Source organism: Amycolatopsis sp. QT-25, from assembly GCF_029369745.1.
Classification (GTDB): domain Bacteria; phylum Actinomycetota; class Actinomycetes; order Mycobacteriales; family Pseudonocardiaceae; genus Amycolatopsis.
In genome coordinates, this window is the sequence record NZ_CP120210.1 from 3884522 (window position 1) to 4345894 (window position 461373).

The 461373-nt window shown below is 68.4% G+C and carries 370 protein-coding genes and 14 pseudogenes (3 of these 384 cut by a window edge); 196 read left to right on the plus strand and 188 right to left on the minus strand.

Annotation, left to right across the window (positions count from 1 at the left end; translation table 11 throughout):
• A protein-coding gene (locus tag P3102_RS18105) for a hypothetical protein (protein ID WP_276370802.1) crosses the window boundary here: on the plus strand, positions 1-4 show its end. Its footprint begins 317 nt before the window's first position; the window shows 4 of its 321 coding nt (coding positions 318-321); its start codon lies off the left edge, out of view; the stop codon is at positions 2-4.
• A pseudogene (locus tag P3102_RS18110) lies at positions 1-862 on the plus strand (IS5 family transposase) (it extends 13 nt beyond the left edge of the window). The gene P3102_RS18105 and the pseudogene P3102_RS18110 overlap by 17 nt, the downstream one beginning before the upstream one ends.
• Positions 862-1635 (plus strand): serine/threonine protein phosphatase, encoded by a 774-nt coding sequence (locus P3102_RS18115; protein ID WP_276370804.1) that lies wholly within the window; start codon positions 862-864, stop codon positions 1633-1635. Before P3102_RS18110 ends, P3102_RS18115 begins: the two are co-directional and overlap by 1 nt.
• A gap of 52 nt (positions 1636-1687) precedes the next feature.
• Positions 1688-2626: a site-specific integrase gene (locus P3102_RS18120; protein WP_276370806.1), complete on the plus strand. Its 939-nt coding sequence runs from the start codon at positions 1688-1690 to the stop codon at positions 2624-2626.
• Between the two features lie 85 nt (positions 2627-2711).
• On the plus strand, positions 2712-3227 hold the full coding sequence (locus P3102_RS18125; protein WP_276370807.1) for a GNAT family N-acetyltransferase: 516 nt from the start codon (positions 2712-2714) through the stop codon (positions 3225-3227).
• Between the two features lie 33 nt (positions 3228-3260).
• A complete protein-coding gene (locus P3102_RS18130) occupies positions 3261-3728 on the plus strand; it encodes a hypothetical protein (protein ID WP_276370809.1) in 468 nt (155 codons plus the stop codon).
• A gap of 67 nt (positions 3729-3795) precedes the next feature.
• On the opposite strand, the gene P3102_RS18135 is transcribed toward P3102_RS18130, so the two are convergent.
• Positions 3796-4419 (minus strand): hypothetical protein, encoded by a 624-nt coding sequence (locus P3102_RS18135; RefSeq protein ID WP_276370811.1) that lies wholly within the window; start codon positions 4417-4419, stop codon positions 3796-3798.
• A gap of 187 nt (positions 4420-4606) precedes the next feature.
• On the opposite strand from P3102_RS18135, the pseudogene P3102_RS18140 reads away from it, so the two are divergent.
• Positions 4607-5055: pseudogene (locus P3102_RS18140) on the plus strand (Tn3 family transposase); the annotation flags it as partial.
• Positions 5056-5189: 134 nt separating this feature from the next.
• On the opposite strand, the gene P3102_RS18145 reads toward P3102_RS18140, so the two are convergent.
• On the minus strand, positions 5190-5435 hold the full coding sequence (locus P3102_RS18145; protein WP_276370813.1) for a hypothetical protein: 246 nt from the start codon (positions 5433-5435) through the stop codon (positions 5190-5192).
• On the opposite strand from P3102_RS18145, the gene P3102_RS18150 reads away from it, so the two are divergent.
• Together P3102_RS18150 and P3102_RS18155 are read left to right on the plus strand one after the other, a co-directional pair.
• Complete coding sequence (locus tag P3102_RS18150; protein WP_276370815.1) at positions 5368-6318, plus strand: SDR family NAD(P)-dependent oxidoreductase; 951 nt, start codon at positions 5368-5370, stop codon at positions 6316-6318. The genes P3102_RS18145 and P3102_RS18150 overlap by 68 nt on opposite strands.
• A 194-nt stretch (positions 6319-6512) precedes the next feature.
• Positions 6513-7019: a recombinase family protein gene (locus P3102_RS18155; RefSeq protein ID WP_276370816.1), complete on the plus strand. Its 507-nt coding sequence runs from the start codon at positions 6513-6515 to the stop codon at positions 7017-7019.
• Between the two features lie 314 nt (positions 7020-7333).
• Here P3102_RS18155 and P3102_RS18160 read toward each other — a convergent pair whose 3' ends face one another.
• On the minus strand, positions 7334-7609 hold the full coding sequence (locus P3102_RS18160; protein ID WP_276370818.1) for a hypothetical protein: 276 nt from the start codon (positions 7607-7609) through the stop codon (positions 7334-7336).
• Positions 7610-7677: 68 nt separating this feature from the next.
• Between P3102_RS18160 and P3102_RS18165 the strand changes: the two genes are divergently transcribed.
• On the plus strand, positions 7678-8580 hold the full coding sequence (locus P3102_RS18165; protein ID WP_276360968.1) for an IS5 family transposase: 903 nt from the start codon (positions 7678-7680) through the stop codon (positions 8578-8580).
• Positions 8581-8782: 202 nt separating this feature from the next.
• Here the strand turns inward: P3102_RS18165 and P3102_RS18170 are convergent, their stop codons facing one another.
• Entirely contained in the window at positions 8783-8995 is a 213-nt protein-coding gene (locus P3102_RS18170) for a hypothetical protein (protein ID WP_276370820.1), read from the minus strand.
• A gap of 41 nt (positions 8996-9036) precedes the next feature.
• Here P3102_RS18170 and P3102_RS18175 point away from each other — a divergent pair, with 41 nt between their 5' ends.
• The 6 genes from P3102_RS18175 to P3102_RS18200 all read left to right on the plus strand — a co-directional run bounded on the left by P3102_RS18175 (position 9037) and on the right by P3102_RS18200 (position 12771).
• Positions 9037-9387: a TetR-like C-terminal domain-containing protein gene (locus P3102_RS18175; RefSeq protein ID WP_276371230.1), complete on the plus strand. Its 351-nt coding sequence runs from the start codon at positions 9037-9039 to the stop codon at positions 9385-9387.
• A 137-nt stretch (positions 9388-9524) separates the two neighbouring features.
• Positions 9525-10004 (plus strand): hypothetical protein, encoded by a 480-nt coding sequence (locus P3102_RS18180; RefSeq protein WP_276370822.1) that lies wholly within the window; start codon positions 9525-9527, stop codon positions 10002-10004.
• The gene (locus P3102_RS18185; RefSeq protein WP_276370823.1) at positions 9994-11193 is read left to right on the plus strand and encodes a PPE domain-containing protein; all 1200 of its coding nucleotides are present in this window, start codon (positions 9994-9996) and stop codon (positions 11191-11193) included. The genes P3102_RS18180 and P3102_RS18185 overlap by 11 nt, the downstream gene beginning before the upstream one ends.
• Entirely contained in the window at positions 11190-11489 is a 300-nt protein-coding gene (locus P3102_RS18190; protein WP_276370825.1) for a type VII secretion target, read from the plus strand. The genes P3102_RS18185 and P3102_RS18190 overlap by 4 nt, the downstream gene beginning before the upstream one ends.
• Complete coding sequence (locus P3102_RS18195; RefSeq protein WP_276370826.1) at positions 11486-12223, plus strand: hypothetical protein; 738 nt, start codon at positions 11486-11488, stop codon at positions 12221-12223. The genes P3102_RS18190 and P3102_RS18195 overlap by 4 nt, the downstream gene beginning before the upstream one ends.
• Entirely contained in the window at positions 12220-12771 is a 552-nt protein-coding gene (locus tag P3102_RS18200) for a hypothetical protein (protein ID WP_276370828.1), read from the plus strand. The genes P3102_RS18195 and P3102_RS18200 overlap by 4 nt, the downstream gene beginning before the upstream one ends.
• Here the strand turns inward: P3102_RS18200 and P3102_RS18205 are convergent.
• Positions 12746-13555 carry an AraC family transcriptional regulator gene (locus P3102_RS18205; RefSeq protein ID WP_276370830.1) on the minus strand — a complete coding sequence of 270 codons (810 nt, stop codon included), beginning with the start codon at positions 13553-13555 and terminating at the stop codon, positions 12746-12748. The two genes, P3102_RS18200 and P3102_RS18205, sit on opposite strands and share 26 nt — an antisense overlap.
• A 96-nt stretch (positions 13556-13651) precedes the next feature.
• On the opposite strand from P3102_RS18205, the gene P3102_RS18210 reads away from it, so the two are divergent.
• Positions 13652-14422: an ESX secretion-associated protein EspG gene (locus tag P3102_RS18210; protein ID WP_276370832.1), complete on the plus strand. Its 771-nt coding sequence runs from the start codon at positions 13652-13654 to the stop codon at positions 14420-14422.
• A gap of 340 nt (positions 14423-14762) precedes the next feature.
• Here P3102_RS18210 and P3102_RS18215 read toward each other — a convergent pair whose 3' ends face one another.
• Entirely contained in the window at positions 14763-16256 is a 1494-nt protein-coding gene (locus P3102_RS18215; RefSeq protein WP_276370834.1) for an alpha/beta hydrolase, read from the minus strand.
• 109 nt (positions 16257-16365) lie between these two features.
• On the opposite strand from P3102_RS18215, the gene P3102_RS18220 reads away from it, so the two are divergent.
• From P3102_RS18220 to P3102_RS18230, 3 genes are all read left to right on the plus strand, one after another.
• Entirely contained in the window at positions 16366-17088 is a 723-nt protein-coding gene (locus P3102_RS18220; RefSeq protein ID WP_276370836.1) for a MerR family transcriptional regulator, read from the plus strand.
• A 2-nt stretch (positions 17089-17090) separates the two neighbouring features.
• Positions 17091-17753 carry a hypothetical protein gene (locus P3102_RS18225; protein WP_276370838.1) on the plus strand — a complete coding sequence of 221 codons (663 nt, stop codon included), beginning with the start codon at positions 17091-17093 and terminating at the stop codon, positions 17751-17753.
• Positions 17754-17831: 78 nt separating this feature from the next.
• Positions 17832-22184: an HAD-IC family P-type ATPase gene (locus P3102_RS18230; RefSeq protein WP_276370840.1), complete on the plus strand. Its 4353-nt coding sequence runs from the start codon at positions 17832-17834 to the stop codon at positions 22182-22184.
• A gap of 58 nt (positions 22185-22242) precedes the next feature.
• Here P3102_RS18230 and P3102_RS18235 read toward each other — a convergent pair whose 3' ends face one another.
• Positions 22243-22608: a hypothetical protein gene (locus P3102_RS18235; protein ID WP_276370842.1), complete on the minus strand. Its 366-nt coding sequence runs from the start codon at positions 22606-22608 to the stop codon at positions 22243-22245.
• Between the two features lie 287 nt (positions 22609-22895).
• Positions 22896-23318 carry a glycogen operon protein GlgX gene (locus tag P3102_RS18240; RefSeq protein ID WP_276370844.1) on the minus strand — a complete coding sequence of 141 codons (423 nt, stop codon included), beginning with the start codon at positions 23316-23318 and terminating at the stop codon, positions 22896-22898.
• A gap of 156 nt (positions 23319-23474) precedes the next feature.
• Here P3102_RS18240 and P3102_RS18245 point away from each other — a divergent pair, with 156 nt between their 5' ends.
• From P3102_RS18245 to P3102_RS18260, 4 genes are all read left to right on the plus strand, one after another.
• Positions 23475-24209 carry a TetR family transcriptional regulator gene (locus tag P3102_RS18245; RefSeq protein WP_276370846.1) on the plus strand — a complete coding sequence of 245 codons (735 nt, stop codon included), beginning with the start codon at positions 23475-23477 and terminating at the stop codon, positions 24207-24209.
• Positions 24210-24261: 52 nt separating this feature from the next.
• Complete coding sequence (locus P3102_RS18250) at positions 24262-25503, plus strand: histidine kinase (RefSeq protein WP_276370848.1); 1242 nt, start codon at positions 24262-24264, stop codon at positions 25501-25503.
• Entirely contained in the window at positions 25500-26162 is a 663-nt protein-coding gene (locus P3102_RS18255; RefSeq protein ID WP_276370850.1) for a response regulator transcription factor, read from the plus strand. The genes P3102_RS18250 and P3102_RS18255 overlap by 4 nt, the downstream gene beginning before the upstream one ends.
• 102 nt (positions 26163-26264) lie before the next feature.
• On the plus strand, positions 26265-27626 hold the full coding sequence (locus P3102_RS18260; protein WP_276370852.1) for a glycosyltransferase 87 family protein: 1362 nt from the start codon (positions 26265-26267) through the stop codon (positions 27624-27626).
• Positions 27627-28138: 512 nt separating this feature from the next.
• Here the strand turns inward: P3102_RS18260 and P3102_RS18265 are convergent.
• Positions 28139-29221: an epoxide hydrolase family protein gene (locus tag P3102_RS18265; RefSeq protein WP_276370854.1), complete on the minus strand. Its 1083-nt coding sequence runs from the start codon at positions 29219-29221 to the stop codon at positions 28139-28141.
• A 111-nt stretch (positions 29222-29332) separates the two neighbouring features.
• Between P3102_RS18265 and P3102_RS18270 the strand changes: the two genes are divergently transcribed.
• Positions 29333-29803 carry a MarR family transcriptional regulator gene (locus tag P3102_RS18270; RefSeq protein ID WP_276370855.1) on the plus strand — a complete coding sequence of 157 codons (471 nt, stop codon included), beginning with the start codon at positions 29333-29335 and terminating at the stop codon, positions 29801-29803.
• Positions 29804-30188: 385 nt separating this feature from the next.
• Positions 30189-31334: a hypothetical protein gene (locus tag P3102_RS18275; protein WP_276370857.1), complete on the plus strand. Its 1146-nt coding sequence runs from the start codon at positions 30189-30191 to the stop codon at positions 31332-31334.
• Positions 31335-31353: 19 nt separating this feature from the next.
• On the opposite strand, the gene P3102_RS18280 is transcribed toward P3102_RS18275, so the two are convergent.
• From P3102_RS18280 to P3102_RS18295, 4 genes are all read right to left on the minus strand, one after another.
• A complete protein-coding gene (locus P3102_RS18280) occupies positions 31354-31866 on the minus strand; it encodes a CGNR zinc finger domain-containing protein (protein WP_276370859.1) in 513 nt (170 codons plus the stop codon).
• 204 nt (positions 31867-32070) lie between these two features.
• A complete protein-coding gene (locus P3102_RS18285; protein WP_276370860.1) occupies positions 32071-33198 on the minus strand; it encodes a tyrosine-type recombinase/integrase in 1128 nt (375 codons plus the stop codon).
• Positions 33199-33345: 147 nt separating this feature from the next.
• Complete coding sequence (locus P3102_RS18290) at positions 33346-33771, minus strand: nucleoside deaminase (RefSeq protein ID WP_276370862.1); 426 nt, start codon at positions 33769-33771, stop codon at positions 33346-33348.
• Entirely contained in the window at positions 33768-34637 is an 870-nt protein-coding gene (locus P3102_RS18295) for an LLM class flavin-dependent oxidoreductase (protein WP_276370864.1), read from the minus strand. The genes P3102_RS18290 and P3102_RS18295 overlap by 4 nt, the downstream gene beginning before the upstream one ends.
• A gap of 93 nt (positions 34638-34730) precedes the next feature.
• Between P3102_RS18295 and P3102_RS18300 the strand changes: the two genes are divergently transcribed.
• Entirely contained in the window at positions 34731-35177 is a 447-nt protein-coding gene (locus P3102_RS18300) for an Lrp/AsnC family transcriptional regulator (RefSeq protein WP_276370866.1), read from the plus strand.
• A 22-nt stretch (positions 35178-35199) separates the two neighbouring features.
• On the opposite strand, the gene rox is transcribed toward P3102_RS18300, so the two are convergent.
• Positions 35200-36642: a rifampin monooxygenase gene (gene rox, locus P3102_RS18305; protein WP_276370868.1), complete on the minus strand. Its 1443-nt coding sequence runs from the start codon at positions 36640-36642 to the stop codon at positions 35200-35202.
• Positions 36643-36876: 234 nt separating this feature from the next.
• Here rox and P3102_RS18310 point away from each other — a divergent pair, with 234 nt between their 5' ends.
• From P3102_RS18310 to P3102_RS18320, 3 genes are read left to right on the plus strand one after another with little or no spacing between them, the layout of a single operon-like run.
• Entirely contained in the window at positions 36877-37551 is a 675-nt protein-coding gene (locus P3102_RS18310; RefSeq protein WP_276370870.1) for a TetR/AcrR family transcriptional regulator, read from the plus strand.
• Positions 37548-38681 carry an NAD(P)/FAD-dependent oxidoreductase gene (locus P3102_RS18315; protein WP_276370872.1) on the plus strand — a complete coding sequence of 378 codons (1134 nt, stop codon included), beginning with the start codon at positions 37548-37550 and terminating at the stop codon, positions 38679-38681. Before P3102_RS18310 ends, P3102_RS18315 begins: the two co-directional genes overlap by 4 nt.
• A 54-nt stretch (positions 38682-38735) precedes the next feature.
• Complete coding sequence (locus tag P3102_RS18320) at positions 38736-39545, plus strand: hypothetical protein (protein WP_276370874.1); 810 nt, start codon at positions 38736-38738, stop codon at positions 39543-39545.
• Here the strand turns inward: P3102_RS18320 and P3102_RS18325 are convergent.
• On the minus strand, positions 39509-40099 hold the full coding sequence (locus tag P3102_RS18325) for a CGNR zinc finger domain-containing protein (protein WP_276370876.1): 591 nt from the start codon (positions 40097-40099) through the stop codon (positions 39509-39511). The genes P3102_RS18320 and P3102_RS18325 overlap by 37 nt on opposite strands.
• A gap of 119 nt (positions 40100-40218) precedes the next feature.
• Between P3102_RS18325 and P3102_RS18330 the strand changes: the two genes are divergently transcribed.
• Positions 40219-40965, plus strand: coding sequence for an MBL fold metallo-hydrolase (locus P3102_RS18330; protein WP_276370877.1), 747 nt, complete (start codon positions 40219-40221; stop codon positions 40963-40965).
• A gap of 232 nt (positions 40966-41197) precedes the next feature.
• Complete coding sequence (locus P3102_RS18335) at positions 41198-41914, plus strand: class I SAM-dependent methyltransferase (protein ID WP_276370879.1); 717 nt, start codon at positions 41198-41200, stop codon at positions 41912-41914.
• 924 nt (positions 41915-42838) lie between these two features.
• Here P3102_RS18335 and P3102_RS18340 read toward each other — a convergent pair.
• Both P3102_RS18340 and P3102_RS18345 read right to left on the minus strand, forming a co-directional pair.
• Positions 42839-44476 (minus strand): hypothetical protein, encoded by a 1638-nt coding sequence (locus P3102_RS18340; RefSeq protein ID WP_276370881.1) that lies wholly within the window; start codon positions 44474-44476, stop codon positions 42839-42841.
• 88 nt (positions 44477-44564) lie between these two features.
• Positions 44565-45749 carry a helix-turn-helix domain-containing protein gene (locus tag P3102_RS18345; RefSeq protein WP_276370883.1) on the minus strand — a complete coding sequence of 395 codons (1185 nt, stop codon included), beginning with the start codon at positions 45747-45749 and terminating at the stop codon, positions 44565-44567.
• Between the two features lie 110 nt (positions 45750-45859).
• On the opposite strand from P3102_RS18345, the gene P3102_RS18350 reads away from it, so the two are divergent.
• Positions 45860-46732: an SGNH/GDSL hydrolase family protein gene (locus tag P3102_RS18350; protein WP_276370885.1), complete on the plus strand. Its 873-nt coding sequence runs from the start codon at positions 45860-45862 to the stop codon at positions 46730-46732.
• A 79-nt stretch (positions 46733-46811) separates the two neighbouring features.
• Here P3102_RS18350 and P3102_RS18355 read toward each other — a convergent pair whose 3' ends face one another.
• Positions 46812-47993, minus strand: coding sequence for a S8 family peptidase (locus P3102_RS18355; protein ID WP_346660185.1), 1182 nt, complete (start codon positions 47991-47993; stop codon positions 46812-46814).
• 268 nt (positions 47994-48261) lie between these two features.
• On the opposite strand from P3102_RS18355, the gene P3102_RS18360 reads away from it, so the two are divergent.
• Complete coding sequence (locus tag P3102_RS18360; protein ID WP_276370887.1) at positions 48262-49065, plus strand: pentapeptide repeat-containing protein; 804 nt, start codon at positions 48262-48264, stop codon at positions 49063-49065.
• 89 nt (positions 49066-49154) lie between these two features.
• Positions 49155-50108, plus strand: a complete 954-nt coding sequence (locus tag P3102_RS18365; protein ID WP_276370889.1) for a YafY family protein — start codon at positions 49155-49157, stop codon at positions 50106-50108.
• Here P3102_RS18365 and P3102_RS18370 read toward each other — a convergent pair.
• On the minus strand, positions 50087-51025 hold the full coding sequence (locus P3102_RS18370) for an AraC family transcriptional regulator (RefSeq protein WP_276370891.1): 939 nt from the start codon (positions 51023-51025) through the stop codon (positions 50087-50089). The two genes, P3102_RS18365 and P3102_RS18370, sit on opposite strands and share 22 nt — an antisense overlap.
• Before the next feature lie 82 nt (positions 51026-51107).
• Between P3102_RS18370 and P3102_RS18375 the strand changes: the two genes are divergently transcribed.
• A complete protein-coding gene (locus tag P3102_RS18375; protein ID WP_276370893.1) occupies positions 51108-51935 on the plus strand; it encodes an NmrA family transcriptional regulator in 828 nt (275 codons plus the stop codon).
• Between the two features lie 32 nt (positions 51936-51967).
• On the plus strand, positions 51968-52459 hold the full coding sequence (locus tag P3102_RS18380) for an anthrone oxygenase family protein (protein ID WP_276370894.1): 492 nt from the start codon (positions 51968-51970) through the stop codon (positions 52457-52459).
• Between the two features lie 82 nt (positions 52460-52541).
• On the opposite strand, the gene P3102_RS18385 is transcribed toward P3102_RS18380, so the two are convergent.
• The 3 genes and pseudogenes from P3102_RS18385 to P3102_RS18395 form a co-directional block, all read right to left on the minus strand.
• Positions 52542-53315, minus strand: a complete 774-nt coding sequence (locus P3102_RS18385; RefSeq protein ID WP_276370896.1) for an alpha/beta hydrolase — start codon at positions 53313-53315, stop codon at positions 52542-52544.
• Positions 53316-53389: 74 nt separating this feature from the next.
• Positions 53390-53569: pseudogene (locus tag P3102_RS18390) on the minus strand (RNA polymerase subunit sigma-24); the annotation flags it as partial.
• 43 nt (positions 53570-53612) lie between these two features.
• Positions 53613-54746 (minus strand): glycosyltransferase, encoded by a 1134-nt coding sequence (locus P3102_RS18395; protein ID WP_276370898.1) that lies wholly within the window; start codon positions 54744-54746, stop codon positions 53613-53615.
• An 83-nt stretch (positions 54747-54829) separates the two neighbouring features.
• Here P3102_RS18395 and P3102_RS18400 point away from each other — a divergent pair, with 83 nt between their 5' ends.
• Positions 54830-55846, plus strand: coding sequence for a hypothetical protein (locus P3102_RS18400; protein WP_276370900.1), 1017 nt, complete (start codon positions 54830-54832; stop codon positions 55844-55846).
• Positions 55847-55945: 99 nt separating this feature from the next.
• On the plus strand, positions 55946-56191 hold the full coding sequence (locus tag P3102_RS18405) for a hypothetical protein (RefSeq protein ID WP_276370902.1): 246 nt from the start codon (positions 55946-55948) through the stop codon (positions 56189-56191).
• Positions 56192-56643: 452 nt separating this feature from the next.
• Here P3102_RS18405 and P3102_RS18410 read toward each other — a convergent pair whose 3' ends face one another.
• Complete coding sequence (locus P3102_RS18410; protein ID WP_276370903.1) at positions 56644-57414, minus strand: TetR/AcrR family transcriptional regulator; 771 nt, start codon at positions 57412-57414, stop codon at positions 56644-56646.
• Positions 57415-57482: 68 nt separating this feature from the next.
• Between P3102_RS18410 and P3102_RS18415 the strand changes: the two genes are divergently transcribed.
• Positions 57483-60200, plus strand: a complete 2718-nt coding sequence (locus P3102_RS18415) for a DEAD/DEAH box helicase (RefSeq protein ID WP_276370905.1) — start codon at positions 57483-57485, stop codon at positions 60198-60200.
• Positions 60197-61357: an SWIM zinc finger family protein gene (locus P3102_RS18420; RefSeq protein ID WP_276370907.1), complete on the plus strand. Its 1161-nt coding sequence runs from the start codon at positions 60197-60199 to the stop codon at positions 61355-61357. Before P3102_RS18415 ends, P3102_RS18420 begins: the two co-directional genes overlap by 4 nt.
• On the opposite strand, the gene P3102_RS18425 is transcribed toward P3102_RS18420, so the two are convergent.
• Complete coding sequence (locus P3102_RS18425) at positions 61294-61941, minus strand: DUF4865 family protein (RefSeq protein ID WP_276370909.1); 648 nt, start codon at positions 61939-61941, stop codon at positions 61294-61296. The two genes, P3102_RS18420 and P3102_RS18425, sit on opposite strands and share 64 nt — an antisense overlap.
• A gap of 31 nt (positions 61942-61972) precedes the next feature.
• Here P3102_RS18425 and P3102_RS18430 point away from each other — a divergent pair, with 31 nt between their 5' ends.
• A complete protein-coding gene (locus tag P3102_RS18430) occupies positions 61973-62722 on the plus strand; it encodes a nucleotidyltransferase domain-containing protein (RefSeq protein WP_276370911.1) in 750 nt (249 codons plus the stop codon).
• Here P3102_RS18430 and P3102_RS18435 read toward each other — a convergent pair.
• The 3 genes from P3102_RS18435 to P3102_RS18445 form a co-directional block, all read right to left on the minus strand.
• The gene (locus P3102_RS18435; RefSeq protein ID WP_276370912.1) at positions 62709-63140 is read right to left on the minus strand and encodes a hypothetical protein; all 432 of its coding nucleotides are present in this window, start codon (positions 63138-63140) and stop codon (positions 62709-62711) included. The two genes, P3102_RS18430 and P3102_RS18435, sit on opposite strands and share 14 nt — an antisense overlap.
• 167 nt (positions 63141-63307) lie before the next feature.
• Positions 63308-64927 carry an acyl-CoA dehydrogenase family protein gene (locus P3102_RS18440; protein WP_276370914.1) on the minus strand — a complete coding sequence of 540 codons (1620 nt, stop codon included), beginning with the start codon at positions 64925-64927 and terminating at the stop codon, positions 63308-63310.
• Positions 64911-65516, minus strand: a complete 606-nt coding sequence (locus P3102_RS18445) for a TetR/AcrR family transcriptional regulator (protein WP_276370916.1) — start codon at positions 65514-65516, stop codon at positions 64911-64913. Before P3102_RS18445 ends, P3102_RS18440 begins: the two co-directional genes overlap by 17 nt.
• A 387-nt stretch (positions 65517-65903) precedes the next feature.
• Here P3102_RS18445 and P3102_RS18450 point away from each other — a divergent pair, with 387 nt between their 5' ends.
• Genes P3102_RS18450 through P3102_RS18460 form a run of 3 tightly spaced genes read left to right on the plus strand, consistent with a single transcriptional unit; the run spans position 65904 to position 68078 of the window.
• A complete protein-coding gene (locus P3102_RS18450) occupies positions 65904-66671 on the plus strand; it encodes an NAD(P)-binding domain-containing protein (RefSeq protein WP_276370917.1) in 768 nt (255 codons plus the stop codon).
• Positions 66668-67426 (plus strand): putative protein N(5)-glutamine methyltransferase, encoded by a 759-nt coding sequence (locus tag P3102_RS18455; RefSeq protein ID WP_276370919.1) that lies wholly within the window; start codon positions 66668-66670, stop codon positions 67424-67426. Before P3102_RS18450 ends, P3102_RS18455 begins: the two co-directional genes overlap by 4 nt.
• 10 nt (positions 67427-67436) lie before the next feature.
• On the plus strand, positions 67437-68078 hold the full coding sequence (locus P3102_RS18460; protein ID WP_276370920.1) for a class I SAM-dependent methyltransferase: 642 nt from the start codon (positions 67437-67439) through the stop codon (positions 68076-68078).
• A 1-nt stretch (position 68079) separates the two neighbouring features.
• Here P3102_RS18460 and P3102_RS18465 read toward each other — a convergent pair whose 3' ends face one another.
• Positions 68080-68919, minus strand: a complete 840-nt coding sequence (locus P3102_RS18465) for a class I SAM-dependent methyltransferase (RefSeq protein ID WP_276370922.1) — start codon at positions 68917-68919, stop codon at positions 68080-68082.
• 716 nt (positions 68920-69635) lie between these two features.
• Between P3102_RS18465 and P3102_RS18470 the strand changes: the two genes are divergently transcribed.
• Positions 69636-70616: a tyrosine-type recombinase/integrase gene (locus P3102_RS18470; RefSeq protein ID WP_276370924.1), complete on the plus strand. Its 981-nt coding sequence runs from the start codon at positions 69636-69638 to the stop codon at positions 70614-70616.
• A 1-nt stretch (position 70617) separates the two neighbouring features.
• Here P3102_RS18470 and P3102_RS18475 read toward each other — a convergent pair whose 3' ends face one another.
• Positions 70618-71001 carry a hypothetical protein gene (locus tag P3102_RS18475; RefSeq protein ID WP_034320669.1) on the minus strand — a complete coding sequence of 128 codons (384 nt, stop codon included), beginning with the start codon at positions 70999-71001 and terminating at the stop codon, positions 70618-70620.
• A gap of 66 nt (positions 71002-71067) precedes the next feature.
• On the opposite strand from P3102_RS18475, the gene P3102_RS18480 reads away from it, so the two are divergent.
• Complete coding sequence (locus P3102_RS18480; protein ID WP_276370926.1) at positions 71068-71847, plus strand: glycerophosphodiester phosphodiesterase; 780 nt, start codon at positions 71068-71070, stop codon at positions 71845-71847.
• A 69-nt stretch (positions 71848-71916) separates the two neighbouring features.
• On the opposite strand, the gene P3102_RS18485 is transcribed toward P3102_RS18480, so the two are convergent.
• Positions 71917-72591, minus strand: a complete 675-nt coding sequence (locus tag P3102_RS18485; protein ID WP_276370927.1) for a transglycosylase family protein — start codon at positions 72589-72591, stop codon at positions 71917-71919.
• 262 nt (positions 72592-72853) lie between these two features.
• Between P3102_RS18485 and P3102_RS18490 the strand changes: the two genes are divergently transcribed.
• The 3 genes from P3102_RS18490 (at position 72854) to P3102_RS18500 (ending at position 75617) form a co-directional block, all read left to right on the plus strand.
• Positions 72854-74254 carry an MFS transporter gene (locus P3102_RS18490; RefSeq protein ID WP_276370928.1) on the plus strand — a complete coding sequence of 467 codons (1401 nt, stop codon included), beginning with the start codon at positions 72854-72856 and terminating at the stop codon, positions 74252-74254.
• Between the two features lie 30 nt (positions 74255-74284).
• Positions 74285-75043, plus strand: coding sequence for a thymidine kinase (locus tag P3102_RS18495; protein ID WP_276370930.1), 759 nt, complete (start codon positions 74285-74287; stop codon positions 75041-75043).
• Positions 75044-75269: 226 nt separating this feature from the next.
• Positions 75270-75617: an RNA polymerase-binding protein RbpA gene (locus P3102_RS18500; RefSeq protein ID WP_005151365.1), complete on the plus strand. Its 348-nt coding sequence runs from the start codon at positions 75270-75272 to the stop codon at positions 75615-75617.
• A gap of 249 nt (positions 75618-75866) precedes the next feature.
• On the opposite strand, the gene P3102_RS18505 is transcribed toward P3102_RS18500, so the two are convergent.
• The 3 genes from P3102_RS18505 to P3102_RS18515 all read right to left on the minus strand — a co-directional run bounded on the left by P3102_RS18505 (position 75867) and on the right by P3102_RS18515 (position 78434).
• Entirely contained in the window at positions 75867-76652 is a 786-nt protein-coding gene (locus tag P3102_RS18505) for an SDR family oxidoreductase (RefSeq protein ID WP_276370936.1), read from the minus strand.
• A gap of 70 nt (positions 76653-76722) precedes the next feature.
• Positions 76723-78015, minus strand: a complete 1293-nt coding sequence (locus tag P3102_RS18510) for a sigma-70 family RNA polymerase sigma factor (protein ID WP_276370937.1) — start codon at positions 78013-78015, stop codon at positions 76723-76725.
• A 44-nt stretch (positions 78016-78059) separates the two neighbouring features.
• Positions 78060-78434 carry a DUF4406 domain-containing protein gene (locus P3102_RS18515; protein ID WP_276370939.1) on the minus strand — a complete coding sequence of 125 codons (375 nt, stop codon included), beginning with the start codon at positions 78432-78434 and terminating at the stop codon, positions 78060-78062.
• A 52-nt stretch (positions 78435-78486) separates the two neighbouring features.
• On the opposite strand from P3102_RS18515, the gene P3102_RS18520 reads away from it, so the two are divergent.
• Positions 78487-79251: a DeoR/GlpR family DNA-binding transcription regulator gene (locus tag P3102_RS18520; protein ID WP_276371233.1), complete on the plus strand. Its 765-nt coding sequence runs from the start codon at positions 78487-78489 to the stop codon at positions 79249-79251.
• Here the strand turns inward: P3102_RS18520 and P3102_RS18525 are convergent.
• From P3102_RS18525 to P3102_RS18535, 3 genes are read right to left on the minus strand one after another with little or no spacing between them, the layout of a single operon-like run.
• Positions 79238-80005 carry a polyprenol monophosphomannose synthase gene (locus tag P3102_RS18525; protein ID WP_276370940.1) on the minus strand — a complete coding sequence of 256 codons (768 nt, stop codon included), beginning with the start codon at positions 80003-80005 and terminating at the stop codon, positions 79238-79240. The genes P3102_RS18520 and P3102_RS18525 overlap by 14 nt on opposite strands.
• A 26-nt stretch (positions 80006-80031) precedes the next feature.
• Entirely contained in the window at positions 80032-81624 is a 1593-nt protein-coding gene (gene lnt / locus P3102_RS18530) for an apolipoprotein N-acyltransferase (protein WP_276370942.1), read from the minus strand.
• A 9-nt stretch (positions 81625-81633) separates the two neighbouring features.
• A complete protein-coding gene (locus P3102_RS18535) occupies positions 81634-83244 on the minus strand; it encodes an amidohydrolase (protein ID WP_276370944.1) in 1611 nt (536 codons plus the stop codon).
• 141 nt (positions 83245-83385) lie between these two features.
• Between P3102_RS18535 and P3102_RS18540 the strand changes: the two genes are divergently transcribed.
• Together P3102_RS18540 and P3102_RS18545 are read left to right on the plus strand one after the other, a co-directional pair.
• Entirely contained in the window at positions 83386-84774 is a 1389-nt protein-coding gene (locus P3102_RS18540; protein WP_276370946.1) for a lysine 2,3-aminomutase, read from the plus strand.
• A gap of 675 nt (positions 84775-85449) precedes the next feature.
• Positions 85450-85812, plus strand: a complete 363-nt coding sequence (locus tag P3102_RS18545; protein WP_276370947.1) for a hypothetical protein — start codon at positions 85450-85452, stop codon at positions 85810-85812.
• Between the two features lie 369 nt (positions 85813-86181).
• Here P3102_RS18545 and P3102_RS18550 read toward each other — a convergent pair whose 3' ends face one another.
• The 5 genes from P3102_RS18550 to P3102_RS18570 form a co-directional block, all read right to left on the minus strand.
• The gene (locus P3102_RS18550; RefSeq protein WP_276370949.1) at positions 86182-87177 is read right to left on the minus strand and encodes a hypothetical protein; all 996 of its coding nucleotides are present in this window, start codon (positions 87175-87177) and stop codon (positions 86182-86184) included.
• Positions 87158-88918 (minus strand): carbamoyltransferase N-terminal domain-containing protein, encoded by a 1761-nt coding sequence (locus tag P3102_RS18555; RefSeq protein ID WP_276370951.1) that lies wholly within the window; start codon positions 88916-88918, stop codon positions 87158-87160. The genes P3102_RS18550 and P3102_RS18555 overlap by 20 nt, the downstream gene beginning before the upstream one ends.
• A 207-nt stretch (positions 88919-89125) precedes the next feature.
• Complete coding sequence (locus tag P3102_RS18560; RefSeq protein ID WP_276370953.1) at positions 89126-90445, minus strand: FAD-binding monooxygenase; 1320 nt, start codon at positions 90443-90445, stop codon at positions 89126-89128.
• Positions 90446-90488: 43 nt separating this feature from the next.
• Entirely contained in the window at positions 90489-91829 is a 1341-nt protein-coding gene (locus P3102_RS18565) for an FAD-dependent monooxygenase (protein ID WP_276371235.1), read from the minus strand.
• A gap of 32 nt (positions 91830-91861) precedes the next feature.
• Positions 91862-93853: an AMP-binding protein gene (locus tag P3102_RS18570; protein WP_346660186.1), complete on the minus strand. Its 1992-nt coding sequence runs from the start codon at positions 93851-93853 to the stop codon at positions 91862-91864.
• A gap of 233 nt (positions 93854-94086) precedes the next feature.
• Between P3102_RS18570 and P3102_RS18575 the strand changes: the two genes are divergently transcribed.
• Entirely contained in the window at positions 94087-95256 is a 1170-nt protein-coding gene (locus P3102_RS18575; RefSeq protein WP_276370954.1) for an epoxide hydrolase family protein, read from the plus strand.
• 79 nt (positions 95257-95335) lie between these two features.
• Here the strand turns inward: P3102_RS18575 and P3102_RS18580 are convergent, their stop codons facing one another.
• The 5 genes from P3102_RS18580 to P3102_RS18600 form a co-directional block, all read right to left on the minus strand.
• On the minus strand, positions 95336-96022 hold the full coding sequence (locus P3102_RS18580; protein ID WP_276370956.1) for a class I SAM-dependent methyltransferase: 687 nt from the start codon (positions 96020-96022) through the stop codon (positions 95336-95338).
• A 27-nt stretch (positions 96023-96049) separates the two neighbouring features.
• Positions 96050-96850 carry an SDR family oxidoreductase gene (locus P3102_RS18585; protein ID WP_276370958.1) on the minus strand — a complete coding sequence of 267 codons (801 nt, stop codon included), beginning with the start codon at positions 96848-96850 and terminating at the stop codon, positions 96050-96052.
• 29 nt (positions 96851-96879) lie between these two features.
• Positions 96880-98004, minus strand: coding sequence for an acyl-CoA dehydrogenase family protein (locus P3102_RS18590; RefSeq protein WP_276370960.1), 1125 nt, complete (start codon positions 98002-98004; stop codon positions 96880-96882).
• A gap of 221 nt (positions 98005-98225) precedes the next feature.
• The gene (locus P3102_RS18595) at positions 98226-98642 is read right to left on the minus strand and encodes an SgcJ/EcaC family oxidoreductase (RefSeq protein WP_276370962.1); all 417 of its coding nucleotides are present in this window, start codon (positions 98640-98642) and stop codon (positions 98226-98228) included.
• Positions 98643-98653: 11 nt separating this feature from the next.
• Positions 98654-99814 (minus strand): acyl-CoA dehydrogenase family protein, encoded by a 1161-nt coding sequence (locus P3102_RS18600; protein WP_276370964.1) that lies wholly within the window; start codon positions 99812-99814, stop codon positions 98654-98656.
• Positions 99815-100389: 575 nt separating this feature from the next.
• On the opposite strand from P3102_RS18600, the gene P3102_RS18605 reads away from it, so the two are divergent.
• The 7 genes from P3102_RS18605 to P3102_RS18635 all read left to right on the plus strand — a co-directional run bounded on the left by P3102_RS18605 (position 100390) and on the right by P3102_RS18635 (position 106618).
• Positions 100390-101268: an AraC family transcriptional regulator gene (locus P3102_RS18605; RefSeq protein ID WP_276370966.1), complete on the plus strand. Its 879-nt coding sequence runs from the start codon at positions 100390-100392 to the stop codon at positions 101266-101268.
• Positions 101265-101561: a hypothetical protein gene (locus P3102_RS18610; protein WP_276370968.1), complete on the plus strand. Its 297-nt coding sequence runs from the start codon at positions 101265-101267 to the stop codon at positions 101559-101561. The genes P3102_RS18605 and P3102_RS18610 overlap by 4 nt, the downstream gene beginning before the upstream one ends.
• 174 nt (positions 101562-101735) lie before the next feature.
• Complete coding sequence (locus tag P3102_RS18615) at positions 101736-103004, plus strand: beta-ketoacyl-[acyl-carrier-protein] synthase family protein (protein ID WP_276370970.1); 1269 nt, start codon at positions 101736-101738, stop codon at positions 103002-103004.
• Entirely contained in the window at positions 103001-104260 is a 1260-nt protein-coding gene (locus P3102_RS18620) for a ketosynthase chain-length factor (RefSeq protein WP_276370972.1), read from the plus strand. Before P3102_RS18615 ends, P3102_RS18620 begins: the two co-directional genes overlap by 4 nt.
• A gap of 1 nt (position 104261) precedes the next feature.
• The gene (locus tag P3102_RS18625; protein WP_276370974.1) at positions 104262-104504 is read left to right on the plus strand and encodes an acyl carrier protein; all 243 of its coding nucleotides are present in this window, start codon (positions 104262-104264) and stop codon (positions 104502-104504) included.
• 255 nt (positions 104505-104759) lie between these two features.
• Complete coding sequence (locus P3102_RS18630) at positions 104760-105707, plus strand: aromatase/cyclase (protein WP_276370976.1); 948 nt, start codon at positions 104760-104762, stop codon at positions 105705-105707.
• Positions 105704-106618 (plus strand): MBL fold metallo-hydrolase, encoded by a 915-nt coding sequence (locus tag P3102_RS18635; protein ID WP_276370978.1) that lies wholly within the window; start codon positions 105704-105706, stop codon positions 106616-106618. The genes P3102_RS18630 and P3102_RS18635 overlap by 4 nt, the downstream gene beginning before the upstream one ends.
• 39 nt (positions 106619-106657) lie before the next feature.
• Here P3102_RS18635 and P3102_RS18640 read toward each other — a convergent pair whose 3' ends face one another.
• Genes P3102_RS18640 through P3102_RS18650 form a run of 3 tightly spaced genes read right to left on the minus strand, consistent with a single transcriptional unit; the run spans position 106658 to position 110047 of the window.
• Positions 106658-106963: a muconolactone Delta-isomerase family protein gene (locus tag P3102_RS18640; protein ID WP_276370980.1), complete on the minus strand. Its 306-nt coding sequence runs from the start codon at positions 106961-106963 to the stop codon at positions 106658-106660.
• A complete protein-coding gene (locus P3102_RS18645; RefSeq protein ID WP_276370981.1) occupies positions 106911-108587 on the minus strand; it encodes a GMC family oxidoreductase N-terminal domain-containing protein in 1677 nt (558 codons plus the stop codon). Before P3102_RS18645 ends, P3102_RS18640 begins: the two co-directional genes overlap by 53 nt.
• On the minus strand, positions 108584-110047 hold the full coding sequence (locus P3102_RS18650; RefSeq protein ID WP_276370983.1) for an aldehyde dehydrogenase: 1464 nt from the start codon (positions 110045-110047) through the stop codon (positions 108584-108586). Before P3102_RS18650 ends, P3102_RS18645 begins: the two co-directional genes overlap by 4 nt.
• A 286-nt stretch (positions 110048-110333) precedes the next feature.
• On the opposite strand from P3102_RS18650, the gene P3102_RS18655 reads away from it, so the two are divergent.
• On the plus strand, positions 110334-111119 hold the full coding sequence (locus tag P3102_RS18655) for an SDR family NAD(P)-dependent oxidoreductase (protein WP_276370985.1): 786 nt from the start codon (positions 110334-110336) through the stop codon (positions 111117-111119).
• Positions 111120-111185: 66 nt separating this feature from the next.
• Here the strand turns inward: P3102_RS18655 and P3102_RS18660 are convergent, their stop codons facing one another.
• The 6 genes from P3102_RS18660 to P3102_RS18685 form a co-directional block, all read right to left on the minus strand.
• Positions 111186-111614: a nuclear transport factor 2 family protein gene (locus P3102_RS18660; protein WP_276370987.1), complete on the minus strand. Its 429-nt coding sequence runs from the start codon at positions 111612-111614 to the stop codon at positions 111186-111188.
• Between the two features lie 75 nt (positions 111615-111689).
• The gene (locus P3102_RS18665; RefSeq protein WP_276370989.1) at positions 111690-113012 is read right to left on the minus strand and encodes a cytochrome P450; all 1323 of its coding nucleotides are present in this window, start codon (positions 113010-113012) and stop codon (positions 111690-111692) included.
• Positions 113009-114055, minus strand: a complete 1047-nt coding sequence (locus tag P3102_RS18670) for an enediyne biosynthesis protein (protein WP_276370991.1) — start codon at positions 114053-114055, stop codon at positions 113009-113011. Before P3102_RS18670 ends, P3102_RS18665 begins: the two co-directional genes overlap by 4 nt.
• Positions 114052-115950 carry an ASPIC/UnbV domain-containing protein gene (locus tag P3102_RS18675; protein ID WP_276371237.1) on the minus strand — a complete coding sequence of 633 codons (1899 nt, stop codon included), beginning with the start codon at positions 115948-115950 and terminating at the stop codon, positions 114052-114054. Before P3102_RS18675 ends, P3102_RS18670 begins: the two co-directional genes overlap by 4 nt.
• Positions 115951-116006: 56 nt before the next feature.
• Positions 116007-117041, minus strand: coding sequence for a DUF1702 family protein (locus P3102_RS18680; protein ID WP_276370993.1), 1035 nt, complete (start codon positions 117039-117041; stop codon positions 116007-116009).
• Between the two features lie 11 nt (positions 117042-117052).
• The gene (locus tag P3102_RS18685; protein WP_276371239.1) at positions 117053-118033 is read right to left on the minus strand and encodes a DUF1702 family protein; all 981 of its coding nucleotides are present in this window, start codon (positions 118031-118033) and stop codon (positions 117053-117055) included.
• 203 nt (positions 118034-118236) lie between these two features.
• Between P3102_RS18685 and P3102_RS18690 the strand changes: the two genes are divergently transcribed.
• The 4 genes and pseudogenes from P3102_RS18690 to P3102_RS18705 all read left to right on the plus strand — a co-directional run.
• Entirely contained in the window at positions 118237-123987 is a 5751-nt protein-coding gene (locus P3102_RS18690) for a type I polyketide synthase (RefSeq protein WP_276370995.1), read from the plus strand.
• 1 nt (position 123988) lies between these two features.
• Positions 123989-124429 (plus strand): acyl-CoA thioesterase, encoded by a 441-nt coding sequence (locus tag P3102_RS18695; RefSeq protein ID WP_276360390.1) that lies wholly within the window; start codon positions 123989-123991, stop codon positions 124427-124429.
• Between the two features lie 44 nt (positions 124430-124473).
• Entirely contained in the window at positions 124474-124953 is a 480-nt protein-coding gene (locus tag P3102_RS18700; RefSeq protein ID WP_276371241.1) for a flavin reductase family protein, read from the plus strand.
• Positions 124954-125176: 223 nt separating this feature from the next.
• Positions 125177-125986: pseudogene (locus P3102_RS18705) on the plus strand (transposase family protein); the annotation flags it as partial.
• A gap of 134 nt (positions 125987-126120) precedes the next feature.
• On the opposite strand, the gene P3102_RS18710 reads toward P3102_RS18705, so the two are convergent.
• The 6 genes from P3102_RS18710 to P3102_RS18735 all read right to left on the minus strand — a co-directional run bounded on the left by P3102_RS18710 (position 126121) and on the right by P3102_RS18735 (position 131637).
• Positions 126121-126945: an alpha/beta hydrolase gene (locus P3102_RS18710; RefSeq protein WP_276360392.1), complete on the minus strand. Its 825-nt coding sequence runs from the start codon at positions 126943-126945 to the stop codon at positions 126121-126123.
• 13 nt (positions 126946-126958) lie between these two features.
• A complete protein-coding gene (locus tag P3102_RS18715) occupies positions 126959-127876 on the minus strand; it encodes a cyclase family protein (RefSeq protein ID WP_276360394.1) in 918 nt (305 codons plus the stop codon).
• Entirely contained in the window at positions 127873-129045 is a 1173-nt protein-coding gene (locus P3102_RS18720) for an epoxide hydrolase family protein (RefSeq protein ID WP_276360396.1), read from the minus strand. The genes P3102_RS18715 and P3102_RS18720 overlap by 4 nt, the downstream gene beginning before the upstream one ends.
• Before the next feature lie 50 nt (positions 129046-129095).
• Positions 129096-129863, minus strand: a complete 768-nt coding sequence (locus P3102_RS18725; protein ID WP_276360398.1) for a BTAD domain-containing putative transcriptional regulator — start codon at positions 129861-129863, stop codon at positions 129096-129098.
• Positions 129864-130054: 191 nt separating this feature from the next.
• A complete protein-coding gene (locus P3102_RS18730) occupies positions 130055-131284 on the minus strand; it encodes a DUF6596 domain-containing protein (protein ID WP_276371242.1) in 1230 nt (409 codons plus the stop codon).
• Positions 131281-131637, minus strand: coding sequence for a YciI family protein (locus P3102_RS18735; protein ID WP_276360400.1), 357 nt, complete (start codon positions 131635-131637; stop codon positions 131281-131283). Before P3102_RS18735 ends, P3102_RS18730 begins: the two co-directional genes overlap by 4 nt.
• 196 nt (positions 131638-131833) lie before the next feature.
• Between P3102_RS18735 and P3102_RS18740 the strand changes: the two genes are divergently transcribed.
• From P3102_RS18740 to P3102_RS18795, 12 genes and pseudogenes are all read left to right on the plus strand, one after another.
• Entirely contained in the window at positions 131834-132376 is a 543-nt protein-coding gene (locus tag P3102_RS18740) for a dihydrofolate reductase family protein (RefSeq protein ID WP_276360402.1), read from the plus strand.
• Between the two features lie 16 nt (positions 132377-132392).
• Positions 132393-133907 (plus strand): MFS transporter, encoded by a 1515-nt coding sequence (locus P3102_RS18745; RefSeq protein ID WP_276360404.1) that lies wholly within the window; start codon positions 132393-132395, stop codon positions 133905-133907.
• A 33-nt stretch (positions 133908-133940) separates the two neighbouring features.
• Complete coding sequence (locus tag P3102_RS18750; RefSeq protein WP_276360406.1) at positions 133941-134309, plus strand: VOC family protein; 369 nt, start codon at positions 133941-133943, stop codon at positions 134307-134309.
• A gap of 7 nt (positions 134310-134316) precedes the next feature.
• On the plus strand, positions 134317-134613 hold the full coding sequence (locus P3102_RS18755; protein WP_276360407.1) for a DUF6235 family protein: 297 nt from the start codon (positions 134317-134319) through the stop codon (positions 134611-134613).
• Positions 134614-134692: 79 nt separating this feature from the next.
• Positions 134693-135136 carry an enediyne antibiotic chromoprotein gene (locus P3102_RS18760; protein WP_276360409.1) on the plus strand — a complete coding sequence of 148 codons (444 nt, stop codon included), beginning with the start codon at positions 134693-134695 and terminating at the stop codon, positions 135134-135136.
• Positions 135137-135221: 85 nt separating this feature from the next.
• A pseudogene (locus P3102_RS18765) lies at positions 135222-137476 on the plus strand (excinuclease ABC subunit UvrA).
• 12 nt (positions 137477-137488) lie between these two features.
• The gene (locus P3102_RS18770) at positions 137489-138025 is read left to right on the plus strand and encodes a DUF899 family protein (protein WP_276360410.1); all 537 of its coding nucleotides are present in this window, start codon (positions 137489-137491) and stop codon (positions 138023-138025) included.
• 391 nt (positions 138026-138416) lie between these two features.
• On the plus strand, positions 138417-138977 hold the full coding sequence (locus P3102_RS18775) for a DUF5987 family protein (RefSeq protein ID WP_276360412.1): 561 nt from the start codon (positions 138417-138419) through the stop codon (positions 138975-138977).
• Positions 138974-140602, plus strand: a complete 1629-nt coding sequence (locus tag P3102_RS18780; RefSeq protein WP_276360413.1) for an FAD-dependent oxidoreductase — start codon at positions 138974-138976, stop codon at positions 140600-140602. The genes P3102_RS18775 and P3102_RS18780 overlap by 4 nt, the downstream gene beginning before the upstream one ends.
• A gap of 14 nt (positions 140603-140616) precedes the next feature.
• Positions 140617-141702: a carboxymuconolactone decarboxylase family protein gene (locus tag P3102_RS18785; RefSeq protein WP_276360415.1), complete on the plus strand. Its 1086-nt coding sequence runs from the start codon at positions 140617-140619 to the stop codon at positions 141700-141702.
• A gap of 67 nt (positions 141703-141769) precedes the next feature.
• Positions 141770-142594: a TIGR03084 family metal-binding protein gene (locus P3102_RS18790; protein ID WP_276371244.1), complete on the plus strand. Its 825-nt coding sequence runs from the start codon at positions 141770-141772 to the stop codon at positions 142592-142594.
• Positions 142595-142750: 156 nt separating this feature from the next.
• A complete protein-coding gene (locus P3102_RS18795) occupies positions 142751-144079 on the plus strand; it encodes an MFS transporter (RefSeq protein ID WP_276360418.1) in 1329 nt (442 codons plus the stop codon).
• 1179 nt (positions 144080-145258) lie between these two features.
• Here the strand turns inward: P3102_RS18795 and P3102_RS18800 are convergent.
• Positions 145259-145555 (minus strand): integrase core domain-containing protein, encoded by a 297-nt coding sequence (locus P3102_RS18800; protein ID WP_276360419.1) that lies wholly within the window; start codon positions 145553-145555, stop codon positions 145259-145261.
• Positions 145556-145636: 81 nt separating this feature from the next.
• On the opposite strand from P3102_RS18800, the gene P3102_RS18805 reads away from it, so the two are divergent.
• Positions 145637-145942 carry a hypothetical protein gene (locus P3102_RS18805; RefSeq protein WP_276360421.1) on the plus strand — a complete coding sequence of 102 codons (306 nt, stop codon included), beginning with the start codon at positions 145637-145639 and terminating at the stop codon, positions 145940-145942.
• Between the two features lie 91 nt (positions 145943-146033).
• Here the strand turns inward: P3102_RS18805 and P3102_RS18810 are convergent.
• Positions 146034-146231 (minus strand): annotated as a pseudogene (locus tag P3102_RS18810) (transposase); the annotation flags it as partial.
• A 173-nt stretch (positions 146232-146404) separates the two neighbouring features.
• Positions 146405-146764: pseudogene (locus P3102_RS18815) on the minus strand (hypothetical protein); the annotation flags it as partial.
• A gap of 365 nt (positions 146765-147129) precedes the next feature.
• Between P3102_RS18815 and P3102_RS18820 the strand changes: the two are divergent.
• Positions 147130-148719, plus strand: a complete 1590-nt coding sequence (locus P3102_RS18820; protein ID WP_276360423.1) for a hypothetical protein — start codon at positions 147130-147132, stop codon at positions 148717-148719.
• 702 nt (positions 148720-149421) lie between these two features.
• Complete coding sequence (locus tag P3102_RS18825; protein ID WP_276360424.1) at positions 149422-149550, plus strand: hypothetical protein; 129 nt, start codon at positions 149422-149424, stop codon at positions 149548-149550.
• A 12-nt stretch (positions 149551-149562) separates the two neighbouring features.
• Here the strand turns inward: P3102_RS18825 and P3102_RS18830 are convergent, their stop codons facing one another.
• The 3 genes from P3102_RS18830 to P3102_RS18840 are packed head-to-tail and all read right to left on the minus strand — an operon-like array spanning position 149563 to position 151951.
• On the minus strand, positions 149563-150711 hold the full coding sequence (locus P3102_RS18830; protein ID WP_276360426.1) for a methyltransferase domain-containing protein: 1149 nt from the start codon (positions 150709-150711) through the stop codon (positions 149563-149565).
• A 3-nt stretch (positions 150712-150714) separates the two neighbouring features.
• A complete protein-coding gene (locus P3102_RS18835) occupies positions 150715-151689 on the minus strand; it encodes a hypothetical protein (RefSeq protein WP_276360428.1) in 975 nt (324 codons plus the stop codon).
• A complete protein-coding gene (locus P3102_RS18840; RefSeq protein WP_125733997.1) occupies positions 151682-151951 on the minus strand; it encodes a hypothetical protein in 270 nt (89 codons plus the stop codon). Before P3102_RS18840 ends, P3102_RS18835 begins: the two co-directional genes overlap by 8 nt.
• Before the next feature lie 390 nt (positions 151952-152341).
• On the opposite strand from P3102_RS18840, the gene P3102_RS18845 reads away from it, so the two are divergent.
• Positions 152342-153598: an IS701 family transposase gene (locus P3102_RS18845; protein ID WP_276360430.1), complete on the plus strand. Its 1257-nt coding sequence runs from the start codon at positions 152342-152344 to the stop codon at positions 153596-153598.
• A gap of 557 nt (positions 153599-154155) precedes the next feature.
• On the opposite strand, the gene P3102_RS18850 is transcribed toward P3102_RS18845, so the two are convergent.
• Positions 154156-156204 (minus strand): hypothetical protein, encoded by a 2049-nt coding sequence (locus P3102_RS18850; RefSeq protein WP_276360432.1) that lies wholly within the window; start codon positions 156202-156204, stop codon positions 154156-154158.
• A gap of 139 nt (positions 156205-156343) precedes the next feature.
• On the opposite strand from P3102_RS18850, the gene P3102_RS18855 reads away from it, so the two are divergent.
• The 26 genes and pseudogenes from P3102_RS18855 (at position 156344) to P3102_RS18980 (ending at position 190939) form a co-directional block, all read left to right on the plus strand.
• On the plus strand, positions 156344-157402 hold the full coding sequence (locus tag P3102_RS18855) for a hypothetical protein (protein ID WP_276360433.1): 1059 nt from the start codon (positions 156344-156346) through the stop codon (positions 157400-157402).
• Positions 157395-160433 carry a CHAT domain-containing protein gene (locus P3102_RS18860; protein WP_276360434.1) on the plus strand — a complete coding sequence of 1013 codons (3039 nt, stop codon included), beginning with the start codon at positions 157395-157397 and terminating at the stop codon, positions 160431-160433. Before P3102_RS18855 ends, P3102_RS18860 begins: the two co-directional genes overlap by 8 nt.
• Positions 160434-160460: 27 nt before the next feature.
• Complete coding sequence (locus tag P3102_RS18865; protein ID WP_276360436.1) at positions 160461-161237, plus strand: hypothetical protein; 777 nt, start codon at positions 160461-160463, stop codon at positions 161235-161237.
• Positions 161234-162046, plus strand: coding sequence for a hypothetical protein (locus P3102_RS18870; RefSeq protein WP_276360437.1), 813 nt, complete (start codon positions 161234-161236; stop codon positions 162044-162046). The genes P3102_RS18865 and P3102_RS18870 overlap by 4 nt, the downstream gene beginning before the upstream one ends.
• Positions 162043-162471 (plus strand): hypothetical protein, encoded by a 429-nt coding sequence (locus P3102_RS18875; RefSeq protein ID WP_276360439.1) that lies wholly within the window; start codon positions 162043-162045, stop codon positions 162469-162471. The genes P3102_RS18870 and P3102_RS18875 overlap by 4 nt, the downstream gene beginning before the upstream one ends.
• A gap of 44 nt (positions 162472-162515) precedes the next feature.
• Positions 162516-163301 carry a hypothetical protein gene (locus tag P3102_RS18880; protein ID WP_276360440.1) on the plus strand — a complete coding sequence of 262 codons (786 nt, stop codon included), beginning with the start codon at positions 162516-162518 and terminating at the stop codon, positions 163299-163301.
• Positions 163298-164509, plus strand: coding sequence for an OmpA family protein (locus tag P3102_RS18885; RefSeq protein WP_276360441.1), 1212 nt, complete (start codon positions 163298-163300; stop codon positions 164507-164509). The genes P3102_RS18880 and P3102_RS18885 overlap by 4 nt, the downstream gene beginning before the upstream one ends.
• 19 nt (positions 164510-164528) lie before the next feature.
• On the plus strand, positions 164529-166820 hold the full coding sequence (locus P3102_RS18890; RefSeq protein WP_276360443.1) for a protein kinase: 2292 nt from the start codon (positions 164529-164531) through the stop codon (positions 166818-166820).
• 10 nt (positions 166821-166830) lie between these two features.
• Positions 166831-168132, plus strand: a complete 1302-nt coding sequence (locus tag P3102_RS18895) for a hypothetical protein (protein ID WP_276360444.1) — start codon at positions 166831-166833, stop codon at positions 168130-168132.
• The gene (locus P3102_RS18900; protein ID WP_276360446.1) at positions 168129-170066 is read left to right on the plus strand and encodes an AAA family ATPase; all 1938 of its coding nucleotides are present in this window, start codon (positions 168129-168131) and stop codon (positions 170064-170066) included. Before P3102_RS18895 ends, P3102_RS18900 begins: the two co-directional genes overlap by 4 nt.
• Before the next feature lie 8 nt (positions 170067-170074).
• Positions 170075-170623, plus strand: coding sequence for an FHA domain-containing protein (locus tag P3102_RS18905; protein ID WP_276360447.1), 549 nt, complete (start codon positions 170075-170077; stop codon positions 170621-170623).
• Between the two features lie 15 nt (positions 170624-170638).
• Positions 170639-171847, plus strand: a complete 1209-nt coding sequence (locus tag P3102_RS18910; RefSeq protein WP_276360449.1) for a hypothetical protein — start codon at positions 170639-170641, stop codon at positions 171845-171847.
• Positions 171844-172500, plus strand: coding sequence for a 4Fe-4S single cluster domain-containing protein (locus tag P3102_RS18915; protein WP_276360451.1), 657 nt, complete (start codon positions 171844-171846; stop codon positions 172498-172500). Before P3102_RS18910 ends, P3102_RS18915 begins: the two co-directional genes overlap by 4 nt.
• Positions 172501-172745: 245 nt before the next feature.
• Positions 172746-173666 carry a hypothetical protein gene (locus P3102_RS18920; protein ID WP_276360452.1) on the plus strand — a complete coding sequence of 307 codons (921 nt, stop codon included), beginning with the start codon at positions 172746-172748 and terminating at the stop codon, positions 173664-173666.
• 48 nt (positions 173667-173714) lie between these two features.
• Entirely contained in the window at positions 173715-176411 is a 2697-nt protein-coding gene (locus P3102_RS18925) for a CHAT domain-containing protein (protein ID WP_276360454.1), read from the plus strand.
• A gap of 24 nt (positions 176412-176435) precedes the next feature.
• The gene (locus P3102_RS18930) at positions 176436-177878 is read left to right on the plus strand and encodes a hypothetical protein (protein ID WP_276360455.1); all 1443 of its coding nucleotides are present in this window, start codon (positions 176436-176438) and stop codon (positions 177876-177878) included.
• Between the two features lie 23 nt (positions 177879-177901).
• Entirely contained in the window at positions 177902-180778 is a 2877-nt protein-coding gene (locus P3102_RS18935) for an AAA family ATPase (protein ID WP_276360457.1), read from the plus strand.
• Entirely contained in the window at positions 180778-183249 is a 2472-nt protein-coding gene (locus P3102_RS18940) for a caspase family protein (protein WP_276360458.1), read from the plus strand. Before P3102_RS18935 ends, P3102_RS18940 begins: the two co-directional genes overlap by 1 nt.
• Before the next feature lie 31 nt (positions 183250-183280).
• Positions 183281-183520, plus strand: coding sequence for a hypothetical protein (locus P3102_RS18945; protein WP_276360460.1), 240 nt, complete (start codon positions 183281-183283; stop codon positions 183518-183520).
• 536 nt (positions 183521-184056) lie between these two features.
• Positions 184057-184653, plus strand: a complete 597-nt coding sequence (locus tag P3102_RS18950; protein WP_276360462.1) for a hypothetical protein — start codon at positions 184057-184059, stop codon at positions 184651-184653.
• A 432-nt stretch (positions 184654-185085) separates the two neighbouring features.
• Positions 185086-185421: pseudogene (locus P3102_RS18955) on the plus strand (lysine 2,3-aminomutase); the annotation flags it as partial.
• 671 nt (positions 185422-186092) lie between these two features.
• Positions 186093-186533 carry a hypothetical protein gene (locus tag P3102_RS18960; RefSeq protein WP_276360464.1) on the plus strand — a complete coding sequence of 147 codons (441 nt, stop codon included), beginning with the start codon at positions 186093-186095 and terminating at the stop codon, positions 186531-186533.
• Between the two features lie 1505 nt (positions 186534-188038).
• Positions 188039-188233 (plus strand): hypothetical protein, encoded by a 195-nt coding sequence (locus tag P3102_RS18965; protein WP_276360465.1) that lies wholly within the window; start codon positions 188039-188041, stop codon positions 188231-188233.
• Positions 188234-188309: 76 nt separating this feature from the next.
• Positions 188310-189428, plus strand: coding sequence for a hypothetical protein (locus P3102_RS18970; RefSeq protein WP_276360467.1), 1119 nt, complete (start codon positions 188310-188312; stop codon positions 189426-189428).
• 48 nt (positions 189429-189476) lie between these two features.
• A complete protein-coding gene (locus tag P3102_RS18975; protein WP_276360468.1) occupies positions 189477-189716 on the plus strand; it encodes a hypothetical protein in 240 nt (79 codons plus the stop codon).
• Positions 189695-190939 (plus strand): MFS transporter, encoded by a 1245-nt coding sequence (locus P3102_RS18980; RefSeq protein ID WP_276360470.1) that lies wholly within the window; start codon positions 189695-189697, stop codon positions 190937-190939. The genes P3102_RS18975 and P3102_RS18980 overlap by 22 nt, the downstream gene beginning before the upstream one ends.
• A gap of 502 nt (positions 190940-191441) precedes the next feature.
• Here P3102_RS18980 and P3102_RS18985 read toward each other — a convergent pair.
• A complete protein-coding gene (locus P3102_RS18985) occupies positions 191442-196049 on the minus strand; it encodes an RHS repeat-associated core domain-containing protein (protein WP_276360471.1) in 4608 nt (1535 codons plus the stop codon).
• A gap of 719 nt (positions 196050-196768) precedes the next feature.
• Between P3102_RS18985 and P3102_RS18990 the strand changes: the two genes are divergently transcribed.
• The 3 genes from P3102_RS18990 to P3102_RS19000 all read left to right on the plus strand — a co-directional run bounded on the left by P3102_RS18990 (position 196769) and on the right by P3102_RS19000 (position 198339).
• Positions 196769-196972 carry a hypothetical protein gene (locus P3102_RS18990; protein ID WP_276360473.1) on the plus strand — a complete coding sequence of 68 codons (204 nt, stop codon included), beginning with the start codon at positions 196769-196771 and terminating at the stop codon, positions 196970-196972.
• Positions 196973-197194: 222 nt separating this feature from the next.
• Positions 197195-197887, plus strand: coding sequence for an MFS transporter (locus P3102_RS18995; RefSeq protein WP_346660196.1), 693 nt, complete (start codon positions 197195-197197; stop codon positions 197885-197887).
• On the plus strand, positions 197815-198339 hold the full coding sequence (locus tag P3102_RS19000; protein WP_276371248.1) for an MFS transporter: 525 nt from the start codon (positions 197815-197817) through the stop codon (positions 198337-198339). The genes P3102_RS18995 and P3102_RS19000 overlap by 73 nt, the downstream gene beginning before the upstream one ends.
• 445 nt (positions 198340-198784) lie before the next feature.
• On the opposite strand, the gene P3102_RS19005 is transcribed toward P3102_RS19000, so the two are convergent.
• Together P3102_RS19005 and P3102_RS19010 are read right to left on the minus strand one after the other, a co-directional pair.
• Entirely contained in the window at positions 198785-199507 is a 723-nt protein-coding gene (locus P3102_RS19005) for an SMI1/KNR4 family protein (protein WP_276360474.1), read from the minus strand.
• Between the two features lie 112 nt (positions 199508-199619).
• Positions 199620-199754 carry a hypothetical protein gene (locus tag P3102_RS19010; protein WP_276360476.1) on the minus strand — a complete coding sequence of 45 codons (135 nt, stop codon included), beginning with the start codon at positions 199752-199754 and terminating at the stop codon, positions 199620-199622.
• Positions 199755-200003: 249 nt separating this feature from the next.
• Here P3102_RS19010 and P3102_RS19015 point away from each other — a divergent pair, with 249 nt between their 5' ends.
• From P3102_RS19015 to P3102_RS19025, 3 genes are all read left to right on the plus strand, one after another.
• On the plus strand, positions 200004-201284 hold the full coding sequence (locus P3102_RS19015; protein WP_276371250.1) for an IS256 family transposase: 1281 nt from the start codon (positions 200004-200006) through the stop codon (positions 201282-201284).
• 998 nt (positions 201285-202282) lie between these two features.
• Complete coding sequence (locus tag P3102_RS19020) at positions 202283-203578, plus strand: hypothetical protein (protein WP_276360477.1); 1296 nt, start codon at positions 202283-202285, stop codon at positions 203576-203578.
• Between the two features lie 118 nt (positions 203579-203696).
• Positions 203697-204971, plus strand: coding sequence for an SGNH/GDSL hydrolase family protein (locus P3102_RS19025; protein WP_276360478.1), 1275 nt, complete (start codon positions 203697-203699; stop codon positions 204969-204971).
• 191 nt (positions 204972-205162) lie between these two features.
• Here P3102_RS19025 and P3102_RS19030 read toward each other — a convergent pair.
• Positions 205163-205520 (minus strand): annotated as a pseudogene (locus P3102_RS19030) (IS701 family transposase); the annotation flags it as partial.
• Positions 205521-205635: 115 nt separating this feature from the next.
• Here P3102_RS19030 and P3102_RS19035 point away from each other — a divergent pair.
• Positions 205636-207192, plus strand: a complete 1557-nt coding sequence (locus P3102_RS19035) for a PQQ-binding-like beta-propeller repeat protein (RefSeq protein WP_276360480.1) — start codon at positions 205636-205638, stop codon at positions 207190-207192.
• Between the two features lie 471 nt (positions 207193-207663).
• Here the strand turns inward: P3102_RS19035 and P3102_RS19040 are convergent, their stop codons facing one another.
• Together P3102_RS19040 and P3102_RS19045 are read right to left on the minus strand one after the other, a co-directional pair.
• Positions 207664-208215, minus strand: coding sequence for a hypothetical protein (locus P3102_RS19040; RefSeq protein WP_276360481.1), 552 nt, complete (start codon positions 208213-208215; stop codon positions 207664-207666).
• Positions 208216-208706: 491 nt separating this feature from the next.
• The gene (locus tag P3102_RS19045) at positions 208707-209432 is read right to left on the minus strand and encodes a TetR/AcrR family transcriptional regulator (RefSeq protein ID WP_276360483.1); all 726 of its coding nucleotides are present in this window, start codon (positions 209430-209432) and stop codon (positions 208707-208709) included.
• A gap of 73 nt (positions 209433-209505) precedes the next feature.
• Here P3102_RS19045 and P3102_RS19050 point away from each other — a divergent pair, with 73 nt between their 5' ends.
• Positions 209506-209820, plus strand: a complete 315-nt coding sequence (locus tag P3102_RS19050) for a DUF1330 domain-containing protein (protein ID WP_276360485.1) — start codon at positions 209506-209508, stop codon at positions 209818-209820.
• A gap of 177 nt (positions 209821-209997) precedes the next feature.
• Here P3102_RS19050 and P3102_RS19055 read toward each other — a convergent pair whose 3' ends face one another.
• A complete protein-coding gene (locus P3102_RS19055) occupies positions 209998-210411 on the minus strand; it encodes a VOC family protein (RefSeq protein WP_276360487.1) in 414 nt (137 codons plus the stop codon).
• 54 nt (positions 210412-210465) lie between these two features.
• On the minus strand, positions 210466-210651 hold the full coding sequence (locus P3102_RS19060) for a hypothetical protein (RefSeq protein ID WP_276360488.1): 186 nt from the start codon (positions 210649-210651) through the stop codon (positions 210466-210468).
• 72 nt (positions 210652-210723) lie between these two features.
• On the opposite strand from P3102_RS19060, the gene P3102_RS19065 reads away from it, so the two are divergent.
• The 4 genes and pseudogenes from P3102_RS19065 to P3102_RS19080 form a co-directional block, all read left to right on the plus strand.
• Positions 210724-210945 (plus strand): hypothetical protein, encoded by a 222-nt coding sequence (locus tag P3102_RS19065; RefSeq protein ID WP_276360490.1) that lies wholly within the window; start codon positions 210724-210726, stop codon positions 210943-210945.
• Positions 210946-211103: 158 nt separating this feature from the next.
• A complete protein-coding gene (locus P3102_RS19070) occupies positions 211104-211688 on the plus strand; it encodes an Ltp family lipoprotein (protein ID WP_276360492.1) in 585 nt (194 codons plus the stop codon).
• A gap of 110 nt (positions 211689-211798) precedes the next feature.
• On the plus strand, positions 211799-212005 hold the full coding sequence (locus tag P3102_RS19075; protein WP_276360493.1) for a hypothetical protein: 207 nt from the start codon (positions 211799-211801) through the stop codon (positions 212003-212005).
• A gap of 472 nt (positions 212006-212477) precedes the next feature.
• Positions 212478-212803 (plus strand): annotated as a pseudogene (locus P3102_RS19080) (lysine 2,3-aminomutase); the annotation flags it as partial.
• A gap of 228 nt (positions 212804-213031) precedes the next feature.
• Here the strand turns inward: P3102_RS19080 and P3102_RS19085 are convergent.
• The 3 genes from P3102_RS19085 to P3102_RS19095 form a co-directional block, all read right to left on the minus strand.
• Positions 213032-213565 (minus strand): GNAT family N-acetyltransferase, encoded by a 534-nt coding sequence (locus P3102_RS19085; protein WP_276360495.1) that lies wholly within the window; start codon positions 213563-213565, stop codon positions 213032-213034.
• A 333-nt stretch (positions 213566-213898) separates the two neighbouring features.
• Positions 213899-214543 (minus strand): SMI1/KNR4 family protein, encoded by a 645-nt coding sequence (locus P3102_RS19090; RefSeq protein WP_276360497.1) that lies wholly within the window; start codon positions 214541-214543, stop codon positions 213899-213901.
• 526 nt (positions 214544-215069) lie between these two features.
• A complete protein-coding gene (locus P3102_RS19095; RefSeq protein ID WP_276360499.1) occupies positions 215070-216560 on the minus strand; it encodes a carboxylesterase family protein in 1491 nt (496 codons plus the stop codon).
• A gap of 95 nt (positions 216561-216655) precedes the next feature.
• Between P3102_RS19095 and P3102_RS19100 the strand changes: the two genes are divergently transcribed.
• Together P3102_RS19100 and P3102_RS19105 are read left to right on the plus strand one after the other, a co-directional pair.
• Positions 216656-217324, plus strand: coding sequence for a TetR family transcriptional regulator C-terminal domain-containing protein (locus tag P3102_RS19100; RefSeq protein ID WP_276360500.1), 669 nt, complete (start codon positions 216656-216658; stop codon positions 217322-217324).
• Positions 217321-217626: a hypothetical protein gene (locus P3102_RS19105; RefSeq protein ID WP_276360502.1), complete on the plus strand. Its 306-nt coding sequence runs from the start codon at positions 217321-217323 to the stop codon at positions 217624-217626. Before P3102_RS19100 ends, P3102_RS19105 begins: the two co-directional genes overlap by 4 nt.
• 185 nt (positions 217627-217811) lie before the next feature.
• Here the strand turns inward: P3102_RS19105 and P3102_RS19110 are convergent, their stop codons facing one another.
• On the minus strand, positions 217812-218675 hold the full coding sequence (locus P3102_RS19110) for a helix-turn-helix domain-containing protein (RefSeq protein WP_276360503.1): 864 nt from the start codon (positions 218673-218675) through the stop codon (positions 217812-217814).
• A 185-nt stretch (positions 218676-218860) separates the two neighbouring features.
• Here P3102_RS19110 and P3102_RS19115 point away from each other — a divergent pair, with 185 nt between their 5' ends.
• The 5 genes from P3102_RS19115 (at position 218861) to P3102_RS19135 (ending at position 224209) form a co-directional block, all read left to right on the plus strand.
• Complete coding sequence (locus P3102_RS19115) at positions 218861-219775, plus strand: alpha/beta hydrolase (RefSeq protein WP_276360504.1); 915 nt, start codon at positions 218861-218863, stop codon at positions 219773-219775.
• 17 nt (positions 219776-219792) lie between these two features.
• Positions 219793-220716, plus strand: a complete 924-nt coding sequence (locus P3102_RS19120) for an alpha/beta hydrolase (protein WP_276360506.1) — start codon at positions 219793-219795, stop codon at positions 220714-220716.
• A gap of 1103 nt (positions 220717-221819) precedes the next feature.
• Entirely contained in the window at positions 221820-222053 is a 234-nt protein-coding gene (locus P3102_RS19125) for a phosphopantetheine-binding protein (protein ID WP_276360507.1), read from the plus strand.
• The gene (locus tag P3102_RS19130) at positions 222053-223297 is read left to right on the plus strand and encodes a beta-ketoacyl-[acyl-carrier-protein] synthase family protein (RefSeq protein ID WP_276360509.1); all 1245 of its coding nucleotides are present in this window, start codon (positions 222053-222055) and stop codon (positions 223295-223297) included. Before P3102_RS19125 ends, P3102_RS19130 begins: the two co-directional genes overlap by 1 nt.
• Positions 223298-223327: 30 nt before the next feature.
• A complete protein-coding gene (locus P3102_RS19135) occupies positions 223328-224209 on the plus strand; it encodes an alpha/beta hydrolase (RefSeq protein ID WP_276360510.1) in 882 nt (293 codons plus the stop codon).
• A gap of 155 nt (positions 224210-224364) precedes the next feature.
• Here P3102_RS19135 and P3102_RS19140 read toward each other — a convergent pair whose 3' ends face one another.
• From P3102_RS19140 to P3102_RS19150, 3 genes are read right to left on the minus strand one after another with little or no spacing between them, the layout of a single operon-like run.
• Entirely contained in the window at positions 224365-225132 is a 768-nt protein-coding gene (locus P3102_RS19140) for an IclR family transcriptional regulator (protein WP_276360512.1), read from the minus strand.
• Positions 225133-225169: 37 nt separating this feature from the next.
• The gene (locus tag P3102_RS19145) at positions 225170-226429 is read right to left on the minus strand and encodes a cation:dicarboxylase symporter family transporter (RefSeq protein WP_276360514.1); all 1260 of its coding nucleotides are present in this window, start codon (positions 226427-226429) and stop codon (positions 225170-225172) included.
• A gap of 59 nt (positions 226430-226488) precedes the next feature.
• Positions 226489-227442, minus strand: coding sequence for an alpha/beta hydrolase-fold protein (locus P3102_RS19150; protein WP_276360515.1), 954 nt, complete (start codon positions 227440-227442; stop codon positions 226489-226491).
• A 307-nt stretch (positions 227443-227749) separates the two neighbouring features.
• Between P3102_RS19150 and P3102_RS19155 the strand changes: the two genes are divergently transcribed.
• The 4 genes from P3102_RS19155 to P3102_RS19170 all read left to right on the plus strand — a co-directional run bounded on the left by P3102_RS19155 (position 227750) and on the right by P3102_RS19170 (position 234451).
• Complete coding sequence (locus P3102_RS19155) at positions 227750-228658, plus strand: alpha/beta hydrolase (protein ID WP_276360517.1); 909 nt, start codon at positions 227750-227752, stop codon at positions 228656-228658.
• A gap of 162 nt (positions 228659-228820) precedes the next feature.
• Positions 228821-230338 carry a glycerol kinase GlpK gene (gene glpK / locus P3102_RS19160; protein ID WP_276360519.1) on the plus strand — a complete coding sequence of 506 codons (1518 nt, stop codon included), beginning with the start codon at positions 228821-228823 and terminating at the stop codon, positions 230336-230338.
• Between the two features lie 81 nt (positions 230339-230419).
• Positions 230420-232003, plus strand: coding sequence for an alpha/beta hydrolase domain-containing protein (locus tag P3102_RS19165; RefSeq protein ID WP_276360520.1), 1584 nt, complete (start codon positions 230420-230422; stop codon positions 232001-232003).
• A gap of 120 nt (positions 232004-232123) precedes the next feature.
• A complete protein-coding gene (locus tag P3102_RS19170; RefSeq protein ID WP_276360522.1) occupies positions 232124-234451 on the plus strand; it encodes a LuxR C-terminal-related transcriptional regulator in 2328 nt (775 codons plus the stop codon).
• A 222-nt stretch (positions 234452-234673) separates the two neighbouring features.
• On the opposite strand, the gene P3102_RS19175 is transcribed toward P3102_RS19170, so the two are convergent.
• From P3102_RS19175 to P3102_RS19190, 4 genes are read right to left on the minus strand one after another with little or no spacing between them, the layout of a single operon-like run.
• Positions 234674-236230 (minus strand): hypothetical protein, encoded by a 1557-nt coding sequence (locus P3102_RS19175; RefSeq protein ID WP_276360524.1) that lies wholly within the window; start codon positions 236228-236230, stop codon positions 234674-234676.
• On the minus strand, positions 236227-237261 hold the full coding sequence (locus tag P3102_RS19180) for a zinc-binding dehydrogenase (RefSeq protein ID WP_276360525.1): 1035 nt from the start codon (positions 237259-237261) through the stop codon (positions 236227-236229). Before P3102_RS19180 ends, P3102_RS19175 begins: the two co-directional genes overlap by 4 nt.
• Positions 237262-237274: 13 nt before the next feature.
• Positions 237275-238345, minus strand: a complete 1071-nt coding sequence (locus tag P3102_RS19185) for an amidinotransferase (protein WP_276360527.1) — start codon at positions 238343-238345, stop codon at positions 237275-237277.
• Between the two features lie 32 nt (positions 238346-238377).
• Positions 238378-239097 (minus strand): YqcI/YcgG family protein, encoded by a 720-nt coding sequence (locus P3102_RS19190; protein ID WP_276360528.1) that lies wholly within the window; start codon positions 239095-239097, stop codon positions 238378-238380.
• Between the two features lie 298 nt (positions 239098-239395).
• Here P3102_RS19190 and P3102_RS19195 point away from each other — a divergent pair, with 298 nt between their 5' ends.
• From P3102_RS19195 to P3102_RS19225, 7 genes are all read left to right on the plus strand, one after another.
• The gene (locus P3102_RS19195; protein ID WP_276371252.1) at positions 239396-240328 is read left to right on the plus strand and encodes a TauD/TfdA family dioxygenase; all 933 of its coding nucleotides are present in this window, start codon (positions 239396-239398) and stop codon (positions 240326-240328) included.
• A 21-nt stretch (positions 240329-240349) separates the two neighbouring features.
• Positions 240350-241450: a hypothetical protein gene (locus P3102_RS19200; protein ID WP_276360530.1), complete on the plus strand. Its 1101-nt coding sequence runs from the start codon at positions 240350-240352 to the stop codon at positions 241448-241450.
• A 30-nt stretch (positions 241451-241480) separates the two neighbouring features.
• Entirely contained in the window at positions 241481-242458 is a 978-nt protein-coding gene (locus tag P3102_RS19205) for a cupin-like domain-containing protein (RefSeq protein ID WP_276360531.1), read from the plus strand.
• A 29-nt stretch (positions 242459-242487) separates the two neighbouring features.
• Positions 242488-243558, plus strand: a complete 1071-nt coding sequence (locus tag P3102_RS19210) for a 2-ketoarginine methyltransferase (protein WP_276360533.1) — start codon at positions 242488-242490, stop codon at positions 243556-243558.
• Positions 243559-243568: 10 nt separating this feature from the next.
• On the plus strand, positions 243569-244744 hold the full coding sequence (locus P3102_RS19215) for a hypothetical protein (protein WP_276360534.1): 1176 nt from the start codon (positions 243569-243571) through the stop codon (positions 244742-244744).
• Positions 244745-244758: 14 nt separating this feature from the next.
• Positions 244759-245445, plus strand: a complete 687-nt coding sequence (locus tag P3102_RS19220; RefSeq protein ID WP_276360536.1) for a M15 family metallopeptidase — start codon at positions 244759-244761, stop codon at positions 245443-245445.
• A gap of 72 nt (positions 245446-245517) precedes the next feature.
• On the plus strand, positions 245518-246585 hold the full coding sequence (locus tag P3102_RS19225) for a crosslink repair DNA glycosylase YcaQ family protein (RefSeq protein ID WP_276360538.1): 1068 nt from the start codon (positions 245518-245520) through the stop codon (positions 246583-246585).
• Between the two features lie 8 nt (positions 246586-246593).
• On the opposite strand, the gene P3102_RS19230 is transcribed toward P3102_RS19225, so the two are convergent.
• Positions 246594-247136, minus strand: a complete 543-nt coding sequence (locus tag P3102_RS19230; RefSeq protein ID WP_276360539.1) for a DinB family protein — start codon at positions 247134-247136, stop codon at positions 246594-246596.
• 118 nt (positions 247137-247254) lie between these two features.
• Here P3102_RS19230 and P3102_RS19235 point away from each other — a divergent pair, with 118 nt between their 5' ends.
• From P3102_RS19235 to P3102_RS19250, 4 genes are read left to right on the plus strand one after another with little or no spacing between them, the layout of a single operon-like run.
• The gene (locus tag P3102_RS19235; protein ID WP_276360541.1) at positions 247255-247995 is read left to right on the plus strand and encodes an SDR family NAD(P)-dependent oxidoreductase; all 741 of its coding nucleotides are present in this window, start codon (positions 247255-247257) and stop codon (positions 247993-247995) included.
• Between the two features lie 29 nt (positions 247996-248024).
• Entirely contained in the window at positions 248025-249026 is a 1002-nt protein-coding gene (locus P3102_RS19240; RefSeq protein WP_276360542.1) for a GNAT family N-acetyltransferase, read from the plus strand.
• Positions 249023-250171: a GNAT family N-acetyltransferase gene (locus P3102_RS19245; protein ID WP_276360544.1), complete on the plus strand. Its 1149-nt coding sequence runs from the start codon at positions 249023-249025 to the stop codon at positions 250169-250171. The genes P3102_RS19240 and P3102_RS19245 overlap by 4 nt, the downstream gene beginning before the upstream one ends.
• Positions 250168-251439, plus strand: coding sequence for an MFS transporter (locus P3102_RS19250; RefSeq protein ID WP_276360545.1), 1272 nt, complete (start codon positions 250168-250170; stop codon positions 251437-251439). The genes P3102_RS19245 and P3102_RS19250 overlap by 4 nt, the downstream gene beginning before the upstream one ends.
• A gap of 189 nt (positions 251440-251628) precedes the next feature.
• Here P3102_RS19250 and P3102_RS19255 read toward each other — a convergent pair whose 3' ends face one another.
• The 3 genes from P3102_RS19255 to P3102_RS19265 form a co-directional block, all read right to left on the minus strand.
• Complete coding sequence (locus P3102_RS19255; protein ID WP_276360547.1) at positions 251629-251787, minus strand: transposase; 159 nt, start codon at positions 251785-251787, stop codon at positions 251629-251631.
• Positions 251788-252282: 495 nt separating this feature from the next.
• Positions 252283-253278, minus strand: a complete 996-nt coding sequence (locus P3102_RS19260) for a phosphotransferase (RefSeq protein WP_276360549.1) — start codon at positions 253276-253278, stop codon at positions 252283-252285.
• A 525-nt stretch (positions 253279-253803) separates the two neighbouring features.
• Complete coding sequence (locus P3102_RS19265) at positions 253804-254271, minus strand: MarR family transcriptional regulator (protein ID WP_276360550.1); 468 nt, start codon at positions 254269-254271, stop codon at positions 253804-253806.
• Between the two features lie 30 nt (positions 254272-254301).
• Here P3102_RS19265 and P3102_RS19270 point away from each other — a divergent pair, with 30 nt between their 5' ends.
• Positions 254302-255390, plus strand: coding sequence for a GNAT family N-acetyltransferase (locus P3102_RS19270; protein WP_276360552.1), 1089 nt, complete (start codon positions 254302-254304; stop codon positions 255388-255390).
• Between the two features lie 343 nt (positions 255391-255733).
• On the opposite strand, the gene P3102_RS19275 is transcribed toward P3102_RS19270, so the two are convergent.
• The 15 genes from P3102_RS19275 to P3102_RS19345 form a co-directional block, all read right to left on the minus strand.
• On the minus strand, positions 255734-257053 hold the full coding sequence (locus tag P3102_RS19275; protein WP_276360554.1) for an ATP-grasp domain-containing protein: 1320 nt from the start codon (positions 257051-257053) through the stop codon (positions 255734-255736).
• Positions 257054-257082: 29 nt separating this feature from the next.
• A complete protein-coding gene (locus tag P3102_RS19280) occupies positions 257083-258219 on the minus strand; it encodes a saccharopine dehydrogenase family protein (RefSeq protein ID WP_276360555.1) in 1137 nt (378 codons plus the stop codon).
• Positions 258212-259252 (minus strand): saccharopine dehydrogenase, encoded by a 1041-nt coding sequence (locus P3102_RS19285; RefSeq protein WP_276360557.1) that lies wholly within the window; start codon positions 259250-259252, stop codon positions 258212-258214. The genes P3102_RS19280 and P3102_RS19285 overlap by 8 nt, the downstream gene beginning before the upstream one ends.
• Positions 259249-261459 (minus strand): iron-containing redox enzyme family protein, encoded by a 2211-nt coding sequence (locus P3102_RS19290; RefSeq protein ID WP_276360559.1) that lies wholly within the window; start codon positions 261457-261459, stop codon positions 259249-259251. Before P3102_RS19290 ends, P3102_RS19285 begins: the two co-directional genes overlap by 4 nt.
• Positions 261449-262378 carry a hypothetical protein gene (locus tag P3102_RS19295; protein ID WP_276360560.1) on the minus strand — a complete coding sequence of 310 codons (930 nt, stop codon included), beginning with the start codon at positions 262376-262378 and terminating at the stop codon, positions 261449-261451. Before P3102_RS19295 ends, P3102_RS19290 begins: the two co-directional genes overlap by 11 nt.
• Positions 262378-263133, minus strand: a complete 756-nt coding sequence (locus P3102_RS19300; protein WP_276360562.1) for an alpha/beta fold hydrolase — start codon at positions 263131-263133, stop codon at positions 262378-262380. The genes P3102_RS19295 and P3102_RS19300 overlap by 1 nt, the downstream gene beginning before the upstream one ends.
• A 14-nt stretch (positions 263134-263147) precedes the next feature.
• Positions 263148-264173, minus strand: coding sequence for a C45 family peptidase (locus P3102_RS19305; RefSeq protein WP_276360564.1), 1026 nt, complete (start codon positions 264171-264173; stop codon positions 263148-263150).
• Positions 264170-264787 (minus strand): GNAT family N-acetyltransferase, encoded by a 618-nt coding sequence (locus P3102_RS19310; protein WP_276360565.1) that lies wholly within the window; start codon positions 264785-264787, stop codon positions 264170-264172. The genes P3102_RS19305 and P3102_RS19310 overlap by 4 nt, the downstream gene beginning before the upstream one ends.
• Positions 264784-265050: a phosphopantetheine-binding protein gene (locus P3102_RS19315; RefSeq protein WP_276360567.1), complete on the minus strand. Its 267-nt coding sequence runs from the start codon at positions 265048-265050 to the stop codon at positions 264784-264786. The genes P3102_RS19310 and P3102_RS19315 overlap by 4 nt, the downstream gene beginning before the upstream one ends.
• Entirely contained in the window at positions 265040-266587 is a 1548-nt protein-coding gene (locus tag P3102_RS19320) for an AMP-binding protein (RefSeq protein ID WP_276360568.1), read from the minus strand. The genes P3102_RS19315 and P3102_RS19320 overlap by 11 nt, the downstream gene beginning before the upstream one ends.
• Positions 266584-269877, minus strand: coding sequence for an amino acid adenylation domain-containing protein (locus tag P3102_RS19325; protein WP_276360570.1), 3294 nt, complete (start codon positions 269875-269877; stop codon positions 266584-266586). Before P3102_RS19325 ends, P3102_RS19320 begins: the two co-directional genes overlap by 4 nt.
• Positions 269874-272147 carry a class I tRNA ligase family protein gene (locus P3102_RS19330; RefSeq protein ID WP_276360571.1) on the minus strand — a complete coding sequence of 758 codons (2274 nt, stop codon included), beginning with the start codon at positions 272145-272147 and terminating at the stop codon, positions 269874-269876. The genes P3102_RS19325 and P3102_RS19330 overlap by 4 nt, the downstream gene beginning before the upstream one ends.
• Positions 272148-272149: 2 nt before the next feature.
• Positions 272150-273256 (minus strand): FAD-dependent oxidoreductase, encoded by a 1107-nt coding sequence (locus tag P3102_RS19335; RefSeq protein ID WP_276360573.1) that lies wholly within the window; start codon positions 273254-273256, stop codon positions 272150-272152.
• Positions 273253-274581 (minus strand): SidA/IucD/PvdA family monooxygenase, encoded by a 1329-nt coding sequence (locus P3102_RS19340; RefSeq protein WP_276360574.1) that lies wholly within the window; start codon positions 274579-274581, stop codon positions 273253-273255. The genes P3102_RS19335 and P3102_RS19340 overlap by 4 nt, the downstream gene beginning before the upstream one ends.
• Positions 274582-274835: 254 nt before the next feature.
• Positions 274836-275024 carry a hypothetical protein gene (locus P3102_RS19345; protein WP_276360575.1) on the minus strand — a complete coding sequence of 63 codons (189 nt, stop codon included), beginning with the start codon at positions 275022-275024 and terminating at the stop codon, positions 274836-274838.
• A 389-nt stretch (positions 275025-275413) separates the two neighbouring features.
• Between P3102_RS19345 and P3102_RS19350 the strand changes: the two genes are divergently transcribed.
• From P3102_RS19350 to P3102_RS19360, 3 genes are all read left to right on the plus strand, one after another.
• The gene (locus P3102_RS19350) at positions 275414-277369 is read left to right on the plus strand and encodes a hypothetical protein (RefSeq protein ID WP_276360576.1); all 1956 of its coding nucleotides are present in this window, start codon (positions 275414-275416) and stop codon (positions 277367-277369) included.
• A 95-nt stretch (positions 277370-277464) separates the two neighbouring features.
• Positions 277465-278364 (plus strand): DMT family transporter, encoded by a 900-nt coding sequence (locus P3102_RS19355; protein ID WP_276360578.1) that lies wholly within the window; start codon positions 277465-277467, stop codon positions 278362-278364.
• Positions 278365-278366: 2 nt separating this feature from the next.
• Entirely contained in the window at positions 278367-279371 is a 1005-nt protein-coding gene (locus P3102_RS19360; RefSeq protein WP_276371254.1) for a Glu/Leu/Phe/Val dehydrogenase dimerization domain-containing protein, read from the plus strand.
• A 780-nt stretch (positions 279372-280151) separates the two neighbouring features.
• Here P3102_RS19360 and P3102_RS19365 read toward each other — a convergent pair.
• The 6 genes from P3102_RS19365 to P3102_RS19390 form a co-directional block, all read right to left on the minus strand.
• Complete coding sequence (locus tag P3102_RS19365) at positions 280152-280661, minus strand: TetR/AcrR family transcriptional regulator (RefSeq protein ID WP_276360580.1); 510 nt, start codon at positions 280659-280661, stop codon at positions 280152-280154.
• Positions 280654-281049, minus strand: a complete 396-nt coding sequence (locus P3102_RS19370) for a DUF4260 family protein (RefSeq protein ID WP_276360582.1) — start codon at positions 281047-281049, stop codon at positions 280654-280656. The genes P3102_RS19365 and P3102_RS19370 overlap by 8 nt, the downstream gene beginning before the upstream one ends.
• A 408-nt stretch (positions 281050-281457) precedes the next feature.
• A complete protein-coding gene (locus P3102_RS19375) occupies positions 281458-281814 on the minus strand; it encodes a hypothetical protein (protein WP_276360584.1) in 357 nt (118 codons plus the stop codon).
• Complete coding sequence (locus P3102_RS19380; protein ID WP_276360586.1) at positions 281807-282466, minus strand: HAD domain-containing protein; 660 nt, start codon at positions 282464-282466, stop codon at positions 281807-281809. Before P3102_RS19380 ends, P3102_RS19375 begins: the two co-directional genes overlap by 8 nt.
• A gap of 122 nt (positions 282467-282588) precedes the next feature.
• The gene (locus P3102_RS19385) at positions 282589-282768 is read right to left on the minus strand and encodes a hypothetical protein (RefSeq protein ID WP_276360587.1); all 180 of its coding nucleotides are present in this window, start codon (positions 282766-282768) and stop codon (positions 282589-282591) included.
• Between the two features lie 26 nt (positions 282769-282794).
• Complete coding sequence (locus P3102_RS19390) at positions 282795-284396, minus strand: carboxylesterase family protein (RefSeq protein ID WP_276360589.1); 1602 nt, start codon at positions 284394-284396, stop codon at positions 282795-282797.
• A 208-nt stretch (positions 284397-284604) separates the two neighbouring features.
• Here P3102_RS19390 and P3102_RS19395 point away from each other — a divergent pair, with 208 nt between their 5' ends.
• The 4 genes from P3102_RS19395 (at position 284605) to P3102_RS19410 (ending at position 288439) form a co-directional block, all read left to right on the plus strand.
• Positions 284605-285858, plus strand: a complete 1254-nt coding sequence (locus P3102_RS19395; RefSeq protein ID WP_276360590.1) for a histidine kinase — start codon at positions 284605-284607, stop codon at positions 285856-285858.
• The gene (locus tag P3102_RS19400) at positions 285837-286517 is read left to right on the plus strand and encodes a response regulator transcription factor (protein ID WP_276360592.1); all 681 of its coding nucleotides are present in this window, start codon (positions 285837-285839) and stop codon (positions 286515-286517) included. The genes P3102_RS19395 and P3102_RS19400 overlap by 22 nt, the downstream gene beginning before the upstream one ends.
• Positions 286518-286946: 429 nt before the next feature.
• Positions 286947-287837, plus strand: coding sequence for a helix-turn-helix transcriptional regulator (locus P3102_RS19405; protein ID WP_276360593.1), 891 nt, complete (start codon positions 286947-286949; stop codon positions 287835-287837).
• The gene (locus tag P3102_RS19410; protein ID WP_276360595.1) at positions 287834-288439 is read left to right on the plus strand and encodes a short chain dehydrogenase; all 606 of its coding nucleotides are present in this window, start codon (positions 287834-287836) and stop codon (positions 288437-288439) included. The genes P3102_RS19405 and P3102_RS19410 overlap by 4 nt, the downstream gene beginning before the upstream one ends.
• Positions 288440-288506: 67 nt before the next feature.
• Here the strand turns inward: P3102_RS19410 and P3102_RS19415 are convergent, their stop codons facing one another.
• The 19 genes from P3102_RS19415 to P3102_RS19505 form a co-directional block, all read right to left on the minus strand.
• A complete protein-coding gene (locus P3102_RS19415; RefSeq protein ID WP_276360596.1) occupies positions 288507-289232 on the minus strand; it encodes a class I SAM-dependent methyltransferase in 726 nt (241 codons plus the stop codon).
• 24 nt (positions 289233-289256) lie between these two features.
• The gene (locus P3102_RS19420; protein WP_276360598.1) at positions 289257-290477 is read right to left on the minus strand and encodes a dihydrolipoamide acetyltransferase family protein; all 1221 of its coding nucleotides are present in this window, start codon (positions 290475-290477) and stop codon (positions 289257-289259) included.
• Complete coding sequence (locus P3102_RS19425) at positions 290464-291456, minus strand: alpha-ketoacid dehydrogenase subunit beta (RefSeq protein WP_276371256.1); 993 nt, start codon at positions 291454-291456, stop codon at positions 290464-290466. The genes P3102_RS19420 and P3102_RS19425 overlap by 14 nt, the downstream gene beginning before the upstream one ends.
• A 56-nt stretch (positions 291457-291512) precedes the next feature.
• Complete coding sequence (pdhA, locus tag P3102_RS19430; RefSeq protein ID WP_276360599.1) at positions 291513-292622, minus strand: pyruvate dehydrogenase (acetyl-transferring) E1 component subunit alpha; 1110 nt, start codon at positions 292620-292622, stop codon at positions 291513-291515.
• Entirely contained in the window at positions 292619-293071 is a 453-nt protein-coding gene (locus P3102_RS19435; RefSeq protein ID WP_276360600.1) for a MaoC/PaaZ C-terminal domain-containing protein, read from the minus strand. The genes pdhA and P3102_RS19435 overlap by 4 nt, the downstream gene beginning before the upstream one ends.
• Positions 293047-294417 carry a 3-deoxy-7-phosphoheptulonate synthase class II gene (locus P3102_RS19440; RefSeq protein WP_276360602.1) on the minus strand — a complete coding sequence of 457 codons (1371 nt, stop codon included), beginning with the start codon at positions 294415-294417 and terminating at the stop codon, positions 293047-293049. The genes P3102_RS19435 and P3102_RS19440 overlap by 25 nt, the downstream gene beginning before the upstream one ends.
• On the minus strand, positions 294414-294689 hold the full coding sequence (locus P3102_RS19445) for a chorismate mutase (protein WP_276360604.1): 276 nt from the start codon (positions 294687-294689) through the stop codon (positions 294414-294416). Before P3102_RS19445 ends, P3102_RS19440 begins: the two co-directional genes overlap by 4 nt.
• 9 nt (positions 294690-294698) lie before the next feature.
• A complete protein-coding gene (locus P3102_RS19450; RefSeq protein ID WP_276360605.1) occupies positions 294699-295319 on the minus strand; it encodes a transferase hexapeptide repeat family protein in 621 nt (206 codons plus the stop codon).
• A gap of 25 nt (positions 295320-295344) precedes the next feature.
• Positions 295345-296553 (minus strand): FAD-dependent monooxygenase, encoded by a 1209-nt coding sequence (locus tag P3102_RS19455; RefSeq protein WP_276360607.1) that lies wholly within the window; start codon positions 296551-296553, stop codon positions 295345-295347.
• Positions 296550-297320: an AfsA-related hotdog domain-containing protein gene (locus P3102_RS19460; protein WP_276360609.1), complete on the minus strand. Its 771-nt coding sequence runs from the start codon at positions 297318-297320 to the stop codon at positions 296550-296552. Before P3102_RS19460 ends, P3102_RS19455 begins: the two co-directional genes overlap by 4 nt.
• 25 nt (positions 297321-297345) lie before the next feature.
• The gene (locus P3102_RS19465) at positions 297346-297864 is read right to left on the minus strand and encodes a flavin reductase family protein (protein ID WP_276360611.1); all 519 of its coding nucleotides are present in this window, start codon (positions 297862-297864) and stop codon (positions 297346-297348) included.
• 6 nt (positions 297865-297870) lie between these two features.
• Positions 297871-299412: a 4-hydroxyphenylacetate 3-hydroxylase N-terminal domain-containing protein gene (locus P3102_RS19470; protein ID WP_276360612.1), complete on the minus strand. Its 1542-nt coding sequence runs from the start codon at positions 299410-299412 to the stop codon at positions 297871-297873.
• Between the two features lie 220 nt (positions 299413-299632).
• Positions 299633-300535, minus strand: coding sequence for a LysR family transcriptional regulator (locus P3102_RS19475; RefSeq protein WP_276360614.1), 903 nt, complete (start codon positions 300533-300535; stop codon positions 299633-299635).
• A gap of 97 nt (positions 300536-300632) precedes the next feature.
• A complete protein-coding gene (locus P3102_RS19480) occupies positions 300633-301346 on the minus strand; it encodes a siderophore-interacting protein (protein WP_276360615.1) in 714 nt (237 codons plus the stop codon).
• Entirely contained in the window at positions 301343-301975 is a 633-nt protein-coding gene (locus P3102_RS19485; protein WP_276360617.1) for a TetR/AcrR family transcriptional regulator, read from the minus strand. Before P3102_RS19485 ends, P3102_RS19480 begins: the two co-directional genes overlap by 4 nt.
• A complete protein-coding gene (locus P3102_RS19490) occupies positions 301972-303189 on the minus strand; it encodes an MFS transporter (RefSeq protein ID WP_276360619.1) in 1218 nt (405 codons plus the stop codon). The genes P3102_RS19485 and P3102_RS19490 overlap by 4 nt, the downstream gene beginning before the upstream one ends.
• A 184-nt stretch (positions 303190-303373) precedes the next feature.
• Complete coding sequence (locus P3102_RS19495; RefSeq protein ID WP_276360621.1) at positions 303374-303706, minus strand: response regulator transcription factor; 333 nt, start codon at positions 303704-303706, stop codon at positions 303374-303376.
• 649 nt (positions 303707-304355) lie between these two features.
• A complete protein-coding gene (locus P3102_RS19500; protein ID WP_276360622.1) occupies positions 304356-305864 on the minus strand; it encodes a hypothetical protein in 1509 nt (502 codons plus the stop codon).
• Positions 305858-306217, minus strand: a complete 360-nt coding sequence (locus tag P3102_RS19505; protein WP_276360624.1) for a hypothetical protein — start codon at positions 306215-306217, stop codon at positions 305858-305860. The genes P3102_RS19500 and P3102_RS19505 overlap by 7 nt, the downstream gene beginning before the upstream one ends.
• A 389-nt stretch (positions 306218-306606) precedes the next feature.
• Between P3102_RS19505 and P3102_RS19510 the strand changes: the two genes are divergently transcribed.
• Both P3102_RS19510 and P3102_RS19515 read left to right on the plus strand, forming a co-directional pair.
• A complete protein-coding gene (locus P3102_RS19510) occupies positions 306607-307116 on the plus strand; it encodes a hypothetical protein (RefSeq protein WP_276360626.1) in 510 nt (169 codons plus the stop codon).
• 83 nt (positions 307117-307199) lie between these two features.
• Positions 307200-307763: pseudogene (locus P3102_RS19515) on the plus strand (DUF6519 domain-containing protein); the annotation flags it as partial.
• Between the two features lie 202 nt (positions 307764-307965).
• On the opposite strand, the gene P3102_RS19520 reads toward P3102_RS19515, so the two are convergent.
• The 3 genes from P3102_RS19520 to P3102_RS19530 all read right to left on the minus strand — a co-directional run bounded on the left by P3102_RS19520 (position 307966) and on the right by P3102_RS19530 (position 310247).
• Positions 307966-308892: a beta-propeller fold lactonase family protein gene (locus P3102_RS19520; protein WP_276360627.1), complete on the minus strand. Its 927-nt coding sequence runs from the start codon at positions 308890-308892 to the stop codon at positions 307966-307968.
• A 600-nt stretch (positions 308893-309492) separates the two neighbouring features.
• Entirely contained in the window at positions 309493-309870 is a 378-nt protein-coding gene (locus P3102_RS19525; RefSeq protein WP_276360629.1) for a DUF4345 domain-containing protein, read from the minus strand.
• Positions 309867-310247 carry a hypothetical protein gene (locus P3102_RS19530; RefSeq protein ID WP_276360630.1) on the minus strand — a complete coding sequence of 127 codons (381 nt, stop codon included), beginning with the start codon at positions 310245-310247 and terminating at the stop codon, positions 309867-309869. Before P3102_RS19530 ends, P3102_RS19525 begins: the two co-directional genes overlap by 4 nt.
• 35 nt (positions 310248-310282) lie before the next feature.
• Between P3102_RS19530 and P3102_RS19535 the strand changes: the two genes are divergently transcribed.
• Positions 310283-311083, plus strand: coding sequence for an AraC family transcriptional regulator (locus P3102_RS19535; RefSeq protein ID WP_276360632.1), 801 nt, complete (start codon positions 310283-310285; stop codon positions 311081-311083).
• 130 nt (positions 311084-311213) lie between these two features.
• Here the strand turns inward: P3102_RS19535 and P3102_RS19540 are convergent, their stop codons facing one another.
• On the minus strand, positions 311214-312074 hold the full coding sequence (locus tag P3102_RS19540) for a helix-turn-helix domain-containing protein (RefSeq protein WP_276360634.1): 861 nt from the start codon (positions 312072-312074) through the stop codon (positions 311214-311216).
• Positions 312075-312158: 84 nt separating this feature from the next.
• Between P3102_RS19540 and P3102_RS19545 the strand changes: the two genes are divergently transcribed.
• On the plus strand, positions 312159-313070 hold the full coding sequence (locus P3102_RS19545; RefSeq protein WP_276360635.1) for a phytanoyl-CoA dioxygenase family protein: 912 nt from the start codon (positions 312159-312161) through the stop codon (positions 313068-313070).
• Here the strand turns inward: P3102_RS19545 and P3102_RS19550 are convergent, their stop codons facing one another.
• Genes P3102_RS19550 through P3102_RS19570 form a run of 5 tightly spaced genes read right to left on the minus strand, consistent with a single transcriptional unit; the run spans position 313071 to position 319330 of the window.
• Positions 313071-314864: a bifunctional metallophosphatase/5'-nucleotidase gene (locus P3102_RS19550; RefSeq protein WP_276360637.1), complete on the minus strand. Its 1794-nt coding sequence runs from the start codon at positions 314862-314864 to the stop codon at positions 313071-313073.
• A 10-nt stretch (positions 314865-314874) separates the two neighbouring features.
• The gene (locus tag P3102_RS19555) at positions 314875-316215 is read right to left on the minus strand and encodes a sugar ABC transporter substrate-binding protein (protein ID WP_276360639.1); all 1341 of its coding nucleotides are present in this window, start codon (positions 316213-316215) and stop codon (positions 314875-314877) included.
• A 17-nt stretch (positions 316216-316232) separates the two neighbouring features.
• On the minus strand, positions 316233-317069 hold the full coding sequence (locus P3102_RS19560; protein WP_276360640.1) for a carbohydrate ABC transporter permease: 837 nt from the start codon (positions 317067-317069) through the stop codon (positions 316233-316235).
• 11 nt (positions 317070-317080) lie between these two features.
• Positions 317081-318031: a sugar ABC transporter permease gene (locus tag P3102_RS19565; RefSeq protein WP_276360642.1), complete on the minus strand. Its 951-nt coding sequence runs from the start codon at positions 318029-318031 to the stop codon at positions 317081-317083.
• A gap of 21 nt (positions 318032-318052) precedes the next feature.
• Positions 318053-319330 carry a glycoside hydrolase family 36 protein gene (locus tag P3102_RS19570; RefSeq protein ID WP_276360643.1) on the minus strand — a complete coding sequence of 426 codons (1278 nt, stop codon included), beginning with the start codon at positions 319328-319330 and terminating at the stop codon, positions 318053-318055.
• Positions 319331-319488: 158 nt separating this feature from the next.
• Here P3102_RS19570 and P3102_RS19575 point away from each other — a divergent pair, with 158 nt between their 5' ends.
• Positions 319489-321171 (plus strand): beta-N-acetylhexosaminidase, encoded by a 1683-nt coding sequence (locus tag P3102_RS19575; protein ID WP_276360645.1) that lies wholly within the window; start codon positions 319489-319491, stop codon positions 321169-321171.
• Between the two features lie 35 nt (positions 321172-321206).
• Here P3102_RS19575 and P3102_RS19580 read toward each other — a convergent pair whose 3' ends face one another.
• Positions 321207-324521 carry a DUF5107 domain-containing protein gene (locus tag P3102_RS19580; protein WP_276360647.1) on the minus strand — a complete coding sequence of 1105 codons (3315 nt, stop codon included), beginning with the start codon at positions 324519-324521 and terminating at the stop codon, positions 321207-321209.
• A gap of 92 nt (positions 324522-324613) precedes the next feature.
• On the opposite strand from P3102_RS19580, the gene P3102_RS19585 reads away from it, so the two are divergent.
• From P3102_RS19585 to P3102_RS19605, 5 genes are all read left to right on the plus strand, one after another.
• Entirely contained in the window at positions 324614-325480 is an 867-nt protein-coding gene (locus tag P3102_RS19585) for an AraC family transcriptional regulator (protein ID WP_276360648.1), read from the plus strand.
• 25 nt (positions 325481-325505) lie between these two features.
• Complete coding sequence (locus tag P3102_RS19590; protein ID WP_276360650.1) at positions 325506-325838, plus strand: hypothetical protein; 333 nt, start codon at positions 325506-325508, stop codon at positions 325836-325838.
• Positions 325839-325860: 22 nt separating this feature from the next.
• Positions 325861-326046 (plus strand): hypothetical protein, encoded by a 186-nt coding sequence (locus tag P3102_RS19595; RefSeq protein ID WP_276360652.1) that lies wholly within the window; start codon positions 325861-325863, stop codon positions 326044-326046.
• 188 nt (positions 326047-326234) lie between these two features.
• Positions 326235-326693, plus strand: a complete 459-nt coding sequence (locus tag P3102_RS19600; RefSeq protein ID WP_276360654.1) for a GNAT family N-acetyltransferase — start codon at positions 326235-326237, stop codon at positions 326691-326693.
• Positions 326694-327411: 718 nt separating this feature from the next.
• The gene (locus tag P3102_RS19605) at positions 327412-327723 is read left to right on the plus strand and encodes a hypothetical protein (protein WP_276360656.1); all 312 of its coding nucleotides are present in this window, start codon (positions 327412-327414) and stop codon (positions 327721-327723) included.
• A gap of 586 nt (positions 327724-328309) precedes the next feature.
• On the opposite strand, the gene P3102_RS19610 is transcribed toward P3102_RS19605, so the two are convergent.
• From P3102_RS19610 to P3102_RS19630, 5 genes are all read right to left on the minus strand, one after another.
• Entirely contained in the window at positions 328310-328507 is a 198-nt protein-coding gene (locus P3102_RS19610; RefSeq protein WP_276360658.1) for an MbtH family NRPS accessory protein, read from the minus strand.
• Positions 328500-329774 (minus strand): MFS transporter, encoded by a 1275-nt coding sequence (locus tag P3102_RS19615; protein WP_276360660.1) that lies wholly within the window; start codon positions 329772-329774, stop codon positions 328500-328502. Before P3102_RS19615 ends, P3102_RS19610 begins: the two co-directional genes overlap by 8 nt.
• Positions 329771-344881 carry a non-ribosomal peptide synthase/polyketide synthase gene (locus tag P3102_RS19620; protein ID WP_276360662.1) on the minus strand — a complete coding sequence of 5037 codons (15111 nt, stop codon included), beginning with the start codon at positions 344879-344881 and terminating at the stop codon, positions 329771-329773. Before P3102_RS19620 ends, P3102_RS19615 begins: the two co-directional genes overlap by 4 nt.
• Before the next feature lie 10 nt (positions 344882-344891).
• Positions 344892-362969 (minus strand): non-ribosomal peptide synthase/polyketide synthase, encoded by an 18078-nt coding sequence (locus P3102_RS19625; RefSeq protein WP_276360664.1) that lies wholly within the window; start codon positions 362967-362969, stop codon positions 344892-344894.
• 113 nt (positions 362970-363082) lie between these two features.
• Positions 363083-364342 (minus strand): serine hydrolase domain-containing protein, encoded by a 1260-nt coding sequence (locus P3102_RS19630; RefSeq protein WP_276360666.1) that lies wholly within the window; start codon positions 364340-364342, stop codon positions 363083-363085.
• Positions 364343-365119: 777 nt separating this feature from the next.
• Here P3102_RS19630 and P3102_RS19635 point away from each other — a divergent pair.
• Positions 365120-365572: a DUF2243 domain-containing protein gene (locus P3102_RS19635; RefSeq protein ID WP_276360668.1), complete on the plus strand. Its 453-nt coding sequence runs from the start codon at positions 365120-365122 to the stop codon at positions 365570-365572.
• On the opposite strand, the gene P3102_RS19640 is transcribed toward P3102_RS19635, so the two are convergent.
• On the minus strand, positions 365569-366090 hold the full coding sequence (locus tag P3102_RS19640) for a CGNR zinc finger domain-containing protein (RefSeq protein WP_276360670.1): 522 nt from the start codon (positions 366088-366090) through the stop codon (positions 365569-365571). The two genes, P3102_RS19635 and P3102_RS19640, sit on opposite strands and share 4 nt — an antisense overlap.
• A gap of 110 nt (positions 366091-366200) precedes the next feature.
• On the opposite strand from P3102_RS19640, the gene P3102_RS19645 reads away from it, so the two are divergent.
• Positions 366201-367094, plus strand: coding sequence for an alpha/beta hydrolase (locus tag P3102_RS19645; protein ID WP_276360671.1), 894 nt, complete (start codon positions 366201-366203; stop codon positions 367092-367094).
• Positions 367095-367127: 33 nt separating this feature from the next.
• Here P3102_RS19645 and P3102_RS19650 read toward each other — a convergent pair.
• Together P3102_RS19650 and P3102_RS19655 are read right to left on the minus strand one after the other, a co-directional pair.
• Positions 367128-367366, minus strand: a pseudogene (locus tag P3102_RS19650) (DUF6480 family protein).
• A 59-nt stretch (positions 367367-367425) separates the two neighbouring features.
• A complete protein-coding gene (locus P3102_RS19655) occupies positions 367426-368367 on the minus strand; it encodes a glycoside hydrolase family 43 protein (RefSeq protein ID WP_276360674.1) in 942 nt (313 codons plus the stop codon).
• Positions 368368-368560: 193 nt separating this feature from the next.
• Here P3102_RS19655 and P3102_RS19660 point away from each other — a divergent pair, with 193 nt between their 5' ends.
• Positions 368561-368947 carry a hypothetical protein gene (locus P3102_RS19660; RefSeq protein WP_276360675.1) on the plus strand — a complete coding sequence of 129 codons (387 nt, stop codon included), beginning with the start codon at positions 368561-368563 and terminating at the stop codon, positions 368945-368947.
• A gap of 99 nt (positions 368948-369046) precedes the next feature.
• Here P3102_RS19660 and P3102_RS19665 read toward each other — a convergent pair whose 3' ends face one another.
• The 3 genes from P3102_RS19665 to P3102_RS19675 form a co-directional block, all read right to left on the minus strand.
• Positions 369047-370078 carry a hypothetical protein gene (locus tag P3102_RS19665; RefSeq protein WP_276360677.1) on the minus strand — a complete coding sequence of 344 codons (1032 nt, stop codon included), beginning with the start codon at positions 370076-370078 and terminating at the stop codon, positions 369047-369049.
• A 17-nt stretch (positions 370079-370095) separates the two neighbouring features.
• The gene (locus P3102_RS19670) at positions 370096-371655 is read right to left on the minus strand and encodes a discoidin domain-containing protein (RefSeq protein ID WP_276371258.1); all 1560 of its coding nucleotides are present in this window, start codon (positions 371653-371655) and stop codon (positions 370096-370098) included.
• Positions 371656-371743: 88 nt separating this feature from the next.
• Positions 371744-373312, minus strand: coding sequence for a discoidin domain-containing protein (locus P3102_RS19675; protein WP_276360679.1), 1569 nt, complete (start codon positions 373310-373312; stop codon positions 371744-371746).
• 181 nt (positions 373313-373493) lie between these two features.
• Here P3102_RS19675 and P3102_RS19680 point away from each other — a divergent pair, with 181 nt between their 5' ends.
• From P3102_RS19680 to P3102_RS19710, 7 genes and pseudogenes are all read left to right on the plus strand, one after another.
• Positions 373494-375032 carry a helix-turn-helix domain-containing protein gene (locus tag P3102_RS19680; protein ID WP_276360680.1) on the plus strand — a complete coding sequence of 513 codons (1539 nt, stop codon included), beginning with the start codon at positions 373494-373496 and terminating at the stop codon, positions 375030-375032.
• 109 nt (positions 375033-375141) lie between these two features.
• The gene (locus tag P3102_RS19685) at positions 375142-376404 is read left to right on the plus strand and encodes an FAD-dependent oxidoreductase (RefSeq protein WP_276360682.1); all 1263 of its coding nucleotides are present in this window, start codon (positions 375142-375144) and stop codon (positions 376402-376404) included.
• 6 nt (positions 376405-376410) lie between these two features.
• On the plus strand, positions 376411-376587 hold the full coding sequence (locus P3102_RS19690; protein ID WP_276360684.1) for a hypothetical protein: 177 nt from the start codon (positions 376411-376413) through the stop codon (positions 376585-376587).
• A 91-nt stretch (positions 376588-376678) separates the two neighbouring features.
• Positions 376679-377158 carry a GreA/GreB family elongation factor gene (locus P3102_RS19695; protein ID WP_276360685.1) on the plus strand — a complete coding sequence of 160 codons (480 nt, stop codon included), beginning with the start codon at positions 376679-376681 and terminating at the stop codon, positions 377156-377158.
• Between the two features lie 322 nt (positions 377159-377480).
• Positions 377481-377602, plus strand: a pseudogene (locus P3102_RS19700) (IS481 family transposase); the annotation flags it as partial.
• 289 nt (positions 377603-377891) lie between these two features.
• Entirely contained in the window at positions 377892-378236 is a 345-nt protein-coding gene (locus P3102_RS19705; protein WP_276360687.1) for a hypothetical protein, read from the plus strand.
• Positions 378205-378729 carry a DUF6389 family protein gene (locus P3102_RS19710; protein WP_276360689.1) on the plus strand — a complete coding sequence of 175 codons (525 nt, stop codon included), beginning with the start codon at positions 378205-378207 and terminating at the stop codon, positions 378727-378729. The genes P3102_RS19705 and P3102_RS19710 overlap by 32 nt, the downstream gene beginning before the upstream one ends.
• 98 nt (positions 378730-378827) lie before the next feature.
• Here P3102_RS19710 and P3102_RS19715 read toward each other — a convergent pair whose 3' ends face one another.
• The 3 genes from P3102_RS19715 to P3102_RS19725 are packed head-to-tail and all read right to left on the minus strand — an operon-like array spanning position 378828 to position 382403.
• On the minus strand, positions 378828-381005 hold the full coding sequence (locus tag P3102_RS19715) for a xanthine dehydrogenase family protein molybdopterin-binding subunit (RefSeq protein ID WP_276360690.1): 2178 nt from the start codon (positions 381003-381005) through the stop codon (positions 378828-378830).
• Positions 381005-381964, minus strand: a complete 960-nt coding sequence (locus P3102_RS19720) for a xanthine dehydrogenase family protein subunit M (protein WP_276360692.1) — start codon at positions 381962-381964, stop codon at positions 381005-381007. The genes P3102_RS19715 and P3102_RS19720 overlap by 1 nt, the downstream gene beginning before the upstream one ends.
• On the minus strand, positions 381951-382403 hold the full coding sequence (locus P3102_RS19725; RefSeq protein WP_276360694.1) for a (2Fe-2S)-binding protein: 453 nt from the start codon (positions 382401-382403) through the stop codon (positions 381951-381953). The genes P3102_RS19720 and P3102_RS19725 overlap by 14 nt, the downstream gene beginning before the upstream one ends.
• A 221-nt stretch (positions 382404-382624) precedes the next feature.
• On the opposite strand from P3102_RS19725, the gene P3102_RS19730 reads away from it, so the two are divergent.
• Positions 382625-383200 (plus strand): TetR/AcrR family transcriptional regulator, encoded by a 576-nt coding sequence (locus P3102_RS19730; RefSeq protein WP_276360695.1) that lies wholly within the window; start codon positions 382625-382627, stop codon positions 383198-383200.
• 212 nt (positions 383201-383412) lie between these two features.
• Here P3102_RS19730 and P3102_RS19735 read toward each other — a convergent pair whose 3' ends face one another.
• Positions 383413-384012, minus strand: a complete 600-nt coding sequence (locus tag P3102_RS19735; RefSeq protein WP_276360696.1) for a TetR/AcrR family transcriptional regulator — start codon at positions 384010-384012, stop codon at positions 383413-383415.
• A 171-nt stretch (positions 384013-384183) separates the two neighbouring features.
• Here P3102_RS19735 and P3102_RS19740 point away from each other — a divergent pair.
• A pseudogene (locus tag P3102_RS19740) lies at positions 384184-384723 on the plus strand (epoxide hydrolase); the annotation flags it as partial.
• Positions 384724-385410: 687 nt separating this feature from the next.
• Here P3102_RS19740 and P3102_RS19745 read toward each other — a convergent pair.
• From P3102_RS19745 to aztB, 12 genes are all read right to left on the minus strand, one after another.
• Positions 385411-387150 carry a pyruvate dehydrogenase gene (locus tag P3102_RS19745; RefSeq protein ID WP_276360698.1) on the minus strand — a complete coding sequence of 580 codons (1740 nt, stop codon included), beginning with the start codon at positions 387148-387150 and terminating at the stop codon, positions 385411-385413.
• A gap of 151 nt (positions 387151-387301) precedes the next feature.
• Positions 387302-387451 (minus strand): hypothetical protein, encoded by a 150-nt coding sequence (locus P3102_RS19750; protein ID WP_276360699.1) that lies wholly within the window; start codon positions 387449-387451, stop codon positions 387302-387304.
• Positions 387452-387576: 125 nt separating this feature from the next.
• Positions 387577-392427 (minus strand): DUF6531 domain-containing protein, encoded by a 4851-nt coding sequence (locus tag P3102_RS19755; RefSeq protein ID WP_276360701.1) that lies wholly within the window; start codon positions 392425-392427, stop codon positions 387577-387579.
• Positions 392428-392483: 56 nt separating this feature from the next.
• Positions 392484-392834: a beta/gamma crystallin domain-containing protein gene (locus tag P3102_RS19760; protein WP_276360702.1), complete on the minus strand. Its 351-nt coding sequence runs from the start codon at positions 392832-392834 to the stop codon at positions 392484-392486.
• Between the two features lie 157 nt (positions 392835-392991).
• The gene (gene map, locus P3102_RS19765; RefSeq protein ID WP_276360704.1) at positions 392992-393810 is read right to left on the minus strand and encodes a type I methionyl aminopeptidase; all 819 of its coding nucleotides are present in this window, start codon (positions 393808-393810) and stop codon (positions 392992-392994) included.
• Between the two features lie 335 nt (positions 393811-394145).
• Entirely contained in the window at positions 394146-395534 is a 1389-nt protein-coding gene (locus tag P3102_RS19770) for a diaminobutyrate--2-oxoglutarate transaminase family protein (RefSeq protein WP_276360705.1), read from the minus strand.
• Positions 395531-399595, minus strand: a complete 4065-nt coding sequence (locus P3102_RS19775; RefSeq protein ID WP_276360707.1) for a Pls/PosA family non-ribosomal peptide synthetase — start codon at positions 399593-399595, stop codon at positions 395531-395533. The genes P3102_RS19770 and P3102_RS19775 overlap by 4 nt, the downstream gene beginning before the upstream one ends.
• Complete coding sequence (locus P3102_RS19780) at positions 399592-400857, minus strand: aspartate kinase (RefSeq protein ID WP_276360708.1); 1266 nt, start codon at positions 400855-400857, stop codon at positions 399592-399594. Before P3102_RS19780 ends, P3102_RS19775 begins: the two co-directional genes overlap by 4 nt.
• A gap of 884 nt (positions 400858-401741) precedes the next feature.
• Positions 401742-402920 (minus strand): zinc metallochaperone AztD, encoded by a 1179-nt coding sequence (gene aztD, locus P3102_RS19785; protein WP_276360710.1) that lies wholly within the window; start codon positions 402918-402920, stop codon positions 401742-401744.
• A gap of 26 nt (positions 402921-402946) precedes the next feature.
• Positions 402947-403846, minus strand: coding sequence for a zinc ABC transporter substrate-binding protein AztC (aztC, locus tag P3102_RS19790; RefSeq protein WP_276360711.1), 900 nt, complete (start codon positions 403844-403846; stop codon positions 402947-402949).
• On the minus strand, positions 403843-405039 hold the full coding sequence (locus tag P3102_RS19795; RefSeq protein WP_276360713.1) for a hypothetical protein: 1197 nt from the start codon (positions 405037-405039) through the stop codon (positions 403843-403845). The genes aztC and P3102_RS19795 overlap by 4 nt, the downstream gene beginning before the upstream one ends.
• Complete coding sequence (gene aztB, locus P3102_RS19800; protein ID WP_276360714.1) at positions 405036-405887, minus strand: zinc ABC transporter permease AztB; 852 nt, start codon at positions 405885-405887, stop codon at positions 405036-405038. Before aztB ends, P3102_RS19795 begins: the two co-directional genes overlap by 4 nt.
• A gap of 48 nt (positions 405888-405935) precedes the next feature.
• Here aztB and aztA point away from each other — a divergent pair, with 48 nt between their 5' ends.
• Both aztA and P3102_RS19810 read left to right on the plus strand, forming a co-directional pair.
• Positions 405936-406685 carry a zinc ABC transporter ATP-binding protein AztA gene (gene aztA, locus P3102_RS19805; RefSeq protein WP_276360715.1) on the plus strand — a complete coding sequence of 250 codons (750 nt, stop codon included), beginning with the start codon at positions 405936-405938 and terminating at the stop codon, positions 406683-406685.
• A 52-nt stretch (positions 406686-406737) separates the two neighbouring features.
• Positions 406738-407307 (plus strand): SMI1/KNR4 family protein, encoded by a 570-nt coding sequence (locus P3102_RS19810; protein ID WP_276371259.1) that lies wholly within the window; start codon positions 406738-406740, stop codon positions 407305-407307.
• A gap of 7 nt (positions 407308-407314) precedes the next feature.
• On the opposite strand, the gene P3102_RS19815 is transcribed toward P3102_RS19810, so the two are convergent.
• On the minus strand, positions 407315-407881 hold the full coding sequence (locus P3102_RS19815) for a TetR/AcrR family transcriptional regulator (RefSeq protein WP_276360716.1): 567 nt from the start codon (positions 407879-407881) through the stop codon (positions 407315-407317).
• Positions 407882-407968: 87 nt separating this feature from the next.
• On the opposite strand from P3102_RS19815, the gene P3102_RS19820 reads away from it, so the two are divergent.
• Positions 407969-408430: a nuclear transport factor 2 family protein gene (locus P3102_RS19820; protein WP_276360718.1), complete on the plus strand. Its 462-nt coding sequence runs from the start codon at positions 407969-407971 to the stop codon at positions 408428-408430.
• Between the two features lie 6 nt (positions 408431-408436).
• Here P3102_RS19820 and P3102_RS19825 read toward each other — a convergent pair whose 3' ends face one another.
• A complete protein-coding gene (locus P3102_RS19825; RefSeq protein WP_276360719.1) occupies positions 408437-409120 on the minus strand; it encodes a class I SAM-dependent methyltransferase in 684 nt (227 codons plus the stop codon).
• 21 nt (positions 409121-409141) lie between these two features.
• Positions 409142-410770: a Na+/H+ antiporter gene (locus P3102_RS19830; protein ID WP_276360721.1), complete on the minus strand. Its 1629-nt coding sequence runs from the start codon at positions 410768-410770 to the stop codon at positions 409142-409144.
• Positions 410771-411922: 1152 nt separating this feature from the next.
• Between P3102_RS19830 and P3102_RS19840 the strand changes: the two genes are divergently transcribed.
• Both P3102_RS19840 and P3102_RS19845 read left to right on the plus strand, forming a co-directional pair.
• Positions 411923-412324 carry a hypothetical protein gene (locus tag P3102_RS19840; RefSeq protein WP_276360723.1) on the plus strand — a complete coding sequence of 134 codons (402 nt, stop codon included), beginning with the start codon at positions 411923-411925 and terminating at the stop codon, positions 412322-412324.
• A gap of 124 nt (positions 412325-412448) precedes the next feature.
• Positions 412449-413912: a hypothetical protein gene (locus P3102_RS19845; RefSeq protein ID WP_276360724.1), complete on the plus strand. Its 1464-nt coding sequence runs from the start codon at positions 412449-412451 to the stop codon at positions 413910-413912.
• Positions 413913-413974: 62 nt separating this feature from the next.
• Here the strand turns inward: P3102_RS19845 and P3102_RS19850 are convergent, their stop codons facing one another.
• Positions 413975-414469: a hypothetical protein gene (locus P3102_RS19850; RefSeq protein ID WP_276360726.1), complete on the minus strand. Its 495-nt coding sequence runs from the start codon at positions 414467-414469 to the stop codon at positions 413975-413977.
• 283 nt (positions 414470-414752) lie between these two features.
• Here P3102_RS19850 and P3102_RS19855 point away from each other — a divergent pair, with 283 nt between their 5' ends.
• The 3 genes from P3102_RS19855 to ligA all read left to right on the plus strand — a co-directional run bounded on the left by P3102_RS19855 (position 414753) and on the right by ligA (position 418472).
• Positions 414753-415001 (plus strand): hypothetical protein, encoded by a 249-nt coding sequence (locus tag P3102_RS19855; RefSeq protein ID WP_276360728.1) that lies wholly within the window; start codon positions 414753-414755, stop codon positions 414999-415001.
• A 354-nt stretch (positions 415002-415355) separates the two neighbouring features.
• Complete coding sequence (locus tag P3102_RS19860) at positions 415356-416426, plus strand: ionic transporter y4hA (RefSeq protein ID WP_276360729.1); 1071 nt, start codon at positions 415356-415358, stop codon at positions 416424-416426.
• 54 nt (positions 416427-416480) lie between these two features.
• Positions 416481-418472 (plus strand): NAD-dependent DNA ligase LigA, encoded by a 1992-nt coding sequence (gene ligA, locus P3102_RS19865; protein WP_276360731.1) that lies wholly within the window; start codon positions 416481-416483, stop codon positions 418470-418472.
• A gap of 151 nt (positions 418473-418623) precedes the next feature.
• On the opposite strand, the gene P3102_RS19870 is transcribed toward ligA, so the two are convergent.
• The 4 genes from P3102_RS19870 to P3102_RS19885 are packed head-to-tail and all read right to left on the minus strand — an operon-like array spanning position 418624 to position 423518.
• Positions 418624-419769, minus strand: coding sequence for a family 2 encapsulin nanocompartment cargo protein terpene cyclase (locus P3102_RS19870; RefSeq protein ID WP_276360733.1), 1146 nt, complete (start codon positions 419767-419769; stop codon positions 418624-418626).
• Positions 419770-419794: 25 nt separating this feature from the next.
• Positions 419795-420658, minus strand: coding sequence for a geranyl diphosphate 2-C-methyltransferase (locus P3102_RS19875; protein WP_276360735.1), 864 nt, complete (start codon positions 420656-420658; stop codon positions 419795-419797).
• A 53-nt stretch (positions 420659-420711) separates the two neighbouring features.
• Complete coding sequence (locus P3102_RS19880; RefSeq protein WP_276360736.1) at positions 420712-422100, minus strand: family 2B encapsulin nanocompartment shell protein; 1389 nt, start codon at positions 422098-422100, stop codon at positions 420712-420714.
• Positions 422097-423518 carry a family 2B encapsulin nanocompartment shell protein gene (locus P3102_RS19885; protein WP_276360738.1) on the minus strand — a complete coding sequence of 474 codons (1422 nt, stop codon included), beginning with the start codon at positions 423516-423518 and terminating at the stop codon, positions 422097-422099. Before P3102_RS19885 ends, P3102_RS19880 begins: the two co-directional genes overlap by 4 nt.
• Positions 423519-423971: 453 nt before the next feature.
• Between P3102_RS19885 and P3102_RS19890 the strand changes: the two genes are divergently transcribed.
• Both P3102_RS19890 and P3102_RS19895 read left to right on the plus strand, forming a co-directional pair.
• Positions 423972-424310, plus strand: a complete 339-nt coding sequence (locus P3102_RS19890) for a metalloregulator ArsR/SmtB family transcription factor (RefSeq protein WP_276360740.1) — start codon at positions 423972-423974, stop codon at positions 424308-424310.
• Positions 424307-424948 (plus strand): cation transporter, encoded by a 642-nt coding sequence (locus P3102_RS19895; protein ID WP_276360742.1) that lies wholly within the window; start codon positions 424307-424309, stop codon positions 424946-424948. The genes P3102_RS19890 and P3102_RS19895 overlap by 4 nt, the downstream gene beginning before the upstream one ends.
• A gap of 127 nt (positions 424949-425075) precedes the next feature.
• Here the strand turns inward: P3102_RS19895 and P3102_RS19900 are convergent, their stop codons facing one another.
• Positions 425076-425657, minus strand: coding sequence for a TetR/AcrR family transcriptional regulator (locus tag P3102_RS19900; RefSeq protein WP_276360743.1), 582 nt, complete (start codon positions 425655-425657; stop codon positions 425076-425078).
• Positions 425658-425727: 70 nt separating this feature from the next.
• Here P3102_RS19900 and P3102_RS19905 point away from each other — a divergent pair, with 70 nt between their 5' ends.
• Positions 425728-426621, plus strand: a complete 894-nt coding sequence (locus P3102_RS19905) for an NADP-dependent oxidoreductase (RefSeq protein ID WP_276360745.1) — start codon at positions 425728-425730, stop codon at positions 426619-426621.
• Between the two features lie 6 nt (positions 426622-426627).
• On the opposite strand, the gene rraA is transcribed toward P3102_RS19905, so the two are convergent.
• Together rraA and P3102_RS19915 are read right to left on the minus strand one after the other, a co-directional pair.
• Positions 426628-427113 carry a ribonuclease E activity regulator RraA gene (gene rraA, locus P3102_RS19910; protein ID WP_276360747.1) on the minus strand — a complete coding sequence of 162 codons (486 nt, stop codon included), beginning with the start codon at positions 427111-427113 and terminating at the stop codon, positions 426628-426630.
• A 13-nt stretch (positions 427114-427126) separates the two neighbouring features.
• On the minus strand, positions 427127-427726 hold the full coding sequence (locus tag P3102_RS19915; RefSeq protein WP_276360748.1) for a TetR/AcrR family transcriptional regulator: 600 nt from the start codon (positions 427724-427726) through the stop codon (positions 427127-427129).
• Positions 427727-427787: 61 nt separating this feature from the next.
• On the opposite strand from P3102_RS19915, the gene P3102_RS19920 reads away from it, so the two are divergent.
• The gene (locus P3102_RS19920) at positions 427788-428024 is read left to right on the plus strand and encodes a hypothetical protein (RefSeq protein ID WP_276360750.1); all 237 of its coding nucleotides are present in this window, start codon (positions 427788-427790) and stop codon (positions 428022-428024) included.
• Between the two features lie 244 nt (positions 428025-428268).
• Here P3102_RS19920 and P3102_RS19925 read toward each other — a convergent pair whose 3' ends face one another.
• Positions 428269-429156 (minus strand): EamA family transporter, encoded by an 888-nt coding sequence (locus P3102_RS19925; protein WP_276360751.1) that lies wholly within the window; start codon positions 429154-429156, stop codon positions 428269-428271.
• 79 nt (positions 429157-429235) lie between these two features.
• On the opposite strand from P3102_RS19925, the gene P3102_RS19930 reads away from it, so the two are divergent.
• Positions 429236-430126, plus strand: a complete 891-nt coding sequence (locus P3102_RS19930; RefSeq protein ID WP_276360753.1) for a LysR family transcriptional regulator — start codon at positions 429236-429238, stop codon at positions 430124-430126.
• 72 nt (positions 430127-430198) lie between these two features.
• Here P3102_RS19930 and P3102_RS19935 read toward each other — a convergent pair whose 3' ends face one another.
• Complete coding sequence (locus tag P3102_RS19935) at positions 430199-431059, minus strand: NAD(P)-binding domain-containing protein (protein WP_276360755.1); 861 nt, start codon at positions 431057-431059, stop codon at positions 430199-430201.
• A 9-nt stretch (positions 431060-431068) separates the two neighbouring features.
• Positions 431069-431944, minus strand: a complete 876-nt coding sequence (locus tag P3102_RS19940) for an NAD(P)-binding domain-containing protein (protein WP_276360757.1) — start codon at positions 431942-431944, stop codon at positions 431069-431071.
• Positions 431945-432027: 83 nt separating this feature from the next.
• Here P3102_RS19940 and P3102_RS19945 point away from each other — a divergent pair, with 83 nt between their 5' ends.
• From P3102_RS19945 to P3102_RS19960, 4 genes are all read left to right on the plus strand, one after another.
• A complete protein-coding gene (locus P3102_RS19945; protein ID WP_276360759.1) occupies positions 432028-435210 on the plus strand; it encodes a BTAD domain-containing putative transcriptional regulator in 3183 nt (1060 codons plus the stop codon).
• Between the two features lie 373 nt (positions 435211-435583).
• Positions 435584-438160 carry an FtsX-like permease family protein gene (locus P3102_RS19950; protein ID WP_276371263.1) on the plus strand — a complete coding sequence of 859 codons (2577 nt, stop codon included), beginning with the start codon at positions 435584-435586 and terminating at the stop codon, positions 438158-438160.
• Positions 438153-438845, plus strand: coding sequence for an ABC transporter ATP-binding protein (locus P3102_RS19955; protein ID WP_276360761.1), 693 nt, complete (start codon positions 438153-438155; stop codon positions 438843-438845). Before P3102_RS19950 ends, P3102_RS19955 begins: the two co-directional genes overlap by 8 nt.
• On the plus strand, positions 438845-439507 hold the full coding sequence (locus P3102_RS19960; RefSeq protein WP_276360762.1) for an ATP-binding cassette domain-containing protein: 663 nt from the start codon (positions 438845-438847) through the stop codon (positions 439505-439507). The genes P3102_RS19955 and P3102_RS19960 overlap by 1 nt, the downstream gene beginning before the upstream one ends.
• 120 nt (positions 439508-439627) lie before the next feature.
• On the opposite strand, the gene P3102_RS19965 is transcribed toward P3102_RS19960, so the two are convergent.
• Positions 439628-441271 carry a tannase/feruloyl esterase family alpha/beta hydrolase gene (locus tag P3102_RS19965; RefSeq protein ID WP_276360764.1) on the minus strand — a complete coding sequence of 548 codons (1644 nt, stop codon included), beginning with the start codon at positions 441269-441271 and terminating at the stop codon, positions 439628-439630.
• Positions 441272-441471: 200 nt separating this feature from the next.
• Between P3102_RS19965 and P3102_RS19970 the strand changes: the two genes are divergently transcribed.
• The 3 genes from P3102_RS19970 (at position 441472) to P3102_RS19980 (ending at position 451185) form a co-directional block, all read left to right on the plus strand.
• Positions 441472-445758, plus strand: coding sequence for a GH92 family glycosyl hydrolase (locus tag P3102_RS19970; protein WP_276360766.1), 4287 nt, complete (start codon positions 441472-441474; stop codon positions 445756-445758).
• A gap of 271 nt (positions 445759-446029) precedes the next feature.
• Positions 446030-449101, plus strand: coding sequence for a GH92 family glycosyl hydrolase (locus P3102_RS19975; RefSeq protein WP_276360767.1), 3072 nt, complete (start codon positions 446030-446032; stop codon positions 449099-449101).
• Positions 449098-451185 (plus strand): FUSC family protein, encoded by a 2088-nt coding sequence (locus P3102_RS19980; protein WP_276360769.1) that lies wholly within the window; start codon positions 449098-449100, stop codon positions 451183-451185. The genes P3102_RS19975 and P3102_RS19980 overlap by 4 nt, the downstream gene beginning before the upstream one ends.
• A gap of 103 nt (positions 451186-451288) precedes the next feature.
• Here P3102_RS19980 and P3102_RS19985 read toward each other — a convergent pair whose 3' ends face one another.
• Positions 451289-451933 carry a DUF4360 domain-containing protein gene (locus P3102_RS19985; protein ID WP_276360771.1) on the minus strand — a complete coding sequence of 215 codons (645 nt, stop codon included), beginning with the start codon at positions 451931-451933 and terminating at the stop codon, positions 451289-451291.
• A gap of 275 nt (positions 451934-452208) precedes the next feature.
• Positions 452209-452850, minus strand: coding sequence for a DUF4360 domain-containing protein (locus tag P3102_RS19990; RefSeq protein ID WP_276360772.1), 642 nt, complete (start codon positions 452848-452850; stop codon positions 452209-452211).
• Between the two features lie 436 nt (positions 452851-453286).
• On the opposite strand from P3102_RS19990, the gene P3102_RS19995 reads away from it, so the two are divergent.
• Complete coding sequence (locus P3102_RS19995; protein WP_276360774.1) at positions 453287-454276, plus strand: malate dehydrogenase; 990 nt, start codon at positions 453287-453289, stop codon at positions 454274-454276.
• Between the two features lie 12 nt (positions 454277-454288).
• Here the strand turns inward: P3102_RS19995 and P3102_RS20000 are convergent, their stop codons facing one another.
• The gene (locus P3102_RS20000; protein WP_276360776.1) at positions 454289-454672 is read right to left on the minus strand and encodes a MerR family transcriptional regulator; all 384 of its coding nucleotides are present in this window, start codon (positions 454670-454672) and stop codon (positions 454289-454291) included.
• A 52-nt stretch (positions 454673-454724) separates the two neighbouring features.
• Between P3102_RS20000 and P3102_RS20005 the strand changes: the two genes are divergently transcribed.
• Positions 454725-455564 carry an NAD(P)-binding domain-containing protein gene (locus tag P3102_RS20005; RefSeq protein ID WP_276360778.1) on the plus strand — a complete coding sequence of 280 codons (840 nt, stop codon included), beginning with the start codon at positions 454725-454727 and terminating at the stop codon, positions 455562-455564.
• Between the two features lie 439 nt (positions 455565-456003).
• Here P3102_RS20005 and P3102_RS20010 read toward each other — a convergent pair whose 3' ends face one another.
• Positions 456004-456873, minus strand: coding sequence for a TetR/AcrR family transcriptional regulator (locus tag P3102_RS20010; RefSeq protein WP_276360779.1), 870 nt, complete (start codon positions 456871-456873; stop codon positions 456004-456006).
• Positions 456874-456961: 88 nt separating this feature from the next.
• Between P3102_RS20010 and P3102_RS20015 the strand changes: the two genes are divergently transcribed.
• Positions 456962-458761, plus strand: coding sequence for a right-handed parallel beta-helix repeat-containing protein (locus tag P3102_RS20015; RefSeq protein WP_276360781.1), 1800 nt, complete (start codon positions 456962-456964; stop codon positions 458759-458761).
• Between the two features lie 68 nt (positions 458762-458829).
• Entirely contained in the window at positions 458830-459459 is a 630-nt protein-coding gene (locus tag P3102_RS20020; RefSeq protein WP_276360783.1) for a hypothetical protein, read from the plus strand.
• A gap of 257 nt (positions 459460-459716) precedes the next feature.
• On the opposite strand, the gene P3102_RS20025 is transcribed toward P3102_RS20020, so the two are convergent.
• Positions 459717-461373: the 3' portion of a M3 family metallopeptidase gene (locus P3102_RS20025; protein WP_276360785.1), read on the minus strand. It continues 386 nt past the right edge of the window; the window shows 1657 of its 2043 coding nt (coding positions 387-2043); the start codon falls outside the window, past its right edge; the stop codon is at positions 459717-459719.

Genomic DNA, 461373 nt, shown 5'->3' on the forward strand with positions numbered 1-461373 from the left:
GTGAGTTGACGGATAAGGCGTGGGCGGTGATCGCGCCGTTGCTGCCCGCGCAGTCGGGGCAGCGGGGTGGCCGGTGGCGGAGTCATCGGCAGGTGATCAACGCGATTCTGTGGCATGAGCGCACAGGTGCGCCGTGGCGTGATCTGCCTGAACGCTATGGGCCGTGGAAGACCGCGCATGAGCGGTTGCGGAAGTGGACTGCGGACGGGACGTGGGACCGGGTCTTGGAGCATGTGATCGTCAAGGACGACTCACTCGGGACGTTGGAGGATCATGTCGAGTTCGTGATCTCCGTGGATTCCACGAGTGTCCGGGCGCATCAGCACGCCGCGGGTGCTCGGAAAAAAGGGGCTGCGCGGACTGGATCGAAGACCTCGCCGTCGACGGGGAATGCCTCGGACGCTCCCGAGGCGGACTGACCACCAAGATCCACCTGGCCGTCGACGCGGCCGGCCTGCCGTTGGCGGTGATCCTCACGCCCGGGCAGGCCGGGGACAACCCGCAACTGCTCCCGCTGCTGGACGAGATCCGGGACATCGACGTGAATGGCCAGAGAGTGCGGGTCGGGCGGGTGCTGGCCGACAAGGCCTACACCCACCCGAGCACCCGGAAGGCGTTACGGGAGCGCAGGATCAAGGCCACCATCCCCGAACGCGCCGACCAGATCACCCGACGCAAGGCCAAAGGCAGCGCCGGTGGCAGACCACCGGCCCTCGACCCCGACCTCTACAAACTCCGCAACGTCGTCGAACGATGTTTCAACCGCCTCAAACAATTCCGAGGCCTGGCCACCAGGTACGCCAAACGAGCCGCCTACCACCGAGCCGAGATCATCCTCGCCTGCATCGTCCTCCACCTCTGATGAATATCCCCAGGACAAGCCCTAGTCCCGGATTCACCGCGTGGCGTGAGCTGGCCGCGAACATCATCGTCACCGACGCCGTGCTGGCCGGCGAGACACAGGCGTTCTCGATGCTCTATCACTGGCGCGTACTGCCCGGCCGTTCCCCGGTCGCGGCCGAACACGCCGACATCGACACGGTTGTCGCCGCCCTTGGTGGCAGTCCGGCCGTGCGTGCCCGTCTCGAAGCGCTGTCCGCCGCATCGTGCAGCCTCGTGCTGTTCTGCGAATACATCCCGCACCCGGCACTGGACTGGCTGCGTGAGAACCCGGCGGACAAGGCCGCCACCGTCGAGCGGCAGTTCTCGCATATCGTGAAGTTCCTGCGCAGCCGGCAGCTGCTGCACATGGACGGACACTTCGGCAACATGCGCATTGACGGGGAGCGGATCCATCTCACCGACTTCGGGCTGGCTACCTCGCCACGTTTTGACCTGTCAGCTGCCGAGCGCGACTTCGCCGAACGTCATGCCACGCATGACGAGGGCTATGCCGCCATGCGACTGGTCGACTGGCTGGTCACTGACGTCTGCGGCGTGCCGGTGCCGGCCACCGGCGGCCCGGTCGCCCGCAACGAGTACGTACTCCAGTGCGCCACCGGTCATATCCCGGACGACGTGCCGCCAGTCGCGTCCGCGATCCTGACCCGCCACGCACCCGCCGCCGCGAAGATGAACGCCTTCTACTGGAGCCTGTTCGACGGCGAAATCCACACGGAATACCCCGGCTTGTAGGACAAAGTTGTTGGCGGCTGGACGGTCGGCGGCAACTCTGCGCTCGTATGGCATGGATCTGTTGCGGTGGTGGCGTTTCCTGCGCGCGGTGGATGTCGACTGGAACCGGGCGACTTGGGTGGAGGCCCGCGATTTCAGTTGCTGGATACAGCTGACGGTGAAGCAGCGTCTTCTGCTGAGCGATCGCAGCGAGGTCGGCAGAGGCGACGTGTCCGTTGCGGGAGCACCGAATCCGGTCACTGGCAAGCTCGCGTTGGGAGATCGGTACGCGCCGGCGACAGGGGCGCACAGCGAGGCGGTGTTGCGTGGCTTCTACGACTTCCACCGGGACGCGGGCACCGGCCCGATCCTCAACCCGTTTCCGCTCGACGCGTCCCGCAGGTCCCGGCGCGCGCACGCGCATCACAACACGATGGACGGGTGGGCGCGCGAGCGAGTGGGACGATATCGCCCGAAGGTGCCGCAGCGAATACCCCGGGCGATTCCCGATCAGCTGTTCAACGACCTGTTCGCCGCGCTGCCGTCCAACCGGGACCGGGCGCTGGTGGCGTTCTGGATCTCGACCGGAGTGCGCGCATCAGAGCTGCTGGGTACGCGGCAGTGCGACATCGACCCTGGCCAACAGTTGATCACCGTGGTGCGCAAGGGAACCCGGGCCGCGCAGCAGGTCCCGGCGTCGGCGGACGCGTTCGTGTGGTTGCGCTTATACCAGGAGGAGTCGCACGGTCAGATCCTACGGGGCCGGACCCAGCCGGTGTGGTGGACGTTGCGCCTGCCGCGGCGGCCGTTGAACTACCACGCAGCACACCGCATGTTCGAGCGCGCCAACGTCGTACTCGGGTCGGACTGGACACTGCACGACCTGCGCCACAGCGCGGCGAGTCCGCCAACTCGGCCTGCAGCCAGGACAAGCACGATCCACAGCCCTGTTCCAACTGGCTACAGACCTGCCCGCTGCCGTCCTGGCCAAGATGCTCGGCAGCCACCTTAGCGTTGCGGTCGCCTGGCAACGCACCAGCAGTGGAGACTGGGCCACCTACGCCGCAGAAGTCAGCCGCCGTCCGGAAAGGACATAGATGGTCATCGTCCGCCCCTGCCAGGAACAAGACCTCGCGCTGCTGCGCGCGCACATCCCCACACCTGGACAACCCGACCGCCACGCCACACGATTCGAACGCCAGCAAAGCGGTCACAGCACGTTCTTGATCGCCTGGATGGACGATCTGCCGGTCGGGGCCGGCGAAATCTTCTGGCGAGGCTGCTCCGCTCCCGAGATCAACCAGCACTACCCAGACTGCCCGGAACTCAACGGCCTGGACGTCTGGCCACCCGAACTCCGATCCCAGGGCATCGGCACAACCATCATCACTGCCGCAGAGGACATCACCCGCCATCGCGGCCATCACCGGATCGGCTTGGGCGTTGAGGACGGAAACTCCCGAGCCGCAGCCCTCTACTTGCGACTCGGCTATCAAGAAACCGGCCGCAACTACCTCGACCGTTACACCTACATCGACGCCGACGGAACCCGACACGACATCGCGGACCCCGCACGGTTCCTCGTGAAGAACCTCGACCGGACCACTAGCTAACACCAGCCAACGAACCCAACAGCAGGATCGAACATGCCGCCAATCGACCCATTCGGACAGTTGCAATATCTGACGTCGCCAGAGGCCGTCTATCCCGCCGAGACGATCGAAGCTCACCAAGCGTTTATCGCCCGCCGCCGGGCCACCAGGCCGAGCGAAGAATACCGGACCCCGACCGACGAGGAATGGAACTTCTTCCTCGCCCACTTCGAGAAAAGGAAAGTGTCAGTTGGGACCTGCGCCCGAGCATTCGGATCACCCTGCGTCCATGAACACGCTTGTGTGAGGTGCTCGCTCCTGCGGCCTGACCCCACGCAACGCGTCAGGTTTGAAGAGATCCGCGACAATCTTGAAGCCTGCATCATCGAGGCGAAACGCGAAGGCTGGCTCGGCGAAGTCGAAGGACTCCAGGTCAGCTATAGCGGTGTCAAGGACAACTCGCCCAGATCGATGCCAAGCTTCAGCGAACGACGGCAACGACCGAACTCGGCATGCCCGTGATCGGGTCCATCTCTGGAAGGGCTTTTGTCCCATGAGAATCAAGTTCAGAGAACAACCCAGGACACTGTCACTGATCAACTCCGCCAGCGGCCTCACACGCCTGATGCCATTGCCACGCGGGATTACGACTCGGCAGCCAGGGGCCGAACAGAGTTTCGTACTCCTCACCCGTCCGGACGAGGAGTACGAAATCAGGCGCAGTAGCCGAGACTGCAGCATGCAGGCGTTCCAGCAAAACCGAGATGGGCGGCAGTTCCAAGTCCAGCGCCAACGCCAGGCGAGCCCGGTGAACCCCCAACGCCGGTTCATCATCGAGCTCGTCGCGCCCCAGGTGCTCGACAGTTGTCCGCATGGCCGCCAAGTCACCGGCTCCGGAGAATTTCAGACAGTCCTGCCAGGATGGCAGTCCAATCATGATCTCCAGTGCAGTGGCGAGGCTCTGGCCGATCAGACCAGCCTGTCCCTCGGAGCTGGCGTACAGGAGAGGGCGAACGGTTTGCCGATCACCGCACAGGAAGAACGTCCCTCCAGTGAAGTCACCCGCAACACCTTCCAAGGCAACGCCCGACGACAGTCGGACTGGCTCGGCATGGTCGCCGCGAGAGAGATCGAACTCGCAAACATGGCACAGCAGCTCGGCGAGACTGGAGTCTCGCCGGATCAGGTTCAGAATGTCGTCGTCGATCTTCATGCCGCGGACGTTAACAGCAGAGCGGACACTCCAGGTCGGACAATCGGTTCAAGTTCAGAGAAGCCCGTATTCGGTGTCCCAGGCTGCGGGTGTCGCCAACGCAACGGCCGCGGCACCAGGTACAAGATCGGATGTCCTCCAAGTCCAGTTGAGAACGGTCCGGGAGGACGGCCGGGAGGGCCGCATGTCCCCGCTGGGGCAGACATTCGCCGAGTACGGGCGCATCGACAAGACCATGCACCTGCTCACGCTGTGCGACCCGGTGGACGACACCTACCGGCGCCGGATGAACCGGCAGCTCACGGTGCAGGAATCCCGGCACCGGCCGGCGCGGAAGATTTGCCAAGGCCGGCACGGCCAGATCGTGCAGGCATACCGCGACGGGCAGGAAGACCAGCTGGCCGCGTTCGGTCTCGTGCTCAACGCGGTCGTGCTCTTGAGGATCCGCTACCTGGACGCCGCGGTCGCCGAGCTGGAAGCCGCCGGACACGTCACCGACTAGGTCCGGCTATCTTCGCTGAAGACAAGCACGTCAACTGCCTGGGCCGGTACGCGATCATCTCCTCCCAGCCCGCGCAGGGCCTGCGCCCGCTGCGCGACCCGGATACCGCGCAGGACATGGAAAGAGATTTCTGAGCAAAGGTCCCTGACCTGGCTCGCTGCTTCTGAGCATACGACCAGGCGCCAAACTCAAGGTATCGATCTCCACTACAGAGCGCTGACCAACGAGAACGTCACGAAGAACCGGGCCTGACACACCGACCACGCCATCACGGCCGGGGTGTCAGGTCCTGCGTGCCGACGACCTTCAGGAGCCGCAGCGCTTCGTGCGACGGCGTGCCCGGCGCGGCCGTGTACAGGATGATCCACTGATCCCGCATCGGATCGTGCAGTGCCTCGCACTCCAGATCGAGCCAGCCGACCTCCGGATGCCGGATCCGTTTGCTGGTGGAGCGCGACACGTCCACGTCCTGTTCGGCCCAGCGGGCGCGGAAGTCGGCGCTGGCGCCGGACAACCGGTCGACCAGCCGGCGTACGCTGGGATCGTTTTGGGTAGCGGGCGGCAGCCGCGCGCAGGTCGGCGACGGCCTCCCGGGCGAACCGGGCGGCGCCATCGGCGTCGTAGCAGTCCCGCGCGACCGGGTCGGTGAAGAACCGCCAGATCACGTTGCGTTCCACTGCCGGCACCGCGCCGAAGTCGATGATCAGCGCTGCCGCCATCGCATTCCACGCCAGCACGTCGTAAATTGCGTCACACACCATCGCCGGCGTGTCGTCCAGCCGGTCGAGCAGGTGCAGAACGCCGGGCCGCACCTCCCGGACAGGGCCGGGCAACGGCCCGGGAACCTCTCCGACCAGGTGGTGCAGATAGGCCAGTTCGTCGGCGGACAATCGCAGTGCCCGGCCGATCGCGGTGATCATCTGCCGCGACGGCCGCGGTCCCTTGCCCTGTTCTCGCCCACAGACCTGCCGGTGGACAACCTGCGCGAGGTTTACGAGACCAACGTGTTCGGGGTGGTCGCGGTGACCAACGCGATGCTGCCGCTGCTTCGTCGGTCGCCGGCTGGCTACATCGGCAACGTATCCAGCGGGCTGGGCACGGTCGCGTTCCTGACCGACCGGGACTCGCCGCTGTGGCAGTTCGCCAACCTGCTCGCCTGCAACTCCTCGAAGGCGGCGCTCAACGCGGTCACGCTGATCTACGCGAACACATCGCGGGACAGCGGAATCCGGGTCAACGCCCTGTCGCCTGGTTACTGTGCGACCGACCTGAACAACCACAGCGGCCACCTCACCGCGCACGAAGGCGGCGCACACATCGCCCACCAGGCAACCATCCCTGACCACAACACGACCGGCGTGTTCCTCAACGAAAACGGCGGCACCTACCCCTGGTGAACTGATCGGTGACCGACACCGGCTACCGGCGAGTGTTTCATAGGTGGTCACCTATGAAACACGGCGGCCACACGGCTGCATCCAGAGCTAACCGCGTTTCATAGGTCGGTTCATTCGGTTAGACGTATGAAACCATCTCGGGTGAGCGACGACGACTTCCTGGCCGTAGAAGGCAACGACTGCCCGATGTTGTCTTGTGCGGCCCCGGCCGGGTCGCCCTGCCGGGGCCGCGCAAGGGCAAGGTGAAGGCCGCGGGCATCACCCGAATTTTCTCCGAGAAGATCTCTACCCACGCCGCCACCCGGCCCGAACTGGACAAGGTCATGGCCTTGGCACGAGAGTTGCGCACCTCCGGCGTCGCGGTCACTCTCGTTGTCCACGAGCACAAGCGCCTGAGCCGCGGCCTGGAACTGGCCGCGCTGGCCGAGCAACTGAAGATCTCGGACCTCGGCCTGGAGTTCTTGACCGGCGAGCTCCAAGGACAGCACGACCCGTCCGGGATCGTGTTCACCGTGCTGGCCGCCTTGTCCGGCATGGAACGCGAGTACATCCGTGACCGAATCCTGGAAGGCCAGGAGTCCGCCCGAGCACGTGGCAAGGCATTGGCGGCGCCGCCGTCACCGACGACGCCATGCTGTCGATGGCCCTGCACCTACGCGAGCAGAACCACAGCCTGCGTGACATCGCCGCTCAGCTTGTGATCACCACGGGCAAGAAGAAGGGCCAGAGTCCTTCCCCGGCCACGGTTCTGCAGATGCTTCGCGACCACGAGCAGACCAACAGCATCGAACTGGCTGCCCGGCAGCCCCTGATGCACGAAACGAAGCGGCCAGTCCCTGACCTTCGGTTCTTGGCTTAGCGCTAACGGCTGTACCGCTGCTGCTCAACCCCGGATGAGGCAGCAGAAGGCACATGTGGAACGACCGCAGGGTTGTGAGCGCGAGCTTCGCCGCGCGATCCACGCGCGGGAGTCGATGGCCGGCAGCTGCACGTGACCGCGACCCGCGCAGCCGGGTCAGGCCGGGATGGTGGAGACCGCGACTCCGAATTGCTGATCGAGATCGTCGGCGAGCCGGCGAGCCGCGCCACGAAATGCGGCGGCGTCGTCTTCGGCGGAGAACGTTGCTTCCACCGGGATCAGCTGGCGCACTGCCCGTGAGCCCTGCGCTTGGTGATAGGTGCGGGAGAGCGCGTATCCGCCGCCGAGCCGGTTGTCGACCGCGACTGGGGCCTGTTTTCGATGTGCTGACCAGGGATGTTCTTGAGTTGCGTTGTCAGCATGGCGTGTCATAGATCGCATAGACGAGGTCTCCGGTAGACCGATCAACGACCAAGCTGATCCAGAACACCGGAGACCTCGTGTCCAGCCTAGCGGCGACGGGGCGAGCCGACCTGACCGACGCGCAGTGGGCGATCCTGGAGCCGCTGCTGCCCGTCGGTAAGAAACCCGGCCGCCCACCCTTGTGGACTAAACGCCAGCTCTTGGACGGTATCCGCTGGCGGGTTCGTGTCGGTTCCCCGTGGCGTGACGTCCCACCGATGTATGGCTGCCGGCAAACCGTCTATGGCCTTTTCCGGCGCTGGCAGCGTGCTGGTGTGCGGGCGCTGATCTTGGCGGCGCTGCAGACCCGGGCCGACGCCGCCGGGCTGATCACCCGGGAGGTGAGCGTGGATTCCACGATCAACCGGGCGCACCAGCACGCAGCAGGAGCCCGCATCGACAGCGAACTGCAGAAAGAACCGCCAGGTGGTATCGGCGAGCCCGAACCCGCCGACCACGCGTTGGGCCGGTCGCGGGGAGGCTGGACGACCAAGCCGCATCTGGCCACCGAGCAAAACCAGAAACCGTTGTCGTTGCCGGTGACCGCCGGTCAATGTGGTGATTCGCCGCAGTTCGAGGCGGTGCTGGCCAGGGTCCGGGTCGCGCGTGCTGATGGTGGGCGAGCCCGGACCCGGCCGGATCGTGTCCTGGCGGACAAGGCCTACAGTTCCCGCGCGAACCGGGCCTATCTGCGGCGGCGCGGGATCGCGTGCACGATCCCGCAACCCTCTGACCAGGTCCGGCATCGCCGCAACCGCGGCCGGGCTGGTGGCCGGCCACCAGTGTTCGACCCACAGATCCACAAGCAGCGGCATGCGGTCGAGTGCGGCATCAACCGGCTCAAACGCAACCGAAGCGTGGCCACACGATTCGACAAACTCGCCGTCCGCTACGAAGCAACCATCCACATCGCAGCCATCAACGAATGGCTACGCCATTGAAACACGCCCTAGCGGAAGACTGGTCTGCTTGTCTCGCAGTAGCGCGGCGCGGGCCAGGATCGTCCCGACACCGCCGAGGCCGCGGCCAACGCGACCGCTTCCGCGATTACGGCGTCGGCGAGCCGGTACGGGACGAATAAGGCGTCGTCGCGGGTACCTCGGGCCATCTCGACACCGCGCGTGAACTCGGACAGCCCGATTGTCACCGCGATCGACCCGTCATGGTGAAGTTCCACCAGACCCAGTCGACCAGCTCCTGGGGGTTCGACGAGTAGTGGTTCGATCGGATGACCCAGCGCCGGAGCCCGGTCCTGGCGTTGTTCACCGCGTTGTCAGGGAGCTGCTGCACCAGCAGCGGAACGTTCTCGTAAGAAGTCCCGAAGATTACGGAGACCAGACGGCGCGCGTCGAGCATCGTCGCCGCAGCCCGTTCGCGCTCCGGCCGTGCGAGCAGCAGTGAGAGGGGCGCGACCGGCCGAGCGAGCCATTCCGACGCTTATCGAGGTCGCCCGCCGGCAGCCGCACCGGTATGCGCTGATGTTCAGCACTCCAGCGGGCACTTCGGCCGCCATCGAGGCCGCGAGCCGTCTCGAGAAGGCCTTCCTCACCCTCGTCGCCGAAGTAGTCGGTGAGTCCGGCGCGCACCGATACGGCGCCCTGCTGATGTCCAGCGCGCACGGCATCGCGGGAATGGAACTCACCGGGCATCTGTCGAAGGACACGTGGCAGGTCAGCGTTGAGCAACTCGTGCACATGCTGGTCTGCGCCATCCAATCCAGCGTCGAAGCGGCCGGCCCGCGCGGCTGAACGGCCACGGGCACCCTGTTCCGATCGGCCGCTTGACCGGCCGTGCAGGGTTCGTGTCCCGGTGTGTATCGGGGACTGGTCTTGCCGCGCCGGACCGGCGAGGATGACCCGGTCCGTGACGAGAGGGAGCGCACGACATGGTCAAGGTCCACGGCAAGGCGGAGGCCGAGCGGCTCCGTGAGGAGCTGCGTGAACAGCGGCGGCCACCCGGGCGCGTCGGCGACGCGGCGGAGGTCGAGGAGCCGTCCGGTGAGGGCGCGGCGGCGATCGTGGCCGACGGCGGAGACCGCATCGAGCTGGACTACCGGGAGATCGCGGATACGCAGAGGTTGCTGGGCGAACACTTCGCCGAGCTGCGAAACTGCCTGGCGGAGGCCAGGGAACTGGGCTTGCCGCCGGCCGACGGCAAAGGGCCGGTGTCGGTGCCGATGCGGCGTTCGTTCGCCCGCCGCGGGGGTGCGGGGGAAGGCGGCGTCCAGCTCGCGCTCGAGTCGTATTTGGCCGAACTCGACGCGTTGCGCACCGCGATCGGCATGGTCGCCGAGCGGCACGCTCGCACCGACGAAGCCGCCGCATCCGCTGTCGATGTCGTTGCGAGGGGGACCGATGAGCGGTGAGTACCACTCCGAGAAACATCCGCCGAGCCGCCGGGCACTGGCCAAACGGCAAAAGCTGGTCCAGAGGCGCAAGGCGAACCTGCGAGAAGGAGCGTTCGGGAAGATCAACTGGGAGTGCTACGAACACCGCCAGCTGTGGGACATGATCAAATCGGCGGAGCCGCGGAAGCTGGACGAGCAGACCAGGCGGTGGAACCGGCTGGCCGAGAACGTCGACGCGGAAACCGCCGCGGTCCGCACGAGCGTGCAGAAGCTGTTGCTGTCCTGGCGCGGGCCATCGGCGGCGCAGGCCGCGGAGTCCGTGCACCGCCTCACCACCTGGGCCAGCGAGGCCGCCCGGACCTCCTGGCAGATCGGCGAGGGGCTGGAGGCCTACACCGCGGCAATCGTCGAAGCCGGCCGCAAGATGCCGGAGCCGGTGCACTACCACGCTGAGCGCTGGTTCCGTGACGGTTACGCCGTGAAGGCGCTCGACGGTCCCAATGGCGCCTACATGCTGGACGACCTGCTCGACGACAAGCTCCCGTCCAAGCAGGAGGCTGATCGAGCCAAGGCCGAGGCTGTGCGGGTCATGAGCCAGTACGAAGAGGCCAGCCACGGCATCCGGCATCAGCTGCCGCGGGGATTCGAGACCGCGCCGAAGGCGGCCGATCTCCCGAACCACCCGGTGCCGCTGCCGCTTCCGGTCACTCCGCCCCCCGGCCCACCGCCACGAGACCGCCCGCGCGCCGAACCGCCACCATCTCGGCCGACCTCGCCGGTGGTGCCGCCACCGGTCGTCCACGGTCCGGAAACGGTGAGCCCTATCGAAGAAGGCACCTATGCGGCTTCGGCAGGCGTCGGGGATTGGCCGGGAGGCGGTCCGACCGGTGCCGCCGGACCGGGGCAGGGCGCGGGGTACGGACCCGGCACGGCTCTGCCCGGTCTCTCCGCCGAGGACGCCGCCAAGCACGGCCGCGGTCTCGTCGGCGGGGCCGGGAGCGGGTTCGGCGGGACGGGCCCGGCCGGCGGTTCCGGACAGGGCACCACGGCCGCCCGGGCCGGCGCCGGGGGCGCCGGTTTCGGCATGTACCCGCCGATGACCGGTATGCAGCGGGAAGAGGACACGGAGCACCGCGACCGCTACGGCAGCGGTTACGACCTGCTCGACGATCTTCCGCCCGCCTATCCGCCGGTGTTCGGCGAATGAACGGTTACCGCGCCGAACCGGAGCTGATGCGCGACCTCGCGCGTCGGGTGGAGGACGTGGCGGAGGAGCTGAGGACCGCCGTCCGGCTGACCGACTGCCTCGCCGTGGACGAGCTGGGACCGCCCGGGATCGCGTCGGCACTCGACGGGCTGATCCGGTCGTGGGCGGACTCGATCGGTGCCGCGCACACCGAGATCGCCCGCGCCGCGTCCGGGATCCGAACGGCGGCGAGGGCCTACGAGGACACGGATGACGCCGCCGCCCGGACACTGCGCCGCGCGGCCGGAGGCACATGACGCACGGGTTCGGAGGCCTCGGTTTCGACCCGGTGCCGGGCGACGCGGACGCCGTGGCGGTCGCCGCCCGCAAATGCACGGACGCGGCCGCGCACCTCGACGCGGTGGCCGCGGCGCGGATCGACGTGCCGCGCGAGTGGGAGGGAGACGCCGCCGGAAGCGTCGCCGCCCGCGCCGCCGCGGCGAGGACGGCGCTCGAACCCGCGCCCGCCGTGTTGCGCGCGTCGGCCGCCATCCTCACGGAATGGGCCGGCACCGTGGTGGCCGGAGTACGGCGAGCCGAGCAGCTCGACCGGCGCGCGACGGTCCTGCGGCGCGCGCTCACCGACGCCGCGGACGCCGTCGAGGTCACGGAGACGGCCGTCCAGTTCGCCACCGGCGCGGCAGCGGCCACGGCACAAGCCGAGCTCGCGGCGGCGAAGGCGCGCCACGAGGCCCTGCAGCGTGAGTTCGACCGGATCCTGGAGCAGGCCCGTGCCTTGGAAGCGGCTCATCGCGCCGAGGCGGCCCGGATCGAAGAGCGGCTGAGAGCGCTCGGCGAGCCAGGCACGACCTTGGGCGAGGCGCCGGACGGCGCGTCGGTGTTCGCCGAGATCTCCGGCGGCATGGCCCGGTTTTCCGCGCTGGGCAGGGAACTGGCGGCATCGCTGGCCCGTGCTCCCGGTTCCGCCGTCACTCCGCCCACCGGTGCCGTGGGCGCCTTCGCCTCGGCCGTGGCACCGGGTGGGCGGTGAAACTCACCGCCGTCCCAGGGATCACCCCGGTCTCCCTCGCGTCGGTCGAACGGACCGTCGCCGAACTGCGCACCTTGCTGATCCGGCTTCGTGGCCCCGACGCCGAACGCGATTTCGGGCTGGAAGCCGCCGCCATCCAGGCGGCCGAACGCGCCCACGAGCATCGTGCGGGCCTGCTGGCGGTCGCCGAACATCGCGACGCCGACCCGGCCTTGTTGATCGCCGGGTCGGTCCCGGTCGAGCGGCCGCTGAGTGTCGAGGCCGCCGCCGGGCTGAGCTGGTTCGCCGCCGACACCACACCGGGGATCCGCGAGGTCAGCACGGCGACGACCGCCCGCGGTTATCCGGTGGTGATCGTCGAGCGGATCGCCGTGGACGGGCCCGCCGCCGGAGCACAGCTCCAGGCGGTCGTGCTCGATCCGGGGCGCCCGCGGGTGGTGGTGTTCACCTTGCACTCACCCGGCGGCCGTGGCTGGCTGGACGTCGCCGCGCTCGCGGGCGCGCTCGTCGCGGGGGTGGATCTCAGTGAGCCAGCGTGCGTTCCCTGAACTCGCGAGGTGTCTGCCCGACCGCCTTCCGGAAGGTGCGCGAGAAGTGGGCCGCACTGGTGAATCCGCAGTCTTTGGCGATTTCGGCGATGCCCCGCCCGGCTTTCGCCGGATCCGCCAGCAAGGTCTTCGCCCGCTCGACCCGCAGCCCCTTGATCCGTTCGGAGATGCCCTGCCCGTCGTCGAACAGCTGATACAACCGTCGTCGAGAGATGTAGAGGGCCCCGGCCACCTGCTCGGCGCCCAGCGCCGGGTCGGCGAGATGACCGCGCATGTACCGCACCGCCTCGCGACGGCGGGTCGCGAGCGCGTCGGCACGGTCGAGCTCGGCCCGCAGCACACTGCGCAGCACCAGCTCCGCGAGTCCGCGCAGGTGGTGGGCGAGGCCGTGCGGATCGAGCGCCGGGCCGACGGCGAGGACGTGGGCGATCGCGCTGGAAACCAGCGCGCGCAGCGGCGCCTCGACGTCCACCGGGCGGAACATCAGCGGTCGCAATTCGGTGAAGGACAACGACAGTTCCGCCGCCGGAAGGGTCAGCATCACGACTCCGTGCCGGCCCGGTGCCTCGGTGTCGTACCCGCCGACCGGCACGACGTGCAGGACACAGCCCGCGAACCCGAGTTTCGCGCCGTCCTCGGCGACCGCGCGCGGGATCGTGCATCGCAGGAGAAGCTGGATGCCGTCCGGGTCCGCCCGGTGGTCGCCGAGAATGGCCGCGCGCACGGCCGCGGCACCGGAAGCACGGACGACGAGCTGTCCGGTCGCGACTTCGGGTTCGGTCATGGGCACCGTTCGCGGATTCGTCGGGATTGCGGTGTCATTGTCGTCGTTCGATCGATATCGTGCCCGCCTGCACAGCGGCACCAAGGGAGGGGGGCCATGGCACGGCGTTCGGGTAGTTCGGCGGGCATCGTCTTGTCACATCTGGAATTCGATCTGCTGTGGGCGGATCTCGGAAACGGTGACCTGCCGTATCCGCTCGATGTGGCTTCGCACGGCGAGACCATGGAGGAACGGGCAGACCTGGGCGAACGCGTCTTCACGGGGTTGGCCGAGGCCGGTTTCACCAGCGGTGACGACCTCGATCCCGCACTCGAGGACCTGTTCGTTCTGCTGGGCTCACCGGCCCTGTCGGTGGACGCGCTGGTGCTCGGCGAACAACCGTGGCGGATGCTCGCCGCCGTCCGCGGTGTCCACGGCGTGCTGGCGGTGCTCGATGACAAGGACCTGGTCCTGGAACCGATGCGCGCGATCGAGCTGGTGCCCACCGTCGGCCGGATGCTCGGCGACGGCGTGCCGGGCCCTGGCGAACAGATCCGCCTGCCACGAGCCGCCTTTTCCGCGGCAATGGACGGCTTCGCGAAAGCGGGTTACGACGGGTTCGAACGCGCGCTGGCCGAAGCCGGGATCACCGGGCGGAGCGTGCGGCCGCTGGCGACCATGGTGACCGCCGCCCGGTACGGCGCAGGGCAGCTCGCGGCCAACGGCAGCCGCGGCCGGAGCCCGGTACTGAGCTGGTTCGACACCGAAGCGGGCCGCTACGTCGTCACCCATGAGAACGTCGGCGGTGAGCCGTGGGTGATGGTCACCCCGGCCGACGCCGGTCGGCTCGCCGAGCGACTCGGCACCCTGATCGAAGACGTCTCGTGACCGGGAACGCGAGGCGGGCAAGGCGAAGGCGTCGGTGATGTCGTCCACAACGGACTCACCGGTGTCGAGCGCCACCGCGGTCGTCTCCCCGGTGAGAGCGCGCCGTGATCGAAGTGGAGCCCGATCGGTTCCCGTACAGGTCGACGGTCACCGTGAGTCCACCGGCGCGGGCCTCATCGGGTTACCGCCGCCAGCCTGCCTGTCACGGTAGTCGGTGTCGGCGTGCCCGCGTCTTCTTCGGCCGCGCTGAGCCGGTAGCCGCCGGTCATCGTGGTGCCTCAGCGGCCGGTCGCTCAGGCGGGAGGGCCCAAGACCGCGCCTGTGCCCTCCCGCCGACAGATCACGAGCAGTACACGTCGCGCCTCGGCAGCTTTCCCGACATCAGGAAGTTCGTCGTGGTGTTCAGCGCGCAGGCGTTGTCGCCCAGGACGTACACGCCGTGGCCACTGGCGTCCACGGTCACCAGCCGCGAACGGGCACCGAACTTCTCGTCGATCAGCTGCCCGCCCCGCAGCGGTGTCGCCGGGTCCCGCCGGTTCTGCACGACCAGCACGTTCTCCGGCCCCTTGTCCGTGACCGCCACCGGGGGCTCGGCCGGTGCGTAGGGCCAGAACGCGCACGGCGTGATGTTGGCTCCGGCGGCGCCGTAGAGGGGGTACCGCTCACGGTCTTCGGCCACACCTCGTTGATAGGTGCGCACGTTCGAAGGCCAAGCGACGTCGTTGCACGTCACCGCGAGGAACACCGACCACGGGTTGTCCGTCGGCGACGGCGCGGCCGCGGGGGACAAGCGCTTCGCCTCGGCGGCGACGCGTCCCGCCGTCGCCTTGTCGCCGTCACGGACCGACTGCCACCACTGCGCCGTCTGTCCGTACCTCGTCTTCCCGTAGAGACCCGCGAACGTGGCCAGCCGGAACAACCGCCCGTCGAGGCCGTTCACCGGCGTCTTGTCCAGTTTCTCCGCCAGCGCGAAGTACGTTCTGCGCATCTCGGCGGCTGTACGGCCGAGACCGTAGGACTCGTGCCGTGCCGCCACCCACTTCGCGAAGTCCGGGAAGGTCTCCTCGGCGCCCAGCCCGAACCTGCGCAGCCCCTCGCGATCGAGGTGGGTGTCGCCGACGTTGCTGTCGAGCACGATCCGGTCGGACTTCTCGGGGAACATCGAGGCGTACGCCGCACCGAGCGCGGAGCCGTACGAATACCCCAGGAAGCTGGTCTTCTCTTCACCGAGCGCGACCCGGATCCGGTCGAGATCCCTCGCCATGTTCGCCGTCGTGATGTGCCGCAGCCTGCCGTCCTTGTCGTTCGCGGCACACTGGGTGGCCACCCCTTCGGCGATCTTCGCCTGCTCGACGACCGCCGCTTCGTCCACCGCGTACGGCGGGATGTTGCCCAGGTACTCCTGCTCGGCCGTGAATCCGCAGCTCACCGGAGCGCAGTGCCCGATGCCTCTGGTGTCCATGCCGATCACGTCGTAGCGGTCCAGGACACTCGCGGGCATGCCGTGCGAGGCGAGATCCGCGGGGAACGACAGTCCCGACCCACCCGGACCACCCGGGTTCAGCATGAGCACACCTCGCCGCGCCGCCGGTTTCGTGCCGGCCAGCCGGGAGATCACGACGTCGATCCGCGCGCCCTCCGGCGTCCGGTAGTCCAGCGGCACCGGCACGGTGGCGCACTGCAGCACGATGCCCGCGGGCACCACCACGTCCTCCGGACACGCGCCCCACGTCAGCGTCTTCCCCGGCTCGGCCGCCCCGGCCGGCGCCGCGAACAGCGGCACCGTGAGGCCGAGGAGCACGGCCAGTGCCCCAATTCGTTTCCGTCTCGACATCTTTCCCCGATCTCGAAGTGATCACCGACGGGCGTATTCGAGACCGTGCCCTCGGGGCATGGTCAAGCCGCTTGACCGTGCCCCTGGGGCACGGTGTCCAATGCGGGGGATGTCCTGGAGCACACGGGAGCTGGCGGAACTGGCCGGTACGACGGTGAAGACCGTCCGTTACTACCACCGGATCGGGCTGCTCGACGAGCCCGAACGAGCGCACAACGGCTACAAGCGGTACCGCGTCGAGCATTTGGTCCGGTTGCTGCGGATCCGGCGGCTGGTGGACCTCGGTGTGCCGTTGGCCGAGATCCCGGCGATGGCGGGCTCGGACGAGCGCACGGAGCAGACACTGCGCGCGCTGGACGAGGAATTGCGGGCGAGCATCGAACGGCAGCAGCGGATGCGCGACGAGCTGGCGTTGATCCTGCGCCGCCGCAACCTGGTGGACCTGCCACCGGGCTTCGACGGGAACGTCGAGGGCATGCCGGAGGAGGAACGGGCGTTGATGATGATCTTTTCGACCGTGCTGGATCCGGCGACGATGGCTTCGCTGCACGAGCTGCAACCGACGTCCCGGCCCGCCGTGCAGACGGAGTTCGACGCGCTTCCCCCGGACGCCGACGACGCGACGCGGCAGCGTGTTGCCGAGGACCTCGCGCCACTGGCCCGCAGTCAGTACGAAGCCCGGCCCGGCCTGCTGGACGCGAAGACGTGGGAAGCCCTCACCAAGCCGGTCGTTCTCCACGGAGTGGCGGATCTGTACAACCCGGCCCAGCTGGACGTCCTGCAGCGCGTGAACGCGCTCCTCGACCTCACTCCACCGGAAGGGACGCCCTGATCATGGTCAAGGAACTCAAGCGACGGTGGCGGCTGTCCAGGGTCCGGGCCGGGGACGGCTCCGCGCTGGTCGACTACCGCCGATGGCAGCTCTTCTCCCGTTCGCTGTTCTTCCTCGAGCTCGAAACACACGTCTACGCGGTCGACGTCCGGTACCTCGCCGACGCCAAGACCCGGAAGCAGCACGAAGACGCGGCCGGAAGAAGTCCCGCCGCGCTGTACCGGGACGGCGTCCAGCTCTTCCGGTCCAACCTTCCGGCGGCGTTCCCCGTGCCGGGAGGCGTCGTCGAAGTCGCCACCAGCGCGGTCGGCCTGAAGCGCATGCACTTCGTCCCCGACCACGGCGTCGAGCGGGCACTGCGTCCTCATCCTCGTTCGCAGGAAGGACTGCGGGCGCGGTTCGGGCGGCGGTTCCCCCGCACCAGTGCCGCGATCGGCGCGATCTCGCTCGTGGTCCTGCTGATCGCGCTCGTCGTCGGCCTGCTCCAGGGCGCGGAGGCCGTCACGAAGATCCCCGTCGTCGCCGGACACGTCGGGACGTTCACCTCACCGGTCCGGCCGCCGCAATGGGCGAAGATCACGCTCAGCGTGGCGGGAGTCTTCTGTGCCATCGAACGCGCGCTGAGGCTCCGGTACAACCGGTTGATCGACTCCGTCACCTCTTGAGGTGGTACGGGGGTTCGACGTTCCGGGGCTCGGGTACTCGGTGAGATCGACAAGACACCGAGCGTGAGGAGATGCCGCATGCGGCGGACGGACCTGGAGACCGTGGACGTGCTGGGTGTCGCCTTCCCCAAACCGTCACGGACGCTGGGGCGGGTCGCCCGGGGGCTGGCCGGGCTGGCGCTTGTTCCGCTGGAAGGCATCCCGGGGCGCGGACCGCGGCGGGCGGTCTGGTCGTGTCCCGGCAGGCTCTACATCGAGACACACGGTGTGAAAGGGCCGGACGGCGCCCGCGTCGCCCGGCGGGTGGAACGAGCCTTGGCGGAGCTCCCCGGCGTGCGATGGGCGCAGGTGAACGCGCCGACGTCGCGCGTGGTCGTCGCGGTCGGAGATCCGGAGCCGCGGCGCCTGGACCTGATCCGCGCGGTCGAGCGAGCCGAGGCCGAGCCTGCTTCCGACGCCGAACGCGTCGAGGAGGACGAACTCCACCATCCGGCGGACGGCACCACGGCGACCCGGCTGCCGTCCACGCTCGCCGCCGACGCCGCCGGGCTGATGCTGTCGGTGGCCACGAAGATCATGCCGTGGGCGCCGTTGCCGACGGAGGTCGCGGCGCTGGCGTCCTTCGTCGACCTGCACCCGCGGTTGCGTGCCGTGGCGGACCGGAAGCTGCGCGGACGGGAGCGGGCGGATTCGGCCACCTCCATCGGAGCGGCGCTGGTCCATGGTCTCGCGGCCCGCAGCGAAGGAACGGTTCTGGACATCATGGTCCGGAGCACCCAATGGCGGGAGGCCAAGGCGCATCAGCGAGCCTGGTGTGCGGCCGAGTCCAAGCTGGTCGGGCAGCGCGAGCACGCCGGCGCCGAATCGGTGGAGAGCGAACGACCGTGGCCGCTCCCGGAAAGTGCCGCCGACCGGCACGCGCGCCGGTCCATCGCCGCCGGGACCGCGGCCGCCGCGGTGACCCTGCCGTTCGTCGGACCGAGGCGTGCCGCCGCGGTCGGGATCGCCGCGTTGCCCAAGGCTCCCGCCAACGGCGCGGCCGCTTTTTCCGCCCAGCTGGGCCAGGTCCTGGCCAGGCGAGGAGCGCTGGTGATGGACCGGTCCGTGCTGCGCCGGCTCGACCTGCTCGACACGATCGTCATCGACACCACGGCGCTCGGCGCGGGGGCAAACGTACTCAGCGATCTGGTCCCGTTGCCCGGTGGTGACCCGGTGGACCTGACGGCCGCCGCTTTCGCCCTGTTCGACCCGGAAAAGCCCGAGGTGATCCGGCGGGACGGCGAATGGACACTCGGCCCGGTCGACGAGCTGGACGTCACCGCCGGCGAGCGATTCCCCGAACGGCAGCGAATGCTGGACCAGGGCGCCCAGCTGGTGCTGGGCCTGGTCCGTGACGGGCGGCCGGCGGGGCTGCTCGCCGTCACGCAGGAGCTCTCGCCCGACGTGGACGCGTTGGCGGCCGCGGCCGCGTCCGCCGGGGTGCGGGTGGTCCAGACCGACGACGGCGTGGTACTCGACGCCGTCCGCGAACTCCAGGCGTGCGGTGGCGTGGTCATGCTGGTCTCCGATGACCGCCGGGCGCTGGGGGCGTCCGACTGCGGAGTCGGGGTGCACGAGGACGGAACTCCTCCGCCGTGGGGCGCACATGTGCTGATCGGCCGGGACGTCGGCACGGCCGTCCTGCTCGTCGAGGCGATCACCGCCGCCAAGGCGGTCGTCCGCGACTCGACCATGATCGCGACCGCGGCCGGCGGAATCGGAGGCGTGACCGCGCTCAGCGCCCGCCGCAGGCCTGCGGCGAGTGCCCTTCGCGCGGTGAACGCCGGGGCGTTCATGGCCTTCAGTGACGGGATCTGGCGTGCTCGCACGCTCACCGGCGAGCGGAAGGCTCCTTCCTCGGGCCGCGTCGCGCCGCCGTGGCATTTGATGCCGGCGGACCTCGTACTCGGCCGGCTCGGCTCGGGTCCGCGTGGTCTGGACGAACGTGAGGCCCGGCGGCGGGCGCCCGCCGATCGTGCGGGCGGCGAAGGCACCGCCGGCACGAGCATCGCGAAGGCGTTCATGGCCGAGCTCGCCAATCCGCTGACGCCGGTCTTGGCCGGTGGGGCGGCGGTTTCGGCCGCGGTGGGCTCTCCGGTCGACGCCGCGCTGGTCGCCGGGATCGTCGGGGTGTCCGCGTTGATCGGCAGCGTGCAGCAGGTGCACACCGATCGCGCGCTGGCCGGGCTCTTCGAACGGTCCGCGACGGTGACCACCGTCGTGCGCGACGGTGCCGAGCGGCAGATCGTCGCCGACGCGCTGGTGCGGGGTGACGTGGTGTCGCTGCGGTCCGGTGACGTCGTGCCCGCGGACTGCCGGGTGCTCGAAGCGACCGGCGCGGAACTCGACGAGTCCTCGCTGACCGGGGAGTCGCTGCCGGTGTCGAAGACTCCGGCGCCGGTCGTTGCCGCGGAAATCGCCGAGCGGGCGTCGATGCTGTACGAAGGCACCACGGTCGCCGCGGGCAAGGTGTCCGCCGTCGTCGTCGCGACCGGAGACGACACCGAGGTCGGGCGGGGATTGGCCGCCGCACGCGGCGCCGCCCCCGAGACCGGGGTCGAAGCCCGGCTCGCCTCGCTCACCAAGCAGGCCTTGCCGGTCGCGGTCGGCTCGGCGGTCGCCGTCGCGGGCGCCGGACTGGTCCGCGGTGTGCCGCTGCGGCAAAGTGTCGGGGCGGCGGTGAACCTCGCGGTCGCGTCGGTACCGGAAGGCCTGCCGTTCCTGGTGAACGCGGCACAGCTGGCGGCCGCCCGCAGACTCGCCGAACATGGCGCGCTCGTCCGCAATCCGCGCACCATCGAAGCCCTCGGGCGGGTCGACGTCCTCTGTTTCGACAAGACCGGCACGCTCACCGAAGGCAAGCTCAGCGTCAGCCAGATCGACGACGGCAGGACCGCCGCCGCGGTGAGGCGACTGAGGAAGAGCCACCAGGCGGTGCTGGCCGCGGCCGTCCGCGCGACACCTCGGGCGGAGAACCCCGAGGAACTCCCGCATCACACGGATCAAGCCGTTCTCGAGGGCGGCATCATCGCGGGCGTCGACGCCGGCGACTGGGAGAAGACCGATGCGATCCCGTTCGAGCCGTCACGGGGATTCCACGCGACAAACGGGAAGTTCGGCGACCGGTACCTGATGTGCGTCAAGGGCGCGCCGGAGACCGTCCTTCCCCGGTGCACCCAGCACGGTGACCGGCCGATGAGTTCCGACGGGCGGGATCGGCTGGAGAAGCGGGTGGGCCTCCTGGCCGCCGCCGGGCACCGCGTACTCGCCGTCGCCGAGAAGACCTTGTCCGCAAAGGACTTTTCCGAAGACGACGTCGACGGTCTCCGGCTGCTCGGCTTCGTCGCCTTGGCGGATCCGGTGCGGGACAGTGCCGCACCGGCGGCCGAACGGTTGCGCGAGGCCGGAGTTCGCACGGTGATGATCACCGGCGATCATCCGGCCACCGGCGAGGCCGTCTCCGAGGAGATCACCGGCCGCAACGGCGACACCAAGGTGCTCACCGGCGCGCGGATCGACGAACTCGCCGACGAGGAACTCGATCGGGAACTCGCCGACGTCGACGTGATCGCCCGGTGCAGCCCGGCGCAGAAGGTCCGGATCATCCAGGCGTACCAGCGTGGTGGCCGGGTCGTCGCGATGACCGGCGACGGCGCGAACGACGCGCCCGCCATCCGGCTCGCCGACGTCGGGATCGCGCTCGGACAGCGGGGCACGGCCGCGGCGAGGGCGGCCGCGGACCTCGTGGTGACCGACGACCGGCTGGAGACGATCGTCGCCGCGCTGGTGGAAGGCCGGGCGATGTGGGCGTCGGTCCGCGAGGCGCTCGGCATCCTGCTCGGCGGAAACCTGGGGGAGATCGCCTTCACCGTGCTCGGCTCGGTCGTCACCGGGCGCTCCCCGCTCACCGCTCGCCAGTTGCTGCTGATGAACCTGCTCACCGACCTGGCGCCCGCTCTGGCGATCGCGTTGAGCAGGCCGGACAGCGAGACCGTGCCGGAACTGCTGCGCGAGGGACCCAGCGCGTCACTCGGAAACGCCCTCCGGCGCGACATCACCACACGTGCGGTGACCACGACCCTCGGGGCTTCCGTCGCGTGGACCTTGGCGAGGCTGACCGGCAGGCAACGGCGGGCCAGCACGATCGCGCTCGTCTCCCTGATCGGTACCCAACTCGGGCAGACGCTGGCCGTCGGTGGCCGGGACGGCACCGTGCTCGCCGCGGGGCTGGGCTCCGCCGTGCTGCTGGCGATACTGGTCCAGACCCCCGGGGTCAGCCAGTTCTTCGGCTGCACGCCGCTCGGGCCGGTCGGCTGGGGGATCGCGCTGGGCAGTGCCGGAGCGGCGAGCGTCGGCGGCCTGCTGCTCGGGCAGCGAGGCGTCGAAACGTAGCGGTGGTGGCCCCTTCCCTCGGCTGTGCCGAGGGAAGGGGCTGTGAGACAGCGAGGACTCAGTGGTCCCAGCGAATGCCGATCCGCCAGTTCACCGGGTACTGCAGGGGACCGACGGTCAGGGTGTAGTAGCTGGCAGGCAGCACACAGGATTGCGTCTTCGCCGGGGCGTGGATGTAACCACCACCCGAGCACTTGCCGATCGTCCACTTGAACCAGTGGTCGGGCGAGCCGGGTGCCGCGCTGGCGTCGAGATCCACGTGAATGGTCCCGCCGGGGAAGAAGCCCGACGCGAGCGAGCAGCTTGTAGTCGTGTAACACTCCTTCGGCCCCGCACCGCCGGCCGCGTGGGCCGCACCGGCTCCCGCGATCGCGGTGCCCAGTACGGTTCCGGCCACGAGCGCGGCCGCTCCGATCTTCTTCACTATGACTCCCCAGTCAGGTTTTCTTCGCCTCGTGGCGATTTCCTGGAGACCCTACTGGACCAGGACGAGCCTGTACGGACTTTCGCCTTTTCGCCTGGCGGCCACGGCTGGTCCACTGTGGACGAGTCATGGCGGATGTTTCAGGAAGCGGGTTCCACCGCCGTCTCGGACGCCGCTTTCCTGCCGCGCATCTCGGGTACGACGGCCGAACACAAGATCGACCGAAGCATCCTGTCCGATTCGGACGGTGGAGCCGTTGCTCCTCCCGGCCCAGGCGACCGCGAGCGCTACCGGGGCCGGACGCCCGCGAGGACGGCGTCCAGGCTCGGAAGCCAGCGCTGCCGGGGGTCCGGTGCCGAGAGCCATTCCGCGTGGGCTTCGGCGCGTCCGGAGTCGACCGGCAAGGGAAGCAGTGCGCCCCAGGCGAGCACTTCGACGTGTGGTGGCAGGGAGATCCGAGGCGGGATCAGCCCGTCGGACTCGGCGAGGATGGCCACGCGCGGGCCCTGCTGGGTCAGCACCGCGATGGCGGGACCCTCGCAGCCGGTCTCGGCGAGCCGGGTGAGGACCTGGGCACCGTTGATCTTGGGCAGGGTCACCGCGCAGATCCCGCTTCCCAGCACCAGGAACGGCTGCGTGCCACGCCATTTCAGGGACCAGCCGAAGAGACGGCTGTAGAACGCGTCGCCCCGTGGGCGGATCGAATCCACCGAACCCACTGACGAGCGGGACTCGATCGGAAGCACTTGCTGGTCCAGCGACATCGTCGGCGCCTTCCGGACGGCGGACGGGACACGACGGCCCCAGGAGCACCGTCAGCGTAACGGCACTCAGTGCCACTAGCAAGTGGCTGCTACCGTCCCGCTATGACCGATTCGCCGCGCCGGGCGCCGGTGACCAGGGCCGGGGCGACCCCCGCGGGCCGCCGCCGGTTGCGCCGCGCCCTCGCCGCCGCGGCCGTGGACCTGTTCGTGGCCAAGGGCTACGAGGCCACCACGGTGGACGAGATCGCGGCCGCCGCGGGGGTGGGCCGCCGGACGTTCTTCCGGTATTTCGACGCCAAGGACGACGTGCTCTTCGCCAACCACGACGAGATCGTGGCCGAAATGGAGGAGACGTTCGCCGCCGCGGCTCCCGATCGCGACCCGGTGGAGGTGGCCTGCGCCGCCGTCGGCCTGGTCCTCGACTCCTACGCCGCGGAACTCGACGTCTCACTCAAGCGGTTCACCCTGACGCGGACGGTGCCTTCGTTGCGGGACAAGGAAGTCGCGACCGTCGACCGCTACCAGCGGGTGCTCGCCCGTTACCTGGGGGCACGGTTCACGGAGCAGGGCGACGAGACGGCGAGCCTGCGCGCGGCCGTGGCCGCCGCGGCGATCGCGGCCGCCAACAACCACGTGCTCCGGCGTTGGCTGCGCAGTGGCGGGCAGGACGACATCGCGGCCAGCGCGGCGGAGGCCTTCGCGCTGGTCATCGACGCGTTCAGGGCCGAACCCGACGCAGCGGACGACGCCGAAACGACGGTGGTCGCCGTCTTGACCACGGCGACCCCGCTGCACGCCGTCATCGCCAAGGTGAACGCCGCTTTGAACGAGTCGTAGCCCTCTTTGGCACTCAGTGCCATGACGGGAGTCGAAGGTAGGGTGACTTCCGATGATCACCCGACAACGCCTGCGAGCGTGGTGGGATGCCCTGCGCTACACGGCATTCACCGGAACCGACGCCCCGCCGGAGCGTTCGGCGGGGTTGCGCTGGCTGCGTGCGCTGGCGATCGCCGGATGCGGACTCTGGGCGGGTTTCGTCACGTTCTCGACCGTCTCGGTGTCGCCTCCCGCGAAGACGTTCAACGTGCTCGTCACCGTGCTGCCCTGCCTGCTCGCGGTGCGTTCGCCGCTGTGGGGATGGCGCACGCTGATCGCCGGCGTCGTGAGCACCCCGCTCACCCTGCCCGGCATCGCCGCCTCCTGGGGCTGGCCGTGGGCGCCGGGCCTCGCGCTCACCGCGGCGCTCGTCTTCTACCTCGTGGGGGAGAGCAACGATCAGGCGGAACTGACCTGGGCGGGACTGATCTCGTTCGGTGCCGCCACGCCCTTCCTGAAGGATTGGCGTGACGCGGCGCTGCTCGTGCTGCTGGGCGGGATCGCGTTCTTCCTCGGCAACACGGTCCGGCAGCGGAGGCTCGCCGAAGAAGAACGCGCGGCACAACAGGAACGCCGGCTCGCCCAGGAGACCCGGGCGGCCCTCCTGGAAGAACGTGCCGGCATCGCGAGGGAGCTGCACGACGTGGTCGCGCACCACATGTCCGTACTCGCGGTGCGCGCGGACTCGGCGCGGTTCCGGTTCGCCGATCCGGCCAAGGCCGGCCGTGAAGCCGAGATCTGGCAGGAGTTCGCCGATCTCGCCGGAACCGCCCGTGAAGGACTGACCGAGCTGCGCAGGCTGCTCGGCGTACTCCGCTCCGAGGAGCACGCGCTGCCGACTTCGCCGCAGCCGGGACTGGGCAGGGTGGTCGAACTCGTGGAGGGGGTGAGGGCCGCCGGCACGGCGTGCGAACTCCACCTGCGGGGCGACCTCGACACCGTCCCGGTCGGGGTCGCGTTGTCGGTGTTCCGGATCGTGCAGGAGGCCCTCAGCAACGCGATCCAGCACGCTCCAGGGGCGCCGATCTCCGTCGGACTCACCGCCGGGCCGGAGTCCGTCCGGCTGCTCATCGAGAACGGCCCCGGCGACGGTCCGAGAAGGACGGAACGGACCGGGAGCGGACACGGTTTGCTGGGCATGCGGGAGCGGGCGGCTATGCTCGCGGCTGATCTTGAGACAGGGGAGCGGCCGGACGGTGGTTTCCTCGTCGCGCTGACCGTTCCGCTCGATCGTGAGGGGCATCCGCAACCGTGATCTCGGTGGTCATCGCCGACGACCAGACCATGGTCAGGCAGAGTTTCCGCGCCGTGCTCGACGCACAGCCCGACATGCGGGTGCTGGGGGAGGCCGCGGACGGGAACACCGCCGTCGCGCTGTGCGCGGAACTCGCACCGGACGTCGTGCTGATGGACGTACGCATGCCCGAACTCGACGGGATCGAGGCGACCCGGCGGGTCGTGGCGGAACGGCAAGCAGTGCGCGTGCTGATCCTCACCACCTTCGACATCGACGAATACGTGTTCGGCGGGCTGCGGGCGGGCGCCAGCGGCTTCCTGCTGAAGGACTCCCCGCTCGACGACCTGGTCACCGCGGTCAGGGTGGTGGCCGCCGGCAATGCGTTGTTCGCGCCGACGATCACCAGGCGGTTGATCGGCGAGTTCACCCGCACCCACGCCTCGGCGCACTCGGGTCATTCCCTCGTGACCGAGCTGACCGCGCGTGAGACGGAAGTGCTCCGGCTGGTCGCTCGCGGCCTCTCCAACACGGAGATCGCCCAAGCGCTGGTCATTGCGGAACAGACGGCGAAATCCCATGTCAGCAGAGTTTTCGCCAAGCTCGGGGTGCGTGATCGTGCGCAAGCGGTCATGGTCGCGTACGAGGCGGGGCTGGTCGTGCCGGGAACCACGCCCTGATACCGGGGTAGGGGCAGGCGAGAAACCGGGTACCGGGGTAGCGGCGCCAAGACGGTTCCCCGGGGCGATGTCTCCTGGCGTGGTTCCGGAGATCGTTCCCCCATGAAGTGGTCACGAGGGCGACGCCTCGACCCGGCGCTGATCGTGGTCGGCGCAGCGATGATGGTGTGCGCCTTGGTGGCGCTCGGCTGGTGGATCCGGGAGCTTCCCCTCGGCGTCGATTCGGCGGTGTACCGGGCAGGCGGGTTCGCCGTGGTGCGAAAAGAAAGTCTCTACTCGCCCTTGCGGGCGCTCCCCGGCTGGGCGCCTGAGCTGCCGTTCACCTACCCACCGTTCGCCGCGCTGCTGTTCAGCTCACTGACCGCGCTGCCCACCCAGCTGTGCTGGGGTCTGCTCGCGCTGGCGGCCGCGCCGTCGCTCTACTTCGCGCTCCGGCCGTTCGCGGACCGGGCCCACCTGCCGCTTCTGTTGCTCGGCGCGTTCGCGCTCCAGCCGGTGTGGCAGACCATCGGTCTCGGGCAGGTGAACCTCGTGCTGATGGCCGCCGTGGTGACGGATCTGCTGCTTCTGCGTGATTCGCGCCGGTGCGGAATCATGATCGGGATCGTCGCGGCCGTCAAACTGGTCCCGCTGATCTTCATCGTCCACCTCTTGGTGGCGCGGCGTACCGCCGACGCGGCACGGGCACTGGCGGCCTTTCTCGGTGCGACGGTGTTCGCGATGGTCGTCCTGCCGGCCGACTCCGTTCGCTTCTGGACATCGGCGATCTTCAACGACCATTTCGCCGAGATGAAGGGCTGGGTGGGAAACCAGTCGTGGCAGGGATTCGTCGCGCGGACCGTCCCGGAAGGACGGACGGCCACGGTGGTGATCGTGGTGTCCGGCGTGGTTTTCGCGGTATTGTCGATGTGGTTCGTGCACCGCCTTCACCGGGCGGGTGACGACCGGGCCGCGGTGCTGGTCACGGCAGGATGCTCCCTGCTGATCAGCCCGATCTCGTGGACCCACCACTGGGTGTGGGTGGTGCCCGCCATCGGCTTCTTCGCCGCCGGGGGGCATCGCGAAGTGGCGCTGGCGGTCGCCGTCGTGTTCACCGGATGGACGGTCGCCGTGGTCCCGGGCGGCGGGGGAGCGGAGCGTGACTGGAACCTCGTACAGGCTTTGATCGGCAACGCCTACCTGCTCACCCTTCTCATCGTGGGATTCTTTCGCCTACCTTGGCGTATAACGCTATATATGCTTGGGCAATTCGTTTCCACGTCTTCACGTTCGAAACGCCAAAATGCCGGCGACGACGCAGACGCGGGTCGCGGCCGGCAGAATCCGGTACACGGTGATCACGCTCCAGGGAATCATGGCAAGCCGACGGCCACCAAGGCGCCGAACAGCGGGGTGGGGCAACGGGTAGTAGAGGACGATTGGGACGAAGATCCGGACCGAGTTCAACGCGGCGGCCGGTGGTGAGCATCCTTCCGGGGCGGCCCACGCGAGGGTCGCGGCGAACGTCAGCGGACCCAGGGCGGCGGTGACCGTGGACTTCGTGTTGAGCGGCCCGGCGACGAACACGACGCCGACCACGATGGCGGCCATCAGTGGGGAGACCCCGGTGAGTCCTTCCCGGTAGGGCTTGAGTTGCTCGTCGGACACCGCGGCGTTCAGCGCGTACCGAACCATTCACCTGCTCATCGCCGCTCAGGCAAGGAATCCGTTCCTGGAGAGGGCGTATCGGTCATTGGGGGAGAGGGGCAGCGGTTCAGGTTGTTCGCGATGCTCGGCTCCGCCAGGGGAGTCGGACGTATGCGCCGGCACATCGAGAACGCCGAGCATCGCGTCCCGGAAGACCGAAAGTTCGTCGAGGCGGCGGAACTCCCGGCGAGAGACTGACCTTCCTTCACCTGTATAACGCCCTATACGATAGGGGTTTGTTGAAATCATTAACGAATTCGAAAAATCTCGCTAGGACAGGACAAGCTTGATCAACCCTTGGCGAGCAAGCCAAGAAAGAAGACTCGGATGTCCTCGGCCAGGAGGTCTGGCACCTCCATCGCGGCGAAGTGCCCGCCACGCTCGAACTCCGACCAGTGTCGGATGTCGTACAGCCGCTCGGCCAGCGATCGCACGGACTGTGTGATGTCGGACGGGAACACCGCGACGCCGAGCGGGACCGGACACGGCTCGGTCCCGCGCGGGGTCTCGTGGTGCAGTCGCGCGGAGGAGGCCGCGGTCGCGGTCAGCCAGTACAGCGAGACGTCGGTGAGCATCCGGTCGTCGCTGACCGGTGAGCGAGGATCCGTCCACTGCGCGAAACGCTCGGCGATCCAGGCCAGTTGGCCGACCGGGGAATCGGTCAGCGCGTAGCCGAGGGTCTGCGGGGTCGCGGCCTGCAAAGCCTGGTACGGCGGTCGATTCGCCATCAGCTGCCGAACCCTGTCCACTCGGGCTTCGTCCTTTCCGGACAGTTCGACACCGGGTTCCGGCCGGGTCGGCAGGTAGTTGACGTGCACGCCGACGACGCGGCCGGGAGCCGCCGAACCGAGCGCGATCGAGATGCCCGAGCCGAAGTCGCCGCCTTGTGCGCCGTAGCGCTCGTAGCCGAGCCTGTGCATCAGTTCGGCCCAGGCGCGCGCGATCCGGGTGACGTCCCAGCCGCGTTCGTGGGTCGGGCCGGAGAAACCGTAACCGGGGATGGACGGAACGACCAGGTGGAAGTTCCGTGACAGTGGCTCGATCACGTCGAGGAACTCCAGGAACGAACCGGGCCAGCCGTGGGTGAGGATCAGTGCGAGCGCGTCCGGATTCGCGGACCGGACGTGGACGAAATGGATGTTCTGGCCGTCGATTTCGGTGGTGAAGTGAGGAAGCTCGTTGAGCTCGGCTTCGTGGGCGCGCCAGTCGTAGCCGGTGCGCCAGTGCTCGGCCAGTTCCTTGAGTCGTGCCAGCGGAAAACCGTAGTCCCAGCCGGCGTCGGCGATCTCGTTGGGCCAGCGGGTGCGGGACAGGCGGTCGTGGAGGTCGTCGAGGTCGGTTTGGGGGATGTCGATGCGGAAGGGCTTGATCACGGTCTTGGCTCCCAGTGGTCATTTGGTGCATAAACATTTAGCTAGTCAACGTTTGGTACCCGAACGATACCGTAATCGTTCGGGTCCCCAACGATTGGTTAGACTCGTCACATGGAGAACTCGTCCGAAGAGATGCCCGTCCGGTGGCAGGGGCTGCCCAGCTGGCTGCTCACGCAGACCGCGAACCACGCGCATCGCCTGGTGACCGACGGGTTCTCCGCCGTCGACGGCCGGGGCTACCACTACCGCGTCCTGGCGACGCTGGAGGAGCTCGGGCCTGCCAGCCAGGCGACTCTGGGCCGTCGCAGCGGAATCCACGTCAGCGAGATGGTCGCGACGATCAACGAGCTCGCCGAACGTGAACTGGTCGAGCGTGCCCCGGATCCCGCCGACCGGCGCCGTAACGTCATCTCGTTGACCACCGCGGGCAAGCGGCAGTTGCGGAAGTTGGAGAAACAGCTGGCCGAGCGCCAGGACGAACTGCTCGAACCGCTGTCACCCGGGGAGCGGGAGCAGCTCAGCGAGCTGCTGTCGAAGCTGCTGGACCACCACGACCGGCGGATCGGCGCTGACCTCTCGTGAGGAGCGATTCGGGTTCTGCTGAGCCTTCTCTCGGGTACCTACTGCGTGACCTGCGGTATTTCTTGCGTGATGCCGCGTGGTGAAGTACCTGAAGGCCCCCTTCGCCTAGGCGCAAGGAAGGGGGCTGGGGAAGGCGTGCAGGAGAAATCCGGAGGCCGACGGCTTCGACCGTCGGAGCCGTGGGCGGGGCGGGGCAACACAAGATCGAGGTTGGCCGCAAGCCTGAGTTGTGGCCTTCACCACCTGGTTCGAGCTGAAAAATCTTCGGGAACGAACGACGAACTGACCTCACATTGTGGACACTCTGATCGTGCTCCGAGAAGTCGACGACCTCGATCGACCCGCTGTTCCCGAGACGGCGCCCCGGCAGGGGCGTCCAGCGCGTATGTTCGAGAGAGTCTTCACGCACCTGTCCTGGTCGCCTTATCCGCGGGCGATCGCGCTGTACGTGGTCATCCGCACGGCGAGTGTCCAGTTGCTGGACCTGCTGGCCGCCCGTCGTGGTGCGACGCTGACCGATCGGCTGACCGCGTGGGACGGTCAGTGGTATCTGCGGCTGGCAGTGCACGGGTACGCGGATCTGCCGGGGACGTTGGACGCGGCGAGGCAGCCGTATTCGGACGCGCCGATGGCGTTCTTCCCGCTGTATCCGAGGCTCGTCGGTGCGGTGATGTGGCTCGGGTCCGACGTCGTGACCGCGGCACTGACGGTGTCGGTGATCGCCGGTCTCGTGCTGGCTTGCGGGCTGATCCGGATCGGGCGTGCGGTGTCGCCGGATGGGGGTGACCGGACCGGGTTGCTGCTGGTGGCGTTGTGGGCCGGGGCGCCGATGGCGATCGTGTTCTCGATGGCCTACACGGAAGCGGTGTTCTGTGCTTTCGCGGTGTGGGCGCTGGTGGGGGTGCTGGAGCGGCGCTGGATGCTGGCCGGGCTGTGCGCTTTCGCGGCCGGGTTGTCCCGGTCGACGGCGGTGGTGCTGGTCGCGGTGGTCGTCGTGGCGGCGGTGATCGCGGTTTTCCGGCACGCCGAGAAGCGCTGGTGGGCGTTGGCGGGAGCGGTGGTCGCGCCGTTGGGGGTGGCGGGCTATCTGGGGTTCGTCGCGTACCGGACGGGCAGTTGGACCGGCTGGCAGGACATCGAGTTGCGGGGCTGGAACACCGAGTTCGATTTCGGGGCGGAGACCGCGGATTCGGTGTTGGTGCGGTTGACCGGGGACGAGTCGGTGTTCAGCACGGTGACGGTGTTGTCGCTGCTGGGCGCGGTGGCGCTGGCGGTGGTGGCGGGGTTCGTCCGGGTGCCGTGGCCGCTGACGCTGTACGGCGTCGGTGTGCTGCTGCTGGCGATCGGGACGCGGGGGCTGCCGGATGCGAAGATCCGGTTCATCCTGCCGGCTTTCCCGCTGCTGATCCCGATCGCGATCGGGTTGTCGAAGCGGCGGACGGTGACGGCGGTGGCGGCGGCGACGGCGTGGGTCGTCCTGGGTGCGTGGTTCTCCGCTCATGCCCTGACGGCCTGGCAGTACGCGATCTAGGCGAACTCACGTGGGGTGGCTAGCTCGCCCGCCGGGTGCGGTGGTCGGCGACGTGGACCCTGGTGGCGCAGCGGGTCGAGCAGAAGCGGCGCCGGCCGTTGCGGGAGACGTCGACGTAGACGGTTTCGCAGCCTTCGCGTGAGCAGACGCCGAAGCGATCCGGGGCGTCGCAGACGAGGTGGGCGAGCCCGCCCGCGGTGTAGGCCCGGATCCGGGAGACGGTGCCGGCGTGGGTGTCGACGTAGTGCAGGTGGGGGGCTTTGCCGTCGTGGGTGGAGATGTAGGGCTTGGACGCGGAGTCGTGGAGCAGCGCGTTGACCAGGTCGACGCGTGCGGCCGGGTCGGCTTCGAAGACGCGTCGGAGTCTTTCGGTCCAGGCGATGATCTCGGTCGATTCGTGCTCCTGTACGGCGGCGACGGTCATGCGGTCCTCGAAGATCGCGGTCAGGGTGGCGGGGCCGGCGGTGTCGCCGAGGTTGACCAGTTCGGCGGCGATCTGCGCCGCCGCTCCGCCGTAAGGGTTGAAGTGCATTGACTCATTACAGCATGATCGGGGCATGGAATCGACCATGTGCCCGCGTTGCGGATGGCCGCTGGCGGAACTGCCGGGAAGCGTGCCGAACACTCAGCGGGTCTCCCAAGGGAGGCTTGAGTACGTCCGGTGTCTGTGCGGGAGCTGGCTCACGCGTGTCGAAGGGGTGGTGATCGGCGCGACGAGGTCCCGGCTGGGGCAGGCTCAGCTCTGACGATGGCGTGCGTCGGCGAGCAACTGCGCGAGCGCGTGCACGGGGGAGGTTTCCAGCTTGTGCCGGTGCGCGTCGTAGCGGTCGCGGGTGGTGCGGATGTCGGCGTGGCCCAGTAGATCCTGGACCTTCTGCACCGGGACGTCGTTGGCGAGCAGCAGGGTTCCGGTGGTGCGCCGCGCGGTGTGCGGGGAGATGGTGTTCGCTTCGGCGAGTCCGGCGGCGCGGGCCTGTGTCCGCAGGAGGAACCAGACATCTCGTTGCGCCAAGGGTTTTCCGCCGGGTTTGGTGCTGTCGTAGCGGTGGGGCATGGTCGCGAGCAGTGGTCCGGTCAGTTCGTCGGGGCGGACCCCGCCGCGGGCGGCGCGCAGGTCGAGGTAGCGGTGCAGCGGGTGCAGGGCGGCGGGTACGAGCGGGACGAAGTCGCGGTGGCCGCCCTTGGCGGTGTAGCGCAGGATCGTGTGCCCGGAGTCGGTGTCGAGGTCGCGTACGGTGGCGGTGGTCAGGCCGGAGACGCGCAGGCCGGTGTAGAACAGGATCGCGACGACGGCGGCGTCGCGCCAGGACGCTTCGGTGTCGTTGGCGCGGGCGCGGTTCTCCATGTGGTTCAGCAGTCTCGCCGTCGACTCGCCGCCGAGGGCCGGTAGTGGCGGGGTCTTGCCGGTTTTGGGCCGGTTGACCGCGGAGACCGGGTTGCGGTCGGCGATGTCGTTGGACTGCAGGTACCGGTACCAGCTGGAGATGCCGGCGAGGGTGCGCGCGACGGTGGAGTCCGCGGCGGGCCGGGGCAGGCCGTCCCTGCCGGTGACGGTGAGGGTGTTCTTCCAGGCGTCGACGTCGGCGCGGCGGGCCGTGAGCGGGTCGAGTCCGGTGCGGGCGCACCAGCCGAGCCAGGCGGCGAGGTCGGCGTAGTAGGCGCGGCGGGTGTGGTCGGTCTTGTCGGTCTCGAGCCAGAGCGTGGTGATGTGCCGGATCGCGTACCGGTCGAGCGGGTCCGCAGGTGGCAGGGCGGGCAGCAGCGCGACGGCTTCGGCGAGGATCTGCCGCCGGTTCTCGGGCCTGGTCTCCGGCAGCCGGGTCGTCGGTGTTTCCGGCGCGGTGGGCACGAGTTCGGCGGACATCGTGATCATCCTAGCCGGGGGACGCGTTTCGTTCCGCTGTCGACAGGGCCGGGAAGCACGGCCGGGCGGTGGTCTCGGGAAAAGCGAGCTGCGGAAAGGCCGGTGGGGCCGCTTCGGGCCCCACCGGCCTTTCCGATTCGCCGTCGCTCAGGTGTAGTAGCCCTCCACGGGGACGCGGGCTTCGTCGTACAGCGCGGGGCCTTCGAGCCGGACAGGCGGCGCGGTGGACGGCGGCTTGAGCGCGGTGACCTGGTCGCCGGAGAGGGCGAACACGACCCTGCCCAGGCCGGAGCGTTCGATGGCGCCCTGGCACATCCCGCACGGCTGGCAGCTGGTGTACATCGTCGTCGCGGCGGCGAGGGCGGGTTCGAGTTCCCGGGCGGCCCAGACGGCGAGTTTGAGTTCCGGGTGCAGGCTGATGTCCGATTGCGACACCGAGGTGTTGTGGTCCTCGGCGAGCACCGTGCCGTCGGGGCCGACGAGCAGCGAGCCGAAGGGCGGGTCGCCGTCCGTGCGGGATTTCGCGGCCAGTTCGATGGCGCGGCGGAGGAACTTCTCGTCTTCTTCGGTCATCGTCGGTCCTGTTCGGTTCGGTAGCGGCCCAGTTCCCAGTGTGCGGCCACGGTCGCCAGTGCCTGCCAGGCGGCTTCCGGGCGGAGTGTCTCCTCGGGGTCGCCGGAGAACGGGTCGAGTACGACCGTCTCGGCGCCGAGGTGGCGTAGCCGGTCGAGGTCGTCGACGATCTGCTCGATCGTGCCTTCCCCGGCGAGGCGGCCGGGTCCGGTGACCGGACGGCCGGTGATGTTCAGCAGGATCCGCGGGGTGAAGGCGGGGACGGGCCGGTTCTGCGCGTCGGCGATGGTCTTGACCCTGGTGAGCGCTTCGGTGAGCCAGGGGAGGGTGGCGCGCAGCGGATGCCAGGCGTCCCCGACCCGGACGGCGCGGCGGATCCCGGCGTCGCTGTTGCCGCCGACCCAGATCGGGATGTCCCCGGCGCGGTAGTCGGCGTCGTCGGTCCAGGCCTTCCGGACGGCGTCGAGGTGGCCGTCGGTCAGCTTCCCGCGTTTCTCGAACGGGACGTCGAGCGCTTCGAACTCCTGGCGGGCCCAGCCGGACGCGACGCCGAGTACGAGCCGTCCGCCGCTGAGCTGGTTCAGGTTCGCGGCCATGCGGGCGATCAGCAGCGGATGCCGGTACGGGACGATGAGCACGGTGGTGCCCAGCCGGATTTCGTTCGTCACGCCGGCGAGCCAGGACAGCGTCGTGAACGGTTCGTAGAACGGCGCCGGATACTGCTCGGCGACGTCAGGGGTGATGGCGACGTGGTCGGACACCATGAGCAGGTCGTAGCCGAGGCCTTCGACCGTGGTGGCCCAGCCGCGGAGGATTCCGGGATCGGTTCCCGGTCCGAAATTCGGGACGTTGACACCTATTCGCACAGGTCAAGGCTATCGGCGGAGCGTGGAGGCCGGGAAGAGATCTTTCCCGGCGTACGGGCGCCTCCGCCGTGGATCTGCCGGTATTCTGCGCGGATGGCCGAGACTCTCGACGTGACCGACTGGGCGATCCTGGTGGAGCTGCAGAAGGACGGGCGGCTTCCGCTCACCGAGCTGGGGAAGCGGGTCAGCTTGAGCGCGTCGGCGACGACCGAGCGGGTCAAGCGGCTGGAGTCGGCCGGGGTGATCACCGGCTACCGTGCCGAGGTCGACCTGGAGAAGGCCGGGTACGTGGTGCTCGCGGTAGTGCGGCTGAAGTATCCGGGCAGTAAGCACGCGCCGTTGCACAAGCTCTTGGCGGAGCGGACCGAGATCCTCGAATGCCTGCGCACGACCGGTGACGACTGTTATTCGCTGAAGATCGCGGCGCCGTCGATGGGACGGCTGGAGGAGATCGTCAACGAGCTCGCGCTGTTCGGGAGCACGAACACCAACATCGTCTACAACCAGACCTTGCGTTATCGCGGTCCGCAGGGCCCGTGAGCAGGCACGGGCCCTGCGGAGGTCAGTTCCCGGCGGGCTGGCTCACTTCGGCTTCTCCGAACCACCGCCACAAAGCCGTGAGCAGCTCTTCCTGGTCTTCGCCCGCCCACGCCACGTGCCCGTCCGGCCGCAGCAGCACCGCCGGTACCTCGAGCTCTTCGCTGACGTCGACGACGTGGTCGACCCGGTCCGCCCAGTCCCGCACCGAGAGCGCGCCGGTCTGGTCGAGCAGCAGGCCGCGGCCGCCGCGGGTCAGTCCGTAGAGATGTCCCTGCTCGAGTTCCAGATCCCGCATCCGGCGGCCGAGCAGCTCGTGTCCTTCGCCGAAGTCGTAGCGAATCGCGGTCGCGGTGATCCTCTCGGTCAGGAACAGGCTCACGTCCTCGAACTCCATCAGTTCCGCCAGCAGCCGCCGGACGGCCTGCGAACCCGGATCCAGCGACATCAGCTGCATCTGCGCGCGGGTGTTGTCCAGCACGGCGGCGGCCACCGGGTGCCGTTCGGTGTGGTAGGTGTCCAGCAGGTCTTCCGGCGCCCAGCCGTTGACCGCGGCCGCCAGTTTCCAGCCGAGGTTGAAGGCATCCTGGACGCCGAGGTTGAGTCCCTGCCCGCCGACCGGCGGGTGGATGTGCGCCGCGTCGCCCGCGAGGAACGCGCGGCCTGACCGGTAGCGCTCGGCCAACCGGGTGGCGTCGCCGAAGCGGGAGAGCCAGCGCGGCGAGTGCACGCCGAAGTCGCTGCCGGCGATGGCCTTGAGCTGTCGTTTGATCTCGTCGAAGGTCGGCGGGATCCGGGGATCCTCGGCCAGTCCTTCGGCGGGCACCCCCACCCGGTACACCCCGTCGCCGATGGGGGAGAGACCGAACCGCAACTGGGTCTTGCGGACCTCGGTCATCACGGCGAGCACCGTTTCCCAGTCCTCGGTCAGTTCCATCTCGCCCAGCAACGTCTCGGTGGTGGCGGGCTCGCCGGGGAAGTCGATCCCGAGAAGCTTGCGCACCGTGCTGCGGCCGCCGTCGCAGCCGACGAGGTAGCGCGAGCGCAGTGTCGTCCCGTCGGAGAGTTCGACGTCCACGCCGTCCTCGTCCTGGCTCAGGCCGGTCAGTTCGCGACCGCGCCGGATGTCGGCACCCGCCTCGGTGGCGTGTTCGTCCAGCAGACGATCGGTGATGGTCTGCGGGATACCCAGGATGTAGGCATGGGCACTGTCCAGTGGCGGCGCCGGTTTCAGGATGCCCGCGAAGGAGCCGCCGACCGGGTACTTCGTGCCGTGTTCGAGGAAGCGCTCCAGCAGGCCTCGCTGGTCCATCACCTCGATGCTGCGGGTGTGCAGGCCCATGGAGCGGACGACCTTGGTCGGTTCCGCGTCCTTCTCCACGACGACCACCTGGACGCCGTGCAGTCGCAGTTCGGCGGCCAGCATCATGCCGGTCGGTCCGCCGCCGGCGATGATCACGTCGATCAAAATTCCCCCGATTGTCGAGCTTGTGTTGTCCGGCGGGAGATTCTGCGGCACGACCGGGGTCTTGCCGCAAGCCCCGGGGTGCGCTATAAGTTGGAAGTGGCAGGGAGCGTCGATCTCCCTGCTTTCGTCATTTCGGTCCGCTGTGGACGGTCAACTTCTCTGTGAAAGCAGCGCTTTGTTCTTGCCCGCTACGTCGAACATGTTCGTGACGAACATGTTCGGTACAGTGGAGGCATGGCACCCGAGAAGAGCCGCCGGGAGCGTCCGGCCAAACCCGCGCTGACCCGCGACGGCATCGTCGCCGCCGCGGTCGCGATCCTGCGCGAGGAAGGCCTGCGGAAGGTCACGATGCGCCGCCTGGCGCAGGAACTCGACACCGGAGCGGCCTCGCTCTACGTCTACGTGCGCAACACCGCCGAACTGCACGCGGCGATCCTGGACGAACTTCTCGGCACGATCGCCCCTCCGCCCTCCGAAGGCGGCTGGCGCGACCGGCTCGAACAGCTGCTCACCGGCTACACCTCGACACTGCTCGAGTATCCCGGTCTCGCCTTGTCCGCCCTGGTGGCCCGCCCGAGCGGGGAGAACTACCTCGTCCTGGTGGAGAACCTGCTCGCCCTGCTCGCCGAGGGCGACGTGCCACCCGAGCGGCGTGCGTGGGGGATCGACATCCTGCTCCAGCACGCCACGGCGACCGCCGCCGAGCACGCCGAGCAGAACTCACCGGATGACTGGGGCGCGCTGGCCCGTGCCGTGCGCGACGCCGACGAGACCACCCACCCCCGGATCGCCGCACACGCGGCCGACCTGCTCACCGGACGGCCGGAACAGCGGATGTCGTGGGGATGGCGGGTGCTGATCACCGGAATCACCCAGACCGGCCTGCCACCCGAAAGGAACCCGACATGACCGCACACCACCCCGTCGCGATCATCGGCGCCGGACTCGGCGGCCTCACCCTCGCCCGCGTCCTGCACGTCAACGGCATCGAGGCCGCGGTCTTCGACCTGGAGGCGTCCCCGTCCGTGCGGGCACAGGGCGGAATGCTCGACATCCACGTCGAATCCGGCCAGGCGGCGCTCCGGGCCGCCGGACTGCACGACGAGTTCCGCTCGCTCGTGCATCCCGGTGGGGAGGCCCTGCGCATCCTCGACCGGCACGCGGTGGTGCACCGCGAGGAGACCGACGACGGCGACGGCGGACGTCCCGAGGTCGCCCGCGGTGACCTGCGTGACCTGCTCCTCGGCGCCTTGCCCGAGGGCACTGTTCGCTGGGGCGCCAAGGTCACCGGCACGCACCCGCTCGACGGCGGCGGACACGAGGTCACCCTGGCCGGTGGCACGACGTTCACCACGGACCTGCTGATCGGCGCCGATGGCGCGTGGTCCAAGGTCCGGCCCCTGGTCTCGGCCGCCGAGCCGGCGTACGAAGGCATCTCGTTCGTCGAAGTGCGGCTGAACGACGCAGAGAACCGCCACCCCGCGAGCGCCGCGCTCGTCGGAAGCGGCATGTTCTTCGCGCTCGGCGAGGCCAAAGGATTCCTGGCGCATCACGACACCGCCGGCAGCCTGCACGTCTACGTCGCGGTGAAGACCGGCGAGGACTGGATCTCCACTGTCGACTTCAGCGACACCACCTCCGCGAAAGCCGCCGTGCTGGCCCACTTCGACGGCTGGGACGCGGGCCTACGAGCGCTGATCACCGAAGCCGACGGGGAACTGACCCCGCGGCCGATCCACGCGCTGCCCGTCGGCCACCGCTGGGAGCGCGTCCCCGGCGTCACGCTGCTCGGGGACGCCGCCCACCTGATGTCGCCGTTCGCCGGCGAGGGAGCCAACCTCGCGATGCTCGACGGCGCCGAACTCGGCCTTGCCCTCGCCGCCCACCCCGGCGACCCCGAAGCCGCTCTCAGCGCGTACGAGACGGCCCTGTTCCCGCGCAGTGAGGCCTCGGCGGCCGAATCCGCCGAAAGCCTCGACCTCTGCTTCACCGAAGACTCCCCGAAGCCTTTACTGGAAAGATTCGCCTCCTACCGTTGAGGCAACCATCGCGCGGCGCCGGGCGTGTACCCGGCAGACGATCGAGGGGGAACAGTGGCGAAAGGCACACTCAGTTTCGAAGAGATCGCGGTGACCAGGAAGTGGCTGGCGAAACACGGTGTCGAGGTGGTGACACCATCGAGACTGCTCGCCGCCCGGATCGGCCCCCGCCTGAGCCGGACGATGTCCGGCCGGTTCCGCTGGGTCGCCGGCGCGGTGGCGGTGAGCGTGCTGCTGGGCATCGCCTACGGATCCCTGGGCTTTCGTGACGGCGAGGCACCGGGCAGTGTCTACTTCTGCTTCATCTGCGGTGCCGTGCAGGTCGCGCTCTGGCGGTCCTACCTGCGCCGCGAGCGGGAACTGGGCCCGCTTCCGGTGATGGACCGGCGGTCCGCGCGCCGGCCGTCGGCTCTCGGGATCCTCGGCGGCTGGTACGCGTCCTCGTTCGTGCTCACTTTCGGCGGCGGTGCCGCTCTCGCCCTCGCGATCTTTCTGAACACCCCGGCGAAGGCGTACGCCACGGGCTGGTTCATCGCGCTCGGCTGGGGCGTCGTGTGCTGCTCGGTGATCCTGGTGAGCACTTTGCGGCGGCCCGTCCACGCCGAAGACAGGGCTTCGATGGCCATCGACACCGAACTGCGCGTCATGGACAGCCAGGCAGCGGTGCCTGGCTTCTACGCGGTGATCCTTCCGCTCGATCCGGTGGCCGGCGACGGCACGCCCGCCGGGTTCACCGGCTGGCTGATCGCCTATGCCGTGCTCGGGCTGGGGACGACCGTGCTCGGTCTCCGGCGACATCACCGCCGTCCCGCGTTGCCGCCCGGCGACTACGAAACCCCGGTCGGCTGCGAGCGCCTGGCGTAGGCGCGGGCGGCGCGGACCCTGTCGCCACAGCGCACGGAACACCACTGACGCCGTCCATTGCGCAGGAAGAACCGGGTGCACGGCGGCGACCCGCAGGCGGCGATCCGCTCCGCGTCCGGCCCGGTCAGCAGGTCCGCCGCGTTGGCGGCGAGGGTAGCCAACGCGTGCTCGACGAGCTGGGTGATCGGATGCGACGCGGTGCGGTACAGCCCCCGGACGGGGTCCCAGCGCAGGAGTTCCGCGGTGGGGGCCTTGCTCAGCGCGTCGTTGACGGCGTTGAGGGCACTTTGCGGAGCCGGATCCGAGCAGGATCTCGCCGCGAGCAGCACACGGACCTGTTCACGCAACGACCGGACCAGGCCCGCGCACATCTCCCGCAGACCGGCGTCGACCGGCGCGAGCCCGTGCTCGGCCAGCCAGTCCGTCGCGGCGGCCGGAGTGCCGAGGAGATCGGTGAACCGGCCACCGGGCAGCGCGACGGTGGTGTTGGCGAGTGCCAGCGCGACGTACTGCTCGGCGCCCGGAGCAGGGGGAAGGGCAGCGGTGTCGTCCACGTTCTCATGGTAGGCGCCGGGTTCGACCCTGAGGAGCCTCACGGACGCTGTTGCACTATTCCGTGAGAGCCGACTAAGGTCACTCACGGAAAGCACAGTATCTATCCGTGAGGTGGACCATGATCCAGATCAGCGAACAGCTTTCCGTCCAGGTCATCGGCGGGCCGACCGCGCTGATCGACTACGGCGGCCTGCGGTTCCTGACCGACCCGACCTTCGACGAGCCCGGCGACTATGCGAGGCCCGACGGAAGACCCGGTCTCACCAAGACGGTCCCGGCCTCGGTGAAACCCGAGGACCTCGGCCACGTCGACGCCGTCCTGCTCTCCCACGACGAGCATCCCGACAACCTCGACAACTCCGGCCGGAAATTCCTGGGCGAGGTGCCACTGACCCTCACCACGCCCAGCGGCGCGAGCCGGCTGGGCGGCACCGCGAAAGGACTGGCGACCTGGGAGACCGTCGAATTGGGATCCGTGACCGTGACCGCCGCCCCCGCGCTCCACGGACCGGAAGGCGCGGAGAAGATCACCGGCGAGGTCGTCGGCTTCGTGCTCACCGGCCAGGGCCTGCCGACGGTCTACGTCAGCGGCGACAACGCCTCACTCGACGTCGTCCGGCAGGTCGCCGACCGGTTCGGCCCGGTCGACACCGCCGTGCTCTTCGCCGGGGCCCCGCGGCTGAAGCCCGTCTTCGACGGCGCCCTGCTCGTCCTCGACAGCGCACTGGCCGCGGAAGCGACGCGAATCCTCGGCGCCCGCACGGTCGTCCCCGTGCACATCGACAGCTGGGGCCACTTCACCGAAAACCGCGCGGACCTGGAGGCCGCGTTCACCGCCGCCGGTCTGGCCGATCGGCTGCGGTGATCCCTCGCCCCGGCCGGCTCGAAACGCCACCGGGAACGGTTGCTGTCGCTTCTCGGCACCGCGCTGACCTGGACGGCCCGGGTTCTCCCATGCCGCAGGGATACGCTCAGCGACACCACTGCGACATGGGGGACACCAGAGCGGCGCCGATAGCGGGCCGCACGGGCTCATGATCCGGTTTCCCGGTGGTTCCGGAAGATGTGCGCGCTCCGCCGATGTCATATTGGGCCATATGTCGAACAGTCCCGAAACCCCCGCGGAAACCGACTACGACACCTTCGCCGAAGCATATGCGGCCGAGAACGAGACCAGTCTCATGAACGCCTACTACACGCGACCGGCGATCCTGGATCTGGCCGGAACCGTGACAGGCAGGCGGATTCTCGACGCGGGCTGTGGAGCGGGCCCGCTGTCCGAGGCCTTGCGCGACCGGGGCGCGATCATCAGCGGCTTCGACTCCAGCGCGAAAATGGTCGAACTGGCCCGAAAGCGACTGGGCGCCGACGCTGCTCTTCAGATCGCCGACGCGGGCAGCCCGCTTCCCTACCCCGACGCCGCGTTCGACGACGTCATCGCCGCCCTGGTACTGCATTACCTGGAGGACTGGACCGCGCCGCTCGCCGAGATCCGGCGCGTGCTGAAGCCGAGCGGACGGCTGATCATGGCCGTCAACCACCCCACCGTCTTCAAGCTGCTCCATCCCGAAGCCGACTACTTCGAGACCGTCAAATGGTCTGAGGAGTACACCTTCCACGGCCAGAAAGCCGTGCTGACGTACTGGCACCGGCCACTGCACGCGATGACCGACGCTTTCACCGCGGCGGGGTTCCGGACGGCCGTCGTCAGCGAGCCCTACCCGGCACTGGGCGCCCACGAGCGTTTCCCCGAGGAACTCGCAGGCAAGACCGCGTTCCTCGGCTTTCTGTTCTTCGTCCTCGAAGCCGAATGACAGGACGTGGCCCGTCCGGGCAGGCCACGTGGTTTCTCAACCCAGCACCGCTTCCGGGGACCCACCGTCGCTGAGGTACGTCGGCGGCTCAGCAGAGCCGTGCGCGGCCCGGTCCTTGGTGAAATCTCTCGCCGTCCGTGGGGATGAACAGATTTCCGGAGCGCGTGCCTTGTGCCGGCCCCTCGATGCAGTCGCTCTGGCCGACAAGGCGGGCGTTGACCAGGCAAAACGCTCTCAGATGGCCGCTGGGCGCCTAGTTCGCCCCTCTTGGTGTCTTCGGTTCGACTTCGATCGCTTCCTGGCGGGCCCGTTCGCGCCCTCATTCGACCCACTTTCCGTGGCACTCAGTCATAAGAGGCATTATCACTGTGTGCACACGCTCGAATGGTTTCGCGTAACTTCCACGTGTAAATGGTTACGCGTATCACGTAAACGGACAAAATGACCAGCTGGTGCCGTGAACGCGACGGAAGATGAGATGAGAGAGTCGGGACAACCTCGACCCGTCCGCGGCGACCGTCAGCTGGCCCTCGTGAGCGCTCCGCAGGCGTGGGCTCGAAGCCGCCGTCATTCGCAGCGGGGATCCCGCACGCCCGGCTGCCAGGTCGTTTCGCGCACCCAGCGTGGTGAAGAGGCGGCCACCACGGAGAACATCGCCTCGGCAAGCGCGAACGCGGCGACGCCAACGAGATCACCGTGAACGCGACCGGACAACCATCCAGTGGCCGCCACAGGCGGGGCCGACTACCTCAGGGGCCGACAGCGGCCGTAGCGCATACCGACCTCCGGTGACGGCAATCCGGCCGCCGCCCGCGCGGGACGAAACTCCGGCTCACCACTGCGGGCATCCCGGCGGGCCATACGAAGAGGCTCCTGCCGGTCGTGCGGGCACGCGCTCGTGAAGCATCCCTGATCTCGGCCGGCTCAGGGAAGGACGTGGCCGAGCTTGTCCAGACCCTCGCGGATCCCGTCTTCGATGCGCCGGTACGTGTCGGCGCCGGTGACCAGGCTGTCCGCGACGCCGCCGACCGTCTCCACACCCGCCGTCAGCCGATCGCCGGCCGCGGTGAGGTGCCTGGTCATCGTGTCGCTGAAGGTGACGGCGGCGGGCACCTCGCCGAGCAGATGCGACACCAGTTGCAGCCGCGACAGGGTGCCGGCCGCGCCGCTCAAGGTGGACGTCGCCCCGTCCAGGACACCCGCGGCGCCGACCAGCGAGTCGGGGTCGGTCTCGTATCCGGCGTCGCCGGGGGAGAGCGCGCCGTCCGGGTCGAGGCCCAGCTCTTCCAGGGAGATCCTGGTCAGCTCGGGCTCGTCCCACTTCTCGCCCGGGTTCTTCTGATAGCCGTAAGCGCCGGATTCGTGCGCCAGCACGATCTCACCGTCGATCTCGACGGCTTCCTCGACGCCGTGCGAGTCGTAGCCGTCGTCGTTGCCCGGCTCGCCGCCCTTCAGTTCGATCTCTTCGCGATCGTTGAAGTCGTACCACTCCGGTGTCCGGTCCTGTGCGTAGAACTTGCCGCTGTGCCCGTCGGACGAGGAGAAGATGAATTCGTCGTCGCGCACCACGACGCCCTGGACGTTGTCCGGTGTCTCGATCGGCTCTCCGGCCTTGTCCGGCTCGGGTGAGCCGTTCTCGCCGACGGGGATTTCGTAAAGCCGGTTGTTGGCGTAGTCGCCCACGAAGAGTCTCCCCTGGGCGTAGGTGACATAACTGTGGGCGGGTGTGGCGACCACGTCGATCGCGGTGACCGGTTCACCGCTGTTCTGCGCGGCGTCGAGTTCGGCCTTGTCGTAGACGTACACGTGTCCGTTGGACGACACCCAGACGTGTTCGCCGTTCGTGGCGACGCCACCGGTGTGCGTGGGCGCGCCTACCTCGCCGTTGCCGTCGAGATGGACGTTCCCCGTTTCTCGGCCCGTCTCGTAGTCGACGTAAGTCAGCCTGCTCGGCGTCAGCCCCGGACCGATCGGGTTGTCGCCGGACCCGTCTCCGTCGCCGTCGTGGTACGAACCCACGAGCAGGTTCTTGCCGTCGTAGGCCAACCCCTGAGAAGTCCACGGCCGGCCAGGGGCGACGCCGCTGATGTCGGCGTTGCCGTCGCTGTCCCAGCCGCCGCCGGTGGTGGTCGCCAGCGCGTTCAGCTTGCTTTCGTAGGTCTGCTGCGCGGCGGTCAGAGCATGGACCGTCTTCATCGCGATCTCCGGCGCTTCGAGGAGATCGCTCAGACCCAGCTTCCGCCACGGCGTGATGGCCGCCTCCGCCGACGCTCGCAGCGCGGAGTACGCCTTCGCGGCGCCCTTGACGGCCGATTCCGCGATGCCGAGCTGGGCGTACACCTCGGCGAGGTTGCGCGAGGACTCCTTCGCCTTGCCGACGAACTCCGCCGCCGCCGTACCGCGCCAGGACCGCGCCGCCCGCAGTGCGCCGTCGGAGATCCCGTCCGCGACGGTCTGCAACGACTTCCTCGTGTCGGCGATGGTGGCACCGACCTCGGCGATGCCTGCCACGTCGCCCGAGGTGAGCCTGGCGTACAGCGGTTCGGGATCCAAGAACGGCATCGGCTTCTCCTCGGGCAACCCTGGTCAGGGGTGGGTCGTGCGCGTTCAGACGCCGACAGGCGGACACCGGTTCCCGTCGTCCTCGACATCAGCGACTTGCAGGTTCCCTCGATATCAGCGGATCGATTCTCAGGGCGGTGGCCAGCGCGAACCGGCCCGCCGGATCGTCGATCGTGCCGCCGAACAGCGTCCGCAACTGCCGGATGCGATACCGGACGGTCTGGACGTGGACGTGCAGCTCGACACCGATGGCCTGGGGCTGATCCGGCCGCGCGAGCCACGCCGCGAGGGTCGCGGTGAGCCGTTGCCTCGCCGGTCCGGGCAGACCGGCCAGCGGGGCGAGGACCTCCCTCGAGAACTCGGCGGCGAGTCCGGGATCGGCGGTCAGCAGCAGGTCGATGCGATGATCGGTGGTGTGGACGAGAGGGTCGCCGCCGAGGGCGCCGGTGCGGGTCAGCCACCACAGCGCGCTCGCCCGGCGGGCGCTGAGCGCGGCCGAGTGAAGTGGCACGACCGGACCCACCCCGGCCTGGTCTTCGCCGAGCAGCTCCCGCAACCGGCCGAGATACCACTTCATCCGGTCGGCGGGCATGACCACGGCGGTGAGGTCTTGGTGGCGGCCGATCAACACCCGTCCCGGCATCCGGTCCAGCAGCTGCGGGGCGACATCGGCGCTGGTGACGGCGATGACGAGGCGACCGGGCAGAATCCACGCGGCCTGGCCGGCGGCGTCGTCGAGCACGTCCCTGGCGGCGGCCGGTTCGGTGAGAAGGAGGCCGAGGAGCCGGTCCCGCCGCGCCTGCCCGGCCCGCGCCGCCTGTGACCGCGCTTCGGCGTATCCGTCGGCGGCCGCGGCCGAGAGCTCCGCGATGAAGGCGAAAAGCGCCTCACCGAGTTGGACGATCGCCTGGGTCGGCAGGTCCACGGCCGGCGCAGCCGAGGTGAGCTGCCGCCAGACCCCCAGCGCCGCCGACTGGTAGAAGCCGAGCATCTCCTCGAGGCTGCGGCCCGCGGTGTGCTGGGCGCGGCCCTGCGCCCGGTAGACCTGGCGGTCGGTGGTGATGTCGGGATGGCCGATCTCGCTGAAGAAAGCGTGCAGCGCGACGTCGAGGGTGACGTGGAGGTTCGCCGCCGTCCGGTCGTCCAGCGGAGTGCGCAACCCGGCGCGGACCTGGTCCATCGCGGCGGACGCGATCGCCGCGATGTCCGGCTCCAGCCGGGTCAGCACCGAGGCGTCCAGCCTGCGCCATGGCTGTGCCGACGCCTTCGTCATAGAGGGAACCTACAAAACCCCGAGCTGGAACGCGCGCCTCCGTTCTAGTGGTTTTCCGCTGCTCAGCGGACGCTGTCCGCAGCATTCGACGACGCATGCAGGAGGCGGCAGTGACACGTACGCGCTGGGCAAGACTCGCCCGGATCGCCGCGGTGGCGGGCACCGCACTGACCCTGGTCGGAATCGGGACACCGGCCCTCGCCGCGGCGGAACGTCAGGTGTACGTCGCGATGGGCGACTCGTTCTCGGCGGGCTCCGTGGTCCTGCCGCAGTCGGATCTGCTCACCTGCGCCCGGTCCGCGGTCAACTACGCCGGTCTGCTGGCGAAGCAGCTCGAGGTCGACGAACTGCGCGACGTCACCTGCGGCGCCGCGACCACGGCTCATTTCACCAACCCGCAGAAAGGCATCATCTCCGGCACCAATCCGCCGCAGTACGACGCGCTCTCGGCCGACACGACACTGGTAACCGTCGGGATCGGCGGCAACGACGTCGGGCTGGTCGGGCTGGCGACGTCGTGCGTGAACCTGCTTCCCGTCGGCGCCTCGTGCAAGGCGGCCAACACCGCGGGCGGGGTGGACAAGTACGCGACCGAGATCGACGCCTTCGCCGCGACCTACGGCACGGTCATCGAGCAGATCCGCCAGCGCGCACCGCGGGCCGAGATCGTCATGGTCGGCTACCCGACCGGGATCAAGTCCGGCGGCTGCTGGCCGCTGGTCCCGGTCCTGCCGCAGGACGCCGACTACATCCAGGCCAACATCGACCGGCTCAACGCGCGGATGGCCGAGCAGTCCGCCGCGCACGGCGCGAAGTACGTCGACATCCGGACGCCGAGCATCGGGCATGACGCGTGCCGGCCGATCGGCGTCAAATGGATCGAAGGGCTCATCCCGTCGGTGGTGAACAACAGCTTCGCCCCGCTGCACCCGAACGCCGCCGGACTCGCGGCCGTGGTGCCCAGTATCCGCAAGGTGCTGTAGCGCGCCGACGCCAGGAAGGGACCGTTCCTTGCGAAATTTGCAAGGAACGGTCCCTTCCTGGCACGCGCGGGGACCGGGATCAGGCGGTCGGCGCCCAGTACAGGAGCCGGTTCGGGGAACCGGAGCCCGGGTTCGTCACCTTGCCGGGGGTGGCCGCGTTGATCAGCGCGGTCGCCACCTGCGCGGGGGTGGCGGTCTTGTTGTTCTGCAGGAACCGGGCCGCGACACCGACCACGTGCGGGGTCGCCATCGACGTGCCGCTGATGGTGTTCGTCGCGGTGTCGCTGGTGTGCCACGACGACGTGATGTTCGTGCCCGGCGCGAAGATGTCCACGACGCTGCCGTAGTTCGAGAAGCTGGATCGCGCGTCGGTGTTGGTGGACGAGCCGACGGTGATGGCCTGGGTCACGCGGGCAGGGGAGAAGCCCGAGGCGTTCGCGTTGGAGTTCCCGGCGGCCACGCCGTAGGTGACGCCCGCGGCGATCGACCGGCGGACGGCCTCGTCGAGGGTGGTGGAGGCGCCGCCGCCGAGGCTCATGTTGGCCGCGGCCGGTTTGACGTGGTTGCTGGTGACCCAGTCGATGCCCGCGATGACGCCGGCGGTGGTGCCGCTGCCGGCGTTGTCGAGCACGCGGACGCCGTAGACCGTGGCTGCCTTGGCGATGCCGTACTGCGCACCGGCGATGGTGCCGGCGACGTGGGTGCCGTGACCGTTGCCGTCCTGGGCGACGGCGTCGTTGTCGACGAAGTCGTGGCCGTTGCGGGCGCGGCCGCCGAAGGTCTGGTGGCTGATCCGCAAGCCGGTGTCGATCACGTAGACGTTCACGCCCGCGCCGGTGCTGGTGTAGCCGTATTTCTGGTCGAGCGGGAGGTTGCGCTGGTCGACGCGGTCGAGTCCCCAGGACGGCGGGTTGGTCTGGGTCGCGTCGGCGTGGACGACCTGGTTCTGCTCGACGGACGCCACCGAGGGGTCGGCGGCGAGCCGCTTGGCCTGCCACTCCGGCAGCGTCGCGGAGAAGCCGTTGAGCGAGCTGCTGTAGACCTGTTCCACCTTCGCGCCGAAGCGGTTCGCCAGCGTGCCCACGACGCCGGTGTCCTTCAGGGTGACGATGTAGCTGTTCGGGATCGCTTCGGCGGATCCGGCGGCGAGGATCTGTCCTTCGGCGGCGTGCGCGGGAGCGGCGGTCACGCTGATCGCCACCGCGACCGCGCTCGCCATTCCGGCACGCGACAGCCAACGTGTTTGTCTCGTCTCTCGCATGTGTTCGTCCTGTCGTTCGCGGGGGGACCGGCCGGTCAAGACCACAGCGGCGGAAAGCGGTCCAGCTCGACCGCATGGGGCGGCACCTGCCGACGCCCACGAAGATCGAGGTTATTGAGCGTTTGACATGTCCGATATCGACTGAACGGGGCAGGACCTGACCTTCGTCTGGCGGCCATTGGCGGTGGGTGCCCTGCACGGAAAGTGCGCCTCGGTCCCTCCGTACCCTGGGACGGAACCCTGCCGAGCGTCTGGAGTCCGAACCACCGTGCCAGCCCATTCCAGCCTGCGGGCCGACTGCGAGAACTGCTTCGGCCTGTGCTGTGTCGTCCCGGCCTTCGCCGCGTCGGCGGATTTCGCGATCACCAAACCGGCCGGGCGGGCGTGCCCGAACTTGGGCGAGGACTCCCGGTGCGGCATCCACGACAAGCTCCGCGGAAAGGGCTTCACCGGCTGCACGGTCTACGACTGCTTCGGTGCGGGCCAGAAGGTCTCCCAGATCACCTTCGACGGCGAGGACTGGCGGAAAGCGCCGAAAACGGCGAGGACGATGTTCGCGGTGTTCCCGGTCGTGCGGGATCTGCAGGAACTGCTCTACTACCTCACCGAGGCGGCGTCGCTGCCGACGTCCGCGCCGATCCGTGACGAGCTGTCCGAGTTGATCGACCGGACGGAGCGGATGACGCTGGAGACACCCGGGGTGCTGCGGACACTGGACGTCCACACGCATCGGGGCGCGGTGAACGGACTGCTGGTGCGCGCGAGCGAACTCGCCCGCGCCGAGGTGCCGGGCAAGAAGAAGGACCGGCGCGGTGCCGACCTCATCGGCGCCAAGCTCAAGGGCGCGAAGCTGCGTGGCGCGCTTCTGCGCGGGGCGTACCTGATCGGTGCCGACCTGCGGGGAGCCGATCTCCGGCGGGCGGACGTCACCGGGGCGGACCTGCGTGACGCCGACCTGCGGGGCGCCGATCTGCGCGACGCGCTCTTCCTCATTCAGTCCCAGCTGGACGCGGCGAAGGGCGACGCGACGACGAAACTGCCGGCGTCGCTCTTCCACCCCACGCACTGGTGACCCCGCGTTTCGTCATCCGGATGCGGTAGTTCGCGGCACCGACCACCGCATCCGGATGACGAAACGCGGCGGGCTGCGAGACTGGGTGGATGCGTGCCGATCGCCTGGTGGCCACCCTCCTGCTGATGCAGGCCCGTGGCCGCGTCACGGCGTCCGAACTGGCGGGCGAGCTCGAGATCTCCGTCGCCACCGCCCGGCGTGACCTCGAGGCGCTGTCCGCGGCGGGCGTGCCGGTGTATCCGCAACCCGGCCGGGGCGGCGGCTGGTCGCTGATCGGCGGCGCGCGCACCGACCTCAGTGGACTGTCCGCGCCGGAGGCGCAGGCGCTGTTCCTGCTCGCCGGTCCGGCAGCGTCGATCTCGCCCGAGGTCAAATCCGCGCTGCGGAAACTGGTCCGGGCCCTGCCCGACACCTTCCGCGCCGACGCGCGGGCCGCCGCGGACGCGGTCGTGATCGACCCGGCTCGGTGGGGCGAGCGCGAGAAGGAACGGCCCGAACTGCTCACCGTGCTGCAGGGCGGGATCGTCCGGCGCCGCAAAGTCCGGTTCGGCTATGCGAAAAAGGGCGCGGAACCGGTCGAGCGGGTCGTGGATCCGTGGGGGCTCGTGGACAAGGACGACATCTGGTACCTGCTCGCGGGCACCGAGAAGGGCCGGCGCACCTTCCGCGTCGACCGCATGTCCGACGTCGAGGTGAGCGACCTGCCCGCCGGGCGCCCGGACGACTTCGAGCTTTCACGGGCGTGGGAGCAGGTCGTCGACCGGGTCGAGCAACGGCGTGCGGGGCTGGACGCGACCGTGCTCATCGCCGAGCGGCATCTGCCGATCCTCCAGGACCACTTCGGGCGGCAAGCACGCGTCGAGGAGACGCTCGACGACGGGCGCGTGCGGGTGACGGTCTCGGCGCCGGTGGCGTGGATGGTCGCCCGGCAGCTCGCGGGCTGGGGCTCGACGATCGAGGTGCTGGGGCCGCCGTCGGTCCAGGAGGAACTCGCGCGGATCGGCGCGGAACTGGTCGAGCGTTACGCGACCCCGGTGCGGTAGCCCTGTGGGCTGACCCCGTGTTCGCGTTTGAACGCGGTGCTGAGCGCGAACGAACTGCCGTAGCCGACCTGTCGGGCGACCGCGCCGATCGTGACGTCGGGATGCTGGCGCAGGAGATCCGCGGCGAGCGCGATCCGCCAGCTCGCGAGGTAGGCCATCGGCGGTTCGCCGACCGCGGCGGTGAACCGCCGGGCGAACGCGGCCCGTGACACTCCGGTGTCGGCGGCGAGACTCGCCACGGTCCACGGTTGGGAAGGCTTGTGCTGCAACAATTTCAGCGCACGCCCGACGACGGGGTCGCTGTGCGCGCGATACCAGGCGGGGGCCGCGGCGCCGGGCCGGTCGAACCAGGTCCGCAGCGCGGCGACCAGGAGCAGGTCGAGCACCCGGTCCAGGACGGCTTCCTGACCGGGCGTGTCCTTGACGATCTCCCCGGCGAGCAGCGGCACGAGCGGGTTCTCCCACTCCTCGTCCCGCACGACCAGCAACGACGGCAGCGCGTTGAGGAGCCGTTTGCTGATCTCCCCTTCCAGCGGATAAGTGCCGGTGAGCAGCACGACGGGACCGTCCGGATCGCTGCCCCAGGTACGGACGCCGAGATCGGACAGCTCGGTGAGGTGCTGTCCGTCCGGGGTCAGGCATTCCTGTCCCGGCAGGATCACCGCCTGCGGCGGCGTTGCCGGGTCGTCCGCGACGAGATACGGATCCGGGCCGCGGGCGACGGCGATGTCGCCGGTGCCGAGGCGGACCGCGTCCCCGTGCTCGGGCACGACCCAGGACTTCCCGCGAACCTGCGCCATCACCGTCAGCGGCGCCTCGTCCGCGACACGGAGCGACCACGGTGGGGTCATCACCGACTTCAGCAGGAACGCGCCGCGGGCGCGGGGTCCGTCGAGCAGACCAGCGAGAGGATCCATGTCGAAAAGTGTAGACGATGAAACATGGAAGAGAGCCTTTGAACTATGTTACGTCTCAGCTTGTGCCGCTTGACTATGGGGCATGACAGAGACGAAGAACAACGAGACGGTCCTGGTCCTCGGCGCGACGGGCAAGACCGGGAGCCGCGTGGCGCAGCGGTTGACCGAGCGGGGGATCGAGGTGCGGAAGGCCTCGCGGCCGGCCTTCGACTGGGACGACCGGTCGACCTGGACCGCCGCGGTCTCCGGAGTCACCGCCGCCTACCTCACCTACTACCCCGACCTCGCCTTCCCCGGTGCCGCCGAGGCGATCCGCGACTTCTCGAAACTGGCCGTGGAGCACGGAGTCCGGCGGCTGGTCCTGCTGTCCGGCCGCGGCGAGGAAGAGGCCGTGGTCAGCGAACAGGGTGTGCGGGACTCCGGTGCCGAGTGGACGGTCGTGCGGTCGAGCTGGTTCGCGCAGAACTTCAGCGAGCACTTCCTGCTGGAACCGGTGCTCGCCGGCGAGATCGTGCTGCCCGCAGGCGAGGTGACCGAGCCGTTCATCGACGTCGAGGACATCGTCGACGTCGTCGTGGCGGCGCTGACCACCGACGGGCACCACGGCCAGGTGTACGAGCTGACCGGGCCCCGACTGCTGGGTTTCGCGGACGCGGCGGCCGAAATCGGCAAGGCTTCGGGGCGAGAGATCTCATACGTTCCGGTTTCCGCGGCGGAGTTCGCCGCGGGAGCGGCCGAACAGGGCGTGCCGGAAGAAGAGATCGAGGGCCTGACCGACCTGTTCACCCGCGTCCTCGACGGCCGGAACGAATCCCTCACCGGTGACGTCGAGAAGGTGCTGGGCAGGCCCGCGAGGGACTTCTCCGACTACGCCGCGAAAGCCGCGGCCACCGGGGTCTGGAATCGATGAGACGAGCGGGAATCGGAAGGGAGGCGACAGGAATGGCGACGCTGAGCGAGATCGTCCTGATCGCGGCCGTCATCACGGCGGGGTTGATCGCGGGCTTGTTCTACGCCTACACGTGCTCGGTCATGCCAGGGCTGGGGCGGGCCGACGCCCGGACCTATGTGACCGGGATGCGGGAGATCAACATCGCCATCCTCAACGGCTGGTTCGCGATCAGCTTCGGCGGCGCGCCCCTGCTCGCCGCCGCGGCGGCGGCGCTGCACTTCCGGTCGGAGCTGCGGTCCGCGTTGCCGTGGCTCATCGCGGGGTTCGTCCTGCTGCTGGTGATGCTGATCGTGACGATGGCGCTCAACGTGCCGCTGAACAACGCGCTCGAAGCCGGTTTCGACGGCGACGACACCGACTTCGAGGCGTTGCGGGCCCGGTTCGAGGGTGTCTGGGAACGGTGGAACCTGGTCCGGACCTTGGCCGCGATCGGCGGCTTCGGCGCTCTGGTAGGCGGGTTGATCGTGCACGTCCGCACCTGATCCGCCTCACGGCGCGTGTCAGGAAAGGGCCGGTCGAGACGTTCTCGTCCTGGACGACCCTTTCCTGACATCCGGGGAGGCCTCAGGCGTCGAGTACCTCCCGAAGCAGCGGTGCGAACGCGGCGGCCTCAGCGGCGAAACCACCGTGGTCACCGGGGAAGCAGACCGGTTCCACCCCGAGGAGGCCGGCGGCGAGCACCGCGGCCTCGTGCGCGGGCTGCCCGGCCGATTCCTTGCCGGCACCGACGACGATCCGGGTCCCCGACGCCTTCAGCGCCGCGTAGTCCGGAGTGGATCCACCGATCATCTTCATCAGGTGCACGACGAAGAACTCGAAGTTCTTCCGCATCTGCGGTGGAAGAGCACCCGCGTCCAGCTCGAAGCCGGCATCGGCCATGAACTTCCCCATCGCCGCCTCGATGCCGTGCTCGCGGTGGAGGTGCGACAGCTCGTCGGGATCGACGCCGGGCTGCTCGTCCAGCAGGCTCGTCAGCGGCGGTTCGTGCGCCACGAGCGTCCGCACCCGCCCGGGATGGCGGGAGACGAGCTCGAAAGCCTGCATGCAACCACCGCTGGAGGCGAAGACCGCCGCGGGTTCCTCGCGCACGCTGTCGAGCAGGCGCAGCGCGTCGTCGGCGTGGACTTCGATCCGTTGCTCCTCGCCGGGATCGTCGAGGGTGCTGCGAGAGATCCCGAGCGGGTCGTAGGTGATCACCGTGTGGTGCTCCGCGAGCAGACCCGCGATCGGGGCGAACACGCCGGAATCCGCCGCGCCACCGGGGATGCACAGCAGAACCGGACCGCTGCCGGTGACGGTGTGGTGCAGCCGGGCGCCGGGGACGTCGAGAACGGCCATGGGATGGCCCCTTTCCTCGTCGGGACTTGTCGCCCTTCCGACGAACGGCGCCGCCGGGGACAGACACCCCGGCGTCAGGAGATTTCGGCGAGTCTTCCCGAGAGATAGGCGCGCTCGGCGTCGGTGGCGGCGAGCGCGAGCGCCTCGCGGCAGGCGTCGGCGGCCTCCTCGAACCGGTCGAGACGCCGGAGCAGATCGGCGCGGGTCGCGGGGAGCAGGTGGTAATCCGGCAGCCTGCCGGTGAGCTTCTCGACTCTTCACGGAAGGCGCGGATGATCGTGGCGTCGAGGTCGGAGGTCACCGGAGCAATCCTTCGAGCAGTGGAACGACCTTCTCCGGTGACGGGTACGCGGTGACCTCGTCCCGCGACCGCGCGGCCGTGTCCCGATAGGACGGTTCCCTCAGCACCGTGGTCACGGCGTCGCGGATGTCCTCCGGCGTGGCTTGGACGACGTCGAGGACCGTGCCGAGCCCGAGTGCGCTGACGCGGTCGGCGTTGTGGGGCTGGTCGGCACCCATCGGCAGCACCACCATCGGGAGCCCGTGGGCGATCGCGCCCAGCAGGCTGCCCGAACCGCCGTGGGTGAGCACCACGTCGCAGTAGGGGAGGACGTCGTCCTGCGGCAGGTACTTCGCGAGGTGGATGTGCTCCGGCTGGCGCCCGAACTCCGCGGGGTCGACGAGGTTCCCGACGGTCACCACACACGTCGCGTCGACCTCCCGCAGCCCGGCCAGCGCACGGGCGAACAAGTCACCGGATTCGGTGTTGAAGATCGTGCCGAGGGTGAAGTAGAGCGACGGGCGGCCCTCGACGTGCCAGTCCGGCGTCTGCCCACGGCCGGGAACGGGACTGTGGAACGACCGAGTGGTCGGCGGCAACGGAAACCGCGGATCGCGGAAGCTCGCGGGGAACGGTGAGAGCACGAGATGGCGGTAGGCCATGTCGAGATTCCGCTGCGGGAAGAGCCCGTGAGCGGCTCGGACCTCGTTGAGCGCGTCGTCGACGAGTTCGGCACGGATGAGGGCGCCCGCCGCGGTGACCAGGACGGTCGCGTGGGGGATACCGCGCTTCTCGGCGGCGATCATCGCCCCGTGATCGGCTTCGTCGCACACGAGCAGATCCGGTCCCCAGCTCTCGCAGAGCGCCGAGACGTCGTCCGCGCGCAGGGGAGCGGCGCGGCGGACGAAACCGTCGCGCAGGTCGGCGTCCTCGCGATCCCTGTCGACGGGCAGCAGCGGGCGGCGTGCGCCGTCACCGCCGAAGTTCGGGCCCGACGGGAACGCGGTGAAACCGGCCGCCTCGACGATCGGGATCATCAACGGCTCACCGGTGACCGCGATCGTGTGGCCCGCGTCGGCGAGCGCGCGGGCGATCGGCAGGAGCGGCCGGAAGTGACCATTGCCGCCGGCGAAGGTGAACAGCACACGCATGCCGTCGACCCTATCGACGGGACCGGCGGTTCCCCCGGCGTTGCCTCGCTTCCCGCCCGGCGGGGCAGCGCTACCCTGCTGCGGTGATCGATACGGACGCCGACGAGGTCCGGCTGTGCGCGCTGGAAGGCTGCGAGAACCCGCTGCCCCCGCCCGCGGTGGACGCCGAGGGGAAACGCAAGGGCGGCCGGCCTTCCGCCTACTGCAGCAAGACGCACGCCGACGCCGCGTCGCGTGCCCGGAGGGCGGCCGCGGTGGCGAGCGTGGCCGACCCGCTGCTCGAGGTACGCCGGATCGCCGACGAGTTCACCCCGGCCGCGGCCTCGCTCGTGGAACTGCTGGACGCGATGCGCTCGCGGTTCGACGACGCCGCCGAGGCGGCGCTCGGGCGGGTCACCGAAGCCGAAACCGACGCGGCCACGGCCCGCCGCGAGGCCGAGGACGCGCAGCAGGCGGCGGCGAAGGCCGACACGGCACGCGCGGCCGCGCTGGCCGCGTCCCGGGACGACAAGCTGGCCAAGGCCAAAGCGGAACGCGCCGTCGAACAGGCCTTGAAGGACGCCGAGGAGACCCGCCGGCGTTCGTGGACCGAGGTCGCCGCCCACGAACGCGCCCGGGGCGCCGCGGAAGCCGCGACCGTGGCGGCCGAACGCGCTCGCGACGCGCTGGTCTCCGATCTCCGGACGCTGCGCGAGGACTTCGCGGCCGTCCGGCAGGACAAAACCCGGCTGACGGCCGAGCTCGGCGAGCGGGACACGGCGCTGGCGCGGGCGGTGGCCGAACTCGAATCCTTGCTGGACCGGCTCGACGAGGCGAAGGCCAGGGCGACGGTGTCCGAAAAGGACTGTGCCGCCGCGCGAGAGGAATCGGCCGGGCTGCGGGGCGAGCTCGACCGTGTCCGGGCGTCGCTCGCGGAGGAACACACGGCCCGCAGTCTCGCCGAGGCCCGGGCAACGACGCTGGCCGAGGAACTGGCACGGGCGCAGGCCCGTGCCGCCGCGGACCAGACGCGGTACGACGACATCGTCCGGCAGCTTGCCGAACTCGCCCGTCCTCCGGTCGTCGAAGAAGCGGCTGTGGAGGCTTCCGAGCTGAAGTAGAGTCCACCGGCTGTGGACCGGGACCAAGGCGGCGGAACCGGGTGCCGAGGGTTCCGCGGAGGCCGACCCGGAGTGACGTTTCGACCAGCGGAGCCGTGGATGGTTGGATCGGAAGGCACCAACGCCTCGTGGACGGTGCTCCGCCGCGTCGTGCTCGGCACGTTCGCCTGCGTCGCCGCGGTGATCGTGCTGCTCGTCGGCCGCGTGGTGCTCAGCGCGACCGGCCTGGCCGCCGATCCGCACGGCTACGGGATGTTCGCGGGAATCCTGCTCACGGCCGTCTTGGCCCCGGTCGCGCTGGCGCTGTGGCTGCTCTATCGCTCACTGCGACGACGCGGCAAGTGATATGCGGGGAGAGTGCAGACGCGAAATCGCCGAAGAAACCTGGCGTGGCATCAACAGTGCGCGAGGAATATCACGACCCCGATGCTCGCCAGGCCGCCGCCGTGTTCTCTCTCTCGGGGTACATGAAGGCCCCCTTCCTTACGCCTAGTGCAAGGAAGGGGGCCTTCAAGTACCGCCCCACGGTCGCCTCAGGCGCACCGGCGCAGGCGGCGAAACCCGACCCATCCCTGCCCGAAGTCCGTGAAGGAATCCTTCCCTGCTTCACGTACGGAAGGAGGCCGTCATGGATCTGCGATCGGCCGAAGCCGGAATGCGGTAGGTGTCCAAGGCACTCTTGGACCTGACCGTCCTCACCACTCAAGACCTGCGCGAGGCCGCGCGAAGTGCTCAAATCGGGCGCCGCGGTCCGTTTCGAAGCCTCTGGCGGATGGTCGTGGGCGCGCCGGATCCCTTCACGATCGCTGCCTGTTCACCAGCTGCTCGACCCCGTCCAGAATCCGCGCCAGCCCGAACCGGAAGGTGTGCAGCGGCGCGCTCGCCGCACCGTGCGTCTCCCCGGCCGTCTGCCCGATCCGCGCCGCCAACGGAAAGAGCCCGGCGTCGGCTTCGGGGATCTGCGCGAGCACGGGAGCGCTGGCCGTCCACCATTCCGCGTCGGTCAGCCCGGATCGCCGCACGAGACTCGCCGATTCGACCGAACCGCGCGCGATGCCCTGGACGAATCCGTTGACCATCGCCACGACGGCGTCCATTTCCAGGTCGGTGAGCCCGATCGCGTCGACGGCTTTCAGTTCGCGTTCGTGTTTGGCGAAGGTGTGCGGACCGAGGGGGAGACGGCCGGTGGTGAGCTGGAGCATCCACGGATGCCGGTGGTACATCTCCCAGGCGTCCTCGGCGAGGATCGTCATCGTGACCCGCCAGTCGTGGCTCTCCGGGGGATCGGTCAGTTCGTCGTGGACCCGGTCGATCATCAGGTCGAGCAGTTCGGCGCGGCCGGGAACGTAGGTGTAGATCGTCATGGGGGAGACGCCGAGCCGCTCCGCGCCCCGGCGCACCGACAGCGCGGTGATGCCCTCGGTGTCGGCCAGCTCGATCGCGGCCCTGACGATCTCGTCGACGGTGAGCTTCGGTTTGGGGCCACGACGGGGTTTCTCTCGCACACCCCAGAGCAGTTCGATGGTCCGCCGTGGATCGCCCGTGCCGGTGTGGTCCGCGCCTGTCATCACGTTCTCTCTACAGTGTACAGAGTTGTGTTATCCTGAACTGTACACCGTACAGAGATTGGGGTCGTGTGGCGTCTCACGACGGTTTCGGCAGTGTCGTTTTCGAGCCGAATGATCCTCCTCGGACCAGCGGATTCGTCTTCTGGAACGCCGAGGGGAACACACCGGGGACCGGGGAGGTGACAGTCGCCCTTCCCGAGATCGTCACGGTGCCGTGCGTACGGCTCCCGATGACCGAAGCGCTCCCCGCGCTGCTGAGGCTGCGGGAGAGCGACGATCCCTCGGCCCGCTTCTGGAGCACGGCGGCCACGGCGGCGCTGAAGCTCGCCGAGGCGGGCAGGCTGCTTCCCGGGCTCACGCAGTCCGATGTGGACGCCTGGCGCGCGGGTCCGCTAGAACCCGCCGACGCCGCCTGGCTGCGCGAGTTGGCCGAAGCGATGCCGGCGCGGGCACGCGCGATCCCGGACGAGCAGAACCTGCTCCCTGCCCGGTATCCGTTGCTGCGCGCGTTCCTCGACGCCGTGGCCGACACCCTTCCCCGCACGCCCGCGGCCGCACAGGCCGCAGGCGTCAAGGCGTTCGCCGCCGCGCCCGCGCACCGTCTCCCGCAGCTACGGGACTGGGCGGCCGAGGTCGCCGCAGGCCTGGATTCCGGGGTGCGGGTCTCGGTGCGGATCGAGGCACCGGGTGACGACTTCACCACCGGCCGCTTCAGCGGGGTCGTCCAGGTGCACAGCCTCGCCGACCCCGGCGTGCTGATCGACGCCGCCGCGCTCTGGTCGGGTGACGACCGGTTCGGCCCGCGAGCGCGGATCGACGTCATGCTGGCCCTGCGCCGCGCCGCGCACCTGTGGCCACCGCTGGCACCCCTGCTCGGCGCCGCGGTGCCCGATGAGGTCGCGCTCGGCGACAGCGACATCACCGAACTGCTCACCACCGGGGCGCCCCTGCTGGCCACGGCGGGTATCGAGGTGCACTGGCCCGCCGATCTCGCCCGCGACCTGAGCGCGAAGGCCGTCGTGGGCGGCGGCGACGCGCCGCCGGACGACCTCCCGTCCTTCTTCGCCGGCGGAACGCTGCTGCAGTTCGACTGGCAGCTCGCGCTCGGCGGCGCGCCGCTCACCGCGGCCGAGATGGACGCGCTGGCCGAGGCGCACCGTCCCGTCGTGCGGCTGCGTGATCAGTGGGTGCTGGTCGATCCGGCGCTGGCGGCGAAGGCACGAGACCGCGCGCTCAAACCGCTGACGCCGATCGACGCGCTCGGCGCCGCCCTGAGCGGGACGACCGAGGTCGGCGGTGAACGCGTGGACGTCCTCACCGACGGCTGGCTCGCCGCGTTGCGGGAGCGGCTGCTCGCCCCACCCGAACCGCAGGCACCGCCGCGAGGGCTGGCCGCGACCCTGCGCGACTACCAGATGCGCGGCCTGCAGTGGCTCACCGCCATGACGTCGATCGGTCTCGGCGGCTGTCTCGCCGACGACATGGGTCTCGGCAAGACGATCACGCTGATCTCGCTCCACCTGCAGCGCGCGGACGGTCCGACCCTGGTCGTGTGCCCGGCCTCGCTGCTGGGGAACTGGGAACGCGAGATCACCCGGTTCGCCCCCGGTGTCCCGGTGCGCCGCTTCCACGGCACCGAACGCTCGCTCGAAGAACTCGGCGACGGCTTCGTGCTCACGACCTACGGCACCCTGCGCGTCGATCCGGAACCCCTCGGAGGCGTCCACTGGGGACTGCTGGTCGCCGACGAGGCCCAGCACGTCAAGAATCACCGCTCCGGCACGGCGAAGGCGTTGCGGACGCTGAAATCGTCGGCGCGGGTGGCGCTGACGGGCACACCGGTGGAGAACAACCTCTCCGAACTGTGGGCGATCCTGGACTGGACGACACCGGGGCTGCTCGGCACCATGGCCGATTTCCGCCGCGTGTGGGCGAAACCGGTCGAGTCCGGAAAGGATCCCGACGTCGCGGAACGGCTGTCCCGGCTGGTCCGCCCGTTCCTGCTGCGTCGCCGCAAATCCGATCCGGGGATCGCGCCGGAGCTGCCCGCCAAGACCGAGACCGACCGGCCGGTGACGCTCACCGCCGAGCAGGCGGCCCTGTACGAGGCGACGGTGCGCGAACTGATGGCCGGCATCGCCGGCAGCGAGGGCATCGCGCGGCGCGGCCGGATCGTCAAACTGCTCACCGGGCTCAAGCAGATCTGCAACCACCCCGCGCAGTACCTCAAGGAACCGTCGGACGCGGTGCTGGACGGCCGGTCGGGCAAGCTCGAACTGCTCGACGAACTGCTGGGCACGATCCTCGCCGAGGACGGCGCGGTGCTGGTGTTCACGCAGTACGTGGCCATGGCGCGGCTGCTGGAACGTCATCTCGCGCAGCGCGGGATCGGCACGCAGCTGCTGCACGGCGGCACGCCGGTGCCCAAACGAGAGGATCTCGTGCGCCGTTTCCAGGCCGGTGAGGCGCCGGTGTTCCTGCTGTCGCTCAAGGCCGCGGGGACCGGGCTCAACCTGACCCGCGCCGATCACGTCGTGCACTACGACCGCTGGTGGAACCCCGCGGTGGAGGATCAGGCGACCGATCGCGCGTACCGGATCGGGCAGACCAGGCCGGTGCAGGTGCACCGGCTCATCGCCGAGGGCACGGTCGAGGACCGGATCGCGGCCATGCTGCGGGAGAAGCGTGCGCTCGCCGACGCGGTGCTCGCCGGCGGCGAGGCCGCCCTGACCGAACTGACCGACGCGGAACTGGCCGATCTGGTCGAGCTGAGGAGTCGCCGATGAGTACGCCCGACGATCGCGTCCGTGGCTTCCCCGCCTTCGGGCGGCAGGGTGGACACGGCCAGTTCGCCCGCTCGTGGTGGGGTCGCGCGTGGATCGACGCGATGGAGGACACCGCGCTGGACCTGCGGCAGCTCAAACAAGGCCGCAAGTACGCCGCAGGAGGCAGGGTGGGCCCGATCACGGTCAGCCCCGGTCGGATCGCCGCCGTGGTCGACGACGAGGAAGGCCAGTACCGCACCGAGGTCCGGCTCGCGGAGCTGACCGAGGACGAATGGGACCGGTTCCTCGACCGGGTCGCCTCCCGTGCCGGGCATCTCGCCGCGCTGCTGGACCGGGACATGCCACACGACCTCGTCGAGGCCGCCGACGACGCGGGGGTGCATCTGCTGCCCGGCATCGGCGACCTGGACCCGGACTGCGACTGCCCCGGCTGGGAACTGCCGTGCCGCCACGCCGCGGCGCTGTCGTTCCAGGCCTCGTGGCTGCTGGACGCGGATCCCTTCGTGCTGCTGCTGATGCGGGGCAAGGGGGAGCGGGAACTGCTCGACGAGCTCCAGCGGCGCAACGCGCCCCGGTTCGTGCGCACCGGGGACGACGGCGACCCGGCCGAGCGTGCCTACGCCGACGAGCCGGGACCGTTACCGGATCTCGCCGCGTTCGCACCGGCCGGTGGCCCGACCGTGCCCGGGGCGCCCGATATCCTGTCGGAGACCTTCGCCCTGCTGGTCGCCAACGCGGGGCAGGCGGCCGGTGCGCTGCTGACGTCACAGCCGAAGCTCACCCGCAAACAGGACGCCGTCCGCCTCGCCGCCACTCGTCCGGAGGTCACCGACAGGCTGCGCCCGGCCGAGAACGGTGAGGACTTCGACCGAGCGGTGCTCGCCTGGCGGCACGGTGGCCGGGCCGGTCTCGAGGTATTGGAGACCGTGTGGACACCACCGTCGCAGGCGATGGGCCGCGCGCGGGCCGCCTACACCGAAGTGATGGACGATCCCGGTCAGGGCCTGGAGGTCGAGCGCAACCACTGCACCGTCCACGGGACCGGCGTGCAGGTGCGGCTGGGCAAGGACGGACTCTGGTACCCGTACCGGGATCAGTGGCCCGCCGGCGCGCCCGAAGCCGATCCGGGTGCGCTGTTCGCCGCCTTGCTCGGCTGATCCCACTGCCGTCCTCGCCGCAGCTCGGCCAGCTGCGGCGAGGACAGGTGGAGGATCCGGTAGCGGACCTCGTCCGACTGCGGCGCCTCACCGGCCCACAGGCTGTATCGGATCACCTGCCAGCTCCGCGGATCGACGGCCAGCGCGCCCGAATGCGCGCCGTCCCGGCGCAAGTGCTCGCGCAGCCCGTCGAGAGCCTCACCGAGGAAGGCGACCGGGTCGGTCTCGTCGGGGATCCGCACGACGTGCTTCCCCGCCGCGACCGGAGGAGTGCCGTAAGCGGGTCCTTCCTCGAAGCCGAGCACCGTCCAGTGCTGCACGGCAGGTCGGCCGAAGGATTCGACGATGCCGCTGAACGGGCCGCCGAACAGGAACGCGTTCATCCCGGCCTCGTCGTGCCACAGGTAGAACGGCGAGTACTGGTTCAGCGTCGAGCCGTCGACGCCGCGCTCGCGGATCCCGTAGACCTTCAGCCCGAGGCCGCCGAAGTCGTCGAGCAGATGCCCGCGCGTGGCGACACGCTCGCGGATGATGCCCATGTCGTAGCCGGCGGGCAAGGTGATCTCGTACTGCATCGCATGCATGCCGTACATACTAGTAGGTACGGGAGGATCGATGTTCGACGTCGAGGAACGCGCCCGAGTGCGTGACGAACTGATCGCCGCGGCCCACAGTGACGGGGACATCGTCGGCGCCGCTCTCGTCGGGTCCACCGCCCGCGGCGTCGAGGACCGATGGTCGGACCTCGATCTCGTCCTCCAGCTCGCCGACGACGCGGAGGAGCCCGCCGTCGTCACACGCTGGACTCGATTGCTCGACGAAAGGTTCGGGGTCGCCGACACTCTCGACGTGATGTCGCGCGAAGGCGTCCGCTATCGGGTTTTCCTGCTCGACTCGTCGCTCCAGGTCGACCTGTCGTTCTGGCCCCGCGACCAATTCCGTGCCACCGAAGACGGCTTCCGGCTCGTCTTCGGCCAAGCCAACGAGCCGACGAGCTCGTCGGCTCCCAGCAGTGAACAGACGATCGGCATGGCGTGGCTCCATGCGCTGCACGCCCGCTCGGCGATCGCCCGCGGACGGTCGTGGCAAGCCGTCATGATGCTCGACGAGCTGCGCGACCAGATCATCACCTTGTTGTGCCTGCGGCACGGCTTGAATCCCTGGCGCGGCCGTGAGGTCGACCGCCTGCCCGCCCACGCGCTGGAGACGCTGAGAGACGGCCGGGCGACCTCGGTCGGCTTGCCGGAACTCGAGCGGTCTCGGCAGGTCCTGGTCCGGCACTACCTGACCGTCGTCGAACAGCACGATGCCGAGCGCGCGGTCGCCCTTCGTCGTGCGCTCGAAGACCCCGTCACTTCTTGTTGAGCCGGATGATTCCCTCGTCGCCCCGCACCGCGACGACGGCGATCCTCTGCCGGTTGATCTGATGGACCATCCCGGCCGGACCCGACACCGCCCCGCCCATCCCGCCGGAAGCGGGGGCGAGACCCACCTTCCCGGCCTGGACCGCGACCGAAAGCGGACCGGCGCCACCCTCGTTGGGGATCTGGTCACCGGTCCGCACCAGGACCTCGCACTCACCGTCGGAGCAGGCCTTCAGATCACGTCCGTCCGCCGCGACGAACGGTGTGCCGGACGGGGCCACCGCCTCCATCATCGGCCCGCTCCCGGCGGAAGGAGCCGAACTCGCCACCGCGAAGATCGGCGTCGGCTCGGCCGTCGCGCAACCGGAGGCGAGCAGCACCGCGGGGACCAGGAACAGGCATCTTCGGCGATCGACCATGACCGACGAACGTAGCCGACGCACGAGCGTCTGGATGCACCCGAATTCCGCAATCCCGCGGCTGTTCGCAGTGCTCAGCGCCGGTCCGACCGGAAGAATCGACCCGACCGGCGCGCCACGTGGCCGTCCCGGTACGGAGAGTCCGGAACCCCGGCGAGCCGAACCGCTCAGATCTCGGCGCGGCCGATGATCGCCTTGGTGTCCACACCGGACGGAAGTGTCCCGAACGCGACACCCCAGTCGCCGCCCAGCCGTGACGCGCAGAACGCGTCGGCCACCGCCGGCGTCCCGTGCCGCACCACCAGCGACCCTTGCAGGATCAACGCCATCGACTCGACCAGCCGCCGCGCCCGGTACTCGATGTCCGACAGATCGGACAGCTCCTTGCGCAGTCTGCCCACCGCGTCGTCCAAGCGCGTGTCGGCCCCGGACGCCCGCTCGACCTCCGCGAAGAACGCCGCCACCGACTCAGGCTGCTTCGCCATCGCCCGCAACGTGTCCAGCGCCGCGACGTTGCCCGAACCCTCCCAGATCGACATCAGCGGAGCCTCACGGTAGAGCCGCGGCATCCCCGACTCCTCGACGTACCCGTTCCCGCCGAGGCATTCCAACGCCTCCACCGCGTGCGACGGACCGCGTTTGCACACCCAGTACTTCGTCACCGCCAGCCCCAGCCGCCGGAACGCCCGTTCGTGCTCGTCGTCCGGCCGGTCGGTGGCCGACGCCAGCCGCATCCCGACCGTCGTCGCCGCCTCGGACTCCACGACCAGATCCGCCAGCACGTTGCCCATCAGCGGCTGATCCACCAGATTCGCTCCGAACGCGCGACGATGCCGCGCGTGGTGGACGGCCCGCACGGCGCCGTACCGCATCCCGGCCGCGCTCCCGACCGCGCAGTCGAGCCGGGTGTTGTTCACCATCTCGATGATGGTGCGCACCCCACGGCCCTCCTCGCCGATCAGCCAGCCGATCGCGTCGTCGTACTCGATCTCCGACGACGCGTTGGACCGGTTGCCGAGCTTGTCCTTCAGCCGCTGCAACCGGATCCCGTTGCGCGTTCCGTCCGGCAGGACACGGGGGAGCAGGAAACACGACAGCCCACCCGGCGCCTGGGCCAGCGTCAGGAACATGTCCGACATCGGCGCCGAGGTGAACCACTTGTGCCCGACGATCACATGGCTGCCGTCACCGAGTGGCCGCGCCGTGGTGGTGTTCGCCCGGACGTCGGAGCCGCCCTGCTTCTCCGTCATCGACATCCCGGCGATGAGCCCACGTTTCGAGCTCGGCTCACGCAGCCCGAAGTCGTACTCCGTCGCCGCCAGCAACGGCTCGTACCGCGCGGACAGCTCGGGATCGAACCGCAACGCCGGAACCGCCGCGTACGTCATCGAGATAGGGCACGTGTGCCCCGCGTCCACCTGGCCCCAGACATACATCTTCGCCGCCCGCGCCGCGTGCGCACCCGGCCGGGAATCCCGCCAGGGCGCCGCGTGCAGCCCATGGGACACCGCGACGTCCATCAACTCGTGCCAGTACGGATGGAACTCGACCTCGTCGATCCGGTTCCCGACCCGGTCGTGCGTGCGCAGCACCGGCTCGTTCTCGTTGACCAGCCTGCCCCACTCCTGCGCCTGTTCACTCCCGGCCAGCCTGCCGAGCGCGTGCACCTCGGCCACCGCCCAGCCCGCGTCCGCCCGCTCCAACCCCTCCAGCAGCGCCGGATCGGCGGCCACGTCGTAGTCCACCGGCGGCGGCACCTGATTGGTGACCTCATGAGTGCTCGGCATCGGAACCTCCCAAGGAACGCAGGACGAAAGTGCGCAGCCCGGACACCTCGTCCGCACTGCCGGTGGTCAACGGGCCGATCAGCACCTCGGCCGCCGCCCCGACCAGCGCCGCCGCGGTGACCTCCGCGTCCTGAGCGGGCAGCACCCCGGACCGGACGCCATCGGCCACGTGCCGGGCCACGACGTCGCGGAACGCGCGCCGGAACACCAGCCGCTCGGCCTCGATCGGCGCGTCGACGGGCTCGGCCAGCAGCGCGTACGCCATCCGCGGGGTCTTCAACGCCCGGCTCGCGAAGGTGTCGAAGACCGCCACCACCCGATCGGCGGGCGTACCGGGCCGCTCCGACACCGCACGCACCGCCTCGACCTCACCGGTGACGACCTTCCGGAACAACTCCACGACCAGCGCGGCCTTGGTGGGGAAGTGGCGGTACACGCTCCCCACCGCCACCCCCGCCCGCTCCGCGACCGCCGACACGGAACAGCCCGCGTAGCCACGCTCGGCCAGCTGCTGCACGGCGGCGGCGAGGACGGCGTCGCGCTGGGCGTCCAGTCGTTCCTGGACCTTCGGGGTACGGCGATACGGCACCCAAGAAGTGAAGCAGTGATTCACACCTTCAGTCAAGGCGCCACCCCGCCTCCACGACACCCCACCCGCCGCACCACGAACCCCGCATCACCCGATGGCATGATCGCCGCTATGACCTGGACCGCCCCCGAGGCCACCGCCGCCCACGAGGGAGTCCTCCTGCCCTCCCTGCCGCCCTGGCACCGTGGCACCGTGGCACCTTCCTCCGCAAACTCCCCGACCTCACCGAAGAACAACTCGCCACGACCACGACCACGAAACCCTCGACCAGATCCGCCTGCCCGACGACACCTTCGACGTCAGCGGAAACCACGTCCAGCTCCGCAAGCTCCACCTCCACATGACCGGCGAAGAAACCCGCCACAACGGCCACCCAGGAGCCTGACCATGGAATACGGATTCATCGGCGCGGGGGAGATCACCGCAGCCATCGTCGAAGGCCTCAGCAAGGACATCGCCGACCCGCCCTCGATCTCCCTCTCACCCCGCAGCCGCAGCGTCGGCCAAGAACTCTCGGCCCGCTTCGCCAACGTCGAAGTCCGCGACAGCAACCAAAACGTCGTCGACAGCGCCACGACGATCATTCTCGCCGTGCGCCCGCCGCTCGCCGAAGAAGTCCTCCGAGACCTCACCTTCCGGCCCGACCACGTCCTGATCAGCGCCCTCGCCGGCGTCCCCCTCGACCGGCTGCGCGACTGGGCCGCCCCCGCGGGCGAAGTCGTCCGGAGCATCCCGCTGCCCCCGGCCGCCCGTCGCCAAAGCCTCACCGCGATGTACCCGGACAACCCCCGAGCACGGGCGCTCTTCGACAGCATCGGCGGCAGCGTCGTCCCCGACGCCGAGAAAGACCTCGACATCTTCAGCGCCGCCACGGCCACCTTCGCCGCCCACCTCGACTACCTCCGCACCATCGCCGCCTGGATGACCGATCAGGGCATCGACGACACCACGGCGACCACCTTCACCAGCCACATCTTCGGCCAACTCGGCCATTCCCTGCTCCAGCGGAACGGCGACCTCGAAACCCTCACCGGCAAACACATGACCCCCGGCGGGCTCAACGAACAACTCCTCACCGACCTGCGCACCAACGGCGTCTCCGACACCGTCCGGCACGCCCTCGACGGCATCCTCACCAGACTGCGAGACAAGTGACCATCATCGACCGGCTCCGCAAAGCCGGATGCGTCTTCGCCGAAGACGAAGCCGCCCTCCTGACCGAAGAAGCGCGCACCCCGGCCGAACTCGACGCCATGGTCCGACGCCGCGTCGACGGCGAACCACTCGAAGTCATCCTCGGCTGGGCCGCGTTCCACGGCCTCCGCATCGCCGTCGAACCCGGCGTGTTCGTGCCGCGCCGACGATCCGAACTCCTCGTCCGCCACGCCGTCACCCTCGCCGGACCAGGAGCGGTCGTGCTCGACCTCTGCTGCGGCACGGGCGCACTGGGCGCCGCCATTGCCGCCGAACTCGGCGAAATCCGGCTCTACGCGGCCGACATCGAACCCGCCGCCGCCCGCTGCGCCCGCACGAACGTCGCCGAAGCCGGGGGAGAGGTCTTCGAAGGCGACCTCTACACCCCACTGCCCGCATCGCTACGAGGCCGCGTCGACATCCTGGTCGTCAACGCCCCGTACGTCCCCACCGACGCCATCGCGATGATGCCGCCCGAAGCCCGCGACCACGAACCCCGCGTCGCACTCGACGGCGGGCACGACGGCGTCGACGTCCACCGCCGCGTCGCAGCCGAAGCTCGACAATGGCTCGCACCAGGCGGGCACCTGCTCATCGAAACCGGCGAAAGCCAGGCCGCAAGCACCGCGGAAGCCATGTCCCACAACGGATTGATCCCCGAAGTCATCACCGACGACGAGCTGTACGCCACGATTGTCGTCGGGGCCAGGGGATAGGGTCGCCGCCGTGACCGACTACCTCCAGACCACCCGCACCGCCTACGACACGGTCGCGGCCGACTACGCCGAACTCCTCCGCGGCCACCTCGCCGGATCCACCTGGGATCGCGCCATGCTCGGCGCGTACGCCGAACTCGTCCGAACCGCCGGCGGCGGACGCGTCGCCGAAATCGGCTGCGGCCCCGGCCGCATCACCGAGCACCTCCACGAACTCGGCCTCGACATCCACGGCGTCGACCTCTCTCCGGAGATGGTCGCCGTCGCCCGCAAGTGGTACCCCCACCTGGAGTTCCAGGTCGGGGAGATGCCCGGTCTGTCCATCGAGGACGGTGCACTGGCCGGCGTCGTCGCGTGGTACTCGATCATCCACACCCCGCGCGAGCGCCTGCCGGAGATCTTCGCCGACTTCCACCGAATCCTCGCCACCGGCGGCCACCTGCTCGTGGCCTTCCAGGTCGGCGACGAAATCCGGCACATCGAGCACGCATACGGCCACGACATCTCCTGTGACGCGTACCGGCTCTCACCGGAGAAAATCGCCGAACAACTGGGGGAGGCCGGGTTCGGCGTGCTCTCCACCCTCGTCCGCGAACCGTCCGAGGAATTCGAGAGCACGCCACAGGCCTACCTGATCGCCCGAAAACAGTAGATCAAGGACACCGAGCCTCGACGAGCCAGGCCGCCGAGCCGTAGAAAACGCCTCGGCCGGTCTGGTGTTCGGCGAGATCGGCCCGCAACACCCCGACAGCTCCCGCACGCGTGGCTTCGTCCACCTCACTCAACCGCCCGCCATGCTGCTCGACGATGAAATCGGCCGCGTCATCGACGTCCTCACCGAAGTACATCGGCTTGTTCACCGCGGTGCACCGCACATCGACGTACCCGGCCGAAGCCAGCAACCTTCCGACCTCGACCGGGTCACTGAGCGCGAGATCCGAAGACGGCACCTCGCCCCCGGCCGCGAAAACCGTGCGGAACGTGGTGATCCATTCGTTGAGCCGCGACGGCTGCCACGTCAGCAGCACCAGACGGCCACCAGACCGGGTCGCCCTGGCCAGATTCGAGAACGCGGCCAGGGGAGTACCGAAGAACATCGATCCATGCCTGCTGATCACCACATCGAAACCCGCCTCGGCGAACGGATGGACCTGCGCGTCCACCTGCTCGAAAGCGGCGTTGGAAAGACCTTCTGCCTCGGCGAGCCGACGAGCGACGCCGAGCATCTCACGGGAAAGGTCCACACCCAGCGCGGAACCGGCAGTTGCCAGCCGCGCCGCGTCCCGCGTCGTCTGGCCGGCACCACAGCCGACATCGAGGACGTGGTCAGCAGGCCCGACATCGGCCGCGGCGAAGAACGTGTCGCGATAGGCGGCCACACCGTTGTCGAATCGCTGCGCGCGCTTCGCCCAGAGCAGGCCGTCATCACCGTCCCACGCCTTCAACATCCGCTCGTTGGACGGATCGACACGCACAGCGGTGCTTTCGGACATTGCGGCAACCCCCGGATTCGGCCTTCCGACGACGACCCTAGCGCGAACCCGTCAACGGAACGCCGCGATGCACCGGGCTCCGTCGTCGCTCAGGTCTGCCGCCTGACGAATGGGGCCAGGGAACAGCAAGCGCGGGGACTGCCAGGGCACACGTGACCGACCTTACTTGACATAATGTACATTATCGGCGCTTCGATCGACCTGGAGATCAGGACCGAGAGGGGTCTCTGGCGGGAGCCGAAAGGGTCCTTCACCGCATGCCATACAGGGGAAGCTCCCATCGGCGCGTCGCACCCGACCACGGCCCCCTCCAAAGCTCCGCAGACTCAGCTGGCGCGTGATCCGCCGAGCCGACGCAGAGCGCCCCCGGGAACGCAAAATGGATGCCCGATCACTCAGCCCCAATACGTCACTGTGACGAATCAACCTGGGCACCTTGGGGGTCGAAGTCAATCCGTGAGGGCGCCGCCTGGGTCATCTCGTCAGCCTGGCCGCCTGAACGGCCGCCGCCAGGCATTCGGAGCTACCCGCGGTGACCCACGTGTCACGAAGGAGTCTGGAAGAAAATCTGACTAGGACGTCCCGTCTAGACACCCAGAGGACGGCGAGCGAACCCAGATCCCCCGCGAGGGGCGTCCGGAGCCGCCACTCCGTTTCATGCATAATCGCTATTATGCATGAGATTGAATATAACCGAGTGTAAGACTGTCGGTGCCATGCGGTACAAGATGCTCATGAGGGTTTCCGAGGCACAACAAGCCTTTTTCGCCGCACGACGTCCCCGCAAGGACTCTCCTCACACCACCGACGCCTACCGGCGCGACCTCGCCGGCATCACCGCTCTTCTGCTCCGCGAGCTCGACCTCTCCCCTGACGACCTCACCGTCGAAATGCTCACCGCTCAGGCCCTTCGCAACGCCTTCGGTGCCTTCGCGGACACTCACGCGAAGAGTTCCGTGCTGCGCGCGTGGTCGACCTGGAACCAGTTCCTCACCTTCTGCGTGTCCGACGGGTTGCTCGCGGGCAATCCCATGGGTGCGGTCGCGCGACCGAAGGCGCCTCCGTTGACGCCGAAACCGTTGCGGGGCGAGGAAACCCCGGAGCAATTGCTCGCGGCAGCCGCCGACGGTTCGCGCCGGACGCGGGATCCGTGGCCGGAACGGGACGTCCTGGTGATCGCGCTCGGGCTGGTCGCCGGGTTGCGTGCCGCCGAGATGCGCGCGCTGACCGCGCGATCACTGGTCGGCCGTCAGGGCGAGATGCGGTTGCACGTCCACGGCAAGGGTAGCCGTGACCGGTCGATCCCGGTGCAGCCGATCATGGAGAAGATCATCGAGGAGTACCTGGCTTCCTGCCGTCGTCGCTTCCCGCGGCAGCGGTTCGGGCCGTCCACTCCCCTCCTCCGGGATCGTGCCGGCGAGCCGATCGGCCGTGGCGCGCTCGAGTACCTGGTCAAGTCGTGCTACCGGTGGGCGGGGCTGCACGACCGTGTGCCGGTCGGGGCGAATCTCCACGCCTTGCGGCACACTTTCGCGACTCGGCTGGCCGAGGACGGTGCGACGGCGTCGGAGATCATGGCGCTGCTGGGGCACGCGAGCTTGGCGACCAGTCAGAACTACATCGAGGCGACCGGTCGTGAGCAGCGCGCGGCGGCCGCGAGCAACCGGACGTACCGGGCGTTGGACGGGATCGTGTAGGTCAGCGGAGCTGTTCGAGGTCTTTGGCGGCTTGGGCGATTTCGCCGGCGAGGCCGCGGAGCTCGGCGACGGACGCGCCGTCGTCGGCCGCGGTGACGACGTCTTCGGCGGCGCAGCGGAGTTGGAAGAGCCTGTCCTGCAGGGTGGCGATCTCGGTGTCGGAGAGGACGACGGCGTCTTCGGGGAGACCGCTGCGCTGGAGGGCGGTGCGGCGTTCGTAGGCCCGCTGGCGGCAGGATTGCCCGCAGTAGCGGCGGCGCCTGCCGACGTTGCCGCCTTGTTCGAGCCGTCGGCCGCACCATCCGCAGTGTTTGGGTGCTCCCGCGCGACGTAACTCGGACACCTCTTCGGCGGACGTCTTGGGGTGTTCGGCGACTTCCCTCACGGATCAGACCCTAGCTGGCCATCCGGCGATCATGCCGGGGCCACGGCCGAAGTGCACACTAGTGGGGTGCCGACCATGTTCCCGTACCTCGCCGACCCGCTCCCGCGTGCCTTCGCCCATCGGGGCTGGCATCTCGGTGATCTGGACGGACTGGAGAATTCGCTGCCGGCGTTCCGGCAGGCGGTGGCGGAGGGGTATCGGTATCTCGAGACGGACGTGCACGCGACGTCGGACGGTGTGGTGGTCGTGCACCACGATGCCGCGCTGGACCGGACGACCGATGGCGCGGGGTTGATCTCCCGGCAGACGTGGGCGCAGTTGCGGAACGTCAAGGTGGGGGGTCGTGCGCCGTTGTCACGGCTGGAGGACGTCCTCGAAGAGTTGCCGGAGGCGCGGTTCAACATCGACGTGAAGTCGAACGAGGCGGTGACGCCCTTCGTGCGGACGATCGAGCGGACCGGTGCGCGCGACCGGGTCGCGGCGGCGTCGTTCTCCGACGCGCGGCTCGCGCGGATCCGGAAGCTGGCGGGGCCGAAGCTGGTGACGGCGATGGGGCCGCGTTCGGTGGCGGTGATGTGGGCGAACGGGTTTCTGCCGCTGCTTCCGCTGCGGGCGTTGTCGCGGGGTGCGATGGCGCAGGTGCCGGTGCGGCAGGGGCGGTTGAAGGTGGTGGACCGGGCGTTCCTGCGGCAGGCGACGCGTGAGGGTTTCGAGGTGCACACGTGGACGGTGGACGATCCGGCGGAGATGCGGCTGCTGCTGGATCTGGGGGTGCACGGGATCGTGACGGATCGGCCGGATCTGCTGCGTGAGGTGCTTCGGGAACGCGGCGCTTGGCCCGCGTGACCCGCAATTCGTCATCTGCTTGCGTTCACTCTCGGCGCGAGCAGGTGACGAATTGCGGGTGGTGAAGCGCTATCGGGGTGGTTTGCCGTTCCAGGCGGCGTCCCAGGTCTTGGGTCCGAGGCGGCCTGAGTCGTTGATGCCGTTGGCGCGCTGGAGGGCGAGGACGGCTTCGCGGGTCTTGTCGTAGTAGCAGCCTGTACCGGTGAAGCCGTAGCCGAAGGCGTTCATCCGGAGTTGGAACTGTTTGAGCGGCGCAGCGCAGTCTCCGTAGGCGTAGACGACGCCGGGCCAGGCGGGTTTGGGGCCGCCGGACGGAGCGGGCGGGGCGGGCTTCGGCTTGGGTGGAGGTGGCGGGGCGGGTTGTCCTCCTCCGCCGATGTAGGCGGAGTCCGCATAGGACGGGACGCGTTTGCTGCGGGCGTCCTTGTCGTTGCGGAAGCCGAGTTTGCCGGCGCATTCCCAGGGTTGCCAGCCGCGCATGCGGTACAGGTAGAGGGCCCGGTGGTCCTGTTCGCGGGGACTGGCCTGGTCGGGGCGTCCTTGGCCGCCGACGCTGCGCCAGGTGGGCAGGTCGAACTGGTAGGCGCCGTAGTAGCCGTTGCCGGTGTTGATGTTGTAGCGGCCGCTCGATTCGCACATGCGGAGCTTGGCCCAGTGGGAGGCGTGGGGGTCCGCGGCGGCGGATCCGGTGGTGGCGATTTGCAGGCTCGTGACGGCGAGAGCGAGCAGGAGCGTTCTCGCCACTACGCGGTGTGCTGTGCGAAGGCGATGGGTCCTCATGAGCGGGAACAGTAAATTCCGGACACTTGCTTCACAACCGTCACGCCAGCCTCACACGAAACACACGTCGCGCGTGGCGGTGACACGCCGGTGATGGTCGCGGAGGTTGCCGGGAAGGGTTCGTCTCGCGTCGAAACGAACACGGTCCCGTCTTGTGCCGGACAGGCGGGCTCGATGACCAGTAGTCTCCCGCTGACCTCGACGTTTTCGACTTCAGGAGCAGTGCATGACGGTGGCCGTGACCCGTGAACGCAAGCGGGTGTGGCGGGCTTGGTACCTCTACGACTGGGCCAATTCGCCGTTCTATTCGTCGGTCATCACCGTCTTCGGAGCGCTCTATTTGAGCGATATCGCGTCTGCGGATGCCAGGGTGAATTTCACCCTTAACGGGGACAGGGCGTGCACCGATTCGAGTGGTGCTTCGAGCACGTTGCAGAACTGCGCCGTCTCGTTGTTCGGACTGCACTTCCCCGCGGGTTCGCTGTGGGGGTATCTGCTGTCGATCGCGACGGTGACTCAGGTGCTGGTGTTGCCGATCGCCGGCGCGATCGCGGACCGGAGCAGGCACAAGCGGCGGATCCTCGGCGGGTTCGCGTTCCTGGGCGCGGTGGCGTCGGCATTGATGTTCTTCATCGCGGGGACGAACTGGGAGGTCGGGGTCTGGACGTTCATCGTGGCGAACATCGGTTACGGCGGTGCGCTGGTCGTCTACTACTCGTTCCTGGTGGACATCGCGGAGCCGGACGAGCGGGACGCGGTGTCGTCGAGGGGGTGGGCGTTCGGGTATCTCGGCGGTGGTCTGGCGTTGGCGCTTCAGCTGGGGTTTTTCACGGGGCATGGCTTCTTCGGGGTGAGCGAACATCTGGCGGTTCAGATCTGCTTCCTGACGTCGGGGATCTGGTGGGCGGTGTTCACCGTCCCCGCGGTGCGCGCACTCCCCCGGACTCAGGTGCCGAAGTCGGCGGAGCGGGGGCTGTCGGTGCTGACGGCCGGGTTCGCGGAGCTGAAGCAGACGATCAAGGAGGCACGGGCCTATCCGCTGACGCTGGCGTTCCTCGGCAGCTACCTGATCTTCACCGACGGGATCACGACGGTGGTGGCGGTGTCGGCGCAGTACGGCAAGGACGAGCTGAAGTACAGCACCGAGGTGTTGATCGTCACGATCCTGGTGATCCAGTTCCTGGCGTACGCCGGGGCGATGGTTCACGGTGCGATCGCGGCTCGGATCGGGGCGAAGAAGACGATTCTGGGGAGCCTGGTGGCCTGGGTGGTCGTGTTGTGCTTCGCGTACTTCATCGAGGCCGGTCAACCGCTGCAGTTCTACGCGGTGGCGGTCGGGATCGGGCTCGTGCTCGGTGGGACGAACGCGTTGTCGCGGTCGTTGTTCGGGCAGATGATCCCCGAGGGGAAGGACGCGCAGTACTTCTCGCTGTACGTGGTGGGTGAGCGCGGGACGTCGTGGCTCGGTCCGTTGTTGTTCGCCGCGGTCGGGCAGATCACCGGTTCGTTCCGGTACGCGATCATCGCTTTGGTGATCTTCTTCGTGCTCGGTTTCGTGTTCGTGTGGTTGGTGCCGGTGCGCCGCGCGATCGAGGCGGCGGGCAACCGGCCACCGGCGGTGCTGTGACGGCGGGGTGTGCCGATAGGGTCGAGCGTCGTGACCGTACTGAAGGAGAGTGGCCCGGACCCCACGGACGCGTTGTCGTCGGTGCCGGTGGCGGGCTCACGGCGGGGTGTGCCGGTCGTCGGGAAGTTGAAGTTCTGTTACGGGCCGATGGACTGCGGGAAGTCGACGTTGGCGTTGCAGATCGACCACAACCACGCGCGGCAGGGTCGTCGCGGGATGGTGCTGGTGCGCCACGACCGGTCCGGTGAGCCGCAGATCACCAGCCGGATCGGGTTGACGCGCAAGGCGATAGAGGTCGGGAACGAGACCGACCTGCGGTTGCTGGTGCGTGAGCAGTGGGCGGCCGGGCGGCACGTGGACTACTTGATCGTCGACGAAGCGCAGTTCTTGTCGCCTGATCAGGTGGACCAGTTGGCTGAACTGGCCGATGACGTCCAGATCGACGTGTACTGCTTCGGGATCGCGACGGATTTCCGGAGCATGTTGTTCCCGGGGGCCGCGCGGTTGTTCGAGCTGGCGGACGAGTTGCAGCCCGTTCAGGTCGAGGTGTTGTGCTGGTGCGGGCAGACGGGGCGGTTCAACGCGAGGGTGGCCGACGGCGAGGTGTTGCGGGCCGGGGACACCGTCGTGGTGGCGGATACCGAGCAGTTGGTCGTTGAAACTTCATCGGCATCACGTTCCGAGGGCGAACCGAACACGGTCCGTTATCAGGTATTGTGCCGACGGCACTTTCGACTGGGCGACCTGGGGCCCGCCTCGGCCCAACACGGTCAGTTACGGTTGACGTGACAGGCGTACTACTAGCCCATCTGGGGGATATCCGCACCAAGATGGCCGTATTGACGTCACGCCAGAGCGCGAAAAGACTCCTACTAGGAGAAGCTGTTGCCACCGGGTGACACAGCTCATCGTGAGCAAGGACATGCTGTTCAGGGAATCCTCTGACCCCCATCGTCGTTGCATAGGGTGAGCATCACCCTGGCTCCACCCGGAGCTGACTGAAAGGACCCCCATCATGGCCGACCGTGTTCTCCGTGGAAGCCGGCTGGGAGCGGTCAGCTACGAGACCGACCGCAACCACGACCTCGCGCCCCGCCGCACCGTGCGCTACGCCTGCCCCAAGAACCACGAGTTTGAGGTGCCGTTCTCCGACGATGCCGAGATCCCCTCGGTGTGGGAGTGCAGGCTGCACGGCAGCGAGTCCGAGATCGTGGACGGCGGGCAGCCGGAGCAGAAGAAGGTCAAGCCCCCGAGGACGCACTGGGACATGCTCCTGGAGCGTCGTTCGATTCCGGAGCTCGAAGATCTGCTCAACGAACGTCTCGCCGAGCTGAAGGGACGCAGGACCACCCGGTCCGCCTGACGCACGGCACAAGTAGCTAGCCCCACCAAGAACCGGCGAAGCCCCCGCGACCTCCCGCCGCGGGGGCTTCGCCGTGTCACGAGGACTTGCCCGCCTGAGTACATGATGTGACTACTGATGCAGGTGGGCGAACGTGACGATCATCGAGTCCGTGAAGGCCTCCTTGAGGGACCCAGAGTCCCTCAAGGAGGCCTTCACGGACCAGGCCAGGGGCCGGCCCGGTGATGGGCGGAACTCCGGGTGACCCGGTCAGCTGGGGAACATGCTGGTGACGTTGACGAAGGTGCCGGTGATCCCCATCGCGTCGTCCGAGGCGAGGAACGCCAGTGTGCGGGCGACCTCGGCGAGCCGCGGTGACCGCTTGGTCATCCGGGCCTCCCTGAGGCCGTCGAGGACGTTCTGCACCATCTCCGGGCTCGCGGGCAGCTGGTTGTTCACGGCGGAGAGCTTCTCGGGGGTGAACGTCTCCGGGATTCCCGCGACCCAGATGCCGAGTGCGCGGACGCCGTACGGCCCGATTTCGACGGCGAGATTGCGCAGGTAGGTGTCGAGCGCGGCGTCGACCGAACCGGTCGCGCCCATCACGGGGCTGCCCTGGGCGGATCCGCTGTCGAGAGCGAGGAGCACGCCGGAGCCCTGCGCGATCATGTGCCGGGCGCCCGCGCGGGCGGTGATGAAGTTGGTCGTGACGCCGGTGGTGATCGGGCGGACGAAGTCCTCGACCGACATCTCCACGAGCGGGGTGCCCTGGACGTCGCCGCGCGGGACGAGGTTGAGGGAGATGTCGAGGCTGCCGGCCTCGGTCACGACGGACGCGGCGTGCGCGTCGACGGCGGTCTCGTCCATGGCGTCCACGACGGCGATTTCGGCCAGTCCCCCGGTCTTCTCGATCTCGTCGGCGAGCTTCGTCAGCGGGGGTTCATGGCGGCCGGTGAGGAAGACGCGGGCGCCGCGGGCGGCGAACTCTTTGGCGACCCCGCCGCCGATCGATCCGCCCGCGCCGTAGATGACCGCGTTCTTGTTCTGGAGGTTCATGAGCGTGTTCCTTCCGCGTGATCGGGTTTCGACCGTTGAGACGCGGAAGGAGCGTGGATCTCATCGGTCCTCAGCTGATCGTCAGCGGCAACCCGAAGGCGGGGAACAAATGCGGTTCGAAAGCGGTGATCTCCGCGACCTTCCCCTCCTCGATCCGCAACACGTCGAGCACCTGTGCGCGGTAGATCCGGGTACCCGGACGCCGGACGTAGCCCGCCGCGGCGGGGAGGCGGTTGGCGGTGGCCGGGAGGTGTTTCCATTCGCCGAAGTACGTCGGCGACGCGGGGTCGAGGGACTGTGCGACGAAGTCGAGGAAGACGTCGCGGCCGGAGAACCACAGCGGGTTCGGCGGCATCGTGACCAGCACGTCCTTCCTCAGCAGCTGGGCCATGACCCGGCTGTCGCCACTGCCGGTGGCGGCGGCCATGTACCGCCGCAGGATCGTTTGCTCCTCCTCGGTCGGCTGGACGTTCCGTGCCCAGTCGGTGCGGCGTTCCGGCAGGCGTTCGCGCAGGGTGGGACGGGCGCGCTGGAGTGCGCTGGTGACCGAGGCGACAGTGGTGTCCAGCAGTTCGGCGGTTTCCGCGGCCTTCCAGCCGAGGACGTCGTTGAGGATCACCACGGCCCGTTGCTTCGGCGGGAGATGCTGGATCGCGGCGAGGAAGACGAGTTCTATCGTTTCCCTGGTCTCGGCGATCTCACCGGGTTCGGCTTCCGCCGAGGGGAGCTGACTGTCCGGGAACGGCTGCAGCCAGGGCAGGAACTGCGGAGGTTCGCCTTGCTGTTCGACGCCGGGCAGCGAGTCGTACGGGCGCGGAATCCGTTTGGTGCGCCGCAGGAAGTCGAGGCAGGTGTTGGTGGCGATGCGGTAGAGCCAGGCACGGAAACTCGACCGGCCTTCGAAGCCCTCGCGGCCGCGCCAGGCTCGCAGGAACGTTTCCTGGACCAGGTCTTCGGCGTCGTCGTAGGACCCGGCCATGCGGTAGCAGTGCACGCGCAGCTCTCGTCGGTGCTGTTCGATCTTCCCGGCGAAGGCGACCTCGTCCACGGTTTCCGTCACGGGCACCGGTGTGACGCTTTCGTTTTCGGCCCGCAGCGCCAGTCGAGCGATGCGCCGCAACCTGCCGACGTCGGAGGTGAGTGAGGTGAGGTCGGTGAGGAACACCTCCAGCGGCCGAGGCGCCAGCCGGTTCGCGGCGCGGCCGACCTGGGCGATGAGAGCGTCCACGTCGGGGGCGGGGTCGTGCCGTGACCGGTAGGCCCGCTGGCGGCACGCGGCCGAGCAGTAGAGGGCCACACGCCCGCGCGAACCCGCTCTCGCCGGCAGTGGGCCCTTGCACATCCCGCAGACCTTGCCGGTCACGGCTCACCTTCCCCCGGAAACGTCACACGCGGTCGAGTCACGCATTATGCGGCTCGGTACCCCGGGATGTCCTCGACACGGTGATACACCGCCAGACCGCGGGAGAGCGCGATGGCGACGTCCTGGTCGGCGCCGGTCGACTCCCCGGGCAGGCGCAGGACGGCGTCGCAGTGGTGCAGCAGCCTGTCGGCCGTCGGGTACATGATCTCCTTGGCGATCGGGTCGGCGACGGTCCGCCCGCCCGCGCCACGCAGCACCGGGAGCGCGACCCACTCGCCGATCATCGGCACGTGCCCGCTGCGGAAGATCGGCCACGCGGCCGCTTCGAGCCGGGCGAGGTTGCGGGCGAGGAGCTCGGGGTCGTCACCGGTCCCGGAGCGGAACGGCCCGGCGATGAGGATCAGCAGAGGTTTGCTCATGAACCGGAAGCCTAATGTGCAACAATCGGCAAGAACAAGGAGGAACGTGCACATGTTGGCTGCGCAACGCCGCGACCTGCTGCTCGAACGCTTGAAGACCGAAGGCCGGATCGTGGCGAAGGACTTCGCCGCCGAACTCGGCATATCAGAGGACAGTATCCGCCGCGACCTGCGGGAACTCGCCGACGCCGGACTCTGCCAGCGGGTCTACGGCGGAGCCTTGCCGGTCTCCCCCGCCACCGCGGATTACGCGACGCGTATGGCCGTCAGCGTCGCGGGCAAGAACCGGATCGCGAAACGTGCGGCAGCGTTGATCCGGCTGGGATCGACCGTCATCCTCGACGGCGGGACCACCGCGCTCGCGTTGGCGAAAGCGCTCCCCGTCGACCTCGAAGCGACGATCGTCACGCACAGCCCCACGGTCGCGGCCGCGCTCGTCACGCATCCGAAGGTCGAGGTGTTCCTGATCGGCGGACGGCTCTTCAAGCACTCGGCCGTCACCTGCGGAGCGACCGCGGCGGAAGCGGCGATGAGCGTCAACGCCGATCTGTTCTTCCTCGGCGTCACCGGCGTGCACCCGCAGACCGGGCTCACCACCGGCGACTCGGACGAGGCCGCGATGAAACGCACCCTCGCCAAACGGGCGGCCGACACCTACGTGCTGGCCAGTTCGGAGAAGATCGGCGCGGCCTCGCCGTTCACCGTGCTCCCCCTCTCCGACGTCGCGGGCGTGATCACCGACGCGCCGCCGGGCGAACCGACGGTGAAGGAGCTGGGGAGGCTCGGGGTGAGCGTGCTGGGGGTCAGCTCTTCTTGACCAGCCCGCGAAGCTGCTGCCAGCGACGCTTGATCCCCCACAGGCCGACCAGAACGATCGCCTCGCGCACGACCGAACCGCTCATCTTCGACTGACCGACCTCACGTTCGGTGAAGGTGATCGGCACCTCGACCACCTCGAACCCGGCCAGCGCCGTGCGGAACGCCAGGTCGATCTGGAAGCAGTAGCCGCGCGAGGCGATCTCGTCGAGCGGGAGCTTCTCCAGCACCGTGCGGCGGTACGCGCGGAAGCCCGCGGTGATGTCGTTGATCTTCGTGCCCAGCGCGATCCTGGCGTAGAAGTTGGCCCCCCAGGACAACGCCTTGCGCTGGAACGGCCAGTTCACCGTGTTGCCACCGGGAACGTAACGGGAGCCGATGGACAGATCGGCGTCCTCGAGTGCCGCCAGCACCCGCGGCAGATCCTCCGGCGCGTGCGAGCCGTCGGCGTCCATCTCGACGATGGTGGCGTAGTCGCGGGCGAGACCCCAGCGGAAACCCGCGACGTACGCGGCGCCCAAGCCCGCCTTCTCGGTCCGGTGCATGACGTGGATCCGCTCGTCGGCCCTCGCGAGCTCGTCGGCGACGTCACCGGTCCCGTCCGGGCTGCCGTCGTCGACGACAAGGGCGTTCACGTTCGGGAGTGCGTCGAGCAGACGTTCCAGGATCGGACCGATGTTCCCCCGCTCGTTGTACGTCGGGACCACCACCAGCACCGGGTCGATTTCCTGGGCCCCCCGTGGCGCCTGCGCCATCCGCTTTTCCTCCGTGTTCCGGCGGGTCAGCCCGCCGCTTCCCTCGTTGCCTTGGCGGCGCTCGCGCGCCGGGTGCGGAAACGGTGCACGTACCCGCCGGTAACCCCGGCGATCGCCAGGGCCAGCAGCCCGTACTCCGTCGTCACACCGAGTAGATCCGACAGCGTAGTCTGCTGCCTCAGCGGTACGCGCCCCACCAGGGAGTCTGCGGTGAACAGGCTGGTGGAGGCCGTGATCGAACCGTCGGGCGCGACGATCGCGCTGACCCCGCTGGTGGCGGAGACGATTACCGCGCGGCCGTGTTCGACCGCGCGCAGCCGCGACATCGCCAGCTGCTGGTAGCTCATCTCCCCCGGTCCGTACCAGGCGTTGTTGGTCGGCACGACGAGCAGTTCCGCGCCGTCGGCGACCGACTCCCGGGCGGGGTAGTCGAACGCGGTCTCGTAGCAGATGAAAACGCCCACCTTGGTCCCCGCGACGGACAGGGCGGCGTTGGCGCCGTCACCCGGTGTCATGTTCGCCACGCTGTCGACGAACGGTGTCACCAGCTTCGCGAGCTCACGGGCCGGGACGTACTCGCCGAACGGGACGAGCTGCTGTTTGGCGTAGCGCTGGCCCGGGCCGGTGACCGGATCCCAGACGAGCGCGGAGTTCTGCGCGCTCCCGTCCGGCAGGCGGACCAACGCGCCGATGATCGCCTGCGTGCCGTAGTCGCGGACCAGCTGATCGACACCGGTGTCGCCGGTGCGCATGGCCATCGCGGTCTCCGGCCAGATCAGCAGATCGACTTTCGTGTCGCTCGCCTTGAGTTTTTCGAGCAGGCGAGCGCTTTCGGCGAGGTGGTCGTCCCGGAGCTCGTCGCGGCGGCCTTCCAGGGCCAGGCCGATGTCGGGGGCGTTGCCCTGCACCGTGGCGACGGTGAGTTCGCCGTGCTGCGCCTCGGTGCCGATCGTCGGCCACATCGCGAGACCCGCCACCACCGGCACCAGTGTCAGCGCGGACGTGGCCACCAGGGAGCGGCGCGGATCCGCGCCCTTCAGCCGCAGGCACAGCGCCGCGAGCCCGAAACCGGTCAGCACGACGGCGAGACCGACCAGCGGAGCGCCGCCGATCGAGGCCAGCGAGACGAAAGCGCCCTCAGGCTGGCTGAAGGCCACCCGGCCCCACGGGAACCCGCCGAAGGGGAACCACGTCCGCGGTGTCTCCAGCGCGATGATCACGAGGGCCGCCCACAACGGTCCGAGCGGAAGCCGCCACACCACGGTGGCGAAAGCCCCGCCGAAGCCGAGATACACCGAGAGCGCCATCGCCAGCCCGAGCCACGGCCACGGTCCGAAGCCGGGGCCGAGGAAATCCAGCAGCCACGTCAGCAGCGGCAGGAAGAACGCCACCCCGAACACGAACGCGTAGCCGAACGCGCCCCGGAACCGGCGTCCGTGCACCACCAGGGCGAAGCCGGTGAACGCCAGCGGCGCGAGCCACCACAACGGACGCGGCGCGAAACTGAGGTACAACGTGAAACCCGACGCCGCGGCGACGAGGAAACGCAGGAGCCAGGCGCGGGAGAACCGCTTCCGAGGCGCCGCTTCGGGATCCGGGTTCGTCACGGTCGTGGACACTCCTGAACCCTAGGCCGCCCGGGTGAACACGTCGTGGATGACCTGCCCATCGCGGACCGTGCGCAGGCAACGGGGCAGCGTCGCCCCTTCCGCCAGGTTCGGCAGCGGCGGGACACCCGCCCGCGGATCGGTCGACCAGCGCTGCACCCGCGAGTCCGGCGTCGCGACGACCAGGTCCGCGGCGTCCCAGATCGCGTAGTGCGCGGGAGCACCCGGAACCAGGCTGCCGGTGACACCGTCGTCGACCCCGGCGGCGCGGTGTCCCGCCCGGGTGTGGGCGGTGAACGACGCGCGAGCGGACAGCCCCGAGCCCGGGGTGCGGTGATAGGTCCCGGCGCGGACGGTGGCCCACGGGTCGACCGGCGTGACGGGGGCGTCGGAGCCGAAGGCGAGCAGGAGCCCTTCAGCGGCCATGGCGGCGAAGGGGTTGAGCGTCGCGGCCCGCCCGGCGCCAAGGCGCTCGGCGTACATACCCTGATCGCCGCCCCATTCGGCGTCGAACCGCGGCTGGACCGACGCGACCACGCCCCAGCCCGCGAGCGCCTTCGCCTGGTCGACGTCGATCATCTCGACGTGTTCCAGCCGGTGGTGCCGGGCGGCCAGCGCCCGGCGGCCGACGGTCTTCTCCGCGAGCCGGAATCCGTCGACGACCTCGGCGACGGCGGCGTCGCCGATGACGTGGAAACCGGCCTGGAGTTCGGCTTCGGTGCAGGCGCTGATGTGCTCGGCGATGGCAGGGGCGTCGAGGTAGAGCGTCCCCGAGCCGCCGGGCGCGTCGGTGTACGGCTCGTGCAGGGCGGCGGTGCGGGAGCCGAGTGCGCCGTCGATGAACAGGTCGCCCGCCACCCCCCTGGCGCCGAGGGCGCGGGCGGTGTCGACCCCGCCGCGTTCGCCCCAGTAGCCGATCACCTCCGGCAGTCCCGGTTCCGAGGCGAGCGCGAGCAGGTCGGTGAGGTCTTCGGCGCCGGAGATGTCCGGGCCCGCGCATTCGTGGACACTGACGACTCCGCGCGCGGCGGCTTCGGCGAGGAAGGCGCGCTGTGCTTCGCGGCGCTGCCGCGGCGTGATCGCCTCGCGTATCGCGGCACGCACGAGATGGTGGGCTTCACGGGTCAGCGGTCCATCGGCCGACCAGCCCGGTGCTTCATGCACTCCGGTGGCGAGCGCGACGAGAGCGCTGGAGACGAGCGCCGAGTGGACGTCCACTCGGCTGAGGTACACCGGGGTTCCGTCCGAGGCTTCGTCGATCTCCACGCGGCTGGGCAGCCTGCCGTCGGACCAACGGGATTCGTCCCACCCGTGCGCGACCAGCACCTGACCGGGCCGGACTGCGTCGCGGACCGCGGCCAGCAGTTCACCGGCACCGCGAATCCCCGCGAGGTTCAGCCCGGTGAGGTGCAAACCGGTCGCGGTGGCGTGGACGTGCGCGTCGACGAAGGCCGGGGCGACGAAGGCGCCGTCGAGGTCGAGCACCTCGGCGTCGGGATGCAGTACCTTGGCCGGCCCGTCCTGTCCCACCCAGACGACGATGCCGTCGGTGACCGCCATGGCGGTGGCGTCGGGAGCCGAGGGGCTGTAGATGCGCCCGCCGAGCAGGAGCGTGGTTCGCGCGTTCGTCACCCTCCCGAGTTTGCAGCGTGCGGACGACGACGTGACCGGCGGGTCGGCATGACTTCGACACACTACGCAAACAGGAATATTTACGTCTTCCGAACGATGTGACAGGATATTTTCACGCGTTTCCGACGACGAGGAGTACAAGTGACTGCGATCCAGGAACCGACCTCGCCGGTGGCCGCCTACGATCAGCCCTACGACTACACCCGTGTCGAGCTGATCGAACCCGATTGGCGCCGCTTCCCCGGCTGGCACGACGTGACCGAGGCGGAGTGGCGTGACGCGCAGTGGCAGCGAGTGCACTGCGTCCGCAACGCCAAGCAACTGCGCGCCCTCATGGGCGACCTGCTCGAGGAGCGCTTCTACGAGGACATGCTCGCCGACCAGCGCGAGATGGCCACGATGTCGATGCTGCTGCCGCCGCAGATGATCAACACCGTGGCGCCCCACGCCGGCACGGACCCGGCGAAGGTGACCGAGGCCTGGTACGCCGACCCGATCCGCCGCTACATGCTCCCGGTGCGCAGCGACCGCGACACCGAGTGGCCGAGCCATCCGCACTCCGAACGGGACTCACTGCACGAGGCGGAGATGTGGGTCGTGGAGGGGCTGACGCACCGCTACCCCACCAAGGTCCTCGCCGAGATGATCTCCACCTGCCCCCAGTACTGCGGGCACTGCACCCGAATGGACCTCGTCGGCAACTCCACCGAGCAGGTCGAGAAGCACAAGCTCTCGCTCAAACCGGTCGACCGCCAGGACGCGATGATCGACTATCTGAAGAAGACCCCCGGCGTGCGTGACGTCGTAGTCTCCGGCGGTGACGTCGCCAACGTGCCGTGGCCGCAGCTGGAGTCGTTCCTGATGCGGCTGATGGACATCGACACCGTCCGCGACATCCGGCTCGCCACCAAGGCTCTCGCCGCCCTGCCGCAACACTGGATCCAGCCGAAGGTCGTCGAAGGCCTCGAACGCGTCGCCGGCACCGCGCAGCGCCGCGGCGTGAACCTCGCGATCCACACCCACGTCAACCACGCCCAGTCGGTGACCCCCCTGGTCGCGGAAGCCGCCAGGACCGCACTCGACGTCGGCGTCCGCGACGTGCGCAATCAGGGCGTGCTGATGAAGGGCGTCAACGCGACCCCGGCCGAACTGCTCGACCTGTGCTTCGCCCTGCAAGGCGAGGCGAACATCCTGCCGTACTACTTCTATATGTGCGACATGATCCCCAACGCCGAGCACTGGCGCGTGGCCGTCTGGGAAGCCCAAGAATTGCAGCATGCGATCATGGGTTACCTGCCGGGCTACGCCACGCCGCGGATCGTCTGCGATGTCCCGTACGTGGGCAAGCGTTGGGTCCATCAGCTCGCCGACTATGACCGTGAGCTGGGCATTTCCTACTGGACCAAGAACTACCGGACCGGGATCGAACACGAGGACCCCGAAGCCTTGCGGCGTCGCTACCCCTACTACGACCCGATCTCCACCCTGCCCGAAGCCGGCCAGAAATGGTGGGCCAGCCAGCACGGCTGACTTTTACATGTACGTAGATAAAACCGGTGGCTCCAGACGTCGTCTGGAGCCACCGGCAACAGTTGGTCGGGAGCGATTCGGACTGCATCTTGAGCGCTAAACGCTCGGAGCTTGACGAGCCTGAGCCCCGGCCGGCAAGTTGGGCGAGCACGCTTGGCGTCCGCGTCCCATATCTCACCAAAGTTATCTGACCTGCGCAGACATCGTCACCAAGTGTTGACAACGCTTCCCAGTCGATCCAAGAGCCCTCCTCGGCTGGGCGCCGACAAGCCTGCCGAGGGACTTCCAGAGTCACGCGCTTGTCATGGGTGTCACCACTGCTCGATCTCCAGGTTTTGACCGTCCCAACCAGCGGCGCCAAGCTATCTCTGATCGAGAAACGACCCATGGAAGAATGAAGCAGGCCAATGTGGACATTCGGCTATTGAAGCACAAGGAACGTTTTCGCGGTTGACTTAAACGGCGTAAAGCGTAGGGGAATTCGTTTATTCAAACATTCACTTAGAGGTCCAGGCGGCCACGGGAAGCGCTCAGAGTGAATTTTCAGACTAACCAGTGTGGTGTGGTAAGTACGTCTTCGGATTGCGGCTCATCTGGCGGTCACAAGACGCTTCCTGTAACGACTCTGATCTTGTTACCGTCTGTCACGGCATGGCTGTGAGTGACGCGTTGCCGATGAAGTACTCGGTGATCAACCGTGGTCTGCGACCCGCCCGGGTGGCGATCGTGTTCGACGGGGGCGACAACTGGTCCTACTGGGCCCGTCGCGCTCTCTTTCTCGCTGGAAAGATCTGGGGCGGGGCTGGGTTCGCCCTCGTCCCACACCGAGCCGGGGTCGTCGACCCGATCTTGCTGAGGGCATGCCGTGCCTACGACCCGGATTACGTCGTCGCCTTCAGTCACACCCTTGGCGAGTGCGGTCACTTTGCGTCAGAGAGCTTTGCCGTCAACGACGACTCCGGGAACCCGCTCAAGATCGGCGAGCCGAAGATGATCGACCGGACGTTCTTCAGCCCCGTTTCCCGGGTTTCCTGCTGAGCGGCGCACCATCGCGAATACCGGCGGGGGCCTCGTCCGACAGGGCACGGTCCCCGCTGTCCGCCGTGCTTCGGTCCAGGATCGCGTGTGCGGGAGATGGTTGAGTACCTCGCCGGCGTCACCCAGCCCGACAATCAGCTGAGAACGCTCGCACGGCGGCCGCCATCCATGAAGTCATCGGCGACAATTACGTCGGGCCCGGCCAGTTGCGGCCAGGCCCGACACTTTCGGTTCACCAGAGTGGGTACACGTTGTCCTTCGGCGCGGATTCCGTTTGCCCGGCCAAGTCTCCGCGGCCCTCCGGCCGACGCCGGAGCATCCCTCGCGTCCAGCGCGCGTGCAGGCGGAGCACCGCGTCCAGCAAGCCCATCACAGCGCCGCGACGATCAGCTCGGCGGCCTGCCGGTACCCCTCGCCCCGGCAATGCAGCCTGTCCACGAAAGTCCAGCCGCGGAACCGGTTCGCCGGCATGTCGACGAACCGCACACCCAGTTCACCGCACCGGTTGCCCAGTTCCTCCGTGTAGCGCGGCCAGGCGGCCAGTGCGTACTCGCGGATGCGCTCCCACGACTGCCCCAACTGCCGGTCGTGCAGTCCGAGCAGTGGCTGCTCCTCCGGAACGTGCGAGCGGGCGCTTTTGTCCACGAAGGGCTGCGCGCAGAACACGATCTGGCCGGGATCACCGGCGAGCCGAACCAGCGAACGCAAGTCTCGCAACTGTCGTTCGAGAGCGAGCGTGCGACGCTGGTCGAAGGTGAGGCCGCCGGGGCCTTCGGGCTCGGGAACACTCCGTACCGCGCCGTTCCGGCCCGGCCTCGCCTCACCTTCGATCAGCGCGGCCACGTCGTGCATCGAACGCGTCCCAACCTTCAGCAAGGTCTCTTCGAAGAACAGCGGACCGTATACGTCGTGCGGCCGGTTCGTCTGCAGGCCGGCGATGAGGTTGTTCGCGCCGGAGCAGACCACCACCTGCCCGTCGCCCTCGAGGAACGGCAGGGCGGCCACCAGTTCATGGGTCGAGGTTCCGGCCCGGATCCCGAGGTTTCGCCAGCTCCGGCCGGTAAGGTGGGCGAGGTGAGCCGTAACGGTGTCCTGATCGGACTCGGCGCCCACCCCGAAGACGAAGGAACCGCCGAGCACCACGCCGTCTGCCGCCGGGGTGGCGCAGTCCACCACCCCTGACGACGTCGGGGTCCGCCGGAATCCCTGGTAGTCGGTCGAAACGGTGGCGGTCCGGACACCGCGGGGCGCGGACATCGCCACCCAGGGGTGCACTCGCGGCTCCAGACCGTCGTAGATCTCCAGCTGCGGAGCAGCCTCGTACCGTCCATTGAGGATCGCCGAGTCAACTCTTTTTGACCACATGATGACCCATAACCAGCGTGTCCAATCCGCTGCGTAGGAAGGTGGAAATGGCGTTGGCCGGGTTTTCGACCATGGGTTCTCCCTTCAGGTTGAAGGAAGTGTTGAGCACCACGGGCTGTCCGGTGTGGACCTCGACCGCGTCGAGCAGTCGCTCAAGCAGATCGTCTTGGCCAGGGTGGACCGTCTGCAGACGCGCGGTGCGGAAATGGCTCGCCGCGCCGAGGTCGGCCTCGGCCTGGGGCAGCACCGGCAGGACCATGAGCATGAACCTGGTCGGGTCCTGCAGCACAGGGCCCCCGCAGAGCTGCCCCGCCGCCCGCGCGGCGGCCATCGGGGCGAACGGCCTGAACTGTTCGCGGAACTTGACCTTCTCGTTGATACGCGCCTTCATCCCCGGCGATCGCGGATCCGCCAGGATGCTGCGATGGCCCAGCGCCCGGGGACCCCATTCCGATCTGCCCTGGTACCACCCGACGACCCGTCCCTCGGCGATCTCACCGGCCACCAACGCGGGCAGCTTGTCATCGTCGATCTCTTCCGCCGCCATACCCCACGCGGCGAGGGTGCCGGAGATCCGCGCGTCGTCGTAGCCGGGCCCCAGGTACGCGTCCCGGCCGATGTAGCGACGGGGACGGCCGAGTACGACGTGGTAACCGTGCAACGCGGCGCCGAGCGCCGCACCGGAGTCGCCGGGGGCAGGCGGGATGTACAGGTTCTCGAAGGGGGTACGCGCCAGCACCGCGGCGTTCGCCAGCCCGTTGAGTGCCACTCCTCCCGCCATCGCGAGGTTCGGTGAGGGGTGCACCCGGTGAGCCGCGCACGCCATCGCGACCACGGCGTCTTCGCACAGCTGCTGCACGGACGCCGCGACATCGGCGTAGTACCGATCGACCGCCGTGCGCATCCGCCCCGTTTCCGGATCGAAGTCCATCCGCCGCGCGGGATCGCGTGGCGGATGCCCGAGCAGTTTCACCAACCGGTCGCTGAAGGCGCGACTGTCACTCTTGTGGAAATCGAAGTAGCGCAGGTCAAGCGAAAGCGACCCGTCCTCGGCGATGCGGCAGATCTTGGCCAGCTCGTCCCGGTAACGCGGCACTCCGTAGGCGGCCAGTCCCATCACCTTGAACTCGCCCTCGTTCACCTCGAATCCGAGGTACTGCGTCAGGGCGGAGTAGAACAAGCCCAGCGAATCGGGGAACTCCAGAGCCGCGCTGAGTTCGAGACTGTTGCGAGTACCCGAGCCGAGGTCGGTCGAGGCCCGCCCCAGCGTCGCGGTGGCCCATTCGCCGACGCCGTCGACGGTCAGCGTCGCGGCGTCGGCGAAGGGTGACGCGAACACGGCGCTGGCGGCGTGCGCGATGTGGTGGTCACAGAACAGGATCCGGCCAGGGTCGATGCCGAGGGCACGGACGATGGTCGAACGGATCCAGATCCGTTCGTCCGCCCACGAGGCCAGGCTGCGCCGGAACACGTTCCGGCCACGTGGCCAGGACGCGATTCCCGTGACGAACGTCCTGGCGAGTTTGACCAGCGGTCGCTCGTAGAAGACGACCAGATCCAGTTCGGAGCCGCGTACGCCGGCTGCCCGGAGGCAGTGCTCGATCGCGGCCGCGGGGAAGGAAGCATCGTGTTTACTGCGGGAGAATCGTTCCTCCTCCACGGCTGCGACGACTTCGCCGTCCCGTATGATCGCCGCGGCCGAGTCGTGGAAATAGCAGGAGATGCCGAGGACCGTCGTCACGTCATGCTCCGGCTGTTCCGGCTCGCGGACGCCTCGGCGTTCCTCCAGCCACGGCTCCGGCCGAGCCGGAGCCTTCGCCGGGCGATGGTCCTGGCCGCGACGCAACCTGTCACGAGAACACACGCGGACACCACTATCTTCACCATGCCAAGACCTCTTTCGAGCGAGGCGGAATCGGTAACGGAACTCGTAGCGGCTCCGATGCCGCTACGCGGGAACGTGCTTCTCCACCCGGGCGACGACGTCCGGATTCATCAGCGAGGCCGGAGGTTCGACGAGGCCGGCGACCTTCAGGAACGCTTCGGTCAGCGCGGGGTCCGAGGTGGCCGCGTCGGTCAGCCGGGCGATGAACTTGTTGCCCTCCAGCACATCCGGCGTTCGCTCGCCGGGCACGCCGGGGTAGTCGAGGTCCCCGTTGGTCGAAATGGTCCAAGGATCGTCGACCACAGCGGCGATGTCCTGCCGCAGCCCGAGCGAATCCGACGGCGTGCCAACGGAAAGCCGGTCGCGCAGCGCGATCACCTGCATCGCGCCGACCATCATGCCTTGACCGTAGACGGGGTTGAAACTGCACACCGCGTCACCGAGCACCACCAGTCGATCCGGGAAGCGGACGAGCCGTTCGTAGTGCCGCCGAACACTCGCCGGGAAGCCGAAGGTGACAGCGTCGGTCATGGGCTCCGCGTCGCGTACGGCTTCGTACACCTCGGAAACCGGGAGCGACTTCGCGTAGGCCAGGAAACCTTCGGGGTCTTTCGGCGGCCGGTCACCGAAGATGCCGGTGAGCGAGAGGATGCACGTCTTGGGGCCGACGCGGCCGAAGAAGGCACCCCGCGGATGCGCGGGCGAGGCGACCGGGTTGACCGACTGGGTGTCGTCGAGCATTCCCTCGCGCCGGTGGAACAGCCGGGTGGTATAGGTCAGGCCGATCCGCATCCGTTCCTCCGGCGGGCGTTCGTAGCCGAGTGCCGCCAGCAGCGCCGGGGTGCGCGAGCCACGTCCGGTGGCGTCCACGACCAGATCCGTTTCGAGTTCAAGCACACTGTCCTCTGCGGTCAGGAGACGGACACCGGTGATCCGCTCCCGGGTCGCGTCGGTCAGGTACCCGACGAACTCCACCTGTTCGCGGTACGTCACGTTCGGCAGCGAAGCCGTCAGCGACCGCAGGATGTCCTCGATCACCGGCCGCTGCGCCCCGATGGACAGCAGACCGGTTTTCGTCTGCCGGATCAGCCGCGCGTTGAAGTACCAGCGCATCTCGCCGAGATCGGGTACCGGGATCTCGGCGCGCTCGAGTTCGGCGGGCAGGGCGGGGAACAGTTCGTGCACGATGCGGAAGCCGCGGCTGTGGAACGCGTGGGCGTGCGCGGCGTGCGGTGCCCCGCGGCGCACTTCGCGTACACCCAGCACTTTGTCCCGGTCCACCACGATGACTTCCCGATAGGTCTCGGACAGCACCCTGGCCGCCAGAGTCCCGATCACGCTTCCCCCGAGCACGATCGCTCGGTCGCCGACGAACTGGTTCACGGGTATACCTCCTGGGCATAGCGATGAGAGTGACCGCCTTGGGTCATGGTCGGTTCTTGGCGCGACACGAAGCACGGAGTACGCCGAGCATCAATCCGGGACGCATCAGCGCCTGCGGGGGGTCGACCAGACCGGCCACCCGGAAAAAGGCCTTGGTGAACCTGCCGTCGAACCGCGCGGCCGCGTGCAGCCGGGCGATGTAGGCGTTGCCGATCCGGGTCTTGAGCGTCCGTTTCCCTGCCACCCCAGGGAACGCGAGATCGCCGCTCGCGGAGATCTCCCACGGTACGTCCACGATCGGGACCAGCTCACGGAAGAAGTCCAACGGCCTGGCCGGACCCTCGGCAAGATGCTCGGACAGGGCGAGCGCTTCCATGGCCGCGACGGTCATCCCCTGGCCGTACACGGGGTTGAAGCTGCACACGGCGTCACCGATGACGAGGAACCCCTCGGGGAACCGGGTGAGCCGGTCGTACCGGCGGCGCACGCTCGCCGGGACACGGAAGGTGACCACTTCGTCGATCGGCACGGAATTCCGGACCGTGTCGTGGATCTCCGGCGCGGAAAGGGAACGCGTGAACTCCAGGAAGCCCTCATCGTCGCGTGGCGGGTGGTCACCGAGGATCCCGGTGAGGGAGAGCATGGCGACCTGGTCGTTCAGTTTCGCAAAGAACGCACCACGGGGGTTGGCGGGCGAAGCTACGGAATTGATCGACAGATCGGTGCCGTAGGGGTCGGAACTCAGTTTGAACAGGCGGGTGGTGTAGGCGAGGTCGATCTTGACCTTCTCCTCGGGTGGACGCTGATAACCGAGTTCCGCCAGCCAAGCCGGAGCCCGGCTCCCTCGTCCGGTCGAATCGACGACGAGATCGCCGCCGATCACTTCCTCCTCGTCTGTCCCGCCCTCACCGCTGACGCGGACACCCGTGATCCGGCCGCCATCGCCGGTGCCGACGATTCCGTGGATGACGGTTCGCTCCCGCAGTTCGACATTGGGCAGCGCGGCGACCCTCGCCCGCACGCTGGCTTCCAGTTCTGGTCTGGTCGCCGACACGCTCAGCAGGCCCGACTGTGCCTGCCTCAGCGGGTGACCGTTGAAGTACCACCTCAGGTTCCCCGCCAGGTCACAGCTGAGCACACCCTCGGCGGTGAGTTCCGCCAGCAGGCCGGGGAACAGTTGCTCAAGGATCTGCTGCCCCCTGGCCAGCAGTGCGTGCGCGTGCCGTCCCTGCGGCACACCGCGCCGCGCCGCGGTCATCCCGACGAGCGTGTCGCGGTCGATCACCCGCACGTGGCGGTAGTGGTCTGAAAGCACGCGGGCGGTCAGGAGCCCCGCCATGCCACCGCCCAGGACGACGGCGTGTTCTCCGAGGTGTTCGCTCACCATCGATGGCTCTCCCTGTCTCCGGATCCGGGTCAGCCGGCCTGCCGGACGGCGGACATCTCCGTCTGGAAGGTCTGGACCTTGTTTCCCTTGGCCGCGAAGACGTCGACCTGGCCGCTCGAGGTGAACAAGCCGTCCGCGAGAACTCCCTGCTGGAAACCTCGAACCCCCCAGCCGCGCAAGAGATCGTGGTCGAACTCGAAGCGGACGACGTCGCCATCCTGGCCCCAGGTCAGGCTGCCGGTGAACCCGGTCGACGTGTTGACGACGCCCTTGCCGTCCGCGGTGAAGGTGAAGACCGCGTGCCGGGTGACTTTCCGCTCTGGGCTCTCTTCGATCGCGGTGACCGACCACTTCCCCACCAGGGAGTCCGCGGTCTCCCCCGCACTCAACCGTCGCGCGATGTCGGCTCGCAGCGCCCTCTTGTCGATCTTCCCGATATTGGTGACCGGTAAGGTATCCACCTGGATCACGCGATCCGGCAACTTGAAGGGGGCCACCTCGGCCCGGTTCATCACCGCCAGCACGTCCACCAAGGACACCGCGATGCCGGGACGGCATACGACGTACACGCAGACGCGTTCGCCCAGTTCCGGATCCGGCATGGCGACCGCGGCGGCCATCGTCACACCGTCCACCCGTTGGGCGAAATCTTCCACTTCCTCCGCGGAGATCTTCTCGCCCCCGCGGTTGATCAGGTCCTTCTCCCGGCCCTCGACGACCAGGTTGCCGTCCGGCCGCAATCGCACGATGTCACCGGTCCGGTACCAGCCGTCCGCAGTGAACGCCCTGGCGTTGTCCTCCTCCGCGCGGTAGTAGCCGCGGAGGGTGTAAGGACCACGAGTGAGCAGCGATCCTGGTGTGCCCACGGGTACCGGATCCCCGTTCTCGTCCACCACCGCGAGTTCGTCGGCCGGGCTCATCGGCCGTCCCTGGGTCGCCACCCGCACGTCTTCGGGATCGTCCAGGCTAGTGGCGCACACCAATCCTTCGGCCATCCCGTATCCGTGCTGGAGCGTGCAGCCCAGCGTCCGGCCGACCCGGACCGCGACCGGCTCGGCGAGCGGGGCGCCCCCGACCATCAGGACCCGCAGCGAACCGAGATCCGCCCGCGAACCCGCCTCGCGGTGTTCGAGCCAGCGGGTCACGATCGTCGGGACGGCGGCGGTGATCGTGACCCGCTCACGTTCGATGGCCGCGAACGCGGCGGCGGCGGCGGTGAACGAGCCACAGACCACCCGGCCTCCCGCGAGGAGGGTGGCGAGCACCCCGCCCAGCTGGAAGTTGTGACTCATCGGGAGTACCGCGAGGTTGACCGTATCCGGACCGAATCGACCCGATTCCCGGCACAGCCGCAAGTAATACGCGAAGTCATCGTGGGTACGCGCGATCAGTTTCGGCTGTCCGGTGGTCCCACCGGACAGCAGGAAGAGCGCGATCGCGCGGGAATCGGGCAGCTCGGAACCCGGATCACCCGCCGCGGCGCTGAGTGCCCGCAGATCGTGGTTGCCATCCTCGATCTCGTCTCCCGCGACGAGGACATACTCGATCGTCGGTGCCTCGCTGACGACCCGGCGCGCCATCTCCTGGTGGTCGAAACCGCGTGTATCGGCGGCCACGACAAGGGCACGTGCCTCGACTCGCCGTCCGATGCCCACGATCTCGTGCGCCCGGTGCGCGGGCAACGCGAGGACTGGCAGCAGTCCGGATCGGAAGCAGGCCAGCAGGACGACCACGAGTTCCCAGCAGTTCGGCAGCTGCACCACGACGCGATCGTCCACTCGCAACCCCAGCGAACGCAGGCGCCCGGCGAGACCTTCCGCGCGCGCCATCAGTTCCCGGTACGTCAGCCGGATATCACCGTCGACGAGCGCCGTCTCGTCCGGCCGGCCGGACGCGACGGCGGCGAAGTACTCGGCCAGCGGGCGTCCTTCCCAGTATCCCTCGTCGACGTAACGAGCGACGATGTCGTCCGGCCAGGGCGTGAAGCCGGCGCTGCTGGGCTGGATCAGTGCTGAGGCCACTTTTTCTCCTCCCCTATCGGGCTGGAACGATTACCGCGAAATGCTTCGCTGCTGCGTCTCATGCTGGCCGCAGACACGGCTCGATCACGTCTTCAACCCTGCTTGCGGTGCGCACGGTCGAAGACGTGCCCGGAATCGGCGGCCTGGCACGGTACGACTGATCAGCCAACGGTTTTCCGAACACCGAGAACACTGTTGATCCAGCCGGAAAAGACCACCGCATCGGAGTTCGCATGAAGCCTTTTCGTATCGATATCCCCCAACGGGAACTGGACGAACTGAAGCAGCGTCTCGCGCAGACTCGATGGCCCGACGCGGGTCCTGAGCCAGGCTGGGCGCGAGGAATCCCTCTCGACTATCTCAAGGATCTGACCAGGTACTGGCTCGAGGACTACAATTGGCGGGCCGCCGAAGAAAGGTTGAACTTCTTTCCGCAGTTCACCACCGAAATCGACGGCGAGAACATTCACTTCCTGCACGTCCGTTCCCCCGAGCCGGACGCCGTCCCTTTGATTCTCACCCACGGCTGGCCGGGTTCCTTCGTCGAATTCCTGGAAATGATCGAACCGCTGACCGATCCGCGGAAGCACGGCGGCGATCCGGCCGACGCGTTCCATGTCGTCGTCCCCAGCCTTCCCGGATTCACGTTCTCCGGTCCCACCAAGGACACGGGCTGGGACATTCCGCGGATCGCCGATGCCTGGGCGGAACTGATGCGACGGCTCGGCTACGACCGGTATGTCGCGCAGGGCAGCGACTACGGGATGCTGACGTCATTGCAGCTCGCACTGGCAGCCCCGGACCACGTGTCCGGTGTGCACATCAACATGCTGGTCGCCTTCCCGCCGCAGGACGACCCCGCCGCGATGACCGGCCTTGACGAGGACGAGCAGGCCCGGCTGGCGCACGCGACGCGGTTCGCGCTGGACGGTTTCGGTTTCCAGAAGATCCAGTCCAGCCGGCCGCAGACGCTCGCCTACGCGCTCACCGACTCACCAGTGGGTCAGCTCGCGTGGATCGCGGAGAAGTTCAAGGAATGGGCGGACGCGCCCGACGTGCCGGAGGACGCGGTCGCCCGCGATCACTTGCTGACCAACGTCACGCTCTATTGGCTGACCGCCACGGCCGGGTCGAGCGCGCAGATCTACTACGAGTCCGGCCGCCTCCCCGACCAGTTCAACCAGACCTGGGGCGGCCCCTGGCCGGTCACCATGCCGGTGGGGATGGCCTTCTTCCCGAAGGACGTGTCCCGGCCGATCCGCCGATGGGCCGAAAAGACCATCCCCACCCTGACGCATTGGACCGAGTTCTCCGGCGGCGGCCACTTCGCCGCGATGGAGCGGCCGGACGACCTCGTACGCGACATCCGCACGTTCGTCGCCCGGAACGTCCGGCACCGCTGACACCCGCGACCTGAGCGAAACCCGAAGCCGCGCTGGAGATCTCCGGCGCGGCTTCGGGTTTCGCGGGATAGGCGGCTGGTCAGCGAAGACGTACCGACACCTCGAGGCCGTCCCCGAGCGGGATCTCGATGGTCGAATACCCGTTGGCGGGATCGTGCACGTAGTCGTGATAGTCGCGCAGGATCTCCCCGCCACCGGGAACGCCGTCCGAGACGACGAGTGCTCCCTGGCGCAGACTCGGCTCCACCAAACGCAGAACCTCCAGGTGTGTTCCCGGGAAACCGTCGACCAGCACCAGGTCGACCTCGCCGGGCAGATCCCGCAACGTGGTCCTGGCATCCCCCTCACGGATCTCGACCAGGTCGTCCAGCCCTGCCTCGGCGAGGTTGGCGCGCGCGGCCCGCACCTTGTCAGGGTGCAGTTCTGTCCCGATCACCCGGCCGTCGCCGTTGTCCCGGACCGCTGAGGCCAGGTAGATGGCCGAGACACCGAACGAGGTGCCGAACTCCACGACGGTCTTCGCGGTGGCGAACCGGGCGAGGAGATGAAGCAGGTTCCCGGTTTCGGCGGACACCGGGATGCGCAGCCCGGCGAACAGTTCGCTCATTTCGGCTACCGGAAGGTCGTATCGCGGCCGGTCCGGAACGCGGCGCGCCCGGTCGGCCAGCTCGCCGCCGAGTGCCACGAGTTCGGGACGTTCCCGCCTCTCTTCGGCGCGCAGACGGTTGAGCACGCGGCGCACCCGCGCCGTGGTCAAGGTGTTCATCGATGCCCTTCTCTTTGGTCGGTCCGGTCAGACAAGGGTCACGCCGCCGTCGACCGGCACGAAGAGTCCGGTCAGCCGTTCGGTCAGGTCGCCCACCAGCGCCACAACGGTGTTCGCGACGTCCTCGGCGCGGATGATCGGCTGCAGCGGGGTCTGTATGGCGATATGTTCGATGATCGTCTGCTGATGCGGCCCCGCGTTGGCGTCGGTGGGAACGAAACCGGGCGCGACGTTGTTGACCCGGATCCCGTCCGGGCCGAGCTGCTGGGCCAGCAGGCGGGCCACACTGTCCTGGGCGCTCTTCGCCACCGCGATCTCGGCAGGCGCGGGAGCGCTGTTGTGCGTCACGGACGCACCGATGAAGATGATCGAACCACCGCCGAGCCGTCGCATACCCGGCACCACCTGCCGGCAGCAGGTGAGAGTGGCGTCGAGCTGAGACAGGACGGCGCCGCGCAGCCCTGCCACTCCCTTGTCCGAGTCGATGAAGGACGGTACCGAACGTCCGACTTTCGAACTCAGGTTCCGGGTGTCGCCGATGACGTTGCAGACCAAGATGTCGATCTCGCCGAGTTCACGGACCGTCCGTTTGACCAGCGCGCGCACGTCCTTCGGTACGCGAGCGTCGCCCTGGACGGCGATCGCCTGAGCCCCGGTCTCCTTGATGTCACTGACAACCTGGTCAGCTGTGTCCACATTGGAGTGGTAGTTCACGGCCACCGACGCGCCGTGCCTGCCCAGCGCACGTGCGGTCGCCGCTCCGATACCACGGCCCGCTCCGGTCACCAGCGCGGTTTTCCCCGCCAGCAGGCGCTTTGGATCTTCCATCCCCTGTCCCTCCTCCTCGATCGTGGCGACTATCCCGCCGCGTCCAGCAGAGCGGGCCCGTACGCCGAAGCGGCGGCAGACAGCTGGACGGCGTGATGGGTGGCCGCGCAGCTGACATCGCGCCAGAATCGCTGGGCGGGGACGTCGTCCGCGAAACCGGACGGACCGCCGAGCCGGACGAGCCTGTCGACGGCGGTGACCGCGAGATCCGTGGCGATCGCCGCGTCGCGGCGGAGTCGTGCCCGCTCACGCCGGCCGAACCGGCCTTCGTCGCACTGCTCGGCGATCCGCTCGATCACCAGGCGAGCCGTGTCGATCTCGCCGGCTGCACGGGTGAGGACGAGATGGACGGCTCCTCCGGCATTGCGCGTGCCACTGCGGTCCCGCTTCGCCGCCTGCCGGGCGACCGCGGCCTTGAGCGCCCCGGTGGCGGCGCCGACGATCGGAACCGCGAAGGTCAGCCCTCCCGCGGCCCGCAGCGGGGCCCGGTGACAAGCCGGCAGCGACGGATCGTCGAGTCCGTTGGTGAGCGAGGTACGCGGAAACGCGCGGTGGGCGGGCACGAACACGTCCTCGACGAGGAGCGTATTGCTCATGGTGGCCCGCATACCCGTCGAGTACCAGGTGTCTTTGACGACGTAGTCCTGCCGTGGCACCGCGAAGAACATCGGCGGCTGAGCCGGGTCGCCGGGTGCCGGTCCGCAGACCAGCGCCCAGCCCGCCACCTCCGCCCCGCTGATGTAGAGCCATTCACCGGAGATCCGCCAGCCGCCTGGTTCCTCGCTCACCCGACCTGCCGGTACCAGTGCGCTGGCGACGATCTGATCCGGGCTGTCGGCCCAGAGCTCGGCCTGCGCCTGTTCGGGAAGGAACGCGGCGAACCGCCCGGAGTACGCGAAAATCGAGGCGAGCCACGCCGCGGAAGTGCAGCCTTCACCGACCAGCGCGACCGCGGAAACGGCTTCGGCGAAGCCACCGGCGAGCCCGCCCCATCGGGTGGGCACGAAATGTCGGGCGAACCCGGCCGCCACGATCGCGTCGATGACGGTTTGGTCCAGTCGCCGCGCCGCTTCGCCGTCGAGGGCTCGTTCGGACGCCAATGCTCTCGCCGTCTCGGCTGCTTCCAGCAGTGACGGCTGGGTAGTGGAAGTCATCGTCATTCCTTATCCGCCCGGAGAAGGGCTTAGGCCGTGCCTCTCGATTCACCACCGCGGCGACCACCGCGCTGCCGCGCCTGGTCCTGGGCTGAAGGCGTTTTTCACCGCGTCTCACGCGATGAAAAACGCTTTCGTCGCGTCACATGCGTGGAAAGTCCCCTTCAGCCCCATATAGCGGGTCGGCAGTGGCGATTCGGGTGCGAACTGGGGGACACGGCTCAGATCGGACTGTTCTGGTAGGCGGCGAGAAACCATTGCCCGTCACGGTTGACCACGACCCAGGACGCCCGGATGGCGTTCGCGTCGGACACCTCGCTCTCACCGGGCTGGAGCACGCCGCCCCGGGAGAGCAGGACAGCGGCGTCCCGGGCCAGCGGACGCAACCCCAGAGGCTGGCCGGTAACCTGCGTGCCCTTGTACTCATTCTGAAAGGCCGACTTCAGGTAGGAGCGGATATCCTCCCGGCCGTTCCGGTAGACGCCGGACAGGATCATGGTTCCGTCTTCGGTGAACAAGTCGGCGAACGCGTCCGCGTCGTGGTAGGCCCACGCCGCGATGACCCGCCGGGTCAAGGCGGCGATGGCCACCTTGTCCGATTCGGACAGTTCCTCGCCGGGCCGGGTGCTCGTGCTCATCGCGTCCCTCCTCAGATGTAGAGCGTGTCAGGTTCCAGTCCGCACAGGACTCGTCCGTACAGCTCGTTGTTGGTGTTCGGGTTCATCAAGGCGTGCAGGTTCACCGCCTGCACGTCACGCTGAATTCGCTGGATCGGGACGTCGGCGTAGATCGACGACCCGCCACTGGCGGAGGCGAGGACGTCCACCGACTCCTTGACCAGCCGGGCCACCGCCCCCAGATCAGCCCTGGCCCGGACGCGTTCGGTCAGCGTCCAGCCGACGTCCTCGGCGCCCTTGGTGTCCACGAGGCTTGCCAGGCGGTGCGCGTGAAACTCCGCCGCGTCCAGCTTCTGGGTCGCGTCGGCCACCTGCAGGTGGGTCAACGGCGCCTCTCGCTGGCTGTCGTAGCCGGTGTAGGTGATCTTGCGGTTCGGCAGCCGCTTGAGGAAGGCATCCTTGGCCGCCCGGCCGAGGCCGAGCAAGGTGCCGACCGAAGACGCGGAGGCGACCGGCAGCAGCGGGACCCGGTAGATCGGCGACGCCGCGCTGAGGGCGGATGCCGAGTTCCCGCGTAACACCTCAGTGAGCGGCAGCACCCGTTCGCGGGGGACGAACAGGTCCTTGGCGACCGTGCTGACGCTGCCGGTCCCCCGCATCCCCGAGGTCTGCCAATCGTCCACGACCAGCAGGTCCGTCATTGGCACCAGCGCGACGACCGGATACGGCTGCCCGTCCGGCGGCGCGAGGATCGCGATGACCTCCTGCCAGTGCGCGTGCTGGGCGCCGCTGATGAAGCCCCACTTCCCGTTGACCACGATCCCCCCGTCCACGGGCGCGGCCATGGCGGTCGGGCTCAGGGTTCCGCAAACCCGCACGTCCGGGGTGGCGAACACCTCGTCCTGGACGGCGTCCGGGAACATCGAGGCCATCCACGCGGGAATCCAGTACACAGACGTCACCCAGGCGGCCGCGCCATCGCCGCGGCCGAGTTCGGTGGCCACCTCGGCAAGGGTGCGGGTATCGGCCTCGTATCCGCCATACCGTTTCGGATGGCGCAACCGGAACAGCCCGGCTGTCGCGAGCGCCTCGATCGAATCGTTGTGCAACCGGCGATTATCCTCGGCCCACGCCGAGTTTTTCTGCAGGATCGAACGCAACGCGGCCGCCCGCTCGACAACCTCTCTACGCATATCCAGATCGGACGTCAACACATGCCGCTCCTCGACGTAAAATGAATTGAGCAAGGGCTAGCCCGCAGACACTCCACGAAAGCATCCAACCCCGCTCGATGGCCATCTCGGAAAACAAAGCATTGCAATTTCGCCGAATCGGCCGCGTCTCCATCCGTGTCCTGACAGCACCGCGCCACACTCGGTCGCCATCCCGGCAAATCGGATATAACCTCCCTTTTTGGCACATTGCGTCTAAATAACTCCGCGCGAGCACAACCGCCGGACAGGTAACGCCAATCAGGTTAGATACCAGCACTGATCCGCACAGAGAGCCACCTTTAGGCTATTCGTGTACCTCGGCGACTCCTGATCAGCGGTACTGGATCAAGACAGGCGATGCCGTAGCGTCAGCTCACTAGCCCATTAGATTGTCGATCTCTTCCCTGCTGCCCGCTTGATCACACAACAGTCAAACATCAGCTAGATTGGACCCCGCGCCAAGCACTGAGCAGTGTCTGAAAATTCCTGTTCAGTAATCGACCGGAGGCTGGTCGATAGGACTATGGCAGTTCACTCAGGGGGGGGAACGCTTCGTGATCAACGATGCCATCGAGAAGGCACTACAAATCATTCATTCACGGTATTCCGAGCACCTTACCGTCGAAAGTATCTCTGCCGAGATATTCGTCAGTCCGTTCTATTTTTCGCGCGCTTTCCAGCGGGTCACCGGAATCCCGCCCAGCCGCTACCTGAAAGCGCTTCGCCACTTCGAGGCCAAGCGACTGCTGATGACGACGTCCCTGACGGTGTCCGACGTGGTCACCTCGGTCGGCTACGCCAGCGTGGGAACCTTCTCCAGCCGCTTCCTCCGCGAGACCGGCATGACGCCGACCCAGCTGCGCGACCCTGAAGTGCAGCAACTGTTCGCCGCGGTCGGCCCCAGGTTCCGCGTGATGCCCTCGTTCGAGACGACCATGGCCGTCAGACGGTCTTATCCTGCTTCATCGAGACCGGCAGGATCAGTGGTCAGCCGCATTTCCTTCCCCGGTGAGTTGGCTCCGGCCGACATAATCGTGGGCGTCTTCGACAGCATCGTCCCGCAATGCGCGCCGGTCGCTTGCACCGTACTCCGGCGGTCGCGCGCGGTCGAGGTACTCCTCGGGCGGGTCCCCATTGGTCGCTGGTCCGTCGTCGCGCTGGCGGCGGGCGCGGACGCCGACAGCGGAGAACCACAGCTGATCGGCGTGAGCAAGGTGTTCACGGTCCGCCCTGGCCGGACCACCTCCGCGGAGGTGCTGATGCATACGCCGCAGTTGAGCGATCCGCCGATTGCGACGGTGTTCGCGCCGCCACCGTCCCGTCTTTCGGCGATGATCCCCACCGCTCGGGCCGGCGGCGACCTGGCGGAGGCCTACCCGAGGGCGCTCCGCGACGGCGAGGGGTGGGCAGGCCGGGTGATGTCGTCCCGATGACCGGAGAACTCCCGCGGAGCAGGACTTCCCTGACCGCAGACACCGAGGCGATCAGCGACCAGCTCGCCAGGCTGGCTGCGCGACTGCGCCCTCCCGCGGCGCCCGCGGATCCGGTGCTGTGGGCCGCGGCGGCCGCGCTGGACACCGCTGAACTGCTGCTGACCGGATACACATGTCATCAGCAGGGCGCTCCGGTCGCGTGCCGCGGCGCGCTGCTCGAAGCACTGGGCAGCGCTCGCGCGGCGGTCGGCGCGGTGACCCACGCACTGCGGGACACGGTGGGTACGGCGTGAGCGCACCCGCTTATAGCGACCTTGGACAGAGGTTGTGCTGAATCGATAGCGGCACGCCACAGCCTGAAATCGCCCCGCTCCACTTCGAGCACAAGATCGACTCGACCGGAGGAAGCCTTCAATGCAGCTTGCAAAACACCCGGCGCCATCAGGCGCGGACCTGAGGCACCGCCGATGAAACGCCAGGCGGTCATCACCGGCATCGGCGTCCGGGCACCGGGTGGGGCCGGGACGAAGGAATTCTGGGACCTGCTCACGTCCGGCCGCACCGCCACCCGGCGCATCTCCTTTTTCGATCCGAGCCCGTTCCGATCCCAGGTGGCGGGTGAATGCGACTTCGATCCGGTCGCGGCCGGACTGGACGAACGCGAGATCCGCCGGATGGATCGGGCGGCGCAGCTCGCCGTGGTGTCGGCCAGGGAATGCGTGGCCGACAGCGGCCTGGAGTTCGACAGCGTCGACCCGCACCGCGTCGGCGTGACCGTCGGCACCGCCGTGGGCGCGGCGACCAGCCTGGAACGCGAGTACCTGGTGCTGTCCGGTGGCGGACGCGACTGGAGTGTCGACCACCGGTACGCCATACCGCATCTGTTCGACTATCTGGTACCGAGTTCGATGGCGACCGAGGTGGCCTGGTCGGTAGGTGCGGAGGGCCCGGTGGCGGTGATCTCCGACGGATGCACGTCCGGCCTGGACGCCCTCGGCCACGCGGCGCAGCTCATCGAAGAGGGCTCCGCGGACGTGATGATCTCCGGCGCGGCGGACACCCCGATCACCCCGATCGCTGTGGCCTGTTTCGATGCCATCCGCGCGACCACACCGGACAACCACGACCCCGCGACGGCGTCCCGGCCGTTCGACGCCACCCGCAGCGGCTTCGTTCTCGCCGAGGGGGCGGCGATGTTCGTCCTCGAGAGCCATGAGCACGCCGTTGCCAGGGGCGCCCGGATCTACGCGACGCTCGCCGGCTTCGCCACCCGCTGCAACGCCCACCACATGACCGGGCTGCGCCCCGACGGCCGCGAGATGGCCGAGGCGATCCGGCGCGCTCTCGAGGAATCCCGCGTGGATCCCTCGGACGTCGACTACGTGAACGCACACGGCTCGGGGACACGGCAGAACGACCGGCACGAAACGGCCGCGTTCAAACGCAGCCTCGGCGAACACGCGCGCCGGGTTCCGGTGAGTTCCATCAAATCCATGGTCGGCCACTCGCTGGGGGCCATCGGGGCCATCGAGATCGCCGCTTGCGCCCTCGCGTTGTGCACCAACGTCATCCCGCCCACCGCCAACCTGCGCCGGCCCGATCCGGACTGCGACCTGGACTACGTGCCGCTCACCGCCCGCGAGACGCGGGTGGACACGGTGCTCTCGGTGGGAAGCGGGTTCGGCGGCTTCCAGAGCGCCCTCGTGCTGCGGTCCCCCGAGGCGGTACGGGGATGAGCGCCGTGCCCGAAACGGGCGATACGCGGGCCATCGTCACCGGAATCGGGGTGCTCGCGCCCAACGGCTGCACCGTCGAGGACTACTGGTCCGCCGTACTGGCGGGCAGGACTGGTATCGCCCCGCTCAGGGGCGAGCACTACGACGGCTATCCTGCCCGGCTCGCCGGGCAGGTAACCGGCTACGACACCGCAGAGCGGCTACCGCCGGGGCTCCTGCAGCAGACGGACCGGGTAACCCGGCTGGCGCTGGCCGCGGCGGAGGACGCGCTGGCCGACGCCGGGGCCGACACCCGGCAGCTGTCCGAGTACGACCTGGGGGTCGTCACAGCGAACGCGACCGGTGGCTTCGAGTTCACCCACGTGGAGATCCAAAAGCTGTGGACCCGCGGCCCGGAGTACGTCAGTGTGTACGAATCGTTCGCCTGGTTCTACGCGGTGAACACCGGGCAGATCTCCATCCGGCATGGTCTGCGCGGCCCCGGCGCGGTTCTGGTGGCCGAACAAGCCGGTGGCCTCGACGCGCTCGGGCAGTGCCGCCGGGTCCTCAGGAGCGGCACCGGTCTGGTGCTCGGTGGCGGACTGGATTCCGCACTCGACCCGTGGGGCTGGGTGTCGCAGCTGGCGGGCGGGCGGATCAGCGCCGGAACCGACCCGTCGACCGCCTACCTGCCGTTCGACGACCGTGCCCGCGGCTACGTCCCCGGTGAGGGCGGGGCCATCCTCGTCTTGGAACGCGAAGAGTTCGCCCGCGCTCGCGGCGTCTCGGACAGCTACGGGGAGATCTCCGGCTATGCGGCCACCTTCGACCCGGCACCGGGCTCCCGGCGGCCACCCGGGCTGGCCCGCGCCATCCGGCTGGCCGTCGCCGACGCCGGACTGACCCCCGCCGATGTCGACGTGGTCTTCGCCGACTGCGCCGGTGTACCGGAACTCGACGCGGCCGAGGCAGAGGCGATCGTCTCGGTGTTCGGGCCGTACGGCGTTCCGGTCGCGGCCCCGAAAGCGCTCGTCGGCAGGTTGTACTCGGGTGGCCCGCCGCTCGATGTCGTCACCGCGCTGCTCGCCCTGCGCGACAGCTTCATCCCTCCCTGCGGGCCCGCGCTCCGGCCGGACCCGCGGCACCGGCTGGACCTGGTGACCGGCCTGCCGCGCCACGCCAGGCTTCGGCACTGCCTGGTCGTGGCGCGAGGTGTCGGCGGCTTCAACGCGGCCGTGGTGATCAGCGGCCCCAACCGACTGACCGGAGATACCTGACATGACACTGGACGAACTGCGCGCGATCCTCGTCGAATGCGTCGGCGCGGTGACCGGGCTCGACGGTGACTTCGCCGACGTCGACTTCGACGAACTGGGGATCGACTCGCTCGTGGTCATGGAGACGACCGCGCGGGTCAGGCAGCGGTTCGGGGTGGTTGTCCCGGATGACGCGACCGCCGACCTGCGGACGCCGGCGGCTCTGCTGGACGCCATCAACGCCGTGCGTCCCGCACTCGATTAGGCGAGTCCCGGCGTGGCGCGGTTGTCGCGTTAGGACAGTGGGTCCATGAAGGACTCCTTCCCTACCTTTGTCTCTAGTATATAAGGGCGTTCGGGCGCCTCCGGCACTGACCCTCGAGTTCTTGACCCGAGAAAAAATCATGCGGCCCCTGACCTCGGCCAGACGCGACGATTCGAGAGGTGACGATGCAGGAATAGGCCCTTCCTAGGCCCAGCACGATTTTCGATTCAGACACGACTCAGGAAGGGGATAGCCATGACCGAGTACAGCACGCATTCCATCACCGTCCCGGCCCCCGTCGACCAGGTGTACGACCTGGTCGCCAAGGCGGCCGACTGGCCGGCGCTCTTCCCACCGACCGTCCACATCGAACACCTCGAACGCGGCGAAACCCTGGAGCGGTTCCATATCTGGGCGCTGGCGAACAACGGTGTCAAGGACTGGGTGTCGAGGCGGACGCTGGACCGCGTCGCACGCGTGATCACCTTCCGGCAAGAAGTGTCCCGGCCGCCTGTCGCGGCCATGTCCGGAACCTGGCTGTTCACCCCCACTGCGGACGGCGGCACCGCCGTCGAGTTGCGGCACGAATACACTCCGGTCGACGACGACCCGGGTGCGTCGGCCTGGATCCGCCAGGCGCTGGACACCAACAGTGCGGCGGAACTGGCGAGCCTCAGCCGGGCCGCCGCCGGAGGCGCCGCCGCCGAGCGGGTCCTGCGCTTCTCCGACTCCGTGCGGATCGCCGGCCCGCACTGGCTCGCTTACGAGTTCATCGACGAGGCCCAGCACTGGCCGGAACGGTTGCCCCACGTCGACGACCTCGATTTGACGGTCGACGACGATGGAGCGCAGCGAATGACGATGACCACGATCGCGCCGGACGGTTCCCGGCACACCACCGGTTCGACGCGAATCCGCCTCGAGTCGAGCATCCTCTACAAGCAAACGACCCCGCCGCCGTTGCTTTCCGGTCACAGCGGCCGGTGGATCTTCGCGCCGGATGGCGACAGCTGTGTCGTGACCTCTGAGCACACCGTGGCGATCGACCCGGACACCGTCGAGAAAGTCCTTGGCACGGGCAAGACGCTCGCGGACGCACGCGACTTCGTGCGCGGCGCGCTCGGCGGCAACAGCCTCATCACCCTCAGGCACGCCAGGGATTTCACCGAGTCCCGCGCCACCACACCGAAGCGATCGACATGAGTCCCGCTGAGCCGCGGCCCTACCTGACCGAGCTGGCCGACGGCGTCTTCGGCTACATCCAACCCGACGGCGGCTGGTGCGTCAGCAATTCCGGGGTGATCACCGGAGGCGGCGAAGTTGCGCTGGTCGACACCCTCGCCACAGCGTCGCGCACGCTCGCGCTGCGCGTCGCCGTCGCCGATCTCGCCGCCGGACCGGTCCGCACCGTGATCAACACGCATTTCCACGGAGACCATACGTTCGGCAACCAATTCTTCCCGGACTCGACCCTGATCGGGCACCGACAGACCCGGACCGAAATGCTCAAGGCCGGGCTCGGTCTCACCCGCTTGTGGCCGGACGTCGACTGGGGACAGCTTCGGGTCACTCCGCCCACCGTCCTGCTCGACGACCGGGCGACCCTGTACGTCGGCGATCGCGAGGTGCGGCTCATCCACGTCGGCCCGGCGCATACGACAACCGACGTCGTGGTGTGGCTGCCCGAGGAGCGGGTGCTGTTCGCCGGCGACGTGCTCATGTCCGGGTGCACACCGTTCATCCTCATGGGATCACTCGCCGGGTCGCTGGAGGCGATCGACGAGCTGGCTCGCCTCGACGCGCGGGTCGTGCTCAGCGGCCACGGGCGCGCGACGGGACCCGAGGTGCTGGAAGCCAACGCCAGGTACCTCCGCTGGCTCGGCGACGTAGCCGCGGCAGGACGGCGCGCCGGGTTGTCGCCGCTGAAACTGGCGAGGAACGTCGGCCTCGGAGAGTTCGGCGAGCTTCTCGATCCCGAACGGATAGTCGGAAACCTGCACCGCGCCTACGCCGAAGTCGGCGGTGCCGCTCCCGGTGCCGATCTGGACGTGCTCACGATCTTCGCCGAGATGGTGGAATTCGGCGGCGGACGGCCACCGGCCTGCTGGGCGTGATGGCCCCCGGGGCGCAGTGACCGCGCCCCGGGGCTGCCGTCATTCGTCGCGGGGGGTGGACTCGAAGCTTCCGGAGAACGCGCCGAAGTCGGTCAGCGGGAATACTTCGAACTCCAGGTGCGCACTGATCGGGTTGTCGTAGATCGCCGCGAGAAGCTCTTCGTGCGACGGGACGTCGATAATGAACAGCCCACCCGAAGCACCTACCCGCGTCCAAGCGTGGAGGACCAGCCCCCGGTCCATCAGGCTCTTCATGTAGGCCACCCCGGTGGGTAGCCGGCGGCGGTACTCGTCACCGGTGATACCGCTCGGCGCCTGGTTTGCCAGCACAGCGAACTTCGCCATTTTCCACTCCATTCGTCGTTCTCGGGAAATCCGTGGCAGTTTCTTCGCGGATGAAGTCCGCGCACCGCTCGCCGACCATCAACGCGGGTGCGTTGGTGTTGCCGCGGGGGATGATCGGGAAAACCGACGCGTCGGCGACCCGCAACCCGTCCACGCCGTACACCCGGAGCCGCTCGTCCACCGCGGAATCCTCCGGGTCTCCCATCCGCACCGATCCGCTCGCGTGGAAGGTGTGCGCACCGGTCTGGCGGATGTGGTCGACGAGCGAGGCCCGATCTCCGCCGGGTATCAGCGCACGCCCGAGGTGATGGGCGAGAGGGCGCCGTGCGGCGATGTCGCGCAGCACCTCTAGCGCGTGCAAGCAAGCCGCCAGTTCCTCGTCCGTGGACACCAGATTCAGCCGCACCGACGCCGTCGTGTCCGGCCGTCGGGAGCAGATCAGCACCGAACCGGTACCGGCGGGCGTCAGATAGGACGCGCCCATGGTGACGGCGGGGACGGGATGGCGGTGGCCGTCGGCGCTGAAGAAGACGGGGGCGAACAGGAGCTGGAGGTCCGGCGCCGCCAGCGCGGGATCGCTGCGAACGTGCGCCAGCGCCTCGCCGACGTTGCTGGTGAGCTTCCCGGTCCGGCGTAGCGCCCACTCCGCGAGATAGCGGAACCGGGGCAGGTTTCCCCGTCCGGTCACGTCGTTCAGCCCGACGGCACCGGACGCGGACTCGAAGTGTATCGACACCAGCGGATGTTCGGCGAGGTTGGCACCGACCGCGGGCTGGGCCACCTGGATCGGTACGCCGACCGCGCGCAACCGGCCCGGCGGTCCGATCCCAGACCGCTGAAGAATTTCTGCACTGCCGAAGGTCCCGCCGCACAACACGATCTGTCCCGTCGCGACCGCGACGTGCGGTCTGCCGCGTCGGATGTACTCGACCGCCACCGCACGGCCGCGGCGCAACCGGACGCGATCGACCAGTGCCCCCGTCAGGATCGTGAGGTTGGGGCGATCGCGCGCCGGCCGCAGGAACGCGGTGGCCGAGTCCTGCCGTGCGCCACGCCGTTGGGTGACCTGCGGCCGCCCGACGCCGTCCTGCGTAGCGCCGTTGAAGTCGTTGTTCGACGGGATGCCCGCCGCGAGTGCCGCGTTGATCCAGTCATCGCTCAGCAGGTCAGGCGACGGAATCGTGGTGACGCCGAGCGGGCCCCCGACACCGTGGTAGTCGTCCCTGATCTCCTCGTTGTGCTCCGAGCGCCGGAAGAACGGCAGCACCTCCCGGTACGACCAGCCGCCGGCGCCACGGGCGCACCAGTCGTCGTAGTCCAGGTGGTTCCCGCGGATGTAGAGCATCAGGTTCATCGACGAGCTGCCGCCCAGCATTCTGCCCCGCGGCTGGGCCAGCACCCGGCCGCCGTAAGTGGGCTCCGGCTCGCACCGGTAGTCCCAGTCCAACCGGGACCCGAACTGCGCGCCGAAGGCCAACGGGATCCGTACCTGGGGCACCCGGTTGGAACCGCCTGCTTCGATCAGCAGTACCCGGTGGGCCGGATCTTCGGAAAGCCTTGCGGCGACCGCGCATCCCGCCGTTCCCGCGCCGACGACGACGGTGTCGAAACCACGCGGGCTCACCTCCCGGTCCAGTCACGATGCGGCAGGTAAACCGACTGCGGCTCCCGGTAGGCGGCGAGCGCCTCCGGACCGAGTTCCCGGCCGAGCCCGCTGGCTTTGACTCCGCCGAACGGAGCCATGATGTCCACTGTGTACCCGTTCACGCCGACCGTCCCGGTGCGCAGGCGCCGCGCGAGAGCGAGACCGCGTGCCTCGTCCGGGGTCCAGACCGTTCCGGCGAGCCCGTACTCGGTGTCATTCGCCAGCGCCACCGCCTGCTCGGTGTTCTCGTACTCGAGCACGGCCAGCACCGGCCCGAAGATCTCTTCGCGGCAGACGATCCCGTGGTTGTCCAGGCCGGTGAACACGGTGGGCTCCACGTACCAGCCGCGTTCTCTCGTGGCCGGGCGGCCCCCGCCGGTGGTGACCCGCCCGCCCTCGGCCCGGCCGGCGGCGATGAAGGCTTCCACCCGCTCGCGCTGCCGGGCGGTGACCAGCGGCCCCAGCTGCGTGGCGGGATCCAGCGGGTCACCGATACGCAGCCCGGCGGCCATCGCGGTCACGGCGTCGACGACCTCGTCGTACCGGCGTCGCGGCGCGAGGATCCTCGTGGACAGAAAGCATGCCTGGCCGTTGTTTCCGAGTGTGCCTGCCGCGAGTTCGGGAAGGACGGCCGGCAGATCGACGTCGTCCAGCAGGATCGCCGCGGACTTCCCGCCCAGCTCCAGCGTCACCGGACGCAGCAGACGACCGCAAACCTCGGCGATCGCCCGTCCGGTGGCGGTGGAACCGGTGAAGGCGACCTTGTCGACCCCGGGGTGGGCGACCAGATGCGCGCCGACCTCGGCGCCACCTGGCACGATCGAGACGACACCCTGCGGAAGGCCTGCCTCGACGACCGCTTCCGCCAGCAGGAAAGCGTCGAGCACGGTGTGCGGAGCCGGTTTGACGACCACTGTGCAGCCAGCCGCCAACGCGGGGGCGAGTTTAGCGAACGTCAAGGTCTGCGGGAAGTTCCACGGGACGATGGCGGCCACGACGCCGACCGGATTGCCCCGCACGATGATGGTACCGCCCGCCATGCCGCGGCGCGGCACTTCTGCCTGTTCTTCGGTGACAAGCGCCGAATAGTAGCGAAGCAGCGCGGCGGGCGCGGAGCCTTCGCTTCGAGCACCAGTGGTGACCGGCATTCCGTTCTGCGTGCTGACCCGGCGGACGGTCTCGGCGTTACGCTTGTCGAGGGCGTCGGCCAGTCGCAACAACACATCCGCCCGCCGTCGTGGCGACCACGCCGCCCAGCCACGCGGATCGTCGAAGGCTGCCCGAGCGGCGGCGACCGCCCGGTCGATGTCCGCCGCGGTACCCTCCGGTACCCCGCCCAGCGGCTCCTCGGTGGCCGCCGAGACGACCTCGATGCGGCTTCGGCCCTCGGGCCGCGTCCAGCGGCCCCCGACGAGCAATTCCTGGTACTCGATGGTCATGGGCGCTCCAAGACGAAGGGGTTCTGTCCGAACTTCATCGTGTCCGGAAGTCCTTTAATCCGGCTAATGTCGCGGGATAGAGACCAAGGTGACGCGAAGTTGCCTTCACCCCACCCGCGACCACGAACGGCTCTCGACGAAGTCATCCTGGAGATTCGTTCGGGACATGCGTCCATTATGGAGAGCTGTCGAGCGCGACCACTCTTTCGCCGTTAAAGCGAAGGTCGAGGTCATTCCTCCACTGTGGTTGCGGAAACCGTTTCACACCAGGGCATGGAGGACATCGATGGCGGACAGTACACGCGCGGTCGCCTTGGTCACGGGCGCCACCCGGGGTATCGGGCTGGCCGTGGCCGAACGACTCGTCCAGGACAGCCTGCGGCTCTTTGTCTGCGCCCGCACGAAGGACGACGTCGACAGGACCGTCCGTGCGCTCGGCGCGAACGGTGCCGAGGTAAGCGGCGCGGCCTGCGACGTGACGTCTTCCGCGTCGGCGGACGAACTGGTACGCCAGGCCGTCGAACGGTTCGGTCGCGTCGACGTGCTCGTCAACAACGCGGGCCGCAGTGGCGGCGGGCCGACCGCCCAGCTTACCGACCGGCTGTGGAAGGAAGTCATCGAAACGAATCTCGACAGCGTGTTCTACGTGAGCCGGGCGGTGCTGACCGCGGGTGGCATGCTGGACCGCGGTTCCGGGCGGATCATCAACATCGCGTCGACCGGCGGGAAACAAGGGGTGGTCCTCGGCGCCCCGTACTCGGCGTCCAAACACGGCGTCGTCGGTTTCACCAAGGCGCTGGGCCTCGAACTCGCGAAGAGCGGGGTCACCGTCAACGCGGTCTGCCCCGGCTACGTGGAAACCCCTATGGCACGGGAGGTACGGTCGAACTACGCCAAGATCTGGGAGATCGACGAGGACGAGGTGCTCAGCCGGTTCAACGCCAAGATCCCGCTGGGGCGCCACACACAGCCCGCCGAGGTCGCGGGCCTCGTGCACTACCTGACTACCGAAGCCGCCGCCCCCATCACGGCGCAGGCCATCAACGTCTGCGGCGGATTGGGCAACTATTGAGCCAGAACCCCGAACCGGGGCAGGGCACTCCTCGGAGTGCCCTGCCCCGGTTCGGTTCGTTTCGGTTCAGGCGATCGAATCGCTGTTGACCGCCCGGCGCAGCACGAGCAGCTCGCCGTTCTCGCGCACGAGGCTGTCGACGATCTCGCCTGCCCAGTGCAGTTTCGGCGGCTCCCCCGGCGCGGTGTTCGTGACCAGGGCGTAGCTCACGACGTCGTACCGTCCGGGACCGCCTTCCTTGATCACGCTCATCGACATCCAGTGCCGACGCCGCTCACCGTTGCCCGCCAGCTGTTTGGCGAAGTCGTCGAGTTTGCGCACGATCGCCTGCCTGCCGTGCGCGGTGGACTGGTGTTTGACCGGGGTGAACTCGCAGTCGTCGGCGAACGTCTGGGCGAACTCCGCGTACCGCCCGTTGTCCATCGCCTGGACCTGGCGGGCGTAGAAGTCCTGGATCTCCGCCATGATCTCGTGGGACACCACTGCTTGTGTCATCTTCTCCTCCTCGGTGAGTCGGCCGTGTTCCGGTCCGGCGACGCGGAACGAGAACCGCGGGAAAGGCACGGATGTTCAGGCACGCAGCACCGACATCGGCAGCCCGCCGCGAATGCGCAGCGACAACATGGCCTCGGGGACGATCGGATACCCCGCCGCCTTGACCAGTTTGAACTCCCGGCACAGCGCCGCGACCGCGAGAACCGCTTCCAGCATGCCGAGATGCCTTCCCACACAGAACCGTGGTCCGGCTCCGAACGGGATGTACGCGTACCGCGGCCGTCCGACCGCCTTCGACTGCTCGAACCGGTCCGGGTCGAAGCGTTCCGGCTCCTCCCAGAAATCCGGATGGCGGTGCAGCGTGTACGGGCAGACGACCACGTCCGCGCCGGCGGGCACCGGATAGCCGTCGATCTCGTCGGCGTCCCGCGCGACCCTTGGCAGCAGCCACACCGGCGGATAGAGGCGCATGACCTCCTGGACCACATTAGTGGTGTAGACCAGCTTGGGCAGGTCCTGGTAGCCGGGCGGCCGATCGCCGAGCACCTCGACCGCCTCCGCGTGCACCCGCGCCCAGACGTCCGGATGCCGGTCGAGCATCGCCAGCGTCCAGCCGAGCGTGCTGGCCGTCGTTTCGTGCCCGGCCAGCAGCAGCGTGATCACCTCGTCCCGCGCCTGTTCCCGGCCGGATCCGCCAGCCCGGGAGAGGGCGTCCTCGCCGCCGAAAGAGTCCGCCCGGCTCGATACCACCCGGTCGGCGAGCCGCCGGAGTTCGGCCTGGGCCGTTTTGAACCGCCGTCGCCCGCGCAACGGGAGCCAAGACGGGATCATCCGCAACGTCACGGTCTCGAACATGGCCTGCTCCTGCACGGCGTCGAAGTGGCCGGCCAGTACCTCCGCCGGGCCGAGGTCGGCGTGCAACAATGTCCTGGCGAGCACGCCGACCGTCATCGTGGTCACCTCCTCCAGCACATCGGCCTGTTTGCCGTCACCCCAGGCGCCCAGTCGCCGCACCAGTTCGGCCACCTCGTCGGTGACGATGTCCGCCTGCGCGGCGACCTGCTTCTGGTGCAGCGCGGGCTGGATCGCCTTGCGCTGCTTTCGCCACAGTTCGCCTTCGCTGGTCAACAACCCGTCGCCGAGCGTGCGCCGCGCCTCCGCCAGCCCGATTCCCTTGCGGTAGTTGTCGTTGTTGTCCGCGAGGACGTGCTTGGCGGAGCCCGGATGATTGAACAGATACAGATCCTTCGGCCCGATCGCGATGCGTACCGCGTCCCCAAACCGGCTCGCCGCGGTCGACATGAGGGCGAGCCGGTCGGTGAACAGCATCTTGAGCAGACGGGGGGTCTCACGGCGCGATGGGCCCGGCGGAGCGCCACGACCGGGACGTCGGCTCATCCCGTCGTCCTCGGCGGGATCGCGTCGACGGTCAGCTGTCCGGGTGTGTGCCCGCTACCGGCTCCTGACAGCCGGACGACCATCGAATCGTCGAGGGTTTCGTCGCGTCCCTCGGCGGAACGGCGCCGCGCGTCCTCCCTGGCCCGGCCCTTGTCGACGAAATGGAGCGCCCACAGGAAAGCACCACGGATCAGGCAGATGGTGGCGGTGGCGAAGAACAGGCCGTACGCGATCCCTGCGCCGGTGAGTACGCCGTACACCACCGCGATACCGGCACCGAAGGCGAATTGCGGAGCCGGTTTCGAAGGTGTTGTACCCGGGTCGGTGACCATGTAGTTGGTGAACAGCACGAACGCGACGCCGGTCATCATGGTGAGCGCGGACGGGATCGCGGTGTCCAGGACGAGGCCGCGCACCACCGCCTGGAGGGCGAAGAAGCCGAGCCAGCCCGCAATGAGCCAGATCCGCTTGGTCAGCATCGCGTTGAGTACCGTGCCTGACGCCAGGATGACCAGCGGGATCACCCAATCCCAGAACGAGCCGACGTTCTCGGTGAAGTGGTAGGGCGGCGCGATACTCGCCCATGGGTAGACGAGCAAGATGACAGCGATACCGAGGTTCGAGGGGTTCATGAAATGCCGCAGGCGACCGCGGACCGGCGCCCGCAGCATCCATTTGGCCCCGATCGCGACAGTGACCCCGAACATCATCGCCAGTACCTGATCGTTGACATAGGTCAGCATGTTCACGGCGAGGGCGGTGATGTGCGCGGAGAAGAGGAACTCCACAAGCCCTCGGACTCCGTTCCCGGTGAACCGCGGGGCACGCTGTTCCGCCCACGACGCGACCAGTTCGAGACCGATTTCCACAGTGTAGGCGGTGACCATCGCGATGATCGGCCACAGCCACGGCTGCTCGAACCCGAGGACGGTGTAGCCGAGGATGTTGAAAACGGTGATCGAGATGGCGAACCGGCGCAACGCCGTGATGACCTTCGGGTCGTGCCGTGGCGGGCCCTGTTTCTGCTCGGTCATGGTCTTCATTTCTCCTTCGCCTGAGTACCGAGGGAAAGGGTGTGCCAGCCGGGGTCGAGCCTGAGTTGTTGCCGATGCGGCTGCCCGCCGGAGTCCCGCCACTTCAGCTCGACCCGCACCGGCCCGGTGACGTTCTCGCCGAGTCCAATGTGGACGTCCTGGCTTCGCTTGCCGGAGTGGCCACTGCCGCCGTCCACGCGTCCGATGTGGACACGCCCGTCCGCGGTCGTCGCGGTCACCTGGGCGCCGATCACCGGCGTTCCCGGGGCGGGGAAGGGGCCGGGGGTGGCGGGGTCGTCGCGGTAGAGCTTCAGACCGAGGAAGGAACCCGCACCAGGACTGACGTTCTGATAGAACACCGGTGCGTCGAACTGCCGGGCCACCGCGAAGTCGAGCCTGCCGTCACCGAAGGCGTCCCCAACGGCGATGCCGCGAGTCGGCACCGGGGCGCTCAGGCCGAGTTCGCCGGCGACGTTCGCGTACCGGCCGTCCTTCCCCTTCACGAAGAAGTTCATGCCCTGATTGCCCGCGATGTCGTCGCCCTGCCGGACGTTCGGCCACAGTTGCGGGTACTGCACCGTCAGGTCGTTGGACGTGGCGAGTTCCTGCAACTGCGCCCAGCGGTTGGCCTCGCCCTTCACGAACCCGTTGGTCTGTGCGATCGCGAGGCATCCGCTGTTGTTGAAGTCCGCCAGCTTCACGTCCCAGCCCCAGCCGCCCCACGCCGTGCCGCGGTCCGTGCTGAGATCGGTCCACGGAGCCTCGCCCCGGCTGAACGCGGCGTGCGTCTGCTCGTCGTTCTTCGTGGAGTTGACGAAGTGCAGGCTGCTCTCCTGGATGCCGAACGACGTCGTGATATCGCTGACGAAGAAATCGTACCTGCCGTGGTCGTCGAGGTCACCGAAGTCGATGCCCATCCCCTTAAACGACGTGTCGGCGCCAATCCGCTTGGACTTCGGGACCATCGGGTCACGCGGGGCGTGCAGCCGCTTGAACTTGATCCGGCCGTTCGCCGAGACGTTGTGCAGGAGCGCGCTGCCACCGTGGTCCTTACCGACGTACAACTCCGGCAGCAAGTCGCCGTCGAGGTCGTTCGCCGCCGAAGCCAGCACCCATCCCTTCGAGGAGATGTCGTCGGCAGGTAAGGCGTCGGGCACCACTTCGTAACGGGCCGAAGGCTGATCGCCACCGGTCGCCCCGGTCCAGCGCAGGACGTGCGCCGGGCCTCCGTTGTCCGCGTGGGACAGTGAGCTGTTCATCACGACCCCGCCCGACTTGGTGGAATCGAGCACGTCGCTGTCAGGGAAGTAGTTGCCGATATAGATATCCGGGTGGCCGTCCCCGTCGAAGTCGTCGACGGCGACCGCGTTGGAGTTCCACTTAGGACCGTCGTAGGTACTGCCACCGGTCTGCGAGACCAGTTCGACCGGCGTGTAAGTGCGAGCGTCCAGACCGGTCGCGTTCGCCTTCGGCAGAAAGAGGATCGGTGTCCGCCCCCAGTAGTAGACCAGCAGCCCCATCCGGCCGGATCCGGTGTAGTCACCGGGAGCGCAGCCCATCGGTGCCATCGTCTCGGTCATCGGCAGCGGGGAGGCGTCCAGGGCGAACGGCTGGTATCGCTGTTCCATTCCCGGGACCGGGGTCACCACGACCTGGTCGGTGCGGGTGTCCACGACACAAAGATCCTCCGGTCGCCCGCTGCCGCTGAGATCGGCCATCGCGATACCGGCGCCGACGGACGAGACCCAGCCGGCGATGTCACGGTAGGCCTGGTTCACCTTGCGAATCGACTGCTGCTTCGGCGCGTCAGGCATGGCGATGGTCATCGGAACGAACGAGTATCGGGAAGCGAGGGCCCGCCCTTCGCTCGCCGAGGTGGTCGGCACCCGCGCGACGGTGAACATGGTCACCACCAGCAAGGCCGCCACGATACCCGGGACCAGCTTCTTGACTCTCGTACTCACGTACCAGCACCCCCAAGGGTCACGAACTGGCGGGAAATGGCCCGCCTCCAGGTCTCGTAGGCGGGCAGTTCGCCGTCGACCGGATTGGCCGGACGGACCTCCAGAGTGGCCAGCGCCGCTTCTTCGGCAGTGGTGCCACAGAAGATCGAAGTCGCGAGTTCGGTGTGCGGCCCCACGATTTCGCCGCGGACCCGCGCCTCGGCCCCGAACGCGCATCCTTGAGCCAGCGCCGGGAGGCAGGACCCCGCCCGGTCGCGGAAGCGCAGCAGTTCCTCCTTGGTCGCACCACCCGCGTAGGCCGCGGCCAGCCCCGCACCGCTGTACAGATCGGACCAGCGCGCGGCCGGGAACTTCTCGATCAGCTCGGCGACCACCTGAGGATCCGCCCCGCCGACGAACCACATCGCACGCCCGATCCCCTGGTCGACGACGCGGTTGGCATAGCCGCCGCGGGCCTTGTCCGGCCAGCCGAACGAGCGATCCTGAAACTGTTCGTGCACATACTTGCGGGTGTGGAAATAGGCTTGGTGGAAGCCGTAGCCGTCGAGCACCAGCCAGCGCAGCAACGGGTCCAGGTTTTCGGCGCTCGGCCAGCGGAAGTGCGGCAGCCTCGCCATCGCCCATCCGATGCCGACGTGAACGACGTAGACGTGCTTGCTGCCCGCCTCGGTGTCGAGGAACCCGGCCACCCGGCCGTCACCTCCCAGCGGCAGGCCGTCCAACATGGCCAGTCCCATCCCGGCGCCCTCGTAGGCGAAGCCGCGGAACCGGTGGGGAACGGACGTCAGGAACTCCACGGTTTCATGTACCGAGTGCTTTTCGACCGCGGTACTGTAACCCTCCAAAAAGGAGCGTCCGACGGTTTCCAACAACTCCCGAGCCTCGGGATCCTTGTCGTGGAAACCCCGGACCTCGATGGTGGTCTCGGCGATGCCGGGGGTGAGCAGCTTTCTCCTGAACGCTCTGAAGGCTGCTCCCGGTCCGGGCGATCGCCCGGATGGCGACAGCTCGGAGGGTTGTTGCGACGACATGTGGTCACTCCTCATACAGCGGGTTCGATGGCGTGCGTTCGTTGTTTGATCCGCTGCCGCCAGCGTTCGTACGCGGGTTCGTCGGCGGTGCCCTCGCCAACAGCGGTCGTGTCCGCGATCTCGACCAGTTCGTCGAGACCGGCGCCGGTCAAGGCGCGCGCGGCGGCTTCGGTATGCGGTGGGGTGTGACCGGCGAGCGCCCGTGCCCGCACCGCGAACACGCAGCCCACCGACAGGTCGGCCCGGTATTCACCGGCGGCGAGAGCGAGCGCGGCGAGCTCGTCCGTAGCGCATCCGCCCGCGAAGGCCGCCGCCAACCCGACCCCTGCCCACAGATCCGCGCGGCGGTGCGCCGCGAAAGCGCCGACCGCGGGGCTCACGTTTGCCGGACGGCCGCCGTGGACGAACCACAGCGCACGACCGATCCCCTGATCGACGGCGCGCAGGAAATATTCCGGCGCGCCCTGCCATGGATAGGGTTTCGGCACTTCCTGGCGGTCTATCCACCGCCGCTTGCCGAAGTACGCGAGGTCGAAGCCGTACCCGTCGACGGCCAGCCAGCACATGGTCGGGTGGAAGATCGACGCTTCCAGGTCGGGCAGTACCTTCCGCCAGAGCATCCGCGGCAGCCGGGCCATCGCGAAGCCCACTCCGATGTAGGCGAGCAACAAGTGCCTGCTTCCCCGCCCGCTCAGCAGGTCGCGGGTCCGCGTGCCACCCGCGGTCGCGTCGAGCACCGTCAGCGCCATGGCGGCACCTTCGTACGCGAAGCCGCGCAGATCGGGTTCTATCAACTCGAGTCTGCGTTCGAGTTCATCGAGACCACGCGTTTCGATCCCCCACTCGAAACCGCAGACAACTGATTGCGGAACGGCTTCCATACGCCGCGTCGCCTCATTCATCTCAATCGCAAAACCCCGGCCGGAGAAGCCGACCGACGCTAATGACGGAGCAAGGACGAGGCGCCGCAAAGATCCCGAGACAGTAGCCATGATCTCTCCTAACAAATCCAATCGTGGGCCGGATGGATTCCAGAGGGCGTCTTCGCAGCTGCCCACCATCGTTCGGGCATGGACACCGTTGGAGAAGACGGCGGTCACGCCATCCGAATACCGTGATCAACGACCGTCGACCACATAACTTGCGGAGTCGAATTCGTGTCCCATTTTCCGCGGAACAGGAAGCTGCGTGCAGTATGACCCCACACCGGATCGCAGTTGTCGGCATCGGGCTGTGCTATCCCGACGCGGGTTCGCCAGCCGAACTCTGGGAGAACGTGCTGGCCGGGCGCCGGGCGTTTCGGCGAATTCCGAACGAGCGGTTGAACCTGGACGACTACTACGCGCCCGATTCGTCCGCGCCCGACCGGATGTACTCGACGAAGGCCGCCGTCCTGCGCGACTTCCACTTCGATCGGGTCAAGTACCGGGTCTCCGGTAGCACCTACCGGGCCACCGACATGACGCATTGGCTGGCGCTGGAAGTCGCCGCGCGGGCGCTGGCCGACGCGGGGTTCCCGGACGGTGACGGCCTTCCTCACCAGACCACCGGAGTGGTGCTGGGCAACAGCCTTGGCGGCGAGTTCGCCCGCGCCGGCATCATGCGCCTCCGGTGGCCCTACGTACGGCGGACGCTGGCGTCGGCACTGGCGGACAGGAACTGGCAACCGGATGACGCTGCCGAGTTCCTGCAGGAGCTGGAAGAGCGGTACAAAGCACCCTTCCCTCCGGTAAACGAGGACTCCCTCGCCGGCGGGCTCGCGAACACCATCGCGGGCCGGATCTGCAATCACTTCGATCTGCGCGGCGGCGGCTACACCGTCGACGGCGCCTGTTCCTCGTCGTTGCTCTCCGTGGCGACGGCAGCGCGGGCGCTGTCCGACGGCGAACTCGACGTCGTGCTCGCGGGCGGCGTCGACTTGTCCATCGATCCCTTCGAGACAATCGGATTCGCCAAGACCGGGGCACTGGCCACCGGCGAGATGAAGTTGTACGACCGGGATTCCAACGGGTTCTGGCCAGGTGAAGGTTCCGGGCAGCTGGTGCTGATGCGCGAACAGAACGCGATGGACCGCGGGATGCGTGTCTACGCCACGATCACCGGCTGGGGGGTTTCCTCGGACGGCCGAGGGAGTATCACCCGGCCGGAGGCGGACGGGCACGCACTGGCGCTCTCCCGCGCGTACGCCAGGGCGGGGTACGGGGTGGAGTCGGTTTCGTACTTCGAAGGGCACGGCACCGGTACTGCGCTGGGTGACGCCACCGAGATCGCCGCGCTGTCCGCCGCGCGGCGGAATCAAGGCCCCTCACGCAAGGCGGCGCTCAGCTCGATCAAGGGGAACTTCGGGCATACCAAGGCCGCCGCGGGAATCGCCGGGCTGATCAAGGCCTGCCTGTCCATCCACCACCAGGTCATTCCCCCTGGTACCGGGCAAGCCGACCCACATCCCGGGTTGCTCGGCGACACGGCCGCGCTGTTCGTGCCGTCGGAACCGCTGCCGTGGCCGTCGGAGGAGGACGTACGCGCCGGGGTGTCGGCGATGGGCTTCGGCGGGATCAACACCCACATCGCGATCGAGCAGGTGCGGGGTGGCCTCCGTCGCGCGGAAATCGACGCGCGGATCATGAGCGCCGCCGCCGGGCGGCAGGACGCCGAGGTGCTGCTGTTCGACGCGCACGATCCGGCGACCCTGCGCGCCCGCGTGGCACGGGTACACGCGATGGCGGGGAAACTCGCGGCCGCCGAGTTGGCTGACGTCGCGTTCACCCTCGCCGGAGAGTTGACCGGAGGCCGTTGTCGCGGCGTGGTGGTGGCCGGTACGCCCGAAGACGCCGAGCAGAGGTTGGCGGCCCTGCTCGATCTGATCGACGCCGGCGAGACACGCGCGTTCCAGCCACGCGAGGGCGTGTTCCTCGGAACCGCCGCGGCGGTTCCGCATATCGCGTACCTGTTCCCGGGTCAGGGTTCCGGGAAGGGAACCACCGGCGCGCTCCCCCGCCGGTTCCCCGACGCGGCGGAGCCGTTCGCCGCCACCACGGCCGGTTCCCCGCTCGCCGGTCGACCGGCGACCGAAGTGGTCCAGCCGAGGACGGTGGCGGCGTCCGTGCTGGCCCTACGGGTACTGCGTGGCCTGGGAATCGAGGCGCAGACCGCGACCGGGCACAGCCTGGGAGAACTGAGCGCCCTGCATTGGGCCGGTGCGCTCGACGCGCATCAAGTGGTCGGGCTCGCCGCCGTCCGCGGCGAAGTCATGGCGATCGCGAGCCGCGACGACGGGGCGATGGCGAGCATCGCGGCCGGGCGGGCCGCGACCGAGCGGCTGCTGCCCGGCGACGAAGTGGTCATCGCCGGGTTCAATGGGCCCGGCCAGACCGTCGTGTCAGGGCGGCGGGACGCGGTCGAGCGGGTCTGCGCCAGGGCCGTCGAATCGGGTATCGCCGCGACGACGGTCAACGTGTCCCATGCCTTCCACTCCCCCTTGATGGCACCCGCCGCGGAAGCCTTCCACCACAAACTCGACGGCTTCGCCTTCGCCCGGCCGAACCGCAAGCTCGTCTCCACGGTTACCGGTGACGTGGTGGATCCCGACACCGACCTGCGCCGCCTGCTGCGGAAGCAGGTCGTCGAACCGGTCCGGTTCCACGAGGCCGCGGTGAAGGTCTGCGCCGACGCCGACCTGGTTCTCGAACTCGGACCAGGGCGGGTGCTGGGCAACCTTGCCGCCGAAATTGTCCCGGACAAGCCGGTGCTGTCACTCGACACGGACAGCACTTCCTTGCGGCCCTTGCTGCGCGCGATCGGCGCGGCCTTCGTCCTCGGCGCCGAGCTGAATGTCGAGGCGCTGTTCTCCGGGCGAGTGGTACGCCGGTTCCCGCTGGACGGCGGGTTCACCTTCCTCGCCAACCCTTGCGAACAGGTTCCCGAATCGGCGACCGGCCGGGTCGTCGTGACCGACGACGCCGTCCCGGAGCCAGTGGACACCGCGACACGGGGAGAGAGCTCGACCCTCGACGTGTTGCGCAAGCAGGTCGCGGAACGCGTCGAACTCCCGCTCGAGCTGATCGGCCCGGACACCCGTCCACTCGACGAGTTGCACCTGAGTTCGATCACGGTGGGGCAAGTCGTCAACGACGTCACCCGTGAGCTGGGCCGCCCCGCGTTGTCGGCCACGACGAGCTACGCCACGGTCAGCCTTGGCGAGCTGGCCGCGTTGATCGACCAGCTCGCGGGGACGGCACAGGGCGACGACGCGGTCGCGGGCGAGGTGCCCGGGGTCGCGCCGTGGGTGCGCGTCTTCCAGGTCGGGCACATCGCGAGAGACACGCCGGTCCCGGCGGCGGCCGGGCGTCCCGGAATCTGGAAGGTTTACGCGACCGAGGGGCATCCGCTCGCCAAACCCCTGCGGGACGCGCTGGAAGCCGCGGGCCTGGGCGATGGCGTGCTGCTGTGCCTGCCCGCGGAGACCGATGAGTCCTCCCTCGAACTCGCGCTCCGGGCGGCGCAGGCCACACCGGCCGACACCCGGTTCGTCGTCGTCCAGCACGACGCGACCGCGAGCGGCCTGGCCAGAACGCTGTTCCTGGAAGCCGTCTCCGTACCGACGACCGTGGTCGTCCTCGCCGAGCCGTCCATCGCCCCGGAAGCGGCGATCCGGCTCGTGACCGCGGAAGTCGCCGCCACCACCGGTTACTCGGAAGCGCGTTACGCGGCGGACGGGACCAGGGCGGTGCCGGAGCTGACAGTCACCCGGCTGTCCGCCGACGGTTCGCATCCGCTGTCCTCCGACGACGTCATGCTGGTCACTGGAGGCGGCAAGGGAATCACCGCGGAATGCGCGCTCGCCATCGCCGAGGACTCCGGGGTGGGCCTTGCCCTGCTCGGCCGTGCCGACCCGGCGGAGGACGCCGAGCTTGCGGCGAACCTGGAACGGATGGACCACGCCGGGATTCGTTACCGGTACCTGCGCGCCGACGTCTCCTCGCCGCCGGAAGTCGACGCGGCCGTCCGCCGCTCCCGCGCGGAATTGGGCGAGGTGACGGCGATCCTGCACGGCGCCGGGCAAAACGTACCGAAGGCGATCCGCTCACTGACCCCGGAGGACCTCCAAGCCACCTTGGCGCCGAAGGTCGCCGGCCTGCGCAATGTACTCGACGCGGTCGATGAAGACCGGATCAAACTGCTGGTGAGCTTCGGCAGCATCATCGGCCGGGCAGGTCTTCGCGGTGAAGCGCACTACGCCACGGCGAACGACTGGATGTCCGAACTGACCGCGGAGTTCGGACGCCGTCATCCACGAGCACACGCGCTCGCCGTGGAATGGTCGGTCTGGTCGGGCGCGGGCATGGGCGAACGGCTGGGGGTGGTCGAGGCGCTGATGCGCGAAGGAATCACTCCCATCGCCGCCGAGCAAGGCGTCGCGGTCCTGCGGCAGATGCTGCGCGACCCCGCCGCGGGGCCGGTGCTGGTGGTGTCGGGCCGGACCGGCGGGCTGCCGACCCTCCCGATCCCGCGTCACCAGCTGCCGCTGCGGCGGTTCACCGAGCGGCTGCTGGTCCACTACCCCGGAATCGAACTCGTCGCCGAGGCGGATCTGACGGCGGGCAGCGATCCGTACCTCACCGACCACCTGCTCGACGGCGACCTGCTCTTCCCTGCGGTGGTGGGGATGGAGGCGATGGCGCAGGCGGCGGCCGCGGTGAGCGGCCAGGTCGGCACGCCGACACTGGAGGACCTGCGGTTCCTGCGTCCGATCGTGGTGCGGCGGGGCGGCTCCACCACGATCCGGATCGCCGCGCTCGTCCGTGACCCGGAGACCGTGGAACTGGTGATCCGGAGTGAGGAGACCGGGTTCGGCGCGGACCATTTCCGTGCCACTGTGAGGTATCCGCGTCCCCGCCTCAACGGCGGCGCCGATCCTCTCGACCTGCCGCTGGTACCCGCCGATCCCACAACCGAGTTCTACGGCCCCGTGATGTTCCAGGGCAAGCGTTTCCAGCGGGTGCTCGGGTATCGGCGGGCCGCCGCACGGCACGCGGTCGCGGAGGTCGCGGTGCGCCCCGGGGAGTCTTGGTTCGCGCCGTACCTGCCGCAGGAACTCGTGCTGCCGGATCCCGGGGCCCGCGACGCCGTCATGCACGCGTTGCAGTGCTGTGTTCCCGACGCGACCTTGCTTCCGGAGGGGGTCGATCGGCTGTATCTGGCCGATCCCGGCGCCCACGACCGCGTGGTCCTGGACGCGTACGAGCGCTTCCAGGGCGGTGACACCTACACCTATGACATCGACGTCCGCGACGTCCGCGGCACGGTGATCGAACGATGGACGGGGCTCCGGCTCCGGGCGGTACGGCGTCGCGAGAGAACCGGTCCCTGGAGCCCCGCACTGACCGGAGCACATCTGGAACGCTCGCTCGAGCGGGTGCTCGGCGGCCGCCGCGCGGTCGTGCTGGAACCCGGACCCGCGGTAGTGGACCGGCGCGCGCGGACCGCCCTCGCGCTGAGCAGGGCGCTGGGACGGCCCGCACGGATCCGCTACCGCCCGGACGGCCGCCCCGAGACCGACGGGGCACTGGTGTCCACGTCGCATTCGGGTGAGCTGACCCTGGCCGTTGCGGGCGCCGAGCCACTGGCGTGCGACGTCGAGACGGTCCTCGACCGCACCGACCAGGACTGGGCCGGACTGCTGGGATCGGACGGGCTCGCCGTACGGGACCTGCTGGCCAGGGAATCGGGTGAACTCGCGGCCGTGGCGAGCACGCGAGTGTGGGGAGCTGTGGAGTGCCTGCGCAAAAACGGTGTCGCGGACCCGAAGGTCACCGTGGAGGCGACCCTGCCCCACGGCTGGACGGTGCTGTCCGGCGGCGACGCGCGGATCGCTACCTGGGTGACCACGATCCTCGGCGTCGAGCGACCGGTGGTGTTCGCGGTACTGACGGAAAGGACCCGATGACATGGCCGGCTACTTCGAACTGCGGCATATCGTGGGATTCGAGGAGACGAACCTGGTCGGCAACGTCTACTACGTGAACTACCTGCGCTGGCAAGGACGGTGCCGGGAGATGTTCCTCCACCAGAAGGCGCCGACGGTGCTCGACGAACTGCGCGCGGACCTGAAGCTGTTCACCCTCAAGGCCGAGTGTGAGTACTTCGCGGAAATCACCGCGTTGGACGAGCTGTCGGTGCGGATGCGCCTCAACGAACTCACCCAGACACAGATCCAGTTCAGTTTCGACTACGTCGTGCTGCGGCCGGACGACCGGGAGGAACTCGTCGCACAGGGCCGCCAGCGCATCGCCTGTATGCGGGGCCCGAACACCGAGACGGTCCCCACCCGCGTCCCGGCGGCGCTGCGGGAAGCGCTGGCACCCTACGGCGGGAGTGGCCAGTGCTGAACGAACAGAGCACCAGTCTGACGCCGGGCTCCTTCCGCGACGTGATGTCTCGGTTCGCCACCGGCGTCACGGTACTGACGACCGGCGGCGAACGAGTGCACGGGATGACCGCCAACGCGATCACCTCGGTGTCGCTGGAGCCGCCGATGCTGCTGTGCTGCGTGGCCCGCACCGCTGTGATGCACGAAGCGATCACCAGCACCGGCGCGTTCGCCGTCTCCGTACTCGGCGCCAGGCAACGCGTACTGGCGAAGTACTTCTCCAGTACGCGCAGGCCACTCGGAGCGACACAATTCGCAGACATCGATTTCGTGCCGGGTCCACACACCGGCGCGCCCCTGCTGACCGGGGCGCTGGCCTGGCTTGAGTGCGAGCTGGACACCGCCTACGACGGCGGAGACCATTCCATCTTCGTCGGCGGTGTGCGGTCGGCCGTCCGCGGTGCGGAGCGTGACGCGCTGCTGTTCTTCGGCGGTGCGCTCGGCCCGGCCGGTCCACCGGCCGCGAAACAAGTGCTGAGCTGATATCGGAACCGGCGAACAGCACACGGACGTGCTGCCTTGTCCGCTAGTGCTGTGGCCAGATAGGTTTGCCGGGTTGTCAGGCTGCTGTAGTGGTGCTGGGGCGGCCGTCCCAGCGGATACCTCTTCGCTGCGGATGCGGGCTCGTTCGCGGCGTTGGGCGCCGAGGACGTCGGGGTGCCGGGCGTTGGCGTCGTGCCACCGCCTGCCGCTCTTTCACGGCATACCTTGCCCAGCCTGCGGGACCGCGACAGCGAAGGTGCATGGGTATCACCACCGTACGGTGGCGGCCGTGCCGGTCGACGGTCGCCAGGTCGTCGTCCGCCTGCGCGTACGGCGGCTGGCCTGCCCGACTCAGAACTGTCCGCGGCAGACGTTCCGGGAGCAGATTCCAGGACTGCTGGAACGCCATCAGCGCCGCACAGTGCGGCTCCCCGGCGGATATCCCATGTGGCGCAAGAGTTATGCGGCCGGGGGCGGCGGCACGTCTGGCCGGCCTGCTCGCTGTACCCATGTCCCGCAGCACCGCGTTGCGCCGTCTGCGGCGCCTGCCGCTGCCCGGCTGACAATTCCGCGGATGATCGGCGTGGACGACTTCGCCCCGCGTCGCCGCCAGCGCTACGCCACCATCATCGTCGGTGCCAAACCGGCCGACGTGTCGCGGTCCTGCCCAGTCGCGACGCGGCCACCTACGCCGAGGCTGTCCGCCGCGCTCTGCCGGACGCGGTGCAGGCCGGTGACCGATGGCACCTGAGGCGGGATCTTTGCGGCAAGGTTCTGCTCGAGGTCCGCGCGCACGCCCGATTCAACCCGCCCGCCCCGGCGACGTTCACGAGCAGACCACTCGCGAACGCTAAGCAAGATCCACGATTTTCTCGGCCAAGAAGTCGGTCTGCTCGACTGCTCCCGCCGTCTCGGGGCCTGTCCCGAGCTGACCGCACTCGCCAGTCTGGTACGCGGCTTCGCCGCACTGCTGACACCGGCTGCGGGTAACGATGTGAAGCTCACCGAGTGGATCACGGAGGCTCGCGCCGCTGCCTCGGCCGAAGGACTCGATTTCGGGACAGCGGAAAGGTCTCCAGCCGTGAAGCGGTTCCTGGACGGATCTACTGCACGACCGGAGGCCTGCGTTCTCTCGGCCACCGGCTGGACCGGTGGTCACTTTGTGGCTCAGGAAAGGAAGAATCGCTCGAGCAGCGGAGCCCCGGTGTGCTGGGGGAACATATGCCCCTGGCCGTCGAGCACCAGATGCTCGACCCGCGGAAGCAGGCCGACCAGCTCGGAGCAGGCGTTGCGCTGCCATTCGGGGCTTTCGCCGCCCTCGATTAGCAGCGTCGGCCGGTCGACCTTCCGGACGACGTCGGCTGGAATGGACCCGTCGCCCACGATCACGCGTTCGTAGACGAGAGTGTGGGCGAGTCCTTCGATCAATGGCCAGACGGGATGGTTGCGGATCTTCTCGACGAAGTCATCGCCGTTGCCAACGGCCTCCTTCTGGAACATGACGATCGCTTCTTCCCGGCGTCCGGCCGCGATCAGGGCCTTGAGCCGGGGGAGATAGTCTGGGGCGACGACAGGTTTGGTGCCTCCCACGGAGTACGGCGGTTCGTAGAGAGCCAGCTTCTCCATGGGAAAGCCGCGCGCGGCCGCGTGCATGGCGATGATCCCGCCGGTGCAGTTGCCGAAGACGTTGGCGGGTTCGCCGATCGCGGCGAGCACCGCGGCCAGATCGTCGACCTCGTGGTCGATGGTGTACTCGTCAGGGTCACCGTCCCCGCTGTCCCCTCGGCCGCGGCGGTCGTAGTTGAAGACGGTGAACTTCGTTGAGAGCAGGTCCACCAGTTGGGTGAACATGATTCGCTGGTTCAGCCCGCCGCTGATCACCACCACCGGCGGGCCGTCGCCTGCCCGTTCGACGGCGATCAGGGTGCCGTCGGCCGAGGCCACGGTCGCGAGCGCTGGTTTGATCGTGTCCGGGGTCTGCTGAGGAATCACTTTCGTTGCCCTTCTACTTGACGGCGATGGGGTTCACCGGAGAACCGACGGCACGGGTCACCGGGAGCGGCGGCGCGGCGAAGAAGAAGTCCCATACGCCGTCGCGGCGGCAGTCCTCGGCGAGCGCCTCGAGGTCGAGGATTTCGCAGAGCGACATGCCCATGTCGCGGATGAGGACCATGTGGACGTTGAGCGGGGCATCCGGGAACTCACCCGGCAGAACCTCGATGGCCCAGTTGTCGGACCCGACCGCTGCCACCTCCCTCTCGTGCAGCCATTCGCAGCAGTCCTGGCCCAGTCCCGGCTCGCCTGCCATGAACGCGGCCGCGTCACCGTCGTGCAGAAATTTGCGGCGCCAGCCGGTGCGGAACAGCAGGATGTCGCCACGGCCGACGGTCACGTTTTGCGCGGCGCACGCCGCGTCGAGGTCTTCCGGGCTGATCACGGCGCCCGCGGTCAGCCAGTCGACGCCCTTGAGCGCCGGGAAGTCGAGCAGCACGCCTCGTCCGGCGATCCCGTTCGCCTGTTTGTCGATCGAGCAGTGCGCGGCGCCCTTGACGGTGATATCGCGGGCGGAGAATCCGTTGTACATCTGGTCGTCGTAGTAGACGTGCGCCAGAGAGTCCCATTGCGACGAACCCTGAAGTGGCATGAACAGATAGTCGTCCGCGTACCTGAAACCACCGGGGAACAGTTGTTCGTCACCGGTCTCCGCCATCAGGTGGACGGGATTGATCCGGCCGTTGCCGGACTGCGGACCGTTCTCGTCGAGCGGGATACCGAGGCCGAACACCGTGCCACGGCGGATCAGCCCGGCGGCGGCGACGAGCCGGTCCGGCGTGATCAAGTTGACCGTGCCCCGTTCGTCGTCGGCGCCCCAGCGTCCCCAGTTCCTCAGCCGGATGCCGAGGGCGCGGAAGTCTTCGGTCATCGCTTCGCTCGCTTTTCCAGCGTCCGGCGGAACTCGCGTACGTCGCCGACGAAGAGATCCGGTTCCTCCAACGCGGCGAAATTGCCGCCGCGGTCGAATTCGCTCCAGTGCACGAGGGTCGGGAAGTCACGCTCGGCGAACTGGTGGACCGGCACGAACGGCGCGTGCGGGAAGACCGCGACACCAAGCGGGGGTTCGATCGGGTCGTACCGGCCGGAGGTCGTAGTGATGGGCAGGTAGTCGGCGACCTCGTAGTAGAACTGGGCCGACGACGCGCCGGTCCGGTTCAGCCAATAGCTCATCACGATGGTGAGGATCCGGTCGCGGCTCACCGCGTCTTCGGGAACCTGGTTCGAATCGGTCCAGTCCTTGAACTTCTCGACGATCCAGGCGAGCTGGCCGACCGGGGAATCGGTGAGGCCGTAGCCCACCGTATGCGGTCGCGTAGCTTGCAGCTTCATGGAGCCGGCCAGTTCTTTGACGAACCGGGCCGAACGGTCCAGCCGCGCCCGGTCGCCGGCATCGAGGCCCGCCAGTTCGGCAGGGTCGTCCGTGGCGGGTGCCGTCGGCAGGGTGTTGAGGTGGACGCCGATGAGGTGTTCCGTATCCATCGCCGCGAGGGCGAGGGTCACCCCACAACCGAAGTCGGCCGCCTGCGCCAGATAGCGGTCGTAGCCGAGGCGCCGCATCAGCTCGGCCCACGCACGCGCCACCCGCGGGCTGTCCCAGCCCGCCTCACCGGTCGGGGAGGAGAAGCCGAACCCGGGGATGGACGGGATCACCAGATGGAACGCGTCCGCGGGGTCATCCCCGGTGGCACGAGGATCGGTCAGCGGGCCGATCACTTCGAGGAACTCCGCGACCGAACCCGGCCAGCCGTGTGTGATCAGCATCGGGACGGCGTCCGGTTCCGGGGAACGCACGTGCAGGAAGTGGATGTCCGCGCCGTCGATGGTGGTGGTGAACTGGGAAACGGCGTTGAGTTCCGCCTCGGCCTTTCGCCAGTCATAGCCGTGCTGCCAATATTCGGCCAGCTCCCGCAGATACCGCTCCGGGACGCCCCGGTCCCAGCCGGTGTCGGGGAGCCGGTCCGGCCAGCGGGTGGCGGCGAGCCGACGGTTCAGGTCGTCCAGTTCTCCTTGTGCGACCTTGATCTGGAATGGACGCATACAGGTTGTCTCCTTCACAGGTTGGGTACGGGCAACGGAGAATGTGACGATCAGCCCGTGAATCGCAGGCGGTCCACGGCTTCCGGACCTGTTCCCGGTGGGTCCAGTCCGGGCTCGGCGGTGAGGATCGCCCGGTGCAGGCGTTGCAGTTTTGGGGCAGGCTCGATCCCGAGTTCGGAAACCAGTGAGGTACGCAGGTGACCGAAGATCTCCAGTGCCCGATTGCGGTTCCCGGAGCGATAGAGCGCCAGCATGAAATGCGCGTGCAATCCTTCGTGAAACGGATGCGTCAGCACCAACGCCGCCAGTTCGGAAAGCGTGTCATGGTGACGGCCGAGGCGCAGTTCCGCCTCGATCTTCCGTTCGGTCACGGTAAGCCTCGACTGTTCGAGTCCGACGACCTGTGCCGCTATCAGATGGCCGTGTTCGACGTCCAGTAGCGCAGAGCCCTGCCATTCCGCCAGAGCGCGCCGGTAGGCGGCGACCGCCGCACCGTCGTCCCCGGCGACCAGCGCCTGGTCGCCGTCAGCCTGCCAGCGACGATATTCGTGCAGGTCCAATTCGCCCTTGCCGAGCACAAAGGCGTACCCGCCATTTCGCGTCTGCAGGAGTTCCTTGGCTACCTCCGCGGAGCTGAGACCGAACGCGCGGGCGAACAGCTGGCGGAGGTGCAGAATGTAGGTCTGCACCAAGGTCTGGCCGCTCTTCGGCGGATTCTCGCCCCACAACTCCGAAATCAACGTGGAAGTTGCGACCGTGCGATTTTCGTTGAGCAACAACAGGGAAAGCACTTTGCGCGGCTTCCTGGCAGTGGGCACAGCCGTCACCTCGGCACGGCAAACCGAAAGCGGTCCCAATATCTTGACTCGCAAACTGCCCATCTCCCCGGATTTCGATCAGTAACGGATTCCGCGCGGGCGTCAACCGACCGCACAACCGTATCCAGCCGAAAGGGTTAGTTGCGTCTCCGGAGCTGCCCGCTCGACGAGTGCGGCGATCTCCGTGACACCTATTCCGAGGTTGAATCCCTTGGCGTGGCGCGCGATTCGAGGTAGCGCTGTTCCGGCACACTGAGGGTGAGCCGTGCGGCCGACTGGTAGTAGGAGCGTGCCCGCTCGTGATCGCCCGCCATGTCCAGCAGGTGTGCGCGAACGGCGTCGACTCGATAGTGCCCTTCGAGGGCGGCGTCACCGGCGACCTCGTCGAGCCGTCGCAGCCCGGCGTCCGGGCCGTGGACCATCGCCACGGCGACGATCCGGTTGAGCGTCACCATCGGACCAGGTGCGATGCCGACGAGGAGATCGTAGAGGCCGAGGATCTGCGGCCAGTCGGTGTCCTCGGGCAGTTTCGCCTCATCGTGCACGGCGGCGATCGCGGCCTGCAGCTGGTAGGGGCCGAGCGGCGCACTGGTCAAGGTCTTGCTGATCAGCTCGATCCCCTCGGCGATCGCCTTGGCGTCCCACCGGGTGCGATCCTGGTCGGCGAGCGGTACGACGCTCCCGTCGGATCGGGTGCGAGCGGGGCGGCGGGCATCGGTGAGCAGCATGAGCGCCAGCAGACCGGAGACTTCGCCTTCGTCCGGAACCTGCTCGTGCAGCTGGCGGGTGAGCCGGATGGCTTCGGTGGTGAGTTCCACGCGGTTGAGTGCGGTTCCGGAGCTGGCCGTATAACCCTCGTTGAAGATGAGGTAAAGCACCTGCAGTACCGCTGTCAGCCGCTCCGCCTGTTCCTCTGGCGGAGGCATCCGGAACTGGGTGCCGCTGGCGCTGATGCGCTTCTTCGCCCGGTTGATGCGCTGGCTCACGGTCTTTTCCGGGACGAAGAACGCCCTGGCGGTCTCGGCGGTGGTGAGGCCGCCGACGGCTCGCAGCGTCAGCGCGAGCTGGGAGGCTTTGGTGAGTTCGGGATGACAGCAGAGCATGAGCAGCGTGAGCGTGTCATCGACGGCCGGGACCGGCTCGGGCTGCGTCAGCGCCAGCAAAGCGGCTGTGTTCTCTCGCTGCTGGCGGGCCAGCTCGTTCCGTTGAAGGTCGATCCGCCGTCGGGCCGCGGCGGTGATCAGCCAGTTCTTCGGATTGTCCGGCAGCCCCTTCTCCGGCCACTGGAGCGCGGCGGCGAGCAGGGCCTCCTGGACGGCGTCCTCGCAGAGGGCGAAGTCGCCGAACCGGCGGCACACGGCATTGAGCACCTGCGGCGTGAGATCGCGCAGCAGGTGCTCGACACCCTGTGTCGTGCTCAGAAATCCATCGCCTTCACGTTCTGGATCGGCCGCACTTCGATCTTGCCGTACTGCGCGTCCGGTACCCGGGCTGCGTGCTCGAGCGCCCGCTCGATGGTGTCACACTCGATCAGGTAAAAACCGACCAGGTGCTCCTTGACCTCGGCGAACGGGCCGTCACTGGTCACGGTCTTGCCGTTCTGCACGGTCACGCATTTGGCGAGGGACGGATCGGCGAGGCCCTCGCTGAGGATGAGTTCACCGGACTCGTCCAGCGACGTGTTCAGTGTCATGTGGGCCCGGCCGAACTCCATGCGCTTGTCGTTCGGCAAATCCTCCCAGATATCCCGGAATGTCGGATTGCTGTGGATCATGATCAGGTACCTCACGCAGGTTCCGCCTCGCCCTCGATGTTCTTCGGAGAATTTTTCGCCACAAGTGTCGCCTTCTGGATCTCAGCTTCGACGTCCCCAGTGTAGGAGCCCACAGGGGCCTCCTCGCGAAGCAGTTCGGCAGACAAGCCTGCTCGGGCACCAGTTGCCCGGCCAGGCTGCGGAAAAGGAGCTATTGGTGCGGAAGATCGTGGCCGGCCTGGCCATCTCGCTGGACGGGGTGATCGACTCGCCCCCGAACTGGATGATGTCGAACGCCGAGATGGAGGAGGTGATCCAAACCGGTATCGCCGAGTCCGACGCCATCCTGTTGGGGCGGAACACCTACGTGGAGTTCGCCCGGATGTGGCCGGGTATGGGCGAGACGTTCCCGATGGCCGCGTTCATGAACAACACGCCAAAGTACGTCGTGTCGAGCACCCTGACGTCGCTGGACTGGAGCGGGTCCACCCTGCTCGGTGCCGATCTCACCGATGAGCTGGCCAAGCTCAAAGCACTGCCGGGGAAGAACATCAAGATCCCCGGCAGCCCGCAGCTGGTGCGTTCGCTGGTGCTCGCCGGTCTGCTGGACGAACTCAGCCTGATGATTCACCCGATCGTGCTCGGGTCCGGTGCCCGGCTGTTCGAGGCCAAGTCCGAACGGGCCGACCTCGAACTCGTCGCGAGCAAGACGTTCGAGAACGGCGTCATCTCGGTGACCTATCGCCCGAAGCAAGCCTGATCGAGGAGGAAGACCGTTGTCCACTGAGTCGAACGAGAAGGGGCTGACCGCGACCTCGGAACCGGACGGCCCCGGGCTTCCCCCCGAAGCCGCCGCCCCAGCGGACCCGCGGCGGTGGCGCATCCTGGCCGTACTCGGCCTCGTTCAGTTCATGCTCATCCTGGACGTCACCGTCGTGAACATCGCGCTGCCGCGTATCCAGGACAACCTCGGCTTTTCCGGCGCGGGACTGGCCTGGGTGGTCAACGGCTACGTCGTCATGGCGGGTGGCCTGTTGCTGCTCGGCGGACGGCTGGCCGACGTCTTCGGGCGACGGCGCCTGTTCTTGATCGGCGTCGTGGTCTTCGCGGCGGGCTCGATCGCCTGCGGTGCCGCGACGAACCCGGCGACGATGATCGCCGGCCGGGTGGTGCAGGGGGTCGGCGAGGCGCTCACCGCTCCGGCGGCGCTCGGGCTGATCGCGTTGATGTTCACCGATGCCAAGGAACGGGGTAAGGCGTTCGGCATCTGGGGCGGCCTGGCCGGGCTCGGCGGCGTCACCGGTTCGGTGATCTCCGGTGCGCTGGTGGACCTCGTGTCCTGGCGCTGGATCTTCTTCATCAACCTGCCGGTCGCCGTGGTCGCTCTCGTGCTGGTGCCCATGCTGACCTCTGAGAGCCGGATGACCCGCGAACACGTCCGGCTGGACTTCAGCGGGGCGATCGTGGGCACGCTGGGCCTCGGCGGTGCCGTCTACGGCCTCCTGCAGGTCGTTTCGCATTCGTGGGCCTCGTGGCAGGTGTTACTTCCCCTTCTCGGCGGGCTGGCGCTGCTCGGCGCGATGGTGGCGATCGAGGCGCGTTCGTCCGCGCCGCTGATCCCGCTGAGCTTCTTCGGCAACCGCACCCGGTTGGTGGCGAACGTCGGCACCCTGGTCAGCACCGGGGGCTTCTTCACCTATTCCTATCTGCTGACCCTGTTCGAGCAGCAGGTGCTGCACTACAGCCCGCTCACCGCCGGATTGTCCTATCTGCCGTTCGGCGTGGCGATCGGGCTCGGCATCGGGCTCAACAACGCGCTGATGCCGCGCCTCGGTGTCCGGGTGACCCTGACCATCGGGTTCATCGGCTCCGCGGTGGGACTGTTCCTGACCGGCATGCTCGACGTCGGCTCCAGCTACGCCGGCGGTGTGCTGCCGGGCATGATCATCCTCGGTATGTTCACGGGGGTGGCCATCCCGGCGTCGACCAGTGCCGCGCTGCACGAGGTGGACGAGCAGAACTCCAGCCTCGCCTCAGCCGTGCAGAACGTCATGCAGCAGATCGGCGCGGCCGTCGGTATCGCCTGTCTGGTCGCGCTCGCGCTCACCCATGCCACCGACGAGTTGCGCTCCGGGGCGGATCCCGCCGTGGCCAGCGCGAGCGGGCTCGCGCTCTCCTTCTGGTTCGGCGCGGCCTTCATGGTGGTCTCCGCCGGGCTGGTACTCGTCTTGCTCGGCAACCCGAAGGCGGCGGAGTGGGGGGCGCCCAAGGAAAGCCCCGCCGCCGCCTGACCATTCCCCTCTTGAGAGAAAAAGGAGTAAACCATGTTCGACACGACCAGGACTTTCAGCGGATTCTCGGTGGACGACACCTCGGCGGCCCAGAAATTCTACGGCGAGAAGCTGGGGATTCCCGTCACCGAGGAATGGGGGATGCTTCGGCTCCGTCTCGCCGAGGGACGCGCAGTGCTCGTCTATCCGAAGGGTGACAAGCACAAGCCCGCCGAGTACACGATTCTCAACTTCCCGGTCGACGACATCGAGGACGCGGTGGAGAAGCTCACCGCGGCCGGTATCAAGCTCGAACCTTTCGACGGCGTCGACGACAAGGGTGTCTTCCGGCTCGGTGGGCCACTGATCGCCTGGTTCCGCGATCCCGCCGGGAACATCCTGTCGGTCGTCCAGGAGAACTGACGGCGGGATGGGGGTGGGCCTCCGGCTCACGGCGGGCCTCGACGTGCTTGAAGACTGGGCCGTAGGTGCGACCCAGGCCGAGCGCAATGTCGTTTACGAGACCCTTTTCGCCATTGGCGACGGGTCCGTATCCGTCGCGCGCGACGTCTTGGGCGGTCCCCAGGATTTCAGCGATGTCGTGGTCGTCGTGCGGCGACACCTTGTCTTGAGAATTGCCATTCACAGCGCGGGTGCGTCATTTGAAATCCGCTATGTCGGTGCGCCAGATAAAGAGACAATTGACAAATCTTACGGTGATTTGTAACGTGAATAGCGGGCGGTGCGATTTAGGCGCCGATTGACCGCCCGAAATCCTATTCAGAAATCGTGAGAGCGGAGTTTTCATGACCATGTCGAGGGTACGAGCGAAGATCGGTCTCGCCGCGGTTCTGGGGCTTTCCATGCTTCCGCTGGCGACGTCGGTCGCCGCGGCCTCGCCCCTTGCGCCGGCGGAGCCGGTCGTTACCGTGTCGCCGGCAACGGGGCTCAGTGACGGCCAGTCCGTCACTGTCACCGCGAGCGGCTTCGCGGCGAACACCACGTTGACTATTTCGGAGTGCACGCCCGCGGCGAACAACTCGGGAGCGTGCAAGGAGGTGCCGCCGCTGACGTTCTCGACGGACGCCAGCGGTTCCGGTAGCACCACCTACACCGTGAAGAAGAACTTCGACAGCGCGCTGCCGGATGGCACGCCTGCCGGGAGTGTGGACTGCGGCACCGCGGTCTGCTTCATCGGCGTCCGCGACTCGCAGGCGCAGTCCGGCGGGCAGCAGGTCTTCTTCTCGTAATAGCTAGAAGGTGGTGACCCTGGGGCTTTCCTCAGGGCCACCACCCACCAACAATCGTGACTCAGGGTATGGACGGAGCAAGGACATTTACGGGGACATCGAGATTCGCGGTGCGCGTGAGAACAATCTCAAAAGCGTGTCGCTGAATATACCCAAGCGCAAGATCACGGTGTTCACCGGAGTCTCGGGATCAGGAAAGTCATCGCTGGTCTTCGGGACCATCGCCGCGGAGTCCCAGCGGCTCATCAACGAACCTTTCCGCTGTTCGTCCAGTCGTTACTGCCGCACTACGGCCGTCCTGAATCCGATTCGGTGGACAACCTGTCCGCGGCGATCATCATCGACCAGAAGCGGTTCGGCGGTAACTCGCGTTCCACGGTCGGCACCGCGACCGACAGCTATGCCCTGCTCCGGCAGATCTTCGCCCGCTGTGGAAGCGGCGGACCGGTCAGCGTGCGGGCGTTCTCCTTCAACGACCCCCAGGGGATGTGCGTCGAATGCGAGGGCATCGGCCGGGTTTCCGCGGTGGACCTCGACGCGCTGGTGGACCGGGACAAGTCGATCAACGAGGGCCCCATCCGGTTCCCGACCTTCGCGGTCGATTCGCGCTTCTGGGGGCTGATGGTCAACTCGGGCTTCTTCGACAACGACAAAAGCTGCGGGACTTCACCGAGGACGAATGGCACAAGCTGGTCCACCTCGGTGACACCAAGATCGAGATCGTCTACGCCAGTAAGACCTTCAAAGCGACCTATGAGGGTTTGCTACCCCGTTTCAAGAAGAACTACATGTCCAAGGGACCCGTAGAGCTGCAACCACATCTGCGGGACGCCTACGAAAAGGTGGTCACCTCCCAGCCCTGTTCCCTCTGCGGTGGTACCCGGCTGAGCCAGGAGGCGCTGGGCACCAAGATCAAGGGAAAGAACATCGCGGACTGCGCCGCGATGGAGGTCTCGGATCTGGCGGCGTTCGTCCGCGGTATCAAGAAGGCCACGGTCGCCCCGCTTGTCACGGCGCTCGGCGAGAGGCTGGAAAGCCTGGAGCACATCGGGCTCGGCTACCTCAGCCTCGACCGGCAGAGTTCCACGCTCTCCGGTGGCGAGTCGCAGAGGGTCAAGATGGTACACCACCTCGGATCCAGCCTGACGGACATGACCTACATCTTCGACGAGCCCAGCGTCGGCCTGCACCCGTACGACGTGCACCGGCTGAACGAACTGCTCCGCCGCCTGCGCGACAAGGGCAACACCGTGCTGGTGGTCGAGCACAAGCCGGAGATCATGGCCATCGCGGACCACATCGTCGACATGGGCCCTGGCGCGGGCCGCAACGGTGGCGAGGTCGTCTTCGAAGGCGACTTCGCGTCGCTGGGCGCTTCCGGCACGTTGACCGGTGACCACCTCGACAGGCACGCCGCCGTGAAGGCGAGCCTGCGGAAGGCCACCGGGAAGCTGGTTATCGAGAACGCCTCGTTGCACAACCTGCGGGACGTGACCGTCGAAATCCCCGAGGGCGTGCTGACCGTGGTCACCGGTGTGGCGGGATCCGGTAGGAGTTCGCTCGTCCACGGCTGCCTGCCGAAGAGCTACCCGGACGCGACGATCATTGACCAGAACGTGGCAAAGGGATCGAAGCGGTCCAACCCCGCCACCTAACACCGGAATGCTGGACCCGATCCGCAAGGCTTTCGCCTCGGCCGGCAAGGTGAACGCGGCACTGTTCAGCGCCAACTCCGAGGGCGCCTGTCCGGATTGCCAGGGGCTCGGCCACATCTACACGGATCTTGCCCAGCTCGACCCCGTCGTCACTGTCTGCGAGACCTGCGAGGGCAGGCGCTTCACCGACGAGGTCCTCAAGTACAAGCTGCGCGGCCGTGACATCAGTGAGGTGCTGGGGCTCTCCGTCGTCGAAGCCCTCGACTTCTTCACCGAGAAACCGGTCCTGCGCACCCTTGAGGCGCTCGCGGAAGTGGGACTCGGCTACATGGCACTGTGGCAGCCGCTCAGCACGCTGTCCGGTGGCGAGCGCCAACGCCTCAAACTCGCCAGTGAGCTCGGCAGGACAGCGCAGATCTACGTGCTCGACGAGCCGACCACGGGGCTCCACATGGACGACGTCGACAATCTCATCGGACTGCTGGACCGGCTCGTGGACGACGGCAGCACGGTGATCGTGATCGAGCACAACCTGGAGGTCATCGCGCGGTCCGACTGGGTCATCGACCTCGGCCCCGGCGCCGGACACGACGGTGGACGTGTTGTTTTCGAGGGCACACCGGCGAAGCTCATCCGGAACAAGGAATCACTGACCGCGCGATACCTCCGCGAACTGCGGAAGTAAGGAGGACGACTCATGTCCGTCGCCTTCCCCGGCGAGACTCCGGTGTACCGCAAGGCCCGTGACGAGCTGCTGGCGCGGGAGATCGAACTCCGCCGGTTGACCGAGGCAGTCGCCGAGGCGCGGCGGCGGCTGCCTCCGGGTGGTGTGGTCCCGGAAGACTACGTCTTCCAGCAGGCGGAGAGCGACGGTGCCCCGGCCGAGGTCTGGATGTCCGAGTTGTTCTCTGCGGGCAAGGAAAGCCTCGCCATCTACAGCTTCATGTTCGGCGAGGAGCGGGACGGGGCCTGCCCGATGTGTACCTCGCTACTCGATGGTTTGGAGGGTGCTGCCGGACACCTGGCGGAGCGGATGGCTTTCGTCGTCGTCGCCGGATCGAGCGTATCCCGGCTTCGGGGGTTCGCGAGCCAGCGCGGATGGCGCCACTTGCGCTTGCTGTCCACCTCGGGCAACGATTACAATCGTGACTACTTCGGGCAGACCCCGGATGGCAACGACACCTCGATGATGAATGTCTTTCGCCGCACCGGGTCCGAGGTACGGCATTTCTGAGATCCGAGATGTTTTACGTCCCTCCGGAACCCGGTCAAGACTTCAGAGCGCTGGATACGCTCGGAGTGCTGTGGAATATGCTCGACCTCATCCCCCGGGGCGCGGTACCGACTGGCGCCCTGAGCTGAGCGATTCCTGAAGCATTCCCGGAATGACCCGGCCCTTCCCCAGAGGGCCGGGTCTTTTCGTTTCCGCGCCAAGAACACGGGCGAGTCCGATATGGACAGTCTTTGAAGCTGCCCGCTCTCGCCCGGCGCCGCTCGCAGGACAGGTCGGAAGACGTCCGGCACCGCCCGTCGTGATGTCCTGATCCGAGCAGGTTCCGAACCGTTCCGCCCGGCGGTGCGACCGTCCACGACGGACTCGCTGTCAGGGCAGACAAGGAGTTGCTATGCCAACCGGTGACGGCGATCGCATGACCATGACGCTGGAAGCTTTCGCGGACACGATCATTCCTGGGGAGAAACGAGGATCGGACGATCATGCCATCGCGGGCGCCACGACCGGTCCCGGCGCGGTCGCGTCCGGAGCTATCGAGGTGCTGGAAATGCGTGCGCCGGGACTCGCCGCGGGACTGGCGGGCTTCGCCGACCGGCTGAACGAGCACGCCACTGCCTACTCCAGGAAACATGGCCTGCGGTTCGGCGGGGCGCTGCCGCCTTTCGTTGCCCTTCCCTTCTCGCACCGCACCAACCTGGTCTTCGAGCTGACCGCACCCGACCACGCGGAGAAGGACGGATGGGTACTTCTCGCCCTGTTCAGCAATATGGCTTTCGACACCGCTCCGCACCTGCACACCGTCGAGGCCCTGGAATCCGGGCATCCCGGGCTGACGACACTGGGTTTCGCACCGCCGGATTCCGATGGATTATGGCGATTTCCCCGCTTTTCCTACGGTAGGCGACTGGCGCGCCGTCATCCGGACACCACCCCTTCCGGGAGCCCGGCATGAGCGTCGTCGAAAGCACCGACGTGGTCGTCGTCGGCAGTGGGTTCGGCGGAGCGATCGCGGCATACCACTTGGCCGCCGGCGGTGCCCGCGTGGTCGTCCTCGAACGCGGTCCGTGGCTGACCGGCAAGGACTTCGACCACGATTACCTTCTCGGCTCGAGCTACACCAGGGTCTTCGATTTCGTCGCGGGCGACGGTATGAGCGTTCTCGGCGGGAACTGCGTCGGCGGCGGCAGCGTCGTTTATTTCGCGGCCCTGCCGCGCGCTCCGCGGTTCGTCTTCGAGCGGCGGGGCAGTATCGGCCGTCGCATGTGGCCGTCCGCGATCAGCCGCGAAACCTTGGAGCCGTGGTATGACCGGGTCGCCGAATCCATCCCGGTGTCCCAGCAGGGATGGGACGACGTCTCGTACGCAGGCGGTCTGTGGGCCGCTGCCTGCGACCATGCGGGAGGTACCGCGAACCCGGTGCCGGTCGGCGTCGACAACACCCAGTGCACCAACTGCAACTGGATGATGTCCGGCTGCCGTTTCGACGCCAAACGCTCACTGCTGTTCAACTACCTCCCCGGCGCGCTGGCGCACGGTGCCGAGATCCGGCCGCTGCACGAGGTCGAGCACATTGCCAGAAAGGAAAATGGCGACTACCGAATCCATTACGACGTCATCGACGACGAGGACTACCGGGTGCACACCGGCTCCGGAACCATCGACGCGAAGATCGTCATCCTGGCCGCGGGCGCCGGTGCGACCCCGGTGATCCTGCAGCGATCGGCGGTGGCACTGGGTGGGATGCCCGAAGCGGTCGGTCGCTACTTCTCCGGGAATGGGGAGCGGCTCAACACGGCTGTCATCGACGAAGAGCGGGTGCGCGACGTCCTCGGACTCGATCGCGGTGACGGGAGGGCTTACGAGGCGAATCAGATCGGCAAGGGTCCGGTGGTCGCCAACTGGGACCACCTTGACGGCTCCCTGCCGGAGTACTCGCGGTACTCGCTGGAGCAGCTGTACTTTCCGCCAGGGCTTGGCACCGTTTTGGCGCAGGTGCCGGGAAAGCCCGAGCCGGGCTGGTTCGGGGTGGAGAAGAAGGAGATGCTGCGGCGGTGGAAGTCATGGCTGATCATCTTTTCGATGATCGAGGATGACAACGAGGGGATCTTCGGGCCACCACCGCCCACCGGCAACGCTTACCGCATCTCACAGCAGATGCTCGGTCGCGGCACCTTGTCCTATCGGCCGACCGCCAACACGCGGCGAGCCTGGGCGGAATCCGACGCGGAGGTGAAGCGGATCCTCGAGCTGGACGGGCTGGCGAAGGTTGCGCCGTGGACGAACGACCTCGTCGGCGCGTACACGGTGCATCCGCTCGCCTCCTGTCGGATCGGGGATGACCCGCGTACCTCGGCGCTGACACCCGGGCACGAACTTCGCGGTCACCCCGGAATTTTCGTCACTGATGGCTCGGCCGTGCCAGGCGCGCTGACCGTCAATCCGGCGCTGACCATCTCCGCGCTCGCCGAGCGCGCCATGCCGGGAATAATCCAGGCGGCGCGGGAACGGAACATCCCGGTGAGCGCGGGCGCGCCGGTCCCCACCGCGACCTCCACCCCGGCGGGTTCTTTCCGGTGAGCCGGGCGGACTCTGTGCTCGACCGGCTGCTGCGAACCGCGCTTCGCCTGGCTCCGCAGCGGTTCCACCACGTCAGCCGACCCGGTGGTCGGCTGACGCCGGACCGGCTCGAGGCGATACGTCGTCAGATGAAACGCGAGTTCGGCGCGTTTGCGCCGCCGGTGGCGCTGCACTCGCAGTCGCCACCGGTGCTCTCCGTGGTGTGGACGATGTTGCGGGAGACGTTGGTCGTCACCGGGGCGGTGCCGCGCGCGGTCAAGGAGGTGATCGCGACCGAGGTGTCGGCTGCGAACTCCTGCCCATACTGCGTAGAAGTACATGACGCGGTGCTTGGCGCGCTGACCGGTAACAGAGACGATACCAGCCGGGACGCGGCTGCGAGCTGGGCACGGGCGAGTGTCCGGCAAGACACCGCTCGTTCCGCCGGACCGCCGTTCACCGCCAGGCAGGCGCCGGAGCTCATCGGCGTGGCGGTGACCTTCCAGTATCTCAACCGGATGGTGAACGTGCTACTGGAAGCGTCACCGCTGCCCTCAGTGGTGCCCATCGTCATACGGAAGGGTGCGCTGCGGGCGCTGGGACAAGCGTTAAGGAGACCGGCTGTCGCGCCACATCCGCCGGGGCGATCCACCGCATTGCTGCCACCGGCCGAACTGCCTGACGACCTCGTCTGGGCGGAGCCCAATCCGGCGATCGCCGACGCGTTCGCGCGTGCCTCCGCCGTGTTTGAAGAGGCGGGCGCCCGGTCGGTACCACCGCGGGTACGCGAGCTCGTCGTGAATCGGCTCCGCGATTGGGATGGTCACCCACTCGGGCCCGACGGCGGCCGCTTGGACGAGGCGCTGGCGGGACTTCCCGAGCAAGACCGGGCCGCGGGCCGACTCGCGTGGCTGGTGGCACTGGCCCCCTATCGGATCGACGATCAGGTCGTCGGGCAGTTCCGAGAGGCAGGTGGGGACGAGACGGCTTTGGTGGAGCTGACTGCGTGGGCCGCTTTCACCGCGGCGCGTACGGCCGGTGCCTGGCTGCTGAACCTTCCCTCCGGCGGTGTCAGCGCGCTCGACGGTGCCTCGCAGGACAGCGTTGAGGACGCGGGCTGAGTCGCGACGTTGAGATCTTGGTGTCGAGAACACGCACATCCAGAGAGAGGAAACGCCCGTGACGGCGATGCCCCGAGTCCTTTCCGACTTCCTCGCCGAGGGCGACGACCTCGACGACCTGCTCGCCGGCCTGACCACCGGCGAGTGGCGGCTCCCGACGCCAGCACCTGGCTGGACGATCGCGCACCAGGTGGCCCACCTCGCCTCCGTGTTCAGGATGGCGGCGATGTCGGCGTCCGCGCCGGATCAGTTCACCGCGATGGCCGCGAGCCTCGGGGACGACTTCGACGCCAATGTGGCGCGTGCACTGGCGGAGTACCTCGCGGACCCGCCGGAGCGGATGCTGCGGCGCTGGCGGGCCTATCGCCTTGCCAGCGCGGAAGCGCTGAACACGGGGCCGCTGGACAGAATCGTGCCTTGGCTGGTCCGCCCGATGCCGGCGGAGTTCCTGGCCGCGGCCGGGGTGATGGAGGTGTTCGCACACGGGCAGGACGTCGCGGACGCGGTCGGCCTGCGCCGCGAATACACCGACCGCATCGTGCACCTGGTCGAGTTCGCCATCCGCAACCGGGACTTCGGGTTCCAGCTGCGCGGCCTGGCCGTGCCGGAAGAACCGTTCCGATTCGAACTGGTGGGGCCGTCAGGTGCGCTCTGGAGTTACGGCCCGGAGGGCGCCGCCCAACGGGTGACCGGCTCCGCGGTCGACTTCTGCTTGCTGACCACACGTCGTCGTCATCGGGACGACCTCGAGGTGACGGCAGTGGGCAAGGACGCGGATCGATGGCTCGACGTCGCTCAGGCGTACCGAGGCCCCTCGGGCGAAGGCAGGCGCCCTGGCCAGTTCACTGGTGCGTACGGGAGTGGCGTTGCCGGTCAGCGAGCAGCCGAATGACATGGCCGCGCAATGCGCACCGGTCGTTCTGGCGCGGCACGCTCGGGGTGGCGGTCTGTGCGGTGGTGCTCGCCTCGGTAGTGGGCTTCGTCCGGGCCTTCCACATGCCCGAGATGTCCACAACAGACTCAGCGGCTGACCCGGAAGCTATCCGGGATGCTGCTGGCGGAGATGCCAGAGATGTTCGTCGCCGGTACCGGCCTGCTGGTGCTTGTGGGCGCGGCTCTGATACTCGGGCCAGTGTCGAGGCGCCCGCCACGGTCGACCGCGACTCGCACCGGGATCGGCGGGCGGCGCACGGTCGCCGTGATCGCCACCGCGGCGCTGACCATCGACATCAGTAAGACGTCCACTCTCGGCTTCGTCATCCCTGGGATGCGCACCGAGTACGGCATCGAGGCGTCCACCGCGTCCCTGCTCGCGGTCGGCGGCCTCAGCGGCACGGCCGTCGGTGCGCTCCTGTTCAGCCGCCTCGACGCGAGGATCGGCCGCCGGAACTGCTACTTGGTCGCCACCCTCGGCTTCACCGCGACCAGTTTGTGCGGCACCATGCCCGATTTCACCGGCAACGTAGTGATGTGCTTCCTGATGGGCATGGCGGTCGGCGGTTTGGCCCCGATGCTGATCACTGTGCTCAGCGACCTCTTCCCAGGGCGCCGCCGAGGGGCGATCGTGACCGGGCTGTCCGTCGTCGCCACCGCGATCGGCTATCTCGTCGCCGCTGGATCGGCGTTGTGGCTGGAACCGGTGTTCGGCTGGCGCGTGCTGTGGCTCATCGGGGCCCCTACTGGGCTGCTGCTGGCGATCGCCACCGCCTTCGTTCCGGAACGCCGAACCGGCACGAAGGCCAAACGAAGTCGTTCTGCGGCGCCCGATCTCGCGACCGCGTGGCTGGCCAGAAACACGCTCACCGTCCGATTGCAGCGGGTGTACGCGTTCGCGATCGGGCTGACGACATTCGGCCTGACTACTTGGGTGCCGTCCTTGTCCAGAGCCGGCGGGCTGTCACTGGCGACAGCGAACTCCTTGCTCACCGGGGCGGCCGTGGTCATGGTGCTGTGCGCGGTGCTGCTCGTGTTCGCCTACAACAGGTTCGGTCCGGCGACCCTGACCGTGTGTCTGGCCATGTGCACCGCGGTGTTACTGGTGGCGCTGGCGGTATCCGGCTGGGGAGCCGCCGTGCCGTGGCTGTCGGCTGCCGTGCTTGCGGTCACCCTGCTTGCGGCCAACACCATGGCCGCCGTCTTCCTTCCGGTCGCGGCAGATTTCGCCGAGGACGCTCGACGCGTACGTGTCGCCGGTTCGGTGTCGTTCTTCAACCGCCTTGGCGGGCTCACCGGACCGTTGCTGCTCTCGCTTATCGTTTCTTCGCTGACAGAGGTGTTAGTGGCGATCGCGATGCTCGCGCTGTTGTGCGGCACGGTCGCCTGGTACACCAGTCACCGGTATCGCCTGCTGCAGAAGTCCACATCGGCGCTTGATTGACGTGCTCCGGACTTGCCGTGGCTTACTTATTTTTTGGGGGGTAGGGCAAAGGCGGCGTGCTCAGGCGCTCGCCCGCACGCCGACCTCGGGTGTTGCGAAAGTGGCTTTCGCAACGCTTCCGCGGCTCCGCCGCCCACGAGACCGCAAGACCCGGGGTGAGGGGGACTTTCCCCTCGTGCGACGAGGAGAAAGTCCCCCTCACCCCGCTGATCACCGCCGGACTTGGCACCCGACAGGACATCTTTGCCCTACAGCTCTAAAACCGCCTCTTGCCCGAGACGGCCATCCCGTCGGTGACAAGACCAGCGAAGGTGAACCTTCTTAATAGGGATTCACCGGAATACGGGAGAAAGGACAACGAGCTTCGTTACCCGCAGGTGAGGACCACCCGGTGGAGTTCGCCTGTCTAGCCCGTACAGCGAGCCGGCAACGGCGGACGGTAAAGCCGCCGGCTGCGGCTCGGGCTAAACAGAGGGACATCCCATTTCCAGCCTTGTGCCCGTCAGTGGTGTGGGGCGCACGCTGATGAGGCTGCCCAGGTAGAGGTCGGTCGCACCCCGGGCCGCGGCAACGCTGTCGGGGTGGAACCGATCAACAGACAGAAGTCACGATTGAGGTGCGACTGATCGGCGTAGCCGCAGAGCACGGCGGGGCTGGGCAGCGGTGGCGGGTTGACACCTGTCGTGAACCGGATCGCGTGATGACATCGCGCCAGCTACGGTCGAGCGACTTGAGTATTTCCGGTTCATCCAGGAGCCAGCTCGACAACCGCCGGTCGAGAATCCGGAACCGGTGGTTCGAATCCCGCGCCTCGTGCAGCCTTTCCCGAAAAAATATGACTGGTGTGCGCCGAGGAGATCGTCGAATCCCACACTGGTACGGCTTATCTCCCGTGGCACCGCTTCAATCGCGGAGACGGGCGGGGTTCAGCGCCAACGAACCGGGCGGACTTACATTTTCCAATCCAAGGGCACTGGTCTCCGCTGAACTCGATTTCACATCTCCGGAACGATGAGCAGTTGCTCGCCGCGAGAAGCAACACGCAGGGTGGCATACTTGTCGGCGTGTGGGTCGGCACCTGGGACAACCGGGACGAGTACTGGCACTGCGCTCCCCCGGAAATAACCGCCATCTCGGTGTCCTGGTCGAAAATGTCGTCATCGGCTGTGAGCTGGGGATTCAGGCGGCCGGTAGATAGTCGTTGAGTAGTCCTGCGAGGCGTCGTGTGCGCTTGATCCGGTCCGGCGGGGTGGGCAATGGGATCACGTTAGGGTCGTCATCGGGTGCTCGTAATTCAACGCCGTGGCCTTGGTGGCTGCGGCCGGCGTTGTAGTGGTCGACGTACGTCTCAAGCACGTGGCTGAGATGGTTACGTCCGGTGATAAGCAGCCGGTCGGTGCCTTCGCGGCGGAGCGAGCAGATCCAGCGTTCGGCGATCGCGTTCATCCGCGGTGCTTGTGGCGCGGTAAGCACCATGTCGATGCCGATAGAGGCGAACGCCTCGTCGAAGGCCGCGGTGAATTTGGCGTCCCGGTCGCGGATCAGGTGGGTGAACCGGTGTCCGCTGTCTTCAAGATCTGCAGCGAGGTTGCGGGCCAGTTGGGCTGCCCAGGCTCCGGTCGGATGGCCGGTGACGCCGAGCAGATGGACCCGTCGGGTGCGATGCTCGATGACGAACGCTGCGTACAGGCGCTTGAGCGTGACGGTGTCAATGTGGAAGAAGTCGATCGCGAGAAGACCGTCGGCTTGGGCACGGAGGAACGTGCGCCACGTGTCGCCGCGGCTGTTGGGCGGCGGTATTCGGTGGCTGCGCAGGATCCGGCGGATGGTGAAGGCGGCGATGCGGTGCCCGAGTCGGCGTAGCTCGCCTTGACGCGGACCACGCCCCAGGTTCGGTTCTCCATTGCCAGGCGCACGGTCAGCGTGGTGATCTCATCGCTGGGATTGGGACTCTTTGGACTACGGTGTCGGGAAACGCGCCGCGGATCGCGTCGGGCAGTCCGGTCAGGCCGTCGCAGCAGGCGATCAAGATGTCTTTCACGCCACGGTTGCGCAGGTCGGTGACGACCTTGGCCCAGAACTTCGCCGCTTGGGTGTCGGCGATCCAGAGCCCGAGGGCATGTTTGCGGCCTTCCATGTCCACGCCTCCTGCAGGCTCCTGACGCTCACCCCGCACTCCGCCGCGACGGACGCCATGATCACCGGCTCGGCCAGGTGATCACGCAGATAGTCCATCGCACGCCGGACGCGTGCCGAAGGTGCGGCCGAAGACTCCGGGCTCAGGGCTTGGCTGAGATTGTTCGGCTGGCACAACAACAGTGACTCGATGGCGACTTGTTCGAGCTGCCACAGCAGCTGCGGCCGGGAGGACGCGAGGCCCGAAACGGAGAGATCCACCAGCGACTCCAGCAGCCCGCCGAGCCTTCCGACGGCACGGTCGAGGCCCAGTTCGAAGTGGACCGGGCCATCGGCGCCGATCAGCGCCGAGGCGACCGACTCGACGCGCCAGCGGTCCAACCGGACGACCACCTGGTCGAACCCGGAGCCGAGCGCGAACTCGAACTCGTGATACGGACCGATGATGACGCCTTGACCGCGAGACGCCTGCGCCTCCGAACCGCCGTACCGGAACACGGCCCGGCCGACGACCGGAAGCGTCAGCAGGAAGTCGTCCTCTTCGGCCATTGCGGGCGAGACGGTGACGTCCGAGATACCTCACCCAGGTCTACCGTGCACGGTTCCTCGACGGCGACATCGTGACTCCCGCCGCTGACGTGATCATTACCGAGACGGGCACATCACTGGAACGGCTCCACCTGTCCACCCCTAGCAGTCGACGGTGGCCGCTGAACGTGTCACTTCCGGCGATGGCCAAAGACATGGGGCCGGACGGAGGCCCGTCGATGATCCGATGGCTAAGCCAACAGGTGACGAACCGGGCGTCAATCGAAATTCTACCCGCCACTCTCGAGAAATGGCTGCAAGCATGGCCAAGCGTCCTATTCCTTGACGGGTTTGATGAAGTTACCGCTCCGTCGCTAAGGCAACGAGTGGTCGACGAGATCGCCGAACTCGTCGACCACGCCGACAACCTCGACGCGGACCTGTTCATCGTCGTCACCACACGACCGACCGGGTACACAGAGCGGATCCTGCCCGCCGAGTTCGCACAAATCGACCTGGACTACTTCACAATCAGCGAAGCTGTGGCCTACGGAAGGCACGTGACCACCCAGCGCCTTCATGACGACGTGTCAATGCAGGAGCAGGTACTCGAGCGCTTCGATCGGGCGGCGTCCGCACCAGCAACCGAACGACTCATCAAGACACCGCTTCGAGTCTTGATCCTGACTTTCATCTTGGAGAACTTGGGAGACCTGCCAGCGACACGGTACGAGTTGTTCTGGTCGTACTATGACACTGTTTACAAACGTGAGCAGGAAAGACCCACAGCTCACCGCAGCTTCCTCCGCGGACATCGCGACGATATTACCGAGTTGCACGAGCGCGTAGGACTGCTGCTGCACACCCACAGCGAAAACACCGACGAAGCCCAGGCGCGCCTTCCTCTGACCAGCTTGAGGCAGCTGGCTCACGATCGGATGATTGAGGTCGGGCATGACGACATCGATGAGGCAGATGATCTCGCCGATCGGATCATCGACATCGCAACCACTCGCCTGGTACTCCTGGCCGCAGACCAGGACGAGACCGTATCTTTCGAGGTCCGCAGCCTTCAGGAACTCATGGCTGCCCGGGCTCTCGTCAACGGCGACGACGACACCATCTGTAAGAACCTTACTGCCACGGCACCAAGCCCGCATTGGCGCAACACATGGCTCTTCGCAGCAGGCAAGCTCTTTACCGAGAGTGATCACCGGCGCACTCTCGTGTTGGACATCGTCAACGGCTTCGACCACAGCAGTAATGATTGGCCGGGGTGGCTCTACCCTGTTGGCCCCGAACTCGCCGCTCACCTGCTCGACGATGGCATGGCCGAAAGCAAGCCGACTGCGTTGAAAGCGCTGGTCACTATTGCACTCCGGTGCCTCCACGGCCCGATGCCAAAAGCATTCGCCGCCGTAGCTGCCGGCCTGTCGTACGCCGCGAAACACAAGGCACTTCATGCGCTCATCCGGAACGAACTGCGCGCGGCATTCGCCGGCAGTCCCACCACCGCTGGCGTCGCCAGCATGCTGATGCTTGAATCATCCGGAATCACGATGGTCCCAGGGCAACCCAGTCCAAGCGCCATGAAACGCATCGCCCAGATTTGGCAATATACCCCACCGAAAGGGCCAACAACGAAAATTGGCAAACTGCTGCGCAAGCCGCTTTCCGACCTTCACGATCAGCCAGGCGCTGCGCTTCTAGAATCGGTACTCGACGAGTGCGACAAACTAGCCCTCTTCAAGATGCCCGACGGCAGCTTATGGCCAGCCGCCGTTCCTGCATCCTTTGACGGCCGACGACTCAACACCGTCCTCGACGACCCCGACGCATCCACTCTCCTTGACCTATGTCTCGGAGATCTCGACCCTCTCCATTGGACCGCACGTTCTCTTCTCGCGCAAGCCGCGTCGTCGACACGGTCACGACGCCCCGTGAATGGAGAACTAGTGGTGAAGTACCTGCGCTGAACTACATACGGGAGCGTCGATCTGCGTACCCAGCTCGACCTCACCTTTTGGGTCGATAAGTGCGCACTCGTAACAGCCTGAGCGTTCCCAACTCGCGTTGTGGCAGTTTGCTTTCTGCGATTACACGAACGGGCTGGGACAGTTCCTAGTTCGCGACATAACTGCAGTTCTCTTTGCCTTCAACCAGGACCAAACGGTCGGTCTCATCGGTGACAGTGCACCGGGTAAGCACAGCATCCGCGGTTCCAGACCAGGTGATAGCTACAGTAGAGCCCTTCGGTGCGACAATCTTCCTAGAGAGCGGTGTGCGCGAGTTCGGCAGTGTCTCCGATCCGACTCCGCCAGGTACTGAGGGGTCGGTGTACGACACGTGTTCGCCGCCGAACCCGCCGACGTTGAGTGTCACCATCATCGGCGCAGCGCTTGATACAGGCGAGACCGGGTCTGCAGCGCTCCCATCCGAGCAGCCAGCCAGCAGTACCGCGACACCTGCGAGAATGTAAGCCTTCATAAGGGTTCGAGTCGCACGTCAACCCGATGCTGTTACGCGTTGGCGGGCGCATCGCCCTTCAGCACTGCATGCACAAGGAGAGTCCAGCTCACTTGCGATCCAGTCGAGCGCCTGGCACGTAGCGGAGCAACCCCGTCTTCGCGCGGAGCGCAACCGCAGGGTGAGCCAGGCCTTGACGAGATTGGGACCGGGTGGCTGGCCACCACAGCACGATTACAGCGCCCGCGGTCAAGACGGCGATCACGGCTACGACGTTCCACATCGTGGTGCGGGTCGGCCCCGACGCGCAAGAACGCCTGCTAGACCCGGTCTTGGCCTGACAACGCCGACCGTCAGGCCAACGGCCAACTGTAGTCGCTATCGGGGTCGTCGAGCCAGATGAACTGTTTGCCGGGGACGTTCAGCGCGGTAACACCGAGCCGGGTGGCGTCCGGTTTGTCGAGGGTGTCGAACAAGGCGACGGCGTGCTCCACGGTGTCCCACAGCCGGTAGGGCCCGGACTGCCGGACCGCCCACGTGCCTTCAGCCAGGGGCGCCAGGTCGGCTTCGGCGCGGGCGGGACCGCGCTCGGCGACGACGACGCCGTGTTCGACGCTGCCTCCGAGCCGAAGGCCAGGGGCGTGCAGCCAGAGGAACAACGCCAGATCGGGCCATTCCAGGAGCACAGCGGGGTTCACAGCGGTGGTGCCGTAGTGCGGCATCCCGGCCGCAGCCGCCGACGGGCTCTGGCCGGGGGCGAACGGGCTGGTGACGTCGGTACGCATCGGCATGAACAACACGGGGAACGGGTCGATGCGGCCGCTGACTTCGTCGTCGGCGGTCTTGTCGAGCACGAGCAGCGGCCCAGCGGCGCCGGCGTCGAGGGGGGCGATGATCCGGCCGCCGTCGGCAAGCTGGTTGATCCAGGCTGGCGGGATCGCGGTGACCGCGCAGGTCGCGATGATCCGGTCGAACGTCATCTCGCCCGGCCAGCCCGCGAACCCGTCGCCTGCGGCCAGGTGCGGGTGGTAGCCGGCTGCAGTGAGGTGTTCTTGGGCGGTGTCGACCAGCTTGGGGTCGAGGTCGAGGGAGAAGACGTTGTCCGCGCCGAGGCGATGCGACAACAGGGCGGCGTTGTAGCCGGTGCCAGTGCCGATCTCCAGCACCTGGTGTCCAGGTTCGGCGGCGAGCCGCTCCAGCATCACCGCCATGACCGCCGGCTTGCTCGAGGACGAGCTGGCGATCTCCCGCCCGGTCGTGTCGTCACTGGCAGGTCGTGTCTGGGTGGCCAGGGATTCGTTGGCGTAGACCGCGTCCAGCCAGCCTGGATCACCGGTGCTCAGCGAGGCGGGACCGTTAAGGATGTGCGGGACGAACAGGTGCCGGGGCGTCGCGGCGAACGCATCGCGCCACGCCGGGTCGGCTAGGACACCGTCGGCAGTCAGCTCGGCGGCGAGGGCGGCCGCCCGGGTTTCCCAGGTGGCGGTGTCCAGGGCGTCCACGGTCTACTCCTCGATCAAGGCGTCGGCGATCGCCGCGGCGATCGGCAAGTCGCATTCTTCGGCCAACCAGCCCCAGGCAGCAACCGCGTTCGCTTCGAGACAGGTCCACGTCCTGTCAGGTCCGACGACGAAGTCGAACGCGCTGAACGCCAGCCCCGCCGCGTCCAGGTACCGGACGATCCCCGCCCGGACGTGGTCAGGGACGTCGATTACCTCATACGTCAAGGCGTCGTAGTCCGAGCGCCAATCTACCAGCGCCTTTTCGCTGCCGGCGTGGATCGCCACCGGGAAAAGCCGGTCACCGACCGCAGTCACGCGAGCCTCGAACCACTTCGGCTGCCACTGCTGAACGAGGTGCGCCGTCACCTCGATGCCGTCTAGTGAGCCGAGTTCGTCGCGGCCAAGACGGCGGGTGTAGACCAGGGCTTCGCCGCCGGACTCGTAGACCACCGGCTCGGCCAGCGGCTTGACTATCAGCTCCCCGAACCTCTCCGCGAACTCGCGGACGGCGTCAGCGTCGTTGGTGATCAGCGTCGGCGGCACGGTCAGGCCGGCCTGAGCCAGCGTGGCCAGCTGCCGCGGCTTGTACGCGGCGTCGGCCAGCGCCGAAGGGTGCGAGACCCAGCGCACTGGCAGGCTCGCCCGCACGCCACCGAGCCCGACCCGAGCCTGCGCTCGGGAGAACCGCAGGTCGGGACCGGACATCCCGGCCGGCATCACCGGTTCGGTCGGCTTGCCGTAGTAGACCGCAGTGACCTCGTGCAGCGGGACGTCATGCTCGGCAGTGAGCAGGGAGCCGCGCCAGCCCTCGGCGTCCGGGGTCAGCTCGGCGCCGAGGGAGAGGCTGAGCGGGAAGTCGCCGACGTTGACCACGTGGCGGCGAACGCCGCGGGCGTCGAGTTCCCGGCCGACCGCGGCGGCCGCCCAGTCCTCCCGGATACCGACGAACAGGACCAGCGGATCGCGACGCTCAGTCATCTGGGGTGGTGTAGGAGTCGTCGATCATCTTGCCGTCCTCATTGCACTGGCGGGGATGCAGCGTGTCGTGAGCTGTAGTGCGATGCTTGGCCTCCGGCCGCACCGTGATCCGGCGTGCACGCACACCGCGCAGAATGAACGGCCGGACGGTGCTGGGATTTTCATCGCTGAGCGGCCGGGCGCCCGCGTTGACCGGGAACCGCTGGACCGTCGGCATCAGCGGATCACCGGCGCCTACGGATGCGGTGTCGAACTGCGACATGCTGATCTCGGCCTCCCGACTTGGGGTGTGCGGTGGCGTTGGCCCGTTGTCAACCCTGCTCAGGCCCAGGCATCTGGGCAAGATCCGTCCGAGCGAACCTCCTGGTCACGTCGGCGCGGCCGCAGCCACGACTCGCTCTCCGCGGCGCTGAAATCGGCAGGATGCCAGGCGCAGCGGTAATTCGTTGTCCGCCGAGATCTCGCGCGCGTTCTGCCGCAGCCACAGCGCAGGAGCCGCAGCAGGCTAGTACTCCAGCCGGACTTTGTGATGTCGCTGGTGGGCTGCCTGAAGACAGGTGCGGCCACCAGTTGATCATGGTCGGTTGTGTGGACTAACCCTGATCGGCTGGTGGCCGCAGGCCCCAGCGTAAACCCTGACCGGTGGGCGGTGATGTTCGAGGAGATGATCACCCGGATCGCCGGCCGGTTCACCCGCGTCGAACCCCGCCGACGAGCACGAACACTGCTGCTCGGGCTGCTGTCGGACCTGCCGGACAAGAACTGCTGGACCATCTCCGAACACGCCGGCGACGACACCCCCGACGGGATACAACACCTGCTGCGCAAAGCAGTCTGGGACGCGGAGGAGGTCCGCGACGACCTGCGCGACTACGTCACCGAACACCTCGGCGACACCGGTGCCGTGCTGGTCGTCGATGAAACCGGTGACCTGAAGAAAGGCGTTCACACCGTCGGAGTGCAACGCCAATACACCGGCACCGCGGGTCGCATCGAGAACGCCCAGGTCGCGGTTTACCTCACCTACGCCACCGACACCGGCCACGCGTTCATCGACCGAGCCCTCTACCTCCCGAAATCCTGGATCATCGATCCCGAACGTTGCGCAGGCGCCGGAATCCCTACCGACACTGTGTTCGTGACGAAACCCGCGCTGGCGACCACCATGATCGGGCGCGCTCTCGACGCCGACGTCCGTGCACAGTGGGTCGCCGGGGACGAGGTTTACGGCGCCGACCCCCACCTGCGCAAGAACCTGGAAAAGCGCGGTATCGGCTATGTTCTCGCCATCGGCCGCGACCGCCGGGTCAGCACTCCAGCCGGCGTGCTGCGCGCTGACGGTGTCGCCGCGAGGCTGCCCAAGCACGTCTGGCAACGCCTCTCCGCCGGCGCTGGCGCGAAAGGACATCGCTACTACGACTGGGCTTTCGCCGACATCGACACCGACGAGCCCGACGGGCACCGGTGGCTGCTGATCCGCCGCCACCGCACCACCGGCGAGCTGGCGTTCTACCGCTGCTACTCGCCCGAACCCGTGCCGCTACGGATCCTGCTCCAGGTCGCGGGCCGCAGATGGACGATCGAGGAATCCTTCCAGACCGGCAAAGGCCTCACCGGGCTTGATCAACACCAGGTCCGACGCTGGACCTCCTGGCACCGCTGGACGGTCATGGCGATGCTCGCCCACGCGTTCCTCGCCGTTGTCGCGTCCACCGAACGAAACACCGAACCAGCAACCGCCGGATGGATCTCGTTGACCTGCAACGAAATCCACCACCTATTCACCACACTCATCAGCCGACCGATCCTCGATGCCGCGCACCGGATCCGCTGCTCGACGTGGCGCAGACGCCACCAATACCGCGCCCAACAAGGCCACTACCAGCGACAATCGACCCACGAACCATGACCACCACGAACTACGACTGAAGTACTAGGCGAGTTCAAGCGTTACAGCGGCAGGCACGCGCAGCTGTAACACATTCGCGAGGGCGGCAGACTAGTGATGCAGCGCCGACGTCGAGCGGCTACTCGCCAACACTTCAGGAGTTCCTGCACCGTGCAGATTTCCCAGCATCAGCGCCGTCAATCAGAATACGCTTCGCACAGTCGGCCCAGGCGCATCTCTCCTGCTGGCCACGACAATTGGGTGTTCCAGATTTTGAACTAGGCTTCACTGAAACAATTCTTCTGACCGTGTGCGGCAGCAACATGTCATGAAGTTGCATCGGCCGGGATCGGCCAGCCATGGTGATACCACCACTCGCGACCCCGGCCTGCAGGTAAATCCGTCGCACTGTCAGATGTTGCCTTCTGATCAATTGCCGTCGTCGCCGTTTCCGCCACCACTTCGCATAGCCGATCACCTCCACTTGGAGATGGACGGTCCGGACGGGGTGGTCGTGGTCTTGCGACCGTCGGCCGACGCACAGGGCACTCCCGTCAAGAGAGGGAAAGCAAGTGGTCTCAGCTGGGAAAACCGAGCGCGCTGAGCCGTGCGCGCAAGTCCGCGGCCGCGGACTGGTAGCCGAAGGGACCGACGGAACCGTCCGTCGTCTCTTTCAGCCATCGTTCGGCCAGGCGTACCAACTTATTCGCCAGGCCGATGTCCGCTTCGGGGTTCTCCGCGATCCCGTACTCGACCGCCTGCAGCAGGACCGGAGCGGCGCGAAACGCGAACAGGCTGTCTTCCAGCGCTGGCAAGAGACGATGTGGCTGGTAAGGCGGTTCGGCCATGACCTGGTGTACCCAGGTGTGCGCTTGACGCACCCACTGCTCCGCCTCCGAATGCTCGCCCCGGTCCGTCAGCAGGGAGGCGAGGCCGGAGGCGGCATCCGCGGCGAGATAGCGACTGCGGGCCAGCGGCCGAATGTCGCGGTCCCGGTTGTACAGCCGGGACCGGCCGGGAATGACCGACGTGGTGAACAGGTGGACAGCGGCGCGCAGGTCCTCGATGTCGTCCTTACCTGCTCCCAGGAAGGCCGCGTAGTTGTGCAACTGGAAGCTGAGCCCGCTGTGATCGGCCTCTGGGGCGAACAGGTCCACCTCGACGGTGGCCGCGAAGGTGCCCCAGTACCGGCGCAGCGCCCCGCCGGCGTCTATTCCCCGCAAGCCGGTCGACCGCAGCGCGTTGAGCTCGATGCATGCCACCACCAGCAGATCGGCCAGCAACCCGGGATCGATCCGGTTCGCCTCCCCGGCGTCCAGGCAGGCATCGGCGGCGGCCATCACCGCCACGGCGGACTCGGGCCTGACGTGCCCGGCGTGCCGCTCGGCACTGGCCTGCTGTACCGCCAGCCGCAGCCTGCTGTCCACCACGACCGGCTCGTCGGGATCGAAGGCCTGATCGAGCAGTTCGGACAGACCGCGGACCAGGTCGGCGAACTCCGGCCCGGCCAGCCAGGCCGATGGTGCGAGCAAGCCCATTTGCCGGATGATGCCCATCACCGCCAACACGAACGCGCGCCGCGTGAACAGCGGCATGCTGGCCAGTTCGCCGGGCTGGGGCAGCCGGAACGGTACCGCCATCGCTTCGGCCAGCGCGTTCCCGGTCTCGTCCCTGCCGGGCAGCGGCCCTCGCCCGTACGCCCAGGTCTCGACCAGCTCTCGAACCAACCCGGACGAGGGGACCATGGCGTAAACTTGCTCCTGGCCCGGGACTCGCTCGGTCACCCAGATATGCGCGACCCCGTCCGGGGTCCCCATCTCCACCAGCAACCCGATCAGCTGGTCGACCACTCGGTCGCCGACACCGCTGCCGAGGCCGGTCGGTTCTTCGTCGCCGACTCCCGGCAGAATCCCGGTGACGTTGAGCCGGGCAGCCGCGATCCCGTCGAGGAACCCCAAGTCCTTGGGGCGCATGACGGGATCCGGAGAACGCTCGGCCGCGACGGCGCCGATCTCGCACCTAGCCCTTGCTTGCTCGGCGAGCCGCGGCGCCAACGAAAATTGCGGCGCCGCGAGCGACGCGCGCTGAATCACCCGCGCGGTGAGTGCCGCGGACACCAGCGCGGGCTGCGACCGGTACACCTCGATCGCAGCGGCGGACCACGCGGCGATCCACTGCATGGGCGGGAGTTCGCCGCCGTCGGCCGTGCGCAGCATCCCCAACGCGGTCCTGATCGCCTCGGCGACCGGGCCGAGCAGCACATTCGTCGCGGTGAGCACGACCGCCGCCTTGGTGTCCGGGCCGAACCGGTTGACCGTCGCCGCGACGATCTCGTTGGGCAGCGTCCCGCCGTCGCCGGGCAGGACCGCGCGGTCGTGGACGGACCACTCGCCCTCGCGCTCTTGGTCCCGCAGCCGAGCCGCGGCGGCTCTCGTCGGCAGAGGGGCGCCGCGAGCGATCTCCGAGACGGTGATCGCGCTGAAATCGCAGACCCAGGTTAGCGGATGGAACGGGTTGCACTCGGTGGGGACGCCGAACAGCGGCGCGACCTTGCGGGCCAACCGGGCGGGTACCAGTTCCGAGCGCTTCTCGACCAACTGGGGCACGACCGCGGGCAGCAACACCATCCTGCATTCCACCTCTCCGCTAGACCAATTGTGTCACATCGGGCGGAGGCGCCGTCGCCCCTGCCCAGGCCGTGACCTGGTCCATCACAGTTCCATCACCCGCTCGCATAAAAACCTATGTAAGTGTAGAAAGTTTGCCATGTCTTCCCTTTTGTCCCCCGTTCGGTCTCCCCGACCCTCGTCCGAACTGTCCACCGAGGTGGTCCGCGCGGCCTTCGACGAACTACGCGAAGTCCGTGAACAACTCCATTCCAGCCACCGAGTCCCGCGTTGCGACCTCCGCCTGATCCTGCGTGAGCTGCGCTATGGCCAGGCGCCGCCCGAAGAGGTGGAGTCGCACACCCGGCTCGTGCTCTCCGGCGACTGCGTGTGCCGGGACCTGGTGGCCGACGTACTGCATGTCGTCACGACCTTCCTGACGGAGCGCGGCGCCACGATCACCAATCCGCCCGGCGCGGTGCGCGTCCACGTGCGCAAACGCGTACACGACGTACTGCGGTCCTACCGCTGCGCGCGCGGCGCCCAGGCCAAGCCCAAGCAGGCACGCGGCAACCGCTACGGGCGAGCGCTGCCCGACGAGGAGCACCGCGCGATGTTCGGGCACCTGGTCGACGAGGCGGGCTACTCCGCGCCGCTGCCGGGAGACGGCTACCTGGTGCGCAGGCTGGCGGAGCGGTGTGCCTCCGAGTTCGACAAGCCGGTGCCGTACTACCTCGAACGGGTGCCCACGATGCTGAGCACGATCCGGCGCGTATGCAGCACTGGCGCCCGGGTCAACGTCGGCACCAGCGCCTCTCCGGAGTACGTGACCTGGTACGACGCCTACATCGATCGGCCGCTGGGGCGCAGGCCGGACACGACGGTCATCTCGCTGTCCGAGGACGGCGCCTCGCCATGGGGCTGCGATCACGTCGCCGACCCGAGCGCCCAGTCGGCGTTCGCCGCCGTGGAGGTCAGGGACGCCGATCCCGACCCGGACTCGGTGGTGATCGACACCGTGGTGACCCGGCTGGCCGAGGTGCCGCCGGACGATCGGGAGGCGGACCTGCGGTCGGTGCTGCTCGGTTTGGCCGACGGCGGATTCCTGCCCCGGCAGCGAGCGGAGTCCCTGCTGTCCGACCAAGACGAAATGGACAACGTGATGTCCCAGGTCCAAGCGGTCATCGAGGCGCAAGGAGGAAGAGTGAACAGTGGCTGACGCATCCACTTCGCACCAGGAGGCACTCCGGCTGGCCGCACGACTCCGGACGAGCCCGGACCTGATCGACCTGGCGACGGCGGCCGAAGCGGGGATCGACCTCCTTTACGCACTCGAGGCCGACGCCGGCACGGAGGATCTGCGCCTTGTGACCGGCTTGATCGGATTCGCCGTCCGCGCCGCACCCGCCCACCCGTCGCTCCCCCAGTGGTGGGGTGAACTCGGCGTCGCGCACGGGTGGATCGCCGAGCAGACCGGCTCCGCGGCGGAGTACGGCACGGCGATCGCCTGCTCGCTCACCGCGGTGTCCGCCCCACAGGCTCCGCCGGAGGTGGCCGAGCGGGCCGCCGTGGAGGCGGCGAACCTGACCTGTTCCCTGCTGCGCTCGGGCGAGGTCACCCCCGGGCGGGCACAGCAGCTGATCAAGGCCCTGGACGCGATCTCACTGTCCTGGACCGATGCCCTGAACGCCGTGCACTTCGAGTTCGGGCGGGCGTGGACGCTGCGATGGTCCTACCCGCTGACCGCGGACGTCGCGGAACTCTCGCGCGCCGCCGACATCCTGCGCCAAGCGCTGACCGCACCAGTGCTGGCGGAAGCGACAGAGGACCACACCGACGGTTTGGATCTCCTCATCACCGTTCTCGAACACCTCTACTTCGCCAAGCATGATCCGACGCTGCTGGAAGAGGCGCTCGTCGCCGCGGTGAAGGTGCGCGAGCTGCTGCCCGAAGACCACGAGTCGCTGCCCGAAGCGCACGGCGTCGTGGCCGCGATCGCCGACGAGATCTTCTGGAGCAGCGATGGCGAGGCGAGCGCGATGCTGGAAACAGCGGTCACGTCCTTCGCCGCCAAACGCGCCACGATCGGCTTGGACGACGACGAGACCGTCTCCTACGCACTGCTGCTCCAGGTACGCGGATGCGACGAGGAGGACGTCTCCGCGTTGTCCGCCGCTGTGGAGATTCTCGAGACACCTGAGCGGGCGCAGGGGGCGGAGGTGGTGCTCGCGGGCCTGCACGAGCTTCTGATCCGTTTCGCGGGTTCACCACACGCTTGGCAGACCATTGACTGGGCGAGCCGCGCGCTGGCCCTTGACGACCTCGGCCCCGAAGTCGTCACCCCCTTGCACGGCAGCAGGATCATCGGCCTCGCGGCCGCGCTGGAGGCGTTCGGTGGAGACGAGGTCGCGGCCCGGTACGACGTCGGCGCCATCCTCGCCGATGCCTGGACCGAAGCACTGGCGGGTGACGGCGCCGATCGTGCGGAGCTGGGGTTTCAGACCGCCCGGCTGCGCAGCCAGTGGGTGGCCGACAGGTTCCCGCTCGACACGGACCTGACGCAGGCCGCCACCGTCGAACTCGCCGATGCGCTGCACCGGGTGCGTCCGCATGCCGATGAAGACCACGAGCCGGGGCTGGCCGCCGCGGTCACCGTGGTCGAGGACTGGGTTCCGGTTCTCATGGGTGAAAGGGATCCGGGCCCACTCCGCGCCGCGTTGCAAGATCGTCGTCGCCAGGGCTCGACCGACGCGGACAACATGTTGACGTGGTTGGACCGGTGCATCGCGCTGAAGGCGACGCTCGACAGCGGGCAACCGGCAGGACCGCACCTCCAGGAAGCGTTAGCGGGCCTGAGTGCGCTGATGCCGAACTCGGAGCAGGAAACCGGCGCAGGTGCTTTGGCACGCCTCTTCAAAGCGTTCGCCGAGACGGCCGGCGGCGACACCGCCACGCGGTCGGCCGCCTGCCTGAAAGTCATCAGGCTGTGCGACGAACTGCCGCCGAACATGATTTCGAGCCCCCTCGTCCGGCAGATGCGCGGTTTGGTCGCCGCCCGGCTGGCCGTAGGCGGTCACGACGGCGATCAAGCCGAACCCGCCATCGAAGACTTGGAACGGGTACTGGAGAACCGAGACGGTCATTGGCCGGAGGCCGACACCCACGTCGCCGAGTCTCTCGGGCAATTGCTCCGGCGACGCGGCGGCCCTGGGGACGCCGAGCGCAGCAGGCGACTGGGGCTGCGCGCACTGGCCTGGCAAACCTGGTACGTCCTGACCCGGCCTGACCGGGACCGCGGCGGCCCGACACCCAGGTTCGCCCACGTCGTGGGTGATTGGTGCCGGGAAGACAACGCGAACGACGATCTCGTCCGGGTCGTCGAGGCCGAGCGAACTGTAGCGCTGGCACGAGGTACCGGAGCCGCGTTGCTCCACAGACACCTCGTCGATGCCGGGCGTGCGGACCTCGCCGAGGAGTGGGTGGCCGCGAACGAGGCCGACGCCCCTTGGGCGGCCCGGCACCCTGATCTGGTCTCCCGACTGTCCGAAGGGGACGAACAGGCCCTGGCCGAGCCGCTGGGACCGGAGGAGATCCGCCCCTTGTTGCGTGGCCTGGGGTTGGACGCCCTCGTCTACCTCGTGCCCCGTAAGGCGACGGCCGGCGGGCTGATGGTAGTCGTCCCGGCCGAGGGCGCGGCGACCAGTGCCCAGTTGCCGTTGCTGACCGAGGAGTGGTTCACCAAGAACACCTCGGCCGAGCCTGCCGCCCTCGGCGGCTGGGCCTGGCTCGCGGGCGGCGCGGCCGTACTGGCCGCCGCCAAAGCCGTGGCACCGGGGAGAGTCCCCCGTGTCGCGGTGGTACCGGGCGGCATGCTGAGTTCGGTGCCTTGGGCCGCGGCTTGGCGCGAGACGGGCGCAGGTCGCACACATCTGGTCGAGGACGTCCAAATCACAGTCGTCCCTTCGGCGCGCCTACTCGCCCGTTCCTCACCTGCGGGCGGCGAACCAGTGATCCTGCGAGGTGACTCGGATCTCGACGAAGTGAGCAGCCTGCTGGTCAAGGGCACGCGCTCGGTGGTGAGCGAGATCTGGCCGGTCGCGGACGATTCGGAGCTGATCTCGCTGTTCCGGCACTACCTCGGCGAGATGACGGCGAATCCGGCCGCCGCACTCCGTGAAGCACAGCTGCGGATGTTGGAGAACCTTGGCGACATCGCGCGCTGGGGCGGATTCGCGCACTTCGGGGGATGACGATGCGGCCGTCCGTCAAACGGGACTGTGGGACTGAACACCGAGGAGCTCAAGTGGATCGCGATGGCGACCGCGGTGGCCGCGCTGCTGATCGTGGCCGCGACCAGGTTCGCCGCCGCGATCAGGCTCCGGCGGCACCGGAACCTGATCACCGACGCGCTGGAGCGCATGTGCGCGCTGCTGCCGGAGCCGTCCACCAAGCCGCGGCTGCAGGGTTTGGGCCACGACGTGGTGGAGGTGCTGGCGCGGCAGGACATCGCCGCGTTGGCGTTGCGTGCCAAGGACTCCCCCGCCGCGGAGAGCACGGAGGGCCTGGCCTTGCTGATCTCTGCGGATGCGGTGACGACGACGGTCGAACCGATCCACGCGGACCGGCCGGACGACAGTGTTTGGGAGGGGACCGCCATGGCACCGAGCGTGGGTGAACATCCTCAACTCAAGGAAATCACCGAGCAGATGGGCCGCAGCAGCATCCGTCAGGTCGCGATCGGCCGGATGGTCCTCAGCGAAGGCGACCGGTTCGGTTTCCCCGGAGCCGAGGCCAAGGAGTCTCTGTCGGCGGCGCTCGATCGAGCACGGCTCGCCGTACACGACGCCGAGCGGCTGGCCGAAGACGAGGGCCCGCTGGCCGCACTCGCCGCGTTGACCGCGATCACCATTCCCGTGCCGGAATCGGGGTTCCCCGGCCAGGCGGTGGCGGACGAACTGCGCACCCAGGTCAACACCTTGGCCCGGCTGGGGATCCGGCACCACACCGCCTTATCGCACTACAGACAGGCCGAGAGTCGAGAGGAGCGGCGATGACCAGCCCCACCTCGGAGGGAACCTACGGCAAGCGCGACCGGCGCATCGACCGGCGGCGCGGCCGCCGTGACGGCAAGCGCCGCACCCCCGCCTACAACGACGTGCTGGCGATGATCTCCCAGGAAGGCGCGATCACCGCGCCCTATCCCAAATACCTCCAATGCATCGCGCTCGACGAGATGGCCGAGCAGCTGGCGGACTACGTGAAACAGAACAAGCCGCGGTTGGAGGCACTCGAAGTCCTCCGGCGGCAGTACGCGAACACCAGAACGGAGCTCGACCGCGCCACCGACGGTGTCACCGCCGCGGAGGTCCCGCTCACGGAGGCGGAGCTGATTCCGCGCAGCCGGGCCGAGACCCGGCCTGACCAGGCGGTCGTGCTCCGCAGCAGGCGTGAAGCCGCGCGGGCGAGGCGGATCGTGGCAGCGCATGACGGGGAAGCCTCGCTGCACCGCGAGCTCGGCGAACTGGACGGCCGGATCGCCGCCGCCGAGCAGGTGATCCGTTCCGACTTCGTGCTCGCACAGACCCGGGCCAAACAAGTCAGCGCCCGCAGCGCGATGCGGGTCAGCGCGTACTGGGAGCACTTAGTGCTCGCACACGCGGAGGGCATCTACCTGGCCCCGGCGATCAGGTACACGAGCCAGGTCCTGCCCTCGTGGGTGTACGAATCCCCGACCGGGGAGCCGGAAACCCTCGGGCAAGGGGACTACGAACTGCTGCACGTCATCGAGCACGTCCGTCCGACGACGCAGGAATCCGAATCCGAGGCCGGCATCGAGCCGGAGAAGCACGAGAAATCCGCATGAAAATCAGGAAATCCCGGATTGAACGGCTCCCGCGTTCGATCGAGAAGCGGCTGCGCGACCTGCAGAAGCGGGAAGCACCCGACATCGCGACGGCACAACTGAAGAAGGACATCGACCGAAGGCTCGCGGCGCTCGGCGAGGGCGCCGACCCGGCGGCGAGCATCAAGAACTACGTCTCGGCGCACAAGGCCGAGTGGACGCTGAAGGTCAAGGACGAGCACAACCGGCGGCTGACCGAGATCGGCGGCCTGGCGACCGAAGCCCACGCACTCGTCGAATACCGCCGGATCCTCTGTGAGGATCAGCGGGACGTCCTGGACGACCTGGATTCCGCGGTCGCGCACGCACTGGAACGGGTGACCGACCCGGACGCCCCGTACCACGAGCCGATCCGCAGAAGCGAACGCAGAGGCGGGAAGAAATGACCGATCCAGGGCGACCGATGACGGTCCTGTCCCAACGCAGGCGTGTGATCCGCGGAGATGCCTCGCTCATTGTCGGCCTGCCGTGGACCACCGGGTTCCAGTACCTCGTGCTACTGGCCGCGGCCGCGGTGGACGTCGTCGCCTTCAACCAGATCCTCACGCAGGCGATCGACGAATATGAGGAGGTGCTCTGGGGGTTCGTCGGCGGATTCACCGTCGTCTGCCTCGCGCTCTCGCACACCGCGGGCAAGCAGTGGAAGGAGTCGTCGCTCCAGCGTCACGCGCCCAACGCGCGCTCCATCGCCCTGGTGTGCGGCGGGGTCTGGCTGGCGCTGGGGCTGATGGCCTTCCTGTTCCGCTGGTTCTACGTCGCACCGGTTTCCGGCGGTACCACCGTCGAGGTCGAGAGCCAGGCGCAGTCGCAGGTGTCCGACAACGCTGCACAGGGCAACTACCTGTCCGCGCTCTTGTTCCTCGTGCTCTATCTGGGCACTGGCGTCCTGTCCGGCGCCATGGCCTACAAGCTGCACAATCCGGCCGCTCAGCAATGGGCACGAGCGGTGGCCAAACGCGCCAAGGCGGCGACCCGGCTGGCCGAGCTTGAAGCAGGGCTGGTGACGGCGGAAGAGCTCACCAAGCAGGTCGGGGAAATGCGGCAGCGAGCCGACCAGGACATGGTGCTGTTCCTCGCGCTGCCGGACAGCGCGACGGCCAAGGTCCTCGCCGACACGGAACTGAACCTGCTCGGCCGCGGCATGGCCGTCGGCGAACACCGGCAGCAGATCACCGGCGCCGATGGAGACAACCAGAACGGGAAGGACCGACGATGACCTCTCTCCGGTTCCGCGGAGACGGCGGACGCCTGCTTCACGGCGTGGTCGCGGCGACCGCCGCGGCCGCCCTGTTGACCGCGTGCAAGGAAGACCCCACCGTCCCGCAGGGAGACAGCCCCGGCCCCCAGCCGGGTGAATGCGTTGCCGCCACGGACAAGCCGGTCAGCCTGGTGGTGGGTGCGCGGATGGGCAGTCAGCGGCCGAACGTCGCCGCCGAGGTGAAGGACCTGTTGTCCGGCGCGGTAGCGCGTCAGCAGGGCGTCCAGGTGTTCCGGGTCGACGGCGAGCCGTCGCGCGCGGTCAAGGTCTCCCCCGTGATCGACGGCAAGAACGAGCCCCAGCGCAAACAGCAGGTCGCGACCGCCGTCCAGCAGATCACCGCCGCCGTCACCGACCTCGGCGCGAAAAAGCCGGAGGCGGACGGTCTTTCCGCGTTGTCACAGGCGGCGAAGCTGACGGACGACGGCGGCACGATCGTCTTCATGGACTCCGGGCTCTCCACCGCGGGCGCGGTGTCGTTCCTCAACGGTGGCATGTTCGACGCCGACCCCGGCGAGGTGGCGAACTTCCTCGCCGCCAAGCAACTCCTGCCTGCCATGCAGAACAAGACAGTGCTCCTCGTCGGGGTCGGCCTGACCGCCGAGCCACAGCCCGCGCTGGACGACAACCTCCAAAAGCGGGTCACCGCGCTGTGGGAGGCCATCGCGGCGAAGGCAGGCGCCAAATGCTCGGCGGTGGTGCAGGTGCCCAGCAGGCGGGAGGCCGCCAAGTCCGACCAGCCGGTCTCGAAGGTCGCGCTGCCCGCGCCGGTGGTGTTCCGGGCGTGCGGTACGACGGTGTTGCAGGACAGCGGAACGGTCGGCTTCCGTCCGAACAGCGCGGAGTTGCGGGACGAGACGGCCGCGCAGAATACCTTGCGGGAACTCGTCTCCCAGCTGACCGCCGGCTCGCAGAAGGTGAGTCTGATCGGTAACACCGCCACCTTCGGCCCACCTCAGGACAGTGCGACGCTCTCCAAGCAGCGGGCCGAGACGGTGAAGACACTGCTGGTCCGGGCGGGGATCGCCGCCGAACGCGTCGACACCGTCGGGGCCGGGCAGACCGGCAAGTACCACAAACCCGACATCGGCTCGGACGGGGCGCTCGACCCGGTCCTGGCCGCGCAGAACCGGTCCGTGGTGGTCGAAATGTCATGCGCCGGATGAGGCTCGAGGTGGTAGCGGGGTGACCGCACCGGACGGTGCCCCGCCGACGGTGTCCGATCCGGGGCGGGGTCCGTCGGTGCCGCAGGGAGGGCCACCGACGGAGGTCGACCCGGGACGGAGCCCTCTCGACGGGGGCGCCCAGACCGAGGTCGAACCCGGCCGCACCCGGCCCGCCGGTGTGCGACCGGACCTGCCCGCCCGGCTCGCCGAGCGGTTCAGGATCGAACTCGACATCACCGGGTCGGGCAACCAAGCCGACGTCTACCACGTGGTCCGGCGGGCCGACGACGCTCAGCGGGTGCTCAAGGTCCATCGGACCGGTTGGCGACCGGACAACCGGGTCGTCGAGTTCCTCCGGCAGGACTGCCCCGAGCATGTCGTCGGCTACGAAGAAGCCGGGGTGGAGGAACTCGACGACCGGTTCTACGCGGTCATGCCGCATCTGACCGGCGGGAACCTGCTGGACATGCGCAACCGGGCGCCCTCCGGACTCGCCCCGGACGTCCTCACCGAGGTGGTGCGCCAGGTCGCGTCCGGTCTCGCCGGGATCCACGCGGCAGGCATCGTGCACCGAGACCTCAAACCCGCCAACATCCTGGTCGCCGCCAGGGAACCGCTCACCATCGCGATCGCCGACTTCGGCATCTCCATCCCGGTGCCGGCGGGCGAGGCCTACACCGACGATGCACGGGTCGGCACCCTCCCCTACACCCCGCCGGAGTTCGTCGTCGGCCAGGTGCGCCCGGCCTTCGACTGGTGGTCCTTGGGTGTCTGCGTGCTGGAACTCGCCACCGGGCAACCACTTTTCCCCGGTATCGACGAAGCCCACATCATCCGCTCGCGGATTATCTCGCGCCCCCTCGACACCGGCGCGGTCGCCGACGACGGCATCCGACTTCTCTGCGACGGCCTGCTGACCATCGATGTGGAAGAACGTTGGGGTGCCGAGGAAGTCGCAGCCTGGCTGCGCGGCGAACGGCCCGAAGTCAGCGCCACCGCGCGGCCGTCCACACGAGCCCCTTCCGCGACGCGGCCCTATGTCTTCGTCGGACGTGAGTACTGGGACAGACAGGACCTCGCGGCCGATCTGATCAACGACTGGGGCCTGTCGCTCGCGGTGCTGTGCGGGGACGACAGCGAACCGCGGAACAGGTTGCTCACGTGGCTGAAGTCCTTCCCCGACAACGGTGTCCGCATTCCACCGCCGCCGCGCCGAGCACCGGCCGACGTGCGGCTGCTGCACCTCATCCGCGCGGTGGACCCGACTTACCCGCCCTGGTACCGCAGGTGGAACATCACGCCCGGCCACCTCGCCACGCTCGCACAGGAGGGGTACGAGGGCACCATTCCGAGCACGGACGTCGTCACCGAACTGTGGGACCACGACCTGTTCCGACTGCTCCGCACCGGCGGCTCGAACCAGACCATGGCGAGCGGGCTGGGGCTCGCCGAGACCAGCGGCCGATGGCGAACCGAACAGGAGCGGCTGGCCGCGCACGCGGCCGCCGTGCCGGACGTCGACGCACGGCGGGCCGCGGAGCGCTTCCTTCGCGAGGAACGAGGGCGGGCCCTGTCACTGGCCCTGCTCGCCGCCACCGCCAACACGGAGAACAGGCGGGAAGTCCAGCGCAGGCTCGACGAGCAGGCTCGGACCTTTCGGCTGAGCTGGTTCTCCACGCTCGTCATCGATCCGGACCATCACTGGGTGGCGATGGCCCTCGCCTCGCACGCGGAAGCGGAGTCGGCGCGCCTCGCCGACGAGGAGCGTGCCCGCAGAGCGCATGAAGATTGGTTACGCCGTACCGAAGGCCTGCGCGACTGGTCACGCAGGCAGAACCGCCCGCAGGCGCTCAGCCACGCCGCCGCCGGGGTCGCCGCGATCGCCGCGTTCCTCTTCGCGCTCGTCGGACTCGGCGATGTGGCCGACGTCGCCTCGGAAGCCCAGATCGTCAGCTCCTGGGTGGGTGTGGTGGCCGCGCTGGTACTCGGCCTCGTGTCGGAAGGCGTGCTGGCCTGGGACAGCGGCGGCCGGTTCCACCCCGCCTATTCGCTGCTCGGCGCGGGCCGGGTGGCGCTGGGCAGGCTGGCGAGGAGCCTCGTCGCCCGCAGGATCGCAGGCCCGGCCTTGCTGGCGGCGGTGGCGGCACTGGTCGTTCTCACCGTCTTCTCGCCCGTTGTCACGCCTTTCCTGGTCGCGTTCCTCCTGCCCCCGTGGGCGTTCCAGCGATACCTCGCCTGGCGGGCCCAGGATCGCCACGAGCACGAGATCCTGGCGCGCCCTCGTGAAGGCCGTCCGTCACCTAATCGATGAGGAGGTTGCCATGAGTTCTGGAACAGTGGCCGTCGCACCTGTCGGCCTTCCCATCGTCGCGGCGGGAGCCCTGGTCGCGGGAGCGCTCGCGGTGACAGCCGGCGCCGTACTGGTGGCCAGGGCGGTCAACACCGCCGCCGAAAGTGCGGTCAAGGCGATCGGCGAGTCGGGTGCACGGCTGGAGGCCGAGATCGCCGCCATCGAGGCGACGGAGGAGGCCGGGCAGTGGCGTCGGCGCGCGGTGGCCGACGTCGTGGCGGTCAACGCCCGGCTGTGCCTCGTCCGCGAACGTGCCAAGGCGGCCGGGGTGGCGCTGCCCGTCCCGCGACCGCTCAGGCTCTCCGCTGAGCTCAGCGCCGCTCGCGCGGTGCAGTGGGTGTCCGAAATGGACGGTGAGATCACTCGGCTGAACAGGCAGCTGGACGCGGCCGCGCCGCCGCTACGGGTCACGATCACCACGAGGACCAGTGTGGCGGCGGGCGACATCTCCGCCGAGCTGGTCCGCCACCGCGACGCCGCCGCGGATCGGCACGTCAAAAGGCCGACGGTCGTCGCCTCCTCGTCGATCACCGACGTGATCGGCCTGCTCGACCCGGACGCCACCGCGCGGGAGCGCGACCAGGTGCTGGCCGATGCCGCCGCCATCCCGGGCCGCGCCGAACAGTCCCCGTATCTCAGCAGCCTGCGATCCAAGATCGTGACCAGGCTCAACCCCGGCATCGAGCGGCGCAGGCTGGCCGCCACCTGGTTGTCGAGCCTGGAGGACGGCCCGCTCGCCGAGGTCGTCGCCACCGTCGACCCGCCCACCCCGCTGCGTCGCACGGTGGCCGCCCTGCGCGAGGTCGTCGCGGGCACCCGTGACCTGAGCCCCGAACTGCGCGCCGAGGGCGCCTGCCTGATGACGTGGGCGGAGGACGTGGCCGGACGTGCGTTCCTGCGCGACCTGGTCCGCAAGTGCCTGACCGAAGACGGTCACGAAGTTCTGGAGACCTTCGAGGGCGAGGAATTCACCGGGCTCCGCCTCGCCCGCCCCGAATGGGGGGATCAGCACTCCACCGTGGTCCGGGTGCGCGACGGCAACATCATCGAGCACCACCTCGAAGCCACTCGCATACCCAAGAGCGACAACGACAAGGCGGTGGACGAGGAGCGGTGCGCGATCACGAACGCGGGTATCGAGTCCGTCGCGACCGCGGCGGCCGCGGCCGGGGTGCGGATCCGGCTGGAAGAAACCGCGCCGCAGGTTTCCGGGCATGCGCTCGACGAAAGCACTTACGTGGCAACGAAATACCGACACAAGGACGGCAGATGACCATCGACTCCGAAGGCCGCCGGATCCCCGCGTTCGCGGGTGAGATCGCGGGCACGCTGGCCGTGCACTCGCAGTACGTGCTGCACGGCAACATCCGGGACTCCTTCCTCGTCAGTGACGGCGGCGCCCTGCAGATCATGCCGATGCTCCCGCTGCTGTGGCATGTGCTGCGCCCCGCCGGATTCGACGCACTGGTCACCTACGACGCCGTGACGGGGGTCGACGTCTACCCGGCGACCGACGAGGCACGCCGTGCCGTGGACGACGTACTGGGCAACAACGTCCGTGGCAGGCGCCCGTCACTGGAACGGCTGCGCACACATCTGACCAAGGTGGTGGGGGTGGCCGAGCAGGCACCCTTGGAGACCAACAACGCCCGCCCCGCGGCCGGCGGGCAGGTCGTCAAGGCGGGGCGGCCCGCCGCACGGCTCGCCTTCGTCGTCGATCACGCTTCCCGGCTCGTCCGTTCGCCCGCTCAGCTCGACGAGGGCGAGCGAGACCAGTTCCTGTTCTTCCAGAAGCTCGCGCTCACCGCGTCCCGGCACGAATACCCGGAGTGGCCGCGCGCCCTGTACAACCCGATCGTCTGGCTGGTGGAGGGTGAGCGAGACCTGCCGGTCTGGTTCGCCGCCGGGATCGAGGCCATCCGCACGGTCGCCGCCCCGATGCCGACCCTCGACGAACGCCAGGACATGGCCCGTCAGGTCATTCCCATGCTTCCCAAGGCCACAGTGGAGCCGAAGCCGGGCCGAGTCGCACCCGAGGAAGAGATCGCCGGTCTCACCGAGGGCATGACGCTCGAGTCCCTGCTCAAGATCGCCAGACTGGCGACCGACCGTGACCTTGGCGTGGACCGCATCGCCGACGCCATCCGGATCTTCAAACTCGGCATCGACGACAACCTGTGGCGTCGCACCAGTGTCCGGACACAGATCACCGAGGGCCAGAAGGTCATCGCCGAGCACGTTCTCGGCCAGGAACGGGCGGTGAGCAAGACACTGGACATTCTCAAACGCGCGGCGCTGGGACTTTCCGGCGCCCAGGCGGCGAATCCGGGCCACCGGCCGCGGGGTGTGCTGTTCTTCGCGGGCCCCACCGGAGTGGGCAAAACCGAGCTGGCCAAGCGAGTCGCCAAGCTGCTCTTCGGCGACCCTCATGCCTACCTGCGGTTCGACATGAGCGAGTTCGCCGCCGAACAGGCCGCGGACCGGCTCATCGGCGCGCCTCCCGGCTATGTCGGCTTCGAGGCGGGCGGCGAGCTGACCGGAGCGGTGCGCCGCAGGCCGTTCCAGGTGGTGCTGTTCGACGAGATCGAGAAGGCACACCCGCTGGTGCTGGACAAGTTCCTGCAGATCCTCGAAGACGGCAGACTCACCGACGGCCAGGGCATGACCACCTACTTCTCCGAGTGCGTACTGGTGTTCACCTCCAACCTCGGAATCATGAAGACCGACCCGGACACCCGCACCACTCATCGGTTGATCGAGCCGGGCGCCCCCTACCCGGAGCTGGAACACAGCGTCCGCACCGAGATCCGCAACCATTTCACCACCGAGCTCAAGCGCCCCGAACTGCTCAACCGGTTCGGCGACAACATCGTCATCTTCGACTACATCAGCCCGGAGGTGGCCCTGCAGATCTTCGAGCTGCAGCTGCGCAACGTGGTCGCCAAGGTGCATGCCGAACTGGGCGTACGGCTGGAGCTGTCGGCGACCCCGCACGCGCAGCTCGCCCGGCTGTGCACGTCGGACCTCGAGAACGGTGGCCGCGGTGTCGGCAACCTGCTGGAGAGCAACCTGGTGAACCCCTTGGCCAGGAAGCTGTTCGACCAGAACGCCGGGCAGGGCGATCTGGTCGAGGTCATCGAGGTGCATCCCGGCGACAGGGATCAGGGCCCCACGCTGACCGCGCGGATCACTCCGGGCGGCGCTTGATGAGCCGAGTGTGCTCACAGGACAGCTCGGAGATCTTCGACGACGAGGTCTCCCTGTGCCCGAAACACCTGTGCCACCTGGTCGAAGTCAGCGAGCAGGTACCGCCTCCACGGGACGGCCGCGACGACGTGTCCGGCCGGGACACCGAGCAGCGGACGCAGTGGAGCCACGACCGCTGCTGGCATTGCGGGGAGGAAGCCGCCGCGGGCAACACGCAGTGCACGAAGATGGCCTGCGGTCGTTCACTGACCCCGCCACACCTCCATATCAAGTTTGCGGGCGGGGAAGTCGAGCTCTCGGCGGGTGTCCGCGCCGAGCTGGGCAGGCTCGGCGAATACCAGCGCCTGTTCCAGAGCTACCCGAACGTGTCCCGCGCCCACGCGGTGGTGCAGGTCCGCACCGACGGGACCGCCTGGATCGAGCCGCTTCCCACCCCGAACGGGACCTTCCTGAACGACGTCGAGATCCAGCCCGCGCTGAGCCGCCGGTTGGCGTCCGGCGACCGGATCCGGTTCGCCCGCAACGCCGAGGGCTCGATCACCCTCTACGAACGCTAGCCAGGAGAACTCGCCGTGACTCATCCCCCGCAGAACTCGTTCGCAGCGCGGGTGTTCGGTCGCCGCCGTCCGGTGGCGCGGCTCGAGCCGCGTCTGCCCGTCGCCACCGAAGAGCCGCGCACCCCGGCCGCGGTGCTCATCGCCGAGGCGAGCGCGCGCGGGGAGGCCGACGCCCGCAACCACGTACGCGACGGCTGGTCGTTCACCGACCCCTTCCTCGCCGTACAGGATGCCGAGGCGGGGAACGAGGACTACGTGAACGTCCTGCGTCAGCGGTGCCGGGCCGCGGTCGCGTCAGCACGGGACCGCCACCTCTCGGTACTGAATCAGACCGCGCCGCTGCGGGCGCGGCGGGACGAGGCGCGGCAGCGGATGGCGGGCGCGCAGCTGAACATGAGCCGCCTCGCGGGGCAGGAGGCATGGCTACGGGAGCCCGACCTGGACCGGCCGCCCGCCGCCGAGGACACCCCTGCCGCGGAGCAGGTGCCCGTGGACGATCCGGTATGGGAAGGCGAGACCACGGCACTCGGAATTTGGTGGCGGGTGCTCATCCTCGCCGGTATCGTCGCCGCGCTCAGCCCGTTGCACTTCCTGGTCTATCAGCATTTCTTGGGGAATGCGCTGCCCGGCGCCGCCTGGGCTCTCGGGATATCGTCGGCGTTGCTGATGGTGCTGGGGCCACATGTCACCGCGCTCATGGTGCGCTCCGGCCACGCCACCGGCAGCGACGGTGCCCTCACACCGGCGGCGGCGGTCCTGGCGCTCGCCTGGGCGACGATGGCGATCCTCCTCGGCATGGTCGCGGCGGCCGTCGTCGGTGTCGACCGGGTCCGGCTGGCTTCCCTCGACATCACCGGCACGACACTGGTGGTGACGTTGACGGCCGGTTTGCTGGTCGGCGGCTCCGTCTCGTTCATGATCGGCCTCGCCCGCAGACACCCGTTCCAAGAGGCCTATGCGGAGAACCGGCGCCGTTTCGAGGCGCTGGACGAGGAGCTGCAGCAGGTGGTCCTGCGGCTCGATCCGGGTTTCGCGGACTTCGGCGCGGTCGTCCCGGAAAACGACGACCGCCAGCCGGAGACCCTGATCGAGGCCATCCAGGCCGCCTACCGGGCGGCGGAATACGCCTACTTCGACGCTCTGTCCGCCACCATGGGTGACGCGGCTTTCACCGAGGCCGTGGAGCACCGGTTGAGCGTCCTGCGTCAGGAGGAGATCGGATGAGCGCCTGGTTGTGGATCAGTCAGACCCACTACCCCGTCCACGCACTGGGCCCCGGGAACCGGCTGACCGTGTGGGTGCAGGGTTGTACGTTGTCCTGCAAGGGATGCATGTCGCGGGACACCTGGTCCGCCGACGGCGGTGTGGAGACCTCGGTCGAGGATCTCGCCGAGCTGTGGCGGTCCGCGGTCGGACAAGGTGCCGACGGATTGACGGTGAGCGGCGGGGAACCGCTCCAGCAGGCCGATGGCCTCTCCGCCTTCCTCGCCGCCGCGGACGAGGTCCGGCGCGGTGCGGCCCGGGAGCTCGATTTCCTCGTGTACACCGGTTACGACGAGGACGAGCTGGACGAACCGCGGCGAGCAGCACTCTCACTCGCCGATGTCGTGGTCTTCGGCCGGTTCGAGGTCGCCAACCCGACCGAGCTGGTGTGGCGGGGATCGGCGAACCAGCGGATGGTCCCCCGGACCGAGCTGGGCGAGCTCCGCTACGCCGACTTCATCGACTATGCGCCCGAGCAGGGACCACTCCAGATCGAGGTGCGCGGCAACGACCCCTGGATCATCGGCACACCCCGCAAAGAGGCGCTGCGCAACCTCGACCGGTCCTTGAAAGGTGTCGGGCTCCGAATCACCGACACCACCTGGCGCCCCTGAGGCGTGATCGCCGTCCAATCACGCATGATCGCCGCCCAAGCACACGTGATCGCCCTCCAAGCACGAACAGGACGGCCGGGCAGCCCGACATGGCGAGAAGCGGTCTAGTCCGACGTTCGAGGTGATCATCCACCCGCTCCGGAATAGGCACTTGTCACCAATTCCGGTCCGGTCCATCGAATCCGCGGAAAACGGCTCCTAGCTTCGGTTTTACCGACGCAATCATGAATCCCAGGAGCCTTCCGATGGCCGAGAACGACTTCTTCCGCACTGCTCCCGACGAGGTCCGGCGGCTGGCGAGCCGGGGCGAACTTGCCGACCGCGCGGCCATCGCCCGCGGCGACGCCCGCAGGTGCCTGCGGGCGTCCGTCTTCGAGATCGCCCAGCCGGTCGTATTCCGGAATCTCACCAGAAAGCTGGAACTCAAACGCGGCCACGACCGCTGTGCCGTAGCGGTCCACAATCTCGCCGACAGGTGCCTGGACCGCTTCCACGACGATATGGAGGCCGTTGTCCACGACGTGTTCCACAACGCGCGCATTCCCATCACCTCACTGGAGGGCTGGATCCACAGCCGTCTCTCCTACGCCACCGTCGACGGCTACCGTCGCCGCCGCAGCGAACGCGGTGCGCTGCAGCGCCCCAGGGTCCCTCGCTGGCTGGCGGCCAAGCTGGACGAGGACCCGATGCTGACCGCGTTGGCCGTCGACATCTTGGAGTTCGCCGGCTCTGACATCGCCATGGGCCCCGGTATCTGGCCGACCGAGCAGTGGGCCGAGTACCGCGTGGCTCGCGGCAGCGATCCCGCGACCGCCCTGCAGGTGGTCGAAGAGGCGACCGAGGTGGTGCTGACGGCCATGCGCGCCCGGCCAAAGTGGTATGCCGACTACGTGGAAAGACCTCTGGGACACAAGCGATTGCTGTCGGTCTCGCTGTCGCGGTTCCCGTCGGAGGACGGCGCCGACCCGGCCTTCCGTCTGGAAGAACCGGACGCGCTCGCAGAGCGGGCGGCGATCGCGATGGCGGCGATCGACCGCCGGATCGCCGGCGGCGAGGTGCCCGAAGCCGTTGTGGTGGAAGTGGTGTCGTCGGTGTTCCACGACGAGCCGTGGACCGACGGCCCCACGGCGGTGGGCCGCGTCCTCGCCGCCGTGGCCGCCCGGTGAAGAAACGTCCGTCCGTCAAAGAAGAGAAGACGCGATCGAGGAGGCTGCGTGGAGAACGGACCGGACGCCCCGGCTGAGGTGGAAGTCGTCACCCGCTGCCGGGCCACCGTGGACGCGATGGCCGCGGGCGCGGTCGAATCGACCGACGTGTCCTCTTTCTTGGCCGAGCTGAACACGCTACCCGAGGGACACCCCCAGCGCAGCGAACTCGCGGCCACGATGGTCACCCTGCTGACCAAGGGCGGCGGCGCACCGCCCATGAAGACCATGAGCGATCTCGGTGCGCTGCTGAGCATGGTGGACACCGCGCCGCCGCACTTACTGGCCTGGCCACAGGCGCGAGACTCGGGACGCGCTTTCCAGCTCGCACACGAGGTGCAGCACCGGGAGGTCGACGACGCCGCCGCCATCGCCGAGCTGGACGAGCTCGCGAACAGGCAGGCGGACGCCCCGCCCACGCTGAAAATGATCGAGGCCGCCCGCAGAGCGGTACGGCTCAGTACCGCCTTTCACCGGGGTGATCAGAGCAGCATCTCCGACGCGGCGAAAGCGCTGGAGGACTTGATCGACCGAGCCGGCGACGTGCCGCAGGCTGCACCTCTCCGGGAAATGCAAGCCACGATGCGGGACTATCTCCGCACGATGCACACCGGCGACTGGGGAAAGGTGCGAGACCTCCTCGGCCGACTGGGCAGCAACGCGGCCGCCCTTGGCCTGGACCCGACCGACTTCGCGCTGCCAGTGGAGGGCGAAGCGTTACTGAACCTCGTATCCGGTCCCGAACCCGACCACAGCGAGCTGACCACCGACGAAATCATCCGGAAGTACGCGGGTGTCGATGCGGGAGCCGGGGGCAAACTCGCCGCGACCATCGCCCTGCTACGCGGCGGCGACGAGACCGACCTGATCCGAATCGACCGCGCCATCGAACTGACGAGGGAGGCGGCGGACGAGCCCGGCCCTCTGCGGGACGCCGCCCGAAACGGGATCGCCCTCGGTCTGTGGCAGCGGGCGGAAGTCCTCGGCACCACTGAAGGCCTCGACGAGGCCCAGCAGGTACTCGAAGACCTCATCGATGACATGCGTGGCCGCGGTGGCCCGGCCAACCGGCTGTGGACCGACGTCCACCACATGCTCGCGCAGATCAGGCGGCGGGTGGGCAACCGGCGCGAGTCCGACGTCGCGGGCCTGGAAGCCATGTACCGGTTCGCCCACCAGGCCCTGGTGGAGTCAGATCCGGCCGTGGCCAGGATCGGGCTGCGGGAGGCCGCCACCTCTGGCATGGACTTCGCCCGGCAGTGCTTGGTCACCGGGGACTACGCGCGCGCGATGGACGCGTTGGACGCCGGCCGCGGCCTGATGCTGTTCGCCGAGGTCGAAGTGCTCGACCTCGTACCGAGGCTGCGGGCGGCGGGTCGCGATGACCTGGCCCGCCGCTGGGAGGTCGAAGGACCGATGGCCTCGGGACTGCGCGCCGAGGCCATCGAGGTTCTGGTGGCGGCCGCGGGCGGGGTCGACAAGCTGCTCAAGCTGCCGACGCCCTCGGAAGTCCGAGCCGCACTGCGGGCCGTGGACGCGGACGCCCTCGTCTACCTCGTTCCCACCGAAAATCAGCAGGGGGGAATGGCCCTGGTGGTACCGCGTGAGGGGCCGATGGCCTACCTGCCACTGCCTTACCTCCGCGTACGAAAGGAGGCTGAGGCCGAGGGATACCTGGCCGCGTTGTCGGAGCTGTCCCGCGAGCTGTCCCCGGCCGCGCAAGCGCCCTTCACCGACCGCCTGGACGAGCTGTGCGAGTGGGCCTGGCGAGTGGCCATCGGCCCGCTCTTGGAGCGCTACTTCACCCGTGACGCGGAGAAACGCGACCGGACACCGCGGATCGTGCTCATCCCGATGGCGGAGCTGGCGGCCATCCCCTGGCAGGCCGCGCGCAACGCGGAGGGCACTTATGCCGTGGAGCTGGCCGCGTTCTCCCAGGCGGTGTCGGCGCGTGAGTTCTGCGCCAACGCCACCCGGCCACCGGTACGGCTGACCTCGACCGGCCTCGTCGTCGGTGACCCGCGAACGGAAGGTCTCCCACGGGATCTGCCCGCCGCCCGGCTGGAGGCCTTCGAGGTGCACAAAGCGTTCCTGCGCGCGGCGAAGTATGTGGGGCGCCGCCCGAACGGCTCGGTGAGTCCGTCGGGGCCGGGCACCGCCGAGCAGGTGCGGGCCTGGCTGGCCGCCGACAAACCACAGGCGGGAGCGGTCCTCCACCTCGCCTGCCACGGCCAATTCACCTCGGACGAGCAAACGGCGAAGGCAAGCCTGCTGCTGGCGCCCGATCCCGCGGGCGGCCATGGCGAGCTGGGCGCGGACGAGATCGTGCGGCTGCTCAACAGCAACCCGAACAGGCAGATCGGTCTCGTGGTGATGGCCGCGTGCCACACGGGCCGGTCCATCCACGGTTACGACGAGGCGTACAGCCTCGGCACGGCGTTCCTGGCCGGCGGCGTCCGCACGGTCCTCTCCACGCAGTGGGCGGTGCCGGACGAGGCCACCTCGATGCTGATGTACCTGTTCCACCACTACCTGAGAACGGAGCGGCTGCCGCCGTGGCAGGCGCTGCGCGCGGCTCAGCTCTGCATGCTCCGCCCGGAAACGCCCGTGCCCGACGCCATGCCCGCCCACCTGCGCGAGCTCGTCGGCGGCCGCGAGCACGCCGGGGTCGTCGGCTGGGCCGGGTTCATCCACGGCGGTCATTGATCAGCCCAGACCGGAGGAGACCGGATGTCCTACACCACCGAGACCATCGACGAGCTGCGCGCCCGGCTCGCGGGACTCACCGGACCCGCCAGATCGGAGCCGCTGGGCAGCCTGGCGCAGAAGCTGTATCAACGCATGATGGCGGCGCCGATCGAGTCCCCCTCGGCGCGGGCAGACTTGGAGGAGGCGATCCGCTGCGCCGACGAGATCTACGGCTACCACCGCGAAGGCGACCCGCAGCGGCCGCAGGTCGCGGCGTTCCTGGGGTTCCTGCTCGGCTTCCGCGATTCGCAGGTCCGGCACGGAGGCGAACGGCCTCGAGCCATCGCGCTGCTCGAGGAGGCCATCACACAAGGAACGTTCACGGCGTCCTATTCGGCGATCCTGCGTGTGGTGCTGTCGACGCTGCTGATCACCAACTCCGAGCAGCGGCTGACCGAGACGATGTCGCTGTCGCCGATCGACATGCTCGCCGGGCGGCGCTCGCCCGCGGCCGACCCGAACCTCGACCGCGCCGAGCAACTCCTGCGGACAGTGAGCCAGACGGCTGGAGTGTCGACTGACGTCTTGGACATGGCCGAGCTGATGCTGCAGATGTGCGGGCTGATGAAGACCATGCACGGCATCGGGGCCAACCCCTTGGACCTGTCCGCGATGCAAGGCCTCTTCATGCGGTTCGCCGACATGAAGAAGCGATTCGACGCCGGTGGCACGGGTGTCGTCGGGTTGATGCGCACGGTGCTGGAGCCGGGAGCGGGAATCCTCGACGTGCCACGTGACGAAGTACCCGTGATCATCATCGAAGACGAAGGGGAAGAAGGTGCGAACGAGCCGCGCGGGCTGACCCCGGCTGTCGACCCGCCGCGACCTGCTCGACATGACCTGATGCGTTCCCTCGTGGACTTGCTGTCCCTCGAACAGGACGGCTGGAACGAGACGGCCCGGCTCCTGCTGCCGGACTCGGCCGCGCCCGATGTCGAAACCGTCGACGACGCCATCGCCTTGGCCAGTGAGGTCATGGAGAGCGACGATGCCGAACTGTCCGAAGAGGACACCGCGCTGGCCCACTTCGTCTACGCCACGTTCTTGTGCTTGCGACAACGCGCGGACTCCCACGGCGACGGCACCGACTCCGAACTCGGCGCGCAGGCCTTGCTGGCCGCCGTGCGCGCGCTCCCGGCCGGCCACTCGGCCCTGCCGGTGGTGCTGCGCTCGTTGGGTGCCTTCCTCTCCCCCGGGCGGCCGCTCGCCGGACTGGAGACGGTCGCGGCCGGATTCACCGGACGCCTCGACGCCGCACTGGCCACCGGGGAGCTGGGCGCGGACCGTGCGGCGGAACTGCACGCCCTGCGCTGTGCCTGCCGGGCCGCGTTCGCCGCGGCCGAGCTGCGCAAGGCGATCGAGGGGCTGCCCGCGGACTACCCCTGGCCCGTGTCGCTGAAGGCCGCGACCCAACCGCTCGGCTGACGCGCAGCGTGAAAGGGACAGCGGTGACAAACCGGTTCTTCGGGCGGGTCGCCGAACTCCGCCTGCTCTCGGAGCTGCTGGCTGCCGCAGCCGAAGGGCGGCCCACGGCCGTGGTGCTCGACGGTGAGGCCGGTACCGGAAAGACCCGGCTGTTGCAGGAGTTCGCACGTACCGCGCGAGAGTCCGGCGCGTTCGTACTGGCGGGCGGCTGCCTGGAACTGGCGGGCGACGGCATTCCGTACGGACCTCTGACCGAGGCGCTGCGTGGCCTGGTCCGTGCCGAAGGCGAGCGGCGCGCCAGGGACCTGGCCGGACCGGCTTGGTCGGAGCTGGCCGATCTGATCTCCGACTTCACCACCGGCCCCGGGCCCGCCCCGGGATACGGCGCGCAGGCCAGGGTGTTCGGCGCGGTCTCCCGGTTGCTCGACCACCTCGGCGGCCAGAAACCTTTGCTGCTGGTGTTCGAGGACGTCCAGTGGGCCGACACCGCCACCCTGGATCTCATCGCCTTCCTGGTGCTCACCAACTCCGATGAGCGGCTGATGCTGGTGTGCAGCTACCGATCGGGGCTCCGCACCGGGCACCCGTTGCGGGTCCGGTTGACCGAGCCGGAGTTCGTCCGCCGCACCCGCAGGATGACGCTGCCGCCGTTCAGCCGCAAGGAGCTGCGGTCCTTCGTCGCCATACTGACCGGGGAGGACGTCAGCCCCGAGCGGGCCGACGAGTACTTCACCCTTTCCGAGGGCAACCCGTACTTCACCGAACAGCTGGTCGCCGAGTCCGGATCGGGCGTCACCCGCATCCCGCCGTCACTGCACGACCTCATGCGTGAGCGCCTCGCCCGGCTCGGGCAGCACGCGGGCGAGCTCACCAAGGTCGCGGCAGTGGCGGGCCGCCGGGTCGGGGACGCCCTGCTGGCCCGGATCTCCGGTCTAGACGACCAGGCGCTCGACGCCGCGCTCACCGAATGCCTCGAACGACGAGTACTGGTTGAGGACGGAAACGACGCGTCGTACCGGTTCCAGCACGCCCTGCTCCGCGAAGCCGCGTACGGGATGGTGCTCGCCCGGGAACGCAAGCGCCTGCACGCCCAGTTCGCCGAGGCGCTGGCCGAGGAGACGCCGTCGAACCCTCACTTGCTGCCTGAGCTCGCCTACCACTGGTTCGCCGCGGACGACGCGCGCCGGGCACTGCACGCCTCGGTCGGCGCAGGGGACCTCGCCATGCGCCTACGGGCGTTCACCGAAGCGGAAACCCAGTACGCCCGTGCGCTGGATCTGTGGCCGCGGTTGCCCGAACCGGAGCAAGTCACGGGCACCACGCTGACGCAGGTGCTGGAGGTGGCCGCGAACGCCGCCCGCTGGGCCGGGCACCTCCGTCAATGCGTGACTTGGGCTCGCCGGGCGGTGGAAGCCGCGAACGGGGCGGATCTCGTGCTGCGCGGTGGCCTGCACGAGCGGCTGAGCAGCTATTTGTGGGAGGCGGGCGACGACGAGGAGTCGCTGGCCGAACTGCGTTCCGCGGACCGCCTGCTGACCGAGGTACGGCCGAGCGCGGCGGGCTCCCGTGTTCGTTCCGCCCTCGCCACCGCGGCGGTGAAGTCCGGGCAGTGCACGGAAGCACTCGAACTCGCTCTGCAGGCCGAAGCGGAAGCCGAAACGGCGTCTGCGGGTCCGGAAGTCGGGCGCGCGCAGATCAGCCGGGGGCTGGCGCTGTCCGGTCTCGGCAGACACGACGACGCGATCGCGGCCGTGGAAAGCGCACTGGGCATCGCCGAAGCGGAAGATCAGCTCGAAGACCAGCTACGAGCCCGTGGCAACCTCGGCGTGTGCTTCGAGCGTGCGGGCCGGATAGCCGAGGCCGCCGAACAGTTCCAGCTCGGCCTGGCGAAAACGAGGGAGTTCGGCCTGCTCGACTCCCGGCAGTCGGCGCTGCTGGCGAACAACGCCTGCGCCACCCTGTTCCAGATCGGTGAGTGGGACAAGGCGGCGGTCCTCGTCGAGGAGGTGCTGCGCTACCACCCGGCGCGAGAGACCACGTTCCAGCGGCTGACCAAGGCGGAGGTCGACCTGGCGACCGGCCGGTTCGACGACGCCGAACGGATGTTGGAGAGTGTGCGGAATTTGCCCAGCACGCAACCGCGGTTCCTGAGCCCCCTCTACCGCTGCCTCGCCGAGCTGGCCGCCGCTCGCGGCGACCTGGAGGGCGCGCTGAGGACTGTGCGGCACGGGATCGAGGCGGTCGCCGCAAGCGAAGACGCGCTGCTGGTGTTGCAGCTCTGCGCCTATGGACTTCGGCTCGCCGCTGACTGGCCAGGTCCCTGTCCGCCGCCGGAACTCCAGGTCTTTACCGACGAAGTGGCCTCACGGGCGACCGGTGGCAGTGATCCCGAGACGCAGGTACTCGCCGCGCTCTGTGCAGCTGAGCGAGCCAGGGCCGCGGGCGTGGATGACCCGGCGACGTGGAACGGGCTCGCGGATTCGTGGTCTGGTTTGGAACGACCGTATTCCGAGGCGTATGCGCTGGCCCGCTCCACGGAAGCCGCCGCCCGGGCTCACGACAGACCGGCCGCGGCCGAGGCGGCTGCGGAAGCCGCGAGGATCGCGAACAGGCTCGGAGCCGAACCGCTGGCCGAGCTGATCCAGCGGATCAGCCGGGCACACAAGCTGTCGAGCAGGGTCCCGGCCCGGCCGAAGAGACCGTTCGGGATCGCCGACCGCGAGCTCGAAATCCTGGGCCTCGTCTCCCAAGGATTGACCAACCGCCAGATCGCCAACCAGCTGCAGGTGGCCACGTCCACCGTGGCCAACCAGCGTGCGTCGGCGATGCGCAAGCTCGACGCCAAGAACGCCCCCGACGCCGTGCGGATCGCCCGCGAGAACGGGCTGTTGGGGAACTGATGGACCGCGAGGACAGGCCAGGGCACGGCCCGGGTCTGGTTCCGCGTACCTGGAACCTGGAGGGAAACATGACACGCAGGGCACTGTTGATCGGCTCGAATGCCGGGGGGCTGTCCGGCACCGGCAACGACACCGCCGCGATGGCGGCCTCGTTGGCACGTTGGGGTTTCACACCGGTGGTGTGCGACGGAGAGAACGCCAGCCGGGCGGGAATTCTCGATGCGTACGAACGGTTGATCAGCCAGTCGGGCCAGGGCGACGCCGTCGTCGTCTACTACAGCGGTCACGGCGCCTACGCCAAGGATCCCTCGCTCGCCGACGGCATGCCAGGGCCGGGGGTGGTGCAGTACATCGTGCCGACCGACTTCAAGGAGTCCACAGAGGACGATTTCCGCGGCATCGCCAACGTGGAGCTTTCCCTGTTGCTCGACAGGCTCACCACGCGCACCCGCAATGCCGCGGTCATCCTCGACTGTTGCCACTCCAGCGCTCTCTCTCGCGATCTGGAATTTGGCGGCGTGACGAAGGCCTGGCCCCGCGCCGTACCGCCGTACGTGGCCCGGGCGCATTTGGACTCGCTTCACCGCGACGGCTCCGACCTGTCGAGGTTGAACCCCCGTGGTAATCCGGACGCGGTTCGGATCGTGGCCTGCGCGACGAACCAGTGGGCCTACGAGGCGCTCAACGACGATGACGTGCCCATGGGCTACTTCACCGACGCGCTCACCCGTACGTTCGACTCGCTCGACCCGCAGGCCGGGCGATTGTCGTGGGCGACCGTTGCCGACCGGGTCCGGCAGCTCGTCCTGGAGCGGTGCGGGGTACAGCGGCCGGAGGTCGAGGGACCTGGTGACCGGGAGCTGTTCGGGATCGAATCGGTGGATCAGGTCGCGTCCTTGCCCGCCTCCCGGCAGCGTCAGTGGATTCGCATCGCGGGTGCCCGGCTGCTCGGCTACAAGGAAGGCGACGAGTTCGCTATCTACCACGAAGACGACCTGCTCGGCGCCGTGGTGATCGAGTGGACCGACGGCCATGCGGCCTTCGGCAGGTTGCAGGGTCCCTCGCCCGATCTGGAGCTTCCCGTGGGCGCCTTTGCCCAGTTGATCGCCACGGCAGTGCCGTCGCTCCCGGTTTCTCTCGACGCCGGGTTGGATTTGCTGATGAAGCAGGTGCAGGCGGAGCCGACGCTGCGTGTGGCCTCGCCGGATGAGGCCGAGGTGGTGCGCGTGGCGGCCGGCTCCGAGGGCATCGCACTGTACGACATCACCGGTCCGCTGAACCAGCCGAAACCTGACGCCGATCAGCTGCTGGGGGACCTCAAGCGGATAGCGCGAGCGCGAGCGTTACTGCGCTTCTGCGAAGATCCGGGTATGGCGTTGCCCGTGCCGGTTCGCGTCGAGCTGGCGCGGGTCGTCGATGGTGTCGCGCACCCGCTGCCAGCAGGCGGTGCCGTGCTCCACCCTGGTCAGGCAGTCTGCGTGGTGGTGCACAACGATAGTGACCAGTACCTGTATGCGTCCCTGCTGGACATCGGTGTGTCCTCACAGGTCACTTTGCTGAACCCCGCGCATCCGAGCGGCGTGCCCATCGCGCCACACCAGCGATATGTCTTCGGCGGGGACGACGTGACGGGTGCGCTACCCGGTTTCGAGCTGAGCTGGCCGTCGTCAGTGCCACCGGTGAGGCCCCGCCGGGAAACGATCATGGTCCTGCTCGGCGAGGAGCGCACTGATGCGATCGTCCTTCAGCAGGGTGGCGTGCGCACGGGTCGGCCACTGAACCGGCTGGAACAGCAGCTCCGGCGATTGGGTGCCCAGGACAGCAGAGAACTCATCACACCGATGCTGACGCGCCCGGTGCGCTTCGCGGTGCGGACCCTCGACTTCGATGTCGTGGCGACGCCCGCACCGCGTGCCGAGAGGGCGGTATTCGAGGTCGACGACCGCCCAGACCCCGTTGCCTCGAGTGAAATCGGGCCGCCTGCCAGGGTCGCCATCCGGCTGCCCGCGTTGGTCGTGCACCACAATCGCTCGTTCCGCAGCCAAGACTTCCGGCTCGACATGCTGGTCATGACCACCGGCGCCGACGGGAAGGTCGGCCATCACACCCACACCGCACGGTTCAGCGGGGCGGTAGACGGCACCCGGCTCAGCGTCGCGGACAGGCCGGTGTTCGTGGGAGAGGTGCGCGAACGACTGGAAATCGCAGTATGGATATCACCGGACGCCGGGAACGAAGTGGACTTCTCGGTATTGGCAGGGGATTCGGCCGCCGAGATCGTCGACTCCGCCCAAGTCTTGCTCGCGGCGTCGTCGGACCGGGTCATCGGCCTGTACCGGGCAGGCTTCCGAGCCGATGAACGGTTCGGGGCAGTCCGGCTGAAAACGGAGAACACGGTCCGCACGGCGGACTTCACCTTCGATCTGACCATCGACGAATCGCTCGTCCGCGGTCCGTCAGTTCTTCAGTAGCAGCCAATCCCCCAGGCGAAAGGAAACGGCAATGGAGACCAAGCGAGTCAAACTCGGCGACCAGATGTGGAAGGTGAACGCGGCCGAGGCGGCCTCGTTGGCAGCCACCATCGAAGCCGCCATGTCCGAAGAGAAGGTCGTCAAGCTCGCCCTTCTCGCCGGCGATGGCACCCCGGCCACGGTCATCTTCAACGGCAAGGTGGCCTTGCTAGCCGTCATCGACGATGGCGCAGTCCCTCGGCCGACCGAGATTTCCGGTTCCAGGACTTGAGTCGCTCGGCCCGCGCAGTCCTGCTCGTCGCAGCGTCTACCCCGAACGTTCTGCCTGATACGACTCAGATCAGCCGTTTCGAGGAGTCGATCACGACTCAATGCCGCTATATGAGGAGCAATATCTGGGATATCTTCTCTGGCGACAACGTCATCAGTTCGTCACCATCGATCCGTCGTTCGGCAGGGAGACGAGCACTCAGGCCGTCACAAACGAGTCGACCTGGGTCACGGCAGAGGCGATTGCGCGGGCAGGCGACCCTGACATGGCTCGACGTTTCGTTCGATCCGTCCGAGGTTGGCCCAGGCACTAGGCCGCCCTGCGCCCAATGACCGCCATAGCGGTCGCGGCCAGTGACCACGATGGCGCCGAGCCGCGCGCCCGCTCGATCGACGATCCGGGCGACAGGATTGCGGCGCTGTTGGTGGTGGCAAAGGAGGTCTCTGAGTCAGGAAAGCGCAGCAGGGGCTGGCCACCTGCTCGCCGACGGCGAACAGAACGCACATCGGCTTGGTGGCTCCGCAAGGTCCTCCCGGATGCTGCGTGAGATCGTGGCGACGACCGCAGCGACGCCGAACGGATCGCCCGTTCGATCACGATCCAAGAAGAGCAGTTCGAGCGCTGCTCTCCGTCGCCAACGCGACCGCACGAGCAGGCGCCGAAGAGGCAGCCGAACAGCTGATATGGGATGCTATTACAACTACTCTCTGCAACAGGCCCAGGCCCTCGGGGCGATCATCGGGCACATCGCGTCCGAGCGACGACCTCACCTACTTGCTCACCAACTCAAGCTCGTCCGTTGTACGAGGCAGCACCGGAACTACTTCAGTGGACGCCGAATCAACCCGGCCGCGCTGGCGTTGGAAATGCTCCCAGACAAGATCCAAGAGCAAGCCCGCTACCTCGACGAGATCCCAGCACCCAGCGTGATCGCCCTCAACAGCATCGCCGCCGGCGAAGCCGTGAACCACTTCATGCTCGCCGTCACCAACCTCCACACCGACGACGACGAACACTCCTTCCTGCACTTCCCCCGCAACGGACAGCGCGCCTACCAACAAGCCCGCCGCGACCCAAGCTGCCCCACATGCTCCAACCTCGGCCACCTCGCACGCGACGAGGACCTCTCATAGGCCTTGCCTCCCTATGTTGCATGGGCAGGGGGACGTAGAGGTCGTGACTGGGTGCCGACACTGCGTAGTTTCATCACTCCCCCAAATCTGGCTTAAACCAGCATGACGAGCGTCCGTCAACAGGCGAAGGTCCCACGGCATGCCAGCTTGGAAACACACCAACCCGCGCCAGACACCAACGGCCTCGGACCTGCCGTCCAGCACCGCTCACTCAATCTAGCGATAGCGCACCCGACAACGGGTGCCACGATTGATGGGGCCTTGCGATCTATGCCTGCTGACAAGCTGGTGACAGGCGCTGTTAAAGTTACCTTTCTGTGACTTTCGCGGGCGACCCAGAAACGGCCCAGAGATCCATTGTGGACGTTAACGAAAGCTAACCACCAGGTCAACGAGGCCCTCAGACGTCGGCCTGCGCCAAACTTCGCTTAGTGCGACATGATCCCCAACGCCGAACACTGGCGGGTTTCCGTGCACGAAGCGCAGGAACTCCAGCACGCGGTCATGGGGTATTTGCCGGGCTACGCCACCCCGCGGATCGTCTGCGACGTGCCCTACGTCGGGAAGCGCTGGGTCCACCAGCTCGCCGACTACGACCGCGAGCTCGGGATCTCCTACTGGACCAAGAACTACCTGACCAGCGTAGACAGGGAAAACGTCGCCAACGCCGACGAGGCACTGCAGCAGCGCTACCCCTACTACGACCCGATCACCACCCTCCCCGAAGCCGGCCAGCGCTGGTGGCGGGACCAGCCCCCGATGGCCTGACCGGCCAGCTCATCGAGTAGGCCGCCGAGGGGGCGTTTGGGCGCATATGGGAGCTTCAAACGCCCCCTCCGTCGTATCGGCTGTTTGTGCTGGTCAGAACCGGTTGGTACCGGTTGCGACCGGACCTCAAAAGGCCCAGAAAAGGCCCAGGAGATCCACAGTGGACGGTCAGGCGGACCGGAGGCTAAGCCAGAGTGAGTCACTCGACGGCATGCCGCCCAGACGTAGCCCGACCCTCCTTGTCGCATTCTTCACGCGGGACCACAAGGGGACATTGAGGCGTTTCCCGCGACTCGACACCGCAAATTCGGCTGTTGAAGGAAATGTACGGTGCTAACGTACGTTTTACGTCGACCACCATGTTCGATTCATCAAGTAAAAGTGTATGGTGCTAATGCGGTTCTCGCGCCGATCGCCATATTCCTTGCTGATTACTGACAGTAGTCTCGACGCAGCCTTGTAGGGCCGTGGCCTGCAGTTCAGGTCCTATTGCCGACGCGCACGTGCAGGGCGGCGTGGGTGATACCTGCGGGTATCACCCACATTTTGCGGTGACCAAGAATCAGGTGCTCTGTCGTGCGGCGACCGCCACTGTGAAATAGGGGTGGCTGCGCTCGTTGGGGCTGTGTTGATGGCATTCTGGAGTGGTGTCCAGGTTCTCGCGTTCCGAGATGGAACTTCGCCCGTCGATGCTGCGTCGGTACTCCGACAAGACCATCAGCTGTTACCGTGCCCGTCTCGCGCACTACCAGCACTGGTGCCACATCCGCGGCTATCAGACCGGCTCCAACGCGATCACGACCGCCAAGCTGCTTGAGTACGTCGACGACCAGATCACCCGCTGGGACGATACCTGCGACCAGGACACCGACGCCTATCCCAAGTACCGGCCCGACACCATCCGCCAGACCATCAACGCGCTGGTCTTCTGGGCCGAACGCAGCACGGGCCAGGCGCCCGACGACCGCGCCGCCAAACAAGCCCTCTGCGGCTTCACCGATACCTTCAACCGAACCCACCCGCCAGCGTGGCGAGTCGCCGGACGACGATCACCACGACCACGCCGTGCCACGGCCCCGCGTCCGCTCGACGACTGCCGCGAGCGGCCATGACCACGCGCGAACAGGAACTCGCGCCGGCCCAGCGAGTTCAGCGCCTCCTTCGTCGATGACGAAACCCTGATCACCACGCTCCACACGGCCTTGTCCTGGAGCGGGATAGCGGCCTGAACGGGGGTTCGTCCCCGGACCGGTGGCCCGAAAGGACAGCGGGTGCCCGACCGGCGGCGCTGCCACCGTGAACCATGCGCGGCAGTCCGCGGCACCGGCCGAACACGGCATCGACCTCTGGCTCGCCCCGTGAGCCGCTGCTGCGATGCCGGCATTTCCTACTGCACCCATCGGATTTACCGGGCCGGCGTGGGGATGGGCCACGTCGGCCACCAGGCCTGTGGCTCCTGCCAGGTCGTCCTGCTCGGCAAGATCCGCCTCTGCCATGACACGGGCGCGGGATCGGCCCCAGCGTCCTCGGCCAGCTCCGCCGTCACCTCTCGGCCCTCACCCCCGGCAGACGGGAACTCGGCCGTTCTCGAACCGCATCCGCACCGCCCACCCACAGCATCGACCGAGCAGCTGCGTGACCCCTTCCGCCTCGTCCCGGCCTCGCCGCCTACGCCGAATTGTCGGTGGCCGATGCCATGATCGACCCACCCCGAGACGTCCTCGGGGTGGGTGGGTACCCGAACTGGGCGGCGTCGCCGACGTCGCCCAGCCACCCACCTCATGCCGTAACCGATCACGCCGCTGCCGAAGCGGACCCGAAGGTACATCGACACAGCCGGCCCCAATCGACGCCACCTGATCAGCAAGAGCGCGACGTACCGACGAAGGCACCGGCGTCAGGAAGATCCGCTGCCGGCGGCCTCTCCGGGTTGCCACCCGGGCCCACGCGCGTGACCACCCACAACAGCTTGTCGCATATCGTGAAAATACCGACATCGAACGAAACAAGCGCCTGGTTCGCCAATCCTGCCTTTTCAGCAGATGTCTCACGCAACCACTGCGAGATCAGCGAAAGCTCTGACAGAAACCTTTTTTCACACGTTGACGCAAAGGCAAGAGAACCGACGACGCAGGGAGACTTCCTGAGTCTCGCAGATGCCTCCCACAGTCGCCCAGGCGAGGCCTGCAGCGTCGACTGAAATCGAGTGGAACCCGTTGCGCGGCACCTGCTCATCGACGACGAAGGGCCCGGCGTGCTCGTCACGCCGGGCCCTTGTCGTGCCTGCCAGGCAAGAACTTTCTCATCCGGCTCGGTTGCCATCTCGCTGCGGTCGCGCCCGGAGACGCGACGCGACCGGACCACCACGGTTACGGACACGACAGGGCGCAATTCTCGATTAACTGAAATTCCGGCAATCGTACGAATCTGTTGGTCGCACGCGCACTCGGGTCTTGCGCCGGCGACGTCCGGCGCGCTACGTTCCGAATGTCGGGAACGCCTCACATGAAGGCGCTGACCCGGTCCGTTTCGATAGTGCGGTTTCAATATTCCCCGATGGGCGTTTCCGTTGTTGCGCGACACATCACTTGCGCAACACAGGGAGGAGTTGGCACACATGGTACTGACGGAAAACCTGAAAGCCGAGATCGGCCAGACGATGGCCGACCTACTCAGCAACGAGCCGATCGAGGTGTCGGAGTCGACCCCGTTCACCTCGGACGTGCTGGAGGAGAACGGCGACAACCGCCTGGCAGCGTGGGAGATCACCTATTCGACCCACCACAACCCGGACGTCGCGGGCCCCTGCTGATCATTCATCACCTGCTCGGGCGGTGCGCGAGCGCACCGCCCGAGCAGGTCTCGCTTTCTTAGGAGGTTCTGAGCCGATGACGACAGCCGTGTCTGACGACGTCTGGATCGGGGTCGACAACCTGCTGGACGCGTACCTGGGCGTCGGGTCTGATGACTATCTCGCCATCGTGTACAGCCCCGAGTGCCGCGAAGTGGCCGCGTGGGTCACGGTCGCCGCGAAGCGGCGAGCAATCAGCACAACCGCGGTCGGCATGGCCGCGATGACCGATCCCGGACTGGCCACCCGGCTCGCGACAGCCCTCCCCCTGCCCGGCTCGCTTCCGGGTCGAATGGTGGTGTTGACCGTCGAACGGGACAGCATGTCTCACTTCGACGTGTTCCGGGACCTGACCACCGCCCATGGCGCGGACCGCTGCAAGGTCGTGCGGATCATCAGCGGCAGCGCCGAATTCTTCTCGCAGACCATGTTGCTGCCACCGGAGACCCTTTCCGCCTACAACGCCGCACTCCTGCGCCGGCTCCGCACCGCGGGCGCGGCCCGCATCACCACACCGAGCGGCTCGGACCTGAGCGTCGAGTTCGACCACGACCGCTACCAGTGGACGAGCAACCGCGGAATAAAGGGCGGTAGCGGTTTCCTCATCCTGCCGCCCGGCGAGGTGGCGACCTTCCCGGCGCGTATCAACGGCACCCTGGTCGCGGACGCCGCGTTCAACGTCAACGTCTTCACCCGCCTCGACGCCCGTCTGCGCGATCACCCGGTCACCGTGGAGATCGTGGACAGCACCGCTGCGGACTTCATCTGCGCCGACCCGGACGTGCGCCGGCTGCTCGAGCTGTGCTGGGATCTGCCACATGCCCGACGCGTCGGCGAACTCGGGTTCGGCACCAACGCCGGCGTCACCGCACTCACCCCGCTGAACTCGCATATCAACGAGCGGTTGCCCGGCGTGCACATCGGGTTCGGACAGCACAACCAGGACATCAAGATCATCGATTACTACTGCGAGGTCCACCTTGACCTGATCGCGTCCGGCGGACTCGTGACGACCGACGTCGATGACGAACCGATCGACCTCGGCGAACCCCGCGACGACGGCTCACCGCACCCTGACGGAGTGAACGACGAGGACATCGACGGCGACTGCTGCGCCCTCACCGTCGACCAGTGCCTGATACTGCGCAACGGCTGACGACGGATCGGAGCACCGGCGCTCGCCGCCGGGGAATGGGGCGCTACCGTGGACCACCCGCCGGACGAACACGTCTTCGGCTTGACCGTGCCCGGCCTGCCCGACGACTGGCGGGCTGTGAAGGCCGTGATAGTCCTGGAGTGCCTGACCCCGACCGGCGCGGACATCCGGATGATCGTTTCAGGTGCGGTGCGGTGGGAGGTGCTGGGCCTGCTGGAAGCCGCCCGCATCAGGATGACCTCCCTGAACGACGGCAAGGGCGGGCAATGGTACTCCCAGCGGGAGTAAGCGCGCTGCGGCACGACCCGGTCTTCCGCCGCTACCTGGCCGTGCGCGGGCAGTCCGCGCTCGGCACCGCGGTGAGCGCCGTGGTCGTGCCGCTGCTCGCGGCCGTGGTGCTCGGCGCGACGACGAGCCAACTGGGTGTACTGCTGGTCGTCACCTACAGCGTCCGGCCCGCCGCCCGGCTGCTAGCGGCGGTCGCCGCGGAACGGTCCACTCGGCGTGTCACCATGCTGCGACTGCTGGAGTTGGGCCGCTTCGCCTCCGTCGGGCTTGTCCCGGTGGTGTGGTGGACGGGACACCTCACCATGTGGTCCCTCGTCGCACTGACCGCCGTGACATCCGCGCTCACCGGGTGTTTCACCGCGTATGCAGTGCCGGTTGTGGTCGACCTGGTCGACCGGGACTCGTTAGCCCGCGCCAACGGCCTGATCGGCACCGTGACCAGCGCGACCCAGGTCGCCGGTCCGGGCTTGGCGGGGTTGTTGCTGCAGGTGCTGACGGCACCCGTCGTGCTGTTGGTCGACGCGGCGACCTACCTGGCGTCAGCATTGCTGCTACGCGGACGAGAGCCGGTGCGCCCACTCGTCGAGGGCGACGCGGATGCCGGGTTCATCGGCGTCGCGCGCGGATTCCTGGTCGTGCTGCACAAACCCTTGGCGCCGATCGCCGTCGGGGCACTCCTGGTGACCGCGTTGAACGGTGTGGTGGGCGCGGTCCTGCCGATTTTCGCCACCCGCGACCTCGGTCTCGCGCCGGGCACCTACGCGTGGCTGCTGGCGGCCGGCGCAGCCGGCGGAATCGCGGGTGGCGCGGCGGTCGGAGTGCTCGCCCGCCGGATGCCGACCACGCACGTCGCACTGCTCGCCCTGCTGCTCATGGCCGCGTCGCTGTGGGCGTTGCCGCTGTCCCGGCCGGGCTGGTCGGCGGTGCTCGGTCTCGCCTGGTACGAGGGGATCGGTAGCTTCGCGGGGGTTCTCTACATCGCCGCCCTGATGACCGCGATACCCGCCGTCGTGCCGATCCACACGATCGCGCGGGCCTCGGCGGCAGCCATGCTCATCCCGGAACTGGGCATGGCACTTGGTGCCGCGCTGAGCGCGCTCGTCGGCGACCTGGTCGAGCCCAGGCACCTGCTGGTGCTGGCCGCGAGCACCTCGCTGCTGGTATGTCTCTCGATCTGCGGACACCGGGTCACCTCGCGACGCGGCCGTTCGACACCAGCGTGACCGTGACCGCGTGCGAATCCAGATGGCACATCGGCGACGTCGTCGATGACTGGCGTCCCGCCCACAACACCGCAGGCTGATCGAGCAGGTTTTGGACTCCGAAGCAGCAGCTGCGGGTTCCCGGGACCGCCCTGCTGGCACGCGCGTCGACGCCTCGCGTGCTGGTATCAGGCCTACCGCAAACCCCGCGAAGGAGAACCCCCTGTGCCGCAAGGGAAAGAAAACGTCAACACCCTCCACAGAAGCGTCCGCGCCCGTGTCGAGCACGCCCTGCCGCACACGAAGTCCCGGAACATCCTGCGCGACTGCCGCCGCACACGCGACGGCGTCCACCACGCCACACGGCGTCGCCCACATACGCAACCTGACCATGACGGCCTGACCGGCCGGCCCCACCACCGTCATCGACGCCCACCAATACTTCGATCATTACGGGACAACCTTCGGGCTGGACGTCGCCCATTCCCGTCAGTACCCGAGCTGTCGATTGGCCCCTCATTCGTCACGTGGGATTCGCGGGCAGAGGGAAGATGAAACCGGTCTGCCCGGTCCCCTCGCCCAGGTGCTCGGGCCCGACCACCTGAGCACCATGCTGGTTCCACAATGTCGTGCCGCAGGGCGTACACACAGGCCGGCTCGCGCCGCCGGCTATCGGTGTCCATCCCTGATTCCGGATGACGGCCATTCCGTTCATCTCGGCATGCCGATCGACTCCACCAGGTACGCGAACCAGCAAATCGCCGGGCTGAGCAGCCCCTCGCTGCGCTCTGGTGAAGTCATCCCCGCCGTTCTGCGTGACGACATTGAACTCATTGCCTTGACCGTCCCGCACCCTGATCACGGACACCGTATTGTATTCCCCGGTTCGCGAGTTGAGAATGCGATGGTAGTACGAGGCCCGGTCGCCGAGATCGGCCGCGAGCTGTTCCTGGCACGGGGTGAGCCCGAGCGGATCCAGCCAGGTGTGCGGGTTGGGCACGTACTGGTGGGGGTTGGCTCCCCCTCGCAGGCCGATCGGATCGGCACTGCTGTATCGGGCGGAAGCGGGATCGTAGTGGCGCAGAACGTTGTAGTTGAAGCCGGTTTCCGGGTCGTGGTACTGGCCGGGGAAACGCAACGGGGTGCCGGTTCCCGCGCCGCCCCGGCTCAACGCTGTTCCACCCCACAGGGTCGTGCGGTGGAACCAGGCCACGTCACCCCGGTCGTCCACCAGCTCGGTCGGAGTGCCCACCAGATCGGTGATGATCGAATAGAACCGTTCGTCAATCCATTGCTGCGGCGCGTGGCGCAGTGGTGATCGGTCGGTCTGGGTCAGCGGACGGCCGGTGCCCGGTTCGTAGTTCCACACCGTGACGCGGGCTTCCCCCGGACCGGCGCCGTTCGGCACGCCGTACGTGTGCGCCTGTTCGGCCAGCACGAGCCCGTCCCACGCGAACTCGATCTGCTCCAGCACCTCGGAGCCGTCGGGAGTGAGCCGCTGCTTGGCGATCCGGCGGCCGAGCGCGTCGTAGTGGTATCGCCAGCGGGTGCCGTCCGGAGTGAGCACCTCGGAAAGGCAGTCGTCGTAGTTCCAGAAGTAGCGCCAGGTGTCGGGGCGGCGAGACAATCGCTTCCGTTGCCGCAGCACCACCCGCCCCTGCGCGTCGTGCTCGTAGCGGACGTTGCCGGCCCGGCGGATCAGGGTGCCACGGTATTCCCGCTCGCCGAAGTCCTCGACGGCCGGCTCGGGAGAGGTGGGCCACGACGCGTGCGCGACGTTTCCCGCGGCGTCGTAGGCATATCGTTCGCTCCAGCCCGGGCCGGTGACGGCCACGACCCGGCCCACGCGATCGAGGTCGAACCGGCGTGGACCGGTGAGCCGATCGTCCATGGCTGCCAGGAAACCGTCTTCGCGGTACCGGTAGGAACGTTGCTGTGTCTGGGTTCCCGTGGCGTCGGTGAGTGACTGCGTCCGCAGCCGGTGGTTGGCGTCCCAGGACTGGGCGAGTACCGCCTGGCTACCCCATTCCCGCCGGGTTTCGTTGCCTGCGCTGTCGTAGTCGAAGCGCACCGTGCGCCCGGCGGTGTATAGCGAAACGGGCCGGGGGCCCGCGTCGTAGTCCCACCCGCTCTCGGCTCCGGACGGCGTGCGGCGGCGGACAAGCCGACCGAGTGGATCGTAGACCGAGGCGACGGTGCGGCCGTTGATGGTCTCGGTGAGCACGCGTCCGTCCGGATCCCGGCTGAAGGTGACGCGCGCGTGCGGGTTCGTTGCTTCGACCACGCGGCCCACCGCGTCGTAGACGAACGTGGTGACCGCCGCGCCGTTGCGGCGTTCCACGACGCGCCCGAGGACGTCGTAGCGGAACTGCGCAGTCTCCCCCGCACCGTTGACGCGTTCGACCAGCTGCCCGGCCGCGTCGTGCCGGTAATTCAGCACCCGGCCGTTGAAATCGGTCTCCCGCACCAGATCGCCCGCTGCGTCGTACTCGTAGCGCCACACCAGGCCTTGCTGGTTGGTGACGCTGGTCAACCGGAGTTCGGTGTCGTAGCCGTACTCCATGCGGGTGCCGTCGGGACGGGTCTCGGCGGAGGGCAGGTCGGCATAAGTGACCTCGGTGCGATGGGTCTGGCCGAGGGTGTCGACGTGGGTACGCAGGTTCCCTTCGCCGTCGTAGATCCACCGTTGCGTGGTCCCGTCCGGCGCAGTCTCCCAGGCAGGCAGGCCGTCTACGGTCCACCCGAACCGTGTGGTTGCCCCGGCCGGATCCACCACCGCGCAGACCCGCCCGAAACCGTCCCGCTCGTACCGGGTGACCGCGCCCGAGGGATCGGTGACCGACACCGGCAGTCCGGCGTCGTTGCTCAGGATAGTGCGCACGCCGCCGAGAGGGTCGGTGATCGTCGAGAGGTTCCCCTGCTCGTCGTAGCCATAGCTGCTCGCGCGGCCCGCCGCGTCGATCGCGCGGGTGAGGTTGCCGCGCTCGTCGTATTCCTGCCGTGAGACCGTCCCGTCCACCGCGACCACCGCCACCGGCAGCCCGAGACCGTTGTGCTCCAACCGGGTCTGCGCGCCATCCGGCCGAGTCACCGCCACCACATTCCCGAACTCGTCGTGCTCGTACCGCACCGTCCGGCCCAGCGGATCGGTACGGGTGAGCAGCCGGTCGAAGGCGTCCCATTCCGAACGGACCTCGTGCCCGGCCGGGTCGACCTCACGCACGGTCTGGCCCAGTTCGTTGAGGTGGTAGACGGTCTGCTGCCCCAGCGAGTTGGTCCACCGCCGCACCTTGTCCTCGTACGCCATGGTGCCGCTGAGGAACCCACCGGAACCCTCAGCCCGCACCACCCGCCCCTCGGGGTCGTAGCCGTAGCGGTACCAGGAACCGTTGCGGTCGGTCCAGCCGGTCATCCGGCCTGCGCCGTCGTAGCTGAACCGCAGCGGCGCCCCGGAGGCATTGGTGACCTCGGTGAGCCGGTCGCGCTCGTAGCCATAGCGCAGCAACAGCAGGTCAGCACCATCGTCGGCGCCACACAAGTACAGCGCGCGGATCATCCCGTCCGCGGCCTCGACCCGGATGCGATAGCCCCCGCTGTGCCGGATCTCGGTCGGCGCCCCGGCTTCGTCACGGACGAACTCGATGCGGTGCCCGTTGCGGTCGGTGATGGCGTGTAAGGGCAACACTCCGGTACCGCCGCCGAAATGCAGCGTCCGGCCCTGCTCCGGCAGGGTGACCGTGTAGCCCTCGCCGGTCAACGCAAGCGGCCGCCGTGGTCCTGCTTGCGGCAAGGACTGCGGCATCGGATGCGGGTAGCACAGGAGCGTGCCGTCATCGCCGGCGAAAGACACCCCTTCCTCGTCGACTTCCAGCCGTTGGTCCACAGTGGACGCCCAGTTCGGGCCGAACGACCAGCCCGCCCGGTAGGAGGACAGGTGCACGCGGCGCAGCACCAGCGTCAGCGCTCCGGCAAGCTCGACATCGGTCTGCGCGAGCACCACGTCACCGCTGGCCACGTCGATCGGATCACCGCAGGTGTTCTTGTTCTTGTCCGGTACCCCGTCCTGCCGCGGACCGCGGCTGTTACCCCGAACACCCGGTCCCGCACCCGAAGTGGACGTCGAGTCGTTCCCGCCGGAAGGGCCACGACCCGGTGGCGGTGCCTCGCCTGGCCCGTCTTTGCCGCCGTGCGTGCCGCCCGGCTCCGTCTCGCCGTGCGGCCGCGAACCGCCGCTGTTGCCGCCGGTCGCAGCGGTGTTCGTCGATCCCGAATCCGCACTCGAGGTCGTGGTCGAGTCCCCGGACGAGTTGCCATCCTTGCCCGGCGACCCCTTCGGAGGGTTGATGTCCTTCGGTTTGGGTGCGGCCTTGGGCTTGCCACCCTTGATGCCCTTCAGCGCCTTCCCTGCGTCCTCGAAGAGCGTCCCGGCCTTCTTCAGCAGCGGCACCAACGCCTTGAGCGCCTTCACCAGCTTCGTGGTGACGCTCGCGATCTTCGACGCCGTCTTAGCCACCGCAGCCACCACCTGCGGCACCACCCAGGTCATCCCGATGCCGAGCGTGAACACCACCTGCAGCGCCCACGAGATCAGATGCCCGACCAACTCGGCGATGATGTCGCGGACGAGTGTGCGAACCGCGGCCACCACCTCGCCCGCGGTCTTCACTCCGCTGGCCGCGCCCTCGCAACCCTTCTGCGCGCTGGTCATCAGAGTCGCGGTGTTCCCGGCCTGCTTGCGGTACGCGTCCGCCGAGTCGCCGCGCCAGTTCTGCAGATCCTTTTCGACCAGATTTACCAGCTCCGCCGAGACGCTCTCCAGTTCCTTGGCGACGTTCGTCCAGGTCTCCGACTGCGCCGCGATCTCGTCCGCGTTCCCCGTCAGCGCGTTCAGCGCCTCCTTCAACGGCCCGACATGCTCGATCAACCAGCCGACCCCGGCCGCGAAGACCGCGCCGACCGGGTCCATCGCCATCGTCAGGGCATCTAGCGCGGTCCCCACCGCGCCCATCGCGACCCCGGCCCAGTCCTTGCTCTCGATCGCCGACTTCAGCCCTGTCGCGCTCTCCAGCAACGGAATACCGGACACCGCCGTCGTCGAGTCCTGCACCGGCGCGATCAACGGATTGCTCACGAGAAATCCTGCTCACTTCCAAGTCGGTATCGTCTGCGGCCGATCAGCGGCGATGCGACGAAGTCATCGAGGGCCGAGGAGGGTTGCGGTCTGGTGTCCGGTCCCGACCACCCAGTCGGTCGCGTCGTCAGTGCCACGGCCGGGCGCTCGCCTCACGGCCGTGGCACGCTCCCCATCGCGCTCTTCTCCGGGTACGTTCGGCCGCGCCCTGAATGCAAGGGCTCTCAACATCATCGTGAATCCCTCCCCATTTTACGCTCCCCAGCTCACCACACCGGCTTACCGGCGCACCACCCCGCCACGAAGTCACCCCCTGACCGAGCCATCCCCTGTATAAGGACGACATCCGCCGACTGCAGTCGATTGAGAGGAACTCGGCCCGAAAGGACCTTGGAATTGGAACGAAAGACTCTGTACGGCCGCAACCCGCGGCACCTGCGAACAAGTCAGCCCGGCCAGTGGAAATCCTCGACGCTTTGAGCACACCGCCGTTGTGGGTGCTGACGGCAAGCGGCAGGCCGGTACAGTTAGAGAGCGCCTGGGTCTTCGCACCCAGTTTGACACGGTCGACTGGTCCATCGCCACACCGACGCCGACTCGGCGGCAGACCGCAGTTCGTCGGTCATGAACTTCATCATCGCGGCCCCTGGAGAACAGCTACAGGTTCATCTTCGAAGACCGCGCCGCCTTCGGCATCGCCCGGCTGTGCCAACTCCTCGATGTCCGACGCCCCGGGTTTCTACGAATGCCTCGCCGCGGCGCCCGCGGTAAGGATCGTGATCACGACGGCCATGGTCCACATCGCGGCCGGCGTCAGCTCCCGAAGCCGTCTCCCCGAGGTGCTGCTGGGCGTGGGACGTGCGCCGTCGGTCATGACCATCGACATCGCGGAAACCGACCCGGATGGTGCAGAGCCGAGCTGACATCGTACTTCGATACCCTCGACCGTCTGTCGCACAAGGTCTGCAATGGAGCCGGAATGGAGTCGCTCAACGTGGTAATGTCATGACGGAGAACCTGTCACGGCGGCCGTTTACCGGCCTATTAATCGCCCAATTCGTCTCAGTGCTCGGCACATCGATGTCGGCCTTGGCGATCCCCTGGCGGGTGCTCACCTCAACCGGCAGCGCCACCCGCATGGGCTTATTGCCTTCGCTGAGATGGCACCGTATGTCGCGATGCAGGCGCTCGGTGGACCGCTGATCGACCGAATTGGTGCCCGTCGGATCTACGTTTGGGGCAACACCGCGGCAGCGGTTGCGGTGTGCGCCATTCCAGCCCTCTACGCCGTCGACCTACTCTCGCTGGGTGTACTCGCTTGCCTGGCGGCCGCCGCCGGCGCGGTTCGGGGCCTAGCCGACTGCGCGGGCCAGGTCCTGGTGCCCGGCACGGCAAATCTGGGGGCGGTGCCGCTGGAACGCGCCGCTGGGTTGCACGGCAGCGCGAACCAGACCGGGCTGTTCGTGGGAGCCTCCGCGACCGGGGTCTTGGTGTCGCTGCTTGGAGCTCCCACGGTCGTGCTCGTCGACGGCATCACCTTCGCCCTCGCCGCCGCACTCGTTGCCCTGCTCGTCCCGGCAGCCGCCGAGCCGCAGCGGGTTGAACGGCGACTGAGCACACGTCAGTACCTGGCGGACCTCGGCGAGGGCGTACGGTTCATCCGTACCAACCGGTTGATGCTCGTGCTGGTGGCCATGATCGCGGTGACCAACCTGCTCGACCAGGGCATCAACGCAGTACTCGTGCGGTATGGGTCCGCGAGCGTCTGCACCAACCCGAGGCACTCGGCCTTGTCGCCGGCGTACTCGGTGCCGGAGCCATCATCGGCGCACTCATAGCCGCCTGGTTGGGACCGAAGTTGCCCAGACGGGTGGTCTTCACCATCGGGGTGCTCGTCGCCGGTGCTCCCTTGTCGCTTGTTCTCGCCCTGACCAGCGCACTGCCACTTGCGCTGACTGTCGCGTTCGTCGCCGGGCTCGGTACTGGAGGACTCAATCCGATCCTCAACGCTGTGCTCTACGAGCGCATCCCGCCACAGCTGCGCGCCCGCACACTCGGCGCCCTCAAGGCCAGTGCCTGGATCGGCACTCCGATCGGCCCGCTCCTGGCGGGCAGCCTCGTCGAAGTCATCGACCTGCGCAACGCCCTCTTCATCTTCGCGGCGATCTTCTTGGTTGCCACCGTAGTGCCAGTAATGTTGCCCGCCATGCGGAGCATGCACCGCGCACCACGCCCGGGACCCGACGGAACTGAAGCAAGAGACAACGAGGCCGTGGCGAAATCCACCTAACGCCGACCGTGCACTGTCCTCTGGACATCCTCGGTGAGCGGACGGGGCTTATAACCGCGCCGGGTTCCGCAGTACCAGTTCTCCCTGCCGCACGGCGCCGCCGCGGTGGCCGAACCTTTGGCTACATGCTCAGCCTTGACTTCCCGATGAAAGACGGGCTGCGTCGGTTCTGTCGCCCGACGGCGTCTTCGTATCGGGTACGTCCAGTCGCCTGCGCATCGCCCACAAAGTCAGGCCTAGCGGACTCCTTCTGCTGCTGCGCCTCGGCAGGGCAGGCGGTCATGACCGCCTGCCCTGCCGAGGCGCAGCCTGTATCCGCTTTCGTCCGCCGGAGCCGGTTTGCCGCGGTCTCCTCCTGGGACGTCGACATGTAGGGCCTTCTTCCAAATCAGCGTTTCCCTCGTAGGGGCGAGGGCGCAACGTCAACACGTTGGTGCCTATCCGGTCAGAGCAGCTCCCACTCACCCGGCAGGGCGTGCAAGACCTCCTCAAACGACTCCGCGGTACGACCTCGCACCCACAGCACCTGCCGACCGTCCTCACGCAACACCAGATCGGGACCAGCGAACCAGCGAATCCCGGGACCAGTCTGGGACGCTGGATATTCCGGCATCGGCAGCCGGGCATACAGCTGCTCCAGCAACGCGACATCCTGCTCGGTCAGCTCTCGGTGGCCACCGAGCTCATCATCGCTGAACAATGACTCCGATAGCACCACCTCGACACACGCCAGCGAGAACCGATCAAGCCATGCATCCCACGACTCAGCCTGCTTGTCCTCCAAGTCCGGCCGCATCACTACCGGCGGATCCGCCGCGTCCAGATCAGCCAGCGGCACACCCCAAGACGCGGCGCCCTGGTTCTCCACCCGGAAGACCAACACCTCTCCGGCCTCATCCACGTCGAGTTCGTCCGGACTGAACAGCTCGTCCTGGTTACTGGTGAGATCCGCGCGCCGGCCGAACAACCCATACGCCTCGCGCAACGCAGCCGGAAGACGCAACCCCAACCGATCCTCGGCCGCCGTCAGCTCTGCCTCACCGCACCCATCATCCTGCCCCAACGGCGACATCCAGTGCGCTGCGAAGCCCTGGATGAACCGCCAAGCCCCAGCCCGATCCCGAACACCCCGCGCCACTTCCCCAACGAGATCAAATGTCGACGACATGCTGCGGAAGGCTACCGGGTAGCCATCGACGGACGGAGCCCCAGATAGATCGACACCCTCGACTCAGGACCGTTGCCGGATATTCGCAGTAACTCGCCCCTACTCGGGAAACTCACGGCTTCGGTTCATCCGGGACACCGATCCCCGCGCGTGGGCCGACCTTGTCGAGTTCGACGAAGCGATCCGTCACGGCAGCCCCCGCGCCAACGCCAACGGCAAACCGCTGCGCGGACAGTTCTTCATCCACCGCTCACTCCAGCCGCTCGACCAAGTCGACCTCGACGCCACACGCGGCACCGCCAATGCCGAAGAAGACGACCCGGACGGCTTCAATCCGTTCTCCTGCCGTAGCGGCGCACCCATCCCCACCGCCTGAACCTCCAGCGCCTGTCAGATCCGCCGCGCCGGGGGACTGTTCCAGGATCGGTGTTTCCGGCCCGACACGCCGGGCTGAGGTCCGACGGGATGGGCACTGTGAGTGATGACATCGGACCTTGTGAGTCCACGCAGGAGTGAGTCCAAGCCGGCGCGGGAGCTGTCGCCGGAGCAGGCCGCCGCGGCGGCGATGGTGGCCGAGGCGAAGGCGCGGGGGCTGGCGTTGACCGGCCCGGATGGCCTGCTGAAGCTGTTCACCAAGAATGTGCTGGAAACCGCATTGAACGAGGAGATGACCGAGCATCTCGGGCATGAGAAGAACCAGGCCGACCCGGATCGTGAGTCGACGAACGTGCGCAACGGCTCCCGGCCGAAAACGGTGGTGTCGGATGCTGCGGGCGAGGTCGGCATCAACGTGCCACGGGATCGGGAGAGCACGTTCGAGCCGCAGATCGTGAAGAAGCGGCAACGCCGTCTTACCGAGGTGGATGAGATCGTGTTGTCGTTGTATGCGAAGGGAATGACGACCGGGGAGATCTCGGCACATTTTGCCGAGATCTACGGATCCTCGATCAGCAAGGAAACGGTCTCGCGGATCACTGACAAGGTCGTCGCCGAAATGAACGACTGGGCCAGCCGCCCGCTCGATCCGGTGTACGTGGCCGTGTTCATCGACGCGATCCACGTCAAGGTCCGCGACGGGCAGGTCGCCAACCGGCCTGTCTACGCCGCTATCGGCGTCACCGTGGATGGCCGCAAGGACGTCCTGGGCCTGTGGATGGGCATCGGCGGCGAGGGCGCGAAGTTCTGGATGAGCGTGCTGATCGATCTGAAGAACCGCGGCGTCCGGGACGTGTTCTTCCTCGTTTGCGACGGCCTCAAAGGCCTGCCCGACGTCGTGGCGAACGTCTGGCCGCAGACCATTGTGCAGACCTGCATCGTCCACTTGATCCGCAACACCTTCCGGCTCGTGTCCCGCCGGGACTGGGACGCGGTGAAACGCGACATCAAACCCATCTACACCGCACCCAGCCCGGATGCCGCAATAGCCGCGCTCGACGAATTCGAAGAGAAATGGGGCACAAAGCATTCAGCGGTGATTCGCCTGTGGCGTAACGCCTGGGACGAGTTCGTGCCGTTCCTCGACTACGACGTCGAGATCAGGCGCATGATCTGCTCCACCAACGCGATCGAATCGTTGAATGCCCGCTACCGGCGGGCGATTCGCGCGCGAGGACACTTCCCGACCGAGCAAGCCGCGATGAAATGCCTGTACCTTGTGACCCGCAGCCTGGACCCGACCGGGGCAGGCCGCACCCGATGGACGATGCGCTGGAAGCCCGTGCTGAACGCCTTCGCCATCACATTCGGTGACCGCTGGCCGGGAGCCGAAACCTACTGATCAACAACGCCGGAAACACCGATCACGAGATAGACCCCGCGCCGGCCTGAGCGGGCCGGGCACGTCGGCCTGTTGCCGGTGCCGCTGAACGGCGACGGGGGGACATCGGGGGGAAGCCAGCGACAAACACTCGAACATCTGTACGGCCTCGTCGCCGATCGTGCCAGTTCGAAAGTCGAGTCCCCGACTGTGACGGACCACGCTATCTGTCACCTGATCACGCTATCTGTCACTTCGGGAACTTGAAGGTTCCGTGGTCGATGGCGTGTTCGAGTTCGACTCGGTAGGGAGCGAACGCGTTGATGTGACGGTGATCGCTAGTTGTCACCTGTGAACGGTATTTGTCACCAGGTGGTACGAGCCCGCGAATCGCCAGCACGGTTCCGCGTGGCCCACGCGGGCGTCACGTTGGCGTGGCGACCACATTCACCCGCTTATGGTGCCGGTCACATCGGCGCACCCTTTCAGCGTGGTGTCCCGAGCGGACAGTCAGATTCGGACATCCCGACAGCCGGGTTCACACAAGAGCGCCTCAGGCCGTCCTCCATACGAATGGCGCACACCGTGCGTTACACCGGACCAATGCCCACACCGAGAGTATTCAAGAAGCTTCTCTAAAGTGTCCTGTGAAATACCTGACGGTGTCGGGCAAGTTGCCCAATAATGGGTACTGCGTCACTGGAAGGGCCGCGAACGACTACTACTCGCCAACTCATGGTCAGCCTGACTCGGACAGATGACCACTGCCGAGGGAGTGTGATGACCTGGATTGGAACGCATGGCGTGGGTTTTCGCTCGTCGTTCCCATCGGCTTATCGTCGATAATCTCCGGTCGCTCTCCGCATGCCGGGATTCGTTTCCGCGCGCTCAATCCTCTCGGGCCTTTTCGCGGTGACGTCCTTGCCGAAATACCCGGACATGGCCGCTCACGGTGATGCCGTTTCCACACCATCCTGCACGGGGTCCGACCATTTACCTCCTCCACGAGAAAGGCTGTCATGAGCGAGACGACACGCCGTAACCTCCTCCGATTCACCGCCGCGGCCGCCGTGGCGGGTGCTGCCGGGGCTGCCTCGGGCTACGTGGCACGGTCCGAGGCAGCCACCGGCCCGAACCTCCCGGCCGCCGAGGGGCCGGAGCGGGCCTTCCTCGCGCAGAGTCCGGACGCCATCCGGGGTCTGAAGTGGCGCGGGGCGCAACTCACACCGCCCCCCAACCCGACGCTGACGGCCCGGTTCGACACCCGCGGCCTGCCCTACGCCACGGCGGCGTTCTCGCTGGCCAACAACAACCTCGACACGGTGGCGCTGCGGGTGGCGAACATGGGCGACCTGCCCGACGGCACCACCAGGCAGCAGCGCGACGACGAGGTCATCAAGCTGCTGCGGGAACTGCACCGCCAGGGGATCAAGACCTACCTGTTCAAGCGGCAGTGGTTCCAGCGCAGCGGTGTCATCATCAGCTACGAGCGGCCCTTCACCGAGGCCGGTGCGGACGAGTTCATCGACGACATGAGCAGATTGATCAATCGTGCCCGGCAGGAAGGCATCGCCGGCGCGCTGCACGGCGTGGCCGCGATCGAGACCAATCTCAACAACTGCGCCGAACTGCGAGAGCGCGCCCTCTACGTCGCCCGCGGCATCAACGGCCGTACCGACAACTGGCTCAGGTCCCGCACGCTGTTGATGCCCGGTGCGGGCATGGGGCCGTACTTCAAGGGCATCCACAACGGCGGCGAGGCGTGGCTGACCCAGCTCAGGGCGCAGACCGGTTACTTCGCCCTGATCTACAAGCACATGCGCAGCCAGGAGAACGGCCTGTGCCGGCTGGAGAGCCTCAACGGGCAGTGGGACCAGGCCGTCGGCTGGGACGCCGCCAAGACTCCCGAGCAGCAGATCGCGTTCCTGCGCACCACGATGGGCATCTCCGACCTGGAGTGGTACTTCCGCACCCACCGGGCCGAGTACCCGAACCACACCCACGTGGTGTTCTGGGGTGACCAGGGCGACGGTGTGGCCGGCCTGTCGGCCCGCGACGGCCAGCCCCAATGGAACTACAACACCCTGCGCGCCCTGCACCGGCTGCTGGTCAAGGCCAACCGCTGGCACGGTCATTTCTTCAACTTCCCCTTCACCCGCGAGGGTGCCACCAAACACGACCTCTGGCGGTATCTGATCACCGTCGCCGGCGACGGCAGCAACACCCGCAGGAAAAACTGGGAGTGGAACCGGTCACGTACCCACAGGGTCTGGGACGAGTGGCACATGTGGCCGCAGGAGACCGCGGCGTACTGACAGGCCCGTGTCCGCGGTCCCGCACCCCGGTGGCCATCACGCGGACGACCTCCCACGACCACCCGGCCGGAAGGCCACGCACAGAAGAGACACGGTTGACATGAGATCGAAGAAGGCAATGTTCACGGTTTTGGTGGTGGCGGGCGTGGTGGCCGCCACCGTGTCACCGGCCGCCGCGACGCCGGACGCACCCTCCTCCGGAACCGGAGACGTCGCGATGAGCAGACCGGCGGCGGACGTGTATTGGAGAGGCTCCTGGGCGGCCGCTCAGCAGCCGCGCAACCCTTACGTCCCCGGTTGGTCGCAACGCGGTTTCACCGACCAGTCGCTGCGGCAAGTCGTCCGGACCAGCGTCGGTGGCACCCACGTGCGCATCCGCCTGTCCAACCTCTACGGCGACACCCCGCTTCCGGTCACCGGCGCCAGCATCGCCCGCACCGAAGCCGGTGCCACGCTGCAACGCGGGTCCCAGCGCCACCTCACCTTCGGCGGCAGGCAGTGGGCCCAAATCCCGGTCGGGACGGAACTGGACAGCGACCCGCTGCTGCTGCACACCACACCGCTGGAACAGCTCACCGTGACGCTGTACTTCGCCCGCCACACCGGCCGCGCGACCTACCACAGTCGGGCGACCGCGACCAGCTACTTGGCCAACGGCGACCACCGCGTCGACCCCACCGGCACCGCCTTCACCGGCAGATCCGGCTCCTGGTACTTCCTCACCCGCGTGGACGTCCGAGGCGACCGGGCACACCCACCCGACGGGATCGTCGCACTGGGCGACTCCATCACCGACGGCTACGGCTCCACCCCCAACGCGAACAACCGCTACCCCGACGAACTCGCCGAACGCCTCGTGCGCACCAACACCCCCCGCCCGGTCCTCAACGCCGGCATCAGCGCCAACCGCGTGCTCAGCGACTCACCCTGCGGCGGCGAATCGGCCATCGCCCGGTTCCGGCGCAACGTGGCCACCCAGCCCGGCGTGCGCACGGTCATCGTGCTCGAAGGCATCAACGACATCCGCACCCAAGGCGGCACGACCGGCTGCGCGCAGGGCGCACCGATGATCACCACACAACAGCTGATCGACGGCCACAGGTACCTAATCAGATGGGCCCGCGACCGCGGACTCACCGCGATCGGCGCGACCCTCCCGCCGTGCGGCTGCGCCGGCGGCGAGGAAACCATGCGCACCGAACTCAACCGCTGGATGCGCACCACCGCGGGCACCGCGGGCGGCTACGACGCCGTGGCCGACGTCCACACGACACTGGCCGACCCTGCCAACCCCCGCACCTTGCGCCCCGCCTACGACAGCGGTGACGGCCTGCACCCCAACAACGCCGGCTACCGCCGCATCGCCGAAACCATCCCCCTCGCAAAACTGTAACCATCCCAGCGACACCGTCCACCAGCCCCAGGACGCACTCGGGTAGCCTCGTCGTTTGTAGTGACTGAGGCGGGCTTGGTGTTGTCGTCGGCGGCGGAAGCGTGACCAGGACCAGACGTGCTCGGCTGCGTCGGTGACACGCAGGACCAGCTTGATGAGCAGGAGTCGTATCTTCGGTAGCGTGAATCCGATCATGTCTGGCTCGTCGACGCCGATTCCCCTTTTATCGCAAGGGAGCTGGCGGCGAGCCAGGCGTGGGCGAGCATTGACAGTGTGCTGTGGGCGTACCAAGCCCACCACGATCAGGCCTGGTAGTGGTCGAGCCAGGCTTCGTTTTTGGCTTGCCGGAAGTATTCCTCGATCCGCCAGCGGGTGCCGGCGATCCAGGCCAGATCCAGCAGTGTCGATCGGCGGGGTCCGTAGCAGACGTAGTAAGCGGTCTCGGTCGGGTCGTCAATCGAACGCCGGGCGAGTAGCCAGTGCCCACGCCCGGTCCGCCAGCTGATGCGCATCGGGATCCGGGCCCAGTCACTCGCGGGGCCCGTGCGCCCGCGCCGCACTCGCGCTCGGCGCCCTGGCCGTGTGGTCATTTCGACGGACCCCGCGGAAATCCCTGCCGTGTCAGGATTAGCCGGTAAGGGCGGCTTGATGCTGGGGAGCGAAAATGGGGGCGATGATCGCGGCACTCGCCGCGGGCTGCGCGGTGGTGGCGGTGTTCCTCTCCGGTGACGCGGTCCGCCCGGACCGGCCGGATCTGGAGGTGGCGCTCGTCGCGGCGGCGTCGGTGCTCGCGGCCCTGCTGGCGTTCGGGAAAGCCCGGGGAACGCGGATCACCTCGGTGGTCTTCGCCGCCGGCGCCGCGGGCTGGGCGATCTACTGCCTGAGCACCGACATCGGCAGCGGTACACCGGGTAGCTCGACGGGAGTACTCGCAGTAGCCGCCGTCGTCACCTTGGTGGCGACGGGACTCACGGCGAGGAGTAATGCGCGTCGGCTGCGGTGGTGGCTCGCCGTCCCCTTGGTGGTGGCGCTCGCGGTGGGGACGGTCACCGCGGCCGTGATCGTGCCCGCGCAGGCGGTGCGGTCTGTGACGGCCGCGACCGTCGCGGCGCCCGCGATCGCCGACCGGGTCACGAACCGGCCGTGGAAGTGGACCCCGCCCACCGAGGTGCGGGACGCGGTCGTGGCGGGCGCCGGAGTCGTGATCGGCGGAGTGGACAGCGACGTCACCGCGCTCGACGGACCGACCGGCGCGGTGCGCTGGACTTACGCCCGGCCGGGCGCCCGCCTCCGCGCGCTCGTCCCCACTCCGGACAGGCTCCTGCTGCTGGCCGTCTACGGCGGTTCCGGCCGTGACCACCTCACGGTCCTCGACGCGTTCACCGGAGCACCGGTCCAGGAGACACTGATCGAAGAGGCGAGCGGCGCCGACCTCCTCGCCCCGACCAACACCATACTCCCCGCGATCACTTACCTGGGGGACAACAATTTCCGCGTCAACGCGCTCGACCTCCGCACCGGAAAAGAACTCTGGACGTGGACCGCGCCACAGGGCTGTGTCTCCCCCTTCGCGCTGCCCGCGAGCGGCCGTGACGTCGTCCTCGCGCCGCTGCTCTGCCCGGACCGGCTCAGCGTGCTCGGTCTCGACGAACGCACCGGAACGCCGCGCTGGGAACACAAGTTGCCGGTGACACGCCCTTCCGACGAGAAGGCCGACTACTACCTGCACTCCGCCCTCGACGGCGGCACCGTTTCCCTGTCGCTGCGCTATGCCGGCCTGGCCAGTGGCGCCGGCACGGACGTCGTACTCGACGCCGCCAACGGTGCCGTCGTATCCACAATGGACCCCAAGGCGTCGAAGCGGATCACCCTCGGCCCCGTGGCCATCGCGGAACGCAGCACGGACGGAAAGGTCACCGAGGCCACCTTGGACGGCGGGGTGGCCGTCGACCTCGCCGCCTGTCCGGACCGGCGCGCGCAAGCCACCACGCCGACGGCGTATCTGCGTCTGTGCGTCCTTCCCGGCGGCGCGGTGGTGGTGCACCGGCAGGAACTCGACGGCTCACCGGCGTCCACCCTGCCCGTCGACTGGCCGCCGTCCACCGACCCAGCCGGCGCCCTGAACTCCGGCTTCACCCGCCACGCGCTCCTCCCCGCACCCGGCGCGCTGGTCGCCGTCCGCGACGGCGCCACCCCGGTCATCGGCTACCCCGCCGGTTGAGCTCGGCGCGATTTCGTGGATTGACCAGGCGTGAACGGGTAACCCCTGCGAGTGGACCGAATCGCCCCACCGCATAGACCTCGTATACCCCACCCTTCATGAGCCGGAACTTCGGGGGTCCGAGGTACTCGAGCCCGTACGCGGGCTGGAGCCACTGCCCGCCCTCCTCGACCCGACACTTCACGATCATCGTGCTCCGTCCCTACGCGACTTTGTCGATCCGGCATTGACGGGGCGCGGACGCCCCCTCAACCGTGGCATACCGCTCGCTAGTCCAAGCACCATCCGACCAGCGGGTTCTCGATAACCGCAGGTCAGCGCCCTGCCGGAACCTGACTGGCAGTGAAGGGTCACGAAGGCTGTTCTCGCAGGTCAGGACGTCCCCATTGACGCGACCCAGGGGATTCACGAGCAAGTATGTTCATCCGGAACGTGGTGCCATCGGTCACCAAGACGTTGCGCGTGGCACGATCAAACGGCCGGGCCGCGTACATTCTCGGTGCGGCCGCTCTCACCTGCGAGTAGCTCGGTGATGCCAAGCCCAGCGACTATGGTCACGCTCTTCTCCTTGTTCAGGAAGCGCAAACCCATGAAGTTGTCGCCGGTCGTGAATCCCGGCAGCGCCCACACCCGCTCGTAGGGGATCGTGACCGGGCAGAAGGTGCGGAAGGTGTAGACATTGCGCCACAAACAGCGGGCCGGATCCGGGACCCACAGTCGACGGGCGAGTTCGTCGTTGCGCAGGAAGCAACCGACCGTCCCGATCCCGCGCGCATGCTTCTGCCCCGTGAGAAGTACGAAATCCCCTGCGTCGAGCGTGTCCATTTTCCTGTCGTGCTGTGCGGTCGCGCCCCAGAAGTGAGCTTGCCCGTCCGGGTGCTCGGCGTCCAGTTCGGCACGTTCCGCAGGGCTCAGCACCTCGGCATACCACTGACGCCGGAAGGGCACCGGCCGCTCCAGCGTCAGTGCCCAATGCCGCCGCGCCTCTTTCGTGCGGTACGACGGCTGAATAATCACCCGCATGGTTTACGGTTGCCCGCCTCGTGCCCGCCGAAACCTGGGTTAGACGTGGGAGTGCCGATGCGGGACGGCGGCGATGAACTCCTTGGTCTCGGGAAGCACGTCCGCCCGCAGATCCAGGATCATGGTGGGACCGGGAAACGCCCACTCCCGGCCGAGGCCTGCACACGAACGCCTGGCTGCACACCGGGACTGGGCTCGCGCGATGCGACGAGTCGTCGAGCAGCCTGTGGCCCGCCCAGGCGCTCGCCTGCCTGGCCCGAGCCCGTCCCGGCCAGGATGCGCACGAGACAGCTCGGGCCGGACCGATAGGGACCGGATCACGCGCCACCGATGTCGGCGTGCCAGCTCGTAAGAAAGGAATCCTTCCATGCCCACCTTCGAACTCACGCGGCCAACAACGATGCCGGCGGACGAGCACAGATCAGCCGCCGCGCCACCCGGTCGCGCGGTGGGCGTGCCTCCGGTTGTCGGGCGGTCGTCTTGGGCAGGATTTAGCAGGCCGGGCCCAGTGACCTGACCAGGTCAAGCATCTCGGCGTGGTGCAGTGCGCCGGGGTTGCGCGCGACGGGATGGATATGGCCGTCGATCTCCAGGGCCACCAACCCGTGCATCCGGCCCCACACGCGCAGCGCGAGCGCCGCCGCGGCGGGCGGGACGTCCGGAAGGTCCTCCTGAATCTTCGCGACGTACTCGGGGTGCAGATCCGACCAGGAACTCTCATCCACCTGGCCGTTGCGCCCGTTGAGCCACGCGGCAGCCACTAGTTGGGTCAGCTGGCGGCACACACGGCGAGCGGTTCGGTCCACCGGCCCGTCCTCAGGCGGCTGGTAGCCAGGAACGGGGTGCCCGTAGAAGAGCCGGAAGCCCTCCGGGTGAGCCAGCGCCCATTTCCGTAGGCCCTGGCCCCAGGCCACCAGCCTGCCGCCGGGGTCGGTGTCGGGCACGGCTTGGGTGGCGTTCTCCAAGGCCTCGGCAAGCGACGCGCCGATTCCGCTGATCAGCGCGGTGATCAAATCATCCCTGGTGGGGAAGTAGCTGTATATGGCGCGCGCAGTCATTCCCATCTCACGGGCGATGCCGCGCAACGAGATCGCTCCCGGCCCCGCGTCGGCCATCTGTCGCAGCGCGATCGCCATGATTTCCCGGCTGGTCTCCGCCCTCAACCGATCCCGGCGGGTAGGCCTGTCCGCACCGGAGGCGTTGTCGATCTCACTCACCTTGACAGGATACAACGTTTCAATACTCTTACGTGTGTCATTAGTACACACCGTGTCCAGATTTGAGGATCGCATGCCGGCTTACGTCATCGTCAACGTCGAGGTGCTTGACGAGGAGGCGGGCTGGGCCTACGCCCCCGTGGCCCAGCAGTCGATCCTCAGCCACGGCGGCCGCTACCTGATCGCGGGCCCCACGCCCGAACCCGTGGAAGGCACCTGGGACTCACCCCGGATCCTGGTCATCGAGTTCCCCGACATGGATCGGGTCCAGCAGTGGTACGACTCCCCCGAGTACCGCCGCGCCCGGCAGATACGGGACGGCAAAGCCCGAGTGCAGATGCTGTTCGTCGAGGGCTCTCCACCCGAGGGCTTCTCCCTCCCGGCCTGACCACACTCGACACGAAGGGCGAGAGAATCCCCCACCGCCAGCCCGATACGGGACCCACCTCCGCGCCAGCGTCATCTTCGCCAGCGTGGACCAACACCGTACTGGCCGCGACCCGGCCGACTACGGCCTTTGCCGCACGACTGGTCGGTGGGTGGGTGGTTCCCACCCTTCCCGAGGTCAATTCTGCGTGTCGTCGCCCAGGGCGTGCGCGTTGTAGGCCAGCAGCTCCCAGGAGTGTCCGTCCGGGTCGTCGACGGCCCGGTTGTACAGCCAGCCCATGTCCTGGGCTGCACGTGGCTCGGTGGCACCCGCGGCGAGCGCCGCGTCGGCCAGGCGGTCCACTTCTTCGCGCGACCCGGCGGCCAGTGCGTTGATCACCTCGATCGGGCCATCCGCTGTGGTTCGCTTGGTGAACGTCGCGAAGGTCCCGCGTGTCATCAGCTGCACCACGATCGCGTCAGCGAACACCACCTGGACAGAGGTGTCACCGCTGAACTCCGGATTGACCGCTCCCCCCAACGCCAGATAGACCTTCGTGCTCGCTTCCAAATCGGTGACCGGCAGATTGACGTAAATCTGCGTGATTGCCATGACATGCCCTCCAGGATGTCGGTGTGCCGGGCGCTCCCGGTGTCACCACGAAATCTAGGGGCGTACCGCGACCTCGGTCTTGTACAGGAGCGACAACATCTCCTCGCCGCCGGCCTGCCTCAGCTGGGATGCCGTGCGTCCGGTGAACCGGGTCAGTGAGCGCGCCAGGTGTGGCTGGTCGTGATATCCGACCTGCTGCACGACGTCGATCGCGGCCATCCCCTGGCCCAACAACATCACGGCCTGCGTCCTCCGCGCGCAGGCTGGCACCCAGACCGCCCGCTGGCGCAGGACACGCTGCACAGCCTGACCGTGCCCCCCGCCGCACCGCCCGGCCGGCACGTCCCCGATGCCCGCGGAGCCGTCACCCTTCCCGCCGCGGCCCGCCACATGCGCGGCATCGAACCCGACCGGCCTCTCGTCCTCGCCGCCTCGACCCACGAACAGCTACTCATCGTCCACCCCGGCAGGACCATCGCCCGTCTCCTGACCGAGCACTACCGCGACGTAACGGAACTGGGTCATGACGCCTGACCCCGCCAAGCTTTTCTCCGCCAGCGACCCGATCTTGGTCCATCCCTGGCTTACCCGGTTGGCATGACACGGCCCGCGGCTCGAGGGCAGACATGACCGGCGTAACGCACAGAACAGCACATACGACTACGAATCACCTCGTGTCAAGGAGGATCCTTGTGATCAAGGTCGTCGCCCTCTTCGCCGCAGCGGCTGCGGCAGCGGTCACCCTCACGGCCTGTTCCGGTCGTGACACCGGCGATCTCGGTGTCGACGGCTTGACTCCCGCCCCTGCTTCGACACCCAGCTACACGCCGCAAGGGTCCTGCCCTCCTCTGCAGACCGGACAGTCATGCATCAATGGGCAACTGGTCCAGTCCAGCCCGACCAGCGAAGCTCCGCAGTCACCGCCCCAGGTCGAGTCCAGTCCAGCCAGCGTGGCTCCGCAGTACCCGCCCCAGGTCGAGCAGGCCCGTGGGTCCGCGGAGTCGTATCTCGGCTACAGCGCTTTCTCGCGAAACGGCTTGATCGATCAGCTGTCCTCGAAGTACGGCGACAGCTACCCGAAGAACGTCGCCACCCAGGCGGTGGACAGCCTGGATGTCGACTGGAACGCGCAGGCAGCCAAATCGGCACAGTCCTACCTGGACTACACCTCGTTCTCGTGCACCGGCTTGATCCAGCAGCTGTCATCGAGGTACGGCGGGCAATTCACCAACGCCCAGGCCAAGTTCGGCGCACACCAGACGAAGGCGTGCAAATGAGGTCCCGCCTTTGAACATCGCCGAACACTCCGCTCCCCTCGCGCCGCACCTGTCGCCGGAAGATCGGCCGAATCCACGTAGCCGTCCGGCAACGCATCCCAGCACCCAGCGTGATCGCACTCGACAGCCTCGCCGCCGGCGAAGCCGTGAACCACTTCATGCTCGCCGTCACCAACCTCCACACCGATGACGACGAACACTCCTTCCTGCACTTCCCCCGCAGCGGACAGCGCGCCTACCGGCAAGCCCGCCGCGACCCAAGCTGCCGTACTTGCTCCAGCCTCGGCCACCTCGCACGCGGCGACGACCTCTCATAGGCCTTGTCTCCCTACACCCCGACAAGTCTGCCGCAGCGCGGTAACTCGCCGTGAGGTCATACGCCTTGAGAATCTCCCTGTTTCATCACCTCGCGCAGCCTCGCCGCACGACGATCTGGACGATCTACCGGGGAGATATCTGCCATCCACGGGAACCCAGGACGACCAGCGGGGCCTATCTGGCCCGCTATAGGGAGTATTCACTGGCCACGAACATCATTCATCAGCTAACTCATACTTAGCCTAGTTCAGGGATAGCGGGGAAGTACTTGTAGAGCTTACTGTCAACATGGACTCCACGAACCCTTGGAACGCGTTGAGCGGGCTCCAGATGGAAGCGAGACCAAGGAACGGCGAATTCATGCATTTGCAAGCGGCCCAGGATCTCTTCAGAGATCCACTATGGACGTTTGCGACAGCTAACACAGCAGGTAAAGGTGGCACGAGGCGACGGCCTACGCTCAACTTCGCTCTGTGCGACATGATCCCCAACGCCGAGCACTGGCGGGTTTCCGTGCACGAAGCACAGGAACTCCAGCACGCGATCATGGGCTACCTGCCGGGTTACGCCACCCCGCGGATCGTCTGCGACGTGCCCTACGTCGGAAGCGCTGGGTCCACCAGCTCGCCGACTACGACCGTGAACTCGGCATCTCCTACTGGACCAAGAACTACCGGACCGGGATCGAGCACGAAGACCCTGAAGCCTTGCAGCGTCGCTACCCCTACTACGACCCGATCTCCACCCTGCCCGAAGCCGGCCAGCGCTGGTGGCGCGACCAGCCCCCGATGGCCTGACCGACCAGCCCGCCAGGTAAGTCCACGAGGGGCCGTTCAGGCTCATGCGCGAGCTTGAAGCGCCCCCTCCGTCCGGGCCGGACACGCGGCACGTGTGTCCGGCCCGGACGGAGTCAGCGGGCGTCCGTCCGGGCGGGACGCGGCTTCATAACCGGCGTGGTGGTCATGGGCGGCGGGAGTACTGCATGGAGCGACGTCAGCTTCGCGATCACGAGGCTTGGCTCCGGGTCAGTCCGGCGACAGGAACACGACGATGTCGGTTTCCTTGCCTGGCCGGGGCTCGGGTTCACGCCATCCGATCCGGCGGTAGAAGGCGAGCGTGTCGTGGGCCTGATGCCAGGTCAGCAGCCAGGCGCGAGCGCCGGGTGCGGTCGCGGTGAGATTCGACAGCAGTCGCCGTCCGAGTCCGGTCCCGCGGGCGCGGGAACGCACCCCGAGTTCGTCGATCTCGAACGCTCCGACCAGCAGTTCACCGACCCGGTCGATGCCGAGCCGCTCGGTGACCTTGGAGTAGGCGCGATCGGCGCGAAAGGGAGCCGAGGTGGTCCAGCCGGTAACGAAACCGTCGACCTCGCCGGTGTCGGAAAAGGCCAGGATGGCGCGGAAACCGGGACGCCGGGCATCTGCCTCCAGCCGCTCCCGGAACGCCGACCGGGTCTCCTCCGGGTCCCGGTGTTCCCACGGCGGAGCGGTGAAGACGTCGACGTAGGCGTCGACGAGCTCGTCCGCGACAGTGACGACATCGGAGCCGAAATACCTCATGGTGACTCAAGATACCGACGCAACCCGACTGATTCCCGCACGCCGGACGACCCTGCCCCAGCCGCTTCGTCAGCGGATCGCCGACCTGATCGCAGACCTCCGAGCCAAGGCCGGCGGTGGCCCGCTCCCGCCCAGCATCACGGCACTACAGCAAAGCTTGCCGACGCCCGCGCCCTCATCCAGGAATTTGAAGCCCGCGAAGCTCAGCTACTCGCCCAGAGACCCTCTGCGCTGTCATCACCGAACTCACCCATGAAGCCACATCGACAACGTCATAACGCTCCACACAGGACGGAGCCGGGCATGACCAAGGCCATCGGTTTGGCTTCCAGATCACTGTGCTCTCGCCCAGGAGCGAGTGCGCCAGCCGGGCATGCCCTCGTCGAGCCAACGTTCGACGACGCGTCGCCACGCGTCGTCAGGAGCGGCTTCCCGCACGTCCTCCCAGTTCATCTGGGCGGTGTCGTCGTCGATGAAGAGGACGTCGAAGTAGGCATCGAACGTATCCGCAACAGTGGCCAGGACATTACGTTCAGTCAGTCCTGTCCACTGCGGCAGCCCATGTACGAAGGCAACCAGCCGCCCGCTGTTCTCCGGGCTGAGATCGAGGAACAACGTGTCGTTGCCGCCATTACGAGCAATCGGGAGCATCCACTCCATCGAAACGTGCTCAGCCAGCGGGCCGTCATTTCGCCGTCGGTATTCGCCGAGGACGGTGCCAGAGCCGTACTCACCGTGCTGGTCTCTTCCGACCTGGTGGAGCTCGGTGAAGCCGATGACCTCTCCCGCTTCGCCGGGAGGCACACGGATGTCGTACTCCAGACTGCCGCCGTTGGCCAGTTCGATGAAGGCTCGGTATCCGCTCGGAAGCCGGCCACCGATCTCGTCTTCAAGCGCCTTGAGTTCGTCGGGATGCACGGCCGTGAACGGGCCGAAGATCATCCGCCCTCGGTAGTAGCGGGTCAACTTGTCCTCCATCACGCGATTGTCCCAGCATCCGCCAAGCGGCGATCACTGCCGCCTGGGCACCGGCGCCACGACGCGGTCAAGCTCCGTGTTGGACGGAGCCGTCGGACATGACCAGCGCCGCGCGTGTCGGGCAATGAAGGGATGACCGAAGACCACCTTTCACCCGCACCGGCCTGAGTCTGCGCACCCACCAACTCCGCACCGTCGCCGACTACCTCCGCTTGCGTGACCCGGCCCCGGAGCTGCCGTTCAATCCCGTCCTTCCAGGACAGTCGATCGCGACTACGGGACTGAACGAAGTTCGGTGTGATTCCTGATCTTGGATGTGCACCTGATGACCGACATCAGGTCCGGCGTGCGAAGACAGACACGGTGCCGTTGTCATGCAGGAAGATCTCGGCACAGTCGGGCCCGGCCATGCTGCCGCCTTCGCGTGTCGCGGCGAACCAGAAACGGGCCGCGCGGCTGAGTGACTGCTGGTCAGCCGTCCTCTGGCTACTTCTCCAAGATGGGGCTCAGGAGCCGACCCAGACAATTACGAGAGATCGAACGGGGCGGGGAAGTGGCCTTCCCAGATCTGGCGGGATGCCTCTTCGGGATAGGGCAGAGTCTTCGATTCGGTGTTCAGGACGCGGGTGAGGTGTCCGCCGGGCCGATGGGCGGACCAGCCCGCGTCGCCGGTGGTGACGAAGCGGACCCATGCCTCCTGGAGTTCGCGGGAGAGCGCGACGGCCTCGGAAGGGGGCTCCTCGCCGATGAGCTGGGTGCCGACGGGGCTGTCCAGCGTGCCGAACGCCAGGGGCACGTCGAGGCTGTGGCAGGCGCCCAGGATGCCGCCGAGGGCCGGAGCAACCCAGCTCAGTTCGAACAGGTACGAGGTGCCGCCGGCTGCCGCGTTCGCCTCGGCCAGCTTCTGTGACGGCATGCGGAACAGGGCGTCGGAGTACACCGTCTCCACCAGCTCCTCCGGGCCCGCCTGCGGGAACGCGGCACGGTAGGCCCGCGCGCCGTCCGGCTGCGGGGCGTGCAGCTCCAGGGCTGCGTGGGCGTCCTCTTCGGTGAAGGTGCCGTGCCGTCCGCTCATGACGCTGAAGTACCGGAATTCGTCCCGGGTGTGGCCGACGAGCAGTTCGGTCCCGCTCGCGCGCGCGCCGGTCAGCGCGGGCCAGGGTGTTTCCTGGAGGACCTCGCCGTCGACGACGGGGCACAGCGCGGTGCCGGTGTCCGTGAGGCGTCCCCAGCTCTGCCGGTGCGCGTGGAGGCCGGCGTTGAAAGAGGTGAGCTCGGCGGCCAGGTGCCATGGGTCTATGTCACGCAGGGCTGCGGCGGTGGGGGCCGTCGCGCCGAGCCGGTCCGTGAACGCGGCGGTGACCTGCCGTGCCAGCGCGGGAGTGCTGTGCAGCCCCGGCACCGAATGGGCGATGGCCCGCCGGAACAGGCCGCGCGCGGACTTCATCGTCAGCAGGGCGGCGACCGAGCCCGCCCCGGCGGACACCCCGCCCACGGTGACCTGGCCGGGGTCGCCGCCGAAGGCGGCGATGTTGCGCTGCACCCACTCCAGCGCCGCGATCTGGTCGAGGAATCCGCGGTTGGGCGGCACGTCGTCGAGGAACGCGAAACCCTCCGCGCCCACGCGGCAGTTGATGGTCACCACGACGACTCCCGCCTCGGCCAGCGCTGCCGGGTCGTACATCGGGTCGCTCGACGCCGCCGAGAGGTAGCCGCCCACAGGGATCCAGACCAGCACCGGCAGTCCCGCCGCGCCGGGATCCGGGGTGCCGACGTTGAGCGTCAGCCAGTCGGTGCCCTGCGGGGGCACGTCGATCGGCAGGGACAGCGGCACCACGGGGCCGAACTCGTCCGCCTGCCTCGTCCCTTCCCAGCGGTGCGGCGGCGCGGGCGCGGCGAAGCGGAGCGCTCCGACCGGGGGCTGGGCGTAAGGGATGCCGCGGAACACCGCGTGCCCCTGCCGCCGGCGCCCCTGCACCACGCCTTCCGTGGTTCGTACCTTTGGCTGTTCGGACATGACGATTCCTTCCCTCGCGTGGACCCCAGGTTATGGGTCAGATGTATTATGTCAACCGTATTGGAACAGTTCCGGGTACGAGGGAGGGACCGGCGATGCCGAAACAGGTGGATCACCACGGACGCCGCGAAGCGATCGCCCGCGCACTGTGGCGGGTGGTGGAGCAGCGCGGCGTCACACAGCTGACGATGCGCATGGTGGCGCAGGAAGCGGGCATGTCACTCGGGCAACTGCAGCACTACTTCGCCTCCCGGACCGCCATGCTCTCCTTCGCCATGGATCTGGCATCCGAGCAGACCTCGGTGCGCATACACCGGGAGCTCGAAAAGCTCGGCGATCGTCCGCACCCCCGTGACGTGCTGCGACTGACGCTCGCGGAAATGCTCCCCCTGCACGCCGACGCCCGCGCGACCAGCCGGATGAACGCCGCCTACGTCCTGGAGGCGCTGCACGACGAGGCCGTGCACGAGCAGGCGCGCCGTGGCCTCGTCCAAGGGCGGGCCCTCGTCGAGCAGTTGGTCCGCCAGGCGATCGCCGACGGGCACATCGACTCCGGCCGCGACCCGGCGATCGAGACCAACCTGCTCCTCGCCCTCGCCGGCTTCACCCCTCTGATCGAACTCGACGTGATCGAGCCCCAGGACGCGCTCGCCGCGATCGACGTGCATCTGGACCGGCTGTTCGGAAGTACGCGACCAGCCCCGGACACGGGGGCAGGTGGGACAAGGTCAGCTCCAGACCGCCGCGTTCGCCGCACTCCGTGAGTCGCTGGCATCGACTTCTCGCGGGATTCCGCCCGCTACGAACACCACGACGTGATCTCGACGCTGCTGCCCGCTGGTTCCGGAGCACCACGTTCGACGAGGCCGCCGCCGCGCCGAATCGCCAACGCGTCCTGTGGCAGCGCTACCGGACCTTCGAGGAACTCGGCCGCGACCTCGACCTGTTCGGCGAAGCCGACCGACCTGGTGCCGGACCCCACCTGGCTCCGAAGTCGCCGATCCTCGTCGGCGGCGGCCGGCTCTCGGCGCCGTCGATCGGCCGGCACAACGCCGAACTGCTGTAGTTCGGTCTCCGTGTCTGTTGGTGAACCCCCGTCCGCGATCGCGTCGGGCAGGGCGCGACCTCGGCAAACCTCTCACGTGTACGAACAGAGGCGCCCTGCCACCGCGATAGCGGGACTTTCGGTCTTAGCGGCTTCACGCGTTATGCCTATTTCGCGAGGCACGTCGCAGCTCCGCCAACAGGTTCTCAGTGATCCGCCGCTGAGCGGTCTTCGCTCGCCGCCCACGATGACAGGAACCTGAGGCCGTCGTGGGCGGCACTGCCAGGCTCGGCGGTCCAGACGATGAGCTGCTGCTCGGGGTCACTCGTACAGGTGAGCGCGTCCCAGTCGAGCGTCAACTCGCCCGCGACGGGGTGGCGGAGTGTCTTGCTGCCCCGCTCGCGGGCGGTGACGCGATGATCGCCCCACCACGTGCGGAAGTCGCCATCCTTCATCGACAGTTCACCGACCAGGGCGGCCATCCGCTGGTCGTGTGGGTTGCGGCCGGCCTCCATCCGCAGCATCGCCACAGCGGTGCGGGCCATCGGCTCCCACTCCACGTGCAAGGTCCTGAAAGCGGGGTCGGAGAACATCAGCCACACGTAATTCCGTTTCTTTTCCGGAATGTCCGAGAAATCGACCAGCAGCGCGGAAGCCATCCGGTTCCAGCCGAGAATGTCCATTCGCCTACCGAGCACCAGTGCGGGGCTCGTGGTCAGTTCATCCAGCACCCGCAGCAACTGCGGTGACACCTTCTGTGCGGAGTGGCGGCGTGGCCGTTCGGCGTCTTTTCCGGCGAGCTCGAACAGGTATTCGCGTTCGTCGTCGTCCAGATGCAACACTCGCGCGAGGACGTCGAGCACCGATGCGGATGCCTGCCTGCGTCCCTGCTCGATACGGGTGTAGTAGTCGGGGCTGATCGAGGCCAGAAGGGCGACCTCCTCACGGCGCAGTCCCTTGACCCGCCGCTTGGCGCCGGTCTCGGGCAACCCGACCGTCCGGGGGCTCACCTCCGACCGGCGGGCCTTGAGAAACTCCCCCAGTTCGTTGGCGTGGTCGTCGCTGCTCATGACCTCATTGTCGCAACAGGTGCAACTCGGGAGCCTGGGCCAATTGTGTCCCTGGACAGTGGTGTGGGGGGCTGAAACCGTCCCATTGTAGGAGCGAGTGAGGCGGGTGAGTCTCGAATACGAGGCCGAACGAAACGTCCGGCCGAAGAAAACTCATGTAGTCCGTGAAAAGAAAGATCCCGAAGATGAAGACGAACGTCACCTTCCCGAGCGCCGGGCTCGCGCTGGCCGGTCTCCTGTTCACCCCGGACGACCACACCGGCACCCCGCTGCCCGCCGTCGTCGTGTCCCACCCCAGCGGCGGCGTGAAGGAGCAGACTGCCTCGATCTACGCCGAGCGCCTGGCTCGCGAGGGGTACGCCACCCTGGTGTTCGACGCCGCGTATCAGGGCGAGAGCGAGGGCCTGCCCCGTGGCTTGGAGAACCCCTTCCAGCGTGCCGAGGACGTCCGAGCCGCGGTCACCTACCTGACCACCCGCGACGACATCGACCCGGCCAGGATCGGCGCACTCGGTATCTGCGCCTCCGGCGGATACGTCCCGTTCGCCGCGCAGACCGACCACCGGATCAAGGCCGTCGCCACGGTCAGCGCCGTGGACATCCGCAGTCTGCTGGTCGAGGGACTGGGCCGCATCCAGGGCCCGGAGGTCCTGCAGGCCATGCTGGACCAGGCGGGCGCGCTGCGCACCGCCGAGGCGCGGGGCGAGGCCCCGGCCGTGCAGAACTGGGCGCCGGAAAGCCCCGAAGGGTTGGAGGAAGCTCCGACGCTGTACCGCGAGGCGCAGGACTACTACCGCACCCCGCGCGGCCGGCACACCAACTCCACCAACGAATGGGCGCTGCGCAGCATCGACCAGATCGCGCAATACGACTCGTACGCGATGATCAAGCTGATCGCGCCCCGGCCGCTGCTGATGATCATCGGCAGCGACGCCGACACCGGCTACTTCAGCCGCGAGGCCATCGAGAAGGCCGACGAGCCCAAAGAGCTGTTCGTCATCGACGGTGCCACCCACGTCGCCCTCTACGACCAGGACGAGCACGTCACCCCCGCGGTCACCAAGCTCACCGGATTCTTCGGCGAGCACCTGACCGCCTGAACGAGAGGAGAACACCCATGGAATCCGTGACCTTCAAGAACCGCACCTGGGACGTCGCCGCCGACGTCCGCTTCCCGGAAGGCTTCGACCCGGCCAAGAAGTACCCGGCGATCATCTGCGCCCACCCGATCAGCAGCTGCAAGGAGCAGACGTCCGGCAGCATTTACGCCGAGCGCCTGACCGAACTCGGCTACGTGACCCTCGCGTTCGACGCGTCGCACCAGGGCGCGAGCGGCGGCGAGCCGCGCCACCTCGAAGACCCCGCCACCCGGGTCGAGGACTTCCGCTGCGCGATCGACTACCTGGTGACACTGGACTACGTCGACGAAGACCGCATCGGCGTGGTCGGCGTCTGCGGTGGCGGTGGCTACGCCGCGAACGCCACGATGACCGACCACCGCATCAAGGCGCTCGGCACCGTCGTCGCCGCCAACTACGGACGGCTCATGCGCGAAGGCGATCTGAGCGCCAACGCCGCGGTCGCGACACTCGAAGCGATCGGCAAGCAACGCACGGCCGAGGCCCGGGGCGCGGAGCCGCACATCACCACCTACATCCCCACCTCGGTCGAGGAGCGGGAAAAGGCCGGAATCACCGACATCGACATCGTCAACGCCGTCGAGTACTACACCACCCCCAGGGGCCAGAGCGCCGGCTCACCCAACAAGCTGCGCTTCTCCGGCCTCGAAGCGGCGGTCGGCTTCGACGCCTTCCACCTGGCCGAGGTGCTGCTGACGCAGCCGCTGCAGGTCATCATCGGCGACGTGCCGGGCGGATTCGGGTCCTACCGGGACGGATTCGAACTGTTCGACCGGGCCCGCTCCGAGAAGAAGGACATCTTCGTCGTGCAAGGCGCGAGCCACTACGACCTGTACGACCAGCCGAAGTACGTCGACCAGGCGCTGGCGAAACTGGGCACCTTCTTCGAAGAAAACCTCTGATCAGAGTACGAGTAGCTTGGTCACCACGTTGGTCGGGTAGATGGCGGTGTAGAAGCTCATTCCGCTTGGCGCGACCTTGGCGGCGAGCCCGCTGACAGGCTTCATGTGGCTCAGCTCTAATGCAGCATCGGGGACCAGCGACGCCGAGATGATGGCGAAAGCCTCTTCGGTGAACTGCAGCGCGCCGATGGCCGATCAGCTTGGTTGCGGGCTCGTCGGCCATCGGCGTGACACCCCGCCTCGACAGGCTGTTCACCCGGGTCGTGGAAAGGTTCGCATCGGCATCGACCCCGCATGACCCAGCGTCGCGTGACGAAGCTATGGAGAACGAGACTGTGGGCGCGAAGCTTGATAGAGGCATAGGCGAAAGGAGTGACACGATTCGCGAGTACTTGTCGCGACGCAGCGAGCCGGCCTTCCCCCTCACTCGTTAGAGTGCACTTTTCGGTTGAGGTTCCAAGGGTCACGACTGGATGGACCACCACCTGGCAACACCAAGACCGGCCATTTTTTCCTTACCCGCTTGACTTCTCATGTGCAGACAGCGTCGATCGCGGTGTTGTGCTCATACGCAGGAAGAAGGTCCGGGAAATCCTCGATTCAACCGATGGTGTCAACATCGTTTCACTCGACGGCAAGATGCGTGATTCTTGGGCTAAAGTACTTGCCCCGCAACGAGGTCTGAGTAGTTGATGTTGTCACCAGGGTTGCGGCACCCCGTGCGCCACGGGAACGTTCATGAGGCATCATGTTCGACAGCAAGGCACTTGCTTCACCCGTTTCAGGGGCAGATACCGGCCTCTGTCGCCTTGTATGGATTTGCCGTCCGGATGTCCGCCCGCTCGCTACGTCATGAATATCGAGTTCTGCCCGACCTGTGACCGCTTGACCGTGCCGTGCACTTCGCCAGTCCGTGAGAGCCGATCCGGCGTTGTGGCGGTCACCGGCCTTGGGCACTGGCCACGAGCAGAAATGCGCCGTGAGTGCCGGACGCGCGGCGATTCGACGTGATCGAGCTCGACGTGCTGCTGACGAAAGCTCGGCGGCACCGGGCACGCTCGGGCGGTTCGCTGACCTAGGCCGCGAATAGGAGTATTGACCAAGTGGATGTGACGAACGGAGTCACCCTGTTGCTCGTCGAGAAGTTCGGTGTCACACGGCCCGCCGTCGAGCAGGAAGCCGCGTTGTACGCCCTGGGCTTGGACTCTCTCGCTCTGGAGGAATTACGGCTGCTCATCGAGGAACGGTGGCAAATCGATCTCGAGGACGTCCGGCTGACGTCCCGGGAGACGGTGGGCCAGTTGATCACGGCCGTGCAGAGCAAGGTGCCGGAGTGATGGGACGGTCATCGGGTCGGCTCACCGCCGCTGTGACCGGCCTGGGTCTCGTCACGGCGGCCGGAGTCGGCACCGACGCCACCTGGCGTGGTGTGACAGCGGCCGAGGCCGCTCCGGCCGTGCGCCGCCGGACCGAACTCTCCGGGTTGTCCTGCGATTTCATGTACACGATCGACGGGCTGGACACCCAGGCGCTCTTGGGTCTGCCCGCGTTGCGCATGATGGACCGATTCTCGCAACTGGCGGTGATCGCGGCCAGGGAAGCGGTGGCCGACGCCGGTGTGGACGCGTCGGCCTGGGACGCCGGCCGGGTGGCCGTGGTCATCGGATCAGCGCACGGCGGTCTTCCGTTCTACGACGAGCAGAGCACGGTGCTCGCGGAGAAGGGCGCGCGTCGCGTGTCGCCGAAGCTCGCTCCGATGACCACACTGAACAGCGCCGCCAGCAGTGTCTGCCTGAACCTCGGTGTGCGGGGACCGAGTCTCGCGGTGGCGACAGCGTGCTCCTCCGGCACCGTGGCGATCGGGACAGCACTGCAACTGCTTCGCTCCGGTGCGTGCGACATCGCGATCGCCGGCGGTGCGGAGTCGGTGTGTTCCCGGCTGCTGATCGCCAGCGCCTGTCAGATGAGGGCGGTGTCGACCCGTCGAGACGACCCGGCCACCGCCTGCCGTCCATTCGACGCGGACCGCGACGGTTTCGTTGTCGGGGAGGGAGCCGGTCTTCTGGTTCTCGAACGAGAGGACCATGCCAGGGCCCGCGGCGCGCGTGTGCGAGCGGGGATCGCCGGGTACGGGGCATCGAGCGACGCGTACTCGGCGGTCGCGCCCTCCCCTGACGGCAAGGGCATCGAGGATGCGTTGCGGGTAGCCCTGGCGGACGCGGACATCGACCCGGGCGAGGTCGGCCACGTCAATGCCCACGGCACGTCGACGGTGATCAACGACCTGACCGAAGGCACCGTTCTGCACCGTGTGCTCGGCGACCGCCCGCTGGTGACCTCCACCAAGGCGATGACCGGCCACACCCTGGGGGCGGCGGGCGGCATCGAGACCGCTCTGACCGCGCTCGCCCTGCAACACCAGGTGGTGCCTCCCACGGTCAATCTGCGGACGCGTGACCTCCGCATCCCGATCGACGTGGTCGCCAAAGAAGCCCGTCCGGCGTCCTTCGACTGCGCGGTGAAGACGTCGATGGGCTTCGGCGGGCACAACGCCGCACTCGTGCTGACCCGAGCCTGCTGACGCGGCGCGCTGCTCCGAAGGGGAAGGATCATGCTTGAGGAAATCGTCCGCCGGCTGTCGGTCGACCACGTGCGGTTCGCTTACCGCCTGCTCCGGCATTCCGCGCCGGTGACCGAACCGGTCATCGTGATCGGCGGTGGGCTGCAGGGCATGCTCGGCTGGCCCAGCATGGACGACCGGATCGCGCCGGTGACGTCTTTGATCACCGCGGATCTGCCCGGCATGGGTGATGCCGATCCACTACCTGCCGAGCTGGGCACCGAACTGTTGTGCGCGGCGATCGACCGGATACTCGACGACCTCGGTGAGCCGCGAGTCAACCTGTTCGGCTTCTCCTACGGTGCCGAGCTGGTCTTCCGGTGTGCGCAACGCAGGCCACAGCTCGTCGCCCGGTTGGCCCTCGGCGGTGCTGTGCCCCACACCACCGCGGCGCAACGTGACCAGGTGCGCCGGGCGGGCGACCACCTGGCCGCCGGTCGCATCGCAGAGTTCGCCACCGCGGCCGCCGAAGCGCAACTCTGCCTCGACGAAGAGCACTACATCCCGCGGCGGGACCTGGTCTACCGGTATGTCAGGCGGTCGATGCTGCACGCCGCGACAACCACCCCGAACCTGATGGACTATCTGCAGCGCGCTCTGCTCAGCGGCCAGTCGTTCACCGGGGGGCTCTCCGGCGTGCCGACGCTCGTGTTCACCGGCGAACACGACACCATCAGCTCACCCGCCCGGCAACGCGCTTTCGCCGCGACCGTTCCCGGCAGCCGCTTCCGCACGATCAAGGACGCGGACCACTGGGTCGTGCTCGAACGCGCCGGCGACGTGGCCGACCTGGCGCTGCGGTTCTTCACCGACCGACCCTTGGATACCGCCACCTACCTCACCGGTCACGTCACTACTTCGCCCGGACCATGAGTTCCTTCGCAGGAAGGTCTCGGCTCCGATCGACACACCGTGGTCGAACAGGGCGGTCCGCCCGAGACACCCGCCCTTTCCAGGGCAACCGTCTTGAGTGAGCGTGCCCGAGCTGAGTGCCGAACTCACCGCGAAGACCGTCTCGGCGTGCTGCGTCACCAGGTGGGTGCACCGAGGCTGCGGGAGATCGAGCGGGCGGTCTCCCGAACGGCCGCGACGAGGTCGCGACGGGGCTGACGGTCCTCATCGCAGACCCGTTCGATGGCGCCCGTGATCGCGATCGCGCCCACGGTGAGGTTGCGCTCGTCGTGGATGGGCGCGGCGATGGAGGCTTCACCGTGCACGAGTTCGTCACGGTCCATCGCCCAGCCCTCCGCCCGGATCAGGTTGATCTGCTGGAGTAATTCGTCTCGCCGGATGACGGTGGCAGGTGTCTTGCCGGGAAGGTCGATGCTGTCGGCCAGGATGTTCCCGCGCAGGTCGAAACCGAGGAGGGTTTTGCCCAGCGCGCTGGCATGGAGCGGCAGCAGCGTTCCGACTTCCAAGACCTGGAGGCTGTCATCCGGGCGGAACACATGGTGGATGACGAGCACCTTGTTCTCGTGCACGGTGCCGATCCGGACACTTTCGCCCGAGCGAGTGGCCAGGGAATCCGCCCAGCTGAGGGCTCGGGAGCGCAGTTCGTTGACGTCGAGGTAGACGTTGCCCAGGTGCAGCAGCGTCGGACCCAGCCGGTACTTCCCGCCGGCGCCGATCTGTTCGACGAACCCGACGTATTGCAGCGTCTGCAGGAGTCCGTGCACCGTGCCCTTGGGCAGGTTCATCGCGTGGGCCAGTTCGACGACGCCGAGCTGGCGCGACCCCGAGGCGAGCAGTCGCAGGATGGTGGCCGCGCGTTCGACCGACTGGATCCGTTCTGGCACGCTGCCACCCTAACGATGCCATCGGCGCGACCGGAGATCACGACCCGTCCGGCCCCTCCTCGAACGGGGCTTGTCCGCTGAACACCTGGTGGGCCCGCTCGCGGTCGAATTCCTTGGTCCAGGTGCCGATGAGGATGGTGGCGATGGCGTTGCCGGCGAAGTTGGTGAGGGCGCGCGCTTCGGACATGAAGCGGTCGATGCCGAGGATGAAGCCGACGCCGTCGACGAGTTCGGGGCGGTGTGATTGGAGTCCGCCGGCGAGGGTGGCGATGCCGGCGCCGCTGACGCCCGCGGCGCCTTTGGAGGCGATGATCATGAACAGCAGCAGGGAGATCTGCTCGCCGAGGGACAGTGGCTGGTCTTGTGCGGTGGCGATGAACAGGGTCGCCATGGTGAGGTAGATGGCGGTGCCGTCGAGGTTGAAGGAGTAGCCGGTGGGCACGGTGATGCCGACGACGGGTTTGGAGACCCCGAGGTGTTCCATTTTCGCGATCAGGCGCGGGAGGGCCGATTCGGACGAGGAGGTCGAGAGGATCAGCAGGAATTCCCGGCCGAGGTAGCGCAGCAGGGTGAAGATGCTGATCCGTGTGCCGAGCCAGAGCACCGTGCCGAGTACGCCGAACACGAACACCAGGCAGGTCAGGTAGAAGCCGATCATGATGACGGCGAGGCCGCGCAGCGCGCCCCAGCCGGTCTCGCCGACCACGGCGGCGATCGCGCCGAACGCGCCCACCGGGGCGGTCCACATGATCATGGCGAGGATGCGGAACACGAGCCGCTGGATGTGCTCGACGCCGCGGCGGATCGGTTCGCCCTTGGTGCCGAGTTTCTGCACGGCGAAGCCGGCGAGCAGGGCGACCAGCAGCGTCTGCAGCACCTGGCCCTCGGTGAACGCGGAGCCGAAGCTGGTCGGGATGATCCCGAGCAGGAAATCGACGGTGCCGTCGCCACCCTCGGCTTGGGTGTGGGCCTTCGCGGCGGCCGCGGGGTCGAGGTGCAGGCCTTCGCCGGGGTGCAAGAGGTTGCCGACGACGAGGCCGATCGCGAGCGCGAACGTCGACATCATCAGGAAGTAGCCCAGTGACAGCAACCCGACCTTGCCGACCTTCGCGGCCTTCGCCACCGATCCGATACCGAGCACGATGGTGCAGAAGATGATCGGGGAGATCATCATCTTGATCAGATCGACGAAACCCGTGCCGAGAGGTTTGAGCTCCCTGGCCAGCCCTGGCGCGGCGAACCCGACCACCACACCGAGAACCACCGCCACCACCACAGCCAGATACAGATAGCGCATCTTGTCTCGACGACGCGGCGCCGCTTCAGACGTTGCAGGCACTTTCGCTTCCGAGCGTGTCATTGGACGCGTCCGTTCCACGACGCGGCCATGAACTCCAAGGCCGCGGGCAGTCCGCTGGTCCAGTAGGACCACTCATGGGCGCCTTCGCGTGCGATGAAGTGATGAGGCACGGATTTGCGGGTCAGTGCGGTGTGCAGCTCGACGTTGCCCAGGAAGAACTGGTCGTACGAGCCGCAATCGAGGAACCAGGCGGTGCGGGACATGTCCGCGGTCGATGACCGGGTGATGGTGTCGAGCAGGTTCCACTGCCGGTAGAGCGGGTTGGCAAGCCGGGCGCGGCCGCGCAGATCCGCGCCCCAGGCACGCGCGAAGCGCCAGTTGTACTCGGCGACGGGCAGGGCGATCATTTCCTCGGCGGTGCGGTGCCCGACGCTGAAGCCGAACGCCGCGGCGAACAGACCTGGTCGCCGTAACGCGAACGACAGGGCGCCGAAGCCGCCCATGGACTGGCCGCAGATCCCGCGACGGGCCGCGGTGCCCCCTGCACCGTGGGCGTTCTCCACATGGGGAACGAACTCGTCGAGGAACATGGCGGCGTAGCGGAACGTGCCGTCGGCGTCGTCCATGTAGTAGGTCACGAACTGATCGGTGGAGGATCTGGTGGTGTCGCGGCGCGCGTCGGGCATCACGACCAGGGTCGGTGGTAGCCGTCTGGCCGCGATCGCCGCGTCGACGATCTCGCGGACCCGGCCGAGCTGCACCCATTCGGTGTGATCCCCGGTGAGACCGTGCAACAGGTACAGGATGGGGTAGGTCCGTGTCCCGCCGCGCCGGTAGCCAGGCGGCGTGTAGAGCGAATAAGGCACGTCCGCCCCCAGAATCCGGCTCCGCATCCGGAGGACGGTGGTCTCCCCCTTCGCTCGGTCCGTGGCGTCGGCACTCGCGTTGCCGAAGAAGGTCGCGGCCGTCGCGGCCGTCGCCGCGCCTAGCACAGTTCGTCGCTGAACCATGTGATGTCCTCATTTCCGATGTCGCTCGCTCTGGCACGCGAGCCGCCGTAAACATACGCAGTTCGACAATGCCGAACAAGAGGCAATCTGAAACCCAGTCTCCTCGGCTTTCAGCTCCGATCTAACGACCGGGAACTACGTTCCCCGGAAGTCGCTCCAGATTTGTTCGACATTGTCGAACAAAGTTTCTTGGCGACGAAGGTCTGCTGTGGCAGGTTCGAGCCAGCCGCCGGATGCCCCACCGGCGCGAGGCCGCGAGCCGGAAGCCGAGTCTCCGCGGTCAGGTGAACTCAACGAGGAGAACTGCATGCGAATCCAGCTCACGACCCGCAGAAGCGCTGCCGTCCTGTCGGCGGTCCTGGCCTGCGCCGTGCTCGGCGGTACCGCCCACGGTGCGACACCCGCGCCACAACCGGCCGCGTCGGTGGCCGCGAACGCCTACGAACGCGGCCCCGCACCGACCGAGGAATCGGTTCGTGCCCCGCGGGGCACGTTCGCCGTGTCGTCGGTGACCATCGCGCGTGCACAGGTGACCGGGTTCGGAGGCGGGACGATCCACTACCCGACCGACACCAGCCAGGGCACCTACGGCGGCATCGCCGTCGTCCCGGGGTACACCTCGCCCGAGAGCGCGATCGCGTGGCTGGGGCCGCATCTGGCGTCGCGCGGCTTCGTGGTCATGACCATGGCGACGATCAACACCCAGGACCAGCCCACCTCCCGCGGCAACCAATTGCTCGCCGCACTGGACTACCTCACGCAGAAATCCCCGGCCCAGGTCCGGCAGCGCCTCGACGGCACCCGGCTCGGCGTCATGGGGCATTCCATGGGCGGTGGCGGCAGCCTCTATGCGGAATCGATCCGCAAGACCATCAAAGCCGGCGTCCCGCTGGCCCCCTACAACCAGGACAAGACGTGGGAGTCGATCACCACACCCACCCTGCTTCTCGCCGGCACCGCCGACAACGTCGCCGGCATCTCGCAGCACGCCCGGCCCATGTACAACAGCATGACCAGGGCCCGTGAACGCGGTCTGATCAACGTCACCGGCGCCGATCACGGCACCTTCACCAGGGAGCACCCGGTGATCGGCAAGTTCTCCGAAGCCTGGATGAAGCGGTTCATCGACAACGACACCCGCTACAACCGGTTCCTGTGCCCCGCCACCACCGGCAACGGTGTCAGCGAATTCCAGGCGACCTGCCCGATGTCCTGATCCCGCGGACTCCTCGTCAGTGGCTGTCCCCCCAGCAGGGAGCGGGCAGCCACCGACTCCACTACGTACAGGGCGATCTCCGTAGCCTTCCGGATTCCGAAACCACCGCGGGGCCCGGAGACTGATGCTCTCTCTGTCCGGGCAACCCCTTTGCGAGGAGCCATGACCCCCGTCCGAGCCGACCGACGCGGCCGGTATGTCGCGGCCATCGACCAGGGCACGACGTCGAGCCGCTGCATGATCTTCGATCGCCGCGGCGGTATCGTCTCCCTCGCGCGCCGGGAGCACCGTCAGATCTTCCCCCAGCCGGGCTGGGTGGAGTTCGACCCGCAGGAGATCTGGACCTGCGTGGAACAGAGCGTCAAAGAAGCCTTGGCCTACGCGGGGCTGACAGCGTCCTCGCTCGCCGCCGTCGGTGTCACCAACCAGCGCGAAACAACCGTGGTGTGGGACCGGGTCACCGGGGTCCCGGTGCGCAACGCCGTCTCCTGGCAGGACACCAGGACCTCGACCACGATCGAGTCCCTCGCGGCAGGGTCCGACATGGACCGTTTCCGCGAGAGATCGGGTCTCCCGCTGACAACGTACTTCTCCGGACCCAAACTGGCGTGGCTGCTGGCCGACACCCCCGGGCTCGCCGCGCGTGCCGGACAGGGCGACGTGCTGTTCGGCACCATGGACAGCTGGCTGATCTGGAACCTCACCGGCGGACTGCACGTCACCGACGTCACCAACGCCAGCCGCACCATGCTGATGAACCTCGCCACGCTCGACTGGGACGAGAGCATCCTGCGGGAATTCGGGATTCCCCGGGCCATGCTTCCCGCCATCCGGCCGTCGTCACACTCCTACGGCCTCGCCACCGGAGTCCTCGAGGGCGTGCCCGTCGCGGCCGCACTCGGCGACCAGCACGCCGCCTTGTTCGGCCAGACCGCGTTCTCCCGCGGAGACGTCAAAAGCACCTACGGCACCGGCAGCTTCCTCCTGCTCAATACCGGACACGAACCGGTGCGATCCGCGCATGGCCTCCTGACCACGGTGGCGTTCCAGCTCGATGGCCACCCCGCGTCCTACGCGTTGGAAGGGTCGATCGCGGTCACGGGCGGACTGGTCCAATGGTTCCGCGACACCTTCGGTCTCATCCATACCGCCGCCGAGATCGAAACCCTCGCCGCGACCGTTTCCGACAACGGCGGCTGCTACATCGTCCCCGCCTTCTCCGGTCTGTTCGCCCCGCACTGGAACGCCACCGCCCGCGGCGTGATCACCGGTCTGACCAGCTACGTCAAACCCGGCCACCTGGCCCGCGCGGCCTTGGAGGCGACTGCCTGGCAAACCCGCGAAGTCGTCGACGCCATGCGCGCCGACACAGGCACCACACTCACCGAACTACGCGTCGACGGCGGCATGACCGCCGACAACCTGCTCATGCAGCTCCTCGCCGACACCCTCGGCATATCGGTCAGCAGGCCGACCGTCGCCGAGACCACCTGCCTCGGCGCCGCCTACGCCGCCGGCCTCGCGGTCGGCTACTGGGCCGATCTCGAGGTCCTCAGGAGCAACTGGCACAAGGCCGCCGAATGGCATCCCCGCCTCGACGTCCAGCTCCGAGAACGCCGCTACCGCAAATGGCGCAAAGCCGTCCGCCGCAGCCTCGACTGGATCGACGAGGACGACTGACACCCCCGTTGGGCCCGGCCGTCGCCATCGGACCGGGCACCTCACCCGACGACACCGTCCACAACCGCAGCAAGGAATCCCATGCGCACTGCATCCGTACTCCGCCGCGGCATCGCGGCCTGCCTCCTGGCACCGGTCGTGGCAGGCATGATCGCCGCTCCCGCCGTAGCCGGCCCGGGCGGTGCCCTGCCCAGGGTGACCGGCCCGATCGCCCAGGACAGCCGGTCCCATGCCTTCGGCGCCGCAGCCCACCAGGCAGTCCCGGAGAACCTCGCCGCCGGCGGATACACCGAGGCCGAGTACTTCATCAGCGGCCAGGCGAACGTCTACACCTGGCCGGCGGGTGGCCCGGCCGTCGTCCGCACCCCGAATGCTCCCTACACCACACGGCTACTGGTACGGAAGCCCGCGGCGGGCAAGCGATTCAGCGGCAAGGTCGTCGTCGAGATGCTCAATCCTTCGAACTTCTTCGACCTCAACATCGGCTGGGCGATGCTGCGCCGTCAGCTCATCGCCGACGGCGACGCCTGGGTCGGGATCACCGTCAAACCCGTGTCCGTCGCCGCGCTCCAGAACTTCGACCCCGGTCGTTACGCGCCGCTCTCTCTGGCCAATCCGCTACCGGTCACCGATCCGGCCAATTGCGCCGACCCGCTCACGCTCTTTCCCGGTGACAGCTCCCGCACCACCGAGAACGGCCTGGCGTGGGACATCTACAGCCAGGTCGGCGCTCTCCTGCGCAGTAACCGGACCGACAACCCTCTGCGGTACCGAGAACGCCACAACCCGCCAGTCCAACGGCTGTACGGGTTCGGCTACTCGCAAACCGGCGGCTACCTCTACAACTACGTCAACGGCATCCAGCCGCTCGTGGTGCGCGCGAGCGGACGCCCGCTCTACGACGGCTACCTCGTCGCGGTCGCCGGGGGCTCCTTCGTGGGCGCCGCGCCGATGAACCAATGCGACCCCGCACCACCCATCGGTGACCCCCGCAGGCAGTTCGACCACGCTGGAACACCGATCCTGCATCTGATGTCCCAATCGGACTACCTGTGGGGAATCGACTCCCGGCGCCCCGACAGCGACATGCCCGGCGACCGCTACCGCGGTTACGAGATGGCCGGCGCCGGCCACGCCACCCCCGACGAACTGCACGCATCCGCCAAACCGGCCGACATCGTCAAAGCCGGACGGCAAGTGCCGGCCCCCGGCTGCGATCAGGGTCCCCGCAGCCCCTTCCCCAGCCAGATCTTCTTCGACGCCGCATTGCGCAACCTCGACCACTGGGTCACGGGGAAAGCGATCCCGCCTCGCGCCGCCCCCATCACCGTCCACAACGGAACACCGGCCACCGACCGCTTCGGCAACGTCATGGGCGGCCTGCGCTCCCCCTACCTCGACGTGCCCACCGCCACGTGGTCGGGAACATCCACCGGCCCCTCCTTCTGCGCCATCGCCGGACACGTCACCCCGCTGCCCGCCACCACCCTCGCCCAGCTCTACCCCACCCACAACCACTACGTCCGCCAGGTCGCGGCCAGCACCGCCGGCCTGGTCACCGCCCGGTATATCACCCCCGACGACGGCGCCCGGCTGATCAGGGAAGCCATCCATGCCCCCGTCACCGACCAGGGCCCAGCCCCCGGTCAGCGACCCCAGCGTTGACACCGCGCGGCACCACGAGCAGGTTGGCCCTCCCCGAAGGAAAAAGGCCAGGTCGCGCGTAGTGCCGGCTATCGGTCGCGGACCGGCCGGCTGCCTCGCGGTGCCGTACGATTCGGCCGCATGTACTGGCTCGATCGCCGCACCGACGACACCGGTCAAGGCCGCTTGACCAGCTATTTCGGGCGGGACGCCGAAGGTGCCGAGGTACGCGGGCTCCTCGGGGCCGGACGACTGACCACCCTGACCGGACCGGGAGGAGTGGGCAAGACCCGGTTGGCGATCACGGTGATGCGGCAGACCGCGCCGGACTACGCGGGTGGCGCGGTGTTCGTCGGCCTGGCCGAACTTCGCGACCCCGCCTTGCTCGCCAACCTCATCGCCGACCGCCTCGGCCTGCACGACCGGCCCGGCGAGACGACCCTCGACACCGTGCTCGCCCACCTGCGGAATCAGGCGCTTCTGCTCGTGCTGGACAACTGCGAGCACGTGGTCGGCGCGTGCGCCGACGTGGTCGAGGCCATCCTGCACACCTGTCCGGGCGTCGTCGTGCTGGCCACGGGGAGGCAGTCCCTCGACGTCCCGGGCGAGCGGGTACTGCCGATACCGCCGCTTCCCGTCCCACCCGAGGCCGGGTCCCACGCGCCCAGGGACTTCGCCTCGGTCCAGTTGTTCCTGGACCGAGCGCGGGCGGTGGTGCCCTCCCTCCAGTTCGACGAGGACACGCTCGATGACGTGGCGCTTCTGTGTCGACGACTGGACGGTCTGCCGCTCGCCATCGAACTGGCCGCGGCGCGGCTGCGTGCACTGTCACCGCGGCAGATCGCCGACCGGCTGGACCGAGGTCTGCCGGTGCTCACCACCGGTCCGCGCACCGCCCCGGAGCGACAACACACCCTGCGCGCCACCATCGACTGGAGCTACCGGCTGTGCTCGCCGGCCGAGCAGGCGATCTGGCAGCAGGTCTCGGTCTTCGCCGGCAGTTTCGAGCTCGCTGCGGCCGAGTTCGTCTGCGCCGGGACCGACACTCCGAACGTGCTCGATCTGATCGACGGTTTGCTGGACAAATCCGTACTCCTGCGCGAGGACCACGGCGACGTCGTGCGGTACCGGCTGCTGGAGACGCTGCGCGAGTACGGCCACGAATTGCTCACCGAGTCCGGCGAACTGACCGAGACGATGCGGCGCCACTGTCAGTGGTACGACCGGCTGACCGCGAGGGCCGAAGCGGAATGGGTCAGCTCCGCACAGGACGGCTGGGTGACCAGACTGAATCACGAGCACGCGAATCTGCGGGCCGCACTGGACTGGGCGCTGCGGCAACCAGGCGAGGCCGTGTCCGCGTTGCGGATCGCCACCCGGCTCGACGAGTACTGGACGCTGCGCGGATCGCTCGCCGAAGCCCGCACGTGGCTCGGACGGGCGCTCGCCACGACACCGGCCGACCATCCCGACCGCCCGATGGGGCTGGCGGTCTGCGCGCTGCACGCGCTCTGGCAGTTCGACGTCGAGAACGCCGAGACACTGCTGACCGAGACGGACACACTGCTGCGGGCGACCTCGACGGAACCAGCACAGACCTTCGTCAAGCATGTCCGCGCGCTGGGTGCGATGTTGCAGCGCGACTTCGAGTCGGCTGCCACGTGGTCAGCCGCCACCGCGGCATCCTTCCGGATCCAAGGAGATCTTCGCCGTGAATTCCATCCACTGTTCATCCTCGGCGTGAGCACCTCTGTACTCGGAGATCTGGACCGGGCACGCGAGGTCGTGAGACGGATGCTCTCACTGACCAGAGCGGCGGGCGAGGCGTACTACCTCAGTATGGCCGAGTACGCCTGCTCGTGCGTCGAGGCACTCTACGGCGACGCCACGATCTCGATGGAAGCGTCCCGCTCGGGTCTGCGAGCCGACTTGCGAATCGGCAACCGTTTCGGTGCCGCCCACCATACCGAGATTCTGGCGTGGGTGGCAGCAAGGCAGGGCGACCACCTGCGGTCGGCGATCCTTTTCGGCGTTTCCGCCAGGCTCTGGTACCTCGTCGGGTCCTCCGCCGAGGCGGCGGGATCTCTTGCCGTGCCGCATTTCGACCACCTGAACAAGGCCCGCGCCGCCCTCGGCGACGTCCGCTTCGACCAGGCCCGTGCCGCCGGCGAAGTCCTGCCCGACGACACGGCGATGGCCTACGCGCTCGGAAAAACCATCGCACCCGCGGATTTGGGCTTACCGGGCGAATCGCTCACCATCCGCGAACGAGAGATCGCCTCCCTCGTCGGCGCGGGACTGTCCAACCGGGACATCGCCGCAGAACTGGTCATCTCCGTTCGCACGGTGGAGACACACGTGCAGAACATCATGGCCAAATTCGGCGTGAGCAACCGCACCCGGATCGCCACCTGGATCACCTCCGGCGACTCTCACCGAATTGACGTCGCCGAAGGCCTGGGCAGATGAACCGAAGTCGAGGGCGCCGAGCAGCGATCCACCGACCGTCCGCAGCGGCGGCAAGCACCTGCGGCGGCCGGTCGGCCGCGCTGCACCACCTCCTGCTCGACGCCTCGGCACCGGTGGTCGCAGGTTGCCCGGCTTCATCGACGGTGGTGGTCACCGCACGCGCCGGGAGTTCGCTATGGCCCAGGCCGACAGATTTACCGCACATTGCGCGAAAAACCCAGGCTAGGACCGCAGCGAGAAGCGATTGACGACGTTGGTGTGCGAGTGTCCGAATTCCGCAGTGCGGAGTCGGATACCGGGACGGATGGCGTTCTCTCTGGCGAGGTGGATCCGCCATCGGTCGGGAAGTCGTTCTGGGGGCACGACATGCGGCAGCATCTCGGTGAAGGCGAGCAAGCAGGCATCCCGCACCGGCAGCGCACGCAGGCGGCCGAGGTCTTCGGAGGACAGCCCGCCGGCACCGGCGATCTCGACCGGCCCGGCAGGGATCGCGCTGCCATCGCCGAGTATGCGGGTGACGCCCTGCAGACCTGCCAGGCACAGATCCACCGGAACCCGGGTGATGGCCTCGGCCACCGGCGACAGCTCCGAGGCGACTGACAGGGCCTCGAGCAGTCCTCGTTGCATCACGGGGAGGTACTCGGCTTGGAAGTACCCACCGACGCAGGGGATACCGCGGGCGAACGCGAGAGTCAGGAAACAGGTGAACAGGGACGGCAAAAGAGAGCCGGTCCGCAAACCGTCGAGAACCGCGGCCGGCGTGAAGTCGTAGGCCGCGCCGCCGCCGACCAGTCTGGGGACCGGCTGGTCGAGGCCGGTCATGGTCAGGGGAACGCGTCGCCCCTGCGTGTCCAAGGCCCAGAAGAACACCGTGCCGCCTGGTGGATCGCCGAATTTCCAGCAGCCCTTTCGACTGTCCAAAGCAGACAACAGACGAAGACGAGTAGCCGGTTCGAACAGGGTGAGTGTGGCCAGACTCGACGGATCGAGCAGATCCTCCTCGAGCAGTGCGGAGCAGACGTCTTCGATCTGGATGCTCACCAAGGGCGGCATGTCGCTATCCTCGGAAAGGCGCCGCCACAGCGCGGAGGTGACCCGTGCGGCCTGTTCGGCGTAGCCGGGCAGTCCGAGCACCGTGTCGTCGCCGTAATGTTCGGAGAGGACTTCGGCGGCCGAGCGAGCCGTGAATGGAGTCAGCTTGTCCTCGCGAGCCGCGTCCCGCAGTCGGGCCAACGCTCGGATGAGCATGGTCCGATCCCATGGCCCCGCGGCCCGCACCGTACTGCGCTTCACCCGGTTCGGGAGCACGGGAAGCCGCAGCGGTATCCGTTCCAGCGCCCCGTCTCCCGGATCGTCATAGAGCCGGAGTCCCATCGGATAGGTCAGGTTGTTCATGCTGATGGAGCCGAAACCCAGCACCACCAGTGCGTGCCGCCGCGAATCCGGCCGGACCGACGCCAACAGCAAGGTGCCCTGCACAGAATCGGCGAAGGTGTCCACTCCGAAATGGTTGGCGGTGGGCACGGCGGCGGCGGTGAGAAGCTCCCGTCGTGCCGCGTCGGCGGTGGCCGCACCGTACAAGCCTGTCGCCTCCCGATGCACCGCCCGGACGAAATCGTCGCGCGGTTGCCAACCTCGGGACGGCTGGTCGCGCAGGTGGTCCACCAGTGTGCCGAGCGAGTGGCTGCCGAATTCGGTCAGCAACTTGCGCATCGGCCGCGAGTACTCCGTGGCGAGAGCGGCCAATTCCTTCCCGGCGGTCACCGTGGTCTCGCTCATTCCGGCCAGGGATACAGCAAGATTTTCCCGCATTCACGGGCGATTTGTGCCTCGAACGCGTCGGTGATCCGGTCGAGCGGAAGACGGTGGGTGATGTAGTGATCGAGTTCGCCGGGCACAGTGCGGATCACGTTGAGCAGGCGCTGGGCGTCGCGTAAGTTGATATCGAGGCTGCCTTGCAACCGAACTCCTTTCTGCACCAGATGATCGTCGATGTGGACGGGCAGGAAGGAACCTTCGGCGATGAAGGTGACGGTGCCGAGCCGGGCTACGCATTCGAGGGCGATTCGCTGATACGGCTGCTGTCCCGAGCACTCGAGCACGGCGTTGGCACCTTGTCCGCCCGTGAGGTCCAGGATTGCCTCCCGGGCGTCCGTGGCGGAGGGGTCCACCACGGCGTCACACCCGAGTTCGCCCGCCAGAGCCGCCCTGTAGGGACTTCGGGACACGCCGATGGCCCGCGCGCCCCTGGCCTTGACGTTGAGTACGCCACCCAAACCGACGGCGCCCAATCCGGTGATCAGCACCGAATCACCAGGGTGCAACAGGGTTCGTTGCAGCGCCCCGTAAGTGGGTCCGAGTCCACAGCAGATCATGGAGGCGTGCTCGTAGCTCAAGTCGTCGGGAATGGGAACCAGCAGATGCTCGGGCTTGATCGCGTACTGCGCGAATCCGCATTCCCCTGACTCGCTGCCGCACACTTGGCGCGGGTCGTCCGGAGCGCAGCAGTGCGCGTAGTACCCATCCTGGCAGGAAACGCAATGGCCGCAAGGATAGCCACACAAGGCCACCACCCGGTCTCCGGTGTCGAACCGCGATCCCGGCCGGGTGGCGACCACCTCACCCGCCATCTCGTGCCCCAAGGAATCGGGCCGGTTACGCTCCAGGTAGATCCCGTCGCGATAGGCCAGGTATTCGTTGCACATCGGGGCGACCCGAACGCGGAGCAGTGCGTAGTCCCGGTCGATGGCGGGCATGGGTTTGTCGGCGAGTGCGCACCGGCGGGGTCCGTCGATCCGGATGGTCCGCATCGTTGTCTCCTCGTCAGGTCAGATAGGTTTCCGGCCCGCCTGCCCGGCGCATGTCCGCGGTGACGCAGTGAAACGATCCCCCGAAGCTGTACACATGCCGGAAGTCCACCGGGAAGCAGTCGAACCCGGCACTGGTGAGCACGTCGATGAGTGGTTTTTCCTGACGCTCGACCACGACTGTCCGTTCGTCCAGTGAGAGTACGTTCATACTCACCCAAGGACTGCAGAAGTACATCGGCCACTCCGCCGGCAGCGTCGGCTCCGGCGCCTCGATGATCTTCCAGTCCTTGAACAGATCGTTGTGGATGTACCGCTCCGGGTTGACCAGCAGCACACCGGGCGCGAGCGCCGCGAGAGTGGCGTCGATATGCATGGCGTGCGGGTCGTTCACCGTGATGCGGTGTACCTGGAACTCGTCCCCCAGCGCCCAATCCAGCCAGCGGATGCCGAACGCGTTCGTCACATGGGATTGCTGGGCCACGATGTCGTTGCCGAAACGGAGGAAGTCGGCCGCGTCGAACACCGGCTCGAACTCGGTGATCGCGTAGTCGGCCGACTCGGGGCCGTGCTCGGTGCGGAACAATTCGTCGGTCAACAGCGGCTGCGGCGCCTGCAGCCAGCCCGCCCCCGCCTGGAAGTAGGACTTGATCAGCTCCCGGTAGGCGTGCACCTCGTGGTAGCGGCAGCGCCAGGACATCGGTGCCTCGACAATGGTCGTGCCGGCGACCAGCAGCAGATCTCGCGGCATGGCGGCATAAAGCCCGCCGTTGGTGCGCCAATGCGGGGTGGCGAATTCCGCCGAGTGGTCGACGACCGCCGGTCTCCGTACTTCGATTCCCTCACGCGCCAGCATATCGGCGAAGTCGTCGAGCTCGCGGCAAGCGATGTCGAGGTGTTCGCCGGGAAAGTTTTGGCCGCCTCGGTGCCGCAGCAGCCCCGGCACACCGGGCGGCATGACCGCGGCCATGGACGGTTGCCAAGTGGGGAACACGCCGCCGTCGAGTCTGCCGACCACCACCTCCTCGAGCGGATCCCACTCGGTATAGGAACTGATGACGGCCCGGCTGGGCTCGGTCAGGCTCATGCTCGTCTCCCCCTTTGCTCGAGCCGGGCTTCTCAACCGTCGGCCAGCGGACACTTCGGATGAAGGTCTTCGTTGCTGTCGGTGAGAAAGTACTGACGCCATTCGTCGTCGGACAGTTCGTCGTGATCACCCATGCTGGGATGCCTGCCCACTTCGTCCCAAGCGGCCAATCGCGCCCGGATCCGTTGCCGGGCGATGTCTCCGGCCGCCGTGCCCACCTCGATGCCGGAGAACACACTGCGCAATTGGAACACCAGTACAAGGCAGTCGCACAGATTGCGGGAAAGCCGCCGCTCGTTCAACGGCGTCAGCGCGAACACGAAGATCGACTGCCCGGCGAAGCAGAACTGCCAGCCCGGCTCGGCCGGATCCCGTGGGACGTCCGCCGGCCACGGCTCGCCATCGTGATCGAGCAGGTAGGCCAGGATGGACCAGAAGCGCCGGTCGTAGTCGAGCTGGGTGCGTTCGGACTCGCGCGGCCGCACGAACACGGCCAGCGGCTGCCGTCGCTCCGGATGACTCAGCGCGGTGTGGACGAAGCGTCGCATGTCGTCAGGCAGGCGCGTCGGCTCAGCCTCATTGACCCAAGTGGCGTACAGATCTCCGCGCAACAGCGCGGTCCGGCCGAAATTGCACGGATAGTCACCGCGAGAAAGCAACGTGCCGAACTTGCCCGACTGTTCGCGTACCCACGGCGGACCGTTCAGCTCTTTACCGGGTTCGAGCGTGACCAACCTGCTGTCCGACTGCATGCCACCCCCTCGTGGATGATCATCGGGACCGCGGCGAACACCGAGTCGACCGCTTCCGTTGTGACACCCGGATTCGGACGGTAACACAGCCCTCGCGCGATTCGCCACCGACAGAAAGTATGGGAACCACCCGATGATCATATTACTTGATCAAATTCATGCGACGGCGCCAATTGTCCATTGAGGAGTTTCCCGACCGGTACACGATTGTCCCGGTTGCCGGGTTCTTGGCAGAAGGGTAGCGTGCGCCGTATCGGCACTTCTCAATGATTTGATCATTGTCAGGGGGAACCGTCCCATGCGTACAGAGTTTCAGGACGTGGGCTGTGAGATACTCGCCGAGGGATCCGAAAAGATCCATGACTGCGACCCACAGTGGGTGCGCGAGCTGCTCAGCCGCCATGGCTGGATCGCCTTCACCGGTTTCGACGTGACCGTCCCCGAGTTCGAGGCGTTTTCCGCGCGGTTCGGCGTATGTGCCAACACCAGGACGGTGCACTACCCACCGGGTGGCGAAGCGCTCGGGTTTCACGCCGAGGATGCCTACAACCCGTACCGCCCGGACACTTTGTGGTTCCTGTGCGTATTCGAAGGCAGCGACGGAGGGGCACCGACCGGAGTGGTCGACGGCGTGCGGTTGCTTGCCGAACTCGAGGATCCGTGGCGGGAGTTGTGTTACCGCAACGAATTGCGCTTCGATCGACGATGGGCGGCGTCACTGTGGCAGCAGGCCGTCGGAAAAGACGCGAAGGACGAGTTGGCTGCGGCGTTCCGGCGGATCCCTCACCTGGAGTACACCTTTCTGCCGAACGATGACGTCCATGTGAGTTACCGTGCCCCCATTGTGACGAAGACCGTGAACGGTACCGACAGTTTCAGCAACACGATGCTGCAGGCCATCACCGAGCCGTCCTTCTACGGAATGTCCTTCGCGGACGGTTCACCGGTCCCTCCCGAACTGCCGGAACTCATTCAGCGGAAGGCGCTGGCCGCCGAACAACATCTGCACTGGCGACGCGGCCGGGTGGCGGTCATCGACAACATCCGCATGATGCACCGCCGAGCCGAGTACTCCGGGAAAGATCGCGATCTCCGCGCGCGGCATTGCGAAAACTTCTATGGGTCCGAATTCCCGCCTGCCGACACCCCGGTCCGGGCATGGGCCAAGTCGCTCATTCAGGGCGACGAAGCCTATCCCGTTGCCGTGGGCCCGCTGTCCAGGCGGGCCTGAACCGACCAGGGAGGGCGAATCATGCGAACCACCCCGGTCCCGTTCGACAAATACACGTCTTTCGGGAACAACTTCCTCATCATCGACGAGACGGCGAACCCGCTGCCCGGTGACAGCGAACGCGCCTCGCTGGCGAGGTGGCTGCTCGACGGCGCCTTCGGCCTCGGCGGTACCGACAACGTGCTCTACCTGACCCGGCTGGGCAGGAATACGGCCGCCGGCTCGGTGGTCGCGACGGAGAACCCCGCAACTGGGGCCGCCGACTTCGAATTCCGCATCTTCGAACATGACGGCGCGGAAACCCTTTCGTGCGGAAACGGCTTGCTCTGCACCGCGGCGTTCCTCAACGCACGCTACGGCCACCGGAACGCGGTCGTGCTCACCGAGGTGCCGAGCGGTGACCCGCGTCCGGTCCGGCTCGGCACCGGCGAGCGGGAGGGGACCACGTGGATCAACGTCGGTGAGCCCCGGCCCGCGCCTGCCGAACTGTTCAATCGCACCGAACCACCACCGAGTTCCCGTATCGACCACGTGACCGGAATCGAGGTCCCGTTGCCCGCGGAGGCGGCGTGGGCGGGGGGTCTGCCCCCAGTCCTGTCGCTGAGCGGATACCTGACCTTCACCGGGGAACCGCATCTCGCCCTGATCAGTGGGCACGGTCTGCCGGAGGAGCTGGAAAAGGTGCTCTTCATCGAGCCGGACGGGCAGGGACCGGAACTCGTCGGGCGGCCACCGGCCCCGGAAGTCCGCGCCACGCTGGCGCTGGTCGATCACCTGGGCCGCCACGTGAACGACACCTACCGCCACCTGTTCCCGCAGGGCGTGCACCTGAACTTCGCCCGGCGGCTCCCGGCCGGGGCCGTCGAGTACCGCACCTACGAACGGGCTATCGACCGCGAGACCCTCGCCTGTGGGTCAGGGGTCATCGCCATGGCTTTCGTGCTGCGGGCACTCGGACTGACCAGCGGGGAATCCACCCGATTCCGGCCGCACCGGTGCCGCTGGTTCGTCCCGGACGCGGAACTCGTCGTCACCAGCGGCGCCGACGGTTGGAGTCTGACAGGGATGCCGCTCCTGGTCGCCCACGGCGAAGCCCGAGTGCCCGCGTCGGTGCTGCGCTGAGCGCCACCGCGAACCGAGGGAAGTGGGAAAATGGCCGAAGCGGAACCCGATCCACTGGAAGTCACCCTGCGGGCCTCGGGCCTGACCGTGCGGCCGGTGCCCCGGCTGGGACGACCGTCCGCGGGCGAGATCGAAGAGCTGATCACCCGTCGCCGCCGGCCGGCGATTCTGACCGGCATGATCGAAGACTGGCCTGCCAGGACGGACTGGACGCCACAGAAGCTGATCGAGCGCCACGGCGGCAAGACGGTCACCGCACTGATGGATCTACCCGCCGACGGTGTGCTCATGCCGGACCGGCAAAGTGCCTACGAGCGCACGCTCACGTTCGCGTCGTTCGTCGAAACCATGCTGACCACGACGACCGCGAAACCGTGCTACTTGGCCTACACGCGCGTCGCCGACATCCTTCCCAGCGCGGACTACGACTTCGCCACCCTCCTCGGGCGGGCGGACGACGACACCGGCGACACCCGGGCGTGGATCGGCTCGGCCGGGACCAGATCGATGTTCCACTCCGACCTCAAGGACAACCTGTTCTGCCAGATCTGGGGTCGCAAGCACGTCGTGCTGCTGCCCTGGGAACACAGCATGGCCGCCTACCCGTTCCCGGACAACCTGGTCAACAGTCAGGTCGACCTGGCGGAGGTCGACCTCGGCCGGTTTCCCCGACTGCGGGAGGCTCCGTTGCTGGCCGCCACCATGAACCCCGGTGACGTGTTGTTCATGCCGCGGGGATGCTGGCACGACATCCGTTCGCGCAGCCCATCGATTTCGATCAACCACTGGTTCGGGGAACCGATGGGATTCGCCGACTACGCCGGGCTGCTGACGCGCCTCGGGCCTCGGTACTGGTCGGCCACCCTGCGCGACTTCTTCCGATACGGCGTACTGGGTCGACCGCAGCGCGCCGACTTCTTCTTCACTCCCGCGCCGACGGGCAAACGCCTGTACGACCTGGTCCGGCACGGGAACTTCTCCAAAGACAACGATCCGGCGGACCGATGACCGCCGCCAGTTCTCCAGCGGAGGATCCCGTGTTACCCCACACTTACACCCGGCCCGTCACCGACTCCGGCTTCGAGCAGCGGCTCATCGACGGCATCCGCCCCATCGCCGAGCATTTCCTGGCCGGCGCCCTGCACCACCTGTTCGACACCGGCGTGTTCGACGCGCTGGCCGCCCGGCCGGACGGCCGGACGCCGGAAGCGCTCGCCGAGGATCTGTCCCTGGAACCGGAGCGCCTGACCGGTCTTCTGCGGTACCTGGCGAACGAGGGCGTGATCGCCTTCGACGGCGACACCGCCAGGTTGACCACGCGCGGCCGGGGATACGGGGAATTCCGGGCGTGGTACACGATGATGATCGGCGGCTACACCTCGACACTTTCCCAAATGGGGCCGGCCCTTCGCCGTGGTTCCGCCTACTGCACTCGCGAGGGCCGCTATGTCGGGCTCGGCAGTTGCGAGGTATCCCGGTATGACGGAATGCCGATGACCCGGGAGCTGCTGGCGCGGGCGGGCGCGGACTGCGGGGAACTACTCGATCTCGGTTGCGGGAACGGGTTGTATCTCGTGGACTTCTGCCGGTCGATGCCGGAATTGCGGGCCTGGGGGGTCGAGCCGGATCCAGGCGGCTATCAGGAGGCCCGTGAGCTGGTCGGAGAAGCCGGGCTGAGCGATCGGGTCCAGGTGATCAACGCCTCGGCCACGGACTTCTTCGCCGCGCCGCCGGAAGGTTGCCGTCCGGACTTGACCGTGCTCGCCTTCGTCCTGCACGAAATCCTGGCCCAGCGCGGCCGGACGGCGGTGGTCGAACTGCTTCAGGGGCTGGTCAAGGCGTTCCCGGCACTGAACGTGGTGGTCATCGAAGTCGCCGACGAGAGCGCCGATCCCGCGATCATGCGGCACGGCCTGGCCACGAACTTCTGGAATCCGTATTACCTCATCCATTCCTTCACCGAACAACAACTGGAGAAGAAGTCCTTCTGGGACGAACTCTTCGAGGACGCGGGTTTGACCACGGTCGCGTTCGTCACCACGGACGAGACGGTGGACTCGACCGGTTTGGAACTGGGCTACCTGCTGCGCGGCCCCGGACACAGCTGAGGAGGCGCACTTGCCCGCACCGGAGCAGGCCGAGCGGATCATCCACTGGGCCGACGCCGAATCCGTGCCGAGCCCGGTGCTGCTGCTGGCGCCCGGAATGGCGCACCATGCGGTGGACCGGCTGCGCCGTGGCCTCGGCATGCGCGTTTCGTACGCCACCAAGGCGAACGCGTCTCCACGGCTGCTCACCGAACTGGCAGGTCTTGTCGACGAATTCAATGTCACCAACCTCGCCCATCTGCGGACGTTGCTCGATCTCGGCGTACGGCCGGAGCGCATCGCCCTCGTCCATCCGGTGCTGCCGCGGGAGAGCCTGCAGGCCGCCGTCGCACTGGGCGCGACCCGGTTCGTGGTGGACGACGAACGTGGTTTCGACGTGCTTCGCTCGGTGATCGACCGGCCGCGGGTGACTCTCCGGGTACTACCGCCCGCTCCAGGGCAGTCGGCGAGGTCGGTCGTCCGCTTCGGAAATACCGTCGAGGCGGTGGAAGATCTGGCGATCACCGTGGCCGGCGCGGGAGCGACGGTCGAAGCCCTTTCGTTCTTCGTGGGCGCCGCGGGGAAGGACCTGGAGGCGGGCACCCCGTTCCGGCTCGGCGTCGACCTGGTCGCCGAACTGCACGGGAAGCTCGCCGCACGGGGACTGTTCGTGCCGACGATCAACATCGGTGGTGGTTTCCCCGGCGCTCAACGGCAGTTCCACCGGCGGCACCCGGAATTCTTCCCCGGCATCGCCGATCGGCTCGTCCGCCGGTTCGGTGACGAAGTGGACTTCCTTTGTGAGCCCGGGCGGTACCTGAGCGAACCCACGCTCATCCTCTTCACCCGGGTGATCGCCGATCGGGTCCTGGGTGGACGGCGGCTGGTGCATGTGGACGCCAGCGCCTACGCCACGCTGTTCGAGTCCTGCTTCATCGGGCTCGGTACCGACCCGCCGATGGTCCGCGCGAGGCCGGGGTCGCCGGCGCGGCCCGCGGACGTGGTGGGCCCTCTGATGGATTCGTTCGACGTGGTCCGGCGTCAAGCCGACCTGCCCCCGCTCGAACCGGGCGCACCGCTGCTGGTGCCCAACGTCGGCGCCTACGCCTTCGGCTACTCCGCTACTCCGGAAGGACTGGTGCCCCCGCCGGTCGTCGAGCTGCCCGACCGGCTGAGCGCCGCTTTCCACGACGTGTGGTTTCCCTGAACGGAGGCAGCCCCGTGGACATCGCCATTCCGCCCGTGAACCCCCGTGGCCGGCCGGAGGACGTCCGGATCGACGAGTCGAACGACCCAGTGGTGACCGTCGAACCCGGAAACGGTATCCACGCGGCACCCGCCTACCACGCCCGCGGCGTTCCCGGTGCACCCGACCGGATCCAGCTCCGCGCGGGCGTGCTCGACAAGCTGCGCCAGGTCACCGCCTCCCTGCCCGCCGGGGTCGACCTGCTCGTCTGGGACGGGTTACGCCCGCTGCGGACGCAGGCGGAAATCGTCGAATCGTTTCGCGCGTCGCTGCCGGAAGAAGGCCGTGAACAGATCGTGGAACGCTACCTGGCCCCACCACCGCGTTCGGAAGCGGAATTCCGGGCCCAGCCACCTCCGCATTCCACCGGCGGAGCCGTGGATCTCACCCTGTGCGACACCGATGGCGAGCCGCTGGACCTCGGCGCGGGTTTCGACGAGTTCGACGACGTGTCCTGGCTGCGGTACTACGAAGAGAACCCCGGCAACGGCGGACTGCTCTTCCGCGACCGCAGGCGGGTCCTGTACTGGGCCATGATCGAAGCAGGTTTCTCGCCCTATCCGTGGGAATTCTGGCACTACGAGTGGAGTACGCCGGTCGCGCAGGCTTACCACGGTCATCCCGTCGCCGAATACGGGCCCGCCGTGCCCTGGGAACGCTGAGGCGATCCGCGGTGCCGAACGGGGGGTACTACGCTCGGTGGCTCAGTGTCGAGCGAACACGGGAGAACGACCATGACCACCCGGCGTTCAGCGGCGTTGAAGCGGCTACGTGCGGCAGCCGCGTTCCTGCCCGCGCCCGGCGCACTCGAAACCGCTGTCGCGGCACTGGGTTTCGTCCAGTACGACCCGATCCGCCGTCCGGCCCGCGCCCAGGATCTCATCCTGCACCAGCGCGTCCGCGGCTTCCTGGCAGGCGACCTGGACCGCTGTTATCCCTCGTCGAAGCTGGAAGAAGACTACTTCTACACCTATGGCGTCCTGCCCTCGGCGTACAGCGAGTTGCTGCACCCGCGGGGCGGTGGTTCCTTCGAGCCGTCCGGGCCGGCCGCGGCGGTGCTCGGCCTGCTCCGCGAACGCGGGCGGTTGACCCCGCAGGAGGCGGCCACGACGCTGGGGCGGGCATCGGAGACCAACGACTGGGGCGGGGTGTCCTCGGCCACCACCCGCGCGCTGGAATACCTCCACTACCAAGGATTCGCCCGGGTCTCGGGCCGGCTCAACAACCGCAAGGTCTACGCTCCGCGCCCTCCGGTGGCGCAATCGCTCGAGCCCGCCGAACGCCTCGCCGAATTGACGCTGCTGATGGCAAAGCTCCTGGCTCCCGTGTCGGCCGCCGGCCTGCGACGGGCGTTGACGCAACTGCACAACAACGGTGGCGCCCTGCCAGGGAACGACCGCGTCGTCACCGATCTGCTGCACCGGGGGGCATTGCGCAGAGACGTCGTCGAAGGCGTGACCTATTTGACGCCGGTCGACAGCGTGCCGGGGGAAAGCCGGCGCCAGGTCCGTTTCCTCGCCCCCTTCGACCCCGTGGTGTGGGACCGCACCAGGTTCGAGCACCTGTGGGGCTGGCAATACCGCTTCGAGGCATACACGCCACCGAAGAAGCGACAATTCGGGTATTACGCCCTGCCCCTGTTCTGGGGCGACATCGCCGTCGGCTGGGTCAATCTCACGGTGAACGGCGGCGCACTGGACGTGGCAGCCGGTTTCGCCGACACCGCGCCCACCGGCCGAGCTTTTCAAGTGGCCTTCGACGCCGAAGTGACCCGGATGGAAGCCATGCTCGGCCTGGGCTGAACCCGAGGTCATTCACCGGTCGCGCCGTCGATCGACTGCCGGACGACGTCGAGCTGGCCGACGTGCCGGGCATACTCCTGTACCAGATGGAGAAGAATGTCGCCGAGAGCGGGCGCCTCTTCCGGCCGGGTGAATCGGCCGCCGAGGGCCGCCACGTCGGTCATCTCGGCACCGGCGATCACCTCGCGAGAAATCTCCAGTTCCGCCTCGTACCGCTTGAACACCGCCGACGGAGTGTCAGCGGAAAGAATGACGAATTCGGCGGAACGGTCGTCGTCGCTCACCCAGTCGGGGTACGGATCGACCTGTCTGGCGGCGAATCCCCACTGCAGCCAGCGGCGTTCCACCCAGCCGAGATGCTGCACCAGCCCCAGCGGGGACCAGGTCACCGGCGGCACCGGAGTGGTGAGCTGCGCTTCGGACAGATTCGCGCATTTGCGCACCAGAGCATGCCGGTACCACTCCAAGTGTTCCACCAGGTTTTCCCCGAGGTCACCGCCGTAGCGCTCCGACCGCTCGATCACCAGGTTTTCGCTCACCGGGAAAGACATGCGCCAACAGTAAACGATGCGGGAAGGGCGGGGCGCCCATGATCGACGAGTCCTCGGCGGACAAGCGTGCTAGCTTGTTCGACGGCCACGGATGCCAACCGGCTGGGAGGGTGGCGGCATGCGAGTCCTGGTGACCGGCGGAGCCTCCGGAATAGGCGCGGCGATAGTGCGCCGTTTCGTCGACGACGGTGCCGACGTCGCCATTCTCGACCGCGACGAAAACGCCTTGGCACAAGCACTGCGCGACGAGCCGCGGATCGCTTTCGGGCTGACGGCCGATGTCGCCGACGCCGGCGCGGTACGGGCGGCGTTCGAGGATCTCGACCGCCATTGGAGCGGGCTGGACGTCTTGTTCAACAATGCCGGCATCAGTGCACGCGCCACCTTCCTGGAAACGACGGAAGACCAGGTGCGGAACACCTTTTCGGTGAACCTGACCGGTGTTTTCCTGGTGGCGCAGCAAGCCGCGAGCCGGATGTTCGCCGCCGGATCGGGAATCATCGTCAACACCGCCTCCGTGAGCGGACTGGTGGGCATGCCCGGATACGCCCCCTATAACGCCAGCAAGGCCGGTGTGCTGTCACTGACCCAGACCTTGGCGCTCGAACTCGCGCCGCGGATCCGGGTCAACGCCATCTGCCCCGGCTACGTGCTGACCCCGATGCAGGAGGCCGAATACAGCACGGAGGAATTGAGGGCCTGCGAAGCCAGGATTCCGCTGGGCCGCTGGGGAAGGCCCGCCGAAATCGCCGCGCTGGGCGCCTACCTGGTGTCGCCGGACGCGGCGTTCATCACCGGCCAGGCAATCGTGATCGACGGCGGGGAGACCGCGGGCGGCCTGGCGAGCATGGCCGGGTGACCGGCCGAACTTCGAGCGGGAGAGGCAAAATGGACACTGATTCGAGGGGCAGCGTCTACGACACCCGGGCGTGGACGTCCGCTTGGGCCGCCTCCACGATCGAGCGGCAGGAGGTGTTGCGCGAGCACGATCCGCCCACCTACCTGCTCGACTATTCGCCGTTCTGGCACGGGTACGAGATCGACACCGGCCTCGGCCCGACGTGGAAACGCCCGCTGGTGACGATCGGTTCGGTGTATTCGGTGTTCGGCCCAGAATATCTGGCCGCCGACGAGACCACCGTCGCCCACGTGGTCGAGGACGCCCTCGGCCGGGCACGGGATCGCGAGGCACACGGAGTCCTGGTGCTCAATCTCCGTGAGGAATTCGCGCGCCGTTGGAGCGCCTGCCGTCCTCCCGCCCTCACCGTGCGCCTGGACAACACCTACTACCGGGTGCCAGGAGAAGGCGCCGACCCCGTGATGGGCGATCTTTCCAAGAGCGCCCGTACGGACTGGCGGCGGCGCTGGCGGCGGGCGACCGAAGCCGGTGTGCGGATAGTCGAGGAACGGAGTCCGAGCGCCGACGCCATCGAAGAGATCATCGGCTTCGCCAACGGATCGGCGATCCGGCACGGCTGGCCGGTACTCTACGACCTGCCGACCATGCAGGCCGTTCTCGCCACGCCCTACGGCAGGCTGTTCCGAGCGGAATTCACCGGGCGCACGGTGGGGGGTTTCCTGGCGCTGGAGCACGACGGGCAGTTGCATCTGTGGGTCGGTGGCATGGACCACACCGCGGCACGGGAGGCGAGCCCCTACCTCTTCCTGCTCTACGAGCTACTTTCCCCCGATCGGGAAAGCCGCTGGCGACGGATCGAATTCGGCCGCGGCAACGACGACTTCAAACGTAAGTACGGATTCCGCGAAGAGCGGCTGTGGTCGTTGTGGTACCCCGCGACAGAAGACGACGCCGAATTCTGCGAACCGCGGTTGCGCGCCTTGCACGGGGAGCTCGCTCGTTGCCAGCACACGTCACCGGAGATGTTGTGAACTCGAGGGCCACTTTCGGCGGGCTCACCTCCGAACAATGGGATCGCCTTGCCGGACCGCATTTCTATTCGTCGAGCGGCTGGCTGCGATTCTGCGAAACCGACTACGGATCCCCCAGTGACGCCGTGGTCGTCTTCGACGGTGACGAGCCGGTTTGCGCGGTGCCCACCGTGACCGCCGGTGAGTTGCCGTCCTGGTCCCGGTACCACTGGAACAACGGCCTCGCCGAACGCGAGCTGCCACGTATCGACGAATCCGGACTGCTCGTCGGCTCTCGGGAGGGGTACCAGACGAACCTGCTCAGCGGAGACCGTGAACCGGCCACCGACGCGGTCGCCGACCTGATCGACCGGCTGCGGCACCGGGTGGGTCCGGACCGATCCTGTGTCGCCATGTATCTGACTTCCGAGGACGCCGGCGCCCTGCACAAGGCCGGCGTCACCGCACCGCCGGTCCTGCTCGACGTCGACGCCTGGATCCGCATTCCGGACGGCGGCTGGGACGCCTGGCTGGCATCGCTGTCCGCCAACCGCCGCCGCATGGTCCGGCAGGACGTCCGGAAGTTCGACCAAGCCGGGCATACCGTGTCCCACGCCAAGCTCGCCGACCACTACCGGGACCTCGGCGGGCTCGCCGCCGCCACGCTGAATCGGTACGGCCACCAGACCGACCCGAAGACCGAGTTGGCAGCGCTCGAGAATCACGCGAAAACCCTCCCGGAGGACGCCACGGTCGCCCTCTGCCATACCGCGGCCGGGGAACTCGCGGGCTTCTGTCTCTACTACCCCTGGCGCGGCACCTTGTACGTGCGTTGGGTCGGTTTCGACTACGAACTGCTGCAGGACGCGTCCGAGTACTTCAACCTGATGTACTACAGCACTCTTCGCCACGGTGTCGAAAGCGGCGCCGGATGGCTGCACGCCGGGATCGAGAACACCGTGTCCAAAGCGTTCCGCGGTGCCGACCTGCGCCCGCTGTGGCTGGTCGAGCTCTCCGGTCAGGCAGCGCTCACGAACGCCGCCGAAAAGATCAGGCAGCACAACACCGAGCTCTACCGCCGGTACGCGGACAACCCGAAAACGGCTCCGAACCTGGCCCCGCCGTCGCAGTGGGACCTCGGCGGCTGGGCGATGGACCCGCCGTGACCGACGGGAAGGCCGATACCGGCCGCTCCCGGAACCTCTGGCACAACACCGACTTCACCAAGCTCTGGGGCGGCGAGACACTGTCCCAGGTCGGCAGCCAGATCACCCTGCTCGTGCTACCGCTCATCGCGATCCTGCACCTCGACGCGGGGGCTGAACAACTCGGCTGGCTCAAGGCCGCGCAGACCGCGCCCGTCCTGGTGATAGCGCTCCTCGCCGGAGTGTGGCTGGACAACCACCGCCGCCGTCCGCTGCTCGTGCTGACCAACCTCGGCCGGGCGGCCCTGCTGGGCTTGATCCCCCTTCTCTTCCTGGCCGATGGGCTCACCCTGGCCGCCGTGCTGGTGATCAGCGCACTCATCGGCACGCTCACCGTGTGCTTCGACATCGGCTATGTGTCCTACCTGCCGACGCTGGTCGAGCGAGATCAATTGGTATCGGCGAACGCCCGGCTCGAATCCACCTATTCCATCGCCGAGATCGGCGGCCCGGGGCTCGGCGGCCTGCTCGTCGGCCTGCTCGCCGCCCCCTTCGTCCTACTGGCCGACGCCATGACCTATCTGCTCGCGGCCATCGGCATCAGCCGGATCAAACGAGTCGAACCGCAGCCGCCGCCCCGACAGTCCCCGTCGCTGTGGCGTGACATGCGTGAAGGAGTGCGGTTCACCTTCCGCGACGGTCATCTGCGTATCCTCGCCGCCCAGTCGGCGGTGTTCAACTGCTTCGAACAAGCGATCTTGACGCTGTACCTGCTGTACGGCATCGAGACACTCGGCTTGTCGGCGAGCCTGCTCGGCGGACTGCTGGCCGCGGGGAGCGCCGGCGCACTGGCAGGCGCGCTGTTCGCCGGCCGCATCGGGCGGCGAACAGGCAGCGGCGGCGCCACCGTGCTCGCCATGGCGATCAGTTCGGTGTCCTTGTTCGCCGTACCCGCCGCGACCGGGGCACCGGCCGCGGTGATCACCATCCTGCTCGCCGGTCTCGTACTGCACGGGGCAGGCCTGGCGGTGTTCAACGTCTACGCACTCAGCATCCGCGCCGAAATCGTGCCCTCCCACCACTTGAGCCGCGTCACCGGGTCGTACCGCCTGGTCATCGACGGCGCCGTCCCTCTCGGCGGTCTGCTCGGCGGCTACCTCGGCGCCTTCGCCGGACTCCGCGCCGCAATGTGGCTCTGCGGAGCCTGCCTGACCATCAGCTGCGTCCTTTTCGCCTTCAGCCGCATGCGTTACTACCGGGGGCCGGAGACAGAGACGCGGTCAGCGTAGGGGTTGTGGCGCCCATCGGGGTGGTCTCAGCGGGTATCGAGGATGAAGTCGATCGCTCAGTCCGGAGCGTGCCGACTCGGGTATGTCTTCCACGACCGCGGTCGGCGCATGGCGTTGCGGATCACGTACACGACACGGGTTTGGACCACGGTGTCGGGGAAGCGCCGCGGATCGCGTCGGGCAGTCCGGTCAGGCGATCAGGATGTCTTTCACGCCACGGTTACGTAGGTCGGTGGCGACCTTGGAGGTGACCACACCCTTCTCCTTGACCCGCAGGCCGTCGACATACAGGATCGGGTACAACTCCTCCAGGGGCCGGGATCGCCATAGTGCGATCTCGTCGGTCACCACTTCGATCATGTTGGAAATCGGTGCCACGCGAATACAGCTACTCACGCGGCACCGCCGGCTCGACCGGACCATTCGAGGTCGACGCGGTTTTCGGGGACCTGCCATTCCGGGAGTTCCCGGACCCGTTCCGGGCAGGGTCGTCTTTCTCATAGCCGAGATGATGAGTCATTTCGGCGTCCAGCGCCCGTTGAGCACCGCTTTGGTCATCTCGTTCAGCAATTCTTGCGCCCCCAGCGCTCTACCAGCGCATCAAGCATTTCGGTGGCAAGGCGCGCGCGGGCGCTTCACCGGCAGCGGCACCAGCAACGGCCATACGATTCCTTCTCGGCCACAGATAGAGCCTTTCCGAGGCTCCTCCAGCGACCCGGTCCAACAGCAGAGCGCTCTCTCCCTTTTTCGGCGAGGTCGGCCGGTCGCGCCGTTCGTGATAGCCGGAGCGGAATATGTTCAAGACCCGGCGGGAGCCTTGTCGCCGAGCCGGTCTCGTCCGTGTCAGCCTGGGCCATCCAGGAGCGTCAGCGCCTCTTTCGCGTTCTGCTTCGCGATCCCCTGCATGAACGCTCGGTCAGGGAAGTCCCCGTCGAGGAGACGCAGTGGACCGGCCACCAGCGACAGACGCATCGCGAGCATGTAGAGGGCGAGCCGCTGCGGATCGAGACCAGGCCGCGCCAGCGCGGTGTACTGCTCGCCGAAGCGGAGCTGGAGGAAGACATGCTCCCACTCGACGTCGAAGTACATCAAGCCCTCGATGTCGATCAGGACGGGGTGCCCGTCGGTATCGACCAGGACGTGGTCGGGTCCGAGTTCTCCGTGGATCAGGCCGTATTCCGTGCGAGGGCTCACCCGATCGGTCAGTTCCTGCAGACGGTGGCGCAACGCGGCGCGAGCTGCCGCGATGCGCTCGTCGCGCCCCGCCGCCTCCTCAAGGTCCCGCAGGGCGCGGTCGAGAACTCGTCGCTCGCACGAGACCTCGGACACGAATCCGCCCCGCTCCAGCAGGTCTACCCTGCCGTAGTAGTGGCCCTGGTGTCGATGCATCACCTCGAGCATCTCGGCAAGGCCGCCCAGGGCTTTCGCGGCGCGCGCGGGATCGGTTACGAAGAGGGCTTCGAGCGTGCCGCCGGAAACATCCTCGACCACGGCGACATCCGCCGGACAACGGCGCCGGCTGTCATCCACCAGATGTATCCGCGGAACCCGTACCCCGAGTCCGTCCAAGTTACGCTGCGCGGCCAAGAACGAGACCAGCGCGGAAGCGGGCGCGAACGGATCAGCCGGGTCGACCTCTCGCGCGCCTGGCCAGAAGTTCTCGGCTTCGGCCCAGCTGTAGACGATCACGCTGGCTGTGCGGGTTCCATCAAGGCGGACCCGGTACACCCCCTTCTTGCTCCCCCCGCGCAACCGGTCCACCGTGACTACACGGCATCCCGCTCCCAACGCGTCACGCCCCAGCCCCGACAGGTCTTCGATGTCCGCGAATTGCCGCATTCGCGAAACCTACCGAAGACGACGCCGCGCGTGCCGCCGGATAACTTCCGCAGCCTCCGACTACCGACGAAGGGCCCGCGCCCGGGACGCCCCTCGCAGCAACGACGAGGCAACGTCATCTGTCCGCAACGCGCCCGGCCGCGACGCTGGATGCCTGCTCGTCACCTCGGACACGACCACACCCTTCGGCAGCTGGCCCATCGTCGCCTACCAGGCACCAGACCCGGCGGGACTGTGGTCCGGGCCCAACCCGATCTACAACCCCGCCCGAAGCCAGCCAAGACCGCTACGCCTGCAACCCGACGCTGATCCCCGTGACGCACAACAGCTTTTGTGCTGGCCTGCAACGTGAACAGCACGATCGCCTCGCGATCTTCACCAGCCGCTGCGCCTCCTCCGGCTCCAGCGACCGCACGAAAATCTCGGGCTTACGTGCCGTGGCTCACCTCCTCCGGCAACCCTCGCGATCACCAGCCCGGATGTCCACGTGACACGGTTACCACGTCAACGTTCGTTGATGGGGCACTAGCTGGTCCCGAGCGTCTTGTTCGCCTCGTCCAGTCGGCGCGCGATGTCCACCAGTGCGTCCAGGTGACCACGGGTGAGGTGGTCCATGAAGTGGTGCCTGACAGAGGCGAGATGCGCGGGCGCCACCTCTTCCAACACTGAGAGACCGTCGTCGGTCAGCGTCAGCAGGCAGCCCCGGCCGTCTTTCGGGTCCGGGGAGCGGCGCAGCAGCCCGCGCGTCTCCATTCTCGTCGCGTGCCGGGAGAGCCGGCTGCGCGACCAGCCCATCTTGTCCGCCTGCTCCCCCAGGCTGCTGGTGTTCTCCGCTCGCTCCGAGAGCGTGCTGAGTACCTCGTAGTCGGCTTCGGACAGGCCCCGTTCAGCCAGATCGCGAGCTGTTCCAGTCTGGACCGTCACCGTGATCCGGAGAAAAGCCCGCCACGCCCGTTCCTCATCAGCGGTCAGCCAGCGCACTGTCGTTGACATGTAAACAAACTAGCATCTAGGTTCGTTTCCATGTCAACGAAATCAACTCGGGTCCTTGTCCTGACGTGCAGCACCCGGCCTGGAGGGCTGGGGCCGTCAGTGACGCGGTGGTGGCTCGACACGGTTGCCGAGCGGGCCGCGAAATCGGGTGTCGAGCTGGAGCCGGTGGCACTCGGCGACCTCGACCTGCCTTTTCTCGATGAGGAGGAGCACCCGTCCTCCGGGATCTACAAGCACGAGCACACCAGGCGGTGGAGCGCACTCGTCGACTCGGTGGACGCGATCGTCGCGGTCATACCGGAATACAACTTCGGCATGCCGGCGACGCTGAAGAACGCTTTGGACTATCTGAGTGCCGAATGGGCGTGGAAGCCGATCGGGTTCGTCAGTTACGGCAACACCTCGGCGGGCACACGGGCCGTGCAGCACGCGAAGCAGATCGTGACCGCGCTGCGCCTGGTTCCCCTCGGGGCCACCGTCGCGATCCGCATCGGCGAGGCGGTGGCTGCGGGCCGGCTGCGGGCGAACGCTTCCCGAGACGAGATGGGCGTCGCCCTGCTGGAAGAACTCGTCCGTGTCGCGAACGCGCTGCGGCCGCTACGCGAGCGGCTGCGTGACACGACCTCCGCAGGCCCGCTCGCAGGATCCTACACGCGACGATTGACCCCGGACGACGCCGAAGAGGTGGCCGTGCTGCAGCGATGCTGCTGGGTGGACGAGGCCCTGCTCAACGACACCCTCGACATCCCGGCCTTGCGCGAGTCTCTCGACGAGGTGCGAGAGTGGCTCGCCGACTGGCACGTCAGAGGGTTGTGGCTCGACGCGCGGCTACTGGGGATGGTACGAGCGCGTGCCGTCGACGGTGACTGGCAGATCGGCAGACTCGGCGTGGTGCCCGATCTGCGCGGCCGCGGACTCGGCCGCTGGCTGCTGCGCGGCGCCGAGTCCGTCGCGGACGCGGACACGCGGCGGGTCCTGATATTCACCGGCGCCAACAGCACGCGCAACATCACTCTCTACGAAAGTGAAGGCTACCGCCGGATCCCGGTGGCCGGACCGGCAGGGGCCGTATGCCTGACCAAAGCGATGCCGCAGGAGCGCAGGAAGGGATCATGGTGACAGGCCGGACATTCGATTGGATCACCCCCCGATGAGCTCCGGGCATCGCCAGGCCGCACAGGAATTCGACTCCGCCGAGGCCAGCCGGGACCGTCTCACCTCCGGAGACCACGAGCACGCCACAGGCCCAGGGCACAGCACTGTTCCGGTGGCTCGCACAAGCGATGCACGCCGCCCTGGCCGCGGCGGTCGAGCTCTACGAGTCCGTATGTCACTACCGGCAGCCCGCTCGACACCGTCGACGTCCACCACCCGGAACCGGCGTCCGCTCGCCCTGGCGACCGCGAGCAACGGTCACGGTCGCACTTCAGCGATCGAGCTCACGGGCTTGCCATCGCCGCGGTCAGCCGGGCTTGATCTCGATGGAGATCGCGGCGCGTACCCGCTTCTCGAGTTCGTCCAGTTCGCCGGGGGTGGCCGCGTCGATGAAGAAGCTGACCGAGCGGTCGTCGGAGCTGGCCAAAGGCACCAACTCGGTTCCTCGCGGCTGGTGGACCAGGACCGCACGCAAGGTCGGCGCGTCCTCCGGGGTGCCGGGCAGGATGTCCGGCCACACACCGCTGGAGCCGATCCAGACCGGGTCCACGTCCGGCCACTCGACCTTGACGTCGGCCAGGAACCCGGTCTCGTGCTCGAGATAGACCTGCCGCGCGTAGCGGGCCGGATTCGGGTACGACGCCGGCTCGCCGAGGGCGATGCGGATGATCTCCGGTTCCAGCGGGGTTCCGGTGGCCAGATGGTAGAGCACCAGGAGCCCGTCGCCGGGTGTTCGGCCGGCGATCTCCATCAGCCGGGGCACGCCGTCCCGACCGATCCGCCATTCGGAATGCGCGATGCCGTCGGCGAACGCCAAGGCGCCGAGCAGGGCGCGGTTCGCGCTGAGCACGCTGTCGCGAACACCGTCGTCGGCGGTCGGCACACTGTGCGCGAGTTCGACGAAGGTGCGGGCGTGCGTGTCGGTGGTCTCCTTGCCGGTGACCGAGGCGAAGACGACTTCTCCCCTCTGCACGAGGCTTTCCACCGAGTATTCCGGGCCGTCGACTTTCTGCTCGACCAGGACGACCTCGTGGCCGGGGTAGTCGGGAAGGCGACGCCTCAGCTCGGCCTCGTCCTGCACCGTCTCCACGCCGGAGCTGGACGAGCGGCCCGCGGGTTTGACCACCGCCGGATAGCTGATGCCGGACAGGTCCGCGGTTTCGCGATCCCCGGCGGGAATGGTCAGTGACGGCGGGCTCAGTTCCGGGGCGTACCAGCGCTGCAGGAACTTGCTGCGGCAGGCCCGGCTTGCCCGCAGACCGGGTGACGGGACGCCGAGCGCGTCGCAGAGCAGACCGGTCGGCTCGGCCAGGTAGTCGCCGACGGCGTAGGCGCCCACGATGTCATACCGGTTCCGCCAGGCGGTGGCCTGCGCGATCGCCCCGGCGAGAAAGGCGCCCTGGACGGTGAAATCACCCGAGACGTAGCCGATCTCGGTGATCTGCGACGCCGGGTTGCCCGGATCGCCGATCGCCTCGGTCGCCTGGTCACGATAGGACTCGGCGGTGATCACCAGGACACCCAGGCCCCGCCGGGTCAGCTCGCCGAGATAAAGCGGATTTCGCCGGATCACCGGGAAAGAGCCGGTGAGAATGACGGCGCCGGGCTTGCCTGTCCGCTGCGTCATGCTGCCTCCTCGCTGGTCGGCGGATCGGTTCAGAGGTCGTTACCGGTGAGGCGGATCGGCAGGCCCCACGCGGCGAGGCGGTCGAGCCAGCGTGCGGCGGCTGTCGGGTCGGGGGCGCCCTGGACCAGACCCGCGGGCAGGGCGCCCTCGAGCAGTTCACCGATGCCGAGGGCGAGCGGCAAGGACACACAGCGGGCCATGGCACTGGCCCCGGGGTCGCCGACGAGATCCAGCGCGTACCGGCCGGACCAGGTGCGCCCGTCCGCGCGGCGTGCGGACAACTCCACGGCCAGCACCACTCGGTCCCGGTCCTGCGGACGGGTCGGGTGACGGGCGGCGAGTACATCCGCGAGTTCGCTGATCCGGTCGGAGTCGCCTCGCCGTAGTTCGGCGAACACGTCCGCCCAGGCGTCGAGCCAGCCGTCCAGGCGCAGGGTGCCGCGCACGAAGGTGTCCAGCCGCCAGGGTTCCGGCACCCCGTACTGGCGGATGTAGGGCAGGCTGTCGCGATTCGGATAGACCTCGAACTGCTCGCCGTCCAGCTCCAGCGGCCGCGCCACCTCCCACGGGCGATCGGCGACGTGTTTTTCGCCCGACTCGACGTAGTGCGCCGGGGTGAGCAGCGCGGTGAGGACGCCGCGCGGGGCCCAGCTGAACCGGTAGCGGAACTCGTTCGGTTCGGCGGGCACCCCGCCGCAGTAGGAGGTGAACGCCGCCGTGACGCGGGCGTCCGGGCCCAGCGCCCGCGACGCCCGTTCGACCAGGACGTCGGCGAAGAGGTGATCGATGCCCGGGTCGAGTCCGATTTCGGTGAGCACGGTGAGCCCCGCCGCGGCTGCCTTGTCCGCGCCGTCGCGGATCGCGTCCGAGGCGTAGCTGCTGCATGCGAAGTGCGCGCCGTTGTCGAGGCAGATCCGCAGCAGTCCCGGATGTTCGGTGCCCGGCAGCATCGAGACGACGACGTCACCCGCGTCGACCTCCGCGGCGAGCGCCTCGGGCGTGAACGCCCGTGGTTCACCCGTCACGCCGAGCCGCTTCAGGCAGTCTTCGGCCTTGGTTTCGGTGCGGCCCCAGAGCACGACGCGGGTTTGCTCGGCCAGGACCGCGAGGCCGGGGCCGGTCGACAGGCCGGTGCCGACCCAGTGCACGGCCGGGGTGTCAGACATGGTCTTCCTTCCGGTTCAGGTCATGGCTCGCGCAGGCGGCGGTGAACGCGGCGGAAGCGCGCCGCCAGACACCTGAGTCGCTGAGTTCCGCCAGATACGGCGCGAGCTCCGCGGCGAAGTCCACCGTGGACTCGGCGGGGAGCAGCGACGGCAGGTTGTCGATCGCGATCACGTCCAGATCACCGATCCGGCGCACCGGATCCCGCCAGGTGGTGGTCTCGTCGTAGATCGGCAGCGCGTGGCACGGCGATCCGACATCGCAGGTCACGTCGGCGACCACGGACAGCCTCCGGGGACGGCGCAGCGTCTCCACGGTCAGGAACGGGTTGATCGGACCGGTGGCGAGGACCGCGTTGACCATGATGTCGTGGTCGAGCAGAGCCGTCACGTCGAGGTCCCGCGTCTCTTCCAGATCCCACCGTGTCACGTCGGCGCCCGCCGCGGTGAGCGCGTCGGCCGCCCCGCGACCGCAGCGGCCGAGCGCGCCGATCACCAAGGCACGCGACGGTTCCGCCTCCGCCCGGAGTGCTTCGTCCAGGTTCTCGCGGGACATGGGCACGAGCGGTTCGGAGAGCCGGCCGCGATGGCGCAGCACGGCGAGGGCGGCGCCGACGTAGCCCGCCCAATAGCCGAAGGCGGCGACGCGACGGCCTTCCTCGTCGACGAGGCTCTCCAGATCCAGAAGCGCCCCTCCGCCTTCGGTGAAGCGACGCAGCAGTTCCCGCGCACCGGGCTGGTTCTTGTAGGCGTGCCCGAAGTAGATGTGCCGGTGCCGCAGTACGGCGGGGTGCTCGGGCAATTCCTTCAGCCCCAGTACGAACACGTCGTCCGAGGCGTCGGGCCAGCTGCCTGCCGGGACAAGCGTGCAGCCGGCGGCGGCGTAGTCGTCGTCGCGGAACACCCGTCGCGACGACCGTTCCACAGTGACCTCGACGCCCCCGCGGATCACGTCGCGGGCCGAATCCGGGGACAACGGCGCACGGCATTCGGTCGGCCGGAACTCCTCGCGCATCAGCAACCGCGCTCCGCTCACAACACCAGCTCCGTACTCTCGTCCGTGGGCTCTGCCGTCGCGACCTCGCGAAGCAGCGGCTGTTCCAGAAAGAACGCGAACGAAGCATAACCGCGCCAGACCCGCCGCCACTCCCCCGCCACCGCCGCTTCGCCGCTGTTCCGCCGCACCCGGTCCAGGTAGGCGACGATGATGTCGGCGGCCTGTTTGGCATGGCCGGCGGAGAAGTTGTCGATGGTCAGATGCGCCTGCTCGTAGCAGTCGTCGAAACCGTGGTGACGCAGCTTCTGGATCTCGTGCAGCCGCATCTCCCCGGAGCCGAACATCTCGATCGCCAGGTTGTAGCCGAGGATCTCGTTGTAGAACCGGTCCGGGAGCAGGCACATCGACAGCTGCTGCAACGCGAAGCCGTACATGTCGTCGGGCAGTTCGTCCTGGTCGGTGAACTCCTCGGTCCGGATGTGCGGAAGGTCCCGGCCCTGGCTGACCATCGCGCGGCGGGTCAGGGTGAGATGGTTCTTGCGCACATCGCCGTTGCCCATCTCGTCGGCGTGAATCCTGAACAGCATCCCGTCGCTTTCCCGTTCCCGGCGGCCCAGCCTGCCGACGCGGTGCAGCCAGGCGCCGTCGATCAGGTAGGTGAGCTGATAGGTGCTCTGCTCGAACAGCACCTCGTCGGCGTCCGGGACTTCCTTCAGCGGTTCGTACGGCTCGACCAGCTTCTCCCAGTAGATCTTCTCCGCTCGCGCGTAGAGCGCGTCGGCGTCGTACTCGAAGAAGCTGGCGTCGGTGTAGCGGCCGCCCGCGCCGTGTTCGAACAGCACCTGCGCGTCGGCGAAACACCGCTCCGCACGATCGGCGGCCACCTGCAGGGTCGCGGCGTGGTTCTCGATGTTGACCAGCCGGTAGAACAGTTCGCGGTCGTCGGACGGCGGCGACGCGTCGAACACGACGTCGTCCGGCCGGGCGTCGCGAATCGCGGCGGACCAGCGAGCCGCGAGAGCGTCGCCGACGGTGTTCGGCCGCACGGTGATCGAGGGCTTGGCACCCTTGTGCACGGTGGCGATCCAGTCGGCGAGCACCTTGGCCTCGCGTTCGTCGAAGATGCCGAACATCGAGCCCCCGAACCGGGTCGCGGCCAGGAACCGGCAATCACCGTCCGGTTGTTCGACCAGGTACGGGGATTCGCGGAATTCGGCGAGGAATTCGGCGAGCGCGACGGGGTCGGCACCGGCCGCGATACGGCCGAATCCGGCGAACGTCTCCACCAGTGTCCGATCGCCCAGCGTGACCCGGCCGTGCTGCTTGCCTGCCAGCGGCGCGTGCCGGGAGATCACTTCGGCGACCTTCGACTCCAGGGTCTGAGTGCGCCGGAATTCGAGCAGCTCGATGAGCAGGCCCAGATGTTCCCGTTCCAGCGACAACGTCAGTTCGACCGCGGCCAGCACCCGCCCACGGTCTTGCGGGCTCGCCTGACCGGCGTACTCGGCGAGCAGTGCGTCGAGATCGCCCGGCGGGATCGGCGGCGGTGTGCCCAGCAACCGGTCGTCGATCCCCAGCCGGTGGAACGCGTGGTGGACGCCGACGACCTCGGGCAGGAAGTTGGCGGGCAGCACCGCGAGCGCCAGCGGGAAACACGCGAGCAGGATCGTCGCCGGCCGGGCCTCGGCCCGGTCGAGGAAGTCGGCGGCGGCGACGTCGGGCAGCGCCGCCCCGGCGTCCTCCAGCGCACGGGTCCGGCGGTGCTGTGCGGATTCGAGCGGGTTCCCGCCCCCGGCGAGGACGACATGGTGGCCGAACAGGCGGTTCACCACGAGGGCGGGCTGGGTGGCGGGCTGCGACACCGCGTCGAGCCAGCAGCCGTCGAGCAGGGCGATCACCCCGCGCTGGCGCAGTAGATCGGCGCGGACCTCCCGGTCTGCCGCGGCGAGGGACGCGTGCGCCGGGACGAGCTCCGCGCGGGCCTGTTCGACCAGCTCGCCGACGGCGGCGGGCAAGTCGTCCACGGCCCGCACTCGGGCTGGCGCGAGAAAAGCGTGCAGGACCCGGCGAGCGAGCAACAGGGTCGTCTCGGACTCGCGGTCCTGCAACAGCGTGCGGAACACCTCACGCGGACCGGCGGCGATCACCTCGTCGACGGCCTCATCGGTGCCTGGCGTGAAGTGGAACGGCCTGGGTGGCAAGGCGGTCGTGGTGTCGTCGGGGACGAGGGTCGGCTCAACGGCCATCGGTCGCTCCTTCCGGTTTGCGGACCAGGATTCCGATGCGGGAACCGGGAACGCTCGCTGCCAGCAGGTAGTGCCCGCCGGGACGGATCCGGTCCTCGGCTTCGCGATCGGCGAGGTTGATCAGCGGGTCGGCGGCGAAGCAGTGGCCGATCCGGGTGATGTTCGTGGTGTCCAGCTGGCCGGGGGCGAAACCGGCTTGTCTCTCCTTCATCACCAGCAGCGGCAGGTAGATGTTGGCGTGCAGCAAGGCGTCCAGTTCCCTGGTGTCGATCCCGCGTGCGCCGAGAAGCCGCTCGTTGACCTGTTTGGCGAGGTCGGAGCTGATCTCGGACGACCAGTCCAGTGAAGCGGTCTCTTGCGCGGACGCGCAGCCGAGGATTTCGTAGCCGCCCCGCTCCGCATCGACCAGGCAGGCGGCGCCGCCGTCGCTGAACAGCGCGTATCCGGTGATCCGGGCGTCCTCGTCGAACACCCGATCCGCCGTGACGACGAGAATCCGCCGGAATCGCCCGCTGCCGACCAGCGCGGTGGCGAGGTCCAAACCGGACAGCAGGTTGACACAACGGCCCAGATTCGTGCCGTAGACGGGAATGTCGCTGAGACCGAGGCGGGTCAGCATTCCCCGGAGGAACGTGCCGTGTCCTTCCGGCGGCACCGGCAGGTAGGTCGAACAGAACACCAGGGCGTCGACCTCGTCCGGATCGGTCCCACCGGCAAGCAGGGCTTTCCTGCCCGCGTCGACGGCGAGGTCGTCGAGTCCGCGCTCGGTGCGGAACACGCTGCCCCAGCCCCACAGTCCGGGTTCGAAGGCCAGCCCGTACCGCTGGGCCTTGGCTTCCAGCCCGGGCAGGGCCGCATGGTCGACCTCCTGCTCTCCGAGCACGTAACACGGATCGCTGAGGTACACACCGGTGGTCATCAGATGACCTCCACATGGGTGGTGGCCTCGGCGTGCGCGCGCAGCAGGGAGAGGACAGGTTCGGGGTCGGGGTCGAAGTAGAAGTGCCCGCCGGCGACACGGAACCGCTCCGGGGGTTCGACACATTCCTTGGCCCACGGCGCGACCTGCACGTCACCGACGTGCGGATCCTCGGTGCCGACGATGACCGACACCCCGATCTCCAGCGGCGGCGACGGCCGGTACCGGTATCCCACGGCCAGGTCGAAATCCGCCTTGAGGCCGGGCAGCAGCAGGTTCAGCACGTCCTTGTCCGCGACGACCTCGGGCGGGAACTGGCCGAAGTACGCCAGTGCGTCGGCGAATTCGGCGCCGTCGAGGTCGGCGATCCGGCGCACCCGGTCCGAGGGCAGCAGCGAGGGGGCGGAGACCCCGGACGCGGTCAGGTGACCGACCGCGGGCAGACCGCGCAGTCGGCGGGCGACCTCGAAGGCCAGCAGCCCGCCGAAGCTGTGGCCGAACAACTGCGCCGGCCGCGGATCCGCGGCGACCTCGTCGGCGATCGCGGCGGCGAGGTCGTCGGCGAGGTCGTCGAACACCGGCAGTGGTTCGTGCGCCCGGTGCGCTTTGCCCGGCGGACAGACCGCGACGACGTCGACGTGGTCGTCGAGACGTTCCTGCCATTCCAGGTAGACGCGCGGATCACCGCCCGCGTACGGGAAGCAGAAGACTCTGGCGGGGCGATCACCGCCGCGGGTGAGGAAGCAGTCGGGCACCGGTGCGTCTCCTCTCAGAGCGTGAAGGTTTCGGTGGGCGAATGGGCCGGGTCGCCGGGACGTACGTGCAGTTCTCCCCGATCCGGCCGGAGCACGACCGCGGCGACGGTCCTCTCGCGACGGATGTCGCCGTTCCCGGCGACACGTACGGGAGCACGGGACAGCAGCGCGAAATGGTCCTCTGTGGACGCCTGTTCCGGCAGCCGTTCGATCCCCGCCTGACCGGCTTTGAGCCGCTGGAGCGAGAAGTTGCGCGCGAACACGGTCAGTTCGTCGCGGGGGGCGAGGTCCGGATGCAGGAAGTGGTTCGTGTGCACGGATTCCGGCCCCTCGGTCGACCGCAGGTCGTCATCGGCGATCTCCACCCAGGCGGTGGTGGTGAGATCGCACAGGGTCACCGAACGCGAGCTGGCCAGCCGCAGGCCTCGTAGGGTCTCCACGGCTTCGGCGACGTTGTCACAGGTGTCGAGCAGATGCCGGATCGCCAGATACGGCGACGGCCCGTGGCGCCATTTCCCGGCCAGCACCAGATTCAGCCCGACGGCGAGGCCGGCGTCGTTGACCCCCAGATAGCCGAGCAGACCGCCGAAACTGAGCACGAGCGACCGTCGCTGCCCTGTTCGGACGTCGAGGACGGCGAGGTGGTCGTCGAGATCGCCGTTGAGGTCGACGGTCTGCGCCAGCACGGGTCCGGAGCCGGTTCGCGCGTAGGTGGTGCAGTCGCCCATCGTCGGCAGCTTCTGGTAGCCGAGCACTTCTCGGCGCATCTGCAGCAGCACCGCCTCGTCGTGGGTGATGCCCGCCCCTTCGGCCAGGCCGCGGATCTCCGTGCCCAGGTCCGGCATCTGTTCGTCGATGGCGCGGGCGTACTCGGCGAGGTCCGGGCGTAGCGCGTCGAGACTCAGCGGGTCCGGCGACAGCGCGTTGAGCCGGGCGAGACGGTCGCCGAGGAAATGGCGCAATTCCGTCGCCAGCGTCTCGCCGTGCGCCCGGCCTCGGGTGAACGCGTCACCGTGGGCACGGACGCAGGGGACGGTCACGAGCCACGCTCCGTGACCTTCTTCCCCGCGAGCAGGGTGGCCGCCACGCCGGGCCATTCGGCACGCAGAACGCTGTAGTAGACGGCGTCCCGGCGGCGGCCGCCCGGCATGGGATTGAAGCTGCGCAGGACGCCCTCCTCCACCGCGCCGATGTTGCGAAGCCCCTGACGGGCCTGCTTGTTCAGCACGTCCGTCTTGAATTCGACCCGCTCGGCGCCCAGTACGTCGAAGGCCTCGCGCAGCATCAGGTACTTGGCCCAGTGGTTGACGCCCTTGCCCTGGAACTTCGTGCCCAGCCAGGACCAGCCGATCTCCAGCCGTCCCGCGTCCTGGTTGATACTGCAGAAACTCATGCTTCCCGCGATCAGCCCGGTTTCCCGCTCGGTGATCACGTACACGACCCGGTCGCCCTTGGCCTGGTCGGCGAGGGCGGCGTCGAAGAACGCGTCGAACTGCTCGTCGGTCTCGATGAGCTGCACGAAGTAGCGCCAGATCGCCGAATCGAGTGCGATCGTGCGCAGCGGCTCACGGTCGGTCTCGGCTATCGGCCGGAGCACCACGTGGTCGTCGGCCAGTTCGGTGCGAGCGAGTTCGGCCCAGCGCCGCCCGCTCATTTCGTCACCGCCCCGGCGAGCGCGTGGGTGACGTCGCGCAGGGTGCGCATGGCCGCCACGTCCGGCTCGGTGAACGTCTCCAGGCCGACTCCGGTGTCGTCGCAGGCGGACATCAGGAACATCACCTTCTGCATCGAGGTCAGGCCGTAGCCGTCGGCGAGATCGCGGTCCGGGTCGATTTCGGCGGGTTCGACGGGCTTGCTCAGCACCCGGGACAGGTTGTCCCGCACCGCGTCGTCGATGGTGGACGGTTCAGCAGACATGGACGCTCCCCTGGTCATCGTGGATCTCGTCGTGGTAGCGGTCGGCGATCCGCGACCGCAGCGGTTTGAACTGTGAACTGAGCAGCCCGTTTCCGGCGCTGAACGGTTCGGCCGCGACGACCACCTTGCGGATCTGCTCGTCGGTTCCGAAAGCCGCGTTGGTGCGGGCGAGCTGTTCGGCGATCGCCGCCTCGTCGGGGGGCAGCGACGCCGGGGACACCACCGCCACCAGATACGTCTGGGAGGGGCAGAACAGCACGCATTCGGCGATGGCGGGACTGGTGCGCATGTGGTCTTCCACCGGGCGCACCACCACCTTCCGCCCGTTCTCGAGCACTATCACGTCGTCGGCCCGTCCCTTGATGTAGAGATAGCCGTCGTCGTCCAGCTCCCCCAGGTCACCGGTGCGGACCAGCCCCGGCTCCGGGAACACCCGTTCCGACGCGCCGGGCGGCGCGAACTCGTAGCGATCGCACACCGGAGGTCGGCTGCGCACGCTCACGACACCGTCACCGTCGATCAGGACCTCTTTGTGCGGCAACACCTTCCCGACGCTTCCGGGCCGATGCGCGCCGGGATGGTTCTTCGCGACGACGCAGGTCTCGTTGAGCCCGTAGCCCTCGTAGATGGGCAATCCGGCGTCGGTGAAGAACCGGAGGACGTCCTCGGCGGCCGGGGCGGAACCGGTCCACAGGTAACGGATCCGGTCACCGAACACGCGGCGGGCGCCCTGGGCCAGCGCTTCCGACGGCGGGAGCTCCGGGCCGGCCCTGGTGACCTGCTGCTCGATGTAGGCCTTGGCGGTGGCGAAGAACCCCGGCACCCCCATCACCACGGTGGGCTTGACCCGGCGCAGCGTCGGAAACGCGGCCTCGTAGGTGCTCAAGGTGACGTCGTGGCCGAAGCGCAGGGCCGAATAGATCCAGTAACGCTGTTGCAGGACCGCCAGCGGCAGGAAGACGAACAGGTTGTCATCGGCGCCGTGCCGGAAGATCTCCTGTACGGCGCCGATCCCGGCGTCGATGCTGCCCGCCGACGCGGTCATGCCCTTGGGCTCGCCGGTGCTGCCCGACGTGAGCTTGAGGCTCGTGAAGTCCTCCGGCCGATAGCGCACCGGTTCGGGTGGGACGGCGTCCTGGTCGCCGGCCAGCGCGCGGACATCGGTGAGCGGCTTGACCCGGTCGCCCTCCCCGTCGGCGAAGAGCAGGGTCAGGCCGTATCGGACGGCCAGTGCCGGGTCGGCGTCGAATTTGGCCGGGTCGAAGCCGACGGTGACCGCGCCGACGCGCAGGGCCGCGAGGTCCAGCAGCACCCACTCCAGGCAGTTGGGCGCCAGGATCCCGATCCGGTCACCGCGACGGAGACCGGAATCGACGAGGGCGCGGGCGAGCCTGCCCGCCATCTCGTGCACCTCCCGCAGATCGAGCTGTTCGGTGCGGTCGAGCCGGGCGAGGTGCAACCGGTGCCCGGGTTCGGGCGGTGTCGTGTTGATCTCGTTCAGCACCCGGACGGTGGTCCCGGATTCGGTGGTGGTCATCGACGGTCCCTCTTCGACGGGGCGGCGGCGATCATCGCGGCCATGCGGCGCACGGTGTCCAGTTCGGGCAACCGATCCAGCGTGAAGCCGACGCCGAACTGTTTCCGGACGCCCGCGAGGATCCGGGCCGCGGCCAGCGAGTCGCCGCCGAGGTCGTACAGGGTCGCGGTGGCGGGCGGGGCGTCGACTTTGAGCACCTTCGCCCACAGCTGCGCGACCTCGTGCTCCAACTCGGTGTCCGGCGGCGCTTCGGTGACGGCGACCGCGTCGGATTGGTGCCGCTGCAACCGGGCGCGGTCGACCTTTCCGTTACGGGTCAGCGGAAAGGCATCGTGCCAGTACACTCCGGACGGCACCATGTAGTGCGGAAGCACGTCACGCACCAGCTCGCCGAGCTCGCGGGCGGTGGGCCGCTCGACGCCGGCGGGCACGAGATGCGCGATCAGCCGGTCGCCCCGGGCGCCGGACTCGCGGGCCACCACGGCGCGGCGGACGGCGTCCAGTGCGACCAGCCGGGTCTCGACCTCGCCCGCCTCGATGCGGTAGCCGTTGACCTTGATCTGGAAGTCCGACCGGCCGAGGATCTCGATCTCGCCGGTGGGCAGCCACCGGCCCAGGTCCCCGGTGCGGTAGATCCGTTCCCCGCGGACCGGGTCGTCGAAGAACCGCTCCGCGGTCCGCTCCTCGTCGTTCCAGTAGCCGCGCGCCAGACCGGTGCCCGCCGCGCAGATCTCGCCGGTGACCCAGTCCGGCAGGTCGCGGCCCGCCGCGTCGAGCACGTAGGCCCGGTTGTTGGCGTTGGGCCTGCCGTAGGGGATCGACTCCGAGCCGTCCTCGTCGGTGCCGACCGGATGCGAGATGTTCCAGATGGTCGTCTCGGTCGGCCCGCCCAGCGAGATCACGTCCAGTCCGGGGCGGATCGCCCGCAGCGCGGCCGGAAGCGCCGGGGGCAGCCGGTCGCCGCTCATCATCACCAGCCGCAACGTCCGCAGGGACTCGGCGCCGTCGGCCTCGGCCTGTTCGAGCAGCAGCCCGACGATGGCGGGGACCGAGTTCCACACGGTCACCCCCGCCTGGTCGCACAGCCGCAGCCAGTGCGCCGGATCGGCCGCTCGGTCGGCATCCGGCAGCACGACGGCCGCCCCGGCCGACAGCGCGCCGAACACGTCGTAGACCGACAGGTCGAACGAGAACAAGCTGATACCGAAGAACCGGTCACCGGGACCGACGCCGAACCGGCTGTTGCAGTCGGCGACGACGTTGGCGACCGCGCCGTGGGTGACCATGACGCCCTTCGGCCTGCCGGTGGTGCCGGAGGTGTAGAGCACGTACGCCAGGTCGCCCGGATCGGCGTCGGGCAACGGGCTCACCGGCTCGACTGTCTCCGCGGGGTGTGTCAGGTCGAGGTCGAGAACCTCGCGCTCGTCGTCGCTGTGGCCGGAGTTGGTCAGGACGAACCGGGTTCCGCCGTCGGCCAGCATGAGCGCACGCCGCTCGGCGGGCAGTCCGGCGTCGACCGGCAGATACGCGCCTCCGGCGAGCACGACGGCGAGGATGCCCGCGACCTGCTCGGGGCCGCGGGTCATCACCAGCCCGACCGGCTCGTCGCGGCGCACTCCGCGATCACGCAGCCAGCGCGCCGCGCGCTGGACGTGCGCGTGCAGGTCGCGATAGTCGATCTCGGCCGTACCGGTGATCACCGCCGGAGCGTCCGGAGTGGACTGAACCTGTGCCAGGAAGCGCTGGGGCAGAACCGGGTCCGGGATCTCGGTGGTGGTGTCGTTGACCTCGGCCCGGCGGGCGCGCTGGTCGTCCGGGCGCAGGTCGAAGGTCTGCCGTGACCAGGCGTCCGGGTCCCGCAGTTCGCCGAGCAGCCGCTGATATCCGTCGATCAGCGCGTCGACGAGCCCTTCGGGGAACAGCTCGTCGACACTGTCGAACTGCACCACGACCCCGCCGTGCTGCTCGTAGGGTGACACGTCCAGCCACACCTGCGGGGTCTGGCTCTCGGTGTACACCTCCGGCCCGAACAGCTCCATCGCCGACCCGTCGACGCCTTCGTAGCCGATGGCGCTGTTGAAGGTGTAGGGCATCCGGGCGTCCGCGCCGTCCTGGCGGGCCAGTTCGCGGAGCACCTCGATACCGGAGAAGTGCCGGTTGTCCAGCGACTCGCGCAGCGATGCCTGGATGGCCCGGGCCCGGTCGGCGAACGGCCCGTCGGCCTTCGACTCCACCTGTATCAGCATGGTCTCGCCGAAGTTGCCCAGCGCGGTGTGGATCCGGGGATGGATCGGCGGCCGGTTGGCCACCGTGGCGTTGAGGGTGAACCGCTCGCCCGCGCCCCAGCAGGCCAGTACTTCGGCGTAGACCGCCAGCAGCAGCCCCGACGGGGTCAGCCCGTGCCGGGCGCCCAGCTGTTTCAAGTTAGTCCATTGTGGACGATCGAGCCGAGCGAAGCGAGCGGTGAACCGGGCTTCCGCGATCGCCGCCGGGCCGGTGCGCAACGGCAGATCCGGATATGGCGCCAGGTCGTCCAGACGGGCCAGCCAGTAGTCCTTCGACCGTGCGGCCGGGGTCTTGGTCCGGGCACGCTCCCGCGCGGCGACGAAGTCGGCGAATCTCGCTTCCTCGCCCGCGTCCGCCGTCGCACCCGTATACGCGGCGTGCCACTGCTGGAAGAACAGGAAGATGCTGATCGCGTCGAGGACGAGGCCGTCGTGGTCGACGTGCAGCAGCATCTCCTGGTCGGAGAGCAGGGTGACCGCGACGGCGAGCAGCGGCGCTTCGTCGGCCGGGAGGCTGCGGTGACCGCGTTCGGCGCGCACCGCCTCCCGGTGTGCGTGCTGCTCCTCGGCGGACTTGCCTCGCAGGTCGTACCGGACGATCGGGACGTGCGCGGAACGCTGCTCGATCTGGGTTCCGTCCTCGGTGAACCGGGTGCGCAGGATGCCGTGCCGGGCCACCACCGTGTCGAGCGCGCTCTCCAGCCCGTCGATGTCCCAGCTACCGGAGATCTCGTGGTAGATGTGGCTGGCGGAGCCGATTTCGACCTGCCGGTCCCGGCCGATCAGATAGCCGCGTTGCAACGCGGTCAGCGGCACGCCGGGCGGGGTGTCCAGATATTCGACCAGTTCGGCTTTGTGCGCCTTGACCTTCGCGATCAGTTCGGCGTCCATCCGCTCGCGCGGCCCCTGCAGTTTCAGGTCCGAACCCGAGAGGCTGACGTTGAGCCCGCGCGAGCGCAGTTCGCGAACCACCCGAGCCGGGGTCTCTCGTTCGATCGTGGTCATCGGCTCACCTCCGCGTGCTTGCGCACCACGTCCTCGGGCAGCTCCTTGACCAGGGTGTCGGCGAGCTCGGCGACGTCGCCTCCGGTGAACAGCGTCTCCAGCGAGACGTCGGCGTCCAGCTGGTCGGTCAGCTGATACTGCAGTGCGACGGCTTGAATCGACTGCATTCCCAGCTCCGCCAGGGAGAGATGCGCCACCGGCTCGTCGGCGGGCAGCCTCAGCACCTCGCGGACCATGTCGGACAGCCAGGGCAGCAGTGGCGACTCGGCGGCGGTTTCCTGTTTCTCCCCGAAGAACGTGCGGCCGGCGAGGGTCACGGTGGTTCCCGCGGGGACCAGTTCCACCGTCCGCGGCCAGCTCCGTTCGGCGGGCAGTCCCAGTGCTTCGGCGAGGGCACCCGCGAACCGGGGCACCACCGGGGTACCGCAGGTGGCCAGCAACCGGGCCGCGGCCACTTCGAGCGCGAGGGCGGTGCGCGCCTCGTCGGCCCAGTCACCGATCTGCGCGGCGGCCGACTCCCCGGCCGCGAACACGCGGGTGTCTTCGACCAGGCCGAGAAGGTGGGCCGCGGCGGAGTTCAGAGAGAAACCGTCGGCGCCCAGTGCACGGGTCAGCGCGGTGAGCCGCTCGGTGAGCTTGGCCAGGAAGGCGGTGTGTTCCGGGGTCCAGATACCGGCGTCGGGGACCTTGCCGCCGTGGTCGCGGGCGAGCCGCTCGCCCAGGCCGGCGAGCCAGCCCTGCCAGTGGCCTTCCAGCGTTTCGCGGGTGAAGACGTCGAACTCGTCCGGATCGAAGTTGGTCCGCCTGCCCTCCGGGCGGGTCAGTGCCAGATAGAGCCGGTACGCGTCCGCGGTCTCCGGGCCGAGCACGTCGCGCCCCCACACCGCGTGACGGCGGCTGGTGGAGAACTTGCTCTGCTGGAGCAGGTAGAACTCGTTGACGTGGTAGTCGATGTCGGGCTCCCAGCCCGGATACGCCGCCCGGTAGAGCGCCGGGTACGCGATCGGGTGGAAGAAGGTTCCGTCCGCCCCGAGGAAGTGCACGATCTTCCAGTCCGGGTCCGGATCGGCGGCTTTCCAGTCATGGCCGACGCGCGCCCCCAGGGCGCCGATGCCGTGCAGGAAGCTGTAGGCCAGGTCGACCCACGACCAGATCACCTGTCCGTCCACATCGGACTCGTCAGGAGGCAGTCCCCAGCCGGAGGGATGGGTCAGCGGGAACTCGACGGGGCCGCGGGAGAGCACCCGGGCGGCCAGTTCCTTGACCGAGGCGGGTACCCGGCCCCGGCGATGGTGGTCACGGACGTAATCGGCGAGTTCGTGCAGGGACAGCTGATAGCGGCGCACGGTGCCACGGCGGGGCGGGGCGCCGGACTCGACCGACACCGGGTTGCCGAGGTCGGCCACGGAGTTGGGCTCGCGGCAGCCCTCGCAGATGTTGCCGCCGGTGGTCTGCCCGCAGGACGGGCAGGTGCCGGTGACGCCGGATTCGAAAAGGTACTTGCCCGATTCCGGGTCGAACAGCGCGTCGGCCTCGGTCAGCCGGACCGGAGCGGAGTCCGCCAGCGCGCCGAAGAAGGCGCGCAGCCCCTCCGGGTAGGTGTCGTCGACGCTGGTCGCGGTGAACTGATGGACTTCGATGTCCATCGCGGCAAAGGTTTCGCGGATCCGCTCGCTGTAGTGGGCCGCGGTGTCCAGCGCGCTGCGGCCTTCCTTCGCCGCGGCCGCCTCGACGTAGTTCTGGTAGTCGTCTGTACCACAGAGGTGCCATGCCTGGACGCCGTTCATTCGCTGGAACCGGGTGTAGGCGTCGGCGGCGAAGAACGGTCCCGCGAGGTGCCCCAGATGCAGATCCCCGTTCGGGGTCGGGGCGGAGGAGAACACGAAGACCGGACGCTCACCGAACCGGCGGCGCACCGATTCCCCGGCGGCGGCCGTCGCACGGGTGAGGTCGCGCCAGAAGAACGACACCAGTACCAGGTCGGTCTCCCCGTTGTTGGTGACGTAGTGGGTTTCGAACGGGTCGAACCGGACGACCGTCCCGGCCTCGATCCGATGCGCGGCGCCGTCGACGACCAGGTCGCCGCCTCCGGCGACGAGGACCCATATCTCGGTCTCGTCGTGCTGGTGGGTCAGCGACCGCACGCCGGGTGCCACCCGGCCCCAGGACGCCCCCACGCCCAGGTCGCCGCCCGTACCCGGATCCAAGGTCGCGACATCGATGCCGAACGCCCGGGTCAGTCCTTCGCCGGTGAACGTACTGATCTCCACGATCAACTTCCTCCCATGTCGAGCAGGTCGGCCGCGCGGGCGGCGATGGCGGGCCCGAGCCGGTAGCCCGACCCGTTCGCCGCGCCCGCGAAGACGACCCGGCCATCGCCGAGCGCGCGCACCGTGGGCTCGCCGGTACCGCTGTAGGCGTCGCAGAAGACTCGTCCGGAGAGTCGGCCGGCGGCCATCGCGGGAGCGTGCCGCCGGAGGATCTCCCGTGCTTCGTGCAGGTTGTGTTCGGTCAGCCCTTTCGACGGGGCGTCCGGATCGACGTCCCATTCCGAGCAGGTGTAGCTGAAGAGCCAGTGCCCGCGTTCGGGCAAAGGCAGCAGAAAGGCGTCTTCGCGCTCGAAGATCACCGCCGCGTCGTGCGGGGCAGGCCGTCCGCCGACGTGCAGCGCGACGACCTTCTTCACCCTCGCCTCCAACGGGGCCACCATCGCCCGCCACGCGGGGGCGGCCAGCCACGGTCCCGGCGCGAGCACCACCTTGCCCGCGGTCAGCTCCTCGCCGGTGCCCAGCCGCAGGGCGACGCCATCCCGGTGCTCGGTCACCGCGTCCACTCGGACCGCTTCGCCTATCTGGGCGTCCGTGCGCAGATCGGCGGTCAAGGCGCGGGTCACCTGGGCCACGTCGGCGTAGTGGCCGCCTTGGACCGACCAGGCGGCCGCACCCGGCGGCAGGCTCACTTCATCCGGCAGGTCGCTGGTGGCGGTGAGCTCCGCCTCGGGCAGATAATCCGTGCGTAATCTCGGCTCGTCGGCGGCGGTGCCCACGACTCGCATGGCCACCGGACGAAGAGGAAGCCCAGGACGGTCCTGGACCAGCTTCCGGTAGTGCTCATGGCTGAAGCGGGCCATTTCGCGCACCGCCGCGGTGGCACCGCGCGGGATGTGCAACCCGGCCGACCGCAGCGAGGCTCCGCCACCGACCAGTTCGCGGTCGAGCAGCAGCACCGACGCCCCCGGCGCGCGCCGGATGATTTCGCGAGCGGTCAGGCAGCCGATGATGCCCCCGCCCAGCACGGCGATGTCGACCTGGTCCCGGACGCCCGCCCGTCGGCCGCCGGCGGCGGCTCGGTGTGCGGTACCGGCCGTCGCCGCGCTCACGTCCGGTCCAACGCGTCGGCGGTGTGCTTGCCCGCCCAGTCGATGAAGGGCTCCAGCTGTTCGTTGGAGTGCACCCCGAGCAACCGGTCCATGATCCGCTGGCTGCGCCATGCGACCAGGCTCAGATTCGGGTCGGCGAGGCCACGCTGCTCGCGGACCCCGTTCTGCAGGAACACCGAGCGGTCGCGGGGACCGTCCCAGCGGATGGCGAAATCCTTGTCCACGTTGTATTCCTCGCCCTCCCGGGCGAGCCTGTCCTCCAGCGGCGACAGAAAATCCGCTGTCGCGGGGCGATAGCCGGTGGCCCACACCACGGAGTCGGCTTCGACGTGCTCGACCAGGCCCGGGTCGTCGTTGCTTTCCACGGTCAGATCCCACGCGTCGCGGTCGGCGGTGACACCGGTGACGGTCCGGTTGGGCAGGAGGGCGAAAAGGTCATCGGCGCCGTCGACGAACCGGCGGGCATAGCAGCGCTGATAGATCTCCCGCAGTGTGGACTCGGAGATCCCGTCGCTGGTCAACACGTTCTGCGCGTTGAGCGCCACCCGGGCGGGTCGGTCGAGGTCGAAGAAGTAGTCGGAATAGCCCGGAACGAAGTACTCGTTGGTGAACGGCGTGTCGTCGATCGGGAAGTAGTTGTGCCGACGGGAAACCCAGGTCACCCGACGCGGAAGTTGGTCCACGGGGCGGGAAAGCAGGTCGAGGAAGACCTCGGCGCCGGATTGCCCACCACCGACCACCGAAACGCGCTTTCCGGCGAAATCCCGGCTTTTGGCTACGAAATCAGCGACGTGGAACTGTGATGCGCCCAGTTTTCCGCGCGCGGGTTCGGGCACCCAGGGTTTCGTACCGATTCCCACCACGATGTTGTCCGCCGTGGCCGTTCGCTTGGTGGTGCGGACGACGAAACGCGACCCGTCGAAGTCGACCTCACGGACTTCTTCGCCGAAGCGGACGTTTTCGTTGGACGCACTGGCCCACTCGAGGTAGTTGCGGAACTCCTGCCGGGGCACGGCCTCGAATCGGGCGTTGATGAAATGATAGATCCGGCCTTGTTCGTGCAAATAGGACAGGAATGAGAACCGGCTGGTGGGATCGGACAGCGTCACCAGGTCCTTGAGCAGCGACACCTGCAGGGTCGCGCCGGGTATCTGTTGTCCATCGTGCCAACCGAAACGCTCTTCTCGATCCAGGAAGAGGTTCGCGATCCCGTCCCGGCCGTGCAGCAAGGACGCCAGGCTGAGGTTCGCGGGCCCCACGCCGACGCCGAGGCAGTGGTAGTGTGCCGTCTCCTGTTCCGGACGACGCGGTAGAGGAGCAGTCACCTCGCGACTCTCCCCTCGCGCGCCGCGCCGGGCCGTCGTGGTTCGCTGTCATGGATCGTTTCGCGCATCGGGACCCCTTCCCGTACTGCCGTCACCTGACCTGTCGTGAACGTCCGCAGTGCGTCGCGCCGATGATGGGTGCTCTCAGGCGCGATCGACCCAGCCCGGTTGGAGAAAATGCCGAAGTGGCTTCGTTCGCTGGATCGGAGCGACTGTCTCCGACGCTCGGCGCACCCCAGGTCCCACCGTCGCGATCAAACCGTCGCGGACCAGGACCACACCATGATCAATTGGCGCGTCAGCTTTGTCATCGCCATCACTGACGCCATCGGCAACGCTAGCACGTACATCACCGACAACACACGGCGGTTGGTGATCTTTTGATGAACCACGACGAAATCTCTGTGTTTTATCCGTTTTCTTGCACCGTCCGCCACGTTCACGCCACCACCTGGCCGACCTCGACACAGCCGTTCCGACCATAGTCTGTCCTTTATGGACATAGCGATGGATCTTCCACTCGCCCTTCGGCTTGCGCCGAACGTGTGAAAATAGTTCTGCGGCTTGTCACTTCCCCACGTCCTGCCAAGCTGGAGCCGTGAAAGATCCGGAGGAGATTATCGATAGCCTGACAGGAAACCGGCTGACGACGATCACGGGGGGCGCTCCGCCTGCCAGGACCGAAGCGATCATCCAGGCCACACGGGCCGTGAAAAACGATTATTCCAGTGTCACGATCCTGACGGCCGGCCGTCTCCCGGATACGTTCGCGCAAGCCGCGGCCGCCGCGTTAGGAGTCGTGGAGCGACCGGCCGAGCCTCTCTTCGAGGCCTTGCGCGCACCATTGCGGCACGGCCGTCCGCTACTGGCCGTCCGGGGCTGCGGCCACGACTGCGCGGACGTCACCGAACTGATCGCCGATCTGCTGGAGCATTGCCCGAATCTGACGATCTTGGCCGAATCGTCCGATCGGCTTCGCATCCGCGCGGAACACGTCATCACCTTGCCCGGCCGTTGGAACCCTCCTGACGAAGAGAGAATCGCGCGACTGGCCACCTTCTCCGCGCACTGTCGCACTTTCGACGCCAGAATGGCGGCGGCTCTGGCGGGAGTCACGCCGGCCGAGGCCGAGGCCACCCTGTCCCGGCTGACGGCGGAGGGCCTGATCCAGCGGGATGAGGACGGCTGGCGCCTGTCGCCGGAGGTTCACGAGATTCTGCCCCCGCCGGGAAACGACGTGATGGAGCGGCGCGTCGGTTGGGCGGCGGAAGAATCCGCAGAGCTTCGAGCCGCTGTCGAGACCGGCGGAGACTGGCGTGACCGGTTCGACTTGATCGCCGATGACCTGCGGGCCACCGTGCGCGCGGCGACCGGACCGGATGCTCGCCACCACGAAATCGCCCGCACCTTGGCCGAACTCCTGTACGCGCGACAATTGCTGGCCGAAGCACGAAGCACCTTCGAACTGGCGGCCGGGCTGGCACCCGACGACCGCACGGCGGCGCGTGACCTGCGCTCCGCCGCCGACGTCGCCATGAGTGAACATCGGGGCGAGCCCGCGTTCACGCTGCTTCAGCGGGCCGCGGAACGCGCCATGTCGGGCGGTGACGGATCGGGAGCGGCGATCGCCCTCGCCTACGCGGTCTGCGTCGGGAACCGGTTCCCGGCCACGTTCACCGATCTGGTCCCCCACGAACGGCTGGTCACCCTGATGGCCGAAGCCGAGCATGCCGCACCGGACGGCGATCCGGTCGCCGAGGCCTATCTCGCGGCCGCGCGGGCGTGGAACGCCACCGGCGAGAAGACCACCCCCGATCCGGACCTGACCGTCATCGCGCTGGACGCCGCCCGTGCCACCGACCAGCCGGTGCTGATCTCCGCGGCGCTGGACGCGGTGGCCAGCGCGGACGGCGCCGCCGGCCGCTTCGCCCGCGCCCACCTTTCCTCCAACGAGCGGCTGTCACTGTTCGAGAAGCTCCCCCGCCACGAACCCGGCATCGGAGTCGAGGTCATCGACACGCTGCACGTCGTGCCGCTGGTCGCGCTCGCCGCGGGAAGGCTTCCGGACGCGGTACGCGCGGCCGAGACGTCCTGGGAAGACCCCTTTCGGGGCCTCTACATGCGGGCGAGCAAATTCGTCGTGCCGCTTTCCCTCAGTGGCCGGTTCGACGAAGCGCTGGAGTACGCGGAAACCACCTGGGAGGCATGGGAACGTCTAGGCCGTCCTGCGGCCCGCTGGATGGCTCCCGCGGCCTTGGCCGCAGGCATGGTGCACGGCCTCCGCGGGAACACCTCGGGCTACGACACCTGGGCGGACCGGGCACTGACCTTGTCGGAGCCCGGCGTGCACAGCGGGCTCCGGGAGAGTTTCACGGCATTCGTCGTCCCCCGTGTCGCACTGCACCACGGTGACGTCCGGACCGCGGAAACCGCGGCACCGATACCGAAAGGTGAGTGGTACGACAGCCCGCACCAGTTCTACGACGCCTACGCCTGGGCGGTCGCCGCGGAGACCGCGGTCGTGGCCGGCACTCCCGGGGCGGAAGCGCTGCTGGCCACCGCCGAACCCGCCGCGAAAGAAAACCTTTGGGCGGCGGCATGTCTGGCCCGCGCCCACGGCAGGGCGCACGGCGACCACGCAGCGGTGAAAGAAGCGATCGCCGGTTGGGAAACCATCGGCGCCCGCTTCGAACGAGCCTGCACCCTCTGCCTGCTCCCCGAGCGGAGGGCGGAGGGTGTCGCGGAACTGGCCGCGCTGAACTGCCGACCTCCCGCCACGCCGCTATGATCGAAAACCGGGCCGTGAACGCGGCCGGACGCAGGCCGTCAGAACGCACTGTGAAGCGGCGGCCCCCAGCGGAAACGAGGGGATCGAAGCCGGCCGTGGCCACCACACCCCCGACGAACGACCTGCGCGCGCTCGCCGCCGCGGGCGTCACGATCGTGCTGTGGGCCTCGGCCTTCGTGGTGATCCGGGACGCGGGCGAGCACATCTCCCCCGGCGCGCTCGCTCTGGGCAGGCTCGTCACCGGCGCGCTGGCACTGGGCGCGTTTCTCATGCTGCGCAGGCAAGGGCTCCCCCCGAAACCGGCATGGCCGGGCATCCTCATCGCGGGAGTGGCGTGGTTCGGCGTCTACATGGTCGCCTTGAACGCCGGTGAACAGCGGATCGACGCGGGTACCGCCTCACTGGTGATCAACCTGGCACCGATCCTGATGGCGGCACTGGGCGGCTGGTTGCTCAAGGAAGGGTTCCCCCCGCAGCTGATGGTCGGTCTGGCGCTGGGATTCGCCGGCGCCGTCCTGGTCGGATTCGCATCGTCGGACGGCGGGAGCGCGAGCCTGCTCGGCGTGCTGCTGTGCGGCCTCGCCGCGGCGGGCAGTGCCACCGGCGTGGTCGCGCAGAAGCCCGCGCTACGGCACGCCACCGCTCTACAGGTGACGGCGTACGGCAACGTGGTCGGGGCGGTGCTGTGCCTGCCGTTCGCCGGAACGCTGGTGCGGGAGGTGTCGGCGGCACCGGCGAGCGCCGTCCTGGAGATCGTGTACCTCGGCTTGTTCCCTACCGCGCTGGCGTTCTCCACGTGGGCCTACGCGCTGTCCCGAACCACAGCCGGGAAACTGGGCGCCACGACATACCTGGTACCCGTACTGGTGGTTCTCTTGAGCTGGGTGGCACTCGACGAGATCCCCGCCGCGCTGTCGTTCGTCGGGGGCGCGCTCTGCCTGGTCGGCGTGGCGGTCTCCCGCCGCCGATCCCGAAAGACCGTGGAGGAATCTTGACCGTGGAAGAACTCTCCCGAACCGGCTTCGAACGGGTCGTCGTCGACCGGGATGCGGCAGGCGCGGCACGCTCGATCGTCGTGGTGCACGACACGCGTCTCGGCCCGGCGCTCGGCGGCGTGCGCGTGCGCCCCTATCCCAGCGAGGACGAGGCCGTCTCCGAATGCCTCGCCCTCGCCCGAGCCATGACGGTCAAAGCCGCCGCGGCAGGGCTGGACTTGGGCGGCGGCTGGAGCATCATCCCCGCGGATGTCTCGGACAAGACACCGGAACGGCTACTGGCTCACGGCCGGGCGATTGCCACGTTCGGGGGACGGTTCATCCCGGTGAACGACATCGGCACCGATCAAGCCGACCTGCGCAAGATCGGCGAAGTGACCTCGCCTGTGTGCGCACAGGGCGATCCTTCGCCGTGGACAGCTCTGGGTGTGTCGGCCGGAATCAAGGCATGCACTCGTTTCTCCGGACATGCCGACCTGAGAGGCCTGCGAATCGGTGTGCAGGGCGCGGGCAATGTGGGAAGCGCATTGGTCCGTCTACTCGTCCAGGACGGCGCGGAGGTTCTGGTGAGCGATGTGGTCGAGGAGCGCGCCACCGCACTCGCCGCGGAGACCGGTGTGACGGTGGTTGATCCCGGCGAGTTGCCGACCAGCGAATTGGACGTCTTCGCGCCCTGTGCGCTGGGCGAGGTGATCACCCCGGACACAGTGGACGACCTGCGGTGCCGGATCATCGCCGGTGGGGCCAACAATGTGCTCGCGTCCTCGGATCTGGCAGGTCGACTGCGCGAACGGGGCATCGTCTACGCGCCGGACTTCTGCGTGAACTCGGGTGGCGTCATCTTTTTGCAGGCGCAGATCCTGAGCCACACCGAAGAAGCAGCGCGCAAGCAAGTCCTCAAGGTCGGGGATGTCATCTCGGATCTGCTGGAACGCTCGGAAAGTCGCGGTATCACGACCACTCAGGCCGCGGACGAACTCGCGCAAGCGCGACTCGACGAGGCATAAGGGATTCGAGTCTGCGCCAGCAGCGAAGGCACATGCGGCGGAACCAGTGCAGCTCAGCGAAAGTGCTTTCGAGAACCCAGCGGTGGACGCCGAGACCGGCGAAGCGCTCGCTCGTGCCTTGCCGCCGGACAGCTCGACGCGTATGCGCATGGTGGGGCTGGGCGCGCCACCTGAACCATTCACCCCCACGACGAAGTCCCGGTCTCCCCCGCTTCCGGGGTTTTCGTCGTGTCACGGGCATCACGGTATGAGGTTCAGGGGTGGGCACTCTCGCATTGCCGAAGCCACTTTTCCCGTAGTCACACGCCCACACCTCTCGCCGCCGGACCCATCGCAGCCAACGCTGCCACCTACCCCGACGTGCCTGCGATCGACCAGCGTCGTCACGGCGAGGAGGAAAGCCCGATGGGAGCACGCGGAGCGCAGCCGACAGCACTCAAGGTGCTGCACGGCGACCGCCCGGACCGGATCAACCACGCCGAGCCGATCCCGCCCGAGAACGAGGTCACCCCACCCCTGCCCGCCCGTCGATGCGGCCTCAGGCAACGAAATCGGGGCTCCGGCACCGCAACTGTCGCCGGCCGGTGTCGAGCGTGATGCCGTAGCTACCGGCGAAAGCATCGTCGGCGGCGATCACATGCCCATACGCACGCCTCTTCAACATGCGGGATGGCGTCACTGTGGTCACGACTGTGCCGCCAGCCCGACGACCGGGTCAGCGGTCGTCGGACCGTGGGCGATCCGGAGCCCGAGGATTGGCCGTCACCGCCGGGGACAGGCTCAACTGTGTCGAGCGGGATCGGCAAACGCCGCCAGCCCTGTGCGCCAGGCGCTGTCGAGGTCCGCGTCGGGCGGGAAACGGCCGTCGAGTTCGAGGATGACCATGCCGTGGGCGAACGCCCAGACAGCACGTGCCCGGTTCATGTCGCCGCCGACAGCGCGCATCAGCGGCAGCGCGGTCGCTTCCTCGGCCCCGGGCGGCAGCAGGTGGCGAGGGAGGGGGCCGGAGTTCATCAGCCGGTAGAGATGGGGATGCGCGAGCGCGTAGGCACGGTAGGCCGCCGCGAGCGCGACCAAGGAGTCGGCTCGTGCCAGCGCGCTCGCCAGCTCCCGCATGGCGAGCGTGATGACCTGCGCTTCAACCGCACCCTTGTCCGGGAAGTGCTTGTAGAGCGACGGAGCGCGGATGCCCAGCCGGTCGCCGAGCGCCCGCATGGTCAGCGCCGCGGAGCCGCCTTCGTCGATCAGCACGCGTGCTGCGTCGACGATCTGCCCGGTCCGCTCACGCACGCCGGCTCCCGTCATGCTCACGCAGGCCGTAACCGAACGCCCGATCCAACGCGATATGCGCCAGCCAGCCGAGCCCCGCTGTGAACAACGGTACCCAATCCCCCAGTCCACCGGCGCTGTAGACGACCAAGACGGCCAGCGGAATCCATGGTCGATGCATGACGTTGTAGTAGGGCACGGCTTTCGGCGACAGCTTGCCTTTGCCGGCAACGCCGGCGCCGATGAGCATCGTCAGGTCGGGTGCGATCAGCAACAGGAGCGCGGCGACCAGCGCCGAACCGCCGTGGTTGATCACCTCGAGCACGATGAAAGCCAGTAGGAACGCCGCCAGAGCGGCCCATGCCACCCGCTTCGCGACCTGACGGGCGGGTGTGACAACGACAGACATGGAACCCCCAGTTGACGGCTAACGTTGTTAGCTTGAGTTTAAGGCTAACGCCGTTAGCCGTCAACTTGCCCAAGACTTCCGGCAGCTGAGCCGAGGGGACGCGTATGCATGCTCGCCCTGGACCGACATCCACCTCTGTCGTGTTGAGGACGTTTCGCCGGCTCGCAGGCGGATCGCTCCCGGCGCGGCTCAGTCGCCCGGAGCGATCCAGCTTGCGTGGTCACCGGGTTGTGCCGATGGTGGGCATCCCGAGGTCGATCTGGCGGGTGATGGGGTGATCCGCAGCGCGTCGGCGCGCTTGTCGCGCAAGCACTGAATGGTGCGCGCAATCCCCTCGATCTCACCCAGCCGGCCCTCGGACGCCGCGCGCTTTCCGGTGGCGGGTCGGACGTCTCGTTCGAGGTCTTGTCACAGGGTGCCGGACTCGATCAGGTCCTCGATCGCCTGTCGTAGCCAGGCGTTGAAGTCCGGGAACCGGTGCCCGCGCTGCTCCCAGCCGCGGGTCGCGCCCACATGCACGATCGCGACGTCACCGCGGTCGAGATCCCAGCAGGCCCAGTCGTCGTTGTCCTGCCGTCTGGCGAACATCACCAGGCGCCGATGTGGATACGACTTCGCCAGTATCGCGTTGCTGCGTCGGAGCAGGTCGCCTTCGACGATCCACCACGGCTCAAGGTCGGTGAGCCCCAATTCGACAACGCGAACGAATTCCGGCGGGTAGTCGAATCCGTCGGGCAGGTCGTCGACAGACAGGAGGTCAGCCACTTCCGGTCCCCGTCTTCTGTAGCCACTCCTCGAGGGAGGCATAGTCGGCCGCTGTCAGGCCGTGACGGGGATCGATCCGATGCAGCAGAGCAGATCCGTGATGGTGTGCGGACACCCAAGCCCGATCGGTGTCGGTGATCTCGTCATCCACCCAGGCGAAGGGGCGCCCCGCGGCCCAGTCGACGAGGCCACGAGTCTTCCAATGCAGACCGTTGCGTTCGTCCTGCTCGTCGACGCCGGATGGCTCCGGCCAGATCACGACTGCCAACCGCGGCAGCCCGATCCGTGGTGCGATGCACTCATTGGCGTCGTGCATCCATGTGGTGGCCCAGACCAGTTCACACGGCAGTGCCGCCAGGCGAGGGCCGTGCTCGGGGTTGATTCTGCTCAGCAGCGGGTTCGAGCCGTTCTGCTGTGGATCTGGCGTTGTCCGGTAGGTCGGATACTGTCGCGGCGCGAGACCGAACGGGATGAGCGGCCCGTCAACGTCAAGGAAGAGCAGCGGACGCTGTCCAGAACCACCGGTCACAGGCCACACAGTAGCGGCTTTCACCCGACGGGCGGGCTCGATCAGAACGAACTCCGCGGGCGTGGCGACCGAGCCGCCATCGAAGCCGATAATCGCTGGGCGTTGGTTCACCGCCTCCTGCATGACGACACCGTCACCATCCATGACCGAGTCGCCGGTCTGCTCCTGTTCGGACAGCCACTGTCAAATCGTCCACGGCGAAGGGAACCCCGGATCGTGCTGGGCAGGTCGAGGCTGCTGTGAGGTCAGGATTTGCGGGTGGCGATCCGAAGGAACAGCAGGCCGACCAGGATCGCCACCGCTGAACTGATCGTGGCTAGTGGCACGTCGTGCGCGGTGCTCACCCCGGCGATGCCGCCGATGATCAATGCCACGGCGATGGCGAGCGCGATGACACGCTGGGACTTCGAACGGGTTTCGGACATGTCGGATCTCCTCGTGTTTCGCAGGTTCAGTGCAGCGATGACCAGAAGCCGCACTGGTGCGCGGCGGCCGGGTCTACTGTGGATGGACGATCGGTGTCGGCGGTGAACTCGTGCACCTTCGGCGTGGCCGGGTCCCACGCCGGCCATTGGCCGGCAGTTCTCGTGTCACCAGGGTTTCCGGTGCGCGCGAACGTCGACCAGGCGGCGATCATCCGTTCGGCCAGTTGCCGCTGGGCCGCCGTCAGCGGATACGTCGAACCGTCCAGGCGCACCGGCTTTCCTTTGACGTCGAACAAGTAGAACAGTTCGGAGGCGTGCGAGGCGCCGGGCTGGAACGTCGGCGGCACCGGGATCAGTGGCGGCGCGGTGGGGTCGGCGAAGCGGTAGCCGAACACCGGGCCGCGCGCCGCGAGCGCGGTGTCGGTCTGCTGCTGCGGGCAGGCGAATCCGGAGTCGGTGTAGGCCGCGGCCCAGGCCAATCCCGGCGTCGGGTAATCACGCAGCGGGTACTGCTGCTGGACCGCGGCCGCGTCCGCGCCGAATCCCTTGGCCAGCAGTTCCGGGTACTGCGCGGCAGTGATCGGTTTGCCGAGCAGTTCGTAGACGCCGGCGACCATGCGCTGCTCGTCCGCGGTGTTCCCGGACAGTACCGGCACGTCAGGCGCCTGTTTCAGCCCGTCCCGTGGATCGACCGGCAGCGTCGTGCCGCCCACTGTGGCCGCGGTCGCCGTCCCGGCTTGGGTGAGCAGCTTGTCCACCGGCAGGGCGCGCAGGCAGCCGAGCTGGTCACCGCCGGGCGGGCAGCCGAGCGTGGCCGCGGCCTGCGCACTGCTGCGTTCGGCCTGCGCCTTCGGCCGCCAGAACGCGCCGAACGCCGGGCTCTCCGGACCGGACGCGTTCGCCGCGAGCGTGGTGTGGCACGAGCCGCTCTGCAGAATCGCCTTGCTGAACAAGCCTTTCGCGGCGGGCGAGGTGAGCTGACCGCATATCGCGACCGCGCCGCCGGACTGGCCGAACAGCGTGATGTTGCCCGGATCGCCGCCGAACGCCGCCGCGTTGCGCCTCAGCCAGGCGAGCGCCGCCTGCTGGTCCTGCAGGCCGTAACTGCCACCGTCGGTCATCCCCGACAGCGCCAGGTTGCCGAAGATGTTCAACCGGAAGTCGAGGGTCGCCACCACCACATCGCCCTGGACGGCAAGCCTGCGCGGGTCGTACTCGGTGCCGGCGCCGCTGCTGAAACCGCCGCCATGCAACCAGACAAGCACCGGTTTCCGGACCGTGGCCGAGTTCGCCGGCACGGTGATGTCGAGGTAGAGGCAGTCCTCGGCGGTGCTGCCCTCCGGCGGATTGCCCACTTGCGCGCACGGCGGGCCCGGGGTGGACGCCTCGCGCACCCCGTCCCACGGGCGCACCGGTTTCGGCGGCGCCCAGCGCAGCGGACCGGTCGGCGGTTCGGCGTAGGGCACGCCCCGGAACCGGACGATGTCGTTGTCCCGCACACCGCGCAGTTCCCCGGAACCGGTGTGTATGTGCGTCGGATCGGCCGCCGCCTCGTTCGTGCAGGCCGTCGATCCGACCGTGGTCACGGCAAGCAGCAGGGCAGTGGCGAGCCTGCGACGGGTGGTCACGCGGCGCATGGAGATCGGCCTTCCGGTCGGGATCGGGAACACCGCGCAAGCTATGTCACCTGTAGTCGGCGCCGCGACTCGCGGACGACCAGTCCTGGCGGATCGTTCGTCGGAATCCGTGCGACGAAAGTCAGCCCGGTCGCGACGAACGTCCACACCTCGGCCCGGCCCGACTGCGGCCGGGCCGAACCGGGCCTACCATCCCGGGGTGGCCACGACGGACGAATCCGGCCGGCCGGTGCGCGACGCCCGGCGTGAGCGGTACCTGCTGATCATCACCGCGCTGCTCGCGCTGCTCGGCACCGGGTTCGCCGCGGCCGTGCTCGGCGAACCGTGGCCGGGCCTCGCGGCGCCACTGGGCATCGGGCTGGCCGGGCAACTGCTCGCGTCGGCACTCGTGGCGGGCCTGCCCGCGCGCCCCGATCTCGGCCTCGGCGCCGTGGTGCTCGTGGCGTCGCTGCTGCGGTTGATTCCCTCGCCGTGGCAGCATCTGCTGGCCGAGCAGGCGGTGCCGTGGGTACCCGTCGCACTGGCCTGGGCGACCGTGCGGGTCGTCGAATGCGCACGGACGCCGCGGCAGCTCCGGATTTCCGCCGCGATCGCCGTCGCACACGTGGCACTCGCCGGCGTGCTCGACGGGCTGGACGGCACCCCGGGCTCGGCCGGGACAGCGGTGCTCGGGGCCGCCACACCACTGCTGGGCGGGCTGGCCGCGAGCCTCGCCGTCCGGTTGCGCCGGGCCCGGCGGGACCGGGTCGCCGCCCTGGCGCGCGAACGGGAAGCACTGGCCTACCGGGCCAGGGCCGACGAACGACAACGGCTGGCGGCCGATCTGCACGACACCCTCGGTCACTTACTGACGCTGTTGGTGTTGCACGCCAACGCGTTGACCGTCAGCAGCAAGGAAGCCGAGACCCGCTCGGCCGCGGAACGGATGAGCGGACTCGGCAACGCGGGACTGGACGAACTGCGGAACATCCTCGCACTGCTCGACGCACCAGCCGGTCCGGCATCGGTGCGGCCGGGCAACCGACCGGCCGACGATTCGCCGGAGACGCTCGTCGCCAGGGCGGTGGAAGCCGGGCAGCGGGTGGAGTTGCGCCGCGAGGGGGAGCAACCGGAACTGCCACCGGCGACCGCGAGCACCGTGTCCAGGGTCGTCCAGGAAGGACTGACCAATGCGCGCAAACACGCGCCGGGCAGCGAAGTCCGGGTCACCCTGGCCACCGACGACGACGTGCTGCGGGTGACCATCCGCAATGGACCAGGAACGGCCGAGGGTAGCGGCACCGGTTCCGGGCGGGGCATCGAGGCGATGCGCAGGCGGGTCGGCATGCTCGGCGGTAGCTGCGAGAATGCCGCCGAATCCGGCGGCGGCTACGCTGTGCGGGTGATCCTGCCCCTCGACGGGGCGGCCCGTACGGACATCCGGGATGGTACGTGGACCGAGCCGACGCAGTAGAGCTGACTGCCGATGACGTCGTGCATGTCGTCGTGGTCGACGACGAGCCCATGGTCGGTGAGTTCCTGCGCACGATTCTGTCCGACACCGGCCGGATCGTCGTGGACGCGGTGGCCTATGACGGTGCCGCGGGCACGGAGGCCGTCGTCCGGTACCAGCCCGACGTCGTGCTGATGGACCTGCGGATGCCGCAGGTGGACGGGATCGCGGCCACCGCGGAGATCCGCGGCCTGCCGCAACCGCCGGCGGTGCTGGCGATGACCACAGTGGACACCGACGAACACGTGCTGGCCGCGCTCGATGCCGGGGCGAGCGGGTTCATCCTGAAGACCACACCACCGAGCAGGCTGGTCCCGCTCGTGCTGGCCGCCGCGGCCGGTGCCTCGGTGCTCTCCCCCGAAGCGCTGCAACGGCTGCGCGACAACAGCAATGCCGCCAGCACCAAAAAACCCGAGCCGGATCCACGGCTCGACGCGCTCAGCGACCGCGAACGCGAAGTGCTCGCCCTACTCGGCGAAGGACTGACCAATGCGGACATCGCCGCCCGGCTGTACCTGAGCGAGGGCACCGTGAAAGGCAACGTATCCCGGCTGATGACACTGCTGGACTGCCAGAACCGCACCCAGCTCGCACTGCACGTCGTACGCAACAGAGATTGACCTGCACTCCTTGTCAGTCCTTCAGGTGTCTTGGCCGACCCCCGGCTGGGATGCCGTGCGCGTCGAGCTCCGCGGTCGGCAGGGGTCGGCACCCGCAGGTTCTTCGCCGGCCGAGGGACCTTGGTGAACCGGCCGGTGTGGTAGGCCCGGCGACCGCGCCGGAGCGGGACCGGCACGGTGAGCCCGGCTCGGCCAGGCAGCGCGGGCACGGGTGCCGCTCGACCTCGTCAGCGTCGGACAGCACGATCGTCTCGGTGTGCGCCATGCCCGAATCGAGAAGAATTCCGGCCTGCGGAGGTCGCGTGGCCCGTTCTCGGAAACGACCGGTCATGAGGCGAGGCAACGACGATGAAGGGCAGCACGGGAGGTCGGTGAAGGTATCCGTGTTCGGGGCAGGCATGGATCGGCGATTGGCGCGACGATGGAGTGGTGACCAAGACAGGAGTGCATGATCTCGGCGGATTTCTGCGGAGCCGGCGCGAACGCCTCACGCCGGAGGAGGCCGGCATCGGGCCCGGCGCCACTCGTCGGCGCGTCCCCGGGCTGCGCAGGGAGGAGTTGGCTGAGCTCGCCGGGGTCAGTGTCGGCTACTACACTCGACTCGAGCAGGGGGTCAGCGTCAGCGCTTCCGGCGCTGTCATCGACGCGCTGGCCGCTGCGTTGCGGCTCGATCCGGCCGAGCACGAACATTTGCGGATCCTTGCCGCACCGAGACGGCCGACTCGCCCTCGTTCCCGCAGGAGCAGGCTGAGGCCCTCGGTCCGTGACTTGCTCGCTGCCATCCCCGGCACACCGGCGATCGTGATCGATCATCGCGCCGATGTTCTCGCGTGGAACGACCTCGGGCACGACCTGCTGGCCGGTCACGTCGATTTCGACGCGCCGGACATGCGGACAAGGCCCAACATCGCCCGAATGCTGTTCCTCGATCCGCATCACCGCGCGTTGTATCGCGACTGGCACGGCAAAGCGCAGGTCACAGTCGCGGCCCTGCATCAGGCGGTCGCACGGCACCCGGCCGATCCGGAGCTGGAACAGCTCATCGGTCAACTCGCCGCCGACAGCCCGGAGTTCGCGCGGATGTGGGCGCGACGTCCGGTCCGGACCTGCTCCTACTACCTGCGTGAACTCGATCATCCTGCCGTCGGGCGCCTGACCCTGGCGAACGAAACGGTCACGTTGCCTGACGATGACCAGCAGATCGGGCTGTTCTACGCACGTCCTGGCACCCCTGACGCCGACGCACTCACCTTACTGGCACAGAGCCTCGAACGACGCCGCGTCCCGAAGACCCCATCTCGGAAGGAGAACACGCGATGAGGATCGTCGTCGTCGGCGGAGCGGGCACCATCGGACGACGATTGGTCCCCGCACTGCGCTCCCGGAATCACGACGTCGTCGTAGCCGGACGCACCTCGGGCGACGTCCACGTCGACCTGACCTCACCCGCGACGATCGAAGCCATGTATCACGAAGTCGGCCTGGTCGACGGCGTCGTGAGTATCGCTGCGCACGGCGCCCTCGACGAGTTCGAGGCGCTGACCTCGGAGGCGCTGTACGAGAACATGCGGGCCAAGTTCTTCGGGCAAGTCGATCTGGTTCTGACCGGCCAGCACCACTGCGCCGATGGAGCCTCCTTCACGCTGACCTCCGGCATCTTCGCCGACCAAGCATGGCCACACGTCACCGGCGGTGGCGTCATCAGCGGTGCCCTGCACAGCTTCACCTTGTCGGCCGCGATCGAGCTGCCGCGACGTATGCGGATCAACGTGGTCAGCCCCACGATGATCGGCGACTCTGCCGACACCTTCGCCGAACACTTTCCCGGCATGCGCCCAGTGGCCATGGACGAACTCGTCGATCACTACCTGGACTGCATCGAAGGCGGCAGCACCGGCCGTGTCATCCGTGCATACGGATGATCGCGCTACTCGCGTCGGATCTCGCAGCCTGGTCCAAGGCTGGCCACGACGACGGCGACGAACCGGTTCATCCGGCCTTCCCGGCCTCGATCGCCCCGACGGACTCCTCCCTCGGCTCGCGGCTGACGTAGGTCGATGCCTCCAGGCCGTTGCCCAGGGGGACCTCCACGGAGAAGAACCCGTTCGCGCTGTCACGCACGTGATCCAGGTATGGCCGTGCCTGTACGCCGAACCGGCGCGTGGAGTTCGCGTAGATCTGCGCACCGGGCCGTAACGCGGGCCGCAGAACGGTGAGCGCGTCCAGGTACGAACCCACCCAGCCGTCCAGGTACACCAAGTCGACCTGCTCGCCGAAGCCCTTCAGGCTCGTCACGGCGTCTCCCAGCAGGAGCCGTACGTGGGAGTGGAGGCCGGCCGCGGTGAAGTTCCAGGTCGCGTCCCTGGCCTTGCGTGGGTCGATCTCCGAGGTGAAGACGGTCCCGTGCCCGTTGTCCCGCAGGGCCGCGGCGATGTGCAGGGTGGAAAACCCGTATGAGGTGCCGAGTTCGACCACCACGTCCGGTTTGATCGATCGGACCGCCGAGTACAACAGCAGTCCGATCTCCGGCGGTGACGCGAAGGCACCGTCCCGGTAGACCTCAAGGACGTCACCCAGGTCCGGTTGCGCGTCCGTACCACGCAGCAGCCGGTCCAGCGCCGGCTCATCCCCCGAGTTCCATCCGTTCCGGTCACCGATCCGGTCGAGCACGCGCCGCACCTTGGCCTCGTCGAGAGCCGTCCCGCCGTTGCGCATCCGCTGTCCTTTCAGCCGTCAGGGTCAGTTGTCCGCGAGGAGCCGCATCGGCTCCTCCACGCAGTCGGCCACGTAGCGAAGGAATCCGCCCGCCACGGCGCCGTCGCACACCCGGTGGTCGAAGGTGAGGCCGAGCTGCACCAGATCGCGCAGTTCGATCCCGCCGTCGTGGCCCCACGGCCGGGCCACGACGCGGCCCACGCCGAGCATCGCCGCCTCCGGGTGGTTGAGCAGCGGCGAGGCACCGTCCACTCCGAACACTCCGTAGTTGTTGAGGGTGAACGTCCCGCCCGACATCTCGGCGAGCGACAGCTCACCCGTGCGGGCGCGATCGACCAGCCGGGCCATCTCGGCCGCGAGCTCGGCGGTGTTCAGTTCCTGCGCGTCGCGCACCACCGGGACCACCAGTCCGTCCCGGCCCTGTGCGGCGAACCCGAGGTGCACGGCCCTGTGCAGGACCAACTCGCCGCGTTCGGCGTCCACAGTGGAATTGAGATCGGGATATCTCGTCAGCGCGGTGACGCAGACGCGGCCGAGCAGGGCCGACAAGCCGATCGGCCGGGCATCGGTGCTGATCCGCCGCCTCGCCGTGCGCAGCTCCGTCGCGTCGGCGTCCACCCAGCAGGTCGCGGCCGGGATCTCGCCGTGGCTGCGGGTGAACCGGTCGGCGGCGGTCTTGCGGCGGCCGCGGATCGGGACGCGCTGGGCCCCGTCGTCCGCCGCGGGCCGGGTGGCGGCGACGACGTCCGCGCGCACGATCAGTCCTGCGGGCCCACTGCCGCGCAGCTTGGTGAGGTCGACGCCGTGGTCCTTGGCCAGCCGCCGCACCACCGGTGAGGCCACCGCGACGGCGCCGCGCGCCGGGGCCGCCGCGGTACCGCCGCGAGTGGCGGGCTCCCGGCCGCCGAACAGGTCACGCCGGTTCCGCGTCGAGCGCCGGGTGGTGCCGTAACCGACGAGGACCGGGCCCGAGCCGGGATCGGCCGCGACCGGGGCTTCCTCGTCTTCGCCCGCCACCACCAGCAGCGGTTTCCCGATGGGGAGTGTCTCGCCTTCTGCCGCGCAGAGCGCCGTGACGATGCCGCCATGCGGGCTCGGCACCTCGACGGTCGCCTTCGCGGTCTCGACCTCGGCGACCGGCTGGTCCACGGCGATCAGGTCGCCGACAGCGACGAGCCACCGGACGACGGTGGCCTCGATCAGGCCTTCACCGAGGTCAGGGAGCAGGAATTCACGCGCCGGCAAGGGAGACACCTCCCGGACGGCCGTCCCACTGCAGGCGCGCGAGGGCGTCGAGCACGCGGTCCACACTCGGCAGGTGGTGGCTCTCGAGCTTGGGCGGCGGGTACGGGATGTCGAACCCGGTCACCCGCAGCACCGGCGCTTCCAGCTGGTGGAAACAGCGCTCGGTGATCCGGGCGGCGATCTCCGCGCCCACTCCGCCGAAGCCGGTCGCCTCGTGCACGACCACCGCGCGGCCGGTCCGGCGCACCACTTCGCAGATCGTCTCGTCGTCCAGCGGGACGAGGCTCCGCAGGTCGAGCACGGCGACGTCCAGTCCCAGCGGTTCGGCCGCCTCCGCGGTTTCGAGACAGACCTCGAGGCTCGGCCCATACGTGATGAGCACGGCGTCCCGGCCGGGGCGGCGCACGACCGCGCGGCCGATGGGCGGCACGTCGAGGGTGCGGCGGAAGGGCTGCTTGCCCCAGTACAACCGTTTCGGCTCGAGGAACACGACCGGGTCATCACTGGCGATCGCTTGCCGCAGCAGGCCGTAGGCGTCATCGACGGTGGCCGGGGTGACGACGTGCAGCCCCGGGGTGTGCGTGTAGTACGCCTCGGAGGAATCGCTGTGGTGCTCGACGCCGCCGATGCCGCCGCCGTAGGGCACCCGGACGGTGAGCGGCAGCGAAACCGCACCCCTGGTCCGGTTGCGCATCTTGGCGGCGTGTCCGACGAGCTGCTCGAAGGCCGGGTGGGCGAACGCGTCGAACTGCATCTCGACGACCGGACGGGCGCCGTAGAGGCACATGCCGATGGCGCTGCCGAGGATCCCTGCCTCCGCGAGCGGCGTGTCGGTGCACCGGTCCTCCCCGAATTCGGCGGTCAGGCCGTCGGTCACCCGGAACACGCCGCCGAGCGCACCGACGTCCTCCCCCAGCACGTGCACGGACCGATCCGCCGCCATGCTGTCGCGCAGGGCGGCGTTGAGCGCACGGGCCATGCTTTCTTCGACGTCCCCGGGAGCGGGCCGTACCCGGGGACTCGTCTGGACACTGGTCACGGCGGGCAATTCCCTTCCACGTCATCGGAGAGCTCGGCGAGCAGGAATTCCCGCTGTTCGAGCAGCTGGGGGGTCGGTTCGGCGTAGACGTGGTCGAACAGGCCGAGCGGGGCGACGGCGGGCTCGACGTGCATCCGCGTTCGCAGGTCGGCCGCCATCCGCTCGGCCGCGGCGCGGGCCTCTTCGATCGTCCCGGTGTCGAGCCTGCCGGTCTCCCGCAGATGACGTTCGAGTCTGTCCAGCGGGTCGCGTTCACGCCACGCCTCCACTTCGGCGGTGGAGCGATACCGCGTCGCGTCGTCGGCGTTGGTGTGTGCGTCGACGCGGTAGGTCAGCGCCTCGACCAGCGTCGGGCCGCCACCGTCGCGGGCGCGGTCGACGGCTTCGGTGAGCACGCCCAGCATCGCCGGCGCGTCGTTGCCGTCGACGAGCACACCCCGGACGCCGTAGCCGACGGCCTTGTGCGCGAGTGTCGGCGCCGCGGTCTGCTTGGCGAGCGGGACGGAAATGGCGTATCCGTTGTTCTGTACCAGGAACACGACCGGCGCACCCCAGACCCCGGCGAAGTTCAGCGCCTCGTGGAAGTCACCTTCGCTGGTGCCGCCGTCCCCGACCAGCGCCATCGCGACGACGTCGTCCCCGGCGACCCGCGCGGCGTGCGCCAGGCCGACCGCGTGCGGCAGGTGGGTGGCCAGCGGGGTGCACAGCGGCGCGACCCGGGTGGCGTGCGGGTCGTAACCGGTGTGCCAGTCGCCCCGCAGCAGCGTCAAAGTCTGCACCGGGTCGACCCCTCGCAGGACGACCGAAAGCGTGTCCCGGTAGGTCGGGAACAGCCAGTCCTGAGTGGACAGTGCCAGTGCGGCGGCCACCTGGCAGGCCTCCTGCCCGGTGGACGAGGGGTACACCGCCAGCCTGCCCTGCTTCACCAGCGCGGTCGCTTGCTCGTTGTACCGGCGTCCGAGCACGAGTTCGCGGTAGAGGCGCAGCAAGTCCTCCGGATCGAGATCCGCCGCGGCGGGAGTGCCCAGCACGCGCACCGGATCGTTGCCGGGCAGCAGCGCCGTGGCGTCGGGCCGGACGAGGGCGGTGTCTTCGGTGAGCGTCATCCCGCCACCGCTTCCCGGCGGCCGACGAGGACGCGGGTCCGCAAGGTCAGGACGTCTTCGCCGTCCGCGCCCGCGGCGGCCACCAGCAGGTGCACCACACCGGTGTCCGGGCGGCGCGGATGGCCGACCGCCTGCTCGACCTCGGCGCGGACGGCGAGCACGTCACCGGCGAACACCGGCCGCAGGTACCGCACCTCGTCCAGACCGTAGGAGCCCCGGCAGGTCGAGTCGGCGAGCAGCTGCGAGACGTACAGCCTGGTCGCGTGCGCGGTGGTGTGGTTCCCGCTCGCCACCAGCTTGCCGAACGGGCCGGCACTCGCCGCCGCTTCGTCGATGTGGAAGGGCATCGGGTCCCATTGCCTGGCGTAGCCGATGATCTCCTCTTCGGTCATCGCGACCTGGCCGAGCTGGTGCTCGTCACCGGTCACGAAGTCCTCGAAACAGCGCATGCCGTTCTCCTTCCCTCCGCGGCCCGGTCCTCGAACACCATCGCGAGTTCGAGGGCCAGATGCAGGGACTGGTCGTGGTTGAGCCGCGGATCGCACGCGGATTCGTAGCGGGTGCCCAGGTCGTCGAACCCGATGCCCGAGCTGCCGACGCATTCGGTCACGTCTTCGCCGGTGAGCTCCAGGTGCAGGCCACCCGCGTGGGTTCCCAGCTCGTGGTGGACCGCGAAGAAGCCCCGCACCTCGCGCAGGATGTCGTCGAAGTGGCGGGTCTTGTGGCCATCGGGTGCGGTGATCGTGTTGCCGTGCATCGGATCGCAGATCCAGATCGCCGGGGACCCGCTGTCGCGGACCCGCTCCACCAGCGGCGGCAACAGGTCGCGGACCCGGTCGGCGCCCAAGCGGGCGATGAAGGTGAGCCGACCCGGCTCCCGATCCGGGTCGAGCCGTTCGGCGAGCGCCAGCGCCTCTTCCGGCCGCACCGCCGGCCCCAGCTTGACCGCGACGGGGTTGCGCACCCGGGCCGCGAACGCCACGTGGGCGCCATCGGGCTGACGGGTGCGTTCGCCGATCCACAGGAGATGGCCCGAGCTGCCGTAGTCGTCACCGGTGCGGGGGTCGGTGCGCACCAGGGCCGTCTCGTAGTTCAGCAGCAGCGCCTCGTGGCTGCTGTAGAAGTCCGGCGCGCGCAGATCGCTGTCCGCCCCGGCGTATCCGGCGAGGAACCGCAGTGCCATCGAAATCTTCTCGATCAACTCCTGGTGCCGCTCGTTGCGCGGGCCGCGGGCGGCCATCTCCCGGATCTGCTCGTGCAGCGCCGTCAGGTCGATGCCGTCGTGTCCGATCAGCGCGCTGATCTCGTCGAGGGTGTCGGCCGAGGAGCGGTACGTGCGCAGCAGCCGGTACGGATCGATCCGGCGCGCGTCCTCGGTGAATTCGACGTCGTTGACCGCGTCGCCCAGGTAGGACGGCAACGTCACGCCGTCGCGGGTCTCGACCGGCCGGGATCGCGGTTTCGCGTACTGACCGGCGATCCGGCCCACCTGCACGACTCCGAGCCCGGAGGCGCAGGCCAGGATGACGGCCATCTCCCGCAGGCAGCGCAGCTTGCCCCGCACCGAGGCAGGTGTCGTCTTGGCGAACGTCTCGGCGCAGTCACCGCCCTGCAGCAGCATCGCGCGGCCGGACGCCACGTCGGCGAGGCGGTCACGCAGCCGGTCGCACTCCCGAGGCGCGACAAGCGGCGGATAGCCGGCCAGTTCGGTCTCGACCGCCACGATGTCGGGGCCGGTGGGCCAGTCCGGCTGGTGCGGCGCGCGCTCGGCGCGCCACGTCGGCAACACGGTCATGTTCGTGTCCTTCCGGGCTCGGTGCCGCGGCAGAGCCGCAGGAGGGTTTCGGCCAGGGCGCCACCGGTGCCGCCCAGCGCGTCGCGATAGCGCCCGATGACGACCTCTTCACGCCCTTCGGCGATCCGCGCGCCACCGGTCTTCGTCCGCCGCTGCTGAATGCTGCGGGAAATCTCCAGCCGCTGCCGCAGCAGCGCGATGATGGACCGGTCGAGCTGGTCGATCCGGGCCCGGTCGGCCCGGAAGTCCAGAGTTCCTTGCTGCTCGGGCATTGCGTGCTCCTATCTGCCGCGGTAGCTGTGGAGGGTGACGTGGACCGGTTCGGCGCCGTCCGATCCGGCGAAAGTGCGGCGGCCGGGCTCTTCCCAGGCGGCGGGCTCGGTTTCGCGCAGGCTCGCCAGGCTCCGCCGTGCGAGGTCCTGATAGGTGCGGGTCCCGTTGGCCTTCCAGTCGATCTCGGCGTCCGTCAGCTCGCGCAGCACCTTCGCCGGGCTGCCCGCGATCAGGGAGCGCGCGGGCACCCGGGTTTCCGCCTTGACGAAACTCATCGCCCCGACGAACGACTGGTCCTCGACGATGACTCCGTCCATCAGGACGCTGTTCATTCCCACCAGCACGTCCCGGCCGACCTGGCACCCGTGCAGCACGGTGCCGTGGCCCACGTGCCCGTTCTCGCCGACCACCGTGACCGAACCGGGGAAGCAGTGCACGACACAGCCGTCTTGGATGTTCGCCCCGGTACGGACCTCGATCCGGCCGAAGTCACCGCGCAGGCTGGCCAGCGGGCCGATGTAGCAGCGGGGGCCGATCAGGACGTCGCCGATGAGGACCGCGTCCGGGTGCACGAACGCCTCCGGGTCGATGACCGGGACCACTCCGTCGATCTCGTAGACGCGAGCCATCTGCCGCGTTCCTTTCGTTCCGGGGTCAGACGCCGAGACCGAGTTCGGCTTCGGCGTCGAAACCGTGGATCCAGGCGACGTTGTCCGCGAGGTGGGTGAGCCGCTCGTCGCGCTTCAGCGCCTCCGGCCCGTCGGGGACCTGGAAGCATTCGCCGTTGGTCCGCGAGCCGATTTGCAGCTGCCGAGACCTGGGCTTGCGCAGCGCTTCGTACCGGCGCAGGGCTTCGGCGATCCCGGCCGGTTCACGGACGCCGGCGAGCCGGCCCGCCAGCACGACCGCGTCCTCGATCGCCTGATTCGCGCCCTGTCCGTGGTGCGGCAGCATCGCGTGGGCGGCGTCGCCGAGCAGCGTGACCCGCGAAGTGCTCCAGCGGGATAGCGGTTCACGGTCGTACAGCGCCCATTTGCCGATACTCCGTGCCCCGGCGAGGATCGACGTGACCACGGTGTTCCAGCCGTCGAACGCCGCCACCGCCTCGCCGACGTCGCCGCGCGTGACCCAGGATTCCCGTCTCCAGTGCCGGTCGGGAACCACGCCGAGGAAGTTGATCAGCCGCCCGCCGCTGACCGGGTAGCAGATGAAGTGCCGCCCCGGTCCAGGGAACAACCAGAGCGCGGGCTTCCGCGGATCGAAACCCGGACCAGGTGGGAGGTGGTCGATCGGGGTGAGCCCGCGCAGGCCGCTGGTACCGGAGAACGTCGCCTCCTGCGGACCCCACAGGGCCTCCCGCAACGCGGAGTGCACGCCGTCGGCCCCGATGACGATGTCCGCCCGCGTGGTGACACCGTTGTCGAAGGCCAGCTCCACGCCATCGGCGTCCTCGGTGACCGAAACGCATTTGTGGCCCAGGTGCAGGGCACCGTCGGCGAACCCGTCCAGCAGCAACCGGTGCAGGTGGCCGCGGTGCACCGTGTAGTACGGCGAGCCGAATCTGCCGGTGTAGTGGTCACCGAGCTCGTGGGAGCAGAACACTTCGCCACCGGCCCACCGGTGGAACTGCGCGTGTGACGGCAGCACGGCGTCGGCGCGCAAGGCGTCACCCAAGCCGAGACGCTCCAGCAGCCTGCTGGCGTTGGCGCCGATCGCCACCCCCGCGCCGACCTCGGCGAACTCCTCGGCCTGGTCGTAAAGCGTCGGCTCGAGGCCTTGGCGGCGCAGGGCGACCGCGGCGGCGAGCCCGCCGATGCCGGCACCCACCACGGCGACCCGCGGGGACGCCTGCGCCGCGATCACCGGGCGGCCGCGGAGTTTTCCAGCACCGTGGCCAAGGTCTGCTTGGCGCGGCGCTGTTCCTTGTCGTCGATGACGCCGAGGTCGATCGCGGCGAAGTCGATCCTGGTCACCGCGGCGGGACGGCCCGCCTGTTCGATGACGACCTCGTGGGAGAACACCAGCTGCTCGGGCTTGTCCAGGTCGGCCTGCAGCACGGTGAGGCGAAGGGTGGCGCCGACCGGGAACAGGAAGTTCTTGAACGTCGTGTTCATCGCGTTGATGACGAGGTAGTAGCGGCGGCCGGGGGTCCGGCTGAGGAAGAACCGCTCGGTCACCGCCACGAACATCTGGCGCGCGGCCTCGACCGCCACCATCCCCTGCACGTGTGGCCGGGTCTGCGCGTCGACCACCAGCTCGTTGTCGTTGTGCAGCCGGAGATCGGCGGTGAAGACCTCGGGGGTCTCCTCGGTGAGGTTGGCCACCAGGACGTTGTGCGCCTGGCCCTTGTGCAGCTCGTGCCGGTCGGCGATGACCTCTTCCGACCGCAGGAGGCTCACCTCGGACTTCTCGACGCCTCGCCGCGTCAGCGCGGCCAGCAGATAGGTGCCGGAATAGTCGTCGATCCCCTGCCCTATCAGGATTCGCAGCGGCCACGGCCCTTGGTCGAATTCGCCTCCCCCGATCGCGGCGACGAGTTCGCTCAGCGACCAGGCGCCGACCGACTCGGCGAAATCGCGGAAGCGGTCCCCTACGACACAGATGACACGGGACGACCCGGTTTCGGACATCGCGGATACCTCCAGGTGGCTGCCGTCAGCGCGGCAGATCGGAAAACGGGGCGTGATAGGCGCCGCGGTGGAACACCAGCGGCGGCGCCGGGGTGGTGTCGAGCCCGACGACCGAGCCGATCACCAGGACGTGGTCTCCGAGCTCGACACAGCGGTAGAGCTCGCATTCGATCGTCGCGGGACTGCCGTCCAGCACCGGGCAGCCGGTCTCGGGGCCGGAGTGCCAGGCGCCGACTTCGGCCAGTGGCGGCCGGCTTCCGTACGGGCGGCTCAGCGCCTTGGCCACCTCGGCCGTGCCGGACCCCAGGATCGAGGCGGCCCAGACCCCGGACCGGCGCAGGCGGTTGAGGAAGGTCGAGTCCTGCCGCAGGTAGAGCGAGACCAGCGGCGGGTCGAGCGAGACGGAGGTGAAGCTGTTCACCACGACCGCGTCCTCGGCCTCCCCCGGTCTGCCGTGCACCAGGGTGGACACGACGCAGATTCCGGTCACCAGCTCGCTCATCACCGTGCGCAGGCGGTCCCGGCCGTCGGCCGATGCGGTCACGACGGGTCACCTCCCGCGCAGCGCCGGGCTCTGGGGCCCGTGCAGATGCGGCAGCTTCCAGCCGTCGACGTCGTACTCCGACAGGCAGGAGTCGACCAGGCCGATGTACTCGTCGAACTTGCCGGTGGCCTGCTGGGCCTGCAGCGCCTCGAACCGGATCTGCTCGTGGTTACCGGCGTAGTTCATCTCGTACAGCTCGTGCCTGCCGCCGAACTCGGTGCCGACCGCGTCCCAGATGAGCTTCATCAGCTTCACCCGCTCCTGCGCGGGAACGCCCCGGCCGCGGATGTACTTGTCGAGGTATGGGCGCAGCTCGGGCACTCCCCAGTCCGCGGCGTCGGAGTTGTTGTAGATCAGCGCGCTGCCGAGGTCCTTGAAGAAGGTCTTCTTGATCTTCGGGTACACGCTGGTGGCCAGCACCCGGAAGGCCATCGCGGTCTCGCCGTTGGGGGCGAGCGTGCCGTCGGGCCAGGGCGTCGGGTTGTGCACCATCGAATCGATGAGGCCCCAGAACACGCTGCGGTAGGACAGGACCTCGCCGAGCCGCCCCTGCACACCGCGGTAGTCGAGGGTGCCGGTGGTGTCGAGGCCCTTGGCCAGCAGGCCGGTGAGGAAGTCGAGCTTCACCGCGAACCGGACGCAGGCGTGCAGCATCGCGCGGTAGAAGAAGCCGGAGCCGACGAAGAAGTTGTTGGCCTTCTCGACGTCGTAGCAGAACACGTCCTCCCAGGGCACGAGGACCTGGTCGAACACGAGGATCCCGTCGTTCTCGTCGAACCGGCTGCTCAGCGGCTGGTCGAACGGGGTGCTGGTGGCCGAGGCGACCTGCTCGTAGGACCGGCGCGAGATGATCTTCAGCCCGGATGCGTTCATCGGCACGATGAAGAACGCCGAGAACTCCTTGCCGTTCTCCGGGATCCGCGCGTAACTGCCGACGAAGATGTGCTGGGTCACGGCCGCGCCGGTGCCCACCACCTTCGCCCCGGACACGACGAGGCCGGCGTCGGTCTCGCGGTCGACGGTGAGGTAGACGTCTTTGTGCTCGGTCATCCCCCGGTGGCGGTCGATCGGCGGATTGACGATCCCGTGGCCGATGAACATCACCTTTTCCTGGGCCTTGCGGTACCAGTTGGCGGCGTTGTCCTCGAACGGCGCGTAGTGGTCGCCGTTGGACCCCAGTGTGGACAGGAACGCCGCCTTGAAGTCCGGCGTGCGGCCCATCCAGCCGTAGGTCATCCGCGACCACTCGGTCATCGCCTCGACGCCCGCCTGCAGGTCCTCGACCGTCCGCGGTGCCTTGAAGTAGGGATGGGTGAAGCCACCGTTGCCGGTGTCGGTCGGTACGATCAGCTTCTTGCTGGTGGCCGGATCGTGCAACGAGTCGTAGAGCCGCGCGATGGAACCGGCGTTGTTCCGGAACGCCGGGTGCGCGGTGACGTCCTCGACGCGCTCACCGCCGATCCAGACCTCACGCCCGTCCTTCAGGCTGTCCAGGTACTCGGCACCGGTGTAAGGAAGTTCCACGGATCCGGGTCGCGAAGTCGTCATCGTCCACCTAGTTTTCGTCTCATTCGTCCGTCCGCTACAGCGTCTCCGGCCCCGGCCCGGTCCAGTACCCGCCTTTTGGTACTAGCCGTTAAGAAGTATGGCGAACGGGGCCGTGAATACCCGGACGAAAGGTGGGCGCATTCCCGTGACTGCGACTCCGCGCGCACCACGGCATTCTTACCCACGGAAAGATTCGGATAACCGGAGGCGAACCGGGTGTTCAGCCCACCATTTCCCGATGGCAGACGTCGCGGAACTGGTGGCGCAGCCAGCGGTGGGCCGGGTCCGCGTCCATCCGGGGGTGCCAGGCCTGGGAGATCGCGACCGGCGCGCTGATCGGGAGGTCGACCTCGGCGAGGCCGAACCGGCCGATGGCCGAGCGGAGCAGCCTCGACGGCACGACCGCGACGAAGTCCGACGCCGAGGCCACTTCGAGGGCCACGTAAAACGACGCCACCACCAGGCTCACCCGGCGGTTCAGGCCTTCACGCTGCAGAAGGCCGTCCAGCGGGCCGTGGGTCCGCCCACGGCGCGAGACGTTGACGTGCGGGTAGGCCGAGACCTGTTCGAGGGTGGCTTCACCGGTTACCAGTGGATGACCCTTCCGCACCGCGATCACGAATCTGTCGTCGAACAGCCACTCGACCCGGACTTCGGGGCCGAGATGCCCGATCATCCCGATGTCGAGGTCGATTTCCCCGTCGCGCAACGGGTCGACGTCCTCCCCGCCCTCGGCCGTGAACCGCAGCACCGCGTTCGGCGCGCTCTCGCCGAACCGTTTCACCAACGGGCCGACCACCGCCGACGCCAAGCCGTCACTGGCGCGGACCACGAACGTGCGGGTCATCGAGAACATCTCGAGCGGGTCCTTCGGGCGTAGCAGCTCCGATGCCTCCTCGACCAAGCCGCGAACCCGATCGCGCAGGGCCAGCGCGTGCGGAGTGGGCACGAGCCGGCGACCCGCCCGCACGAGAATCGGGTCGCCGAGCTCGAGCCGTATCCGCGACAGCGACCGGCTGACCGAAGGCGCGCTGAGTCCCAGCTTCTTCGCCGCGCCGGTCACACTGCATTCCTCCAGCAGCGCGTCGAGAACGACGAGCGTATTGAGGTTCAGGGCCTTCATCTCGCCAGTTTATCCAGCGAACCGCGCCGCGAAACGAACTTTTCGGAAAACCAGGGCCGTCCCGGCCGCCCGAAAAGGCAGATACTTGAAAACTCAGCTACTCGCGATGATCGGGCTCACCGTATTTCCAATAGCCTTTGGTTGAGAATTCATCGCGATCGAGACCCCATTCGTTGACAAATAACATTCGCGCCTGGTTCACTGCGCCGCCCTCGCCCGCGACCCAGATCACCGAGCCCGGAGCAGGTTTCGGGAGCGCACGCAGCGCCGGGGTGATCAACGTGCCCTTCTTCATCCCCTCGCTCCGGCGCAGCGGGTACACCGACGTCACCGCCGGATCGGTGGGGGGCAGCAAGTGCTCACCGCCCTCGAGCACCACGGTCACCTTGCCGTGCCCCTCGGGCAGGGAGCCGAGGATCGAGGCGATCGCCGGTGCGGCGCTTTCGTCGCCGGCGAGCAGGTATGGCGTTCCGGGTTTCGGATGGGTGAACCCGCCGCGCGGCCCGGCCACCGTCACGACCTCGCCGAGCAACGGCGATTCCGCCCACCGGGCCACCGGGCCGTTGCCGTGCAACACGATGTCGAGTTCGATCTCGGCGGAGCGTTGCCGTCGCACCGTGTAGGCCCGCCCCACCTGCGCTCCGGTGTCGGGGTCGACGACGAACAACTTCACCCAGCGGGTCGGCCCGTCGAACCGCACACCGTCGGCGCCGCCGAGCACGAGCGTGATCCGCACGAACGGCTCCGACAACCGGACGACGTCGACCACCGACGCCGGGACGCGGTGGCGGACCGGCCGCGTCCGGGTCATTCCCGCCGCCCCTCACGGGCTTGCCCGACCACCGAACGCGCCAGCTCCTCCAGGAAATCGGGGCTCGACGAGATCCCGAGCACCACTGACCGGTAGTAGATCGGGCCGAGCAGCCGGTCGAGCAGTTCGGCGAGCTCGGCGTCGCCCGTGGGCGCGCAGTCCAGGCGCTCCAGCACGTTCCGCAGTCCGGCCAGATCCCGCCGCCGCTGCGCGAGCAGGAAACCTTCCCGGAATCGCTGGGCGGTGTCGAGGTCGTGCAGGGCTTGGCCGATGAGGCTGTGCATGACGGCACCGGCGGCTTCGTCGCGCAGGAACGCCTGCAGCCGCGAGAGCTGGCCGACCAGCTCCGTCAGCGGCTCACCATCGCCGTTCTTCCAGGCCAGCGCGGCTTCGCCATCTTCTTCCAGGTTGTCGAGGAGGATCTCGACCTTCGACTTCCACCAGCGGTAGATCGTCTGTTTGGCGACTCCCGCGCGGTTCGCGATGGCCTCGATCGTCACCCCGGCGAAACCCCGTTCCACCAGCAGGTCGTCCGCGGCGTCGAGCACGGCCTGCCGGGCGCTGACGTTGCGACGGGGTCCCGCGTGCCCGTGAGGGTTCTTGCCGGTGGACGGGCGTGTGCTGGTCATTTGGCTGCTTTCTTGTGGCTGGTCAGACTGAGCAGCACCCCTGCCGCGATCAGCGCGACCACGATCGCGAACGTGGTACCCGCGACCCGCAGGCCGGACAGCTGGATGAGCACGCCCACGCCCACCGCGGGCAAGCTCAGCATCCCATACAGGATCGCGAAGAAGGTGGACACGGCGGCGCCGCGCAGCTGGGGCGCGGCGCCCGTGGTGATCGCCAGCATGCCGCAGCCGATCGCGATCCCGGTGCCGAAACCGGTGGCCACCGCGGCGAACAGCAGCGCTGCCAGCGAAGCGGCGAGCACGGCGAGGGCGACGAGCACCGACGCGAGGATCAGGGCCGAACACGCGACGGGCAGGGCGATGGCGGGCCGCATCCGCCGGAGCACGAGCTGACCGAGCGCGGTGCAGGCGAACGCGAGGAACACGACGAAGCCGGTCAGTGCCGGACTGGTCAGGTGCAGTTCGGAGGCCAGCAGGATGCCGGTGACCGCGGTGAGGACGCCGAGCACCGCGAAGCCCGCACCACCGGTCATGGCCGAACGCAGGAAGACGCCGCGGATCTCCCGCGGCACGTGCAGTTTCTGCGGGGCCAGTTTCAGCTTGCCGGTGACGGTCACCGTCTCGGGCACGAACGCCTGAGAGACCAGGGCGATCAGCAGCAGGCCGCCGTGCACGATCCACGGCAGGCGCAGCGGCGCGATCCCGGTGTCGGCGAGCAGTCCGGCGATCAGGTTGCCGCAGGCCAGCCCGCCCATGTTGGACAGCAGGGTGACGATAGGCGCCCTTCCCTTGCGCGCCGACGGAAACAGTTCCATGATGCCGGCCGTCGCCGCACCGGTGACGAGCGCGGCGGAGAAACCGGACAGCACACGACCGACGAGCAGGCCGGGCAGGCCTTGCGCGGTCAGGAACACGACCGCGGCGACGCCGGCCAGCAGCACCGCGGCGAACACCACCGGCTTGCGCCCGACCTGGTCCGACACCCGCCCGAAGACGAGCAAGCCGGCGACGACACCAACGGCGTAGACGGCGAACAGGATCGTCACGGCCAGCGAGCCGAAGGCGAACTGCGATTTGTAGAGCGGGTACAGCGCGGTGGGCACCGTGGTGCCCACCATCACGGCCCAGAAGGCGAAGGCGGTGACCGCCGCCCACGGGCCACGCGAGCGCTCGACGGCATGCGGTAAGTCGGGCGACGTCTGGATGTTCGACATGCGGAGCGCTCCTTGCGGGGTTCAAAGGGTCAGGCGTTGAGCAAGGGTGGAAAGGGTCTCGAACGCGGCGACCGGGCGCTTGTCTATACGCAACGTTGAGTCTCGATAAAAGCATAGACGCACCGTTGCGTCAACGCTTCACCGCAGGGGCGGTATCCGAGACAAGCACTTCGGAAAAGAGCTTCTACCTGCCGGTTTCCACCAAACCCAGTCGCAGGGCGCTCAGGACCGCCTCTGTGCGCGACGCCACCCGGAACTTGGAGAAGACCGTCTTCAAGTGCACCTTGACCGTCCGCTCGGAAATGCCCAGCGTCCGGGCGATCAACCGGTTCGACTTGCCTTCCGCGAGCTGGCGGACCACCTCCAGCTCGCGCGGCGTGAGCTGGCAACCCTGTCCTTGCCGCAGGCCGGAAACGGTCCTCCCGACCGCCTCGCCGCCCTCGGTGTCCAGCGGATAGCCGATCACCGTCTTGACGAACTCCGCCGGCTCCTTCGGATGCATTCTGGAAAGCAGCATGATGATCATGCTTTGGGTTTTCAGTACCTCACCGAGCAGGTACGTCATGCGTTCTGAAACGGATTCGTGAAAATCACCATTGGCCACAGGCATAGAAGTCCCCCAGATACAGTGAAGGCAGGTATTTCACGCGTCATCGCGGATACCGCGACCTGTCGATGTGGGCAGGTCGTCGCAGGTGGTAGGCCGAAGGCCCCCCGATCGGCTGGACCGAGTCTAACCTCGACCTCGCGGAGCCGACAACCACAACACTGCACAAAGAGACTTTTTGCCAGGCGCAACAATCGGAGTCCGCCAAGGATACCGTCCGAGAGGCCGGGACCTGCGCCGACACGAATTCGAGGAAAGAAATACGTCAACTTCGATCACGATAACGCATCAATTGATCATTGCGTCGCGGACGGCACCGGGGAGCCGCCGGACCCGGACCGCGAGAGCCGGGCCTGCCCGACCGCCACGGAGGGCGGCGGGACTTGGTGATTCCCCTGAACCCGGCGTGCCGAGGTGTGCCGCCACCGCCCGAGAACAGCCGGGACGTATCACGTGAACATGACCGACCACCCCGGTGACGCGATTCTCTACCGGCATCCCCGACCAAGCCCATCCGAAGATCCAGATCGGCAGGCGTGGTCGACCACGGCGTCACGACTCAGGTACGGCTCAGGAGCCGCCTGGCTCCCGCGACGACCGCGGTCGCCAGCAGCCAGCCCGCGACCACCAGCGCCATCGCCACCATTTTGTCGGTGCCGACGGGATCCCACGCCTTTTCCTGGCCGAGGTCGACGACCGGCACCACGAGATCGAGCGCGTAGACGAACGGATCCCAGGTGGGGTGCTCGTTCTGCTTGAGCGGGCGCACCGGATGGCCGGAGAACCACCATCCCCCGGTGCCGACCATGGCTGTGAGCCACACGAGCGCCCTTGTCGGAACGAATCCGTACCCGAACAACGCGTCCTGGATCCAGCCCCAGACCCGGCCCGCGAAGTGACGGCGGCGCAGGAGATGCCGTTCCCTTGCCAGCCGGACCGTCCGGGCGGACCGCTCGTCACCCGCGCTCTGATAGTGGGCGGCCAGTCGCTCGAACGAGGCCGCGCTCACCTCGGGATCACGGGTGAGCCAGCCGATCCGCTCGCGGGCCGTCAGGGACTGCGTGGCCCCGATCCGGCCGTACCCCAGTCCTTCCAAATCCAGATCGCCATCGGCGGGCCAGGCCGAAACCGAATCGATCAGAGAGCTGACCCGTACGTCGCGCAGGATGAGGCGCCCACTCGGAGCGACGCGGGTGTCCAGCCTGAGACGCGAGGTCGTGAGCCTGGTGAGGTTCGCGGAAGTCGGCGATCCGCGCAGTTCGGCGTCGTGGAACGTGACGATGTTTCCCGCCTGCATAGCGAGCAGATCCACCGGACCGGACGCGACGAACCCATACGCGGCGAAGAAGCCGCCGCTCACCGTCACGATGCTCGCGTCGACCTCGCCCACCTCCGCCCCGTCGAACACGATGGAGTTCGCCAGTTTCGCCTCCCAGAGACTTACTCCTCCGGTCGCACGGAGTCGATTGGCGATCAACGACCCGGACGCCAGCAGCCGCGGCGCGTAGAGCGCCCACTGCTCGCCGGTGCGGATCGTGGCCTCCGACAGGACGACGTCGCCCTCGATCCGGCTGCTCGTCAGGGTCACCGGAGCGACCACGTCCCGGTCCGGCGTCCGTATCGGAGTCTGCACCTGGTCACCTTTGCGACGGCGAAACTCCTGTGCGGCGGACCGCGGCCCGTACTGGTTCGCCTGCCCTATCCGGGCCTGGTGCAACACGAGGTCGCCACCTATCCGGGCGCCGGCGGCGAGGAAGGCGTCCATCTCGGCGCCGGACAGCTCGACCGAACCGACGGTCGTGCCCGTGAGCATCAGCTCGCCGGAGATCGCGCAACCCGCCAGATCCAGGTCACAAGCCAGGCGAAGGTGAGAGAGATCCAGAGAACCGATGATGCGGATATTGCGGATCCGCAGGGGGTGCAGTGACGATATCTTGTGCCGCGCGCACGCCAGCAGAAGTTCTCGTACTTCTTCCGCGGGCATCGAAAGGCTGCGGTCGATTCCGTCGATCCCGCCGTCGAGCACTGTTTTGACCGAGTGCCGCGACCTCCCCCGGCGATTCAGCACTGATTCCCTCGTTTCCGTCGACGGCGAATCACCGAATATAGCGACGGATCCAAATCATCGCTGTCGTCGGCGGTGACCACCAGCTGTTCGGGGTGGAGCCGGTTCACGCCGCCACTCCGGCGCACGAACGCTGCCGGTGATCGCGACACCGGTGCAGGCACTCGGCCGGGGTGAGCATGTCGAACATGGCCGCACCCTGCCAGCGGTCCGACCACGCTGGTCAGCTTCAAGACCAGCACACCGGTGCTCCGAACGGCTACCGCAGTCACCGCGATGACACCCAGGCCGATCACCCCGGCCAGGTAGAGCAGAGGCTCTGCCGGAAGGCGACCGGCCGCCACCCCGCGGAACACGAGGCGCATGATCGGTGTGACCGCAGCGGTCGGACGCCGCCGGCGTAGTGGCATGGGCTCCACGGCCGCATGCGCAGGCCAGTCACCTTGGAACGGTTTCTCATTGACGAGAACGACTCTTGCCTTGTCGAAAGATCAAGGCAAGAACAAAAGCAACCGCAAAGCGCCACGTTAGAGCGGATTCACACCGTCGGGATGACGGTATTTATCCTCTGGCGAAATCGCCACCCGTATCCCTGAGTGCATCTGGCGAGAATTTCCCCGAAAGCGGGACACTGTAACGAACAAGTACTGCGTGAGCATGCGAAGCTTGGTCCGAATGCAGCAACTTTCGAGGCCGATCACGGGATTCAGTGGTTTATTGAGAAAATTGCGGTAAAGCTTCGGGCATGAGTTCATCACGTAAAAGAATCTTCACTGTTTTTGCCGTCGCCGCGTTGTCGCTGGGGACCATCGCCCCCGCCCAGGCGGACCCCATCCAATTGCCGGGCATCAGCGAACCGAATCCCGAGGACCCCGGTGCCGGCGGCGGCTCCGGCGGCAGCACGACCGCCGCTTACGTCCTGCAAGGCGTAATCCAGACCGAGGGTCTCCAAAGCGACGGGATCAGCAAACGGGTGAAGATCCGCGGCTATTCCCGTTTCGCCACCCCGGGCAACGACCGGCGCGACGCCGACTACATCAACATTCGGTGCACCGCCACTGGCCCGGGCGGCTCCGCCACGGGCGACTACGACTCGGAGAACGACGGCGCGCTCATCGACGTGCACTTCGAGACGCCCTGGATCCCCAACGGCGCCGTGTTGCGTACTGTCCACGTCGCCTGCAGCCACTACGCCACCAAAAGCGGCGTGGTCTACGAGACCACCAGCGCCACCGACATCGCCGTCCCGTACTGACGACCCCGCGCCTGACAACGTCCATTCGGCCACCAGTCCGCATGACGACCATGTAGGCCGCACGCACCGAGAAACCGGCGAAGTCCGACGAAGATCCGTGCCTCACCGCGCCGGATTCACGGTACCGAGGACCGGAAAACCAGCTGTACCGGGTCGAGATACATCGCGGTGGAAGGCTCACCGACAACGACAAGCCGACCTTCAAGTGGTCGCGGGAAAACGCGTCGGTGACGTTCGGCGTCACGGCCATCGACGAGAAGATGGTGACACTGACCGACCTCGGCCGCGACGCGAAACTCGACCTGGACATCGGCGACTGGGTGGAGATCCTGGACGACGCGTACGAGGCGCGAGGAGTTCCGACACCGCTGTTGCAGGTCGTCGACGTCGACACGGAACGGTTCCGGGTGGAACTGAGCGACACGCCCGGTTCCGACGTCGGCCGGCTCGGCGCGCGGCATCCGTTCCTCCGGCGATGGGATCACCACGCGTCTCCCCGGCGAGGCGCCACTCCCCTCGTCGAGGGCGCCGTACTCCTCGAGAGGGAAGGTAATGGATCGACCTGGAAAACGGGATCGAGATCTGGTCCGCGCCTGGCGGCACGTACCGGACCGGCGACCACTGGCTGGTCCCCGCCCGCACCTTGACCGGAGACGTCGAATGGCCACGAGACGCCCAGGGCAGGCCGCTGCTCCAGGACCCCCGTGGCATACGGCACCACTACACGCCCTTGGCCCGGATCCACGGCGAGGCCGCCGACGACCTCCGTATGGAGTTCGAAGCCGCTTCCATACCCCGGCCCTGACCCGGCCGCCAGAGGCGCCGAGAAAGAAGGTCATCGGCGGGTCCTCAGCCGGTCACGGCCACCCCTTCCGGTTGCTGACCGACAGGTACCAGGGCGACCTGCTTCGACGTGGCGGTGTCGATCACCGACATCGTGTTCGACGCGGTGTTGGTGATGTAGACGAAGCTGTTGTCCGGGGCCGCGGCGGCTCCCTCCGGTCGTCGATTCACCGGGGAGGTGGAAGTAGTGCCCAGGTTCGGGAAGTTGATGACCGAAATGGTGTCGGCCCCCGCGTTGGCGACGTAGACGACATCGCGTGGCGTCGCCGACAAGCCCATGGGCGCGTCGCCGACCGGGATCGTGGCGTTGGGGCGGCCGGACGTGGTCCCGGCGACGGTGACCGTGTCATCGCCGGTGTTGGCGACGTAGATCCGGTCGCCGCGCGACCCGATGGTGATGCCGGCCGGGAAGCGGCCGACCGGGATCGTGCCGACGGGCTTGTCGATCCTCGTGTCGATCACCGTCACACTCGCCGCCCCGTTGTTCGTGACGTAGACCCGGCTGCCGTCCGGACTGGCGATCGGCGTGTGCGGCAGACGACCGACCGGAATCTCGGCGACGGGCTTCTGTGTGGCGATGTCGATCACCGTGACCGAGTCGGAGCCGAAGTTGGAAACATAGGCGTGCGTGCCCGTGGCCGTCACACCGAACGGTTTGTCGCCGACCGGGATCGTGGCGACGACGAGCTGAGTGCGGCTCTCCAGCACTGACACGGAGTCGGACAGCTCGTTGGTCACGTAGACCAGATCGCCGTTCGGCGACGCGCCCACTCCCACCGGGCCGTCACCGACGCCCACGGTCGCGATCACCTCGCCGAGCCGGGTGTCGTAGACGGTGACGTTGTCCGATCCGGTATTGGCCACGAAGACGAGGACCTGCGGCGGGTAGGCGGCAGCCGGAACCTCGACCACCAGGGCGACGGCGATCACCATAATGGTGACAAGGCGCCGGGCGGGTGACGGTAAGACCCACCCAGAGTTGGATGTACGCCTTCTCCAGAGAGTAGGCATGGAACGGCTCCTCTATGACGGGAAACAAGAGGTGAAAAGGGCAGAAAGCGACCAGATGGTGCCGAGGCGGTAGCCGGTGCACCCACGGCGAGAACGCTGGTGAGCGTCCGAACGTGCCGTCGCTTGCCACCCTAACGGCCTAGGCTTCGGCTTCGCTGCGTGAAAGCCACAGATATCACACGTTGAGTGACAGGGGGGCCACCTGTGCGTGACGATTCGGACGTTCCGTTACCGCCGACCACGACACATTTATTCGAGTAAATGAATAGGTCAAGAAGATGATCACACGTACAGACGCGATTCGACGGCTCCACAAGAGACAGGGATCGGCGGAGAAAGCAAAGTTCTCACACGATGGTGCCCCCGACTTTCGTGCGCCTTCGTCACCGACCGTCAACATCGCTGTTCGGCTCGCGCAATGACTCCCACCATCGGGCCATCGACGGCCTCGGCGGTCCAGCGGGATGGCTTGTCACGGGCCTCCGCCCGGCCACCGCACAGCGCACGTAGCGGCGGCCCGGCTCACTCCGGGAAGTACCCGGTCAGGAGCAGCATCCCCGCCGCCGCCACTTCGACGCAGCAGTAGAACCAGATCGGGTAGAACCCGGTACGCCGATCCACGGCACGGGAGAACACTCGCCCGGCCGCCATCCCGGCAAGCGCGAGTGCGACGACGAGAATCGCCCCTCGCTGAAACTCGCCACCCCGCACCACGGCGATACCGAGCACCGCGGCCATGGCGATACCGAATCCGCCGTAAACGGCCCTGATCTCGGAGCGGCTCTCGGGAGTGTCCGCCACCATGCGGAAAGGACGGATCAGGGCCGCAGGCGCGGCGAGCGCGTAAGTGCCCATGGCGAGAAAGAACAGGGCGACGGTCCAGGGCACCACCGCGCTCATGTGTCCTGCCTGCCGAGCAGCACCGCGCCGCAGGACAACACCAGCAACCCGGCCACATCGGCCCATGCCACCCGCGTCAGTTCGGTGTTGACCGCCGGGGTCACCAGCGCGATCACGGTGAAACTGCCGAAGCTCACCGCGTTGACGGCGATCGCCGCGGCGCGTAACCGCGGCCGGAACGCCGCCAGTACAGCCAGACCACCGACCAACGCGAGCAGCAGGGCACGATGCCTCATCAGCGTCTCCAGGTCGGCGCCGGCGATGTCGACACCGTAGGCCGCGCTCGCTCGCCCCGGGGCCACCAACCCCACACCGGGGAGCAGATTGAGCAACCCCGCCGCGACCAGCATGACCTGCCCTGTTCGTCGTCTTCGCATGTCGACTCCTCTCGTCGTGTGCGATCATGCTGGGGATGAACGAGGTGCCGCTTCCGGAAACGTGCTGTCCCGGCGAGCAGGCGACGGTGTGGATACGGCTGCGCTGTGCTGCCTACCTCGGACCGTCGCTGCGGCTGGGCGAGCATTCCGGTTCGGTTCCTTGCTTCGCCCTGGGGGTCGACGCGCCTTTCACCATCCGGGTGGCAGAGGCGGGCGAACGACGTGTCCGCAGCGCCCTGATAGCGCCCCGCGCCCGGCACCGGTTGACCGCTGGACAAGGGCGCATGCTGTTCGCCTATCTCGATCCCGGCTCGGCTTGGGTGGCACGGACGCGCAACCGGATGGCGGGGCGGCTCGGCCCGGCAGTCCGGTTCGGCCACGACCGGGAACTGGACTTGGCGGAGCGGCTGCGTGGCACGGAGCGGCCGGACCCGATACGTCTTCTCGGCCTCGTGGAGGACGCAGGGGACTCCCGAGACGATCGGATACGCACGGCGTTGGAAATGATTTTCGCCGACCCCGGCGCACGGTTGTCCGTGGCAGAGGTGGCGCACGCGGTGAATCTGTCGTCATCGCGGTTCCAGCATCTGTTCACCGCGCACACCGGAACCAGTTTCCGCCGCTATCGGCTCTGGACCAGAATGCTGCGCGTCGCGGGTTCGATCGGGGCCGGGGCCGACTTGACCACCGCGGCCACCGACGCGGGTTTCGCCTCGCCCGGGCACTTCAGCGACAGCTTCCGCGTCATGTTCGGTCTCAGTGCCAGCCGATTGCTCACCCCCACCACTCGGGTCCTCGCCACGGAACCTGTCGCGCCCCTCTCGACGACGGCGTAGACCGCACGGGACTCGATGCCTCTTCTGGTCGAAGTCCCGCTACGGGCCGTGGGGCGGGGCGTCACGCGTCGGGTCGGTCCCCTGCCTGACGGGCCAGTGTCGGAGGACGCCCGCAGGGCTTCCGCACACGTCAGTCCCAACCGGGAACCTCGCCGTTGTGCCGGTACTCGCTCGGCGGCAGGCCGAACTCGCGGCGGAACGCGCGGCTGAAGTGGAACTGGTCGACGTAGCCGACGGTGCCGGCGACCGCGGCGACGGACATTCCCGTGCCGGTCAGCAGCCGAGCCGCGCGGTGCAGGCGGCGGGTGCGCACCTCTCGCATGGGACTGTGGCCGGTGACCCTCGAGTAGAGGTGACTGAAGCGCGACGGCGACAGCCCGGCGATGGCGGCGAGCGAGTTCAGGGTGTGCGGGGCCTCCGGTGTCTCGGCGATGAACTGTTGCACGCGGGTGACGCGCGGGTCAGGGCCCCGTGGTGCGGCGGGAGCACCGGCGAGGCCGGCCAGGCGCACGATCTCTTCGAGCGCGCACCTGGCGAGAGCCTGCTGGTCGGGGCGGGCGGCGAAGGCCGGGAGATGGACCGGCGACGGCGGGAGGTGATCACCGGTGAGCCGGGCGTAACGGCGGAGCCGGTCGAAGGCGGCCTCGATGGCCTCCGCGGCGCCACTCGCCGAGGGTGTCAGATGGCGACTCGCCGCGAGCCAGTCTCCCCGTGGTGCCCGGAAATGTGCCCACGACAGCGACCATTCCTCGGCGTCGGGCGCGACTCCGTAGGTGTGCCGCACGCCGGGTTCGATCAGCACGAGCTGCCCCGCGCCGGTTGTCAGGGCCGTGTCCCCGTGGTGCATGACGCCGCGCCCCCGCGTTGTCCACATGAGCAGCCAGCTCGGCGAGCCGGTCGGCCGGATCGCCTCGATGCGTTTGGTGAAGGTGCTCTCGCCGACGACGAGCAACCCGGCCGGAGGCGAGGGCGTCACAGCAGGATCTGTCATCCCCCCGGCAGGTTCGACCATGTCCGCGCCGCCCCGTCCTTTCTACAGTCGAATCCGTCGAGACCCCCACAGTGGAGGCAGAACATGAAGCAGTTGATCGATTCCGGCGACATCGCCGACGACGTCGCGGCGCTACGGGAGCGCATGTCCGAGGACGGTTACCTCTACTTCCCCCGCCTGCTGCCCAGCGACTACGTCACCGGTGTTCGCGCCGACATCGCGGCCGTGCTCCACGACAGCAGGTGGCTGGCCGCCGGCACCGAGCCGCACGAGCTGCGGGCGTCCGACCGGGCGGTCGAGGAGGGCGAGTCCACCTTCTTCGGCATGTACTCCGCCGTACAGGCGACGCAGTCCTTCCACGAGCTCAGCGAACGGGAGGAGCTGCGCGGCCTGGCTCAGCGGCTGCTCGGCGAGGAGGTCTTCTGCCACCCGATGCACATCGCCCGCGTCACGGCGCCGACGCCGCGGGCCACACCCACGCCCGCTCACCAGGACTACCGCCTCATCCAGGGCGCGGTCGACACGCTGACCATGTGGATCCCTCTCGCCGACTGTCCCTCCGATGCCGGCGGGCTTGAGGTCCTCGCCGGGTCGCACAAGCTCGGCGTGCTCGGTGTGTCCCAGGCGGAGGGCCCCGGCGGGGTCACGGCGCAGGTGGCGGGCAGCGGCGTGGACGACTGGCGCAGCACCCACTTCGGCCAGGGGGACGTGCTGATGTTCACCAGCCTCACCGTGCACGGGGCCCGCCCCAACCTCAGCGACCGGCTGCGGTTGTCGGCGGACATCCGGTGGCAGGCGAGGTCGGAACCGGCGGCCTTCATCGACGGATACGAGCCGTTCCGGCCGCACTTCCACCCCGACGTGCCCGACTGGCCCACCCTGGCCCGGGGCTGGACCTCGACGACCAGCATCGAGATCCCGGAGGGGCTGACCTATGTCCGCAAGTTCGACTCGATGAGCGAACACGTGCCCACCCCTCCGTCCCGGTTCAGGTGACTACGCCGGTCGGTTTCCCGGTGCGGGCCGGACCCGGTCGAGCTTCGGCGGCCGGACCGGCGACCTCGCCTCCAGGTACCTCCAGAGCGCGTCCGCGCCGGAGTAGCTGCTCCGATCCTGGTTCCTGGCCTCGAAGAGCGCCGTGAACCCGGGTGTGGCGTTGCGGGCGAAGAAGTTGTTGGCCAGCGTCGCGATCCGGTACTCGCGGCCGGCCTTCACCGGCTTCCCGTTGATCCGGATCTTCTTGAGGTCGACGTGCTGCCCGAGCGGGGCGTCGGGGTCGTAGGTGTAGGAGACGTTGCCGGAAACGGCCATGTGCCGATACGCCACGGCACCGTCGGCCCCCCGCTGCCATTGGCTCTCGATCAGCTCGTCGAGTTTCTCGCCGGTCACCGTCCCCCGCACGACGGCCGGGCCGATGCCGTTCTCGTAGACCGTCCCGAAGACCAGCTCGGAGAACAGCACCCGTCCCGGCGCGTCCGCGGGATTGGCCGGCTTGGGGGCGAAAGGTATGTCTCGCAACAAGATGCCCGGCATCGCGACCGCGAGATCGGCCTGTCCGTCCTTGTTGGCCGCCCAGAGGAACGCATCGGCGGTGACGTTGCCGAGCGTGGACTCCTCGTCGGTGCCGGAGGTGCGGGTGAGATCGCCGGTGACCGTGGCGACCTGCTGGTCACCCCGCGCGGGGAGCCGGTCCTTCCAGTACTTCGCCATCCGCTGCACCTCGGGATCCGGTGCGACGTCACGGGTGTTGGCGTGGCTGACCGACTTCGTCCGGTCTCGGCGGACATCACCGGTCACCGGGTCCAGCTCCAGGTCGATCTCGTTGATCAGCCTGCCGTGGTTCGCCGCTTCCACCACCGGGCGGGGATCACCGGCCGGGTCGGGCAGCATGCAGTTCACCAGCGCGTGCCAGTGCCCGCCGACGATGGCGTCCACCGCCGGGCTGATCTGCTCGTTCATGTCGGCGAGCGGGCCGAACGGTGCGGTGCAGTCGTTGTACCCCGCCCCGTTCGCTTGCGAGAATCCTTCGTGCACCACGGCGACGATGGCCTGGACGCCCCGCCCGCGCAGCTCCTCGGCGTAGCGGTTGATCGTCTCGACCTCGGGCAGGAACTTCAGTTCGTTCGGCCAGTAGGAGAGCTGCTCTTCCGGCGTGTGGGTGGTCGTGGCGTGGATGAATCCCACCGGGAGCGTGCCGCCGCGACCGTCGTCGACCTGCCGCACGTGGTAGGGCTCGACCAACGGCCGGCCGGTGGCTTCCTTGATCACGTTCGCGGAGTAGTAGTCGAAGTCCGCGCCCTGGAAGCGTTGCCCGGTCGAGTCGGTGAAGCAGAGGTCGCGGTCGGGGCGGCCCCGGCAGGTGCCCTTCATCATGTGCTCGAGGTAGGCCGGTTTCCGGTCGATCTCGTGGTTGCCCACGGTGGAGAACTGGACGCCGATCATGTTCAGGTACTCGATCGTCGGCTCGTTCCAGAACCACGCGGTCTCCGACGGCCAGCCGGAGAAGTCGTCGCCGGCGGAGAACAGTACGGAGTTCTGCGGTGCGCGCAGCCGCTTGAGGTGCGAGGCGAGATATGCCCCGCCGCCCACGGTTTTCGCGGGCTCACCCGCACGTGAGCCGGGCACGGTCGTGGTGTACTCGCCGAAGTAGCCGTGCAGGTCGGTGATCGACAGCAGCTGCACGGGCACCCCGGGCGCGGGCTCGGCCGTCGCGGCCGGTGCCAGTGAGACGGCCAGCAACGCGGCGGTGGCGATCGCCGCCGCTCGCCATCTCTTGGGTGATGCGGACATGGCAGACCTCTTACTTCTCGGGGGTGAGCAGGGCGTTGCCTTGTTTGACAGCCTCCCCGGCGGCGTCGGGGACAGTGACCGATCCGAGGTACATGTCGTTGAATATCTGGTTGATCTTGGGTTCCGCCGCGGCGAAGCCGGACACGATCGGGAAGTTCACCGTCTTGCCGCGTGCCTCGTCCAGGAACGGCTGGGTGTCGATGCCCTTGGCCTTCCAGTGCTCGACGTAGCGCGGGGCGAGGTCGTTGATGGCCGGGAAGACGTAGCCGCCCTCGGCCATGATCGCCTGCGCCTGCGGGGTGGCCAGGAACGACACGAGCTGCTTGGCCTGGTCGGGATGCTCGGTGCGGGAGTAGACCGCCTCACCGAGGCCGTTGATGATCACGACGCGGCCTGCCTTGCCCGCGGGCAGTGACGCGGTGCCGATAGGGAAGGTCGAACCGGGGGCGACGAAGGGCAGCAGCGCGTTGTTGGCCGGGAAGACCGCGACCTCGCCGCGCTGGAACATCTCGGTCGCCCGGCCCGCGGGCGGGTTGGTCTGCTCGGCGGGCGGGGACACGTGCCACTTCTCGATCAGGTCGACACCCCACTGCAACGCCTCGACCGAAGCGGGCTCGTTGAAGTTGAACGTGCCGTAGGGCTTGGTGATCGTCGTGCCGCCGTTGCTCGGGATCCAGTTCAGCCACTGGGTGCCCGAGTGGTTCCAGGAGGCGAAGCCCCACCGCTTGACCTTGGCCGGATCGAAGCCGGATTCATTGGGGTGCTTGCCGTTCACGTCGACGGTGAGCTTCTGCATCAGCGGCAGGAACGTCCCGGACCCGTCGGGCGCCCAGGTCAGCGGTTCGGTGGGCATCTCGACGCCGGCCTCGGCGAAGAGCTGCTTGTTGTAGAGCATCCCCGGCACGCCCCAGTCCTTGGGGATGGCATACATCTTTTCTTTGTAGGTGAAGGAATCCACGACGTTGGGGTGGTACTTGTCCTTGGTCAGGCCGGATTGCTCCACGGCGGCGGAGACGTCCATCAATCCGCCCTGCGTTGCCAGTTCGGGGAAGTTCGCGGGCGTCATCCAGAACACGTCGGGCGCGGTGCCGGAGACCATCTCGGTGACGAGCTTGGTCCAGTACTGGTCGTAGGGCTGAAGCTCGATCTTGACGTCGATGTCGGGGTGCTTGACCTTGAACGCCTCGAAGACCTTCTCGTACCCCTTCTGTTGTTGCTCGTCCCAGATCCGGTAGGTCAAGGTCGTCTTGCCGTTGCCGTCGCCGCTGCCGCCGCAGGCGGCGACCAGCCCGACCAGCGCACCGACTGTCAGCGCGCTGAGCACCTTCCGCCGGGAAGTCGAGAGCTGCATGGGGACACTCCTTCGGGTCACTTGAGTCCGGTCAGGGCGACCGACCGGACGATGTAGCGCTGGAAGAAAACGAAGACGAGCAGCATCGGCAGCAGCGTGAGCAGGCTGCCTGCCATCATCCGGGTGTAGTCGATGCCGATTTCCGAGCGCAGGGCGGCGATCGCGACGGTGACCACGCGGGTGTCCGCGCTGCTGGTGATGATCAGCGGCCACAGGAAGTTGTTCCAGGACGAGATCACCGTGACGATCGCCAGCGTGGCCAGGATCGGCCTGCTCAGCGGCAGGATGATCCGCCACAGGATGGTCAGGTGCCCCGCGCCGTCCACCCGCGCGGCCTCCTCGATCTCGCGCGGGATGCTGCGGAAGAACTGGCGCATCAGGAAAATCCCGTACGGTGTGCCGAAGACGTACGGCGCGACCAGCCCGTACCAGCTGTTCACCAGGTCCAGCTCACGCATGATCAGGAACAGCGGGATCAGGGTCACCACGTTGGGCACCATCAGCGTGGCCAGGTACAGCCAGAACAGCGAGTCGCGGCCCCGGAAGTCCAAGCGCGCGAACGCGTACGCCGCCAGCGTGGTGAAGATCAGCTGCCCCACGGTGAGGATGGTGACGAAGAGGAAGGTGTTCAGGATGGACAGTGCGAAGTCCGACCCCAGCAGCGCGCCGAGGTTCTCCAGTGTCGGCGAGGACGGCGGCGCCCACGGTGCCGCCTCGAAGAGCTCGCCGCGCGGTTTCAGGGCGGTCGAGACGATCAGCCAGTACGGGAAGACCGACATGGCCGCCCCGATGATCAACGTCGCGTAGAGGGCTGCGCGGCGGGAGGGCCGCCGTCGCCGGGTGGTCGTGGTCACGGTCGGCCCTCTCAGGTCAGGTCGTAGGTCGTGGTGCGGTTGAAGTACCGGACCTGTGCCATGGTGACCGCGAGGATGATCAGGAACAGCACCATCGCGATGGCGGAGGCGTAGCCGAACTCGAACTGCCGGAACGCGGTCTGGTAGATCGTGTAATTGATGACCTCGGTGCTGTTGCCGGGACCGCCGTTGGTCATCACGAAAACGGTGTCGAAGACCTGGAACGAGCCGATCACGTTGGTGACGAGGACGAAGAACAGCGTCGGGCGCAACAGCGGCAGTGTGATCGCGAAGAACTGCCGGACCGGCGACGCCCCGTCGAGCGTGGCCGCCTCGTAGAAGTCCTTCGGGATGGTCTGCAACCCGGCGAGGAAGAACAGCATGTTGTAGCCCGCGAACTGCCACACCTGCGTCGCCGCCACCGCGGGCAGCGCGAGGCTGGGCGAAGACAGCCAGCTCGGCCCTTCGATCCCGAAGATCGCCAGGAAGGAGTTGACCGCGCCGTTGGCCGGGTCGAAGATCCAGCCCCACACCAGGCCCATCACCACCGGCGTCGCCATCCAGGGCAGGACGAACATCGCGCGGAAGATCTTCACGCCGCGCACTCGCTGGTTGAGCAGCAGCGCGAGCAACAGGGCCAGCGCCGTCTGCACCGGGATGGTGAGGACCACGTACGCGACGGTCACCAGCAGTGAGTGGCCGATCCCGCCGTCGGCGAAGAGCCGCTCGTAATTGGCCAACCCGACGAACTCCGGCGTGGCCAGCAGCTTCCAATCGAACAGGCTCAGCACGGCGACGATCAGTACCGGCAGCAACAGGAACGCGACGACGCCGAACAGGCTCGGGGCCACGAAGGCATACGCGGTCAGGGTTTCCCGCGCCCGCCGCCGACGTTTTCGTGACGGCACCGGCCGGGTCGAGACCGGTGGCGGCGGGGTCGGCACCGTGAGGAGCTGAGCCATGGTGGACTCCCTTCGAAGAGTTCAGGCCGGACCGGTTGACGGCGTGAGCAGCTCGCGGGTGCGCGTGGCTCCCCACTCGTCGAGGTCGGCGAGACGATCACTCGAACACCTCCACCCACCGCTGGAGGCCACGTGCTCCGCCCAACCGGCGCGGTCTTCCACGCGCGGAGACACCAGCAGGCAGTCGGGATCGTTGACCCACAACCGGCCGTGCATGAACTCCCGTGCCGCCCCGGCCAGCCGCGCGCCGAGCTGTGAGGGCTGACTGACGTCCCCGGATTCGGGTTCGACGGCGACCGCGGTGTCCGGGCTGACCCGCATGGCGTCGACCAGCCCCACACTGGGCAGCATCGGTGCGCCGCAACCGAGAACGGTCGAGTCCGGGCCGACCGCCTCGCGGATGATCCGCATCCCGGCCACGTAGGCGTCGTGCCCCGACACGTCGGCGTGCCGCAGGCCGGGGTGCGCTCCGGCGTAGACGTAGTCGATCTTGAAGAACGAAAACCCGGTCGCCACGAGGGAGCTGAACACGCGGCCGAGATGCTCCGCCGCGGCCGGGTGCGTCACGTCGAGCACCGCGATGTCCCGGTTCCACTCACGCATCGCGGGGGTGCCCCGCACCAGCCAGTCCGGATGCTCGGTCGCCACCCGGCTGTCGGCGGCGACGAAGAACGGCGTCAGCCAGATGCCCGCGCGCCGCCCGGTGTCGGCGACGCGTTTCGCCACTCCTTCGAGGGATCCGAAGCCCGGCCGGATGTCGAGCCAGTCCCCGATCGCGCTCTGGTACCCGTCGTCGAGCTGGATGATCTCCAGCGGAAGCTCCAGTCGTTCGGCGTGCACCAGGGTGTCGGCGATGTCCTGCTCGGTGACCTTGTTCCAGTGCCCGTACCAGCTGCTCCAGCCCGGACCGAGTGGACGGACCGCCGTCACGCCACCGCCTGCCGCCACCTCCTCGGCCCAGGCGACGAGCGCGCGCGGGAGGTCGGCGTGCTCGGTCTCCCGGACAGCGCCCAGGCTGGAGACGACGAGCCGGTCCCCGAGCGCCTGCACGCGGATGGAGGGGACTTCGGCGGAGTGATCCACCGCGGACCACGACCGCACCGGGCCGCCGTCGCCCGGGTCGATCACGACAAGTCCCTCACCCTGGAAGCCGGACTCCGGCATCGGCCGGTCGAAGCGGAAGCAGCTCGCCGCGATCTGCGCCGACGACGGCCGGGGCGAGGTCGCGTCCCCCGCGTAGGTGCCGGTGGGACTCCAGGACTGCCAGCCCTGCTCGAAGACGCGCGCCCGGGCCGGCACGCAGGCAACTTCGGCGATCGGGTGGTACATCGGCGTCCCTTCATGGTGGTTTTCGTTCGTTTATGCGTATTTGATTCCTCGAATGAGCGCTATATGCTCACTCTAGGCGGTAACCGAACAGAAAGAAACATGTTTACGCATACCGGGAGGCAGCGACCATGAGCCACGACGACGCGCGAAAGCGGGCGGCGCACCTCGTTCCCCGACCGCACTCGGTGCTGCTCGGCACGGGGGTGCTCCAGCTTCCGGCCGAACTCCCGGTGTGCCTGGACGTGCCGGCGGAGGAACGGGCGGCGGTCCTGCGAGCGATCGCGTTGCTCCCCCTGACCGGCAAGGTGGGCACCGAACCCGCAGGTCTGCGGGTTCTGCTCCGCGCGGGCGCGACCCCTCCCGAGGGCTACGTACTCGACGTGACCGAGGCCGGAGTGACCATCACCGCGGCGGACCGTTCCGGGGTCGTGTACGCCCTGCAAACCCTGCGCCAGCTCCTGCCCGACGCCGCCTACCGGCAGGCCGCGCCGTCGGACATCCGGTGGGTCGCACCGGTCATCCGCGTCGAGGACAGCCCACGATTCCGCTGGCGCGGAATGCTCCTCGACGTCGCCCGGCACTTCCTGCCCAAGCGGGAGGTGTTGCGCCACCTCGACCTGATGAGCACGCACAAGCTGAACACCCTGCACCTGCACCTCAGCGACGACCAGGGCTGGCGGGTGGAAAGCCTTCGCTTCCCGCGTCTGCACGAGGTCGGCAGCTGGCGGGCGACGAGCCAGGTCAGCCACTACTCCGACGAGGTCGTCCACGACGGCACACCGCACGGCGGCTACTACACCCGCGGCGACCTCGCCGAGATCGTCGCCTACGCGGCGGACCGCGCGATCACGGTCGTCCCGGAGATCGGCGTTCCCGGCCACACCGGCGCCTTGCTGGCCGCCTACCCGGAGTTCGGGTCCCCGTCCGTGCCGGCTCGCGCGGTGCACACGAACTGGGGAGTGCACGACGCGCTCCTGGCACCGTCGGAACGATCCCTGGAGTTCCTGCGCCTCCTGTTCGACGAGCTGCTCCCGCTGTTCCCTTCCCCTTACGTGCACGTGGGTGGCGACGAGTCCGTCCTGCGGGCGTGGGACAGCGACCCGGTGGTGCGTGCGTTCGCCGACGAGCGGAGGCTCTCCGGGAGCGCCGAGATCTTCGCCGCCCTGATGGCCGAAGTGCGGCAGATGCTGGCCCGGCACGGCAAAACGCCGGTCACGTGGGACGACAGCTTCGCCGCGCAAGGAACCGCCGCCGACGCGGAATCGACCGCCACGCTGGTCATGGCGTGGCGTGGCGCGGAGGTCGCCCGCCGGGCGGCGGCGGCCGGTCACGACGTCGTGCTCTCGCCGGTCATGCCGACCTACTTCGACTACTTCCAGGAGGCCCACCCCGACGAGCCGCTCGCGATCGGCGGCCCGGTCACCCTCGACGACGTCGCCTCGTGGGAGCCGGTTCCGCAGGACTGGTCCGAGGCCGAGAGTGCTCGTGTGCGAGGGGTCCAGTGCCAGATGTGGACCGAGTTCGTCGAGGACCCACGACTGGTCGACTACCTTCTGTATCCACGAACGTGTGCTTTCGCGGAGATCGCTTGGGGCTCCCGCACGCGGGATCTCCACCGGCGGCTGCCCCGCCACCTCGACCGGCTGGCGGCGGCCGGAGTCGAGTACCGCCCGCTGACCGGCCCGGCGCCGTGGCAGCGCGGCGGGACCGGCCGGCGAGCCCATCGCGCCGGCATTCCGATGGCCGAGCGCCTCGCGAACTACGCCGACGCGGCCGCGACCGGAACCGTGGCGGACGTCCCTGACGCTTAGAGAATCCTTCGCGCGGTGACGGTGCACAGACGCCGTCACCGCGTCGGAGTCCGGATCGATCGGGCGAGGTCCAGCGCGTCGACGTGGTGCGGGTCCTCGGCCAGGAGCGCGGCCAACCGATCACCTGCGCGTGCGTGCTGCCCATCGAGAACGTCGAGCTGTGCCCGTAAAAAGCCTACTCGACGCAGCTGCACGGCGGCCGGGTCCTCGGTGAACAACAGCATCGACGGCAGCGAAGTCGCGAAGTAGTCCACGGTCGCCGGACTCGCCTCCAACGTGTCGCAGAAGGCGCGCAATGCCTCGGTGAGCCGGTCGGCTTCCTCGGTGCGACCGAGTCTGCGCAGCGCGAGCACCGAAGAGTAGGTCGCCTCGGAGTAGGGCTGGGTGCTCATCCCCAGGAAGTCGCCCTGCTGCGCGGCGGCCAGCTCCCACGCCGCCCGGTCGCCGAGCACGTCACCCCGCATCACCTGCAGCTGGGCGGTGTTCGCGAGCGGATGCCTTGCCTCGCTGAGGGATTCCGGCGGCGCAACCGCATCGTCCGGGCTGGACCGCGCGCGGCACAGCCGGTCCCACACGCGCAGCACGTCACCCTCACCGCCCTCCCACGGCTGGAAGGTGCGGCCGAGCAGCAGTTCGCGGGCCTCGTCGAGCCGGTCGGCGGTGATCAGCAGGTGCGCGAGCTCGATGGTGGCGTCGTCCCGCGTCTCGACCAGGGCGCGGTTGCGCAGGAGCCAGTCCAGCCGTTGCCCGGGCGGCACGCCGCGCCTGGCACTGAGCTGGTCCCGCTCGAAGATCAATCTGGCGTCGTCCCCCGCGACGGCGAGCGCGGAATCATAGGCCGCGCATGCCTGGTCGGCGTCACCGAGGTGGTTGAAGGCCGCGAGCCCCAGATTCCGCCACACCACGGGATCATCCGGGTCGATCGCCGCCGCGGCATGCCAGGCCGTGCACGCGTCGTCAGGACGTCCGTTGGCGTAAAGCCAATGGCCGAGCAGCGCGCGAGCCCGCGCGTCCGTGTCGTCGGCGTTCGCCGCACGCTCCAACGTCAACGCGTCGTCCAACCGCGAAGGAAAACACCATGTCGCGTCGATGTTCTGCGCCCGCTCCACGGCTTCGCGCGCCTCGTGGTCTCTGCCCAGCCTGCGCAGCACCTCGGCTCGGTAGTACTCCAGCAACGGCCCGACCGCTGTCTGTCCGATCGCGCGAGAGCCCTCCCGCTCGCGGGCGACGTCGAGCACCCGCAGCGCCGCATCGTGCTCACCGACGCCGATGTACTCCAGCGCGATGTCGAGGCAGGTCTGCGCGTCCGTAGTGAGAGGCAGGCCAAGCAGATCGCGCGTCCACCAGTCCAGGGGATCAAGCACACGGGTGGCTTCGGCGAGTTCAGCCGCTTGACCGTCTTTTCCCATACGACGCAACACAACTACCCGAAGCGCACGGGCTTGCAGGTACTCCGGCTCGGTGCGCAGCACATCCTGAAGCCGGGCCAGTGCCTCCCTGTTCCGGCCGTGTGCGGCGTCGATACGTGCCATGCGATAGCCCGCCGGTGCCCGCCACGTACGCGCCCAGGAGCTGGAACCGTATGCGTCGTAAGCCTCTTCGGCCCGGCCCAGTCGCTCCAGCACGAGACCGAGGCAGTACAGCGCGGTCGTGTCGGCCGGATTGGGATTCAACGTCGTCAGCCGGGAAACGGCTACTCGCAACAACTTCTCCGCCTCAGCGAATTCGCCACGCTGATACGCGCGCCCAGCGAGCCCGACGTTGGCCGCGACCTGCTCGGGGTCGCGGCGCACTGCCTCACGCCAGTACGGCTCCGGCGAGCGCGTCGCGTGCCGGTACTGATCGAGGTGCGCGGCGATCACGGCCAGCTCTTCCACGGTCGGTACGTCCTCGGGGGCGGCGGGCTCGCGTGCCGGGGTGACTTGATCGTCCGCGCTGGGAACCAGGGAATCCCACTCCACCAGCAGTTCTTCACCGTGGAGGACGCGCAGCTTGAGACGATCAGCGGGCCGCGTCAGCGGGATGCTCTCGTGGAAGGGCTTGCCCGGCGCGATGTCGGCGCGCACCTCGGCGACCGCGGCCCCGGTGCCGTCGACGAGCGACAAGCGGCATCCGGGGCGGTCCGCCGTCACCGCGACCCCGACCCGCGCGCTCGTTCCGTGGAGGTCCACCCGCACCGCGGCGTCCACGGTTGCCGCCTGCACCGGGCCGATCTCCTGAATCGGATACCAGAACTGGGAAAACACCTTCGTCTCCCCGGGCGCGATGAAGGAGAAGTCCGGCTGGTTGTCGGTGAAGACCCCGGCCATCAATTCGACATAGGCCGAACCGTCGTCGGTCAGATTGCGGCCCCACGCCGCACCGAACTCCGAAGCCCCCCAAGTCCACTGCTTCTTCCCGACAGCGATCTGCCGATCGGCGACGTGCACGAACCCGGCCCGCGCGGCGTGGTCATAGCCGCCGAGGAACGTCTCCTTGCTGCCCACACACATGTACGAGGTCGGCACCGGGATGTTGCGGTACCAGTCAAGGCGGTCGCCGCGGACCCGCACGCCACCGGCGACCGTGCCGACCTCGTCGTGCCGGGCCGGGTAATCGACCCCGTAGTAGGCCCGATCCGCGGCGGGAAAGCCGGTCGTCGCGCGCTTGGCGTGATCGGCGACCACGCGCACGTCACGGGGGAAGAACGACTGGTAGTTCTCGTCCGCTCGCGCGGCGATATTGGTCCACCACAAGAACGTCCGGGTCCGCTCGCAGCGGTTGTACAGCCGCACCCGCAACTCCACGACAGCGCTGCCGGGTCGCATCCGGACGCCGTGCATCCCCTTCATCCGGTCGAAGGGGTCGTGGTCGGAGCACCACACGGTCACGGCGCCATCGGGCTCGTGCTCGATCTCGACGTCGGTCGGCAGGAACGTGGCGGGGCGATGGTGCTGCGGCCAGTTGAACTCGACTCCGCCGGAGATCCACGGGCCGGTCAGGCCGACGAGAGCGGGCTTGATCACCGGGTTGCGGTAGAAGAAGTCGTAGTCTCGGGTGCGGTCGAAAGCGACGTGAACGCGGCCACCGAGCTCGGGCAGCACCATCAACCGCAGCCAGCGGTTCTCCAGATGCACCGCGTCCCACTCCGCCGGGGCCTTCACCGGGCTGATCCGGTCATGGAACGGCAATGGATACACCCGCCCGGAGGAGCCCTGATAGACGCGCCGCTCCAGGTAGGCGGGATACCGGTCGGGCGCCTCGGGAAGGTAGCTGTCGATCATCACTCCCGCCCGCCACGCCGCGACCCCGGCCTCGGCGTGCTCGGCGGGGCGGGGCGGCAGGATCAGCGTCGATTCACCCTGTGACATGCGGCAACGCTATGACCGCACACCCGTTCGGCGGGATGGCCGAACCGACCGAGTTACCTGGACTATTCGACGGCCGGCTGTACGGTGTGCGGATGCTACTGCCCGATGGCTTCCCAGGTCAGCGGTTGCGCGTGCTGCCGCGGCCGCTGGTGGCGTCGGCCCTGCGCAAAGCCCCGACCTCGGGCCTGCTGGTCACCGACGCGGGGTACTTCCCGAGCGCGGCCAACCACGGCATGCACCGCCCGCGCAGCGCACCGGAAGCCATCGTCATCGTCTGCACCGACGGCGTCGGGCACTGCGAGGTCGACGGCAGGGTGAGTGAGATCAGGCCGGGAAACGCCCTCGTGCTGCCCCCATCCCGCCCGCACTTCTACTGGGCGGACTCGCGCGACCCCTGGACGATCTGGTGGCTGCACGCCGCGGGCTCCCAGGTCTCGGAGCTGCTCTCGGTCGTCACGCCGGACGGCGGAGAAGCCATCGTCGAGGTGCGCGACGCCTACCGCGCCGTTTCGGCGATCGACGACGCCATCGGCTTCCTCGAACGGGACGAGACCTTCCCGCACCTCATCTCGGCCTCCGGCGCGGGCTGGACCCTGCTCGCGCAGCTGGCCGCGGACGCGCTGACCGAAGCCCCCCAGCCCACCGAGCCGGTTCGCCAGGCGCAGGAGTACCTGCGGCACAACTTCGCGAAGCCGGTGATCGTCAAAGAGCTGGCGCGCACGGCGGGCCTGTCCCCCTCGCACTTCGCGGCCCTCTTCCGGATGGCGGCGGGCTGCGGCGTGGTCGAATACGCCAAGCGCCTGCGGATGGCCCGAGCGCGCGAACTGCTGGCCACCACGTCCCGTGACATCTCCGAGATCGCCAGGACCATCGGCTACAACGACGCGTTCTACTTCTCGCGCACTTTCCGCAAAGAACACGGGTGCAGCCCCAGCGAGTACCGACGCGGGAAGAACTAGTTGTTGCGGACGTCTGGACTTGAGCGTGGCAGGTGAAGCCGATGTGCTTGGCCATATCCAAACCCAGGCGTGGTCCGCGCACGGCGACGTGACCGACGGCATGAACGACTCGGTGACCTACGCCTACGATTCACTCAGCAACCTCAAGGGCGGCGAACTTGCCAACAGTACGACCGCGTCGGCGGGTTATACCGACACCGCGCACCCGCATCTGCCCACCCAGGTGTCGGACCGCTCCGGCATCTGGGTGGGCCGGTCACCAGCGCCGCCGCCGGGGATCGTGGCAGGACTCCCGGCGCGATCAACGATCGCCACCGTCACCGCCATCAGCAATATAGTGCTCAACTGCACCTGGTGACCTCACCGAATTCGAGGGAGAAATGAACACGACGAGTAGAACCACGAGCACGGTGTTCCTGGTCGTATCCGGGATCCTGCTTATCACCCTCATCGTGCTGGCGGTCGTCTGGCCCACCACGCCGACCATCGTCCTGGCAGTGGTTCTCGCGTCGCTGTTCGCGTACTCTGCCTTCTCCTTGAAACGCAAATGGGGAAAGTTGCGATAGCAGCAGCCAACCGACAACGATGGTGGAGAGCTCAGGAACTACTGCACGGTCTCCGCCATCTCGTCACAGAGGGGAAGCGGGCACTCAAGTTGGACCTCGATCGTTTCCGGACGCCGGCGTGGCCGCCACCTGGGACACCGAGGCTGGCTCCATGACCGTGTCAGCTATGGCTTCAGTAAGCTGAAACGGTGAAGATCCGGCCCGCCACCCCAGACGATGTGGAGGCCTTGGTGCCCTTGTTCGAGCACTGGGGGCATCCTCATGACCGTGACGGCGTCGTGGAGATTTTGGATCAGTGGCAGGATCTTCCTCACGGCGCCCTTATCGTCGCCGACGACTGCGGCGATATCGTTGGAATGGCCGCTGTCGTGGCGAGCCCGCGGCTGGCCGACGCGGAACGCAACGCCCACCTGCAGGGGCTTGTGGTCGCCCGGCACCGACTGCGCACCGGGGTAGCGAGCATGCTGCTGACCGCCGCTGAGGACATGTCACGGAAATGGGGTTGCGTGCGACTGGAACTGACCACGACACGCACACGCGACGCCGCTCAGCACTTCTACCGGGCGCGCGGCTACCGCGAAACCTCAAGCCGTCAGGAACGCTTCGTCCGCGAGTTCCACACCAAGACCGTGGACCCGATGGACTGAAGCGCGGACCCGCCAGTCAGGGCGCCACCCGCCTCGTCCGTCGCTCTTACACACTCTGTATTACCCGCGTAGGGTTGAACGACCATCGTGCCCTGACTCTCGCGGCTGCTAGCCAGCCAGGGAATCTCCGAGACCGAGCTCCCGAACAACGTGGGTGGCTGCCAGCGGCTGTCGCTATGAGTTCGCAGGCGGCGTAGTAAAAGATGTCACGTGCTCGGTGGACCAGGGGGGCCAAACGGGGCCCGGTTCATAAGCTCCAGTGCGCGGCAACAACAGAGTCACCAGCGCGGCCAGCGCGAAGAACCCGGCGCACACCAGAAGCCCTCCGTCGAAGCCGACGACTGCGGCGAGCCCGGCTAGCCCAAAGGCGCGAAGGCGCGAAGGCGGAGCGAAACCTCCGAGCGCCTGTCACAGGCGCAGTCCAGCCACGGGCAGGTACGTGCGGGCGGGGCCGACCATAACGGGTCGGCCCCGGCTCATCACTGCGCTGATTGGTCACCGGCCTCGGCCAACCTCGACTGTCTGGAGCGCGACAGCTCGCCTACGCCGACCAGCGGGGAGCGGCTCGTTCCCTGATCCAGGCCTCCGGCTTCGCTGACCATTGCCACGGGTCAACGGGCTACCTGCCTGGTGGTCGGGCCGACCTCGGGTGGATGCCGGACTCGGTGAGCCCGGTTGGCGGTGCACCAGATGTCGGAGCCCGCGTAGCGTCGTCGCCATGTCCAAGGGACAGAAGCCCGCTCCGAGCTTCTGGGGCCTGGTGGGCCGCGTGGCCGGGGCCCTGTTCGGGGTCGCCCTGACGAGCGCGGCCCTGCTGATCGTGACCGGCGAAATCGCCGTCGAGAACGGCGCGGGCGAGCCCATCACCAACATCTTCGTCCGCATACTGCTCGGGCTGGTCGTCGGCGCCGTGGGGTTGGGGACCGTGTGCGGCGCGATCGAAGGATTCCCCGAAGGGCCGCACAGCAGCAGCGAATACGCCGGCAACGAGAGTGGCTTCGACGGCGACGGCGACATCGATATCGACTGAAGGCCCCCGGCAGGTTCGGACAACTTCTCCGGCCTGCCACCAGTGTGACGGCGACAAGATGTGGTCGAACTGTCTAGGGCGACTCCTACGCCGGGCCCGACCTCTCCGACTATCTCGGCAGCGGGAGTTCGACTCCGCGCTGCGACGGAAACCGGTCGCTCCCGACGGCTCCGACGCCGTGTGGGCATTCCGCTGATCGGACGCGGTCCGGCGGCTGGTGCCGGCACACGCGGGCCAAGCCCGCGCCAAACCGATCGGCTACCCGGCAGACGAACGGGTTGCCGAATACTTCGACCTGGCGAAGCACTTTCCTTCCCCGCGAGGACTGGTGCCTGAGGCGTGCACGGGGCGGCGCGAGCGGAGATTCACCGCGCCGCCCCTGCTCAGCCGGCAACGGGCCGTGCGCCCACCCCGCGATCACCGTCGCCCGCGACCCGGTGTCCGCCCTCCCCGAAAGAACGGGTAGCCGAATACCACGTACTTGGCCGGGCGTACCCCGCCAAGTACGTGGCTCCGGTGACCAAGTGCCGGAGCCACGCACCTGCCCATGTCTGTGCACCGGCGCACGGGGGGCGAGTTCGGCGCCCTACTGCGAAGCCATCCGTTCGCGAAGGCTGCGCGGACGCATGTCGGTCCAGACCTCGTCGACGTGGTCCATGCACTCTTGACGAGTGCCCCGGTGTCCCGTGGCGCGCCAGCCCTCCGGAATCTCCTTCTCCGCCGACCAAAGGGAGTACTGCTCTTCGTCGTTGATCAGTACCTGGTAGGTGTTTTCGTCAGCCATTCGACTTTCCTTTCGTATCCAGCATTTCCGTTTTTTCGGGCAGGTCCGCGCTGTTCTCGCCGACACTTCGGGGGAATCGGCGGAGCGTGGGGTTGAAGGTGGCCAGAAGGGTGACCGCGGCGATCGCGCCCGCGCAGACGAGCACGGCGGTGGTGCCCGGCAGCGCGTCGACCAGCCAGCCGCCGAGCGCGGGGCCCGCGGCGGCGGCCAGGCCGCCGGTCACCCCCATCACGCCACCGAGCCGCCCGCGCAGCTCGTCGGGGGTGAGCAGCAGCTGGTAGGTGCTGATGGTGGTGTTGGCGGCGGGGGGAAGAAATGCCATCGCCGCGAACAACAGGCCCATCAGATATCCATTGTGGACCAACGCCGCGAGCGGGGTGAGCACGGTCAGTGCCCAGAACACGCTGATGATCAGCACGTACGGATCGAGTTTGCGGTGCAGGTACGGCGCGGCCAGCGCACCGAGGATGCCGCCGCCGCCGAGCATCGCGGCCATCACGCCGATCTCGCCCGCCGGGACGCCGCGTGAGTCCGCCAGCACGATGATCACCAGGTAGTACGCGCTGAAGAACAGGTTCAGGCAGATCGCGCAGACCGCGGTGATCCGCACGTGCGGCTGGTGCCACACCCAGCGCAACCCCGCGACGATCTCCCGGCCCAGATGCGGGGTCGGCGCCCGGTGTTCGATCGGCTTCGGTGGCAGCCGGACGAACAGCAGGGCGGTGAAGGCGACCACGTGGGCGATGACGTCGAAGACGAACGGCACCATCCGGCCCAGTGCGAACAGGAACCCGCCGAGCGCCGTGCCGGACAACTGCCCGGCGCTCGACCGGGCCGCGTTCATCGCCACCGCCGACGGCACCTGGTCCACGGTGACCAGCCGGGGCAGGCTGGCCTCCTCCGCGGGCTCGAACAGCGCCCGGCACAGTCCCATCACCGCGGCGACGGCGATCATCATCGCCACGTTCGCCACCCCCCACCACAGTGCCGCGACCAGGGCGGCGGCCGCGAGCCCCTGCACGGCTTCGCAGGCCAGCATGATCTTCTTGCGGTTCCACCGATCCACCAGCGCCCCGGCGGGCAGCCCGGCGGCGAGCTGGGCGATCGCGACCGCGCCGAGCACCAGACCGGACTGCGCCGCCGAGCCGGTGACCGCCAGCACCAGCAGCGGGAAGGCGATCATCGACGTGCTGAAACCGGCCTCCGAGATGACCTGGCCGCCCCACAACAGGCGGTAGTCGCGGTTGCGCGACAGCAGCGTCGTCATGCTCGCTCACCCCGGACGTCTCGGGCCATCCGGCGCAGGGCCGTGGCGAAGTCCGCGGCGACCGCCTCCACCGTCGCCCGGTCGTGCCGGTCCGGGCGGTGGAACCAGGAGAACTCGAGCCGTCCTTCCTGGACGCCGCCGACCACCTCCAGCAGATGGCCGCCCGGGTCCGCCGGATCCTGCTCGTGGCCGATCGGCGCGTGCGATGCCCGGTAGAGCCCGGTCCCGGCGGCGGTGTCGTCGCCCTGCCCGAGGTAGTTGAACGAGATCTGCGGGGACCGCCCGCCGAGTTCGGGGAATCTCCACTGGCGGAGCGCGCCGAAGCCGAAGCCGTTGCCGGGCACCGCCCGCAGTTGCTTGCGCACGGACTTCACCAGCTGACGCCAGCGCGGCTCGTCCTCGGTGGTGACTTCGAGCGACAGCGGGAACAGCGTGGTGAACCAGCCGACCGTCCGGGTGAGGTCGACGTCGTCGAAGATCTCCTCCCGGCCGTGGCCTTCCAGGTCCACCGCGACCTGCTCCTCACCGGTCCACCGCGCCAGCGCCCAGGCCAGCGCCGCGAGCAGGACGTCGTTGATACGGGTGCGGTAGGCGCCCGGGGCGAGGTGCAGCAGCGCGTCGGTGTCGTCGGCGTCGAGCCGGACGGTCACGGACTCCGCCGGGGTGCCGGGGACCGGCTCGGCCCGGTCGACGGGCAGGTCGCGGGCGGGCAGCACCCGCGACCAGTGGTCGCGCTCGTGGTCGAGCCCGCCGCCGTCGACGAACTCCCGCAGCCGGCGCGACCAGTCCCGGAACGACGTCGTCTTCGCGCCGAGGTCGACGGGATCGCCGTCGGCCGTCTGCCGGTAGGCCCGCTCGAGGTCTTCCAGCAGGATTCGCCACGACACCGCGTCGATCACCAGGTGGTGCGCGGTGAGGAACAGCAGCGGCCCCGTTTCGCGGGTGAACAGCACGGCCTTCAGCAGCGGGGGCGCGGACAGGTCGAACCCGGAGTGCGCCTCGTCGGCGACCTCCTCCAGCAGCGCACGTTGCTCCTGCTCGTCCACCGTGGACACGGTCTCGATCCGCAGCGCCGTCGGTGAACCGACTGGATCGTTGTGCTGCCGCCACTCCCCCTCGACGCGCTCGAAACGCATCCGCAGCGCGTCGTGGTGGGCGACGACGGCGTCGAGCGCCTGCCGCAGCACCGCCGGGTCCACTTCCGGATCCAGTTCGACGAGAACGGACTGGTTGAAATGGTGCGGGTTGGTGGTGTGCTCGTCGAAGAACCACCGCTGGATCGGGGTCAGCGGCACGTCCCCGGCGACGGCCTCCCGCTCGTCCGGCTCGGCTTCGACGGGAGTGACGACCTTGGCCAGTTCCGCGACGGTCCGGTGCCGGAACAACGCCTTCGACGTCATCCGCCAGCCCGCCTGGCGGGCGCGGTGCACCACCTGGATGCTGAGGATGGAGTCCCCGCCCAGCTCGAAGAACCCGTCGTGGGCGCCGACCCGGTCGAGGCCGAGGACTTCCGCCCAGATGTCGGCGAGTGCCCGTTCCACCGGCCCCTGTGGCTCCGTGAACGTCGCCGCCGCGACCACCGGCGCGGCCGGCTCGGGCAGTGCCTTGCGGTCCAGTTTGCCGTTGCGGTTCAACGGAAGCGCGTCGAGCGGTACGAACGCCGAGGGGATCATGTACTCAGGCAGCGAACGGCCGAGGAACTCCCGCAACACGGTCGCGTCCGGAGCGTCCGCCGCGGGCACCAGGTAGGCGACCAGCCGTGCCTGCCCATCGTCCTTGCGGGCCACGACGACGGCTTCGGCGACGTCGGGATGGCTCCGCAAGGTGGCTTCGACCTCTCCCGGCTCGATCCGGAAGCCCCGGATCTTGACCTGCTCGTCGACGCGGCCGAGGCACACCAGTTCGCCGTCGTGCTGACGGATCACGATGTCACCGGTGCGGTACATCCGCTCCCCCGGTTCGCCGAACGGGCACGCGAGGAACCCGGCCGCGGTCAGCCCCGGCAGCTCGAAGTACCCACGGGCCAGTCCGTCGCCCGCGATGTACAGCTCGCCCGCGATCCCGGTGGGGACCGGGTCCAGCCCGGCGTCGAGTACGTACAGCCGCGTGTTCCAGATCGGATGTCCGATCGGAACCGCGCCCGCGGCCAGTTCCTGTCCTGGCCCGACCCGGTACTCCATGCAGCCGACGGTGGTCTCGGTCGGACCGTACTCGTTGATCACCACCACGCCGGGGTGGTCCGCGCGCCAGGCGTCGGCCACCGAGCCGAGCAGCTGATCCCCGCCGACCACCAATTCGTCGGTCGGCGAAAGGTCAGCGTCGTCCATGACGTCGAGAAGCGGCAGGTGACCCGGCGTGGCCTTGAGGAAGGTGGGCGGCTGGTGCGCCGGGGCGCCCGCCACCCGGATCAGACCGCCCGCGAGCAGCGTGCCGTAGAGCGTGGTCACCGTGAGATCGAAGGAGACCGACGAGTGCAGCACGGTCGTTCCGCTCAGGCTGGGATACGTCTCGGCCGCCCAGCGGAGGAAGTTCAGCAGGCCGCCGTGCGTGGTGATCACGCCCTTGGGCTTACCGGTCGACCCGGAGGTGTAGATCACGTAGGCCGGGTGGTCGGGCAAGGGCCGTATCCCGGGGTCGGTCTCCGGCCATCTCGCGGTGTCCAGTACCGCTTCCCGGTCGTCGAGCACCGCCAAGGGCCGTGAGTCGCCGAGCACGGCGGAGATGCGTTCCGGTGGGTACAGCGGGTCGATCGGGACGTAGGCGGCTCCGGTCTTGAGTACGGCGAGCAACGCCACCAGCAGTTCGGCGGAGTTCGGCAGCACGATCCCGATCCGGTGCTCCGGTCCGGCCCCGGCCGCGATCAGCCGATGGGCCAGCCGGTTGGCGTGCCGCTCCAGTTCGGCGTAGGTGAGGGTGAGGCCCACGTCGGTGACCGCGGGCGCGTCCGGGGTCCGCCCGGCCTGTGCCCGCACCAGTTCCGGCAACGTCGCCGTGCCCAGCGGCCGCGTGGTGTCGTTCAGCGTGTGCAGGAGATGGTGCCGTTCGCCGGCGGTCAGCAGCGGCAGTTCACCGAGCGGGCGGTCCGGGGCGGAAGTGACGCCTTCGAGGATGAGCCGCAGCCAGCCGGTCAGTCGTTCGATCGTGGCCTGGTCGAACAGGTCGGTGTTGTAGTTCACCGCGCCGCGCAGGCCGCCGTCGTGTTCCTCGAACTGCACGAGGAGGTCGAACGCCGCCGTCGCCGAGGGCAGCGCGATCTCCTCGGCGGCCAGCGCGCCGCCCGCGGGCACCGGATCGCCGGTGTTCTGCAAGGCCACCATCGCCTGGAACAGCGGCGTACGGCTGACGTCGCGCTCCGGCTGCACGGTGTCCACGACCCGCTCGAACGGCACGTCCTGATGGGCGAAGGCGCCGAGCACGGTCTCCCGGACCGAGCTCAGCAACTCACGGAACGTCGTGTCGGCGTCCACTGTGGACCGCAGCACCAGGGTGTTGACGAAGAAGCCGATCAGCCGTTCCAGTTCCGGCCGCTCCCGGCCGGAGGTCACCGTGCCCACCGCGACGTCGTCCTGCCCCGACCACCGGCCCAGCAGAACCTGACAGGCGGCGACCAGCGTCATGAACAGCGTGCCGTCCTGCCCTCTGGCGAGACTCTTGAGCGCGGTGACCAGTCCGGCCGGGACTTCGAACGCGTACCAGTCGCCGTTCGTGGTGCGCACCGCGGGGCGGGGCCGGTCGGTGGGCGGTTCCAGCGGCGACATGCCGTCGAGCCGGTCGCGCCAGTAGTCGAGCTGATCCGCCAGCAATTCGCCTTCGACGACCTGCCGCTGCCACACGGCGAAGTCGGCGTACTGGATCGGCAGATCCGGCAAGTCCGGCTCCACGCCGCGAACGGACGCCGTGTACAGCGCGTCGAGGTCGCCGGCGAGCACACCGGACGACCAGCCGTCGGTGACGATGTGGTGCAGCACCAGCGTGAGCACGTGCTCCTCCGGCGCCAGCCGGATCAGCCTCGCCCGCAGCAGCGGGCCGGTCCGCAGGTCGAACGGTTGCCGCACCTCACGCTCCAGCGTCTGGTCCAGCGCGGCCGAGCGGTCCTCTTCGGACAGTCCACTCAGGTCGTCCAGCGGCAGTTCCACCGCGTACGGCGCGCCGACGAGCTGGACGCCGTGTCCGTTGTCCGCGTCGAACGTCGTCCGCAGTGCCTCGTGCCGGGCGACCAGGGCGGTGAGCGCGTCGGTGAGCGCCGCGACATCGAGTTCGCCGCGCAGCCGCAACGCCGTCGGCGACACGTACTCCGTGCTGTCCGGCTCGAATTCGTCGAGGAACCACAGTCGCTGCTGCGCGAACGACAGCGGCAGCGGGCCGTCGCGGTCGGTCACCGGAATGGCCCGGCCTGCCTGCCCCTGCTCGGTCACCGCGGCGGCGAACCGGCCAAGGACCGGGTCGGAGAACAACGCGCGCGGCGACACTTCCGTGCCGAAGGCGGCCCGCACCCGCGACACGATCCGCATGCTCAGGAGGGAGTCACCGCCCAGTTCGAAGAAGTTGTCCTCGACGCCGACCCGCTCCACGCCGAGCACGTCGGACCAGATCTCCGCCAGCGTGCGCTCGGCCGAGGTCCGCGGTGCCACGTACCGCGAGCCGGTGCCACTGTTCTCCGGTGCGGGAAGCGCGCGCCGGTCGACCTTGCCGTTGCGGGTCAGCGGGAGCCGGTCGAGCACCACGAAAGCGGACGGCACGAGAGGGCCGGGTACGGTGCGGCGCAGCCAGGCCCGCAGTTCGGTGCCGTCGGGTGCCTCGTCGCCGGGCACGACGTAGGCGGCCAGCCGCCGGTTCCCCGGCTCGTCTTCGCGGGCGATGACGACGGCCTCGGCGACGGCGGGGTGCCCGAGAAGGGCGGTTTCGATCTCGCCCGGCTCCACGCGGAAACCGCGGATCTTGACCTGCTCGTCGAGCCTGCCCAGGTAGTCCAGTTCCCCGCCGGTCGTCCAGCGGACGCGATCGCCCGTCCGGTACAGCCGTTCGCCGGGACCGCCGAACGGGTTCGCGAGGAAGCGGTCGGCGGTGAGCCCCGGACGGCCGAGGTAACCACGGGCGAGCTGGACCCCGGCGAGGTACAGCTCGCCGGGCACACCGGCCGGGACCGGCGAGAGCGACGAGTCCAGCACGTAGGCCCGGACGTTCCCGCTCGGCCGCCCGATCAGCGGCTTGTCCCCGTGCACGCGGCGGAACACCGAGTCCACCGTGACCTCGGTGGGGCCGTAGTAGTTGTAGACGGCCGTGCCGGGTATGCCCGCCAGCTCACGCCACAACGCCTCGCCGATCGCCTCGCCGCCGACCATCAGGGTGCCGGGCCGGTGCGCGCCGGCCAGCAACCCGTCGGCCAGCAACTGCTGGAGGTAGGACGGCGTGAGATCGAGGAAATCGATCCGCCGCTCGTCGACGTAGCGGGCGACGGCCCGCGGATCGACGCGGGTGTCGTCGTCGAGGACGTGCAGTTCGTGTCCGTCCAAGAGGAACAGCAGGCCGTCCCACGAGGTGTCGAAGGAGAACGCCGCGGTCAGGGCCGCGCGCATCCGGGTCTCGGCGGCGTCGGCCAGGTAGACGCGGCGGTGGTCGGCCAGCAGGTTCAGCAGAGCGCGGTGCTCGACGACCACGCCCTTGGGCAGTCCGGTCGACCCGGACGTGTAGATGACATACGCGGCGTGGTCCGCCTCGGCGCCGGGGAGCTCACGTGGTGAGGGCTGGTCGCACCAATCGCGGACCCGAGCCGGGTCGTCGAGCACGACGGCCGGGTTCGCGTCCCGCAGCAACCACTCGAACCGGGTGGCGGGCAGCTCCGGATCCACCGGCAGGTACACCGCGCCCGCCTTGAAGATCGCGAGGGCCGCGATGACGGACTCGGCGGAGCGGGGCAGCACCACCGCGACCACCCGCTCCGCACCCGCACCCTGCTCGGCGAGATGGCCCGCCAACCGGTCCGACAGCTCGTCCAGGGTCGCGAAGTCCAGGACGGTGTCCCGGAAGACCAGGGCGGTTTCGTGCGGGGTGCGGGCCACGTGCGTGCGGAACACGTCCAGCACCGTGCCCGCGGGAACATCGATCGCGGTGTCGTTCCAGTCCACCAGCAGCCGGCGGCGTTCCCCGTCGCCCAACGGGGACAGCTCGGTGACGCGGCTTTCCGGTTCCTCGCTGATCCGCCGGACCAGCCTGGCCAGGTGCCCCGCCAGCCGTTCGGCCGTCGCCGCGTCGAACAACCGCGGGTCGTAGGACAGCTCCAGCCCGAGCCGGTCGTGCAGGTACGCGGTCAGGTTCAGGGGGAAGCTCGTGGTGTCGAGCGAATCGACGTCCCGCACCACGACGCCGTCGCCGCCTGCCGCCTCGTCGATCGGGTAGTTCTCGAAGACGACCACACTGTCGAACAGGCCGGTTCCCGCCGGCACGTCGGTCAGCGCCTGCAACTGCGCCAAGGACAGGAAGTCGAACCGCCGCGAGTCCACCTGTTCCGCCTGCGCCTCGCGCAGCCAGGCCGCCACGGTCTGTCCACTTCGGACACGCATGCGCGTGGGCACGGTGTTGATGAACATGCCGATCATCGCCTCGACGCCGGGCAGTTCGGCCGGCCGCCCGGAGACGGTGGTGCCGAACAGCACCTCCTGCTCGCCGCTGTGGTGCGCCAGCAGCAGCGCCCAGGCGCCCTGCACCACGGTGTTGACGGTCAAGGCCGTGCGCTTCGCCATGGCGTGCACCCGCCGCGACTCCTCGGGCGAGAGTTCGAGCAGCACCGTTGCCCCGGATTCGGCGCGGTGCGCCTCGACCGGCGGCCGGTCGTACGGCAACGGCGTGGGCGCCTCGACACCGGCGAGGAGGTGACGCCAGTGGCGTTCGGCCTCCTGGCCGTCCTGCTCGGCCAACCAGCCGAGGTAGTCGCGGAACGGGCGCCGGGACGGCACTTCCGGCCGCCGTCCGCCGGTGAGGGCCGCGTACCGTTCGCACACCTCGCCGAAGGCCTGCGCGGTGCTCCAGCCGTCGAGCAGGACGTGGTGCGAGGTCCACACGCACTGGACCTCGTCGTCGGTCAGCCGGGCGATCGCCAGCCGCATCAGCGGCGCCGTCGTCAGGTCCATGCCCGCGGCGAGGTCTTCCGCCAGCAGGTCCGCCAAAGCGGACTGTTGATCTTCTTCGGGCAGGCCACGCCAGTCGAACTGCCGGACCGGCACCGGAACGTGGCGCCGAACCACCTGCAACGGCTCGTCGACGCCCTCCCACACCACGTGACTGCGCAGGATCGGCGTCCGGTCGACGAGCTGCTGCCAGGCTGCACCGAACGAGACGGGGTCGGCGACACCGGAGAGCCGGAGCCGGAACTGGTCGAAGTACGCGGTCGAATCCGCGTCGACGAGACTGTGGAAGACCATGCCCGCTTGCAGCGGGGTCAACGGGTAGACGTCCTCGACGTCCCGGCCGTCGCCGGCGATGCGGTCGACCTGGGCCTGGTCGAGCCGGGCCAGCGGGAAGTCCGACGGCGTGCGGCCCCCGGCGTCCGGCAGGGCGCAGTGCGCGACGATCTCCCGCAGGGCTTCGACCGTGCCCTCGGCCAGCCGCCGGATCGTGGCCTCGTCGTGCAGGTCGGCGGAGTACTCCCAGGACAGCCGCAGCCGCCCGTCCTCGACGACGCCGATGACGTCCAGCAGGTACGTTCGCGGGCTCTCGTCGGCGATGTCCCGGCCGAGCGACTCGTGCCGCTCCTGGTAGAGGCTCTCGCCGGACGGTGCGACGTCCCACTGCCCGTGGTAGTTGAACGAGATCCGGGGCGCCGGGTCGTCCCGCAGCAGGTTGGCCGAGGTTCCTTCGCGGCCCAGATAGCGCAGCGCGTCGTAGCCGACGCCCTTGTTCGGTACCGCGCGCACCTGTTCCTTGACCGACTTCAGCTCCTCACCCCAGCCTGCGCCCGGGCGCAGGCTCAGCGCGACCGGGAACTGGGCGGTGAACCAGCCGACCGTGCGGGACAGGTCGAGCCCGTCGACGATCTCCTCGCGGCCGTGGCCTTCCACCGCGATCACCACGCGGTCGCGACCGGTCCACCGGGCCAGCACCCGGCCGAGGGCCGCCAGCAGGACGTCGTTGACCTGTGTCCGGTACGCCGACGGCACTTCGTGCACCAGTGCGGCCGTTTCGGCCCGGCCGAGGCTCACCGACACCGTGCGCGCCGAACTCGCCTCGTTGCGGCCGGGCCGGTCGACCGGCAGATCCGGATTCGCGTCGCTGAACACGGTCTTCCAATACGCGAGGTCGTCGTCGAACCCGCCGTCCCGGACGTGACCGGCCAGTGACCGCGCCCAGGCGGTGTAGGACGTGCCGACCGGTTCGAGCTCTTCGCCCCGGTAGGCGGCCTCGATGTCGGCTAGCAGCACACGCCACGACACGCCGTCCATGACGAGGTGGTGCACGGTGAGGAACAGCCGGGGCGCCTGGTCTCCGGGGACGAACACGATCGCGCGCCATAGCGGCCCGCCGGTGAGGTTCAGTGAACTCTGCGCGGCGAGCGCCGCCGCGTGCATCCCGTCGTCGTCCCCGGCGGACAGGCGAACGATCCGCGGCACGTCGTTCTCGTGTGCCGCCGGTTCCTGGACCCACTCACCCGCCGCCATCGAGAACCGCATCCGCAGGGCGTCGTGGTGCGCCATCACCCGGCCGACGGCGTCGGACAGGCGCGTGGGGTCGACGTCCGCCCGGAGTCCGACGTGGACGGACATGGTGAAGTGGCCGGTGTCGAGGCCGCTTCCGAAGAACCACGACTGGATCGGCCCGAGCGGTGCGGGCCCGGACGGTTCGACGGCCGCGGCCTGCTCCGGCACCACCCGCGCCTCGACGATCGAACCCAGTTCGGCCACCGTCTGGTGGAGGAAGATGTCCTTCGAAGACAGGGAAAGCCCGGCCTTCCGGGCCTTCGACACGACCTGGATGCTGAGGATCGAGTCGCCACCGAGGCCGAAGAAGTTGTCCTCCGCGCCGACCTGGTCGACACCCAGCACCGCCGAGAAGATCCGCGCCAGCTCACCCTCCGCCGACGTCCGCGGGGCCACGTACCGGCTGCCCGCCTCGACCTGCCCGTCGGGCGCGGGCAGGGCCCGGCGATCGAGTTTCCCATTGGCGTTCAGCGGAAGTGCGTCGAGGCCGACGAACACGGCAGGCACCATGTGCGGGGGCAGCGTGCGGCCGAGGAACTCCCGCAGCGTGGTGGTTCCCGGCACCGCGGCGCCCGGCGCCGGGACCAGATAGGCGACCAGGCGGCGGGTTCCGTCCGCCTCGTGGGCCACCACGACGGCCTCGCCGAGGTCCGGATGCGAGGCCAGCGCGGCTTCGATCTCGCCGAGCTCGATCCGGAAACCCCGGATCTTCACCTGATGGTCGGCGCGGCCCTGGTACTCCAGCACGCCGTCGCCGGTCCAGCGGACGAGGTCGCCCGTGCGGTACATCCGGGTTCCGGGCGCACCGAACGGGTCGGCGGTGAACCGGTCCGCGGTCAGGCCCGGCCGGGCGAGGTACCCGCGGGCCAGACCCGCTCCCGCGACGTACAGCTCGCCGGTGACGCCGGGCGGGACCGGGGCGAGCGTGCCGTCGAGCACGTAGACCCGCAGGTCCGGGATGGGCACACCGATCGTGCTCGCCGTGTCCGCCGCGGCCAGCGGCCGGTGGGTCACGTGGACGGTGGTTTCGGTGATCCCGTACATGTTGACCAGCTCCGGCCCGGCCGGATGCCGCCGGTACCACTCGCCGAGCCGCGCCGGGTCCAGCGCCTCACCGCCGAAGATCACCGTCCGCAGGCTCAGCTCGGGACGCTGTTCGCGGTCGGCCTGGATCAGCTGATAGAAGGCCGACGGCGTCTGGTTGAGCACCGTCACCTTCTCGGCGGCGAGCAGGGCGAGGAAGTCCTCGGGCGAGCGGGCGACGTCCTGGCCGACGACGACGAGTTTGCCGCCGTGCAGCAGTGCGCCCCACATCTCCCAGACCGAGAAGTCGAACGCGTAGGAATGGAACAGCGTCCACACGTCCCGCTCGTCGAAGCGGAACCAGTGACGAGTGGCTCCGAAGAGCCGGGTGACGTTGCGATGCGGGATCACGACGCCCTTGGGCTTGCCGGTCGAACCGGAGGTGTAGATGACGTAGGCGGTGTCGTCCGCGGTCAGCCGTACGGCCGGGTCCGTGGCCGGATACTCGACGGCCTCCAGGGCTTCGCGGCTGTCGAGCACCGCCACCGGGTTCGCGTCGGCGAGCATGCCCTCGATCCGCGCGGCCGGGTACGCGGGGTCGATCGGCAGATAGCCGGCACCGGACTTGAGTACCGCCACCATGGCGACGACCTGCTCGACCGAGCGTGGCAGCACGAGCGCGACCAGTCGCTCCGGGCCCGCACCGAGCCCGATCAGCCGGTGTGCGAGGCGGTTGGCGCGTTCGTCGAGCTCGCGGTAGGTCAGGCTGTCTCCGCCGTGGGTGACGGCCACGGCGTCCGGAGTCCGCCGGGCCTGCGCCTCGAACAGCTCGGGCAGCGTGGTGTCCTGGCCGGACGCCTCGTGGCCGTTCCACTCCCGCAGCACCCGGGAGCGTTCGGTGTCGGTGATCCACGGCAACCGCGCCATCGGGCGCGCCGGGTCGGCCGCGACACCGTCGAGCAGGACGCGCAACCATCCCGACAGCCGCTCGATGCTGGTGGCGTCGAACAGGTCGGTGTTGTAGTTGACGACCCCGTCCAGGCGTCCGGCGACCTCCTGGAACTGGATCATCAGATCGAAGGTCGCGGTCACCACCGGCGGTGCCAGTTCCTCGACGGCGAGGCCCGGCAGCGCGGCGTCGCCCTCGGGGGTGTTGTGCAGCACCACCATGACCTGGCACAGCGGGGTGCGGCTGGTGTCGCGGACCGGTTGCAGGTCGTCGACCACGCGGTCGAAGGGGACGTCCTGGTGTGCGAAGGCGTCCAAGGTCAGCTCGCGGACGTCGTCGAGGAACGCGTCGAAGGTCCGGGAAAGGTCCACTTCGGACCGCAGCACCAGGGTGTTGACGAAGAACCCGATCAACCCTTCCAGATCGGCGCGTTCCCGGCCGGAGGTGACCGTGCCGACCGCGACGTCGTCCTGTCCGGACCAGCGGGCGAGCAGCAGCTGGCAGGCGGCGAGCAGGGTCATGAACAGCGTGCCGTCCTGGCGACGGGAAAGCTCCTTCAGCCGCGCGGTGGTGGCCTCCGGGACACTGAACTCCAGCAGTGCGCCGTTCTTGGTGCGGACGGCCGGGCGGGCGCGGTCGGTGGGCAGCTCCAGCGGTGGGACGCCTTCGAGACGGTGGCGCCAGTACGCCAGTTGTTCGTCCAGCATCGCCCCGGCCAGCCGTTCGCGTTGCCAGACCGCGAAGTCGGCGTACTGCACCGGCAGGTCGGGGAGGCTGAGGCGCTCCCCGCGGACGAAAGCGGTGTACAACGCGCTCAGGTCACCGGTGAGCACTCCGGACGACCAGCCGTCGGTGACGATGTGATGCAGCACCAGCGTGAGCACGTGCTCCTCCGGTGCCAGCCGGATCAACCGGATGCGCAGCAGCGGGCCGCGGCGCAGGTCGAACGGCGCCGTCGACGCTTCGGCCAGCGCGGCGGCCAATTGCCGTTGTCTGTCCTCTTCGGACAGTCCGCTCAGGTCGGTGAGCGGCACCCGGACGTCGGACGGCGGGCGCACGACCTGCGTTCCGTGCCCGTCGACGGTGTCGAAGGTGGTGCGCAGGGCCTCGTGCCGGGCCACGAGCGCGGTCAACGCCCGGTCCAGGGCCTCGATGTCGAGGTTCCCGCGAAGCCGCAACGCCATGGGCGAGACGTACTCGGTACTGCCCGGCTCGAACTCGTCCAGGAACCACAAGCGCTGCTGAGCGAACGAGAGCGGTGCCGTCAACGCGCCGTTCGTCCGGTCCAGGACCGGGATCGCGGCCTCGCGCCCGCCGGAACGCGGCAGGGCGGCGGCGAGCCGCTCGGGAGTCGGCGCGGAGAACAGCAGCCGCGCCGGCACCTCCACCCCGAGCGCCGCCCGAAGCCGGGACAGGACCCGGATGCCGAGGATCGAATCCCCGCCGAGATCGAAGAAGTTGTCCTCGATCCCGATCCGCTCGACGCCGAGCACGTCCGCCCAGACTCCGGTCACCAGCCGCTCCACGTCGTCGCGCGGGGCGACGTACCGCGCGCGGGCGGCCGAGAAGTCCGGTGTCGGCAGGGCGGCCTGGTCGAGTTTGCCGTGCCGGGTCAGCGGCAGCCGATCGAGCGACACGAAGGCCGAGGGCACCAGATAGTCGGGCAGGGACCCGGCCAGGAAACGCCGGAGCTCACCGAGGTCCGGGCTTCCGCCATTCGGCACGAAATAGGCCACGAGCCGGTTGCCGTTCCGGTCCTCCCGCGCCACCACCGCGGCTTCGGCGACCGCGGGGTGCCGCAGCAGGGCGGCCTCCACCTCGCCGGGCTCGACCCGGAACCCGCGGATCTTGACCTGCTCGTCGCACCGGCCGCGATAGTCCAGCACCCCGTCGCCGGTCCAGCGGACGAGGTCGCCGGTGGCGTACATCCGCGTGCCGGGTTCACCGAACGGGTCGGCGACGAACCGGTCCGCCGTCAGCCCCGTACGGCCGAGGTAACCGCGAGCCAGCTGCGTGCCGCCGAGATAGAGCTGTCCCGCTACTCCGAGCGGTACGGGTGAGAGCGTCTCGTCGAGGACGTAGGCGCGGAAGTTGCCCAGGGGACGGCCGATCAGCGGGCGGTCACCGGACACCGGGGTGCACACGGCGTCGACGGTGGTCTCTGTCGGCCCGTAGTAGTTGTGGGCGGTCGTCCCTGGCAGCTCCGTCAGCTCGTGCCACAGGGTCTCCCCGATCGCTTCGCCGCCGAGCATCAGGTGTCTCGGGCGGTGCGGGCCGTCCAGCAGTCCGGCGGGAAGCAACTGCCGCAGATAGGACGGGGTCAGGTCGAGGAAGTCGATCCGGTGCCCGGTGACGTACCGGGTGAGCGCGTCCGGGTCCAGCCGGGTGTCGTCGTCCACGAGGTGCAGTTCGTGGCCGTCGGCCATTAGCAGCGGCCCCTCCCAGGACGTGTCGAACGACAAGGCCGCCGTGCCCGCCACGCGCAGGCGGCCGGTGCCGAAGACCCGCCGGTGGTTGGCCAGCAGGTTGACCAGCGCGCGGTGCTCGACCACGACGCCTTTCGGCTTGCCCGTCGACCCGGACGTGTAGATGACATACGCGGCCTGATCGGGGCGAGGGCCGGCGGGCACCGCCGTGTGCCCCGTGCACTCGAAGTCCTCGTCCACCACCACGACCGGATCCGCGTCACGCAGCAGCGTCTCGACGCGCTCCGCCGGGAGAGCGGGGTCGACCGGCAGGTACACCCCGCCCGCCTTCAGCACGGCGAACAGCGCCACCACGGCCTCCGCCGACCGCGGCAGCATGACGGCGACGATCCGCTCCGGTCCCGCTCCCCGCCGCACCAGCTCCCCGGCGAGTTCGTCGACGCGCCGCGTCAGCTCCGCGTAGTCCAGTGCCTCGTCACGGAACACCAAGGCGGTCTCGTGGGGGGTCGCCGCGGCCTGGGCGTCGAGCAAGTCCACGACGGTCGTGTCCGGTACGTCGATCCCGGTGTCGTTCCACTCGACGAGCATCCGGCGCAGTTCGACGTCGGTCGCCAGCGGAAGCCCCGCCAGTGGCCGGTCCGGCTCGGCGGTGACGGCGTCCAGCAGCACGGCCAGATGGGCGATCAGCCTGTCGATGGTGCCCGCGTCGAACAGCGCCGTGCTGTATTCGACGAGCCCGGCGAGCGCACCGTCGCGTTCCTCGAACTCGACGGTCAGGTCGAAGTTCGACGACTTCCGCTCGACACCGACGTCCTCGGCCTCGAGCCCGTCGAAGGACGGCTTCGCCCCGGAGGCGCTGTGCAGCAGCACCATCACGTCGAACAGCGGGCTGCGGCTGGGATCGCGGTCCGCGTGCACGGCGTCGACCAGCCGCTCGAACGGGACGTCGTCGTGGGAGAAGGCGTCGAGCACCGTTTCCCGCACCTCGCCCAGCAGTTCACGGAAGCTACGAGACAGGTCCACAGTGGACCGCAGCACCACGGTGTTGACGAAGAAGCCGACCACCCGCTGCAGTTCGGGCCGGTCACGGCCCTGGACGACCGTGCCGACGGCCACGTCCTCCTGCCCGGCGTAGCGCGCGAACAGCACCTTGCAGGCCGCGAGCACGGTGGTGAACAGCGTGGTCTCGCCGGATCGGGCCAGCTCGGCCAAGCGCGCGGCCGTGTCCCGCGGCAGGCTGAATTCGCGCACCGCGCCTTCGGTGGTCCGGATCGCCGGCCGCGGCCGGTCGGTGGGCAGTTCCAGCGGGGCGAGCCCGCCCAGCCTGCGCTGCCAGTAGGTGAGCCGTTCCGCGAGCACGTCGTCGGTCAGGCGTTTTCGTTGCCACGCGGCGAAGTCGGCGTACTGGACCGGTTGCGGCGGGAGCACGGCCCGTTCGCCGCGGACACCGGCGTTGTACAGCTCGGCGAGTTCGCCGGTGAGCACGCCCATCGACCAGCCGTCGGTGGCGATGTGGTGCACGCACAGCAGCAGCACGTGTTCGTCGGGCCCGGTCTTGCCCAGCCACGACCGCACCAACGGCCCGCGCTGGAGGTCGAACGGCCGCGAGTACTCCTCGAGCAGGACCCCGTCCAGTGCCTCGGCGTCGACGTCCACCACCGGCAGCGGCAGGCCCGCCGGCGGATGGATGATCTGGACGCCTTCGCCGTCCATCTCGTCGAAGGTGGTCCGCAACGACTCGTGCCGTTCCACGAGGGCCCGGAGGGCTTCCGCCAGGGCCGGAACGTCGAGTTCACCGGTCAACCGCAAGGCCAGCGCGCTGTTGTACTCGGCGTCGTCCGGGTGGAGCCGATCGAGGAACCACAGGCGCCGCTGGGCGAACGACAGCGGCAACGGGCGGTCACGGTCCGCGGTGGGGAGCACGTCCGCCCGCCCGGCCGCGCCGGCCATCCTGGTGCGCAGCTTCTCCCGCAGTTCGGGAGAGAGCGCCGCGATACGGTCGGATCTGGATGACGTCATGGGTGAGTCCTCAGAGTTCGATGGTGGGGTCACCGGAGGCGAGGAGTTCGAGATCCCGCAGGATCATCTCCTCGACCGTCTCGGCCAGTACGGCCACGGTGCGGGCGGTGAGCACGTCACGCGGGGTGAGCCGGATGTCGAACACCGCGCTCGCCCGGGAGGCGATGTGCAGGCTCCGGATCGAGTCCCCGCCGAGCTCGAAGAAGTTGTCGTCCGTGCCGACCCGCTCCAGCCCGAGCACCTCGGCCCAGATTTCCGCCACGACACGTTCGGTGTCGGTCTCCGGGGCGGTGTAGGCCGGTCGCGGTTCGGCGGTCTCCGGGGCGGGCAGCGCTCGCCGGTCGAGCTTTCCGTTGCGGCTCAAGGGAAGCGCTTCGAGCCGGACGAACACGGCGGGGATCAGGTACTCCGGCAGCGTCCGGCCGAGGAAGGTCTTCAGCTCGTTCGCGGGCAGCTCGTCACCCACCAGGTAGGCGACGAGCACTTTGGCCCCCGGCCGGTCCTCCCGGACGATCACCGCGGCCTGGGTGATCGCGGGGTGGGCGGCCAGTGCCGCTTCGACCTCGCCCGGTTCGATCCGGAAGCCGCGGAGTTTGACCTGCTCGTCGACCCTGCCGAGGAACCGGACGCGACCGTCGGTGGTCCAGGCGGCGAGGTCCCCGGTGCGGTACATCCGCGTACCCGGCGGCCCGTACGGATCGGCCATGAAGCGATCCGCCGTCAGGCCGGGACGGGCGAAGTAGCCACGGGCGAGCCCGGCTCCGCTGACGAACAACTCGCCCGGTATTCCCGGCGGAACCGGTGTCAGCCCGGGATCCAGGACCTGGACGCGCATCCCGTCCAGCGGACGGCCGATCGGCACCACGTCCGGCACCTCGTCCACAGTGGACATCGGGAAGGACGTGGCGAAGGTGGTCGTCTCGGTCGGACCGTAGCCGTCCACCACCCGCAGACCAGGGCAGTTACCCAGCACCTGCCGGACGGCGGCGGCCGGGACGACGTCGCCACCGGTCCAAACCTCACGCAGGCCGGTGAAGCAGTCCGGAGCCTCTTGGGCGAGCACCCGGAACAGACCCGCGGTGAGCCACAGGCCGGTCACGCCGTCCTCGGCGATCGCGTGCCGCACGGCGTGGGCGTCGAGGTCGGCGGGCGGTGCCACGACGACCGTGCCGCCGTTCAGCAACGGCACCCACAGCTCGTAGGTGGTGGCGTCGAAGGCCGGCGGCGAGTGCAGGAGCACCCGCTCGTGCGCGCCGCCCGCGAACCGCCGGTCCGCCGCCAGCGCGGCGACGTCACGGTGCCGGACGGCGACTCCCTTCGGCGTCCCGGTGGAGCCGGAGGTGTACATCAGGTACGCCACCTGCTCGGGATCGACCACCACGCCGGGGTCGTGGTCCGGACCTGCCTCCGGCTCGACCACGACGTGTCCCTCGTGCACCCGTGCGAGGGTGTTCAGCCAGGTCTCGTCGGTGACGGCGTAGCCGACCCCGGTCAGGAGAAGACGCAGGCGCTCGTCCGGGGCACGGGTGTCCAGGGGTACGTAGACGCCACCCGCCTTGGCGATGGCGAGTTCGGCGACCACGAACGCGCTCGACCGCTCGGCCAGGAGGCCGACCCGGTCCTCGGGCCGGAGTCCGAGCGTGCGCAGCCGGTGCGCGAGCCGGTTCGCCCGCCGGTCCAGATCCGCGTAACTCAGGGTCTCGCCACCGGCCACGACCGCGGGCGCGTCCGGACGGTCGCGGACCTGTTCGGCGAACATTTCCGGCAGCGAACGGACCGCCGGTTCGTCGCCGGTGGCGTTCCAGTCACGCAGCACGAGCCGTTCTTCGTCGGCGTCGAGCACCGGCACCCGGCTCAGCGGACGGTCGCCGTCGGCGGCGAGTTCGCGCAACAGCAGGAGCAGCCGCCCGGCGATGCCTTCGATGGTCGTCCGGTCGAACAGTGCGGGGTCGTAGCCGAGTTCCACCGCCAGCCGCGGTCCCGGCGACGAGACCACGGTGATCGGGAAGTTCGTCGTCTCCAAGGCCGCCAGATCACGGACGCGCAAGCCGTGCTCGGCGGCCGCGTCGTCCTTGATCGGGTAGTTCTCGAACACCACGAGGCTGTCGAACAGATTCACGCCGCCGGGCAGCCCGGTCCAGGTTTGCAGCCTGCTCAGCGGCACGAAGTCGTATCCGCGCGCCTCCGCCTGAGCGTTCTGCAGCTCCTTGAGCCACCGGGCCACCGTCGCCGAACGGTCGACGCCGGCGCGCACCGGCAGGGTGTTGATGAAGATGCCGAGGATGTCGTCCACTTCGGACAGTTCGGCAGGCCTGCCGGACACGGTGGCGCCGAACACGACGTCGCGGCGTCCGCTGTACGCCGACAGCAGCAGCGCCCAGGCGCCCTGGACCATGACGTTGAGCGTGAGGCCGTGCCGCTTGACGAAGCCGTCGAGCCGGGCGGTGTCCGGTTCGTCCAGCGAAAACGGCAGCCAGGTCGCCGAGCAGGTCGTGTGGGTCTCCGACGGCATCCGGTCGAAGGGCAGTGGTGTCGGCTCCCCCACGCCGTCCAACGTCCGGCGCCAGAACCGTTCCGCCTCGGCGTCATCCCGTCCGCCCAGCCATTCGAGGTAGTCCCGGAAGGGACGCCGGGACGGCAGCGGGCCTCCGGCGTGGGCCGCGCACAGGTCGGCGAGCACGCCGAACACGCTCCAGCCGTCCAGCAGGACGTGGTGGAAGGTCCACAGCACCTGTGCTTCGGTGTCCGAGAGCCGGGCGAGGGCGACGCGCATCAGTGGTGCACGGGCGAGGTCGAGACCTTCCTCGCGATCCTCGGCCAGCAGACGCCGCAGCCGCTTCGCGCGTTCGGCTTCGGACAGATCCGTCCAGTCGAGCCGCCGGATCGGCAGCGTGACGTCGCGGTGCACGATCTGCACCGGTTCCGCCAGACCGTCCCAGACGAAGGCGGTCCGCAGCACCGGGGTGCGGTCGAGCACCTCCTGCCATGCCCGGGCGAGCACGTCGAGGTCGGTGACGCCGTCGAGGACGAACGTCGCCTGTTCGAAGTACAGGCCCTGCTCGCTCTGCGACAACCCGTGGAAGACCATCCCGCCCTGCATGGGGGTCAGCGGGTAGACGTCCTCGACGGCGCGGCCGTCGCCCGCCAGCCGGTCCACCTGGGACTGGTCGAGGGTGGCGAGCGGGAAGTCCGACGGGGTCCGGCCACCCGCGCCGGGTTCGGCGCAGTGCTCGATGATGCCCCGCAGCGCGGCGAGCAGGCCGTCCGCCAGCGCGTCGACCGTGGACTCCTCGTGCAGGTTCGCCGAATACGACCAGGACACTTCGAGCGAGTCCTGCTCCACCCTGGCCACGACGTCGAACGCGTGCGTCCGCGTCGCCGCCGCGTCCAGGTCGGCGTCCAATCCCCCGCGCATGGCGCGATAGAGGCCGCCGAGGTCCCAGTCGAACCGGCCGAGGTAGTTGAAGCTGACCGGCGCCTCGATCCGCGGCGCGGTCCCGGCGAGGTGGTGCAGGGCGCCGTAGCCGATGCCACGCCGGGGTACCGCCCGCAACCGTTCCTTCACCGCCTTGAGCGCGCTGCCCCAGTCCGTGGCCGTCTCCAGCGCGACCGGGAACATGCTCGTGAACCAGCCTGCCGTGCGTGAGAGGTCGACGTCGTCGAACAGGTCTTCGCGGCCGTGGCCTTCCAGGTCGACCACGATCTCCCGTTGCCCGGTCCAGTCGGCCAGCACCCGGCCGAGTGCGGTGAGCAGCACGTCGTTGACCTGGGTGCGGTAGACCTCGGGCACGTCCCTCAGCAACGCCTTGGTCTCGTCCGGATCGAGCCGGACGGTGACCGAGCGGGCCGAACCGATCGTGTTCTCGCCGTCGTGGTCGGCGGGCAGCGTGGCAGGCCGCGGGACGGCCCGCCAGTACGCCAGTTCGTCGTCGAAGCCGCCCGCCGCGGTGTGCTCGGCGAGCCTCCGCGCCCACGAACGGAACGACGTCGTCTTCGGACCGAGGTCGCCGCCGCGGTACGCGGTTTCGAGATCCTCCAGGAGGATCCGCCACGACACGCCGTCGACCACCAGGTGGTGCGCGGACAGGGAAAGCAGCGGCCCGCCTTCGCGAGGACGGGACAGGACGGCCGAGAACAGCGGGCCGTTCCGCAGGTCGAAGTCCGTTGTGGACACTTCGCCGATACGCAGTACGTCCACCGGCTCCGGTGGCGCGTTGTGCTGATGCCAGCCGTCCTCGGCGCGCACGAACCGCATCCGCAAGGCGTCGTGATGGTCCAGGACGGTGATCAGCGCGGCGCGCAGCGCGGCTTCGTCGACGTCCTCCGCGAGTTCGACCAGGACGGACTGGTCGAACTGCTCGGGCTGGGTCGCGAAGAACCAGTGCTGGATCGGGGTGAGCGGCACGTCGCCGGTGACCGGGCCCTGCTCGGCGAGGGTGGGCGCCGGACCTTGCGCGCTCGCGGCGAGCGCCCGGATCGTCGGATAACGGAACAGGTCCTTCGGCAGCAGCCGAAGCCCCGCCCGCCGGGCACGCGACACCACCTGGATGCTGAGGATCGAATCGCCGCCCAGTTCGAAGAAGTCGGCTTCCGCGCCCACTTCCTCGACCCCGAGCACCTCGCCCCAGATCTCGGCGAGCGCACGTTCGGCGTCCGTACCGGGGGCGGTCCACGCGGTCACCGTCCGGCTGAAGTCCGGCGCCGGCAGTGCCGCCCGGTCGAGTTTCCCGTTGACGTTCAACGGAAGCTCCTCGATGGGGACGAACGCGGCCGGGATCATGTAGTCCGGCAGCTCACGCCTCAGGAACTCTTTCAGCTCGGTCGTGTCCGGCACGTCCGTCCCGGCGACGACGTAGGCCACCAGCCGCTTGACTCCTTGGTCTTCGCGGGCGAGCACAGCGGCCTGGACCAGGCCGGGGTGGGCCCCGAGCGCCGCTTCGATCTCACTCGGCTCGACGCGGAAGCCGCGGATCTTGACCTGCTCGTCGACCCGGCCGGTGAACTCGAGCTGCCCCTCCGCCGTCCACCGCACGACGTCCCCGGTGCGGTACATGCGCTCGCCCGCCCGGAAGGGGTCGGCGACGAACCGATCCGCGGTCAGCCCGGCGCTGCCCAGATAGCCGCGGGCCAAACCCTCCCCCGCGAGATGCAGTTCGCCGGGTACGCCCGGTGGCACCGGCCGCATCGCGCTGTCGAGGACGTAGGCCCGTGTGTTGTCCAAGGGCCCGCCGATCGGGACCACGTCGGGCACCTCGCCGACCGACGACATCAGGCGCACGGTCGCGAAGGTCGTGGTCTCGGTGGGGCCGTAGACGTCGGCGACCACCGTGCCGGGGCAGGCTTCCAGCACCCGGCGCACCGCGGTGGCGGGGACGGCGTCACCGCCGGTCCACACTTCGCGCATCCCGGCGAAAGCGCCGGGGGCCTCTTGTGACACCAACCGGAACAACCCCGTGGTCAGGAACGCCCCGGTGACCCGGTGTTCGGCGATGACACGGGCGAGCGTGTCGACGTCGAGGTCACCGGGTGGCGCCACCACGACACAACCGCCCGCCAGCAACGGCACCCACAGCTCGTAGGTGGAGGCGTCGAAGGAATGCGGTGAATGCAGCAGCACCCGCTCGTGCGCTCCGGTCCGGAACCGCCGATCCCAGGCCAGCGCCACGACGTCGCGATGGCGCGCCGAGACCCCCTTGGGCGTTCCCGTGGAACCCGAGGTGTAGATGACGTACGCCAGGTTGTCCCGATGAGGCGTCGGAAGGCGACGCGGCGCGGACGGCGCGGCGTCCTCGGCGATCAGGACCCGCCCGGGGTGGAGGGAGCGGGCCACCGGCTCCCACGCCCGGTCGGTCACCAGCACCGAGACCCCGGAGAGCAGGCTCTTGAGCCGTGTCTCGGGCGCGCGGGTGTCCAGTGGCAGATACGCTCCGCCCGCCTTCACGATGGCCAGTTCGGCGATCACCAGCTCGGGCGCGCGTTCCATGAGCACGCCGACCGGTTCCTCGATGCCGAGGTCCAGCCGTTGTGCCAGCCGGTCCACGCGGGCGTCCAGCTCGGCATAACTCAGCTCGACACCGTCGGCGGTCAGCGCCGGCGCGTCCGGCGTCCGCCGCACCTGCTCGGCGAACAGTTCGCCCAGCGTGCGTTCGGGTACCGGATTCGCCGTGTCGTTCCACTCGACGAGCACCTGCCGCCGTTCGGCGTCGGTGAGCAGGTCGATCTCGTCCAGCGACCGGCCGAGACCCTCGCCGAAGCCACGCAGGACGCCGGTCAGCTGCCGGGCGATCCGGTGCGCCGTGGCCGGGTCGAACAGATCCGGGTCGTAGCCGAGGTCGATGGACAACCGGTCGCCCGGCGAGGCGACCACACTGAGCGGATAGTTGGTCGTCTCGACCGCGTCCAGCGCCCGCAGCCGCAGGCCGTGCGCGGTGGCCGCCTCCTCGTTGATCGGGTAGTTCTCGAACACCACCAGGCTTTCGAACAGGTTCGCCCCGGCGGGCACGCCGCTCCACCCCTGCAACCGAGTCAGCGGCAGATGCCCGTACCGGCGGGATTCGACCTGGCCCGCCTGTAGCTCCCCCAACCACGACGCCGCGTCGACCGCGCCCGCCACGGTGACCCGGACCGGGAGGGTGTTGATGAAGATGCCGGCGATGTCGTCCGCTCCCGGCAGGTCCACCGGTCGCCCGGAAACCGTGGTGCCGAAGCAGATGTCGCGGTCGCCGGTGTACCGCGCGAGCAGCAGCGCCCACGCGCCCTGCAACAGCGTGTTCACCGTGAGCCCGGCACTCCGCGCGGTCTCCTGCAGCCGGGTGGTCTCGTCCGTGTCGAGTTCGACGGTCAGCCAATCCGACGAGCGGGTGGTGTGCGCCTGTGCGGGCGGCCGGTCGAACGGCAGCCGTGCGGGCGAAGTGAGGTCGCCGAGCACGGTCCGCCAATGCGTTTCGGCGAGCCGGTCGTCCTGATTCGCGAGCCACTCGACGTAATCGCGGAACGGACGGCGGCGGGGCAGCTCCTCGGCTTCCCCGCGGCTGAACGCGCCGTGGCAGGCGAAGACGTCGGACAGGATCCCGAACACACTCCAGCCGTCGAGCAGCACGTGGTGGAAGGTCCACAGCACGCGGACCTCGGTGCCGGACAACCGTGCCAGCGTGAGCCGCAGCAACGGTACGGCCGCCAGGTCCATTCCCTCGTCCCGGTCACGGTCCAGGAGCTCCCGCCAAGCGGTCTCACGCTCCGCTTCGGACAGTGCTCGCCAGTCGTGCTGGGTGACCGGCACGGCGACCGCCCGCCCGACCACCTGCACGGGCTCGTCGACGCCCTCCCAGACGATGCGCGTGCGCAGCACCGGCGTCCGGTCGACCACGCGCTGCCAGGCCCGCGCGAGGAGCTCCGGATCGGTGACCCCGTCGAGGACGAACGCCACCTGCTGGAAATAGACCCGCTCCTCGCCCTGGGACAAGGCGTGGAACACCATGCCGGACTGCATCGGCGTCAGCGGATGGATGTCCTCGACGTCGGGGGTGGCGAGCCGGTCCACCGTCGCCTGGTCGAGCCGGGCGAGCGGGAAGTCCGACGGCGTGCGGCCCCAGGCACCGGGCTCGGCGCAGTGCGCGATGATCGAACGCAACGCCGTGACCAGTGAATCGGCCAGCCGGGCGACCGTCTCCTTCCGGTGCACGCCCTCCGCGTAGTACCAGGAGAATTCCAGTTCGTCGCCTTCGACGCGGCCGACGACATCCAGCAGATGCGCCCGGACCGAGCGCGGGGAATCGTCCGATTCGAGACGGCCGGACTCCGCGGCGAAACGGCCGAGGTAGTTGAAGCTCACCTGAGGTTCGATCTCCGGCGCCGTCCCGGCGAGGTGACGCAGGACTCCGTAGCCGATGCCACGCCGGGGTACCGCCCGCAACTGCTCCTTGACCGACTTCAGCGCCGTGCCCCAGTCTTCCGGGACGTCGAGCGCGACCGGGAACAGCGTGGTGAACCAGCCGACGGTCCGCGACAGGTCGACGCCGTCGAACAACTCCTCCCGGCCGTGTCCCTCCAGATCCACCAGCACCCGGTCGCGGCCGGTCCAGTCGGCCAGCACGCGGCCCAGCGCGGTGAGCAGCACGTCGTTGACCTGGGTCCGGTACACGTCGGGCACCGCGCGCAGCAATGCCGCGGTCTCCTCGGCGGCGAGGCGCGTGGTGACCGCACGCATCGCCGCGGCGGTGTTCGGGCCGTCGCCGTCCACCGGCACGGCGGGCTCCGCGGCCGTGGCGTGCCAATGGCCGAGTTCGTCGTCGAACCCTCCCTTGGCGGTGTGCTCCGCCAGCCGTTCCGCCCACTCCTGGAAGGAGGTTCCACGCGGACCGAGGTCGACGACTTCTCCGCGTACCGCTTGCCGGTACGCCTTGTCGAAGTCCTCCATGAGCACCCGCCACGACACGCCGTCGACCACGAGGTGGTGCGCGGACAGGGTGAGCCTGCCGGGCGCGGACAGCGTGGCGCGCAGCATCGACCGGGTGGCCAGGTCGTGCTCCACCGGTGTGTCCAGGACCTCGGCCGCGGGATCGACCGGGGCGTTCACCTGCCGATGGCCGTGGCCGGCCTGCTCGAACCGCATCCGCAGCGCGTCGTGGTGCTCGACCAGCGCGGCCAGCGCGGTACGCACCGCGCCCGGATCGGCCGGAGCCGGCAACTCGATTTCGACGCGTTGATCGAAATGTCCCGGATCGTCGGTCTGCGTGGCGAAGAACCACCGCTGGATCGGGGTGAGCTCGACGTCGCCGCTGATCGGGCCCCGGTCGACGGTTTCGTGGACGTCGCCCGCCGAAGCGGCCAGTTCGGCGATGGTGCGGTACGTGAACAGGTCACCGGGCAGCAGGTCGAGCCCGGCCTGCCGGGCGCGGGAGACCACCTGGATGCTGAGGATCGAATCTCCGCCGAGCGCGAAGAAGTCGTCTTCGGCGCCGACCCGCCCGACCCCGAGCACCTCGGCCCAGATGTCCGCGAGCACGGTTTCGCGGCCCGGCCGCGGCGCCAGGTAGGCGGTGGCGCGCTGAGCGCCGAAGTCGGGCACGGGCAACGCCCGTCGGTCCAGTTTCCCGTTGACGTTCACCGGAAGCCGCTCCAGTGCGACGAACACCGCGGGGACCATGTAGTCCGGCAGGGTGCGGGCGAGGAACTCCCGCAGTTCGCCCGTGTCCGGCACGCCGCTCTCGCCCACGACGTAGGCCACCAGGCGTTTGACGCCGCTGTCCTCCCGCGCGAGCACCGCGGCCTGCGCGAGGGCGGGATGCGCACCCAGCGCCGCCTCGATCTCCGCCAGCTCGATCCGGAAGCCGCGGACCTTGACCTGCTCGTCGACGCGGCCGACGAACTCCAGCTGCCCCTCAGCGGTCCACCGCACGATGTCCCCGGTGCGGTACATCCGCTCGCCGGTGCCGAAGGGGTCGGCGACGAACCGGTCCGCCGTGAGACCGGGATTGGCCAGGTACCCGCGAGCCACGCCCTCACCGGCGATGTGGAGCTCACCGGGCACCCCCGGCGGCACGACGGACAGCCCGGCATCGAGGACGTAGGTCCGCGTGTTGTCCAGCGGTCCGCCGATCGGCACCACGTCGGGCACCTCACCGACCGAGGACATCAACCGGACGGTCGCGAAAGTGGTCGTCTCCGTCGGCCCGTAGACGTCCGCGACCACGGTGTCCGGACAGGCTTCCAGCACCCGGCGCAATGCCGCGGCGGGGACGGCGTCACCGCCGGTCCACACCTGCCGCATCCCCGCGAAGCACCGTGGATCCTCTTGTGACACCAGCCGGAACAACCCCGTCGTCAGGAACGCCCCGGTGACCCGGTGCTCCGCGATCACCCGGCGAAGCGTCGCGACGTCCAGTTCCCGTGCCGGCGCGACGACCACACAGCCGCCGTTGAGCAGCGGTACCCACAGCTCGTAGGTGGAGGCGTCGAAGGAATGCGGTGAATGCAGCAGCACCCGCTCGTGCGCTCCGGTCCGGAACCGCCGATCCCGCGCCAGCGCCACGACGTCCCGCTGCCGCGCGGCGACCCCCTTGGGCGAACCGGTCGAGCCCGAGGTGTAGATGACGTAGGCGAGCTGGTCACGATCGGTCGGGACACCCGGCGCCGTCGCCGGTTCGCCCGCGGCGTCGTCCACCGTCAGCAACTGTCCACACCGGAGCTCTTCGGCCTGCGGCCGACGTGCCGTGTCGGTGACCACGATCTTCGCTTCGGCTTCGGTGAGCAGCAGGCGCAACCGGTCCGCCGGTGCCCGCAGGTCCAGTGGCAGGTAAGCGCCACCCGCCTTGGTGATCGCCAGCTCCGCCACGACCAGGTCGGCCGAGCGGTCCATCAGCACCGCGACGCGCTCCTCGGCACGGACGCCGTGCCGCAGCAGCAGATGAGCCAGCCGGTTCGCCCGTGCGTCGAGTTCGGCGTAGGTCAGGGACCCGGTGTCACCGGCCACCGCGACGGCTGCCGGAGTGCGCCGTACCTGAGCTTCGAACAACGGCGTCAGCGCGGCTTCCGGCAACGCCGCGCCGGTGGCGTTCCATTCGTGGACCACGCGGTTTTCCTCGGCGTCGGTCAGCATCGTGATCGCCGAAACTCCCACGTCCGCCACGCCCCGCAGCAGCACGCCCAGATGTGTGGCGAGCCGTTCCGCCGTCCCGGCGTCGAACAGGGCCGGGTCGTAGCCGAGCACCAGCGACAGCCGGCGTCCCGGGTAGACGACGACGCTGAGCGGATAGTTGGTCCGCTCCGCCGCTTCCAATTCCCGTACCCGCGGCCCGTCGGCGAGTTCGTCGATCGGGTAGTTCTCGAACACCACGATGCTGTCGAACAGGTTCGTCCCCGCCGGGACACCGCTCCAGCCCTGCAGCCGGGTGAGCGCGAGGTGCCCGAACCGGCGTGAGGAGACCTGCCGGGCCTGTGCCTCCCGCAGCCAGTCGACCAGCCCGGCACCGCCGTCCACGCGCATCCGCACCGGCAGGGTGTTGATGAAGATGCCGGTGATGTCGTCCACCCCGGGCAGCTCGGGCGGTCTGCCCGAGACGGTCGCGCCGAAACAGACGTCCTGCTCACCGCTGTATCGCGACAGCAACAGCGCCCACGCGCCTTGGACGACGGCGTTCACCGTGAGCCGATGGCGTTTCGCGAACGTGTACAGCCGGTCGGAGGCGGCTTCGTCCAGCTCGGCGGCCACCCGGTCGGCGGATCTGGTCGTGTGCCCGCGGGCGGGTGTCCGGTCGTAGGGCAACGGTGTCGCCGCGGACAGCTCGGCGAGCTCGTCTCGCCAGTATTCTTCGGCGGCCCGGTCGTCCTGGCGGGCCAGCCAGGCGAGGTAGTCGCGGAACGGCCGTCGTTCCGGCACCGCCTCGTCGTCGTCCCGGGCCAGCGCGTTGACGTCGGACAGGACCTGGAAGACACTCCAGCCGTCGAGCAGCACGTGATGGAACGTCCACACCACCCGCACGGCGTCATCGGGCAGCCTGACGATGACGAGCCGTGTCAACGGCGCGCGGGCCAGGTCGAGACCTTCCTCGGCGTCGGCCTCGAGCAACCGCCGCAGTGCCTCCTCTTGCTCCACGGTGGACAATTCGGTCCAGTCGAGGTACGTGATCGGCACTGTGACATCGCGTTCGACCAGTTGCAGCGGCGACGGCACGTTCTCCCAGACGATCCGGCTGCGCAGTACCGGCGTCCGGTCCACCACCCGCTGCCAGGCCGCACCGAGCCGCTCCGGGTCGGCGACGTCGTCCAGCACGAAGGTCAGCTGTTCGAGGTAGACCCGGGTGCCGCCCGGCGCCAGGGCGTGGAAGACCATCCCCGCCTGCATCGGGGTCAGCGGATAGAGGTCCTCGACCGCGCGGCCGTCGCCTGCCAGCGCGTCCACCTGCCGCTGGTCCAGCGCGGCCAACGGGAAGTCGGACGGTGTCCGGCCGCCCGCCCCCGGCTCGGCGCAGTGCCGGACGATCTCCCGCAACGCGTCGAGGAGCGCGTTCGCCAGCCCGTCCACTGTGGACTCGTGGTGTACGCCGTCGGCGAAGAACCAGTCGAACTCCAGCGCACCGCCGTCGATGCGGCCGACGACGTCGAGCAGATGCGGTCGGATCTCTTCCGGGGCGACCTCCAAGGTCAGTTCACGGCCGGGCGCGGCGTACAGGCCGCCGTCGGCGACCGGCGGGTCGAACCGGCCGAGGTAGTTGAAGCTGACCGCCGGGGTGATCGCCGGCGCCGTCCCGGTGAGGTAGCGCAGGACGCCGTAGCCGATGCCGCGGCTGGGCACCGCACGCAACCGCTCCTTGACCGTCTTCAGCGCCCGGCCCCAGTCACCACCGGCTTCCAGTGTCACCGGGAACAGGCTGGTGAACCAGCCCACCGTCCGTGACAGGTCGGCGTCCTCGAACAGATCCTCGCGGCCGTGGCCTTCGAGGTCCACCACGACGCGGTCGTGGCCGGTCCAGTCCCGCAGCACCCGGCCGAGCGCGGTGAGCAGGACGTCGTTGATCCGGGTGCGGTACACGGCGGGCACGTCACGCGTCAGCGCGGTCGTCTCGGCTTCGGTCAGCCGCACGGTCACCGACCGGGCGGCACCGGCGGTGTTCGGCCCCGTGCCGTCCACCGGCACCGACGTGTCGCCGTCGAAGTCCTGCCAGTAGGCCGATTCTCCGGCGAACCCGCCCGCATCGGCCCGGTCGGTCAGCCGGCGGGCCCACTCGAGGAACGACGTCGACCTCGGTCCGAGGTCGACGGCCTCACCCCGGACCGTCTGCCGGTAGGCCAGGTCCAGGTCCTCCAGCAGTACTCGCCAGGACACCCCGTCGACGACGAGGTGATGGGCGGCCAGCCGAAGCGTCTTGCGGCCGTCCTCTTCGGACAGCCATGCCCGCAGCAACGGCCCGCGTCCGAGGTCCACTTCGGACGGTCCGGCGAGCACGTCCACCGGGCCGGGTGGCGGGTTCACCTGACGCCATCGCCCGTTCGCGCGCTCGAACCGCATCCGCAACGCGTCGTGCTGCTCGACCAGTGCCGACAGCGCCGTGCGCAACGCGGCCTCGTCGACATCCGCGGCGAGTTCCATCGACAGCGACTGGTCGAACCGCTCGGGCCGCCGGGTCTGGGTGGCGAAGAACCATTCCTGGATGGGCGTCAACGGCGCCTCACCCGACACCGGCCCCCGAGTGGTCGCTCCGCCCGTTTCGGTGGCCGTGGCCGCCAGCGCGGCGACGGTCTGGTGCCGGAAGAGGTCGCTGGTGCTCAGCGCGAGCCCCGCCCGGCGCGCACGGGCACCGACCTGGATGCTCAGGATCGAGTCACCGCCCAGGTCGAAGAAGTTGTCCTCGACCCCGACCTCGTCGAGCCCGAGCACCTCGGCCCAGATGCCGGCCAGCACACGCTCGGGTTCCGTCCGCGGTGCGGTGCGGCGGACGGCCGTCGGCTCGAGCGCCGGTTCGGGCAGCGCGCGTCGGTCGAGTTTCCCGTTGGGGCTCAGGGGAAGCGCGTCGAGCAGCACGATCGCCGACGGCACGAGGTAGTCCGGCAGCACCTCCGCCAGCGAGCCGCGTACCGCCGTCGCCTCCGGTGCCGTGCCCGGTGCCGGGACGACGTAGGCCACGAGCCGTTTGCGGCCGCCGTCCGGCCGCGCGAGCACCACGGCCTGCGCGACGTCCGCCCGTTCGGTGAGCACGGCCTCGATCTCCGCCGGCTCCACCCGGAAACCGCGGATCTTGACCTGGTCGTCGGCCCGGCCGACGAACTCCAGCGTGTCGTCGGACCGCCAGCGCACCAGGTCACCCGTGCGGTAGCACCGGCTTCCCGGCTCGCCGAAGGGGTTGGCGAGAAAGCGTTCGGCGGTGGCGCCCGGTCGGTCGGCGTAGCCGCGGGCCAGGCCTGGCCCGGCGACGTACAGCTCGCCCACCACTCCGCGAGGCACCAGCCTCAGCCGGGCGTCGAGCACGAAGGCGCGCATTCCGTCGAGTGGGGTGCCGATCGGCACGACGTCCGGCACGGAATCCGGTGACGTCATCCGGAAGGCGGACGCGAACGTGGTCGTCTCGGTGGGCCCGTAACCGTCGACCACGGCCAGTCCGGGACAGCAGGCGAGCACGCGACGGACCGTCTCCGCCGGAACCACGTCGCCGCCGGTCCAGACTTCACGGACACCGGTGAAGCAGTCGGGTTCCTCTTGCGCGACAAGCCGGAACAGGCCCGCCGTGAGCCACAGCGCGGTCACGCCGTGCCGGGTGATCAGCTGCCGCAGCCGGTCGACGTCGAGGTCCCCCGGCGCGGCGACGACGACTTCGCCGCCGTTGAGCAGCGGTACCCACAGCTCGTAGGTCGACGCGTCGAACGCCAGGGGCGAGTGCAGCAGCACCCGCTCGTGCGCGCCGCCGGTGAACCGGCTGTCCCCGGCGAGCGCGACGACGTCCGCGTGACGCACCGCGACGCCTTTCGGCAGGCCGGTGGAACCCGAGGTGTACTCGACGTACGCCAGATTGTCGGGGTTCAGGTCGGGGTTCGGCCAGGCACCGGACTCCGCCGGGACGACCACCCGAAGTGGCCGCGGGTGCACGTCCGCGGCCACTCCGGCCCACGTGGAGTCGGTCAGCAGCAACGCCGAGCCGTCGAGGATCCGCCGCATCCGCGCGGCGGGCGCACGCAGGTCGAGCGGCAGGTACGCGGCGTTCGCCTTGAGGACGGCGAGGACGGCGACGACGAGGTCGGCCGAGCGGTCCATCAGGATCCCGACGCGGTCTTCCGGCCGCACACCCAGCTCGATCAGGTGACGGGCGAGCCGATCGGCGCGGTCCTGCAGTTCGCGATAGGTGAGCGAGGTGTCTCCACAGGTCACCGCCGGCGCGTGTGGTGTCCGGGCGACCTGGTGGTCGAAGGCCGCCGGGACGGTGTCGACCGGGGCGACGGGCCCACCGGCGGGAAGCAGGAACCGCCGGTCCTCGTCCGTCGTGAGCGGCAGGTCACCGAGCGGCCGGGCGGGATCGGCGGCGATCCCGGTCAGCAGGGTCTCCAGCCGGGCGGCCAGGCGTTCGACGGTGACGGCGTCGAACAGGCCGGTGCTGTACTCGATCGCGAGCTCGAAGGTGCCGTTGCGCGGCCAGAACTCGATCACGAGGTCGAAGCGGGCGGACGGCCGCGGCAGATCGTGCTCGGTGACCCGGAGTCCGGCGACCTCGTGCGGCCGCACCAGCGGGCTCTGCAGGACGACGACGGCCTGCACGAGCGGCGTCCGGGAGGCGTCGCGTTCGGGGCGTACCGCGTCGACGACCCGGTCGAACGGCGCGTCGGCGTGCGCGAAGGCGTCCAGCACGGTCTCCCGGAACTCGCCGAGGAAACCGGTGAACGACCGGTCGTCGTCCACCCGCGAGCGCAGCACCAGGGTGTTGACGAAGAACCCGGTCAGCTTCTCCAGCTCGGCGCGGTCCCGTCCGGTGACGGCCGTGCCGACCGCGACGTCCTGCTGCCCGCTGTGGCGGGCCAGCAGGATCTGCACGGCGGCGGTCAGCGTCATGAACAGGGTCGCGCCGTGCTCGTGGCCCAGTGCGGTGAGCCGGTCGACCAGCGCCGGGGGCAGCGGCCGCCGGTGGACCGCGCCCTCGGTCGACCGCCGCGCCGCGCGGGGCCGGTCGGTCGGCAGGGCGAGCGGTTCCAGGCCGTCCAGCCGCTGCCGCCAGTACGCCAGATGCGGGCGCAGCACCGGGCCGGTCAGCCGGGAACGCTGCCACGCGGCGAAGTCGGCGTAGCGCACAGGGAGTTCCGGCAGGGTCTTCCCGGCGTAGAGGTCCATCAGCTCCTCGGTGAGGATGCCGATGGACGCGCCGTCGGTGACGATGTGGTGCTGGCAGAGCACCAGCAGGTGGTCTTCGTCCGCCAGCTCGAACAGGGTGGCCCGGGTCAGCGGGCCGTTCCGGAGGTCGAACGGCCGTGACAACTCCTTGGTCAGTTCGCCGTCCAGATCGTCCACTGTATGCACTGTGTGCACACTGTCCATATCGGACAGTCGGCGGATCTGGAGCGGGATGAGGGCGGACGCGGCGATCCGCTGGACGCCCTCGTCGTCCACCACGTCGAAGGTGGTGCGCAGGGAGTCGTGGCGGGCGCAGAGCAGGTCGAGCGCGTTGGCGAGGGCATCGACGTCCAAGGGACCCGAGAGCCGCAGCCCGACACCGGTGTTGTTCTCGGTCGCGGCGTTTCCGGAAAGCTCGTCGAGGAACCACAGCCGCTGCTGTGCCGGGGAAATCGGCACCGGCCGATCGTCGGGAGCGATCGGGATCGGCTCGGCCCGGGCCGGGTCCGGAGTCTCCGGCAACAGCCGGGCGAACCGTTCGACGGTGGAGGCGTCGAACAGTGCCTTCGCCGTCAGCTCCGTCCCGAATTCCTTGCGCAGCCGGGAAAGCACCTGCACGACGAGGATCGAGTCGCCGCCCCGGGCGAAGAAGTCGTCGGTGGCGCCCACCGGGCCACCGCCCAGCACGTCGGCCCAGATCGCGGAAACGCGCCGCTCGGCGTCGGTCCGCGGCTCGACGTACTCGGTCGCTTCCGCCGGGGGTGCCGGTAGGGCGCGCCGGTCGACCTTGCCGTTGGCGTTCAACTCCAGGCCGTCCAGGACGACGAATGCCGAGGGGATCATGTAGTCCGGCAGTGTCTCGGTGAGCAACGCGCGCAGACCGGTCGGTTCCCCTCCGCCGTCGCCGCGGGTGACGAGATACGCGACGAGTCGTCTGCCGCCGGGCCGGTCTTCCCGGGCCACGACCACGGCCTCGGTGACGTCGTCGTGCCGGCGCAGCACGTCTTCGATCTCGCCGAGTTCGATGCGGAAGCCGCGGATCTTGACCTGCTCGTCGGCGCGGCCGAGGAACTCCAGCTCGCCGCCGTCGTTCCGGCGCACGACGTCACCGGTGCGGTACATGCGATCACCGTCGGGGCCGAACGGGTCGGCGACGAACCTCTCCGCGGTCAGCCCCGGCCGTGCCTGGTAGCCGCGTGCCAGCCCCGGCCCGGCGAGATGCAGCTCGCCCGCCTCGCCGTCGGGGACCGGGTTCAGGCCGGTGTCCAGCACGTAGGCCCGCATGCCGTCCAGCGGCCGCCCGATGGGCAGGCGTTCCGGCACCGAATCACGGGACGCCAGCCGGTGCGAGGTGGCGAAAGTCGTCGTCTCGGTAGGCCCGTACCCGTCGACCACGACGAGACCCGGGCAGTGTTCGAGGACGCGGCGGACCGGCCCTGCCGGGACGGCCTCCCCACCGGTCCAGACCTCCAGCACGCCGCGGAAGCAGTCCGGCGCCTCCTGCGCCACCACCCGGAACAGCCCGGCGGTCAGCCACAACGCCGTCACCCCGTATCCGGACACCATCCGGCGCAACGCCTCGACCCCGAGGTCGCCCGGCGGTGCGACGACGACGGTGCCACCGCTCAGCAGCGGCACCCACAGCTCGTAGGTCGACGCGTCGAAGGCCGGCGGCGAGTGCAGCAGGATCCGCTCGTGCGCGTCGCCGAACCGGCTGTCGGACGCCAGCGCCGCGACGTCCCGGTGCGTCACGGCGACCCCCTTCGGCACACCGGTCGAACCGGAGGTGTACATGACGTACGCGAGCTGGTCCGGATCCACCACCGTGCCGGGGGAACCGGAGGGTTCGCACTCCAGGGTGGGGTCGTCGAGGCGCTGCGCGTGGACGCCGGGAAGCGAGCGCTCCCGGTCGGTGAGCACGATCGAAGCTCCCACTTCGGCGAGCACCCGCTTCGACCGCGCTTCGGGAGCTCGCGCGTCGAGCGGGACGTAGACCCCACCGGCCTTGACGACCGCGACCTCGGCGACGACGAAATCGGCCGACCGCGCCAGGCTCACGGCGACCGGGTGTTCGGCGCGGACACCGAGCCGCACCAAGCGGTGCGCGAGCCGGTTGGCCCGCTCGTCGAGTTCACGATAGGTCAACGGGGCGAAGTCCCCGGTCACGGCGATCGCGTCCGGGGTGCGTGCCACTTGACGCGCGAACAGTCCGGGAAGGCTCACGCCGGCTTCCACGGCCGGCTCAGACGGGTGGGCTCTGGCGATGTCCTGGGATGTCATGAAACGTCGAACCTTCCGAGCGCGCGTCGAGGACCGTCTCGAGTGAGAGACGGCGGGGACGAAGACAAAGGGAGATGAAGACCGGCCTCGGGCCGTACGGCGGCGTGACCGCCTCAGTGACTCACCCGCTCGGCGAGACGCCCACCGACCTGCAAGGCGGTGACGCGTCCGGTGCGGGGGTCGCGGACGATGCGGCCGCAGTCGGCCCGCAGTCCGGTGGCGGGGTCGGGGACCGACATCGTCCCGCAGTCGTAGAGGGCCAGGTCACGATGGACCTCACCGTCCACCGTGAGGCACACGACACCCTCGGTGTCGGTCTCCACGACGTACTCCAGCTCCCCGTTGCGGTAGCCGCCGCGGCTCTCGGCCGGCACGGTGACCCGCCGGGCACGTTCGTCGCGCGCCCGGTAGTCGGGGATGTCCAGGCCGAGCGCGCGCAGCTCACGCAGCACCGCGGACCACAGCGCCGCTCCTCCGACGGCGTTGGTGGTCAACGCGACGATGGTCTGCCCTTCGCCGTCGATGCGCAGGTGGCACGACGTCCCGTCCGCCGTGCCGTCGTGGCCCAGCCACGTGGTGTGCTTGCCCTGGAACCGCGCCAGCCCCAGTCCCCAGCCGTCGGCGAGGCCGAACGGTTCCGCGGCACCCGGGGCGTACATCTCCTTCGCGGTCTCCTCGTCCAGCAGACAGGGATTGCCCAGGTGGACCTGCCCGAACTTGATCAGTTCGCGCGCGCTCAGCGCCAGGCCGCCCACGGGAGCCAGCACCGGGGCCAGCATCTGCTCGACCGCGCGGGGCCGGGTGCCGGGACGACCGGCGTGTCCGCTGGCGGTCGGCTCCCGGCCCGCGCAGCCGACGAAGGCGGCGTTCATGCCCAGCGGGCGGATCAGGATCGTTTCGAGGGCCTCCTGCCACGGCATGCCGGTCGCTTCTTCGATGAGCATGCCGACGAGCGCGTAGCCGACGCTGGAGTAGGAGAAGGCGGTGGCCGGGGCGCAGACCAGCAGCTCCGGATGCAGCCACCCGAGCAGGTCGCGGCGGCTGGAGCAGTGTTCGGCCGGGTCGGAGGGCAGGCCGCTGGTGTGCCCGAGCAGCTGGCGCAGTGTCAGCAGGCCGCCGAGCTCGCTGCCGCGCAGTTCCGGGAGGGACTCGCCGATGGGGGTGTCGAGCTCGAGGTCCTCGTCGGCCACCAAGAGCATCGCGAGCGTCGCGGTGAAGGCCTTGGTGATGGACCCGACGGGCACCGTCGAATCCACACTCATCGGGCGGTCACCGGCTTCCACGCCTGCTTCGGCCACCGAAAGCTCGTCGCGGTGCCACACCGCCAGCTGGGCTCCCGGCACGTGGTGCCGCTGGATGAGGGAGCTGAGCACCCCGGCCAGCCTGCCTGGCGGGATGGGCCGGACCGACCGCCTTCCGGGGGTTGCGGGAACACACGACTCTGCCACTGACGAAAACACTGAACTGACCTTCCGAATGCTTGGAACTGCCACAAGAGAAATCGCATGTAACCAATGATCGCTGTGGCGCCCTGGAAGTTCGCCGCGCATCATTCTCGCCAAGAGACGCTTCACAGATTGCCCACCCGGTCCGGCTTTCGATACCACCAAGTGGACCAATCAGGAAAACAATCGAAGATCATTCCGGTCCACAATCAATAAGCACACGATTGCCAAGATCGCACTTCGAGCGAGGACCCTGAAATTGGCCACCGGTCAATTCCAAGCCCTGGAACCGGGGACCGGATGCCCTTGATCTCGGGTCTCACCTGGGGTATTGCGGTGCCGCCGCCATCACCGGACACCGGCACGGCGGAAGAAAACCCACACATTCGACTTCGGCATGAAACTCGTCTGGCCAGTAGACGGCAAAAACTGGAAGAAATGTCTCCACGCGCAAACAACGTTCTATACCCAGAAAAAAACTGTTCAAACATGTGACTTGCAAGTAGGTGCCCCTGCGGACCGGTATACGATTACGGCCGCTCCGGCCCCGTGCCCGGCGAACTCCATCCGGCCGGCTCACCGAGTGGTCGGCGCGCGAGTCTCACCACAGGCGACACCGCTGTTCCGCCGTCGGGTTTCCGGCTGAACTCGGGTGAGCGTGCGGCAGGGTGTTTGAGTCGCGGCAGCGAGGTTAACCGTGCCCGCATGAGACTCCCCGCGTCCTCGCTCCTGCTCGGGTTGGGCTTCGGTGGCTTCATCGACGGCATCGTCGCTCATCAGATTCTCGGGTGGCATCACCTGCTGTCCAGCTGGTACCCGCCCGACACTCCGGAAGACCTTCATCTGAACATGGTCGGCGACGGCCTGTTTCACTTGCTGTGCTTGATCTTCGTCGTCGTCGGCGTCGTCCTGCTCAACCGCGGCAACCGGTTGCCCGCTCCCGTGCTCTCGGGCGGCGCGCTCGTGGGCTGGGGGGTGTTCAACCTCGTCGAAGGCACGGTCGATCATCTGATCCTCGGCGTCCACCACGTCCGCCCTGGCACCCACCAGCTCGCCTACGACCTCGGCTTCCTGGCGCTGGGCGCCGCACTCGTCATGATCGGCACCCTCACGGCACGACATCACGAGAGGCGCCTGAACGACGTGCGTGATCGCTAAGTCGAACGTTCGCGGTGATAGTGACGAGCGGCTTTCGCCCGGTTGCCGCAGGTTTCCATGGAGCACCAGCGTCTGGTGCCGTTGCGGGTCGTGTCGTCGAAGTACAGCGTGCACACCGGATACGCCGAACACCGCTTGATCCGTTCCGGGCGTGCGCGCAGCAAAGTCAGGTACCCGTATGCCGCGAGCCATGCGGGGTGCCAGGACGGTTCCTCGACCTCGATCACCTCTTCGGGGCCGCCCTCCCTCAGTTCCGGCCGTAAACGGCCTCGCGCCAGCACCGCGTTCAGCGCGCGTTCGGCGGGATCGCCAGGCCTTTCGAGCACCTCACGCAGGACGGAACGCGTGTGGCGCAACGGTTCCTCCGCGCCCGGCGGATCAGGGAGGTCCCACTCGGCCAGCCAGCCGCCGATCCCGCCGGGTTCGTCGAAGACGTCCTGTCGAACACCACGATCGGGCCACGTGGTGTTCAACAGGTCCAAAGCGAGGGGCTCGCCGGACAGAGGACGGTGCAGCACATCGACATCCTACCCTTCGTCGCTCGCTTGACAGGTTAGGTCGTCGCCTGCTTGTCTCTAACCGCTCTAAACAACTTAGATGGTTAGATCCAGCCACGAGGAGTTTCTCCATGCCCACAACCACCCGTCCAGCCGGATTCGACGAGGTGTCCCACCGCACCCAGACCGTCGACGGCCACAGCGTCTTCTATCGCGAGGCCGGCGACCCCGCCGCACCGACGGTGGTGCTGCTGCACGGCTTTCCCACGTCGTCGTACATGTTCCGGACGCTGATCCCCGCGCTCGCCGATCGCTACCACGTCATCGCCCCCGACCACATCGGGTTCGGGCACTCCGAAGCCCCGTCCGTCGACGAGTTCGACTACTCGTTCGAGAACCTGACCGCGGTCACGATCGGGCTCATCGACGCACTCGGGTTGGACCGCTTCGCCCTTTACATCCAGGACTACGGGGCACCCATCGGACTCCGCATCGCGAGCCGGCATCCGGAGCGGGTCAGCGCGCTGCTGGTGCAATCCGGCAACGCCTATGTCGACGGCTTCACGCCGTTCTGGGACGTGCTGTTCGCGCACGCCAAAGACCGCGAAACCCACGAAGCAGCCGTACGCGAGCTCCTGGAGCCCGCGGCAACCCGGTGGCAGTACACCCACGGTGTCCCCGCCGACCGGCTCGACCGGCTCACCCCGGACACCTGGACCCTCGACCAGGCTCTGCTCGACCGCCCCGGCAACAAGGAGGTGCAACTGCAGTTGTTCTGGGACTACCAGTTCAATCTCGACGTCTATCCGGCCGTGCAGCAGTACTTCCGCGAGCACCGCCCGCCGACCCTCGTCACCTGGGGCGAACACGACGAGATCTTCGGCGCCGACGGTGCCCGCGCCTTCCTCCGTGACCTGCCCGACGCCGAGTTGCACCTTCTCGACGCCGGGCACTTCGCCCTCGAGACGCACGGCCCGGAAATCGCCGCGCTCATCCGGGACTTCCTCGGCCGCACTTTGCGCTGACCTCGATCGGCGCCGGGACTGCTCCGTGTGCGATCAGCCCAGCTTGAGCCAGCCCAGCCCCAGCGCGACGACGAAACCGGTCGCCATGACGACACGAGGACGCCGATGAGGACCAGCCAGGCGACAGGCATCGCCTTGGACGGCATCGGCTGTTAATGCGAGAGCCCGGACGTCTGAGCGGAGTCGGGCGGTGTGGCACCCGGTGACACACCGCCTCCTGGTTCGAGGCCGGGGGTCTTCTCGGGATCCGGGTCGGGCGGCGAGGCGGTCATGCCGTCCGGGTACCGGATCGCGGGCGACGAAACCCATGCGGGCACCGTCGGTTCGCCGATCAGCCGAGCTGGGGGACGTCGTTCGGGAAGCCGACGGGCAGCCGATACATCCCGCGGGCGGTGCGGCCACCGGCGAGCCAGCCGTGGAAATGGATGTGACCATCGACGACGTCGGCCCCGCCCGGCGCGTCGACCTTGCCGCCGAGCAGGTCGGTGGACAGGAACTGCGCGTCGGCTTTCACGAACGGTCCGCTCAGCGAGGGTGCCGAGGCGTAGCCGGTGTGATAGCCCGAGCTCTGGAACGTGTCGGCGGAGTAGAACAGCAAGTACCGGCTCGGCGTCTTCACCACCGCCGGCGCTTCCACGATCCCCTTTTCCGAGGTGAGATCGGCACGGAGGAGTTCGGTACGCGGGCCGGTCAGGGTTCGCCCGTCGGCGAGCAGTTTCTGCGACCAGATCGCGGCCGGGGGCCCGACCGCCGCGCCATCGCTTTTGTACAGCAGATAACGCGAGCCGTCGGAGTCCACGAAGGTCTGGGGATCGATGTCACCGCTGTCACCGGGTACGCAGACCAGCGGCCCTTCCCCGACCGGCATGTACGGACCTTCGACCTTCGAGGCTGTCGCGACGCCGATGCACATCTCCCCCGCGGGAGCCACCGCCGCCGAAAAGTAGAGCAGGAACGTGCCGTCGGAAAGCCGGGTCACGTCGGGGGCCCAGAACCCGCCGTCCGGCTTGGCCCACTTCGGCACGGCCGCCAGAGCGTCGCCGACCACCTGCCAGGGGCCTTCCGGCGCCGGAGCCCGCGCATAGGGCACTTTCACCGTGCCGGTGCTCGTGGAGAAGGCGAGGTAGCCGGAGTCGGTCTTGACGATGTCGGGGTCCGGAAAGTCCTGGCCGATGAGCAGCTGCGGCGTACCGATGGCGAAGGCCGGAGGCGGGGCGGTCAGCGTCATGACCACGACCACGGCGAGGATCGCGAAGCGGTGCCTGAACTTCATAACCGATTTTGTCGACGCGACGACGCGACCGGCAGCCTCACCGGGTCGCTGTCACCGGGAAGCATGTACTTGGCCGTTCACCCGGTTCCACTGGATTCGTCCGTCTGCCGACGGGGTAACCCAAATTGATACGCCTATGCATATAATAGGCAGTAGGCAACCATCTTGGGTTGAGGTGACGCGAGGAGCGAGCATGATCAGAGGCAAGTGGATCCCCGGTCAGGCCGCGGACTTCTCCGGAGAAGTACTGATCAGCGTCACCGCGTTGACCCTCGACGACTTCCGGAGCACGCCGGGCGCCTACCGGGCGGGGTACCTGCTCAGCCGCGAGTGGCCCCGGCTGCCCGGCGCGGTAGGCCAATGGCTGTGGGCCGAACCGCTGCGCCGGCGCCTGGGCTCCGTCTCGGTGTGGCGTGACCACGAAGGTATGCGCGGGTTCGTCGGATTGCCGGCCCACGTGGCGATCATGCGCGAGTATCGCGAACTCGGTACCACCCGAGCGACCACTTGGAGCACCGGTGACGTCGATGCGCGAGTCATCTGGCGAAGGGCGGCCCGATGGCTGCGAGACGCCCGTTGAGCGACAAGGCTTACCAGCGCTCCTAGTGATGATGGGATCACGGCGACAGGGCAGTACCGGAAGACGGCAGATTCACCCCTGACAGCGGCTGAGCCCGGCTCAGCGAGCGGCCGTGGTGACCGACGGCGACGAGGCGAAGGGGACCAGCAGGCGAGCCGCGCCGCTGCCGTCGGCGGGCACGGACCAGATGTCGCTTTCCTTCCCGGTCTCGCGCGGCAAGCCGTAGGCGATCGTGTCGTTGTCGAGCCAGACGGCCTGATCGTCCACACTGCGTGTCTCCGCGAGCGGGATCTCCCGCATCGTGGCCAGGTCCAGCACGTGTTCGCGCCAGGGCCGGGCATCACCGTCGGCCACCCGCTTCTTGAAGGCCAGTTTCGTGCCGTCCGGCGACAACGACGGGCATTCCGCGTTCTCTCGCAGCGTGCGCGCGTTCCACGCCTCGTTGTCACCCTGCACCAGATGGGTCCGCCCGCCGGTCGCGACCGTGGCGTAGAACATCCGCTGGTCGGCGGCGAACGTGACGCCCCAGTAGTTGACGTCCTCGCCGCGATGGGACGTCTCCCCGATCCGCAGCGGAATGCCCTCGATGTTGCTCGACAACTCGTTGCGCTCGCGATCCATGATGGCCGTACGCGTGGAGAAGCTGCCGGGCTGAGAGTAGGAGTCACCCGTGACGAAGGTGGTCCAGCTTCCCATCCGGCCACCGGGGGAGAGCTTCGCGCGGTTGGGGATGCCGGGGACGTCGACCCGCTTGGTCTCGCCGAGCGCGGTATCGACGAACCGGGCGACCGCGCCGGGCATGGGCGTGGGTTCCTTCGCCAGGCACAGGCCACCGTCCGCCGCGGTGTAGAACCGTTCGCAACTCAGTGAACTGACCCGGCGCGGTCCCCCGGGTTCGGCGACGGGGACCGAGGCGACGTTCCCGTAGCCGGGCCCCGCCGCACCGTTGCGGAACAACAGTCGCCCCGGCTCCCCCAGCACGACCGGCCGGGCGGAATCCACCGCGACCGTCGCGTCGGCCGTCCGCCGTTCAGGACTCTTCGCCTTGGCCTGCACGACGTACACCACCGAGGCGGCGGCGAGGGCGGCGACACCCGCCAGCGCCACGACGAACTTCGCCGGAAGCTTCACCCTGTCTCCTTTCCCCGTCACCGGCAGCGGAACGGGCCCGCCTTGTCGAGCAGTTCCCCGTTGGTGCCGATGATCTCCCAGGAATAGGTCTTTCCCTTGAGCACCAGCTTCATCACCCCGTGCTTGCCCAGGATCTTTTCGACGCCTTCACGGGCCTTGTAATCGAGATAAAGACTGTCGCCGCCGATACCGGCGATGACCGACCGTACGCCGTTGGCCTCGTCGACGTGCCCGTTGACGTCCAGCGGCTTGGTCCGCTCGTAATGGTGATCGTGCCCGGCGAACACGACGTCCGCCTTCGCCCTGGCCAGCTCGTTCCACAGGGGCGCGATGCTCTTCGCGTCTCCGGAATTGCCCGAGTTGAAGCGCGGATGGTGCCAATACCCGGCTATGCAGGACTTCTTGGTCTTCGCGAGGTCCTTGCGCAGCCACGCCACCTGCTCGGCACCCCCGCCGTTGTACACCGGGTCCGAATCGAGCGCGACGAAATGGAAGGCGCCGACGTCGAAACTGTAGTACGGCTTTCCCTTGGGGGTCGCGATCTTGCCGAAGTATTGTTCGTACCCCGCCAGCTCGTTGTTCCACTCATGGTTGCCCGGAGTGGGTTTGGTGATGCGCTTGAACTTTCCCCACGTCTTGTCGTAATAGGAACGGAACTCTTCGATGGTGCCGTCGACGTATTGATTGTCGCCGACCGTCAGCACGTACCGAGTCTTGATCCTGCTCACCAGCTCCGCCGTCCGCTGGTGCTCGGACGGCAGCTCCGGCTTCGCGATGTCGCCGGCGAGCGCGATGACGATACCGTCGGCCGCCGACGGCCGGGTGGCCGCCTTCACCGGCACGGTCGACCCGGACAGGTTCCCGGCCGCGTCCCGTGCCCGCACCGCGTACTGGAAGTCGAAACCCGACGCCAGTGACGTGTCGGTGTAGGAAGTCGTCGCGGTCCTGCCGATGACGTTGCCGTTGCGCAGGACTTCGTACTCCGCGACCCCCACGTCGTCCGTGGACGCGGTCCAGCCGAGCGTGATGCTCTCGGTGGCGGACGACGTCTGCCGGAGCCCGGTTGGCACCGACGGCGGCTGGATGTCACCGTCGCCCGTCCGGACGCCGTAGACCTCCAGTTCCCACAGCGAGTACCCGTAAACGGTCGCCCGCGCCGTGCCGAAGATCCGGACGTGCCGCGCGGAGGTGTTCAGGCCGGTGAACTCGTCGAGGCCGCCGTCGCTGCCCACGACGGTCTTCACGTCACGCCAGTTCTGGCCGTCGTCGGACGCTTGAACCTGGTAGTCCTTGGCGTGGGCCGATTCCCAGAGGATCTTGACCCGGCTGATGTCCGCGGGACCGCCGAGGTCGACCGCGATCCACTGTGGATCGCCCTCCAGACTCGCCCAACGTGTGGTCGAATCACCGTCGACGGCCAGAGCGCCACCGAAGCTTTCGTTCTCGACGGTGGAGGTAGTGGTCCGTTTGCCGGCCGACAGCAGGGATTCCGCCGGTCCGGCCGTGGCACCGGAAGCGGTCACGGGCTGAGCGAGCAGGACGATCGCCGCGATCGCGGCGGTGCCCGGCTTCACCATTCGATTCACTTGCACTCCTGAAGGGACCTACGTCGTCGTGGACAACACGCCCGGGTCCGGTGCCGCGTACGGCACCGGACCACGGCCGTCAGCGGCAGGTGTACGGACCCGCCTTGTCGAGCACCTTCCCGGCGGTGTCGTAGATCTCCCAGGAGTAGGACTTCCCGTTCAGCACCAGCTTCAGCACACCGTGTTTGCCGAGAATCTTTTCCACCCCTTCACGCGCCTTGTAGTCGGTGTAGAGGTAGTCGCCGCCGATACCGGCGATCACCGACCGCACGCCGTTGGCCTCGTCGACGTGCCCGTTGACGTCCAGCGGCTTGGTCCGCTCGTAATGGTGATCGTGCCCGGCGAACACGACGTCCGCCTTCGCCCTGGCCAGCTCGTTCCACAGCGGCGCCATCTGCTTCTTGTCGCCGGAATTGCCCGAGTTGAAGCGCGGATGGTGCCAATACCCGATGACACAGGACTTCGTGTTCTTCGCCAGGTCGTTGCGCAGCCAGGTCACCTGCTCGGAGCCGCCGCCGGTGTAGATCGGATTCGAGTCCATCGCGACGAAGTGGAAGTCACCGATGTCGTAGCTGTAGTACGGCAGGCCCTGCGGGTACGCGATCGCGCCGAAGTACTCCTTGTACCCCCGGAGCTGGTCGTCCCACTCGTGGTTGCCCGTCGTGGGCTTGGTGATGCTCTTGAACTTGCCCCACGTCTTGTCGTAGTGCGCGCGGTACTCGGAGATGGTGCCCTTGTGGTACTGGTTGTCACCCACGGTCAGCACGTACCGCGGGTTCATCCTGGCGACCTGGTTCGCGGTCGCCTGGTGCGTGGAGAAGAGTTCCGGATTGGCGATGTCTCCCGCGAGCGCGATGGTGACGGGTCCGGTGCCGCCGGGTCCGGTCGCGGCCCTGATCGCCGGACTCGCCGCGGAGACGTTGCCCGCCGCGTCCCGTGCCCGCACGGAGTAGCCGAATTCCGCTCCGGACGCCAGCCCGCTGTCGGTGTAGGTGGTCGTCGCCGTGGTCCCGACGACGTTCCCGTCGCGGAGCACCTCGTACTCGGTGACCCCGACGTTGTCGGTGGACGCCGTCCAGCCGAGGGTGACGCTGTCGGTGGTGGTGGCCGTCGCGGCGAGGCCGGTCGGCGCCGTCGGGGCCTGCGTGTCGCCGCCGCCGACGCGATCACCGTAGACTTCGAGCTCCCACAACGAATAGCCGTAAGCCGTGCCGCGAGCCGTGCCGTGGACGCGGATGTGACGTGCGGCGGCGTCGAGGCCGAGGTGTTCGTCGATGGCGCCGTCGCCGCCGACGATCGACTTGAGGTCCGTCCAGGTCTTGCCGTCGGCCGAGCCCTGGATCTTGTAGGTCTTGGCGTACGCGGCTTCCCAGTTCAGTTTGACCTTGGTGACGGTCGCGGGGCCGCCGAGGTCGACGGCGATCCATTGTGGATCGATCCCTTCCTCGCTCGCCCACCGGGTGGTGGCACTGCCGTCGACGACGTTGCCGCCGGCGAACTCAGGGCCTTCGACCGACGAGGTCGTGGTCGGTTTGCCCGCGGAGAGCAGTGTTTCCGCTTGCGCGGCGGTACCGGAAGAGATCAGCGTCTGCCCCAGCAGGACCAGGGTCGCCACCGCGACACCGGCCAGGGGTGTTCTCCGTTGCATGCGAACTCCTCGACGTTGCGGAGTCGGCGAGTACCGGCGGTGGGCGGCGTCGTGTCGGCCGGAGTCGTCCTGACATTCGTTAAGTAAGTTTCCTAACGATTGGAGTGTAGAAGGTTCTCGAACTCACAGTCAACGGGTGGCCACCCGGTATTCGGCATCATTCGGTGGCAAGGTCGCGGCCATGGTGACGCTGGATCGGCTCGTGAACGTCCTGGGTGGCTACGGGGCGCGGTTGTGGTGTTGCCCCGTACCGCGCGAGGCGGCGTTGCGCGACGTGGTGATGCACGACGCCGCCGACCCTCGCGACCTGCGTGGGGACGTGTATCTCGCCGTCGGCACGGACTCCGTCACGACGGCCGTCGACCTCGCCGCCGCGGCACAGGCTTCGGTCGTCCTGGTCCGCGGATCAGCGCAGCCGGACCCGGAGGTGGCCGAACGTGCGGAACGCGGCGGTGTCGCGGTGCTGCTGGTCGAGCCGGACGTGTCCTGGGGGCAGCTCGCCGGCGTCGTCTACGGGCTCGTGCTCGAAGGCCGCGAGACCGAGTCCGGTCGCGGGCCGACCGACTTGTTCGCGCTGGCCGACAGCCTCGCCGACGCGCTCGGCAGCGCGGTGACCATCGAAGACCGGCTTTCCCGCGTCCTGGCCTACTCCAGCCGTCAGCATCAGGCCGACCGGGCACGGCTGGAGACGATCCTGGGCAGGAAGGTCCCGGAGCCGGTCCGCGAGCTGTTCGAGCGGCGCGGCGTGTTCCGCCATCTCGCCGAGTCCGACGAGCCGTTGTTCGTCGAAGCCGATCCCGAGCACGGGCTGACCGGGCGCATGGTCGTCGCGGTCCGCGCGGGCCGGGAGGCGCTGGGCTCGATCTGGGTGGAATGCGACCGGCCGCTGACCGACGCCCGGCGTGTAATCCTGCGGGACAGCTCGCGCACGGTCGGCCTGCACCTGCTGCGTTCCCGGGCGAGCGCGGACCTGGAGCGGCAGGTCGAATCCGATCTGGTGATCCGGCTGGTGGAGGGCACACCGGACGCGGCGGCCGTGCTCAGCAGGCTCGGCCTGCCTCCCGGCCGATTCCGCGTGATCGCGCTCCAGGCCCACATCGGCGACGAGCGTCACGCCGCGCTCCTGCTCGCGTTCGAGCGGGCGACCACCGGTTTCGGCTGGTCACGGCCGGGGCGCAGCACCCTGTTCAGCAACACCGTCTACACCGTCCTGCCCGGCGACGACGTCGAGGCGGCCAGGGCGTGGGTAGCTTCGATCCGTGCGGCACTGCCCCGCCAGGTGACGATGCTCGCCGGCATCGGGGCGGGCGCGACGTCGGCGGAGTTGCCTGCCAGCAGGCGGGAAGCCGACGAGTGTCTCGCGCTGCACGACGTCCGGCCCGCCACGAGGTCCGCGATCGCCTACGACGAGGCCTGGGACGACATCCTGGTGCAACGGCTGCGAGCCGCCGCCGCGTCCGGCCGGGCCCCGGCCCGCGGCCCGATCACCGAGTTGCGACGACACGACAACGCGAACGCCACCAGCTACGTCGCCACGTTGCGAGCCTGGCTCGAGGCACAAGGCGACCTCGCCGAAGCCGCCGAGCGACTCGGCGTGCACCCCAACACGATCCGCTACCGGCTGCGGAAGATGGCCGAGGTGACCGAACTCCGGCTCGACCAGCCCGCGAAACGGCTGGCGATGATCATCGAGCTCGCCGTGTCCGAACCCCCTCCTTGACCGTTCCGACCAAAACCACCCGCCCGGTTTGTCGGATCCGGACAATCGCCGCGGCCCGTTTCCGAGCCATCCTGACCGCGACAGCACCACTCGTGCAGCGGAGGAATTCATGGGCGATCTCGACCGGATCGACGGCGTCCCGCGTTCGGCGATCGTGATCGGCGCCGGCGTGGCCGGCCTGTCGACCGCGTGGTTCCTGCAGGAGCGCGGCGTCGGTGTCACGGTGCTGGATCGCGAAGGCATCGCGGCGGGCGCGTCGTGGGGTAACGCCGGCTGGCTCTCCCCCGGACTCGCGATCCCTCTCAACGAACCCGGCGTGCTTCGCTACGGACTGCGGACGCTGCTCGACCGGCAAGCCCCGCTGCACGTTCCGCCGTCTCCGGATCCGCGGCTGTGGTCGTTCCTCACCCGCTTCGCCGCCAACTGCACCGGCCGCTCGTGGACTCGCGCCGTCGAGGCGAACTCACCGCTGAACGCGGAATGCCTGGAGGCCTTCGACGTCCTCACCGCGAACGGGGTGGACGCGCCGACCACAGAAGCGACGATCACGGCCGCGTTCGAGACCGCCGACCAGGCCGCGGGACTGATCACCGAACTGCGGCACCTCGGGGAGGCCGGACAGGACATCTCCTGCACCCGGCTCACCGCGGCCGACCTCGCCGCGCGGTTTCCCCAAGCCACGGCCAGGCTCGGCGCCGGTGTCCGGATCGACGGGCAGCGCTACGTGGACCCGGGCCGGTTCGTGGAGTCGCTGGCACGGGCGGTGGTCGGCCGGGGCGGCACGATCCGTCACCGGTTCGAGGTCGCGTCCCTGCGCGCGCACCGCCACGCGCTGAGCGTGCGCTCGAAGACGGGTCAGTCGGTGAACGCCAACGCGGTCGTGCTCGCGACCGGGGCCTGGCTGGGAGAGCTCGGCAGGAAGTGGGGAGTCAAGGTCCCCGTGCGCGCCGGACGCGGCTACTCCTTCACCGTGCCGACCGACCGTCCGGTACCCGGGCCGCTCTACCTGCCGGGCATCCGCGTGGCGTGCACCCCCTACCAGGGCGGCCTCCGCGTGGCCGGGACGATGGAATTCCGGAAACCGGACGCACCACTGGATCCGGCCCGGATCGACGCGATCATCGCCTCGGCGCGGCCGTTCCTGACCGGCCTGGACTGGGACCGGCGCACCGACGAATGGGTCGGCTCCCGCCCGGTCACCACCGACGGGCGGCACGTGATCGGCGCGACGAGCACGCCCGGGCTCTACGTCGCGGGCGGGCACGGGATGTGGGGACTGACCCACGGCCCGATCACCGGACGCCTCCTGGCCGAGCACATCACCACCGGCAAGCAGCCCGAGGCCCTGCGCCCCTTCGATCCCCTTCGCTGATTTCGGATGACGATGCCACCAGACCATGAAATCCCACCCACCGAACAGTCCGAAGTGGACCGGCTCCGCGCCGAGAACGCCCTGCTGCGCACCGAGAAGGATCTTCTGCTGAAGGCCGCGATCGGGTTCGCCACCGACGCCGGGGCCTTCCAGCGGCGGCACCGCAAGCCAGAGACCCGCTGACCGACGCGGGACTCACCCGAAGGTCTGTGGGGGCCGGGTCCTTTCCGCGCCCGGCCCTCACGGACGTGACGATCGAAAGGCGATCATCACCATGACCATCGTCTCGCCAGGCCCGTTGCTCACCTCGCCAGGCCCTTGGCTCACCCCGGAAGCACACGCGCGCCTGGTACGCGAGCTCGCCACGTTGCGGCGCCCCGGCACCGACGACCGGTACGGCGACGACGAGATCGCCCACCACCTCCACCGGCAGGCACGGATCCGGCAGATCGAAGACATGCTGCGCGGCGCCGTCGTCGGACAGGACCCTCCCGACGACGGGATCGCCGAGCCCGGCATGGTACTCACCGTCGAGTACGACGACGGCGACACCGAGACCTTCCTGCTCGGCACTCGTGACGAGGCGGGACACGGCGACATCGAGGTCTACTCCCCCGATTCCCCACTGGGCCGCGCACTGCACGGCGCGAAACCGGGCGACCGGCGGGAATATCGCGTACCCAGCGGCGGAGCCGTGAGTGTCACGCTGCTGGACGCGAAGCCTTACAGCCGTCATCGGGAGGGCGCTCACTGACGGTTCGGTGCGGCGGGCAGGGTCGCGCTCAGGTGTAGTGACCTGAGACGTCACGAACGGGTCGACGCGTAGTCGGACGAGCTTGCTTCGAGGCCGGCCTCCGGGTTCGGTGTGGATCGCGACATCTGCACCGGCTGCCCGGAGGCTCTTCGCTCGGTGATCTGGTCCAAGGGGATGACCGGAAGCACCGCGGTCGCGCTCTGGCGACGAGCTCGGGTTTTCCCACCGTCAATGGAATCGCTGTCCGGCGAGTGCTGACCGACAACGGGTCCTGCTGCAAAACCCGCCTCTGACGCGACACTCGCCAACGCCGAGGTCAGCCAAACGCACCCGCCCGTACCGGTCCTAGATCAACGGCAAAGTCGAGCGGCTCAACCGCACCCTTCTCGAGGAATGGGCCTACACCGCCCCTGCCACTCCGAACGCCGCAACGCCTACCCCGGCTGACTGCACACCTACAATCACCACTGCGGCTACACCGCACTCGGCCCCCCGCATTCCCAAACTCCAGGCCAATACATCTAGTCATCTACTTGCTTTGAGCAATCGTCGTTTGCGACCCAATCACCCGCCAGTGGTAAACGTGCCAGATACATTATTGCTTAAAATTACGAACGCGTGTTCGAATAATTGCGGTATTATGGAGGGGTGTCTGACGCTCGCCTCTTGGCAACGTCTGGGAGAACCACCCTCGGCGACCGAGGCCGCTGAGTCGCTCAACGAGCGCCCGGACTTGATCTGGGAGTGGGGTGAAAGCGGCCGCGACGGCAGGGCCGGTCCCCTGTGGGCCGAATCGGGCGCGGCGCTGCACGAACCCTGGATGGCCTACCCCGGCGTCGTCCCTTTCGGCCAGCTCCAGGGGCACTCCACGGTCGTGCGGTTCACCGACCGGACCTGGCGGTGCGCCGGACGGATCCGGCAACGCACGACGGTCGATTGGCACGCCCGCCACGTTCGCGTCCGGGTCGGAGGGCGCGTGTTCATCGGTGTCGATCCGGGACATGGCCGCACCGGCGCCGCCGAGTGGTGGCCGCTGGTCCTCGACGATGCCCGCGTCACGGCCCAGAGCCCGCGTTAGATCGTCTTGTGTGGACGTCGACGAGCACCGCCATCTGTTCGGCGTCGTCCATCACGAAACCGGCTGGGAACCCGATGTTCCACCACTCCCGCGCGGGGTCTCGGCGGGACTCGTCGTCGACCCAGCCACCGGCTGGATCGACGCGGTGAACCAGCCGAGGCGACGGTCGCCGAAAAGCGGGCCGCGGCCGATCCCGAAGTCGATGAACTGCGGCGATTGCTCTGCGCCGAGCCACGCGGGCACGCCCCCAGGTACGGCGGGTTCGTCGTGGCCCGAACGATCCGGCTGCCCATTTCGGCGGAATTCCGAGGCGATCCGGCCATACGGTTTCCAAGAGCGTCGGAGTGGTGATGCAGGACTGGACGATGGCCGGCCTGCTGACTCGAGCATGCCTCGGGCGGGCAACGTGAACATGCGGTATCAGCGACCTTCACGCTCGCGGAGCACGCGGGCTTCCCGGCGGCGCGAATCCGCTCGTTTCGGCCAGTTGTGAATCAGGTCGTAACCCGAGATGCCCTTGCCGAAGCTGCCGTGCGGCAAGCCCGAGCGTGGAGATCCGGGACCGCACGTGTCCCGAATCCCCACGCTCGCCTAGGACTCGTCGAGGAGATCCTCGAGCAGGATGGGAATGTGCCGGACCCGGATGCCGGTGGCGTTGTGGACGGCGTTCGCGACCGCCGCCGCCATGCCGACGATGCCGATCTCGCCCAGCCCTTTCGCGCCGACCGAGTTGTGCAGCGTGTCCGGGTACTCGACGAAGTGGACGTCGACCTCGGGGATGTCCGCGTTCACCGGGATCAGATAGCTCGCGAGGTCACCGTTGGCGAAGCGTCCGTTGTCCTCGACCTCCAGACCCTCGTGCAGAGCGGCCGAAACACCCCAGATCATGCCCCCGATGATCTGGCTTCGCGCCGCCACCGGATTGACGATCCGGCCGGAGTCGAATACGCCGAGCATGCGGGACACCCGGATCTCCCGTGTCCACTTGTGCACGCGGACTTCGCAGAACTGGGCGCCGAACGAGCTGAACGAATGTTTTGTCACCTCTTCGCCGGGCGCCGAGGAACCGGTCACCGACAGCGAGGGACGCTTCAGTGCCCCCAACAGCTCGCCGAAGGTCATCGTCCGGTCTCCGGCCAGCACGCGGCCGTCCGCATAGGACACGTCCATGCCGTCGAACGGCGCGCCCGGCGCCGAGGCCAGCGCCAGCAGTTCGTCGATCGCCTTGGCGGCGGCGATCATGATGGCCGTTCCCGCGCTCGCGGTGGCCGTCGAGCCGCCGGACATGCCCCCGGGCGGCAGCTTCGAATCACCGAGCCGCGGCGTCACCCGATCCGGCGAGATGTCCAGCGATTCGCCACCCACCAGGGAAAGCACGGTCAGCAGGCCTGTTCCCGGGTCCGCTCCGCTGGTCGCGACGACGGCCGTGTCGTCGGGCAGCAAGGTGACCTCGACCGTCGCCGGGAAGCGCAAGGCGGGAAACATGGCCGTCGCCGTTCCCATGCCCACGAGCCAGTCTCCGTCGGCCCGTCCTCGAGGCGCGCGATCCACCCAGCCGAACCGCGTGGCGCCGATGCGGAAGCATTCGTCGAGATGCTTGCTCGACCATTGCAGATCCTTACCGGGTGGAGCGGTCGAGTTGTTTCGCTGACGCAGCTCGATCGGGTCCATGCCCAACGAGACCGCGAGTTCGTCGATCGCGCTCTCCAGCGCGAAAGACCCGGGTGCCTCGCCCGGTGCCCGCATGAAGGTGGTCGGCGGGAGGTTCAGCGGCACGATTTTCTGGCTGATGGCCAGGTTCCGAGTGGCGTACCACTCGCGGGAGGTGCCGTGCGACGTCGGCTCGACGAACGACCGGTCCAGCGGTGTGCTGCACCACGAGTCGTGGCGCAGGGCGGTGAGCGTACCGTCGTGTTCCGCGCCGAGGGCGATCTTCTGCACCGTCGCGGCACGGCCCGCGGTCGCGGTGAAAACCTGTTCCCGGCTGAGCACGGCTTTCACCGGCCGTCCGAGCACCCTGGCCGCCGCCGCGGCCAGGAACGCCGGGATCGAGGTGCGGCCCTTGCCGCCGAACGCCCCGCCCACGAACGGATTCACCGCGTGCACCTCGGACGGCTCTGTGCCCAGTGCCATCGCCAGCTCCGCCGCTTGAAGGTTGGCTGCCTGGTTGCCGCTGTGGATCGTCAGGCCATCGGGCACCCACACCGCGACCGCGGAGTGCGGCTCCAACGCGGCGTGGTTCTGGGGCGCGGTGGTGTAGGTGGCTTCGACGACCACCGGGCTCGCGGCGAGCGCGTCCTCGATGGACTCGACCCCGGGAGCGAGAACGGCGAGGGTGGCTGGTCCACCGTCCCTCCCGGGTGGCGCGTCTTCCGCCGAAGCCAGGCCGTCCTCCAACGAAGTCAGAGCGGGCCTCGTCAGGTAGGAGACCTCGACGAGCATCGCCGCGTCGCGCGCCTGCTCATAGGTTTCGGCCACCACGAAGCCGATCGGCTGGCCGTAGTAGGTGACTTCCTTGTCCTGCAAAGGAACCCAGGTCTCACCCATGAACGGTGTAGCCGGGGTGTCCAGTTCCAGCGGGTCGAACGGCGTGTACACATCGATCACGCCCGGAGCGCCCTTCGCCGCCGTGACGTCCATCGCCTCGATCTCACCGTGCGCGATCGTGCTGAGCACGACGTACCCGTGGACCAGCCCGGGGAAGGTGTGATCCGCCCCGTATTCGGCCCGGCCGGTGACTTTCAGCGGCCCGTCCACCCGGCTGGTCATCAGCGGCTCCCCTCGGTCAGTTCGAGCAGTGCGCGGACGATGGTCCGCCGCAACAACGACGTCTTGAATCCGTTCCCGGACAGCGGGCGCGCGCCCTCGGCGGCCAGCGCCGCGGCATCTTCGAAGGCCGAGACCGTCGCGGGCGCGCCGCGCAAGGCGGCCTCGACCGCGGGCAGCCGCCAAGGCACCGTCGCCACGCCACCGGCCGCGACCCTGGCGTCGACGATCCGCGAGTCCTCGACCCGCAGCGCGACCGCGGCCGAGCACAGCGCGAACTCGTAGGACTGCCTGTCGCGCACCTTGACGTAGGTGGAGTTCGACGCCCAGTCCAGTCGCGGAACCACGACTTCGGCGATCAGCTCGCCGGGCTGGAGGTCGGTCTCCACCTCGGGGGTGTCACCCGGCTGCCGGTGGAAAGAAGCCAGTTCGACAACACGGGTCCCGGTCGTGCTGACCAGCCGGAGTCGCGCGTCGAGGGCGACCAGGGCGACCGCCACGTCGCTGGCGTGGGTCGCCACGCACGAATCGCTCGTGCCCAGCACCGCGTGCATCCGGTTGGCACCCGAGATCGCCGGACAGCCGCTGCCGGGTATCCGCCGGTTGCACGGCATGGCGACGTCCCGGAAGTACGAGCAGCGGGTGCGCTGCATCAGGTTCCCCCCGATGCTGGCCATGTTCCGGATCTGCTGGGACGCGCTGAGCAGCAGTGCCCGTGAGATCGCCGGATACACCCCGGGGTGTGCGGCGATGTCGCCCATCCGCTCCAGCGCACCGATCCTGAGCCCGTCGGCGGTGTCGATACCCCGCAGCGGCACCGCGTTGATGTCCAGGACCTGCGGTGGCGTCAGGACGTTGAGTTTCATCAGGTCGACGAGCGTGGTCCCGCCCGCCAGGAAGGTGCCGGGTGAAGAGACCGCCGCCTCGACGGTCTCGGGCGCGAGCAGCTCAAAGGGACGCATCGGCCCTCCTCGCCTGCTCGACCGCCGCGATGATGTTCGGGTACGCCGCGCACCGGCAGAGGTTGCCGGACATGAACTCACGGACGTCCTCGACGTCCTGTTCGACGGCGGCGACGGCCGACATGATCTGCCCGGAGGTGCAGAATCCGCACTGGAGGGCGTCGCGGTCGACGAACGCCTGCTGGACCGGATGCAACCGATCCTCTGTGGACAGTCCTTCGACCGTGGTCACCGGCTGCTTCACGGTGGCGGCCAAGGTGAGGCAGGACAGCACCGGCCGTCCGCCGACGTGCACCGTGCAGGCGCCGCACTGCCCTCTGTCACAGCCTTTCTTCGGGCCGGTGACGGCGAGCCGCTCCCGCAGCGCGTCCAGCAGGGTCACCCCGGGTTCGAGACTCAGGTGTTCCGTCCTGCCGTTGACTTCGAGTGAGATGTCCACTGGATCTCTTTCCGCAGATCGTCCGGGCACGGGCCCGACGGCGTAGGTTGAGGTGGTGGGAGGCTGTTCGCGAACCGAACCGGATATTCATCCGCTTCAATTTTCAAGTTAGCGGATTACAATCCGCTTGGCAATGTCGATGTTTCCCCCTGGAGTCGCTCCAGGTCACCCGGGTTCCTCGGCTACATTCACCGGAACGGCACCGGCGGACGGGAGGGAAGATGACGACGGGATCGGTCAATCCCCGGCGCGCGGACACCCGGCGCAACCACGAGCGCATCCTCGCCGCCGCGGCGAAGTCACTGGCCTGCTCGGGCGAAGTGTCGTTCAACGCCATCGCGAAACAGGCCGAGGTCGGTGTCGGCACGGTGTACCGGCACTTCCCCACCCCGGAAGCCCTCATCCTGGCGGTCTACCAGCGCGAAGTACGCCAGCTCGTCGACATCGTGCCGAGCCTGCTCGAGAAATACTCGCCAGAGCAGGCTTTCCGGACGTGGACCACCGATCACCTGGCGCATTACATGATGACCAAACGCGGCCTCGCCGAAGCCTTTCGTGCCGCCACGGCCTCGCGCGGCGAGCTGCCCGCGGGGGCCTACGAGGCCATGGTCGGCGCGGTGTTCAAGCTGTTGCAGGCGAATGTCGACGCCGGCACCGTCCGCCCGGACCTGAAGCCCGAGACCGTCCTGCGTGGGCTGGGCGGCCTGCTGTACCTCGACCCGAAGGGTGAGTGGCGGCGCGACGTCGCGAGCCTCCTCGACTTGCTGTGGCGCGGGATGGGCACCGTCCGGTCCTGACGTCGCTCAGAGATCACCTCGGCACCGGGAAAGTCCGCAGACCGGCGATGTGCTCCTGAAGCGAAACCCACACTCGTCCGGCCGGTCCGACTTCGACCACCGGGCATCGAGGAAGGGGCGCTACGACATGCGCACCCGGCCGAGGTATTTCTGTCGCAGTTTCGAAAATTACGGCGACCCCGGACGGCTCCGTGTTACGTCCAATGCGTTATTCACCCGCGAACGAGTGCGCCGTCGCTCAAGTAGGCCAAGTACAGATCCAGTGCGGCCTCGAGGTGATCCGCGGATCCGGTGGACATCAGGATCGTCACCCCGCCCTGGATCGCCTCGATCAACGCGGCCGAAGCGCGGGTCGGGTCGACGTCGCGGCTGATCGACCCACCGTCCCGCATCTCCTCGATGCCCGCCTGTACCTGACGTTGCCACCGCTCCAGAAGCTGTCTGGTGATCGCCTGCGCGGCCGGTCCGTGCCTGCCGATCTCGGTGATCAGCACCCCGAGCGGACAGTGCACCCCTTGGCGCCGGTATCGCTCGATCACGACGTCACGCCACTCTCGCCACGATTCCCACGAGGTCGGCCGTCCGAGGTACGGCTGCTGATCCTCGATCACCTGCCCGGCCTCCCATTCCGCCACGGCGATCAGCAGTTGATCCTTGCCCTCCGGAAAGTAGTGGAAGAGCTGGCTCTTGCCCGTGCCGCTACGACGGCAGATGTCGTCGAGGGTCGCCGCTCCCACGCCGTGCTCGCGGATCTCCTCCGCCGCGGCTTCGATGATCCGCCGCCGCGTCGCGGCGCCCTTCTTCGTGAGCACAAGACCTCCCGAACCCTGCCGGCGAACGCCGGGGGACGGCCCCACCGGAATGCATGGCTACGGCCACTACCGGGTGGGCTTCACCCGAGTGGGCGGCCGCTGGCTCATCGCCGGACTCCGCAGCACCCAACTCCGCCTGGACTGGACCTACACTCCCGAGGAGAACCGATCATGACTCTCGAACCGTTCGTCGTCGACGTCGAGCAGGACGTCCTCGACGACCTCCGGTCACGGCTGAAAGCGACCCGATTCGCACCCGATCTCGACAACGAAGACGAGGTCTTCGGCCTGAGTACCGCCTACCTCAAGCCGATCGTCGAATACTGGGCCGACGGTTTCGACTGGCGGGCCGTCGAAGCGCGGCTGAACAGCTATTCGCATCATCGTGCGGACATCGGCGGCACCCCCGTGCATTTCATCCGCGAGCCGGGCAAAGGCCCCGCGCCGATTCCGCTGCTGCTCATGCACGGCTGGCCGTGGACCTTCTGGGACTGGAGCAAGGTCATCCGTCCGCTCGCCGATCCGGGCGCGTACGGCGGCGACCCGGCGGACGCTTTCGACGTCGTCGTCCCCTCGCTGCCGGGATTCGCGTTCTCCACCCCGCTGACGAACGGCAAGGAGAACTTCGTCAGCATGGCCGACCGGTTCCACACGCTGATGACCGACGTGCTCGGCCACCGCCGCTTCGGGGTCGGCGCCGCCGACTACGGTGCGCTGGTCGGAGCCCAACTCGGCCACAAGTACGCCGGTTCGCTGCACGGTCTCCACCTCGGCAACGAGATGCCGCTGAACATCTTCCAGGGCGACCGCCACTGGGACCTGACCGGCGGCGCGCCGATCGACCGGCTGCTTCCCGGGCCGCGCGCCGACATGGTCGACTTCGTGCACACCTACGTGTCCCATGTCGCGGTGCACATGCTCGACGGCCAGACGATCACGCACGGCCTCAACGATTCCCCGATCGGGCTGCTCGCCTGGATCCTGAAGCGATGGAAGAAGTGGAGTGATCGGAACGGGGTGTTCGAGGACGCCTACCCGATGGACCACATCCTCACCAACGCGACGATCTATTGGGTCAACCAGGCCATCGGCTCTTCGATTCGCGTCTACAAGAACGCCAATCGCCATCCGTGGCAGCCGTCGCACGACCTGACCCCGGCGGTCGAGGCCCCGACGGGATTCACCTTCCACCTCGGTGACGCCGCACCGCCGGGAGCCCACGACCGCGACCAGCGCATCGCCACGTTCAAGAAAGGGGCCGGTCACTTCTACGCCGACGTCCGCCAGGTGAACGTCCACCGGAAGGGTGGCCATTTCGGACCGTGGGAGAACCCGGACGCGTGGATCGTCGATCTGCGCAGCACTTTTCGCTCGCTGCGCCGAGGTCGCGGTCTCCGCTCAGGGCCGAGGGATGTTGCGCAGGTTGGCACGGGCGAGATCGATCATCCGGCCGACACCGCCTTCGAGGACGACCTTGCTCGCGGCCAACGCGAATCCACCGAGCTGACCGGCGGTGATGTGCGGTGGGACGGACAACGCGTTCGGGTCGGTCACGACGTCCACCAGCGCGGGGCCGTCGTGACTCAGCGCTTCCTCGAGGGCCGCTCGCAGCCGGGTCGGGTCGGTCACCCGTTCGGCTCGCAGGCCGGCACCGCCGGCGATGGCGGCGAAGTCGACCGGGCGGTGGTCGGTCTGGTGATCGGGCAGGCCGTCGACCAGCATCTCCAGCTTCACCATGCCCAGCGAGGAGTTGTTGAACGTCACGATCTTGATCGGAAGGTCGTGCAAGGCCACGGTGAGCAGTTCGCCGAGCAGCATGCCGAGTCCGCCGTCGCCGGACATCGACACGACCTGGCGTCCCGGATAGGCGAACTGTGCGCCGATGGCGTGCGGCAGCGCGTTGGCCATGGTGCCGTGCAGGAACGATCCGATGACCCGGCGGCGCCCGTTCGGAGTGAGGTACCGGGCGGCCCACACGTTGCACATGCCGGTGTCCACCGTGAAGATCGCGTCGTCCGCGGCCAGTTCGTCCAGCAGGTCCGCGGCGAACTCCGGGTGGATGGGAATGTGCCGTTCGACGTCGCGAGTGTAGGCGTCGACGACCTTTTCCAGGGTCTTGCAGTGCTCACGCAGCATGCGATCCAGGAACGTCCGATCGGTCTTGCGCCGCAGGAGCGGCTGTACGGCTCGCAAGGTCTCCCGCACGTCACCGTGTACCGCCGATTCGAGCGGGGTACGGCGGCCGAGCCGGGTCGCGTCGTGGTCGACCTGCACCGTCCGGGCCTGAGGAAGAAAGGAGTCGTAAGGGAAGTCGGTGCCCAGCAGGAGCAGCGGATCGGCATCGTGCATGGCCCGGTAGCAGGCGCCGTAGCCGAGCAGTCCGCTCATTCCGACGTCGTAGGGATTGTCGTACTGGATCCATTCCTTGCCGCGCAGGCTGTGGCCGACCGGCGCCTGGACGGTCGCGGCCAGTTCCATCACCTCGGCGTGCGCGCCGCGCACCCCGGCACCGGCGAACACCGTGACGGTCTCGGCCTCGTTGATCAACTCGGCGAGCCGCGCCACCTGGGGCTCGGGCGGCACGACCGTGCCGTGTTCGGTGACCGGCACCCCGCTCCCGGTGGGCGCCGCGGCCTCGAGGTGCGCGACGTCGCCGGGCAGCACCAGCACCGACACCTCGCCGCGGGACAACGCGTGCTGCATGGCGATACGCAACACCCTGGGCAGCTGAGCGGGACGGCTGATCTGCTCGCAGTAGCCACTGCAATCGACGAACAGCCGTTCGGGATGGGTCTCCTGGAAGAACCCGGTCCCGATCTGGGCGGACGGGATGTGCGAGGCGAGCGCGAGGACCGGGGCACCGGTGCGGTGCGCGTCGTAAAGGCCCTGCACCAGATGCGTGTTGCCGGGACCGCAGCTGCCGGCGCACACCGCGAGCTTTCCGGTCAGCTGGGCCTCGGCGGCCGCGGCGAACGCGCCCGCCTCCTCGTTCCGTACGTGCACCCACTCGATGCCCGGAGTGCGGCGGATCGCGTCGACGACGGGGTTGAGGCTGTCCCCGACCACGCCGTAGATCCGTTCCACCCCGGCCTGCACCAGGATTTGGACGAACTGCTCGGCGACGGTGGGCTTGGCCATCACGACCCCTTCGGTACTCCGGCGGTAGGACTGCCCTTCATGATCCACGTGAGCGCCCTGCCTCGCAGGACTTGTCCGACGCCCGGCTGAAGATCGCTGAACTCCGCCTCCACGCGGACACGCCGCCTGATCGACTTCTCTTCGCGGGGAGCTACGCGGTGGTCGCCAGACCGGTTTCACGGCCGAGGTCGTGCTCGTCTTCCGTCTGCGTGCGCGACACCATCTTCGCGACCAGGTCGAAGATCGGCGTGGCTTCCTGCGGGAAGGTCACGCTCTGCTGGTTCACGCTTTCGGCGATCATGGCCTACTGCTCCTCAAGGGTGACGACTACAGCGACCATTCACTCTAACGGCCGCGTCGTGGTGACGCGCCGTATTCGGAGATTTCCCTCGAATCTTCCCCAGGGACGCGGCTTCGCCCTCGCGGTCACAGGTACTGACTCAGGTCATGGCCCTTCGGGTTCTTGATCCACTCGGTGCCGTCGGGTTTGGTGAACTTGCCGCTGATGGTGTCGAACTCGGTCCCCAGCGGGGGCAGATCCGGCAACGGGACGTCCATCTTGCTGTCCATCAGCCGTTTGGCGATGTCCGGGGTGATCCCGGTGTACTGGGTGTTGATCTCGATGTGGGTGCGGATGCCGCGTTCGAAGTCGTTGGGCGATTGGGGGAACTTCACCTCGTCGCTGGGCTTGACCCGGAAGTCGATGCCGATGTCGGAGGCGTCCCGGTTCGCCAGGGCGTTCTTGAGGTCGACGTAGGTCTGCAGGCTCGATTCGAGCTTCTTGTAGTTCATGTTCGCGGTGTGGGTCAGCGGGATCATGTTGTCCGCGGTGCCCGGCCCGCCCATGTCACCGTTCTCGAGGTGACCGCGGATCCACTTCTCGTCGGCGCTCAGGAACGGGCTCTCGCCCGGCTTGGGATTCCTCTTCGGGGTGTTCTCCAGGGTTTCCACCAGCTTGTCGCTCAGGTTGTTCTCCCCGTACACCTCCCCGTTCTGGTCCGTCTTGTTGCGGATGATCGCGTTCTTGTTCAACGCGTCCACGTCGGTGACCTGCTTGGGGTCCGGCGTGTTGACGAAGTCCTTCCCGCGGGTGGAGTTCTTGTCGTAGGTGGCCCGGACCTCTTCGGTGGTGCCCGCCTGGTTCTTGGTGCGGCCGCCGCGGTTGGCGTTGTCGTTCTCGGTACGCGGACGTTTCGCGCTGCCACCGGTGTTGCCCGCGTTGTGCCCGGCCCCGCTGGTGTCCGGGCCGTCGACGTGCTTGCGTTTCTTGGGGCACCACACCAGGCCGAGTGGATCCGAGCCCGAGGTCGGGTCGTGCGGGTAACCGGCCGGATCGGGCCCGGCGGGGAGGCCGAGCGGATCCTGGCTGAGGTATCGAGCGGTGGCCGGGTCGAAGTAGCGGTGCAGGTTGTAGTGCAGCCCGCTTTCCGCGTCGAGGTACTGGCCGGGGAACCGCAGCGGCGTACCCGGGAACCCGGTCAACGGCATGCCCCACAGCGTCCAGCGGCCGCTCCAGCTCGGGGTGCCGAGCGGGTCGAGCAGGTCGGTCGGGGTACCGATGGTGTCGTTCACGAAAGCGCGGAACCGGGCAGGCGTGTTGCCGTGTTCGGTCTGGGTGACGGGTTCCTCGGTGTCCGGCCGCCGTTCCCAGGTGGTCACGGTGACACCCGCCGGGCCGGTGTGCGCCTGCTCGATCAGCGAGTTGCCGTCCCAGACGAAGCGCGTCCGCTCGGCGACCCGGCCGTCCGGGGCGAGCAATTCCTTCACCGTGCGACGGCCGAGCGGGTCGTAGCGGTACCGCCAGCGGCGGCCGTCCGGCGTGGTGAGACCGGTCAACCGGTTGCGCGCGTCCCATTCGTACCGCCAGATCCGGTCGCCTTCGCGCCGGGCGGTACGCCGTCCGCTCCCGTCGTGCTCGTAGCGGACCGCTCCGGCGCCCGTGATCGTGTTGCGGTCGTAGGTGCGCGGCCCGGCCTCGGGGTACGCGACGTTCGTGGTGGCCCACCGCACGACCTTGCCCGCCCGGTCGTAGGCGATGTCCTCGCGCACGGTGTCGACCAGGTGGGTGGTGATCCGCCCGGCCGCGTCGCGTCCGAAGGATTCACCGCCCGCGGCGTCGCGGATCGCGGTGAGGTCGCCGTCGGCGGACCTGGCGAACTCGCGGTGCCGCAGCACGGTGCCCGCCGCGTCGGTGAGGGTCTGGCCGATGATCCGGTCGTCGGCGTCGAACTGCTGCCGCAGCCGGGCGCCCCGGTCCACACGCCGCTCGATCGGACGGCCTTCGGCGTCGTAGACGTAGTCGACGACGTGCTCCCCGGTCGACAGCGCGCTCGGCCGCTCCTCCTTGTCGAAGGACCACACACTGGTCGCGCCGGAAGGGGTTCGACGACTGATGGTCCCTTCCGCGGAGTCGTACGCGAAGACCACTTCCAGCCCATCGGTGACCGTACGCACCATCCGGCCGTTGTCGTCCCGTTCGAACTCCACCACGGACTCGCCGTCGTCCGCACGGACCAGTTCGCCCACCACGTCGTAGGCGTAGTTGGTCTCCGTGCCGTCGGTGCGGATCCGGACCAGGTTGCCGATCAGGTCGTAGCCGTACTCCGTGACTCGCCCGGCTGGGTCGACGGACCGGACGAGCTGCCCGGCCGCGTCGTAGGCGTAGGTGTGCGCCCGGCCGTCGAAATCGGTCTGCCGGATAAGACGGCCGGCGGGATCGTATTCGTAAGTCCAGGCCAACCCGTTGGGGTTGGTCACCACGACCGGCCGCAGCTCGGTGTCATAGGCGTACTGGGTCCGCCCGCCCGCCGGATCGATCTCCGCGGTCAGCATGTCGAATGGGCCATACTCGCGGCGGGTCGCGCGCCCCGCCGGGTCGACGTGCTCGATCTCGTTGCCTTCGCTGTCGTAGCGCCAGCTCTGCCGCTCGCTCAGCGAACCGACCCGCCAGGCCCGCAGCCCCTCCACGGTCCAGCCGATCCGGGCCCGCCCCCTGCCGTGCGGGACCGAACGCGGCCTGCCGAACAGGTCGTGGTCCTCGGTCCCGGTGTCGTCGGCACCCGGGCCGGTCTCGAGATTGATCGAGCCGGAAACGCCGACCGGATCCTGCCGCGGGTCCGGCCCCATGCCGTCCGGGTAGGCCCGATAGCGGGTGTGGTCGCCTTCGTCGGCCACCAGTCCGTCGACCGCGCCGTCGTCGGACCGGTTCACCAGCACGACACTGCCGTCGGGCCGGGTGACCTTCGAGATCTCGCCCTCGGCGTTGTAGGTGAACCGGGTGGTCCGGCCGAGCGGATCGGTCTTCGACCGCATCCGGTCCCGCTCGTCCCAGGTGAAGACGGTGGTCGCGCCGAGCGGATCCGTCTCACGCACCACGTGATGCGCGGCGTCGAGTTCGAAGACCGTGACGTGGCCGAGAGAATCCGTGTAGCGCGTTCGCCTGGGCTCGTATTCGAAAGTGCAGTCGAGGAACCCGCGGTCCCCGACCGTGCGCACACAACGTCCGGCCGCGTCGTAGACGTAGCGGTACCAGATCCCGTTGCGGTCCTGCCATTCTGCCAGCCGGCCGTCCGGGTCGTAGCCGAACCGCAGGGCCCGGCCGGAGGAGTTGGTCACCTCGGTGAGGTTGCCCGCGTCGTCGTAGCCGTAGCGCATGACGACGACGTTCTGGTCCCGCACCGGATCGGTCATCCGCAGGGCTTGGATCCGGCCGCGGGAACGGTCGATCTCCAGCACCCGTCCATCGGAATGCCGCCAGCGCACACCCGCGCCGTCGACGTCGTGGTCGACCTCGATCCGAGGCCCGTCCTCGCCGAGTTCGAACGCGGTCAGCGGCAGCACTCGCGACGGCGCGCCCGGGACCGGGGCGAAGTACAAGGTGATCCCGGAATCCCACGTCTCCAGCCGGTAGGTGCCCATCTCGTCCACGAGCAGTGCTCGCGAAGGTCCGGCCGGTGATTCCGTCGGCCGCCCCGGCTCTGGCAACGGGAACGCCGGGGCCGTGCCGTCGTCGGAAAAGAACCGGGCGTGGTCGGCGGTGAGCTCCAGCCGCAGATCGGCGGTCGACGCCCAGGAGCGGCCGAAGCCGGTGCCCGCCCGATAGCTCGACATGTGCGTGCGGCGGATCCGGATCGGCAGCGGTCCGGCCAGTGACAGATCGTCCTGCACCATCACGACCTCGCCGGTGGCGATGTCGATCGGGTCGCCGCAGAGGTTCATCTCGTCGGGCGCGGTCTGCTTGGGCGGCGGGTCGGTGCGGGCCGGGGGCGGGCTCCCGTTGCTTCCGCCACCACGGCTGCCGCCTGCCCCCGAGGGGGTGACGTTGTCCCCCGTCGGACCGGTGTTGCCGTTCTTGTCCCCGCCGCCCGGACCACCCCTGTCCCCGCCGGAGCCGCCCTTGTCGCCGGACGGGCCGGTGTGGTCACCGGAAGGACTGGTGCCGTCGTCCTCGGCTCTTGGTTTGGGCTTCGGCCCGGGTGCTTCGACGTTGAGGTCCTTGGGCTTGCCGGACGGCTTGACCGTCCCGCCCTTGAGGTTCTTCAACGCCTTCCCGGCGTCGGCGAACAGGTCGTCCGCCTTCTTCAACAGCGGGACCAGGCCCTTGAGCGCCTTCACCAGCTTCGTGGTGAGGCCGGCGATCTTCGACGCGGTCTTCGCCACCGCCGCCACCACCTGCGGCACCACCCACGCCAAGCCGATGCCGAGCGTGAACACCACCTGCAGCGCCCACGAGATCAGGTGTCCGATGAGTTCGGCGATGATGTCCCGGACCAGCGTCCGGACCGCGGCGACGACTTCCCCCGCCGTCTTCACCCCGCTGCCCGCGCCTTCGCTCCCCTTCTGCGCGCTTTCGATCAGCGTGGAGGTGTTCTGGGCCTGTTTGCGGTACGCGTCGGCCGCTTCTCCCGTCCAGCTACCGAGGTCCTTGTCGACCAGATCCACCAGCTCGACCGAAACGGTCCCGAGTTCCTTGGCGATGTTCGTCCAGGTCTCCGCCTGTGCCGCGATCTCGTCCGCGTTGCCGGCGAGCGCGTTGAGGGCCTCCTTCAACGGGCCCACGTGCTCGATCAACCAGCCCACGCCGGCGGCGAAAACCGCGCCGAACGGATCCATCACGGCCGTCAGCGCGTCCAGCGCGGTGCCCACCGCGCCCATGGCGACCGAAGCCCAGTCACCGCTCTCGATCGCCGACTTCAGGTCGAGCGCGCCCTCCAGCAACGGCACGCCCGACACCGCCGTCGTCGAGTCCTTGACCGGCGCGACCAACGGATTGCTCATGGCTTGATTCAAGCATGAGCCGGAACGGCCGCGGCCGACACCGGTTCAGACGAGCGTCACCAGATGCGCACCTCGTACACCCGAACGGTCCCGGGAAAGCCGACCCCCTGCCGGTATCCGAGAGTGGTCGACTCGTACCGGCCGTTCCGTTCGTAGTTGACGGTCGCCTTGTTGTTGCCCGAGAAGATGTTGTAGACGCCACCGATGTTCGTGCCCGTGACGCCGCCGTTGGCGAAGCACCGGTTGGTACCCATCCCGTTTCCGAACGAGATGTCCAGTTTCAGGAAGTCGTCCCTGTCACCACAGGCGACCTCGCCGATGGCGAAGGCGGGGCTGGCGGGAATCGCGACGAGCAGGCCGAGGGCGGCCGCGCCGACGACCGAAAGCCTCTTGAGACTCTTTCGCACGGTGGCAGGATTTCCTTCCTCGCAGGAGTGGTCGCCCGGTTGCCGCACTGGGCATGGACGAGCGTATCCACGCTCGGGTGGCGAGGAACGAAATGATCGCGACGCCGCCTGTTGTGCACCTCGACGCTGTCCGAAAAGGCAAAGGGCGTGCCGAAGATCACTCGGCGCGTTGAGAGTCCTTTGTGGACAAAGGGGTGACGGAGGCCTCGTGCTCGCGCCGGGTGAGCACCAAGGGGGCGTCTTCGGTGATGGCCACCGTGTGCTCGGAGTGGGCCGTGCGTGAGCCGTCGGCGGAACGGATGGTCCAGCCGTCGTCGTCGAAGATGATCTTGTCGGTCGTGCGGGCGAACCAGGGCTCGAGCGCGACGGTCAGCCCCGGCCTGAGCTTCAGGCCGCGGCCCGCTTTGCCCTTGTTGGGGATGTGGAGTTCCTCGTGCATGGTGCGGCCGATGCCGTGGCCGCCGAACTCGGTGTTCACCGGATAGCCGTAGTCGCGGGCGACCGCCCAGATGGCCGCGGAGATGTCACCCAGACGGTTGCCGGGACGCGCCACTTCGATCGCCGCCTCCAGCGCCTCTTCGGTGGCGCGGATGATCCGCAGGTCCTCTTCGGCGGGCGTCCCGACGATGACCGTGCGCGCCGAGTCGGCCGCCCAACCGTCGATCTTCACCGCCAGATCCGCGGTGAGCACGTCCCCGTCGCGCAGCGTGTAGTCGTGGGGCAGGCCGTGCAGGACGGCGTCGTTGACCGCCAGGCAGACGACGTTGCGGAACGGCCCCTTGCCGAAGGACGGCGCGTAGTCCCAGTAGCACGACTCCGCCCCGCGTCGCCGGATCATGCCGCGTACGTGGTGTTCCAGGTCCATCAGGTTGACGCCGACGTCGGCGAGCCTGCCGACCTCGGTGAGCACCTCGGCGACGAAACGCCCGGTCACGTGCATGCGGTCGATCTCGGCGGGCGTCTTCAGTTCGATCATGGGGTCCTCGCGTGGCCGGTGGTATTATTATACCGGCACCCTAACACCGCCGGTATGATAATACCAAGCAGGCCGGATCCTGCCCCCGTGTCGTCCACCCGATCACGCGTGTCGTCCATCTGGACACGCCTGTCGTCTGCCCGCGGGCAGTGAGGGATAGGGCAAACGTGTCTTGTGCGAACCCTGCCGCACCGATTGTCTCGTCGACTCCAGTGCCCGCTATGCCGCCGCCGTAGTTGGTACATGAAGGCCCCTTCCTTGCGCCTAGCGCAAGGAAGGGGGCCTTCATGTACCTCAGGCGTATAAGTATCCAAGGCCCTCTTGGCCCTTGCCTCTCAATAGGGTCCCTGAGGTGACACCGGGGACACCGGACCGCAGCGCTCGATCGCCTCGATGAGGATGTCGCAGGCGAGGTCGATCTCCTCGGCGGTCACGGTGAGCGGGGGCATCAGCCGGATCACGCCGTCTTCGCGGCCGCCGAGTTCGACGATCAGTCCTTGCCGCAGCGCGTACGCCTGCACGGCGCGCGCGTAGCCGCCTGCCGGGCGGCCGTCGCGCGGATCGGCGAGTTCGATCCCCTGCATCAGGCCAAGGCCTCGAACCTCACAGACCCACGGGTGACCGCACAGGGCGCTGAGACGTAGTTCGAGCTGCCGCCCTCGGCTCCGGACATTGCCCAGCACGTCGTCCCGCCGGACGATCCGGACGGCCGCGGTCCCGGCGGCGAACGCGGCCTGGTTCCCCCGGAAGGTGCCCGTATGCGCGCCCGGTGCCCAGCCGTCGAGCCGCTGGTCGTAGAAGATCACCGCCACCGGCAGTCCCATTCCGCTCAGAGCCTTCGAGGCGATGATCACGTCGGGTTCGATGTCGTAGTGCTCGAACGCGAACCACGTTCCGGTGCGGCCGCAGCCGGTCTGCACCTCGTCGACGACGAGCGGGATGTCCAGCTCCGTGGTCAGCGCGCGGATACGCCGCACGAAGTCGCGGTCCGCCGGGATGATCCCGCCTTCGCCCTGCACCATTTCGAGGATCACCGCGGCGGGAAGGGGAATCCCGCCGTTGGGATCGCGCAGGGACCGCTCCAGCAAGCCCACGCAGTTGGTTTCGCAGGTGTCCGGCGAAAGGCCCACCGGGCACCGGGCGCAATAGGAGTACGGGAAGAAGTGCACACCGGGAACGCCGTTGGCGATCGGCCGTTTCTGGGCGACGAGGCCGGTCAACGCCATCGCCGCGTGACTCGAGCCGTGGAAACCGCCCTGGAACGAGACCAGGTCGCCTCGTCCGGTCGCGGTCTTGCAGAGCTTGATCGCGGCGTCCACGGCATTGGCCCCACCGGGACCGCAGAAGTGCATCCGCATCCGCGAACGCAGTTCGGCGGGCAGCATGGACAGCTGGGCGTCGACGAAGTCCCGTTTGGCCGGCGTCGGGAAGTCCAGGCCGTGGGTGAGCACGTGCAGTTGTTCGGTGGCCGCGTGCACCAGTTCGGGATGGTTGTGGCCGAGAGACAGCACACCCGCGCCCGCCAGGAAGTCGAGGAAGACGTTCCCGTCCATGTCCCGCAGATAGCTGCCCTGTCCGCCCGCGATCGCGATCGGCAGGTGGCGCGGGTACGCCCGCGCGCTGGATTCCCACTGTCGCTGGTGTTCGAGGAACTCGGCCGAGCGCGGACCGGGCAAGGTGCCCTCGACGTGAGGCGTCTGCCTCGCCGTGGGGGTGTGCGTCATGGCAGTCTCCTTACCGCGGTGATCTCTTCCGCCGGGTCGAGTTCGACCGCCGGATTGGCGTGCCAGCGGGTTCGTGCCGGGGCCGCCGTGCCCTTCATCAAGAACGCGTCGGCCTCGGCGATCACCCCCTCCGCCATCGTCACTCCATAGTGGACGAACGCACCGGTGCTGATCGTGCACCCCGCGCCGATGGTGATGTAGTCGGACTTGAACAAGCCGTCTTCGAGCGAATGTCCTTGGACGACGGTGTGCAGGTTGAGCACGCAGTCGTCGCCGATGCTCACCAACGACCGCTCCGGGATCGCGCATCCGTCGTCGAAGACACGGTGTCCGATCCGGACGCCGAGGCAGCGCAGCAGAAAGGGTCTGACCGGTGTCCCGTCGAACAACGCGAGGTAGCGGGCGGGGCTGAGCTTCCAGAACCGTTCGTGCCGCCAGAAGGCCGGATCGTAGATCGAGCAGAATCGCGGCCGCATCTTCCGGAAGCCCTGCACACCGAGTTCCGCGAGCATGAGGAACGAGACCGAGAACATCAGCGTCGCCACGATTCCGGCACCGATGGCGAGTGGACCGAACCGCTCGTGCAGGACCCCGGCCGCCGCGCCGATCAGCAGGACTCCGAGTAGGTGGAGCCAATGCACCAGTAGATACACGAAAAGCGTGACGGTGTTGTGCCGGTTCTTCGCTCGCAGACCCCGGCGCAGGGCGTCCCCGGTGCCGAGATGGTCGAACGCGGTGTCACGGCGGACGGTCCGGGGGATCTCGAACGCGGGTGACCCGAGCAGACCGACGTTCTCCCTGATCGGCCCGTCCAATGGGACGAGAACTTTGGTGGCCAGCAGACAGTTCCGGCCGATCCGCGCGTCCGGGGGGTAGGCGATCTCGTTGCCCAGGAAAGCCTGAGGTGCGACGGCGGTCCTCCGCAGCCGGAACGACGAGGCGGAGAAGTCCGCGTTGAGCAGCGAAAGGCCGTCCGAGACCATCGTCCCGGTGCCGACCGTGCTGAGGAACGGCGTCTCGTGCTTGACCTCGACCCCGAAGTTGGATCCGGTCTGCTGGACCTTCGACAGGTCGTACCCCAGCGCGCGCAGGTAGTGCACGATGTAGCTGCTGTCGCCGAACAGGTAGGTGAACGCACGCAGGTTGGTCAGCCGCGCGATCATCCGCTGGATCGCGAAATGCCTCCCGTAGAGCGGGTAGACCCGGTCCGGCCGGAGGAACAGGCCGAGCAGACGCGGAATCGTGAGGACGACGGCCAGCCCGGCGAACAGTGCCCCGAAATACACCAGCGCCGAGTAGGCGATCTGGCCGCGATAGAAGGTCCAGCTCGTGAAGTCCACCGTCTTCGTGAACAGTCGCTCGGTGAGCACGTCCGCGCCGCCCAGCGTCACGGGAAGCGTCACCAGCAAGAGGAGCAGCAGACTGAAGGCGCTGAAGACGAAAGGTCTGAACCTGCCGGGTGGGCCGGTCGGCAGTGCACGGTAGTCCACGGTGGACGGACGGGCCGGCGACCCGTGCCAGCTCTCACCCTCGGGGACGGACTGTCCGGCGGTCAAGGACGACGAGTGACCCAGTTGTGCGTTGTCGCCCAGTGTCGTGGCGATGTCGAGCACGGTCATCTCACCGACGAAGGCGTGATCGCCCAGGGTGACCCGGCCGGTCTGGATCCTGCCCGTTCTCGCGCGATAGCACGAGAAGTAGGCGTCCTTCCGGATGACCGCCCCGTCGCCGACGCTGAGCAGATCGGTGCAGATCGGCGGATTCCGGGAAAGGATCACGGCACCCTTGCCGATGTCCGCACCGAGTGCCCGCAGGTACCAGGAGTACAACGGCGTGCCGGTGAACAACATCAGCGGACTGAACCTGATGAGCGTCTTGACCGTCCAGAAGCGCAGATACCCGGGCCCCCACAGCGGGAACTCTCCCGGCTTCCACCGTCCGACGAGCGCCCACTTCGCCAGGACCGGCACCACGGAGAGAACAACGAACACGGCGAGCCCAAGACCGACAGCCCGCGCGTAACCGACGACGAGTCCGGTCGCGGCGGCGAGCCAGGTGAATCCCGTGTCCAGGAGCCAGCCGGAGCCGGCGGCGTAGGCGAGGAAGGCCAGGAGCTGAAACACTCCACAGAGGACATATGACGCCGTGGACGCCCGGCGCGGCTCTTCGGCGCGGGCGACCGTGCCCTGGGCCGAGGTGGGAACCGATTCCGCGAGATCGCGAACGGTGGGATTGAGGTACACGTCCTTCGCCGACAACGGCGCGACGTCGCCGCGTTCCCGCACCAGCGCGCAGAACTTCGCCAGCAGCAGGGAGTCGGCGCCGTAATCGTCGAAGAAATGTCCCGTCGCCGAGATGCGCTCGATCCCGAGGACCCGTTCCCACGCCTCCGCCAGATGGAGTTCCGTCTCGGTGGCCGGTGCCACGTAGCCGACATCGCTCGCGGATCTTCGCGGGCTGCTGGGCGCCGGAAGGTTCTTGCGGTCGGCTTTGCCCGCCGGTGTCAGCGGGATGTGGTCTAGTCGTTCCAGATAGGCGGGCACCATGTAGCCCGGCAGCAGTTCCGCCAGGCGACGGCGAAGTTCTGCGGGATCGATGTCCGACCCGTCGTGCCGCAGGCTGTAGTAGGCGACCAGTTCGGTCGTTCCGATGTCCGGATGGTGGGTTTCGACCACCGCCTGGGCGATCCCGGGAATCCGGAGCAGGACCGATTCGATCTCGGTGAGCTCGACGCGGTAACCGCGGATCTTCACTTGGGTATCGGCCCGCCCGTGGTACTCGATCTCCCCGTCCGGGGTGATCCGGCCGAGGTCGCCGGTGCGGTAGATGCGGTGGGAGGGGTTGGATCCGATGCCGAGGAAGTCCGGGATGAACGCCCGCTCGGTGAGGTCGGGACGGTTCAGGTATCCCCCGGCGAGACCGATCCCGGCGATGCCGATCTCCCCCAGCTCACCCGCGGCCAGCGCCCTCGGCTCGGCCGGATCGAGGATGACGACCGAATAGGTGGGCAGGGGCACCCCGATGGTCACCGGCCGGTCCGGGCGCAGTACCGACCACGTCGCGGTGACCGTGGCCTCGGTCGGGCCGTAGACGTTGAGGAACCGTCTGTCCGCTCGGTACCAGCGGCGCACGAGGTCTTCGGGGCAGGCTTCTCCGGACACCAGGAGGAAACGGAGCCGTGGCAGATCTTCGTCGAGGCTGGCCAGCAGGGTCGGAACGCAGGCCAGCGCGGTGATCCGGTGCTCCCGCAGGAATTCGAGGAGATCGTGGCCGACGAGCGCCGCACCGCCGGGCTTGGGCACGAGCGTCGCGCCGCACAGCAACGGCACCCAGATCTCCTCGACCGAGAAGTCGAACGCGATCGTCATGCCCTGGTACATCCGGTCGGTGCCCCGGATGCCGTACACGTCGGCGGCGACGCTGACGAAATTGCAGATCGAGGCGTGGTCGATCGTCACACCCTTCGGCCGCCCGGTCGAGCCGGACGTGTAGACGACGTAACAGAGTTCGTCCGCCGGAGTGCCCTTCTCGGCCGCGCTGAGTCGTTCACCCGGGAGGGTGGCGATCCGGTCCGCGTCCTCGTCGAGGCAGACCAGCTCGACGCTGCCGGGTTCGAACCGGTCGCGCAGACCGGAGAGCGACACCACCAGCCGGACACCGGCGTCGCGGACGATGTACGCCAGGCGGTCGTCCGGGAAACCCGCGTCCAACGGCACATACGCCGCGTTGACCTTGAGCACGGCCAGCATCGCCACGTAGGGATGAACCGGTTCGTCGAACAGCAACCCGATCCGGTCGCCGGGCCGCACCCCACGCGCCCGCAAGTGGCGAGCGAGTCGATTGGCCCGCTCGTCCAGTCCGGTGAAGGTGAGCTTCGTGTCCCCTGCGTCCACCGCGAGGCGATCTCCGAGATCCTCGGCGCGCAGCCGGTCGCAGAGCCGCTCGTACAACTGCTCGAGCCGGTCGCCGACCCGCCATCGAATCCGCTGTTCGTGGCCGTCGCAGGTCAGGACCAGGCCATCGGTGGTGAACAAACCCGACGGTTGTCCGTACGGGCTCATGTCCCGTCCTCGGCCAAGCCGAACGAGTCGTGCAGGGCGCGGACCGTGGTGTCGACGGCTTCGGCGGGGATCACCGCGGTGAGACGCGACTGCGACGTCGTCAGCGCCGGCACCGTGACCCGGTGGTCGGCGAGGACCCGCAGCAACCGGGGCAGGAACCCGGGTGGGTCGAGCAGCGCGGTGCCGACCACGGAGACCGAGCCGAGCTCGTCCCGAACCGAGGAGCGGGCGTCCAGCTCCGTCGCGAGTTCGGCGATCGGCAGGCGGGGTGGCTCGGAACCCCGGACGATGAAGCGGAGTTCGCCGGGATCGGGCCAGCTCAGGTTGTCCGGTCTCACCCCGCATCTCGCGAGCAGGGTGAGCACGCGGGCGTAGTGATCCGGACCGTCGGCGGAGACCTCGACCCTGACCAACCGCACATCGCGTTCGTGTGCGATGCCGATGACCCGCGGAGTGCCTTCCAGCGACGATTCCCCCGCCGTGACGACGGTGGAGGGACCGGTCTCCGAGGAATGCGTCACCCGCACCGCCACCCCATGTCGCCGCGCGAGCTCCACGGATCTGGGATGCAGCACGCGGGCCCCGAGTTCGGCGAGTTCCACCATGGCGTCGTAGGAGATCGTCCGGACGGGACGCGTGTCCGGGACGATCCGGGGGTCGGCCGTGCGAACGCCGTGGACGTCGGTGCGGATCTCGCATTCGGCACCGCCGAGCGCGGCCGCGAGCGCCACCGCGGTGGTGTCGGAACCACCTCTGCCCATGGTCAGCAGTTCGCCGTCGGCGTTCCGCCCCTGGAAACCGGCGACCACGACGACCTGCGAGTCACGCAGCCGCGTGAGGATCTTGCCGGTGTCGACCCGCGCGATGGTCCCGGCCCCGGGTTCGCCGGCCACCTCGATCCCCGCTTGGTCACCGGACAACGACACGGCCCGGACCCCGCGCTCGGCCAGCGCCATGGCGAGCACCGACGCGGAGACCTGTTCGCCGGTCGCCATCAACTGGTCGAGCTCCCGTGGATCCGGGGACTCGGCGAACTCCCCCGCCAAGGCGATCAGCCTGTCGGTGCTGTCCCCCATGGCCGACACGACCAGGACCACCTGGTTCCCCGCTTCGGCGATCGCGGCCACTTCGGCGGCCACGTCGCTCACCATTCCCGGCGTGGCCAGCGAGGATCCACCGTATTTTCGTATGACCGGCCCTTCGTTGCGCGTCTTCTGCAAAGGCAGGTTCAAGCTGAGTTCCAGGTCCGGAGAAGAATTCACCAGTTTCCTTAGTGATCGCCGCGGCGGCCGGGTTCGAATTCGGACAATCAGCCCACGGCGGTGGCTCAGTCCTGCGCGTTCGGGCCGACAAGAATGGAAAGTAGTGCGAGAAACTTTGAACGGGTACCTCCGTAAGTACCAAAGACCGGACGACGCCTTTTCGCAGGTCATAACCCGATGACAGCGCGCAACGTTATAGCTGCGAACAGCGGAGTTCGATGGAATCGAACCGGAAGAACGACGTATTCCGAGCTGCTTCGAAATTCGAAAGAGCGGCCGCGTCGAGGAACGAATTTTCTTGTTCTCCGGAATCCGCGAGATCCTTTTACGTATGACGCCGGACGCGCCCCCCGATGACCTGACGGCCGCCACGCGCACCGCCGCCGGACGAACCACCCTCGCCTCGCCCACGCCGACCGGCTGATGAACCGGACGCGGATGCCTCGGCCGCACTGACGCCGCGTGAGACCGAAGTGTCGGCCCTGGTCGCCGACGGCCTGCCAACCAGGCCATCGGCGAGTGGCTCCACCTGACCGAAAGCGCCGTGAAATCCCACCCGGCCCGCCGCTGGGCCCTTGTGCCCGCCAGGCCGCCGCCGCGCATTCCCTCCGGGGGTACATGAAGGCCCCCTTCCTTGCGCTAGGCGCAAGGAAGGGGGCCTTCATGTACCTCACGGTCGTCACGTCCGGCTCAGGCACACCGGCGCAGCCGGCGACACCCGACCTCACCCCTGCCGAAGTACGCGAGGCTGCGCGAAGCGCTCAAACCGGGCGCCGAGGCCCGCTCCGAAGTCCCTGTGCGATCAGACCATTCAAGACTTCGACCTACGCACACGTTTACCTCAATAGGTCCCTCGAGGAGGCCGTCACGGCACAGGCTCGAGGTCAGTGCCCGAGGACGCCGCTCACCTCGTTCGGCGTTCCCGGAACGGTGCCGGTCGCGGTCTTCGCTCCGGAGGCGAGATCGATCGAGTGGATCTCCTTCTTGCCGGGATCGGTGACGTAGGCGGTCCCGCCCCGGACGAAGATCGCCGGGCGCGGCTGCTGCCACTCGATCGGTTCCTGCCAGGTACCGAGGACGGGGATCTTCCGCGTCACCGCACCGCTCACCGGTTCGATCACGTGGATCTGACCGTCGGTGCCCAGCACCAGCGCCTCACCCTGCGGGCCACGGGCCAGCGACCGGAAGGTGTAGCTCGTCCCGATGTCGACGTGCTTGAGCGTGGCCTTCTCGGTGTCGATCAAGGAAATCCGGGTCGGGCGTTCGAGTTCGGCCGCTTCGTCGACCTTGTAATCGCCCAAGGTGATCGGGGAGACGTCCGAGCCCGCCTGGTTCCCGATGCGCCCGTAGGGATCCGGGCTGGTCACCTTGGTGATGACGCCGTTGCGGTAGATCAGCGCGCCGGTCTGGCAGCCGACCACGACCGCTTCGCCACGCGCGGCGGCTTCACCGTGCACGCCGGGGCACTGCTCGTTGCGCGCGATCTCCTTCTTGTCCTTGTCCAGCACCACGATTCCGGACCGCTTGTCCGCGTTCCCCACGGTGGTGAGCAGCTCACCGTTCGCGAGTTCGACGGCCACGCCATGATGCGCTTCCGGCGTCTTGTGCTTCGGCGCGGGCAGGGCCGCGGTACCGATCGTCTTCGGGTCGAAGACCGTCACCTCGCCGGTTCCGTCGGCGAACAGCACCGTCCTGCCCGCGTGCCGGACGACGTGTCCCGGCTTGGCCGCCTTCACCTCGTTGTCCGTCAGCACGGCACCGACGGCGTCCAGGACCCGGAACCCGGTGGACGTCGAGACCAGGAGGTGCCGGTCGTTCCCGGCGGGGTTGAGCCGGTTGAAGCCCTCCAGCGGAAGGTTCTTGGCCTCCTTCAAGGTCTTCCCGTCGAGCAGGACGATGCCGCCGTCATAGGTGACGGCCACTGGATCGGCGACGACCGGTGCCGGAGCCGGAGCCGGGTCTTTCCCGGCCTCCGCCGGCGGCTGTTCGGTCCCGCAGGCGGCGAGTGCGAGCGTGCTCGCCGCCGTCGCCATCAGCGCGAGATATCGGGTCTTGCGTGCCATTTCACTGTGCCTTTCGTCTGTTCCGATCAGGAACGGGTCAAACCGGTGGTGATCGATTCGGTGTTGGCGCGCATCATCTCCAGATAGGTGGCCGCGCCCTGGCCTGGTTCACTGAGCGATTCCGAGAACAACGGGGCCACCTGGACGTGCAGCCCGGCCTGCTCGGCCAGCACCCGCGCGAGCCGGTCCGGTTGCGAGGAATCGGCGAAGATCACCGGAACCCCCGCCGCGCGGACGGTGTCGGCGAGTGCCTTCAGATCCGAGGAACTGGGAGAAGCGAGCGTGGTCCCGCCGGGGATCACCGCGCCGACGACGTCGAACCCGAACCGCTGGGCCAGGTACCCGAACACGTGGTGATTCGTGACGAGCTTCCGGCGTTCTCGCGGGATCCCGCCGAACTTCTCGGCCATCATGGAGTCGAGCGCCTCGATTTCGCCGCGATAGCGTTCGGCGTTGGCGCGGATCACCGTCTCGTCGACCCCGTCGACATGGGCCACGACCTCGTCGGCGATCGCCTTGACGGTGTCGCGCACCCGTGCCGGATCCGTCCAGAAATGGGGGTCCGGCTTGTTGTCTGCGTAGCTGATCGGGTTCACCCGCTCTCCGGCGGGCAGCGACGGCACACCGTTTTGCTCGGCCGTGCGGACGGTGCGCAGCATGCCTTCTTCGAGACCGAGTCCGTTGTAGACGAGGAGACCGGCGCGTTCGACCTGGGCCGCCTGCTGCGCGGAGATACCGAACGAATGCGGATCGGCGTTCGGCTTCATCAACACGGTCACTTCGGCCTGATCGCCGACGACGGCGCGGGTGATGTCACCGAGGATGTTCGTCGTGACGACGACCGACCTGCCGCCTCCACCACTGCCGGAGCAGCCGGCCGCCGCCAGCAGCGCCACCACGAACAGGGCCAGCGCCCGCCGCCTCATCGGCCGGTCTCCACGATGTGACCCGCCTTGCCACCGACCTTCAAGGTCCTGGCGCGACGGAGGTTGTCGTTGTAGTCGATCTCGTACACCTCGGACGAAAGCGGGTTGTTCAGATAGGCGCGGGTCGTATCGACCTGGATCGTGGGGGCCTCGGCGGTGGTCGCTTCCGGGGGCAGGAGCGGGATCGCCGCCTGTTCCTTCCCGGTGCCGTCGAAGGAGCGCAGCTTTCCGTCGCGGGACAGCACCAGCAGCGGACCGCCCTCGCCGACCGCGTTCACCGCGGCGACCGGTCCGGTCATCACGTACTGCCAGCCGCGGCGGGCGACGTCCAGCGACCACACGGCGGACTCCCCCGCCCGCGCCGCGAGCGTGGAGCCACCCGGCCGGTGGAAGAAGGCGGTGGCGCGTTCCGCCGCGGTGACACTGCGCGGGTACGGGATCTTCACCCCGGCGAACGCGCCGTCCTTTTCGGTCACGAGCAAAGCGCCGTCCGCGCAACCAAAGACGACACCGCGCCGGGTCACCGCCTGTCCTTGCAGGTCAGGACACGGCTGAGCGATCTCCGCCACGGCTTTGCCCTGACGGTCATGGACGCGCACTCCGCGAGCGAGCGGCTTGCCGGCGTCGGCCACCGTGGCGATGATGTGCTCGCCGTAGGGGATCGCGATCCCGGTGTGCGGTTCGCGCGTGATCTTTCCCAGTTCGGCCACGGATCCTTTGTCGAGCGCGGCTCGGTCGAGCAACGTCGTCGTACCGTCCGAGTAGGACAGAGCGGAAACGGCGGGATCGCTGTAGGCCGACGAAAGCTGTTTGCCGGGTGCCACGCCGACATCCCTGGCCTTCGCCCGGTAGTAGTGGACATGGTCACCGTGGTCGACCATCCAGGAACCGCTGTCGATCACCCGGATCGTGCCGTCGCGAGCGGTCAGGTAGCCGAAGCGGCCGTCACCGGTCACGGCCCGCACGCCCTCGACTCGCCCGACCTCGTGCACCTCCTCGGTGATGAGGTCCACGACGCGGACGGCACCGGTGCCGGTGTCGGCGACGATCAGCCGTGACTGCGCCTCGGCCGCTTCTTCGGCGCCTTCGACGTAACCGTGCGGGACTTCCGCGGCCACCTCCTTCGGCTGTTCCGCGCCGCACGCCACCAGGGCCAGCGCCGCGACGACCGCCGTCACTGCTTTCAGTTTCATCGTGAGCACTCGATCTCCGGGGTCAGGGAACGGAATCGCTGTCGTACGAAGGACAGGAACGCGGAAAGGAAGAACAGGAGGACCGCGCCGGCGGCGATGGTCGCGCCCGCCGCGGTGCCCCCATGCCAGGACACGAGCAGGCCGCCGACCGTGGCGGCGGCACCGAGCAACGCCGCGATGAGCATGATCGTGGTGATGCGCCGCGACCAGAAGAGTGCCGCCGCGGCAGGCGCGATCAGCAAGCCGAACACCAGCAGCGTCCCCACCACGCGGAACGACGCGACGATCGTCAGGGTGACCAGCCCGAGCAGCACCGCGTTGGCCAGGCGTGGCCGAAGCCCCAGCGTGTGCGCCTTGCGGACATCGAAGGTGAGCGCCGTGAACGAGCGGTGCCCCGCCAGTGCCACCACCCCCACGACGAGCAGGGTGATCACCAGGCCGACCAGGTCGCCGGAGCCGACGGCGAGCACGTCACCGAACAGGAATCCGGTGAGATCCACCGCGAACGACCGCGAGTGCGACACGATGATCACGCCGCCCGCGAGCATGCCGACGAAGAGCAGCCCGATGGTGGTGTCCTCGGACAGCCGCCGCGAACGCCCGAGCGCCGTGACGCCGAGCGCCATCACCCCGGCACTGAGCGCGGCGCCGATCAGCAGGTTGACGCCGGTCAGCGAGGCGATGGCCACGCCGGGCAACATGCCGTGCGACATCGCGTCGCCGATGAAGGCCATGCCGCGCAACACCACCCAGGTGCCCACGACGGCGCACACCGCCGAAACGAGCACTCCCGCCACCAGCGCACGCTGCACGAACGACACCTCGAAGGGGATCAGCAACCACTCCACGCGTCACACTATAGTGGTAATGATTGTCATTATCTGGAAGAGGGTGGGATGACCCCGGACACGACGGCACTCAGGATCGACCGCGCGCACGCGCACTACGGGCCCCGCGAGGTACTGCGCGGGATCACGGCTCAGGTGCCCTCGGCACGGCTCACCGCGATCGCCGGCGCGAACGGCGCGGGCAAGTCGTCGCTGCTCAACCTCGTCGCGGGCGTCTTGCCGCCGACCACCGGCTCGGTGACCCGCCGGGATCCGGGGCGTGTCGCCTACGTGACCCAGCAGAGCGAGGTGTCACGATCACTGCCGATCACTGTGCGCGCCACCGTCACGATGGGGCGCTGGGCGCACCGTGGTCATTGGCGACGACTGTCCAAGATGGACCGCCGGATCGTCGGAGAATGCCTGGAGCGATTGGAGATCACGTCGATCGCGGACCGGCTGATCGGTACGCTGTCCGGCGGTCAACGCCAACGTGCGCTGGTGGCGCAGGGGCTGGCCCAGCAAGCCGGACTGCTGCTGCTCGACGAGCCGTCCGCCGGCCTCGACCTGCACGCCCGCGGCCTGATCGAGGAGGCCTTGCGCGCCACCCTCGCCGAAGGTACGACGATCCTGCGGGTCACGCACGACCTCGAGGTGGCGGGGCGGGCCGATCACTGCCTGCTGTTGCGGGACGGCCGCCTCGTCGGCGAAGGTGCTCCGGCTTCGGTGCTGACCCCGGAGCGCGTGGCGGAAGCGTGGGGCCTGCCGACCCGTCTCCAGTCACCTGCTTTCGCACCCAAGGCGGCCGATGCTCGCTAAAGTGGTCCGCCGAGCGAGGGGGCATCGAGTGGAAGAGACATGGCGGCGCATCATGGCCTCGTTGTCCGAACACGCGCCCGTCACCGCGCGGGAGATCCGGCCCCCGGCGCCGATCGCGCACGTCGAACGCCTGCGAAACCGGGTCGGCCTCGAACTCCCGCCCGAGCTACTTGCTTGGTGGGCCCTCATGGACGGCGTCGACGACCAGCACGTCCGCGGAGCCGGATACCTGATCCCGAAGGGCTACCTGCCTTTGTCGGTGGCGCGAGCCGAGGACGAGTACGCCGGACAGTCGCAGTATCCCGACCCGGGCTGCTGCGCTCCCGGAGGAACGCACCGCAAGCAGGCCGGTCAGGACGGATTTCCGTTCTGCACCGCGCTGCTCCCCATCGGCCGGGCCATCGACGGAGGCCTGCTGTGCGTCGACCTGCGGTCGGGCGAGCACCATGCTGGCCTCATGGAGTGGTACGCCAGCGACGGGATCTACCGGTCCGGCTGGGCGAGCGTGACCGAGATCTTCGAGGAGATCGCCGAGGGACTCGACAACCACCTCCACGAGCGTGAACCGCGCTATCGCGAACGACATCCCGTCATCAGCGACGGCGAGCTCAGCTGGCCCTGACCGACGATCAGGGCCTTCCCAGCAACGCCGCGACGGCCTCACGCGCCTGCCGAGCCGGAGCCGGGTCGCCGTTGATGCCCGCCGTCACGATCGCTCCCTCGGCGAGCAGGTACACCGGCTCGGTCGCCGCCGACCCCGCGGCCCGCACCCAGGCCTCGATCTGCTCGTGGAACGCCTGTTTGTGCGCCCGCACCTCGGCAAGGACCGCGGCAGAGCCGGGACCGACCTCGCCGTGGGCGTTGATCCAGGCACAACCGCGGAAACCGGGTTCGGCGAACCATCCGGCAAGCCAATCGAAGATCGACAGCACCCGTTCGCGGGGATCCTGGACCCGCTCCACATAGGTGGCCAAGCTGCCCCGCCATCGTTGATCACGACGTTTGAGCATCGCCACCACGAGGTCGTCCTTGGCCGCGAAGAACCGGTAGATCCGCTTCAGCGAGAGGCCGGACGCGGCGCGGAGCTGGTCCATGCCGACCGCCTGGATGCCGTTCTCGTAGAAGAGTTTCTCGGCCGCGTCGAGCAGGGCTTCGTGGTCCAAGCGGTTCTGCTCGTCGGTGACGGCGGCCGGCATCGAGGCTCCCTTGACGTCGAGAACGGTCGTTCCCTATGGTAGGCCTCGAATCTGGAGAACGCACGTTCTCTATCGAAGGAGCCAAAAGTGTCGGAAAATCGCCCGCCCTATCCGCCGTTCACGCGGGACACGGCACTGCGGAAGGTCCAAGCGGCCGAAGACGGCTGGAACACTCGCGATCCCCGCCGGGTGGCGTCGGCGTACACGTCCGACTCCCTCTGGCGGAACCGGGACACCTTCATCCGTGGCCGCGAGGAGATCGTCGCGTTCCTGACCGCGAAATGGGAACGGGAACTCGACTACGCGCTGCGCAAGAACCTCTGGGCGTTCACCGACGACCGGATCGCCGTCCGGTTCCAGTACGAATGGCACGACCGGACCGGTCGGTGGTGGCGCAGCCACGGCAACGAATTGTGGGAGTTCGACGAGCATGGCCTGATGAGCCGTCGTGAGGCGAGCATCAACGACGTGGCCATCGCCGAGGGTGAGCGGCGCATCCGCGGCCCGCGCCCGGCGGAGGAACACGGAACCGACTTCCCGCTCCGATGAGGCCCTTCAGTCCACGATCGCGGCGATCTCCCACAACCCCAACGACTTGTCGGCGTAGGCCCCGCCCTCTTCCGTGCACCCTTCGACCAGCACGGCCAGCGGCTCCGGGAATCCGAACGGCGCCCGGCACAGGTTCAGCGGCCGCCAATCGCCCGTCGCGATGTCGGTGTTGGTGCCCAGTTCGGTGAAGGTCGTGGTCAGCAAGTACCGGGAGCCACTTCGCTCGAGGTTGCGCAGCGCCCGCTCGATGTCGGCGAAACTCAAGTGCACCAGACAATCCCGGCACAGGACGAGATCGGCCGCCGGCAGCGGGTCACCGGTCAGGTCGAGCACCCGGAACTCGCGGACCGGATCGTCGCGGAACCGCGCGGCGTTCATCTCGATCAGGTCGGGGACGATGTCGGCGCCGATGTACCGGTCGAGGTCGAGGTCGACCTCACTGAGCCAGCCGTAGTCGCCGCACGGGAGATCGAGCAGGGTACGCACCCCGAAACGATCGAGGAGGCCAGGCAGCCGGTCGCTCAATTCCCGTGTCTGGACCGACTCGGAACCGGGCCCGGAAACCGACGACGAACTCCACAACCGGGATCGGAAGATGTAGGTGAACCGATCCTGTGTCCCCATGCATTCGAGCTCTTCGGCGACCCGCCGGAAGTTGCGCTGCGCCGTGGTGATCGGTCGTTCGTCCACCCCTGCATGGTAGATCGATTTTCACGAATTGCCGGAAGGCGGCATGAGCGCGTTCTCCTCATGGTCGAGTTCGGTTTGCAGGATCCGCAGGCTGGCGTCCGGCAAACGGCCGGCGTCACGCCAGCGAAGGAGTTCTTCCCGTTGAGCCTCGATGATGCTGTGCCGGGCGCGGACGGCCGCCTCGTATTCCGGAGCCCGTGGCGTGAGCGGATTGTCCTCGAGGTAGGCCAGCCGCGCCCGATAGCGTCGTTGACGGCCTTGGAGGTTCTTGCGCAGCGCCGCCACCGCCTCGTCCGGCACGTCGTCCTCCTCGACGAGCTGGTCCAGCCGGGCGAGCGCCGCGTCCACGGCGGCGCTGCGTGCCTGGTTGCGCAGCCGGGCCTCGTCTTGGACGTCGGCGCGCAGGCCGAGCCGGTTCAGAAGCGGCCCGAAAGTCACTCCTTGGCCCACGAGCGTCACCAAGACCACCAGGAACGCCGAGAAGAGCAACAGATCGCGCGTGGGGAACGGACTGCCGTCCTCGGTCACGACCGGAATCGCGAACGCGGCCGCGAGCGTGATCACCCCTCGGGTGCCCGCCCAGCTCAGGCCCGCGATCTCCTTGCCGGTCAGTGCCCGCTCCGCCGCCTCTCCCGTCTCGTCCGCGCTGCCGAGCCGGGCGTGCAGCCGCCGCGGGAAGAGCTGTGTCAGCACCAGCCACAGCGGCCGGACCAGCAGGACCGCGCCCACGGTGACCACCGCGGTCGAGACCACCGAGCTGACCGGGTAGCCGCCGAGCCCGGCGATGACGGCGGGCAGTTGCTGGCCGATGAGCAGGAAGACGAACCCTTCGAGCAGGTAGTTGACGAGGCTCCACACCGCACCCGTCTGCAACCTGCTCGCTCCCGTCTGGAGTCGGGGCGTCTGATGTCCGACGATCAGCCCGGCCACCACGACGGCCAAAACGCCCGAACCGTGGATGGTCTCGCCGAGCACGTACGCGGTGAACGGCGTCGCCAGCGAGACCGCGTTCGCCGACAGGGGGTCTGCCAGGACACGGCGGGACAACCGCACCAGGAACGCCACGACCACACCGACCAGCAGGCCACCGATCGTGGCCAGGGCGAATTCACCGGTCGCGAGACCGAACGAGAAGCTGCCGCCGACCGCGACGGCGAGCGCCATCTTGTAGATCGTCAACGCTGTGGCGTCGTTGAGCAGGCCCTCACCCTCGATCAGAGTCGACAGCTTCGCGGGTAACCCGACCCGGCGGCCGACGGCCAGCGCCGCCACCGGATCCGGCGGCGCGACCGCCGCACCGAGCGCGATGGCGGCCGCGAGCGGAATCACCGGAACGAGCCAGGTCAGCAGCCCGCCGACTGCGAAGGCCGTCGCCAGCACCAGCAGGACCGAGAGACTGACGACCGAGCGCAACCTGCTGCGGATCGCCAGCAGACTCGAACCGAGCGCGGCGTTGTACAGCAACGGCGGAAGGAGCACGTCGAGGACGAACTCCGGCTCCAAGTGCAGATTCGGCCCGGGGAGCAGGGCGTAGACGAGCCCGACGACGGTCAGCAGCACCGGATCCGGCAAGCCGATCCGATGGCTGATCGCGCCCACCACGACGATGACACCCAGCATGACCAGCACGAACCCGATTGCACCCAACATGCCTCTTGTTCTACCTGACGGAAAACCGGTCGCCGTGGCCGGTGTGTCCGATCCACTGTGGACCGGGCGGGGCGAGGTCAGGCCGGCGGCACGCGCGGTGGGCAGGGTGGTCGGTGACGATGGAGGATTTGGGTCGACGAGTGTCCCGGATCCTCCATCGTCAACAGGCTCTGCCGCGTGCGCGGATGGCGGTTTCGCGGGACTGGAGGGACGACACACGTGTTCGGCGGGACGGCACGCGTCGGCACGGTCCATCGGATCTTGAGTGCCTCAGGTGCCTACCGATTCCGGTTGCGGTTAGTGCCGAGCCAACGGCTACGCGCGAAAGCCCCCTGCGCTCGGCTCGATCCGAGGAGACTCGACGTCGCACCTTGCCGAGTACATGAAGGCCTCCATCCTGTACCTAGGCGCAAGGATGGGGGCCTTCATGTACTCGAACCGGCAAGAAGAGCATCGGCACTCCGGCTTCGGCTGATGGCCCCCCGAGTCGCCACCGTCTCGCCACGTCCGCTCCGCGTCGGCGACGTCAGCCTGTGATTCGTTCACCTGCTCTTGATCGACGACTTCGCGCGCCACGCCGGTCACGGCGACATCCTCCGCGAACAGTTCCTGGCCGTAGGGACCACCCGGTCAGCGCAGTCACTCCCCGTTGGTGAGCCGAGCGAGGTCACCACCGATGGCGAGCGGACCGATCGAGTGAACCCAACGTGAGCACGGATGCTCGGAATTGGCTGAAATTGACCGCGGCGCACTTTTGCGATCAGCATTTTGCATAGTGCCAGGTCGTCGCGTACAAAGGCACCTACTTGGCATCCACCTGCGAAGATCAGTGCTGCATCGGATGGCGTGGTGATCTGGTCCGTCACCGGGAAGGCAAGTCGCCGGGCCGTGGAGGCATCCCGACCGCGTTGGACCATTCGGCGTCACCCGCTACTTTTAGTAATTTTCGGCGTCACCCAGACCGTTGAGCGACGCGTGCATACCGTTCAGCGCGACACACGCTGTACGACTGAACGGTCACAGTGCGCTTTCGCCAAGATGTTCTCAGCCGCACCGGTGAAGAACCGGTAACGCACGCGTGGCCCCCTGCTGTCACAGGAGGCCACGCGGATTGTCCCTTCGCCCGCTCGCTAGAACAAGGACAGGACAGCCGTGACCATACAGCCTGATAACGCGAAGACACCAGACGACGGACCGCCCCGACGGGTCAAGGTCGTCATCGAGCACATCGAAAAGCCGGCACGGCGGGTCGCCACCTCCGCGGAAATGCTCCGCGCGGCACGGCCGCTGCTGAGGAGCGCTGGGCGCCACCGCAAGGAACAGACCCGGGACAGCTGGCTGTGCCTGGCGATGACGATTCTCGCCGGCTGGGCCCCGACGCTGCGGATGTGTCTCCTGCTGGCGATCGGTGGCGGGATCGTCTTCGGTGTCGTCAAGATCAGCACACCGGAGATCGGCGCGTCGGCAGGGACGTTCTTCGGTCTCCTGACCCTCTTCGGCGCCTGGATCGTCAAAGCCCGCCAAGGGAACCACCGGCGGGAGCCGAGTCTGTAGCCCGAAACGCCGCCCCGTGCCGGCCACCGCCGGCACGGGGCTCCGGCATAGTTGGAAATTCTCCACATTCGTCCGGCGTCTTCCGGTTGAATTACCGGGAAGTCCCGACATGTGAGGAGATCTCGTGCGGACAGCTAGAAGACTGGGGGCCCTGGCCGTTTCGGTGCTGGCAGCGGCCACGGCACTGAGCAGCCCGGCGTCGGCAGGCACCGTGCAGTCGTTCCACACCACGCTCGACCCCGCTTCGATGCGGGAGTCGGTGCGATACCTGGTCGAGAACTACCAGGTCGACGAGCAGGAGGCGATACGCCGTCTGGAATTGCAGACCGACGGCCTCGCACTGGACGAGCTGCTGCGGCGCGATCGCGGCGCCGAGTACGGCGGCATGTGGCTCGACCAGGACAAGGGGCAGCTGGTCGTGGCCATGACCGAGCCCGCGGCCGCCGAGCCGTATCTGCGAGCGATGCCCGCCCGTTCCGACGTTCGCACGCAACGGGTCCAGTATTCGTTGCGGCAGCTCACGGCGGTGAAGGAACGCGTCGCCACCAAGGTCGGCGCAGGGCCGGAAGCCGTCTATCTTCCGGCGGTGAGTGAGTCCGAGAACCGGGTCGTGCTGTGGGAACGCGGCTGGGTGGCGCAGGAGAAGGCGGCCATGCGCGCCGTGACCGCCGAAGTGAACACCGCTCGCCAGGCAGCGGCCGCGGAATCCGGCATGGTCGTCTCGCGCGTGCTGGCGAATCCGAACGCACTCTCGACGGCGAACGTGGATCCGGGTTTCTGTCATCCGCTCTACTGCACCGGTCACGGCCCGATGCGCGGCGGCATCCGGCTCGACATGAAGCGGGACAACGGCACCTGGGGTGGCTGTACCAGCGGTTTCAACCTCCGGTCCACCGGCGGCGGTTTCCCCGGCAAGGGCTGGGTGCTGACCGCGGGACACTGCATGCGAACGAAGACCAACAACACGCCGACCCAGCACAACGGCAACGACGTGCTCCAGCAGCACGGCATCGAGAAAAGTTCGTACCCGTACGACTACGCGGCCCTGCCGTATGTCGACGACGCGGCGGCGACGAACTGGCTCGAAGGCCAGACCGGCCGCAACCGGGTGCTCAAGTACTGCCGCAACGGTGGCATGGACAGCAACGGTGACACCCCGTGCGGCGCACAGGCCACCTCGGTCGACGAGTACATCACCGGCACGCGCAAGCTCGCCGACATCAAGGCAGGCTGGGTCGTCTGCGCCTCGGGGAGCGCGTCGAGCGCGGTGAACTACCCCGATTCGGTCGACAGCGGCGCGGGCGCGGGCTACCTGGTCGGGACCCGCTGCGGTCGTGTCCTCTCCACGGACGTCGGCATCAACACCGACCTGTGCGCTCGTCCCGGCGACAGCGGCGGACCGCTGTTCAGCCAGGCCGATCACACCGCCCTGGGCATCCTGATCGGCAACCAGCAGTCCCGCTCGGGTCCCTGCCAGGCCGGTGAGCTGAACAACTACGCGCCGATCGAGACGATCACCACCGATCTCAGCGAGCGGATCGCGAGCCAGGGATCGAAGTTCGCGGTGATCACCGCTCCGAACGGCTGATCACCAACCGCGTGAGAGCCCCTTCATCGCAAGACGCGATGAAGGGGCCTTCACCAATTTTCTCAGGTTGTCAGCAACGGGCCTTCGTACCGCAACGAGTCATCCTTGCCATACACCCGGACCGTCAGCTCCCGTGGCTCCCACGGTGCGAACACTTCGTCGATCGTCCGGGGAACCGGCCCCAGGTCGACGTCCACGGCGAAGGTATGCGCCACGATGTCGGCTTCGACGACGGCGCCGTCCGCATCGGCGACCGCCAGGCGGCTCACCCCCGCGTCGATCGCTCCGAGCACGCCCGGCCTGCTGCTCCACACCGCGAATCCGCGCTCGGCGGTGTCGCTTCCGTACCCTCTGCTCATGATGTTGAACAGCGTGCTGTCCCCCTCTCGGAAGATGCACTCCGCCTCGGCGCCCGAATCGTTGTAGGCGAGCAGCCGCCCGTCCGCGCTGCCCGCCCGGAGCCGGGCGCCGGTGTGCCATCCGGCATGTGACACCGCCTCCGCCGAGCCCGCGGTCTCCGCTGACCGATACAGCTCACTGAGGGCCGTCAACTCCACCGTCCACTGCTCGACTTGTTCATCCCTTGCTGGGGCCACTACGCGTGAACTCTCCTCTCCGACTGTCCACAATGGTCGTCGTCGAGGCTGGCACACCCGGATGTCGCGCACATCGGGGTTTCCCCGGAGATCGCTCAGGCCCGCTGCATGGTTCCGGGCAACCGGCAGGCGTTAGGCCGAGCGGAGCAATCTCGCGGGTTTCACGTCATGAGGGTTTTCCTCGGCCGTCGGAGTGTCGCCGGGGCCAATACCGGCGACACTCCGACGCAGAGGGGCAAGGCTGATGACCGCGCAGTGCACGATCACGGACGAGATCGGCGAAATCGGTGTCTGGTTGACGGGCGAATTCGACGGCCGCGTGCCCACGACCGTGATCAGCCGGGTGCTCGACGCGAGCAAGCGCGATCTCGAAGGACGCATCGACCCCGAGGAATCGGGCGAGATGTTCTACACCCTCTGCCGGTTCCGGCTCCTGCGGATCGTGGGTGCCGACCAGCGGATCACCGTCAAGATCCCGCGCCGTTCACGGTGACGGTCTTGAGCTCCACGTACTGAGGCATCCCCCATCGAACCCGATCGGCGCGCCGTTGACGGTGACCGTCCCGGCGCGGACCCGCCGTGCGACGAGTCCGGCGACGACCTCGTCCCGGCGCCGAGAGGTGGATCGGGGAGGTTGCCCCGCTCGACCATCCCGGGCACGGTCGTGCCGGACCAGAGCGCGCATGAGGCGGCACTGTGGCATTGAGTCGTGCGAGACTTCCTGAACCGCCCTCTCACAGACAATGTCGCCGGTAGACACTCGTCACCCCACTGCCTCCACGGAGCGGCGATGTCACGCTGAGTGTGCGATGGTGGCGACATGGCCGCTTCGCGCAGACAATTCCCCATGTCTTGGACCACCGTCATGCCGATCCTCGCCATAGTCGTCCTGGCGCTGAGCTGGGGCCGCGAGCTGGGCCCGGTGCCGGTGGCCGTCGTCGCGCTGGCGCTCGGCGGGACCGTACTGGCCGCCGTTCACCACGCCGAAGTGGTCGCGCATCGCGTCGGGGAACCCTTCGGCTCGCTGGTGCTGGCGATCGCGGTCACGGTCATCGAAGTCGCGCTGATCGTGACGATGATGTCCTCCGGCGGCCCCGAGGCCGGCACGCTGGCCCGTGACACCGTGTTCGCCGCGGTGATGATCACGATGAACGGCATCGCGGGCATTTCGCTCCTGGTCGGCGCCCGTCGCTACGGTGAGACGCATTTCAACCCCGAAGGCAGCGGCGGCGCCCTCGCCACCGTGGCGACACTCGCCTCCGTCAGCCTCGTGTTGCCGACGTTCACCACCAGTACTCCCGGCCCGGCCTTCAACGGGACGCAACTGACCTTCGCCGCTGTCGCCTCACTGCTGCTCTACGGCCTTTTCGTGCTCACCCAGACCGTGCGCCACCGTGACTTCTTCCTGCCCGTCGACAGCGAGGGTTCCGTCAAGGAGGAGGAACACGCCGAACCGCCGACCAAGAGGGCCGCGCTGACCAGCCTCGGATTGCTGCTGGTGGCGCTGGTCGCCGTCGTCGGCCTGGCGAAGGTCGAGTCCCCGGCGATCGAAGCGGGGGTCAGGGCTGCGGGCTTCCCGCAGTCGTTCGTCGGCGTCGTGATCGCCATGCTGGTCCTGCTGCCGGAGACCCTGGCCGCGACCAGGGCCGCTCGGCGCGACCGGATGCAGACCAGCCTCAACCTCGCCTACGGTTCGGCGATCGCGAGCATCGGGCTCACCATCCCGACCATCGCGCTGGCGTCGATCTGGCTGGACGGACCGCTGCTGCTGGGCCTCGGCGCGACCCACATCGTGCTGCTGGCGCTGACGATCGCGGTCAGCGTGCTCACCGTCGTCCCCGGCCGCGCGACCCGGCTGCAGGGCGGGGTGCACCTGGTCCTGCTCGGCTCGTTCCTGGTCCTCGCCATCAATCCGTGACACGAGTCCTCTTCGGACGGTGTTCTGTCGGTGGGCGCGGGTAATCTCTGCCCGGTGAACGCTCGGGACCGCATCCAAGAACTCGCCGACCAGATCGTCGTCCTTCGCGACGCCTACTACCGGGGCTCGCCGAAGGTGGCCGACGCAGACTACGACGCGATCGAAGACGAATTGCGCGGTCTTCTCGAGGCCAACCCCGAGCTGACCCCGGACCCGAATCCGCTCGACCAGGTCGGCGCGCCCGCCGTCCTGCACGCACCCATCCGGCACTCGCGTCCGATGTTGTCGCTGGAGAAGGCGACCAAACCCGAGCAGGTCGTAGCGTTCTTCACCCGCTTCCCCGGCCAGCCGGTGGTCGTGATGCCCAAGCTCGACGGCCTGTCGCTGGCGCTGGTCTACGAGAACGGGCGGCTCGCCAGGGCCGTCACCCGCGGCGACGGGACCACGGGCGACGACGTGACCATGCTGGTGCGTGCGCTGACCGACGGTGTCCCGGACGAGGTCGACGCGCCCGGCCGGGTCGAGGTCCGCGGCGAGGCCGTCATGCTGCGCTCCACTTTCGCCGCCTACAACGAGGTCCACCCGGACAAACCGCTGATCAACCCGCGGAACGCCGCCGCCGGAACCCTGCGTGCCAAGGATCCGGCCACCGTCGCCGAGCGACGCCTCCAGTTCTTCGCCTTCGACCTCTCCACGGAACCCGACAGCGCGGAAACCGATCTGGACAGCGCGCTGAGCACGCTCGGGTTCGCCGCCGCCGACATGCGGCGCTGCGAAGACGCCGAGGCGGCGCAGGCCGTCATCACGGCGATCGAGCAGCAGCGCAACGACCTCGACTACGACCTCGATGGTGCCGTGCTGCGCCTGGCCGATCGTGACGCCTACGCGGCCGCCGGAACCCGGTCCAGCTCCCCGCGCGGCGCGCTGGCGTTCAAGTTTGCCGCCGAGGAGAAGACCACGGTGCTCGCCGACGTGGTCTGGGATGTCGGCAAGACCGGCAAGATCGCTCCCGTCGCGTGGCTGGAGCCGGTGTTCGTCGGCGGGACCACCGTCACCCGGGCGACACTGGCCAACCAGGAGGTCATCCGCGCCCGCGGCATCAAGATCGGCGACACCGTGCTGGTGCGCCGCGCGGGCGACGTGATCCCGTTCGTGGCGGGTGTCCTCGACGCCTCCAAGCGCACGGGCGAGGAGCGGGAGATCGTGCCGCCGTCGGTGTGCCCCTCGTGCGAAGAACCGTTGACCGAACAGGGCAACAGCCGGGAACTGTTCTGCACCAACGTCGCCTGCCCCGCACAGACCGTCCGGCGGCTGATCCACTGGGCGTCGCGCGCGGCCGCGGACATCGACGCGATCGGCGGGGTCTGGATCGAGCGGCTCGCCGAGGCCGGGATGCTCGAGAACCCGTCGGACTTCTACCGGCTCACCAAGGAAACACTGCTGGAGTTCGACCGCATCGGCGAAATCTCCGCCACCCGCATGATCGAGTCCATCGACAAGAGCCGCGCCGTCGGCCTGCGCCGGGCGCTGATCGGGCTGGCGATCCCGATGGCCTCCGAAGGCACCGCCGCGCGGTTGTGCCGGGCGGGCTTCGGTTCGCTGGAAGACGTCGCCGACGCGGGCGAAGAAGGTCTCGTCGCCGTGGAGGACATCGGCCCGAAGGTCGCCGCGTCCCTGATCGAGCACCTCACCCGGCTGCGTCCCGAACTCGAGCGGCTGCGGGAGGCCGGCGTCTCACTGGACGTGCGCGAAGAAGACCTTCCGCCGGTCGTCGCGGCCGGCGCGCCGCTGGAAGGCAAGACGGTCGTGGTCACCGGATCGATCAGCAACCCCCGGTCCGGCGAAAAGGTGCCGCGCCCCACCTTTCAGCGGCTGTGCGAGAAGGCGGGCGCGACCATCGCGTCGTCCGTCTCGGCGAACACAGACCTGCTGATCACCGGCGCCGACGTCGGGGCGAGCAAATTGACGAAGGCCGAGAAGCTCGAGGTCGAGGTCGTGGACCAAGGCGTGATCTGGCAGCAGTTGATCGAGGCGGGAGTCGTCTGACGAGTGGCAAAGAGAGCTGTTGACGGGTAAGGCAAAAATGTCGCGTGGGTGCCAAGTCCGTGAAGGCCTCCTTGAGGGACCCAGGGTCCCTCAAGGAGGCCTTCACGGACTTCAAAACCGGCGCTGGAGCCACCTACGCGGCAGTGGGGTTTCAACGCGCCTTACCACTCACCGCCCGGTACCGCGGACTCGTCGAATGCCATTCGAAACCGCCGCCCATCCATCCCCGCAACCCACGCAAGAACCGTTGCAGTTCAAGGGAAGGCACCGCACTCAGCCGCTCGTACGCCGCTTGGAAGTCGCGGACGACGTCGTTGTGCAGTTCGACGGTGATCGCTGTGGCCTCCTCGATCGAGCATTTCCGGTCGCCGGCGATCAGCAGCACCGCGTTGCAAGGCGGCGACTCGTCCTCGAGGTCTTTGGCGACCGAGTGCACGTCGTTGACGAGCACGGCGGCCGTGCCCGCTTGGATCGCTGCCTCACGGACCCGCGGGTCGTAGTAGAGGTTCGACGTCAGCTCGTAGCCGCCGAGGACGTCGATCAGCGTCATCGACGTGTAGAAGCTGTCGTGCTGCCGGGCCGCGAGGTACTCCCAGGCGGGCGGGTATTTCCCGCTGTGACGCCAGGCCGCGTACGCGGTCCAGCTCACGAACATCGCGAAAGTCGAATAGCAGACACGTTGGACCTGCGCGGCGGTCCCGGCTCGCCGCAAGAAGCCCGTCCCCGAGTCGAGGGCCACCAGGACCCGGTCGTTTCGCAGCGTTTTGTCGAGGTCGCGGCTGAATTCGCCCAGCGACGGCACCGGGTCCATGGCGGCCATCGCGAGCGCCAGCTTCGGCGGCAGCTCCGCCGGCACGGCGCCGAGCGACGTGTCGTCGGCGTAGAGGTCGTCGGCGGCCCACCACGCGGCGTTGAGCCGTGCGGAGATCAGCAGTTTGTCGGGATCCTCGCAGTCCGGGTGGGCGAGCATGACGAGCCTGCCGAACCCCGCCTTCCCGATCTGCTCGCATTCCTGCTCATCGAACCCGCACTCCCCCGCCCACAGGACCAGTCGCCTGTCGACCTCCTCCGCGAGCGGATCGTCGACGCGTTCGGTGACGGGGCAGTACAGCGGCGGCGCGGACCCGTCGCCCCACGGCCGGTAGGCGTAGGCCGGGTCGAGAGCGGGTTCCCCTGGCGGCGGAGTTTTCTCCACCGCCGGGGAAACAGCGGTCAACCGGGCCGCCAGCCGAGCGGCTGACGTGCCCAGTCCGCTCGGACCGGCCAGTAGTGTGGCGAGCGCACCCTGTTCGGTCATCGCTTACTCCGATGGTCTGGCGGGATCAGACGCGGTCCGCGGCGATCAGCAGATAGTGGAAGCTGCCTTCGCGATAGGCGTCCAGGAACGGGCCCTCGATCCCGGTCGCCACCGAAGACTTCGCCCGCAGTTCCCAGTACGGGATCGTGTCCGGCGTCAGGTCCACCACCGAGATCGGCACCAGGTCGTTGGCCGTCATGGCCTTGAAGTACTGGCTGCGCGGATGGATGTTGCAGGTGTAGTGCTGGTCGATCTGCGCGACGGCCTTGGACCGGCCACCGGTCACGTCGTTGTAGCAGCCGGTGATGGTGACGTAACGCCCGCCGAACTCCAGCTGTCGCGCGTGCTCGGCGAAGAGCTCGTAGAGGTCCACGTACATGGTGCTTTCGTTGTTCCAGATCGCCTTGCGCGACCCGGTCTCGAAGCCGGTGTCGAGCATGTTCCGGAAGTGGTAGCGCACCCGGTCGGCGACGCCCCTGATCTCCGCCTGGTGGTTGGCGAACTCGACCTGCTTCTCCGAGATCGAGATCCCGTCGACGTGACAGCCGAACCGCGCGTTGGCCATGATGCTGGTTCCACCACGCCCGCAGCCGGCGTCGAGGAGCCGGTCGTCCGGTTCGACGTCGCCGAGGTGGTCGAGCAGGACGTCCGCCTGCGCGGTCTCCAGCCGGTGCATCTCGGCGATGATCCGCTCGTCACGGGTGTTCTCCGGGCCTTCGAGCACCGACCAGTCGACCTCGCCGATCCCGTAGTGGTGGTGATAGAGCCCGTCCACATCACCCAGACGCAGGTTGACCGGGTCCTTCTCCTTGTTCCAGTACGACGCCACCGACTTCTGGTATTCGGTGCGCAGCACCTTTGTGGGAGCGGGGGTCCGGGCGATGGTCACGTGCGTGGTCCTTTCTGGTGCTTTGTTGTTCGTCGTCGTCGCCGGCCGGGGTGTCACCGTGCGACCTCGACGTTTTCCAGGACGCCGAGCGCGTCGGGTACGAGCACGGCGGCGGAGTAGTAGGTGCTGACCAGGTAGTTGGCGATCGCCTGTTCGTTGATGCCCTCGAAGCGCACGTTCAGGCCCGGTTCGTACTCGTCGGGAAGACCGGTCTGGTACAGCCCGATCACGCCGTTGTCCTCCACGCCGGTCCGCATGGCGAGAATCGAGGACGTGCCGCTGTCGGTGACCGGGATCTTGTCGCAGGGCAGGATCGGCACCCCACGCCAGGCGGTGACCACCTTGCCGTCGACCGTGGTGCCTTCCGGATACAGGCTGCGGCGGGTGCATTCCCTGCCGAACGCGGCGATCGCGCGCGGATGGGCGAGGAAGAACTTCGTCTTGCGGCGACGGCTGACGAGTTCGTCCATGTCGTCCGGTGTCGGCGGGCCCGACCTGGTCTGGAACCGTGATTTGAGGTCGGCGTTGTGCAGCAGCCCGAATTCGCGGTTGTTGATCAGGTCGTGTTCCTGCCGCTCCCGCAGCGCCGACACGGTCAGCCGGAGCTGTTCGGCGAACTGGTCCATCGGCCCGTTGTAGAGATCGGTCACCCGCGTGTGCACCCGCAGCACCGTCTGCGCGACGGCCAGGTCGTACTCGCGAGGTGAGATCTCGTAGTCGACGAACGTGCCCGGCAGCGGTGGCTCGCCGTCGTGCCCGGACGCCATCTCGATCTCTGCTTCGCCCTTGGCGTTCTGGGGCCTTCCCTTGTGCGCCAGCATGTCCTGTACGTGGCGGCGCATCGCCTCGGACCGGCCGTTGAGGTCCGCGAAGTCGCCGGCGCGCAGGGTCAGCACGATGACCGGGGTGACGGCCTTGACGGTGAACGGCCAGTTCCGGTCGATGCCGGCGAGCATTTCGTCACCGAAGTGGTCGCCGTCGGCCATACTCCCGATGGTGGCTTCGGTGCCGTACTCACCCGGCGCCACCTTGGCGACCTTGCCGTGCGCGACCAGTACGACCTCGTCGAGCGGTGAACCGTGCCGGACGATGATCTCGCCGGGCCGGTACTCGCGCTGCACGAATCGGTCGGCGAGCGCGGTGAGGGTGTCGTCGTCGTCGAAACCGCGCAGCAGCGCCAATTCCGCGAGTTCCTGTGGGACGACCCGGACGTCGGTGCCGACGTTGGTGAAGCTCACCCGCCCGTCACCGATGGCGTAGGTCAGCCGCCGGTTCACCCGGTACGTGCCGCCGTTCGCCTCGACCCAGGGCAGCATCTTCAGCAGCCACCGCGGCGTGATGCTCTGCATCTGCGGCCGCGTCTTGGTGGTCGTCGCCAGGTTCCGCGCGGCGGCGGGGCCGAGACTGAGCCGCCGGTCGGCCTCCGGCGTCGTGGCGGTCATCCTTCGCGGCCGAGTTCGGCGGCTTCGAGGACGGCGAGCGCGTCCGGCACGAGCACGGCGGCGGAGTAGTAGGTGCTGACCAGGTAGGAGATGATCGCCTGCTCCGAGATGCCCATGAACCGGACGTTCAGCCCTGGCTCGTATTCGTCCGGCAGGCCGATCTGGCGCAGGCCGACCACGCCCTGGCTCTTCTCGCCGGTGCGCATCAAGAGCACGGAGCTGGTGGCGGTCTGGCTCACCGGGATCTTGTTGCACGGCAGGATCGGGACCCCACGCCACGACGGCACCTTGTGCCCGCCGAAGTCGACGCCGGTCGGATAGATGCCGCGTTTGCTGCATTCTCGGCTGAACGCGGCGATCGTGCGCGGATGCGCGAGGAAGAAGCCGGGTTCCTTCCACACCAGGGCGAGCAGGTCGTCGAAGTCGTCCGGCGTGGGCGGGCCGGTGCGGGTCGCGATGCGCTGGGAGAAGTCGGCGTTGTGGAGCAGGCCGAAGTCCGGGTTGTTGATCATTTCGTACTCTTGGCGCTCGCGCAGCGCTTCGATGGTCAGCCGCAACTGTTGCTCGGTCTGGTCCATCGGCTGGTTGTAGAGGTCGGAGACGCGGCTGTGGACCCGGAGCACGGTCTGGGCGACGCTCAGTTCGTATTCACGCGGCGAGGTCTCGTAGTCGACGAACGTGCCGGGCAGCAATGGCTCGCCGTCGTGCCCGGACGAGATGTCGATCTCGGCCTCGCCGAAATCGTTGGCACGCCCGGAGTCCTGCGTCGCCCGCTCGATCTGGGCCCGCAGCGATTCGGATTCTTCCAGTACGCGCTCGAAATCCTGGCGGGCCAAGGTGAGCACCGTGCAGGCGGTGGCCGCCTTGGCGGTGAACTCCCAGATGCCGTCACCGGCGACGAGGGCCTGCGCGCCGAAGTAGTCGCCGTCCTTGACCACGCCGAGCGCGGTCTCGTCACCGTAGGGGCCGGGACCGGTCTTGGTGATCTTGCCGTGCGCGATGAGATAGACCCGATCGGCCCGGTGACCGAATTCGACGAGCACATCGCCAGCCGCCACTTCCTGCTGCTCGAAGCGGCGGGCGAGTTCGGCGAGCACCTCTTCGTCGTCGTATCCCTTGAGGGGCTTCAGTTCTCCCAGTTCCGCCGGGATCACGCTCACGTCGGTGCCGGCCTTCACGAAGGTCACCCGTCCGTCACCGACCGCGTAATTGAGCCGCCGGTTGACCCGATAGGCACCACCGTTGACCTGAACCCATTCGAGCATCTTCAGCAGCCAGCGGGACGAAATTCCCTGCATCTGCGGAACGGATTTGGTCGTGGTCGCCAGGTTGCGCGCGGCGGCCCGGCCCAAACTCAGCCGCGGATTTTCCGGTCCCTGAACACCTTCGGCGGCAGTGCCCGATTCGGTCACGGTCACAGCAAGGTCCACCCTTCGATAGTCGTGCGAACAAACAAGAACCACAAGTCGCGGCGTGCCGGTCGTACCCCGAAGTGCGGCCCCGCAGGATCAACATAGCAAGGTGTTTTTCCCGCACAAGCGCACTTTCAGGTAATAAGACAAGGCCACCCGAATGCCGATTTCACCTTTGTGCGGGAACGGTTTTGCCGCGTTACTCGACGCTTGAATCCGCCACACAATCGGTTCAGCATTTGTGCTGAGGTGTCATGCGAGGCCGCGCCGGGACTCCTGGGTGTACCCGCGATGCGGCCGTTGGAGTGGCCGCGCCGAACACTTTCGGGTCGCCACCGGATCCGCGTTCGGCATCCACTCGACGGACAGCGACGAAACAGAGGGTCGCGTTCGGACACTCCGTCGTGTCACGGTTCAGCCCCTTGCCGATATGTCAGCGACGGATGTACTGTCCTGCCCGTGCTGACGTGTGAGACCCAGGGCGCCGCGCTCGCCCGGCTCGGCCGCGCCCTGGCCGACCCGAACCGTTGCCGGATCCTGGTCGCCCTGCTCGACGGAGTGAACTACCCCGGCAGGCTGGCCGGCGAGCTCGGCTTGAGCCGCTCGAACGTGTCGAACCATCTCGCCTGCCTGCGCGGCTGCGGACTGGTCGTGGCCACCTACGAGGGCAGGCAGGTCCGCTACTCGCTGGCGGACGCGCATCTTGCCCGCGCGCTGCGGGAACTGGTCCAGGTCGTCCTCGCCGTCGACACCGCCGAGCCCTGTGTGGACGATGCCGTCCTTCAGGTGCTTCCATGAACTCCTGCGCGGACGGCTGCTGCGACACGAAGTCCGGAGTGGACGCGGCTCGCCGTGTCGCGCTGTCGCGCCGGGTCCGGCTCTTGGTCGCCGCGACGATCACCTACAACGTCGCCGAGGCGGTCGTCGCCATCTCCGCGGGCACCGTCGCCTCCTCGACCGCCCTGATCGGCTTCGGCCTGGACTCGGTCATCGAAGTCGCCTCCGCCGCGGCCGTCGCCTGGCAGTTCTCCGGCAAGGACCCCGAGGCCCGCGAACGCACCGCGCTCAAGGTGATCGCGGTGTCGTTCTTCGCGCTCGCCGCGTACGTCACCGTCGAATCGGTTCGCGCCCTGTTCGGCGCCGACCACGCCGAGCACTCCCCCGTCGGCATCGTGCTGGCGACGATCTCCCTGCTCGTGATGCCTTTCCTGTCCTACGCCCAGCGTCGCGCCGGGCGCGAACTCGGCTCCGCGAGCGCCGTCGCCGACTCGAAGCAGACCTTGCTGTGCACCTGGCTTTCCGGTGTACTGCTCGTCGGCTTGCTGCTCAACAGCCTGTTCGGCTGGTACTGGGCCGATCCGCTGGTCGCGCTCGTCATCGCCGTGGTCGCGGTCAAGGAAGGCCGCGAGGCCTGGCGCGGCGAGCACTGCTGCTGAACGGAGCGTCCTGACCCGGTCCGCACGCCGGAACCGTTACCGGACCTCAGGCCGGCGAAACGGCTCGTCGCCCGCAAATGAGCCGCGTCGTCCACGACTTCGAGTCGACAGCCCAGGCAACTTCGCGTCATGCCGAACGGCTGACGGCTTCCCAGGCCGCTTCGATCATCCGGAAGATCTCGTCCACCGCCGCCTCGGGATCGGCCGCTTCCCGGCCGACCGAATAGGCGTCGATCGCGAACCGCGCGATCGCGCGGCAGGCCGTCGTCGACCGGGACAGCTCCGGATCGGCCACGATGGCCGCCGCCAGGAATTCGGCGTGGCGCAGTCTCATCGAGTCCTCGTACTGCCGCAGCGCGGGTGATCCGTCGATCATGCGCCGGATCGGAGCGACGCCGTCCGCCGTGCAATGCCGCACCATCGCGTGGATTTCTCGGCGCAACGCGGGAATGAGCGGCTCTTGCGGTGCTCGTTCGGTGACCGCCCGCGTGAGACCTTGCTCGAAGTCCCCGTCGTGTTCGAACACCAGGGCCTCTTTCGAGGCGAAGTGGGAGAAAAGCGTGGTGACGGCGACGTCCGCCTCCTCGGCCACCTCGCGGATGCCCACCGCGTCGTAGCCGCGTTCCGAGAAGAGCCGGAGAGCGGTATCGGCGATCCTGTGGCGGGTCGCGGCCTTCTTTCGTTCACGACGCCCGGTCGGCACGGTCATGCGCTGACGCTATCAGAACCAAAACAACAACGGTTTCAAAACACTAACCGTTAGTGCTACGGTCGATCGCATGAGGAAAGTGATCTTCACCGAGTTCGGCGGTCCGGAAGTCCTGAGGCTCGTGGACGCCGAGGCTCCACACGCGGGCCCAGGTCAGGTGCGCATCGCCGTGCGGGCGGCGGGAGTGAATCCGGTCGACTGGCGGGTGCGTGAAGGCCAGGTCCTCGGTGCCCATCCGACCGTGCTGCCGTCCGGGGTGGGCTTGGACGCCGCCGGCGTGGTGGACGAGATCGGCGAGGGTGTGGCCGATGTGGAGATCGGCGACTCGGTGTTCGGCGCGGGTTCGGACACCTACGCCGAGTTCGCCGTGCTGACGGCGTGGGCCGTGACGCCCGAAGGACTGACCTTCGCAGAGGCGGCCGGATATCCCTCCGTGGTCGAGACCGCCCTGCGTCTCATCCGCGAAGTCGGCGTACGACCCGGCGAAACGCTGCTGGTCAGTGGCGCGTCCGGCGGGGTCGGTTCGGCGGTGCTGCAGATCGCCCGCGAGCACGGCATCGCGGTGATCGGCACGGCGAGCGCCGCGAACCAGGACTATCTACGCGGTTTGGGAGCGGTCGCCACGACCTACGGCGAAGGGTGGGTGGAGCGGGTGCGGCGGCTGGGCCGGGTCGACGCGGCTCTCGACCTGGCCGGGGCGGGTGTGCTCGCCGAACTGGTCGAATTGACCAGGGATCCGGGCAAGGTGCTCACCATCGCCGACCTCAGCGCGCCCCGGCTCGGCATCCGGTTCTCCGGGGTGGCGGGGAGCGTGCCGGACGCGCTGGCCGAAGCCGTCGACCTCATCTCACAGGGCAGGCTGCACATCCCAGTCGAGAAGTCCTACTCACTGGCCGATGCCGCGGCGGCCCATGTCGACAGCCACGCCGGGCACACGCGCGGCCGCCGGGTCATCGTCGTCTGAACCGGTTCAGGCGGTGGCGGCGGGAAGGACCACCACGCCGTCGTCATCGGCGTAGAGCGTGTCGCCGGGAGTGAAGGTGACTCCCCCGAAACCGACCGGGACGTCGACGGCACCGATGCCTGCCTTGGAACTCTTGCGCGGGTTGGTGCCGAGTGCCTTCACGCCGAGCGGGAGCCCGGCGAGCTCGGCGCTGTCGCGGACCGCGCCGTTGACGACCACGCCCGCCCAGCCGTTGTCCACGGCGGACTTCGCGATCATGTCGCCGGTCAGCGCACTGTGCAGCGAGCCGCCGCCGTCGACCACCAGGACGCTTCCCTCACCGGGAGTGGCCAGCAGCTTCTTGACCAGGCCGTTGTCCTCGTGGCAGGAGACCGTCCGGATCGGGCCCGAGAACTTCCGGTGCCCGCCGAACTGGCGGAACTGGGTGTCGCAAACGCGCAACCGGTCGCCGTGTTCGTCGACGAGATCGGCGGTGGTGAAGGAATCGATCACGTGCCCGAGTTTCTCACGTCGCCGCGGGCGGGAACACCGAGTCCAGCACGTGGGTGAGGATGGCGGCGGGGTCGGCGGCCGGCGCGACCGCCTGACGCAGGGCGAGCCCGATGCCCAGAGCGCCCAACATCACTACGGCTTCCTGGAGCGGCAGGGCGGGTTCGAGGCGGAGCCGCAGCGCATGCTCGGCGAGCAGGGCGACGACCTCGTCGTCATGGCGCCGCTGGATGGCGGCGACGAGGGCGGCGGTTTCGGGCTGCTGCGCCGTCGCGGCGAGCACTTCCGCGGCCGCCGCGCTCCATTTGGCGGCGTCTTCGTCCACCACGTCGACGGGAGCCAAGGCCGCGATCACGTCTTCACGGCAGGTGGCGAGGGCAAGAGTTCTCCTCAGCTCTGCGAGGTGGCCTTCCGCGCCGGCTTCGACGATCGCCAGCCACAGCCCTTCTTTGCCGCCGAAGTGCTTGTAGACGGCGCCGCGGGTGTATCCGGCGTCGGCCGCGATCTCCTCGACCGTCGCCGCCAGGAAGCCGCGCCGCAGGAAGACCTGCCGTCCGGCCTCCAGGAGGTGTTCGTGGGTGCGCCGCTGCTGTTCGGCCCGGGTCAGCCTGGTCATCGCCCGCCAATTCAGTAACAGAACGTTTCTGGATACACGATGATACTGTAGCGTCCGGTGCATGGAGTTCCTGGCACCCGTCGCCGCGTTTCTCAGCCTTCCCCTCTTCCTGGCCGGGTTCGCGTGGTACGCGGCGCGCGCCCGCCGGGCCGGTGTCAGTCAGTCACTGCTGGCGCCGATCGAGGAAATCTGGGATCCGATCTCGTACAAGACCAACATCGAGATCCAGATCGAGGCCGAACGAAGTCCGGAGACCCCCGCACCCGGAGACCCGCCGGAGCCGAAGTGGCGGCTGTAGCGTCAGTACCCGACGGTGAATTGCCGGTCCTCGCCCCGGATTCTCGAGGTCGTCCACGACGGCGAGGGCGAGATCCTCCGCCGAGATCCCGGACGAACCGTCCTCCGCGGTGACGAGGCGATGGTCCGCCGCACCGGCGGCACGAACGCCGGTCGTCGATCACGAGACCGCCGGACGGTGACCGCAACGGCCCCGCGCCGCCGATCGGAGCCTGTCATTCCCGAAGCTCCGACAACGGCGATCTTCACCGTACGATGCCATTCTTTTCCGTCTGCGGCGTGCTTTGGCCTGCCACGATCGAGGCCAGGGCGAGGGCGAAACCGGCGAGCTGGACCGGGCCGAGCACCACCGCGCCGAGCACCGCGGCGACCATCGGCGAGAGCAGGCCGAGAACCGCGACCGAGGTGACCGGCAGGGACGTGATGCCGCGGAACCACAGGACGTAGGCGAGCAGGCCGCCGATCAGGCCGAGCCAGAGGTAACCGACAGCCGCGTTCAGGTCGATGGCGGGCGGCGCGCCTTCGACCACGAACGTCACCGGCACCAGGAACAACCCGCCCGCGGTCAACTGCCACGCGGCGAACGCGGTCGGCCCCACGTCGGCCGGGCGTCCCCACCGTTTCGTGAGCGTGACGCCGAGCGCCATGGTGCCGGCGCCCCCGAGTCCGACGACGACCCCGACCAGGTCGAAGTCCGCCGCGGGACCGATCACGACCAGGCCGACGCCCACCATCCCGACGATCCCCCAGGCGAACCGCCACGCGGACGGGCTCTGCCGCAGCACCGCCACGGCGAGGATCGCGGCGAGGAGCGGCTGGGCGGCGCCGAGCGTGGCGGCGACCCCGCCGGGCAACCGTTCGGCGGCGACGAACAGCAGGGGGAAGAACGTCCCGATGTTGAGGACGCCGAGCGCCGCCGCCTTCAGCCACCACCTACCGCGCGGGAGAGTGCGGGTGATGGCGAGCGCGATCAGTCCCGCGGGCAAGGCGCGCATGAGTCCGGCGAACAGCGGATGCCCCGGCGGGAGGAGTTCGGTGGTGACCACGTAGGTCGTCCCCCAGACGACGGGAGCGAAGGCGGTCAGGGCGGTACCGAGAAGTCCGGCCGAGAGGGGGGTGGTCAGCGGTTTCACGCTTCTCAGCTTCACCGCGGCCCATCAATGAGTCCAACACATGTTCGTCACTTGATCCATCGTGATTCACGATGGGTGCATGGAGCTTCAGCAGCTGCGGTACGTCCTGGCGGTGGCGGAGACGAACAGCTTCACGCGCGCCGCGGAACGTTGTCTCGTCGTGCAGTCGGCGCTGAGTCACCAGATCGCGCGGCTGGAGCGTGAACTCGGCGCGCGGCTGTTCGAGCGCACGAGCCGCCGGGTGCGGCTGACCGCCGCGGGCGAAGCGTTCCTGCCCGCCGCCAGGCAATGTCTCGAAGCCGCGGAACGGGCCGGTTCGGAGGTCGCCGCGGCCGTCGGCGAGATCCGCGGACGGCTCACCGTCGGTGTCATCCCGACCGTCGCGGCGGTCGACGTCCCGGCGGCGCTGCACACGTTCCGCGGCCGGTACCCGCACGTCCGGATCGGGTTGCGGGTCGGGGCGAGCGAAAAGCTGGTGGAGCAGATCAAGGACGGGGCGATCGAGGTCGCGTTCCTCGGCCTCCCGGTGGCCGACCGGCCCCACGGCGTGGCCACCTGCGAGCTGGGTCATGACGAACTCGTCGCCGTGGTGCCGCCGGGACATCCTCTCGACGGCGAGTCCGAAGTGGACTTGGAGCGGCTTTCGACCGAGGTCTTCGTCGATTTCCCCGCCGGATCCGCGGGACGGGCCCAGACGGACCGGGCTTTCGCCGCGGCGGGGATCACGCGGGAGGTGGCCTTCGAGGTGACGGCCGCCGATTTCATGGCGCGGCTCATCCACCAGGGTCTGGGCGTGGCGCTGCTGCCGTCGAAGTACGTGCCGAACCTGACCGACGTCGTCACCGTGCCGGTGCGGGACGCGCCCGTGCGGATCGAGCACCTCGTCTGGAACCGCTTCACGGTCACTCCGGCCGCGAAGGCGTTCCTGGCCGTGCTGGGCGTGGCACAGGTCGACGGTGCCGGTCCGTGAAGGCCTCCTTGAGGGACCCTGGGTCCCTCAAGGAGGCCTTCACGGACCGGTGATGCCTCCGTGATCAGGCGACTACTCGCGACCTTCCTTGATGATCTCGTAAAGGCTGGTCCAGGAGCTGCGCCCGTGTCCTGCGGCGATCGCCCGGTCGTAGTGCGATTTGATCGCCTCCGGCAGGACTACGTCGATTCCGGCGTCCCGGCTCGCCTGTACGATGTGGTCGGCGGACGCGCCCATCATCGTCACGGACGCCTCGTCGCCGGGGTGTTCGCCCTTCTCGACCTGTTCCACGGCGGCTTCCAGGTAGAAGTCCATCATCGCGAAGTTGTCCTTGGCATAGGGGAGGAACTTCGCGATCGGCACTCCGGCCGAGCGGATGAGCGCACTCGCGTGCAGGAACACCGAGAGCGAGTTCAGGAAGATGTCCAGCTGCGCCTGGTAGAACAGCTGCGCCAGGCGGACGTCCTCGCCGAGGAAGTCCGGGCGTCCGATCAGCGCCAGGATCTCCCGGTACTTCTCGAACACGTCGTTGGGGCCGCTGTAGAAGACGTACGCCTCTTCTTTACCCACCAGCATGGCCGGCACCATCACCCCACCCGCGATGAACCGCCCGCCCCGGGCCTCGACCCAGTCGGCGGCTTCGCGCGTCCTCTCCGGGGTGTCCGAGCTGAGGTTGACGATCACCTTGCCCGCCAACGCTTCCTCGGCCCTGCCGAGAATGTCGTACATCGCCGCGTAGTCGGTGAGACTCAGCAGCACCAGCTCCGACGCCGCCACCGCGTCCGCCGGCGTCTCGGCGCGCACCGCACCCGCGGCGACGAGGTCGTCCGCGCGGGCGGTGGTGCGGTTCCAGACGGTCACGCCGTGGCCGTTCTCCAGCAGTACCCGGACCATGGCCTGTCCCATCGGGCCGAGCCCGATCAGTGTGATCATCGTGTTTCCTTACTTCTTGAGGAGTTCGATGACGCCGATCAGGTCTTCGGCGCCGTGTCCGTCGGCGACTCGTTTGTCCATCAGTGGCTGGAGCGGCGTGAGCAACTCGGCACTGATGCCCTGCTCCTCCGCGGCCAGCGCCAGATTCGGGAAGCCGGCGGCCTGCATCCCGACGTTCGACACCACGTCGGTCAGGTAGTCGCCGTCGTCGATCTGCTCGGCCGCGCGCTCCAGGAAGCCGCTCATCGCGTCGATCCAGCTGCGGAGCAGCGGCGCGAATTCGCGCGCCTTGACCCCCGCCGAGCCGACGAGCGCGTACGCCTGGATGACGCCGATGATGTACCCGTACATCCCGCTGAGCAGCGCGATGTCGTGCAGTGGCGCCAGTCCGGGGTCGGCACCGAGGTAGTTCGCACCGCCGAAGGTGTCGAGGGCGGTGCGGGCCCGGCCGAAGACGGTGCCCGAACCGCTGTACAAGACGAACGCCGCGGGAGTGCCGATCATCGGCGGGACGGCCATGATCCCGCCGTCCAGGTACTCCGCGCCCAGCTTCTCGGCCCAGGCGGCCATCTCGCGTGCCTGACCGGGGGTGCCGTTGGTGAGGTTGATCAGCTGCCGTCCGGCGAGTCCGGCCGCCACGGGGTCCAGGACCTCGTGCACCGAGTCGTAGTCGAGCAGGCAGGCGATCACGATGTCGTTCGCCGCGAGAGCCTCCGAGATGGTCGAAGCGACCGAAGCTCCCTTCGCCGCCACCGCCTCGGCGCGGCTCGCGGTCCGGTTCCACGCGGTGACCGGATGCCCCGCGGCCAGTAGTGCCTTCACGAGCGCGGTTCCCATCGCGCCCAGCCCCAGTACCGTCACCGGGGTCTTGCCGTGTTCGCTCATGGGACCACCGTGACGGCGCCCGCGCACGGATCGCTGCGGGTCCGCGCACGGTCTTGTCGGTGGTCCGCGCTAACGTCGGTTTCGTGCGTTTCGGAGTGCTGGGACCGCTCGCCGCGTGGACGACCGCGGGCGAGCCCGTCGTCGTGCCCGAGGCCAAGGTCCGCCTCCTGCTCGCCGCGTTGCTGAGCCGGGAGGGCAGGGCGGCGTCGGTGTCGGCGCTGACGGACGACCTGTGGGGCGAACATCCGCCGGGCAATCCGGGTAACACCCTGCAGACCAAGGTCTCCCAGCTGCGCCGCACGCTGGAGCGGGCCGAGCCGGGCGCCAGGGAGATCGTGACGCACCAACCGGCCGGGTACGTCCTCGCCGTCGAGGCCGGTGACCTGGACGTCCACCGGTTCCGCGCGCTCACCGCCCGCGCCCGCGACACCGTCGATCCGCGAGCACGGGCCGCGCTGCTGGCGGACGCGCTGGCCTTGTGGCGAGGTCCCGCGTACGCCGGATTCGAGGACGAGCTCTTCGCCGTGGCCGCGGCACAGCGGCTGGAGGAGGAGAGGTTGCTCGCCGAAGAGGACAGAGCCGAAGCCCGGCTCGCGCTCGGCGAACACGGCATCCTCACCGGGGAACTGACGGCTCTGGTCTCGCGGTATCCGTTGCGCGAGCGGCTCCGCGGGCTGCTCATGCGCGCCCTGTACGCGTCCGGGCGGCACAGCGAAGCGCTGGAAACCTACGCCGCGCTCCGGGCTCGGCTGCGGGACGAGTCCGGTCTCGAACCGGCGCCGGATCTCGCGTCCCTGCACCAGGCGATCCTCGTCCGCAGTCCGGAGCTCGAGCCCGTCCGCGCCGCCGAGCCGGTGCGCGGGAACCTGCCGGAGTCACTCACCGAACTGATCGGCCGCACCACGGCGGTCAAGGAGGTCGGCGCGCTCGTCACCGACGCGCGGCTGGTCACCCTCACCGGCCCCGGTGGCGTGGGCAAGACCAGGCTCGCCATCGAGGCCGCCTCGAAGCTCGCGATGGCCGACGGCACCTGGCTCGTCGAGCTCGCGGGCCTGGACAACGTCGAGTGCCCGACGTGCCCACCCGAGGACCTCGTCGCCGTCGTCCTGACGGCCGTGCTGGACCTCCGTGAGGAGGCCAACTCGGCGAAGTCGGTCACGCGGTCACTGGCCGATGCCTTGCGGGACAAGGAGATCCTGCTCGTCCTGGACAACTGCGAGCAGGTCGTCGAGCCGGTCGCGGCGCTGGTGGAACGGCTGCTCACGGCGGCGCCCCGGCTGCGTGTGCTCGCCACCAGCCAGGAACCGCTCGGGCTGCCAGGGGAGAACGTCTGGGCGGTGCCGCCGCTCGAGCTGCCCGAGCAGACGGATCTCGCCGCCGTGCGGGAGTCGAGCGCGGTCCGGCTGTTCGCCGCCCGCGCCGCGGCGGCCGCTCCGGGGTTCGCGCTGGACGCCGGGAACGCGGCCGTCGTCACCAGGATCTGCCGCACGCTCGACGGGATACCGCTGGCGCTCGAACTCGCCGCCACCCGGGTCCGGACGCTCGGCGTGCACGAACTCCTCGCCCGCCTGGACGACCGGTTCGGCCTGCTGTCCTCGGGGAGGCGGGGCGGGCCGCGCCGCCAGCAGACTCTCCGCGCGATGATCGACTGGAGCTGGGGTCTGCTGAGCGAGCCCGAGCAGATCGTGCTGCGCAGGCTCGCCGTCCACGCCGAAGGCTGCGGGCTCGACGCGGCCGAGTCGGTGTGCGCGGGCGGCGGCATCGCCGCCGCCGACGTCATGGACCTGGTGTCCCGGCTCGTCGACAGGTCGCTCGTGGTCAGCAGGCCGGGCCGTTCCGGCGAGCCGCGGTTCCGGCTGCTGGAGTCCGTTTCGGCGTATGCCTTGGAGCACGCCGAGCGGGCCGGTGAACTCGACGAACTGTCCTTGCGGCACGCCCGTTTCCACGTCGAGCTGGCCGAACGCGGTGACACGGGGTTGCGCGGGAAGGAGCAGCGGCGCTGGCTCGACAGGCTGGACGCCGAGGGCGCCAACACCCGGCGCGCGCTGGAAACGCTGCTGCGGCTGGGAGAATCGCGGCTCGCGGTGCGGCTGGTGAACGCGACGACCTGGTTCTGGTTCCTCCGCGGGCGGCTCACCGAGGCCCGTCGCTCGCTGGACCTCGTGCTCGACATCGACACCGGCGACGAGTACGCGCAGGCGCTCGGCTGGCGCACCGGGATCGCCGTCCTCGACGGCACTGGCACCGAGGGCGCGGCCGAGGACGCCGTGTGGGGGATGGCCGATCCCCTCGCGCGGGCGCGGACGCTGTGGTTCCTCGGCTACGCGTGGTCCACGATCGGCGACCTGTGCCGGGCGGAGAAGCTCACCCTCGGTGCGCTAGGAACCGCTCGTGACATCGGCGACGACTGGACCGCCGCGGCCGCGCTGAGCGACCGGGCAGCCCACCTGATCGCCGGCGGAGACCTCACCGGAGGCGGCCGGATCGCCGCGCAGAGCACCGGGATCTTCGACGGGCTCGGCGAACGCTGGGGCTGGCTTCAAGCGTCGTTCGTCGTCGGCGTGCTGGCGTCGATAGCCGGGGATTACGATCACGCCGCCCGTGTCCATCGGGAAAGCCTTCGCCGCGCGGAGGAGCTGGAGCTGTGGCCGGAGGTCGCCTATCAACTGTCCTGGCTGGGGCGGACGGCACTGCTGACAGGGGATTTCGCGGGGGCGAAGGAGTTCCACGAGCGGGCCAGGACGCTGGCCGTCGAGCACAGCTTCAAACCCGGCGAGGTCTACGCCGAGACAGGGCTCGCGCTCGGTGAGCGACGCCAGGGACTGTTCGAGGCGGCCGAACAGCGGTTGCTGTCCATATTGGACTGGCATCGCCGCGTGGAGTCCGAAGCGGGCAGCACCCTCATCCTCGCCGAGCTCGGGTTCATCGCCGAGCAGCGCGGAGACACGGCGAAGGCGAAGCGGCTCCAGCTGGACGGCCTCGCGATCGCCCGGCACGGCGAGGATCCCCGCGCGATCGCCCTCGGCCTGGAAGGTCTGGCCGGGGCGGAAGCGGCAGCCGGTTCGTATCGCCAGGCCGCGCGGCTGCTGGGTGCCGCGGCGGCTTCGCGGCGATCGATGGGCGCTCCCCTGCCGAAAGCGGAACGCGGCGACGTCGACAGGATCACCGGCGTCGTCGTCGCGGCACTCGGAGAAACCACGTTCTCGGCGGAGAGCGCGGCCGGTGAAACGACTTCGATCGATCAGCTGGTGGCCGGCGATCGGTAGACATACCTCAGCGTCATCCCGACGAAACCGCTGACAGTTCACGGTGCCTCGAAGCCTGCCGTCAGGGTTTCGTGTTCGTGTTGACGGAGGAGACATCGGCTTTTCGTCCTTGCGGCGCATTCGGCACACTGCCCAGCAGGACGACCGTGCCGCAGCACCCTGGCCAACCGATCCGGACGAACACATTCGCTACCCGGAGTCACAATTCGACCCGTGGTAGTCATTCGATCGGCTCCGGATCACCACAATGGACCAGGCCTTACTTCACGTCCGCAACAAACGGTGATTCCTTTCTGTCGCCCAAGCGCCCCGACCGGTAGCGTGCGTATCCATGCGGGTGAGGTGGGGGGCTCCCGGCGGGCCCAGGGTGACGATGCCGTGGCGAGCGGCTCCAAGGGCGGCACTGACCAGTCCGCTGACTTTGCTCATCGCGGCGGTGACCGCCTTACTGGCCTGTTTTCTCGGCACCGCCGCCGTCCTGCAGGCCTCGGCCGCGGGCGGTGCCGCGGTGACGTACCAGTCCGGCATCGCGTGCCCGGACTACCACGGCCCCGTCTTCAGCAAGGACAACGTCCCCGCCGCGGTCGCTCCGCAGGTCGTCGACTCCGTCCGCCGCAACGCCCCGGCGCACGGTTTCTCCCCGCCGGTCACCTCCCGGTACACGCCGTACCTCACCGGCACCGAATTCAACGGCGATCCCCACTACAAGGTCGTCCTCGCCCACCGGGACCAAGCGCTTCCGGGCCATCTCGACCTGGCGGACGGATCGGCGAGCGCCGGATTCTGGCTCGGCACCGTCGTGGCCGGGGCCGAGGGGATCAAAACCGGGACCACACCGAGCATCCGCGGCACCTCGTTGCCCCCGGTGACCGGGCTGTACCGCGACCTCGCCGACCCGGCGCCGCGCTGGTGGTGCTCTCAGCAGCGGAACGCCGTCGTCAGCAGGCTCGCCAACGATCCGCTCGACTCGGTCATGTTCGCCACCGACGGAAAGACCTTCGACGACACGGTCCGCGCCTTGGGCATCCCGGCGATCAAGACCCTGCATCTGTCGTTCTACGAGACTCCTCCCCAGACCGTGAGCGAGGCCGAGGACCTACAGGAACGTTCGAAGGCGCTCATCGCCGCCGTCAAGGCGGATCTGGGCGCGCGAGGCCTCGGTGACGCGATCGTCGGCTCGCTGCCGTTCGAGCGGTCGGTGGAGATCAGCAATCAGGCCGAATCGAATGTCCTGATCTCGATCCTGCCGCTCGCGGCCATCAGCATCCTGGTCGGCTGCGCGGGGATCGGCACCGTCGCGTTGCAGTGGTACCAGCGGCGGCATCCGCAGCTGAGGTTGCTGTCCGCCCGCGGCAGCGGTCCGGGCGCGCTGGGCATGCTCGCGGTCGCCGAACTCGGGCTTCCCGTCGTCGCCGGTGGAGTGGTGGGCGCCGTCCTCGCGCGGCTGCTGCTCAGGGTGTACGGACCACCGGGTGCGCTGGACGACGGGGCGGTGCTCTGGGGGTCGCTCGTCGCGGCCGCCATCCTGCTCGTCTCGCTCGCGCTGCTCGCCGGGGTGATCTCCGTGCGCGCCCACCGGGAGTTCGAACTCGGCCGCGTCCGTTCCGGAGGCCGCCGGAGGGTGCGGATCCTGGCGTTCTTCCCCTGGGAACTGCTCACCGCCGGGGTCGCGCTGCTGGGCTGGAACCGGCTCGTCGACTACAGCAAGGGCTCGCGGATCGGCAACCCGCTCCCCCAGGTCGACCCGCTGGCGCTCACGTACCCGGTGTTCGTCGTGCTCACCGTCGGGCTCATCGCCGCACGGCTCGCCTGGCTCGCGCTGCACGCCTCACATCGGGCGCGGCTGTGGTCCCGGCCGGCGCTGCAACTGGCCATCCGGCGGCTCGCCAGCGCCCGCGCGCCGGTCACCGGCGTGCTCGTGATCGGCACGCTGGCCATCGGGACGCTGGCGACCGGGATCGGCATCGCCCGCGGCCAGGAAGAGGCGCTGCAAACGAAGTCGGCCATCTTCGTCGGGGCCGAGACGAGGGTCGACACCGAAAGCGTCGTCGGCACCGGGCAGGTCCGGTTGCCCGCCTCGGTCGGCGACACGACCACGATCGTCGGCGAGCTGACCGGCACCGGCAATGTCGTGCTGGTCGTGGACCCGCGGACCTTCCGCCGCGCCGCCACGCTCGGCCCGCTCGACGGCGCCGAGGTCGACCGGTTGCTGGACGGCCTGTCGAACCCCGGCGCCGGTGTGCCGGCGATCAGGATCGGGAAGGACGCGGCCGGGAAGACCGCGCTGCCCGCCGGTCTCGGCGACGCCAGGACGGTCGGCGAACTGCCGATGTTCCCGATCATCGGCACCAACGCCGGGTACGTGATCTCCAGGGAATCGCTCGGCACCGCGCAGCTACGCTCCGTGCCCAAGTGGAGCGTGCTGTCCAGCTCGTCGATGACCCAGGTGACCGAGGCGCTGAGCTCCGTCGGGGTGGCGACCGCGGTCAACCGCGTCACGCGTGGGTCCGCGCTCGACGCGCTCCCGTTCTACGTCGTGTCCTGGACGTTCTCGTTCATGGCCTTGCTCGGTGCCGTGCTCGGCGTGGTGGCGGTGCTGTCGCTGCTGGTCGCGGTCGAAGTACGGCGACGCCAGAACGCGCTGGCCGGGGCGCTGGTGCTGCGGATGGGAATGCGGCCGCGTGCCCTGCTGGCGAGTCATCTGATGGAACTCGGCGCGCTCAGCGGGCTCGCCGTGGTCATCGGTGTCGTCTGTGGTGTCTCGGTCGCGGGGCTTTCGGTGCCGCGCTTCGACCCGGCGACCTTCCTCCCGCCGCAGTCGACGCTGCCCGACCCGACCCCGCTCGCTTTGACCGTTCTCGCCGTCGGTGTGCTCGTCGTGGCGCTGGCGGGCTGGATCGCGATGCGCTCGGTGCGCACCGCCCGGACCGCGGAGTTGATCCGTGCCTGAGAAACCCCTCTTCCGGCTGCGCGGGATCGGCGTCGACTACCAGACGCCGGCCGGTGTCGTCACCGGCGTCGACGACGTCACCATCGACATCCCCGCGCGGGGGATCACCGTGCTGGCGGGGCCCTCCGGCTCCGGCAAGTCCACCCTGCTGCGGACACTCGGCCTGTTCGAGCAGCCCGTGCGGGGCACGATCTCCTTCCAGGGCACCGAAGCAGGTGAACTGCGGCATCGCGACCGGCGTGCACTGCGGCGGAACCACCTCGGTCTGGTGTTCCAGAACCCGACCGACAACCTGCTCGCGTACCTGAGCGTCGCCGACAATCTCCGCGCGGCGGCGGAATCGGCCGGAACGGAATGCCTGCCGGACGACATCCTCGACCAGTTGGGTCTCGGCGGGACCGGCGGCTGGCGGATCTCGGCGCTGTCGGGCGGGCAGCAGCAGCGCCTCGCGTTCGGCTGCACGCTGGCCCGCCGCTCGACCGTCGTGCTCGCCGACGAGCCGACGTCCCAGTTGGACGAACGGTCCGCCGACCGGGTGCTCGACACCCTGAAGTACCTGGCGGGTCAGGATTTCGCCGTCATCGTCGCCTCGCACGACGACCGGCTCATCGAACTCGGCAACCGGGTCGCGCGGATGCACAAGGGCAGACTGGAAAGAGTCGAAGAACGAGAGGTCGTGCCGTGATGGCGGAACCCGCCCTCGAGGCCGTCGGGTTACGCCGCCGGTTCCCCCATCCCAGTGGGGACGTCGAAGTCCTGCGCGGGCTGGAACTGCGGGTGGCCGCGGGCGAACTGGTCACCGTGTCCGGCCGGTCCGGTTCCGGCAAGAGCGCGCTGCTGGCGCTGCTGTGCGGTTTCGACTCGCCCGATTCCGGCAGTGTCCTGCTGGACGGCATCCCGATAGCGGGTGCGCCGCCGTGGCACACGTGCGCCGTCCTGCCGCAGGCACTCGGCCTCGCGAACGAACTGACGATCGCGGAGAACGTGGCGCTGCCGTTGCGGCTCCGCTCCGACGTCCCCAAACCCGGCGCGAAGGACATCCACGCGCGGGTTTCGGGGCTGCTGGAGGAACTCGGGATCGGTGACCTCGGCGACCGCTACCCGCTCGAGGTCTCGTTCGGGCAGCAGCAGCGGGTCGCGCTCGCCAGGGCGGTCAGCGGGCGGCCGCGGGTCCTGCTCACCGACGAGCCGACAGCGCATCTGGACGCCGGGAGCACGCCGCGCGTGCTTCGGCTGTTGCGGCGCTGCGCCGAGGAAGGCGCCGCGGTCATCGTGGCGACACACGACGACGACGTGCACCGGATCGCGGCCCGGCGGGTCCGCCTGCTGGACGGCGTTCTCTCCTGACCGACCCATGTTGTTGCGTCAGGTGGCCGGTCCGTGAAGGCCTCCTTGAGGGACCCTAGGTCCCTCAAGGAGGCCTTCACGGACCACAGGGCTCGACAGACCACAGGGCTCGACAGACCGCTAGGGAGCGACAGGACCTGCCTTCCCGTACAGGTCGTTCCCCGCCCAGTTCACGATGTCTCGCGAAGGCCGCGAAGGCGGGACCGGCACGAAGTTCGCGGCGTCGTCGACGCTTCCGGTGCCGTCGTATCCGGCCCGCAGCGGGTACGGGAACACCGGCCGGGTGCGGAAGACCTTGCCGTCGGCGTCACGGCCGGTGGCGATGGTCCGGTCCGGTGCGGTGCCGCGTTCGACCCAGGAGACCAGTTCCTTCAGCGGGTCGTACTCGGTCAGCTTGTCCCCGGTCGCGCAGTGGTACAGGCCGGGCACCATGAACAGCCGCGCCCAGCTCCGCGTCGCGGCGGGGCCGCCGTTGGCGCGGGTGAGCCGCTGGTAGTAGTCGATGGTGCCCGCGGCGGGGATCGCCTGATCCGCCCAGCCGTGCCAGAGCACGAGTTTCCCGCCCGCACGGCGGAATTCGCGCAGGTCCGTCGACATCGCGTTGGAGCGGACCCCTTCCGGGATCAGCCGGTCGAATTCGCGGGCCGTGAACGCGAACTTCCCGACCGACGAATGCGGTGTCCCGATCGGGTAGGCCATGTACTTCAGGTAGTTGTCGGCGAGCGCCTGCGCGAAGGGGACGCCGCCGGTTTCCGGTGACGGGACGATCCAGCCGTACCAGGAGAGCTCGGAGCCGACGGTCTGGCCGCCGGGGTACAGCTTGCGGCCGCGTTCGTCGGTCGGCGGAGCGTAGATCTTCTCGGTGGCCTCGACCTGTGCCGCGGTGAGGCAGCCGGCGTTGTCGGTGCCCGGCGGGCAGGCGATCGTGGCCGGGTCGAAGCGGCAGGTGCGCGGGTCGGCGACGGCGCCGTCGACGAGGCCGTCGGATTTGTCGCAGGTGGACAGTGCGGCGGCGTGCAGGGCGGGGAGTTTGTCGGCGGTCAGGATCGGCTTGCCGCCGGCGCCGGTGTTCACCTTGGCCAGCCAGGTCTGGTAGACGCCGATCAGCGGGCCCCAGTATCCGGCGGGCGCGCCGGCGACGATGCCGTCGAAGTCACGCGGGTAGCGCTGGGCCAGCAAAAGCGCCTCGCGGCCGCCGTCGGAGCAGCCGCTGAAATAGGACTTCTTGGGCGGGGCACCGTAGAACGCCGTGATCAGTCGCTTCGACGCCTTCGAGACCACGTGCGGCGCACGGAACGCGAAGTCGTCACGCGCGGCCTGGTCGTTTTCGGCCCACTTGCCGTCGTCGACCACCGAGGGGGTCGTGCCGACGTGACCGTCGTCGGTGGCAGCGACCGCGACGTCGCCGCCGTGCGGGAGGCCGCAGTCGGCGAACGGCGGGGTGTCGACCACCCCGCAGAAACCGCCGCAGCCGAACTGCAGGTACCGGCCCGCGTAGGTCTTGGTCGGCAGCCGGAGCTGGAACCGCACAGCCGGTTCGACGCGGCCGCGGACGTCGCAGTTTTCCGGCTCGGTCGCCGTCGCCGGCACCACGGTCGCGGTCTCGACGTGCGTGACCGCGCCGGGAAGGTCGTAGGTCCGCACGAGTTCGGCGCAGGTGCGCACCGGGCGGAAGGTGGTTTCGCCGGCGGTGGCCACCGGAGCCGTGAGTATCGAGCCTGCCGTGATGAGCGCCGCCACGCCGAGTATGGACAACCGCCGCATTTCCCCACCCCAGTCCTCGGATCGGCTTCCGTCGACTCGTTCACCCTGGCCCTGCTCTCGTCGGTTGTCCACCGGATTCGGGGTCAGCCGGGTTGTCCAGTTCGGGCCAGGTTTGTCCGGGTGTCTTGACATCGATGTCACAACCGAGTTCTTCTCTCTGGGCGTCACCGGTCCCCCCGCGAGAAAGCATTGGTGCGACGATGCCCCGAAGCGTCAGACCCTGGGTTTGCAGCCTTCTGAGTGCCACGGTCGTGGCCTCCGGGCTGGTAGCCCTCCCCGCCACCGCCGAAGAAATCCCACCGGACTTCCATTCCTCGTTCGAGCCGGGCGAACCGGAGCCGACGTGGAGCGACACCGTCGACCTCGACCCGTCGGGTCGGCCGAAGGCCTTCGGGGTGGACGGCGCGAACGCCACCACCATCCCCGGTGACATCCGCGGCAAGGTCACCGAGACCTCCGCCAACAGCGAGAACACGCCCAACGAGGGAGTGTCGAACCTCGTCGACGGCTCGACCGACACCAAGTGGCTGGCCTGGACACCGACCGGCTGGGCGCAGGTCACGCTGTCCGAGCCGACGTCGATCACGCGGTACGCGCTGTCCTCGGCGAACGACTTCGACAACCGCAACCCGCAGGACTGGACGCTGCGGGGTTCCGCCGACGGCCAGAACTGGACGGAGCTGGACAAGCAGACCGGGCAGAAATTCAGCGAGCCGCTCCAGACGAAGGAGTACCGCCTCGCGGCCGCGAGTGCCGCGTACAAGTACTTCCGGCTCGAAGTCACCAAGAACAACGGTGGCCCGATCATGCAGCTTTCGGAGCTGCTGCTGGCCAACGAGGACCCGGCCCCGCCGGCGCTGCCGAACATGCGCAGCTTCACCGACAGCGGCCCGCGCAGCGGCTACACCAGCAAGAACCGGGTCGGCTTCACCGGCCTGCGGGCCTTCCGCTACTCCGGCAGCCACCAGGCGCGAGGGCACGGCTGGTCGTACAACAAGATCTTCGACGTCGACATCCCGGTGGCGGCGACTTCGGAGCTGTCGTACAAGGTGCAGCCGGAGTTCGTCCGCGGTGACCTCAAGTACCCGAGCACGAACGTCGCGGTCGACCTGGCGTTCACCGACGGCACGTACCTGAGCCGGCTCGGCGCGGTCGACCAGTACGGTTTCGGGCTCTCACCACAGGGCCAGGGCGCGAGCAAGGTGCTCTACACCAACCAGTGGAACCTGGTGCGCTCGCAGATCGGCGTGGTCGCGAAGGGCAAGACGATCGACCGCATCCTGGTCGGCTACGACAACGCCGACGGGCCGGGTTCGCTGCAGGGCTGGCTGGACGACATCAAGGTCTCGGCGACCCCGACGCCGCCGGCGAGCCTTCGCCCGTCCGACAACGTGCTGACCACACGCGGCTCGCTGTCGAACGGCTCCTTCTCGCGGGGCAACAACATGCCCGCGACCGCCGTCCCGCACGGGTTCAACTTCTGGATCCCGACGACCGACGCGGGCACGTTGAGCTGGATGTACTCCTACCACTCACGCAACAACGAGCAGAACCTCCCGGCGCTGCAGGCGTTCTCCGCCAGCCACGCGCCGAGTCCGTGGATGGCCGACCGGCAGACGTTCCAGTTCCTGCCCTCGACCGCGTCCGGGGTGCCGAATCCCGACCGTGAAGCGCGGAAGCTGCCGTTCAAGCACTCGAACGAGACGGCGCGGGCGCACTACTACGGCGTCGACTTCGAGAACGGGATCAAGACCGAGGTCGCGCCGACCGATCACGCGGCGCTGTACCGCTTCGAATTCCCCGGGGCGGACTCCAACCTGATCTTCGACAACGTCGACAACAACGGCGGGCTCACCCTCGACCCGGCGGGCAGGTCGATCACCGGGTACAGCGACGTGCGCAGCGGGCTGTCCGCCGGCGCCACCCGGATGTTCGTCCACGCCACCTTCGACAAGCCGGTGACCGCCGGTGCGAAGCTGTCGACCGGTTCGGGTGAGCAGAAGCGGGACAACGTCCTCGGCTACCTGAAGTTCGACGCGGGTGCGGACAAGACGGTGAACATGCGGATCGCGACCTCGCTGATCAGCGTCGACCAGGCGAAGAAGAACCTGGAGCAGGAACTCGCCCCCCACGCGACGCTCGAGTCGGTCGCCGCCACCGCACAGCAGGCGTGGGACGAGAAGCTCAAGGTCGTCGAGGTCGAAGGCGCCTCGAAGGACCAGCTGATCACGCTGTACTCGAACCTCTACCGCCTGTTCCTGTACCCGAACTCGGGGTTCGAGAACGTCGGCACGGTCGAGAAGCCGGTGAAGAAGTACGCGAGCCCGGTGTCGCCGAAGACCGGCCAGGACACTCCGACGCAGACCGGGGCGAAACTGGTCGACGGCGAGTTCTTCGTCAACAACGGGTTCTGGGACACCTATCGCACGGTGTGGTCGGCGTACTCGCTGCTCAGCCCGGACACCACCGGCAAGCTGGTGGACGGGTTCGTGCAGCAGTACCGCGACGGTGGCTGGATCTCGCGCTGGTCCTCCCCCGGTTACGCGGATCTGATGACCGGGACGAGTTCGGACGCCGCCTTCGCGGACGCCTATCTCAAGGGAATCAAGGGCTTCGACGTCCAGTCTGCCTACGACTCGGCGATCAAGAACGCCACGGTGACCCCGCCGAACGGCGCGGTCGGCCGCAAGGGCATCGACGAGGGCACGTTCCTCGGCTACGCGCCGAACACCGCGGACCACGGGTTCTCGTGGGCGATCGAGGGCTACGTCAACGACAACGCCATCGCGAACATGTCGAAGAAGCTCTACGACGAAGCTCCGGCGAACGACCCGCGCAAGCAGGAGTACCTGGACAACCACGGGTACTTCACCGAGCGGGCCACCCAGTACGTGAACGTGTTCGACCCGAGTGTCGGCTTCTTCCAGGGCCGGGACGCGGCGGGCAAGTTCACCCGGAGCAAGGAGGAGTTCGACCCGGAGGTCTGGGGGATCGACTACACCGAGACCAACGCGTACGGCATGCGGTTCTCGGTTCCGCAGGACGGACAGGGCCTGGCGAACCTCTACGGCGGCAAGGCGGGGCTGGCGGCCAAACTGGACGAGTTCTTCGCCAAACCCGAGCAGGGCCTCAAGTTCGGTACCTACCCCGGCGTCATCCACGAGATGACCGAGGCGCGGGACGTGCGGATGGGCATGTACGCGCATTCCAACCAGGCCGCGCACCACACGCTCTACATGTACGACTACGCGGGTCAGCCGTCGAAGACGCAGGCGAAGGTCCGCGAGGCGCTGTCCCGGCTGTATGTCGGCAGCGAGCTGGGCCAGGGCTACGGCGGCGACGAGGACAACGGTGAGCAGTCGGCGTGGTGGCTGTTCGGGATGCTGGGCTTCTACCCGCTGCAGGTCGGCAGTTCGGACTACGCGATCGGCTCGCCGCTGTTCACCAAGGCGACCGTGAACCTGCCGGGCGGCAAGAAGATCGTGGTCGACGCGCCGAAGAACAGCGCGAAGAACGTCTACGTGCAGGGCCTGAAGGTGAACGGCAAGCCGCAGACCTCGACGTCGCTGGCGCATGCGACGATCGCAGGAGGCGGGACGCTCGACTTCGACATGGGGCCGAACCCGTCGTCGTGGGGTACCGGCCCGGACGACGCGCCGAAGTCGATCACCAAGGGCGACGCGGTGCCGGCACCGGTGCACGACCTGACCAAGCCGGTCTCCGGTGGGGACGCCGCGTTCTTCGACAACACGTCGCGGACCGAGGCGAAGGTCGAGGCACCGATCCAGTATCAGGTGCCCTCGACGAACGAGGCGGGTTCGTTCTACACGCTGACGTCGGGCAAGGGCGCCGGTGACGCGAAGAGCTGGGTGCTGAAGGGTTCCTACGACGGGAAGACGTGGGCGGTCGCCGATCGGCGGACCGACCAGAAGTTCTCGTGGCGGCAGCAGACCAGGGCGTTCAAGATCGCGAACCCGGCGCACTACGCCTACTACCGGCTCGAGGTCACCGCGACCACGGGCGGGGAGGCGTCGCTGGCGGAGTTCGAGGTGCTGGGCAAGCCCGACGCGGCGTGCACGCAGACGATCACGGGCGCGCACAAGGGTCCGCTGACCGTGCGGAACGGGGTGACCTGCGTGGACGGCGCGACGGTGTCCGGTCCGGTGTCGGTGTCGGCGGGGGCGAGCCTGATCGTCCGCGGCGGGACGATCTCCGGTCCGCTGACCGCGAACGGCGCGGCGCAGCTCGTGCTGGATCGGACGAAGGTGAACGGTCCGGTGACGATCACCGGGGCGACCGGGCCGGTCTCGATCGAACTGACCGAGATCGGCGGACCGGTGGCGTTGACGGGCAACAAGGGGCCGGTGCTGGCTGCCAGCACGATCGGCGGGCCGCTGGCGTGCACGGCCAACTCCCCCGCTCCGACGGACCACGACCTGCAGAACACCGTCCGCGGCCCGGCCGCCGGGCAGTGCGCGAAGCTGTAGGCCTCCGGTGAGTACGTGAAGGCCCCCTTCCTTGCGCCAGACACAAGGAAGGGGGCTTTCACGTACCCGGGCCACGCAATTCGTCATCTACTTGCGATCGCGGAGGATGCCGATGCCGACGAGAGCCGCGCGGACAGCAGGGTGAGCGCGGGACCGGCGCGGCACCAGTGCCCTTGCCTCCCGAGTCGGGTACGGAGTCTTTCCTCACGCGTTCAGTCCTCCGGACACGGCACACCGAGCCGGGCTCACGCGTGCGAGTTACGGTGGCCTGGTGACGATCACCGGGTTCTTCTCCTCCTTCGAAACGGGTGATCCGCAGCCGGTGGATCCGGCCTTGCGCGTCGGCACCGGTCCGCGGTCGTCACCGACCGCGAAGGCCGACGTCGGGTTCACCGGCGCGCACGCCCTCCGCTACGAGAACACGCTGCGCGCCACGCTGTTCGAAGTGGACATCGAGGTCACCGGTGACACCGAACTGTCCTACGTGGTCTTCCCCGAAGCGGGCACCGGCTACCGCGGCACCTTCGTGGCCCTGGACGTCGAGTTCGCCGACGGGACGTCCGCCGGGTTCACCGCCGCCGGGCAGGGCCTGGACAAGACCCTGTACGTGGATCAATGGAATCTCGTGCGCCGCGGGCTGGGCGCGTTCACCGGACGGCGGATCGCCCGGATCGTCCTGGTCAGCGAACCACCGGACGGCGAGGGCGCGGGCTGGGTGGACGACGTCCGGATCACCGAGCGCGCGACCGGGATCCGCGAGCCGGTGGACCACGTCCGCACCACCCGCGGCACGCAGTCCAGCGACGAGTTCTCGCGGGGCAACAACTTCCCCGCGACCGCGGTCCCGCACGGCTTCAACTTCTGGACCCCGGTCACCGACGCGGGTGTCACCAACTGGATCTACAGCTACCACCGGCACAACGACGCCGCGAACCGTCCCGCGCTGCAGGCGTTCGCGCTGTCGCATCAACCGAGTCCGTGGATGGGCGACCGGCACACCTTCCAGGTGATGCCGGGGATCGGTCCGGTCGAGGCGGACCGGACCCGCCGCGCGCTCGCGTTCTCCCACGACGACGAGATCGACCGGCCGCATCACTACGGTGTCCGGTTCGCCAACGGCATCACCACCGACATCGCGCCGGCGGATCACGCGGCGCTGTTCCGGTTCACCTTCCCGGGTGACCGCGGCTGGCTGCTGTTCGACAACGCCCGGAACCGGGGAGGGCTGCGGCTCGACGCGGCGAACGGTGTCCTCACCGGTCACACCTGGGTGCGCAGCAGGTTGTCGGCCGGGGCGCGGCGGATGTTCGTCCATGCCGAGTTCGACGTCCCCGCCGAGAACGGCGGCAGGATCCGGCGCCCGGTGTGGCGCACGGTGACCGGGTTCCTGGAGTTCGCGGCCGGCGAGGTGACGATGCGGATCGCGACGTCGCTGATCAGCCTCGCGCAGGCCAAACGGAACCTCGACCAGGAGATCCCCGCCGGGACGACCTTCGAGCAGGTGCGCGCGCAGGCTCGCGCGCAGTGGGCCGAGGTGCTGGGCCGGGTCGAGATCGAGGGGGCGACCGAGGACCAGCGCACGACGTTCTACTCCAATCTCTACCGCCTGTTCCTGTATCCGAATTCCGCACACGAAGTCACTCCGCGAGGAGTCCGTCACGCGAGCCCGGTCATCCGCCGCCTCTGGCCCAGCACCCGCACCAGGACCGGCGCGAAGGTCGTGGACGGCGAGATGTACGTCAACAACGGCTTCTGGGACACCTACCGCACCACGTGGCCCGCGTACGCCCTGCTGACCCCCGGCAGGTGCGGGCGGATGATCGACGGGTTCGTCCAGCAGTACCGCGAAGGCGGCTGGATCTCACGCTGGTCCTCCCCCGGCTACGCCAACCTCATGACCGGCACCAGCTCCGACGTGGCCTTCGCCGACGCGTACCTCAAAGGCGTGCGCGGGTTCGACGTCGAGGCCGCGTACGAGGCGGCGTTGAAGAACGCGACGGTGACGCCGCGCGGGCAGAGCGTCGGCCGGAAGGGCCTGCACGAGTCGATCTTCCTCGGGTTCACGCCGACGTCGGTCCATGAGGGACTGTCGTGGGCACTGGAGGGCTGCGTCAACGACTTCGGCCTGGCCAATTTCGCCGAGGCACTCGGCCGGGACGACGACGCCGCGTACTTCCGGCAGCGCTCGCAGCAGTACACGAACCACTTCGACCATCTGATCGGGTTCTTCCAAGGCCGCAACCGTGACGGCAGCCGCCACTTCGCCGCCGAGGGCTACGACCCCGAGGCGTGGGGCGGCGACTTCACCGAGACGAACTCCTGGAACACCGCCTTCTCCGTTCCCCACGACGGCGCCGGGCTCGCCGCGCTGCACGGCGGCACCGAAGCACTGGAGTCCAAACTGGACACCTTTTTCGCGACGCCGGAGACCGGCCGCAAACCGGGTTCCTACGGCGGGCTGATCCACGAGATGACCGAAGCGCGCGACGTCCGGATGGGACAGTACGGGCATTCCAACCAGCCGTCGCACCACATTCCCTGGATCTACAACCACGCGGGCGCACCCGCGAAGACGCAGCGGATCGTGCGGGAAGTCCTGCGGCGGCTCTACCTCGGGAGCGACCTCGGCCAGGGCTACCCGGGCGACGAGGACAACGGCGAGATGTCCGCGTGGTACGTCTTCGCCGCGCTCGGGTTCTACCCGCTGGCGATGGGCAGCCCCGAGTACACGATCGGCGCGCCGCTGTTCACGAAGGCGACCGTGCACCTCGAGAACGGGAAGGACCTGGTCGTCGAGGCGCCCGGCAACACCGGCGACACCGTGTACGTCCAAGGGCTGACGATCGACGGACGGCCGCACGAGAGCACCACGCTCCCGCATTCCGCGCTGGCCGAGGGCGCGGTGCTGAAGTTCACGATGGGCGAGCGACCGTCGGACTGGGGCCGCTCCCCCGTCGAGCCCGCCGACCCGCGACCGCTCACCGACATCACGGCGGGCGACGGCCCGCTCTTCGACGACACCACCAAGACCGAGATGACCTTCCCCGGCCGTGAACCCGTCATCGAGTTCCCCGTCGAGGACGCTTCCCGCGACGTCGTCCTGTACACGCTGACCTCGGGAACCCGCCGCGGTGATCCGCGTTCGTGGATGCTGGAGGGATCCGACGACGGCGAGCACTGGACGCTGCTCGACCAGCGTGCGGGCGAGACGTTCCGCTGGCGCCGGCAGACGCGGCCGTTCGCCCTCGCCGAACCGGCGCGGCACGCCCGATACCGTCTTCGCGTCACCTCGTCCACCGCCCGGCGGGTCACCCTCGCCCAAGGAGAGCTGCTCGCCCGATGATCACCCGCATCACCCAGGCCACGACCGACCGTCTGGTCGCCTCCGATCCCGGCCTGGTCCGGCTCCGGCTCGGCTTTTCGGCCGTCCTCAGCATCGTCGTCGCGGTACTGGCCATCCTGCCGTTCCACCAGCCGCTCACGGTCACCCTCGTCGCCGCGATCGCCGCGATGACCTCGGCCTTCACCGTCAACGACGAAACGCCGGGCAAGCAGGCGGTGACGCTGGTACTCGGGCTGGTGCTCGGCGCCGCGTCGCTCACCGCGGCCAGTGTGGGTTCGGCGGTGCCGCCGCTGGACAGTGTCGTGTTCGTACTGCTGATCTTCGTCGCGGTCTACGCCCAGCGGTTCGGCTCGCGCGGGATCGCGCTGGGCTCACTGTCGTTCTTCCTGTTCTTCTTCGCGATGTTCCTGCAAACGCAGTTGAACCAGGTCCCGGTGCTGCTGCTGGCGCTGACCATCGGCATCGCGGCCAACGCGGTGGTCCGGTTCGTCCTGGTGCGCAGGGACACCGACGCGGAGTTCCTCCGGATCCGGCGGGCGTTCCGGGCGAGGCTCGCCGCGGTGGTACGGGCGGCCGAGGACCACCTCGCGGTGGGCGGCAGCGAGCGCACCCGCAAGCGACTCCGCCGGACGAACGCCCGGATGCACGAATCCGTGCTGCTCATCGAGGACACCGCGCCGGAGGTGACCGGCGCGGATTCGGCGAACCGGCTCCGCCGCCGGGCGATCGAGGTCGAATTGGCGGTGCAATGGCTGACGATCACGGTGCAGCGCACCTGTGCCGAAGATCTCGACGAGGACGTCCGGGACGACCTGATCGCACGGATGCGGCGGTTCCGGTCGCTGATCGAACGCGATCCCCGTGAGCTGCCGCTGATCAGCGAAACCGAAGAGTTCAGCAAAATGCTGGTCGAAGGCAGCCGGATCGACGAGCACGCCGAACCCGGTGACGGCGTCCGCCGCGCGCTCGCCGAACTCGCACTGGCCGATGTACGGGCACAGCGGGTCGCCGAGCACGACGTCTCCGATGCCGCCGACGATCCCGAAGACCCCGAGGAGGAGAAGTCGTCGGCGTTCGCCTACGACAACCAGACACGCAGCGCCATCCAAGCCGTGGTGGGCGGCGGGCTCGCCGTGCTCGGCGGGGAGCTGGTGTCGAGCCAGCGGTGGTACTGGGCCGTGTTGACGGTGTTCGTGGTGTTCATCGGCTCGTCCACGGCGGGTGCCACGTTCGTCAAAGGCGTCCGGCGGCTCGGCGGCACGCTGATCGGGATCGTCGGCGGACTGGTGCTGACGCTGCTCGTCTCGGGCAGCGTGCCGGCGACGCTGGCGCTGATCCTGGTGTGCGTGTTCGGCATGGTCTACATGGCGCGGGTGTCACAGGTGATCATGGCGTTCTTCGTCACCAGCATGCTCGGGCTGCTGTACAGCCTGCTGGGCACGTTCAGCATCGAGGTGCTCTGGATCCGGGTCGCGGAGACCGCCGTGGGCGCCGCGGCCGGGGTGCTGGCGGCGGTGGTGATCGTGCCGGTGCGCACCCGGGCGGTGATGCTGGACGACGTGTCGGCGTTGCTGGAGGAACTGGACGAATTCGTCGAGAAGGCCGCCGGCCTGCTGACCGGTGCGGAGAACGTGAGCGTAATCGAGAAGTCACGTGATCTGGACCGGGCGGTGGACAAGGTCCGCACGACGATCGAACCGCTCACCCATCCGGTCAATCTCAGCAGCCGCCGCGACTACGGCTGGCACGTGCTCACGACGGTGGAAACGATCGCGTTCCGCGCCCGGCACGTCGCGGCGCGAGCACAGCCAGGGCTGCTGCTCACCGAGGCGGACCGGCTGCTGCTGTACACCGGGCGGATCCGGGAGAACACCGCGGTGCTGAGAAAGGCGATCGGCGACCCCGGCGGCTCGGGACACGGGACGCTGATCCGCGACGACGGCACGCCGGTGGCGGACCGGATCGACGATCCGCGGGCGCGTTCGGTGCTCACCAGCCTCGGGCATCTCGACGAGACGGTGATCGCGCTGGGCCGGGTGTTCGGGATCGAGGCCACAGACCCGGTGCTCTCCGGGAAGCCCTGAGCGGCGCACCCTGGTCCGGCCTCGTGGGTGGTGCGGACGGCGTCAACCGTCCGCACCACCCACGAGGGTTGCGGCCACCGCCTCACCGGCGCCGCCTCAGGGGTCAGCTCTTCGGTTTGGGACAGGTTTTCCAGGAGAAGTGATAAGTGGTCTTGATGGCACCGTCGGTCGAGTCCATGGTGACGAAGCTGGTGGTCTTCTTCGGATCTGAAGTACCGACCGCGGCCCGCAGTTCCGTGTTGATGTTGAAGTTCCGGTCCTCACCACAGGGTTTGTAGACGATGGCGCCGACTTCGATCTCGTCGGTGAACTGCCAGTTGTCCTCGAACGGGCCCTTGAGGTTGTGATTCACGAAGGACGTCGGGGAATTGCCCTGGAAGTAGTAGTTGGCTCGTTCCAGTCCGGTGGCTCCCGCGGCCAAGGAGGCGAAGCCGCGGTAGTCGGTGCCCGCGATGCCGTAGGTGAAGCCCTGCGGCACGTGGACATAGAGGTTGAGCTGGCAGTTCTTGCGCAGATCGGTCGGCTTCGCGCCGACGCCGACCTGCGCGGTGTATTCGCTGTAGGTGACCGTGAACGCGGTGTTGTCCGGGGACACGGAAACAGCCGCCGTACCCGGTCTGCATCCGGTTCCGTTGACCGTCACGACATCGATGACTATCTTGTCGGACGGCAACGGAGGCGGCACCCAGGCGTCCGGCGTGACGACCGAGGACAACAGGGTCACGGCAGCAACCAGCACGTTGAGCATGGGATCCTTCCCAAAGCTTCCACACGGCGGAACTGGGCGGATTCGAGGTCAGCCAGAGGTTCTTTCCCGGCCCGCCCGCCGATCGGGACGAATACGGAATCGGTCACCGGAGACAGGGATGACCGCCGAAAAGGGGTCGTCGAGAAGACTCACCGCCGCCGCGCCGGGCGACGACGAGCTGTGGAATCCTCGTTCAGAGCGGCCAGGTCCTGAACGGGCACGGGTGGACGGCCTTCTTCCGGAGCGGGAAGCAGGCCGTCACCCTGGTGGAGCGGTCAGGAGGCCGGGCAGGTCTTCCAAGAGAAGTGGTAGGTGGTCTTGAACGCGCCGTCGGTCGAATCCATCGTGATGAAACTGGTGGACTTCTTCGGATCCGACGAACCCGCACCGACCCTCAGTTCCGTGTTCACGTTGAGATTCCGGTTCTCACCGCACGGCTTGTAGATGATGACGCCACCTTCGGCCTCGTCACGGAATTGCCAGTTGTCCGACAACGGCCCGTTGACGGGATGACTCACCTGCGCGGTCGGCGAATTTCCCTGGAAGTAGTAATTCGCTCGTTGCAGTGCCTTCGCACCGGATTCGAGCGAAGCGAAACCGCGGTAATCGGCGCTGGCGATACCGTAGGTGAATCCCTGCGGTACATGGATGTTGAGGTTCAACTGGCAGTTCTTCCGGAAGTCGGTGGGCTTCGCGCCGACGCCGACCTGGGCGGTGTACTCGCTGTAGGTGATCGTGAAAGAACTGTTGTCCCTGGCGACGGCGACCGCCGACGAGCCCGGCGGGCAGCCGGAACCATTGACGGTGACCACGTCGATGACGACCCGGTCGGGCGGAGGTGTCGGCGGCGGCGACATGCTGTTCGGCGTCGTCATCGACGAGAAAAGCGATATGGCGGCAACCACTGCATTGAGCATGGGATCCTTCCCGAAAACTTCGACACGGGGGCGGGGAACTGGGCGGACTCAGGTTAACGAAACGATCTTCACGATGCCGCCCGCCGATCGGACGCAATTCACCAGCGCACCCGGTGCCTGAAATGACATTATGGTCTGTAACCGTTTTCCTAAGCACTGGAGAACGCCACCCGGACCGGAAAACACCATTCGTTTCGCACGATACGATAAGGCTTTCGTGGATTCGGTGTTGACGATTCCGGCGAGACAGCGCACGAGCGGAGACCGACCACCCCGGAGGGGCCCACGGGCGCACCCGCCACATGGAGAACGTGGGCCTGATCACCCGACGACCGCATCGATCAAGAAAACAGTGACTGGACGCACCCGAACGGCGACTCGGGACAGGACTAGCATCGCGGTACAAGTCGATGTCGCCTCAAGCTGGAGAACCGCAATGACCCAAGCCCCTGTCAACGTCACCGTCACCGGTGCGGCCGGCCAGATCGGCTACGCGCTGCTCTTCCGCATCGCGTCCGGTCAGCTGCTCGGCCCGGACACCCCGGTGAAGCTGCGGCTACTGGAGATCCCGCAGGCGGTCAAGGCGGCTGAGGGCACCGCGATGGAACTCGACGACGGCGCGTTCCCGCTGCTGTCGGGCATCGACATCTTCGACGACCCGAAGCAGGCCTTCGAAGGCGCGAACATCGCCCTGCTGGTCGGCGCCCGCCCCCGTGCCAAGGGCATGGAGCGCGGCGACCTGCTCGAGGCCAACGGTGGCATCTTCAAGCCCCAGGGTGAGGCCATCAACGCCGGCGCGGCGAGCGACATCAAGGTCCTCGTGGTCGGCAACCCGGCCAACACCAACGCCCTCATCGCCCAGGCGCACGCGCCCGACGTACCGGCCGACCGCTTCACCGCGATGACCCGCCTCGACCACAACCGCGCCCTCGCGCAGCTGTCGAAGAAGCTGGGCGTGCCGGTGACCGAGCTGAAGAAGGTCGCGATCTGGGGCAACCACTCCGCGACCCAGTACCCGTCGATCGCGCACGCCGAGGTGTCCGGCAAGCCCGCGACCGAGGTCATCACCGACCAGCAATGGCTGGCCGACGACTTCATCCCGACCGTCGCCAAGCGCGGCGCGGCGATCATCGAGGCCCGAGGCCTGTCCTCCGCGGCGTCGGCCGCCTCCGCGGCGATCGACCACGTCCACACTTGGGTCAACGGCACCCCGGAAGGTGACTGGACCTCGGCGGCGGTCGTGTCCGACGGCTCCTACGGCGTGCCGGAGGGCCTGATCTCCTCGTTCCCGGTCACCGCCGCGAACGGCGAGTACAAGATCGTCCAGGGCCTGGAGATCGACGACTTCTCGCGCGCCCGCATCGACGCTTCGGTCAACGAGCTGGCCGAAGAGCGCGACGCGGTGAAGAAGCTCGGCCTCATCTGAGCCTGATCCGCTTCACGAAGGCGGCCGCGTCCCCCGGGACGCGGCCGCTTTTTCGCCGTCGATGATCGAGTCGAGATTCCCGCGGGTGACCTCCAGCTCGCCGATCGCCGCGTCGATCCGGTCCCGCTGCTGCCGCAAGGCGTCGACCAACTCGGGACAATCCGGGGTCAACCAGCCGTCCTCGTCGACGATGCAGGGCAGGATCTCCACGATCTGCGCGGTGTTCAGCCCGGCCCCGAGCAGGATCCTGATCCGCCGCACCGCCGCCACGTCGGCGTCCCCGTACACGCGATAACCGCTCGGCCGCCGCTGCGGGGTGAGCAGGCCTTGCTCCTCGTAGTACCGCAAAGCGCGCTCGCTGACACCGGTCCGCCGCGCGAGTTCGCCGATCCGCATCCGCACTCCACACTTGACTCTCACGTCGATGTCAAGGTTTAGCTTAGCCGCCATGACCACCGTGACCGTCCTGGGACTCGGCCCCATGGGACACGCCCTCGCCGCCGCGTTCACCGCCGCCCACCACCCCACCACCGTCTGGAATCGCACACCCGGCAAGGAAAACAGCCTCGACGCCACCATCGCCACGACCGCGGCGGAGGCGATCGCGGCAAGCCCGCTCGTGATCGTCTGCGTGCGCGACTACGCCGTGGCACGGTCGATCCTCGACACAGACGCACTCAAAGGCCGCACGCTGGTGAACCTCAGCGGCGGATCACCCGGACAGGCCCGCGAGATGGCGACGTGGGCCACCGAACACGGCATCGACTACCTCGACGGCGTCATCATGGCGACCACCGACGCGATCGGCGGCCCGGACGCGGCCCTGTTCTTCAGCGGCCCCGCCGACGTCTACGAAACACACCGCCCCACGCTGGCCGCACTCGGCGAGAACGCGCAGTACGTCGGCGACTCCCCCGGCCGCGCCGCCGCGTTCGACGCGGCCTTGCAGGACATGCTCTGGACCGCCATGAGCGGAGTGATCCACATGTTCGCCCTCGCCAAAGCGGAGAACCTCGGCGCCACCGACATCGCCGCACACGCGAAAGCGCTCCTCGGCTTCTTCCCCGACATGATCGACCTACTCGCCGAGCAGGTCGCCACCGAGAACTACGCCGGCGACGCGGGCACCCTCGAAGCCACCGCCGCGACGATGGACCACATCCTCGACACCGTCCGCGCGCACGGCCTCGACAACGGCGTCCTCACCGCGGCCCGAGCCCAAGTACAACAAGCAATCGACACCGGCCACGGCTCCGACGGGTTCGCCAGGCTAGCCGCGCTCCGGTGAGGACCAGCGGTCGTGAATGGCGATTCGGATCCTGCAATAACCCGAATCGCCATTCACGACCCCGGCCAGACGTCCCGAATCCGCGTCGCGTCGGACAGGTCGACGTTCGTGCAGCCTTCGCCGAGAGTGCCCACGTCGAGCAGACGGGATCGGACTCGGCGATGAGCCGATTCACCATCGACGGCGGCATCCAGAACCGGGTGCGGGCGACCCTGCCCAGCACGAGCAGCGCCTGGGCCGCCTGGGCTCCGGGATCCAGAAACCCCTCGAAGAGGACCGGTGTCCGGACGTCTCCCTCGACTTGCTTCAGCAAGACCTCGGTGACCACCTGGAAACCGTAGCCAGGACCTTCGGCAGTCTTAGCGGATTTGTTTAATCCCTTAATATAATTTTGCTAATCGTCAACCTGAATAGTTCGTTATACACTTTGAACGGCAAGTCAGCCCGGCTGCGCTTGCCGCCTGCGGTAGGCGCGCTGTTGGCAGGCTCGCGAGCAGTAGTCCCGCGGCCTGCCTCTCCCTCCCCCATCCAGCGGTTTCCCGCAGAGGACACACTCCCCTCCTCTTGTTTCGTCACGCATTACCTCACTCCCCTGGTTGTCGACGAGCGCCTGGACGCCATCGAGGGTGCACCGCAAGCCGAACTCGAAGGGTTCCAGAGGCGTGTCCATTCCCCCGTCCTTCCACAGCCTCTCCAGCGCCGGATAGCCGTCCAGGCGCTCGAAGAGGGACTCGCGTTCGCTCCACCAGCGCTCATGGGACACGCCCGTGCGTCGCTGGAGTTCCGCGGTCTCCCCTGCCTGACGCGCGACGGACTCGACGAATCCGCCCACCAGGTTCACCACCGCGATCACCTGCGCCGGCCGCAGGCCGCTCCGAGAAGCCACCTCGAGGGCGTGGTCGTATCCGGCCATGATGTTCGGCCCCGGCAGGCGACGGGTTCCGGCACTGTGGACCAGCCATGGATGCCGTCGGTGCAGCTCCCATGCCCGCCGGGCCCAGCGTTCCAGGCCCGCTCGCCAGCCGAGTCCGCCCGAAGGCTCGATCGGGAGTTCGCCGTGCACGGCGTCACGCATGAGTTCCACCAGTTCCGCCTTGCCGGGAACGTACCGGTAGAGCGACATGGTGGTGGTGCCGAACCGTTCCGCGACCTTGCGCATCGACAGTGCCGCGAGCCCCTCGGCATCCGCGACTTCGATCGCCGCGGCGACGATCCGGCCGAGACCCAAGCCCGGCCGCTCCGGCTCGGCGACTCCCCACAGCAGCTCGATCGCGCGCTCCGGATCCGGCTGCGTGTCGTCTTCCGCCACCTGCCACTCCCTTGACTCTCCGCACTCGAACATGTTTATCTAATAAACCGAAGTATATCCCATAAACTTCTCCCAGGAGCGCTTCAGCATGCCCGAAACCAGGTTCTTCGTGTCCCCCGACGGCAGAGACGACTGGGCCGGCTCTGCCGATCGGCCTTTCGCCACTCCGAAAGCGGCACAAGAAGCCGTCCGCGCCGTCACCGCCGGGATGACCGGCGATGTCGTCGTCAGCTTCACGGCAGGCGTCCATCACCTCGAAGAACCCCTTGTCTTCGACGACGCATCGGGCGATTCCGGCACGAACGGATTTCGCGTGATCTACCAGGCCCAGGGCTACGGAACAGCTGATCAGGTCGAGATCGAAGTGAGCGGTGGCCGCGTGATCACCGACTGGACGACAGGCGACGACGGTGTCTGGACGGCGCCGATCGGCGACCTGGCACCGCGACGGCTCACCGTCGACGGCCGCCCCGCCGCACGAGCGTCCCGCGCGGGCGGTCTTCCGGGTCGCGTGACGAAAACAAACGGTGGTTACGTCACGGACAGCACCGAACCACAGTCGTGGCCGGACCCGTCCGGCCTGGAGTTCGGCTACCCCGGCGTCTACCCGTGGTCCGAAGCCAAGCTCGCGGTCGCGTCGATCTCCGGCGACGCCTCCTCGTCCACGATCATCATGGCCCAACCCGCCTTCGACCACGCGAAGTCTCTCTACGACGCCAAGTGGTACGGCGCCGGCGGAGACGGCACTTGGGACGGACTCGCCGCGCCTTCCGTGATCGAGAACAACGTGGCGTTCCTGACCGAGCCGGGAACCTTCGCCGTCAGCCGCACCGACGCGGAGGGCCACGTCCTCCATTACCGCCCGCGCCCTGGCGAGAAGATCGGCAAGACCGTGGCCGTCGTCCCGATGCTCGAAACGCTCGTCAGCGGACAGGACGTGCACGACCTCGTGCTGCGCGGTTTCACTTTCACAGACGCGACCTGGTACGGCCCCACGAGGACCGGTGGGTACCTGCACTATCACGGCAACGCCCGTTTCGAGCGAGGCGACTTCCAGAAGATCGACCTCGGTGCCGATGTGGGCTACGTCCACGTGCCCGCGGAGCCGGTTCAGCTACCCGCCAACGTCAGTCTCACCTCGGCCCGCCGGGTCACGCTGGAGGGCAACCACTTCACCCGCCTCGGCGCGGGAGCGCTCCTGATCGAGAACGGCACCGACGTCGAAATCCGGGCGAACGTCTTCGACGAGATCTCGGGCAGCGGGATCGCCGTCCACACGAGCACCCGGGTTTCGGTCGAGGACAACCTCGTCCACCACATCGGCACCGAGTACCGCGGCTCCCCCGCGGTCCTCGTCGTCGAGTCCGTCGAAACCACCGTGGCCCACAACGAGATCCACGACGTCCCGCACAACGGCATCGTGGTCACCGGCGGCGAGCGGGCCAGGGGCACCCAGGTGATCTCGAACCTCGTCGAACGCAGCATGGGGAAGCTGATGGACGGTGGCGGGATCTATCTCTCGGCGCCGCAAGGCTCCTCGTTCGCCGGTGGAGCGATGGTGCGCGGCAACGTGATCCGTGACGTCCTCACCTCGTACAACTTCGGCCTCTACGCCGACTATGGCGCCGCGTGGATCACCGTCCTCGGCAACATCGTCCACCGAGCCGACATCCCGATCACCCTTCAGGTGGGTCCGCCGCTGGAGAACGTCGCCTTCGTCGGCAACTTCTGGGACACCCTGCCCGACGGCTACGACACCCCGCCCGCAACGGTGACCGTGGCCGGGAACACCGTGCTGCCCAAGGAGAGTTTCGACGAGGCGGTCCGAGCGGTCCCGGCGGGCGCCGACATCCTCGCGCAGGCGGGCCGCCGGGGTCTGCGACGATGATCAGCGCTCCTGCCGGACACGTGTCCGGCAGGAGCCGCTCCGGCCACGATCCCGAGGAGACAAGCACCATGTCGGCCCAGTCCACGGAAGCCCCCGGTATCCGCCGTCACCTCGCGCGGGTCGCGACCGAGGTGCTCGCCCCTTGGGTCTGGGTGCTCGGTCTCCCGTTGATCGTCGCTTGGAAGGTCACCGGTCAGCACCTCGGCGAGACGGTGCTCTGGGGTTCGATCGTCGGTGTCACCGGCTCGCTGATCCCGATGGCCGTGATCGTGCGCGGCGCCCGGAAAGGCAAGTGGGACAGCCACCACGTGACCGATCGAGCCGGACGGCTCGTTCCGTTCGCGGTCTGCATCGGCTCGCTGGCCACCGGATTCGTCGTCCTGCTCGCCGGCGGCGCCCCGTACGAGATGATCGCGCTCGCGGCCGCCGAACTCGCCTGCCTGGTCGCCGCGCTCGCGATCACCTTCGGCCGGAAGTTCAAGATCTCCATGCACGCGATGGTGGCGGCAGGTGCGGCCGTGATGCTGATCCGCGTCTACGGCCCCTGGCTCGCACTCGTCTTCCTCGGTGTCGGCTGGGTCTGCTGGTCCCGCGTCGAACTCGGCGATCACACCAAGGCCGAAGTCATGGCCGGAATGGTCGGCGGTGTCGTCTTTGGCGGTGCTGTTTTTTTCTGGCTGAACATGATTCTGACGTGAGCCGAACCGTATAGGCCGTTATACACTTTGCTTGAGACGCCCGATGGCTCGGTGGCGAAGAACCGCTCCCCTGCCCCGACCACGGCGCGGGCGAGCGCGTTCGCATCGCTCCCCGCCGGTAGCCGCACCCATAGATGCAGCCCGCCCTCGGGGAGGCGTGCGACAGTCCACTCAGGACACTCCCCCGTCGGCGCCGTCCGAGCGCGGTTCCCCTGCCCGGACACTGGAAGTGCCCAGGCAGGGAAATCGTCAGGGAATCAGGCCCCGGCGAGGCCGCGACGTTTCAGCAGCGACTCGATCTCCGGGTCACGGCCGCGGAACGCGCGGAAGGCGGCCATCGGGTCGACGCTGCCGCCCCGACCGAGCAGTTCACGGCGGAAGTGGTCACCGTTTTTCCTGGTGAGCCCGCCGTTCTCGCGGAACCACTGGACGGTGTCGGCGTCGAGGACCTCACTCCAGATGTAGGAGTAGTACCCGGCGCTGTAGCCACCGCTGAAGATGTGCGCGAAGTAGGTGGTGCGGTAGCGCGGCGGCACGGCCTCGAGCGCGACACCGGCCTTCGTCAGCGCCTCGATCTCGAACCGCTGGACGTCGTCGACGTGATCCTCGGTGCCGAGCGCGTGCCACGCCTGATCGAGCAGGGCCGCCGCGAGGTACTCGGTGGTCGAGAAGCCTTCACCGTACTGCTGCGATGCCAGGAGCTTGTCGATCTGCTCCTGCGGCAGCGGCTCACCGGTCACGTGGTGCTTCGCGTAGTTGGCGAGCACCTCGGGCCAGAGCATCCACATCTCGTTGACCTGCGACGGATACTCGACGAAATCACGAGGGACGTTGGTGCCGGAGAACATCGGGTACTCGACATCGGAAAGCAGCGAGTGCAGGGCGTGCCCGAACTCGTGGAACGCGGTGACGACCTCGTCGAAGGTCAGCAGGGTCGGCTCACCCGACGGCGGCTTCGCGACGTTGAGCACGTTCACCACGACCGTCTTGGTGCCCAGGAGCTTCGTCTGGTCGACGAAGTTGTTCATCCAGGCGCCACCGCGCTTCGAGTCGCGGGCGTAGTAGTCGAGCAGGAACAGGCCGAGTTCCGCGCCGTCCGCGTCGAAGACCTCGAAGATCCGGACCTCCGGGTGGTACTTCGGCAGATCCTCCCGCTCGGTGAAACTCAGGCCGTACAGCTTGGACGCGGCGAAGAAGACCCCGTCGGTCAGCACCCGGTTCAGTTCGAAGAACGGGCGCAGGGCCGCGGTGTCGACGTCGAACCGGTCCTTGCGCACGCGTTCGGCGTAGAACGCCCAGTCCCACGGCCGCAGGACCGCGCCCGGGATGTCGGCTTCGAGGTAATGCCGCAGTTCCTCGGCTTCGGCCTTGGCGTTGGCGGCCGCGACCGGGGCGAGGCGTTCGAGCAGGCCCACCGCGGCCTCGGCGGTCTTCGCGGTCTCGTCTTCGATGACGTACGAAGCGTGATCGGGGAAGCCGAGCACCGCGGCCCGCTCCGCGCGCAGCCGGACGAGCTGGGCCACGATCTCGTTGTTGTCGGACTCGTTGCCCCGGTTGCCACGGGACACCGACGCGGTGAAGATCCGCTCGCGCAAGGCACGGTCCTCCAGCGAGGCCAACGCGGCCTGCGCCGTCGGCAGGGTCAGTTTGAGGACGTATTCGCCCTCCTCGCCGGCGGCCTCGGCGGCCGTGGCGATCTCGGCCTCACCCAGTCCCGCGAGTTCCGCGACGTCGTCGACGACCACGGCGAGTTCGTTGGTGTCCTTGAGCAGGTTCTGCTGGAACTTGGTCGACAGGGTCGAAAGCTGTTCGTTCAGCTCACGCAGGCGCTTCTGCCCGGTCTCGGGAAGGCCGGCGCCGGCGCGGCGCACGTCGGTGTGGTGACGCTCCAGCAGGCGAAGCGCCTCGGGGTCG

Coding starts and splice junctions, on each gene's coding strand:
- P3102_RS18980 (WP_276360470.1), top strand. CDS start 189,695: ATGGTACTCCCAGCGGGAGTAAGCGCGCTGCGGCACGACCCGGTCTTC.
- P3102_RS18760 (WP_276360409.1), top strand. CDS start 134,693: ATGACCATGTCGAGGGTACGAGCGAAGATCGGTCTCGCCGCGGTTCTG.
- P3102_RS19120 (WP_276360506.1), top strand. CDS start 219,793: ATGGAATCCGTGACCTTCAAGAACCGCACCTGGGACGTCGCCGCCGAC.
- P3102_RS19090 (WP_276360497.1), bottom strand. CDS start 214,543: ATGGAGGACAAGTTGACCCGCTACTACCGAGGGCGGATGATCTTCGGC.
- P3102_RS20015 (WP_276360781.1), top strand. CDS start 456,962: ATGCCCGAAACCAGGTTCTTCGTGTCCCCCGACGGCAGAGACGACTGG.
- P3102_RS19795 (WP_276360713.1), bottom strand. CDS start 405,039: ATGAAACTGAAAGCAGTGACGGCGGTCGTCGCGGCGCTGGCCCTGGTG.
- P3102_RS18380 (WP_276370894.1), top strand. CDS start 51,968: ATGGCGACGCTGAGCGAGATCGTCCTGATCGCGGCCGTCATCACGGCG.
- P3102_RS19915 (WP_276360748.1), bottom strand. CDS start 427,726: ATGACCAGGCTGACCCGGGCCGAACAGCAGCGGCGCACCCACGAACAC.
- P3102_RS18420 (WP_276370907.1), top strand. CDS start 60,197: ATGAGTACGCCCGACGATCGCGTCCGTGGCTTCCCCGCCTTCGGGCGG.
- P3102_RS19950 (WP_276371263.1), top strand. CDS start 435,584: ATGCCGTGGCGAGCGGCTCCAAGGGCGGCACTGACCAGTCCGCTGACT.
- P3102_RS18180 (WP_276370822.1), top strand. CDS start 9,525: ATGGTCAAGGTCCACGGCAAGGCGGAGGCCGAGCGGCTCCGTGAGGAG.
- P3102_RS19690 (WP_276360684.1), top strand. CDS start 376,411: ATGACGATGCCACCAGACCATGAAATCCCACCCACCGAACAGTCCGAA.
- P3102_RS18270 (WP_276370855.1), top strand. CDS start 29,333: ATGGAGAACTCGTCCGAAGAGATGCCCGTCCGGTGGCAGGGGCTGCCC.
- P3102_RS19320 (WP_276360568.1), bottom strand. CDS start 266,587: ATGACCACCACCGAATCCGGGACCACCGTCCGGGTGCTGAACGAGATC.
- P3102_RS18775 (WP_276360412.1), top strand. CDS start 138,417: ATGCCAACCGGTGACGGCGATCGCATGACCATGACGCTGGAAGCTTTC.
- P3102_RS19495 (WP_276360621.1), bottom strand. CDS start 303,706: ATGCTGCTTTCCAGAATGCATCCGAAGGAGCCGGCGGAGTTCGTCAAG.
- P3102_RS18945 (WP_276360460.1), top strand. CDS start 183,281: ATGGAGACCAAGCGAGTCAAACTCGGCGACCAGATGTGGAAGGTGAAC.
- P3102_RS18365 (WP_276370889.1), top strand. CDS start 49,155: ATGCGTGCCGATCGCCTGGTGGCCACCCTCCTGCTGATGCAGGCCCGT.
- P3102_RS18800 (WP_276360419.1), bottom strand. CDS start 145,555: ATGGTGCTTACCGCGCCACAAGCACCGCGGATGAACGCGATCGCCGAA.
- P3102_RS19810 (WP_276371259.1), top strand. CDS start 406,738: ATGGCCTCGTTGTCCGAACACGCGCCCGTCACCGCGCGGGAGATCCGG.
- P3102_RS19280 (WP_276360555.1), bottom strand. CDS start 258,219: ATGTCTGACACCCCGGCCGTGCACTGGGTCGGCACCGGCCTGTCGACC.
- P3102_RS19660 (WP_276360675.1), top strand. CDS start 368,561: ATGATCAGAGGCAAGTGGATCCCCGGTCAGGCCGCGGACTTCTCCGGA.
- P3102_RS18625 (WP_276370974.1), top strand. CDS start 104,262: ATGACACTGGACGAACTGCGCGCGATCCTCGTCGAATGCGTCGGCGCG.
- P3102_RS18875 (WP_276360439.1), top strand. CDS start 162,043: ATGAAAATCAGGAAATCCCGGATTGAACGGCTCCCGCGTTCGATCGAG.
- P3102_RS19985 (WP_276360771.1), bottom strand. CDS start 451,933: ATGCTCAACGTGCTGGTTGCTGCCGTGACCCTGTTGTCCTCGGTCGTC.
- P3102_RS18920 (WP_276360452.1), top strand. CDS start 172,746: ATGGCCGAGAACGACTTCTTCCGCACTGCTCCCGACGAGGTCCGGCGG.
- P3102_RS19565 (WP_276360642.1), bottom strand. CDS start 318,031: ATGGCTCAGCTCCTCACGGTGCCGACCCCGCCGCCACCGGTCTCGACC.
- P3102_RS18230 (WP_276370840.1), top strand. CDS start 17,832: ATGCGGCGGACGGACCTGGAGACCGTGGACGTGCTGGGTGTCGCCTTC.
- P3102_RS19230 (WP_276360539.1), bottom strand. CDS start 247,136: ATGTCTTTCCCGGTGAGCGAAAACCTGGTGATCGAGCGGTCGGAGCGC.
- P3102_RS19645 (WP_276360671.1), top strand. CDS start 366,201: ATGCCCACAACCACCCGTCCAGCCGGATTCGACGAGGTGTCCCACCGC.
- P3102_RS19585 (WP_276360648.1), top strand. CDS start 324,614: ATGCTACTGCCCGATGGCTTCCCAGGTCAGCGGTTGCGCGTGCTGCCG.
- P3102_RS18960 (WP_276360464.1), top strand. CDS start 186,093: ATGGAACTTCGCCCGTCGATGCTGCGTCGGTACTCCGACAAGACCATC.
- P3102_RS18275 (WP_276370857.1), top strand. CDS start 30,189: ATGTTCGAGAGAGTCTTCACGCACCTGTCCTGGTCGCCTTATCCGCGG.
- P3102_RS18385 (WP_276370896.1), bottom strand. CDS start 53,315: ATGGCCGTTCTCGACGTCCCCGGCGCCCGGCTGCACCACACCGTCACC.
- P3102_RS19980 (WP_276360769.1), top strand. CDS start 449,098: ATGATCACCCGCATCACCCAGGCCACGACCGACCGTCTGGTCGCCTCC.
- P3102_RS19930 (WP_276360753.1), top strand. CDS start 429,236: ATGGAGCTTCAGCAGCTGCGGTACGTCCTGGCGGTGGCGGAGACGAAC.
- P3102_RS18405 (WP_276370902.1), top strand. CDS start 55,946: ATGGTTGGATCGGAAGGCACCAACGCCTCGTGGACGGTGCTCCGCCGC.
- P3102_RS19035 (WP_276360480.1), top strand. CDS start 205,636: ATGGGGGCGATGATCGCGGCACTCGCCGCGGGCTGCGCGGTGGTGGCG.
- P3102_RS19550 (WP_276360637.1), bottom strand. CDS start 314,864: ATGTCCGCATCACCCAAGAGATGGCGAGCGGCGGCGATCGCCACCGCC.
- P3102_RS19485 (WP_276360617.1), bottom strand. CDS start 301,975: ATGACCAGCACACGCCCGTCCACCGGCAAGAACCCTCACGGGCACGCG.
- P3102_RS18220 (WP_276370836.1), top strand. CDS start 16,366: ATGTCCTGGAGCACACGGGAGCTGGCGGAACTGGCCGGTACGACGGTG.
- P3102_RS19615 (WP_276360660.1), bottom strand. CDS start 329,774: ATGACGACGCTGCTGTCGCGCAACCGCGACTACCGCCTGTTGTGGGGC.
- P3102_RS19905 (WP_276360745.1), top strand. CDS start 425,728: ATGAGGAAAGTGATCTTCACCGAGTTCGGCGGTCCGGAAGTCCTGAGG.
- P3102_RS18655 (WP_276370985.1), top strand. CDS start 110,334: ATGGCGGACAGTACACGCGCGGTCGCCTTGGTCACGGGCGCCACCCGG.
- P3102_RS19440 (WP_276360602.1), bottom strand. CDS start 294,417: ATGACCGTGTTGCCGACGTGGCGCGCCGAGCGCGCGCCGCACCAGCCG.
- P3102_RS19195 (WP_276371252.1), top strand. CDS start 239,396: ATGCGTACAGAGTTTCAGGACGTGGGCTGTGAGATACTCGCCGAGGGA.
- P3102_RS18750 (WP_276360406.1), top strand. CDS start 133,941: ATGTTCGACACGACCAGGACTTTCAGCGGATTCTCGGTGGACGACACC.
- aztA (WP_276360715.1), top strand. CDS start 405,936: ATGACCCCGGACACGACGGCACTCAGGATCGACCGCGCGCACGCGCAC.
- P3102_RS19620 (WP_276360662.1), bottom strand. CDS start 344,881: ATGACGTCATCCAGATCCGACCGTATCGCGGCGCTCTCTCCCGAACTG.
- P3102_RS18465 (WP_276370922.1), bottom strand. CDS start 68,919: ATGTCCGAAAGCACCGCTGTGCGTGTCGATCCGTCCAACGAGCGGATG.
- P3102_RS19025 (WP_276360478.1), top strand. CDS start 203,697: ATGTTCACGGTTTTGGTGGTGGCGGGCGTGGTGGCCGCCACCGTGTCA.
- P3102_RS18640 (WP_276370980.1), bottom strand. CDS start 106,963: ATGGCGAAGTTCGCTGTGCTGGCAAACCAGGCGCCGAGCGGTATCACC.
- P3102_RS18370 (WP_276370891.1), bottom strand. CDS start 51,025: ATGGATCCTCTCGCTGGTCTGCTCGACGGACCCCGCGCCCGCGGCGCG.
- map (WP_276360704.1), bottom strand. CDS start 393,810: ATGATCGAACTGAAGACGCCCGCCGAGATCGACCGCATGCACGTGACC.
- P3102_RS19860 (WP_276360729.1), top strand. CDS start 415,356: ATGTCTTGGACCACCGTCATGCCGATCCTCGCCATAGTCGTCCTGGCG.
- P3102_RS18290 (WP_276370862.1), bottom strand. CDS start 33,771: ATGACCGAAGAAGACGAGAAGTTCCTCCGCCGCGCCATCGAACTGGCC.
- P3102_RS19900 (WP_276360743.1), bottom strand. CDS start 425,657: ATGACCGTGCCGACCGGGCGTCGTGAACGAAAGAAGGCCGCGACCCGC.
- P3102_RS18790 (WP_276371244.1), top strand. CDS start 141,770: ATGCCCCGAGTCCTTTCCGACTTCCTCGCCGAGGGCGACGACCTCGAC.
- P3102_RS18735 (WP_276360400.1), bottom strand. CDS start 131,637: ATGATCCACAGCAATCCGACATTCCGGGATATCTGGGAGGATTTGCCG.
- P3102_RS19450 (WP_276360605.1), bottom strand. CDS start 295,319: ATGGCTCGCGTCTACGAGATCGACGGAGTGGTCCCGGTCATCGACCCG.
- P3102_RS18720 (WP_276360396.1), bottom strand. CDS start 129,045: ATGCGTCCATTCCAGATCAAGGTCGCACAAGGAGAACTGGACGACCTG.
- P3102_RS18680 (WP_276370993.1), bottom strand. CDS start 117,041: ATGTCGTCGCAACAACCCTCCGAGCTGTCGCCATCCGGGCGATCGCCC.
- P3102_RS18545 (WP_276370947.1), top strand. CDS start 85,450: ATGAAGTACTCGGTGATCAACCGTGGTCTGCGACCCGCCCGGGTGGCG.
- P3102_RS19275 (WP_276360554.1), bottom strand. CDS start 257,053: ATGACGCAGCGGACAGGCAAGCCCGGCGCCGTCATTCTCACCGGCTCT.
- P3102_RS19710 (WP_276360689.1), top strand. CDS start 378,205: ATGCCCGCGTCACGGCCCAGAGCCCGCGTTAGATCGTCTTGTGTGGAC.
- P3102_RS19110 (WP_276360503.1), bottom strand. CDS start 218,675: ATGAGCAGCGACGACCACGCCAACGAACTGGGGGAGTTTCTCAAGGCC.
- P3102_RS19940 (WP_276360757.1), bottom strand. CDS start 431,944: ATGAGCGAACACGGCAAGACCCCGGTGACGGTACTGGGGCTGGGCGCG.
- P3102_RS18695 (WP_276360390.1), top strand. CDS start 123,989: ATGGCCGGCTACTTCGAACTGCGGCATATCGTGGGATTCGAGGAGACG.
- P3102_RS19470 (WP_276360612.1), bottom strand. CDS start 299,412: ATGACGACTTCGCGACCCGGATCCGTGGAACTTCCTTACACCGGTGCC.
- P3102_RS19935 (WP_276360755.1), bottom strand. CDS start 431,059: ATGATCACACTGATCGGGCTCGGCCCGATGGGACAGGCCATGGTCCGG.
- P3102_RS18470 (WP_276370924.1), top strand. CDS start 69,636: ATGCGGTACAAGATGCTCATGAGGGTTTCCGAGGCACAACAAGCCTTT.
- P3102_RS19260 (WP_276360549.1), bottom strand. CDS start 253,278: ATGCGGCAATTCGCGGACATCGAAGACCTGTCGGGGCTGGGGCGTGAC.
- glpK (WP_276360519.1), top strand. CDS start 228,821: ATGACCCCCGTCCGAGCCGACCGACGCGGCCGGTATGTCGCGGCCATC.
- P3102_RS19680 (WP_276360680.1), top strand. CDS start 373,494: ATGGTGACGCTGGATCGGCTCGTGAACGTCCTGGGTGGCTACGGGGCG.
- P3102_RS19290 (WP_276360559.1), bottom strand. CDS start 261,459: ATGGCCGTTGAGCCGACCCTCGTCCCCGACGACACCACGACCGCCTTG.
- P3102_RS19525 (WP_276360629.1), bottom strand. CDS start 309,870: ATGAGCGCGGTGGTGCCCTGGACCGTCGCCCTGTTCTTTCTCGCCATG.
- P3102_RS19715 (WP_276360690.1), bottom strand. CDS start 381,005: ATGACCAGCCGGGTGGACGGGCCGCTGAAAGTCACCGGCCGGGCCGAA.
- P3102_RS18375 (WP_276370893.1), top strand. CDS start 51,108: ATGACAGAGACGAAGAACAACGAGACGGTCCTGGTCCTCGGCGCGACG.
- aztD (WP_276360710.1), bottom strand. CDS start 402,920: ATGGCACGCAAGACCCGATATCTCGCGCTGATGGCGACGGCGGCGAGC.
- P3102_RS18170 (WP_276370820.1), bottom strand. CDS start 8,995: ATGCTCGACGCGCGCCGTCTGGTCTCCGTAATCTTCGGGACTTCTTAC.
- P3102_RS19130 (WP_276360509.1), top strand. CDS start 222,053: ATGGGACGGTCATCGGGTCGGCTCACCGCCGCTGTGACCGGCCTGGGT.
- P3102_RS19415 (WP_276360596.1), bottom strand. CDS start 289,232: ATGCGCAACGGCGGGACGGCTCTCGACGAGGCCAAGGTGCGGCGCGTG.
- P3102_RS18115 (WP_276370804.1), top strand. CDS start 862: ATGAATATCCCCAGGACAAGCCCTAGTCCCGGATTCACCGCGTGGCGT.
- P3102_RS18685 (WP_276371239.1), bottom strand. CDS start 118,033: ATGGCTACTGTCTCGGGATCTTTGCGGCGCCTCGTCCTTGCTCCGTCA.
- P3102_RS18260 (WP_276370852.1), top strand. CDS start 26,265: ATGAAGTGGTCACGAGGGCGACGCCTCGACCCGGCGCTGATCGTGGTC.
- P3102_RS19775 (WP_276360707.1), bottom strand. CDS start 399,595: ATGAGCCCGTACGGACAACCGTCGGGTTTGTTCACCACCGATGGCCTG.
- P3102_RS18780 (WP_276360413.1), top strand. CDS start 138,974: ATGAGCGTCGTCGAAAGCACCGACGTGGTCGTCGTCGGCAGTGGGTTC.
- P3102_RS18595 (WP_276370962.1), bottom strand. CDS start 98,642: ATGAGCACGAGCACCCGGCCCGGCGAGGAACTGTCCGAATCGGACAAG.
- P3102_RS18700 (WP_276371241.1), top strand. CDS start 124,474: ATGTCTCGGTTCGCCACCGGCGTCACGGTACTGACGACCGGCGGCGAA.
- P3102_RS18900 (WP_276360446.1), top strand. CDS start 168,129: ATGACCATCGACTCCGAAGGCCGCCGGATCCCCGCGTTCGCGGGTGAG.
- P3102_RS19145 (WP_276360514.1), bottom strand. CDS start 226,429: ATGCGCTATCTGTATCTGGCTGTGGTGGTGGCGGTGGTTCTCGGTGTG.
- P3102_RS20000 (WP_276360776.1), bottom strand. CDS start 454,672: ATGCGGATCGGCGAACTCGCGCGGCGGACCGGTGTCAGCGAGCGCGCT.
- P3102_RS19575 (WP_276360645.1), top strand. CDS start 319,489: ATGAGCCACGACGACGCGCGAAAGCGGGCGGCGCACCTCGTTCCCCGA.
- P3102_RS19475 (WP_276360614.1), bottom strand. CDS start 300,535: ATGAAGGCCCTGAACCTCAATACGCTCGTCGTTCTCGACGCGCTGCTG.
- P3102_RS18855 (WP_276360433.1), top strand. CDS start 156,344: ATGTCTTCCCTTTTGTCCCCCGTTCGGTCTCCCCGACCCTCGTCCGAA.
- P3102_RS19720 (WP_276360692.1), bottom strand. CDS start 381,964: ATGCGTCCCTTTGAGCTGCTCGCGCCCGAGACCGTCGAGGCGGCGGTC.
- P3102_RS19750 (WP_276360699.1), bottom strand. CDS start 387,451: ATGATCGCCGAAAGCGTGAACCAGCAGAGCGTGACCTTCCCGCAGGAA.
- P3102_RS19040 (WP_276360481.1), bottom strand. CDS start 208,215: ATGCGGGTGATTATTCAGCCGTCGTACCGCACGAAAGAGGCGCGGCGG.
- P3102_RS18845 (WP_276360430.1), top strand. CDS start 152,342: ATGTTCGAGGAGATGATCACCCGGATCGCCGGCCGGTTCACCCGCGTC.
- P3102_RS19480 (WP_276360615.1), bottom strand. CDS start 301,346: ATGACCCGGACGCGGCCGGTCCGCCACCGCGTCCCGGCGTCGGTGGTC.
- P3102_RS19755 (WP_276360701.1), bottom strand. CDS start 392,427: ATGAGCAATCCGTTGGTCGCGCCGGTCAAGGACTCGACGACGGCGGTG.
- P3102_RS18245 (WP_276370846.1), top strand. CDS start 23,475: ATGACCGATTCGCCGCGCCGGGCGCCGGTGACCAGGGCCGGGGCGACC.
- P3102_RS18660 (WP_276370987.1), bottom strand. CDS start 111,614: ATGACACAAGCAGTGGTGTCCCACGAGATCATGGCGGAGATCCAGGAC.
- P3102_RS19100 (WP_276360500.1), top strand. CDS start 216,656: ATGCCGAAACAGGTGGATCACCACGGACGCCGCGAAGCGATCGCCCGC.
- P3102_RS18965 (WP_276360465.1), top strand. CDS start 188,039: ATGGTACTGACGGAAAACCTGAAAGCCGAGATCGGCCAGACGATGGCC.
- P3102_RS20020 (WP_276360783.1), top strand. CDS start 458,830: ATGTCGGCCCAGTCCACGGAAGCCCCCGGTATCCGCCGTCACCTCGCG.
- P3102_RS18615 (WP_276370970.1), top strand. CDS start 101,736: ATGAAACGCCAGGCGGTCATCACCGGCATCGGCGTCCGGGCACCGGGT.
- P3102_RS19995 (WP_276360774.1), top strand. CDS start 453,287: ATGACCCAAGCCCCTGTCAACGTCACCGTCACCGGTGCGGCCGGCCAG.
- P3102_RS19435 (WP_276360600.1), bottom strand. CDS start 293,071: ATGCGCTGTTTCGAGGACTTCGTGACCGGTGACGAGCACCAGCTCGGC.
- P3102_RS19270 (WP_276360552.1), top strand. CDS start 254,302: ATGTCAACGAAATCAACTCGGGTCCTTGTCCTGACGTGCAGCACCCGG.
- P3102_RS18525 (WP_276370940.1), bottom strand. CDS start 80,005: ATGGCGCAGGCGCCACGGGGGGCCCAGGAAATCGACCCGGTGCTGGTG.
- P3102_RS18300 (WP_276370866.1), top strand. CDS start 34,731: ATGGCCGAGACTCTCGACGTGACCGACTGGGCGATCCTGGTGGAGCTG.
- P3102_RS19540 (WP_276360634.1), bottom strand. CDS start 312,074: ATGACAGATCCTGCTGTGACGCCCTCGCCTCCGGCCGGGTTGCTCGTC.
- P3102_RS19055 (WP_276360487.1), bottom strand. CDS start 210,411: ATGGCAATCACGCAGATTTACGTCAATCTGCCGGTCACCGATTTGGAA.
- P3102_RS19770 (WP_276360705.1), bottom strand. CDS start 395,534: ATGACGCACACCCCCACGGCGAGGCAGACGCCTCACGTCGAGGGCACC.
- P3102_RS19960 (WP_276360762.1), top strand. CDS start 438,845: ATGGCGGAACCCGCCCTCGAGGCCGTCGGGTTACGCCGCCGGTTCCCC.
- P3102_RS18515 (WP_276370939.1), bottom strand. CDS start 78,434: ATGAGCAAACCTCTGCTGATCCTCATCGCCGGGCCGTTCCGCTCCGGG.
- P3102_RS19745 (WP_276360698.1), bottom strand. CDS start 387,150: ATGGCCAAGCCCACCGTCGCCGAGCAGTTCGTCCAAATCCTGGTGCAG.
- P3102_RS19315 (WP_276360567.1), bottom strand. CDS start 265,050: ATGTCTGCTGAACCGTCCACCATCGACGACGCGGTGCGGGACAACCTG.
- P3102_RS19920 (WP_276360750.1), top strand. CDS start 427,788: ATGGAGTTCCTGGCACCCGTCGCCGCGTTTCTCAGCCTTCCCCTCTTC.
- P3102_RS18895 (WP_276360444.1), top strand. CDS start 166,831: ATGAGTTCTGGAACAGTGGCCGTCGCACCTGTCGGCCTTCCCATCGTC.
- P3102_RS19370 (WP_276360582.1), bottom strand. CDS start 281,049: ATGTCTGTCGTTGTCACACCCGCCCGTCAGGTCGCGAAGCGGGTGGCA.
- P3102_RS18950 (WP_276360462.1), top strand. CDS start 184,057: ATGCTGCGTGAGATCGTGGCGACGACCGCAGCGACGCCGAACGGATCG.
- P3102_RS18990 (WP_276360473.1), top strand. CDS start 196,769: ATGTCCGACGCCCCGGGTTTCTACGAATGCCTCGCCGCGGCGCCCGCG.
- P3102_RS18215 (WP_276370834.1), bottom strand. CDS start 16,256: ATGTCGAGACGGAAACGAATTGGGGCACTGGCCGTGCTCCTCGGCCTC.
- P3102_RS19880 (WP_276360736.1), bottom strand. CDS start 422,100: ATGACCGCCACGACGCCGGAGGCCGACCGGCGGCTCAGTCTCGGCCCC.
- P3102_RS18505 (WP_276370936.1), bottom strand. CDS start 76,652: ATGAACCTCCAGAACAAGAACGCGGTCATCTACGGCGCGGGCGGATCG.
- P3102_RS18225 (WP_276370838.1), top strand. CDS start 17,091: ATGGTCAAGGAACTCAAGCGACGGTGGCGGCTGTCCAGGGTCCGGGCC.
- P3102_RS18210 (WP_276370832.1), top strand. CDS start 13,652: ATGGCACGGCGTTCGGGTAGTTCGGCGGGCATCGTCTTGTCACATCTG.
- P3102_RS18850 (WP_276360432.1), bottom strand. CDS start 156,204: ATGGTGTTGCTGCCCGCGGTCGTGCCCCAGTTGGTCGAGAAGCGCTCG.
- P3102_RS18870 (WP_276360437.1), top strand. CDS start 161,234: ATGACCAGCCCCACCTCGGAGGGAACCTACGGCAAGCGCGACCGGCGC.
- P3102_RS18440 (WP_276370914.1), bottom strand. CDS start 64,927: ATGCCGAGCACTCATGAGGTCACCAATCAGGTGCCGCCGCCGGTGGAC.
- P3102_RS18885 (WP_276360441.1), top strand. CDS start 163,298: ATGACCTCTCTCCGGTTCCGCGGAGACGGCGGACGCCTGCTTCACGGC.
- P3102_RS18160 (WP_276370818.1), bottom strand. CDS start 7,609: ATGACACGCCATGCTGACAACGCAACTCAAGAACATCCCTGGTCAGCA.
- P3102_RS19200 (WP_276360530.1), top strand. CDS start 240,350: ATGCGAACCACCCCGGTCCCGTTCGACAAATACACGTCTTTCGGGAAC.
- P3102_RS19555 (WP_276360639.1), bottom strand. CDS start 316,215: ATGCAGCTCTCGACTTCCCGGCGGAAGGTGCTCAGCGCGCTGACAGTC.
- P3102_RS18930 (WP_276360455.1), top strand. CDS start 176,436: ATGTCCTACACCACCGAGACCATCGACGAGCTGCGCGCCCGGCTCGCG.
- P3102_RS19235 (WP_276360541.1), top strand. CDS start 247,255: ATGCGAGTCCTGGTGACCGGCGGAGCCTCCGGAATAGGCGCGGCGATA.
- P3102_RS18280 (WP_276370859.1), bottom strand. CDS start 31,866: ATGCACTTCAACCCTTACGGCGGAGCGGCGGCGCAGATCGCCGCCGAA.
- P3102_RS19895 (WP_276360742.1), top strand. CDS start 424,307: ATGAACTCCTGCGCGGACGGCTGCTGCGACACGAAGTCCGGAGTGGAC.
- P3102_RS18970 (WP_276360467.1), top strand. CDS start 188,310: ATGACGACAGCCGTGTCTGACGACGTCTGGATCGGGGTCGACAACCTG.
- P3102_RS19170 (WP_276360522.1), top strand. CDS start 232,124: ATGTACTGGCTCGATCGCCGCACCGACGACACCGGTCAAGGCCGCTTG.
- P3102_RS19020 (WP_276360477.1), top strand. CDS start 202,283: ATGAGCGAGACGACACGCCGTAACCTCCTCCGATTCACCGCCGCGGCC.
- P3102_RS19670 (WP_276371258.1), bottom strand. CDS start 371,655: ATGGTGAAGCCGGGCACCGCCGCGATCGCGGCGATCGTCCTGCTCGCT.
- aztC (WP_276360711.1), bottom strand. CDS start 403,846: ATGAGGCGGCGGGCGCTGGCCCTGTTCGTGGTGGCGCTGCTGGCGGCG.
- P3102_RS19115 (WP_276360504.1), top strand. CDS start 218,861: ATGAAGACGAACGTCACCTTCCCGAGCGCCGGGCTCGCGCTGGCCGGT.
- P3102_RS19625 (WP_276360664.1), bottom strand. CDS start 362,969: ATGACATCCCAGGACATCGCCAGAGCCCACCCGTCTGAGCCGGCCGTG.
- P3102_RS18795 (WP_276360418.1), top strand. CDS start 142,751: ATGCTGCTGGCGGAGATGCCAGAGATGTTCGTCGCCGGTACCGGCCTG.
- P3102_RS19180 (WP_276360525.1), bottom strand. CDS start 237,261: ATGCGGACCATCCGGATCGACGGACCCCGCCGGTGCGCACTCGCCGAC.
- P3102_RS19970 (WP_276360766.1), top strand. CDS start 441,472: ATGCCCCGAAGCGTCAGACCCTGGGTTTGCAGCCTTCTGAGTGCCACG.
- P3102_RS18665 (WP_276370989.1), bottom strand. CDS start 113,012: ATGAGCCGACGTCCCGGTCGTGGCGCTCCGCCGGGCCCATCGCGCCGT.
- P3102_RS18610 (WP_276370968.1), top strand. CDS start 101,265: ATGACCGGAGAACTCCCGCGGAGCAGGACTTCCCTGACCGCAGACACC.
- P3102_RS18340 (WP_276370881.1), bottom strand. CDS start 44,476: ATGCCGTTCTTGGATCCCGAACCGCTGTACGCCAGGCTCACCTCGGGC.
- P3102_RS18205 (WP_276370830.1), bottom strand. CDS start 13,555: ATGACCGAACCCGAAGTCGCGACCGGACAGCTCGTCGTCCGTGCTTCC.
- P3102_RS19695 (WP_276360685.1), top strand. CDS start 376,679: ATGACCATCGTCTCGCCAGGCCCGTTGCTCACCTCGCCAGGCCCTTGG.
- P3102_RS18940 (WP_276360458.1), top strand. CDS start 180,778: ATGGACCGCGAGGACAGGCCAGGGCACGGCCCGGGTCTGGTTCCGCGT.
- P3102_RS19325 (WP_276360570.1), bottom strand. CDS start 269,877: ATGACCACGATCGAACGAGAGACCCCGGCTCGGGTGGTTCGCGAACTG.
- P3102_RS18650 (WP_276370983.1), bottom strand. CDS start 110,047: ATGACCATCGAGTACCAGGAATTGCTCGTCGGGGGCCGCTGGACGCGG.
- P3102_RS18490 (WP_276370928.1), top strand. CDS start 72,854: ATGACGGTGGCCGTGACCCGTGAACGCAAGCGGGTGTGGCGGGCTTGG.
- P3102_RS18675 (WP_276371237.1), bottom strand. CDS start 115,950: ATGTTCACCGTCGCGCGGGTGCCGACCACCTCGGCGAGCGAAGGGCGG.
- P3102_RS19460 (WP_276360609.1), bottom strand. CDS start 297,320: ATGTCCGAAACCGGGTCGTCCCGTGTCATCTGTGTCGTAGGGGACCGC.
- P3102_RS19240 (WP_276360542.1), top strand. CDS start 248,025: ATGGACACTGATTCGAGGGGCAGCGTCTACGACACCCGGGCGTGGACG.
- P3102_RS18345 (WP_276370883.1), bottom strand. CDS start 45,749: ATGACGAAGGCGTCGGCACAGCCATGGCGCAGGCTGGACGCCTCGGTG.
- P3102_RS18450 (WP_276370917.1), top strand. CDS start 65,904: ATGGAATACGGATTCATCGGCGCGGGGGAGATCACCGCAGCCATCGTC.
- P3102_RS19225 (WP_276360538.1), top strand. CDS start 245,518: ATGACCACCCGGCGTTCAGCGGCGTTGAAGCGGCTACGTGCGGCAGCC.
- P3102_RS19965 (WP_276360764.1), bottom strand. CDS start 441,271: ATGCGGCGGTTGTCCATACTCGGCGTGGCGGCGCTCATCACGGCAGGC.
- P3102_RS18600 (WP_276370964.1), bottom strand. CDS start 99,814: ATGCGTAGAGAGGTTGTCGAGCGGGCGGCCGCGTTGCGTTCGATCCTG.
- P3102_RS18185 (WP_276370823.1), top strand. CDS start 9,994: ATGAGCGGTGAGTACCACTCCGAGAAACATCCGCCGAGCCGCCGGGCA.
- P3102_RS19830 (WP_276360721.1), bottom strand. CDS start 410,770: ATGTTGGGTGCAATCGGGTTCGTGCTGGTCATGCTGGGTGTCATCGTC.
- P3102_RS19610 (WP_276360658.1), bottom strand. CDS start 328,507: ATGGCTGACGAAAACACCTACCAGGTACTGATCAACGACGAAGAGCAG.
- P3102_RS19295 (WP_276360560.1), bottom strand. CDS start 262,378: ATGACCACCGGTGTGTACCTCAGCGATCCGTGTTACGTGCTCGGAGAG.
- P3102_RS18285 (WP_276370860.1), bottom strand. CDS start 33,198: ATGTCCGCCGAACTCGTGCCCACCGCGCCGGAAACACCGACGACCCGG.
- P3102_RS19050 (WP_276360485.1), top strand. CDS start 209,506: ATGCCGGCTTACGTCATCGTCAACGTCGAGGTGCTTGACGAGGAGGCG.
- P3102_RS18120 (WP_276370806.1), top strand. CDS start 1,688: ATGGATCTGTTGCGGTGGTGGCGTTTCCTGCGCGCGGTGGATGTCGAC.
- P3102_RS19580 (WP_276360647.1), bottom strand. CDS start 324,521: ATGTCACAGGGTGAATCGACGCTGATCCTGCCGCCCCGCCCCGCCGAG.
- P3102_RS18590 (WP_276370960.1), bottom strand. CDS start 98,004: ATGACTTCCACTACCCAGCCGTCACTGCTGGAAGCAGCCGAGACGGCG.
- P3102_RS18435 (WP_276370912.1), bottom strand. CDS start 63,140: ATGGTCGATCGCCGAAGATGCCTGTTCCTGGTCCCCGCGGTGCTGCTC.
- P3102_RS18330 (WP_276370877.1), top strand. CDS start 40,219: ATGATCCAGATCAGCGAACAGCTTTCCGTCCAGGTCATCGGCGGGCCG.
- P3102_RS18585 (WP_276370958.1), bottom strand. CDS start 96,850: ATGGAAGATCCAAAGCGCCTGCTGGCGGGGAAAACCGCGCTGGTGACC.
- P3102_RS18835 (WP_276360428.1), bottom strand. CDS start 151,689: ATGACTGAGCGTCGCGATCCGCTGGTCCTGTTCGTCGGTATCCGGGAG.
- pdhA (WP_276360599.1), bottom strand. CDS start 292,622: ATGACGCTCACCGAAGACACCGCCCTCGTCCGGCCCGACGCCACGGCG.
- P3102_RS19155 (WP_276360517.1), top strand. CDS start 227,750: ATGCGAATCCAGCTCACGACCCGCAGAAGCGCTGCCGTCCTGTCGGCG.
- P3102_RS18410 (WP_276370903.1), bottom strand. CDS start 57,414: ATGACAGGCGCGGACCACACCGGCACGGGCGATCCACGGCGGACCATC.
- P3102_RS18550 (WP_276370949.1), bottom strand. CDS start 87,177: ATGTGGTCAAAAAGAGTTGACTCGGCGATCCTCAATGGACGGTACGAG.
- P3102_RS19005 (WP_276360474.1), bottom strand. CDS start 199,507: ATGTCGTCGACATTTGATCTCGTTGGGGAAGTGGCGCGGGGTGTTCGG.
- P3102_RS18755 (WP_276360407.1), top strand. CDS start 134,317: ATGGGGGTGGGCCTCCGGCTCACGGCGGGCCTCGACGTGCTTGAAGAC.
- P3102_RS19385 (WP_276360587.1), bottom strand. CDS start 282,768: ATGTCCGAAACCCGTTCGAAGTCCCAGCGTGTCATCGCGCTCGCCATC.
- P3102_RS19520 (WP_276360627.1), bottom strand. CDS start 308,892: ATGGTGATCGCCGTCGCCCTGGTGGTCGAGGTTCCGGCTGCCGCCTAC.
- P3102_RS18630 (WP_276370976.1), top strand. CDS start 104,760: ATGACCGAGTACAGCACGCATTCCATCACCGTCCCGGCCCCCGTCGAC.
- P3102_RS19990 (WP_276360772.1), bottom strand. CDS start 452,850: ATGCTCAATGCAGTGGTTGCCGCCATATCGCTTTTCTCGTCGATGACG.
- P3102_RS18190 (WP_276370825.1), top strand. CDS start 11,190: ATGAACGGTTACCGCGCCGAACCGGAGCTGATGCGCGACCTCGCGCGT.
- P3102_RS18620 (WP_276370972.1), top strand. CDS start 103,001: ATGAGCGCCGTGCCCGAAACGGGCGATACGCGGGCCATCGTCACCGGA.
- P3102_RS19490 (WP_276360619.1), bottom strand. CDS start 303,189: ATGTCGAACATCCAGACGTCGCCCGACTTACCGCATGCCGTCGAGCGC.
- P3102_RS19510 (WP_276360626.1), top strand. CDS start 306,607: ATGAGTTCATCACGTAAAAGAATCTTCACTGTTTTTGCCGTCGCCGCG.
- P3102_RS19135 (WP_276360510.1), top strand. CDS start 223,328: ATGCTTGAGGAAATCGTCCGCCGGCTGTCGGTCGACCACGTGCGGTTC.
- P3102_RS19425 (WP_276371256.1), bottom strand. CDS start 291,456: ATGGCCCGTGCGCTCAACGCCGCCCTGCGCGACAGCATGGCGGCGGAT.
- P3102_RS19150 (WP_276360515.1), bottom strand. CDS start 227,442: ATGGTTCAGCGACGAACTGTGCTAGGCGCGGCGACGGCCGCGACGGCC.
- P3102_RS18425 (WP_276370909.1), bottom strand. CDS start 61,941: ATGCATGCGATGCAGTACGAGATCACCTTGCCCGCCGGCTACGACATG.
- P3102_RS19535 (WP_276360632.1), top strand. CDS start 310,283: ATGAACGAGGTGCCGCTTCCGGAAACGTGCTGTCCCGGCGAGCAGGCG.
- P3102_RS19870 (WP_276360733.1), bottom strand. CDS start 419,769: ATGACCGAACAGGGTGCGCTCGCCACACTACTGGCCGGTCCGAGCGGA.
- P3102_RS19445 (WP_276360604.1), bottom strand. CDS start 294,689: ATGCCCGAGCAGCAAGGAACTCTGGACTTCCGGGCCGACCGGGCCCGG.
- P3102_RS19205 (WP_276360531.1), top strand. CDS start 241,481: ATGGCCGAAGCGGAACCCGATCCACTGGAAGTCACCCTGCGGGCCTCG.
- P3102_RS19165 (WP_276360520.1), top strand. CDS start 230,420: ATGCGCACTGCATCCGTACTCCGCCGCGGCATCGCGGCCTGCCTCCTG.
- P3102_RS19675 (WP_276360679.1), bottom strand. CDS start 373,312: ATGCAACGGAGAACACCCCTGGCCGGTGTCGCGGTGGCGACCCTGGTC.
- P3102_RS19265 (WP_276360550.1), bottom strand. CDS start 254,271: ATGTCAACGACAGTGCGCTGGCTGACCGCTGATGAGGAACGGGCGTGG.
- P3102_RS18575 (WP_276370954.1), top strand. CDS start 94,087: ATGAAGCCTTTTCGTATCGATATCCCCCAACGGGAACTGGACGAACTG.
- P3102_RS18355 (WP_346660185.1), bottom strand. CDS start 47,993: ATGCGAGAGACGAGACAAACACGTTGGCTGTCGCGTGCCGGAATGGCG.
- P3102_RS19185 (WP_276360527.1), bottom strand. CDS start 238,345: ATGAGCCTGACCGAGCCCAGCCGGGCCGTCATCAGTTCCTATACCGAG.
- P3102_RS19730 (WP_276360695.1), top strand. CDS start 382,625: ATGACGACGGGATCGGTCAATCCCCGGCGCGCGGACACCCGGCGCAAC.
- P3102_RS19685 (WP_276360682.1), top strand. CDS start 375,142: ATGGGCGATCTCGACCGGATCGACGGCGTCCCGCGTTCGGCGATCGTG.
- P3102_RS19095 (WP_276360499.1), bottom strand. CDS start 216,560: ATGTCCGAACAGCCAAAGGTACGAACCACGGAAGGCGTGGTGCAGGGG.
- P3102_RS20005 (WP_276360778.1), top strand. CDS start 454,725: ATGACCACCGTGACCGTCCTGGGACTCGGCCCCATGGGACACGCCCTC.
- P3102_RS19380 (WP_276360586.1), bottom strand. CDS start 282,466: ATGCAGGAGGCGGTGAACCAACGCCCAGCGATTATCGGCTTCGATGGC.
- P3102_RS19085 (WP_276360495.1), bottom strand. CDS start 213,565: ATGAGGTATTTCGGCTCCGATGTCGTCACTGTCGCGGACGAGCTCGTC.
- P3102_RS18195 (WP_276370826.1), top strand. CDS start 11,486: ATGACGCACGGGTTCGGAGGCCTCGGTTTCGACCCGGTGCCGGGCGAC.
- P3102_RS19175 (WP_276360524.1), bottom strand. CDS start 236,230: ATGAGCGAGACCACGGTGACCGCCGGGAAGGAATTGGCCGCTCTCGCC.
- P3102_RS18135 (WP_276370811.1), bottom strand. CDS start 4,419: ATGAAGATCGACGACGACATTCTGAACCTGATCCGGCGAGACTCCAGT.
- P3102_RS19855 (WP_276360728.1), top strand. CDS start 414,753: ATGACCGCGCAGTGCACGATCACGGACGAGATCGGCGAAATCGGTGTC.
- P3102_RS18395 (WP_276370898.1), bottom strand. CDS start 54,746: ATGCGTGTGCTGTTCACCTTCGCCGGCGGCAATGGTCACTTCCGGCCG.
- P3102_RS19530 (WP_276360630.1), bottom strand. CDS start 310,247: ATGCGAAGACGACGAACAGGGCAGGTCATGCTGGTCGCGGCGGGGTTG.
- P3102_RS19815 (WP_276360716.1), bottom strand. CDS start 407,881: ATGCCGGCCGCCGTCACCGACGAGCAGAACCGCTTGGACCACGAAGCC.
- P3102_RS18580 (WP_276370956.1), bottom strand. CDS start 96,022: ATGAACACCTTGACCACGGCGCGGGTGCGCCGCGTGCTCAACCGTCTG.
- P3102_RS18715 (WP_276360394.1), bottom strand. CDS start 127,876: ATGACCGAAGACTTCCGCGCCCTCGGCATCCGGCTGAGGAACTGGGGA.
- P3102_RS19605 (WP_276360656.1), top strand. CDS start 327,412: ATGTCCAAGGGACAGAAGCCCGCTCCGAGCTTCTGGGGCCTGGTGGGC.
- P3102_RS18250 (WP_276370848.1), top strand. CDS start 24,262: ATGATCACCCGACAACGCCTGCGAGCGTGGTGGGATGCCCTGCGCTAC.
- P3102_RS18670 (WP_276370991.1), bottom strand. CDS start 114,055: ATGAAGACCATGACCGAGCAGAAACAGGGCCCGCCACGGCACGACCCG.
- P3102_RS18635 (WP_276370978.1), top strand. CDS start 105,704: ATGAGTCCCGCTGAGCCGCGGCCCTACCTGACCGAGCTGGCCGACGGC.
- P3102_RS18315 (WP_276370872.1), top strand. CDS start 37,548: ATGACCGCACACCACCCCGTCGCGATCATCGGCGCCGGACTCGGCGGC.
- P3102_RS19310 (WP_276360565.1), bottom strand. CDS start 264,787: ATGAGCGGGCGGCGCTGGGCCGAACTCGCTCGCACCGAACTGGCCGAC.
- P3102_RS18770 (WP_276360410.1), top strand. CDS start 137,489: ATGTCCGTCGCCTTCCCCGGCGAGACTCCGGTGTACCGCAAGGCCCGT.
- P3102_RS18840 (WP_125733997.1), bottom strand. CDS start 151,951: ATGTCGCAGTTCGACACCGCATCCGTAGGCGCCGGTGATCCGCTGATG.
- P3102_RS19545 (WP_276360635.1), top strand. CDS start 312,159: ATGAAGCAGTTGATCGATTCCGGCGACATCGCCGACGACGTCGCGGCG.
- P3102_RS18520 (WP_276371233.1), top strand. CDS start 78,487: ATGTTGGCTGCGCAACGCCGCGACCTGCTGCTCGAACGCTTGAAGACC.
- P3102_RS19410 (WP_276360595.1), top strand. CDS start 287,834: ATGAGGATCGTCGTCGTCGGCGGAGCGGGCACCATCGGACGACGATTG.
- P3102_RS18915 (WP_276360451.1), top strand. CDS start 171,844: ATGAGCGCCTGGTTGTGGATCAGTCAGACCCACTACCCCGTCCACGCA.
- P3102_RS19190 (WP_276360528.1), bottom strand. CDS start 239,097: ATGCAGTCGGACAGCAGGTTGGTCACGCTCGAACCCGGTAAAGAGCTG.
- P3102_RS19655 (WP_276360674.1), bottom strand. CDS start 368,367: ATGAAGTTCAGGCACCGCTTCGCGATCCTCGCCGTGGTCGTGGTCATG.
- P3102_RS18690 (WP_276370995.1), top strand. CDS start 118,237: ATGACCCCACACCGGATCGCAGTTGTCGGCATCGGGCTGTGCTATCCC.
- P3102_RS18130 (WP_276370809.1), top strand. CDS start 3,261: ATGCCGCCAATCGACCCATTCGGACAGTTGCAATATCTGACGTCGCCA.
- P3102_RS18335 (WP_276370879.1), top strand. CDS start 41,198: ATGTCGAACAGTCCCGAAACCCCCGCGGAAACCGACTACGACACCTTC.
- P3102_RS18430 (WP_276370911.1), top strand. CDS start 61,973: ATGTTCGACGTCGAGGAACGCGCCCGAGTGCGTGACGAACTGATCGCC.
- P3102_RS19595 (WP_276360652.1), top strand. CDS start 325,861: ATGAACACGACGAGTAGAACCACGAGCACGGTGTTCCTGGTCGTATCC.
- P3102_RS18125 (WP_276370807.1), top strand. CDS start 2,712: ATGGTCATCGTCCGCCCCTGCCAGGAACAAGACCTCGCGCTGCTGCGC.
- P3102_RS19635 (WP_276360668.1), top strand. CDS start 365,120: ATGAGACTCCCCGCGTCCTCGCTCCTGCTCGGGTTGGGCTTCGGTGGC.
- P3102_RS18310 (WP_276370870.1), top strand. CDS start 36,877: ATGGCACCCGAGAAGAGCCGCCGGGAGCGTCCGGCCAAACCCGCGCTG.
- P3102_RS18500 (WP_005151365.1), top strand. CDS start 75,270: ATGGCCGACCGTGTTCTCCGTGGAAGCCGGCTGGGAGCGGTCAGCTAC.